Annotated in this window: 294 protein-coding genes, 1 tRNA gene, 14 pseudogenes and 3 riboswitches (1 of these 312 cut by a window edge); of the genes and pseudogenes, 147 read left to right on the top strand and 162 right to left on the bottom strand. The window is 60.5% G+C overall.

What is annotated here, in order from left to right; all coding sequences use genetic code 11:
- From BUS06_RS18530 to BUS06_RS18600, 15 genes are all read right to left on the bottom strand, one after another.
- Positions 1–1,088, bottom strand: partial view of a methyl-accepting chemotaxis protein gene (locus tag BUS06_RS18530; protein ID WP_074265581.1) — the 5' portion only. The gene continues 460 nt to the left of window position 1, outside the view; 1,088 of the gene's 1,548 nt are visible here — the first part of the coding sequence; it begins with the start codon at positions 1,086–1,088; its stop codon lies off the left edge, out of view.
- A gap of 369 nt (positions 1,089–1,457) precedes the next feature.
- Positions 1,458–2,615, bottom strand: a complete 1,158-nt coding sequence (locus BUS06_RS18535; protein ID WP_074265582.1) for a porin — start codon at positions 2,613–2,615, stop codon at positions 1,458–1,460.
- 312 nt (positions 2,616–2,927) lie between these two features.
- Positions 2,928–3,410 (bottom strand): aromatic-ring-hydroxylating dioxygenase subunit beta, encoded by a 483-nt coding sequence (locus BUS06_RS18540; protein ID WP_074265583.1) that lies wholly within the window; start codon positions 3,408–3,410, stop codon positions 2,928–2,930.
- Between the two features lie 115 nt (positions 3,411–3,525).
- Positions 3,526–4,515, bottom strand: a complete 990-nt coding sequence (locus BUS06_RS18545) for a PDR/VanB family oxidoreductase (protein WP_074265584.1) — start codon at positions 4,513–4,515, stop codon at positions 3,526–3,528.
- Between the two features lie 32 nt (positions 4,516–4,547).
- Complete coding sequence (locus tag BUS06_RS18550) at positions 4,548–5,867, bottom strand: aromatic ring-hydroxylating oxygenase subunit alpha (protein ID WP_367946956.1); 1,320 nt, start codon at positions 5,865–5,867, stop codon at positions 4,548–4,550.
- Positions 5,864–6,382 carry a V4R domain-containing protein gene (locus tag BUS06_RS18555; protein ID WP_074265585.1) on the bottom strand — a complete coding sequence of 173 codons (519 nt, stop codon included), beginning with the start codon at positions 6,380–6,382 and terminating at the stop codon, positions 5,864–5,866. Before BUS06_RS18555 ends, BUS06_RS18550 begins: the two co-directional genes overlap by 4 nt.
- Positions 6,379–7,713 carry an MFS transporter gene (locus BUS06_RS18560; RefSeq protein ID WP_074265586.1) on the bottom strand — a complete coding sequence of 445 codons (1,335 nt, stop codon included), beginning with the start codon at positions 7,711–7,713 and terminating at the stop codon, positions 6,379–6,381. Before BUS06_RS18560 ends, BUS06_RS18555 begins: the two co-directional genes overlap by 4 nt.
- An 87-nt stretch (positions 7,714–7,800) precedes the next feature.
- Entirely contained in the window at positions 7,801–8,559 is a 759-nt protein-coding gene (locus BUS06_RS18565) for a maleate cis-trans isomerase family protein (RefSeq protein WP_074266180.1), read from the bottom strand.
- Positions 8,559–9,593 (bottom strand): carbon-nitrogen hydrolase family protein, encoded by a 1,035-nt coding sequence (locus BUS06_RS18570; protein ID WP_074265587.1) that lies wholly within the window; start codon positions 9,591–9,593, stop codon positions 8,559–8,561. The genes BUS06_RS18565 and BUS06_RS18570 overlap by 1 nt, the downstream gene beginning before the upstream one ends.
- An 80-nt stretch (positions 9,594–9,673) precedes the next feature.
- Entirely contained in the window at positions 9,674–10,585 is a 912-nt protein-coding gene (locus BUS06_RS18575; protein WP_074265588.1) for a fumarylacetoacetate hydrolase family protein, read from the bottom strand.
- Between the two features lie 70 nt (positions 10,586–10,655).
- The gene (locus tag BUS06_RS18580; RefSeq protein WP_074265589.1) at positions 10,656–11,783 is read right to left on the bottom strand and encodes a cupin domain-containing protein; all 1,128 of its coding nucleotides are present in this window, start codon (positions 11,781–11,783) and stop codon (positions 10,656–10,658) included.
- 392 nt (positions 11,784–12,175) lie between these two features.
- On the bottom strand, positions 12,176–12,478 hold the full coding sequence (locus tag BUS06_RS18585; protein ID WP_074265590.1) for a Zn-ribbon domain-containing OB-fold protein: 303 nt from the start codon (positions 12,476–12,478) through the stop codon (positions 12,176–12,178).
- Positions 12,475–13,641, bottom strand: coding sequence for a thiolase family protein (locus BUS06_RS18590; RefSeq protein WP_074265591.1), 1,167 nt, complete (start codon positions 13,639–13,641; stop codon positions 12,475–12,477). Before BUS06_RS18590 ends, BUS06_RS18585 begins: the two co-directional genes overlap by 4 nt.
- Before the next feature lie 297 nt (positions 13,642–13,938).
- Positions 13,939–15,561: an ATP-dependent acyl-CoA ligase gene (locus BUS06_RS18595; RefSeq protein ID WP_074266181.1), complete on the bottom strand. Its 1,623-nt coding sequence runs from the start codon at positions 15,559–15,561 to the stop codon at positions 13,939–13,941.
- A 127-nt stretch (positions 15,562–15,688) separates the two neighbouring features.
- Positions 15,689–16,927 (bottom strand): dienelactone hydrolase family protein, encoded by a 1,239-nt coding sequence (locus BUS06_RS18600; RefSeq protein WP_074266182.1) that lies wholly within the window; start codon positions 16,925–16,927, stop codon positions 15,689–15,691.
- Positions 16,928–17,489: 562 nt separating this feature from the next.
- On the opposite strand from BUS06_RS18600, the gene BUS06_RS18605 reads away from it, so the two are divergent.
- The 6 genes and pseudogenes from BUS06_RS18605 to BUS06_RS18630 all read left to right on the top strand — a co-directional run bounded on the left by BUS06_RS18605 (position 17,490) and on the right by BUS06_RS18630 (position 22,414).
- Entirely contained in the window at positions 17,490–18,242 is a 753-nt protein-coding gene (locus BUS06_RS18605) for a GntR family transcriptional regulator (RefSeq protein ID WP_083611462.1), read from the top strand.
- 157 nt (positions 18,243–18,399) lie between these two features.
- Positions 18,400–19,110 (top strand): SDR family NAD(P)-dependent oxidoreductase, encoded by a 711-nt coding sequence (locus tag BUS06_RS18610; RefSeq protein WP_074265592.1) that lies wholly within the window; start codon positions 18,400–18,402, stop codon positions 19,108–19,110.
- A gap of 69 nt (positions 19,111–19,179) precedes the next feature.
- A pseudogene (locus tag BUS06_RS18615) lies at positions 19,180–19,290 on the top strand (transposase domain-containing protein); the annotation flags it as partial.
- Between the two features lie 11 nt (positions 19,291–19,301).
- The gene (locus BUS06_RS18620; protein WP_074265593.1) at positions 19,302–19,898 is read left to right on the top strand and encodes a plasmid pRiA4b ORF-3 family protein; all 597 of its coding nucleotides are present in this window, start codon (positions 19,302–19,304) and stop codon (positions 19,896–19,898) included.
- 299 nt (positions 19,899–20,197) lie between these two features.
- Positions 20,198–20,523 (top strand): annotated as a pseudogene (locus tag BUS06_RS18625) (IS3 family transposase); the annotation flags it as partial.
- Between the two features lie 253 nt (positions 20,524–20,776).
- Positions 20,777–22,414, top strand: a complete 1,638-nt coding sequence (locus BUS06_RS18630) for a tannase/feruloyl esterase family alpha/beta hydrolase (RefSeq protein ID WP_074265594.1) — start codon at positions 20,777–20,779, stop codon at positions 22,412–22,414.
- 41 nt (positions 22,415–22,455) lie between these two features.
- Here the strand turns inward: BUS06_RS18630 and BUS06_RS18635 are convergent, their stop codons facing one another.
- Both BUS06_RS18635 and BUS06_RS18640 read right to left on the bottom strand, forming a co-directional pair.
- On the bottom strand, positions 22,456–23,343 hold the full coding sequence (locus tag BUS06_RS18635) for a LysR substrate-binding domain-containing protein (protein WP_074266185.1): 888 nt from the start codon (positions 23,341–23,343) through the stop codon (positions 22,456–22,458).
- Positions 23,344–23,398: 55 nt separating this feature from the next.
- Positions 23,399–24,163, bottom strand: a complete 765-nt coding sequence (locus BUS06_RS18640) for an IclR family transcriptional regulator domain-containing protein (RefSeq protein WP_074265595.1) — start codon at positions 24,161–24,163, stop codon at positions 23,399–23,401.
- Positions 24,164–24,490: 327 nt separating this feature from the next.
- On the opposite strand from BUS06_RS18640, the gene BUS06_RS18645 reads away from it, so the two are divergent.
- The 5 genes from BUS06_RS18645 to BUS06_RS18665 are packed head-to-tail and all read left to right on the top strand — an operon-like array spanning position 24,491 to position 28,963.
- Positions 24,491–25,033, top strand: a complete 543-nt coding sequence (locus BUS06_RS18645; RefSeq protein WP_074265596.1) for a TRAP transporter small permease — start codon at positions 24,491–24,493, stop codon at positions 25,031–25,033.
- A gap of 2 nt (positions 25,034–25,035) precedes the next feature.
- Positions 25,036–26,325 carry a TRAP transporter large permease gene (locus BUS06_RS18650; RefSeq protein ID WP_167379395.1) on the top strand — a complete coding sequence of 430 codons (1,290 nt, stop codon included), beginning with the start codon at positions 25,036–25,038 and terminating at the stop codon, positions 26,323–26,325.
- A gap of 8 nt (positions 26,326–26,333) precedes the next feature.
- Complete coding sequence (locus BUS06_RS18655) at positions 26,334–26,711, top strand: cupin domain-containing protein (RefSeq protein ID WP_074265597.1); 378 nt, start codon at positions 26,334–26,336, stop codon at positions 26,709–26,711.
- A gap of 25 nt (positions 26,712–26,736) precedes the next feature.
- Complete coding sequence (locus BUS06_RS18660) at positions 26,737–27,762, top strand: TRAP transporter substrate-binding protein (protein WP_074265598.1); 1,026 nt, start codon at positions 26,737–26,739, stop codon at positions 27,760–27,762.
- 49 nt (positions 27,763–27,811) lie between these two features.
- Complete coding sequence (locus BUS06_RS18665) at positions 27,812–28,963, top strand: CaiB/BaiF CoA transferase family protein (protein WP_074265599.1); 1,152 nt, start codon at positions 27,812–27,814, stop codon at positions 28,961–28,963.
- Positions 28,964–30,233: 1,270 nt separating this feature from the next.
- Here BUS06_RS18665 and BUS06_RS18680 read toward each other — a convergent pair.
- A complete protein-coding gene (locus tag BUS06_RS18680; RefSeq protein ID WP_074265601.1) occupies positions 30,234–31,094 on the bottom strand; it encodes a LysR family transcriptional regulator in 861 nt (286 codons plus the stop codon).
- A 114-nt stretch (positions 31,095–31,208) separates the two neighbouring features.
- On the opposite strand from BUS06_RS18680, the gene BUS06_RS18685 reads away from it, so the two are divergent.
- The 7 genes and pseudogenes from BUS06_RS18685 to BUS06_RS18715 all read left to right on the top strand — a co-directional run bounded on the left by BUS06_RS18685 (position 31,209) and on the right by BUS06_RS18715 (position 38,587).
- Entirely contained in the window at positions 31,209–32,180 is a 972-nt protein-coding gene (locus BUS06_RS18685; RefSeq protein ID WP_083611530.1) for a mandelate racemase/muconate lactonizing enzyme family protein, read from the top strand.
- A gap of 28 nt (positions 32,181–32,208) precedes the next feature.
- Positions 32,209–33,210, top strand: a complete 1,002-nt coding sequence (locus tag BUS06_RS18690) for an ADP-ribosylglycohydrolase family protein (protein WP_074265603.1) — start codon at positions 32,209–32,211, stop codon at positions 33,208–33,210.
- On the top strand, positions 33,207–34,046 hold the full coding sequence (locus tag BUS06_RS18695) for an NAD-dependent epimerase/dehydratase family protein (RefSeq protein ID WP_217272812.1): 840 nt from the start codon (positions 33,207–33,209) through the stop codon (positions 34,044–34,046). The genes BUS06_RS18690 and BUS06_RS18695 overlap by 4 nt, the downstream gene beginning before the upstream one ends.
- A complete protein-coding gene (locus tag BUS06_RS18700; protein ID WP_074265604.1) occupies positions 34,043–34,870 on the top strand; it encodes an amidohydrolase family protein in 828 nt (275 codons plus the stop codon). The genes BUS06_RS18695 and BUS06_RS18700 overlap by 4 nt, the downstream gene beginning before the upstream one ends.
- A gap of 243 nt (positions 34,871–35,113) precedes the next feature.
- Entirely contained in the window at positions 35,114–36,499 is a 1,386-nt protein-coding gene (locus tag BUS06_RS18705; RefSeq protein WP_074265605.1) for a spinster family MFS transporter, read from the top strand.
- A 269-nt stretch (positions 36,500–36,768) separates the two neighbouring features.
- A pseudogene (locus BUS06_RS18710) lies at positions 36,769–37,138 on the top strand (transposase); the annotation flags it as partial.
- A gap of 471 nt (positions 37,139–37,609) precedes the next feature.
- Entirely contained in the window at positions 37,610–38,587 is a 978-nt protein-coding gene (locus tag BUS06_RS18715; RefSeq protein WP_167379396.1) for a helix-turn-helix domain-containing protein, read from the top strand.
- A gap of 207 nt (positions 38,588–38,794) precedes the next feature.
- On the opposite strand, the gene BUS06_RS18720 is transcribed toward BUS06_RS18715, so the two are convergent.
- The 4 genes and pseudogenes from BUS06_RS18720 to BUS06_RS37480 all read right to left on the bottom strand — a co-directional run.
- Positions 38,795–40,120, bottom strand: a complete 1,326-nt coding sequence (locus BUS06_RS18720) for an MFS transporter (protein ID WP_074265607.1) — start codon at positions 40,118–40,120, stop codon at positions 38,795–38,797.
- A 395-nt stretch (positions 40,121–40,515) separates the two neighbouring features.
- The gene (locus BUS06_RS18725) at positions 40,516–41,586 is read right to left on the bottom strand and encodes an aromatic ring-hydroxylating oxygenase subunit alpha (protein WP_074265608.1); all 1,071 of its coding nucleotides are present in this window, start codon (positions 41,584–41,586) and stop codon (positions 40,516–40,518) included.
- A gap of 713 nt (positions 41,587–42,299) precedes the next feature.
- A pseudogene (locus tag BUS06_RS38205) lies at positions 42,300–42,443 on the bottom strand (ATP-binding protein); the annotation flags it as partial.
- A gap of 41 nt (positions 42,444–42,484) precedes the next feature.
- Positions 42,485–42,669 (bottom strand): annotated as a pseudogene (locus BUS06_RS37480) (IS3 family transposase); the annotation flags it as partial.
- Positions 42,670–42,842: 173 nt separating this feature from the next.
- Here BUS06_RS37480 and BUS06_RS18735 point away from each other — a divergent pair.
- Positions 42,843–43,778: pseudogene (locus tag BUS06_RS18735) on the top strand (IS110 family transposase); the annotation flags it as partial.
- Between the two features lie 252 nt (positions 43,779–44,030).
- Here the strand turns inward: BUS06_RS18735 and BUS06_RS18740 are convergent.
- Positions 44,031–44,291 (bottom strand): annotated as a pseudogene (locus BUS06_RS18740) (transposase); the annotation flags it as partial.
- A 449-nt stretch (positions 44,292–44,740) separates the two neighbouring features.
- Here BUS06_RS18740 and BUS06_RS37485 point away from each other — a divergent pair.
- The 6 genes from BUS06_RS37485 to BUS06_RS18765 all read left to right on the top strand — a co-directional run bounded on the left by BUS06_RS37485 (position 44,741) and on the right by BUS06_RS18765 (position 53,327).
- Positions 44,741–45,151, top strand: a complete 411-nt coding sequence (locus BUS06_RS37485) for a hypothetical protein (protein WP_143787548.1) — start codon at positions 44,741–44,743, stop codon at positions 45,149–45,151.
- A gap of 4 nt (positions 45,152–45,155) precedes the next feature.
- Positions 45,156–46,166: an Ldh family oxidoreductase gene (locus BUS06_RS18745; RefSeq protein WP_254368873.1), complete on the top strand. Its 1,011-nt coding sequence runs from the start codon at positions 45,156–45,158 to the stop codon at positions 46,164–46,166.
- A 10-nt stretch (positions 46,167–46,176) separates the two neighbouring features.
- Positions 46,177–47,406 (top strand): iron-containing alcohol dehydrogenase, encoded by a 1,230-nt coding sequence (locus BUS06_RS18750; protein WP_074265610.1) that lies wholly within the window; start codon positions 46,177–46,179, stop codon positions 47,404–47,406.
- Positions 47,407–47,408: 2 nt separating this feature from the next.
- Positions 47,409–48,896 carry an NAD-dependent succinate-semialdehyde dehydrogenase gene (locus tag BUS06_RS18755; protein ID WP_074265611.1) on the top strand — a complete coding sequence of 496 codons (1,488 nt, stop codon included), beginning with the start codon at positions 47,409–47,411 and terminating at the stop codon, positions 48,894–48,896.
- Between the two features lie 113 nt (positions 48,897–49,009).
- The gene (locus tag BUS06_RS18760) at positions 49,010–51,136 is read left to right on the top strand and encodes a hydantoinase/oxoprolinase family protein (RefSeq protein WP_074265612.1); all 2,127 of its coding nucleotides are present in this window, start codon (positions 49,010–49,012) and stop codon (positions 51,134–51,136) included.
- Positions 51,123–53,327: a hydantoinase B/oxoprolinase family protein gene (locus tag BUS06_RS18765; protein WP_074265613.1), complete on the top strand. Its 2,205-nt coding sequence runs from the start codon at positions 51,123–51,125 to the stop codon at positions 53,325–53,327. The genes BUS06_RS18760 and BUS06_RS18765 overlap by 14 nt, the downstream gene beginning before the upstream one ends.
- 64 nt (positions 53,328–53,391) lie before the next feature.
- Here BUS06_RS18765 and BUS06_RS18770 read toward each other — a convergent pair whose 3' ends face one another.
- Together BUS06_RS18770 and BUS06_RS18775 are read right to left on the bottom strand one after the other, a co-directional pair.
- Positions 53,392–53,808: a nuclear transport factor 2 family protein gene (locus BUS06_RS18770; RefSeq protein ID WP_074265614.1), complete on the bottom strand. Its 417-nt coding sequence runs from the start codon at positions 53,806–53,808 to the stop codon at positions 53,392–53,394.
- Between the two features lie 6 nt (positions 53,809–53,814).
- Entirely contained in the window at positions 53,815–54,654 is an 840-nt protein-coding gene (locus BUS06_RS18775) for a fumarylacetoacetate hydrolase family protein (protein WP_074265615.1), read from the bottom strand.
- Positions 54,655–54,843: 189 nt separating this feature from the next.
- Between BUS06_RS18775 and BUS06_RS18780 the strand changes: the two genes are divergently transcribed.
- Positions 54,844–55,794, top strand: coding sequence for a LysR family transcriptional regulator (locus tag BUS06_RS18780; protein WP_074265616.1), 951 nt, complete (start codon positions 54,844–54,846; stop codon positions 55,792–55,794).
- A gap of 861 nt (positions 55,795–56,655) precedes the next feature.
- Here BUS06_RS18780 and istB read toward each other — a convergent pair.
- From istB to BUS06_RS18825, 7 genes and pseudogenes are all read right to left on the bottom strand, one after another.
- A pseudogene (gene istB, locus BUS06_RS18790) lies at positions 56,656–57,426 on the bottom strand (IS21-like element helper ATPase IstB).
- A 32-nt stretch (positions 57,427–57,458) separates the two neighbouring features.
- A pseudogene (locus BUS06_RS38210) lies at positions 57,459–57,797 on the bottom strand (IS21 family transposase); the annotation flags it as partial.
- Between the two features lie 597 nt (positions 57,798–58,394).
- Positions 58,395–58,754 (bottom strand): hypothetical protein, encoded by a 360-nt coding sequence (locus tag BUS06_RS18800; protein WP_074265618.1) that lies wholly within the window; start codon positions 58,752–58,754, stop codon positions 58,395–58,397.
- Positions 58,755–58,826: 72 nt separating this feature from the next.
- A complete protein-coding gene (locus BUS06_RS18805; RefSeq protein WP_074265619.1) occupies positions 58,827–59,006 on the bottom strand; it encodes a hypothetical protein in 180 nt (59 codons plus the stop codon).
- 2,019 nt (positions 59,007–61,025) lie between these two features.
- Positions 61,026–62,984, bottom strand: a complete 1,959-nt coding sequence (locus tag BUS06_RS18815) for an AAA family ATPase (protein WP_074265621.1) — start codon at positions 62,982–62,984, stop codon at positions 61,026–61,028.
- Between the two features lie 1,204 nt (positions 62,985–64,188).
- The gene (locus BUS06_RS18820) at positions 64,189–64,554 is read right to left on the bottom strand and encodes an HVO_A0114 family putative DNA-binding protein (protein ID WP_074265622.1); all 366 of its coding nucleotides are present in this window, start codon (positions 64,552–64,554) and stop codon (positions 64,189–64,191) included.
- 201 nt (positions 64,555–64,755) lie between these two features.
- Complete coding sequence (locus BUS06_RS18825; protein ID WP_074265623.1) at positions 64,756–65,115, bottom strand: hypothetical protein; 360 nt, start codon at positions 65,113–65,115, stop codon at positions 64,756–64,758.
- Between the two features lie 921 nt (positions 65,116–66,036).
- Here BUS06_RS18825 and BUS06_RS18830 point away from each other — a divergent pair.
- Positions 66,037–66,396 (top strand): annotated as a pseudogene (locus BUS06_RS18830) (cupin domain-containing protein); the annotation flags it as partial.
- Positions 66,397–66,548: 152 nt separating this feature from the next.
- Here BUS06_RS18830 and BUS06_RS18835 read toward each other — a convergent pair.
- Positions 66,549–67,139 (bottom strand): TMEM165/GDT1 family protein, encoded by a 591-nt coding sequence (locus BUS06_RS18835; protein ID WP_074266189.1) that lies wholly within the window; start codon positions 67,137–67,139, stop codon positions 66,549–66,551.
- Positions 67,140–67,151: 12 nt separating this feature from the next.
- A riboswitch (yybP-ykoY riboswitch) is annotated at positions 67,152–67,335 on the bottom strand.
- Between the two features lie 73 nt (positions 67,336–67,408).
- Entirely contained in the window at positions 67,409–68,404 is a 996-nt protein-coding gene (locus BUS06_RS18840) for a zinc-binding dehydrogenase (RefSeq protein WP_074265624.1), read from the bottom strand.
- Between the two features lie 134 nt (positions 68,405–68,538).
- Between BUS06_RS18840 and BUS06_RS18845 the strand changes: the two genes are divergently transcribed.
- The 4 genes from BUS06_RS18845 to BUS06_RS18860 all read left to right on the top strand — a co-directional run bounded on the left by BUS06_RS18845 (position 68,539) and on the right by BUS06_RS18860 (position 72,630).
- Complete coding sequence (locus tag BUS06_RS18845; RefSeq protein ID WP_074265625.1) at positions 68,539–69,432, top strand: LysR family transcriptional regulator; 894 nt, start codon at positions 68,539–68,541, stop codon at positions 69,430–69,432.
- 154 nt (positions 69,433–69,586) lie between these two features.
- Positions 69,587–70,327 (top strand): ATP-binding cassette domain-containing protein, encoded by a 741-nt coding sequence (locus tag BUS06_RS18850; RefSeq protein ID WP_074265626.1) that lies wholly within the window; start codon positions 69,587–69,589, stop codon positions 70,325–70,327.
- Between the two features lie 26 nt (positions 70,328–70,353).
- Positions 70,354–71,379: an ABC transporter permease gene (locus BUS06_RS18855; RefSeq protein WP_074265627.1), complete on the top strand. Its 1,026-nt coding sequence runs from the start codon at positions 70,354–70,356 to the stop codon at positions 71,377–71,379.
- A gap of 258 nt (positions 71,380–71,637) precedes the next feature.
- Positions 71,638–72,630 (top strand): sugar-binding protein, encoded by a 993-nt coding sequence (locus tag BUS06_RS18860; protein WP_074265628.1) that lies wholly within the window; start codon positions 71,638–71,640, stop codon positions 72,628–72,630.
- A 211-nt stretch (positions 72,631–72,841) separates the two neighbouring features.
- On the opposite strand, the gene BUS06_RS18865 is transcribed toward BUS06_RS18860, so the two are convergent.
- Positions 72,842–73,147 carry a hypothetical protein gene (locus BUS06_RS18865; protein ID WP_074265629.1) on the bottom strand — a complete coding sequence of 102 codons (306 nt, stop codon included), beginning with the start codon at positions 73,145–73,147 and terminating at the stop codon, positions 72,842–72,844.
- 120 nt (positions 73,148–73,267) lie between these two features.
- Here BUS06_RS18865 and BUS06_RS18870 point away from each other — a divergent pair, with 120 nt between their 5' ends.
- From BUS06_RS18870 to BUS06_RS18900, 7 genes are all read left to right on the top strand, one after another.
- Positions 73,268–73,954, top strand: coding sequence for a TetR/AcrR family transcriptional regulator (locus tag BUS06_RS18870; protein WP_254368874.1), 687 nt, complete (start codon positions 73,268–73,270; stop codon positions 73,952–73,954).
- A gap of 146 nt (positions 73,955–74,100) precedes the next feature.
- Positions 74,101–74,388: a GCG_CRPN prefix-to-repeats domain-containing protein gene (locus BUS06_RS18875; protein ID WP_074265631.1), complete on the top strand. Its 288-nt coding sequence runs from the start codon at positions 74,101–74,103 to the stop codon at positions 74,386–74,388.
- Between the two features lie 110 nt (positions 74,389–74,498).
- Complete coding sequence (locus tag BUS06_RS18880) at positions 74,499–75,071, top strand: TetR/AcrR family transcriptional regulator (RefSeq protein ID WP_074265632.1); 573 nt, start codon at positions 74,499–74,501, stop codon at positions 75,069–75,071.
- 82 nt (positions 75,072–75,153) lie between these two features.
- Positions 75,154–76,035: an NmrA family NAD(P)-binding protein gene (locus tag BUS06_RS18885; RefSeq protein WP_074265633.1), complete on the top strand. Its 882-nt coding sequence runs from the start codon at positions 75,154–75,156 to the stop codon at positions 76,033–76,035.
- A gap of 73 nt (positions 76,036–76,108) precedes the next feature.
- Positions 76,109–76,870, top strand: coding sequence for an SDR family oxidoreductase (locus tag BUS06_RS18890; RefSeq protein ID WP_074265634.1), 762 nt, complete (start codon positions 76,109–76,111; stop codon positions 76,868–76,870).
- 22 nt (positions 76,871–76,892) lie between these two features.
- Entirely contained in the window at positions 76,893–77,609 is a 717-nt protein-coding gene (locus BUS06_RS18895) for a GNAT family N-acetyltransferase (RefSeq protein WP_074265635.1), read from the top strand.
- A 52-nt stretch (positions 77,610–77,661) separates the two neighbouring features.
- Positions 77,662–78,063: a hypothetical protein gene (locus BUS06_RS18900; protein WP_074265636.1), complete on the top strand. Its 402-nt coding sequence runs from the start codon at positions 77,662–77,664 to the stop codon at positions 78,061–78,063.
- Positions 78,064–78,069: 6 nt separating this feature from the next.
- On the opposite strand, the gene BUS06_RS18905 is transcribed toward BUS06_RS18900, so the two are convergent.
- Both BUS06_RS18905 and BUS06_RS18910 read right to left on the bottom strand, forming a co-directional pair.
- Complete coding sequence (locus tag BUS06_RS18905; protein ID WP_074265637.1) at positions 78,070–79,326, bottom strand: MFS transporter; 1,257 nt, start codon at positions 79,324–79,326, stop codon at positions 78,070–78,072.
- Positions 79,327–79,516: 190 nt separating this feature from the next.
- Positions 79,517–80,794: a LysR family transcriptional regulator gene (locus tag BUS06_RS18910; RefSeq protein WP_074265638.1), complete on the bottom strand. Its 1,278-nt coding sequence runs from the start codon at positions 80,792–80,794 to the stop codon at positions 79,517–79,519.
- A gap of 536 nt (positions 80,795–81,330) precedes the next feature.
- On the opposite strand from BUS06_RS18910, the gene BUS06_RS18915 reads away from it, so the two are divergent.
- Together BUS06_RS18915 and BUS06_RS18920 are read left to right on the top strand one after the other, a co-directional pair.
- Entirely contained in the window at positions 81,331–81,873 is a 543-nt protein-coding gene (locus BUS06_RS18915; RefSeq protein ID WP_074265639.1) for a hypothetical protein, read from the top strand.
- A 50-nt stretch (positions 81,874–81,923) separates the two neighbouring features.
- Positions 81,924–83,045, top strand: coding sequence for a porin (locus tag BUS06_RS18920; RefSeq protein ID WP_083611469.1), 1,122 nt, complete (start codon positions 81,924–81,926; stop codon positions 83,043–83,045).
- A gap of 153 nt (positions 83,046–83,198) precedes the next feature.
- On the opposite strand, the gene BUS06_RS18925 is transcribed toward BUS06_RS18920, so the two are convergent.
- The 5 genes from BUS06_RS18925 to BUS06_RS18945 form a co-directional block, all read right to left on the bottom strand.
- Positions 83,199–83,906 (bottom strand): substrate-binding domain-containing protein, encoded by a 708-nt coding sequence (locus BUS06_RS18925; protein WP_083611470.1) that lies wholly within the window; start codon positions 83,904–83,906, stop codon positions 83,199–83,201.
- 20 nt (positions 83,907–83,926) lie between these two features.
- Positions 83,927–84,610: a 4-carboxy-4-hydroxy-2-oxoadipate aldolase/oxaloacetate decarboxylase gene (ligK, locus tag BUS06_RS18930; RefSeq protein WP_074265641.1), complete on the bottom strand. Its 684-nt coding sequence runs from the start codon at positions 84,608–84,610 to the stop codon at positions 83,927–83,929.
- Positions 84,611–84,627: 17 nt separating this feature from the next.
- A complete protein-coding gene (locus tag BUS06_RS18935; protein ID WP_074265642.1) occupies positions 84,628–85,653 on the bottom strand; it encodes an amidohydrolase family protein in 1,026 nt (341 codons plus the stop codon).
- Between the two features lie 66 nt (positions 85,654–85,719).
- A complete protein-coding gene (locus BUS06_RS18940) occupies positions 85,720–87,069 on the bottom strand; it encodes an MFS transporter (RefSeq protein ID WP_074265643.1) in 1,350 nt (449 codons plus the stop codon).
- A gap of 123 nt (positions 87,070–87,192) precedes the next feature.
- Positions 87,193–88,497: a gallate dioxygenase gene (locus BUS06_RS18945; RefSeq protein ID WP_074265644.1), complete on the bottom strand. Its 1,305-nt coding sequence runs from the start codon at positions 88,495–88,497 to the stop codon at positions 87,193–87,195.
- A 601-nt stretch (positions 88,498–89,098) separates the two neighbouring features.
- On the opposite strand from BUS06_RS18945, the gene BUS06_RS18950 reads away from it, so the two are divergent.
- Together BUS06_RS18950 and BUS06_RS18955 are read left to right on the top strand one after the other, a co-directional pair.
- The gene (locus tag BUS06_RS18950; protein ID WP_074265645.1) at positions 89,099–90,496 is read left to right on the top strand and encodes an MFS transporter; all 1,398 of its coding nucleotides are present in this window, start codon (positions 89,099–89,101) and stop codon (positions 90,494–90,496) included.
- Positions 90,497–90,554: 58 nt separating this feature from the next.
- A complete protein-coding gene (locus BUS06_RS18955) occupies positions 90,555–91,799 on the top strand; it encodes a metal-dependent hydrolase family protein (protein ID WP_074265646.1) in 1,245 nt (414 codons plus the stop codon).
- Between the two features lie 134 nt (positions 91,800–91,933).
- Here BUS06_RS18955 and BUS06_RS18960 read toward each other — a convergent pair whose 3' ends face one another.
- Positions 91,934–93,055 carry a porin gene (locus tag BUS06_RS18960; RefSeq protein WP_074266191.1) on the bottom strand — a complete coding sequence of 374 codons (1,122 nt, stop codon included), beginning with the start codon at positions 93,053–93,055 and terminating at the stop codon, positions 91,934–91,936.
- A gap of 626 nt (positions 93,056–93,681) precedes the next feature.
- Complete coding sequence (locus BUS06_RS18965; RefSeq protein ID WP_074265647.1) at positions 93,682–94,416, bottom strand: winged helix-turn-helix domain-containing protein; 735 nt, start codon at positions 94,414–94,416, stop codon at positions 93,682–93,684.
- Positions 94,417–94,818: 402 nt separating this feature from the next.
- Here BUS06_RS18965 and BUS06_RS18970 point away from each other — a divergent pair, with 402 nt between their 5' ends.
- Both BUS06_RS18970 and BUS06_RS18975 read left to right on the top strand, forming a co-directional pair.
- Positions 94,819–95,781 carry a LysR family transcriptional regulator gene (locus BUS06_RS18970; protein ID WP_074265648.1) on the top strand — a complete coding sequence of 321 codons (963 nt, stop codon included), beginning with the start codon at positions 94,819–94,821 and terminating at the stop codon, positions 95,779–95,781.
- Positions 95,782–95,857: 76 nt separating this feature from the next.
- Positions 95,858–96,082, top strand: a complete 225-nt coding sequence (locus tag BUS06_RS18975) for a hypothetical protein (RefSeq protein ID WP_143787552.1) — start codon at positions 95,858–95,860, stop codon at positions 96,080–96,082.
- 32 nt (positions 96,083–96,114) lie between these two features.
- On the opposite strand, the gene BUS06_RS18980 is transcribed toward BUS06_RS18975, so the two are convergent.
- Complete coding sequence (locus tag BUS06_RS18980) at positions 96,115–96,297, bottom strand: hypothetical protein (protein WP_074265650.1); 183 nt, start codon at positions 96,295–96,297, stop codon at positions 96,115–96,117.
- A gap of 319 nt (positions 96,298–96,616) precedes the next feature.
- On the opposite strand from BUS06_RS18980, the gene BUS06_RS18985 reads away from it, so the two are divergent.
- Positions 96,617–97,525: a glycosyltransferase family 9 protein gene (locus BUS06_RS18985; RefSeq protein WP_074265651.1), complete on the top strand. Its 909-nt coding sequence runs from the start codon at positions 96,617–96,619 to the stop codon at positions 97,523–97,525.
- Between the two features lie 79 nt (positions 97,526–97,604).
- Here the strand turns inward: BUS06_RS18985 and BUS06_RS18990 are convergent, their stop codons facing one another.
- The 3 genes from BUS06_RS18990 to BUS06_RS19000 all read right to left on the bottom strand — a co-directional run bounded on the left by BUS06_RS18990 (position 97,605) and on the right by BUS06_RS19000 (position 100,532).
- The gene (locus tag BUS06_RS18990; protein ID WP_074265652.1) at positions 97,605–99,248 is read right to left on the bottom strand and encodes a hypothetical protein; all 1,644 of its coding nucleotides are present in this window, start codon (positions 99,246–99,248) and stop codon (positions 97,605–97,607) included.
- Positions 99,238–99,981 carry a polyprenol monophosphomannose synthase gene (locus BUS06_RS18995; protein WP_074265653.1) on the bottom strand — a complete coding sequence of 248 codons (744 nt, stop codon included), beginning with the start codon at positions 99,979–99,981 and terminating at the stop codon, positions 99,238–99,240. Before BUS06_RS18995 ends, BUS06_RS18990 begins: the two co-directional genes overlap by 11 nt.
- 74 nt (positions 99,982–100,055) lie before the next feature.
- On the bottom strand, positions 100,056–100,532 hold the full coding sequence (locus tag BUS06_RS19000) for a GtrA family protein (RefSeq protein ID WP_167379397.1): 477 nt from the start codon (positions 100,530–100,532) through the stop codon (positions 100,056–100,058).
- Here BUS06_RS19000 and BUS06_RS19005 point away from each other — a divergent pair.
- On the top strand, positions 100,531–100,839 hold the full coding sequence (locus tag BUS06_RS19005) for a hypothetical protein (protein WP_143787553.1): 309 nt from the start codon (positions 100,531–100,533) through the stop codon (positions 100,837–100,839). The two genes, BUS06_RS19000 and BUS06_RS19005, sit on opposite strands and share 2 nt — an antisense overlap.
- Before the next feature lie 120 nt (positions 100,840–100,959).
- On the opposite strand, the gene BUS06_RS19010 is transcribed toward BUS06_RS19005, so the two are convergent.
- From BUS06_RS19010 to BUS06_RS19020, 3 genes are all read right to left on the bottom strand, one after another.
- Positions 100,960–101,232, bottom strand: a complete 273-nt coding sequence (locus BUS06_RS19010; protein ID WP_074265656.1) for a hypothetical protein — start codon at positions 101,230–101,232, stop codon at positions 100,960–100,962.
- A gap of 204 nt (positions 101,233–101,436) precedes the next feature.
- Positions 101,437–103,089 (bottom strand): methyl-accepting chemotaxis protein, encoded by a 1,653-nt coding sequence (locus tag BUS06_RS19015; protein WP_074265657.1) that lies wholly within the window; start codon positions 103,087–103,089, stop codon positions 101,437–101,439.
- A 170-nt stretch (positions 103,090–103,259) separates the two neighbouring features.
- Entirely contained in the window at positions 103,260–103,646 is a 387-nt protein-coding gene (locus BUS06_RS19020; RefSeq protein WP_074265658.1) for a hypothetical protein, read from the bottom strand.
- Between the two features lie 212 nt (positions 103,647–103,858).
- Here BUS06_RS19020 and BUS06_RS19025 point away from each other — a divergent pair, with 212 nt between their 5' ends.
- Positions 103,859–104,959 carry an MraY family glycosyltransferase gene (locus BUS06_RS19025; RefSeq protein WP_074265659.1) on the top strand — a complete coding sequence of 367 codons (1,101 nt, stop codon included), beginning with the start codon at positions 103,859–103,861 and terminating at the stop codon, positions 104,957–104,959.
- A 69-nt stretch (positions 104,960–105,028) separates the two neighbouring features.
- Here BUS06_RS19025 and BUS06_RS19030 read toward each other — a convergent pair whose 3' ends face one another.
- From BUS06_RS19030 to BUS06_RS38795, 11 genes and pseudogenes are all read right to left on the bottom strand, one after another.
- Entirely contained in the window at positions 105,029–106,915 is a 1,887-nt protein-coding gene (locus BUS06_RS19030) for a polysaccharide biosynthesis protein (RefSeq protein WP_074265660.1), read from the bottom strand.
- A 5-nt stretch (positions 106,916–106,920) separates the two neighbouring features.
- Positions 106,921–107,955 carry an MraY family glycosyltransferase gene (locus BUS06_RS19035; protein WP_074265661.1) on the bottom strand — a complete coding sequence of 345 codons (1,035 nt, stop codon included), beginning with the start codon at positions 107,953–107,955 and terminating at the stop codon, positions 106,921–106,923.
- A gap of 8 nt (positions 107,956–107,963) precedes the next feature.
- Complete coding sequence (locus BUS06_RS19040) at positions 107,964–108,920, bottom strand: UDP-glucose 4-epimerase family protein (protein WP_074265662.1); 957 nt, start codon at positions 108,918–108,920, stop codon at positions 107,964–107,966.
- Positions 108,917–109,762, bottom strand: coding sequence for a glycosyltransferase family 2 protein (locus BUS06_RS19045; RefSeq protein WP_074265663.1), 846 nt, complete (start codon positions 109,760–109,762; stop codon positions 108,917–108,919). The genes BUS06_RS19040 and BUS06_RS19045 overlap by 4 nt, the downstream gene beginning before the upstream one ends.
- Before the next feature lie 266 nt (positions 109,763–110,028).
- Entirely contained in the window at positions 110,029–111,402 is a 1,374-nt protein-coding gene (locus tag BUS06_RS19050) for a glycosyltransferase (protein WP_143787554.1), read from the bottom strand.
- Between the two features lie 111 nt (positions 111,403–111,513).
- Complete coding sequence (locus BUS06_RS19055) at positions 111,514–115,248, bottom strand: glycosyltransferase (protein ID WP_074265665.1); 3,735 nt, start codon at positions 115,246–115,248, stop codon at positions 111,514–111,516.
- 56 nt (positions 115,249–115,304) lie between these two features.
- Positions 115,305–116,708 carry an FkbM family methyltransferase gene (locus BUS06_RS19060; RefSeq protein WP_074265666.1) on the bottom strand — a complete coding sequence of 468 codons (1,404 nt, stop codon included), beginning with the start codon at positions 116,706–116,708 and terminating at the stop codon, positions 115,305–115,307.
- Between the two features lie 6 nt (positions 116,709–116,714).
- Positions 116,715–117,911: a glycosyltransferase family 9 protein gene (locus BUS06_RS19065; RefSeq protein WP_167379398.1), complete on the bottom strand. Its 1,197-nt coding sequence runs from the start codon at positions 117,909–117,911 to the stop codon at positions 116,715–116,717.
- 483 nt (positions 117,912–118,394) lie between these two features.
- Positions 118,395–119,294: an NAD-dependent epimerase/dehydratase family protein gene (locus BUS06_RS19070; RefSeq protein ID WP_074265668.1), complete on the bottom strand. Its 900-nt coding sequence runs from the start codon at positions 119,292–119,294 to the stop codon at positions 118,395–118,397.
- Positions 119,295–119,297: 3 nt separating this feature from the next.
- Positions 119,298–120,332 carry a GDP-mannose 4,6-dehydratase gene (gmd, locus tag BUS06_RS19075; RefSeq protein ID WP_074265669.1) on the bottom strand — a complete coding sequence of 345 codons (1,035 nt, stop codon included), beginning with the start codon at positions 120,330–120,332 and terminating at the stop codon, positions 119,298–119,300.
- Positions 120,333–121,472: 1,140 nt separating this feature from the next.
- Positions 121,473–122,300, bottom strand: a pseudogene (locus tag BUS06_RS38795) (transposase).
- 148 nt (positions 122,301–122,448) lie between these two features.
- Between BUS06_RS38795 and BUS06_RS19085 the strand changes: the two are divergent.
- Positions 122,449–126,675 (top strand): glycosyltransferase, encoded by a 4,227-nt coding sequence (locus BUS06_RS19085; protein WP_074265670.1) that lies wholly within the window; start codon positions 122,449–122,451, stop codon positions 126,673–126,675.
- A 1,347-nt stretch (positions 126,676–128,022) separates the two neighbouring features.
- Here the strand turns inward: BUS06_RS19085 and BUS06_RS38800 are convergent.
- Positions 128,023–128,204 (bottom strand): annotated as a pseudogene (locus BUS06_RS38800) (transposase); the annotation flags it as partial.
- Positions 128,205–128,571: 367 nt separating this feature from the next.
- Between BUS06_RS38800 and BUS06_RS19100 the strand changes: the two are divergent.
- The 3 genes from BUS06_RS19100 (at position 128,572) to BUS06_RS19110 (ending at position 132,428) form a co-directional block, all read left to right on the top strand.
- A complete protein-coding gene (locus tag BUS06_RS19100; RefSeq protein ID WP_074265671.1) occupies positions 128,572–130,023 on the top strand; it encodes a mannose-1-phosphate guanylyltransferase/mannose-6-phosphate isomerase in 1,452 nt (483 codons plus the stop codon).
- Between the two features lie 157 nt (positions 130,024–130,180).
- A complete protein-coding gene (locus BUS06_RS19105) occupies positions 130,181–130,633 on the top strand; it encodes a hypothetical protein (protein ID WP_143787555.1) in 453 nt (150 codons plus the stop codon).
- A gap of 775 nt (positions 130,634–131,408) precedes the next feature.
- Positions 131,409–132,428 (top strand): hypothetical protein, encoded by a 1,020-nt coding sequence (locus tag BUS06_RS19110; RefSeq protein WP_074265673.1) that lies wholly within the window; start codon positions 131,409–131,411, stop codon positions 132,426–132,428.
- A 268-nt stretch (positions 132,429–132,696) separates the two neighbouring features.
- On the opposite strand, the gene BUS06_RS38805 is transcribed toward BUS06_RS19110, so the two are convergent.
- The 12 genes and pseudogenes from BUS06_RS38805 to BUS06_RS19160 all read right to left on the bottom strand — a co-directional run bounded on the left by BUS06_RS38805 (position 132,697) and on the right by BUS06_RS19160 (position 143,192).
- Complete coding sequence (locus BUS06_RS38805) at positions 132,697–132,843, bottom strand: ATP-binding protein (protein WP_254368921.1); 147 nt, start codon at positions 132,841–132,843, stop codon at positions 132,697–132,699.
- A 19-nt stretch (positions 132,844–132,862) separates the two neighbouring features.
- Positions 132,863–133,054: an ATP-binding protein gene (locus tag BUS06_RS38810; RefSeq protein WP_438803539.1), complete on the bottom strand. Its 192-nt coding sequence runs from the start codon at positions 133,052–133,054 to the stop codon at positions 132,863–132,865.
- A gap of 238 nt (positions 133,055–133,292) precedes the next feature.
- Complete coding sequence (locus BUS06_RS19120; protein ID WP_438803540.1) at positions 133,293–135,191, bottom strand: glycosyltransferase family 2 protein; 1,899 nt, start codon at positions 135,189–135,191, stop codon at positions 133,293–133,295.
- Positions 135,192–135,521: 330 nt separating this feature from the next.
- A pseudogene (locus BUS06_RS38235) lies at positions 135,522–135,929 on the bottom strand (class I SAM-dependent methyltransferase); the annotation flags it as partial.
- A 35-nt stretch (positions 135,930–135,964) separates the two neighbouring features.
- Complete coding sequence (locus BUS06_RS19125; RefSeq protein WP_074265675.1) at positions 135,965–136,711, bottom strand: ABC transporter ATP-binding protein; 747 nt, start codon at positions 136,709–136,711, stop codon at positions 135,965–135,967.
- 11 nt (positions 136,712–136,722) lie between these two features.
- Positions 136,723–137,505: an ABC transporter permease gene (locus BUS06_RS19130; protein WP_074265676.1), complete on the bottom strand. Its 783-nt coding sequence runs from the start codon at positions 137,503–137,505 to the stop codon at positions 136,723–136,725.
- 63 nt (positions 137,506–137,568) lie between these two features.
- A complete protein-coding gene (locus BUS06_RS19135; protein WP_074265677.1) occupies positions 137,569–138,489 on the bottom strand; it encodes a glycosyltransferase family 2 protein in 921 nt (306 codons plus the stop codon).
- On the bottom strand, positions 138,471–139,364 hold the full coding sequence (gene rfbD, locus BUS06_RS19140) for a dTDP-4-dehydrorhamnose reductase (protein WP_074266192.1): 894 nt from the start codon (positions 139,362–139,364) through the stop codon (positions 138,471–138,473). The genes BUS06_RS19135 and rfbD overlap by 19 nt, the downstream gene beginning before the upstream one ends.
- A gap of 8 nt (positions 139,365–139,372) precedes the next feature.
- Positions 139,373–139,924 carry a dTDP-4-dehydrorhamnose 3,5-epimerase gene (gene rfbC, locus BUS06_RS19145; protein ID WP_074265678.1) on the bottom strand — a complete coding sequence of 184 codons (552 nt, stop codon included), beginning with the start codon at positions 139,922–139,924 and terminating at the stop codon, positions 139,373–139,375.
- Positions 139,909–140,802, bottom strand: a complete 894-nt coding sequence (rfbA, locus tag BUS06_RS19150; protein ID WP_074265679.1) for a glucose-1-phosphate thymidylyltransferase RfbA — start codon at positions 140,800–140,802, stop codon at positions 139,909–139,911. The genes rfbC and rfbA overlap by 16 nt, the downstream gene beginning before the upstream one ends.
- 10 nt (positions 140,803–140,812) lie before the next feature.
- The gene (rfbB, locus tag BUS06_RS19155; RefSeq protein ID WP_074265680.1) at positions 140,813–141,874 is read right to left on the bottom strand and encodes a dTDP-glucose 4,6-dehydratase; all 1,062 of its coding nucleotides are present in this window, start codon (positions 141,872–141,874) and stop codon (positions 140,813–140,815) included.
- Positions 141,875–142,262: 388 nt separating this feature from the next.
- Entirely contained in the window at positions 142,263–143,192 is a 930-nt protein-coding gene (locus tag BUS06_RS19160; RefSeq protein ID WP_074265681.1) for a GDP-mannose 4,6-dehydratase, read from the bottom strand.
- 127 nt (positions 143,193–143,319) lie between these two features.
- Here BUS06_RS19160 and BUS06_RS19165 point away from each other — a divergent pair, with 127 nt between their 5' ends.
- Positions 143,320–144,183, top strand: a complete 864-nt coding sequence (locus BUS06_RS19165) for a symmetrical bis(5'-nucleosyl)-tetraphosphatase (RefSeq protein WP_074265682.1) — start codon at positions 143,320–143,322, stop codon at positions 144,181–144,183.
- Positions 144,184–144,202: 19 nt separating this feature from the next.
- On the opposite strand, the gene BUS06_RS19170 is transcribed toward BUS06_RS19165, so the two are convergent.
- From BUS06_RS19170 to ruvX, 5 genes are read right to left on the bottom strand one after another with little or no spacing between them, the layout of a single operon-like run.
- Positions 144,203–145,063, bottom strand: coding sequence for a lysophospholipid acyltransferase family protein (locus BUS06_RS19170; protein ID WP_074265683.1), 861 nt, complete (start codon positions 145,061–145,063; stop codon positions 144,203–144,205).
- Between the two features lie 15 nt (positions 145,064–145,078).
- Positions 145,079–146,356, bottom strand: a complete 1,278-nt coding sequence (locus BUS06_RS19175; protein WP_074265684.1) for a dihydroorotase — start codon at positions 146,354–146,356, stop codon at positions 145,079–145,081.
- A gap of 17 nt (positions 146,357–146,373) precedes the next feature.
- On the bottom strand, positions 146,374–147,414 hold the full coding sequence (locus tag BUS06_RS19180; protein WP_074265685.1) for an aspartate carbamoyltransferase catalytic subunit: 1,041 nt from the start codon (positions 147,412–147,414) through the stop codon (positions 146,374–146,376).
- Between the two features lie 59 nt (positions 147,415–147,473).
- Positions 147,474–148,004 carry a bifunctional pyr operon transcriptional regulator/uracil phosphoribosyltransferase PyrR gene (gene pyrR, locus BUS06_RS19185; protein ID WP_074265686.1) on the bottom strand — a complete coding sequence of 177 codons (531 nt, stop codon included), beginning with the start codon at positions 148,002–148,004 and terminating at the stop codon, positions 147,474–147,476.
- Complete coding sequence (gene ruvX, locus BUS06_RS19190) at positions 147,991–148,431, bottom strand: Holliday junction resolvase RuvX (protein WP_074265687.1); 441 nt, start codon at positions 148,429–148,431, stop codon at positions 147,991–147,993. The genes pyrR and ruvX overlap by 14 nt, the downstream gene beginning before the upstream one ends.
- 107 nt (positions 148,432–148,538) lie before the next feature.
- Here ruvX and BUS06_RS19195 point away from each other — a divergent pair, with 107 nt between their 5' ends.
- On the top strand, positions 148,539–149,672 hold the full coding sequence (locus BUS06_RS19195) for an RNA-guided endonuclease InsQ/TnpB family protein (RefSeq protein WP_074265688.1): 1,134 nt from the start codon (positions 148,539–148,541) through the stop codon (positions 149,670–149,672).
- 55 nt (positions 149,673–149,727) lie between these two features.
- On the opposite strand, the gene BUS06_RS19200 is transcribed toward BUS06_RS19195, so the two are convergent.
- The 3 genes from BUS06_RS19200 to BUS06_RS19210 form a co-directional block, all read right to left on the bottom strand.
- Positions 149,728–150,306: a YqgE/AlgH family protein gene (locus BUS06_RS19200; RefSeq protein ID WP_074266193.1), complete on the bottom strand. Its 579-nt coding sequence runs from the start codon at positions 150,304–150,306 to the stop codon at positions 149,728–149,730.
- A 200-nt stretch (positions 150,307–150,506) separates the two neighbouring features.
- Entirely contained in the window at positions 150,507–151,925 is a 1,419-nt protein-coding gene (locus tag BUS06_RS19205) for a hypothetical protein (protein ID WP_074265689.1), read from the bottom strand.
- 76 nt (positions 151,926–152,001) lie between these two features.
- On the bottom strand, positions 152,002–152,172 hold the full coding sequence (locus BUS06_RS19210) for a rubredoxin (RefSeq protein WP_008342674.1): 171 nt from the start codon (positions 152,170–152,172) through the stop codon (positions 152,002–152,004).
- 271 nt (positions 152,173–152,443) lie between these two features.
- On the opposite strand from BUS06_RS19210, the gene BUS06_RS19215 reads away from it, so the two are divergent.
- Positions 152,444–153,304, top strand: coding sequence for a hydroxymethylpyrimidine/phosphomethylpyrimidine kinase (locus BUS06_RS19215; protein WP_074265690.1), 861 nt, complete (start codon positions 152,444–152,446; stop codon positions 153,302–153,304).
- 630 nt (positions 153,305–153,934) lie between these two features.
- Entirely contained in the window at positions 153,935–154,552 is a 618-nt protein-coding gene (cysC, locus tag BUS06_RS19220) for an adenylyl-sulfate kinase (RefSeq protein WP_074265691.1), read from the top strand.
- A 128-nt stretch (positions 154,553–154,680) separates the two neighbouring features.
- Here the strand turns inward: cysC and groL are convergent, their stop codons facing one another.
- The 5 genes from groL to BUS06_RS19245 form a co-directional block, all read right to left on the bottom strand.
- Positions 154,681–156,324 (bottom strand): chaperonin GroEL, encoded by a 1,644-nt coding sequence (groL, locus tag BUS06_RS19225; protein ID WP_074265692.1) that lies wholly within the window; start codon positions 156,322–156,324, stop codon positions 154,681–154,683.
- Positions 156,325–156,376: 52 nt separating this feature from the next.
- Positions 156,377–156,667 (bottom strand): co-chaperone GroES, encoded by a 291-nt coding sequence (gene groES / locus BUS06_RS19230; RefSeq protein WP_025496518.1) that lies wholly within the window; start codon positions 156,665–156,667, stop codon positions 156,377–156,379.
- Between the two features lie 231 nt (positions 156,668–156,898).
- Positions 156,899–158,485, bottom strand: coding sequence for a hypothetical protein (locus BUS06_RS19235; RefSeq protein WP_254368917.1), 1,587 nt, complete (start codon positions 158,483–158,485; stop codon positions 156,899–156,901).
- A gap of 114 nt (positions 158,486–158,599) precedes the next feature.
- Positions 158,600–158,986 (bottom strand): GtrA family protein, encoded by a 387-nt coding sequence (locus BUS06_RS19240; RefSeq protein ID WP_074265693.1) that lies wholly within the window; start codon positions 158,984–158,986, stop codon positions 158,600–158,602.
- Complete coding sequence (locus BUS06_RS19245; protein ID WP_074265694.1) at positions 158,983–159,921, bottom strand: glycosyltransferase family 2 protein; 939 nt, start codon at positions 159,919–159,921, stop codon at positions 158,983–158,985. Before BUS06_RS19245 ends, BUS06_RS19240 begins: the two co-directional genes overlap by 4 nt.
- 957 nt (positions 159,922–160,878) lie before the next feature.
- Here BUS06_RS19245 and BUS06_RS19250 point away from each other — a divergent pair.
- The 4 genes from BUS06_RS19250 (at position 160,879) to BUS06_RS19265 (ending at position 167,306) form a co-directional block, all read left to right on the top strand.
- Positions 160,879–162,261: an HlyD family secretion protein gene (locus BUS06_RS19250; protein WP_167379399.1), complete on the top strand. Its 1,383-nt coding sequence runs from the start codon at positions 160,879–160,881 to the stop codon at positions 162,259–162,261.
- A gap of 83 nt (positions 162,262–162,344) precedes the next feature.
- Positions 162,345–163,583 (top strand): YyaL domain-containing protein, encoded by a 1,239-nt coding sequence (locus BUS06_RS19255; protein ID WP_074265696.1) that lies wholly within the window; start codon positions 162,345–162,347, stop codon positions 163,581–163,583.
- 14 nt (positions 163,584–163,597) lie between these two features.
- A complete protein-coding gene (locus BUS06_RS19260; protein ID WP_074265697.1) occupies positions 163,598–165,559 on the top strand; it encodes a glycosyltransferase family 2 protein in 1,962 nt (653 codons plus the stop codon).
- A 70-nt stretch (positions 165,560–165,629) separates the two neighbouring features.
- A complete protein-coding gene (locus tag BUS06_RS19265; RefSeq protein WP_074265698.1) occupies positions 165,630–167,306 on the top strand; it encodes an efflux transporter outer membrane subunit in 1,677 nt (558 codons plus the stop codon).
- 56 nt (positions 167,307–167,362) lie between these two features.
- Here the strand turns inward: BUS06_RS19265 and BUS06_RS38670 are convergent, their stop codons facing one another.
- Positions 167,363–167,725, bottom strand: coding sequence for a Rieske 2Fe-2S domain-containing protein (locus BUS06_RS38670; protein ID WP_074265699.1), 363 nt, complete (start codon positions 167,723–167,725; stop codon positions 167,363–167,365).
- 308 nt (positions 167,726–168,033) lie between these two features.
- On the opposite strand from BUS06_RS38670, the gene BUS06_RS19275 reads away from it, so the two are divergent.
- A complete protein-coding gene (locus BUS06_RS19275; RefSeq protein ID WP_074265700.1) occupies positions 168,034–171,087 on the top strand; it encodes a PAS domain-containing sensor histidine kinase in 3,054 nt (1,017 codons plus the stop codon).
- Between the two features lie 55 nt (positions 171,088–171,142).
- On the opposite strand, the gene BUS06_RS19280 is transcribed toward BUS06_RS19275, so the two are convergent.
- The 5 genes from BUS06_RS19280 to gcvA all read right to left on the bottom strand — a co-directional run bounded on the left by BUS06_RS19280 (position 171,143) and on the right by gcvA (position 177,398).
- Positions 171,143–172,441: an L-fuconate dehydratase gene (locus BUS06_RS19280; RefSeq protein ID WP_074265701.1), complete on the bottom strand. Its 1,299-nt coding sequence runs from the start codon at positions 172,439–172,441 to the stop codon at positions 171,143–171,145.
- Between the two features lie 123 nt (positions 172,442–172,564).
- Entirely contained in the window at positions 172,565–173,506 is a 942-nt protein-coding gene (locus tag BUS06_RS19285; protein ID WP_074265702.1) for an ABC transporter substrate-binding protein, read from the bottom strand.
- Positions 173,507–173,621: 115 nt separating this feature from the next.
- Entirely contained in the window at positions 173,622–174,647 is a 1,026-nt protein-coding gene (locus BUS06_RS19290; RefSeq protein ID WP_074265703.1) for an ABC transporter permease, read from the bottom strand.
- Positions 174,648–174,666: 19 nt separating this feature from the next.
- Entirely contained in the window at positions 174,667–176,178 is a 1,512-nt protein-coding gene (locus BUS06_RS19295) for a sugar ABC transporter ATP-binding protein (RefSeq protein ID WP_074265704.1), read from the bottom strand.
- A 272-nt stretch (positions 176,179–176,450) separates the two neighbouring features.
- The gene (gcvA, locus tag BUS06_RS19300; protein ID WP_074265705.1) at positions 176,451–177,398 is read right to left on the bottom strand and encodes a transcriptional regulator GcvA; all 948 of its coding nucleotides are present in this window, start codon (positions 177,396–177,398) and stop codon (positions 176,451–176,453) included.
- 183 nt (positions 177,399–177,581) lie between these two features.
- Between gcvA and BUS06_RS19305 the strand changes: the two genes are divergently transcribed.
- Both BUS06_RS19305 and BUS06_RS19310 read left to right on the top strand, forming a co-directional pair.
- Positions 177,582–178,733: an epoxide hydrolase family protein gene (locus BUS06_RS19305; RefSeq protein ID WP_074265706.1), complete on the top strand. Its 1,152-nt coding sequence runs from the start codon at positions 177,582–177,584 to the stop codon at positions 178,731–178,733.
- A gap of 376 nt (positions 178,734–179,109) precedes the next feature.
- Complete coding sequence (locus tag BUS06_RS19310) at positions 179,110–180,282, top strand: TIGR03118 family protein (RefSeq protein WP_074265707.1); 1,173 nt, start codon at positions 179,110–179,112, stop codon at positions 180,280–180,282.
- 388 nt (positions 180,283–180,670) lie between these two features.
- On the opposite strand, the gene BUS06_RS37150 is transcribed toward BUS06_RS19310, so the two are convergent.
- Entirely contained in the window at positions 180,671–181,468 is a 798-nt protein-coding gene (locus BUS06_RS37150) for a TetR/AcrR family transcriptional regulator (RefSeq protein WP_367946957.1), read from the bottom strand.
- Here BUS06_RS37150 and BUS06_RS19320 point away from each other — a divergent pair.
- Together BUS06_RS19320 and BUS06_RS19325 are read left to right on the top strand one after the other, a co-directional pair.
- Positions 181,407–181,988, top strand: a complete 582-nt coding sequence (locus BUS06_RS19320; RefSeq protein ID WP_074265708.1) for a hydrolase — start codon at positions 181,407–181,409, stop codon at positions 181,986–181,988. The two genes, BUS06_RS37150 and BUS06_RS19320, sit on opposite strands and share 62 nt — an antisense overlap.
- A gap of 189 nt (positions 181,989–182,177) precedes the next feature.
- The gene (locus BUS06_RS19325) at positions 182,178–183,296 is read left to right on the top strand and encodes an FUSC family protein (RefSeq protein WP_083611476.1); all 1,119 of its coding nucleotides are present in this window, start codon (positions 182,178–182,180) and stop codon (positions 183,294–183,296) included.
- 159 nt (positions 183,297–183,455) lie between these two features.
- Here BUS06_RS19325 and BUS06_RS38240 read toward each other — a convergent pair.
- A pseudogene (locus BUS06_RS38240) lies at positions 183,456–183,674 on the bottom strand (alpha/beta fold hydrolase); the annotation flags it as partial.
- Positions 183,675–183,764: 90 nt separating this feature from the next.
- Positions 183,765–185,465, bottom strand: coding sequence for a long-chain-fatty-acid--CoA ligase (locus tag BUS06_RS19335; RefSeq protein WP_074265709.1), 1,701 nt, complete (start codon positions 185,463–185,465; stop codon positions 183,765–183,767).
- A 670-nt stretch (positions 185,466–186,135) separates the two neighbouring features.
- Between BUS06_RS19335 and BUS06_RS19340 the strand changes: the two genes are divergently transcribed.
- A complete protein-coding gene (locus BUS06_RS19340; protein WP_074265710.1) occupies positions 186,136–186,714 on the top strand; it encodes a hypothetical protein in 579 nt (192 codons plus the stop codon).
- Positions 186,715–186,886: 172 nt separating this feature from the next.
- Positions 186,887–189,319, top strand: a complete 2,433-nt coding sequence (locus tag BUS06_RS19345; protein ID WP_438803541.1) for an ATP-binding protein — start codon at positions 186,887–186,889, stop codon at positions 189,317–189,319.
- A gap of 118 nt (positions 189,320–189,437) precedes the next feature.
- Here BUS06_RS19345 and BUS06_RS19350 read toward each other — a convergent pair whose 3' ends face one another.
- Positions 189,438–190,064 (bottom strand): TetR/AcrR family transcriptional regulator, encoded by a 627-nt coding sequence (locus tag BUS06_RS19350; protein ID WP_254368877.1) that lies wholly within the window; start codon positions 190,062–190,064, stop codon positions 189,438–189,440.
- Between the two features lie 106 nt (positions 190,065–190,170).
- Between BUS06_RS19350 and BUS06_RS19355 the strand changes: the two genes are divergently transcribed.
- The 3 genes from BUS06_RS19355 (at position 190,171) to BUS06_RS19365 (ending at position 193,906) form a co-directional block, all read left to right on the top strand.
- Positions 190,171–191,094, top strand: coding sequence for an NAD-dependent epimerase/dehydratase family protein (locus tag BUS06_RS19355; protein WP_074265713.1), 924 nt, complete (start codon positions 190,171–190,173; stop codon positions 191,092–191,094).
- Positions 191,091–191,441 (top strand): DoxX family protein, encoded by a 351-nt coding sequence (locus BUS06_RS19360; RefSeq protein WP_254368878.1) that lies wholly within the window; start codon positions 191,091–191,093, stop codon positions 191,439–191,441. Before BUS06_RS19355 ends, BUS06_RS19360 begins: the two co-directional genes overlap by 4 nt.
- A gap of 269 nt (positions 191,442–191,710) precedes the next feature.
- Positions 191,711–193,906, top strand: coding sequence for a glycoside hydrolase family 28 protein (locus BUS06_RS19365; RefSeq protein WP_074265715.1), 2,196 nt, complete (start codon positions 191,711–191,713; stop codon positions 193,904–193,906).
- A gap of 118 nt (positions 193,907–194,024) precedes the next feature.
- On the opposite strand, the gene BUS06_RS19370 is transcribed toward BUS06_RS19365, so the two are convergent.
- Both BUS06_RS19370 and BUS06_RS19375 read right to left on the bottom strand, forming a co-directional pair.
- Positions 194,025–194,873: a DUF2182 domain-containing protein gene (locus tag BUS06_RS19370; RefSeq protein ID WP_074265716.1), complete on the bottom strand. Its 849-nt coding sequence runs from the start codon at positions 194,871–194,873 to the stop codon at positions 194,025–194,027.
- An 8-nt stretch (positions 194,874–194,881) separates the two neighbouring features.
- On the bottom strand, positions 194,882–195,649 hold the full coding sequence (locus tag BUS06_RS19375) for a DUF899 domain-containing protein (RefSeq protein WP_074265717.1): 768 nt from the start codon (positions 195,647–195,649) through the stop codon (positions 194,882–194,884).
- Between the two features lie 131 nt (positions 195,650–195,780).
- Here BUS06_RS19375 and BUS06_RS19380 point away from each other — a divergent pair, with 131 nt between their 5' ends.
- Both BUS06_RS19380 and BUS06_RS19385 read left to right on the top strand, forming a co-directional pair.
- Positions 195,781–197,019 (top strand): helix-turn-helix domain-containing protein, encoded by a 1,239-nt coding sequence (locus tag BUS06_RS19380; protein WP_074265718.1) that lies wholly within the window; start codon positions 195,781–195,783, stop codon positions 197,017–197,019.
- A 17-nt stretch (positions 197,020–197,036) separates the two neighbouring features.
- Complete coding sequence (locus BUS06_RS19385; RefSeq protein ID WP_074265719.1) at positions 197,037–197,684, top strand: Vgb family protein; 648 nt, start codon at positions 197,037–197,039, stop codon at positions 197,682–197,684.
- A 57-nt stretch (positions 197,685–197,741) separates the two neighbouring features.
- Here the strand turns inward: BUS06_RS19385 and BUS06_RS19390 are convergent, their stop codons facing one another.
- Positions 197,742–199,667: a TonB-dependent receptor domain-containing protein gene (locus BUS06_RS19390; RefSeq protein WP_074265720.1), complete on the bottom strand. Its 1,926-nt coding sequence runs from the start codon at positions 199,665–199,667 to the stop codon at positions 197,742–197,744.
- Between the two features lie 45 nt (positions 199,668–199,712).
- A riboswitch (adenosylcobalamin (AdoCbl) riboswitch) is annotated at positions 199,713–199,802 on the bottom strand.
- Between the two features lie 259 nt (positions 199,803–200,061).
- Between BUS06_RS19390 and atzF the strand changes: the two genes are divergently transcribed.
- The 3 genes from atzF to urtA all read left to right on the top strand — a co-directional run bounded on the left by atzF (position 200,062) and on the right by urtA (position 204,248).
- Positions 200,062–201,891, top strand: a complete 1,830-nt coding sequence (atzF, locus tag BUS06_RS19395; RefSeq protein WP_074265721.1) for an allophanate hydrolase — start codon at positions 200,062–200,064, stop codon at positions 201,889–201,891.
- A 128-nt stretch (positions 201,892–202,019) separates the two neighbouring features.
- Entirely contained in the window at positions 202,020–202,736 is a 717-nt protein-coding gene (locus tag BUS06_RS19400) for a GntR family transcriptional regulator (protein WP_074265722.1), read from the top strand.
- 198 nt (positions 202,737–202,934) lie between these two features.
- The gene (gene urtA / locus BUS06_RS19405) at positions 202,935–204,248 is read left to right on the top strand and encodes an urea ABC transporter substrate-binding protein (RefSeq protein ID WP_074265723.1); all 1,314 of its coding nucleotides are present in this window, start codon (positions 202,935–202,937) and stop codon (positions 204,246–204,248) included.
- Positions 204,249–204,330: 82 nt separating this feature from the next.
- Here the strand turns inward: urtA and metE are convergent, their stop codons facing one another.
- Positions 204,331–206,646 carry a 5-methyltetrahydropteroyltriglutamate--homocysteine S-methyltransferase gene (metE, locus tag BUS06_RS19410; protein ID WP_074265724.1) on the bottom strand — a complete coding sequence of 772 codons (2,316 nt, stop codon included), beginning with the start codon at positions 206,644–206,646 and terminating at the stop codon, positions 204,331–204,333.
- Between the two features lie 131 nt (positions 206,647–206,777).
- Here metE and BUS06_RS19415 point away from each other — a divergent pair, with 131 nt between their 5' ends.
- Together BUS06_RS19415 and BUS06_RS19420 are read left to right on the top strand one after the other, a co-directional pair.
- A complete protein-coding gene (locus BUS06_RS19415) occupies positions 206,778–207,701 on the top strand; it encodes a LysR family transcriptional regulator (protein ID WP_074265725.1) in 924 nt (307 codons plus the stop codon).
- A 108-nt stretch (positions 207,702–207,809) separates the two neighbouring features.
- Positions 207,810–208,730 carry an NHL repeat-containing protein gene (locus BUS06_RS19420; protein ID WP_074265726.1) on the top strand — a complete coding sequence of 307 codons (921 nt, stop codon included), beginning with the start codon at positions 207,810–207,812 and terminating at the stop codon, positions 208,728–208,730.
- 72 nt (positions 208,731–208,802) lie between these two features.
- Here BUS06_RS19420 and BUS06_RS19425 read toward each other — a convergent pair whose 3' ends face one another.
- Positions 208,803–209,231 carry a TOBE domain-containing protein gene (locus BUS06_RS19425; protein WP_074265727.1) on the bottom strand — a complete coding sequence of 143 codons (429 nt, stop codon included), beginning with the start codon at positions 209,229–209,231 and terminating at the stop codon, positions 208,803–208,805.
- Positions 209,232–210,450: 1,219 nt separating this feature from the next.
- Here BUS06_RS19425 and BUS06_RS19430 point away from each other — a divergent pair.
- The 12 genes from BUS06_RS19430 to BUS06_RS19485 all read left to right on the top strand — a co-directional run bounded on the left by BUS06_RS19430 (position 210,451) and on the right by BUS06_RS19485 (position 221,930).
- Positions 210,451–210,648: a Flp family type IVb pilin gene (locus BUS06_RS19430; RefSeq protein ID WP_074265728.1), complete on the top strand. Its 198-nt coding sequence runs from the start codon at positions 210,451–210,453 to the stop codon at positions 210,646–210,648.
- A 161-nt stretch (positions 210,649–210,809) separates the two neighbouring features.
- Complete coding sequence (locus BUS06_RS19435; protein ID WP_074265729.1) at positions 210,810–211,325, top strand: A24 family peptidase; 516 nt, start codon at positions 210,810–210,812, stop codon at positions 211,323–211,325.
- A 61-nt stretch (positions 211,326–211,386) separates the two neighbouring features.
- Positions 211,387–212,223, top strand: coding sequence for a Flp pilus assembly protein CpaB (cpaB, locus tag BUS06_RS19440; RefSeq protein WP_074265730.1), 837 nt, complete (start codon positions 211,387–211,389; stop codon positions 212,221–212,223).
- 147 nt (positions 212,224–212,370) lie between these two features.
- Positions 212,371–214,206, top strand: a complete 1,836-nt coding sequence (locus BUS06_RS19445) for a type II and III secretion system protein family protein (RefSeq protein ID WP_074265731.1) — start codon at positions 212,371–212,373, stop codon at positions 214,204–214,206.
- Between the two features lie 46 nt (positions 214,207–214,252).
- Entirely contained in the window at positions 214,253–214,558 is a 306-nt protein-coding gene (locus BUS06_RS19450) for a hypothetical protein (RefSeq protein WP_074265732.1), read from the top strand.
- Positions 214,559–214,614: 56 nt separating this feature from the next.
- The gene (locus BUS06_RS19455) at positions 214,615–215,808 is read left to right on the top strand and encodes a CpaE/TadZ family protein (RefSeq protein WP_074265733.1); all 1,194 of its coding nucleotides are present in this window, start codon (positions 214,615–214,617) and stop codon (positions 215,806–215,808) included.
- Positions 215,809–215,846: 38 nt separating this feature from the next.
- The gene (locus BUS06_RS19460; RefSeq protein ID WP_083611477.1) at positions 215,847–217,274 is read left to right on the top strand and encodes a TadA family conjugal transfer-associated ATPase; all 1,428 of its coding nucleotides are present in this window, start codon (positions 215,847–215,849) and stop codon (positions 217,272–217,274) included.
- A 30-nt stretch (positions 217,275–217,304) separates the two neighbouring features.
- The gene (locus tag BUS06_RS19465; RefSeq protein WP_074265734.1) at positions 217,305–218,282 is read left to right on the top strand and encodes a type II secretion system F family protein; all 978 of its coding nucleotides are present in this window, start codon (positions 217,305–217,307) and stop codon (positions 218,280–218,282) included.
- 36 nt (positions 218,283–218,318) lie between these two features.
- Entirely contained in the window at positions 218,319–219,302 is a 984-nt protein-coding gene (locus BUS06_RS19470) for a type II secretion system F family protein (RefSeq protein WP_074265735.1), read from the top strand.
- A 109-nt stretch (positions 219,303–219,411) separates the two neighbouring features.
- Positions 219,412–219,876 carry a TadE/TadG family type IV pilus assembly protein gene (locus BUS06_RS19475; protein ID WP_074265736.1) on the top strand — a complete coding sequence of 155 codons (465 nt, stop codon included), beginning with the start codon at positions 219,412–219,414 and terminating at the stop codon, positions 219,874–219,876.
- Positions 219,876–220,532 (top strand): TadE/TadG family type IV pilus assembly protein, encoded by a 657-nt coding sequence (locus BUS06_RS19480; RefSeq protein WP_074265737.1) that lies wholly within the window; start codon positions 219,876–219,878, stop codon positions 220,530–220,532. The genes BUS06_RS19475 and BUS06_RS19480 overlap by 1 nt, the downstream gene beginning before the upstream one ends.
- Positions 220,533–220,547: 15 nt before the next feature.
- Positions 220,548–221,930, top strand: a complete 1,383-nt coding sequence (locus BUS06_RS19485) for a VWA domain-containing protein (protein ID WP_254368879.1) — start codon at positions 220,548–220,550, stop codon at positions 221,928–221,930.
- Positions 221,931–221,971: 41 nt separating this feature from the next.
- Here the strand turns inward: BUS06_RS19485 and BUS06_RS19490 are convergent, their stop codons facing one another.
- The 4 genes from BUS06_RS19490 to BUS06_RS19505 form a co-directional block, all read right to left on the bottom strand.
- Complete coding sequence (locus tag BUS06_RS19490) at positions 221,972–222,307, bottom strand: YbjQ family protein (protein ID WP_074265738.1); 336 nt, start codon at positions 222,305–222,307, stop codon at positions 221,972–221,974.
- Complete coding sequence (locus BUS06_RS19495; protein ID WP_143787558.1) at positions 222,304–223,653, bottom strand: hypothetical protein; 1,350 nt, start codon at positions 223,651–223,653, stop codon at positions 222,304–222,306. Before BUS06_RS19495 ends, BUS06_RS19490 begins: the two co-directional genes overlap by 4 nt.
- 109 nt (positions 223,654–223,762) lie before the next feature.
- Entirely contained in the window at positions 223,763–224,599 is an 837-nt protein-coding gene (locus tag BUS06_RS19500; RefSeq protein ID WP_254368918.1) for a glycosyltransferase family 9 protein, read from the bottom strand.
- A 262-nt stretch (positions 224,600–224,861) separates the two neighbouring features.
- Positions 224,862–225,188: a hypothetical protein gene (locus BUS06_RS19505; RefSeq protein ID WP_083611478.1), complete on the bottom strand. Its 327-nt coding sequence runs from the start codon at positions 225,186–225,188 to the stop codon at positions 224,862–224,864.
- A 529-nt stretch (positions 225,189–225,717) separates the two neighbouring features.
- Between BUS06_RS19505 and BUS06_RS19510 the strand changes: the two genes are divergently transcribed.
- Both BUS06_RS19510 and mctP read left to right on the top strand, forming a co-directional pair.
- Entirely contained in the window at positions 225,718–225,915 is a 198-nt protein-coding gene (locus BUS06_RS19510) for a DUF3311 domain-containing protein (protein ID WP_074265741.1), read from the top strand.
- A complete protein-coding gene (gene mctP, locus BUS06_RS19515; RefSeq protein ID WP_074265742.1) occupies positions 225,912–227,393 on the top strand; it encodes a monocarboxylate uptake permease MctP in 1,482 nt (493 codons plus the stop codon). Before BUS06_RS19510 ends, mctP begins: the two co-directional genes overlap by 4 nt.
- 107 nt (positions 227,394–227,500) lie before the next feature.
- On the opposite strand, the gene BUS06_RS19520 is transcribed toward mctP, so the two are convergent.
- The 4 genes from BUS06_RS19520 to BUS06_RS19535 all read right to left on the bottom strand — a co-directional run bounded on the left by BUS06_RS19520 (position 227,501) and on the right by BUS06_RS19535 (position 233,408).
- Positions 227,501–228,019 carry an SRPBCC domain-containing protein gene (locus BUS06_RS19520; protein WP_167379401.1) on the bottom strand — a complete coding sequence of 173 codons (519 nt, stop codon included), beginning with the start codon at positions 228,017–228,019 and terminating at the stop codon, positions 227,501–227,503.
- A gap of 84 nt (positions 228,020–228,103) precedes the next feature.
- A complete protein-coding gene (locus tag BUS06_RS19525) occupies positions 228,104–230,290 on the bottom strand; it encodes a prolyl oligopeptidase family serine peptidase (protein WP_083611480.1) in 2,187 nt (728 codons plus the stop codon).
- 86 nt (positions 230,291–230,376) lie between these two features.
- Positions 230,377–232,605, bottom strand: a complete 2,229-nt coding sequence (locus BUS06_RS19530) for a prolyl oligopeptidase family serine peptidase (RefSeq protein WP_083611481.1) — start codon at positions 232,603–232,605, stop codon at positions 230,377–230,379.
- 155 nt (positions 232,606–232,760) lie between these two features.
- A complete protein-coding gene (locus tag BUS06_RS19535) occupies positions 232,761–233,408 on the bottom strand; it encodes a glutathione S-transferase family protein (RefSeq protein WP_074265743.1) in 648 nt (215 codons plus the stop codon).
- Positions 233,409–233,679: 271 nt separating this feature from the next.
- On the opposite strand from BUS06_RS19535, the gene BUS06_RS19540 reads away from it, so the two are divergent.
- Positions 233,680–234,903: a lanthionine synthetase C family protein gene (locus BUS06_RS19540; protein WP_074265744.1), complete on the top strand. Its 1,224-nt coding sequence runs from the start codon at positions 233,680–233,682 to the stop codon at positions 234,901–234,903.
- Between the two features lie 90 nt (positions 234,904–234,993).
- Here BUS06_RS19540 and BUS06_RS19545 read toward each other — a convergent pair whose 3' ends face one another.
- Complete coding sequence (locus BUS06_RS19545; RefSeq protein WP_074265745.1) at positions 234,994–235,377, bottom strand: hypothetical protein; 384 nt, start codon at positions 235,375–235,377, stop codon at positions 234,994–234,996.
- 502 nt (positions 235,378–235,879) lie between these two features.
- Between BUS06_RS19545 and BUS06_RS19550 the strand changes: the two genes are divergently transcribed.
- Positions 235,880–236,107 (top strand): hypothetical protein, encoded by a 228-nt coding sequence (locus BUS06_RS19550; protein WP_074265746.1) that lies wholly within the window; start codon positions 235,880–235,882, stop codon positions 236,105–236,107.
- Positions 236,108–236,311: 204 nt separating this feature from the next.
- Here BUS06_RS19550 and BUS06_RS19555 read toward each other — a convergent pair whose 3' ends face one another.
- Together BUS06_RS19555 and BUS06_RS19560 are read right to left on the bottom strand one after the other, a co-directional pair.
- Positions 236,312–238,540, bottom strand: a complete 2,229-nt coding sequence (locus BUS06_RS19555; RefSeq protein WP_074265747.1) for an NADP-dependent isocitrate dehydrogenase — start codon at positions 238,538–238,540, stop codon at positions 236,312–236,314.
- Positions 238,541–239,084: 544 nt separating this feature from the next.
- Complete coding sequence (locus BUS06_RS19560) at positions 239,085–239,753, bottom strand: TetR/AcrR family transcriptional regulator (protein WP_074265748.1); 669 nt, start codon at positions 239,751–239,753, stop codon at positions 239,085–239,087.
- A 74-nt stretch (positions 239,754–239,827) separates the two neighbouring features.
- Here BUS06_RS19560 and BUS06_RS19565 point away from each other — a divergent pair, with 74 nt between their 5' ends.
- Entirely contained in the window at positions 239,828–240,562 is a 735-nt protein-coding gene (locus BUS06_RS19565) for an SDR family oxidoreductase (RefSeq protein ID WP_074265749.1), read from the top strand.
- 58 nt (positions 240,563–240,620) lie between these two features.
- Here the strand turns inward: BUS06_RS19565 and BUS06_RS19570 are convergent, their stop codons facing one another.
- The 3 genes from BUS06_RS19570 to BUS06_RS19580 all read right to left on the bottom strand — a co-directional run bounded on the left by BUS06_RS19570 (position 240,621) and on the right by BUS06_RS19580 (position 243,890).
- Entirely contained in the window at positions 240,621–242,681 is a 2,061-nt protein-coding gene (locus BUS06_RS19570) for a M3 family metallopeptidase (protein WP_074265750.1), read from the bottom strand.
- A 30-nt stretch (positions 242,682–242,711) separates the two neighbouring features.
- A complete protein-coding gene (locus BUS06_RS19575) occupies positions 242,712–243,179 on the bottom strand; it encodes a GNAT family N-acetyltransferase (RefSeq protein ID WP_143787559.1) in 468 nt (155 codons plus the stop codon).
- Between the two features lie 204 nt (positions 243,180–243,383).
- Positions 243,384–243,890 (bottom strand): cupin domain-containing protein, encoded by a 507-nt coding sequence (locus BUS06_RS19580; RefSeq protein ID WP_074265752.1) that lies wholly within the window; start codon positions 243,888–243,890, stop codon positions 243,384–243,386.
- Positions 243,891–244,203: 313 nt separating this feature from the next.
- On the opposite strand from BUS06_RS19580, the gene BUS06_RS19585 reads away from it, so the two are divergent.
- The 4 genes from BUS06_RS19585 to BUS06_RS19600 all read left to right on the top strand — a co-directional run bounded on the left by BUS06_RS19585 (position 244,204) and on the right by BUS06_RS19600 (position 246,001).
- Complete coding sequence (locus tag BUS06_RS19585) at positions 244,204–244,572, top strand: hypothetical protein (protein ID WP_074265753.1); 369 nt, start codon at positions 244,204–244,206, stop codon at positions 244,570–244,572.
- 13 nt (positions 244,573–244,585) lie between these two features.
- The gene (locus tag BUS06_RS19590; protein WP_074265754.1) at positions 244,586–244,933 is read left to right on the top strand and encodes a hypothetical protein; all 348 of its coding nucleotides are present in this window, start codon (positions 244,586–244,588) and stop codon (positions 244,931–244,933) included.
- A 231-nt stretch (positions 244,934–245,164) separates the two neighbouring features.
- Complete coding sequence (locus BUS06_RS19595; RefSeq protein ID WP_174567534.1) at positions 245,165–245,617, top strand: lytic transglycosylase domain-containing protein; 453 nt, start codon at positions 245,165–245,167, stop codon at positions 245,615–245,617.
- A gap of 129 nt (positions 245,618–245,746) precedes the next feature.
- A complete protein-coding gene (locus BUS06_RS19600) occupies positions 245,747–246,001 on the top strand; it encodes a hypothetical protein (RefSeq protein ID WP_074265755.1) in 255 nt (84 codons plus the stop codon).
- A gap of 99 nt (positions 246,002–246,100) precedes the next feature.
- On the opposite strand, the gene BUS06_RS19605 is transcribed toward BUS06_RS19600, so the two are convergent.
- On the bottom strand, positions 246,101–247,585 hold the full coding sequence (locus BUS06_RS19605; RefSeq protein ID WP_074265756.1) for a hypothetical protein: 1,485 nt from the start codon (positions 247,583–247,585) through the stop codon (positions 246,101–246,103).
- Positions 247,586–247,986: 401 nt separating this feature from the next.
- Between BUS06_RS19605 and BUS06_RS37870 the strand changes: the two genes are divergently transcribed.
- The 3 genes from BUS06_RS37870 (at position 247,987) to BUS06_RS19615 (ending at position 249,823) form a co-directional block, all read left to right on the top strand.
- Positions 247,987–248,127, top strand: coding sequence for a hypothetical protein (locus tag BUS06_RS37870; RefSeq protein WP_166660659.1), 141 nt, complete (start codon positions 247,987–247,989; stop codon positions 248,125–248,127).
- Positions 248,128–248,250: 123 nt separating this feature from the next.
- The gene (locus BUS06_RS19610) at positions 248,251–248,883 is read left to right on the top strand and encodes a LysE family translocator (protein WP_074265757.1); all 633 of its coding nucleotides are present in this window, start codon (positions 248,251–248,253) and stop codon (positions 248,881–248,883) included.
- A gap of 151 nt (positions 248,884–249,034) precedes the next feature.
- Complete coding sequence (locus BUS06_RS19615) at positions 249,035–249,823, top strand: sulfite exporter TauE/SafE family protein (RefSeq protein ID WP_074265758.1); 789 nt, start codon at positions 249,035–249,037, stop codon at positions 249,821–249,823.
- A gap of 102 nt (positions 249,824–249,925) precedes the next feature.
- Here the strand turns inward: BUS06_RS19615 and BUS06_RS19620 are convergent, their stop codons facing one another.
- Positions 249,926–250,180 carry a hypothetical protein gene (locus BUS06_RS19620; protein ID WP_074265759.1) on the bottom strand — a complete coding sequence of 85 codons (255 nt, stop codon included), beginning with the start codon at positions 250,178–250,180 and terminating at the stop codon, positions 249,926–249,928.
- 363 nt (positions 250,181–250,543) lie between these two features.
- Positions 250,544–250,897, bottom strand: a complete 354-nt coding sequence (locus BUS06_RS19625; RefSeq protein WP_074265760.1) for a BON domain-containing protein — start codon at positions 250,895–250,897, stop codon at positions 250,544–250,546.
- Between the two features lie 694 nt (positions 250,898–251,591).
- Between BUS06_RS19625 and BUS06_RS19630 the strand changes: the two genes are divergently transcribed.
- The 3 genes from BUS06_RS19630 (at position 251,592) to BUS06_RS19640 (ending at position 254,997) form a co-directional block, all read left to right on the top strand.
- Positions 251,592–253,034, top strand: a complete 1,443-nt coding sequence (locus tag BUS06_RS19630) for a TAXI family TRAP transporter solute-binding subunit (protein WP_074265761.1) — start codon at positions 251,592–251,594, stop codon at positions 253,032–253,034.
- Between the two features lie 158 nt (positions 253,035–253,192).
- Positions 253,193–253,828 carry a 2-hydroxychromene-2-carboxylate isomerase gene (locus BUS06_RS19635; RefSeq protein WP_074265762.1) on the top strand — a complete coding sequence of 212 codons (636 nt, stop codon included), beginning with the start codon at positions 253,193–253,195 and terminating at the stop codon, positions 253,826–253,828.
- A 182-nt stretch (positions 253,829–254,010) separates the two neighbouring features.
- On the top strand, positions 254,011–254,997 hold the full coding sequence (locus tag BUS06_RS19640; protein WP_074265763.1) for a LysR substrate-binding domain-containing protein: 987 nt from the start codon (positions 254,011–254,013) through the stop codon (positions 254,995–254,997).
- A gap of 27 nt (positions 254,998–255,024) precedes the next feature.
- On the opposite strand, the gene xdhC is transcribed toward BUS06_RS19640, so the two are convergent.
- The 3 genes from xdhC to xdhA are packed head-to-tail and all read right to left on the bottom strand — an operon-like array spanning position 255,025 to position 259,534.
- Positions 255,025–255,594, bottom strand: coding sequence for a xanthine dehydrogenase accessory protein XdhC (gene xdhC, locus BUS06_RS19645; protein WP_074265764.1), 570 nt, complete (start codon positions 255,592–255,594; stop codon positions 255,025–255,027).
- A gap of 15 nt (positions 255,595–255,609) precedes the next feature.
- Positions 255,610–257,985 (bottom strand): xanthine dehydrogenase molybdopterin binding subunit, encoded by a 2,376-nt coding sequence (gene xdhB / locus BUS06_RS19650; RefSeq protein ID WP_074265765.1) that lies wholly within the window; start codon positions 257,983–257,985, stop codon positions 255,610–255,612.
- A gap of 31 nt (positions 257,986–258,016) precedes the next feature.
- Positions 258,017–259,534 (bottom strand): xanthine dehydrogenase small subunit, encoded by a 1,518-nt coding sequence (gene xdhA, locus BUS06_RS19655; protein WP_074265766.1) that lies wholly within the window; start codon positions 259,532–259,534, stop codon positions 258,017–258,019.
- A gap of 379 nt (positions 259,535–259,913) precedes the next feature.
- Here xdhA and BUS06_RS19660 point away from each other — a divergent pair, with 379 nt between their 5' ends.
- Positions 259,914–261,125 (top strand): MFS transporter, encoded by a 1,212-nt coding sequence (locus tag BUS06_RS19660; RefSeq protein ID WP_074265767.1) that lies wholly within the window; start codon positions 259,914–259,916, stop codon positions 261,123–261,125.
- A gap of 48 nt (positions 261,126–261,173) precedes the next feature.
- On the opposite strand, the gene BUS06_RS19665 is transcribed toward BUS06_RS19660, so the two are convergent.
- The 5 genes from BUS06_RS19665 to aspT (BUS06_RS19685) all read right to left on the bottom strand — a co-directional run bounded on the left by BUS06_RS19665 (position 261,174) and on the right by aspT (BUS06_RS19685) (position 268,460).
- Positions 261,174–261,413: a DUF6900 domain-containing protein gene (locus tag BUS06_RS19665; RefSeq protein ID WP_074265768.1), complete on the bottom strand. Its 240-nt coding sequence runs from the start codon at positions 261,411–261,413 to the stop codon at positions 261,174–261,176.
- 231 nt (positions 261,414–261,644) lie between these two features.
- Positions 261,645–262,874 (bottom strand): pyridoxal-phosphate-dependent aminotransferase family protein, encoded by a 1,230-nt coding sequence (locus tag BUS06_RS19670; RefSeq protein WP_074265769.1) that lies wholly within the window; start codon positions 262,872–262,874, stop codon positions 261,645–261,647.
- Positions 262,875–263,107: 233 nt separating this feature from the next.
- Positions 263,108–264,757, bottom strand: a complete 1,650-nt coding sequence (locus BUS06_RS19675; RefSeq protein WP_074265770.1) for a bifunctional aspartate transaminase/aspartate 4-decarboxylase — start codon at positions 264,755–264,757, stop codon at positions 263,108–263,110.
- A gap of 121 nt (positions 264,758–264,878) precedes the next feature.
- Positions 264,879–266,564, bottom strand: a complete 1,686-nt coding sequence (gene aspT, locus BUS06_RS19680; RefSeq protein ID WP_074265771.1) for an aspartate-alanine antiporter — start codon at positions 266,562–266,564, stop codon at positions 264,879–264,881.
- Between the two features lie 213 nt (positions 266,565–266,777).
- Positions 266,778–268,460, bottom strand: a complete 1,683-nt coding sequence (gene aspT / locus BUS06_RS19685; protein WP_074265772.1) for an aspartate-alanine antiporter — start codon at positions 268,458–268,460, stop codon at positions 266,778–266,780.
- A 545-nt stretch (positions 268,461–269,005) separates the two neighbouring features.
- Between aspT (BUS06_RS19685) and BUS06_RS19690 the strand changes: the two genes are divergently transcribed.
- Positions 269,006–270,082 (top strand): LysR family transcriptional regulator, encoded by a 1,077-nt coding sequence (locus BUS06_RS19690; protein WP_074265773.1) that lies wholly within the window; start codon positions 269,006–269,008, stop codon positions 270,080–270,082.
- Positions 270,083–270,112: 30 nt separating this feature from the next.
- On the top strand, positions 270,113–271,111 hold the full coding sequence (locus BUS06_RS19695; protein WP_074265774.1) for a 2-hydroxyacid dehydrogenase: 999 nt from the start codon (positions 270,113–270,115) through the stop codon (positions 271,109–271,111).
- On the opposite strand, the gene BUS06_RS19700 is transcribed toward BUS06_RS19695, so the two are convergent.
- Positions 271,108–271,599: a plasmid fertility inhibition factor family protein gene (locus BUS06_RS19700; protein ID WP_367946958.1), complete on the bottom strand. Its 492-nt coding sequence runs from the start codon at positions 271,597–271,599 to the stop codon at positions 271,108–271,110. The genes BUS06_RS19695 and BUS06_RS19700 overlap by 4 nt on opposite strands.
- Positions 271,600–271,804: 205 nt before the next feature.
- On the opposite strand from BUS06_RS19700, the gene BUS06_RS19705 reads away from it, so the two are divergent.
- Positions 271,805–272,614 carry a crotonase/enoyl-CoA hydratase family protein gene (locus tag BUS06_RS19705; RefSeq protein WP_074265776.1) on the top strand — a complete coding sequence of 270 codons (810 nt, stop codon included), beginning with the start codon at positions 271,805–271,807 and terminating at the stop codon, positions 272,612–272,614.
- A gap of 186 nt (positions 272,615–272,800) precedes the next feature.
- Entirely contained in the window at positions 272,801–273,967 is a 1,167-nt protein-coding gene (locus BUS06_RS19710; RefSeq protein ID WP_074266203.1) for an MFS transporter, read from the top strand.
- A gap of 21 nt (positions 273,968–273,988) precedes the next feature.
- Here the strand turns inward: BUS06_RS19710 and fahA are convergent, their stop codons facing one another.
- From fahA to BUS06_RS19725, 3 genes are all read right to left on the bottom strand, one after another.
- Positions 273,989–275,305: a fumarylacetoacetase gene (gene fahA / locus BUS06_RS19715; RefSeq protein ID WP_074265777.1), complete on the bottom strand. Its 1,317-nt coding sequence runs from the start codon at positions 275,303–275,305 to the stop codon at positions 273,989–273,991.
- Entirely contained in the window at positions 275,302–276,696 is a 1,395-nt protein-coding gene (hmgA, locus tag BUS06_RS19720) for a homogentisate 1,2-dioxygenase (protein ID WP_254368880.1), read from the bottom strand. The genes fahA and hmgA overlap by 4 nt, the downstream gene beginning before the upstream one ends.
- Positions 276,697–276,808: 112 nt before the next feature.
- Positions 276,809–278,164, bottom strand: a complete 1,356-nt coding sequence (locus BUS06_RS19725) for an MFS transporter (RefSeq protein ID WP_074265778.1) — start codon at positions 278,162–278,164, stop codon at positions 276,809–276,811.
- 279 nt (positions 278,165–278,443) lie between these two features.
- Here BUS06_RS19725 and BUS06_RS19730 point away from each other — a divergent pair, with 279 nt between their 5' ends.
- Positions 278,444–279,277 carry an EAL domain-containing protein gene (locus tag BUS06_RS19730; RefSeq protein WP_074265779.1) on the top strand — a complete coding sequence of 278 codons (834 nt, stop codon included), beginning with the start codon at positions 278,444–278,446 and terminating at the stop codon, positions 279,275–279,277.
- Between the two features lie 118 nt (positions 279,278–279,395).
- Here the strand turns inward: BUS06_RS19730 and BUS06_RS19735 are convergent, their stop codons facing one another.
- Complete coding sequence (locus tag BUS06_RS19735) at positions 279,396–280,181, bottom strand: IclR family transcriptional regulator (RefSeq protein ID WP_174567536.1); 786 nt, start codon at positions 280,179–280,181, stop codon at positions 279,396–279,398.
- Positions 280,182–280,284: 103 nt separating this feature from the next.
- Between BUS06_RS19735 and BUS06_RS19740 the strand changes: the two genes are divergently transcribed.
- Positions 280,285–281,475, top strand: coding sequence for an acyl-CoA dehydrogenase (locus tag BUS06_RS19740; RefSeq protein ID WP_074265780.1), 1,191 nt, complete (start codon positions 280,285–280,287; stop codon positions 281,473–281,475).
- 102 nt (positions 281,476–281,577) lie between these two features.
- Here the strand turns inward: BUS06_RS19740 and BUS06_RS19745 are convergent, their stop codons facing one another.
- Entirely contained in the window at positions 281,578–282,216 is a 639-nt protein-coding gene (locus BUS06_RS19745; protein ID WP_074265781.1) for a peroxiredoxin, read from the bottom strand.
- A gap of 347 nt (positions 282,217–282,563) precedes the next feature.
- Here BUS06_RS19745 and BUS06_RS19750 point away from each other — a divergent pair, with 347 nt between their 5' ends.
- The 3 genes from BUS06_RS19750 (at position 282,564) to BUS06_RS19760 (ending at position 283,908) form a co-directional block, all read left to right on the top strand.
- The gene (locus tag BUS06_RS19750; protein ID WP_008919742.1) at positions 282,564–282,866 is read left to right on the top strand and encodes an ElaB/YgaM/YqjD family protein; all 303 of its coding nucleotides are present in this window, start codon (positions 282,564–282,566) and stop codon (positions 282,864–282,866) included.
- 121 nt (positions 282,867–282,987) lie between these two features.
- Complete coding sequence (locus BUS06_RS19755) at positions 282,988–283,374, top strand: phage holin family protein (protein ID WP_074266206.1); 387 nt, start codon at positions 282,988–282,990, stop codon at positions 283,372–283,374.
- A gap of 72 nt (positions 283,375–283,446) precedes the next feature.
- Positions 283,447–283,908 carry a DUF3318 domain-containing protein gene (locus BUS06_RS19760; protein ID WP_074265782.1) on the top strand — a complete coding sequence of 154 codons (462 nt, stop codon included), beginning with the start codon at positions 283,447–283,449 and terminating at the stop codon, positions 283,906–283,908.
- Positions 283,909–283,980: 72 nt separating this feature from the next.
- Here BUS06_RS19760 and BUS06_RS19765 read toward each other — a convergent pair whose 3' ends face one another.
- From BUS06_RS19765 to glyA, 7 genes are all read right to left on the bottom strand, one after another.
- The gene (locus BUS06_RS19765; RefSeq protein WP_083611482.1) at positions 283,981–284,463 is read right to left on the bottom strand and encodes a type IV pilin protein; all 483 of its coding nucleotides are present in this window, start codon (positions 284,461–284,463) and stop codon (positions 283,981–283,983) included.
- A gap of 12 nt (positions 284,464–284,475) precedes the next feature.
- Positions 284,476–285,081: a pilus assembly PilX family protein gene (locus BUS06_RS19770; protein WP_429440186.1), complete on the bottom strand. Its 606-nt coding sequence runs from the start codon at positions 285,079–285,081 to the stop codon at positions 284,476–284,478.
- The gene (locus tag BUS06_RS19775; protein WP_074265783.1) at positions 285,078–285,887 is read right to left on the bottom strand and encodes a type IV pilus assembly protein; all 810 of its coding nucleotides are present in this window, start codon (positions 285,885–285,887) and stop codon (positions 285,078–285,080) included. Before BUS06_RS19775 ends, BUS06_RS19770 begins: the two co-directional genes overlap by 4 nt.
- On the bottom strand, positions 285,884–286,309 hold the full coding sequence (locus BUS06_RS19780) for a type IV pilus modification PilV family protein (protein ID WP_254368881.1): 426 nt from the start codon (positions 286,307–286,309) through the stop codon (positions 285,884–285,886). The genes BUS06_RS19775 and BUS06_RS19780 overlap by 4 nt, the downstream gene beginning before the upstream one ends.
- Positions 286,306–286,872 (bottom strand): GspH/FimT family pseudopilin, encoded by a 567-nt coding sequence (locus BUS06_RS19785; protein ID WP_074265785.1) that lies wholly within the window; start codon positions 286,870–286,872, stop codon positions 286,306–286,308. Before BUS06_RS19785 ends, BUS06_RS19780 begins: the two co-directional genes overlap by 4 nt.
- Before the next feature lie 148 nt (positions 286,873–287,020).
- Positions 287,021–287,503 carry a transcriptional regulator NrdR gene (gene nrdR / locus BUS06_RS19790; RefSeq protein WP_074265786.1) on the bottom strand — a complete coding sequence of 161 codons (483 nt, stop codon included), beginning with the start codon at positions 287,501–287,503 and terminating at the stop codon, positions 287,021–287,023.
- Positions 287,504–287,506: 3 nt separating this feature from the next.
- The gene (glyA, locus tag BUS06_RS19795) at positions 287,507–288,754 is read right to left on the bottom strand and encodes a serine hydroxymethyltransferase (RefSeq protein WP_074265787.1); all 1,248 of its coding nucleotides are present in this window, start codon (positions 288,752–288,754) and stop codon (positions 287,507–287,509) included.
- 175 nt (positions 288,755–288,929) lie between these two features.
- Positions 288,930–289,029: riboswitch (ZMP/ZTP riboswitch) on the bottom strand.
- A 286-nt stretch (positions 289,030–289,315) separates the two neighbouring features.
- On the opposite strand from glyA, the gene ydfG reads away from it, so the two are divergent.
- The 10 genes from ydfG (at position 289,316) to BUS06_RS19850 (ending at position 296,710) form a co-directional block, all read left to right on the top strand.
- Positions 289,316–290,062 carry a bifunctional NADP-dependent 3-hydroxy acid dehydrogenase/3-hydroxypropionate dehydrogenase YdfG gene (ydfG, locus tag BUS06_RS19805; RefSeq protein WP_074265788.1) on the top strand — a complete coding sequence of 249 codons (747 nt, stop codon included), beginning with the start codon at positions 289,316–289,318 and terminating at the stop codon, positions 290,060–290,062.
- A 57-nt stretch (positions 290,063–290,119) separates the two neighbouring features.
- Entirely contained in the window at positions 290,120–290,599 is a 480-nt protein-coding gene (ybgC, locus tag BUS06_RS19810; RefSeq protein WP_074265789.1) for a tol-pal system-associated acyl-CoA thioesterase, read from the top strand.
- A 154-nt stretch (positions 290,600–290,753) separates the two neighbouring features.
- A complete protein-coding gene (tolQ, locus tag BUS06_RS19815; protein ID WP_074265790.1) occupies positions 290,754–291,431 on the top strand; it encodes a protein TolQ in 678 nt (225 codons plus the stop codon).
- A gap of 10 nt (positions 291,432–291,441) precedes the next feature.
- Positions 291,442–291,894, top strand: coding sequence for a protein TolR (tolR, locus tag BUS06_RS19820; protein ID WP_074265791.1), 453 nt, complete (start codon positions 291,442–291,444; stop codon positions 291,892–291,894).
- Positions 291,891–292,901, top strand: a complete 1,011-nt coding sequence (tolA, locus tag BUS06_RS19825; protein ID WP_074265792.1) for a cell envelope integrity protein TolA — start codon at positions 291,891–291,893, stop codon at positions 292,899–292,901. The genes tolR and tolA overlap by 4 nt, the downstream gene beginning before the upstream one ends.
- A 114-nt stretch (positions 292,902–293,015) precedes the next feature.
- Positions 293,016–294,308: a Tol-Pal system beta propeller repeat protein TolB gene (gene tolB / locus BUS06_RS19830; RefSeq protein ID WP_074265793.1), complete on the top strand. Its 1,293-nt coding sequence runs from the start codon at positions 293,016–293,018 to the stop codon at positions 294,306–294,308.
- Between the two features lie 18 nt (positions 294,309–294,326).
- On the top strand, positions 294,327–294,836 hold the full coding sequence (gene pal / locus BUS06_RS19835; RefSeq protein WP_074265794.1) for a peptidoglycan-associated lipoprotein Pal: 510 nt from the start codon (positions 294,327–294,329) through the stop codon (positions 294,834–294,836).
- Positions 294,837–294,851: 15 nt separating this feature from the next.
- Positions 294,852–295,601 carry a tol-pal system protein YbgF gene (gene ybgF / locus BUS06_RS19840; protein ID WP_074265795.1) on the top strand — a complete coding sequence of 250 codons (750 nt, stop codon included), beginning with the start codon at positions 294,852–294,854 and terminating at the stop codon, positions 295,599–295,601.
- A 161-nt stretch (positions 295,602–295,762) separates the two neighbouring features.
- A tRNA-Lys gene (locus BUS06_RS19845) sits at positions 295,763–295,838 on the top strand.
- 500 nt (positions 295,839–296,338) lie between these two features.
- Complete coding sequence (locus BUS06_RS19850; RefSeq protein WP_074265796.1) at positions 296,339–296,710, top strand: hypothetical protein; 372 nt, start codon at positions 296,339–296,341, stop codon at positions 296,708–296,710.
- A 40-nt stretch (positions 296,711–296,750) separates the two neighbouring features.
- Here the strand turns inward: BUS06_RS19850 and BUS06_RS19855 are convergent, their stop codons facing one another.
- A complete protein-coding gene (locus BUS06_RS19855) occupies positions 296,751–297,371 on the bottom strand; it encodes a ParB-like protein (RefSeq protein WP_074265797.1) in 621 nt (206 codons plus the stop codon).
- Between the two features lie 272 nt (positions 297,372–297,643).
- Between BUS06_RS19855 and BUS06_RS19860 the strand changes: the two genes are divergently transcribed.
- Positions 297,644–298,456: a mechanosensitive ion channel family protein gene (locus tag BUS06_RS19860; protein WP_074265798.1), complete on the top strand. Its 813-nt coding sequence runs from the start codon at positions 297,644–297,646 to the stop codon at positions 298,454–298,456.
- 57 nt (positions 298,457–298,513) lie between these two features.
- On the opposite strand, the gene BUS06_RS19865 is transcribed toward BUS06_RS19860, so the two are convergent.
- Positions 298,514–299,185 carry a VTT domain-containing protein gene (locus tag BUS06_RS19865; RefSeq protein ID WP_074265799.1) on the bottom strand — a complete coding sequence of 224 codons (672 nt, stop codon included), beginning with the start codon at positions 299,183–299,185 and terminating at the stop codon, positions 298,514–298,516.
- Between the two features lie 257 nt (positions 299,186–299,442).
- Here BUS06_RS19865 and mutL point away from each other — a divergent pair, with 257 nt between their 5' ends.
- Positions 299,443–301,518 (top strand): DNA mismatch repair endonuclease MutL, encoded by a 2,076-nt coding sequence (mutL, locus tag BUS06_RS19870; protein ID WP_074265800.1) that lies wholly within the window; start codon positions 299,443–299,445, stop codon positions 301,516–301,518.
- A gap of 55 nt (positions 301,519–301,573) precedes the next feature.
- Positions 301,574–302,527 (top strand): tRNA (adenosine(37)-N6)-dimethylallyltransferase MiaA, encoded by a 954-nt coding sequence (miaA, locus tag BUS06_RS19875; RefSeq protein ID WP_074265801.1) that lies wholly within the window; start codon positions 301,574–301,576, stop codon positions 302,525–302,527.
- 193 nt (positions 302,528–302,720) lie between these two features.
- Here the strand turns inward: miaA and purM are convergent, their stop codons facing one another.
- Entirely contained in the window at positions 302,721–303,776 is a 1,056-nt protein-coding gene (purM, locus tag BUS06_RS19880; RefSeq protein ID WP_074265802.1) for a phosphoribosylformylglycinamidine cyclo-ligase, read from the bottom strand.
- 145 nt (positions 303,777–303,921) lie between these two features.
- Here purM and BUS06_RS19885 point away from each other — a divergent pair, with 145 nt between their 5' ends.
- The 7 genes from BUS06_RS19885 to panB all read left to right on the top strand — a co-directional run bounded on the left by BUS06_RS19885 (position 303,922) and on the right by panB (position 310,283).
- The gene (locus BUS06_RS19885) at positions 303,922–304,998 is read left to right on the top strand and encodes an AI-2E family transporter (RefSeq protein WP_074265803.1); all 1,077 of its coding nucleotides are present in this window, start codon (positions 303,922–303,924) and stop codon (positions 304,996–304,998) included.
- 68 nt (positions 304,999–305,066) lie between these two features.
- Positions 305,067–305,819, top strand: coding sequence for a DnaA regulatory inactivator Hda (hda, locus tag BUS06_RS19890; RefSeq protein WP_074265804.1), 753 nt, complete (start codon positions 305,067–305,069; stop codon positions 305,817–305,819).
- Positions 305,812–306,498 carry a histidinol-phosphatase gene (locus BUS06_RS19895; protein WP_074265805.1) on the top strand — a complete coding sequence of 229 codons (687 nt, stop codon included), beginning with the start codon at positions 305,812–305,814 and terminating at the stop codon, positions 306,496–306,498. Before hda ends, BUS06_RS19895 begins: the two co-directional genes overlap by 8 nt.
- Positions 306,495–308,099 carry a polynucleotide adenylyltransferase PcnB gene (gene pcnB / locus BUS06_RS19900; RefSeq protein WP_074265806.1) on the top strand — a complete coding sequence of 535 codons (1,605 nt, stop codon included), beginning with the start codon at positions 306,495–306,497 and terminating at the stop codon, positions 308,097–308,099. Before BUS06_RS19895 ends, pcnB begins: the two co-directional genes overlap by 4 nt.
- Positions 308,100–308,147: 48 nt before the next feature.
- Positions 308,148–308,717 (top strand): 2-amino-4-hydroxy-6-hydroxymethyldihydropteridine diphosphokinase, encoded by a 570-nt coding sequence (folK, locus tag BUS06_RS19905; protein WP_074265807.1) that lies wholly within the window; start codon positions 308,148–308,150, stop codon positions 308,715–308,717.
- Positions 308,714–309,430, top strand: coding sequence for a deoxynucleoside kinase (locus BUS06_RS19910; protein ID WP_074265808.1), 717 nt, complete (start codon positions 308,714–308,716; stop codon positions 309,428–309,430). Before folK ends, BUS06_RS19910 begins: the two co-directional genes overlap by 4 nt.
- A gap of 37 nt (positions 309,431–309,467) precedes the next feature.
- Complete coding sequence (gene panB, locus BUS06_RS19915; RefSeq protein WP_074265809.1) at positions 309,468–310,283, top strand: 3-methyl-2-oxobutanoate hydroxymethyltransferase; 816 nt, start codon at positions 309,468–309,470, stop codon at positions 310,281–310,283.
- Positions 310,284–310,653: 370 nt separating this feature from the next.
- Here the strand turns inward: panB and BUS06_RS19920 are convergent, their stop codons facing one another.
- The 8 genes from BUS06_RS19920 to hrcA all read right to left on the bottom strand — a co-directional run bounded on the left by BUS06_RS19920 (position 310,654) and on the right by hrcA (position 320,598).
- Positions 310,654–312,660 carry a chorismate-binding protein gene (locus BUS06_RS19920; RefSeq protein WP_074266209.1) on the bottom strand — a complete coding sequence of 669 codons (2,007 nt, stop codon included), beginning with the start codon at positions 312,658–312,660 and terminating at the stop codon, positions 310,654–310,656.
- 28 nt (positions 312,661–312,688) lie between these two features.
- Positions 312,689–313,828, bottom strand: coding sequence for a molecular chaperone DnaJ (gene dnaJ / locus BUS06_RS19925; RefSeq protein ID WP_074265810.1), 1,140 nt, complete (start codon positions 313,826–313,828; stop codon positions 312,689–312,691).
- A 268-nt stretch (positions 313,829–314,096) separates the two neighbouring features.
- Positions 314,097–316,058, bottom strand: a complete 1,962-nt coding sequence (dnaK, locus tag BUS06_RS19930) for a molecular chaperone DnaK (protein WP_074265811.1) — start codon at positions 316,056–316,058, stop codon at positions 314,097–314,099.
- A gap of 215 nt (positions 316,059–316,273) precedes the next feature.
- Positions 316,274–316,699, bottom strand: coding sequence for a thioredoxin family protein (locus BUS06_RS19935; protein ID WP_074265812.1), 426 nt, complete (start codon positions 316,697–316,699; stop codon positions 316,274–316,276).
- Positions 316,700–316,755: 56 nt separating this feature from the next.
- Entirely contained in the window at positions 316,756–317,334 is a 579-nt protein-coding gene (gene grpE / locus BUS06_RS19940; protein WP_074266210.1) for a nucleotide exchange factor GrpE, read from the bottom strand.
- Positions 317,335–317,806: 472 nt separating this feature from the next.
- On the bottom strand, positions 317,807–318,214 hold the full coding sequence (locus tag BUS06_RS19945; protein WP_074265813.1) for an RNA-binding S4 domain-containing protein: 408 nt from the start codon (positions 318,212–318,214) through the stop codon (positions 317,807–317,809).
- An 81-nt stretch (positions 318,215–318,295) separates the two neighbouring features.
- The gene (hemH, locus tag BUS06_RS19950) at positions 318,296–319,366 is read right to left on the bottom strand and encodes a ferrochelatase (protein ID WP_074265814.1); all 1,071 of its coding nucleotides are present in this window, start codon (positions 319,364–319,366) and stop codon (positions 318,296–318,298) included.
- 212 nt (positions 319,367–319,578) lie between these two features.
- A complete protein-coding gene (gene hrcA, locus BUS06_RS19955; protein WP_074265815.1) occupies positions 319,579–320,598 on the bottom strand; it encodes a heat-inducible transcriptional repressor HrcA in 1,020 nt (339 codons plus the stop codon).
- A 308-nt stretch (positions 320,599–320,906) separates the two neighbouring features.
- On the opposite strand from hrcA, the gene BUS06_RS19960 reads away from it, so the two are divergent.
- Together BUS06_RS19960 and recN are read left to right on the top strand one after the other, a co-directional pair.
- On the top strand, positions 320,907–321,809 hold the full coding sequence (locus BUS06_RS19960) for an NAD kinase (RefSeq protein WP_074265816.1): 903 nt from the start codon (positions 320,907–320,909) through the stop codon (positions 321,807–321,809).
- A gap of 101 nt (positions 321,810–321,910) precedes the next feature.
- Positions 321,911–323,608 carry a DNA repair protein RecN gene (gene recN, locus BUS06_RS19965; protein WP_074265817.1) on the top strand — a complete coding sequence of 566 codons (1,698 nt, stop codon included), beginning with the start codon at positions 321,911–321,913 and terminating at the stop codon, positions 323,606–323,608.
- Positions 323,609–323,641: 33 nt separating this feature from the next.
- On the opposite strand, the gene glnE is transcribed toward recN, so the two are convergent.
- Positions 323,642–326,434: a bifunctional [glutamate--ammonia ligase]-adenylyl-L-tyrosine phosphorylase/[glutamate--ammonia-ligase] adenylyltransferase gene (glnE, locus tag BUS06_RS19970; protein WP_074265818.1), complete on the bottom strand. Its 2,793-nt coding sequence runs from the start codon at positions 326,432–326,434 to the stop codon at positions 323,642–323,644.
- A gap of 175 nt (positions 326,435–326,609) precedes the next feature.
- On the opposite strand from glnE, the gene BUS06_RS19975 reads away from it, so the two are divergent.
- From BUS06_RS19975 to BUS06_RS20005, 6 genes are all read left to right on the top strand, one after another.
- Positions 326,610–330,803 (top strand): YhdP family protein, encoded by a 4,194-nt coding sequence (locus BUS06_RS19975; RefSeq protein WP_074265819.1) that lies wholly within the window; start codon positions 326,610–326,612, stop codon positions 330,801–330,803.
- 128 nt (positions 330,804–330,931) lie between these two features.
- Complete coding sequence (locus BUS06_RS19980) at positions 330,932–331,774, top strand: carbon-nitrogen hydrolase family protein (protein ID WP_074265820.1); 843 nt, start codon at positions 330,932–330,934, stop codon at positions 331,772–331,774.
- 97 nt (positions 331,775–331,871) lie between these two features.
- Positions 331,872–333,338, top strand: a complete 1,467-nt coding sequence (gene tldD, locus BUS06_RS19985; RefSeq protein WP_074265821.1) for a metalloprotease TldD — start codon at positions 331,872–331,874, stop codon at positions 333,336–333,338.
- Positions 333,339–333,657: 319 nt separating this feature from the next.
- Complete coding sequence (aroG, locus tag BUS06_RS19995; protein ID WP_074265822.1) at positions 333,658–334,731, top strand: 3-deoxy-7-phosphoheptulonate synthase AroG; 1,074 nt, start codon at positions 333,658–333,660, stop codon at positions 334,729–334,731.
- A 233-nt stretch (positions 334,732–334,964) separates the two neighbouring features.
- Positions 334,965–335,309 carry a type II toxin-antitoxin system RelE/ParE family toxin gene (locus BUS06_RS20000; protein ID WP_074265823.1) on the top strand — a complete coding sequence of 115 codons (345 nt, stop codon included), beginning with the start codon at positions 334,965–334,967 and terminating at the stop codon, positions 335,307–335,309.
- Positions 335,306–335,638 carry a helix-turn-helix domain-containing protein gene (locus BUS06_RS20005; RefSeq protein ID WP_074265824.1) on the top strand — a complete coding sequence of 111 codons (333 nt, stop codon included), beginning with the start codon at positions 335,306–335,308 and terminating at the stop codon, positions 335,636–335,638. Before BUS06_RS20000 ends, BUS06_RS20005 begins: the two co-directional genes overlap by 4 nt.
- Positions 335,639–335,697: 59 nt before the next feature.
- Here the strand turns inward: BUS06_RS20005 and BUS06_RS20010 are convergent, their stop codons facing one another.
- Positions 335,698–336,252, bottom strand: a complete 555-nt coding sequence (locus tag BUS06_RS20010; RefSeq protein ID WP_074265825.1) for a cob(I)yrinic acid a,c-diamide adenosyltransferase — start codon at positions 336,250–336,252, stop codon at positions 335,698–335,700.
- A 184-nt stretch (positions 336,253–336,436) separates the two neighbouring features.
- On the opposite strand from BUS06_RS20010, the gene BUS06_RS20015 reads away from it, so the two are divergent.
- The 6 genes from BUS06_RS20015 to proC all read left to right on the top strand — a co-directional run bounded on the left by BUS06_RS20015 (position 336,437) and on the right by proC (position 343,569).
- Positions 336,437–337,852 carry an FAD-binding oxidoreductase gene (locus BUS06_RS20015; RefSeq protein WP_074265826.1) on the top strand — a complete coding sequence of 472 codons (1,416 nt, stop codon included), beginning with the start codon at positions 336,437–336,439 and terminating at the stop codon, positions 337,850–337,852.
- Positions 337,853–337,953: 101 nt separating this feature from the next.
- Positions 337,954–339,447, top strand: a complete 1,494-nt coding sequence (locus BUS06_RS20020) for an FAD-linked oxidase C-terminal domain-containing protein (RefSeq protein WP_074265827.1) — start codon at positions 337,954–337,956, stop codon at positions 339,445–339,447.
- 194 nt (positions 339,448–339,641) lie between these two features.
- Entirely contained in the window at positions 339,642–340,730 is a 1,089-nt protein-coding gene (gene glcE / locus BUS06_RS20025) for a glycolate oxidase subunit GlcE (RefSeq protein ID WP_074265828.1), read from the top strand.
- Positions 340,731–340,737: 7 nt separating this feature from the next.
- Positions 340,738–341,964 (top strand): glycolate oxidase subunit GlcF, encoded by a 1,227-nt coding sequence (gene glcF / locus BUS06_RS20030; RefSeq protein WP_074265829.1) that lies wholly within the window; start codon positions 340,738–340,740, stop codon positions 341,962–341,964.
- 74 nt (positions 341,965–342,038) lie between these two features.
- A complete protein-coding gene (locus BUS06_RS20035) occupies positions 342,039–342,737 on the top strand; it encodes a YggS family pyridoxal phosphate-dependent enzyme (RefSeq protein ID WP_074265830.1) in 699 nt (232 codons plus the stop codon).
- Between the two features lie 16 nt (positions 342,738–342,753).
- Entirely contained in the window at positions 342,754–343,569 is an 816-nt protein-coding gene (proC, locus tag BUS06_RS20040; RefSeq protein WP_074265831.1) for a pyrroline-5-carboxylate reductase, read from the top strand.
- Positions 343,570–343,701: 132 nt separating this feature from the next.
- On the opposite strand, the gene ubiA is transcribed toward proC, so the two are convergent.
- The 8 genes from ubiA to BUS06_RS20070 form a co-directional block, all read right to left on the bottom strand.
- On the bottom strand, positions 343,702–344,565 hold the full coding sequence (gene ubiA, locus BUS06_RS20045) for a 4-hydroxybenzoate octaprenyltransferase (protein WP_074265832.1): 864 nt from the start codon (positions 344,563–344,565) through the stop codon (positions 343,702–343,704).
- 181 nt (positions 344,566–344,746) lie between these two features.
- A complete protein-coding gene (locus BUS06_RS20050) occupies positions 344,747–345,235 on the bottom strand; it encodes a Dps family protein (RefSeq protein ID WP_074265833.1) in 489 nt (162 codons plus the stop codon).
- A gap of 127 nt (positions 345,236–345,362) precedes the next feature.
- On the bottom strand, positions 345,363–345,848 hold the full coding sequence (gene dps, locus BUS06_RS20055; protein ID WP_074265834.1) for a DNA starvation/stationary phase protection protein Dps: 486 nt from the start codon (positions 345,846–345,848) through the stop codon (positions 345,363–345,365).
- A gap of 67 nt (positions 345,849–345,915) precedes the next feature.
- On the bottom strand, positions 345,916–346,074 hold the full coding sequence (locus BUS06_RS37875; RefSeq protein ID WP_167379402.1) for a hypothetical protein: 159 nt from the start codon (positions 346,072–346,074) through the stop codon (positions 345,916–345,918).
- A gap of 147 nt (positions 346,075–346,221) precedes the next feature.
- The gene (locus BUS06_RS20060; RefSeq protein ID WP_074265835.1) at positions 346,222–347,673 is read right to left on the bottom strand and encodes a catalase; all 1,452 of its coding nucleotides are present in this window, start codon (positions 347,671–347,673) and stop codon (positions 346,222–346,224) included.
- Positions 347,674–347,773: 100 nt separating this feature from the next.
- Entirely contained in the window at positions 347,774–347,911 is a 138-nt protein-coding gene (locus BUS06_RS37880; protein WP_167379403.1) for a hypothetical protein, read from the bottom strand.
- Positions 347,912–348,092: 181 nt separating this feature from the next.
- Complete coding sequence (locus tag BUS06_RS20065) at positions 348,093–349,052, bottom strand: LysR substrate-binding domain-containing protein (protein WP_074265836.1); 960 nt, start codon at positions 349,050–349,052, stop codon at positions 348,093–348,095.
- Positions 349,053–349,198: 146 nt separating this feature from the next.
- The coding region (locus tag BUS06_RS20070) for an ATP-dependent DNA helicase RecG (protein WP_143787561.1) at positions 349,199–350,154 on the bottom strand (956 nt) is incomplete at its 5' end.

Here is a 350,154-nt window from a genome sequence, read left to right on the forward strand (position 1 = left end):
AGGTCGACAATATTGGCAATCTTGTCTGAGCTGGCGTTGATGCCCTCCATGGTTTCCACCACCCGTGACACCGCGGTGCCTCCCTGTTCCGCCACCTGAGCAGCCTGTGCAGCGAGCTGGTTGGCCTGACCGGCATTGTCAGCATTCTGGGTGACGGTCGAGGTCAGTTGCTCCATGCTCGACGCGGTTTCCTCGAGCGAGGCGGCCTGCTCCTCGGTGCGCTGCGACAGATCCTGATTGCCCGTCGCGATCTGGTGCGTGGCGGTGGCAATCGAGTCGGCCGAGATCTTGATCGTGCCGATCGTCTGCGTGAGCTGCTCCTGCATGCGCTTCATCGAAAACAGCAGGCTCGAGCGATCATCCGGTGCCGTCTTCACCATGCCAGTGAGATCGTTACCGGCAATCTGGTTGGCAATTTCGGCGGCGTACGACGGGTCGCCTCCCAGTGAGCGGAGAATGCCGCGGTTGAGCAGCACCACCACAGCCGACAGGGCGCCAGCCAGTACCACTAGGACCCCGAGGTTCTGGTACAGCGCCGAGCGGAACGCCGCATCAATGTCGTCGACGTAGAGCCCCGTGTTGAGAATCCAGTCCCACGGCTGATACGCTACGACGTAAGCAATTTTCGACGAGGCTTCGGTGCCCCCCGGCCTCGGAATGCTATAAAGGGTAAAGGCCTGACCGTCACGCCTGAGAACAGCGAGCATATCTCTGAAGAGAAAAGCACCGTTCGGACCCTTGAAGTCGCCGATGTTCTTGCCGTTCAACTGCGGTTGCGCCGGGTTCATCAGAATGGTCAACTGTGAATCCAAGATCGCGAAATAACCGTCTCGACCGAACCGCATGTTGCGAATGGCGGCCATTGCAGTCCTTTGAGCCTCCGCTAAAGGAATTGAGCCGGCAGCCGCCTGGTCGCCAAAATTCTTGACGACACTCAGCGCAACCTCCGACGCGTGTTGCAGGTCCGCCTTACGCTCGTCCAGACGCATTTCCCGAGTCTGGTAGGCGTTGTAAATCGAAATTTCAGCGAGAAACAACAGGCTCAGGATCAGTGGCAGCCAGAGCTTTTGAGCAAACGAAAGTTTCATATCTATCGAGTCCCTTTATTACACAAACATCGTATCCTGCGGCGTCCACGGCTAACTTTAGCCTCATGACCTCCCCTTCGTGTTGAAAGGGGTAATGCTCTGGGTTGGGCGCAGGGCCCCCCCTATGCGCCCAGAACGAAGCATCATGCAAACGGTCTCCCGATCGTCCTCAGATACCGCGACAAAAAAAGTCAGAAGCTGTGTCTAATGGACGCCGGGACGATGATCTGTTTGCCCGTCGTGGACGGCGACGCAGCGTCGACGTTTTTTGCGTAATCGACTTCGCAAAAAGAAACTTCTTGGCCAGGAGAAAAATCTCAACGAAGGGCGCCGAAGCGCCGTTCGAACACTGGATACCTTTACTGCCAGCTAGAACTTGTGTCGAATTCCAACAACCGCTGCCACTTGATTCGACGTCGACGACGGCGAGAGTCCGTTGATGTCTGCAACAGCCGTATGGCCGGTCGAATCCGTACCCGACGCGTGTTGATAAACCGCGTCGACGTAGAAGTCCGTACGCGTCGAGACGAAGTAGTCCGCGCCAAGGATTCCTTGGTGGTACTTCGCGTCGTTCACGCCGTAACCCTTCGTATAGTCGTATGCAGCGCCCAACAACAGAGCCGGCGTCACCTGATACCTGAAGTTCAGTTCGGCGTTGTGGAACTTGGCGCTGCCGGAGGTGGTCTGGTCAGGTGCACCAGTAATACCGGTTTGTCCGAGATCCTTGAACTGCGTGTTGCTGTACGTTGCACCGACCGTTGCCGCACCGAACGTGTAAGCACCTCCGGCGGCGATCACTTGCTGCGTCTTAGCCGATGCATAGCCCGAGTACACCGTCGAACCGGTCATGTTCGAACCAGTCGCGCTCGAGGTCGAGTTGTTGCCGAAGAAGGAGTAATTCGGGTTCCTGACGTTCAAGTAAGCTGCGTCCAACCGCAACGGGCCTTGCACATAGCCAATACCGCCCGAGAATATCTGGTTGCGGTTGAACTGACCTGCAACGCCGCCCAGGCTATACAAGCCGCCGAACTTGATACCGCTATAGTTGCTGCTCGTGAACTTGATCGAGTTATTCGCCCGAAGCGTGTTGTTCATGTTATCCAGGTCACCCGGGTGCGCGCCGAGGTACGTCGCCCACTGGGCCCCCACTTCGAGCGTACCGGTATAGTCCACCACGGAGTCGTATTGACGACCGACGGTGACTGTACCGAAATGGTTCGACAGGCCAACGTAGGCTTGACGGCCGAATTCGTCACCGCCTTGACTCAGTTTGCCGGTGAATACGCTGAAACCGTTCTCCAACACGAACACTGCCTTCAGGCCACCCCCCAGGTCCTCCGTGCCTCGCAGGCCCCAACGATCGGCTTGGAGGGCACCCCCGGTAGCTTCATAAAGCTTACTACCGCCGATATTGTTCGCGTAGACGTAACCTGCGTCGACAATACCGTACAGCGTCACGCTGCTTTGTGCCTGGGCTGCACCAGTGAATGTTCCCAATGCTGCAAAAGCGAGAAGTAATTTTTTCATTTGTTCTCCAAAATTTTAGTTAGCAGACGACGTGGGGAAATTCTTTGCTTCATCAATTTTCGATGAGATGACTAGCACTACATAAGACACTTTGATATAAATTAATTATGCAATCCGAAATAAATACACTAAATCAAAATTCTCTGCCTGAGACTCTACGCCGCCACCGCTTCGAGAAACCAATGATCGTCAGACTCCTTTCACCCTCACCCAAAAGTGCGAGTGACACTGCGCGCAACAATACGGAGCTCGGACGCCCTCAATCTCAGCTGACGGGGACATAAACATGCTTCATGTACCAAGAACCACAATTCAAATGAAGAGTTGAATCGCAGGTAACGCGGCGTCGCAGTTGAGCAAGTTGACTCGCTTGACCTTGATCTTGAGAACATCGTCGAAGACCATGAGATCGTGGAACACCGTAGCGGCAAATATCTGCTGCTCGTCTCCTCGTGTCTCGGTATAAATCATTGGGGTACGCATTCGGTAGATACCATTTTCCACGGCATATAACGCTGGACGATGCAGTACATGAAGACAGCGGCTTTCCGGTTGTTGTGAAAATGCCCGCGGCTGCTTCAGCCTGTCGATGCGCAGCTTAAGCAGCAAGCGATCCTCATACATGAGCGAAGCCTGATTGAGACCATCACTTTGATTTAGCGTAAGGGGCATCCAGTACGTGCCGTCTTCAGTAAAAAGCTCGTACCATTCCTCGAAGCGCTTCTCATCAAGCAGAAGCGTTTCGTCATACACGAATTCGATCAGCGCATCGCGCAAAGAGCCAGCGATTTCCATATGTTGTTTCCTTATATTTCGTCGACTGTCGGCGGTCGTCCGACAGAACACGCTAGAAAGAAGACATGGCAGCGGACCAAAACGAGGCCCGTTGGCCTGGACGCTCCCCCCACAGTCAAGCGTCAAGCACGAGCTTCGGGCCACGCGCTCGCGACACGCAGATTTGCATGACGCGACCCGCCCGCTTTTCCGCGTCAGTCAGGCAATAGTCGCGATGCTCGATATCGCCCTCGAATACCGAAGTCCGGCAAATGCCGCACTCTCCACGTTGGCAGTCGAAGATCGGATCTAGACCTGCTTCGATCATAGCGTCCAGTATTGTCTGGTCCGATCGGACCGACAGCACCATCCCGGCCTGGCGTAACTCCACTTCGAACTCACGGTCGCCTGCCTGAGGCGCCGCCTCAGCGAACAGCTCGACGTGAATATTCTCTCGTGGCCAGCCTCGCGCAGTCGCCAGCGCGATAGCGGCATCGATCATCCCTTTAGGTCCGCATATGTAGAGAGGCTGCGTCAACTGAAGGGTCTCAAAAAGTCCCTCCAGATTCAGGCTCTTCGATGGATGGTCATCGGTATAGATATGGAGCCGTTCGCCGGCCAGTCCGCGCAGTTTGTCGACAAATGCCATATCCGGGAGGTTGCGACCACTGTAGTGCAATGTGAAGCCATGCCCCGCACTGACCAGTGCGGTCGCCATCGACGCAATTGGGGTAATGCCAATACCACCGGCAATCAGAACTGCGCGATCGCAAGCGTCCAGCGCGAATGCGTTCTCCGGTTCAGACACCTGCAACGTATCGCCAAGGCGTACGTTGTCGTGCATCCAGCGTGAACCACCCTGTCCGCCCTCCTCTCGTCGCACCGCGATCAGGTACGCGCCGGGATTCAGTGTTGCGTGGGCGCCCAGTTCAAAGTTGACAAGCGAATAGTGTCGCCATTGACGACCATCCTGCGGCGAAACGCACACACGGATGTGCGCTCCGGCAGCAAAGGCTGGCAATGGCGTGCGGTCGGGCGCATGCATGCGGAACGTCTTGATTTCGGCAGTCACATCGCGGACCTCGTCGACAATCACATCCAGTATCTTTCCAGCGTGAGCATTCATCGCATACTCCTGCACTCAGTCCTCATATTGAATCAATCGTGGGTAGCCATCAGGTCAACCCAGGCGCGAAACTGATTGCGCATCAGAATTTCATTGTTGCCGCTAACATCCACGGGCAATTGACTACCTTCATCGACCTGGCATTCGCGGTGTAAGCTTATCCATGGATTGCCGCTGGAAGCCAACGCTTGCTGCATGGTCGTGAAGACGTGAATGTCGTCATGCGCAACGATGGACATCGGGGAGAATACGAGCCGGTTGTAAGTCAAGGTTCGCTGCAGCAGTTCGTCAGGCGCATCCACGGGCGCCAAGGCGAAAATCTCGACAAGTGTTCGGTTGGCAGCGAGTGGGCGGATTGCGCGCAAGGTCTGCGGCGAACTCTTCAGCGCCAAAGTTGGAAACAACACTGAGTTCTGGGGGGCAAACGCTAGGATTTCCTTCGCACGTTTCTCCCCGTGCGCTGCGCGCATCGCGTCTTCGTATCCCGGCGGCGCGCCGTAGCCGGAATGAATGCTAGCGCGAGTACCAAGGATGCAATGTCCGTTCGCATAAACGCGCGCCCCCGCTTGCTGATAGAACTCGTAGCCTGAGCCGAATGGCAGTAATTGCTCCAACTCCATCGGGCGCGGGGTATCCTCGGGCCACGTTTTCACCGCGTCTCGAGCAGTTTGCCAGGCCGATTCGTGGGTGGAGATCGGGTGCACCGCGTCGACAATATTCTCGAGATACATCTTCCAGTTACACGGGATCACACTGCGCAAAATGCCACCGGCCACGCGCACTTCACCAGCGGGCGATCGATCGGCTAGATTGTCAAGCACGCCCAACATATCTCCGAAGTAATCACGAAAGGAAATGCCTTCGGGTGACATACGCGCAAACACAAAACCGCGGTAATTTTCGCAAGCCAGGCTGTCAAGCCCGGCAGACGCTTCGCACTCGTGTAGCCGTGTGCCTTCGTAGCCAATGCGCAGCGGCACGCCAAGTGGTTTGCCATCCGTGCGATAGGTCCAAGCGTGATAGGGGCAGCGCAGGAACTTGCCGGCGTTGCCTGAGGGCAAAGAGATCACCATTGTCCCTTTGTGGGCACAACGATTAAGCAGAGTGCGGATCGAGCCATCGGGTTGCCGGATCATGATGACCGGCTGACGGGCGATCTGAGTCGTGATGAAGTCGCCCGTATTGGGTACCTGGCTGGCGTGACCGACAAAGACCCAGCTCCGAATAAACAGTCGTTCACATTCGAGATCGAAGAGCTCCTCGTTCAGGTAGACATCCCGATGCACCCGATCTTTATCGAACAACGCTCGGATGGCGTCGGGGTCGCTGCGGTATTGAGACAGGTGGTTCATTGCGGATTACCGGGTAAAGTGCCACCTTTCCGACTAGCGACAAAGTGACAAGCCAGCTGAGATGTCATCGCCGCGCACTCCAACTCCTCAACCACGACGGGGGTCCCGAAGAACTGGGTGGCGACGGCTCGAAATATGCCGACTATCGGCGCACAGACTGTATGGGTGCAAGCGCCGTAGCCCCATGCAAACGGACTGTTGTGCACAGTCAGCTTGAGTTCTTCGGCACTCTCTTCGATGTACCATCGTCCCCAGCCGAGACCAGCCGATGCATCACACATAGTTTCTAGCAACGCGCGGCCGACAGCTGTTTTGCCGTACGCTTGCACGCTGCGTCCTCCATGGAGCGCCGCGGAATTGGCTAGAGAACTCAGCACGCGCTCGCGCGTCGTGTCGTCCAGGCTTTTCAACGTCCCCATGAGTACATCAGGTCGCATGATCAGGTAGCGGCGGTCGCCATCGCAGATCTCTCCCGCCTCAAGATCGTGCACCAGCCGTGAAACGATAGCGTTCATACCGATCGCTCCTTAGCGCGCTCTTCGGGCGGCAAAGTCTCGGGGGTGAATCTCAGCGCGACAACGATAGATAGACCCAGCAGTGCTAAATAGATGGCGACCGGCCACGGGCTTCGGTATTTCGCCAGCAAGGCAGTCGCCAGCATCGGAGATAAGCCCGCTCCGAGGACCGAGGCCACTTCGCGCCCGAGTCCCAAGCCCGAGTAGCGCACATCGGCGTTGAAAAGCTCCGACATGTAGGCTGGCTGCACACCCTCAAGGGCACCAAGAGCCACGCTGGTAGACAGAACGTAGGCCAGCACGATCACCCATGCCTGCCCGGACTGAAGCATCAGGAAAAAAGGAAACGCGACCGCTATGACGCCTAGTGCGCCCCACCTGTATACCGCGCGACGACCGATGCGATCCGACATATGACCGAACCATAGCGAGAAAGGGATCATCAGCACCATGGAAACCGTCAGGGCGCCCAACAGCAGGTTGCTGGACAGGCCAATGAACCTGCCGTACGCCAGCGAAAATGCGAAGAAAATATACGACGCGCCACCTTCACCAAAACGCAATCCCATTACCATCAAGAGCTCTTTGGGGTGGCGCCGGAGCACTTCGACGATGGGCGTGCGAACGCGCACTGTGGCTCGCTTAACCTTCACAAACTCAGCACTTTCCGGGATCTGTTTGCGAACGTAAAAACCCAGGGCGATAATGACAATGCTAGCGAGGAACGGCAAACGCCAACCCCAGCGAATGAACGCGTCATGCGGCAGCATTTGAGCAAGAAGAAATACCGCAGATGACATCACGAAGCCAGTTGTTGCCCCGGCAGGACTCCATGCGGACAGAAAGCCGCGCCGCGAGGCCGGCACATTCTCGCTAATGATAAGAATGCTTCCACTCCACTCACCGCCGGCTGCAAGGCCTTGGACGACACGCAATGCCAGCAGCAACACAGGCGCCCAGATACCAATGCTGTGATAGGTAGGCAGCAATCCCATCAGAAAGGTGGCACTGCCCATCATGAGCAGGGTCAGGATAAGCACATTCTTACGTCCAACACGATCGCCCAAGTGTCCACATACGATCCCGCCGATCGGCCGTACCATGAAGCCAATGAGGAATCCACCGAAGGACAGAATGGTTCCAACGAGCGGATCCGTGCCAGCGGGGAAAAAGAGATCGCCAAACACCAAGGCGGCCGCGGTGCCGTACAGAAAAAAATCGTACCATTCCAGCGCCTGCCCTATCATCGAAGTGAGCACTGTGCGCCGCAACGTTGCTTCGGGTACCCGCGTCGCCGCAGGACCGCTCACAATCGATATATCAGAGTTCATACCGGTCTTCCCACAAGTTCAAGGTATGGCGAACGCACGCTATGTTCGGGTGATCTCACAGCCTGTTCGCCGGTATCGGTCTCACGTTCAATATCTGCCGGACAAAAGTTCGCCGCAGTCCGAGACCTCCGTATGCATTTCCAGACGTCGCAGCATTTGCCACGTAGTCGCGACCGCCGCCGACATGGTCGGGACACCCGACTCGTCCTGGACCTTCTGGATCGACGACAACGACTGCATCTGGACACAGGCTGACAGCACGAGGGCGTCGATGTTGCCGCGATCGAGACGTTTATAGATGGCGAGCAGTTTCTCCGGGTCCTGCGCGGCAACCTGCAGGTTGTCCGGAATTTCGAGCGCAATATAGTCTTTCACTTCAATACCTTCACTTTCAACGTATTCAACAACCAACTTCGTCAGCGGCTTCATGTAAGGGCAGACTATCGAAACGCGTTTTGCGCCCATCGCGTGCAGGCCGTCAACCAGCGCGCCTGCGCTCGTCACCACGGGGGCAGGCGCCCCGTTCTCCATCGTTCGCTGGAACAGACGCTTCTCCGACACCCGGTGGTAGCCAGCGCCCATGCTCATGATGGCCACCAGGCACGCATAGCCGAGCACGTCGACGTGAGCATCTGAAAGCTCGATCGCACAGCGGTCGCTATCGCGATCCATTGCTTCGAGCTCTTCCTTCACGACCCTCTTCATTCGCATGCGACTAGAGTGGAATGTGAAGCGCTCGTCAGAGTCTCGCTCGCGCCTACGGAACATCGCAGGGATTTCGGTTTCCATCGTCGTATTGGAAGATGGGACAATCTGCCCGATACGCAGAACGCGCTGCTGAGCCATCATTTGCTCTCCACGGTTTCGAAAGCATTGAGTTGCACTGTTTCGGCGTCGACATCCGATGCCCCGCTGCCTTCATCGTTGAATTGCACGGGCGCGAGTGGCTTGCGGTTCACGCGTAGATCGAACACATCGAAGCGGTTGTAGTGACCGGTAATATCGTGCATCTGGCGCGGCTGGATACAGCGCGACAGGTCGATATCAGCGTAGACGATGCCCTCGTCATCGATTAGCGGCTCACCAATCACTCGACCGTCAGGCCCGAGAATCCCCGAGAACGCGCTGTTTCGACGCGCCAACAAATCGCGAGCCTGGGGGTGCGATGCGCCAATCGTCTGAATGATTTCCGGTGAAATGGTCGAGCATGAGACCACCGTAAATACCTTGCCTTCGAAGCAGTGCGCAGCCGCTCGCAGGCGGATTGCTTCGACCATGTCGTAATCAGGCGGTGCGACGGGGAGCGAGATATAGCTCGCTACGTGCACAAGCTCGCCCTGTGCGAGCAGGCTGAAACGGGCAAGCGTATTCGTGTTCTCGCCGCACGCTAGCGAGCCGAGCGGCCCTATGCTCGTATCGTGTACCCGCAACGCGGACGCGTCGCCGTTGGCCCACGTCAGCTTTTCGGCCCACGTCGGCACGAGCTTTCGATGTCTCCCGAGAATTCGGCCCTCGTCGTTGATTGTGACGAGCGTGTTGTAGAGCGTGCCAATGCCCATGCGGCTGCGTTCGTTCACGCCGATCACGACGTTGATATGGTTCGCCTTAGCTGCCCCTGCGATGCGTCGGATTTCCGGCCCAGGTATTTCGATGGCGGATCTGCACAACTTCTCGAACCAAGGGCTGCCTTCGACTGGGCTCATCACCCAGTTCCAGTACGGATAGCCGGCGACGAACACCTCGGGGAACGCGACAAGGCGCGCACCGTTGTCTGCGGCTTCGCGAATCAGCCCGCAGACCTTGTCGACGGTGGCGTCGGTGTCAAGGAACACGGGAGCGGCCTGCACGGCCGCTGCTTTGAATTGCGTGAGATTCAGCATGGAAGACGTCTCGCACTTTGTTGGGAAAATTTGACGCCGGCCAGTTGCCGACCGGATAGCGTCATACGAATGGCACAGGCTCAGACCCCCACGACCGGATGGCGGAGTTCTCCGATGCTTTCAACCTGAGCGCAAACCACATCGCCCGGCCACAACCATTCCTGCGGATTTCGACCTGCGCCGACGCCTTCGGGCGTACCAGTTGCGATGATGTCGCCCGGCTCCAGCGTAATGGCCTTGCTGATGTCCGCAATCAAAGCGGGCACATTGAACAGCATGTGGCGCGTGTTCGAGCTTTGTTTCATCACGCCGTTGACCGTCAGGCTCAGGTTCAGCGTCTGTGGATCGGGGATTTCATCAACGGTGACGATGCACGGACCGAACGGCGCGAAGGTGTCCTGCCCCTTCGAGTAAATCCACTGGCCCGCACGCCGACAGTCGCGTGCGCTTATGTCGATCATGACGCTGTAGCCGAACACGTACTGCAATGCATCCGTTTCGCTTACGCCCTTCGCGCGTGTGCCCATGATCACGGCAAGTTCGACTTCCCAGTCGAGTTGTTGCGTGATCGCCCTGTTGTGTTCGATCGCATCGCCCGGGCCGATCACCGCCGTCGGGGGCTTCGAGAAGATTACTGGCTCCTTCGGCAGATCTTTCGACGTATCGAGCGTCCGGCTCGATTCGGAAACGTGCTCGACGTAGTTCAAGCCGATACCGAAAATATTCTTTCGCGGGCGCGGGATCGGAGCGAGCAGATTGATGTTTTGCACGGGCACGGCAACACCGACCGGCCACTTGCCGCGATGCTCATCGAGCAGCGAACTCGTGGAGAGCACGGCCTGCGGACCGAGGTCAATGAATTCGAGCATGCTCGCCGGCAGCGGATGTCCAGTGGTTGCACCGAAGCGCGCCAGATCGATGACGGTTCCATCGACGATCGATCCTAGACGGGCAGCAGCGCAAACTTCCGGACGGTAGGTAACGAGACGCATGAAATGACTCCATCAGTGCCGCCCTCTCCGGGCAGCAAATAGAAACTGGTTAGAAAGAAGCCGATTGCAGTCAGTCCGACGCGACCTGATGGCCGCCGTTTTCCGCAAGGGCGTCTTCACGGTACAGCCCGAGCGAGTGCATGACAGGCAGATCGCTGAAACAGAACAGGCACGCGTCGTCCGACAATGAAGCGTTTGAGTGCTCGTGGAACGCCCACGAAGGCACGCAGAAGATATCGCGCTCCGTCCAGTCGAAGCGTTGGCCGTTGATGATCGAACAACCGCTGCCTTTCGCGACCTGATAGATGAAACTGCCGGTATGACGGTGCGCGCGGGTCTTTTCGCCTGGACGCAGCAATTGCATGCTTGCACCGATCGTCGGCATCACCGGGCCGCCGTTCACTGGATTTACGTAGTTCATTAGCACGCCGTCGAACGGCGAGCCGTCCGATACGCGCGCGTATTGCGTGAGCGCCTCATAGGTGGGTTCCCATTCGTATTTGAATAGCGGTGAATAGTGCTTGTCCCAGTCCCCTTTCTGCGCATGCAGGCCCTTTGCGCCCCAGATCGCGGTCAAATCGTCGACCGGGTGAGTGATCGCCTGCTGCAAGTCCGGATGCACCGCGTAAAAGCCTGCTTCCATCGCGTTCACCAGCGGGATGTCGAGGCCGTCCTGCCAGATGCAGGGCGTGCCGTAAGCCGCAACGCCATGCTCGTGCCAGGTGCCATTCGGCGTCAGCACGAAATCGTTTTTCCCGAGCATCACTTTGTGACCATCGACGATCGTGTATGCGCCGGTGCCTTCCATGATGAATCGCAACGCCGACGCCGAATGAGAGTGTGCCGAGGCCGCCTCCCCCGGGTTCATCACCTGCAAACCGGAATACAGCCAGCCCACCGCGGCCGATACTTCGCGTCGGCCTGGGTTGTTCAGATACACGACGCGGCGCCCTGCCTGCTCCGGGGTTACAAGTTCAACCGCGCGCAGCACGTGCTCGCGCAGATCGCGATAGCGCCACAGCACCGGAACCGATTCGGACTTCGGCTGCCACGGCTCGATCTTGTTGGCAACGGTCCATAGCGCGCCTGCGTCGAGTTGTTCGAGTTGCTGATAGTAGGCAGCGAGTGCCGGCGTATCTGCGACGTTCGCACGGCCCGCCACGCTCTCCCGATAGCTATCGTAAGTGTTCCCTGCCATGTTCATGCTCCTGTCTATCACAGCGACGAGGGTCCGTACGGTCCGGGATGCTGTCATCGTCGGGCGCCCGGAGTTGTGTTCAAGGCAATCGTTCGCGAGTTGGTGGCTGAAGCCATCGACTGATTGCCCTGCGAAAATGCTGCCTTGCGTCTGCCTTGCGCGATCTCCATTCTGAGTGCTGGACCGCGTGAGGCTGCGCCCAATGATTCCGTCAAGCGATGTGCTTCTTTCTACATCATCGAATCAACTTATAAATAGGATACCGAAAGAAATATCAGGTATCTTTTACAGAAATTCCTTTTCCTCTTACTGCTGCCGAATTGATAAGTCACAGTTCAAACCCACCTGCCGCTCGAGCACAGCGCATTTAGCGCCAACGCAACACGACTGCATCAACTGCGGCTGGCCACGATTCGATGTTGCTCATCCAGTGCAAGGCATACCGTATCGCCCTTCTCCGCGACCGACTTAAGGCATGCGATTACGGTTGGGCCCGCCTGCATCGCAACGCTTGCCAGATGAACGTCACCGCTGTTGTGTGCTCCGACCCGGTGCCGGACCACCGTCAGCGCGGTCACTGTGCCGCGTGCTGCTTCGATCTCCGACCATTCGGCACCCCCGCACACGGGACACAGGTAGCGCGCCGGGAACACAGTCGTGCCGCAGCGGATGCAACTGGAGACCGTCAGACTCATTGGCTACCTCCGCCGACAGCTTCAAGCACCACTGCGTTCGCACACATGCCGTACCGGTACTCGACCATCCCGTAACCGCTGACCAGTGCACGCGTTGCATCCCGCACCTGTCGTTCGCCCGCTTCGCCGCGCAGTTGAGTGACCGCCTCTACCAGTCCATGCATGCCGCCTGCCGCGCCGGCCTGCCCCGCGGAAAGTTGTCCACCTGACGTGTTGACCGGCAATTCGTGGGACGATATCCGCGAGATCAGCGCGCGCAGGTCCGCGTCAGGCGCGAAACCCAGGTCAGCGAGCTGCACGAGCGCCATCACCGGATAGTCGTCGTATACAGACACGAGATCCATTTGGTCCGGCGTCATGTCTGCGTCGCGCCATAACGCCGGCGCGAGCGTGACTAGCGACGTCTGCAGGCCATCGCCCATCTGGTGGTCGACGTTATAAGCGCATCGCAGTGCGCGCACCGCAACGCGAGTACCATGCTTTGCGAGGTCCGTACGCGCAACGACGATCGCATTCGCGCCGCTCACCACCGGTACGCAATCGAAACGGCCCAGTGGGTCAGCGACGAGCGGTGCGTCCAGATAAGCATCGATTGACAGTGGCGTACGATAAACCGCCTGAGGATTGCGTGATGCCCATCCACGTTGCGCCACACACAGCGCGCCGTAATCGGTACGCGACAGGCCATAACGTTGCGCATGCTGCTGGGTCAACATGGCGAACAGCGCGTTCGGGCCGCCGCTCTCGAGCGGACGCAGCCACACACGCGTTGTCAGATTGTAGTGATCAACGAGCTGCTTGAAGTCCGAGGGCTGGAAGCGGTCGCCCGATACGAGCGCAATCACATTCGCGTCACCGCACTGGATAGCACGCACCGCGTGTTGGAGCAGATTGATTCCGCTGGCACCGCCGTGGCAGTCGTCCATGCACCACCGAGGCGAAAGGCCAAGGCGCCACGCGAGGTCAATCGCGTGATCGGGAGAAAGGGTAAAGGACGCCACGCCGAGTCCGTCGATTTCCTTTGCAGCGAAACCCGATTGGGCGAGCGCCATACGAAACGCTTGCGCAAGTAGATCACCCGTCGTACCTTCGGGAGCCTGCCGCCGATATGGAACTTCCACTCCAGCGCATACCATCACACCCGAGAATTCGCGTGAGTGCATGTTCAATCTCCTCGCCAGCATGTCATGCATTGCAATGCTGCGTGCAGCATGAGCAGGGCCTCGCACCGATCGCCGGCACCCCTGTAGCTCAATAAGGTGCCGCTTGGCCGCGCTCCAGAGCCGACGGCAACGTGCTCGAATGCGACCGGCGTCGCGACAAACGTTGGAGAACCTTGCGCCGTTGCCATACAGCTTCCTCTGTGCCGCCTTGCGGCAAGATAAAAATAGTCCGTCACTGCTTCGTTGCGCACTTTGCGGGTCTCAGACTATGGCTGGAGCACCCGGCGGGCATAGCTGCTACGAGCGTCTGAGCCGGTATCCCGACGTTTCGAGATCCCAGGTTCTTTCGGTCACGCCTTTCTCGCGCAACCTGTACTTCTGGATCTTGCCGTTTTCGGTTTTGGGTAGCTCGCGCAGAACGTCGATAAAGCGTGGCACTGCGAAATACGGTAGACGCGGCTCGCAATAGCGGATTAGCTCAAGCGGCTCAAGGATCTCGCCGTCGCGCAACACGAGTGCAGCCATTACTTCGTCTTCGGCAAGTTCGGACCTCACCGCAAAAACCGCGGCGGTTTCGACCGCGGGATGACTTAGCAGGACGTGCTCGACTTCAAATGACGAGATGTTCTCGCCACGGCGACGGATTGCGTCTTTAAGCCGATCGAGAAATTTGTAATAGCCATCAGCATCACGAATAACCCGATCTCCGGTGTGGAACCATAGATTGCGCCACGCATCGACTGTCGCTTCAGGCATCGAGAAATAGCCTCTCGAGAACGCAAAAGGCTCCGAGGCACGCAGGGTCAGCTCGCCAGGATGTCCGTCCGGCACCGGCTCGTCGTTCTCGTCAACGACGCGTGCTTCAAAACCTGGCGCCACACGTCCCATCCATCCGGCACGCTGGTCGGCAACACCGCACCCGATGACACAATTGCTCTCTGTTGTTCCAAATCCGTCAAGCAGGTGAATCCCGCAACGTTCGGTGAAACTGGCGTGAAATTGCTCCGGCACACCCGGAGCCAGGGCGATCCTGACCTTGTGGCGGAGCTCCATGTCTGTTGGCGCTTTCGACAACAGGATGGGAACCATCGCCCCTAGCAGGTACGTTACCGTGGCCTCGGTCTCAGCCAACGCCGCAAAGAATCGACTTGCAGAGAATTTCTTGTCGACGATTAGCCTTGCTCCCGTCACCAGGGCCTGGAAAAAACTGTTCAGGGCATTGGTATGGAACAGCGGCAGGACGGTATAGAGCGTATCTCCTGCCGTGATCCCGATATGTCTTGATGAGTAGATGCCCCACCAATAAAACTGTCCATGCGGGCAGACGACGCCTTTCGATAAACCGGATGTCCCCGATGTATAAAGGATGGCGAGCGTATCACCGGGCCTGACATCGGCGGCTTCATGTGCCTCGCCTCTCGGAGGAAGCTGTTCACAGGACACTGGCAGGGACTTAGCCGGCGCGCCGTCATTAATGAGCCATACAACCTTCAGGGCAACCCTCGAGAAATCGAGCGCACCAATCGCGTCGGTCAATGAGGCTTCTATTACCATCAGTTGCGCTTTGCAATTTTCGAGAATGTGTTGCAGTTGCGGGCCCCGTGACGCGGTGTTGACTGGTACCACGATTGCGCCGAGCCAACCACATCCAAGCACGATCTCCATGAATTCCACACGGTTCGAGCACATCAGTGCTACCCGATCGCCACGCTTCACCCCTGCGGCCGCCAAAGCGCCGGCCCGTCGCGCAGCCGCATCTAGCGCATCAGAAGTTGTCCATACCGTTGTACGATCGGAAAAGAGAATGGCATTGCCACGGGCTGTGGCACGGGCCTTCAGCAGTGCAGGGAGCGTGCGTTGCGACGGAGCGACGTTCCACTCGCTCACGTCCTTTGGATAATCAATGTGTTTCGGTTCCATAAGTTCCTGCACGGTGATGTAGTACACGATCGAGCGTTGAGGGTGAACTCGCGAACCCTTCCGTCCGGCAAATGGACGTCATGTGCGGAGTATGGTCACCCGGAAATGATGAGCAGCGCTCTTTACGTCACGGGGCGTCGGGAGCACTCTTTGCCCAGCGTTTCATCAAGGTATTACTCGGCAGTGTTTCATCCATGACTTTCCTGGCAGTTTCGATGCCGGCTACCGGAAAGTGCTCGGTATCGAGCAAACCAATCTGAGCCAGAACACTCCCTTGATCCCAATAAATGTGCTCATGACACAACTTGTCGCCACGAAATTTCACGATGCCCACCAGAGGAACTTCAACATAGCGCCCCGTCGGTGACACCCCCGGTAATAGCCAGTCAATCTCGCAGGTATGCGTAAAGCAGAACAGGACCTCATCGACGATTTGCGTGGCACCGACCGTGCGTGAGATTGGAATCTGTCGCGTGTCGGGAGGATTGGCATGGATGAAGTGATGCTGATAGAAACGCCTGAGCGACGTATGACCAACTCCGCCAGTCATCGTCGGGATATGATTGACGTAGGGTTCAGAGACCATTGTCGCCATCGTTGCATCGGCATCGCGAACCTCGAACTCCAACTGAAGGTGCCTTTCCCACAGCGCCTCAAGATCGAAATCCGGTCCAAGGATGTGACGCAACGCAGCAATCGAACGATCATGGGCTAGCGCGCTCGCCCGCTTGTCGAAATGCGGGCTCGCGAATCGGGCGAATGCGTGATCGACGCCGGGATAAACATATAGGCTTGCATTCTTCTGCTGCTGTAAGGCCGCGAATATCTTTGCGCGCGCCGACTCATCGCAGAAGGCATCGTTGCCGGCGAAATGAAGCACCAACTTGCTCTTCAAGTGATCCGCACGATCCAATAGATCCTCGATTCCTACTCCGTAATAGCCAATGGAAATGGCGGCATCGGTATGCGTCGCAGCCAGATAGGCAAACTTTCCACCGAGGCAAAACCCCACGACACCACACTGGCCATCCAGCTCCGGACGCTGGCGCAAGACAGTCAATGCGGCGTTGAGATCGGACACAGCATCCTCATCGCGGACCCCCGTGAGCAGACGCATCGCATGCTTGACGCCCGACTCATCCGGCTCTAACTCGATTCCCTCCTCCTGGCGCCAGAAAAAATCCGGAGCAAGAACTACGTAACCTTCTTCGGCATACAGGTCCGCCATTTTGCGGACGAACGCGTTCACGCCAAATATTTCCTGGCACAAGACCAGGCCCGGGCCGCGTCCAGCGGGTGGCAGCGCCAGATATCCCGTGAATTTCCTGGCACTGTCCCCTGATATTTTTATCGTTATTCCGGCCATCGTCTTCTCCAAAGTGGCCCTCGCCCGAACCTTCAGGCGGGTCATACGGCAACTGTGCCGACATTGCGCGACGGCTGGCAGCCGCCTGGATCAAATAACTTCACCACGGAACAAACAGTATATTGTTTACGATATTTATTCAAGAAAATTGTTATTTATTTTAATTATCGTTATAAATCAATATGTTAAGCTAAAAACAATAGTATACTGTAAGTTGTGCGACATGCTACAATACGCCGAAAGTGCCTGTCCCTCTTTTGTACGGGGAAGCGAGCCATTGTGCGTGGGGTCAGCGTCGTTTTCGGAAGGGTCTACGCAGATTCGAGGTAGAGACCAAATTAAATCGGCCGCTTTGGTGGCCGCTTCCGCACGTAGGGCAGGATGACGTGCCGATCGCCCGCCATACAATCAGGAGCACGACATCTTGCGAATCAAAGGCGAAGCGCTCTTCAAAGCTACAGTGATTCCACGTGACGTAGACACGGCAACGGCTAGAATCGCTGTAAGCTCATGGATTGTTTGCCCACCTCAACCGGTACCTAGAAGAGATGGAAGTACAGTCATGCCGACATCGTTAACCGTGGCAGCGAAAGCGACGCCAAACACCGCGATGCAGGAACCCAAACAGAGCATCCGGGAACAGGTGTACCGTCACTTGCGCGACAAAATGCGAAGTGGCGAGATTACATACGAAGACAAATTGGTTGACCATGAGATCGCCAGTCAATTGGGCGTTTCACGTATGCCCGTGCGGGAAGCATTGCTGCAACTGAAGAGCGAGGGCTTTCTTGAAGGAACCTCGCGCGGGTTCGTTCTGCGCCGCTTTACTCCGACTGACATCGCCAATATTTTCGAAACTCGGCTCCTGCTTGAGCCCGCTGCGGCTGGCGATGCTTGCAAGAACGCTTCGATCAAGGGGCTTTCCGAGATGCGTTCGATGGTCGCCGCGGCCGAGCGTGCCTACGCTAATGACGATATCCCAGGCTTCATGGATTCGTCCGACGCTTTCCGCTTGACCTGGGTTGGAATGGTGCCCAATCCTCATCTCGTACAGACAATTGACCGCTTACGCGATCATGTCGAAGCCGTCCGACTCGCGACGCTTCGTGACAAGGCCATTCGCGAGTTGGCGTTAAAGCATATGAAACACATATTAGACGCATTCCTTGAGGCGGATGCCGAGGCAGTCAAGGAGCGGGTTGCCCATAACATGCGTGTTTCTGCGACGTGCTATTACTCTACGCAAGAGACGATCTTGAGCTCATCCGCTGAACGCGGGACCGAACCTTTGACAGCAAAGTCGGCGGATTTATAGAGAAAAAGCTGACCGAATTTAGATTAAACGGCTCGGTGAAATTCCACTACACCGCAGCTGATGGAGAAATGTCTCGTTCAGGCATTTTCTTCTGACGGTCAGACGCCAGACGATTTCATCAAGAGCATTCTTATCGCTCATTCAACGTGGATCGCAAATGAACTCAAAAAGCAAATCTTTTTTTGAAGGCCGCACAGCGCTCGTCACCGGCGCAAACGGTGGGCTCGGCCTGGTGTTAGCACGTGCGTTAGCAGGCCGAGGTTGTAAAGTGTATGCCGCAGTACGCAATCCAGACAAATTCGCCGATGCCTCTAATTACCGCCTAATTATCCCGGTGCGGCTTGATCTCACCGATCCAGACAGCATCGATGCTCTGATCCCGCTCGTAGCTGATGTGAGTTTGGTATTCAATAACGCTGGTAGCAATCGGCAAGATAGCGCTTTATTTTGCCGTAGCGAAGGTGCGGCGCGGGAAGAAATGGAAGTCAACTTTTTCGGGCCCTTACGTTTGGCTCGCGCACTCGCCCCATTGATGAAAGATCGTGGAGAAGGGACTTTTGTCAATCTCCTTTCCATACTGGCGTTTGAGCACCTGGTGGAGTGCGGCTCGTATTCCGCATCGAAGGCGGCGGCACACTCGCTTACACAAGGGATGCGAGCTCAGTTGCAGCCGTGGGGCGTGCGAGTGATCGGTGTTTATCCCGGGCCTATGGATACCGCAATGAGTGCGAGCCTGCCCCTACCTAAGGTATCCCCTGAAGTCGTTGCAACTGCAATCATGAGTGCGCTCGTGTCCCGCGATGATGAAATTTATCCTGGGGACATAGCTCAGAAATTCCATACGAAATGGCGACCATATCGCGGATAGCATCATTCTTTGCCGTTGTTGCATGTAGGCAGTTGCAAGGATGATCTGAGGAACAACGAACACATCGGTTACCTGCGCACGGTGTTTGAGCGCATTGCCGATCATCCCATCAACCGCATCGACGAGTTGCTGCCGTGGCGCCTGATGCCGGCTGCACACATCGAGCAGCAAGCTGCCTGACAATCAATCCGATGGCCCAGCCCCGCAAACCTGCCGTGCGCCTGGTCAAGGCGCCAGTGCCCGATTACGTACTGCGCGTTGAGCTGAAGTACATCAAGCCGGCGATCTGGCGACGAATCATCGTTCCCGGCTCGATCCGGCTGGGCAAGCTGCATGTCGTGCTGCAACTGGCCATGGGATGGGAAGGCGGGCACCTGCACGAGTTCGTCTTCGGCGAAACCAACTATGGCGAACCTGATGACCTCGGATTCCAGAGCGATCCACCAATGCTCAATGAAGCACGGGTCACGCTGGCGAAGGCGCTGGGCGGGCTGAAGTCATTCACCTACATCTACGACTACGGCGACAACTGGCAGCATCGGATCAAAGTCGAGAAGGCGCTGGTGCCTGATCCAGACATGCGCCGGTCGCTGTGCCTGGACGGGCAGAATGCGTGTCCACCAGAAGACGTTGGTGGAGTGCCAGGATATGCCGACTTCCTCGAAGCGATCACCAATCCGACGCACGAGGAGCACGACCACTTCCTCGAGTGGTGTGGCGGCAGCTTCGATCCCGCCGCCTTCGATCTCGTGCTCGCGAATCAGCTGCTCTCAGAGGTCAAATTCTGATCGTCAAGACGGCCTCAGATTGACGCTTACTTTCGAGTCGCCTGGAGAGAATAGTTGTGCGGCAATGAGTGCGGCCGGCAGCCACGCTGCGGTCGGATCGAGTACAAAAGGGGGCCTTGCTGCTTCCGCGACTCCCTGTCACTCAAATTGCGTCACGAATGGCCTTCCTGATCCAAGTTGTGAAAACGTCCATCGTGGCCTCCGTTCGTGCCGGCAGATGACGTTTTTTCGGATAGAGAATCGATACTTCGGGAGCGGGTGTCTCCCATGACGTGAAGATCCGCTCGAGCTTGCCTTCGGCTGATAGTGATGAGCGACCAGTGCTCCACTCCGATCGCGGTGCACACTATCGTTGGCCGGGACGGCTATCGCGGATGCGCGATGCCACGCTCGTTCGCTCGATATCACGCAAAGGATGCTCGCCCGATAACGCAGCCTGTGAGGGCTTCTTCGGTTGGCTCAAGACCGAACTGTCTTATCCTCGTGACTGGCGGGCTACGACTGTCGATCAATCCATCGAAACCCTCGACGCTTATATCCGCGTATATAACATAGCGCGAATCAAGGTCTCGCTTGGCTCTCTGATCCTCTGGAATACCGGAAAAGTCTCGGGATCGCGGCATAAACCAGTCCAAGATTTTAGCCGCCCCTCCTTCCATTCGGCGCAACTCAATCAGTCTCGGTTGTGCTGCTTACCTGAAACTGACTACGCATTGATCCGGTCTCGCACAGATGACCTGTGACTCGCATGCTGTCATATGGTCTGTGATATGGATCACGTCTAAAAATAATATTGTTATCCGAATCATCCTCGCTCTACCATCAGTTCGATAAAGCAAGCGCAAACCAAAAAAAACTAGACGAGACAGGAGATGACAATGTGCAAGACAATGCAGGCTGCTAGCGCACTTACACTTGCCGCTTGTGCGGTGCTTTCCGCATGCGGTGAAGGCATCAGTAGCACTTCCGTAATGCCGTCATCAGCGACAATCGCTGGGAACTGCGCGAGTCTGATGAACTATTCGGGTGCAATACCCACAACGATTACAAGTGCCGTTCAAGTCACACCGGGTGCTGGCACACCGTTCCAGACGCCGACCAACTTCCTGACGCCCGTGAGTCTTAGCGTGACTACGCCGTTTTGTCGTGTGACAGGTGTGATCAAACCAGTAGCAAATTCCACTATCGCCTTTGAGGTGTGGTTGCCGCTAGACCGCGAGAAATGGAATTCGAAGTTTGTGGGAAGCGCTGATGGTGGCTCCACGGGCGTTATCAACTACACCTCGATGGTAGATCCTCTCGCTCGGGGATATGCGGTCATGGGGCACGACAACGGGCACACCAGCACGGATGTTTTTGAACAATCGTGGGCCTTCGATTTTTCAACAAACACCGTCAAAACCGATCAGATAATCGACTTCGGATACCGCGCCGAGCACGTGGTGACGGTGGTAAGTAAGGACATTACCAACACTTATTTTTCCTCGCGGCCTGTGCACTCCTACTACGTGGGTTGTTCACAGGGCGGTCATCACGGGATGATGGAAGCTCAACGATACCCCGATGACTATGATGGCATTGTTGCTGGCTCACACGGGGGCGACTGGCTCGGCATGATGTCTTCGGAGGCCTGGGCCGGCGTATCAGTTCTAAAGAATAACCGTGCGGGGGGAATGAACGCCGCGCAGCTAGCTGCGTTAAACACCGCCGTCATCTCGGCTTGCGATGCGAAGGACGGGTTGGTTGACGGTCAGATCGACGATCCGAGGCAATGTAGCTTCGACCCCGCGACTTTGCAGTGCGGTGCGCCTGGCGCGAATCCGGCTACTTGTCTCACGCCGGCACAGGTTCAATCTGCGAAGGATATCTATGCGGGTCCGAAGCGTCAGGACACAGGCGCGTCGGTGTCGCCTGGGTACGCGATTGGGAGCGAAGGAGGCTGGGTAACAACTTGGAATTCGACAACGAGTTTGCAGAGCGGGAGCTACTACGATTTCTTCCGGCTGATTCTTAAGGGAAATCCCAATTTCGACATCCTCACTTTGAATTGGGACACCGATATTGACAGGGGCAGATCGCAGTACGGCTCAATCTATGATGCGATCAATCCTGACCTCTCGGCATTCCAGACAAACAAAGGCAAACTCATTATGTACCACGGTTGGGCCGATCCCCTGATCTCTCCCTATCTTTCCGTCGCTTCCTGGGGACGAATCCAGGACGCTATGGGGCCCGATATGGTCAATCAGTTTGCCCGCCTGTATATGGTTCCTGGTATGGGGCACTGCACTGGTGGCCCGATTGGTACGGTGGACTGGCTCACTCCGCTTGAAAACTGGGTTGAGAAAGGGATTGCGCCTGACGCGACGAGTGCGACGTCGACGATCGTTGGGTCGGGTACGGTAAACGGCGTTACCAGAAGTCGTCCGCTCTGCCCTTATCCAATGGTCGAAAAGTACAAAGGGACTGGCGACATTAACAGCGCAGGCAATTTCACTTGTGTAACCCCGTCCTGAATTGACACGACATCCGATCTCGAAGTCCGTGTCAAGACACTTCATGCGGCAGGAATCGCGTCGATCACCTGCTGGCAGATTCTCGACCGGTTTTGGAGACGCCAAGCTAACGCGATTTCGAGGTTCAGGTGGCCCTGGTCTCCAGTTACATCGCGGTACACAACGCCCGGGTGAGGTATGTGCTTGACCTGTTCCGGTAGAAGAGCGATCCCCATTTGCGCAGCTATCAAGCTAACCATCGTGGGCATTTGCCATGCTTCAAGTCCTGTTCGTGGACTAAAGCCGGCGGCGTGGCACGCCATCATCGTTTTTGCATGCAGGCTTAGCACTAGATGAGAGGGGAACATCATGAAGGTTTCGTCGGCAAGCAATTTCAATTCGACGATTTGCCGCTTTGCGAGCGGGTGGCCGATGGGCAAAACGGCAATCATGCGCTCGCGTTCAATCACCTTCATTTCGAGGTCGCTGGCGTTGCTCAATGGCAGCCTCACGATTCCTAGTTCGATCTGTTCTGTGCGAAATGCGGAGAGTTGCCCAGACGAAGGAAGTTCACGCAGATCAAACACGATGTCGGGATACGTGCGCCTGAACTTCGACAGCAGTTCTGGGAGCAGTCCGTAGCTGACGGAGCCGACAAAACCCAGAGAGATTCTCCCAGTCATTCCAATGCACGCTTCGCGTGTATGTGCAATGGCCAGTTCCTGCTGTTCCAGCAGTCTTCGCGCCTCTACGAGAAACACACTCCCAGCGTCGGTCAGAGATACGGACCGGCTCTTTCGAAGGAACAACTGAACCCCGATGGTTTGCTCGAGCCGCATGATGGCCTGGCTCAACGGTGGTTGCGATATATGCAACCGGTTTGCCGCCCTACCGAAGTGCAACTCTTCCGCCAGAACAATGAACTGCTCCAGGGCGCGGGAGGATAGCATCGATGAAAATCGGCCAGTCATCGTGGACAGAAGCAGGCACGACTTCGTTGCAACATCATGAGTTCCTGAGCGCATCTTCGATACGCTTGCCTAGCGAGATAATTTTTGGTCCCCACGTATCTTCGAGCTCATCCATCGACATCGCGGACGCGTGCGCGACAAGATTGACGCTAGCGACCGGCCTGTCATTCGCCACGATGGCAACAGCTATCGCACGTCCATTAGTTAGTGTCTCGCGGTCTGCCGTCGAATACCCCTGTTCCCGGATGACTTCGAGCAAGCGACGGAAATTGCGCGGGCTGCGCGCGGCCTCGAACTCGTCCTCGGGTCGCACAGCCAGCTTCGCCATCAACGCATCGCTTTCCTGTTCAGGCAAAGCCCCCAGGTAAGCGCGTCCCAAAGCGGTTTTAAACAGGGGCACGCGCGAGCCGGGCTTCCGGTTAACGGAAAGATAGCCGGGCTGCCGGCTCGTATTCAGAATGACCATCGCATCGGTGTCAAATACACCGAGTTCGACCGGCCACCCGGCAAGGCTGCGCAACTCGTCCAGTAGCGGGCCAGTCACTTCCAGCAACCAGCGCTGTTCCTCATACCCGTTGGCGAGACTCAATACTCGCGGCGTCACGGCATACCGCCTGTCGGCATTTCCGGCATTCACGTAACCGGCGTGCTGCAAGGTTTCCACGATACGCACCAAGGTCGGCTTTGCGATACCCGTGACCCGATACAGGTCTCCGATCGCTTGCGGCCCCCCTTCATTGAGCACTTTCAGCACCTCGAGACCGCGTAGCAACGCTGCAATAGGTTCGTAAGAAGACATTTCAATAGATGAATTATCGTTTCAATATGAGAGTCCTTAGTACCTCTGGATTGCGTGAAAACTCCCGACAGTCACAGCATGCTACCCAACTCCAGCATAGCAGGCGTGAGGGGTAAACCCGTCTTATCACGTCGGTCACCTCGATTATAATTATCGAAATGATGTTTCACTAGGTGAAACATCAACCTGCAACGTTTTTTGTCCGAAGTCCTGTGCAAATGGATACGTCTCTCCAACGCTGCTGATACCGGTCGTTGGAGTGTGCGCAGAAAATCCTGGCTCGCATTTGGGCCGGCACATCACTTACATGCAGTCGGAGACAAGTAAATGAAACGATTCGAGAAGTTGCTTCTCGCGGTCGAACAACTATGTCAGGTGGTCACGGTCGTACTGATGCTTGCGATCATGCTGATTGTGTTCTGCGACGTAGCGTCGCGCCACCTGTTCAACCATCCGCTGGGCTGGGCCTACGATCTCATTGGCCTGTATCTGATCGCTGGCGTTTACTTTCTGAGCCTGTCCGATTCGTATGCGGCGCATGCGCATGTCGGCGTCGACATCCTCGTGCGCAACTGGCCGGAGCCCTGTCGACGAATCTCCGAGATGCTGACCAACGTGGTCGGCATTGCACTGTTCGGTCTGATCTGTTGTGCCGCCTCCATGCGAGGCTGGCAAAGCTACCTGGGTCAGGATGTCGTGTCGGGATTGATCGCGTGGCCCACCTGGATCTCTTCGGCACTGGTCGCTCTAGGCTGCGGACTTCTTGTCCTGCGACTTGTATTCAGGTTGACCGGAAACGCGCTCAGCCTGATGCGGGGACATAGCGTCGTCGATGCCCTGCCACTCGCTGGCGCGCACTTCGGGGAATAGGCATGGCGATGTCTGTAGCAATGATGGGGCTGTTGTTCGCGCTGCTCGCCCTCGGTGTGCCGGTTGGCTTCTCGATGGGTACCGCAGGTGCCGTCGGGCTGTTTGTCACCGGCAACTGGGATGTTCTGCTGGGTGTGCTGCGCACATCCCCGCTAAGCACTGTGGGCTCTTATGAGCTGATCACTATCCCCATGTTCCTGCTGATGGCCGAGTTCGTGCTACTCAGCGGTATCGCAGATGAGCTGTTTGTTGCAGCCGCCGCCTGGGTCGGCCGCTATCGCGGCGGACTGGGCATGGCGACCGCGGTCACCGGCGCCGCATTTGGTGCGCTGTGCGGCACCAGCACCGCTTCGGCTGCAACCCTGTCATCGACCAGCCTGCCGGCGATGATCCGGCAAGGTTACAAGCCAGACCTTGCAGCCGGCGTGGTCGCAATCTCTGGCACTCTGGCGATGCTGGTGCCGCCCAGCGTGACGCTGATTATCTTCGGCCTGCTTGCGCAGGCCAATATCGGTCAGTTGCTGGTAGGAGGCATCATCCCGTGCGCGCTGATCACGCTGACGATCATGCTAACGGTTGCCTTCCTCGCCTGGCGCGACCCGAAGGCGGCGCCAGCCAGCCCTAAGGTCGGTCTGCGAGAGCGGATCCGGCTGCTGCGTGTGGTGGGACCGATGCTGCTGCTAATGGGCGCGGTAACGGGTGCCATCTATAGCGGCGTGGCAACGCCGACTGAGGCGTCGGCGATGGGCGCAACCGGCGCATTTCTGCTCACGATCTGGAAACGCAAGGCTAGCCCGGCCTTGATCAGACAAGCGACCGTACGCGCAGCGCGTGGCTCCTGCATGATCATCACGATCCTGCTCGGCGCCCAGTTATTCGGTTATTTCTTCACGCTGACCCATGTCACGCAGGACCTGATCGAGTGGGTGGGGCACCTTGCGCTGAACCGCTGGGTCATCGTGGTGGCGATCCTCTGCGTGTACATCGTGTTGGGTGCTTTTATGGATCAGATCGCGATCCTCGTTCTGACTGTGCCCGTCGTAATTCCAATCATCGTCGCACTCGGTTTCAGCCCGATCTGGTTTGGTGTCATCAAGATTGTTACCGCTGAAGTCGGCATGATCACGCCGCCGATCGGACTCAATTGCTTCATCGTATCGCGCTACGCCAATCGTCCTGTAGCCGAGGTATTCAAAGGCACCTGGCCACACTTCATTGCACACCTGTTCGCGATCGCCGTACTGCTGTGCTTCCCCAGTCTCATTCTTTGGCTCCCTGGCCATATGCAATAAAGGCGCAGATGAAATCCAGATACTTTGTCCGGTTGTCGGAGATGCCGGGCTATCACCCGGCCAACCACGAAGGCACCACCAATCGCCGTCTCATTTCGCCAGACACGACGGGTGCGAAACACTTCGAAGTGGTACACGGCACGATCGAAAAATGCCAGGGCGCGTTGCCGCATGCTCACCCGGGCTTGGAGCAGGCGTGCTACATGCTGGCTGGGCGTGCGATCGCCGAGGTGGGCGGTGAGAGGCAGGAAATGATCGCGGGCGATGCCGTGTTCTTTCCAGCCGATGTACCCCATGTTTTTACTGCGGTCAGCGATGAGCCCGTCCAATTGCTTGTGATCTATTCGCCGCCGTATGGGGAGGATCCAGCCAAGGTTGTTCGTTAAGCCTGCCGTACAACAGGAGACATCGATGAAGAAAATAGTCCGGGCGGCTTCCCGGTTTGCTGCGCTGACACTCGCCTGCTGCAACGTACATGCTGAAACGACGCTACGTCTCGCCGACAGTTTGCCCAACGGTCACTTCATTGCTAGCGAACTGACCCGACCGTTTATTGACCAGGTGCAAAGGGACTCGAAAGGTCAACTCAAGCTCCAGTACTTTCCCGGCGAGCAACTTGGCAAAGCCAAAGACATGCTGATGCTGACACAGTCAGGTGTCGTGGACATCGGCTACGTCGGGCCCTCCTATGTATCGGACAAAATGCCGTTGTCTGCCGCATTCGAGTTGCCCGGCGCGTTCAAAGACGACTGCCAGGGCACACGAGCGTTGTGGGCCATGACGCATGACGGTGGCTTCCTGCAGAAAAGCGAGTTCGAACCCAATCATGTGATCCCGCTGCTGATACTGATGCTACCCAGATACCAGATCCTGCTGTCGTCGAAAAAGCCGGCAAGCGGCGTGCAGGGGCTGGCTGGCTTCAAGGTCCGCTCAGCGGGTGGTGCGATGGATTTCATGCTGCACAATCTGTCCATGGTGCCAGTCCGGATGACGCCACCCGAGGTGTATGAAAGCCTGTCGCGCGGCACGATCGACGGGGCGGTATTTCCCTATTCGAGCGCTCTCGCGTATGGCCTGAGCAATCTGGTCAGGCAGGGCACTGTCGGCGGCAGCTTCGGTACCGTGGTGTTGACCTACTCGATTAGCGAGAATCGCTGGAAACAGCTATCCGTTAATGAGCGGACCGTGCTGATGACAGCAGGCAAAGAGAATTCTCTCAATGCGTGCAAGCGCTTCGAGACGACCGAAAATCAGTCGATTGACAAGTTCAAGGCGCAAGGCATGAGGGTCATTTCCTTCACGGCCGCGGATCAAACGTTGATGGACAGCGCATTCTCCAAAGTCGGTCGCGAGTGGGCCAGTGGCCTGGACAGTCGCGGCAGACCGGGCACCCGGATGCTTGGTGAAATGGAAAAGGCGCTTGCCGCGGCCAAATAAATGGAAGACAGGCAATGCGCCTGTCCGTCGAGCTTTGGAGTATGCAATCATGGCAGGACCGCTGGACGGTATTCGCGTCTTAGACTTGACGAGTGTTGCAATGGGACCCTATGCCACGCAGATTCTTGGCGACATGGGAGCGGACGTCATCAAGGTCGAGACCCACCTCGGCGATGTCTTTCGACATGTGTCGTCGAATCGCAACCCGGCGATGGGAGCGGCGTTTCTCAATCTGAACCGCAACAAGCGCAGTGTCGTACTTGAACTCAAAAGTAGCGAAGGTCGCGATGCATTTCTCGAACTGACAAAGACCGCAGATGTGCTGATCTTCAATGTTCGACCACAATCGATGCGCAAGCTCGGCTTCGACTTCGAAACGCTGAGTGCACTCAATCCGCGCCTGATCTATTGCGGTGCGTATGGCTTTTCGGAAACCGGCCCGTATGCAGGCCGACCAGCCTTTGATGACATCGTCCAGGCAATGAGTGGTACTGCGTCATTGCAAGGCCGCAATAGTGATGACGGACCAGCCTACGTCAACACCATACTGGCGGACAAGACTGCGGGCCTGACCGCCGCTTATTCGATTGCAATGGCATTGTATGAGCGAGAGCGCTCTGGGCTAGGCCAGGCGATCGAAGTACCGATGTTCGAGACCATGGTGTCGTTCACGCTCACCGAGCATCTTGCTGGCGAGACATTTCGACCCGCTGAAGGATCGATGGGCTATGACCGTGTCTTGTCCGCACACCGCAAGCCATATCGGACCCGCGATGGCTTTATCGGCCTGCTGCCCTATACAGATGCACAATGGCAGCGCTTCTTCGCAGTAGCAGGATATCCACACTACGCAAGTGACGTTCGCTTTGAAAAACTGAACGAACGTAGCAAGAATATCGATGCGCTCTACGATATTCTCGCCGATATCATTTCACAGCGCAGTACTGGGGATTGGATGACCTTGCTGCGCGATGCCGATATACCCTCTACGCCAGTTTTGACACCCGAAGAGGTTCTCGAAAATGAGCACCTTGCAGCGACCGGCTTTTTCCGCGACGACATACACCCGACGGAAGGCCCTCTGCGGACGATCTCGATACCGGTGAAATTTTCCAGAACGCCTGGAGACATTCGCCGGCTAGCGCCTAATCTCGGCGAACACACTCATGAGATTCTGGCTGAGATACAGCATTCACGATAACAGCATGCCGGCAGGACAGGCGCTTTGTAGCAATCGCCAAGCGATTCTGGCGTCCCACATAGTCGATCTTACTCAGCCATGCCGGCAATCTGCTGCGGCCGATTATTCTCCAAAGGAAACTCAAATTCCTGTTGTTGCTCAATCGTGAGCTTGCACCCTGCACGAGCCTTGAGTATCCGTTGGGCGTTTTCGACCAGAGCATGCCCTGCCTTCTCGGGATTCCCAACGTTGAATGGTGGCGGGATCATATTCCATCAAAAGCTGCACCGTCCTGGCGGCCTCCTCGCCGCCCAAAATCGCAAGTAACTTAAGTCCGAAGTCCAGTCCCGCAGTCACTCCCCCACCCGACAGTCGATTTCGATCACGCACAACGCGCTTCTGCACGGGCTTCACTCCGAGAGATGACAATATCTCGTGCCAACCCCAATGTGTCGTTGCTTCATAGCCCTTTAGAAGCCCGCAGCGCCTTGCATGAGAGATCCAGTGCAAACGGAGGTCGCGCACCCTGCTTGCTCTCCTCTGTCACGCACAAAGTGAAGTAGCTCTAAGTCTATATGGCTTCTTTCAGGAGATCGGGATCGAAAGCTTTCCGGACCGAATACGCAATCTGATTGAATGTCGGAAACGGCTCACCATTACGCGAAACGATTCGAAAGTCTTCTCTGCTTCGTCTTGTCGTACACCCAAACTGCGATCCGATAATACGCGAATAAATATCTTTCTGGGACCGGCCAACATCCTCATGTTTGACGTACCCCTCTTCGATCTTTTTCCCAATCTCCAAAGTCACGTGGCGATAGGTACCTCGTCGTTCATGCGGCTCAACTTGATTAGCCCTATGCCTCGACTTCCCTCTCAAATAATCTGCGCGTCTTCGAAGTTTGATCTGATGCGCTGGTAGTGCGCGTCATCGTCGACGGGCATAGCGACTCGTTCCAGATGCTCCGTTATCGTTAGCTTGCGGAGTTGCAGGAGAAATGGCTCGTCACCCTGAGATGCAGCGCGCAAATTGATTGTTGATTCATCGTCCGTGTTATCCACCCGTGGCGAGATGAACGGTCAAGGGAAGCTCGACTGCAGCTTCCATGGTAATAGCGCGCCGTCTGTTCATGCATTGTGGGGTTCGATTGTCGGTAATCTTCGGAAAGAGGTAGCCGCAAATCCCCCACACTGCACGCTCTCCGATCGTAGTTTTCCGGAGGCTCGCACGACTGCGCACCTGCGTTGAGCAAGTGCGGCTCTTCAAGCGATCGGCTGGCTCTTCCATCTGCTAATTGGCAAGCCGCACGAACTCCCTTACCAATGCGGCACGCACCTGCGCCTTGAGCCACAGCACGCCGACAGTACGGCTCAGCCGCGGCTGTGGCAGTTCCCACTTGCGCAATGACCGGGCCGAAATGTCCGTCATCGGCCAGTCGGGCAGAACGGATACCCCCAAGCATTCCGCCACGAGTCGCGCGATATTCTCGATGCCGTCGAGTTCAAAGCGCACTTGAGGCTGGATGTTCTTGCGGCGCAGGTAGTCGTCGGCCATCCTACCCCCGATCACGTTCCGGTCATAGCGAATGTAGGGTTCGCTCTCCAGTGTGCGCAATGGATCCCGCACATGCATGCAGGCGGGCGTGACCAGCACGAGGTGTTCCTGCCTGAGCGTATGCCAAGCCGCCGACTTCGGAAGCTCGAAAGGGGGCTGGACGAGCACCGCGGCGTCCAGTTCGCCCTCCATCACCCGCGCGTGCAGTATCGTGGTTGGACCCGGCTCGATGTAAATCGCAATGCCAGGATGCTCCGCCACCCATTTTTTGAGCACCGCCGGCAGCATGCCAGTCATCGCGGTCGGCGTGGCGCCCAGCCGCAAGGGGCCGGCGGGCAGGCTCGTGTTCGACGCGGCCGAACGCAGGTCGCGGACCTCGCGAATCACAGATTGAGCGCGCTCGAGCACGCGCAGACCCGCCTCGGTCGGACACACAGTTCGGCCTGAACGCGTCACCAGCTTGCCACCGATGTCGGCCTCGAGAACCGCCAGCCGCTGAGCAACCGACGCAGAGGTGAGCCCCAGATGGCGTGCCGCCTCCGCGATCGAACCGAGCTGGGCCACCAGCATGAAGGTTTGCAGGAAACGCACATCCATCGGTCAAGCTCCATGAAAAAGATGATTTTGCCATCTTCTTAAGCAGTTAAACATCGATTGCTCCTATGCCTCACGCATTGTAGATTTGCACACATTAATCAGGGGATCCTTTTCGTGGCCAAGATCCAGCGCATCCAATTCTGTCATGTCGCCGTCCCTCTCGACGCCTTGACATCCTTCTCCAACCGCACAGTCCACACCCGTCACTACGGCCTAGTGCGCGTGCGCTCCACCGATGGCGCCCAGGGCCTCAGTTTCTTGTACGTCGGCAGCGCTGCGGGCCGGCTGTTCGAGGGGCTGTGGCAGGCCATGTACCAGGAAGCGCTGCTGCAGGGACGCATGGGCACCGTAATGCGTGCCCTCAGCGCGCTCGACACGGCCCTGTGGGACCTGAACGCGCGCACGGCTGGCCTGCCGCTGCACAAGTTTCTCGGAGGCATGCACGCAGAGGCCGTTCCGGCCTACGCCAGTGGCGGTTACTACATGGAAGGCAAGACGACACAAGGCGTGGCCGACGAGATGGCCAGCTACGTTGACATGGGCTTTCAGGCCGTGAAGATGAAGACGGGCCGCTGGTCGCCCCGAGGCGAGGGGCAACGCGTGCAGGCTGCCCGCGAGGCCATCGGCCCTGATGTGCAGCTCATGCTCGACTGCAACAACGGTAAGGTGGACACGGTGCAAGCTACGGAGTACATGCGTCGCATTGAGCCCTTTAACCCCTACTTCATTGAAGAGCCCTTTGAACCCGACGACATCGAGAGCCACGCGAGGCTCACCCAGCTGACTCGCGGTCCCGTCGCCACGGCCGACCGCCATCCTGCGGCTGTATCAGGACCGGCGCGCCGACGACGCCGACGCGCAGCAAGCGGCGCTCGACCACACACGCGCAATCTTCCAGGCCTATCGTCTGATTGCAGCGATGAAGACCGCGATCGCATGGAAGTCAGGCGACGAGCACTGGCAGCATGTCCGCCCGCCGCTCAGTCCGTTAGCCGCGCAGCTCGCCGGGAACTGGAGTGCTCGCTCGCCCGCGCGGGCCTCGACATCCCGGCCGCGCAACGGCTATCGATGGCAGCGGCTCTATGACTAACTCTCCTGAATGGAACAACATGTTATGAACCGCAACTCCCCTCTCTTCGACAAAGTCCTCGGATGCCTGCTCGGCGGCTTCATTGGCGACGCCATGGGTACCCCCACGGAAAACCTCTCCCACGACGACATCCAGCAACGCTTCGGCTGGGTGCAGACCTTCTCCGGAGATGGAACAGACGACTCCCTGCTAAAGCACATCCTCTGCGAGACACTGGAGCGCACCGGCGGCCATGCCACGGCCGATGCCTGGGCCGCTGACTGGATTCGACACAGCCAAACCTTCGTGAACAGCAAGCTGTTCTTCGCCCCCGTGGTGGCGACGTTCTGGAAGCTCAGCGGGGAACAGGTGTTGCCCCGCGACGCAGGCGCGGGCAACATGGCCAGCAGCAGCTCGGCCATGTGCATCTCGCCGATGGGAATTGTGAATGCGGGCAATCCGCGCCAGGCCGTGCTAGAGACCTTCGAAGTCGCAGGTCTGATCCATCACAACTTCTGCCGCGACGGCGCCTGCGCCATGGCCGCGGCCGTCGCGCAGGCGTTCGTGCCGGGCACCAACGTCGAGTCGGTCCTGCGGGCCGCGTCCGAGTTTCTCCCCGAGCGCAGCGCGGAGGCCATGCGGGTGGCACTGCAATCGACGCTGGCCATGGCGCGCGAGAGCGCAGGGTATAAGGATTTCCGGGCCCGCTACTATAGTGCCGCCATCGACGTTCGGCGGCACTTCACCGATTCACGCGAGACCGTTCCCCTGGCGCTGGCCCTCGTGTGGCTGGCCGACGGGGACGCGCAAAAGGCGGTGGAATACGGCGCGAACTTCGGTCGCGATGCTGACACGATCGCCTCCATGGCGGGTGCCGTGGCAGGCGCCATGAGGGGCGCGAGCGCGCTGCCACAGGCGTGGCTCGACACATTGGGCTCACAGGCTGACAAGCAGCGCGCGCTGGCCGACCGGATGACGCGACTCGTGCATGCGCGGGCCGAGGCGGCACGCGCGGCTGCGCTGATCGTGCTGGAGACCTCGGCGTGACGCGCAAAACGTTGTTCATCACGGGCGCTGCAGGCGGCATCGCTACACACCTGCGCCGGGAACTGGCAGGCCGCTACCAACTGCGCCTATGCGATCTGCGGCCGATCTCCGACCTGAAGCCGCATGAGGAATTCGTCGCGGCGGCGTTGGAGGACCTGCCGGCGCTCGAAGATGCGATGCGCGGCGCGGACGCGGTGCTTCATCTGGGCGGCCTGTCCATGGAGGGGCCCTGGGACGAGGTGCTGCCCTCCAACATTGAAGGCGGCTATAACACTTTCGAGGCGGCGCATCGCGCGGGAGTTCGGCGCTTTCTGTTCGCCTCCAGCAATCATGCGGTTGGCTTCTACAAACGCACGCACACCATCAATCACGAGGTCGCGCTGCGGCCGGACAGCCGCTATGGCGTATCCAAGGCCTTCGGCGAACTGCTGGGCCGCCTGTACGCTGACAAATACGGCATGGATGTTTTGTGTCTGCGCATCGGCAACGTCAACGTACGCCCTCTGGACGAACGCCGGCTGGCCCTCTGGCTCAGTCCTCGCGACATGGCGCAACTGGTCACGATCGGCGTGGAACATCCCGACATCCGCTTTGAGGTCGTGTATGGCGTCTCTGGCAATCGTCGCAGTTGGTACGACAACCGCAATGCCCACCGCTTGGGTTACCGACCGCTGGACGACAGCGAGACCTTCGCGCTGGAAGTCATCGCTGGCGCGCCCGAGGAAGATCCATGCGGCGCGTCCTACCAGGGCGGCGCCTTCGTGCACGAGGAGGCCTTTGCCAACCCCGCGCCCCTGCCCGGGCGGAGACCGGCACGCAAGGGTTCGGGCGCATGAGCTGGACATTCCCTGCGGGCGCATGCGACACCCATATGCACTTTTACGACCTACGCGTTCCGTCCGCGATCGGCGGACCGCCCCTGCCGGGCTGCTACACGGTGGCGGACTACCGCGCCTTGCAGAGTCGCCTCGGATTGCAGCGCGTCGTCGTCGTTCAGCCCAACGCCTACCAGTTCGATAACAGCGTCATGCTGGAGGCCCTGACGGAACTCGGCACGAACGCGCGCGGCGTGGCCGTGACATCAGCGAACACGAGCGATGCGCAAATCGACGCAATGACCCAGGCCGGCGTGCGCGGCCAGCGCTTCTACGCGCTTCGCTGGGGTGCATTGGGCCTAGACGCACTGGCCCCCTTGATGCCGCGGCTGCATGCGCACGGCTGGCACGCGAACGTCCAGTTGGATGGGCATGCCCTGGCCCAATGCGCCGGGTTGCTCACAACGTTGCCCTCCGATTGCGTGATAGACCATGTGGGCAAGTTCCTGCCGCCACCACGGGTGGATGATCCGGCCTTTACAGCGCTACTGCGGTTGCTCGACACCGGCCGATGCTGGGTCAAGCTCTCGGCTCCGTACGAATCATCAACTCGGCTGACTGGAACTCGCGCCTTCGATGATGTCGCCGCGCTAATCGGCGCGCTAGTGGCCCACGCGCCACAGCAGCTGCTTTGGGCCACCAACTGGCCGCATCCTTTCCCGCCAGCCGACTTCATTCCCGATGACAGTGCACTGCTGCGCTTCTTTCTGGACTGCGTGCCACGCGAGCAGGACCGTCGCCGCATCCTGGTCGACAATCCAGCGCGGCTCTATGGCTTCAGTTGAACGCCGGTTCGATCAGAACTGATAACACAAGTACTCAACGCATGTCTGCTGTCGATCACGCTGCAATGAGGTCCACGCAATGCAGATCTCTCCACCTTGCCCTCGGCTTTGCAACGACAGCAACACCAGTCGTCCAAGTCTTGGACTGCAGAAACCTGACGAAGCCGATGCAGTAGATGCCGCAGCGAAGAGCAACCAATGCTTTGTCGACCACAACAAATACAGCCAGATGGAGGAGTCCTTATGATAAACCCCAATGCTTACCCCACGCCCCGGCGCGCCTGGCTGACAGTATTCATTCTCTTGCTAGCTTACGTGCTGTCCTTCATGGATCGGCAGATAGTGTACCTACTGGTGGCCCCGATTCGGCGCGACATGGTACTGACCGACACGAAGATCAGCCTGCTGATGGGCCTGTCCTTTGCCATCTTCTACGCGATTGCAGGCATTCCACTGGGGCGAGTTGTCGACACCAAGAGCCGACGCGGCCTGATTTTCTGTGGGGTGCTCTTCTGGAGTCTAATGACTGCCAGCTGCGGCCTAGCGAAGGTTTACTGGCAGCTCCTGCTTATGCGTGTCGGCACTGGCGCTGGTGAGGCGACACTGTCGCCCGCTGCCTACTCCATCCTGGCAGACAGTTTCCCGCCCCAGAAGCGAGCAACGGCCATCAGCGTCTATGGAATTGGCGTGTACATCGGAATAGGCATGGCCTACTTGCTGGGGGGAGCGATCATCACGTGGGCGAATGCGCGAGGCGACGTAATCCTGCCGCTGCTCGGCCATATCAAACCGTGGCAAGTGATTTTCCTTGTACTAGGCGCCTTGGGCATCTTGTTCGCCCTGCCTCTTCTCGCCATCAAGGAACCCACGCGCAAGGGCGCTGGCGCTGGCGTGGTGGTGCCACTCAAAGACGTTGGTCGCTATATCGTCGGCATTCGCAAGGCCGTGCTCTCGCACAACCTTGGTTTTGGTTGTCTCGTCTTCGCGGCTTCTGGCGTCGGCGCCTGGACTCCGACGTTCTTGCTCAGGGATCATGGCATGACGCTGGGCAAAGTCGGGCTGTACGTAGGAAGCATTTCAATAGTCGCAGGCTCTCTTGGCGTTATGTCCGGTGGCCGCCTTGCTGACTATCTGGCGCGGCGCGGATTCCGGGATTCGAATATGCGCGTCGGCCTCCTCGGAGGCGTACTGACGGCGCTTGGCGGTGTTGGCTACTTGATCGACAACCTGACCTTGCTGTGGATCTTCATGTTCGTCTACACCTTTGCCGCAGCCATGCCAAACGGCGTCGCGGCCGCAGCGATTCAGGAAATCATGCCGAACTCCATGCGTGGACAGACTTCCGCCATCTATCTGCTCGCCGTGACGCTGATCGGACTGGGTCTTGGCCCCACCGCTGTGGCACTGGTCACAGATTATGTGTTCCGCGATGACATGGCCGTTCGCAACTCCATCGTTTGGGTTGGAAGCATTGCAAGCGGCTTGGGCGCGCTGCTGATCTGGTCTGGACTCAAGCCATATGCGCAAGCGCGCCAGACGCTTGAAGACTGGGGGGCCCAACACGGAAATTCAGACGGCCTGATACCTGCACCCCACGAGGGTACAACCTTGCAAAGAGCATCTCTGTGAGAAAACAAGAGTGGATAACTGAATAGATTCAAGCAGATCCGCTCCTGCCACGTCCGCACGTGGAATCCGCTTACATCGACGTAGATCTATTATGAGCAGCATATTGAAGCACAAAGCTATTTTGGCGATGTTGCGGGCCACCGTGGCTGGTGTTGTCAACTTTCAAAGCAGCGTTACGATGTATGGATGCGAAGTGCTGGAAGTCGGTCCCGGCGGATATCATCAGCGCCGACAACGAACCGCACAGGCCAAGCCGCGCCGAGATGTGAGTGACGACGCACTGCTTGCGCATGGCGTGGTTCCGGTACCGCCCTGGAGCCGGTGTAATTGTGTATAGCGACCGCGGCAGCCAATATTGCAGCGGCCTGTTTCAGGGCACGTTGAAGGCCTATGGCATGCGTTCGTCGATGAGCCGGCGCGGCGATTGTTGGGAATGCGCCGACTGAAAGTCTGTGGGGTTCGCTCAAGGTCGCACGTATGCACGGGCGGCACTTCGCCACGCGGCGTACCGCAATGGACGAGGTAATTGACTGGCTGGGCTTTTACAATGCACGCCGGTTACACTCGACGCTCAACTCAGTTAGCCCGATGACATTCGAGCAGAACTGGTTCGCAGCACAGCAAGGCAAGGCCGCATAACATCCTCGGTTACGGGATTCGCCAAACGGGGGCAAGGTCAATTCGATTGTGCCGGATGTATCCGAGTACAGCTGTCCGGTTGATGTTCAACTAATCAGTTACCCAGATCTGTCCAGCACCTATGAAGTCGAATTCCTATGGAGCGCGGACGCTAGAAACCCCGCACTCGATCAGTTCATCCAATATTTTAGGCCTTGATATCGCGTCCAGCGTCGGCGTGATCGGTTTCCCTCGTTGGGCGACCAGTCGAATCTCCGGGAGTCTGGCTTCGTGACTGGGCCTTTCCCGGAGGCGTTGTACATGACCTCGCAAGCCTGCCCTCCCTTGTATCAGCGCCTCACCCTGTCAGAGCGCGAGCGAGGACGCCAGGTACATGACGACTACCCAGCTCTTCCTGAGCGTGCTAGCCTTAAAGAAAAAGGTCTTCCAGCGTCTACTGCTGGACAGCCACTTTTGGGCGGAGACGGGAACATGAAACAGCAACTTTCTACCGATATTAAGTTTTCGGACTGCAGGGCTGCGCCATCGTCTATTGGCGAAGCGCGTGTCGAAGGCGATCTCAGCAGCACCGCGCCCAGAGTCGTCTCCGCGCACCCATGTTCAACGCGAGTGTCGGCAGCTTCAGGGGCACAGGGAGCGTTGCTCGCAACGGGTCATTTTGGACGGGTGATGGGCTGTTGGACGCAGCGCAACATTGGATTGCATGCCCATGACGAGATCCAGATTACGTTCAATCTCGGTGCCGGTCCGCTGAATTACAGGATCGATGACACACTTGTAGTGGTGAAGCCCGGTCAAGGTGCAATCATTCCCTCTTGGGTGAAGCATTCGCGTGACGTCGACCCCACCCTACCAACATATCTGATTGTGATAGCGATTTCGCCTGCATGGCTTCGTACACATGATAAAGCCGGCTATAACCTCAGCGGAGGCGTGGAAGTCTTTGCTGTGCCTCGCTCCCTCGCAGAGATCCTGGCGCATTTGCGATTGTCGTTGACAAATCCAGGGTTGGACGCGCCAGAGCAGGTGACGGCGCTCGTCGACGCGCTTATCGATGGCGTGGGCTCAATGGGCACATCCGCCCCGGTTCTCAATTCAGGGCGTCTGAAAGGCTATTGGGACAAGCGGATTCTGGACGCGGCCCACAGTATTCAGCGGTGTAACGGGCGAACAGATGTCGATCATCTGGCGAAAGAATACGGACTTTCAAGAAGCCACTTTTCCAGCCGGTTCTGTGCTCACTTTGGCTTTTCGCCACAGTTGCTGATTAACGCCGTCCGGATGAAAGCTGCGCTCCATCTTTTACTGGAGAGCGACGATTCGATTGCGACGATCAGCGATATTTTGGACTTTAGTATGCCCGGCCATTTCACCCGATTCTTTACCCGGCACACCGGTGAAACACCGATGTCCTACCGGACGAGAAACCTCACCCTCGAGTCACTGTGAGATTTGAATTCAGGAAGCCCGTGCAGTCTTGGTTCACTATGCCCACGTCCGATGAAACGCACAGTGTGTTGCCGAAATAGGCGGCGCATTCTTCATGCGCAGAAGCTCCATGGGGTACAGAGTACAAGAACGGCACAACCTCAACTTATCTTTCGCTAGGCTGCGCGCGAATTGCCAGGGCGACGCGGCGGGTATTGGAACTCGCTCCTAGGTTTGAGCGGGGTGCGTGGGTGGAGTGGGTGTTGCCGGTTGGAGGACAGGCAAGCGGTTCGCTACTAACAGAATAGCTCCGAGTACCAGCAGCCCGACCATCACATACAGACCGCCTTGTATGCTGCCGGTTGCGGTCTTGGTCCAACCGATGATCGTCGGACTCAGAAAGCCGCCTAGCAAACCGATCGTATTGATCAACGCAATTCCTCCTGCAGCTGCGTCGCCTTTCAGATAATCGGAGGGTATCGCCCAGAAGACCGTATAGGAGATCGACATCATGGCGGTGGCGCCGGTCATGAAAATCAGGGAGATCGCGAGTTGTCCGCTCGCCCACGTCGCGGCGGCTAGGGCAAGCGCACCAATCAGCGCCGACACCGCGCTATGCCAGCGCCGCTCGCGCTGGCGATCTGAACTGCGGCTACCAAGGTACATAGCGATTACCGCGGCGATGTAAGGGATCGACGAGTAAAACCCGATCTGCAGCGTGTCTTTCACGCCATTGGCCTTAAGGATCGTCGGTAGCCAGAAATTGACGGTGTAAATGCCGCAGATCACGCAGAAATAGGCCATCGCCATCAGATACACCCGGGAATCGCGCGCCACCTGCCTAAACGAGTGATGAACGACGGCGGGAGCAGCGAGGCCGCTTTCGAGCGTTCGCTTTTCTTGCGCCGACAACCACGTCGCTGAAGCCGGGCGGTCGGCGAGGAAAAACCACGCGACGACACCCAACATGATGCAGGGCAAGCCTTCCACTAGAAACATCCATTGCCAGCCAGCAAGACCGAAGGCCCCCGCAAAGTAAGTCATAGTCCAGGCTGACAGCGGCCCGCCTACCACGCCCGCTAGCGGCTGACCTATCATGACGATGGCAATGGCGCGTGCCATGCGTGCCTCGCCATACCAATAGGTGAGGTAAAAGAGCATCCCAGGTGCGAAGCCAGCCTCGAACACGCCAAGTAGAAAACGCAGCCCGTAGAACATCGTCACGTTGTGCACAAACAGCATCGATGCAGATGTTAGCCCCCAAAGCACCAGGATACGGCTAATTGTTTTGCGAGCGCCTAATGCGGGCAGTAAGAGATTACTGGGGACTTCGAACAACATGTAGCCCAAGAAAAAAATTCCCGCACCTACTCCGTAAACGGCGTCAGAGAAGCCGAGGTCGCTTTGCATCTGCAATTTCGCGAAGCCGATGTTGAGGCGGTCGAGGCAAGCGAACAGATAGCAGGTGACCAGAAATGGCAAGAGACGCCAGTTCAATCTGTTGTAGAGCACCGTGGTCTGATCAGCGCTCGAATTCGAAGAGATAGCAGACATGCACGTTCTCCAGAAGAGGCTCTGCAGGCGGGCAGTGAATGACAGTACGGGATTCAGCCACCCATATCAACGTTGCCCCAAGCACCGCCTGCTCGGGCGGCGTTGGGGCTCAGGCAAACACCGGACTACTGTTTCATAAATTCTTCTACATGAAAGCAAGGTGACCGTTCGCCGCAATCGGTATAAGGCGAAGGGTCGCCACGCGGTGGCTCAGGGCGGTATGGCCGTGGTCCAGCACGTGGATCTTCCGACCGCGCGGGTTCGCCTCATAAGCACACCGGTTAGTTACACTGTGTGCAAGTTCTAAGCCACGGACGTGACCGAGCGCGATTGTGCGAGCGCGACGTGCGTCGCTTTTCACGGAGAGCGGAATCGAACTTTATTATCCAAATAGATTATTTACTAAGCCCTGAACGGATATTCATCTCCAGTTCAATCTGCTGCTCGATCAGTCGCCGTCCGCGCAAGCCAGGCGCATCGGACCGGGCATGGATTTCTGGGCCAATCCCACCAAGACTAACCATGGCCTCGCAGTACTTCACTCCCACCACGTCCTCATCCAACGCAGCGGCGATATCTGCTTTCAGTGATTCGGTAAGCTGTTGATCGCCGAGCCCGAAATTTCGACTAAACGCCCAGAAGTAGTGGGTCGTATTCTCTGTCTCGGGCGTAATCGCATGATTTACCCTAAGCGCGCCGTATGGTTTTCCAGGCTCCGCGCCACCATTTGCCGCACTATGGAAACTCGAGCCCGTGGAGTGCAACCCCGGAGGGAAGAAGTACTGGATCATAGTACGGTCGACCAGTCCAGTCATATTCAGTGTCTTTGCTAGCGGAAGGTGTTCGACCTTATCGCTCTTGATAAAGCGGGAGACGATAAACTGACGCTCATCCTGCTTCATCTCCGCTTCGGTTTGGGCGATTCCGGGACCACCAATTGTGCTGCCGTGCAGGTAGCTCAGATGCGACAGGTCGAGCAAATTGTCATGCAGAAAGATGTATCGCGATTCGACCCGTTCATGGCCGCCGATCGTTGGTTGCCAACCTTCATCCGACACACGAAGGGGCCGGTGATCGGGAATCAGACTCTCGTCCGCAACCGATGGATCACCCATCCATATCCATAGCCACTCCCAGCGCTGCACCAGAGGATATTGGGCGACGCGATAGCTCGCTGGAATGTCCGATTGAGAAGGAATGCGAACGCACTTTCCACTGCAATCGAACGTGAATCCGTGGTATCCGCATTCAATCTGATCGTCGATGAGCTTTCCCTTGGAGAGGGGAAACCTTCTGTGTGGGCACCGATCGGCCAGTGCTACGGGATTTCCCTCTTGGGTACGGTAGAGAACCACCGGGACGCCCAATATCGTGCGGGCCAGCAACTCCGGGCCAACCTGATCAGACCAGGCCGCAACGTACCATTGATTCCTCGGGAAATTCACGTCTTTCTTGAGGGGATACATTTGCTCATCTCCGATATATGTAGTTGTACGTCCGCTTGCACCTTCGGCGCCCTATCGATGATCTCGCGATCGGCTACGCAGAACACCTGTGCACATAGAGACCGGTTTCCGCCGCCGCTATGCCCGACCGCTACAACACGGTTGAAGGTCCACCGGCATTCAGGTTCACCTTCGATCTGCTTTCATTAAGCGTAGTTATAGACGAAGGTTCGTGGATGCCGGTAACCGGAATGTTTGCAGAGTTACCCTTTTGTTTGCTCGAACAGCCCCCAGACGACAGCTTGCCGTGAGGGGAAGACTGGATCTCATGCGGTCCCGCGCGGAATGCCCGGCTTGATGCCGCGAATGTTGTCGTAGGGGCGCTCGCGTGGACTGCGGCAGAGCGAATATTGTCCTGCCAGTACGACTTCAACATCGATGTGTGCGCCAGCCGTAAACCAGGGCAGCCCCCTTCTCGTCCGGCATCTCAAGACGCACAACCATCCGCCGCATGTATCTTGACCGCAACTTCTAACTCAATCCACGACTCATTCCTTCACGACGCTCAGTTAGCACCCACCATTCGCCTCGAGATCCAGAAGGCCTCTCGCGCGCCCTGCGGACCCGCATAGCACCTGCGTCACACGTCAGCGCCACCGGTTGGATAGCGTCAAGCAGCACGGCCGGTTTACCGACAACCATCTTGGCCGGTCGACCGGGTTGATTGTCGGTGGTTATTCGGCCATGTTTGTCGCTCCTTCACTGTGGTTGTCGGTGGATGAATGTCGGCGCCGGCTGTTCTGTTTGTCGCTGGCGGTGCGACGGCGGTAGCTTTCGACATTCATCTCGAAAATCGTCGAATGATGGACGAGCCGGTCACACAATTACACCGGCTCCAGGGCGGCGCCGGAACCACGCCATGCGCAAGCAGTGCGTCGTCACTCACATCTCGGCGCGGCTTGGCCTGTGCGGTTCGTTGTCGGCGCTGATGATATCCGCCGGGACCGACTTCCAGCACTTCGCATAGCACCGAGACCGCCAGTGGCGTCGATTGCGCTCGATGAATGCGTACTTCTCATCGACTCCTTGGTGAAGTACGCGGCTGCCTAATGGAATGGTCTGCCCCACCTCCTGCGCGATACTAGGCGTGTCCACTCTGGGAGAGCGACCCTGAACGATCACCGCGTCTATGTCATTGGCATTGATCTCGGCAAGAATTGGTTCCACCTCGTAGCGAACGATGAGCGAGGTACGAACTATTCCGCAAGAAGTTCAACCGAGGCCAACTGGCAGAATTTCCGGTCACGGCACCCCGATGCTTGATCGCCATGGAGGCGTGTCCTGGATCCCAATTCTGGGGGCGACGGTTCCAGCAGGCGGGCCACGAGTTGCGCATTATCCCGGCCCAGTTTGTGAAGCCGTACCTCAAATCGAACAAGAACGATTTCAACGATGCTCAGGCGATTGCGGAAGCTGCAAGTCGCGGAAGCATGCGCTGTGTTCCGCTAAAGACAACTGATCAAATCGAGCTACAAGCATTGCATCGAGTTCGCCAACGATTCATTGTCGAGCGAACCGCCGTCGTCAACCAGATGAGAGCGCTGCTTCTCGAGCACGGCATTGTCATACCGGTTGGGCGTGCTCTCTTCGCTCGACGCCTGCCAGCAGTATTAGCCGATCCCCAGAGCGGCTTATCGCCACGACTGAGTCAGCTCATTGCGCGGTTGCGTCAGCGATGGCTGGCCTTGGACGAAGAGATCGACACGGCGTCGGCTGAAATTACCCGGATCGCTCGTGAATCGGACCTCAGCCGACGTGTCTGCACGGTACCCGGCGTCGGGCCGGTTGTGTCAACGGCTCTTATTGCTGCAGTCGGCAATGGTGCTGCGTTCAAGCGGGCTCGCGATATGTCAGCCTGGCTCGGCCTTGTACCGAAGCAATACTCAACGGGAGGCAAATCGAATCTTGGTGGCATCAGCAAGCGCGGTAACACCTATTTACGGATGATGGTGATCCAAGGCGCACGTGCTTTGATGATTCACATGAAGCGCGAACAGTCCCGAATGGGCTTATGGCTTCGCGAGGTCGAGCAACGTAGTCATCCGCACGTCGCCCTAATCGCACTGGCCAACAAGATCGTCCGTATCTGCTGGAAGGTGTTGACCAGCCAGCAGTCCTATCGACCGTTTGCGGAAGCACCCGCAGCTGCCTGAGCAAGTCCGAGCACTACCGTCCTGTTTTGCGAGCCCTGCATAGCTGATGACACAGAACCGTTGACCGGCATGCCGAAAGCCCGGCTAAAAAAGCAGTCTTTAATGACGGAACGCTTTATTGGGTTAGGTGTGCGCGGATTCCATCACGGCCAGCAGTCTCGAACTGCGCGAACAGGCCGGATACATTCACGCAAACGATGTTCTGTCGAGACGGCTAGACAGTCCTTGCAAACCTGGGGCAGACCATACATTTTTTAAAATATCCCGCTCCATCTTCAGGCGAGCCACTTCGGCACGCAGCCGCGCCAGCTCCATCTGTTCCGGGCTCACGGGCTTCGTGCCCGCTCCCGTCAGTTTGCCTTCCCGGTCAGCCTTTACCCAGTTGTACAGCGTCTGTTCGACCACACCCAGTGTCGCTGCCACCGCTGCCATGCTTTGCCCGTCCTTGACCAGCCGCACCGCTTCCAGCTTGAACTCGAGCGTGTACTGCGCTCGCTTTGCCTTGCTCGTCATCGTTCCTCTCCTTGCTTGAGTTTACCTGCTCAGCAAGGGATTCGTTTTTCGGGGGCAAGCTCAGCTACGATTCTTTCTCTGCGGCTGCTCCTGCCCTCACGCATGGATTTCGTTCCGGTCACATGGGATGCGATGGGACGAGGACGCGAGCCGTCGCATTCGACCACGGCGAAGTAGAGCAGGAACTAAGTGGTGTCCCGATATTGCGGCACTCGAAGGCACACGCAAGGGCATTGGCAGCACGTACACGGTACGACATCATCTGGATGAATATCGCTTATACGATCATTCGATTTCCCGACAACGCCTCTCTTTGCCACACTGTTTCCAGATAAATCAAAGCGTTTTCTGTACTGATACACCTAGAGCAGAAAGGAACAAACAGAGAGGCAACATGAATCCTCGAAAGATCGTTGATTCACATTACATGCGGCTGCAAACGATGTGTCGTGGTGAGCTACCACGCACCCTTCTCTAAAGTGATGCCCTTCAGTCTTTCGGGCTCGGTTGCTGGTATCGGCGAGGTTCCAGTTGCTTGGTTCAACCGGCGAATCAGTCCCGGCAATCTCAAGTCAATGCGAACGATTCAATCCCATGATCTGATTGACCTTCCTGGTGCCCTTCACTTCTCCCCCAACGGCCTTCTCGGATTCACGCCACGGTTCGGAAAAAGCACGAAAGAGACAAACATGAGAAACATTGCTTATAGGCGCTTTCGTTCGCGTCCTTTCATCACAATTTCGTCATCGAAAATGCCGGCGCTCGCCCGCAAGGCAAATCGTGCGCCGAAGCACGTAAAGATCGACCCGATTACCCCGTTCGAGGGCTTACTCGGACGACTCGAAAACCCGGTGCTCTGATCACATGATGATGGTCGACTTTCAGGAGGCGAGGCGGGTTGCGTTGGCGGTGCTTGACTCGGCCGGTGTCCCACTGGCCCACGCGACGTTGCAGGTGGATCTGTTGCTGGAGGCGGAGCTGCGCGGCCGCTCCTCTCATGGGCTGCTGCGACTCAAGCGCATCGTCGAGCGAATTCACAATCGCGTTGTGGACCCACTCACCAACGGCTCACACCACTGGCGCGGCAACGTGCTCGAGGTGGATGGGTACATGGGCTTAGGACCGGTGGTTGCGGTTGCCGCATTAGAACGAATTTCTGAGCGAGCTGTTGCAGCCGGCATAACAATGGCCGCCATAAAAAACAACAACCACCTTGGAATGCTGGCTTGGTACGCAGACCGCATTGCTCGACAGGGGCAGATCCTCATTGCGCTGTGCAACAGCGAGGCGCTAGTGCACCCTTGGAACGGACGACGTGCCATGCAGGGCACCAACCCGTTTGCTATAGGTATTCCGCTCGTCGGGGAGCCTTTCGTGCTCGACATGGCGACCAGCCTGGTTTCGATGGGCGAGATACACCACCATGCCAACCTGAACCGCCCGATTCCGTCCGGCTGGGCATTGGACGTGTCTGGAGAGCCAACCACCGACGCTCACGCTGCCAAACGGGGCGCTATCGCGCCGTTTGGAGGCGCCAAGGGTTACAGCCTCGGTCTCGGCTTCGAGGTGCTGATCGGCGCCCTAAGCGCTTGCGCGCTGGGGCCGGGAGTGCATGGCACGCTTGACTCGGACCAAGTTTGCAACAAGGGTGACATCTTCATCGTAATAGACCCAGGTGCCGACCAAGGTCGCTATGCGGCCATTGAGACTTATCTTGACGCAGTGCGCGCGTCTGGTTCCCCCGACGCTGCCGTGCAGGTGCCAGGCGATCGCGCGCTCGCATCTCGTCGCGAGCGTTTGTCCAATGGCCTACCGCTCGATGATCAGGTATGGCATGACCTCCAACTGCTCGCGGCTTCGCGCAAGCGTGATTGAGAAAACGACCATGAATAATTTCGGCATTGCCCGGACCGGCCAGACCGTACTTTTCGGCTGGGGTCAGCGCCACGCGCTGCCTCGCCTAGTCAAGCCGCTCGGGAATCGGGCTTTCATCTGCACAGACGATCGCTTCCCCCAAGACCCGTTGCTTTCCGCATTGGCGACCGACATGCGCAGCGAAGGCATTGCTGTCGAGGTGTATGACGCAACCGTTGCAGAGTTGCCGCTCGACTGCATCCTGGATGCCACTTCGCAGGCCAGAGCTTTCGGTCCGGCTGTCGTCGTCGGAATCGGAGGTGGAAGTTGTATGGATTTGGCCAAGCTGGTCGCCTTGGCGTTGAGTCATTCGGGCGAAATGTCGGCGTTCTACGGCGAATTTAAAGTGCCTGCCCCGGTCCTCCCGGTCATCGCGATACCGACCACCGCTGGCACCGGCTCCGAAGTAACCCCGGTTGCTGTACTCGCAGATCCAGCACGTGACATGAAGGTCGGGATATCCAGCCCTTACCTGATTCCACAAGTAGCGGTTTGCGACCCCGAGCTCACGATGAGTTGCCCCCCACGGCTCACCGCCATCGCGGGCGCAGACGCAATGACACACGCCATCGAGTCCTTTACCGCGATTCGACGCGAGCCGACTGCCGAACTGGGTTTGAATCAGGTGTTTGTCGGAAAAAACGTCTTTGCGGACGCGCACGCACGCCTTGCAATCAATGCTTTGGCCAGCAATCTCGCGACGGCCGTGAAATCTCCAAACGACCGATCGGCGCGCGAGCGGGTAATGCTCGGCGCGCTCGCCGCCGGAATGGCCTTCGGAACCGCAGGGACTGCAGCCGCCCACGCCATTCAATACCCTGTCGGCGCCGTCACGCATACAGCGCACGGACTCGGAGTCGCGACCCTAATGCCTTATGTAATGGAATTCAATCTGCCGACTTGTCTACCCGAGTACGCAGAGATCGCACACATTTTTGGTGTTGCCGAAACAGATCACTCGGACGAACAACAGGCCAAGCGCGGCATTGACGCTGTTCAAGCGCTGTTCGCTCAAATTGGTGTGCCCGAGTCGCTCGCAGACCTTGGTCTCGCGGGAGACAAACTCGATTGGGTCAGCAAGCAGTCAATGTCAGCTGCCAGACTCGTCAACAACAATCCGCGGCAGCTCAGTCGCGAAAGTATCAACAGAATTGTGCGGGCCTGTTTCGAAGGAAAGCGCGATCAACTCAGAGGTATCTAGCAATGAATGATAGATCTATCGACTCGTCTCCAGCCCACTGGTCAACACATGACTTCGACTCGCTTCCGTCCGACCTTTTTATCGGCGGCGCATGGATGCCGTCGACTTCCGGTAAACGGATTGACGTCATTAATCCTTCCACGGAGAAGACGATCGCGTCCGTTGCCGACGCAACGGTCGAAGAAGGTATTGCCGCCGTTACGGCGGCTGCCAATGCTGCTCGTGCGTGGGCGGCGACGTCGCCTCGTCATCGCTCCGAGATCTTACGCAAGGCGTTCGAGCTGATGACGGCGAGACTCGACTGGTTCGCGAAGTTGATCTCCATGGAGAATGGCAAAGCGCTGTCGGACGCGCGCGGCGAAGCGGCCTATGCGGCAGAGTTCTTCCAGTGGTACGCCGAAGAAGCCGTGCGAATTGTCGGTGACATCCGGCTCGCACCGAGCGGCGCCAATCGCATGTTGGTCCAATACCAACCTATCGGCATTTCTGTGCTGGTCACGCCCTGGAATTTTCCGGCCGCGATGGCGACTCGCAAAATCGGTCCAGCACTGGCAGCCGGATGTACTTGCGTGCTAAAGCCGGCGACGGAAACACCCCTCACCGCCTATGCGATGGCAGCGCTTCTTCAGGAAGCTGGCGTTCCACCTGGCGTAGTCAATGTAGTGACAACGTCAACGGCCGGGAAGGTGGTCGGCGCGATGTTGCATGATCCGCGTGTTCGAAAGCTGTCCTTCACGGGATCGACTGAGGTCGGTCGAATTTTGCTGCGGCAGGCCGCTGATCAGGTCATCAATTGCTCGATGGAACTTGGTGGCAATGCACCGTTTATCGTCTTCGATGACGCGGATATCGACGCCGCAGTTGGAGGCGCAATGGTTGCGAAAATGCGCAATGGCGGAGAAGCATGCACAGCGGCAAACCGTTTCTACGTGCAGCGTGGCGCCGCTGAGCATTTCTCCGCGGCGCTGACCGCGAAGATGAGCGCACTGAAAATCGGTGACGGCTGCGCGGCCGAGACTCAACTGGGTCCCTTGATCAACAGTGAATCACGCGACAAGGTTGCGCAATTGGTCGCCGACGCTGTCGCCAAGGGCGGGCGCGTACTGACAGGTGGCAAAGCGCCCGCACGTGACGGATATTTTTATCCGCCCACGGTCATCGTAAACGTTGCCGACGATTCCAGGTTGCTGGATGAAGAGATCTTCGGGCCGCTCGCGGCAATCGTTATCTTCGATTCTGAACAAGAGGTAATCGACAAGGCCAATCGAACGGAGTATGGCCTCGTGGCCTACGTGTATACGAAAGATCTCGCGCGTGGGTTGAGAGTTTCGGAGGCCCTCGAAAGCGGAATGATCGGCCTCAATCGTGGATTGGTTTCCGATCCAGCTGCACCTTTTGGAGGCGTCAAGCAAAGCGGGCTCGGTCGCGAAGGTGGGCACCATGGCCTTCTCGAATTCATGGAAGCGCAATACATCGCCACAAGCTGGTAGCCAACACCCAGTCTCATTTCATCTCCGAATTGTTTTCATATCAACATTCGATTTCAAATCAATCGATTGTCTTGAGAACATTGGCTAATAGCGACCACTCGAGTACGAATCAAATGAATATTAAAGACGGTTTGCGCATTGCGGTGGACATTGGTGGGACCTTCACCGATTGTGTGATGCTGAGCGAGTCGGGTTCACGGTTGACGGCCAAATCGCTGACGACATACGACGATCCATCTAGGGGCGTCATCGACTGCCTCGATATGGCGGCAAAGCGGCTAGAAATTACCACGCCGGAACTTGTCAGCCGCGCCACGGAATTCGTTCACGGAACGACTGTCGGCACCAATGCACTGACTGAGCGGCGTGGCGCACGAACTGGAATGTTGATGACCGCCGGTCACGAGCAGACGATCACAATTGGCCGGGCCAGGCAAAAGGTGATCGGCCTTTCGGAACGAGAAAAGACCCATGTCACGCATTTGGAGAAGGCGACACCTCCGATAGTTTTGCCGGAGGACATCCGTGGAGTGATCGAGCGCGTGGACCGTGATGGGAGAGTTCTGGTCGAACTCAATCTTGATAGAGCAAGTCGTGACGTCGATCACCTCGTTGAAACAGGTATCGAGGCATTGGCCGTGTGCCTGCTGTGGTCATTCAAGAACCCGTCACACGAGCTTCAGCTGCGCGATCTGGTGAAGAAGCGACATCCAAAACTGTTCACGTCAATTTCATCTGAAGTGGTTCCCCGCACCGGCGAGTACGAGCGCAGCGTCTCAACCGCGTTCAATTCCTATATTGGACCGGTTGTCGGCGAATATCTTGTGCGTCTGGAACGTAGGCTCAAACAGCTCGGCATGGGATGTTCGTTGCTCGTCGTGCAGTCGAGCGGCGGCCTGTGCACCGTCGACTCGGTCCTCGGGCGGCCAATTCTCACTGTCGACTCGGGGCCTGCCGGAGGTGTGCTCGGAGCCCGGTTTTGTGCCGGTCTCATCGGCGAACAGAGCGTTATCTGTGCCGATGTTGGCGGTACGACTTTCGACGTTGGCCTGGTATTCGAAGACAAGGTGCAGATGGACCCGGCACCGGTGATCGGCAAGTATGCGTATCTTGTTCCCAAGGTGTTCGTCAAATCGGTTGGTGCTGGCGGTGGCAGCATTGGCTGGCGCGATGACGGCGGTAGTCTGCGAGTCGGGCCTCGAAGCGCCGGATCAACGCCCGGGCCGGCCGCCTATGGTGGTGGAGGTCTTGAGCCCACTATCACCGATGCACACGTCGCGCTTGGCTACCTCGATCCAGACTTCTTGCTTGGGGGCAAAGTCCGGCTCAACAAGACTGCGGCCGAGACCGCACTTGGAGCGTTGGCGAGAAGCGTCGGGCTTTCGATTACTGACGTTGCTGCCGGCATGATTGAGATTTCGAACGCTCAGATGGCGGACTTGGTTCGCAAGGTGACAGTCGAACGCGGGCTCGATCCACGTAATTTCGCGCTGTTCGTTTATGGAGGTGCGGGGCCGGTATTTGCATCGTTCTTGGCCGCGCAGGTCGGTGTCAAGCTGGCTTACATACCCGCGGACTCCGGCGTCTTTTCCGCACTTGGCATGTTGACGACCGACATTGCCCTGCAGGAGGAGCAGTCTGTAGCGCTGGAGCTCCCGATCGACGCTAACGCGCTGGCCGGGCTGAATGAGTCTTTCGCAAGCCTCGAGCGCCGCGTGTTGCAGCGCGTTTCCGAAGCCGGACTGAACGACCAACCTATAACGTTGCGGCGCGCGGTCGAGATGCGATTCGGGATGCAAGTCCATGAGCTTGAAGTCGATATCAGGCCTGACGAACTGACTGCCAGCGATATGGAGAAGCTAAAGCAAGACTTCATTCGCACCTACGAGATGACTTACGGGAAAGGTAGCGCGTATGTCGAAGCCGGAATTGAACTGGCCACCGTCCGTTTGACGGGGACGATAGACATCGTGAAGCCATCGCTCGAAGTCGCAAATGGAAAATCGGCGGGCGACTCCCTAGTTGGGCGACGGTCTGCATATTTCAGGTCGAGCGGTGGGTTCATATCAACAGCCGTCCACTCCGGTGATCGGCTAAGGCCTGGGCAGCATCTAGATGGTCCCGCCATTATCCAGCGCTTCGCTGACACCGTGGTGCTGCCGCCCAATTCACACGCTGAGGTTGATCGCAATGGCGGTATTACATTAACGTTCGGGAGAGTCGCGCATGCAGACGTCTAAGACCATCGACATGGTCACCTTCGAGGTGCTTCGGCACCGGCTCTGGGAAATCAATGATGAAATGGGGCTGATTGCAGGCCGCATCTCCGGCTCACCTGCCGTCTACGAGTCGGGCGACTTCAACACGGCGATTCTGACAGCCGAGGGAAAGGGACTTTTCACCGGCGTATATGTCATTCGGCAAGCTGCCGCACTGGACATCGTCGTGCAGTCTGTGCTTCACGACTTCGAGGGGAATATCAACGAGGGCGATGTATTTATGACCAACGACCCTTGGTCCGGCGCACTGCACGCCATGGACTACGCGGTCGTGTGTCCTGTCTTCTGGCGCGAAACCCTCGTTGCCTGGACGGGTATCGTCATGCACGAGATGGATGTTGGCGGCCCACGTCCCGGAAGCTGGAGTGTGGGAGCCACAACGGCATACGAGGAGTGTCCCTTAATGCCTCCCGTGAAAATCATTGAGGCTGGTGTCTTCAGGAAGGACATCGAGTCCATCTTCTTGAGAAACACACGGACTCCGGAGGTGAATGCTCTAAACCTTCGCGCAAAGATTTCAGCGCAGACGACTACTCGCGACCGCCTGCGTGAGATCATTCGCGAATATGGGCTGGATGTGTTTCTCGGCGTTCAGGACCAAATCCTGGGCTATGTTCGCCAGAGGATACGCAAGCGGCTGGCCAATATGCCCGACGGTGAGTGGTTCGCCACAGCCCTGCTGGATCACGATGGCGTCCAGAATTGCCTCTACAAGATGAAGCTGACGATGACAAAGCTTGGGGATCGTCTCACCTTCGACTTCACCGGGACCGCAAAACAGGCACCGGGTTCCATTAACTGCGCGTATAGCGGCCTGGTAGGCGGCGTAACACAAGTGCTACTGCCCCTTCTTTGTTTCGATTTGCCATGGGCGCATGGCGCCCTCGTGGAATGCATCGAAATCATTTCGGAAGAAGGCACCCTCAATAACTGTCTATTTCCGGCCGCAACCAGCATGGCAACACTCAATGCTTCCCAATCGACAGGGAATCTCGTCTGGGAGACCATGGCCCGCATGTACGGGTGCTCGGAAGACCTGCGCGACGAAGTCATCGGCTTGGGCTATGGCGGAGCCAATATGGCGGTACTGGCAGGAACCAAGCTAAACGGTCGCCCGTTTGTCAACATGTTTACCGACTCGGTTGGCGGGGGCGGAGCACGTCCGTTCGGAGACGGCGTCAATAGCTGCGGCAATCTAATAGCGCCATCGTATGGAATTCCCAATGTCGAACGGATCGAAGGACTCTTGCCCGTGTTGTATGTATATCGCAAGGAGCGAAAGGATACCGCTGGAGCCGGCATACATCGTGGCGGTGTGAGCCTTGAATACATGATTGCGCCGCACGGCGTAGGTTCCGATATCAATGCTGTCTTCTTTGCAACGGGTTACAGCCATTCAGAAACGAAAGGCGTAGCGGGGGGCCTACCCGGATCAATCCAGCGGAATTTCGTTCTTCGCAACACGGACTTAGCCGAGAAATTCAAAGCAGGTCGATTGCCAGGGGGCCTCGATGAACTCGCAAGCGAGAAGATAGAAGTCCCCGAAGCCAAGGACGTTGCCGATCTTGGTGTGTCTGACGCGTGGATCAACTTCTGCTCTGGCGGCGGCGGATATGGTGACCCATTGATGCGACAACCGGATCAAGTTTTGCGCGATGTCCGTCTGGGCTTCTGCTCCGCTGGTGAAGCCGAGGTCCTATATGGTGTCTCAGTGGTGGAAGGTTTAGGTGCGCGAATTGACGAAACTGCCACCACCCTGCTTCGTCGCAAGACGCGTGAGGATCGCATGACATCGGGCGTTCGCCTGGGCAACGATTGGGATGGCGATGAACCATTCAGCGGAGCGCAAATGTTTCGCGTTGGCGAAACTCTCGCCGTTAGAGCCTCGAGGTTCGGCCCACTACTGGGTTGCACCAATTGCGACCGCGCATTCGGCCCTGCCAATGAGGATCCGCGACAACGAGCCTTGATGTTGGAGTCTCCACTGTCGAGTTTGAGCGAGTCCAACCGATACCTCAAAGATTCAGAAATTGTCCTCCGGCGATATTGCTGTCCAGGTTGTGGCACGATCTTTTCAACCGATGTGCAACAGAGTGACGACGATCCGCGAGCACCCGAAATGCGATTGCGTCTCGACGCACTGATCGTCTGACGCGAGGAATATCGGCGAGCGGTTCTTTGGCTCGCCGGTGATGCACAGGAGAATTGCGGACCACTCAGCGTGAGAACGTGAACTCTGGATGAAGTTCAAGACGTGCGAATCTGTATTTCTCGCCGTCTTGAATGAAATCGCATTTCACGACAAAGATTCCCAGCGGGGTGCGAATTTCCACTGGCTTTATCGGCAGTTGCCCGGAGTCATTGCCGTATGCTGTCATGTACGCCACAGCTGACGGTTGTTCGCCTCGGCTCGACGTGAACAGAAAGTTGCTGACTACGTGACGAATGATGTAGGTCGGGGATCTCATACATAGGGCCGCCATGATTTCTTCCCGGCCTTTCAATTCCTTTCCCTGGCGAAGCCAGACCCCGTTCTCTTCGAAGAGATTGACGAGCCCGTCGTAGTTTCGCTCGTCTAGATCGTGAAATAACCGTGCGACGATTTGCTGGCATTGCCATTCAACTTGGTACATGGGAGCTTACCTCTCGGATGCGACGGGATTGACGAGCGTGCCGATTGATGAGATCTCGACTTCGACGGTATCTCCGACCTTCAGCCACAGCGGTGGCTTACGCACAAAGCCGACGCCTTCTGGCGTGCCAGTGGCGATCACATCCCCGGGTTCCAGACGAGTCCACCCGGAGATATAGGAGATTATTTGAGCAACGTTGAAGATCATGTCGTCGACGCCTTTGTGCTGGACTTTTCTCCCGTTGATGCGCGTCGCCAGGATCAAGCGCGACGGATCGGGAATTTCGTTCGCTGTCACGATCCAGGGCCCCAACGCTCCCGTCTTCGGGAAATTCTTGCCGGCAATCAGCGACTGCTTTAGCTGAACATCCCGGATCGAGCCGTCATTGAAGCAGGTGTATCCGAAGACATGCTCCAAAGCATTCTCCTCGGTGATGTGGCGACCAGCCTTTCCAATGACTATGGCGAGTTCTCCCTCGTAGTCGAAATCGTCTGAAATCAACGGCTTTTGCAAGGGTTCATGGTGGGCAACAAGCGTGTCGCTCGCTCGCATGAAAACCGAAGGGAAAGCTGGGAGTTCAAACCCGCCTTCCAAAGCATGTGCCCGATAATTTAGCCCCACGCAAATGATCTTGTGCGGATCTGGAATAGGCGGTCGCAGGATGACGTCCTTCAACGCAAATGTCTGCCCGCGAGCACCCAAACTATCTGCACTCAAACCGGCGGCAATGGCAACGCGCAGGCTAGGTTGTGGAGGGTTCTGGCACGCACCGAGGTCGACGATCGTTTCGCCTTCGACGATGCCGTACGATTCGGTGGATCCGTTCGAGTAACTGGTGATTTTCATGCGGTCTTGTATCTCATTGATCTGGTAGAAAAACGCGGGCTTGTATGCGCTGTTGCCGTAAGGGAGATCGCTGATCTATCCCGCGCAAACTTCCGGGAAAATGGTACGGCGGCTTGCATTCCTACTCAAATCGATTGAACATATGAACGTCATAATCGGCATGAATTTCGCTACCAGTGGAGCTGCAACGTGAACCTCGCCGGCGTGGATCTAAATTTACTGCTTGTATTCGATGCGCTGATGATCGAGCGCAGCGTGACTCGGGCAGCGAGTCGTGTTTGTCTGAGTCAACCAGCTGCAAGTGCCGCGCTTGGCCGCCTTAGGCATCTGATGAACGATGAGCTCTTCGTCCGGCACGCCGATGGCATGCATCCAACACAACGCGCCCTTGAACTCGAAGGGCCGTTGCGTCGTGCACTGCTTCAAATCAACGAGGCGCTCGAACCACAGACATTCACGCCAAGCAAGTCTTCGCATAGCTATCGAATTGCCTTCAACGATCTCGGCGCTGCTATGATGATGCCATTGCTTACGTCTCGCCTCGCTCATCTCGCCCCAAACATCGGTGTCGTTGTGGAGCATGCTGACGGCAACCACGCAATAAGTCGTGTTGAGGGCGGCAAGGTCGACATGGCCATGGGGCTATTTGATGCGAGCGGTGTCGCTTATGACTTCGAGAAGCTCTACGACATCCCATTCTCCTGCGCCATGCGCTTCAATCACCCTCTGATTGGAAAATCCATCAGCGTGGATGACTTTTGCGCCACACCGCAACTCGCGATCGCCCACGACGGTGGCGCTAGCACGATGCTGGACAGACAACTCATAGCGCTCGGCAAGCGTAGGCGCCTCGCCTTTACCGTCCCGCACTTTTTGTCCGGACTCTTTGCATTGAGCAACTCCGACCTCATCGCAGTGCTTCCGAGCAAGCTCATCAGACGTTTTGGTGCCGCCGCGGGTATTCGGGCTGTGGACATGCCCTTCACGCGGATTCACACGACGTGCGGCCTGATTTGGAACACCCAAAACGCCCCGAGCCCACCAAACAAGTGGATGCGATCGGTGTTGCGCGACATCTGCAGCGAATATCATCTTGACCGGTGGGAGGTAGTCGTTGCCGGCACAGCCACCACAAACTGACCATCACGAGGGAAGCATCCACTGGCTTCTTCGCATAGGCCTCGCTGTCTCAAACGATTGCGCCTCCGCAAACTTAGAAGAATGGCACTAGCCCACTCCGCCGGGGGGCGTTTTGTATATTTGCGTTTAGAAGCACGGTTTTAACTCTCTCATTGCTCATCGGGAGATGGCGCAATCGTTGTCCAGTCAATGTGCGGAAGGCGTTCGATATCGCGGGTGCAACTGGTGGAACCCCCGCTTCGCCGATCCCACCCGGCGGATTGTCCATTTGAAGTATCGTGACAGAAACGTGAGGGATGTCACGCATTCGAGTTACAAGATAGTCGTTAAAGTTCGACTGCTCCCGAACGCCAGCAGATATCGATGAACGCTCGAACGGTGCACCCGAGATTCCCCAGATCACCCCCCTCCACCTGCCGTGTTAGGTTTTGGGGCATTACAGCCACTCCTGTGTCCACAGCAACCCATACGTTGTGCACGTGGATCTTGCCGGACTGTTCGTGCACGGAGATTTCAATCGCTTGCGCAGTGTGGGTTTCGAACATGTCGGAGTATGCAATACCCAATGCGTACCCGGGAGGACGTTTTCGCTCCCATTCTGACATCGAGCGTACCTATCGCAGAACGGCTTGTGCTCGGGGCTTGTCAGAAAGCGGTTCTAGTCGAAACTCAACCGTGTCAAACGCAATCTCAAATTGATACAGCTTCAGACGCAAACGCAATTTGAATTTGATACACCTGCTCATGCGATTATTAGCTGAGCGGTGTCTCCTTCGAATTGCGTTTGACGTCGTGCGCGTCGTTTAGGTGTGGCGGTGGGATGCGGTTGATCATGCCGGCCTGACGTTTTTCCTTCACCCTTTACGAGTCGCCAGAGATCGGCACGACGTGTGCGTGATGAAGCAGCCGGTCGAGGAGCGCTGCCGTGAGCGTTGCATCGTCAGCGAAGGTCTGGTCCTTGGGCGGCGACAATTATCTCGGCCGGCGCATTGACTCCGTCTAGGTCCCACTGCCCCAACGGAAGATTGCTGGTCAGGATGAGACTGCCGGTTTCGTACCGTTTGGCGACCACCTGGAAGAGCAGGTTCGCCTGCTCCCGATCAATGGGCAGATACCCCGTCTCGTCAATGATCAGTAGCCCGAGGGCTTCGTGATCCGCTTGATGGTTTCCTCCAGCTGGTTACGTCGCAACGCTGTCGTCAATTGCATCAGCAGATCGGCGGCAGTAATGAAGCGGGTGCGAAACCCGGCTTGTGTTGCGCGGTATCCAAGCGCGACAGCAAGATGGGTTTTACGAACGCCACTGGGTCCAGGGAGCACGACATTCTCTGCACGCTCCACAAAGGCGGGACTACCGAGTTCGAGGACCAGTGCTTTCGGCACGCCGAGCGCGAATTCGAAGTCGAATTCATCAAGCGTCTTGATTGCCGGTAAGCCAGCCAGACGCGTCAGCATCCGGCGCATGCGTTCCGCGCGTGCCATTGCTTCATCCTTCAGGGCCTGTTCGAGGAAGTCCAGATAGCCGAGCTCGCGCTTCGCGGCCATCTGGCCGAGGTGTGCAATCTATGTCGGCAAGTGCAGAAGGTTGAGCTGCTTGCACAACACAGTCAGTCGTTCGAGCTGTGGCGTCATGCGCTTACCTCCTGCGCGCGGCTAAACGCGTCTTAGACCGACAACGGGTGCTGCAACGATTTGTTCCACTCCGAGGTCGCGTACCATGATGCTGGTTTCGGCTGCTGATGTGGCGTCGCGCCCGTTCTAACCGATTGTCCCACGTAGGGTGCCGGCAGTGGCAGAAGATGCGCCCGCTCCTCGGGCAACACCGCGCCAGGAACCCGTTTGTTAGTGCCGTGCACACGGACGTTGGCGACGTCGCGCAACCGCAGCCTGACGCGCTCGTTGCACATGCCGCAGTCGGCGATGAGCTCTGCCCGGTTAAGCATTGAAACCAACGGGACCCAGAAGCTGTAGCGCAGATATCCATTCATACGCTCGAATTTGCCGCCGTCTTCGAGCGCCTGACGATGCTCACCGGAGGTCAGTCCTCAAAAAAGCTTTCCACCGGAACAAACTGCGGCCAAAGAAGCCCACCATCATGCCGTCGCCACCGGCACGGCAAAGACCAGAAAAATCGGCGCGGCTTAATCCGGGGCGCAGGAAACCGAGCGATCCCAATTCGCTCTGTGTGGGTCGTTAGCATTGTCCCACGCAGCGATAGTTGAGCTGCCTGCGGGCACGTATCATGTGTAATTGACGACTGGTACCTGCTACGCACTTCTTGCGAATTGAATGCCGTTTTTCACTACTGTATTGGGCTGAATGTATGTTCTCTATAAGGCGATCCATTCCAGCGACTTTCGCGGCGGCCAGCTTCCTCAGATCGTGCCTCGAGGCTTGACTGCGGGAACTGCCCCGCGGCTAAGGAAGAGCGGGAAAAAAGCTGTTCATCCCGCTCTTGGCGCCACAAAAACAATGCTTCAGACCATGCCGGATGGTCCTCCAGTGGATGTCTCACGATGCAATAGCGGAAATAGCAACAAGCGGGGTCGTGGCCGAAGGCGCGACCTCCAGGTGGACCCCCAGCTGTGCCTGGACATCCGTTACCCGACGAGCCGCACGCGCCTTATTGCGCTATCGATCATTGAACAGTATGCGGGCTCAATTGATTTGTCGTTCAGAACTGTCTGAAGCACATCTGCTATGTCTTCAATCTCAGCCTCCGCCGATTCCGGCCAAACAATCCATAGCGACAGCGGGTTTGCCGCGCTCGGAACGGGAATCGTGTGAATCTCGAAAGGCGCTTTTTCGTGCATGGCGAGTTGCTCATTCAATGCGTCGCGCAGGAGCTCGCCGAGAGAATTTCCTTCATCGTCACGCAGCAGCGTCAGCAGTGGCGTCGCCACAAGTGAATGCGGACTTGTGGCGAGCGCGATCCCATTCAGCTCTCCCTTATCGTCCACTTCACTGTGGAACAGGACGACCCGCGTCCCCCAACCGGTATCCTGATTAAAGCAGGGTGCCCGCCAGTCATTCTAAGCTTCGGCGTACTGCGACGTGGAGCGGATATGCGCCGCTTCCTTCTCGACCCGCCTGATGCGCTCGGCAAACTCAGTTTGCGGATAGAGAGTCGTGGCCGCATCATCGCGTGCGCACAACTCGGCGAGCGCAAGCGGCAATGGCCGCCTGACGATTGGACGGTCCAGCTTCCGCATGTGGATCAGGCATCTTCAAGAAGCGAACATAATTGTCGATTTTCCTGCTCTTTTCATTTCGTATTCCTAAGTAACTGGCAAGAGATCCAGATCTCGGTGACCGGGCAGAGTGGCGCCCGACGAATTCATTGCGCAATAAACCTTGACAAAAATTCGCTCGAATGCACCACGACTTTTGGGGTGCTTTTCGGCTTTCTACGGTCCCGAACATGTGCTAACGCCACCGGATATCCGCGGCATGCCCGAAGCCACTGCGCCGCTGGCTCTCCTTCCGGCACCTTAATATTTGGGGTCTTATCTTTCGCAATCGACGTCTCATGGGGTCGGCGAATTGCGCGATGCCGCATGTTCGCCCGGGCTAACTTCGATTGCGTGAAGCGTCGGTGCGCGTGCCCAGTCGCACAGTGAGACAAACGGCCCTTGCCCGGTAAGGAAATTAAACTGCCTTGCTATACAGATTCAGTCTGGCCGCGTACGGCACCGTAGTAGGTCCATCCCCTGTTTTATCGTTTCCATATCGACCGTCGCGTGCCCCGAAGCTAGCTTTGACCGCCGTGCAGACGTGCCGCGTACGGCGACTTGGCTGGGACCCACAAGCCCGCGGGCGGTTTCGGCAAGCGAGAAATGACGAGGCGCTGGAGGCACGTCGAGTCGGACTGGCCCACGGCGTAGCCTCGCTTCGGGCCAGGTTGCCTATCGCACCCTGCGGCCACCTGCCCGGAGCCGCGGGGTAAACTTTTTCGAAGTCTGCGCGCGAGCAGCGCGCACCGGACGCACCGGCAAACACGGGTCGGCAGGTTTGGAGAGGCAGGGATCAGGTCTGGCGCGGGCCAAGCGAGCACTATCGCAAAGCCGCCACCTTCTCTTCAGGGGGAAGACCCACGGCAAGCGCACCCTGCGCGCCTGTCTTGCTATAACTGCAGCCGTGAAATCGCGCGGGTGCGGAAGCCAAAGCTGGAATTCTGCAACAGCGTGTGTGTCCGCGTAGTCCCGGACCGCAAACGGCCGGTGCATGGCGGTACGTTTTCGCTTGCGAGGTGCCAATAGACCGTGTGTCGTCCACACCGTATCCGGTGCGGACGACACATGGGTGAACTACACGCTATCCCTTGCCACGGAGCCAGCGCGCAAGGTCAATCAAGGGCCGGGCGCAGTCAAGAAACAAGGCGCGGCACTCTGTCCAAAAGAGGTACCAGTATTTACGAACATCTTTCATGATTCATCCTCGACGGATTGGAAATTTTCATATGACGCGGCTATTAGCGAATGTATTCGTCACATACTTTCGGGCAGCTTTTGAGACAGGTCTGGTACGCGGCGTTCGCCTTCGGCAGTGCCGGCGGAGCATGCGAAATCCATAATGCTGCAGCAACGATGCCGCTACCAGACGTTGCGGCCGCAACCGCAAGCATCAGCAATGACAGATGGTGATCGTCGTAGTGAAAAAAATACCTCCACACCTTGCGAAACAATTTCATAAGGACTCCGATTTATATTTCACATGAAATGCGATCATCAGATAGTGGACACCCCACTGCCCGTCGCAATTCCAGTGTCTGTCACCGATTGCCAGACGCAAATACGCGCGTCGCCCCGGCTCAGGATCGTGGCCCGATACTTCCGATCTCAAAGGAAAGCGTTATCAGCAGTTTGGCTGCAGCCGTGCCCCGCCGGCGACGACCCACACGTGGCATTGCCTGGGGGGATGACAGTCGATACCGTAAGGACGGCCCCATGAGACCACGGCTCGGCACAACGTGGATATCGACCCAACGCCTGATTGCCGGGCGTACGGCCAAGGAGGACTCCCCCGACCCAAAGGCAGCGCGCCATTTTCTTGCCCTGACCAGCATGCCTGCGTGAGGGCGGATCAGATGAAACACGGATCGGTGGTCTGTGCTGGAAGGAACCCTCCCCGCTTCCGTAATTACGATAAGGCGCGCGGCTCATACTGTGGTGCGTTCCGGCACTGAAGGTCAAACGGTTTTAATGGCATGCACGGAAGCTTGGCCTTGCATGTCAACTCGTCGCTGATATGTCGACGTTCTCGACAAACACCGCGCGCGCCGCGAATGACACGTCGCTGACCCGCAACTGTGCGACGCTTCCTCGCATGGCGCGGACGGCGGCAATATTGACTGCATTTGTGATAACCGCGTCCGCATCTCCAATCGACCTGCCGTCAAGCACCATAACGCAGCGATCAAGCACCCCAGAAGCGACGGTATATCTGTTGCGTGTCATGTCCGCCAGCTTCCGGCTCGCATACGCACGCATGTCTTCGCGCGCCGGCACGTCGAAGCGGATTTTCTCCTCAAAGCGTCCACCACGTAGCGCCGCCTTGTCCAGGCGGTCGTAGTGATTGGTCGCCGCGATATACATTACGTCACGAACCTTTCCTTGAGCGCCACTCAAGGACGTGAGGATCTCGTTCGTCAAGACCTCGACGTTCGAGTAACGACGCTCCAGCAGCACGGGGTCCGCCTCGTCAATGAATACAATCGCCGGACGGATATCACTGGCTTCCCGTACCAGGTCGCCCCACGCACCCGGCTTGCCGATGAGCCTGGCACCCGTAGTCGACAGGAACCCCCACCCGCTCGCCTGGGCAATCGCCATCGCTGCTTCCGTCTTCCCGGTACCCGGAGGGCCGAAGAAGATCACGCCAGGGGGAAGGCTCCCCCCCATCTTCTCCAGGTTATGGACCTGCTGCATCTGGTAAGCCATATCGCGTAAAACGTCGCGTGACTCAGCCGGCATGATGATTTCTTCGATCGACTTCACGCCCACCGGCAGCCTGCCCTTGCGACCCTGCAGCAATCGCATCGCCTGCATCCCCAGATCAAACGTCACCGTGCCCGTCCCAAACCTGCCGTCCCTGCGCATTTCCGCCAGCTGGCCACCCACGCTCGCAAGGCGGCTCGCGCTAAAGCCGTCCCAGCGCTCTGCCAGACTCTCGACCACGACGGGATCAACCGCCGAGAAACCTAGGCTTTCGCCGATCGACCTGCGCAGGATTGCCACCCGTGCTTCCATGTCAGGTACCGGCACTTCAATCTTGAAATCGAAGCGACCTTCGCGGATCGCAGCACGGTCGAGCCGGTCGATGAAGTTTGAGGCTGCCACCAGCACCACACGCGTACCGTGCAGGCTGGTGATGTTCGTTAACATGACGTTGACCATATGGATATCCATCGAGTGCGAGCTGCCTTCGTCACGGACAGGCAGGATGGAGTCAACTTCATCGAGGAAGAGGACGCATACTCCGATGCGACGCGCCACCCTGAACATCGCGTCAATCTTCTGCGGAGTCTCGTTGATCCACTTCGACGCAAGGTCACCATAGGTGATTGCCATGAACGGCACCCTCAGTTCGCCAGCGAGCGCCTCCGCGAAAAGGGTCTTTCCGTTGCCAGGTTTTCCAAAGAGAAGGATCCCGTTTCGTTTGTCGCGACCGCCATGAATAATGCTCTCAGCGGCCGCCAGCAAACGCATCTTCGTTTCAGCCATGCCGATCAGGTCGCCAAACCGGTAGCGAGGCTGTCGCACGCTGTCATCGAACGAATAGGCCGGGTGCCGCTCCTGCACCGGATCACGTAGCGTCTGCGGCGCAGCCCCGGTGTTCGCAGCGATCCGGTCCGAGCCTGGCCGCCCGTAGCGCCAGTGGCGACGAATCATCATGGCGACGGCCGCTATCGTCCAGATAGCCGCCCCGGTTCGATTGAACCCACCTGAAGCGATCTCCAGACACGTCATGCCCGCGCTCAGTATAAGGAACGCAGCTAGCGTCCAGCGCGAGCTGTGCCGGTCCTGTACCCACACCGATGCGGCCGCGATTAAGGTAAGTCCGAGCAACTCGCGGCACGAATCAGCGCTCATCTGGTGCCCCGCCGTAAATGAATGCATGGTGGTAACCATAAAAAGTCCCACGAAAACCCACCGCAGTACAAAGCAGGCGGGATGATTGAACCCGTTCATTGATTTACCTCAATTTGTATGTCGGAGACCAACAGCAGCACTCACCATGCAAGCGCTGCTGTTGCCGTCAATTGCTCCCGGAGCCAGGGCACGTCGTGCAGCGCCGGGCAGGTTTTTAGCGGCGCGGGACCGGATCCCACTGTCGCAGTGGCTTTCTGATCCGCTTTTTGACCGGGCGCATGCGTGCTGTGAGACGTACCCGCTTAGTTCTGCGCCGCTTCCAGCGTCTTTCCGCGCGTCGCAGCCGACCAATTCGACGTCTGAGATGGCTCGCGAGTCGCTGGCGCCAGAGTTCGATGACTTCAAGGGGGACCGAAGCCGGGACAAAGGCAGTAAGGCTTCCGCCGCTCATCCTGATAACTCCCTCACCGTGTTCCACAAAAATTGATGCTTTCATTTTCATCAATACTCCTATTTATATAAATTACGTTTGCCGTCTGATCTGACATGCCGGCTGGGCATCGTTCAAACGACGGGGTCACTTGCAGCGCCTCTGTTCGCGCACCCGGCGCGCAGCCCATATCGAGGCCACCACACAATCCCTGACACCCCCCCGGACCTAGGCGAACAACAGATCCCGTTGCATCCGGCAAGGTACAGCCGTGAACCGCTCGCAGAATCGGCCTGCGGAAGCAGCCCGTTTGCACAACGTCATCAGCTGGAGCGGCCGGCCCAGGCCCTCCACCATGATGCGACCCAGGTCTGATACGAACCTTCCGCCTGCGGTACGGTCACGGCTTCATTCTTGACAACATGGTCAGGATGGCGTGCGGCCGGGTCGGTGCAAGCCACGCGGATCGGAACAACAGGAGCGAACGCTGCCCGCAAGACATCATGCAAGGCACATCGCTGCAAGGGCCCCCCTCTAGCCTCAATGTAGCCCCGGTGGTCCGGCCATGTTAGTTCCGGGCAACGCGTCAGGAAGTGCCTTCACATCGTTCGCAAGCATCAGCCATCCGACGACATTGCCACGTGCGTCACGCGGGAACAGAACGAGCGCCCAATGTTCAGTGACGGATCCACATCCATCCGCACCATGAATTTCCGGTACGGTGCCAACGCGATACGCGCCTTCCACCTCGATACACGCTCCGCAAGGCAGAGTCCCGTCTTCCTGCACCTGCTCATATTCCAGTCGCACGATCACCAATTCACCTGGATTTTTCGCAGTGTCGGTTGCTCGGCGTTCAGCGTTCAGCGTTCATCACGACTCCCTTTCCATATGTCCACGGTGTGGATAGTGCAATATGACGCGTATGCCGTTGAAACCGAACAGGTAGCGCGCATCACGGTCCAGGTCGAGAATTTCCAGGTCGAGGAGCGCTTCCAGATCGCGCATGACTAACGTCTTCTCGCGAGCCTGGAGCGAAGCAATCGATTCCGCCGTCATTGGGCCTTCTTCCCGAAGCATTGTGACAATCTCCATCCTCTGGACGGTCAATGCTTCTAGCAGCCGGGTCGGGTCGTCAAACAGCAGGAACCTCGAACCGTGAGACCACACGCTACTGCCGCAGGCAGTCCTTTCTTGTGCACGATCGAACTTAAAGTTCGCCAGGATAAGAAAATTCATGGTCACTCCTTTTGCATGAGCGGAATGCACGCGATCGTCTGCGCACGTTGTGCCGTGTCATGCGAACCTCAGGGATCAAAGGGTTGCAAACAGAACGGCCGTCGCACCCGGTAATCGCGAAAGCGTCAGGCACCGCCGTCACTGATCGCGAATGCAGCATTGCGCGGCCACAGGGACCGGGGCGACGACCGGTGGCCGGGTCTATCGACAAAACAGGGTGGAAAATTCCTCGCAACTGTCGTCGAGAATCTGGTAAACCTCTTCGGCCCACTCTGCCCTGCTCGACCAGAGCTCGAGGCCAAACGCCAGCGTGAACATCGACGTAGCGAATTTCAGCATGTCGAACAGCGCGAACACGGTACCTCTTCCATCCTTTCCAAGGACCGACTGCAGTACATCGATACCCCAGGTGAGCAGAAACCACGACAGCACCGAGAAGACGTGAGGAGCGGCCAGAAAGAGCACGCCGATGCCGTTGATAATCCAATGGACCGGGCGTGGCAGTTCGGCGTAAGCCGCATTGACGACGGAAAAGCGTGAACAGCGTTGACGGTTCTGCATGTGAATTCTCCTGTCTGTTGTTGGGACACAATCGTGTGTTCGTCGATCGAACCCACGAACACAGTCTCAGGTGCACTGCCGCAAATGCAAGTCACCAACAGCGTTTGGGAAAATCCAGCAGTCCGCACAGCAGCGGGATGGTTGGCAGCGTCGTCAAAACGATGAAGCGAGAACAAGTCTCACGGGTGGCCAGAAAAGAATGCAGTCTTGAAAGACCTGACTGTTGCCTTTAAGCAGGACAACCGGTCGAATTCGCAGCGCGCCATTAAGCACCGCTCGCCACACGGATTCTGGCAGCAAGCAGATTTATCAACTTGAGGTGATCACATGTCCGGTCACGCAGAACAAGTCCAGATCATGCAGCCCGAAAGCGGTTCGCTTGGGGAGATTGGCGTGCAGCGATGGAAGCCGCGTCAGGCAATTCTTCGGTGCGGGTTCGGTAGGCACCATCGACGCAGGTCGCTGGTTTGAGCCGTCCGATTCTCCTGTGCCAGCACAACCCCGGCGCGACAGAACAGCGGTAGCTCGCAATCATCGCAGTCGTTGAGGTGGTCTGGCTGGAGTGAAAGCAATCTGACAGCACATCGGACAAAAGACGTTTTGCATTCATCAACTGACGTGCCTTCGTCTAACGGCGCTTTGACTAAGGCGTAGACGGGATTCCCGCGGTGACCATAACGTCATTTTGTTGCACGGGGTCCATTTGCTGATCCCGCGCAGGTAGAGAGGCGCCCCTTCATCGGCCGTCACGCAGATCACTACCATCTGCGTCCGCCTACGAAAAGCCACCCTGTTCAACCCACACGGCGTGAGCTTTACGCGTGCATATCACACGGTCCAGCATATGCCACCACGCAATCTGGATGGCCGCACCGTCCCTCGCGTGAGCGGTCGCATACTCGCCATCCGGAACCTTCAATCTCCGTCACACATCGGCGCGTTGTGCGCCCTTGGGGTTCCTATGAAGGCACCGACCATGGTGTGCGCTTCCAGGTGAAGCGAATTGTCGTCAACCCGGCGGCCAAGATTAGTCTGCAGATGCATCACCATCGCGCAGAACACTGGATCGTGGTGAAAGGCACCGCGCTCGTCACCAACGGCGATCAGGAAATCATGCTGACAGAAAACCAGTCGACCTACATTCCAGTCGGGGTAACGCACCGGCTGATGAACACGGGCAAGATTCCCCTTGAACTGATCGAGGTTCAATCTGGAGCGTATCTGGGGGAAGACGACATCGTGCGCTTCGAGGACACTTACGGACGCGTAACACAAGCGTAGGCGAGCGCCTTGCGTCAAAGCGGTGCGCAAGTCAGCCGTTTCCCCTAGGTGCGGATGGGGATTGAACCCGTGAGACTCGCGCCGCGCATCCGGTTCTGAGCGACCGCCCGCCAGGATTAGACTGCCTAATAATAAACAGAACCTGCGTCACGCTAAAACATTGGATGCGCATCCGGATACAGCGCCGTCCTCAGCGCAAGTCCACCCAGCACCACAAAGATGATGGCCGCGAGAACGTGCACGGCTTTCGTCGGCAAGCGGTCGGCGAACTTGTGTCCCAGATAGATCACCGGCACGTTCGCCAGCATCATGCCCAGGGTCGTGCCGGCGACGACCCCGAAAAACTCGTGAAAGCGCGCAGCCAGCGCGATGGTCACGATCTGGGTCTTGTCGCCCATCTCCGCGAGAAAGAAGGTCACGGCCGTTGTGCCGAAGACACCCATCGTATTTTTCGAAACCGCGGAATCGGCGTCGTCCAGTTTGTCCGGGATGAGAATCCACACGGCCATCACCGCGAACGATGCGACCACCGCCCAGTTGAGGATGCCGGGTCGCAACACACTCGCAAGCCACGCTCCCAACGCGCCGGACGCCGCATGGTTGATGAGCGTCGCGGCCAGCACGCCAAGAACGATGGGGATGGGCTTGCGATAGCGGGCCGCGAGCACGAGGGAGAGCAGCTGCGTTTTATCGCCGATTTCGGCCAGGCCAACAACGCTGGTTGAGACGAGAAAGGATTGCATGGGATGTTGTACCCGGGCCGCGCCGAAAAAACGCGATGACGCGCATTCCGGCGACCCGGTTAGGTCGGAATGCGTGTCATCGGTCTTGCCAGGCATTTCGCTGCGTACGCCATGGCAGATCTTGCGATTTGCCAAGTATGTTGACGTGCGCCCCTGAACGTCGCGTTCAGGGCGGCTACTCCCCAATGAGCAGGCGCGATTCTATCGCGCCGTGCATTACAGATGCAACCTTCCTGTCGGGATGGTTACAAATGCAATCGCCCGGTTACCTAGGCTACGAGGACCGCCTTGGTCCCACCGGACGGCTGGTAAGCCATGGCCTCTTCGATCTGCTCGAAACTGAACTCCTTGCCGGTTCTGGTCCTGAACATCGGATCGTCGATCACCTCCCCGAGTGCTTTCAGCGCAGACACGAGCTTCGTTGGCTCCTTCGCTGTCCTGCTCTCGAAGTTGCTGAATCGCCTTATGGTCAGGTTCTTCATCATGAACAGCACGGACTGGATCGTGAGCGGCGCGCTCGCGCCGAGAAAGCCGTAGATGTAGATGGTGGAATTCATCGGCAGGCTGGGAACCATCTTCCCGAGCAGGTCGCCACCGACGCCGTCGAATACCGCTGTCGTCCCTAGCTCAGCGGACAACGCGGAAAGCGTGTCGGTAAAGCCGTCGCTTGTCGCGATCACATGTTCCACGCCCAGTCCACGGAGCGCTTGCCGCGCTGCTTCGGTGCGCACGAGGAAAATCGCCGGCAGGTTTCTGCGGCGCGCGAGTGAAGCGAGAGCATGCCCCGTAGCCGAATTTCCGGCCGTGACAATGACGCCCTTATGCCCCGCCTCGGCAATCTCTTCCAGAAACGCGAAGGCCGTCATGACATTGACCAGCGAACCGGAATAATCCCTCGCACGCACATGCTCGGGCAGAATCACGCAACTCGTGTAAGGCACCTGCGCTCTCTCGCACCACAGCCCGATACTCTCCGGCGTTCTGCCGAGCGACCGGTAGATCGCCACCTGCTTGCCGGCATATTCGGCCGGCACGCCTGCCCCCACTGCGACCACCCTCCCCGCTCCCGACGCACCCCATACGCCGTGCTGGCCGCCTCCCAGAGGGTTGCCCGCCGCGCCCGGCATTTTGAGGAACGTCTTGTCGCCATGGTTGATGGCCGACGCGTCCATGTCGACAAGGATATGGCCCGGCGCAGGCTCGGTCGGGGTCGGGATGTCGCGCACTTCCAGCTCGCGGCTGGGTGTCACACAAATCGCTTTCATGGGTCAGCTCCTGATGTTCCGGTTTAGGTGTCGATGACTGCACAGCCCGTAACATAAGCAACTTCATCCATTGCCGAAACGTAGCTTCAGGACATACTATCAATTCCACTTTGGAATGGATGGTGGGGAAGCACATGGACCGACTGGATGCGATCCGGCTGTTTGTACGTCTCGTCGAATGCGGGAGTTTTTCGGCCGTAGGGCGCGAAGAGGGAATCGGACAACCTGCAGTCAGCAAGCAGATCGTTGCGCTGGAACGGTACCTCGGCGCACAACTCGTTTTGCGTACCTCGCGCCAGGTCGCGATCACGGATGCCGGACAGGCCTTCTATGATTCGGCGAGGCAACTGGTAGACGAGTTCGACGCGCTCGAGTCTTCAGTGGGCGCGCGCCAGCAGTCGCCACGAGGTCTGGTCAGGCTCAGTACCGCGCCAGCGCATGGCCGGCTTTGCATTACGCCGCTACTCCCCGAATTCTTTCGACGCTACCCGGACGTCGCGATCGAATTGTCCACGTCGGAGCGGCCCGTCGACCCGGTTGGAGAAGGTGTCGATCTGGCCATCCGTCATGGAAGACTGGTCGACTCTTCGCTCACCGCGAGGAAATTGTCCGAGACCGATTTCGTGCTGGTGGCAAGCCCTGGCTATCTTGCCGCGAAGGGCGCGCCGACCCGGCTTTCGGAGCTGGACGCGCACACCTGTATCGCGTTTGCAAAAGGGCGTGAGCGTAGCCCGTGGTCACTCAAGGTCGGTCGGGAAACCGTCTCTTACATTCCGCATGGTTCGGTGATCACCGGCGATGCCGAGCATATTCGTGCGGCCGTGCTGTGCGGTCTCGGCATCGCACAGGCACCGTTCTGGTTGCTGGCCGAAGAGATCCGCTCCGGTGAGGTCAAGGTATTGCTGCCCGGCCTGCAACCGGAGAAGGTGCCGAGCCACGTTGTTTATCCGGCCGGCCGCCGGGTACCGATGCGAGTACGCGTATTCATCGAATACCTTGTTTCGGCCTTTGAGCGTCCCGAAGTTTGATACGCCGCGCCGCCCGTTCTATCGAAGGTAAACCCCGGTAGCCACATGTCTTGCGAAAAGGCACTGTTGTGCTATAAAAAAATGCTAGTCAGCGTATCTTCCGGTCGCCCTGCCGAAGAAACGGGCGGCTCCACTGGAGCGAGCACGATAATTTATGAGTCTGTTGGAGCTCAGAGACGTATCCAAACATTTCGGCGCCATTCACGCACTGAACGAAGTGACGTTCAGTCTGGAGGCCGGCGAGGTAGTCGGGCTCATGGGGGACAACGGTGCCGGCAAATCGACCCTGGTGAAGGTCATTGCCGGTAACTTTCCGCCATCGCACGGCGAGATTCTCATCGACGGCAAGGCGGTGCATTTCAACCGTCCGGTTGACGCCCGCGCCCAGGGAATCGAAGTCGTCTATCAGGACCTCGCGCTTTGCAACAACCTGACGGCGGCTGCCAATGTCTTCCTTGGACGTGAGCCGAGGATCGGCTTCGGACCCATCCGCATTCTCGATCACGCGGCCATGTACCGGCGCGCCGGCGAACTCTTCAAAGAACTGAAATCGGAGACACGTCCCCTCGATCTGGTCCGGCAGATGTCGGGCGGCCAGCGGCAGGCCGTAGCAATCGCCCGCACGCGTCTGTCCGAAGCACGGCTCGTCATCATGGACGAACCGACCGCAGCCATCAGCGTGCGCCAGGTGGCGGAGGTGCTCGATCTCATCAAGCGTCTCTCCGAACATGGCATTGCTGTCATTCTGATCAGCCACCGCATGCCTGACGTTTTCACGGTCGCCCATCGCGTGGTCGTCATGCGGCGCGGACACAAGGTTGCGGACAAAAAGATCGAAGCATCGTCTCCGGAAGAAGTCACCGGCCTCATCACCGGAGCGATTGCCACCGCCTGAATCTGACTCGCACGGGAGTCCCGAAATTGAACGATCCGCAGGAACAGCCCACACCCCTCTCGGCACTGCTCGATAATCCGCAGGCCGCGCGGACACATACCCGCTGGTCGGGGCTGCTCGCAAGCCAGGTGTTCTGGGTGGTCGCGGCCACGATCGTCGCCTGCGTCGTGCTCTCGTTCGTCACCTCCACGTTTGCGACGCAGCAGAATCTGTTCAACGTCACGCGCAACTTCGCTTTCGTTGCCATCGTCGCGCTCGGCATGATGGCCGTGATCGTCACGGGCGGCATCGACATTTCAGTCGGCTCGACGATCGGCCTCTCCGGCATCGTGCTCTCGGTGGTCATGAATGCCGGCTATCCGATCTGGGCCGGCATCGGCATGGGTCTTCTGACCGGCGGAGTCGTCGGCCTCGTGAACGGTTTCCTGATCGCCTATCTCGACATGCAGCCGTTTGTCGTGACGCTCGGCATGTTGAGCGTCGGCCGCAGCCTCGCGCTGGTGTTCTCCGGCAGCCGGACCATTTTCGATTTCGGTCCCGACGGCGCCAAGCTGCTCGCACTCGGCGGCGGCAAGACGCTCGGTCTCGCCAATCCTGTGTGGTTCCTGCTGGTCCTCGCCGTGCTGTTCTGGTTCGCCTTTGCGTTTACGCGCTGGGGCCGCTACGTGTTCGCGGTCGGCGGCAACCGCCACGCGGCCAATCTCACGGGCGTGCCGGTGCGTCGCATCATCTGCTCCGTCTATCTGCTCGCCGGGCTCATGGCGGGCGTCGCGGCCATTCTCGAAGTCGGCTGGCTCGGCGCGGTGACGACGGGCCTCGGCACCGGCGACGAATTGCGCGTGATCGCCGCGACCGTGATCGGCGGCACCAATCTGATGGGCGGGATCGGCAGCGCGTTTGGGACCGTGGTCGGCGCCGCACTCATCGAAGTGATCCGCAACAGCCTGATCCTGCTGGGCGTGGACTCGTTCTGGCAGGGGACGGTCGTGGGTGCGTTCATCATCGTCGCCGTACTGTTCAACCGGCTGGGTGGCGAGCGGCAGGGAGATTGACATGTCTTCGGACGCACTGGCCGCGATTGCGACCGGTGCCTGGGGTGCGACCGGGCGAGATGCGGAACTGCCGGACGCAGGGGCTCACAAGAAACGCCATGTTCCGCAAGAAGGTTAAGGTCCGGAGACGGACTTGCCTTGCGATTATTACGACAATCGTGCGAGCAGACATAGGCACCGCAGAGCCGGCGCCTATTACTTTGTATGGGACTGGACGAGGCGCCAAAGCGCTCACTCCGGCCGACACAGGAGGCGACAATGAAGAAAATGTTGATGTGTCTTGCTGCGATCGGAGGGCTCGCTGTACTCGGCACCTCCGCGTCCGCAGCCGATAAAACCCTAGCGCTGGTCGTGAAGGGGCTCGACAACCCCTACTTCGACCTGATGCATCAGGGATGCGACCGGGCGAACAAGGAGCTCGGCAAACAGGGCTACACCTGCTACTACACCGGTCCCGCGACCGCCGCCGACGAAAGCGCTGAAGTGCAGATCATCGACGACCTGTTGACCAAGGGCGTATCGGCCATCGCGATTTCGCCTGCGAACGCTCCGGCCGTGGCGGAAGAATTGCGCCGCCGCAATGTGACGATCCCGGTCATTACTGCGGATGCCGATCTGTTGCCGAAGGATGCGTCGCTGCGCAAGACTTATGTCGGCACCGACAACTACGAACTGGGCGTCAAGCTCGGCGAGCAGTTGAAGCTGCTGATGCCCAAGGGCGGCAATATCTGCCTCGTCATGGGGAACCCCGCAGCCGAGAACATCAACCAGCGCGCAGCAGGTACGCGTGACACACTCGCCGGCAAGAAGGGCGTCCAGAAGCTGGCGGGAGAAAACGGCTGGAAGGAGATCAGCGCCTGTCCGCTTTACGTGAATGACGATGCCGCCAAGGCGAACCAGATGATGCAGGACACGCTCACGGCCAACGCGACCGGTCTCGATGCCTTCGTGCTCGAGGGCGGTTGGCCGCTGTTTGCACCGCAGGCCTATTCGCAGGTCGTTCAGCCGATCATGGACAAGATCAATAGCGGCAAGTTCGTGATCGTCTCGGCGGATACGCTCGGACCGGAGATCCAGGCGCTCAAGGATCACAAGGTCAACGTGCTCGTCGGCCAGCGGCCGGAGGAAATGGGCTACCGGTCAGCCATGGTCATGCGTGATCTCGCGGAAGGCAAGACGGTGCCGCCCGTCATCCATACGGGTCTCGATACGTGCACCTGGAAGAACGCCGACACCTGTCTCAAGCATTGAGGATGGGTAGCGTCCATTAGTTGCAGGGATGGATGGGGAGCCGAGGCAGTGATGCCTCGGCTTTTTTTAATCGGTGCTTTGTAGAACAGGCCATGCCCCCGAGGAAGGCTTCGACGCGGGCATTCGCTTTGGCGAGCGTCCGAGGGCCTCGCGTGTCGATCGCAGCGCCTCGGCTCGCGGAGAGCGTGCGCGTCGGCTTCATGCCGAATGCCTACTCCCATGTCTTGCGGGCTTTGCCGAAGTGGATCGCCGAAAAAACGCCCATCACGACGAAACCAAGACATCCTGCGACGAGCGCGGGGTCAGTCGCGGCCGGAATTCCATGGCGCGCAAGAAGAAAGCCTCCAACCAGAAGGTTGGCACAACCCCAGAGGACATTAACAAGCGGTGACGAACGCCCTATCCCTCTGGGCGTTGCGAAAGGAGTGGGAAATGCCTCTCCCCTCAAGCCGCTCGCGAGATGCGGCAAGGAATTGCAGATGAATAGCCCGGAAAAGAACATTGCGATGTAGTACATGGCGGTAACCTGAGAGTTGTCTGGATATGCGAGGGTATCCTCTCATAATCGAGATACTAGAGGCAAGCCTCGCATAAGTAATTTGAGGTCCTGGGAAGAGAAGCCGTCTTTCTTACGCTATTGTTTCGTTACAACGGCCGGGGAAATATGAGAGGATTCGCTCTCAAAACCTCAACTATCTTCAGCGAGAACCTCGTTCCCATGCCATCCGCCCGTCCTACCGTCGCGCAAGAACCAAAGAGACAGCGAGGCCGCGATCGCGTCGCGGCCATCATCGAGGCGGGCGTCAAGCTGTTTAAAGAAAAGGGCTTTGACGCGGCGACGATGACCGAGATCGCAGCGCAGTCGGGGACGGCGATTGGCTCGCTTTACCGGTTCTTTCCATCCAAAGAGGCGCTAGCAGACGCACTGCTCCTGCAGTACGCCCAACTTGTCGCGACGGAGTTGACGGCACTCGAAACGAAAGTGTCGGGCATGTCGCCTGACGAAGTGGCCGATGCACTGGTGGATTTCTCGCTATCAGTGCGCCCACAGCACAGCTTCGCGATTTCACTGCTGGAGGAGCGCGGCGGCCGCGACGAGAAACGCGTCGAGTTCAGGGATGCCATGCGTAGCCACGTTGCAAAGATACTTCGCAGAGCGATTCCCGACCTGGGAACCGCCCGGTCGAGAAACATGGCTATTGTCGTCTTGCATACGCTCAAAGCCGTGACACGAGCCGAAACAGAAGCGCCCGCCACACGGACGCAAATCCTCTCGGAAATTCGCAAGCTGCTGCGCGTGTACATCGCCTCGGCTCATGACTGAGCGCCACTGGATGCGCGATCCAGAAATCACGCAAAAACGATAAGAAGCAGCCACGGCGAAGGCGCTCATTTTTGGCTAATTCTCGCCACGCAGAATGGCTCCTGTCAGCAATAGCGTCTCACCCACACATGCGACAGGAGCCAGTCATGAACATGAAACTTACCGCGTCACTCGTTATCGCTACGACAGCGTTGGCGTTTTCCATCGGCAACGCACAAGCGGCACAAGGCTGCGGACCGGGAGGATGGAGGAATGCCTGGGGTCAATGCCGTTATGCGGCTCCGGTTATCGTCCAGACCGCCCCGGTCGTGTATGCCGCGCCAGCGGCCCCCGTTTCGAACTACGCCTGCCCGCCGGGATACTGGCTCGGTCCGTGGGGACATTGCCGCAACACGCCCTACCATGGCCGTTTGCCGAACGGGATGTACCAGTGAGGCCGCCTGATGCATCGATCATGCGTCGCAATCGCACTGCGTGGACGGGTTGACTTTCTTTTAGATGATAACTATCATCTAAATAATGATGTCACCGGGAGCCACGAATCATGAGGAAATCCAAGGCAGAAACCGCCGAGACTCGTCAGCGAATCGTCGAGGTGGCCGCACGGGAATTCAGGGCCAACGGCATCCAGGCAACTGGCGTCGCCGACCTGATGTCCGAGGCGGGACTGTCTCATGGCGGCTTCTACCGGCACTTCGACTCGAAAGATCAACTGGTCGCTGAAGCATGCGAAGCGGGACTGACCACCATGATCGGAGAGCTCGAGGAAGCAGCCAAGGGCAGCGAAGGCAAGGACGGTTTCAGGGCTATCGTTGAAGCTTATGTTTCGTCGACGCATCGCGACGAGCCGGAACATGGTTGCCCACTTGCCGGTCTGGGGAGTGAACTGGCACGCGCCGACGAACAGGCACGCGCCGCGGCCTCACACGGGTTTGATGAGCTCGTCGAAGTATTGGCGAAACGCATCGGGCGCCGGCAGCGGGAAGCGGCAAGGTCCGAGGCTGTCTTCGCGCTCTCGGCCATGATCGGCGCCATCACGATGTCGCGAATCATTGCAGACCCCGACGCTTCACTGTCGGTATTGCAGGACGTCAGGCGACACCTCGAAGCGATCTAGGTATTCCCGGAGATTTGCATCCGTCACTTTCTTTGACTTTTTGTGTGCATATACACCCACAGTGCGCATTGGAGAATCCACCATGAAGCAACATCAATACCTTATCACGGGCGCCACTGGAAAAACGGGCGCCCATACGGTTCGAAATCTTCTCAAAGGTGGACATGCCGTTCGCGCGTTCGTCCACAAGGAGGACGCGCGGAGTGCAGCGCTGCGCGAGGAAGGTGCCGAAGTCGTGGTTGGCGATCTTCTCGAGCATGACGATGTCATTCGTGCAATGACCGGTGTGACGGGCGCGTATCTTTGTTATCCCGTGCTTCCCGGCTATATCCAGGCCACCGCGTACTTCGCAGATGCTGCAAGACGCGCAGGCGTTGATGTTGTCGTGGAGATGTCGCAGATCTCCGCGCGGGAAGACTCAAAAAGTCATGCCGCACGCGATCACTGGATTGCAGAACGTGTGCTCGACTGGTCCGGTGTGCCGAGTGTCCACATTCGCCCGACCTTCTTCTCCGAATGGCTGACCTTTCCGTGGGTGCTCGATTCGATCGTGCAGGAAGGCAAGATCACGCTGCCATACGGCGCAGGACGCCATGCGCCAATCGCAGCGGAAGATCAGGCTCGCCTGATCGCCGCTGTGCTTACACAACCGGCTAGCCATATCGGCAAGACTTATCCGTTGCTTGGCCCCGTCGAACTGAACCAGCAAGAGATTGCCGATGAGATCGGCAAGGTCCTGGGCCGCAAGATCACCTATAGCCCGTCGACCATCGAACAATACCGCGAGCATCTGGAGAAATACGGTCTGCCGGAATTCCTGATCCAGCATTTTCTCGCGATCGCTGTTGACTACCAGAACGGAATTTTCTCCGGAGCGGACGGCGTCATCAGTGAGATCACCGGGCGAGTCCCGCAAACCGTTGGTGAATTCGTGCAAGCCAATCGCCACGCGTTCGAGCAGTAATTTTTCCGGGTATGCGGCCGTTTGGTCTGTCAAAACATACTTCTCATGCAGTTATCTTAAAGGAGTACGAATCATGAAGCTCAGCGGGAATACCATTTTCATTACCGGCGCAACCTCAGGCATCGGCCGCGGCCTCGCCGAAGCATTTCATAGCAGGGGCAACAAGGTCATTATCGGCGGCCGTCGAAAAGCCTTGCTCGATGAAGTGACGCGGGCCAACCCCGGCATGGATGCAGTCGAGATCGACGTGAGCAGTCCGGCGCAAATCGCCAGCGTGACCGAGAGCCTGAAGCAAAAGTACCCGGCGCTCAATGTCCTCATCAACAATGCGGGCATCATGCCGTTCGACGATGTGACCGGTCCACTGGATGACGCGCAGGCAGTCCATCTGGTGAACACCAATCTGCTGGGCCCCGTCCGGATCAGCGGTGCATTGATCGAACATCTGAAGAAGCAGCCGGAAGCATTTATCATTAACAACAGTTCGGTTGTAGCGTACATTCCGATGTCGATGGCCGCACTGTATTCGGCAACCAAGGCTGCAATCCATTCATACTCGCTGTCCCAACGTTTTGCGTTGCGTGAGACAAGCGTGCGGGTGCTGGAAATCGCACCGCCCTGGGTCGACACCGATCTGATATACAAGAGCGGCGACGCGCGCGCGATGCAACTGGAACCCTTCATTGCGGAAACCATGGCGTTGCTCGAGACCGCCAGCACGGAGGTCGTCGTCGAAGCGGGCCAGCAGTTGCGCGACAGCGCCGGGCCGAATGAGCATGAGGTCGTGAACTACCTCAACCAGATGATCATCGACAACCCTTTGCCGATGCCTTAACAGACTTAACGCAGGAGAAGCGATGTCTGAAGCAAAACCCCGAAGCGACGCGAACGGCGCTCATCCTCTCGACGCGGTGATATGGAACGCGCTCGCTGGCAAGCAGAATCACCTGGCAATCGGGGATGCTCGCGCACGGCGGTATCCGACGGATATCGGGCGTTTTGCTGCAGTGGCCGATCACAGCCCGGAGTCCTTTGAAGCATTGCGTTCGCTGATCGACGCACAGGACTCGGTTGCCCTGGTTACCGCAAATGAGGTTGCATTGCCTTCCGGGTTCTCTGTCATCAGGCGCGCGGCATTGCTTCAGATGATCTGGCAAGGCAAGCTCGGTCAACGGAGCGAACTGCAGCATGTCAGCCTCGCCGGGGCCGATGTTCCAGACATGCTCGCTCTGACCGCGGCTACAGAGCCGGGTCCATTTGGCCCACGCACGATAGAACTCGGTCAATACATTGGCGTTCGTAGTGAGGGCAAGCTGGCCGCGATGGCCGGCGAACGCATGAGGCTTGACGGCTTCACCGAGATTAGCGCCGTTTGCGTGGATCCGGCGTTTCGGGGCCGCGGTTATGCCGGCGATCTGATGAAGCTGCTGATTGCGGCGATCAGCGCACGCGGCGAGACACCGTTTCTGCACGTTTTCACATCGAACCAGTCTGCAATAGCGCTGTATCGCAAGCTGGGGTTTGTTGACCGGCATGAGATGCATCTGGCGGTGGTTAGCGACGCGCGGGGTTAGACGGTTAGCCGTTACAATCCCTCACTTCGATCCGACAATCGTGATTCGCGCCATGAAACATCTCTTTGCATCGACACTCGCGCTGGTCATCGCGACCGCAAGCACCGTTGCGATAGCCCAAACATCCGGGGGCGGCGATACGCCCAAACAACATTGCGATTCAGGGTATGTCACCGGTGTGGGCGGCGCGGCACAGAGCTTCCGCGAATACCTCGCGCTACCGGACAGAGACAGATATCGCTACTTCGCGGACCACCAGATCCAATGCAAGATCTCCGACGAGGGCCGTGCATTTGACTGCACCGGCGTCACCAACCTTAAGCATGAACAGATGAGCGTGTACGACGACAGCGACGGCGCGACGATCACTGTGACCGCGCGCGTGGAACTCGATCAGGGCACCTATCCGGCGATTATCGTGGTGCAAAGAAAAGACGTTCAGTGCGCGCAGTAAATGCCCTCACTGAACCGGGACCGTCTTGCGGCTCGGCGCGGTCCTGTTGATATGGTTGTAGATCGCGCCGATGGCCATCAGCACCGAAGTTCCGAGAAACACCGCGCGCATTCCGAAGTGTCCTCCAACGAACCCGCCTAACAAAGGTCCAAGCACCTGCCCGGTGTACTGGGCGGACGTCGAATAGCCCAGCATTCTTCCTGCAACCGTCTGTGGCACGTTGTGTCTGATGACACTGGCCACGCATGGCAAGAGACCGCCGAGCGCCGCTCCCATCAGAAATCTCAGCACCACGAGCTGCCACCCCGCAGTAACGAAGGCTTGGGGAATCAGAAGCACTGCTGCGACCGCCAGACAGCCGACGATCACATTCCAGTGTCCGATCCGATCGGCCAACCGTCCCAGGCGAGACGCGGAAAGTATGCTTCCCAGGGCCGCGGCGGACATCACCAGTCCCGCGACGAAGGTCACCTGACGCACCTCGACGATCTGTGCGACGAACACCGTGATAATGGGCTCGATGGACATGTTCGCCACCATCAGCAACGCACCGGTGACGAGCATCGCGACGACGGGGCGCCGGTCCGGGATGGCCTGCCAGTCGACCTGCTGCTTCTCTGTTTTCTTCGGCGCAAGTCGCGGGTCTTCCTTGAGAAGAAACGCCGTAGCGAGAAACGCGACAAAAATGAGTGTCCCGGCGGCAAAAAAGGTTGCGCGCACACCGATCAGCGGAGGTAACGAACCGCCAATCAAAGGACCCGCAAGATTGCCGGCCATGATCCCCGACGACAAGACACCAAGCGCCCAGCCGCAGCGACTTTTCGGCGTCTGGGTGGCGACCAGAACGGTGGACCCCGACGCGTAGCCGCCAAGAAGTCCTGCCAGCAGTCGCAACGCCACCAGTTGCCAGACGTTGTGCGCCATACCGATCAGCGACATGGCAACCGCCATACCCAGGCTGGCGCGAATCAGCATCAGCTTGCGGCCGTAACGATCGCCGAGCCGCCCCCACAAAGGAGCGGTTAACGCAGCGGACAGGAAGGTAGCGCCATACGCGACACCGGACCATTGCACAATCGCCGCATGGCTCTTGACGCCCAGTTCTTCGACATAAAGCGGCAGGAACGGCAGCAGCAGGGTCATCGCCACAATGGTGGTGAACGAGCCGAAGACACAGACGATGAGGTTACGGCGCCAATGAACGGCGCCATCCTGGGCGGGCGGCATTGGAGGCTGCGAGACGCTAGCGGGCGGGTTCGCCATGATTCGATCCGGGGAAGACGTGGCCGTCATTCAACGGACCCTATTGGCGGTCCGTTGAGTATTGCCGCTGCTTTACCCCACGAAACGGTTTCAGGGGCGACAGTTTGCGATCCTACGGCGTCTCCGGGTAGACATCCAGTCCATTACTCATACTAGTACCGGGAATACCGGTGTTGGCGTTGCCGCCGGCTCACGTCAAGGATGTGGCGCCCTCGTTTGATGCCACTGGCGCTCGAAACCCCGGCCGCCTGAGGGCGCCTACAGACAGGCGGATCGCATCGATCAAGGCGCGCGCCGCGGGCGACGGCGTCCCTTCTGCCCGCACGGTCAAGCCGATATCGCGCTGCGTGTTATGCAACGGTACGTCCAGCACGACGAGTTGGCCCGACTCGCACTCGTAATGCAACTGCTGCGCCGAGAGCGCCGTCACCATGTCGGTGTGCAGCAGCAGTCCGCGAATCACAGCCAGGTCGGCCGTTTCGACCGTGGGCATGGGCGGCTTCAGCTTCAAGCGGCGAAACTGCGATTCAAACAGCCCGCGGGCCGGAGCATGGATGCGCGGCACAATCCACTGGACCTGGCGCAAGTCCGCCATGGTCAGACCGCGCACATTTGCGAGGGGATGATCCCGGCGGGCCAGCACAACCATGTCTTCGGTCACCAGCCTCTCATTCTGCAGGCCGCTGGTTGGCTCATTGTCCCGCAGCGCACCAAGAATGAAATCGATGTCGCCCGCCCGCAGGCCGGCCACCAGCGTTTCATAGGCACTCTCGTCCGTTATGACCCGCACCCCCGGATGTTGCGCACTCAGACGGGCAATCGCATTGGGAAGAATCAGCGTGCGGCCAAGCGGCAACGCGCCGACCGTCACGGCACCCTGAATGTTGCCGTGCAGCGCAGCAATGTCATCTGGTATGTGGCGCAGTTCGTTCAACGCGCGTCCCACGTACAACAGGAAGGTCTCGCCCTCGGTGGTCAGCAGGATGCCTCGCGGGCCGCGATGGAACAACCGCAAACCCGAGCCGCTTTCGAGAACCCGGATAGCACTACTGACGGCCGGCTGGCTGATGCCGAACGCGCTCGCGGCGGTGGGCATGTGACGATGACGCGCCAGTGCCCGGAAAATCTGCAGGCGCCGCGTGTTGAGCAGGTAGGCCGGCAGTGTGCCTTCGGCAGGCACTCGCCGGCGAGCCTGTCTAAGCGCGCACCACAGTGCCAGCTCGCCGATTTCGGCAAAGATCCGCTCACACCGTTTTAGCACGGCGCGCCCCGTCGGCGTGGGCAGCATGCCGGACGGCTTGCGCTCGAAGAGCGGTTCCTCGAGCGCCGATTCGAGTTCCTGCACCGACCGGGTCACGGCCGACTGCGCGCGAAAGAGCTCGGCGGCAGCGCGTGTCGCGCTGCCTGTGTCGGCAACAAGTTTGAACGCTCGCAGATGGGCCAGATTGAGAAGTTCGTTGTTGCTCACGGTGATCGTCGGTTATCGGTCAAAGATTGAAGCGGGATGTTTCGAAAGCCCCCGCGACGAGAGCGAGTCCCAGGCGGACGCAGAAAGGATTTCCCTCCGTTGATTCAGGCATTCCTTACACCCCTGCCACTGTTGTATTGCGTGCACAGACGAGATTGCGACTTCATTCTTTTCCCATCTGATTTCTTTATGACCCTGCGGATATCACCGTTGCCTGCAAGCGTATCCGCCAAAGCTTCGGGATACCAACAGTTCCTTACACAGTACGGATTTCAGAAGCTTACGCCGCCTCACCGCAAACGCAAAATGGTGCTGGATCCGCACTTTATACGGATCGCGAATGGTTAACCCCAACTTTCAGCACGATCCCTACTTTCTATATCTTCGTGTCCCAACGGATCACGTTGTTATGGCCGCCCGGCCACCGCAGCGTATTCGATTTTGCATGAGCCGGGTACACGTAGCTCAGCACGCGAAGTGGCGCGGATCATTCGCACCATGACGTTTTATACGGGGCTTTCTCGAGGAGAGTAGACATGAGCGGTAACTTCAGCATGAGCGGTAACGACGTCAACAAGGGTTCGGCTTTGAACTCGGACAAGCAGGATCTGAAAACCCTATTTCGTGCCGGCGCGATTGGCGGCCTGACCGGTGCGGTATGCATCTGGATTTACGAAGCGCTGATCTGGGTTGGGGTGCAACACCTGATGCCGCTGGCGGGCATTCCGCGCAACGCGACGGGTCTCGTGTTCGGCAAAGCTGTGCAGGAAGCGCTTGGCATCTGGGCGTATCTTCTGGGCACCTTGATTCACTTCTCCTTCGCAATCGGCTGGGGTGTCCTGTTTGCTCTCATCTGGCCGTATTTCCGTCGCCGCGGGTACGAAGCGACTTTCATCGCGCTGTTCTACGCCATCATCGCGTGGATCGCGATGCACGTGGCCATCTCGATCGCTTCGGACAATCACCCGAATTACTACGACCCCGCCGTCATCATTGGCGGCTTCATGTCGCACTTCTGCTTCACGGTGCCGCTCGCACTGACCGTGAAGAGACTGCTGGCATCGCATCCGGGTGCGTAGTTCGACGAATCCAGTCTAGAGCGATAAAGGCAAGAGGAGCAACGCAAAAAATGAATCCACGTAAAATAGCAGTACTTATTATATCGGTGCTGGGGATCATCTCTGCGGAACACGCGCAGGCACAATCATCGGTCACTTTGTACGGGGTACTCGACGAGTTTGTGGGATACCAGTCCAGCAAAACCGGCGGGAAGAGCCAGTCTCTGGTTGCGCTCGGCAACAACGGAGAACTCACCAGCCGTTGGGGCCTACGCGGAAGCGAGGATCTTGGCGGCGGCTACCGCGCGATATTCGACCTCGAGAACGGCTTCGATCCAGGCACGGGCTCCATGCAGAACGCCTATCGGTTCTTCGACCGGCAGGCATGGGTGGGTATCGCGTCGCCTTACGGTGACGTGAGACTCGGCCGTCAAAACACGCCGATGTTCGCCTGGAGCGGCAATCTGGACGCGTTTAGCGCGGCGACCTACGGATCTGGCTTCAACAACTTTGCCAACTGGCAGGCTCGCGTCGATAACGATATTGCGTATATCTCGCCGAAGTTCTACGGCACCCAGGTCGAGCTTCACTATTCGGTGGGCGGGGAAGCGGGTGACACGGCAGGTAATGCCGTCTATCAGGCCGCCGTCCAGTCGAACGTTGGTCCGGTCTACCTTGCGTTGGCTTACCTGAATGCAGCCAACCCAACGAACAGTGTGCGTGTTCAGGAAGCCATGGCGGGCGCCAACTACGACTACGGTTGGGGAAAGATCTATTTCGGCTTCTTCAGAGCCAATGACATCATCTCCTCAACGACCGGAAATGCGCTGGCCAATCCCGCCGGGAAATACAATCCGGCGACAGGCGTGGTCGGCAACGTGGCAGGCAATTACCACAATACCTATTCGTTCTCTGCCGATTACCACATCAATCCGTTCTTTAGCATAGGGGCTGGATACGCGTTCATCACGGATAGTTCGTCGCTCGACAACACGGCGCGCGAGTTCAGCGCCATCGTCAACTACGACCTCTCCAAGGCGACCCGACTGTACGCAGTGGTATCGAGGTTGAACAACTCCAACACGGCCGCGTACAAGATGACTGGCGCCAGCATCACAACGGGATCGTTCCTGACGCCAGGCGCAGGTCAGAGCGAAACCGGCGCACAGATCGGCATTCGCCACATGTTCTGACGATGCATCGCAGCCCGGTTATCCGCGAGGATGATCCGGGCTGCGTACCGATGACTCAGTAGAAATGGAAACGTTTGAAGCAGGCCAGCGTGAACCGCTGGCCTGTTGACTTACATGGGCCCGCTTGACGGGCTCGCGCATTAGGCCGGCTTATCAGGCTGGCTCCATCCCATGAGCCAGCTTGGCCGAAGCAGCCTCGGGCGACGCCAGAAACGACAGCAGCGCCTGAGCTGCTTCGCGCTGCTCGGACACCGCGCAGATAGCGGCCGAGAATACCGTGATGATCTGGATTTCAGCCGGCAGCGCGCCAATGACATCGATGCCTGGCACATGCATCATCTCGCTCCATTGCTGAAACCCCAGCTCGACCTGGCCTCGTGCGACAAGCGTGCCGACTGGTACGCCAGTCGGCGCCTGCACCATACGCGGCGCGATGGTCTCAACAATGCCCCAGCGCTCGAACAGACGAACCAGTTTCTTGCCGCTGGGTCCTGTCGAATAGCCGATGCTGCGCGCGGCGAGAATGGCTTCGCGAGTCGCAGTTTCAGTGCTGATATCGGGTCGCGGCGCGCCTGCGGCCACCGCTACCGCGACGCCCGAACGCGCAAGGTCGACCCGGCTGCCCGGCACAACGCGGCCCGCCTCTGCCAGCCGCTCGATCACATCAGCCGCCAGCACTACAATGTCAAACGGTTCGGCATCCTGAACGAGACGGGCCGCAACAACGCCGCCCTTCGATTCAATCAGCACCCTCCGTCCGGAACGCCGCTCATAGGCGGCGCTCAATTCGGCCAGCACATCACGGGTGGCCATTGAAGAGACACCCGTGATCGCCTGATTCATGGTTTCGATTTCGTGCATGGCCTCGATTGCCGTCCTGTTCAATCGATATATCGCAAACCTGCCTTCTGCAGCGGTTCGCGCATGTTATACATGTCCAGACCCAACACGCCGGAGGCAAGCTTGGCTCGTTTCTCGCCTTCGAAAGCTTCACGCGCAGCCGCTTTTTCCAGGACCTTGGCCGCTGAGGCAGCAGGCACCACGACGATGCCGTCCTCGTCCGCCACTACGGCATCGCCGGGATTCACCAGTGCGCCTGCGCATACCACCGGCACGTTCACGGAGCCCAGCGTCGCCTTGACTGTACCCTTGGCAGAGATCGCTTTGCTCCACACTGGAAACTTCATCTCGGTGAGCACGCTCACGTCGCGCACACCTGCATCGATAATCAGTCCAACGGCGCCGCGAGCTTTAAAGCTGGTCGCCAGCAGATCGCCGAAATAGCCGTCGGTGCAATCCGCCGTGACACCCGCAACGACGATGTCGCCCGGCTGGATCTGCTCCGCCGCCACATGGAGCATCCAGTTGTCGCCCGGCTGCAGCAGCACCGTCACGGCCGCGCCGCCTACGCTTGCGCCGCTATAGATCGGCCGCATGTACGGTTTCATCAGGCCGGTGCGGCCCATCGCCTCGTGCACGGTTGCAGAGCCGAGCGCGCCCAGCCTGGCCGCCACGTCACGATCTGCGCGTTGAATGTTGCGATATACGACTCCCAGTTCATACATGACCGATCTTCCTTCCTTTAACGTTCTCGGGATTTCAATGCTGCATCGAGGCGCGGATAGACACGGCGCGCGTTACCCTCGTAGATCTTGTAGCGGTCGTCCGCATTCATGTGCGCGGCTTCGACATAACGCTTCGTATCATCGAAATAGTGGCCTGTTTCCGGGTCGATTCCGCGCACAGCGCCGATCATCTCGCTCGCAAACAGAATGTTCTCCACCGGGATCACGCGCGTCAGCAGGTCGATGCCAGGCTGGTGATAGACGCAGGTATCGAAGAACACGTTGTTGAGCAGATGATCCTTGAGCAATGGCTTCTTCAGTTCCTGCGCCAGTCCGCGAAAACGGCCCCAGTGGTAAGGCACAGCACCGCCGCCGTGCGGAATCACAAAGCGCAGCGTGGGGAAATCGCGGAACAGATCCGATGTGAGGCACTGCATGAAGGCAGTGGTGTCCGCGTTCAGGTAGTGCGCGCCGGTGGTGTGAAAACACGCGTTGCAGCTCGTGCTCACGTGGATCATCGCGGGGATGTCGTACTCCACCATCTTCTCGTAAATCGGATACCACGAGCGGTCAGACAGCGGCGGACTGGTCCAGTGACCACCGGACGGATCCGGATTCAGATTGATCGCAACGTTGCCGTATTGCTCCACGCACTTGACGAGTTCGGGGACGCAGGTGGCGATGTCGACACCCGGGCTTTGCGGCAACATGGCCGCGGGAATGAAATGATCGGGAAATAGCTGGCTCACGCGATAGCACAGCTCATTGCAGATCGCCGCCCAGGTGCTGGAAACTTCAAAGTCGCCGATGTGATGCGCCATGAAGCTTGCACGAGGACTGAAGATCGTCAGATCGAGACCGCGCTCGCGCATCAGCCGCAACTGGTTGCTCTCGATCGATTCGCGCAGTTCGTCATCGCTGATCTGCAACTCGGCGACCTTCGGCCGCTCTGCGGGATTGTTGATGCCCGCAATCTGACGGTTGCGCCATGCCTCCAGCGCCTTCGGAGCGGTGGTGTAATGGCCGTGAATATCAATGATCATCGTTGTTTCCAGATAACTGAAGCAGGTTTCAGCGCGCGACGCTGGCTGGCGAGCGCGCCGAATTGTTTAATGCGCCGCGGTCGGCTGCGGCACCGCCTCGCTGGCGTTGGTACGCTGGGCCAGCAAGATGGCGATAGCGGCCAATGCGGCGGGCACAGCCAGCATCGCGAGAATGGCGCCGAACTGCCAGCCGAGCCCGAGCAATGCACCGCCGATCGCAGAGCCGAATATGCTGCCGAAGCGGCCCACGCCAAGCATCCAGCTCACACCGGTTGCACGCGCAACCGTCGGATACCGGCTCGGCGCAAAGGCATTCAAGCCCGTCTGCGCACCGCTCATGCAGAAGCCAGCGAGGAACACCAGCAACGTGAGCGACGAGGACATGGCGCCGATCCAGCCCAACGCGAGCACGCACAGACCGCCGCCCACGTAGGCCGCACTGATCACAGGCGCAGGCCGGACCTTGTCCATCACCCAACCGACCAGAATCGCGCCAATGGTGCCGCCGATCTGGAACATGGCCGTCACGTTGGCAGCCGTGCTGACCGTCAATCCAGCGTCCTTCATCAACGTAGGCAGCCAGCCGGTCAACAGGTAGATGACGAGCAGGCCCATGAAGTATGTGACCCATAGCGCCACGGTCGTGACGCCGTAGCCATGCGCGAACAGCACGCCGATCGGCTTGCGCGTGGGCAACGGCGGTTCGTTCGAGACGAAGACCTCGTCACCGGAAAAGCGTGCGCCGGTTACTCGGCCCAGGATAGCGCCAATCCGCGCGGATGCGACGCCGCGCACTGCCAGCAGACGAGCCGACTCAGGCAGCAACCAGACCTGCAACGGAATCAGCGCCAACGGCAGCACGCCACCGAAGATCAACACGGCGCGCCAACCATGAGCGGGGATCAGCCAGCCGGCAGCAAAGCCGATCAGCGCTGAGCCCAGGTTGAAGCCGGTAAACATGATCGTGATCAGCAGCGCACGTTTGCGCTGCGGTGCGTACTCCGACAGCAAGGTCGTCGTGTTCGGCATCGCGGCGCCAAGGCCAATGCCCGTCAGCAATCGCAGCAATGCCATGGTCGCGGGCGACTGGGTAAAAGCCGTCGCGATCGTGAAAATGCCAAACAGGAAAATCGACGTAATCAACACCCACTTGCGGCCAATGCGGTCCGAAGCGGGGCCGGCTGTCAGCGCACCGATCACGAGACCAATCGGCGCCGCGCTCATCACCAGACCGAATGCGGGTCGTGAAATGCCCCAGTCGTGAATGATCGAAGGTGCGATAAATCCCATGATGGCGACATCCATGCCGTCTGCCGTGACCACGAGAAAACACAGCACCACCAGTAGCCACTGATACGCCGAGATCGCCCGGTCATCAATAAAGGCCTTGATATCAATCGTTTTACCGCTTGCCATCTGCTTTCTCCTGTCTCCTTGCCTGCGCTTCGGGCGTGACCGCCATGGTCCGCCTGCCCCATGCAGTGGTTATTTAGAGTCGCGTGGGGTCATCATGCGAAAGACGCCCCACGAACGGTCCGCTTACTCGCCCTTCTTTTTCCCCGTACTATCCCAATCCAGTTTTCCTGCAGTTTTTCCTGCTACCGAATACAAAGCGCCCGGCGCGTTGCGGGTGCGCTGAAACTCTTCCAGCGTTTCGCCGCGCATGGCGGCATAGATGTGAAGGTTCGACACTCCCGTGACAGCGCCGAGTTTTTCGAGCATGAAAAAGATGACGCCGTAGTGCAGCAGACCGCGCCAGTCACGGCGACGGATCAGGTCCCGTTCTTCCTCGCTCAGGCTGGCCGCCTCGAAGCTCGCTTCGGGATCGCGCAGGAACGCTTCGCGCTGGGCAGGCTCCACCATGCGATGCAGGTATTCGTTGATGCGGTAAGCGCGCACCGCGGTTTCGATACTGAACGGGTACGTGCCCTCGAGTTTCTCGATGCCGGCGAGTTGAACCGACATGCGCTGACGATGACGTTCCACCACCGCAGGATTCGTTTCGCCATCCTCACCTTCGTAGATTGCCGTGGCGATGCCTGCCATCGAGGGCAGATAGTAGCTACGGTGCTTGCAGGTGACATTGGCCGGCAGCGCGCCGCGCATGGTGAGCCACATGACTACTTCCGCGCCCTCGAAGCCACCCAGTTCGGCGTATTCGGCCAGCGTCATGTCGGCCAGTTGCTCCGGATCGTGCTCGAATAGGTCGAGGAAACGCTGGTCCCATTCCGTGTTGTTGAATCCGGCGCGCTCGCCGTGCACCTGGTGCGACAGGCCGCCGGTGGCGAGGATCGCGACCTTGATATCCTCAGGATAACTTTCGATGGCGCGCCTCAGCGCTTGCCCGAGCTTGTAGAAGCGCCGCGCACTGGGCACCGGCAATTGCAGCACGCCCATCTGCAGCGGCACCAGTTTCACCGGCCATTCAGGCTTGTGCGGGCACAACATGGACAAAGGCGAGAAGCAACCGTGATCGAGCGCCCTGTTCTGGAAGAACGACATGTCGAACTCATCGGTCACCAGAGAATTGCCGATGTGCGCGGCCAACCCGGGGTGCCCTTTTATCGACGGCAGATCGCGTGCGCCGCCCCCTTCGTCCGCCACCTGCCATTCCGAACCGACGCCTAGCGTGAAGGCCGAATAGTGATCGAAGAAAAACGAGGTGACGTGATCGTTGTAAATGGTCAGGATCACGTCGGGTTTCTTTTCCGCCAGCCAGGCGGCCAGCGGCGCGAAGTTTTCGAAGATCGGCGCCCAGACGGGGTCGTCACGCTTGTTCTTGTCGAACGCAAAGCCGATCGTAGGTGTGTGCGAGGCGGCGATGCCGCCAATAATCCGTGCCATGCCAGTACTTCTCCAGAGAGTCGCGTCCGTCCGCTCGTTTCTGCGTAATGGCTGTGTAATCCCTGCACATTGCGGACGCATAGGACGGCCGCCGGAACGGCGCCGCCTGTCAGGACGAAAGGTAGCCCTGGGAGGGGAACATCAAAAGGGGGGGTTAACCGCATACATTGACGAAAACGTGCGGAGATTCGGTGTTGCGAAGCGTGTCTTACAGCAAAGAGTGTCTCTCCAGAGGCCCGTCCAACAAGGGATTGGCGGGACCGGTCAAATATCGAAGGAAATGTCAGCGGCGATTCACGGCAAAACAGGCCGATAAACAGATTAGATGCGGTGAGAATGAAGTCGCAACAGGTCCCGGCAAGGAAGACCCGCTTCCGCCAACAAGGTGCGCGATCGCGGGCCCCTGTGCCGAAATGCGCATCTTAAGCGCCCGTTGTATTCAAGACGCGACAATTTCGTCTGCCTAAACTCAAACCACCCATCGTGGTCAATTTGAGGAGTGGTACTCGCGCGTCACCCGCTGTCGCGACCATTTTTCACGCCCGGAACATCAGGCTGGCCGAACCATCGCCCATCTGCGATCTTCTTCTGGAGGCAAGCTATGTCGACGATTCCCGCCCGTATCGAGCGGATGCCGTATTCGAGCTTCCACCGCCGGTTGCTGTTCATGGGCGGCCTAGGGTATGTCTTCGATGCCATGGACGCCGCCGTACTGGCCTTCCTGCTGCCCGTGCTGCGAGTCCAGTGGCACCTGACGAGCGTGCAGACCGGCGTACTTGGCAGTGGCACGTTTATCGGCTATTTCGTGGGCGCGTCGGTGGCGGGCATCCTCGGCGACCTGATCGGCCGCCGCAAGGTCATGATGTGGTCGCTCGCCATCTATTGCGCGGCCTCCGTGGCAAGTGCCGTCGCCAACGACTGGCCCTTTTTCATCGTGACACGAATTATCGCGGGAATCGGCACCGGCGCGGAGAGTGCCATCGTGGCACCGTTCCTGTCAGAGTTCGTGGCCCGGAAATATCGGGGCAGTTTCACCGGGAGTCTCGCCTCGTTCTTTTCGTTCGGCTTCGTTGCGGCCGCCCTGCTCGGCTATTTCGTGATCCCGCTCGGTCCGGACGCGTGGCGTGCGGTGATGATTCTCACCGCGTTGCCCATCGTGATGCTGCTGTGGTGGCGCAAGGCGTTGCCCGAATCGCCTCGCTGGCTCGACAGCCGGGGCCGCACCGCGGAGGCGGAGGTGATCGTCGCCGGGATCGAGGCGGAATTGCGGGCGGCAGGGGTCGAGCTCGCGCCGCTGGAATCGGTGGACGTGCCCGCCGCGCTGGTCACAGCAAACGGCAAGACCGTACTCGGGAATCTGAAGACGTTGTGGTCCGCCAGGCTCGCACGCACCACCGCAATGGCCTGGCTGATGTGGCTTTCCATCACGTTCAGCTATTACGCATTCTTCACGTGGATTCCCGGGCTGCTGGTGCAAAGCGGCATGACCATTACGCGCAGCTTCTCCTATTCGCTCGCCATGTATCTCGCGCAGATCCCAGGCTACTTTTCCGGCGCGTGGCTCAACGAGAAAATCGGCCGGCAAGCGACGATCGCCTCGTACATGGTGCTTGGCGGTATGGCCGCACTCGGCATGGCGCTGACCCACACCAACAGCGGCATCATGGTCTCTGGCATCTTCCTGTCGTTCTTCATGAACGGCACGTACGCCGGCGTCTACGCCTACACGCCTGAAGTCTTCCCCACCGACGTTCGCACAACCGGCATGGGCGTGTCTTCCGCTATCGGTCGGCTGGGCGCGATCGCGGCGCCAATCCTGGTCGGATATCTCTACCCCGTGTTCGGGTTCGCCGGCGTGTTCGGTACAACCACACTGGTGCTGCTGATCGGCGCCGTGGCCGTTGTGTTGATGGGTGTGCCCACGCGGGGCAGGTCGCTGGAAGACATTGCCGCGAGCACCGGCAACGATCGTCTCGAACTGGTTGAGTCGAGGCAATGACGCACACGATGACCCATCGCTGACGCGAACCCGATGACATCCTGGAGGAGGACCCTGCATGACTAGCATCCTGTTTAAAAACGGCGCTTTGCTCGATCCGCTGGAGGCAGAATTGCGGCCCGGCTACGAAGTGCTCGTCGAAGGCGATACCGTCCGCGAAGTGTCTGACCGGCCGATATCGTCGGCGGGCGCCCACGTCGTCGATCTCAACGGCAAGACCATCATGCCGGGGCTGATCGATTTGCATGCTCACATGATCGCGACGCAATTCGACCTGCCGGGTCAGGTGCGAATGCCCAACGTGTTCGTCACTCTCAAGGCTTTGCCGATCATGCAAGGCATCTTGCGGCGCGGCTTCACGACCGTGCGCGACGCTGGCGGCTCCGGCCTCGCGCTCAAGCAATCAGTCGAGATGGGACTCGCCCAAGGGCCGCGCCTGTTCATCGCCGGCCGGGCGCTGAGCCAGACGGGCGGTCACGGCGACACGCGCGGGCGCGCCGACTTCATCGTCCCGGACGCTCCGTGCAATTGTTGCGTCCGGGTCGGCGCTTTGAGCCGGGTGGTCGACGGCGTGGACGAGCTTCGCAAGGCGGTACGCGAAGAACTACAGATGGGCGCAGACCAGATCAAGATCATGGCATCGGGAGGCGTTGCATCGCCGACCGATCCAATCGGGGCGTTCGGCTACTCAGAGGACGAAATCCGCGCGGTCGTCGCGGAGGCGCAGGGTCGCGGCACCTACGTGATGGCGCACGCCTATACCGCCGCGTCGATGCAGCGCGCGGTGCGCTGCGGCGTACGCACGATCGAGCATGGCAATCTGATCGATGAGCCGACCGCCAGACTGATGGCCGAGCACGGCGCTTTCGTAGTGCCCACCCTCGTCGCTTATGAAGCGCTACACAGCGAGGGCGTGAAATACGGTTTGCCTGCCGAGAGCGCAGCCAAGATCGAAACCGTGCGCGTGGCGGGTCTGCAGTCGCTGGAGATCTTTAAACGCGCCGGGATGAAGATGGGCTTTGGATCCGACCTGCTCGGTCCGTCACACCGCCTCCAAAGCGACGAATTCACGATTCGCGCGCAAGTCCTGACGCCGGCCGAAATCATCAGCAGCGCAACGACGATAGGCGCCGAAGTGCTCGGCATGACGGGCAAACTCGGACGCCTGGCGGCGGGAGCGTTTGCCGATCTGCTCATCGTCGACGGGAATCCGCTCAAAGACCTGAACTGCCTGACTGGGCAAGGCGAGCACATTCATGTGGTCATGAAAGGCGGCAAAGTGGAGTTTGGCACCCTGCACTGACTGGCGCGCCGGAGGCACAAATAAAAAATGGCGCCATGCTCAAAAGCATCGCGCCGAGACGCGCCTCTCGTGGCAGCGTGAAAAAACCCGGCAGTCCGGCGCCAGTGCCAGCGCCGCTGCCAGTTTCCGTTACGTTAGAACGAGTGTTGAATGCCTGCGTACGCGCCGGTCTGGGTACGACCTTGCGTCGGGTTCTCGTTGAACGAGCCGTTGGTCAGGCCACCAGGACCTTCGCTGTTGGCATCGAGACCGAAGTTGGCGGTACTGCTGTTACGCACTTGCGCAACCTGGAAATCGAGCAAGGTACGCTTCGACAGGTTGTACGTGCCGCCCACCGTGTAGATGGTTGCGTTGCCGCCGCCGTTGTTCGTGTTCACGTGGTAGACCGCAGCAATCAGCGCCGCGGCCGCCGTGGCCTGCCACGTCACACCGCCCCATTCCATGTCGGCCGTGCTCGGCGACGTTGGCGAACCGACTGGCGTGACCACGCCACCCGAGGTGCGCTCAGCCGTATAGCTGGCCTGGACCTTGAATTGACCGAGGAACAGGTTTGCACCGACGAAGTATTCACGCGATGCCGTGAACGGATTGTCGAGCTGGCCGTTGAGCGGGTCGCGAATTTCGTCGTAGATACCGCGCACCTGGAACAACGGATTGGTATACGTAACCTGCAGGCCGTCGCTACGGCCGGTTGCCGCACCGGCTACGCCTTCATTCCAGTTGGTGGAGTTGCCGAGGCCATACTGGCCATACGCGTCAAAGCCAGCGATCTTCGGCGACTGGTACGACAGGTTGTTGCTGGTGTGTTCCCAGTTGCGGCCGCGAACCAGCGAGGCCGACGACCAGTTCGACTGGCCGAACGGATCGAAGTCCCAGTCGCCGTTAGCGATCTGCAACTGACGTCCCATCAGGAACGTACCGAACTGGTCGTTCGAAAGTCCGACGTTAGCAATCCGGTCAAACAGAGAGCCCGACAAACCCAGCGAGCCTGTAGCAGTACTAAACGCACCTTCCAACTGAAACACGGCCTTGGTACCGCCACCCAGATCCTCGGAGCCTTTGAGGCCCCACAGACTCGTACCCCAGTCGCCACTCTCCTGCCGCCAACGCGAGGTAGACCCGGTACCGTTGTTGCCCGGCAAGCCGTTTATATACTCGATGCCGGCATCCAGCCGGCCATACAGCGTGACGCTCGTTTGAGCTTGCGCGACCACACCGACCGACATCAACGCGGCGGCAACCAAACTCTTCTTCACCTTCATCCTCTCCTCCATACCGTTTTAAAAGGAATGACCGACTACATGCGGTATTGCCTCGCCGGCAATACCCGAATGGGCATCAACTTATTAGGAGCTTCACGTGGAGGACGGGCACAGAAATTCGTCTCGGCAATTGCGGGCGTGGCGCCTCGCAGCCGGTCTCTTGTCTGCAATCCGCCCAATGGGTGGAGCAAAACTACTTTTAATTGTGTCTCTTTTACTACTTTGGTTACCAGTCTACCAAAACACCTTTCAGGAGGCACAACAATCCAGTCCGGTTTAATCGCATGTCCCCAAACCGCAACACAACCTGATTGAAAGAAACTCGGCACTCCATTTGTCAATCGGATGCCATCGAATTTCACATAACAGGATGCCTCAGCGCTAAAGCGGCAAAATTTTTCACATCGTGGCGATTAGAAATAAAACCGGAAACAGCTGATTATCGAATTCGCTAACAATCGCCGCACGTGCAATATCAATGCGAATTTAATTGCTAATTTAGCAATAGTTATTTTCCTGATCTGATGACATTGAAAACGGGCGCAACGACGCCCGCCTCGCTGCGCCAGCGGGCGCGCGAGGTTCGGGAACTACAGGGACGGGGACGGTGATGCGGACGGTCAGAATGCTTCGGCGGGCATCCGCGGCGAAGTGTGCGGTTGGCTGAGCGACTGGTATCCAGATACCGGGTCGAGCCGGTAACCGTAGTTGTAGATGGGTGTGAGGACGAAGTCGCCGTCGTCGCGCAACTGCAGTTTCGAGCGGATCGCGGAGATGTGAGCCGTCATCGTGCGGGCATTGATGCGCTCGTTGTGCCGCCACACGGCCCCGGCGAGGTAGACGCGTGACACGGGCCTCGCGAGGTTCCTGAAGAGGATCAGGGCCAGCTGGTACTCCTTCTGCGTCAGGGGAACCCGTGTCTCACCCACCAGCACGCCTCGCCCGCGCGTCTCGAAGGCGTAGCGGCCAAACTGGGTGGCAGTGGTGGTGGCGTAGCCATCCCACGTTCCGCTGAGAGTGCTTTTCACTGACGCGACCAACGCTCGCGCGGAGACGGGTTTGACAAGCAGCCCATCCTTTTCGCGGATCATCTGGCTCAGCCGGCGCTCGTCGCTTCCGACCAGCAGCATTCTCCGGTCGGGCCAGAAAATCTCCGCCAGATACAAAACGAGCCGCTTGTCGAGCTTCATTGCGTCGCTATCGACAATTGCCAGATCGGCTTCGAGTACCCATGGACTATCGATCAGCGCATGAGGACTGCCATAGCCGCGACAGTGATAACCGGCATGCCGAAGCATAGTGGTCATCGACCATGGATTATCCGGATCATTCTCGAGTGTGACCAGCTTCATCATTCTTCCCGCTCAATAACTCGCGTAAACAATACTCGCAACTCGCAAACAGCGTGCGCGACGTGGCAGCGTCCTATCTGATTTAGGCACATTCAGCGTGCATGTCAAGGCACCATGATTACCGACAATCCTTTAAAACCGGAATCATTTCGAGTGTTGCAATACTGTTTTGATCGATATCACAGCAATATTGGAAATACCCATCAAGATACAATCGGGTAAGTTTTCGAAAGGGCCTATTCCCGAAACGCCAGCGCGTCACGGTTCAATCCGTCCATCAAGCTCAATGCAGGAACGTACGTGCGCGCAGACCGGAGGCCACCGGTCCCGGAAGCGACGTCAGGGCCCCACCCCACTGCCTGGCGTGTATCTGCGTCACCCCCTATTTCTGTAGTCAGGATTCCGATGGATACGTTGGAAAGCATGCGGATGTTCGTTCGAGTCGTCGAGGCGGGCAGCTTCACCAAAGCGGCGTCGCTCTCCTCTGTGAGCACGCCTCAGATGTCGCGTGCGATCACCGACCTCGAGTCTCGGCTGCACACGCGTCTGCTTCATAGAACAACACGGCATATGTCGCTGACCGAAGCCGGCGAACGCTATCTGCAACACTGCGAGCAGATTCTGGCGCAGGTCGATCTGGCGGAAGCGGAAGCGGCAGGCGCGGGTGGCCAGCCGTCAGGGAAGCTGCGGGTTCACGCAACAACCACATTTGGACAGCACCATCTGGCGCCGCTGATTGCGCGGTATAACCGGCGTTTCCCTGACGTTCTGATCGAACTGGTACTCGCGCAACGTGTGCCCGATATGGTCGACGAAGGTTTCGACGTTTCGGTGGTGGTGGCGCGCAGCTTGGCAGATTCGGCACTGGTGTCGCAACGCATCGGCAGTCTTTATACGATCCTCTGCGCTTCGCCGCGATACCTGGCCAGGCATGGCACTCCCCTGCGCCTCGCGGACCTCAACAAGCACACGTGCCTGCAACTGGTGCTGCCCGATGTTCCGCTCGGACAATGGCATTTCGAAGATGTGGACGATCCTGTGTTTCGTCTCGCGCGGCCGGTGCCGTTCACGGTCAATGTTTCCGAAGCGCTGGCAGAGGCGATTCGCGAGGGGATGGGTATCGGGCCGTTGCCCATCTCGGTCGCGCTTCCCGCGCTACGCGACGGCAGCCTCGTGCGCGTGCTGCCTGAGCATCGTCTGCGCGCCAACAACGTCTACGCGTTGTACGCGTCACGACGCTACCTCGACGCCAAGATCAAAACCCTTGTGGAGTTTTTTCGGGAACAGGTACCGCTCTCGCTGGCTGCGCAGGAAAGCGAGCTGGATGCGTTCGGGCATGGTTTGATTCGCGAACCGCATTCCATCTGAGGCTGTGGTCGGACGAATGCGCTGCGGCGATCGCCACGCTATAGTTTCGTCTGATCAATATTGACGTACATGTCGAATGGATCGCTTCTTTATGCAGCGTGCAAGCGCCGTCGCATATTTAATGGATCGGCGTCGGCGCTGGTTGCAGAAGATTGAGACCACGCCGGGCGGCGATGTTGAATTTGAACGGCAGGAAGTTGAGTTGCTAGCGCAGCTCATTCTCGACGTGCGCGCTGCGCGGGTGAACACTTTTCAGTTCACCCGTCCGCAGGCTGTCGAGATCTACGTTTCGGACAACTAGCGCGAGGGGCGGGCGTTTCGCCTGAAAGGGTCTTAGTTCGCGACCCTGAGGATGCTAGCCGTTTTGTCGCTGTCGACGGTCACCGCCTTCACTTCTGCATGCGCATGCAGCTCATACTCCTCGATCGCCTCTGTCGGTGCAGAGGGAAACCATGAGATTCGTCCCGCGCATTCGATTCCGACCTGGCGATCATGCCAATAGATTGTGTTTTCCATGATCTCACCTCGCTTTCCTTGAAGAGGAGATCGTATTGTGCGCGCGGCCCGGATTAAGTACGTTGTCCGGCGCACATGTGCAAGCGGAATGTGCGGCCAGAACCTCGAATTTGTCCGAAACGAGATGGGGCACTTTATTCGGCTTGGTGGTGCATCGAACAGTCGACACGACATATGAGTAAGATGTCGCCTACAACGTGCGCCGCCGCACTCCATGCATGGGCGGTAAATCCGTTCGGAGCAGAGCGTGTGAAAGAACCGGCGCACGACCTGTGGAAGTATTTAACTAAACGCCCTAGAGCTCAAATACCGCGCATTCATGACAAATCGTATCGAAATGGGTCAGAGCGTAGCCTTCCAGATGTCTCAGTCCCTGGGCGACTCTCTGTTGGCAATGATCGTTGTCAATAACCTGGCGCGAAACGGTCATCGCGTCGTCGTTTTCGGCGACTACATGTACTCCTTGCGCGACTGGTTCCCGGACTTCGAGATTCATCGCACTCCGAAGGATGATGAGGCGTATGCCGCCTACAGTGACTTCGACGTGGTGCTGCACACCTACCCGCGTAACGTGGTTGGGAATACACGTGACTGGCACCGTCGAGTGCTGGTGATGGACGAGTGGCCCATCTTCCGTCAGGTGAAGAGCATGGTCGACATTCACGTTGAGATTTGCGAGAACGAGCTTGGCCTGAAAGACGTCATTCGTGGCAATGGATGTCAGGCACCCCGCCACTTGCGGATGAGGGCTAATCCCGGGCGCGTGGCGATTCACCCAAGCGCAACCTTGAAGGGGAAGATGTGGGTGCCGCGCCGCTTCGTTGCGTTAGCCAGCCAGTTGCGCAGTAGAGGGTTCCAGCCAGAGTTCATCCTGGCCCCGAATGAGCGGGAGGCGTGGCGTCATGTGGAAGCTCGTGGCTTCGGGATGCCGGATTTCCAGTCGTTGAGCGATGTTGCCGCGTACATCTATGAGTCGGGTCGATTTGTGGGCAACGACTCCGGTCTCGCGCACCTGGCATCCAATATAGGGACGCCGGCGGTTTCGCTGATGGTTCGAAACAAGATTGCCAAGCGCTGGCGACCCGATTGGACTGAGAGCAGAGCTGTGCTGCCGTTCCCGATTTTGCCTGGGAAAATCGCGAAGGATAAACTCTGGAAATATTTTTTGCCGGTGTCTCGCGTCGTGAAGGCGTTTTCGGAATTGCAGGAGGCGGCGGAGCGGGGTTGAGGGCGTTGTTATGCGTGATGGGGGGCGACCCTGCATGGCTGGATCGCCCCCGTACAAGGAAGTTAATATATTGCCGCGGTTATTTCTTCAGCGCGGAATTCAGCAGACGGAATCCCGGTGAATTTTCAGCGTAGTAATAGATATCGAACTGCTGGCAGCTTAGTTTCTTTGTGTACGCCCCAAGCGGCGCCACATCTTCGGCGTAGATGAAGTTCGGCGCCCGTTGACCGTTCGATTTATCTACTATCACTCCGTTGAAAAATAAATTGAAATATGGGGAGCTATTGTTCATCCATCTCATACGGCCAAGGCCTGCGAGCTGCAACACTCGACTACCAGAAGTGGAATATAAATCAAGTGCCCTGACAGTCCAGAATCCACCGACGGCGTTGAACGGCTGCTGACTCATATAATGATTATAGCAATCAACAGACTCTGAATCTGAATAGCTAGCTGCCTCGGCACTAGACAGTCGCGAAGGCACATACGAGACAAACGCAATCAAGACAAAAACGAAAAAGAACGCGAGCGTCTTTTCGCGGGAAAAACCTTTCCATACATAAAACAAGGGGATTAAGCCCAATGCTGGGATAAACACCAACGGAACAAAATAACGCGTGTACGAATTCCCACTAGCGATTGTTCCAAATATCGTAGATAGCGGGCAAATCACAGCAAAAAACGCCACGATAAGAGCAATTGTGCTCAAAGTGTTGTCGTCATGAAAAAAAGTCCGCCGTCCCTTCGCACACAGGACTATCACCACCCCTACGGAAATCAAGAACACTCCGGCCATGACGCTATATTCGAGCAGGCTCAGGCCATTCCTTGCGATTTCCACTACGACACTCCAGCAATCCATGATGCTGGCGGTAATTTTCCCAAAATCGATATAGCCCGCGACGGCGTTTCCTACCAGATCGCGGCATAGGTGACGAAATATCTGACCAGCAATCAGGCCAAACAATTGAAGCACAATGGCCACCACCAGCTGACGAAATGGGAGTCGCCGGATAGCCCACACCAGGAAAACCGTTGCAAGGAAAGGCAGAGAAAACTGAAGTAACAGCAACGGGTCCGAAAAATAAGTCAGCCCGGTGACCACCACGATGGAGCCTCCGAGCAGTCCATTCACCCGGCCGCTGGCATTGGCGTTGCTCCGCTTTATAAGTTCAATATGCAAGTAAAGTAAAAGCAACGACGCAAGAATCACACCGTAGTAGTAGGTTGTGATCAGAAAAACCGAGGCAATGGTTCGTCGATTTACCTCAGGCTGTACCTCGCAGAGCATATAAAAAACCGCGAGACACAATCCGGATATGGCGAAAGCCTCGCTTCTACCTGTGTCTTTTAGAATCGACTTCGCTATAAGAAAATATAGCGCAAACAAGGTAACCAGATTAAGAAAAGCATTGAACAAAAACGTATACTTGGTAACAGGCACCAGAATACTGCTCACTGCGTAGAACAACCCTTCCGGAAACAAGAACAACTGGGAGGATAAGATCCAATGAAAACTTTCCCCAGCGCGGACAGATTTTGCAATGAGAGCCAGCGTTAGCGAATCGCCATTATAAAGAAGCAAACTTGCCCATGGTGTCAAATACAGATGTGCCAGAGCAATGCTAGCAATCAGCAATACGATTACAAATAATCCGAGAATACGAGCGTATCGCACAGCAGAAGATGAAGTCCTGCTGCTTTCGCGTATATCAACGGCCATTTTTTCCGAGCCTTATTTTCACAACCAGAAACAGACTGTCAATGATCGTTCTAGCCGGCATCTTTGAATTACCATGTTGCCGGTCATGAAACACGATTGGTACTTGAGCAATTTTCCGGCTTTTCACTGCAGCCCGATGCTTCAGGTCAATCAGAAAGCCATACCCGGCGCTGTAGAGCGAATCGAAATCAATCTGTGTCAGCAGCTTTGTGCTGTACATATTGAACCCACCGGTATAGTCGGTGAGTTCCCGACCCAGGATGGTTTTCGCATAAAAATTACCGCCCCGGCTCAATACTTTTCTGTACCAGCTCCAGTCCGGTGTCGCGCCACCGTCAATATAACGGGTAGCGGTCACAAAATCAGCGCCATCCCTTGCCGCAAGTATAAATTGATCTATATATTCGGGATTGTGGGAAAGATCAGCATCCATCTGCAAAACATAGTCTGGCGCATCTTCTAGATTCATCATTGCCTTGAATCCATAAATATATGCCTTGCCCAAACCTTCTTTTTTCTCCCGAACCATGACGGTCACGGAATAATTGTCCGATTTCAGTCGCTGACCGACCTCCCTTCCGAGCACTGCCGTGCCGTCGGGCGAAGAATCATCGAGCACGACAACGTTAAAGCTTACGTCGCGGAATCTGTCGCTTACTTTTCTAAGTGCTTCGAGCAATATTCCGATGTTCCCCGATTCATTGTACGTGGGGACCAAGACGGTAATTTTCATAGAGATTTTCCATATTTCATCTCCCGATTCCCTCTCACCATCGAAAAAACAACCCAGTTCGCCGGCACTCGCAATCAATTTCTGACTCTTTTATGAAAAATCCATTTATCGTTCAAGATAAAATTGAAGCCACTTGCGACAAATATTGCGCACAGATTTGCGATCAGATAATGAGCGCCAATTTCGATCAGGAAATTTGTCAGGAAAAACTGTACGCCAATGCCGAGCCATGAAGCCATGGCATATCGGAGAAACTCAGTGAAAATGTTTGCCTCGACAGTTTCATGCTTCCGGTCACGCCATGTCCAGTGACGGTTCCAGATGAAATTGTTCAGTATGGAAACCAGAATCGCGACTGTCAAAGCCAGATTCAATCGCAGGTCCACGCCATGGAAATTGCTGGTTACTTCCCTGAACAACCATTCTTTCCCAACGAACAGCATGCAAATATTGACGGGAATACCCGAAACACCTACCAGGCCAAATTTGACAAACCTATGATTAATTACTTTCTTTGGTAAATGTAAATAGCCGCTCATCTCGATTTCCATGTCTAACCGCATGTTCGCCGCCCACGCGGCTTATCGCAATGGCGACAATCCTACGCTGACATTGGAATCTCCAACCTCATTTCCCGCGCCAGCTCAGTATGAGGCCGGACGGCATCACGGCAACTTCAAAGCAATTTTCGGTAATGCTGACGATGCGACGACAGGCGGAAGCACGGGGAATAAAGCGGAGGGCACTCAAGTGTTCGAACTGCTTAACACCTGGAGCGCTGTGGCCGGAACCTATGCTGCCTTTCGGATCTGCGCGAACCGCAGCCGCCGATTCGCATGTTTTACCGATTTGCCGTAGAACAGCCCGGCAAAGCAGCGGCCATTGTACTCAATTCTCCCACCCGCGACGACCTTGGCAGGTAGCGGCGCTTGCGAGCAAATGGAATCTGCGGCTTTATAGCAGCTAAGGTTTTGACGCTCAGAAACAGTCGAACACGACTTCGACCATCTCATCCGTCACACCCCATACGCTATCGGTATGGACAGTGACTACGTGAAGCTGGGCGTTTCGCGCATTGCAGTAGGCTGCCGCATGCTTCAATCCAGCGCTTTTGACATGGGACCACGAGGTGAAAGAGTTGCGCGCGCGACTCGTCAGGCTCAGGTGGCCGTCCTGCCGTGAGCCCACGGTCGAAACGGTCGTGCATGCTGCAAGCAGGGTGATCCCCGCAGCCGCTGCGCCTTGCTTCACGGTTCCCCGCCAGATAGCGGCGGAGGGGACCGTGAATTGCAAACGGAAGAAGGAATTGGACATAAGTGCTGAAGAGAGGACCAAGGCAGCGTGATTCTATCCGCACAGACGGTCGGACATGTGTCAATTCAAAATACCATGAGTTCGGTCCTCAGTCGAAACATCGATTGCGAAACGTCGATGCAAAGCGTGACAAATTTGCACTTAGGCAGTCTGGAGAGCAGCACTGCCGTGCAGTTGTCCCGAATAACTCTCGCTCACGCCAGACGGCATCGCAGCAAAGCCCGCGCTTGGCGCTGCCGACGTGTCATCTTCAAGCCTGAACACCGCCACCGCCTCTCTCAACACAGCCGCCTGTTCTTCCAGCGACTTCGCTGCAGCAGCGGCCTCTTCGACCAGTGCCGCGTTGTGTTGCGTGACCTCGTCGATCTGGGTAATCGCCTTGTTAACCTGCGCGATACCCTCGCTCTGTTCGAGCGCTGCCGCTTCGATCTCACCCATGATGCCGGTCACGCGCTCCACCGACTGCATCGCTTCACGCATCGTCTTGCCCGCTTCGGCTACCAGTGAAGCGCCCTGTTCGACCTTCGCGGCCGACTCGCCGATCAGCTCCTTGATCTCCTTCGCTGCCGTGCCTGAGCGCTGAGCGAGGCTGCGCACCTCGGACGCCACTACGGCAAACCCCCGCCCCTGTTCGCCCGCTCGCGCGGCCTCGACCGCCGCGTTCAGCGCGAGAATGTTGGTCTGGAAAGCGATACCTTCGATCATGCCGATAATCTCAGCCACCTTGCGCGATGAGGTGGTGATGCCGTCCATCGTCTCCGTCACGCGGCCCACTACGGTGCCGCCGCGCGTCACTGTCTCCAGAGCGCCATGAGCAAGCCGATTAGCCTGCTGCGCGTTGTCGGCGTTTTGCTTCACCGTCGCCGACAGCTCCTCCATGCTGGCCGCCGTCTCCTCAAGCGCGGCCGCCTGCTGCTCGGTCCGGCTCGACAGATCAGCGTTACCTGAAGCGATTTCCTTGGCTCCCTGAGTAATCGCGCCCGTGCTGCCGCGCACCTTCGATACGGTGTCGACCAGGCCATCGCGCATCTGCGTCAGGGCAGCGAGCAACTGGCCCATCTCATTGCGCGACTTCACCTTCACTGCAATCGTCAGATCGCCGGCGGCAATGCGCTGGAAATGCCGAATGGTCTGATTAACGGGCTTGATCACGGCGGCCGAAAGACCGACGCGCGCCATCACGCCAATCACGATCGAAACCACACCGATCGCTGCGAACAACAGCGTCGAGATGCGAAAACGCGAAGCAGCCGTTTCGGCCTGAAGTCGCTGGTTATCGGCTTCCAGCTGTTCGAGCGAATCAATCGCTTTCGAATAGGTGGCGTAGAAACCGTTGGCCGTTTCGCCCTGGATGTTGCGGAAGGTATTGAAGTCGTTGTCCGCGAGCGCCTTGAATTCCGGTTCGATTGCCTGATCGACCAGGGCGGCGCGTGCCGTCGCCACGGTGTGCGCGAGCCGCTCCTCGTCTGCGCTGCCGAAGGGACCGTCCGCATAGGCATGGAAGTCGTTATTCGATTCGACCAGCACCTTGTGCGCAGCCGGCAACAGATCGTCCGTGCTCTTGCCGACACTAAACAAGGTCTCGTAAGTGCCCAGCGCGAGGCGTGCCTGGAGCAGTTTCGCAGAGCTCTCGTTCAGATGCGTCAGCGCTGCCGAATTGCGCTGCACATCCTGCAGGCCATTGCTCGCGAGCTTGAGCGCGCCGTAACCGACTCCAATCACAGTCAGCAAGAACGCGACAAACACGCCGATGACCAGCGTCAATCCGCCCCGAATGGTGATGTTATTTAGCATTGTTTCTCCGTATCGTCCTGGTCCTGCGGCGCATGACCTGGGCTCCCTCACACTTCGCCGCCTCTGGGTTAACGGACGAGCGGACCCCGTGCTAGATAGGGGGAATCCATGACAGGCGGGGGTTTGCCGGGAGCGACGGAGTCAGTATGTGGGACTGACGGAGGCTGTCGTTACCGCTGGGTGACTTTCCACAGAATGGAGAACGTCGTCTCCCCCATGGTCAGATAGCCGGTCGCCATGCAGTTATCAGAGCGTGGATCACACAAGAGGGTCAGTTTTTGCTTATTGGTGAAATCGAGGTTGACCGGCGGATCAACCTCTGTGTGTTGCGGTGCCGGTACGTTGTAGACAAAGGGATAGCTCTGTCGCGGTGTTTTCGAGTGATCACCAAGAACGACCAGCGTGCCGCTATGCGCAGGGGCGGGGTCGAAATGCAACTCGGCCGTATCGGCCATTTGGGTGACACCGGTCATTACCACGGGATGCGAATAACCATCGGCCATGGCAACGCAAGCTACAAAAAGCAGAATGAAAGCAACGTGAAACTTCCCAAACATAGGGCGCACTCTGTCAGACGAACAAGCCGAAAGTATGACTGAACGGCCAATTCTTTTCAGTGGCGATGCGGTAGTCCTACGGCCGCCGTCGACTGGACCTGATGAGACCACTGGCCGTGGCCGCTGATTGAACTGTAGTCCGTCCCGGCGCGCTTTTCGAGGCCCGCACATTTCGTTTGTATAATTCGGCGTCTTCGCTCAGGCTCACTTTCATGCTTAGTTTCGCGCTCGGGTTTCTCGTCTCACTGCTGGTCACCCTGTTGATCGTGCGCTACGCGCATTTGCATGAAAAATTCTCCACCGATACCGACCTCTCCGGCGTGCAGAAATTTCACGCCAGCCCAGTGCCGCGGATCGGCGGAACGGGCATTCTGATCGGACTGGTGGTGTCGGCCTTGCAGTTGCACTACTCCTACCCCGCCGTCTCCGGAGGCATTCTGGGTCTCGTGGCGTGCGGTCTGCCGGCATTCGGGTCGGGGCTCGTCGAAGACCTGACCAAGAAGGTTTCGCCGCTCGTGCGGCTCATTTGCACGATGGCCGCAGCGGCCCTCGCCTACTTCCTGCTGAATATTGCCGTTACGCGAATCAGCGTGCCGCCGCTCGATTTTCTGCTCTCCTACGCAGTCATTTCGTGTGGGGTGACGGTGCTCGCGGTAGCGGCACTTGCGAACGCGGTGAATATCATCGACGGCTTCAACGGACTGGCGTCGATGGTCGCGTTCATGATGTTCGCATCGCTCGCGTATGTGGCGTTCGAGGTATCGGACCCGGTCGTGCTGTCCGCGTCGCTCATCATGATGGGCGCGGTGATGGGCTTTTTCATCTGGAATTTCCCGGCCGGTCTGATCTTTCTCGGGGACGGGGGGGCGTATTTCATCGGCTTCATGCTCGCCGAACTCTCGATCATGCTGGTGATGCGCAACCGCGACGTCTCGGCGTGGTACCCGGTTCTGCTGTTCATGTACCCGATCTTCGAGACGTGCTTTTCGATCTACCGGAAGAAGTTTATTCGCGGCATGTCACCGGGAATTCCCGACGGCGTGCATCTCCACATGCTGGTGTACAAGCGGTTGATGCGCTGGGCCGTTGGGGTACGGACTGCACGCGAATTGACGCGGCGCAATTCGCTGACCTCGCCCTACCTCTGGCTGCTATGTCTGGTGGCTGTGGTTCCGGCCACGTTGTTCTGGCGGCACACACTGCACCTGTTCTGCTTTGTGATGGTCTTCGCAGCAACTTACGTGTGGTTGTACGTGAGCATCGTGCGGTTCAAGTCGCCGCGGTGGCTGGTGGTCCGGAGAGGCCGCAAATAACAAAAAGGAGCACTGGGCGCCTTTTTTGCCTCTCGCGCAGTACCTGCGGGCCCGCGTAATTCCAATCCTTCACAGCGCGGCGCGAACATCCGTCACCGCCGGAACACTTTGCAGCGGCGGCGCGAGGTTCGGCTGATACTCAGGCACCCAGCGCCGCAGATCGCGGCGCACTTCGTCGTCTGCCGGCACGCGGTGCTGCATCAGCCACGGCAGCAGTTCGTCCAGCAGGTTGTCGGGCACGCCGCGCGCCTGCGCGATCCGCAACTTGGTATGCGGGGTACGCGTGGTCGTTTCGTCGTCCGCCAGCAATTCTTCGTACAGCTTCTCGCCCGGCCGCAGACCCGTAAAGACGATGCGGATGTGCTCCTCACTGAAGCCGTATAACCGAATAAGGTCGCGGGCAAGATCCACGATCTTCACTGGCTCGCCCATGTCGAGAATAAAAATCTCGCCGCCGCGTCCCATGCTCGACGCCTGCAACACAAGTTGCGAAGCCTCGGGAATAGTCATGAAGAAACGCGTGATCTCAGGGTGAGTCACGGTGACCGGACCACCCTTCGCGATCTGCTGCTGGAACTTCGGAATCACGCTGCCGGCGCTGCCGAGCACATTGCCAAAACGCACCGTCTCGAACTGCGTCCGCGAACTTGTTTGCTGCAAGGCCTGACACGCCATCTCCGCCAGCCGTTTGCTCGCACCCATGACGTTGGTCGGGTTGACCGCCTTATCGGTCGAGATCAACACGAAGTGCCTGACGTCATGACGGATCGCCGCGCGCGCCACACGGTAGGTACCGAGGACGTTGTTGCGCACTGCCTGCCATGCGTTCTGCTCTTCCATCAGCGGCACATGCTTGTAGGCCGCGGCGTGAAAGACGATATGCGGCGTATACCGCGACAGCACGTGATCGAGCAGCAGCGAATCTTTCGCATCGCCGATCACCGGCACCACGGACAAGCCAGGGAAGCGGTCGTGCAACTCTTCGGTGAGCTTGTACATCGCGAACTCGGACAAATCGTAGGCGATGAGTTGAGCCGGCTCGAAGCGCAGAATCTGACGGCACAGTTCCGAGCCGATCGAACCGCCCGCTCCGGTCACCATCACCACGCGATTGCGGAGCAGTGCCTCCACGTGCGGCGTATCGATCTTCACCGGATCGCGACCCAGCAAGTCTTCAAGGTCGATCTGGCGCACGCGCGACAGGAACGCCTGCCCCTGCGTCAGCGTGGTCAACGCCGGCAACACCATTGCGCGCACGCCCGCACGCACGCAGAGCGTTGCGACGCGACGCTGCGCTTCGACTGAAGCCGAAGGGATGGCGATGATCGCGTATTCGGTCTTGAGCGATTCGGCGAGCTGCGGCAATTCGCTAATCGGGCCTAAGACCTTGTAGCCATAAATTTCGCGGCCATGCTTAGACACATCGTCGTCGAGCAGCCCAACGAGCCGCCACTCGCTCGAGCGTGAGAGTTCACGAGCGAGGCTCGCGCCTGCGGAACCTGCGCCCAGAACCACGACCGGCTTACCCTGCGCAACCAGGCCACCGTAAAGATAAAACTCTTTGGTCGCCCGATAGAGCGCGCGCGAGCCGCCCATGGCAAGGAAAAGAAACAGCGGCGAAACCACCAGCACGGAGCGCGGAACGATTGGAATGGGCTGAACCATCACCGACACGACCATCGCGACTACTGCGCCGGTTGCGACCGACTTCGCAATCCGGATGAGGTCCGGCAGGCTAGCGAACACCCACATGCCCCGGTATAGGCCAAAAATCCGGAACATCACGCCGTAGACCGGTAGCACCCAGACCAGTGAATGCAATGCGCCCGCCCGGAAATCCACCGGGACGGAACCGTTGAAACGGATGACGTACGCGACGAGCCACGCCGCGCAGACCGCACACAGGTCGAATAGAAATGCGCTGAGAGATAGCAGCGAGGCCTTGTTTCTTAGCATCAGCGTTATACCTCAGTTGATTGTTCAGACAGTGTTGATTGAAAACGACGCCAGCGCAAATCGACCGCCGCGCCCATCAGGCTCAGAACGACGATCCATGCCGCGACCACGCACCATTGAACAGCCGCAGAACGGCCAAGTATGCTTAAAGCAATCATTATGCCTGTGGCCATCACCGCATACCATAAGCTGGCGGTTCCAGCGTGACCCACGCCCGAGCGCACCATGCGTTGATAGTAGTGCTCCCGGTGCGCTTGCCAAAACTTTTCGCCACGCAAAAGGCGGCGGGCGAGCGTGATCGAGGCGTCGGTGATGAACGGCGCAAACACCATGAAAGGGAGCCAGATAGGCCAGGCACCGCCCAGCCAGCCCCAATACCCTAACGCGCCGGCCAGAAAGCCCAGCGAGATCGAGCCTGCATCGCCGAGAAAAATTCGCGCCGGGTGGAAATTGAACAACAGAAAGCCCAGCGCCGCGCCAGCGACCGCGGCGCACGCCATTGCCAGTTCGGGCATCGAATGGCCGCCGATGAGCGCGGCCACGGCGTAACCGCCGAAGCCGAATAGCGCCATGCCACCGGCCAAACCGTCCGCGCCATCCATAAAATTGTAAAGATTGACCAGCCAGAGCATCAAAAACGACAGGACGGCGAGCACCCACCATGGCACCGGCGCAGGATTGAGCACGACGAACCCCACCACCGCGATCACATGCGCGGCAAATCTAACCCGGGCGGGTAGTCCACGGCGGTCGTCGATCTGCGAAACCGCCGCCAAGAAAGCCGCCGCCACGGCTGCGCTCCACAGGCTCGGCGCCATGAGCAACGTTGCTATCACCGATACCGGCACCATCCCCCAGCCACCCACTCGCGGCGTGGGGCGAACGTGCAGCGAACGGTCGTTCGGGATGTCAGTGGCGAGACGCCATGCCAGACCGGTCTTCAACAACGCGAGGAGAATCGCCGCACAAACGACCGCGGCTGCCGCTGCGACCACGCCGACACCTGTCCAAAGTGAATTTCCAAAAACTTGCATGAGCATGGACGACCTCAACGCGTCGATCGATACCAACGGGCCGTCGCAGCCAGACCGTCTTCGGTGGAATACGGAGGTTGCCAACCCAGAACGGAGCGGATCCGGCCTGAATCGACCTGCAGACTGCCAACGAGGCGCTCGACCTGCGGCAAGCGGTGCGTCAGCCGTCCTGCCAATCGCAGCCAACTCGTCGGCACCGGCACGAGCCGCGCAGGCCTCTCCAAATGCCTGCCCAACGAGCGCGCCAGTCCAGCGACCGTCGGGTCGTCACCATCCGCGACGTGGAAGCATTGACGCGCAGCACGCGGATCGGTCGCACAACGCGCCAGCGCGTCCGCGAGGTTGTCGACATACACCAGGCTGCGCCTTGCGCGAACTGAGCCAAGGGGCAGCGGCATACGCTTCCAGACGGCATCCATCAGGCGCAGGAAGTTGGCACGCACGTCCGGGCCATAGACCAGCGGCGGCCGCACAATCACGATGTCGAGCCCGGTTTCCTCGCCGAAGCGCAGCAGAGCCTGTTCGGCGGCGTACTTCGAACGGCCATAGGCGTCTTGCGGAGCGGGCAGATCGTCTTCGCGCAGCGGTCGCCCCAAATCGCCCTCGGCTAAGGCCTTGATGCTGCTAACGAAAACAAAGCGCCGGACACCGTTGTGCAAGGCCGCCTCGGCGATCCGCAACGTACCGTCGACGTTGGTAGCGTGGAAGGCCGCATCGGGGTCCACGGCATCGTCATTGAGGACGTGCACGCGCGCTGCCAGATGCACTACGCTCTCGGGTCGCAGGCCTCGCGGCCAATCGGTCTTCACGTCCTCGAAATCCTTCCCGGCGCTCACCCACTCGTGCACGCCATCAGGACAACCGCCTGCCTGCCGCACAAGGCCTGTGACTGCGTGTCCGCCGTCAACGAGCGCACGGCACAGCGCCCGCCCGACAAAACCATTTGCGCCGGTTACGAGGATCTGGCTCATAGCCACTTCCAGCCGAAGCGGCTAAAGAACTTGTACGCCGACGCCATAAACATCTTGATATGGGCCGAACCTTTGCGCGCGGCGCCGCCGCCATGGTGCAGTACGCGCACAGCCGGTGCGTAGACGACGCGAGCTACGTCATGCGCCCGCAGGCTCAGGTCGTAGTCCTCGAAGTACAGGAAATAGCGCGCGTCGAAACCCGCCAGTTGCTTGAGCACGCCAGTGCGGAACAACATGAAACAGCCACTCACGATTGGCGGGTCCCAGACAATGTCGCGTTCGTTGATCACATCGCGCATTTCGTAACGGGCAAGACGGCGCGTGAACAGACGGCGCACGCTGCCCGGCAGAAAGCCCCGTACGAAGAGGTCGAGCAAGGTCGGGTAGCGGCGACACAAAAACTGCTGATGGCCCTGTTCGTCGCCGATCCATGGCGTCAAAAGGCCGACCTCGGGGTTGGCTTCGAAAAAGTCGACTGCGCGCAGCAGTGCGTCGCGGTCCAGATCGATGTCCGGGTTGAGCACGAGGTGATAACGGCTAGCCGTACGCTCGATAGCCAGATTGTGGCCGCGACCGTAGCCGACATTGCCATGACCGCTGAGAATGGACGTCTCGATGCGATGTGTTTTCAGTGCGTCGAGCTCGCGTTGGACGTCCGGCAAGCCACCGTTATCGACGATATACAGCGTAACCGGCAGACCGGGACGTACGGCCCGCAGTGCTTCACAGGCGGCGCCAAGGCTCGCGAGCGTACTCGTTAATTGGGCCAGCTCCGGCCGATAGACGACAACGGAGACGGACAGCCCTTCAGTTTCTGGACGCGGCGCGCTTGTAGCATTCATGTAAGTGAGAACTGCGTGTCTTATGGACGACACTTCGTTGTGTGGCCGCAACAACCCCGGAGTGTGCGCAATGTTGTGCAGTTCGGCAACCCGATTTTCCTTTTGTTACTGCGCACGAAGCCACCATCAAGCCCCAGTTATTTTGCCTCAATTCAGGCTGCAGACTGCAAAATAAATGGACTTACACGTGTAAGGTCGTGAAGGATTTCTTGCCGCCCCAAGGCCGGATGTGGCCCACCCTGCGGCTTGGTCTTCCTGGCTGCGACTCAACGGGTACCGTGCTCTCCAGGCATCTCACCGGCCTCACCTGTTGCAAACAGGACATCAAGCCGCTTACGCATCGCCTCCCCCACGGCAGCGGGGTTGTACCTGTGCAACACATACTCGCGGGCTCTCTCTCCGCGTTGTTTGCCTTCCACCGGATTTGCTACTGCTTGTCGCATGATTTCTACAGCGGCATCCTGATCGGGTTCAGCCCAGTACTGGCCACGAGACCAGGGATATTCGTGCGCCTCCAGCGGACGCAGGTTGAATGGAACCGGATAGCCCGTTTCATCTGTCAGGAAGTCGGCGCTGCCTGAGTAACCGGTTCCGATAACAATGCGCCCAAAGGTCATCGCCTCGGCCATTCCAAGGCCAAAACCTTCGGCACGGTGTAACGATACGTAGGAGTCTGAAGCGCGTATCAAGCCGAGCACTTCCTCGCGGGGCATGTTTCGATCGAAGCTCACAATGCGGGGATCACGGGCCATCGCCTCTGCGATCACGGCCTTCATGTCGGGATAGTGATCGGGCGCCCCGGTCGACTTGATCACCAGGCCAACGTTTTCGTCGCCGCGCGGAAACGCTCGCTGGAAGGCCTCAAGCACACCGAGCGGGTTTTTCCGAAAAGGCGAGGAGTAGTAATCGAAGCTGAACATGAAGTAAAAGCGTCCCTCCTCCAGTCCGAAGTACGCTCGCCCTGGATGCTCTCCGCCCGTATCCTCCATGGCCGGAGGCATGATGACGATCGGGCCGGCGAAAATATGTGCGAATGCATCGGCGATGAACTGGTTGGGCGCCCAGATCTCGTCGATGTTGGCCAGGTGTTCCCGCCATTCCTTCGGCGCCTTGGCGAGTTCCCAATACGTGCAGAGGATGTTGTATGACTGTGCCGTCAATTCCCGGCGGAGCGTCTTGAACACCTCGGGCACGAAGTCCGGAGCCACCTGAATTACGTTGACCTTGTAGGGATGGTCCTTGTCATAGCGATGCTGCATGTACGGCGCGATCAACCGCGTCTCGATGCCTTTCTGAAACGGATAGACAGCAAACGGGAAGCCAGCCACCTCGGCCCCGTCCAGGTTTGCCCTGAATGCCTGGCCCAGGCCTAGTGCGCCTTCAGCGTAGCCGATGAACAGCGCCCCCGGGCGTAGCCCCTGCGCTGCTAGCGCGGTGGCAAGGCGCGACTTGCTCGGACGCAGTTTTCTCAATGGCGCGATGCGTATTATCTTGCGCTTGAGCCACTGCATTCGCGACTGAACATAGGGGCCGACGAACTGGCTCCAGGAGGCGCTGATCGCATGCCTCAATCCTTGACGCTTTCGCTGCTCGGCGAAAAAACGGCGCAACGTATCGAGCCGTCGGACAACGCGTGCCAAGGTACCCTCCTGGCTGATTGAGCCAACCGTACTCGCGGCGCGATGAACGGTTAGCAGAGGAGATGAAATTGAGGCGCCGCCTCTCTCAAGTGCGGCGCGTCGTGGGGAGAGTTACGTATGAGCCAATGCTGCAGGCTGCTGCCCTTCTGGGAGCCACGTCTTGTACCATCGATTGCCGAAGATCACATCGCACAACTGGCGGTAACTGCTGTCCCACGTAAGCGATGCCGGAAAGTCGGCGCGCGGGACAAAACCGTCTGTCACCCAGTTGCGAATCGCGACCGCGAGATCCTGTGGATCGTCGCCCGAGAAATAACGTATCCGGTCGCCAACCATTTCCCGAAACACGGGTAGATCGCGGGCAAGCACCGGAACACCTGCATGTAGGGCCTCGGCGATCGGCAGGCCAAACCCCTCGTGCCGGGACGCCATCACGAGACCCGAGCTTGCACCATAAAGCGCTCGCAACCCGGCGTCGCCGCACCCGCGCAGCCAATGCAGACGTTTGCCCAATTCGGGCGAGCGCTGAAGCTGGCGGGCAAACGCCTCCATATTCCAACCCTGATTGCCGACAATGATCAGGCCGATATCCTCGCCATCTGCCCACAGGCGCTCGAACGCCTCAAGGGCCTGCAGATGACCCTTACGCGGCTCGACAGTGCCGACCATGATGACGGTAGGCCGCTTTCGCGCACTCTCGATAGCCGCGAGCGTCTCCGGCGAAATGCTGTCGTCCAGACTTCGACCTGGGAAATCCGCGCCAAGGTGAACGGCGCCGATTGGCAGAGGACGGTCCCGCCGCTTCGGTTCCTCGCCAAGCCACGCGCTCACGTCATCGGCTACCGCCTGCGAAATGCACACGGCGGCGTCGGCGATGCCGAGCATCCGGCCATACCATTCGGCGACCAGTTTGGCGACATGGGCTGGAAACAGTTCGGGGTAACGCAACGGCAACAGGTCATAGACAAGCACCACGACTTGCAGGCCATCCAGTCGCAGCCGACGCAGTTCTTCGAACTCCCCGGGCGTTATGTTGAGATTGACGTCCGCACATAGCAGGACATCTCCCGGGCGGACGTCGAGCGGCCGCTCCGGAAGGTTGACCGGCTCATGCCCGAGGATGGCGAGCGGCGCAGCATAGGTGTGCCGGAACCGTCCGCCCAGTGCGCGCACGGCCCCCCCTTGCCGGCCCTGCGGCGGTGTTTCGAGCGTTCGACGGACGATCTCGCGCACCACCCGCTGGATACCCGTACCGAGGTCGACACGCGCCAGATCCGATACGTCGACAAGCAGACGTGGGTGTCCGCCACCCCGCCACGGCGACGGGAAGCTTCGCGCGATGGCGCGTGCCGTCAAACCCAGGCCATCCGGCAAACTCGCTGCGGCCTCCATTTCGGATTGCATGTCTCTTGCGATGACAGCCGCCTGGGGTGCCGCATACGCTCTTTCGATCGCATCGAAGTAAGCTTGAGCGATGACCGGTGGCGCAAGCTCGCGCTTGGCATAGGCACGTCCGGCCGCGCCGAGTGCCGTCCGCCGGGCGGGATCGCGCATCAATGCGGCCAGCGCCTCCGCGAGGTCGGACGAATCGGCATCTTCCGGCAGACCCACAATAACTTCCGCAGGCAACTCCGCTGCCGAACCATGACGATTGACGATCAGTGGAAGGCCCGCAATCAGCGCGTCGGCAACCGCTCCCGAGCTTTCCCCGCGCGAACCGATCCGCCACTGCACCGCCACGTCAGCCGCTGCGAGCCACGCATCGTAAAGACTCGCAGACAATCGGCCCGTGCAGACGATCCCGGCTTGTTCGTCAGTCACCACCTTGCTCTGAACATCGCCTACCGCCTCGCCAGCAAAAACCAGCTGGCCGGCGAGTCCCGCCTGTCGCCAGGCATCGGCAAGCAGTTCCGGACACTTGAGTTGCGTAACATACCCAAAACTGCACACCACGAACTCGTCGTCGCTCAAGCCGAGGGTCGATCTCGCAGTCTTCCTGTCAGGTCGCGAGCGATCGGCCCGCAAATGCGGAATCACAGAGATGTCGCTCGTAGCCTCAGTGCCGAAATGTTCCGACAGCACCGCAACGCCATGACGCGAATGCTGAATCACCCCCACGGCACTTTCGAGCACCGATAACGAGCAAGGGTAACGTTGCAGCGTCGCGTCCCTCCCACGCTCGGCGTCGAAACGCAACGCGGGGTAGCCGTGCGATTGCAACAGCGCGGCCCGGAAGCCGTCGCGTTGATCGTGCGTACGCGGCAACCAGTTCAGATAGTCCGACAAAAAAGCATCGTGCAGCACCACCATTCCAGGAACCCGAGGCAGCAGGTCTTCCATCTGGAAACGGTGAAAGCTCGAATTGCCGATCTGGTACAAGACGCGGTCAAACTGGCCCGCCTCAAGTAGAAATTCCTTTGGGCTCAATCGTTCGAATGCCCACAGGCGCACATCGGTAGTCTCACTTTCGCCGACGAGCGTAATGTCGTAATGGCGCGCGAGCGAGGTCAGCAAATCGGCGCTGTAGTCGGCGATGCCACTGGTCTGCGGCGGCATAGGCGAGACATAGGCGAGGCGTGGCCGCTTCGACAGCAAACCGTGAACGCGGGTTTTACCCTGCTCGGTCCGCTGCCGGTGAATGGATTCAAGCGCGTCCCACGCACGAGATGCAGAGGCTTGCCATGTGAAACGACTCGCCTGCACCGGACCGTATGCCGCCAGCTCGTCGCGAAACGCCGGGTTCTCGAGGACTTTGCGCATGCACGACGCAATGGCATCCGGATCTTCCGGATCGAATGTCGCGTCTTCGCGCCCGATCACTTCCGGCAAGCTCGTGACGTTGCTGGCAATGGCCGGCGCGCCACAAGCCATTGCCTCAGCGAGCGGCAAGCCGAATCCTTCATGGCGCGACGGACACACGAACAGGCCGCAAATCGAATACAGCGCACGCAGATCGTCTTCCGCCACGAAAGGCACATAGACCAGCCGGTCAGCCGGTACGCCTACGTCACGGGCTGCCTGGTAGAGTTTTTCCCGATCCCGTCTGCCGGCGACGAGCAATTGATGACGGGCCTGCAGTTCGGCAGGCAAGCGCGCATAGGCGGCGAGAAGTCCCGCCTCGTTTTTGTTGGGACTATCCGCGGAGAGAAACATGACGAATCCGTCCTGCAGACCGTATTGCTCCAGCAATGCGGCCCGCTCCCCGGTCGACAATGTTGCAGGGTGGAACTCGGGTCCAATGCCCGCGCGGATATTGAAGATCCGCTCCGGTGGGAATGCCAGGTGATCCAACGCCTCGCCGCGGCTGGATTCGGAAATGGCGAGCAGCCCTTCGCAGAGAGACATCTCCTGAAGAGCCCGGTAATACCAGCGCGCATAGGGCGGTGCCGAAGTCGACTCACCGAATACGTCCGTGTGATGCAATACCGGAATGAGGTCGTAGCAGGTCGCGACGACCGGTAGAGCGTGTAAATGCCGAGGCTGAACATTGATCACATCGTCGGCCCAGCCATCAAAGAGACTGGACACATGAACGAGATCGGGCTGCAGCGAGGCGAGAAATTGGGCGCGCAGCGTTTCGGCAAAAGGGCGGCGCGCGGAATCGTGAAATATCGGCGCTGTGTCGCGTGGCGGATGCCAGACGCGAATATGGCTACGCGGAAGAATCCTCGAAAACTTCTCGGCGAGATCTTCCGCCGTATCGATGAACGTACCTGTGAGCGCGATGATGACCTCATGCCCACGGGCCTCGCGGGCCATCGCCAGAGCAAGCTCACGCGAATAACGACCAATACCGCGTACGCTACTGTCCCCTTGGGCAGCCTGTAAATCGATGACAAGACGCATGCTGTCAACCTGGAAAATTCGATGAGCTGTGTTCGGATGGCATTGCCATTGTCAAATCAATCCTTCGTACCGTGCGCCGAGCGCCCTGCGATGAATTGACGGCATAAGCGAAGTTCCTCTTCGCTCAAGACGATAGCGAATTGCGAAAGCGCGTCGTCAAGGCGCGGTTGAGACAAATCGAGTGGCTTTTCGACTGGCGCCGCGCCACCGCGACGGCCGGCTGATCCCGTCCGTCGCTCAGCCGCCCCTTGCTCGTATGCGTGATAGCGACGTGCCAGCCATTGTGCCGGCCGGGGGGCAACAGAATTGACCAGACGCATACCGCGTCCAGCACCCGGCAGCCGCAAAAAAAACCGTGCACCCATGAGAAAGACGCGGCGCGCGAGTTCTTTGGCATTGAGCCGACGAAGCACCGCCCGAGGACCGCGCGACGCTAGCCGACGCAACACCGCCCATGGACCCAGCGACACTAGCCGATGTGAAGCGCGCAACGGAGCCGTCACTCGCCAGGACGCACTATTGAGCATTTGCGCCACCCTTTCTTCAGCTTGTGCCGCGACGCGACGCGCTTCGTCAGTGCGTCGCCCCTGCTCGGCCAGCGCGGTATCGGTCCGCCGAACTGTTTGGGTCAAAGTGCGGGACAGCTGTTGCATTTCCTGCTGTATGGCGACTGTCCGCTGGGCCGCCGCGTCGGCCTGCCGAACCGTCTCGGCGGCCTGTTCCTGCGCCTGATGCAGAGCGTGTTCCGCATGCTCCGCGCGCCGCAACAGGTTAGCGGCGAGTTCGAATCCATCAAAGGTGTTGGGCGGAGTCAGAAAATATTTCCCCAATTCCTCTTTCATTTCGTTCGCCAGATAGAACCGGTTGAGTCCGTCGAACCAGACGAAGCTATAACCCTGACTGGTCAGGATCGGCTCCCAACCTGCCCAGGACTCTTCCTGAGACAACGGCAGCGTCGCCTCCACCAATACGATCCAAGGCCGGAACTGGCTGAAATCCGCGCCGGCCAATACGTCGCCCTCACCGCCCTCCACGTCGACCTTCAGAAAATGTATCGGGCCATCCGCGCGATAACGCCGACAAATTTCGGCCAGTGGCAATAGGTCAATAGGCTCCTCCACGACAGCCCATCCATCGGCTCGATGTTTGGCGGCAGTCGCGGCGTCAAAAGTGGACAGTCCGGAGCCGTCGATACGATGGAAAGTCAGCGACGCCGCTTCGCGACCTGCAGCGATACGTAGATTGATGTCGTGAGGCCGTGCCTCACATAGCGACGCGAAATACGCTCCCTGTGGCTCCAGATTGATTCCATGCCACCCGTGTTCGTAGAAGAGCCGCGTGATCGACAGGTCGCTCGGATCGGCAGCGCCGACATCGATATAGAAACCATTACTCACATGCTGGAGCGCGCGCCATAGCAAGATGTCTTCCTGGTTCTGTGCGAAGGAAACAAGCGTCATGAAAGATCAGGCCAGAATATTGGTTGGGTCATTGGATACACCTCCCGGTGCGGTCATTGGAGCAGCGCGGTTGCGCACGCGGCTCAGCAAGCGCTCGCTCGCCTCCAGCACGTGAGCGGGCGTGACGGCATGCAGGCATGGCACGCCCCACCGGCATTCACCAGGCTCCTTCAGCCCGCACGGCTGGCACGGTGTCCAACCGCCAATCGCCACGGCATTGATGCCAGCGGGACGCCAGACCTCCATGCGATCCTGGCCCGACAAGACAACCACCGTCGGTACGTCGAGCGCGGCGCAGAGGTGAGACATCCCGGTATCGTTGCTGACGCAGAGCGACGCGCCCACGACGAGTTGCGGGAGTTCCGCGAGCGAGCGGCCCATCATCAACTGCACTCGCCCCTCGGGCAGCAATGTCGAGAGACGCTCGGCATTCTGTTGCTCAGCCTTCCCCCCGAGGATGACAATGTCGAAATCATGGCGCTCGATGAGCGCGTGACCGACTTCCGCGTAATGCTCAACCGGCCAGTTGCGGATCGCCGTGCCGGCACCAATGGAAAGCAATGCGAACTGTCTTGTCGATGCCGGCCGCGGCGAAGAATCCGCGAGGCAAGCCCGGATGGGATGTGGTTGCGGCGTGCCGAAGGCCGCGACGACCGTTGCCGCCAGCATTTGTAGACGCAATTCGGCCTGAAGCGAGCGGGCCCTAAGTTCACCGGTCCCGATTGCCTGGGAGTACGGGACAATCAGGTCCAAGTGCGGAAGACCAGGCTCGATCGGAGCGGGAAATCCGGCTCGATATCTTGTCCGCATCCGATAGAGAACCGGCGTCGTGTCGTCGCCGTATCGCAGATCGACGGCCAGGTCGTAGCTATCCGGCAAAGACGCGGCCACCGCATCTTGCAGTTGCCGGATGCGCTCTGGCGAACGATCCCACTCACGCATGAGTGCAGGAAAGAAATCGAACGGAACTATGCTGTCGACCAGTCCCGATTGCCGCGCCCAGTCTGCAGCCCACCCGGCGCAGACGAGAGTAATGTGTGCATCGGGAAAACCCTCGCGCAACAGACGCATTGCTCGCATGCCGAGAATGAAGTCGCCGATATGGTCAAGCTTAAGAACGGCAAGACGGCGGATCGGTGCGGGACGCGTGTCCGCACCGGGTACGTCCATCACGGTGCCGCCGAGCCAAACGAGCTCAGGCACTGGCGCCGGCATCTCGACTGCCGACTGCGCCCTGCCTCGCACGAACTGTACAAGTGGTAGATAAAGCTTTCGCGCCCAGCGTTCACGACGTGAGGCCGGGGGCGCCAGCTTTCGCCGCAGCCCTCCCAATCGGGTGATAAATCGAGCCATATTTAGATCTGTTCCGACACAAGCCTATGCTTTTATCTTACGGGCAAAGAAATATACCTGTCAGATTTTCGTGAGGCATCGCGCTCGACGCATCCATTGAAGTTCAGCAAGGCACATGCCATGGAATTTCGAGCATAGCATGCCTCGCAAATCCATAAAGGACTTGGCCACGGGCATCAAACGATTCTCCACCGCCTGCCTCGACAATGGTCGACGATGCACAACAGCTTCGCTGCATAACGGGAGAATCGAATTAACATTTTTCTCACATTCCCAAAACAGCGGGAATGTCGAGCATGAACGATTCGCAGATTACGTAGGAAGATTCATAAATTACGTTTCCGTCGGATGCTCGAGCATCCAACGCAGCGTTTCGCGAAGGGGAATGGGCTGAAGCGCCCCGATTGCAGTGCGAAGCTCGTTGTTGCTACCAATGAGCTTATGGACCTCGTTCGCTCGAACATAATCGAAGTTCACGCGTATTTCTGGATGGTGCACGGTAAGACCGCGCATGATCGCGATGATATCGAGCAGGGAATAGCCAACCCCAGAACAGACGTTGAATGTGCGCCCTGCGAATTTTCCCGTCAACAGTCGACTATAGGCGGATACGACTGTACGCACATCGGAGAAGTCGCGAATAACGTGAAGATTGCCTAGCTCAAGAACTGGCGCTTTATCACGGAAATGGGAGACTATTTTCGGCAACAGAAAATGACTGCTTTGACCCACGCCTGTGTAATTAAACGGCCGCGCAATGGTAATGGGAAGCTTGCCTTCCCACAAACGGGCAACAAACTCCATAGCGAGTTTGCTGATTGCGTAGTCGTTTGCAGGCTCGGGTTTGACCGACTCGTCAATCACTTCACGATCGGTGTTCCCGTACACATTGGCGCTGCTCGCGAGCAACACCGACTGCGGCTTGCAGCCGGACTTCGTCAAAGCTTCGAGCAGGTTTCGAGTACCGACGACGTTGGTCTGATAAACCTCGCCAACATCGCCGTGCCCGACGAACGCGATTGCAGCCAGGTGCACGACCGCATCTGGCTTCTCGATGGCCAGGGTTTGCGTCAGCGCCTCACGATCGAGCAGGTCACAGACGCGCATGCGCCACGCAGCGCTCGGATCTTCCTTGCGAGCCAATCCACATACTTCGTGACCATCGCGCATCAGTTCTTTCGCGAGATAGCGGCCCGTGAAGCCGTCAGCGCCGGTGATAAAAACCTTGGCCATATATCAGAACGAGGTGCCGGCCTCGTTTCGGCGAATGTCCGCCTCGACCATCATCTGGCACAACTGTTCGAGAGTGGTCTTCGGTTCCCAGCCGAGTTCATTACGCGCCTTGGCCGGATCGCCAATCAGCAGATCGACTTCGGCAGGCCGGTGGAACCTGGGATTGATCCGGACGATGGCTTTACCGGACTTGGAGTCGACACCGACTTCCTTGTCGTCTTGTCCCTGCCACGCGATATCGAAGCCTGCAGCACGACCGGCCATCGTGACAAAGTCGCGGACGGTTTCGGTACGGTTGGTGGCAAGCACATAGGTATCGGGCTTGTCGGCCTGAAGCATGCGCCACATGCCTTCGACATATTCTTTTGCGAAGCCCCAATCTCTCTTCGCATCGAGGTTGCCCAGTTCGAGCACGTCGAGCTTGCCAAGACGAACTTTCGCGAGACTGTCGGTAATCTTGCGCGTGACGAATTCCCGGCCGCGCAATGGCGACTCGTGATTGAACAGAATGCCGCTGCAGCCAAAAATGTTATAGCTCTCGCGATAGTTAACCGTCATCCAGTGTGCGTAGAGTTTCGCGACACCGTACGGACTACGCGGGTAGAAAGGCGTGCTTTCAATTTGAGGCACTGCCTGCACCTTGCCGAACATTTCGGAGGTGCTTGCCTGGTAGAAGCGAATCTCCGGATTGACGATGCGAATTGCTTCAAGAAGATTCAAGGCTCCGACGCCGGTAATTGCAGCGGTCGTAGCAGGCTGATCGAACGACACACCCACAAAACTCTGGGCCGCCAAATTGTAAATTTCTGTTGCTTTGGTTGTCTGAAGTAAACGGATGCTCGAGCCGAGATCAGTCAGATCGTGTTCGACGAGATGCAGGTTCGGATGGTCCGATGCCCCGACTTCCTCGATCCGCCAGAAATTCACGGAGCTGGTACGGCGATAGGTGCCATAAACTTCGTAGCCCTTTTCGAGGAGGAGTTGCGCCAAATAAGCGCCGTCTTGGCCAGTGATGCCAGTGATGATCGCAACGGTCATTTGCTATCCGGTTGAGTGATGTATCAATACTTTGCCGCTAACTTCCGATACCCATCGACTCAAGCTGTCATGAACGAAATCGGAAACGGCCGCTTCAGAATGATCGTGGCTGCGTACGAAACCGGGTTGAGACGTTTGCTTGCAGTCCCAAATCAGTTCGGCCACCCCGTCGTATGAGAACCGATGCAGCTTCAACCGCCGGTACGCACGCCCGCGAATTCTCCGAACTCAGCGATGAAGGCTTTGCAAGCGGGAAACGCCTCGGACGCAATACACCTTCTCCGCCGTCGTCAACAAACTTGCGACTACCGAGCATTAGGGCGAGCAGCGTCCATTTTTCAGTCTATGGCATGACACTATACCATCATCCTCCCCCACCACCGAAGCGCGGCGGGGGGGCTTAGAGGTAAGGCCCATGCGGCTCCGCAGGTCAGGAAGTTCTGACCCGCTTCGCTCGCCGCGAGTTCAGTCAAAACTCCTCGCATCACGCCCGGATTCGCATCATGCACTGTTACCGCGAACCAAAGGAGTCCTGCGCAGTCATGAATTCGCGCAGGATTCCTTTGCCCTACGCCACAGGTGTCCATGTGTTTATACGCGCAACCTACGCCCAGCTCATGTACTTTGGTGCCCGCCCTCGACCAGCCGCACAGGCTGTCTTATGTCATTCGGCATCGGCCTTATTGTTAGACCGAGGGCTATGGCGTGGCGCTTCCCTTAAGCTGAATATATGAAGATGGCCGCTCGACTGGGAGCGTTGAGGGACTGTCCCAATGGTGAGTCTGAACGATCATCCAATGATTCGGTAGTTGTGTCAAAGTTTCCAAGTTGCGTCCGTCGACATCAAAAGTAGTGTGGGCCTGCGGCTGTCGGGCGTTGTCGAGAAAGGACCCCATTCCTTTTTGGTTGGAACGAGGCGATCGAACCAGTTGGCTTCTTCCAGAGTCGCCCCTCGATGGCGTTGCTTAGGCGGCTATACGTATTCGGACATTCGCTTGATAGAATAACCGGTACAACAAACTTCCGGTCGTGCCGTGACATGCATCCGGGCTCACGGAGCCTACCTGACATCTTTGCCCCGGGAACACCGTGCGTGATACGATCATCCTAATGTAGAAAAGGCGCCCGCATGGATAACGGCTATCCGCTGCTTCCGGGACTAAGAAGCAGCAGCAGCACTAATACAACAAGGGTTGAAGTTGCCGCGAACAGACGATGCACGACGTCGTGGATAGATGCGCGGCATTCGAATCGAGCGTACAGCCGCAGGCGCCTGCAGTTTCGCAGCCGAGCGCCAGTGACTTCGGCTACCCATCGGGCTTGTCAATGCCACTGCCGTGCGGGCCGCCGCTACGGACGATCTGAGCGCAATACCAGCAGCGTTTAACGGTCGGCAGCATTTGGCATGATGGTAGCCGCGGTCACCCCGCACAACTGCTGGTTTCGATAATGATTGACCACGCCTGCCACGAGTTATCAGGGTGGCGTCGATCGCGGGCAGCAGTTTGCGTAACCTGATCCTGGTTTACGTCTGTAGGAATCAACGCGAGTAAGATGGCTTGCGCCTTGGTGGTGGGATGATGTTTTGAACCGAGTCGAGCGCGATCGTTGGGATTGGATCCTGTTTTTTGACCGATCCCATAGCACAAATGGAGGAGGAATCGACGAATGACACGGGACCAGTCGATGCGATCGGCACCTCGCCGTCTGGCCGGTGACACTTTGCGCAACCGGTCCCAGATGCCGCCTTCCTGCCGGTCGCTCAGGGGGAATCGGCAACTCATGTCCGTGCCGCAGCCTATTTCCTGCGCAAACATCTACCACGGATACCCTACCGCAGCACGAACCGGATGCCGGCTACGAACGGCGGCGGTTTGCGCTCACGGTAGGGGGCCGCCGAGGTCTGGGCTGCGGCATTAACGGCTCGGTCAAGGCCCACAGTTCGTCTTCGAGTATTGATTTATCCATGTCCTCTTCGCCAACGAAACAACGAAGAGGTTAAGAGAGTTCCACGCGGGTTAACAACCCCTAGGCTCATTTTGAAGCGTTTCTAATTCGCCGGCGGTTGAGCTTTCTTTTCGTTGGCCGTATTAACAGTAATTGGTGTCTTCCTCCAATGGATAATTCTACCCAAACTGGCTCGCCGAATCAGGCCACTCTTGACCGGCAAAAGGTCAGCGCGGTTGTCATCTCATTCAACCGCGTCAACCTGATCGATACGTGCCTCCGCGCGTTGGCCTTTGCCGACGAATTGATCGTGGTCGACAAGTCGTCCACTGATGGGACAGCGGAAGTGGCTGCATCGCTCGCGGATCGCGTAATTTCCGTGCCGTGGTCGCCGACCGTCGAGGATTCCCGAGCCTTCGCAGTCGAGGCTTGCACTTACGACTGGATCGTCTGTGTGGACGACGATGAGTGTCTGAGTGTGGAAGCAGCCAGGTTTATCGAGAGCGAACTCAGGCAGCCAAGAGCGGACGTCTATGCGCTTCCGCAACGGCACTACATCCTAGGCGTTCATGACGAGCGAGCCTATTATTGGCCTGAGTATCAACCGCGCTTCTTCCGGCGCGACGCAGTTGAATTTCGTCTGACAGTCCATGGCGGTACCCGGACGAAGACCGAATCCGTCTATAGGGTTCCGCCGGATGGCGGGGTCTGCATTCATCACCTGTCACACGAAAACGTCGCGCAATGGATCGAGAAGGCCAATCGCTATACGTCGAGGATGGACCGTCTACGCGATGACGACGGCGGGTATGACCTTGCCGCATATGCGCACGCGCGGATAGACGGTTGGCTGGGACAAACACAATCGGACGATCTCGGTGATTATCCTGCTGCAGTGGCCATGCTGCGCGCGGTGTATGACATCATTGATCGGCTAAAAGAGTGGGAACTTGAAGCTGGGCTAGATGGCGCGGCTCAGTTCCAGTCGATATGCCGCACTCTGCAGGAGCGCTACGCAGCTGAGTTGCCAAACCGCCGCCTAGGCAGGGGAGCTGCGTTGCTAAACCCAACCGGGATCAGCGCGCCCGCGCAAGTGGATCCACAAGGTTGTGACTCGTCCGCGGATCGGCGGGATCTTGCGTTGACCGTGTCGGCCCTTCGGGACGCTTTGCGGCATGTACGCGCCATGTCGGACGCGGCCAAACGCCAAGCTCGCGAATCGAACGCACTGGAACGTGCAAAGCTCCAGGCCGAAGCTGATCGAGCCGCTCTTGAGGCGGCTGCGAGGCAAAACCATCTCGAGGAGGCGCTTAATACTGCCCAAGCGGCCCTTGAGCAGATGCGGGAATTGATGTCACGTGCGCTTGCCGACCGCACACGGCGTACGAACGAACAGACCGGGGAAATCCAGGCGCTCAAGCTGCGGGTCGATAGGACCGAGGCGCAACGCGCCTCGGAAGCCGCCGCGAGACACGAAGCCGAAAGCCGCTTGGCTGCAGTACTAGCATCCAACGCGTGGAAAGTCACCGCTCCATTGAGGTCGGGGATTGAGGCGATGCGCCGGTCGGCCCATCTGCAGAAGGCCCGCGTCAATCTGTTGCGGCGAGCCGTCCGAGGTCGAGATCAGGAAGCGCGGCGAGTTCTCGTGGCCTCCCTGCGTCGCCGCATGGGTATGTATGCAGCCGCCGATGGATTTTCTGCGTTGAGGTCTACGCCACTGTCGAATAGCGCGCCTTCGGCACTGCTTCCGCATGAGTCCGTCGTCGCCTCCTACCCATCATGGTTGCATCGCCTCGATACCCCCGACATCGAGACACTTGAGATGATGAACGCTACCACAAACGCCCTGCCGATGCTCCATGTCCTGGTCAGATTCGCGCCTTCGTCGATTGCGTTCGCGGCCGATACCGTGGCTGCACTACAGCGTATGGTGGGGCTCCGTTGGAACGCTTTCTTCATCATTGACCCGCGTTGCAGCGAAAGCGCCGTTGCGGGCCTTCGGCTGACGATAGCCGGAGAGAGTCGGATTTCCGTCCAAACACCGACGCTCGAAAACGGAAGCTTCGTACTGCTGATCGAAGCTGGCGCGATGCCCCGTGCGCATGGGCCGAGGGTACTGGTTGATGCATTGATACGCGTCGAAGCGGGCGTGCTCGCTTATGCGGATGAGGACCAGTTACCGACGGAAGGGTCGCCCGAAAACCCATGGTTCAAGCCGGCGTTTTCCCGACTGCTGGCAAGGCAAGGCGTGCTGTTGGGACGAATGGTTGCTGTTAGGCTCGGGCCGGATCTCGCTGCCGATCTTCAGAGCCAGTTGTCAGACACCGGTCTTGCTTTTGACCAGATCGCTCGCGACCTCGCGTTGTCATTGGAAGATCGCCATATCGTACATGTGCCGCACGTCCTTTTCCATGATGTAATGCCCCCGGCTAGCCCGATCGATCTGCCACTCCCATCATTGCCTGATCCGCTTCCGGTCGCAAGTATCCTCATTCCGACACGGGACGGTTGGCATCTGCTCGGCCCATGCCTCGAGAGTCTGCGGACTACGGACTGGCCCGCGGAGCGGCTGGAGGTGATCGTCGTCGACAATGGTTCGACCGAAAGAGAAACGCTGGATGGTATGAGCCGCGCGGAGCGTGAAGGCCGAATTAGGGTGCTCCGTGATCCGCGTCCGTTTAACTATGCCCGCCTTAATAACGATGCCGCTCGTGCTTCGCGCGGCGACGTACTGGTCCTGCTCAACAACGATACAGAAATCATCGATCCGGCATGGCTGCGGAAACTAGTGGCCCATGCGATGCAACCGGGTATTGGCGCGGTAGGGCCAAAACTGCTTTACGGCGACAGGACGGTCCAGCATGCAGGCGTTATTCTTGGTATTCAGGGAGTCGCCGCGCACGCTCACCTGTCCCTTAGTGCGAACGCTGGAGGATACCAAGGACTGGCCAATCTCACCCACGAGGTTTCCGCAGTAACGGGGGCTTGTCTTGCTGTCTCGCGCGCGGCATTCGAAGAGGTGGGCGGACTGAGGGAAGAACTGCGAGTCGCGTTTAACGATGTCGTCTTCTGTCTGGATTTGCTCGCACGTGGAAGGAAGAACATCTATTTTGCTGAGCCGCTCGTCATGCATTACGAAAGCAAAACACGAGGCTACGACGACAAACCCGAGAAAGTTCAGCTTCTTCGCATGGAGGCACGGCTCGCCTGGGCCCGACATGCGGATCTGTTGCGCAACGATCCTTACTACTCGCCGAATTTGTCGATGGAGGTACCTTACGGGCTCTCGTTTGCTGCGCGCCGCCGCCCCGCATGGTCAGGGCTGGTGTCACGCCCGCTACGCGTCATGATGCTTTCGTCGACGCATGCGCGTGGCCACGGCGTCGCAGTCGTGATCAACCTGCAGGTTCGCGCGTTGCGCGCTCGTGGCCATGAGGTCATCATCGCTGGCGGCCTAGGCGAAAAAGACTTCGACTACGGCGATTGCCAGAAGGTCGCCGTGTACGATCCACGCTCTGCTGCGACGATTGCATCGGAACTTGGTGTCGACCTCATTGTTGCTCACACGCCTCCGTTCTTTGATGTTGCGCGCTGGACCGGCGCCTTTCCCCCGGTCCTCGCGTACGATTACGGCGAGCCGCCGCCGGAGTTTTTCCCAGACGCCGTCGCCCGCCAAGAAGTTCTCGACCACAAGGCGTTGAGCCTGAGTATCTGCGCCAAGGTGCTTGCAATTTCCGACGCCGTGGCGAAAGAGTCCATAACCCCGCCGGATGGCATCATTCCGCTCGGCAACGGTCACCTCGGGAGGTGGGGGCAGACCGGCGTTGACCGCCGACGCCGGACTCGCAAAGCGCGCGCCTGGGACGATCGTTTCGTAATTCTTAACGTTTGCCGGTTTCATAGCGGCGAGCGGTTCTATAAGGGCGTTGATCACTATGCGGAGGTCCGCGACATACTGCTGGCAATCGATCCGATACTCGCGGCTCGTACGCTCTTCGTGCTATGCGGTAAGGGCACTCCCGAAGACGTTGCTGAAATGACTGCACGTGGGTTGCACGTGATCGCGAACGTCAGCGACGAGGAAATGACAGACCTTTACGCTGCCGCAGACGTGTATGCGAACTTTTCTCGCTGGGAAGGATACAACCTGGGTATTGGCCAAGCTCTTGCGATGGGGTTGTCCGTCATAGCATCCGACATACCGGCGCACCGGGCCTTTGGTGTCAGCGTGACAAACGACCCGGTCGAAGCGGCGCTGCTATTGCGTGACCGGGCGAACGATCCCGTCGAACGTGTGCCGAAGGTGTGGGAGTGGGATAGACCGCTTGCCACATTCACTGATGAAGTGGAGGCGGCCTGCGTTGCTCGTGACGTCAGCGCTGCGCACGAGGCATAAGGGGCGGCATTGGGACAGGGGGGGGATGCTGTACGGAATGCGCCCGCTGCCGCGCGGACTATGCTGCGCGAACGTCACAGCGGACGGACTTCGGATCGGCGGCGGACGGCATGCGATTGAGCACCAGCACGCCGATAACTGCTTCGGTCTGTTGAGCGCTGGGGCCAAGCTCGTAGACACGGTCCGTTTACCGCCTTGTAGCAACTCGTCCTCGTTATGACCAGCATCCGCCGGCCATAACCGGTAGCGTTCTGCCTGTCCCGCAGCCCTTCGCCCGATCGCCTCGAGATGCTGATCGCCGTTGCGCTGGCGGGGCATTCTCGCGACCGCCCACGGCGGTTTGCGCAGCCGCGCGGTGTTGCGCGGCCGCCTGGTATGTCGGCACGCCTTTGTAGACACCGTCCGCGATGAATTGCCCGCCCTCACCTGGGATCTGATACAGGAGGGGCGCGACTTGAGAAACATCGCCCCTTCTTGATCGATGAGCGTGTACGCCACAATCTGCCCCATGCTTGCATCGACAGCCACTTGGAGCTTCCACTAGATGCGGCTCGACCGCATGCAGTGTTTCTAATGTAGCCACTGACTCGCCCCGTTAACCTGCAGCCCAAAGCTGTCGACGAGCACGTCCGGCGAACCGTCGGGCACGACGCGACTCTGACCCCATGCGCTGCTTCGTGCCCCGGACGAGAATCTGCTGATCGGGGATCGGCAACGTCAACCCCGTCGGTTGGGCACCGAGCCCAGATGACCAATGGCTTGCTGTAAAGGCACCCGCAGCACACTGGCCAACATCAAGATGGCCTCGATCGTCAGATCTGTATATCGAAGTTGGTCGCCTGGCGTGGTGCCGAGAGGCCGGCCACAGTACGCCAGTCCCTCAGGCGTGGCCCACAACATCAGCCCCCCGCAGAGCAGGCGCGCTTCGTACTCGGGCGGGCTTGTCATACGATGAGCCAACGTCGGAACGCGATGCTAGTGATCGGCGTTGTGCTCGCCCAGCGTGCGCCAGTTGCAGACAGGCCAGCCCGTCACCTTATTCTCTAGGTCTTTCATCAATTGATCCATGCACTAACGCTGCCATATGCCAATTTCAACACGTTTAGCCGCTGTACACTTTGGACCACGAAGTGAGACGGAGCAAAATGCGACGGTTCAAGCGTCGAACGGCCGAATCGCGGTGCTACTACTGGAGGCCATATAGGGCCTAGGTCGTGTAAAAATCCGATGTGGTAGCGTTGATGACTTTACTCGATCGACGACATACGTCGACGGTCCCATTTACCCCGTCTAACGGCTATTAGCTTGTTCGATCTCTTTGTGAGAGGACGAGGTGTTCGGGGCGCGTTAGGCACTTTGCACAATCTGTCCAGCATGAATGAGGGTGGCGAAGACGACGAAGTACAGGGTGCCGGGGTTTCATGCAATCGCTCGCAGTCGCGTGATAACCGCCCGAAGGGGGCGAGCCGGCCAAATCTGTGCTCGACCACCCAGCGGCAAGACAGCAGCACGAATCCCTTCTTCGCCTCGATGCAACCCGCGCCCAGCCAAGGTTGTGTTCGCTGCCAGACCGGTTCGCACGGGGAAAGTTAGCCGAAAACACGCGCCAGATGCATCGGCTCGCCGTTTAGCGCGGCGCGCTGAACACTTCGCGCAGTTCGCGTCACCGCTGCGGTGCCCGTTCGCTCATCAAGGTCACGTGCGGAGCGGCCAAGCTCTATTCCTTCGACGGAAACATACGTCAGGTATGGCTTGCGTTCTGTCATCCCGCCAAATTATCAGGTCTGAACGGAAGCATCTACACGCCCTAAGCCGATACCTAGCGACCGAGGTTAAAAAACTCCGTTAAAATCTACCGGTGTATGCAACCCTAGTACAACTTTTTTGGGCAATTCCATGAAGATCATTCCCGTCATCATTTGTGGAGGTGCGGGGACACGACTGTGGCCCGTGTCCCGCGAAGCCTTTCCGAAGCCATTGCTGAAGCTGGCGGACGGTCAAAGCTTGCTGCAGAAAACATTTCTGCGAGCGTCGCGGGTAGCGAACTCGGATGAAGTCGTGTTTGTCACAAACCGCGAGACCTATTTCCTCACAAAGGACGAATGCGTCGAAGTAGAATCCGGTATCTCACAACTAGGGTTCATTCTGGAGCCCACGGCTCGTAATACCGCTGGGGCGATTGCTGTGGCTGCGGAGGTCGTGCGTCAGCGGCACGGCCCCGATGCCATCATGCTGGTGATGCCGGCCGATCAATTGATCGAAGATCAGGCTGCCTTTGGGAGAGCCGTGAAGGACGCCGTAGGATCCGCACAGGAAGGTCGGCTAGTTACGTTCGGGATTCGCCCAACTGGACCGGAAACCGGCTACGGCTACATTGAATTCGAAACGCAGCCGCTGCCCGGCGCGCAAGGGGTGCACAAGGTCGTGCGTTTCGTCGAAAAGCCTGCATTGGATGTCGCCAAGGAACTAATAGCGGACGGCCACCACCTTTGGAACGCCGGCATGTTCTGCTTCACCGCCGAAACGATGCTCGCGGAACTGGCACGTCATGTACCAAGCGTGGCAGAACCGTCACTCAATGCGGTGAACGAAGCCAAACGAAGCACGTCCCAAGACGGCTACGCCATTGAGCTCGACAACGCGCAATTCAGCAAGTCCGAGAACATCTCCATCGACTACGCAGTCATGGAACGATCAAATAACGTGAACGTTGTGCCGTGCGAAATGGGCTGGAGCGACATCGGCTCGTGGCAATCGATCAGTGAGCTCACGCGCCCCGATGAACGCGGCAACAGGATTCATGGTGAGGCCGAGTTGCACGACGTTGATAACTGCTTCGTCCGCAGTGACGGCCGGCTGATCGGCATGGTCGGGGTCCACGACGTGATCGTGGTGGATACGGCTGACGCATTGCTGATCGCTGCTCGCGACCGCGCACAAGATGTGAAGCAGATCGTCGCGAAGCTCAAGGGAGCGAATCATGACGCGTACCGCCTGCACCGTACCGTGCATCGCCCATGGGGCACATACACCGTGCTCGAGGAAGGTGACCGGTTCAAGATGAAGCGCATCGTCGTAAAGCCAGGAGCGTCGTTGTCACTGCAGATGCACCATCACCGTAGCGAGCACTGGATAGTGGTAAGTGGCTGCGCGGACATCGTCAACGGAGAGCAGGTCATTTCACTGCAACCCAACGAGTCGACCTATATTCCCGCTGGCCACAAGCACCGTCTGATCAATCCAGGAGTGATGAATCTTGTCTTGATCGAGGTCCAGTGCGGTGAGTATCTGGGCGAAGACGATATCGTCCGGTTCGAAGATATCTACGGACGCGCGCCGACAACCTGAGTCGCGAGAAAGCACTCGTGATGCGTTCTCCGCAGTTTATGACGTCCTACCGCTACAGATCGAATGGCCGGTTCACCGACGTACCAGCTATCGTGAGATTGATCAGGCTAACGAATAGGCTGTTTCGTCATTAGTGAATGGTTTCGACGATCTCGATATGGTCACCGAGGACGCATCTCACGTTCCGAGTCATCAATCGATCTGCCTAAAGCACGGACGTAATGCTTTGCGTTCTGGCGGGACCTACGTTCTGGAGGATGTCCACACGAGCCACCCGTCGCACGATCAGTATCGGCAGGAATTCGGCGAGCGGCGCGGCCAAACAGCTTTATCGGTGCTGCTTGGCATAGACCACATGAGGCGCATTGGCGTCGGCGTCGACGACGACCGGCTTCTAGCTCTAGCCCGAGGCTCGCATTTCAATCTTAAAGGGCTTCGCAGCCTCTTTGCGCAGATTGATGTGATCTCGCTTTATCGTCGCGCTACGGTCCCAACTTCCTGTTGGAACTGCGGTTCCACGCGGTTCGACTATCACGAGATGAAGTGCGTGTGCGGAATTGATCTATTTGCCGAAGCTGACAGCATAACGATCGTGATCAAGAAGCGCTAGATCGATACCTCACCTCTTCACCAGCCCGTCAGTGCCAGTGCCTGTCTAGGTGGCGACCGAGTGCTTCGCGTCGAAAGCCTGCGATCATGTGAACGCCTCATTACCTATACTTCGGTGGCATATCCGCAGCGTTCCAGATCGCTGGCGAGTGCATACTATCGAGGCGAGTAGGCAGGAAGTAATGCTGGTACATTCGCAATAAAACAGACGCACTGCAGGCCCGCTGCTCGAATACCTCGTTTCGCTCGACAGACCGATTTATGCAAAACGATCGTCGCGAGCTTCGGTTGAAAGCCGAATGCTACGGCGAGATCGCTTCTGGCAGATGTTCGCAATTTATTTCATTGAGAAAATATCTCGCCGCTCAACCACCGACGCTTCAAGTGAATTCCGGTCCTCGCCAGCGTGACACAGTGCCGTCCCATGTTTATAAGTTCGTGTCAGTGACACTGATACGCTATCCAGCAGCCGTTGCCCGAGCCAGATAGAAATTGTTAAATTTTCTTATGCATCAAAATCGACCGTAGCGCTGGCGTTTGGATTAGCATGATGAGTTGGCACCGTCAACTTGCAGGTCTAAACAGCCAAAACACTTTTCCAGTCTTTCCCGGTACAGTTGCGTTCGTCCTCAGACGACAGCCAGAAAGATCAACATTTCGCACTCTTTATCGCAATGCAATTCGTACCTGACGCATCATCATCGCATGGCACCCTCATTGTCGTACTTGGCATGCATCGGAGTGGTACAAGCGTGACAACCCGAGCTCTGGAGACAATGGGCGCCGAATTCGGCGAACGATTGCTACCGCCGATAGCAGGAATCAATGATAAGGGATTCTTTGAGGACGTCGACATTAATCGGATAAACATCGAACTTATGACCGCGGCGGGCACGAGTTGGCACACTGCTGGTCCGATAGATCTCGGCACGATCGATAGGAAAATCATTGAACACCAACAGAAAGCTGCGCTTGAGCTTCTAATGAGTAAGACAAAGGGAAGAACTTTTGCCCTGAAAGATCCACGCATGGCGCGACTGCTGCCATTCTGGCAAACAGTCTTCGACCTCTTGAGCATTCGGGTTGCCTATGTGGTCGCGGTAAGAAATCCAATGAGTGTATGTCGCTCGCTGCAAACCTGGAATAAGTTTTCCGATGAGAAATGCTATCTACTTTGGCTTGCGCATACCGTCCCCGCACTTCGCGCAACAGAGGGGCGACATCGAACGCTGGTGGACTACGACCAACTCCTCGACCACCCACGAGCGCACCTATTGAGAATGGCGAATGATTTGAATTTGCAGCTCGACCATGAGCGGGTAGTTAACTTCGCGGAAGAGTTTCTCGATGCACCGCTTAGACATTCACGCTTTTCAATGGGAGATCTGGACACTCTCGGATCAGCGGCCAGACAAGTTAGAGACTTGTTTTACGCGGTGCAAACCTACATTGCAAATCCTAACAATGACACCTCGTCAGATTATTTGAGCGCGCTTTCTGCCGCAGAGTCTTATCTCAACGATATCGCTCCAGCTCTAAGATATCAGTGGCGACTCGAGCAAGAAATTGAGCAGTTGGATGCTAGTCTTAGGAATGCCTTAGAGCAGGGCGATAGTCTTAATAAGACACTCCGTGACCAGCGTGAATCTATTAGCTCGCTGGAAGGAAACATAGCCGAGGCCCGCACGGCCTTGAAAAGTGCGCATCGCTTGCTGGCCACGATGGAGCAGTCAATGTCGTGGCGGATAACAGCACCACTAAGACGTATTCGTCGGCAGCTTTTCCGAACCCACTGAGCAAACCGCGGCTCTCATTGGCTCCAGCGGTGTGCGACCTGACCAAACGTTGCCGGACACGATGCAGTGGCACCAACGATTGCTGCTCCACGCCCTTGATCGCTTGATCGGCAAAAGCGCATGTTTGACAGAGCGACGGCCTCCGAAGAGCGCTTCCGCGTCAGTCGCGTCGTTTTTTGCATATTTCGGCGAACGTGACCGCCGATTTCGGGGACGTGACCGGTTTGGCCGGATGGGCGTTGCGCGGTATCGATTGTAGGGTTTCGTGTCAGTTCTGGTCGAGTTCGGGATCCAAGTTTTTGGGGTTGAGAGATGCCTTTCGAAGCGAGCCGCCGGCAAGCGTGATCCGGTGATGATGCTGCAAGAGACGGTCGAACATTGCATCGGCGACGGTTTCGTCGCCGAATCTATCCATGCCAGTGTTCAATCGGTAGCTAGCTGGTGACGATAGTGGCTTTGCCCGCCGAACGGTCATCGATCATCTCGAGCAGATCATTTCGAACCATCTCATCAAGGGGAGCCATTACCCAGTCGTCCAGTAGGAGGACGTCAACGCGCGCGATCTGCAGCAGCCATTTCCTGAAACCGCCGTTGCCGCTCGCCTCTGCAGATCGCCCATGATCAATCTATTGCACAAAAGCTCTTGATCCATACTCGGTCAGATGCGCCAGTCTCCGATGGTCATGGTATTGAAAAGAAAATATCTTCAAACCCGAACGGGCGCCCCCGTAATCGGTAACAGCTCTGCGGCGAATGCGATGCGCCTTTCGTCCGGCTCCCCACGTGGTGTTGAAGTCAAGCTCTCATAGCGGAATTCCGCACCCCATCATCGCCATCGCACCAGAACCCGCGCATCGACCGCAGCTAACTCGAAGCTACGTCGCGCCCCAACGCCTCAACCCGAGGCGGCCACGCAAGACTAAAGTCTTCATAATCCAACGTCAGGTTCGGACTATAAGCGGGATCCCTCGACAGCACCTCGCCCCAACGCTGCTGCATGTAGGCAATTTCCGTCAAAAACTGCACCCGCCTTTGAGGATTGATCTCATCGCCACGCGTCGCCGACTCATGATGATAAAGCTCAGCATAGGGTGTCCAGACGTTGCGATAGCCTGCTTCCCGAATGCGCAAGCAAAAGTCGATATCGTTGAATGCGATCGTCAGGTCTTTTTCGTTTAGTCCACCGACTTCCTGATAGATTGATTTGCGTATGACGAGGCATGCAGCTGTTACCGCGGAATATGAACCGATCAGACAGGTTCTTCCGAAGTAACCATAAGCCGGCCGTTGAGCATGTTTGTTTGCGTGTCCCGCTACGCCTGCAATGCCGAGCACAACCCCACCGTGCTGCAATGTATCGTTGGGGTAATACAGTTTTGCCCCGACGGCCCCTACCCCCGGTTGCAGCGCGAGGCTCACCATTTCGGAAAGCCAGTCCGGTGAAATAACCTCGATATCGTTGTTGATCAGGGCGACCAGTTCCCCTCTCGCCTGCGCAACAGCTGAATTATTCAATGCTGAATAGTTGAATGGACTGTCGTCGCGTAGCACGCGGATCCGTGCATCCTCACCTAGCGACTCGAAGTAGCGCAGCGCTTCAGGATCGTCCGAACCGTTATCGACAACAATAATTTCGTAGTTCGAGTAAGTGGTCTTGCCGACAATGCTATCAATGCACTGCCGCATCAGCTTCAATGCGTTCCGTGTCGGGATGATGAGACTAACCAGCGGCAACGTTGCCGGTAATGAGTAATGCGCGTGGTAGCCTCGTGTAATCCATTCGACGCTGGCCGCCACCCCTCGCCTTGCAAAGTGCTCGTTGAGCGCACGCTCGCCAGCCAGTGCCGCGTATGGCTTAGCATCAGCCCCGCCAGCTGTGCTTTCGGCATGAACGCGCCAGTGGTAAAGCACACGTGGAATGTGATGGATCGCATCGTCGTCAATATGCTCGATACACCGCAGAACCAGGTCGTAGTCCTGCGAACCCTCAATGCCAATGCGGAAACCTCCGACGGTATCCAGCAGTGCCTTATGGTAGACGCCGAGATGACTGAAGAAATTCTGCGAGTAAAACAAGTCCCGATTCCAATCGCACTTAAAGTACGGATCGTGACGACGACCCGCAGCATCCATTTTGTCTTCGTCTGAATAAATCAGCCGCGCCGAAGGATTCGCAACGATCGCATTGGCCACGCAATACAACGCGTGCTCCGGCAACAGGTCATCGTGATCCAGCAGAGCAACCCAGTCCCCGGTAGCAAGCTGCAATGCGCTATTCGACGCTGCGGAGATATGTCCGTTCTGCTCCCGAAATATCACCTTGATCCGTGAATCTTCGCTAGACATCTGCTCCAGCAGTGGACGAATCGCCGGATCGGTTGATAAATCGTCGGCAATGCAAAGCTCCCAGTTGGGATACAACTGATTGCGTATCGATTCGATCGCCTCTTTCAACCATTCCGGTTTTGGGTTGTACGTCGGCATCACCACCGAGATAAGCGGCCTGTCAGGCATTACCGCAATCCGCTTTTGAATCGCCGCGCGCTGTTCGTCGTCTATGCAGTCGTAGCGCTCAATCCACTCGTCGTAGTCATTTCGCTTGGCGCTCTCTTGCGATAAGTCTCTACGCTGGCGAAATCCATTCCGCAAACCCGAAAAGCCCTCTCTGCGATACAGGCTGACCACCTTGCGGATCATGGGCTTGAATCCACCGCTTGCGCGTACGGCGCGCCCCACCACTCCCGTCAGATGCCTTATCCGCAACAGGCTGGCTCCGGGCCAGCGCAACGGTGCCGTCACACGCCAGCTAACCGAATGAAGCAAAACGTCCATTTTCTGCTGGAGGCTGGCGAGGCCTGCGTCGCGTCGGGCAACGTCGTCCTGCAAGAAGAGAATCTGCCGCTCAAGTCTCTTGACGTTTTGCTGCAAGTCAGAGTTTTGGGCAGCAGGTAACTTACGGATGACGCACGCCGAGTTAACAAACTCGACCGAATGAATCGACTCCAGCAACTTGAAAAACGCGATCGGGGAGTCAGCATGATGTCGGCCACCATCAAGATCTTGCTCGTCAGCACGATGGAGATCTTCGACAAGAAAGATCCCCCCGTCTTCGAGTTTCGGGAAGTAACGCAGGAACGATTTGACGATATCGCCCGACGCATGTGAAGCATCGGCAATGACAATATCGAAACGCTCCGCGTGATTGGCGATGGCCAGCACGGTCTCGTCCAGATTCGCATCACCGACGACCATCGCGATTCGCGGATCGGAACCAAGGCCAGCGCTCTCCGGATTAATATCGCAGCCAACTAGCTTGTTCGCATTTCTAAAGAATTCCGACCATATTTCAAGCGACCCACCGTTCCGGACGCCTATCTCGAGAAGGTTGATCGGCCGGTCGCGATACGCAGCAAGAATTCGATCGTACTCTGCAAGGTCACGTGATTCTGTGTCCGACACCTTTCCACGGCGCTGCAGATATAGTTGTTCTAATGTTTTCATCGTGGGAGGGGCCACAGATAACGTCGCTTGCTCACTCAGTCCTGCGCCTCGTACTGGGACACCACTTCTTCGACCGGACCAAATGCGCGCACGTGGCCCCGCTCCATCCACAAGGCCTTGTTGCACACTTTGCGGATCTCCTTGTTCGAATGCATCGCCAGTACGACGATTTCGGCACGGCTATGCAGGTCCGCGAGTCGCTCTTCGGCCTTGTGCATGAACGATGCGTCACCCACGCCCATCACTTCGTCAAGGAGAAGGATCTCCGCATCGACTGCGGTCGATACCGCAAAAGCCAGTCGCACGCGCATACCGCTCGAATAGGTACGCAGCGGCAGATCAAGATAATCACCCAGCTCAGAAAACTCCGCGATCGATTGCTGCTTTGCGCGGATCTCCGCATCCGACATGCCAAGAAGCAGGCCACGCAGGCGAATGTTTTGCATCCCCGTAGAGTTCTCGTCCATCCCGAGACTGATGTCGAGCAACGGCACGATCTTGCCTGTGCTGACGACCGACCCGACCGTCGGAGAATAGATCCCCGCCATCATGCGAAGTAAGGTAGACTTTCCGGCACCGTTGCGGCCGATCAGGCCGATCCGATCGCCCTTCTCGAGACGAAGATCGACGTTGTTGATTGCGCGGACGACCACAACACCGTCAGTGCCCTCTGCGATAGTGTTCCGACGGCCCATGCGCAGCACTGTCTTCTTCAGCGAACGGCCCTGCACGTCGTAAATGGGCAAGTCGAGCGTCGCGCCCTTGAGTTCGATATACGCCATGATTTGCCTTCTTAGACCCAGTACGGAATGCGTTTCAAGTAACGGCCAGTCAGTGCGAGCGCAAAGATCCAGCCAAAGACGGCCATACCAATTGCCACCCCCCACGTTATGGGAGTCGGCCATTCGCCAATCAGCGGCGCACGCACCAGCTCGATCAGATGCGCGAGTGGATTCAGCCTGACGATGAGAGAAAAGCGAGTCAACGCAACCGGGCGAAAGATGATCGGTGTCACGTAAAACGCGATCTGCATGACCGCCGCGATGATTTGCGGCAAATCGCGGAAACGCGCAGACAGCAAACCCGCTACCATCGCGATCCAGAGTGCATTGATCATGTAGAGAATCAACGCCGGAATGAAGACAGGCAACGTCACCCAACTCTTCACGCCGAAAATGCACAACAGCAGCAGGACGATCAGAAAATTGTGCGCAAGAATCACGAGGTTGCGCCAGACCACCTGCAACATAAAGATCAGTTTCGGCGTCGCCGCTTGTCGGATGTAGGCGGTACTGTTGATATACGCCGTACTGCCTTCGGTAATGGTCTGCGAGAAGGTACCCCACATCACAAGACTGATAGCCAGATACGGAAGATAGTCGCTCATCTTCTGGCCGAACAGCGTGCCATAGATGATACCGATCGAACCGATCAGCACACCCGTGCTGATCGTCAACCAGAACGGCCCGACCCGCGAGCGTGCATAGCGCTGCCGCACTTCCAACCAGCCCAGCAGCGTCCATAGCCGCCATGACGCGATGCTTTCTTTGAGATCAACAAATCCGAGACTAAACATTGTGGACTTTTAAGTATTTTCGATTAAGGGGTACAACGCCATAGCGTGTGACGCTCACTAATTTCAATGTTGCTCCAGAGCACCCATGCGACCGATCAATCCATGCCAGATACCAGTCAGAGCCATCCGCAGATGACCCAGACGCGGCTGCAGGAATAACCCATAGATCGCAAGGCGAAACGGAAACTTGATGAGCTCCGTGGACTTCCACGTGCACGGAACATAGCTACGCTTGATCAACGCAACCGCGTTCCGAAACAGATAATAATGACGCAGCGGACTATGGCTCGGATACAGCCGTCCGAGAACGCGCACCGGCTCGCCACCCAGTTCGTGAGCGAGCCGCAACTCGGGTGCGCCGAGCACCGCGAAACCCTTCGCGCGCGCCCTGATGCACCACTCCAGATCGACGAAATCGATGAACAACGCGTCGTCCATAGGGCCAACTTCCTGCCACGCGGCCAGATTGATGCACGAACCCGAGCTGATCAAAAAATCAACATCGATAGGCGTGACACCAACCGGTGGTATCCGGCGCAGCTTCAGATACCCAAAGCGTACGAACGGCGCCACGTCGCCAAGACGCAGGTCCTCGTACGCCGGACCAATTAACGCCACACGCTCGTGGCGACGCAACGCCTCTTCAAGCAGGCGCGGCAATCCGTCAAGCAACTGCCTTGACGGCTCACTGTCCTGGTCAAAAAGAATCGCGGCATCGAAGCCAGCATCAATCAGCGATGCCACGCCCTGATTGATGGCCGTAGCAATGCCAAGATTTGCGCCGTTAGGTAAATAACTGACGGCAGCAGATAGGCCCACCTCGCTCGACGTCCGCACTGAAGGACTGTTGTCGACAACCACGCAATGCATCACCTCGGCGAGCCGGTTGGCCCGCGCGATGCACGCGGAATCCGGGTTGTAGAAAACCACAACCGCGCCAGTGCGTAACGTGTAAAGATCGCCGCTCAACGCGCCGCCATGCATAGACGCAACGCTTCGCGCCAGTCCGGGGCACGGACGCCGAACGCGTTGGCGAGCTTGTCGTTCGAAATGCGCGAGTTAGCGGGTCGCGCCGCCGGCGTCGGATACGAAGCGGCCGGAATCGGCTTCACGGTCGGCTTTTTCGATAAATCCGAAAATTCGAAAATCGCCTCGGCAAAACCATGCCACGAAGTGGCGCCGGAAGCCGTGAGGTGATAGATGCCGGAGTGTTCTTGCCACCAGTCGCCCTCACCGACTGCCGCGGCTTGTGCCAGCACATTCGCGCTCAACGCCGCAATCGTATTCGACCAGGTGGGCGCGCCGATCTGATCGGCCACCACGCTCAGTTCTTCGCGCTCCGCGCCGAGGCGCAGCATCGTCAGCAGAAAATTCTTGCCGCGCGTGCTGTACACCCAACTCGTGCGGAATATCAGATGCGCGCACCCCGACGCCGCAATCGCCTGCTCACCGGCCAGCTTGCTTTTGCCATAAACGTTCTGAGGATTGACCGCATCGCTCTCGACGTATGCGCCGTTCTTGGTGCCGTCGAACACATAGTCCGTGGAGTAGTGAACGAGCGCCGCGCCAAGCCGCTTTGCCTCTTCGGCCAGCACGCCTGGCGCTTCGGCGTTCAGACGCATCGCAGCTTCGACATCGGTTTCCGCTTTATCGACTGCCGTATGCGCAGCAGGATTCACGATCAGATCAGGTTTCACCTCGCGCACGACGCGCCGCACCTGATCCAGATCGCCAAGGTCCAGCTCCCTGCGATCCAGCGCGACGACTTTACCCAGACCTTGCAGGCTGCGCGCCAGTTCGAAGCCGACTTGCCCATTCACACCGGTTAGCAGGATGGTTTGCTCTTCACGCTTTGTCACCACAGACCTCACGCGAAATGCTCGGCTTCCGCCAACCGTTTGCCCGCCGCGTCCTTCGCAGCCAGCAACGGTTCGCTGTTGATCGGCCATTCGATGCCAACCTCCGGATCGTTCCAGACGATGCTGCGCTCGTGTTCGGGGTACCAGTAATCCGTCGTCTTATACAAGAACTGCGCGGATTCAGAGAGCACAACGAAACCATGAGCAAAACCCGGCGGAACCCACAGTTGCCGATGATTCTCCTCCGACAGCGTCACGCCCACCCACTTGCCGAAGTTCGGCGAGCTCTTGCGGATGTCCACCGCAACATCGAACACCTCGCCTTCCACGACGCGCACCAACTTTCCCTGCGCATGCACGATCTGATAATGCAAGCCACGCAGCACACCTTTTGCGGAACGCGAATGATTGTCCTGAACGAACTCGACACCCGGCGCAACGTGCTCGGAGAACTCCCGACCGTTGAAGCTCTCGTAGAAGAAGCCACGCGCATCGCCGAACACCTTCGGCTCGACAATCTTGACTTCCGGCAGCGCTGTAGCAGTTACTTGGATGGCCATGCGACTTGGTCCGTAAGAATGGTTTGCAGATACTTTCCGTAGGCGTTCTTCGCGAGCGGTTTGGCAAGCGCTGACAACTGCTCCCCATCAATCCACTGCTGCCGGTAAGCAATCTCTTCCGGGCACGCCACGACCAGGCCCTGGCGCTTTTGCAACGTGGCAATAAACGTCGCGGCTTCGATGAGCGAATCATGCGTGCCGGTGTCGAGCCACGCAAAACCGCGTCCCATGATCTCGACGTTGAGTTCGCCCTTTGACAGATAGCGAGAATTGACATCCGTAATTTCAAGCTCGCCACGCGGCGAAGGCTTGATATCGGCCGCAACATCGCACACCTGCTTGTCGTAGAAGTACAACCCCGTCACTGCGTAGTTGGAGCGCGGATTGGCCGGCTTTTCCTCGATCGACAGCGCGCGAAACTGTTTGTCGAATTCCACCACGCCATAGCGCTCGGGGTCGTGCACGTGATACGCGAACACAGTCGCACCTTGCTCCTGCGCGTTGGCGCGCTCGAGCTGCTTGGCGAGATCGTGGCCGTAGAAAATGTTGTCGCCAAGGATCAGCGCCGAAGGATCATTGCCCACGAAGTCCCGGCCAATGATGAACGCCTGAGCCAGACCGTCAGGCGTCGGCTGAACCGCATACTGGATATTCATGCCCCACTGGCTGCCGTCGCCCAGCATGGCTTCGAAGCGCGGCGTGTCCTGCGGCGTGGAGATGATCAGCACGTCGCGGATGCCCGCTACCATCAGCGTCGACAGCGGGTAGTAAATCATCGGCTTGTCGTACACCGGAAGCAGTTGCTTCGAAACGACGTGGGTGATCGGATACAGGCGCGTACCCGATCCTCCCGCGAGAATAATGCCTTTGCGCGCCATGACGTTGCCTTTACGCGCGCTGCGCGTAGTTGGTTTCAACCCACTTGCGGTATTCGCCCGAAGCGACTTCGTCGACCCATTCCTGGTTGTCGAGATACCACCGCACCGTCTTTGCCAAACCCGTCTCGAACGTCTCGGCCGGCTTCCAGCCCAGCTCGCGCTCGAGCTTACGCGCGTCGATCGCATAGCGGCGGTCGTGGCCGGGGCGGTCCGTCACATACGTGATCTGATCGCGGTACGAGCCGGCCGCCTTCGGACGCTGCTCGTCGAGCAGGTCGCACAGCGTATGCACGACGTCGAGGTTCTTCTTCTCGTTCCAGCCGCCGACGTTGTACGTCTCGCCCGGCACGCCACGCTCAAGCACTTCCCGGATTGCGCTGCAGTGGTCGCCCACGTACAGCCAGTCACGCACGTTCTGACCGTCGCCGTACACCGGCAGCGGCTTGCCAGCCAGCGCGTTGGCGATCATCAGCGGGATCAGCTTCTCGGGGAACTGGTACGGGCCGTAGTTGTTCGAGCAGTTCGTCGTCAGTACGGGCAGGCCGTACGTATGGTGGTAGGCGCGAACCAGATGGTCGGAGCCGGCCTTGGTGGCCGAGTAAGGGCTGTTCGGCGCGTAAGGCGTGGTTTCCGAGAATTGCGGATCCGTAGCCGACAGCGAGCCGAACACCTCGTCAGTCGAAACGTGCAGGAAACGGAAAGCGGCCTTGTCTGCGTCGCTCAACGCGCTCCAGTACGAGCGGGTCGCTTCCAGCAGCGTGAATGTGCCCACCACGTTGGTCTGAACGAAATCAGCGGGACCGTGGATCGAACGGTCGACGTGGCTCTCGGCCGCGAAGTGCAGCACCGCACGCGGCTTGTGCTCGGCGAACAGCGCGTCCAGCGCTGCCCGATCGCAGATGTCGGCACGCACAAAAACATGCTTCGGATTGTCCTGCTGCGACTTGAGCGTACGCAGATTGCCTGCGTAGGTCAGCTTGTCGAGGTTGAGGACCGGTTCGTCCGAGGCGTTCAGCCAGTCAAGCACGAAGTTAGCGCCGATAAAACCGGCACCGCCCGTTACCAGGATCATAGAATTCCTTGCTAGATGTTCGTAGTCGATGCGACCCGACGCGTCGATCCGGTCACCCGTATGGTTGGTGTGCGACGCCTTGTGATTGCCTTACGGCTGCGTCCCATGCAAAAAAACAGGCGCCAGAATGCCCAAATTTTATGATGCCCCGATTATAAAGCGGCAGCAGCTAAAAACTAGAGCCCTAACAACTTGAAACAGCTTGACAACGACCGTATGCAGATATGATGGAATAAGGGGAAATTACCCGAAGTTGCTGACAATTCCCGGGAATCGATTCCGATCTGAATACTCGGGGAAAAGCCCGCGTTGCAAATGGACATACAAAATGGCGCCGTGTAAGGCGCCGTCATCGCATCAAGAGCTGCTGCGCCATTTCCGGCCGCTTTCAGGCCGCCAACATCCATTGCAGCGTGTCCCGGAATCCAATCGCCTCGACCTCCGGCACCAGCTTGCGTAGCTTGGCCGGCGATCCAGCCAGCATCTTCACATCGGTCTGGCGCACAAACGCCGGATTGACCCGGATCTCCAGTTCATGGCCTGTGATCTCACTGGCTATCGCCAGAATCTCCCGGAGGGTATAGGGCTGTCCGGTACACACATTCACCGTCTCACCCACGGCACCGGAGTCCAGCAGCGCCTCGTATGCCCGTACCACGTAGCGGACATCCGAAAAGTCACGCGCCACGTCGATATTCCCCAGCGAAATTTCAGGCTCGCGGCGGGCAAAATGTTCCACGATCTTGGGCACGAGGAAATTCGCAGTCTGCCCGCGTCCTGTGTAGTTGAACGGCCGGACAATCAGCAGCGGCAGCCGGTCGAACCACGTGCGCACGAGCGACTCCATCGACGCCTTGCTGGCCGCATAGTGATTGACGGGCGCAACCGGAAAGCTCTCGTCGATCGCCTCGCTGGTCACGTTGCCATAGACGTTCGCACTGCTTGCCACCAGCACCTTGCGCGGCGTATGACCGACATCCGCGCATGCCTGCAGCAGGTTCAATGTGCCCAGCACGTTGACGCGATAAAAATCGAGCGGATCGTTATGGGCGACAAAACTGATGGCCGCAAGGTGCACGATGTAATCGGGCCGCACCTCGTCGATCACGCGCCGGCACTCCTCCGGCGAAGTGATATCGAGCCACCGCCGCGACGGCGTTTCCGGCGTGCCCTGCCCCGCCACTGTCTCAGTCACGGCATGGCCGCTCGCCAGCAGATTGCCGGTCAGCCAGTTTCCCGTGAAGCCGTTCGCACCCGTAACGAGAGTCCGTGTCAGGCGTTCAGCGTGCGTCGCTGGTTTCGTCGTTTCTCCGTTCACCCTCTTTCTCCGTTCACCCTCTTTCTCCTGGTCCTTAAAGCGTCGCAATACCGTCGCATCAAACGGGCTATTATGTCAGGCTACCATGTTGCATCCACCGTCAGCGTGTACCTGATTCCGTCCCCAGATGACCGTTCCCAGCCTTCCGCATTCCGTACCCCTTGCCTTCGGTGACCTGCAGGGTTGCCGCACCCCGTTCCAGCAACTGCTTGCGAAGGTTGCGCCGTCGCCCGAAACGCCGCTGTGGTTCGCCGGCGACCTGATCAATCGCGGCAGCGAGTCGCTCGCCACGCTGCATGACATCATCGCACTTGGCGAACGTGCCAAGCCGGTGCTCGGCAATCATGACCTGCATCTGCTGTCGGTGTCGGCCGGCATTCGCAAATCAAAAAAGGGCGACACGATCGACGAGATTCTCGCCGCGCCCGATGCCGAAGATCTGCTACACTGGGTCCGCCATCTGCCGGTAGCGCACTTCGAGAACAACATGCTGCTGGTTCACGCAGGCGTGTTGCCGCAATGGGATCTGACGCTCACGCTCGAACTCGCCGATGAGCTGCAGCGGGCGCTGCGCGCGCCGAACTGGAAGGAGACGCTGGCGGGTCTATACGGCAACGAGCCGAACCGCTGGAAGCCGGGCCTGAAGGGCATCGACCGTCTGCGTTTGACCTGCACCGCCCTCACGCGTCTGCGCTTTTGCAATCTGGATGGCGAGATGGACTTCAGTACGAGCGGCGGTCTCAATTCCGCGCCGCCGGGCTTTATGCCGTGGTTTGACGTACCTTCACGCAAAACATCCGACATCACCGTGGTGTTCGGTCACTGGGCCGCGCTGGGTCTGGTGATGCGCGACAACCTGATCGGGCTCGATTCGGGTTGCGTGTGGGGCGAGGAATTGTCCGCGGTGCGACTCGCGGCAAATCCGGCCGAACGCACGCTGACCCAGGTCGAGTGCACGGACTGCCGGTCGTCAGCCAACTCGGGCAATTAGGCCCGGCCCGCTGCCCCAACTAAGCTGAACGCCCGTGCTGATCGACGTTGTCGATCAGCGTCCCTTCGTGCGACGCGGCTGCATCGGTGGCATTCGGAATGGCCGATGCTTCGCTTTCCAGAACGGCCGCGGCACGAGCAGGCGCGCCCGCTCCTTGCAAGCTGCGTAGCGCCGTTCCTACCGCCCGTTCCGCCTGCGCTGCCAGCGTGCGCCGGTCGGCGCCCGGCGCCAATGTCTCGCCCACATAGACATGCGCCGTCAGCGGACCGCCGCGCAGCAGCGCGTCGAGCGACTGGCCGAGCGACATGTCGCCGATATACGCTGGCGCGGTCGATTGCCGGCCCTGCGCATCTTCGTACATCAGACAGACCGGCTGCACCGGGCTCGCCGCCGACACTGCCGCCTGAAACATATTGGCGTGGAACGGCAGCAGCGTGAGGCCATCGGAGGTGGTGCCTTCGGGGAAGACGCACATCAGTTCGCCTGCGCTCAAACGGTCGGACAGTTCGTGCATGATCCGTTTGGCATCGCTGCGCTTTTCGCGCTGGATGAACACGGTCCCCAGTTGCTGCGCGAGCCAGCCCACCACCGGCCATTGACGGATCTCGGCCTTCGAGACGAACGGCGTCGGCCGCCATGCATTGATCACGTAGATATCGATCCACGAGATGTGATTGGCCACCACTAGCGCGCCGGCGTCGAGCCGCGCCCTGTCGTTATGGACGACGAGACGCATGCCGCACAGCCGCAGCATCTTCAGCGACCATGCGCGATTGAGCGCTTCCCGCTCGGCAGCGCTTGCGCGCGGAAACCGCGTTGCTACCGTGAACATGCCGTGCAGCAGATGTGCGATCAGCCGGGCCTTGCGAAATGCGAGCATGGATGCAGTCCTAAGTTAGCGCTGTTCGAATGCAACGTGTCCGGAGACGATCGTCGCTCGCACACGCGCCGGCAGTTCGTAGCCGAGGAACGGCGTGTTGTGCCCCTGGCTTTTCAGTACGCGCGGCTCGACGCGCCAGTGCGCGTTGCGATCGAAGATGCACAGATCGGCGCAGGCGCCCACTGCAATTCGGCCGGCTTCCAGCTTCAGCACGGCGGCCGGGGCTGCGGTGATACGGTTGAGCGCTTTAGCCAACGGTACGCCGGCCTCATCCGCCCACTTCACTGTCAGCGAGAGGAACAGCTCCAGACCCGTCGCGCCCGGCGTCGCTTCGGCGAAGGGCAACAGCTTTTCATCATCGTCGACGGGGGTGTGATCGGAGCAGATTGCATCGATTGTGCCGTCGGCCAGGCCCGAGCGAATCGCTTCGCGATCGCGCTGCGAGCGCAGCGGCGGATCAAGGCGGAACTGCGCGTCGAAGTAGCCGATGTCGAGGTCGATCAGGTGGATATGGTTCACCGTTACATCGCACGTGACCGGCAGGCCTTCTGCCTTGGCCGCGCGCATCAGTTCGATGCCGGCCGCCGAGGACAGGTGCGAGAGGTGCACACGTGCCCCGGTCACGCGGACCAGTTCGAAGATCGTATGGAGCGCGATGGTCTCGGCCGACACCGGCACGCCCGACAGCCCCAGCCGCGACGCCAGCGCCCCGCTCGCAGCGACGCCGCCTTTGCCCAGATATGCATCCACGGGACGCAGCCACACCGTGTAGCCATAGGTGTTCGCGTACTGCAGCGCGCGCAGCAGCACCTGCGTGTCCACCACGGGAACGTCCGCCTGCGAGAAACCGATGCAGCCCGCTTCGGTCAGCTCGACCATCTCGGTGATCACCTGGCCTTTGAGGCCCACCGTCAGCGCACCAAGCGGATACACGTACGCCTGGTTCAGATTGCGCGCGCGAAACTTGAGCATTTCAACAAGGCCCGGTTCGTCTAGCACCGGATCGGTGTCGGGCAGACAGACGAGGCTCGTCACGCCGCCCGCGAGCGCCGCGGCCATTTCCGATTCGAGCGTGGCCTTATGTTCGTAACCCGGTTCGCGCAGACGCGCGGCGAGATCGACGAGTCCCGGCGCGATCGACAGGCCCTTGGCGTCGATCGTCTTCGCCGCGTGGAAATCCGCGGGTGCTGCGCCGAGTGCGACGATCTTGCCTGCCGCAATAAAAATGTCCTGCTGCTGTTCAGTGCCGGCCGCCGGGTCGATCAGCGTGCCGCCTTGAATATGAATCTTCATCGCTGCCTTTGTTTTGCTCAGTCGTTGTTGCCAGCCACGATGCCCATCACGGCCATCCGCACCGCGATGCCGAACGTCACCTGATTCAGGATCACCGATTGCGGACCGTCCGCCACCTGCGAGTCGATCTCCACTCCACGGTTCATCGGACCCGGATGCATGACAATCGCGTCGGGTTTCGCCAGCGCGAGACGCTCGGGCGTCAGTCCCCAGCTCTTGAAGTATTCTTGCGCAGACGGCAGCAGCGCACCGCTCATCCGCTCGTTCTGCAGACGCAGCATGATGATGACGTCAACGTCCTTCAGGCCTTCGTCAAGGTTGTGGAACACCCGCACGCCCATCTGTTCCAGACCGCCCGGCAGCAACGTGCGTGGACCGATCGCACGCACTTCCGGCACACCGAGCGTGGTCAGCGCATGGATGTCCGAGCGCGCCACCCGCGAATGCAGGATGTCGCCAACAATCGCCACCCGCAGATTCGTGAAATCCTTCTTGTAGTGGCGAATCGTGTACATGTCGAGCAGACCCTGAGTCGGGTGCGCGTGACGGCCATCGCCGGCGTTGATCACGTGCACGTGCGGCGCGCAATGCTCCGCGATCAGGTACGGCGCGCCGCTCGAAGCATGGCGCACCACGAACATGTCCGCATGCATCGCCGACAGGTTGTTGATGGTGTCCAGCAGCGACTCGCCCTTGCTCGTCGACGACGCGTTGATGTTCAGGTTGATCACATCAGCCGACAAGCGTTTCGCGGCAATCTCGAAGGTGGTACGGGTGCGTGTCGAGTTCTCGAAGAACAGATTGAACACCGATTTGCCGCGTAACAGCGGCACCTTCTTGACCTCGCGGTCCGTCACGCTGACGAACTGCTCGGCGGTGTCGAGAATGTGCGTGACGATCTTGCGCGGCAGGCCTTCGATGGTCAGCAGATGCTTGAGCTCACCGTTTTTGGTGAGCTGCGGGTTGCCCTTCAGGAAGCCGTAGCGAAAGCGATCCGGCGACGGCGTAGCGCCGGTGGTGTCCTGAGGATCCTTGGGAACCTGAGTAGCGGTATTCATGGGGTACCTGAGTTGTTTTGAGTGCGTGCGCCGCGGCGGGCACGGCTCGCACCTCACGCTCAATCGACGCGTGCTTCGGTGTGAAATGTGAAACGCTGATCCGCGGTGTCATCGCGCGCCAGCACGAGGGTCGCCTCGGCCGGCACATCCACCACCCCGCCGACAAAACGCGCCGCCACCGGCAATTCGCGTCCGCCCCGATCGGCGAGCACGGCGAGTTCGACCGAAGCAGGGCGCCCATAGTCGTAAAGCTCGTTTAGCGCTGCGCGCACGGTCCGGCCGGTGTACAGCACGTCGTCTACCAGCACGATGCGGCGACTGTCCACTTCGAACGGCAGCGAGGTCGGACTTGCCTGCGCGTGCAGCCCTTTCTTCGCGTAGTCGTCGCGATGCAAAGCGACATTGACGACGCCGAAACTGCCGACGTTCAGATCTCGCGCGAGACGTTCCACGAGCCACGCGCCGCCGCTGTAGATGCCGGCGAGCACGACGCCGCTGGCGCCGCTGCGGTCACCGAGTTGTTCACCATAAGCGGCACGGATCTGTTCGAGCAAAGCGCGATACAGCGCCTCGGCGTCAATGGAACTCATGATCGTCGGAAAGTCCGTCTAGATATTGCTGGAGGATGATGCAGGCTGCTTCGGCGTCGAGCATGTCCGCGCGGCCATTGCCGGCTCGAATCCCGGCCTTCGCTTCGACCGACGAGTAGCGTTCGTCGATCCATGTCACCGGCAGGTTGAAGCGGCCGTTGAGCTGGTTGCCGAAGCGTTTTGCGAGTTGGGTCATTTCATGCGGTGCGCCGTCGGGATGCATGGGCAACCCGACCACCAGCGCATCCGGCTTCCACTCGGCGATCAGCTTGCCGAGTTCTTCGAAGCGATACTCGCGGTTACGGTTTTGCACCACTACCAGCGGCCGTGCGCTTCGGGTCAGCGAGTTGCCGACCGCCACGCCGATGCGTTTTTCACCATAGTCGAACGCCATCAGCGTTGCCGCCCATCCGGCCGGGCTACTCATCGCACATTGCCCCGCGAAATTCTATCCATCATGGCGACCGAAAAGGGCATATTCCTCAAGCTGTGGCTTTGTTGCCTCTCACACAAATATTGCGTACTGTATGAGATATGAACGTTAAGCGCGCATACCGATTCCGGTTCTACCCCACGCCCGAGCAGGAAATGATTCTTGCCCGGACGTTCGGGTGCGCGCGATTTGCCTATAATTATATGCTGCGACAGCGCACCGACGCGTGGTATGGACGTCAGGAACGCATGGGTTATCACGAAACCTCCGCGGCGCTTACCGAACTCAAAAAGAGCGAAGAGCACGCGTGGCTCAATGAGGTCAGCTCGGTCCCAGTGCAGCAGGCGTTAAGGCACCTGCAAACGGCCTTCGCCAATTTTTTCGCAGGGCGCGCAAAGTACCCGACCTTCCGACGGAGGGACGGCACGCAGTCGGCCGAATACACCACCAGTGCCTTCAAGTGGAACGGGAGCGTTCTCAGACTGGCGAAGATGAATGCGGCACTTGCAATTCGCTGGTCACGCACAATTCCCAAGGGCGCAAAGGTAACGACCGTCACTGTGTCGAAAGACGTGGCAGGTCGATACCACGTTTCAATGCTTTGCGACGACGTCGTGACCGCACGACCGGATACCGCTGGGAAGATCGGTATCGATCTCGGGCTTACGCATTTTGCCATTCTGTCTACGGGAGAAAAAATTGCCGCGCCGAACACGTTTCGAAAAAACGAGGCCCGGCTGGCAAAGCTGCAAAGGCGCCTCGCGAAAAAACAAAAGGGCTCGGCGAATCGCAGGAAAGCCAAGCTGAAAGTCGCGCGCATGTGTGCCAAGACAGCAGATTCCCGCAGGGACTTCCTGCACAAACTTTCGACTCGGTTGATAAACGAAAACCAAGTGATCGCCGTCGAAAGCCTGTCAGTCCGCAACATGCAAAGCAATCGTTGTATCGCGAAATCGATCGCGGACGCATCTTGGTCGGAGTTCGTGAGGCAACTTGAGTACAAGGCGCAGTGGTACGGACGATCGCTGATCGGTGTCGACCGCTGGTATCCCAGCTCGAAGCGCTGTTCCAGCTGCGGCCATACGGTCGCGAAAATGCCGTTAGATGTTCGCGCATGGACGTGCCTTGAATGCGGAGCAACGCATGACCGCGATATCAACGCCGCTCGCAATGTTTTGGCCGCCGGACTGGCGGTTTCAGCCCATGGAGAGGTTGTAAGTCCCATGTCTCTTTGAGGCATTGGCTAAGCTCTACGAAGTGGGAATCTTCTCCTTTCACGGAGAGGAGCAGTCAAGCGTGACCTGCTTCGCCCGAGAGCATCGAAAGGGAAATACCGAGCAGCGCGAGCGCGGCTTCGAGGCGTTCTTCGGCCGGCACGTCGAACACGATTTTCGGATCGGATTCGACGGTGAGCCAGCCATTCTTTGAGATCTCTTCCTCGAGCTGGCCCGCGGCCCAACCTGCGTGGCCGAGCGTGAGCAGAAAACGTTCCGGACCCGTCCCGCTCGCGACGGCCTCGAGCACGTCTTTGGAGGTGGTCATTTCCAGACCGCCGGGCACCGACATCGACGACGTATAAGGGCTGCCGTCTTTCGGATAATGCAGCACGAAGCCGCGCTCCGTTTGCACCGGGCCGCCGAAATAAACTGGGACATGCAGCAGGGGTTCGATCTCGAGCTTCAGATCGATGCGACTGAACAGCGCTTCCAGATCGATATCGGTCGGCCGGTTGATCACCAGGCCGAGCGCACCGCGCTCGCTGTGATCGCAAAGGTAGACCACCGTTCCTGAAAACGTAGGATCCGCCATGCTCGGCATGGCGATCAGGAACTGGTTAGTCAGATTGATGCGATCGGTACTCTTGGACATAGTTCGGATTTTAGCAAAGACGATGCGGAATGGCGGGCTTTGAGCGTAGGGCAGATCAGCTGCCGCGATCCATGAACTGCGGATCATGTTGCCACTCTATCACGCGCTTACACCTCGCCAACGGTGCGTATTCGGGTGCGCATCCGAGGGGTGCCGGTTCCTGCGTCCGCGCATGCAATCTGCAAGGCGGCTCAAGGGCGTCAGCCTTGCTCGATAGCCCGCGTCAGCGCGGCCAACGCAGGACCGGCGGCGGGCGGAGCAACGCCCGCGGCAATCTTGTGCAGCATGGCCCGCAACGCTTCAGCACCTTGCTCGAGCGCCTGTGCATCGGGCGCGCTCACGATCACGTGCGCACGCACCGCAGGTGTCGAGACACCGGCATGCGCGCGGCGGCGCCACGCGAGGCCGAGTGCGTCTGCGAGCAGCGCAACATGACCGAGGCCGAGCGCGCACGCAGCGGCGCCGAGACGATACGCGGCGTCGCCGGCCTGCAGCGCTTCGCTCGGATCGGCTTTTTCCAGTTGACCGGCGCCCCGCGCATGTTCAGCGAGCGCGGCGATGGCCGCGTCAGCCGTCTGCAGGAAATCTTCATACGCGTGCGCGTTGACAGTCAGCAGGCCCAACTCGCGGGTACGAGTCACGCCCAGGCCACCCGCGCCAAGGCCTTGCACCTCCGTCGCGCCCGCTTCCCACAACGCCTCCGACTCCTGGGTGGCGGCCACGTGCCAGTCCACGGTCAAGCCGTAATCGTGCAGCAGTTCGACGTGTTCGGCATCCTCCGCTGCAGCACCGAAGAGCGCGTAATCGCGCCAGAGCAGCGCCAGCGTCGCACGTACCAGCGAGCGCGAAGCGAGCGTCGAGCCGCGAGCGTGATCCGCCAGGGCGAGATTGCAGCGTGCGTGGAAGCGCCGCGCGTCTGCGTCCCCGACTAAGTGACCGCTCACGCGCAGCGAGCGGGCACATACCGAAGCGAGACGCCAGAAGTCGTAGGGATCGGGGCCCGCGAGTTCGGCGAGGCACGCGTCGAGTTCATCGAGCGCGGCGCGCGTCAGCGCAGCTACCGCGGCGCTGGCTGCTCCGTCACTCGAATGCGCCCGCAACACCGGCAACAAGGCCCGCTCGTAGCGAACCCGCAAGTGAGCGAGACGCTCCGCCGGCTGCGCGCTGAAGGACACGGGCGGCAACGGCCGCGCGGCCAGCGCAAAATCTTCGTAGGTGACCGTGAAGCCCGGCGTGCGCTGCGAAATCAGTGCACTGAGCGCCTGATAGTGGCCGTACAGAATCGGCGAGCAGGACAGCTCGCGCAGGTTGTGCCGCGTAGTTGCTGCACGGAAATCGTGCAAGGCCTCAGTGAACACCTGACGCGCGTCAGGTTCTTCGGGGGGGTCCGCAGCCGTTAATGGCGAGACCAGCACCAAGGCATCTGCCAGCTTCTGCGCCCCGAGCCAGCCCGCCTCGCGGAAAGCCTGCGCCGCGCGCAACAGCGCAGCCGCCGTGTCGCCGCGCTGCTCGAGCGCAAGCTGCGCCTCAGCGAGCGCGAGTTCCGCGGAACGGACCGATCCGCCACGCGGGTTGGGCAGTGCGTCGAAAGAGGCAGGTGATGCGGATCGAGGGATCATGGGCAGGCGACATGAACACGGACAAGCCGACGAACGCGATCACGCCGCCCGTCGGGACGCGCGACGCTTGCGACGGTCAGATCTGGACCATCTCGAAGTCTTCCTTGCGGGCTCCGCATTCGGGGCAGGTCCAGTTAATGGGAACATCTTCCCAACGCGTGCCCGGCGCGATTCCTTCATCTGGCAATCCAGCTTCTTCGTCGTAGATCCAGCCGCAGATCAGGCACATCCAGCTTCTATATTCCATTCTTGTGTCGCGTCAAAAAGAGCGTTGAAACGAGAGCCATGATGGTACCGTGTTGCCGCCCCAATGCCTAGCAATCGAAAGTCGCCACGTTGACGTGCCGCAGGCGCTCGGCAGACGAAGCTGGACAAGGCGCGGCGCGATGCCCCGATTCAGTGCGCAAAGTCCTCTGCGGATGCGAAAAAACGCCCCGTTAGCGCTTTAGGCCGCATAATTGAGGCGACTGCGCCCACGCTGCGCGCTTACATACGCCTACTTCCTGCCAACCATTTTCATGCCCAGCGACACGCCTCCGATCGTTCTCACCTTCGGCCTCTCCGATCCGACGGGTGCCTCCGGCCTGCAAGCCGACCTGATGACGCTAGCCAGCATGGGCTGCCACGGCGTCAGCGTGCTGACGGGTTTCACCGTGCGCGACTCGGCAAACTGTGACGAAGTCACCGGGCTGGATCCGGAAGTCGTTGCAACCCAGGCGCGCATGCTGCTCGAAGACATGCCCATCGCCGCCTTCAAGGTAGGAGCCGCCACGCGAGCGGAAGTGGTGAGCGCAATCGCCGAAGTCGTGGCCGACTACGACGATATTCCGCTGATCCTCGCTCCCGATTTCACGCTGGACGACGAGCACGTGCTCGCCGCCGACGAACTGCGCGAGGCGATTGCCGACCTGCTCGCACCGCAAACCACGTTGCTTGTGGCCGATCACGCCACCCTGCTCGCGCTCGCGCAGCCGGACGGCGACGCCGAGGCGCCGAGTCTCGACGCGGCAATCTCGCACCTACTATCGCAAGGCTGCGAATACATCCTGTCCACGGAAACCGGCACTCACCGGCTCGTCAATACGCTTTTCAGCGACGACGGCCAGTTGCGTCAGGATATGTGGGACCGTGGCCCGCACCGCATCATGGGTTTGACCGACACGCTGGGCGCTGCTATTGCCGCATTGCTGGCCAACGGTCAGGACCCGGCCGAAGCTGTGCGCGAAGCTCAGGAGTATCTGTATCAGGCCATGCGCAACGCGTTTCGTCCCGGGATGGGGGCCTATCTGCCGGACCGGTTTTTCTGGGCCCGCAGTAGCGATGAAGAAACGCCGCTGGGTAGCGCGAAGGATGCGCCGCCGGGAGAAGCGCGGCACTAGGCGATGCGGGGCGGGGCCGGTCGCGGGCGGCCGGTACGCCCTGGATTATTTCCTGCGCTTACCTCTCAAGCTTACGCAGCACCGACTCCAGCCTTTCATGGGTTTCTGCGCGCCGCTCAAGACAGCGCCGCCGACAGCATTGGCCGATGCCTTCTCCCCTGACGGACATCCTCAAACTTAGCTGTTTCAGGCCCTCGCCGGGCTAGCCTCCTTTGGCACCGCTTCGCTCCCACCACATCCGGCCAGTCGCGTTACGAATCATCACGTACTCACGTTGGCACGCGGTGTTCAAGCAGAAAATTCGCACACCCTGATTACAAACGTAATCAAACGTTACAACTGGATTGCTTATCAGCCAGTAGAATTTACGAACTGTAATGTCGCCGGCGCCCCTTATGCCACCTCGGACCCCGTCTTTTCACACGCCTCAGGGCGATCACGCGTGCGCGATCGGTTCCCGCCGCAACGAACATTCGAATAGGCGCCCCGGTCAGTTGACCGGCATCGCCCTCCGCGGGAATCTTTAAAGTGGACAATTCACACGCCTACGTCCACTCCCCTTCTGACGCCAGCCCTGACCTCCCGGACACCGGACATGGCGCTCGAACCACCCCCGAAGCAAGCAAATCCGTGGCGTCCGCCAAGCCTGCACAAGCGTTCCTGCAACGCGTCAGCGGTTCGGTAGACGTCCAGGACCGCGCGCGGATGTTCCAGCAGAAGGCCGTCACGGTCTGGCTCACCGGTTTGTCCGGGGCCGGAAAATCGACGATTGCGTATGAACTGGAACGAGAGCTCATCGCCTTGGGTCACCCGTGCTATGTGTTAGACGGCGACAACGTCCGGCACGGCCTGGCCAGCGATCTTGGTTTCAGCAAAGAAGACCGGCGCGAGAATATCCGCCGCGTGGCGCATGTTGCCCAGTTGATGAACGATGCAGGTCTGATTGTGATTACCGCGTTGATTTCGCCGATGGGCGAAGATCGAGCCATGGCGCGCGAGATCATTGGGTCTGACCGGTTTGTCGAGACCTACCTCTCCGCTTCCGTGGATGACTGCGCGCGGCGCGATCCCAAGGGTCTGTATGCCAAAGCCCGGGCTGGCGCGATCACGGCGTTTACCGGTGTATCCGCGCCCTACGAGGCTCCGGCCAACCCGGAGTTACGCGTGGATACCGCGACGCAGAGCAAAGACGCGAGCGTGGCGGGGATCTTCGACTACCTGCATGAGACGTATCTCCTGAAGCCCTAAAGATCGATCTGGCTTCGGAAACGAAAAAACCCGCATCGCTGCGGGTTTTCTCTTTTGGGGAGCACGCCTTGCAGCGCACCTCCCCCATGTGTTTCGATACGAGGCTCCCGAAGGAGCCCCATCCGAAATTACATGTCCATGCCCATGCCGCCCATGCCGCCCGGCATTCCGCCGCCGCCCATCGGAGCATCTTCCTTCGGCAGTTCGCAAACAGCTGCGTCAGTCGTCAGCAGGAGACCTGCCACCGATGCTGCGTTTTGCAGTGCCGTGCGCGTGACCTTCGTCGGGTCCACAACACCAGCGTCGACCAGGTCGACGTACTCGCCGGTTGCTGCGTTGTAGCCGTAGTTGCCCGTGCCTGCTGCAACTGCTGCCACCACGACGCTGGCTTCTTCGCCGCCGTTCGTGACGATCTGGCGCAGCGGTTCTTCCATTGCGCGCAGAACAATCTTGATGCCTGCGTCTTGATCGGCGTTAGCGCCCTTCAGACCGGCGATTGCCGTACGAGCGCGGATCAGTGCAACACCGCCGCCGGCCACAATGCCTTCTTCCACAGCTGCGCGCGTTGCGTGCAGTGCGTCTTCGACACGTGCCTTCTTTTCCTTCATTTCGACTTCGGTCGCAGCGCCGACCTTGATCACTGCAACACCGCCGGCCAGCTTGGCCACGCGCTCTTGCAGCTTTTCACGGTCGTAGTCCGACGTTGCTTCTTCGATTTGCGTGCGAACTTGCTTCACGCGCGCTTCGATGTTGGCACCTTCGCCAGCGCCGTCGATGATCGTGGTGTTTTCCTTGCCCACTTCGATACGCTTCGCTTGACCCAGTTCAGCCAGCGTTGCCTTTTCGAGCGTCAGGCCGGTTTCTTCAGCGATAACTTGACCGCCGGTCAGGATCGCGATGTCTTCCAGCATGGCCTTACGACGATCGCCGAAGCCCGGAGCCTTGACAGCAACAGTCTTCAGAATGCCGCGGATGTTGTTCACAACCAGCGTTGCCAGTGCTTCGCCTTCGACGTCTTCTGCGATGATCAGCAGCGGACGGCCAGCCTTGGCGACTTGTTCCAGAACCGGGAGGAGGTCACGAATGTTCGACACCTTCTTGTCGTGCAGCAGCACGAACGGGTTGTCGAGCACAGCAACTTGCTTGTCCGGATTGTTGATGAAGTACGGCGACAGGTAGCCGCGGTCGAACTGCATGCCTTCAACCACGTCCAGCTCGTCTTGAAGCGACTTGCCGTCTTCAACCGTGATGACGCCTTCCTTGCCGACCTTGTCCATTGCTTCAGCGATACGGTCGCCGATCGACGAGTCGCTGTTTGCCGAAATCGCGCCAACCTGAGCGATTTCCTTGTTGGTCGTGCACGGCTTGCTGATCTTGCGCAGTTCTTCGATAGCTGCAGTCACAGCCTTGTCGATACCGCGCTTCAGGTCCATCGGGTTCATGCCCGATGCGACGTACTTCATGCCTTCGCGAACGATGGACTGGGCCAGGACCGTTGCGGTCGTGGTGCCATCACCTGCGTTGTCGCTGGTCTTGGAAGCCACTTCCTTGACCATTTGCGCGCCCATGTTCTGGAGCTTGTCTTTCAGTTCGATCTCTTTCGCGACCGACACACCGTCCTTGGTGACCGTCGGGCCGCCGAAGCTGCGTTCCAGGACAACGTTGCGGCCCTTCGGACCCAGCGTGACCTTCACAGCGTTCGCGAGGATGTTCACGCCTTCAACCATCTTGGCACGGGCGGAATCACCGAATACGACGTCTTTAGCTGCCATCTTCTAACTCCTTGAATTCTTGAGATATAACCGGGTAAGTAGCGCTTTGCGCTTACTTCTGCACCACGGCCATGATGTCTTCTTCGCGCATCACGAGCAGTTCGCTGCCGTCGACCTTAACGGTCTGGCCTGCGTACTTGCCGAACAGGACGCGGTCACCAACCTTCACGTCGAGCGCGATTTGTGCGCCCTTGTCGTCACGCTTGCCCGGGCCGACTGCCAGAATTTCGCCTTGATCCGGCTTTTCTGCTGCGGCTTCGGGGATCACGATGCCCGACGCGGTCTTGGTTTCTTGATCCAGACGTTTGACGATCACGCGATCATGCAAAGGACGAAGGTTCATACATACTCCTCTCTTGATTGAGACTGAAGAACGCTGAGAAAACCCGGCTGGCTGGGCCAGCCGGCGATGTTGTTAGCACTCTCGTGCAGCGAGTGCTAATTATATGGACGGGTGGTGACAAATTCAAGAAGGATGGGGGTGGGAATTTTTTGCGGGGGTGGGATCCGCTCGGCCCCTCGCATAATTAGCGGGTAAACCCTATGCAACATGAGCGAAGCACCGCCAACCTCGTCATCGCGTGCTGGCGACGCTGCACCACTGATACGGATACGTACCTTGTCCGATATGCCCGTGAAAAATCCTGCATGATCCGGCGTCAAGCAAGAATCCGTAGTCGGCTAACGCTCTACCCGAGTCAGTGAGTTCCGCTGAGTTCTTCGCTGTGTCCTCGCGACCATCAGTCCAGTAACCAGGTATTAGCGCGTACACAGGACCACCTCGCGTCCTGGCGATATCGTGAACCTTGTTGTCATACGCCGGCCGCGTCTGCGGGAACGCCGACCTGATCGAAGCGAATGCAACCGTATTGGGGAACATCGGCACCAGCCAGGCGAGCGGCGGATCGCCGGCAGTAAGCAGCACGGTCGTTTTCTCCGGGTCGGGCAGTGGCGGCACGTCCACATCGAACATTTTCTTGGCCCACAGATCATGTCCCCACGAATGCGCGCCTCCGACGAGCACGACGATGGAGCAGACCACCAACAATACCGTCGCCAGGTTCCGCGCAACCCGATACGCAAGCAACTGTGTGAGCAGCAAATAAATAAAGAGAGGAAGGCAGAGCTCGATGGGCACCAGATATCGCTGGATACTGAACACCTTCAGCCATACGAGATACCCGATTACGACATAGGCGACCACCGGGCGGGCGGTAGACGGCAGCCTCGTCATCGAAACGCCTTTGCGAGCTCGCACAAAAGCCGCGATCATCCACCACCAGAAAATGACGTACGCAACGGCCCAGATTCCTTGATGCAGTCTCGCCTGTCCAACCCGGTAGGGATTAATTGAGAAGACGAACGGAAAAGCCACTGCTTCCCAGATGCTGCTTGGGAACCATCTGGTGTCGACGGCCCCTACCTTCGCCGTCAATGCGCTCGGGAAGACGGAACTGAACTGCGGATAAAGAGGGTTGCCATACAGGTGCCATAGATTTGCAAACCAGTAGCCGCCCGTCGCAGCCAAACCCAGAAGTACGCCAACCCCGAAGACGAACGAAAGTCGCAGCCGTGCAATCGCAGTTGTCGGGACACACAGCAGTCCTGCACATACCGCGACCGAATACACGACGTTTGTGAGCTTCAGCCCCGCCCCCATACCGGAAATCACGCCCGCGACTGCAATGATTAAAACGACACGCGCACTCGCCCCGGTAAGGCGGGACCAGACTGTCATCACGATCAGCAGTGCGCCCAAGCTAAAGAGCGATGTCGTGTTGTCGCCCATCGAATTGCCTATGGCCGACATGAAGTTTGCGGTAAGGCAGCCCGCGAGCGCCAGCCAGAACGACGTCCTGTTCCGCTCCTGCTCCGGCAGATTGGCAAGCGCCTGGTGACATATTCCAAGCAGCAGCACAAAGTTGAGGCCGTGCACAACACCCATAATGAATCCCACCACCATCGCGGGGAGGTGCATCGCCATCAGGTAGTACGGGACATCCAATAACGGGTTGAAATAACTCTGCATTCCGGCTGGCGCCAGATCGATGGACATCTTTCCATGCAGTAATGCGAACGCGTTATACAGGTGATAATTGCGGATGTCCCAGTTCGAATCCGCACCCTGTGTCAGCGAATAGATGCCGAATATCAACGGCACAATCCAGCATGCGATCAATAGGGATCGAGCGCTGTTCATACGCGGCAGAAAAGGCCAGCTCTGGCGCGCGGTGACATTTGTATTCATCTCGTTTTATGCCAATGAGGTATCAGATTACCTTTTGAAGGCCCACAGCTTCGCGGCAAAGAAGTTAACAAATAACCCCGCGACCGAACCGCAAGCCACGGCAATCAGAGGGATCAGTCGTCCACCGTGGATGGTAAGCACAACGGTCGAGTAGGCTGCATAGTTCACGCTGGCGCCGCCGAGCATGGACAAAAGATAGCGCCACCATTCGACCCACGCCGATCTTTGCGCACGCTCGCGGAAGGCATGCCGCCTGTTGATGCGCCACGTCACCCAGACCGCCGCCATGAACGAAACGCCCCGTCCTGCGAACAGGCCCAGGCCGCAGGCAAGCGCGAGGTACAGAACTCCGGCATCGACAACGAAACCGATCACGCCCGCGATGGCGAACCGGATGAATTGACTGCCGATCACGAGTGTTTTGGTCCTGGAGTGGCCAGATAAGCCAGGCGCTTGGTTTCAGCCCGTCCGTGAGTAACGGTGTCGAGTACGATGCCACAAACCAGCAGGATGCCGCCGAACAGCATGAGCGCCACACACAGCAAGGCAGTCGGAAGGCGCGGTACGAGTCCCGTCTGCAGGAATGTCTGCAGGAGCGGTATCGCCAGCAAGACTGAAGCGATCGCGCACAATAGAGAACCCGAGGAAAAAAACGCGAAAGGTTTTTCGGACTTCAGAAGCTTGACGATGGTGACCAGGATACGGAAGCCGTCGCGGTAAGTATTCAGCTTGCTGGCCGAACCTTCCGGGCGCGACCTGTAGACGGTAGCGACTTCCGACACGGGCATCCTGAGTTCCAATGCATGCACGGTAAGTTCGGTTTCCGTTTCAAATCCAGACGCATGAGCCGGGAAAGACTTGACATAGCGCCGCGAGAAAACGCGAAAACCCGAAAGCATGTCCGTAAACGTACTCCCGAAGACCGAAGAGACGCATCGGGTCAGCGCAACATTGCCGAACCGATGACCGAACCGGTACGCAGACTGTTCTTCACTGATACGCGTTCCCACAACCATGTCCAGGCCTTCATCGAGAAGCGCTGCGACCATCCCTGGCGCCGCATTGGCATCGTACGTATCGTCACCGTCGACCAGCACATAAACGTCCGCCTCTACATCCGCAAACATGCGCCGGATAACGTTGCCCTTGCCTCGCAGCGTGACCTTTCGAACGGTTGCGCCCGCCGCTTGCGCGGCTTCAATGGTTCCATCCGTGGAGTTGTTGTCGAAGACGAACACCTGAGCGCCCGGCAACGCTTCCCTGAAGTCGCGTATCACGTTCGGAACCGTCAAGGCTTCGTTAAGGCAGGGGATCAAAACTGCGATTCGACAGGTGGACGATGCGGTCATTCGATTTGGGCTGAGATAAAGGGTCGATCAGGCGACGGAATGATCCGCCGGGTCGCGTTGCGGTCGACAGGCGGTCTGGCATTCCTGCCACTACCCCCCGTCAGCCTGATTCTTACGAGAACCGTGGGAGTATAGGGACCACTTTCATTGCGTGCAATGAGACCAAAACGACAATTCGTGTGACACGGAAGGCGCGGTCGCGTTGAAATCGTCGGATTTGTGGCAACTAGCGTAGGACGCGGGCCAGCGAGCGGCTCACTTCTCTGCTATTTCGGGTGGCCTATCGAAAGCAACCGCTTGATTGGAGATTCTATTTTGCAAAAATAGAATTCTGCCTTTTGCATCGTTTTCAATCGGCGGCAATTTCATCGTTCATATTTTCCGATTCGCCGGCGTGCCCTCCAAACTTGCAGTTCCAAAAGTGGCGCGCGCGCAACACGAACCGCCAAGTGTAAGAGGACGTTACCCCTGGATTTCAAGCTCATTTTTTGTTCCTGCCCTGCCGCTTCGCCATCTTCATACGCAAGCTCGCCATTCGCCGCGCGACGCTACACGGCTGCGCGACATCCAGCCAGTTTTTCCGCCCCCGTTTAACCTCCCCGCAGTCCATTTTCATTTCGTAACAAACCGCGCGCGTTCGTAACCGGGACTTGCTCTAGATTTTGGGTACCGGGATTCACTCCCATGTTTGATTCACGTTCTTCAATCTGCGAAGTCATCGCACATTCCAACGTGCCGGCTACCTCTGCAACTCTGCCACGGCTGTGACCCGGTCAGACGCGCAGATTGCAATGGCTATCGTTTCAATCACAAACAGGCCTAGGGGACGCGATGAGCTGCAAAGCTCGCCTGCCCACTGGCATCAAGCCAACGGGTGGAACCGCGCGCGTTCCCGTGCATCGTTGCTTGTCAGGTCGCACTCCTAATTGTCAAAGAGGTGAGGTTATGGTGAACAAGGTGCAAACATCCGCGTCCGATCTAGGCGCTCCCCGCGGAGGCACGTCCTCGGGGCTGTCGCGCTGGTTCAGCGGACAGTCGATCGCACGGCTCGCCGGCTTCGGCGTGGTGATCTTCATCGCGTGGACGCTGCTTTCGATGGTGATGCCGCCTATGTTCTTCCGCTCCTCGCAACGGGCCGTGGTCGATGTACCCACCACTCTCGTCACCACACCGATTGAAGGCACGGTCGCATCGCAGCGGCTGCACATCGGAGACCGGTTTCATGCCGGCGATGCACTGGTGGATATCCAGAACCAGAACGTCGACCGCTCGACGCTCGTCGAACTGACCAGCAAAAGGATGGAACTCGCCCAGCAATACGATGCAGTCAGCACGCAACTCGATGCATCGCGTATCCGCCTTGCCACCGCCGATCAGCAAATGACCAAGTATCAGGCGGCCACGCAGAAGATGAACGACGCCACCCTTTCCGGCATCCGCTCGAAACTGGCCATCGCCAACACACAGATCGACGCACAGCAGGACATCGTCAACCGCGACTCGACGCTGGCCGCGGCCGGCGCAATCAGCGGGTCGGTCAGCGACACCTCGAAATACCAGCTATCCGAGTTACAGAATGCGAAAGCCGCGATACAGGCGGAACTGCAGGCAGCCGAGACGGATAGCCAGGCGTCGAAGAACAAGGTCTTCTTCGACGACAAGGACAACGGCGTATCCACGCTCGCCCACGAGCGCGAAGATCTGCACAACACGGTGGACCAGTTGACCGCGCAGGCAAGCGCACTCCAGCAATCGCAGAGCACCATCGATCAGTTGATCGCCAAGGAACGCGACCGGGTCGACCGCATGTCCAATTTTGAAATCAAGGCTTATGGCGACGGTGTCGTCAAGGACGTGCTGGCTCCTCCGGGCACGCAGGTAAGCGCCGGCGCAACGTTGATTCGCGCTGTCGATTGCTCGCGCGCCCAGGTCGTCGCCGTCTTTCCGCGCAGCCTCAGCGACAGCCTGCTGCCAGGCACGCGTCTGAAGGTACGTGTCGATGGCGTCGACCATCCGGTTGGCGCTTCCGTCACCGGGCTCTTGCCGCGTGCGTCCGATGGTGACCAGGCCCGCTACTTCGTGCCGTTCCCATCAATCGAATCCAACGAGATCTACGCACTCGCCACTTTCGACAAGCCACTCGATGCGAATGCACAAGGTGATGCGGTGCAAAGCGGCAGCGTTCAGGGCAACAACGCGCCGGGTGACGGCACGCAAAGCGGCTCGTGCAAGCTGGGCCAATGGGTGCATGTAAGCATCGACCGGCCTTGGACGAACCGGCTGCAGGCCTTCCTTGGCGGCCACATGCCGGGACTGTCGTCCGGCGGCAGCCAGTCGTGATTCGTGTGTCTCGGCGCGGCCCGGAGGTCGTCATGCGAAGTTTTTCGACACGGTTGCGGATACAGGCGTTAGAGGCGCTCGCTATGCTGATCTCCCTGGTAATTTTCCTGTCGCCCGCCCCTGCCAGGGCTGCGGATTCCCCCGCGCAGCAACAGAAAATGCTGGAGACGGGCTGCGACGCACTCGTCCATCAGGTCGCTGCGATACCCGGCAACGGACCGGCGTTTGTGCAGAGCTATGAAGCCGCAGATGGCCAACCGCTCGCTCCCGCCTTGCAAAACGCCGCCTTCGTCTACGACAACGCGCTCGCCAGTATTGCGCTCGTCGCTTGCGGCAAGACCGCAGAAGCGCGACGGATTGCCGATGCATTGGTCCTCGCGACCTCACATGACCGCCACTACCACGACGGACGTTTGCGCAACGCGTATCGTGCCGGAGCCGCCAGTCACGACCCGCTCGAGTTGCCGGGATGGTGGGACGCGCCCGCGAATCGGTGGGATGAAGATGCGTATCAGGTCGGCTCGGCCACCGGTAATGTCGCGTGGGCCGCGTTAGCTCTCATGACGCTGTACGACACCACGCACGACCGGCGCTATCTCGATGCCGCGGCTTCGCTGATGAACTGGGTCGCCACCAACACCTTCGATGCTGGACCGCCCGATGGTTTTATCGGTGGCTATTTCGGCGAGGAGCCGCAGCCGCTGCGGCAGTCGTGGAAGTCGACAGAACAGAACGTCGATACGTACGCCGCTTTCAGTTGGCTCGCGCGCGCAACCGGCGACTCGCATTGGACAGCGCAAGCCCAACACGCGCGAGATTTCGTCGCGGCCATGTGGAACGCGCAGGAAGGACGCTTCAACATCGGCACACAGAATGATGGCCGCACGCTCAATGCGGGTCCATCGGCCATCGACGCCGAGCTATGGCCATTGATCGCACTGCCAGGCAACGCCACCAGCGGCTGGGACCACTCAATCGACTGGACCCTGCAGCATCACCGCACCGGCGCCGGCTTTGGCTTCAACGCCGCACCCGATGGCATATGGACTGAAGGCACCGGGCAAGCGGCTTTGGTGCTGCAAGCCCGAGGACACGGTCAGGATGCGGTGCCGCTGTGGGACGTATTGCTCAGTCAACGCGCCCCGTCCGGACTGCTGTATGCCACACCGAACGAGCGCATCCGTACGGGCCTCGCGATCGGGCCCACCTCGAAGAACGCGGATTTCGACTACTTCCACCTGCCTCACCTGGGCGCTACCGCCTGGGCTGTGCTGGCGGCAGCAGGATGGAATCCTTTTACGGGCCGCAGGCTCGGCGCCTGACTGGATACGCTGCCATGTACGAACAATTCTTCGATACCAGCACGCTGTTCAATATCAATCTGGGTACGCTCGCGATCGTGACGGTGCTCTGCCTCGTGTCGGATCGGCGTCGCACTTTCGACCGGATCGTCGTCGGCAGCGTGACGGCCTTTCTGCTCGTCAACTACCTGCTATGGCGCAGCACCTCGACGTTGCCCGAATTCAAACCGGAACTCGCGAGCGTCTGGCCATATTGCTTCTTCGCGTTCGAACTGCTGACCGTGACGTACACGCTGTTCTCGATCGTCGTGCTGACGCGCAGTTCCGACCATAGCGAGCGGGCCAACCGTGGCGAAGCGAAGCTCAGGCGTAGCCCAGCCGTGCCGGCCGTCGACATCTTCATTGCCACGTATAACGAAGGCCTCGACGTGCTCGAGAAAACCATCGTTGCCGCTTTGGCTGTCGACTATCCGAACTTTAAGGTGTGGGTGCTCGACGACACACGTCGCGACTGGTTGCGCTCGTTTTGCGAGGAAGTCGGCGCGCACTATCTGACGCGTCCCGACAATACGCACGCAAAAGCCGGCAATCTCAACAACGGCCTGCAGGCAACCGCAGCGCTCACCAACGCGCCCTACATCCTCGTGCTCGATGCGGATTTCGCGCCGCAGCGAAACATCCTCATGCGGACCATCGGCCTCTTTGACTCGCCTGATATCGGTGTCGTACAGACTCCGCAGTTCTATTACAACGCCGATCCGATCCAGTACAACCTGCGTTCGACCGAGTGCTGGGTCGACGAACAACGCGTCTTCTTCGACGTGTTTCAACCCGCGAAGGATGCCTGGGGCGCGGCCTTTTGCGTCGGCACCTCGTTCGTCGTGCGGCGCGATCTGCTGAATCTGATCGGCGGATTTCCCACTGGCACAGTGACGGAAGACATCCACCTGACGTACCGGCTATTGCCGCGCGGCTACAAAACACGCTGGCTCAACGAGCGGCTAAGCGTCGGACTGTCTGCCGAAGGACTGCCTGAATACATCACGCAGCGAAGCCGCTGGTGTCTGGGCACGATACAGGTAGCACTCCTGCCGGACGGACCGTTTCGTGGCAAAGGCTTTGCGTTCATGCACCGGTTGCACTATCTGCACGGCATGCTGCACTGGTTCAGCCGTCCGTTCATTCTGATGATGCTGGTGGCGCCGCTCCTTTACTGGTACCTCGGGATTCCCTCGATCTACACGAACCCGGCGGAATTCCTCGCTTACGGCACACCCGCGCTGCTCGCATTCTGGTTTTACAGCAGCTGGATTTCCGGCTCGCGCACGCTGCCGGTGTTTACCGAAGTCACGCAGATCGTCGCGGCGTTGACCGTCAGCGCCACGCTGGCGAGTGCGCTCCTCAGACCGTTCGGACGTCCCTTCAAGGTCACCAACAAGGGCCTTGATCGTTCACGCGTCGTCGTGCACGCCAAGCTGGCTGGTTTTTTCGGCAGCCTGATTGTGCTGTCGTCGCTGGGCCTCGTGCGCTCGCTGCTCGACAATCCCGGCGCTCCTGGCTTCGCCTTCAATGTCGTGTGGACCGCCATCGCACTCGCGCTGTATCTGGTGTCGTTGCTCGTCTGCATCGAGTTGCCGCGTCCACGAAAGGAAGAGCGCTTTCCGTTCGATGCCACCGCGCGGCTGAATGTGAACGGCATCGAATTTCCCGGCAACACGCGCGACCTTTCGTGCAGCGGTGTCGGCATGATCTGCGGGCGCGCACGTGACATCCCCGACGGCGCCGAAGGCTGGGTGAAGATCGAGCCAGCTGGCTGGGTCGCGTGCCGGGTCGTGCGTCATCAGGGCGATTTCATCGGGCTCGAATTCAATCACATCAAGGCGACGCGTCACGCGTTGATCCGGCTGCTATTCAGCGAGACGCCGGTCAACCTGGCGAGCAAGGCGAAGCGCCGCATGGCGCTGGCGAGATTGCTACAACGAGCGTTCCTCGGCTGAGGACGCAACAGCATTCTCCACCGCACTTCTCAGCTTTTGCGAATCGGAAATCAGAAGAATGAGGATCAGCATGCATAAGTCCTGTCTCTCGATGATCTGCCTGAGCCTGCTCACTGCATGCTCGTTCGAACCGACCTATGAAAGGCCGGCTGCCCCAGTCGCCGGTACCTACCCGAACGGCCCCGAATACCAGTCGGGATCCTCCGGGCAAAATGGCGGTAACGGCGCCGGGCCGGCCGCGGATATCGGCTGGCGCGACTTCTTTGCCGATCCGCGCCTGCAACGCCTGATTTCGATTGCATTGCAAAACAACCGCGACTTGCGTATCGCGACGCTAAACGTCGAGGATTTGCGCGCAAAGTATCAGATTCAACGTTCGACCCTGTTTCCGACCGTCGATGCGCTGGCCAACTCGACCACGCTGCATCAACCGGGCGCGCTGCAGTATGCGGGCGAGCCATCGACCATCTATAGCGTAGGCGTCGGTGTGACCTCCTATGAACTGGACTTCTTCGGGCGCGTGCGCAGCCTTAAGGATCAGGCGTTACAGCAGTACTTCTCGACTGAACAGGCGCGTACCAGTGCGCAGATCACGCTGGTTGCCGAAGTCGCAAACGCGTATCTGACGTGGGAAGCGAATCAGGAACTGGTGGCGCTGGCGCAGGCAACCTTGAAGTCGCAGAAGGAAGGCTATGACATGATGACGCGCCGGGTCGAGGGCCGCGCGGCCTCGCAACTCGATCTGGAGCGCGCGCAAACCCAGGTGGAGACGGCCGATACGGCACTCGATGAATACCGTCGCCAGGCGGCGAAAAGCGAAAACGAGCTGACGCTGCTCATCGGCAGGCCGATTCCGAACGATCTTCCGCCTGCGCGTCCGCTCGAAGCACAAGGCATTCTGGCGGACCTGCCGGCAGGCCTGCCGTCCGATCTGCTCGAGCGCCGGCCTGACATCATCGCAGCGGAAGACCAGCTCAAGGGCGCGAACGCAAATATCGGCGCGGCGCGCGCGGCATTCTTTCCGCGCATTACCTTGACTGGTACGTTTGGTGTCCAAAGTACTTCGCTCGCGGGGCTCTTTTCCAGTGGTCTTGCGTGGAGCTTTGCGCCCCAGGTCACCTTACCGATCTTCGACGCCGGCTCGAACAAGGCGAACCTGGCCTCCGCAAATGTCGAGAAAAACATCTACGTGGCGCAGTACGAAAAGACCATTCAGACGGCCTTTCGCGAGGTATCGGATGGGCTGGTGGGACGCACCACCCTGGATAGCGAGGCACGCAAGGAGCAGACGCTCGTCGACACCACGTCGAAGAGCTATGATCTTTCGATGATGCGTTACCGCGCAGGCGTAGGGGATTACTTCGATGCGCTCGATACTCAGCGTTCGTTGTTTGCCGCGCAGCAGACGCTGGTTGAAGTGCGTCTGGCGCGTCTGACCAACCTCGTCACGCTCTACAAGGCACTCGGCGGCGGATGGACTGAAACGACTGCGCAGGCCGCGCAGCCGGCGCCGGTGGCGGCTGTCGCGCCGGCTGTCGCGCCTCGGGCTGCGCCGGCTGCGGCGCCCAGGGTTGCGGCTGCGGCGGCCGCTGCGCCGACGGTTGTTACTACACCATCGGCTGCGCCTGCCACTGCGTCGACCGCCGCACCTGCACCTCCAGTTGTCGTTGCCTCGCCCGCTCCGCAGCCCGCGCCATCCGAAACACAGCATCGAATGTTCGCCCCGATCCAGTCCAGCAGCAACTGACACGGCAGCGCATTGCCAAACTGGCGGTAGCGGCCGCGACAGACACAGGGCCGCAGCTACACCATCCTGTCCAGACATGCCCATACGGCGCCGTCGATCTCTTCGGCGTCGTATGTCATCGCGCGGGCACCCTCGAGGCACGCGTTAGAGGTAGTCAGGCGCCGCACCACCTGCCCGTTGACGTCGAATCGCCACCCGTGTTCAGGACATGCGATCAACCCACCCGTCACCCGCCCACGCGACAGCTCCGCCCCCCGGTGCGGGCAATGGTCACGCCACACATGCACGTCCCCTTCCGCGTCTCGCCACACCACAAGCTGCCTGTCCTGGACCACGCACCCTAGCGCAGTCTCCTTGCCGACCTCCGCAGACTGGCAGACAAGCTCCCAGCCCTTCCGCTGATGTGATATGTGGGTCATCGTTTACATGATTATCGTATGACTGTCCGGCGCAACCCGGTCTGGACAGGTGGCCCGAACGGTACAACAATGGGCGTGCGCATCCGGACGGCCGCACCAGGACGAAACGCCTTGCCGCAGCCTCTGCGATGCACTGGATTTACTGGGAAAAGAACGATCCGCCCACTGAATCGTATTACTAACTTCGCATCGATAGACTATCTGTCGGCGTCGAGACATCCGCGAAACGGCCGTCTCGACGCGCTCGCATTATAAATTCCGGCTTAAGACGCGATTTCGCGGCATGTAGAAATATTTGTGGGCAACGTATGAACGAATCCGCACGCGACGCTGAGACCGATGCGCTTCTCGCGAAACTTAAACGGGAAAATGCGGAGCTTCGCGAGGAGCGCGAAAACCTGCAACGCCTCGTGACCGAACACAACGAACTGCTGCATCTGACCAGCTTCGTGCTCAACAGGGTGCACGAGGCCGCCTATCTGCTCGACGAAGCCGGCCGGCTCGTCTACGTCAACGAAGAGGCCTGCCGCACGCTCGGGTACAGCAATGCCGAATTGTTGCAGATGAGCGTGGCAGACATCGATCCGGAATGGACCATCCCCCTGTGGAAACAGGAATGGTCGGTGCTGCGCGAGCGAGGCTCACGCATCATCGAGACCACGCACCGCCGCAGGGACGGCAGCTCGTTTCCGGTCCAGGTCAACGCCAACCACTTCGAATACGGCGGGAAAGAATACAACCTGGCGCTCGCACGCGATGTCACGGAGCGCGAGCACGCAAAGCACGCACTGCGGGAAAGCGAACAGCGTTACCGGCAAGTCTTCGATAATGTCTCGGACGTGCTTTATCTGCTCGAGGTCACGCCGGAAGGACGCTTTCGCATACTCGAAATGAACCCGAGCGGCGTGCAGTCGCTCGGCATTCCAAGGGCGGAGTTGATCGGCAAGCTCTTCGACGATGTGGTGCCCAACGAAGTATCCAGCGTCCTGATCGAAAAATTCAGGCGATGCGCCCAGTCCGGCGAGGCGTTCGACGATCAAAGGACGCTCCAGCTACCGACTGGGCCGCACCACTACCACTCCACCCTGATCCCCGTGCACGACGAGTCAGGACGGGTGCACAGAATTGTTGGTATCGCGCGCGACATGACGGCTCATCACCGGACGGAATCGCTGCTGACCACCCAGCTGGAACTCGAAGCGCAGTTTCGCAGGCTGGCAGAAAGCACGCTCGACGTGATCTGCCGTTATGACCGCCAATGCCGTCTGGTCTACGCAAATTCAGGGCTTTCCACGACATTGCGCAAGCCCTTGCGGGAGATGCTGGGTAGGACTCCGACCGAACACGAGCCCGATGGCCGCTACGCGCAGTACCAGGCGCTGCTCGCGGACGTCATCGCAACCGGCACCGAGCACCAGATTGAAGTCGTGATACAGGATAGCGGCAATGGCACGCGCCATCATCATGTTCGCCTCCTCCCCGAGCGCGGCCTGCAGGACGAGATTGTGGGCGCGCTTGCTCTTGGGCTCGACATTACCGCGCGCAAGGAGGCCGAGTTGCGCCTCTATGCGAGCGAACAGGCCTTCCGTGCCGTTGTCGAACATTCGCCCGATTACATCGCCCGCTACGATCTGAGCTACCGCCGCATCTACGCCAACCCGGCGCTTCTCAAGCTGATGCGTCTGCCTGCCAGCGACGTGCTCGGCACGACGCCGGCCGAGCGAGGGTCGTTCGTCGATGCCGCCCGCTACATGCAGCAGTTGCAACACGTGGTCGAAACAGGCATGGAAGTGACCGAAGAGTTAGCGCTGCGGGATGCCGGAGGCCGGATCCGCTGGGGGCATATGCGTATCGTTCCCGAGTTTGCACCCGACGGTACGGTGGCCAGCGTGCTCGCCATCAGCCGCGACATCGACGAACTGAAGCGTAGCGAGCAGCTCTTTCGTACGCTCACCGAGAATTTCCCGGACTTCATTGCCCGCTTCGACTGCGAGAGCCGTCATCTGTACGCCAATCCGGCCATCGCCCGAGCCTTTGGCGCGCCGCAGGAAGCCTTTATCGGCAAGACGCCCCGGGAGTTGGCGCCAACCTCCGACGCAGAACAGAACCTACGCCTCGAGGAGGCCGTCCGGCGTGCGTTCGTGGAGGGGCAACCGAACACGCATGAAGCACGTTGGCTAACTGCCAATGGCCCCCGTATCTTCGAGGTGCGGCACGTTCCGGAGAAGGACGACGAAGGCCGCGTCGTCAGCGTGCTGGGCATTGCTCACGACGTCACGCGTCTGAGAGATATTGAACTGGCATTGCGCGATAGCGAACGGGCCTTTCGCACGCTGGCGGAAAACGCGCCGGATCCCATCATTCGCTACGACCGTGACTGCCTGCGCACGTATGTGAACCCAGAGTTCGAACGCATCAGCGGTGTCGGGGCGCCGAAGCTGCTTCGCAAGCAGGCCGGTCAGGTACCGGCTGCGACGGCCGAAGTCGCGCGGCGCACCCGCGCGAAACTGAAGGAGATCATGGAAAGTGGCGTGGCGGCCAAATTCGAGCTGGCCTGGACCAAACACGGAAAATCGCAATGCTGGTACGTGCATGCGGTGCCCGAGTACAACGCGGATGGGGTCGTGCAGAGTGTACTGACTATCTGGCGCGATATCTCCGAACGCAAGGAAGCCGAACAACGCCTGTACGAGTCCTACGACTTGCTGCGCGAACTCACCTCGCGCCGCGAAACAGCACGTGAGGAAGAGCGCAAACGTATCGCCCGCGAGATGCACGACGAACTCGGCCAGCACCTGACCGCACTGCGCATGGGTGCCTCGACGCTGCGTCTGCGCTTCGGCCACGACAACCCGGCTCTCGGCGAGCACGTTCAGAAGATATTGCTGCTGGCGGACAAGACGATCCAGGTGGTACGCGACGTGGTTGCCTCGTTGCGCCCCGCGGTGCTCGACGCGGGTATCGCAGCAGCGCTCGAATGGCTCGCCGACGAATATTCGCAGAATGGCGAGACGGCCTGCCGCCTGCGCGTGCCGCAGGAAAGTCCGGAGCTTGCCGAGGACCGGGCCATTGCGTTGTTCCGGATCGTGCAGGAGGCGCTCACCAATGTCACGCGGCATGCCAACGCGAAAGAAGTGTTCATCACGCTCGAACAGAAGGGCAACGACTGCCTGCTGGAAGTGCGCGACGATGGCCGCGGATTCGATCCCGTAGCAATCCGCAATAAATCCTTTGGCCTCGCGGGAATGAAGGAGCGTGTGCTGATGCTCGGTGGTGCGCTCGACGTGGTCAGTTCGCCGGGCAACGGCACCCTCATCAAGGTGCGCGTGCCCGTTTCGGTCAGGGCGGTGGACTTCTCCTGAGCGGCGTCTGCTTCAGCGCCGCGTCATAAGCGTAGCGCTCCTAACGTAACGTAGGTTACGTCCGCCACACCGGCCCCGCCGGAAAATCATGCTGATCGAGCGACGCCGCATGCATCTCGATGCTGTAGCCGGGGCGTTGCGGTGGCATGTAACGGCCCTGGCGGATCACCACCGGATCGACGAAGTGCTCATGCAGATGATCCACGTATTCGAGCACGCGGTTCTCTAGCGACCCCGACACGCAGATATAGTCGAACAGCGAAATGTGCTGCACGTATTCGCACAAGCCGACGCCGCCCGCATGCGGGCACACGGGCACGCCGGATTTCGCCGCCATCAGCAACACGACGATCACCTCGTTCAGGCCGCCCAGACGGCAGCTATCGACCTGACAGAAATCGATGGCCTGCGCCTGCAGCAACTGCTTGAACATCACGCGGTTATGGCAATGTTCGCCGGTCGCGACGCCAATGGGCCGCAGGCGCTCGCGGATGGTCGCATGACCGAGAACGTCGTCGGGACTCGTGGGCTCCTCGATCCACCACGGATCGAATTGCGCGAGACGCCGCATGTTCGCAACGGCCTCATCGACATCCCACACCTGGTTCGCATCCATCATCAGCTTGCGGTCCTGGCCGATTTCTTCGCGCAGGATGCGGGCCCGGCGCATGTCTTCCTCGAGGTTGCCACCCACCTTCTGCTTGAAATGCGTCCAGCCCTGCGCCACGCCTTCGCGGGCAAGGCGGCGAATCTTCTCGTCGTCGTAGCCGAGCCAGCCGGCCGAGGTCGTGTAGGCCGGATAACCGTGCGCCAGCATTTCCTTTTCGCGCTCGCCTTTCGTTCTTGCATGACGGTGCAGCATGGCGATCGCTTCATTGGGCGTGATCGCATCGGTCACGTAGCGGAAGTCGAGGCAACGCACGAGTTCCTCGGGGCTCATGTCGACGAGCAGCTTCCACACCGGCTTGCCTTCCGCCTTCGCCCACAGATCCCAGGCCGCATTCACGACCGCCGCGGTCGCCAGATGAATCGCGCCCTTGTCCGGACCGATCCAGCGCAACTGGCTATCCGAGGTCAACGCGCGCCAGAACGCGCCCATGTTGGCGGCGATGTCCTCGAGTGTCTTGCCGACGACGAGCGGCGCCAGCGCCTGCGCCGCGCTCACGCAGATCTCGTTGCCACGCCCGATGGTGAACGTGAGGCCATGTCCCGTCAGCCCATGTGGCGAGTCGGTTTCGAGCGTCACATAGGTGGCGGAGTAATCCGGTGCGGCGTTCATCGCGTCGGAGCCGTCGAGCGAACGCGACGTCGGAAACCGGATGTCCCGGACAGTTAGCCTGGTGATCGTAGTCATCTAAAGCACCTTCCTCTGCGAGAGCTTTCAGCTTGCATCCATGAACAAAGAGGGGCGTGGCGTCATGCAACGCCGCCGCCCCTCTTCTCTTTTGTCGCGCGCTACAGCAACGTCTGGCGACGCTCAGTCGTACAGCACGGCGGCGATCTTCGGATCGGTGATATTGCTCTTGTCGTACCAGTAGAAGCCCGTGTCGACCTTCTTGGGCAGCGTTTCACCCTTCAGCGCCTTCACCGCGGAGTCGACCACGCACTTGCCGATACCAATCGGATTCTGCGTGATGGCGCCGTACATCAGGCCCGACGTGATGTCGTCCTTTTGCTCCTTGCCCGAATCGTAGCCAATCAGAATCAGCTTCTTGCCCGATTCCTTGACGCCGATTGCAGCACCTTCGGCCGACCCTTCATTCGAGCCGAAAATGCCCTTCAGGTTCGGATTGGCCTGGATCATGGTCTTGGCAATTTCCGCCGATTTCAGATGGTCACCGCCACCGTACTGCACCGAGACGATCTTGATGTTCGGGTACTTCGCCTTGATCTCGTTCAGGAAGCCATCGCGGCGATCCACGCCGGTGCGGCTCGTCTGGTCGTGCACGATCAGGCCGACTTCACCCGAACCGCCAATCGCTTCGGCCATCTTGTCGGCGGCGAGCGCGGCCGCGGCGATGTTATCGGTCGCGCACGTCGTCAACGGAATGGTGCTGTCGACGCCCGAGTCGAAGGCGATGATCGGGATCTTCTGGTTCTGCGCGCGCTTCAGCAGCGGAATGGCTGCCTTGCTGTCGAGCGCGGCGATACCGAGTGCCTGCGGCTTCTTGGCGAGCGCCGCCGAGAGCATGTCGATCTGCTTGTCGACCATTGCCTCGGTTTCCGGACCTTCAAACGAGATCCTGACGTTCTGCTCCTTCGCGGACTGCTCCGCACCGGCTTTGACGGCCTGCCAGAACTGGTGCTGGAAGCCCTTCGAGATGAGCGGGATGTACGGCTGATCCGCGAGCGCGATGCTCGTGCCGCCAACCAGTGTGCCGACGCCGATTGCGACGCTGATAAGCTTTCTTTTCAACATAAGGTATCTCCTCCTGATGTGTGGGCCATCTATCTTCAGCCATTGAGGGAGCCAACCGCACTCCCGTTTCTTGATGTTTGCTTCTGCTCCTGCCTGTCACCTTTGCCGCGCCATCTCAGCCTTTCCTGCGCCGCAAAATATCGGCGTAGACCGCGAGAATGATGATGAGACCGGTCACGACGATCTGCCACTCCTGAGCCACCGACATAATGCGCAGGCCATTGGTCAGCACGCTCATGATGAACGCGCCGATGATGGTGCCCAGAATCGTGCCCGAACCGCCGCTCAGCGAAGTCCCGCCAATCACCACCGCAGCGATCGCTTCGAGCTCATAACCCTGGCCTAGCGCCGGCTGGGCCGAATTCAGGCGCGAGGCAATCAGCAGTCCGGCAATGCCGCAAATGGCCCCGCCCAGGCTGTAAATAGCGATCTTCCAGCGGTCGACATTCACGCCGGAAAGACGCACCGCTTCCTCGTTGCTGCCAAGCGCAAAGGTGTAGCGGCCGAGTGCCGTGCGATTGAGCGTGATCGAACTCGCGACAGCAAGGAAAAACAGGATCAGCACGGCGTTCGGAATCGGCACGCTCGGCAGAAAATACGCGATCAGCGAATCCTGCGAGATCATGTAGAAGTTGTCGGTGTCCGTGAAGTAGATCGGCTTATCTGCCGAGACGACTAGCGACAGTCCCTTCAGCAACATCATCATGCCCAGCGTGGCGATGAACGGCGGTATTTTCATTTTCGCCGTGAGCGTGCCCGAAATGCTTCCGCACAACGCGCCGGTGCCGATCGCGGCCAGCACGCCGATCCACATCGGAAAGTGCCAGTTGGTGAGAAACACACCGCAAATCACGGCCGTAAACGTCATCAAGGTGCCGACAGACAGGTCGATGCCCCCGGTGATGATGACGAATGTACAGGCAATCGCCAGCACACCGTTGACCGCCGTCGCCTGCAGAATCCCGAGCATGTTGTCCATCTGCATGAACGAGGGCGACGCGAAGCTGAAGAAGATCAGCAGCAGAATCAGGCTGCCGAAGGCCAGCAGTTTTTGCAGGGCGGTCGGCGAGAAGAAGCGGGCCCTCAGGCCGGACGATCGTCCCTGGCTACCCAGCGCCGAACTATCCGATGGCTGTGTCATAAATTGGACCTCTTGAGATTCACGCTGCTTTTAAGGTTTCGCGCCGCGTCGCCAGTTGCATGATGCGCTCCTGCGTCGCCTCCGCGGCTGAAAGTTCGCCAGTAATGCGGCCCTCGCACATCACGACGATGCGGTCGCTCATGCGCAGGACTTCCGGCAGCTCGGAGGAGATCATCACAATCGCCTTGCCCTGCCCGGCCAGTTCGCGCAGCAGCTTGTAGATTTCGCTCTTCGCGCCCACGTCGATGCCACGCGTCGGCTCGTCGAAGAACAGCACGTCGCAGTCGCGCTCGAGCCATTTCGCAATCACGATTTTCTGCTGGTTGCCGCCCGACAGAAGCCGCACCGTTTGCGTCGCCGAGGGCGTGCGGATGCCGAGCAGCTTGATGAAATGCGAAGCGGTCTTGCGCATCTGATTGCGGCGCAGGAAAAAATTGAACGACAGGAATTTGCGCAGGTTGGACATGACGATGTTCGATTCGACATCCATGCCGGTTGCAAGACCGAAGCGCTTGCGATCTTCCGAGAGATAGCCGATACCGCGCTTTACCGCGTCGCTCGGCGTCCTGATCGTCGCCTTCACACCGTTGACGATGATTTCGCCGGATTCAACCGGATCAGCGCCGAACACGGCGCGCGCAACTTCGGTGCGGCCCGCGCCCATCAGGCCGGCAAAGCCCAGGATCTCACCTTTGTGCAGCGCAAAACTCACGTCTCGCACGAGTGGCCCAGCGTTCAGATGATTGACTTCGAGCGCGACCTCGCCTTTGTCTGTTCCGCGCTGGGAAGGCTCGGCGTCGGTCAAGGTTCGGCCCACCATCATGCCGATGATCGTTTCCACGCCGGTATCTTGCGCATTGACCGTTGCCACATATTCCCCGTCGCGCAGCACGGTGACGCGGTCGGAAATCTGCTTGAGCTCATCCATCTTGTGGGAGATATAGATGATTCCCACGCCCCCGCTCTTCAGTTCCCGAATGATGCGGAATAGCTCAGCGATCTCGGCGTCGTTGAGTGCCGAGGTCGGTTCATCCATGATCAGCACGCGCGAATCGAAGGACAAGGCCTTGGCGATCTCGACCATCTGCTGCTTCGCGACCGTCAGCGTGCTGACGATGGCGCGCGGATCGAGCTTCATATGCATTCGCGCAAGGATCTCACTCGCCTGCTTATTGAGCTTGTCTTCATCGAGGAACACGCCGAGCCGTCCACGCGGCTCGCGGCCGATGAACATGTTCTGGGCGACGCTCAGATGATTCATCAACTGCAGTTCCTGATGGATGATGCATACGCCCACAGCCTGCGCCTCGCGCGGGCTCTGGAAGTCCACGGGCTGGCCGTCGTAGACAATCTCGCCGGAATCGCGGGTATACACGCCCGCGAGGATTTTCATCAGCGTCGATTTGCCTGCACCGTTCTCGCCCATTAGCGTGTGGACTTCGCCCGCTACGAGATCGAACTGGATGTCGTGAAGCGCTCGCACGCCGGGAAAGCTCTTGCTGAGCTTCTTGACGGAAATGAGCGGGGTCATGAGGCGGACACAGCAAGAATGCCGCGGCTGCCGCTGGCCTTCCCGGAAGAAGCGGATCGAACAGGCACCGCAGACGCCACGTGGCGCCGGATATCGCGGTCAAATTCGCAACGAGAAGCCAGACACATTGCTGGACCCCCAATCAGATGTAAGACGATTTTACGATGCTGGGTGGCAGCCGCTCAAGCGTAGGCATTCCCTAATGTCTGAGCAAATTCGAGCTGCGCCGATTGTGTCGGCTTAGCGTCTGCTTGCAACTCCTTGTGCCTGCTCTATTGCGATCGCGACGGGCGACGGGAGCGCCGTGTACGCGGAGAAGGCGAGGAACGCGGCAAATCCGCGCCTTCGCGTTCGAGCCACGCGCGGAACAGCGCGACCAGGTCGTTGTCGCATTTCCCATCCGGAACATACGTGCAATAGCTTCGAGACGGCAGGCGCGGACCAGCAAACGGCGCGACCAGCCGGCCAGCGGCGAGATCGTCGGAGACCAGCGCAGTCGGGCCCATCGCGATGCCGATTCCATCAATGGCGGCCTGCAAGGTCAGGTAGAAGTGGTCGAACGTCAGGGTGGCAGCCGGCCGCAGCGAGGGAATCTCTGCCCTTGCCAGCCAGTCCGGCCAGAGCCGCGGCAAACTCGACGTATGCAGCAACGTATGCTGCCGCAGGTCGTCAGGCATCCGCAGCGGCAGTCGCTGAAGGAGTGCCGGGCTACAGACCGGGAGCCGCTCCTCGGCGAGAAAAGGCTGCATCGCGTAGCCATAGAACGTATCCGGACCGCCCCGGATGATGATGTCGTAAGGCTCCTTCAGACTCTCCACCGGCTCGTTCGACGTCTCCACTGTCACATCCACGTCGACATGCTCAGCGCGGAATTTTGCCAGCCTCGGCACCAGCCAGCGCAAGGTGAAGGTCGCGGGAGCGTTCACGGCCAGGGTGCGCGAAGCCGTTCCGGAGACACCATATCTGGCGGTTGCCTGCGAGAGTTGCTCGAAGAGCGGGCCGACTTCCTCCAGATAGGCCTTTGCCGCCGGAGTGAGCGCCACGCGCCGGTTATGCCGTTCGAACAACGGCGCACCAAGCCAATCCTCGAGCAGACGCACGTGCTGGCTCACCGCACCGTGAGTCACGTGCAATTCGGTGGCGGCATCCTTGAAGCTGCCGAGCCGGCCGGCAGCCTCGAAGGCACGCAGTGCATTAAGTGGAGGCAATACCCGTTTCATTCACGAGAGTTTCTCTAACACGAAGGGTCAATCTAACGGGTTTGTGGTCGAACCACAAGATAGATATCTTGCCTGGTGCCCTCGGGCTGCTCGCTCACCTGCGGGAAAACCGAATTTCGTTAGACTGCGTATTGCTGGCAATCAGTGGTTGCCAATCGACTGCCCCCTTCCAGAGGACGTGCCATGCATATCGAGCCATTTCAAATTTGCGTGTCCGATGTTGAGATCGACGACTTGCGCCGGCGTTTGCGCGACAGCCGGTGGGCGCCCGCGACACCGTCCGATCCATGGCAACAAGGCGCAGACGCCACATGGCTGCGCGAACTGGTGAAATACTGGGCCGACAGTTTTGATTGGAGGGCTGCGGAACGCGGTCTGAACCAGCAGCCTCAATTCATGGCCGACGTGAACGGTCAGCGTGTGCACTTCGTTCATCAGCGTGGTGTTGGACCCCGGCCTTATCCGCTGGTTATCACGCACGGGTGGCCCGGATCGTTCTTCGAATTTCATGAGCTGGCGGAGCGTTTGCGTGACCCGGCTGCATTCGGCGCGGATCCGAACGATGCCTTCGACGTCGTTATTCCTTCACTGCCGGGCTTTGCGTTTTCGACGGCGCCTGCCGCCGCGGGCACTTCGGCGTTTCAGGTGGCCGATCTGTGGGCTTCGCTGATGCGAGGTCTTGGGTACCAGCGTTTTGGTGCTCAGGGTGGCGACCTGGGCGCGGGGGTGTCGATCGCGCTTGCCTTGCGGCACGCCCAGGTAGTCGATGGAATTCATCTAAACTTTCTGCCGAGCTCGTACGAACCGGCAATTGACGCCACTGATCCGCCACTTACCACCGCAGAGCAAAACTATCTTCGGGAGAAAGCTGAGTGGGCTGCACTCGAGGGGGGTTATGCGCATATGCATGGCACGAGGCCGCAAACATTGGCCGCATCGCTTAACGACTCGCCGGCCGGATTGGCCGCGTGGATCGGCGAGAAGTTTCGCGCGTGGAGCGATTGCGACGGGGTTATCGAGCGGCGATTTTCGAAAGATGAATTGCTTACCAACCTGTCGCTCTACTGGTTCACCCAGAGCATTGGTACCGCCATTCAGATGTACTGGGAAAACCGGCTGCAACCCATGCGTTTCACCGCCGGACAACGGGTATTGCCGCCGGTGAGCTTTGCACACTTTCCGAAAGAGATTAACCACCCGCCACGCGGATGGCTGGAGCGAGTGTTCAATGTCGCGCAATGGACCGACATGCCGCGCGGCGGCCATTTTGCGGCCATGGAAGAACCTGAACTTCTTGCGGCCGACATTCGGAGTTTTTTCAGGCGCTTCCGCTAGTGCGGTTGTTGAACACAATCGCGACATCAACAATGCCCCCGACGATCGATAGTTCTCCTCTGTCATGCAGAGACTTTTCCGTCCGCATGCATCGCGGGCGGTATTGCGGGTCCCCTCGGCAAGGCGATCCATGTAAGGTCCTTGCGGCTATTCGCTGATGGCCTGAAGCACGTCACGCGCGTTCACAACTTTTTGGCTGGACGGATGGAATAGTCACGCGTGTTATTCGTTGCACAGCATCTGCTTTTATCTAGCCAGTTCAACCATTGTAGTCACACGAAATCGCACACGAAATAAGCCCTGTCGCGGGAATAAACCCCGTGTCTACTTCGTTCAATGACTGTCACGGCTTTTGGACAGAACAGGGGGTGCGGTCATGAAATCTCTACTCGACGTGTTCGGCGTCGTAGCATGCGGCGCGGCTATCGCGACTCTCGTGTCATGCGGGGGCAGCTCCGGTTCGAATAATTCAAACCCACCCATCCAGTCGTCGTTCAGTGTGACGGCCCTCGTGTCGGATGGCGCGGTGCCCGCTGCGCACACGGACGCGAATCTGAAAAACCCATGGGGCGTCGCCTTCAATCCGAAAGGCTTCGTTTGGGTCGCGGACAACGGTACCAATGTCGCGACGCTCTATGACGGCAACGGCGTGCCGCAATCGCTGGTCGTCACGATACCCGACGGCAAGAATGGTCCAGCATCGCCCACGGGCATCGTCTTCAACGGCACACAAAGCTTCACCGTCCTGGAAAGCGGCAAGTCCGGCGCCGCTGCATTCATCTTCGCTGGGGAAGGCGGAACCATCACCGCCTGGGCGCCCTCCGTCGGGCCGACCAACGCGTTCGTGATGTACGACGACGGCACGGGCGGCGCCGTGTACAAGGGTCTCGCGCTCGCGGCAATGAACGGAAACAACTTTCTTTACGCGACGGACTTCCATAACAACAAGATCGACGTCTTCAATACCAACTTCACCAAGGTCGCGATGCCAGGCAACTTCACGGACCCGGCGATTCCGGCCGGCTTCGCGCCGTTCGGCATTCAGGCGATAGGCTCGAATCTGTTCGTCACCTATGCGATGCAGGATGCGGCCAAGCACGACGATGTCGCGGGCGCGGGTCTCGGCATGATCGATGTGTACGACACGGCGGGCAACCTGAAGCAGCGCTTCGCGACGGGCGGCTCGTTAAACGCGCCCTGGGGCATTGCGCAGGCGCCCGGCAACTTCGGCTCGATGAGCGGTGCGATACTGATCGGCAATTTCGGCGACGGCACGATCAACGCGTTCAATGCATCAAGCGGCCAGTCGATCGGGCCGCTCAATGGACCGAACGGCGGTCCGGTCGCTGAGCACGGCATGTGGGGCATTGCGTTCGGCAACGATCTCAGCAATCAGCCGTCCAACACACTGTTCTTCGCCGCGGGGCCGAATGACGAAGCCGATGGCGTCTATGGAAGAATCGATCTGAATACAACGTCGAGTTCAGGCGTGGGCACGGGTTCGGGCACGGGCACAAACGCGGGCGTTGGGACGAGCATGGGCATGTAGTGCTGATCGCGCAATAGACAACGGTCGTTCTCTATGCGAGCGCGGCCGCATTTTTTTGCAACTCGACGCGCGCCGCAGACCTGGCGACGCAATTTGGCGGGCGCCGCGCGAGTGGCCGTTAGATCGCTAACGTCTTCCTCTTACGTCGAGAATTGGGCTGCTGCTCCCGGCCATAAAAAGCCCTTCGAACTGCGTTCACGAACGTCCGGATGTGAGGGGCAGATCTGCCGTTGGAGCCGGGTATTGCCAACCGGCTAATGCCAGAGCGGCGCTCTGGTCCGCGAAAAACATCAATGGTATGGCTCATGGTGCGGAGCCTGAAAATTGACTACATGGCACACAAGGGCAAACCGTGCGCCTGGGATTGGACGTACCACGCTGTGGCGACTTATGAAGACGTGAGGGTATCCAGGTTCGCACGTTGGATCGCGTCCTGCAGGTAATGACGCATAAGGCCCTCCAGTTCGTCCATGACAGCTTTACGACTGGCTATGGAGGTATCGCCATTAACCGCGACGGCCGCCTTCATGATCTGCTGGATCACGGCGGCACGGACGGCGATCTCTGCCGGTGCCAGATGCGGCGCCACTTCAGCCAGCACGGATTCGATCTGTCTACGCAGACTTTCGCGGATGCTCATGGTGCCCGGCAGAGCGTAACTGTAGGTCTCGACCAGGACCGCAAATGCCGGATGGGTCGCGCGGAACTTCACGAACGTTCTCGTCAACCGGCTCGCAAGCAGCGATACGTCCAGAGACGGCGCAGCCTCGCGCAGCTTGTGGAACGTCTCTGCCAGTATGTCCAGATAGCTTTCGAGCAACGCACCCGCGATCCGGTCCTTGGTGGGAAAAAATTGATACAGCGAGCCAATTGATGCGCCCGCGCGGGAGGCAATCGCCGTCATGGTTGCTGCATCGTATCCCTTGTCTGCGAATTCGGTACCCGCTGCCTCCAGCAGCGCTGCGACCCGTGCGTGACCGCGTGCACGCTGTGGGGCTTTCGCTCGCCCGCTTTCGGCACGCAATGTTGCGGTTGACTTTTGTGAGGGCATGCTCATAAAATAGAAATGTGAGACGAGCCTCACAATACACCTTTGGCTCACTAACTTCAACGGAAGGCAAAAGATGCTGCAGAAACTTGACTCCAAAACTACGGCGCTCGTTCTGATCGACCTCCAACAGGGCATCCTTGGTTTTGGAAAGGCCCCTCGCAGCGCCGAATCCGTGCTGACGGCCTCAGCGAAGCTCGCGAAGCGCTTTCGAGAACTCAGTGCGCCGGTCGTGCTGGTCCGCGTAGGCTGGAGCGACGATTTCGGCGACGCGCTGAAGCAACCCGTCGACCAGCCCGCGGCGCTTCCTGCCGGAGGACTTCCGTCGACGTGGTGGGACTTCCCCGAAGCGCTCGAAGCCGCCGAGCACGATCTCAAGATCACGAAGCGGCAATGGAACGCATTTCACGGCACGGAACTCGATCTGCAATTGCGCCGCCGTGGCATCAAGACCATTGTGCTCGGCGGAATTTCGACGAATATCGGTGTGGAGTCGACGGCACGAGCTGCCTATGAACTCGGTTACACACTCGTGCTCGCCGAGGATGCGATGAGTTGCGCCACGGCTGAGCATCATCACGCGTCGGTTAATTACATTTTTCCGAGGCTCGGCCTGGTGCGTCAGTCCGCGGACGTGATCCAGGCACTCGCAGACTGACGCTGGTCCACGAAGGCGCATGAGGGCCCGAATGCGCAGCCGCTGACAGGCCGGAAAGTGCGCCGGTCGGTACGCCTTCATCTGGAACAACCGATCGGATCGGGTCAACTCGCGGATTTGTACATCGACCTGTCTGCGCACGCGAGAGGGCAGCAGCAGAGCACGAAGATTCGGTGCAGGAGTTCCGGGATGTCCAAATCAAGGTCCGACGATCAATCAATTAACCGTATAACCGACGCTTCGCCGACGCAAAAAAGTCGTTACGAGGCTGTCGGATCGGCCGTGTCGCGCATCGGGGCTGCTATCGATAGCAAGGCGCTTGTTCGCACGTTGACGGCCCTTTCCCCATTAGTCGTCCTCGCGCTGGTTTCCGGTCAGACAAAGTGGTTGCTCGTTTCGCTGGTGACGGTGTCGACCGCTATCGCAGTGGATCGCTCGCATCTCGCTCCGCTCGGGGTTATTTCCCACGGGATAACCATCGGAGCGGGCTTCCTGGTATTGATGGCCTCGCTTGCGTATCCACCACTGTTTGTCGTAGCCACTGCCCTAATGGCAATGGGGTCGATTTTGGTGACCGCACGGGGAAGCGAATTGCGCTCACTCGGTAGCTATACGTTCATTCCGGTACTTTACCTCGCCTGCGAGAGCGCCGAGGGAGTGAGGCAATCTTCACTCATTCATCGCGGGTTCGAACTTCTTCCCTTCGTATTGGCTGCTTTCTTGCCGGTTCTGCTGATTTCCTCGATCAATCATTACCGCGAACGCCGTCCAGAGATTTCATATCTAGCGCACTATGCGAAATGGTCGAAGCGTTCTGAGCGTGGCGACCGTGTTCCGTACGTCGAAGCGATGATCGCAATAGCACTCGCCGTAGGCCTCGCCGCAGCGCTCGTGGAGTGGAGGCATATCGAGCGCGGACAATGGATGATCTGGTCTGCGGCGAGCGTGGTGACGGGCAGTGCGGCGAGCGCCCGAGTCAAGTTCCGGAATCGTATCGCGGGGGCCATCTTAGGCGTGCCGGCCGGTATCTTCGTCGGGTTGTTGGTCCCCCACGACTATTTCGTGCGAGACCTGGTTATCCTCGCTGCGTTGCTGACACTCGTCTGCATTCGGCCCTACGTTATGGCATTCGGCACGCGTTGCGCCTGCGCCGCGATGGCATTCGTGGTTGCCGGGCAGTCGTGGACTTTCGCTAGCGAGCGTCTGATCAACGTAGCGGCCGGCAGTGCAATCGGTCTCTTGATTACGCTGGCTGTGCACGTTATCGCGAGGCGCATCGAACGCTCGCGCAAACCGGTCTCATTTTGATGATCGGCAAGATTCCGGTCGCCCCTGTCGACGGGTCCGATGTTGCGTCGCGCGCGCAAGCGAATGGCCGCTCGGAGCCGCTCATCGGCCGTTTAGCGATCCGCGCGACCATACCGACAATTGCACGATAGCTACTCTCGCAACGATTGGAATCGCGATTTCCGGCGCGAGCAGCGGAATGAGACTATCAAACATCCGCGACGACGACGGAAAGCCGTGAAGAAGCACGATGGTTGGCGCGTCTTTCGGCCCCGCCTCTCGATAGAAAACGCCAACACCTTTCACTTCTGCCCGGTGATAAGTAAGGGTCGATGAGGACGATCCGCTCGGATCAGTTCTGCGTGGGCGGGAATCGGTAGACGAACTCTTTGTATTCATGGTGACTCCGTTATGAGGCAACGTTGGAGCGGCAAGTTAAGTCTGCGCCCTTCGGTCCCTCGAAGCAGACGACATTGCTCGTCAGTCACCTTAGCTGGCGACCGAGGCGGACGCATTTTCCCGCTCCTGCAGCAGTCGCCACTGAACCTTTCCGCTGCCCGTTCGGGGTAGCCCAGCGACGAATTCAACGATCTGGGGTACCTTATACGCAGCCATATGCTCATGTGCCCATTCAGTGATCTGCTTTGCTGATACATCAGCGCCGGCCCGCACGACCACGAATGCCTTCACCGCCTCACCCTTGCGCGCGTCTGTTGTTGCTACGACACATGCTTCCTGAACCGCAGGGTGCGCAAACAACAAAGTCTCGACTTCCGCGGGCCATACCTTATAGCCAGACACATTTATCATTCGCTTCAACCGGTCGACGAAGAAGAAATATCCGTCCTCGTCGATATAGCCGAGATCGCCAGTGCGCAGATAACGTATGCCTGAAACCTCGACGAAGGCGTCGCGCGTGGCATCGGGGCGTCCCCAGTAACCCGTGAACACCTGCGGACCGCTGATCAGAATCTCGCCCGTTTCCCGCGGACCGAGCACTTCGAGCGTGATGGGATCAACCACAATTGATTCGGTATCCTGTATCGGTATGCCCAGACACTGCAGCTTGCATCGCTGCGGTGGATTGATGTGAGTCGCTGAGATGGTCTCGGACAACCCGTAGCCCTCCATGTAGGGGACACCCAAGCGAGCTTCGATGCGCTGTGCCAGTGCGTTCGGCATGGCGGCGCCACCGCCCGCCAGACGCTCGATGGAACTCAAGTCGAAACGCTCAAGATCGGGCAGGCTCATAAAGTCAACCATCATCGTCGATATCGCAATCCAGAGCCCTACGCGATAGCGCTCGATCAGGAGAGCGGCACATCGACTGTCCCATCGGGTCATCACAACCATGGTCGAACCGAGAGAGATCGCCACGTTCATGCATTGCTGCATGCCGGTAACATGAAACATCGGCATCGCGCACAAGATCGCCGAGTCAGGAGACACATGACACCATTGCGCAGAGGCCGCGACGACATGCGTTGCGCTACGATTGGTGTGCATGCATCCTTTCGGCGCGCCCGTGGTGCCCGACGTGTAGGGGATCACCGCAAGGTCCTCGGGCGATGCCACGTACGGCGACGGCTGCTGAGCGGCCGCAAGCGCGGCACGCCAACGCACCACGTTCGGCGCAATAGCTACAGAGTGCTCGGAGTAGATATCGAGTTCGGGGACGGTTTCAGTCAGCACGACTGGCAGCGGCAGGTCGGTGTTGTCAGCAAGATAGTCGGAATAGCGCGCCACAATCGCGTGGCTGATCGCGCCGCCAAGAAGAGGCTGGGCATTCTCGTAGAGTTCTTCACCCAGCAGAACGACCTTGGCGCCGCAGTCCTCAATAATCTGCCGAAGTTCGGCGGTCGTGTTCATCGGATTCACCGGCACAACCACTGCATTGGCTCGCAAGATTGCATAGTAGCCGATCACGTATTGCGGGCTGTTCTGCATATACAGTGCGACGCGATCGCCACGCGCGACGGCGCACTGACACTGCAGAAAGCCGGCCAGCGCCTCTACTTCTTGCCGCAATTGCGCATAACTCAACGTCCCGCCGTAGTAGTGAAGCGCCGTCTTCCCGGGATATCGGCTGGCAGAGGTTTCGAGGTTTCCGTACAGCGAAGGCTGCGGCGATGACAGGTGATGCGCAAGGCCCTCGGGCCAGTATGGCGAATCTTTCACGTTTCCCTCCATCAGGTGGCGCTCCGGATGCCTTCAACGATTGATGCCGTTGAGTCGGCGCCGTTGCCGTGGCATCCGTTATGTACGACTGGAAAAGCCGACGGCGTTATCGAGCTTTGTTTGTGCGTTCGATCCCGTCTTAAGCTTAGTACGCCAGTGACGCTGCGACACAGTATCGACGGCTCTACTTGCTGGCCGACCTACGAGGCCTTCGCAGTCATTTGCTCCCAGCGATAGCGCGTTATTCGCGCCGCGCGATTCTGAATATGCCTGCCTTTTGTCCGATGTTCATCTGGCATCTGTGAATATTGTGGATTACGCTACCTTTTGCTATGCGACTTTAAAACGTAGCTGACTCACGAAGTCACAATTGCGCGGACTTTCGTGCACCCCTTCTGCACGTGCCTGCCGACACCGAGCGAAAAACGACCGCCTGGTGGGGCATTTCGCCATTTAATTACTTTGACCAACGCCGCGGCTTTCTCGCATCCCCAGCGGGAACAGCCGACCGCATCGACAGCCCCTCGTTGTCTTATCGCGCGTTTCCGCAAACGGCAGCAGCCAGGTATTACTCCAGCAATCTTTAATTTCATTGGTTTGAATTGGACGCCGCATCCGGCCGGCAAACAGGCTCCTGCCCGCCGCGACGTTACGCGCCTGATTTGGCGACAAGGAGATGGCCATGAAGATCAAGCATTTAAGCATTTTGTCGGCAACCGCCGTTGCACTTCTCTCGCTCAGCGGTGCCGCGCAGGCCGGCGGCCCCGGCGGCGTTTGCTCGAACGCAACGCTAAAGGGAGCGTTCGGGTTTATCGGTCACGGAGAGATTCTTGGACTGATAGGCGCCGATGGTACGGTGCACCCTTACGCTGCCCCATCGATCCTTGATGACGTCGCGCTGGTGACGTTCGACGGCGCGGGCAATTTTTCGCGCACCGACTTCGGGGTTATTGGCGGGCTGCCGAAAGGGGGTGAGACCACATTCAATCCGAACCAGACCGGCACCTACACGGTGAACTCCGATTGCACCGGCACCATGAAAATCGTCTATACCCCCGGCGGAGGCGTTCCGGCCGGCGTCGAGACTGATCTGAACATCGTCGTGGCTGCTGACGGCACGCTCATCGAATCGGTTGTCTACAGGGCGATCACTGTCTCAGGTGCGAGCGCGGACGGCGTAGTAACGTGTCCGTCATATTGCCAGCAAGGTGTGCAGGAAAGTTTTGAGGGGAAAAAAGTCCTGGTCTACGGTTTTCGTTAGTCAGGTCCGGATGGGCTCACAACGGTCGGACGGGCTTTCAATCTGGAGTCCATATTCGCGCCACACGCGAGATTGATCCATCGTCGTTTGAGCATACCCAGGGGTTTTCCCGCCTGTGGAAGCAGGTGGGCGCGCCGTTACTACAGGTCATCGGTAAGGACTGGTAATGATCATGAGGCGCGAATTCAACCGGCTGGATGTATTGACGCAACTGCTCGCGGGATCAGCGGCCATGGTCGTGCTGATCGTCTTGCTGGGCGTGGTGGCCATTATCGAGATGCACGCAGGTAACAGCCGGGTATCAGCGCTGCAGGGAATCCAGCTACCCGCGGTGCGCAGCAGCCTGCAGATGGCCGCGAGCACGCGCGAGATCGCGCTGGGCGAATTTCTCGCCGTCGGGGCGAACACGCCGCTAGACATAAAGCACGGCACAGACATGACCGACGCCGGCATCGGCATGTTCCGTAACGCGCTCGCCGGCTATCGCGCGCTCGCTTCGGGCGATGACGTGGCGCGCGTCCGACGCGTGGCCGATTTCTTCGAACACTACATTGCTATCGACGCGAAGATCCGTGCCGCGCTGGCCGACGGCAATCAGGCGGATGCCTCGCAGCAGATCATGGGGGCGGCTGCACAAACCCGTGCCGCGCTTGATCGCGAACTGGAGGCCATTGTGGCGGGCAACGATGCCGCGGCCGCGAGAGAGGGCGCCGCCGCGCAGGCCGCGTATCACCACACGATCCTCACGGTCGCGGGTTTCATCCTGTTCGCGTCGCTCATCGCGCTCATCGTCTCGCTCGTGATCGCCAGAGGCATCCTGCGCCAGCTCGGCGGAGAGCCGCGGGTTGCCGCTGCCCTCACTGCCCGCATTGCCGCTGGTGACCTCTCGACGGCCATCCGCACGCGCCCTGGCGATGGCACGAGCCTGATGGTCGGGCTTGAGTTCATGCGTGAGCGTCTGGCCGCCATGGTCGAGGAGATCCAGCAGAGCTCGCTCCAGCTGAAACAGAAAACCGCCGACATCCAGGCGATGCTGCAGAACATGCAACAAGGCATTCTGACCGTCGTCGACGGCGGCATCGTGCATCCGGAATACTCGGCGTACCTCGAAGCAATTCTCGAGACGACCGACATTGCGGGGCAGCCGCTGCTCGATCTCGTGTTCGACAACACCGACGTGGGCAGCGATGCGCGTGCGCAGATCGAGGCCGCGCTCGACGCGTGCCTCGGCGAAGACAGCATGAACTTCGCGTTCAACGAGCATCTGCTTGTCAACGAAATCTCGAAGACGATGGCCGATGGCCGCGTGAAAATTCTCGACCTGAGCTGGTCGGCGATCATCGGCGAAAACGACATCGTCGTGCGCCTGATGCTGTGCGTGCGCGACGTAACCGAGCTGCGTGCGCTTGCCGCCGAAGCGGGCGAGCAGCGCCGCCGCCTCGAAATGATCGGCGAGATCCTTGCGGTGAGCGAAGAGAAGTTCCACCAGTTCGTGGAAAGCTCGATCGGCTTTATCCACGAAAACGAACGCATCATCCGCGAGCATGACAGGCCCGATCTGGACGCGGTCGCGAAGCTGTTCCGCAACATGCATACGGTGAAGGGCAATGCACGCACCTACAGCTTCCAGCACCTCACGAGCATCGTGCACGACGCCGAGCAGCGCTATGACGCGCTGCGCACGGCGCAAGGCGATCACATTTGGGACCAGCAGGCGCTGATCGCCGACCTCGGGCGCGTGAAGGCCGCGCTCGAAGCGTACGCGACGATCAACGAAGTGAGCCTCGGCCGCAAGGGAGGCAAGGCCGCGAGCAGCGCCGAGCGCTACCTGATGGTCGACATCGCGCTGATCCAGCAACACCTCGAAATGCTCGAGGGGGCAGATGCATCGGATCCGCAGGCGCTGCTGGAGATGCGTGAGTCGATGCACCGCACGCTTCGGCTGCTCGGTACTGAGACGCTCGGCGAAGCGCTCGGCGGCGTACTCGGCTCGCTGCCGTCGCTCGCGAAGGAGCTCGGCAAGGAAGTGCCGCACGTGCGGATTGACGACAACGGCTACCGGGTCCGCAGCCAGGCGTGCGGTGTGCTGTGCGATGTCTTCACGCATTTGCTGCGCAACTGCGTCGACCACGGCATTGAGCCGGCGGACGAGCGCATCGCCGCAGGCAAACCGGCGCCGGGCACGATCGCACTGGAGATGGGCGTTGACGACCACGCGCTGCAGATCACGGTCAGCGACGACGGACGCGGCCTCGCGCTGGCGAAGATCCGCCGCGCGGCAATTGAACGCGGATGGCTCAGCATTGACGAAGCGGCGAGCGACGAGACCATCGCCGCCTTCATCTTCCGTCCGGGCTTCTCCACCGCGCAGACGGTGAGCGAAGTGTCGGGACGCGGCGTCGGCATGGACGCGGTGCGCGATTTCATCCGCCGTGAGCATGGCCGCATTGAGCTGCGCTTCACCGATGACCGTCAGGGCGCCGACTTCCGCAGCTTCCAGACGGTCGCCTGGCTGCCCGAAACGTGGACGGTAGACAGTCTCGGGGAGCCGGACCGCGCGCAACGCAGGCGCGGTGACGAAGTAAGCACAGCGATCGCAGGATAGAGTGCCACGCCAGTGGCGTGATGAATTGATTCAGTAAATCAACAGGCACCGTCCTGCTTCCCACGCTACACGCTGTTGCGTTCCGCATGCAGCGACTCGACATCTTATGCGGTACTCCTTAGCGAAGTGCAGCCGCTACCGCCTCGTCGATCTGCAGCGCAAAGCGTGCTTCAACATCGGGCACCGTGTAGCCAATTGACAGTTCCAGATACGCGTCGCCAAGCACCAACTGAACGAATGTCGCTGACCGCAAGGCAGCAGTCGACTCGTCAAACCGCTTGCGCAGAATCTTTGCGGCGAAGGCACGCACGACCTTTGCACCATTTTCGTAAAACACCTGGCCAAGTTCCGGAAGACGCTCGGCCTCAGCAACGATGGCCCGGTAAAGCCGCAAATTATCCGGCGTAATAAGACCTCGTGCCAGCAACCATCCCAACTCGCGCAACTCAACTTCGGGTGCGCCATCGGTTTGCTCGCCCTGAGCGCTGGCAAGCAACGCGCCCACCTGAGCGCACATCTCGCCGACCAGACCAACGAAGAGCGCCTCCTTCGACTTGAAGTGGCGGTAGACCGTCTGTTTGCCGACGCCGGCGGCCGAGGCGACATCGTCCATCGTTGCCAGGCCGAAACCTTGGCTTAAAAAAACGGTTTTTGCACCGTCGAGGATGGCGAATCGCTTACGGCGTTGCAGCGGGCTCAGGTCGGGGAGAGAAGAAGTGTCCATGCGAGATAAATAGCAGATCATCGAGTAGTTGACAAGACTGGTCAGTCTCGTTTAGATTTGCGGAAACGAGACTGATTAGTCTCGTTTGTACGACTATTCAACTCGCAGCCAAACATTGGAGAACGCTTTGAAACTGTTCATCACAGGTGGTACTGGCTTTATCGGGCAAGCGGTCGCGCGCAAGGCTATCAACCTCGGCCATCAGGTGACGGCGTTGGTTCGCAAGGACAGTTCGGCGGCCGCCAGCGCACTGGCACGCCTCGGTGTGACACTGCATTCCGGCGACCTGCGCGAGCCACAGTCTTTCGCCGCGATTGCAGGCGCCGCTGATGGGGTGGTGCACACCGCGTCGACCAACGATGCTTCCGCCGGCGCTGCTGATGAGGCCGCGGCTGTCGCGATGCTTTCGCATCTGCATCCGGGCGCGGCATTTGTTTATACGTCGGGCACCTGGGTCTACGGCAATACGGAGGGGGAAGCCGCGACTGAAGCATCGGCGCTGAATCCGACGCCACTCATCGCCTGGCGCCCCGCAGTGGAGCAACAGGTGCAGGCGCTAGCAGCAAGCCGCTCGATTGCTGCAGTGATCCTCAGGCCGGCGATGGTGCATGGCGACGGTGGCGGCGTTTTTGGCATGCTTGCCGGCATGGCCCGTCAAACTGGCAGTGTGAGGATCGTAGGCGATGGTCGCAACCACTGGCCTGCCGTTCACGTCGATGATCTCGCCACGGCCTATCTGAGCGCGATGGAGCGGGCGGCACGCGGGGACGCACAAGTCACGGGACAGATCTTCAACGTGGTCTCGGAAGAGGCCGTTGCCCTTGCCGAAATAGGTGAAGCAATTCGGGCCTCGGTCGGCGCCGATCGCGTCGAACCCTGGCCGCTCGACGATGCTCGCCAATCGCTGGGACCGTTCGCTGACGCACTGGCACTCGATCAGACAGTAAGCGGCCAGCATGCCCGGCGAGTTCTTGCGTGGACGCCCCGCGGCCCCGGCCTGATTGCGGATCTCTCTGCGCAAAAGCACTTCCAGCAAGTCAACGGAGCATGACCATGGCGTGGAACAGTGCATCTTTCGAGTCGATTCTCGCGATGATCGTAGCGGTTCTGTTCGCGGTTGCCGGGGTGGTCAATCTCGCGGGACGCGGCGCGGTGAAGCGCGACTTCGCGCGCTGGGGTTACCCGGCATGGTTTCATTTGCTCTGTGGCGCACTTGAGCTGTTGTGCGCGGCACTTCTTTTTGGACAACAAACCAGAGTTCTGGGCCTGATGCTGGCCGGTGCGATTTTGATCGCCGTGCTCTTCACGTTGGTGCGAAACCGCGAGTCGTTCGGGCATCTCGCCCCGGCGCTGGTCTTCTCGGCTCTCGTTGTGGTTACTGTGGCGCTCCGCGGTTGAGGCTTGCCGCCACGGTGCGTCCCTCGCCGCGTTGTAAGGCATCTTTCAGGCATGCCCGCCAACTTGCGCTATCAGTACCACTACCAGGTCACATTTGATTGACAATTCTCACATCGTCTTACAACAATAGCAGTAAGGATCCCATCAGAAGGTCCTGCCCGATCTCGTCACTGCGTCTATGCATTCCGCCGCGCACGAGCGTCGCCACGTCGCTCCCTGGAAGACGAATGGATGACCACTTATCGGTAAGACAAAAGGAGATGAATCAAATGGCAGCGCATGACAAAGACGATACTCCGCTCCCCGCACCCCACAACAACGCGCCCGCCTCGCCTGGCCGGCGCGCGTTTATGGCCTTTGCCGGAGTATCCGCAGGTGCAACCCTTCTCGCGACCGGCCGCGCAGCGGTAGCGGCAGACCCCATGTTTCCGTTTCCTTCAGGTCCCGGAGACCAGCTTCCGCCACAACCCGGCCACCCGTTCGCGTCCGACCCAATCTGGGGCCCAGCCGGCGAGGCCACGGCCGTCATCAGGAGGCTCGCCTACATCAGGCCCGAGATGTTCTCCCGCGCAGACTTTCACGTGATGAGCTACGGTGCGCGCACGCTGCCCGCCTCCGCGCTGATTTCGTCGACCGCGTGGCCGGGCGGCAAGATTCCCTGGGTGACCGGCGGCACGGAGCAGACGGCGCATCCGACCAGCGACCTGCAAAGCCCCGGCTCGGACGTGATGGTGCCGTGCGACTACACGGGCACGCAGCACGACTCGTGCGCCGCGTTCAATGCCGCGATCATGGACGCGAATCGTGCCGGCGGCGGCCGCGTGGTGGTGCCGGCCGGCAACTGGTATTGCGGCGGTCCGATCGTGCTCCTGAGCCACGTGAACTTCCATCTGGAGTCGGGCTGCACGATCTATTTCAGCCCTAACCCGGCGGATTACGCGAAGAGCGGTCCGTACAGGACGGCGAACGGCAATCTGTACCACACGCGCTGGCAGGCGAACGACTGTCTGAATTTCGGCTCGCCGATCTATGCGTTCCGCCAGACCAACATTGCACTGACCGCCGACGACAACACCTGCGTGCTGAACGGTCAGGCGATGACGCCGATACAACTGAGCAATCAGCCGCCGACCTCGTGCTGGTGGACCTACAAGGGCAGCAGCAACACGTATGGCTGTGCGGGTTCGTCGACGCCATCGCAGGCTTATGCGAATCCGAACAACGTCCCACTGACGAGCCTCCCCGCTTCCCAGATCAAGAACCCGCAGGCAAACGTCTCCTTTACCAATCAGTACGGTGTGACGGGTTCGCTGATGGACCTGCTCACAGGCACGGGCTGGAACCAGGACCAGAACTATCTGCCCGCGCTGTCCGAGCTGCGCGTGCCGTTCGAGGACCGCATCTTCGGCAACGGACACTTTCTGCGTCCATGCATGATCGAGTTCATCGGGTGCACGAACGTGCTCCTGCAGAACTACCACACGCAGAACACGCCGTTCTGGCAGCACCATCCAACCGATTGCATGAACGTCGTGATCGACGGCGTGTTTGCCGACAGCGTTGGCCCGAACAACGACGGCTTCGATCCGGACGCGTGCAACTACGTGCTCGTACAGAACGTTCAGTTCAACACCGGCGACGACTGCATTGCAATGAAGTCCGGCAAGTACCTCGACACCGAGTACGGTCCGATGCAGAACATCGTCGTGCAGAATTGTACGATGCAGAGTGGCCACGGCGGCCTGACGATCGGCAGCGAATTGAGCGCGGGCGTGCAGAACGTCTACGCTCGCAATCTGACGATGCAAAACGAGAACTGGGCGAGCAATCCGCTAAATATCGCACTGCGGTTCAAGACCAACATGAACCGCGGCGGGTACATCAAAAACGTGTGGATCAATGGCGTGACGCTGCCCAACGGTGTGAACCTCGCCGGCAAATATGGCGGCGGCGCGCTCGGCGCCGCCATCAGCAAGATCACCGGTACCGGAACGACCGGTCTTGCGACGAACCCGTCCACGGGTCAAGGCGGCCTGATTACGTTCGACTGCGATTACAGCCCGTCCGGCGATGCGGTACGCTGGACTCCGTCGGTGATCAGCAACATCAACATCTCGAACGTGAACGCGAGCGATGTGTCGGGGGCGGTATCGTACTCAATGCCTTCGGGCTTCGTCGCCGGGTCGAACTCGTGCTTCCAGGCGATCGTCATGCAGGGCCCCGAGGCGGTCGACTACAACGGTCCGCTGCCGGTGCCGACCGTAAGTCCGATCAGCGGCGTCACGATCTCGAACTGCAACCTCGGCTCGCCGGTGTGCACCGGCGCAGCCCCGACGACGCCTTCGACGTCTGCGTCGGCGGCACCGGGTCCGATCTTCGTGAGCAATGTCAGCGGTATTACGCTGAATAATGTGGTGATCACGGGCACCACGTACAACACGACGCTGAGCGCGTCGGCGACTTGATATTGACGCACACGGCCACGGGCAATCGTGGCCGTGTGCGCGGAGATATCAAGTGACGAGCCGGTTCAAACCCCGGCCTTTCCGATTTGCCATCAGCAGAAACGGACGGCTGGTCCGATCATCCCAACCCTACGGCTCGCCCGACCAGAGCCAGGCCCACGCTGACAATCACAACGCCGATCACGCGCGCGACATCTTCGCTGAATGGCGCGAGACGCTCTATGGTGATAGCCGCTGTTACTCCAGCCATCACCCAAACATTCATGACCCCGGCAACGAGCAGGATCGACGTCAGGCCAGCGCAGCAGTAGCTGCAATGAAGCCCAAGGCGCAGGCCGTATCGCCACGCTGCGCCGGCATCCGTTGGCAGTTCGCAGTCACCGTACCCCGGAGCTTCCCGGCAGCAGTCAAGGTGGCGGACCTTCCAGCTAGTGAACTGAAGCGCCCCCGCTCCGAGCACGACCATACCGGCCACGACCGGAACGGCGCGCGCCAACACCGATAGCCGCATCTCCAGCGCCGACAGCGCGGCGCCCACCGCAAAAGCAGCCAGCCCCAACAAGGCCCAGACAAAGAAATACCCCACGCCCGCCAGTAGGGTGAGCCGGTCAGGCTGCATCTGACCTGCCCCGGCCAACGCCTCACGATAGCGCCACAACGCGGGCGCGAGCGATGGCAGCATCATCGCGACCATCATCACGAGCCACATGCCGAGGAACGATGCCGCGACACCGGACCATGTCTGTCCGCACATCGGCAGCCACGCCATCGACATCGTCCAGCCGCCTGGCATCGGCATCCCGCCCATCGCCGACATCGACGCGCACCACATGAGCGTCACCGTCGCGCTTGCTGCAAACAGCAGCGCGCAGATGCCGTAAAAAGTGAAGCCGGCGCGTTGGAAAACCGCGTGGCGCAAGAACGCCCCACGCGGTGTCCGCTGACCGGTTGCGCGAACGTCGCTCATCACCGCGCTCAACCCCTGGCGTACTCATCGTGGCGCTTCCACCAGACGCCCGTCTCGTTGCGTCCCTTCGGCGCACGGTCGAGCCACTGGTACATGCCCCAGATGCCGTCCACGCCGCGCGCATAGGTGGAATACGTGTGATACACGACGCCATCCTCGAGTATGAAAGCGCTCATTCCAGGCCGGTCGCGCGCGTACGTTTGCGCGTCGGTTCCGCAGTTAGCTGCAAACTGGACAACGGGCTCGGGTGCCGGTGTCGCATCCATCGCATGCCGGCCACGCAGGTAGTTGTATTCGACTTCGCCATCACGCTGTTGCGCCTCGGTGAACGAAATATTGAAGTCGAAGTTGAAATCGCTCCCGGCCGAGGACGCCCACGGAAACGTCCATCCCATGCGCCGCCGGTAGGCCAGCAGCTTCTCCAGCGGCGCCCGCGACACAGCGGTGAGCGTGACGTCATGGTTCGCGAGGTGAACGGCGATGCCGTCGAACCCATCCGCAATCGATGAACACGACGGGCACCCGGCCTTATAGTCCGGCCCGAACATGAAGTGATAAACGAGAAGCTGCGAGCGTCCACTGAAAAGCTCCGCCAGCGATACGCTGCCTTGCTCGGTATCGAACCGGTACGCCTTGTCGATCCGCACCCACGGCAGGGCCTGGCGTTGCTGCACCAGTTCGTCGCCGCGGCGCGTGAACTCCTTCTCCGCTGCGAGCAATTTGAGCCGCGCCGCCAGCCATTCTTCGCGTGTCCCGGTTGCATGTGTCGTCGTCATGATTCGCTCCTTAGGTGTCCTGTGTCGTTTGTTCCGTTCCCAAATCCGCTGAGAGGCTTGGGTGTCGTGCTAGATTAATCCCGGGCACCGCAGGAGGGGGAGTGACAAGTGTGACGCGATTAGAGCAGCCGATGGACTCGCCAGTCTCAGCCGCGGCGCATGCGCTCGCGGCCGGCGACCCGCTCGGCGCGCTGAAGCGGATCGCATTGCGCGACGACGCGCCCGCACTTGCGCTACGCGGCATCGCGATGGCGCAACTCGGCGATTTCGTGCGAGCCAGGGCGCTGGTGCGCAGTGCAGCACGCGCCTTCGGTGCAGGAGAGGCCGTATCCCGGGCTCGATGTGTGGTCGCCGAAGCCGAGATCGCGCTCGCCTCGCGCGACCTCGCCTGGCCCACCAAGGCGCTCGACGCCGCACGGGCGACGCTCGAAGCGAGCGGCGACCGGGCTAATGCGGCGTATGCGCGGTATCTCGAGATGCGGCGTCTGCTACTGATCGGGCGCCTTGACGAGGCTGAGCACGCACTCACCGAACTTGACCCCACGCCCTTTCCGCCCGGACTCAGGGCCGCTCACGAACTGGTCGTCGCAGGTATAGCAATGCGCCGCCTGCACACGCAAACGGCCCTTGCCGCGCTCAAACAGGCCGAATACGCCGCGCACCGCGCGGGCATCCCTGCGTTGAAGGCCGAGGTCGAAAACGCATTCTTCGTATTGAACGCGCCCGCCGCAAGGTTAATTGCGTGTGGCGAGGAACGCCCTCTTCTGCTTGCCGAAGTCGAAGCCTTGCTGGCATCCGACACGCTCATCGTCGATGCATGCCACTATGCCGTGCGCGAAGCGGACACCGTCGTTTCGCTCGCAAGGCGTCCTGTGTTGTTCGCGCTTGCACGCGCGCTCGCCGAAGCGTGGCCGTCCGACGTGCCACGGGACAGGCTGATCTCGCAGGCATTCCGCACCCGGCATCCCGACGAATCGCATCGCGTACGCCTGCGCGTCGAAATCGGACGGCTTCGCACATTGCTCGGGACGCTGGCGAGCGTGAATGCAACGAGAGCCGGTTTTGCCCTGGCGCCGCAGCGGGCACGAGAAATCGTGGTGCTGGCGCGACCCGTCGAAGAAGGACATGCGGTGGTACTCGCCTTGCTCGCCGACGGTGAGTCGTGGTCGAGCTCGGCGCTCGCGCTTGTGCTTGGCGCCAGCCAGCGCACCGTACAGCGGACGCTCGACTCGCTGGCGGCGGCCGGCAAGGTGCAGTCGTTTGGACGTGGACGGGCGCGTCGCTGGATGACCCCGGCCCTGCCGGGATTCACGACGACATTGTTACTCCCCGCGCCGCTACCGGTTGATTATGATGGAATCGACAGGTGACCAGCCAGGGAGACGCCATGAAGCGTGCAACAGCAGAAATCGTCAATGAATACGGCCCATTTCCGGGTATCGATGGCGTGCATGGCGTCACCTATGATGGTGCGCACGTCTGGTTTGCGAGCGGAGACAGGCTGAACGTGCTCGATCCGCAGAGCGGCAAGACGCTGCGCTCGCTCGATGTCGCCGCGCACGCAGGCACGGCCTTCGACGGTCAGCACCTGTACCAGATCGCCGATCATCACATCCAGAAGATCGATCCGCAGACCGGCCGTGTGCTCGCCTCGATCCCGGCCCCTGGCGGCGACGATGCCGCAGGACTCACGTGGGCCGAAGGGTCGCTGTGGGTGGGGCAGTATCGGGATCGGAAGATTCTTCAGATCGACCCCGAAACCGGGAAGGTTCTTCGCAGCATCGAATCGAACCGCTTCGTCACCGGTGTGACGTGGGTTGACGGAGAGCTTTGGCACGCCACATGGGACGATAACGAAAGCGAGCTACGACACGTCGATCCACGCAGTGGCGAAGTCGTGGAGAGTCTCGAAATGCCGCCCGGCACCCACGTGTCCGGGCTGGAGTCCGACGGAGCCGAGCAGTTCTTCTGCGGCGGCGGACGCAGCGGCAAGCTGCGAGCCGTCCGCCGGCCGAAGCGCGGCTCCCCCGCCTAAAACGCCGCCTGGAACGCTGCCTAAAACGCCGTCTGGAACGCCGCCTGGAACGCTGCCTTAGAACGTGTAAGCCAGCTTGCCGAACGCCGTCCGGCCCAACGTGTTGTAGCCGTACGCGGTTACGTACTGCCGGTTGAACAGATTCGACAGATTGGCGGACACGGTGAGATGCGAGTTGACCTTGTACGCAGCGCGCAGGCCCACCGTTGTATAGGATGGCAGATAGATCGAGTTGGCCTGATCGTCGAAGGTCGATCCACCGTACAGCACGGAGATGCCCGTGCTCAGTGCGTGCAGGTGGAACTCGTCCCACATGTGATCGATGTTCAGGCTGAACGTCTGACGCGGGCGGCGGTTAAGCCAGGTCTGATCCGTGACGTCCTGCGGATTCAGGAAACCGACCGAGAGGCTCACCGGCGTCGATTTGCCGATGGTGCCCTTGTACGACAGGTCGATGCCCTGAATATGCGCGCGTCCGACGTTCACCGGCAGGAAGGTCACCGAGTCGTATTCGATCAGGTTGTGAACGCGCGTGTCGTACACCGCCGCCGTGAAGGTCCCGAACGACGTGGCGGCATCCAGCGCCGCCTCAACCGTATCGCTGCGCTCCGGCAGAAGGTTTGGGTTCCCGTAGCCCGGATAGTACAGGTCGTCGAAGGTCGGCAGACGGAACGCATTGCCATACGAAACGCGCGCCGTATAAACCGGCGTGATCGCATAAGACAAGGCAACGTTGCCGGTATTGACCGACTGCCCCTCGATGATCTCGTGACGGCCTGCCAGGAACACGGTCAACGGGCCGAGCGTCGCCGACTGATGCAGCGAAACCGCTGAATCGTCGCGCGTCGGCACACCCGACGGAATGTCGTATGGCAGGAAGGCCTGCTCGCGCGAGAAGTCGTAGGCAAGCTTGGTCTCGCCGGACAGCGGCAGGTTGAACAGCGCGGGCCCACGCTCCTGATGCGTCAGCGAGGTCGACGTGCTCAGGCGCGTCGAGTCGATCTCATCGGATGGGATGCCCGGCGTATTCGTATACAGGAACTCGCGGTCCGTGGCGTAGCCGACCGACTGATCGAGCTGCGTGAACGGCGTGATATCCAGATGGAACGCGGCGCCCGTCGTCAGCTGATAATCGGCCTGCCGGTCGTCGCCGCCCGCGTCATCGTAGGAGAGATCCGAGCGGTGATACAGGAAGAACGTGGAGAGCGACCAGTTGTTGTGCGCGTAACCCAGGCGTCCATCCACGTCCTGTGCATGGTACGGGTTACGGCCGTCTTCGTGACCGAAGACAACCGGCTGCGTCGCATCGATCCCCGCCGTGTTGTAGTCATGCAAGCCGAGCGAGTAGGTCAGCCCGCTCAACGCCGAGAGCGCGCCGGTGGACGGGACCGAGCCCGATGTGCGGACCTGCGTATCGAAGGTCTTGTTCGACCCGCCGCCCACCGACACCGTGGTCTGATTGGGCTGATTGGAAGCGTGGTTCGTGAAGAGCTGGATCACGCCACCCATCGCATCGGCGCCGAACGAAGCGGCTGCCGGACCGGAGATCACCTCCACGCGGTCGAATGCGGAGGTCGGCAGATCAGCCCACTCGGCCTGACCGCTGGTCGCGGAACCGACCCGGATGCCGTCGATAAACACGGCCACCTGATTTCCCGCCGAGCCACGGATGCTGACGGACGCAAGCGAACCTGGGCCGCCGTTCTGCGCAACGGTCACACCGGGCAGTGTAGCGAGCGCCTGCGTGATGCTTGGGTCAATGGGCGAAAGACGGTCGAGATCTGCGCGAGTCAGAACCTGGGTCGTGGCGTATCGCTGATCGAACGATTGCGGCAGATGCTGCGTGTCGCCAGTGACGAGGATATTCGGTAGCGTGGTTTGCGCGACGGCCTGATCCTGGGTTGACGACGAGTCGTCGGCGTGGGCGATCTGGCAAGCGATAGCCGTCAGCGCGGAGCTGATGATGAGATGACGAAGCTTCATTATTGGAATCCTGGGGATAGCGCGCCCCACAGTTGAATAGTAGACAACGACGCCGAGGTCTGACTTCCGGTTCGGACTGAAACCGGTCACAGTGGCGCGACCGCGCTGGATTTGCACCAGCTTCCACGAGTCGTTTGCGCGCATTCTACTTGCGAATCTAACGGGGACCGGAATAATTCCCGCCAATCGACGCGTCATTGCAACATCGCACCAGCGCGGTTCTGACGCCCAACGATCGGGCGTTTCGCGCCAGACGGGTGCATCCGAGAACGGCTCGGGCATGGCGTCCATGCCTGTATCGCCCTGCCCTGAAAAGGCGTGACAGCCTCCCCGCGCGGTTGGCATGAGTCTTGAGTACAATTCCCCTGAACTTGTACACAAGAGGGAATACGAGATGCGCGGATGGACAATTTCGGATTGGCAGGAAGCGTATCGGGACGGTGCGACGCCCGCCCAGTTGCTTGGCGAACTGGTCCACGGACTGACGCCCGAAGATGACCCCGCATGGATATCGACCGTGACGCAAGCAGTGCTTGAAGCGCAGCTCGCGGGCCTCGAGGGCAGGCTGGCCGCGGTGGGTGGCGATCTGACGAAGCTGCCGCTCTATGGCGTGCCATTCGCCGCGAAAGACAATATCGACGCCGCCGGCTTCGAGACCACAGCCGCCTGCCCTGCCTTCGCCTATACGCCAGGGCGCAGCGCGACGGTCGTGCAGCGGCTGACCGATGCCGGCGCAATCGTCATTGGTAAAACCAATCTCGATCAGTTCGCGACCGGCCTCGTGGGCGTGCGCTCCCCTTACGGCATCCCGGCCAACAGCTTCGACGCCGAGTACATCTCGGGCGGCTCGAGTTCGGGGTCGGCCTCGGTAGTTGCGCGCGGCATCGTCCCTTTCTCGCTGGGCACGGATACGGCCGGCTCGGGACGCGTCCCTGCGGGCCTCAACAATATCGTCGGAATCAAACCTACTCGTGGCGCGTTTAGCAATGCAGGCGTGGTGCCGGCATGCCGCACGCTCGACTGCGTGTCGGTCTTCGCGACCACTTTCGACGACGCCGCGCTCGTGTACGACCTGGCCGCCTCGCTCGATCTGGCCGACGGTCTGTCCCGCGAAACGCCCGCCTCCGCGCTTCAGTGGCGCGTTCCCGCCGCGCCGCGTTTTGCGGTCCCGTCACAGCCGGAATTCTTCGGCGATGAACTGTCCGCGCAAGCCTTCAAGGCCGCCGTGGCACACCTTGAAGCGCGCGGCGCGATCTGCGTGCCGCTCGATTTTTCGCTCTTCGACGACGTCACTGCGCTGCTGTATGACGGCGCATGGGTAGCGGAACGCTATGCGGCGATTCGCGACTTTGCTGGCTCGAACGAAGCCGACATTCACCCGGTTGTGCGCGACATCATCTTCAAGGCCAAGGAATTCTCCGCCACCGACACCTTCGAATCGATCTACCGTCTCGCCGATCTCAAACGCCGCGCCGATTCGATGCTGGCGCAGTTCGACGCCCTCGTCGTGCCGACAGCCCCAGCCCACTACAGGATCGCCGAACTGCTGGCGGATCCGGTACGTCTGAACAGCAATCTCGGCAAGTACACCAACTTTGTCAATCTGCTCGACTGGAGCGCAGTGGCCGCGCCGGCAAACTTCCGCGAAGACGGACTGCCGTTTGGGATTACCTTCATTGGCGAGGCGTGGCGGGAACGCGCGCTGGCTGACTTTGCGGCGCAATGGCATCGGGCCACCGGGCTGCCGCGTGGAGCGACTGGAATGCCGCAGGCTGCGCAGTCGGGTGCCGCGCAGTCCGGTGCCGCGCAACCAGCGCCTGAGGCAAAACGCAGCGCGGCGAGCGACACCATTCGCGTCGCCGTCGTCGGTGCCCATTTGCGCGGCATGCCGCTCAACCATGAACTGACGAGTCGTGGCGCAAGCTTCGCGGAGAGCACGACGACCGCGAGCAACTATCGTCTCTTCTCGCTCGCAAACACGACTCCGCCGAAACCAGGGCTGCTGCGTTCCGAAAGCGGCGCACCGATTCAGCTGGAACTCTGGGACGTGCCGGCGACTGCATTTGGTTCTTTCGTCGCTGGCGTCCCTGCACCACTTGGCATCGGCACTGTAACGCTCGCGGACGGCAGACAGGTGAAGGGTTTCATCTGCGAGCCTTACGCCCTGCAGGATGCGCAGGACATCACGGCATTCGGCGGCTGGGCTGCCTGGCTCGCGCGTTAGCTTCTCTCATTGCGCGCCGGAATCGTCCAAACATTCCATCGCAAGCCGCGTATCATGATCCAAGCTCGCGATCTTCCGTTGCCGTTGGAACAAGCTAGCCGCATCCCCTCACGCACCTGGAAATACTGATGGTGGACAACAGCGCGCCGACTGCGTCGGCGAAAAGCGCCAGCAACCTTGCTGCGCAAATCTATACGCAACTGAAGGCCGATATCTTCGACTTCCGCCTGCTGCCAGGCGACAAGTTCAGCGAAGGCGATATCGCAACACGTATGCAGGTCAGCCGCACACCGGTCCGGCAGGCGCTGTTCTGGCTGCAGCGCGAAGGCTACGTGGATGTCAACTTCAAGAGCGGCTGGCAGGTCCGCGCGTTCGACTTCAAGTATTTCGAAGACCTCTACGAAGTGCGCGTCATGATGGAAACTTCCGCAATCGCGAAGCTCGTGGAGCTGGACGCCACCTCACGGCTCGACGCCCTGCGCGAGATCTGGTGCGTGCCCGTGAAGAAGCAGCTTGACGATCCCGCCACCGTCGCCGCGCTGGACGAAGCCTTCCATGGACGTCTCGTCGCCGCCGTGGGCAACAACGAAATGGCGCGGATGCATGAGGACATCACTGAACGCATCCGCATCATCCGCCGGCTGGACTTCACCAAGAAACCGCGCGTGGCGGCAACCTATAAGGAACACGCGGCGATTCTCAAGGCGATCTTTGCTGGCGAAGCGTCGGACGCCCAGCAGATGATCCGTGCTCATATCGCGGAGAGTCAGGCCGAGGTCAAACGCATCACGCTCTATATGATGCAGACCGCGCGCGAACGTTACGGTGCGCGCGAAACGATCTAGCGCCTTCGCCATCCCTGGATACGTGCACGACGCACCAGCGTGGCGCGTCGTGCGCACCGCTGTCACACAGCGTCTCTCGACCTCGCAAGCGTGGCAAAGCCTCCCGTTCCTCATCTCCCGCCTGGCTTGGAAGTTGCTCAAGCACTGCGCCTTGTATTCAAGGCGATATCCAACTTTCAAAATGGCAGAGGACGATCAATGAACAAGCGTGAGTTTCTGAAGGTCGCATCGGCAGCAGGGGTTGCGGGTGTGACAGGGGTCGCAGGCGGGATTCCTTCCGCGTTCGCACAAGGCGACACCGGTCCGATCAAGGTAGGCATTCTGCATTCACTGTCGGGCACGATGGCGATCTCCGAAACGTCGCTGAAAGATACCGCGTTGATGACGATCGCACAGATCAACGCAAGCGGTGGTGTCAATGGCCGCCAGCTCGAGCCGGTAGTCGTGGACCCGGCTTCGAACTGGCCGCTGTTCGCCGAGAAGGCACGCCAGTTGATCACGCAGGACAAGTGTGCTGTGGTGTTCGGCTGCTGGACTTCGGTGTCGCGCAAGTCGGTGCTGCCGGTGTTCGAGGAACTCAACGGCCTGCTGTTCTACCCCGTGCAGTACGAAGGCGAAGAAATGTCACGCAACGTGTTCTACACGGGTGCCGCACCGAACCAGCAGGCGATTCCTGCTACCGAATATCTGATGAGTGCAGAAGGCGGCGGGGCCAAACGTTTCTTCCTGCTCGGCACGGACTATGTGTACCCGCGTACGACCAACAAGATCCTGCGCGCGTTCCTGAAATCGAAGGGCGTTCAGGAAGCGGATATTCAGGAGGTCTACACGCCGTTCGGTCACAGCGACTATCAGACCATCGTCGCCAACATCAAGACCTTCTCGCAGGGCGGCAAGACCGCGGTGATCTCGACCGTCAACGGTGACTCGAATGTGCCGTTCTACAAGGAACTGGGCAACCAGGGCCTGAAAGCGACGGACGTGCCGGTGGTGGCGTTCTCGGTGGGCGAAGAAGAACTGCGCGGGATCGATACGAAGCCGCTGGTGGGCAACCTCGCTGCGTGGAACTACTTCATGTCGCTGCGTAATCCGGAGAACACCAAGTTCAAGGCGATGTTCGCCAAATGGGTCAAGGACAACAACCTGCCGGGCGGCGACAAGCGCGTCACGAACGACCCGATGGAAGCGACCTTCGTCGGTATCCATATGTGGAAGCAGGCGGCCGAAAAGGCCAAGAGCACCGATGTCGACAAGGTGCGCGTGGCGATGATCGGCCAGAAGTTTGCAGCGCCGTCGGGCTTCACGCTCGAGATGGACGGCAACCACCACCTGCACAAGCCGGTGATGATTGGCGAAGTGCGCGCCGATGGTCAGTTCAACGTCGTGTGGCGCACCAAGACGACTGTGCGCGCGCAGCCGTGGAGCCCGTATATCGACGGTAACAAGGGTAAGCCGGACGTGGTCAGCTCGATCTCCGACTTCCTGCGCCGTCGCCGCGTCGCTGAGGTCTGAGCTGGGTGATGTGGGTTTGACGTGAGTATCGCGTGATGGCGGCAACGCCATCACGCGTGCAGCAAGCCTGCAGCCAGCGCCGTCAGGCTGCTGCTTCGCTCGCGCTTTCCCGCTTCTCCCCCTTCGCCGTTTCTTCGAGCTTCTTCCGCATGGATCGCGCTGCCGCGATCATGTTTCTAAGGGCCGCCTCCGTTTCCGGCCAGCCACGCGTCTTCAGGCCGCAGTCCGGATTCACCCACAAACGCCCGGCAGGAATCACCTCGCAGGCGCGCTCGAGCAAGCGCTCCATCGTGTCCACGTTCGGCACACGCGGCGAATGCGTGTCATAGACTCCGGGCCCAATTCCATTCGGATAGGCAAATTCGCCGAAGCCGTCGAGCAGTTCCATCGAGGAACGCGAGGTTTCAATCGTGATGACGTCCGCGTCCAGCGCCGCAATCGATGGCAGGATGTCGTTGAATTCCGAATAGCACATATGCGTGTGAATCTGCGTGGCATCCGAGACCCCGCTCGACGCGATCCTGAACGCCTGCGTCGCCCATTCCAGATAGGCGGTCCAATCCGCCTTGCGTAGCGGCAGGCCTTCGCGGAACGCCGGCTCGTCGATCTGAATGATGCGGATGCCAGCCTGTTCCAGGTCGTTCACTTCGTCGCGAATCACCAGTGCCAGTTGCAAGGCAGTTGTCGAGCGCGGCTGGTCGTCGCGCACGAAAGACCATTCGAGCATTGTCACCGGTCCTGTGAGCACGCCCTTCACCAGACGGTCCGTCAGGGACTGTGCGTGACAGGCGGTATCCACCATCATCGGTTCGGGACGAAATACGTCGCCAAAGATGATGGGCGGTTTCACGCACTGCGAACCATAGTTCTGCACCCAGCCGTTTTCGGTGATCGCATAGCCCCACAGTTTCTCAGCGAAGAACTCGACCAGGTCGTTGCGCTCTACCTCGCCGTGCACCAGCACATCGAGTCCGAGTTCCTCCTGCTTGCGCATCACCGTGGCCGTTTCGGCGCGCATGCGTTCGAGGTAGTCGAGCGCGCGCAATTCGCCGCGCTTATAAGCCGCGCGGGCCTGGCGGATCGCGGGCGTCTGCGGGAACGAACCAATCGTTGTGGTGGGCAGGAGCGGCAGTTTCAGGGCGTGCCGCTGCACGCGGCTGCGGGCTTCGAACGGGCTCTTGCGGCTCGCCATCGCCTCCGTCACAGCCGCAATCTTTCTTTGCACCAGCACGTTCGTGACCGCCTTCGACGCGCGCCGCGCAGCGAGAGCCTTGTCCGCGGCGGCAAGCGAAGGCTCGGCCGCGGCCTGATCGTGCAGCGCCAGCGCAAGCGTACCGATTTCCGCGAGCTTTTCCGTCGCAAAGGCTAACCACGTCTTCACCTCGGGATCGAGCCGCTTCTCCACTGTGAGCGAAACGGGGACGTGCTGCAGCGAACACGACGGCGCAATCCAGAGCGTGTCGCCGCGTTCGTCATGCAACTGCTGCAACGATCCGACGATTTCGCGCAAAGCAGCGCGCCAGACATTGCGTCCGTCGATCACACCGACCGACAGCGCCTTGTCCTTCGGCAGCACCGTGCGCCACGTGTCGAGTTGCTGCGGAGCCCTGACCAGATCGATATGCACGCCGTGGACCGGCAGCTTCGCGACGAGCGCGGCGTGATCGGCGGCGGTGTCGAAATAGGTGGCGAGCAATACCTTCACGCCTGCGGCGCCCAGCACGTCATACACGGCTGAAAACGCTTCGAGCCACTCGGCGTCGAGGTCGAGACACAGCGCGGGTTCGTCGATCTGTACCCACTCGACACCACGCCGCTTCAACTCATCAAGAATGCGTAAGTAGCGGATCACGAGCTTCGGCAGCAGCGACAAGCGGTCGAATCCCGGCGTCTGGCTCTTGGACAGCCACAGATACGTGATCGGCCCAATCAACACCGGTTTGACCGGCAGATCGAGCGCAAGCGCTTCATCGATCTCTTCGAAGAACCAGTTCACGCCACCGTTAAAGGTCGTCTGTGGTCCCAGTTCCGGCACGAGGTAGTGGTAGTTGGTGTCGAACCACTTGGTCATTTCCATGGCCGGCTGCGCCTTGTTACCGCGCGCCAGTTCGTAGTACTGAGCCAACGACAACGCTGCCGGTTCGAATTCGAAGCGCTCGGGCAGCGCGCCCAACAATGCGGTCAGGTTCAGCATGGGGTCGTAGTACGCGAAATCGCCGACCGTCACGAAGTCCAGCTTTGCCGCGCGTTGCTGCTCCCAGTGACGCGCGCGTAATTCCCGCGCGACGCCGCGCAGGTACGCGTCGTCAGACTCCCCGCGCCAGAACGACTCCTGGGCGAACTTGAGTTCGCGATGCGCGCCGATGCGCGGAAAGCCATGTATGTGGGTGCGAGCCATTGCCGATCCTTGACTGAATGGCGCACAGTTTGAGAGGCACGCTATGATTCATCAAGCGACATCTTTTCATTATCGTATGAGCCACATTCATATCAAAGACACCTCGGCTTACGGCCACCGCGGGCGGCAGCATGCTTGAACTGCGCCATCTTCGCTCCCTGATCGCGATCGCCGATTCGGGCAAGCTCGTCACGGCCGCCGAGCGCGTCAATCTCAGTCAGTCCGCGCTATCCCACCAGATCCGCGACATGGAAGCCCACTACGAGGTATCGCTATTCGAGCGGACCCGGCAAGGTCTGCGCTTTACGGTGGCAGGCGAACGGCTGCTGGCTCTCGCTCGCGAAACGGTGGCGGGAGTAGCGGCCGCTGAACGGGATCTGGTTCGCCTGAAGGAAGAAGTGCGCGGCGAGCTTCGCATCGTGCTGAAATGCCACACGTGCTTCGACTGGCTGATGCCGGTGATGGATGAGTTCCGGCGCCGCTGGCCGGAGGTCGAGGTTGACCTTGTGGCGGGATTTCACGCAGATCCGATGCGGCTCCTGAGTGAGGGAAAAGCCGATGTGGTGATCGGATCAAAACCGGCCACCCGGCGCAATCTGGACATCGCACCGCTGTTCAGGTTTGAAATCCAGGTAGTGCTTGCCAATGAACACCGTCTGCGCAGCAAGCGGCGTCTGACCGCTGAAGATCTGCGCGGCGAAACCCTCATCACTTACCCGGTTCCCGAAGCGCGCATCGACCTGATCCGCGAGGTGCTGGAGCCGGCCGGCATCCGGCTCGAGCGCCGCACCGCCGAGTTGACCATTGCGATCATGCAACTGGTGGCGAGCCGCCGGGGTATCGCAGCGTTGCCGAACTGGGGCTTGAAGAATTACGTCGACCACGACTATGTGCTGGCGAAACGCGTCGGCACGAGCGGACTATGGAGCGAGCTTTACGCCATCGCGCCGAAGGGGACAGCGGGCCGTCCTTACTTCGAGGATTTCGTGTCGATAGTGCGCGACACCTGCGCGGCGCAGCTCGACAGCATCGAACTGCTGACGAGTGTCGAGTGATCGTGCGCCAGTCGGCGGTCGCTGGTACCTTAGCTTGAACCCGACGCCCTTGTGTAACGCGAGTTGTGCGTCTCCCGTCTAATCAGGCTGAAGCCCTCTGGAGAAAACATGCTTGCATCGCCTGTCAGGCTGCGCAAAACCGCAGCGGTCATCGCAACGTTTAGCTTTGTCGCAGCGCTGGCCGGTTGCAGTACCCCTCAAACCGTTGTCCAGGCGCAGAAAACCGCCGTCGATGCGTTGCCGAACGGGATTGCCGTGCGGCCAGCCGATGGCGCGCTCTTCATCACCGATGACCGCACCAGCAGCGTGTTGTCCTCGCACGGAGGGGCATTCTCGCCATATGCAGCGATTCCGGTTGGAGTGGCCCAAGGTAAAAGCCTCAGCCAGATCACCTTCGCGCAGTCAGGCGCCTTGCTCGCCGAACGGTTCGGGTTTGGCACCGCGAGCGCGATATTCGAAGTCAGCGGCAATGGCACAGCCGTGGCGCTAAGCGGACCCAACCCGGCCCGGCGCAGGTTGGGACTGGTTGAACTTGCGCCTGGCCAGCTCCTGTCTACCTGGTTCATCAAGACCGGCAGCAACCCGCCGCAAGGTGCCCTGAGTCTGGTGACCTATGACGGGGCGACCCACGCCGCAACCGAACGCGATCTGCTCACAGGGCTCGGCAAACCAGTTGGGATTGCCGTATCAGGGGGGAACGTGTTTGTCTCCGATCAGGCCAACGGCAATATCTTGAAGGCGAATCTGGGTGCGCTTCTGAGCTCTCCGGCGCCGGTGACGCCTACCGTGTTTGCACGCGTAGATAGCCCCGATCTGATGACCGTGGATAGCGAGGGTCGGCTCTATACGAAATGCAACAAGAACGGCCTCTGCGCGATCGCCCCGGACGGCACGGTCAGCGTGATGGCCAACGACTTCCAGGATGCCCGAGGCGTCGCGATCGATGCCGCGCATCATGTCCTGTATGCGGTCGATCGCGGGCCGTCATCCGGCGGGACCAGTTATGTGCGCAGCTTTCCTATCAAGTGACGACGATGGGATGAAGCAAGCGGGCGAAGGGTATGCGACTGCAGGCAAACCCTCGCCTCACGCAACACCTCGTTATTGATCGACACCCACGATCACACTCGACGCCTTGAAAATGGCGGTCGCGGATTTGCCGGTTGCGAGACCCAGGCGGTCGACGCTTTCATTGGTGATGATGGCCGCGATCTGCGCGCCATTGGGCGCCGCAATTTCGATTTCGGCATTGACCGCGCCCTTGGTCACGGCGGACACCGTCCCCGAGATGCAATTGCGCGCCGACACCTGGCTACTCTTCACGTCCACCATTACGATGATCGACGAAGCCTTCACTAGCGCGAACGCCGGTTTGCCTTCGGCAAGGCCGAGCGATGTCGCACTGCCATGCGTGATGACCGCGACGATTTCGAGGCCGTCCTTCGTGCGCAGCGTGACCTCATCGTTCACGGCGCCGTGCTTGAGCTCCACCACCTCGCCTTCAAACTGATTCCGGGCACTGGTTCGCATTGTCGATCTCCTGATGTTGCGTGTTCGTGCAGCGATATGAACACGCGTTGCTTTGTATAAGGTCAGAGAACGAGTGTAGCGAGAAGTTTCGCCGCGTGCGAGCGTTAACCTCGTCGCGGCGGAGTGGAGTGCAAAACGATTTTTTTGCGTCGTTATGTAGGCGAGTTTATAGCGTTGGGGATGACGGGATAATTGCCAGCTGCGACGACATTCGCAATGCGCCTCGAAGGAGGCTTCAAATTACCCCTTGATGGCCTGGTTGCGGCCGCAACAGTACGTACTGCGCGATGAATCAAACGTCGATTCTTGAGACACTCAAACCTCGCTTCGTTGCAACTTTGAGAAGACAGACGATCGACGCTTTTCACTTTGCGTCAGATACAGCAATTTTGACCTCGACCCAATATCCACGGGCACTTCTGACCGATTCCCCTGGAAATTAATTGTCTTGCCTACCCAAGGCAAACCTTTGCGCGACCGGCGATTTCCGCCACCGGTCTGTTACACAACCCGTTGCCCGTCTCGCGATTGAGACATTTCCGTCTCTGTGGGCTAGCGCACCTTTTCCCGGAACGGCGGCCTGTACCACGTCTTGCGAACTGGCCGCAGAGCCAGTCGGCATGCCGTTCTTAGCCATTTTGCACGGCTCGCACCCTGCTCGAAACCCTATGTGCGCCTGCGCACAGAACTCACCGCATCCCGCGAACTTCGCGTTTTGATCGCAGAAACATTCTGAAACAACTTTTACTAACGTCGTTTTAAACATTCTGGCCGTTTTTGGCTAACCGGCGCCTGGCCCAATAGCGACAAGGCTTTGGCACTCCCTGGCACGATCGTCGCTATATGTCCTGCACCAAGCAGCAATGCAGCAACGCAGTAGATTCAGGTGTCGCTTGACTGCTGTCGGGGGAAACAGTCAAGCGGCAACAACGGACTTCAGGACGCGGTATGCCGATAGATGGCGAGGCGAAACCTGGAGTCCACGCTGGGGACCAGTTCATGGGCCCACCAGCACCTGGAACGAGGCAGGGACGGTCTGGATGGTTCAGCCGGCGGTATCTGCTAAGCACTCCTCAATAATGCTTCGCAGGCGCTACCAGCAGATACCAGCCTCATCCGCACTTTGCCCGCGCCGCGTAAGCGGCAAATGTTTGTGTGCCCGGCCCGCAGCGGGTGCTTTCTTCTCTTAGAAATTTTTTAAACACAACGAGGACTGACCATGAACACGATCATCAACGCAGTGAAGAACTTTGTCCGTGAAGAAGAAGGTGTTGCTGCAATCGAATACGGCCTGCTGGCTGGCCTGATCGCAGTGATGATCATCGCTGGCGCAACGACCGCTGGTAAACAGCTCAACACGCTGTTCACCAACATCGGCGCGCAGCTGACGACCGCCGCGAAGAACGTGAACGGCTGAGCGCGTAGATTCTCCGGGCGGTCCAGTCGACGCAACGGCACGCGTTGCCGGCGTCGACGACCACCCACCCGGAGCATCGCATGTGGCGTAGCCAGCCGCCCAACCGGGCGCTGGCCACGCGGACCGCAAGAATCTGAAATATAAATAAAACAGGTTTCGTCATGGACACTTTCGCGTTTCCAACCGGGCTGTGTGTCTTCGCTCTGGTGATCGCAGCCGCCGGTTTCGACCTGCATTCGCGGCGCATCCCCAACAAGCTGGTCCTGCTCGGGTTGATCGTGGCGGTGCCGGTGCAGTGGATCGCACATGGCGGGACAGCGGGACTCTGGCTTGGGCTGCAAGGACTCGCCGCTGGTATCGCGGTAATGCTGCCGTTCTACATGCTGCGCGCCTTTGGCGCGGGCGACGCGAAGCTGATGGGCGCAATCGGCGCCTTCGTCGGACCTTCGAACGTGTTGCTGGTTGCGCTGGCGACCTTCCTGGTGGGTGGCGTCTGGGCACTCCTCCTGGTCGTGCAACGGCGACAGTTGAGCCAGGCGGGCAACAGCCTGTTCCTGATGTGTACCAATTTCGCGCACCACAAGACACAAGCCGCGCAGGAAACCTCGCTCGGACGACTGCCCTACGGCGTCGCGATTGCGCTGGGCACGACGGCAACAATGTTACTGCTGCACTAACTCACCGGATTTCGGGGGAGCAGGCGCGAGCCTGTCGAGTCAATCCGCAAAGGAGTACGACATGAAAAATATGAGAGCACTGGCGATGCTGACCGTCGCGACCGTCGCCGCACTGGCGGCCGTGCTGTTCGCGTCGCGCTGGATGCAAACCCAGACGGCCCCGTCGACCAAGGTGGTCGTCGCCCTCAACGACATCAGCCTCGGACAACGTCTGACGCCCGAATATCTCAAACTGGTCGACTGGCCCGCCGACAGCATTCCGGCAGGCGCCTTCACCGACCCGCAGAAGCTCGATGGCCGCGTACTGAAAGCCAGCGCGCAACGCGGCGAACCGCTGCTCGATTCCAAGCTCGCGCCGGTCGGCACGCTGGGCGGACTCTCGGCGGTGATCGGCGAAGGCAAACGGGCAATTACCGTTCGCGTGAACGACGTGATCGGCGTGGCCGGTTTCGCGCTGCCTGGCAACTACGTGGACATCATCGTCAATACGCAGAAGGACAGCACGGCCGCAGCGAACGATACGCAGGACCGCAACATCTCGAAGATCGTTCTGGAAAAGATTCTCGTGCTGGCCGTCGCGCAGGAAGTCGGACGCGACGACACCAAGCCGCGCGTCGTCAACGCCGTGACGCTCGAAGTCTCACCGGACCAGGCGGAGAAGATCGACCTGGCACGCAGCGTCGGCACCCTTTCGCTGGTGCTGCGCAATCAGGTAGACACCGCTGAGGACACGACCGGTGGAGCCACCAAGGTTTCGCTGCTGAAGGAACCCATCGCGGTGGCTGCACCGAAGTCCGAAGTGAAGACCGTGCGCATCGTCCAGCGAGTGGCAGCGCATGTGTCCGGCAACTGTATCCGGGTGATCACGGGCACGCAGAACGGCCAGGAATGCTTTTGATTGAACCGAGCAGCCGGACCGGGCAGCGCGAGCAGAACGCACTAAACGCAGCACAAAAAAGAAATCAGCATAGCTGACCAATCGGGCTGACCAATCAAGCTAAAGACTGGCTGATGGGCGCTCACGGCTTCATTCGGGGGAATGCAAATGAACCACCATCACGACGGCGCAAAGCGCTGCAGCAAGCAGGACCAGCGGCACCGCGCGACCACGCGCCACCTTGGACGGATCACGCTGGTCGCACTGGCCTGCCTGACCCTGTGCAGCGCGCAGGTCGAGGCGCAATCGGCAGGCTCGGATACCGCCAGGCCGCTCACGCTCGCCGCGAACGGCGTCAACGTGACGATCGGCGTGAGCCACCCCGCCCCAGCCGCAGAAGCCGGTCAACCCAAAGGCCTGAACTGCACGGGCGAAGTGCGCGACCACAGCACCGTCAACGTGCCCGTCGGCAAGTCGACGATGGTCAACCTGCCCGAATCCGTCCGTACCCGTACCGTCGGCAATCCGAACATCGTCCAGGCCATGCTGGTCTCGCCGCAGACGCTGTACGTGCTCGGCACGGACATCGGTGCGACCAACATGATCGTGCAGGGCCGCAGCGGCTCCTGCAGCGTGATCGACGTGGTGGTCGGCGTCGACCCGAGTGGTTTGCAAGCCACCCTCGCCTCCCTGATGCCGGAAGAGCACGACGTGCGCGTCAGCGCCGCGGCCGACAGCCTCGTACTGAGCGGCACCGTATCCGACGGCATGAAGGCGCAGCGCGTCGTCGAAATTGCTAACGCCTTCCTGCAGCGCGAGACCCAGGCGGTCGTGCAGGCCGCGCCGGCGAACGGCGCATCCGGTGCCGCCGCTCCGGCCGGCAGTGGCTCGAGCGCGGGCGGTCAGCGCGATCTGGCATACAAGAACCTGCGCATCATCAATATGTTGTCGGTGGCTGCACCGCAGCAGGTGATGCTGGAGGTGAAGGTCGCGGAAGTGTCGAAGACGCTGATAGATGAATTCGGTGCGCAAGCCAACCTCAACGGCAGCATCGGCAGCTGGTCGTTCGGTCTCCTTGCCAACTTCCTGAGCGGCGGCGCGGGCCAGGCTGCAGCGATCAAGTCCAACAAGCTGCCATTCGGCCTCGCGCTCGACGCACAAAAGAGCGACCAGCTCGTCAAGATCCTCGCCGAACCGAACCTGATGGCGATCAGCGGTCAGCAGGCCAGCTTCCTCGCCGGCGGCAAGATCTTCATCCCCGTCGCCCAGACCGCCAACGGTACGACGACGATCACGCTCCAGGAAGAAGACTACGGCGTGGGCCTGACCTTCATGCCCACCGTACTCGACGGCGGCCGCATCAACCTGATGGTGGCGCCTGAAGTGTCCGAACTGTCGCCGACCGGTGCCACGGTTACCTCGTCGAGCGGCAACACGACCTCCGTGCTGCCCCTCATCACGACGCGCCGCGCCTCCACTACCCTGCAGGTGATGGACGGCCAGAGCTTCGCGATTGGCGGGCTGATCAAGAACAACGTCACGGGCACCATCAACGCACTGCCGGGCGCCGGTGAAGTCCCAGTGCTGGGTGCACTGTTCCGTAGCACGAACTTCCAGCAGGACCGCACGGAGCTGGTGTTCGTCGTGACGCCACACCTTGTCAAGCCGCTGCCGGCCAACTACACACTGCCTACCGACCGCTTCGGCGACGTCAGCGAAGCTGGTGTGATCCTGACCGGCAACATGGAAGGCAAGGTGCACGCAGCGGCACCGGCTGCGGGCGCACCGCAAGCCGCGCTGCCGGCGGCAGGAACGGGCACAGGCACGGCAGCGGGCTCGAACGCAACGGCAATCGCTCCGGCACCCTCCGGCGCTCCGGCCACCCCCGCTGCGCCGGCGGTCACGACCCCGATTGCGGTCACGGCTCCCGTCGCCTCGGCACTGCCCGAACCCGTACCCGATCACGGCGTGACGATGCCGGTCGCCAGCGCGAAAGCGCCCTGAGTCTTCCAACAGCGCTCACGAACTTCACCTTGAACTGGGGCCCAACATGAACAAGCTCAAAGAATTGATCCGCACCGCGTTCTGTGCAGGTATCACCCTGACTCTGGCCGGCTGCCTGACGTCGACGCCGCAGTGGGACGCGCACTTCGGTGAGACCGTCCAGCAGATTACGACCGCGCAAGTGCTCAACCCGAACGCCGCCAACAACACCGATCCGGTCAGCGGCATCGACGGCAACGCGGCCACGTTGAACATGTTCCGCTACGACAAGTCGTTCACGCAGCCGTTAGGTATCACCTCGCCTTATGGCGTCGGACTCGGCTCGACCAGCCTTACCCCCAGCCAGCCGTAATCACCCCCGCGGGAGCAGCACCTCGGGCCGCGAACCCCGTGAAGTGGAGCAAAGAAATGATCAACATCCTGTTAGTTTCATCGGACCCTGGGCGTACCCAGCAGATCGCCGCAGTGATCGCCGCGAGCGGTATCGGACATCAGCTCAAGACGGTGGCGACCGGCCTGCAGCAGATCTGCGCCGACAAGGACACCCTGCACGCCACCGCTCTGTTGATCTTCGACGGCTATCACCTCACGCAGGACGATCTGTCCGCGTTCGAAAAGCTTTCGAGCCGTCATCGCGAACTGGCCTGCACGCTGGTCACGCCGTCGCCTTCGCACGATGTGCTGATCCAGGCGATGCACGCCGGCGTGCGTAACGTTGCGCCGTGGCCGATCGATCAGGACAGCTTCGTGGCCGACCTCCAGCGCGTGGCGGCACGCCGCGCCGAGACCGATCATCGCCAGGGTCAGGTGCTTTCGTTCGTGTCATGCAAGGGTGGCAGCGGCACCACGTTTCTCGCCGTCAACCTCGGCTATGCCCTCGCGACGCTGCGCGACAAGCGTGTGCTGTTCGTGGATCTGAATCAGCAGTTCGCCGATGCCGCGCATCTGGTCTGCGACAAGAATCCGCCCGCCACCATCGCCGATGTCTGCGCGCAGATCGATCGTCTGGATGCCTCGTTCTTCGATGCCTGCCTGACGCATGCGTATCCGAACTTCGATGTGCTGGCCGGCGCGGGCGATCCCGTCAAGGCTGGCGACGTCAAGCTCCCGCACCTCGAACGGATCGTCGCGCTGATTCGCCATCAGTACGACTTCGTGATCTTCGACGTGGGTCAGAGCGTCAACCCGGTCTCGATCTTCGCACTCGATCACAGCGACCTGATTTTTCCAGTGGTGCAGTCGAGCGTGCCGCATCTGCGCGCCGGACAACGCCTCCTGCATCTGTTCCAGTCGCTAGGTTATCCGGCCGATCGCGTACGCGTGCTCATCAACCGGCACGACAAGCGCGGCCATATCGCCCTCAAAGCCGTCGAAGACGTACTGGGCGTGAAGGCGTCGAAGCTGCTGCCGAACGATTCGAGCGCGGTGATCGATTCCGTCAATCAGGGCATGCCGGTGCTCAAGCAGCACAAGAACAGCGCGATCTCGAAAAGCCTTGCCGAACTGGCCGACAGCCTCGCACCGGCACCCAAGGCAGCGAGCGGTGCCGTACTGACGCGGCTGTTCCGCTCGAAGGCGCGCATCCAGCACAGCCCGGCCTGACGCCGGGACTATCCAGAAACAAGAACCGGAGCATCGCCATGTCATTACGCGAACACCTCTTCAGACAAGCTGCCGAAGCGCAGATCGAGCCGACGTTGGCTCTCGTGGACGTGAACGCGCTCGCGGAGCCGCCTGTGGTGCGCAGCGCACCGTCCGCCGCTGAAACGGCTCCGACCGGCGGCATGGCACGCCGTGCGTATCAGCAGCTCAAGATGGAGATCCACGAGGCGATCATTGAGCGCGTGGAACTCGAGAAGCTGCAGCATCTTTCGCCGGAACAGGTAGGACGCGAGCTGGCGCAACTGGTGGGCAAGCTGATCGAAGAAGGCAACATCCTGATGAACGACGTCGAACGGCGTGCGCTCGTGCAGGACGTGAAGGACGAGATGCTCGGACTCGGGCCGCTCGAACCGTTGCTGAAAGACCCCACCATCTCGGACATTCTCGTCAACACTGCACATCACGTGTACGTGGAGCGGCGCGGCAAGCTCGAGGTCACCGACGTCCAGTTCTACGACAACGCGCACCTGATGAAAGTGATCGAAAAGATCGTCTCGCGGGTGGGCCGGCGTATCGACGAATCGACGCCGATGGTCGATGCCCGTCTCGCCGACGGCTCGCGCATCAACGCCATCATCCCGCCTTCGGCGATCGACGGGCCGCTGCTCTCCATCCGCCGTTTCGCGGCCAATCCGCTGAAGGTGCAGGACCTGATCAATTATCAGAGCTTCACCACGCCGATGGTGCAGCTGCTCGAAGCGCTCATCAAGGCGAAGATCAACGTACTGATTTCGGGCGGCACCGGCAGCGGCAAGACGACGATGCTGAACCTGCTGTCAGGTTTCATTCCGACCGACGAGCGGATCGTCACCATCGAAGACGCCGCCGAATTGCAGTTGCGCCAAGATCACGTGCTGCGCCTCGAAACGCGCCCGCCGAACATCGAAGGCAAGGGTGAAATCAGCCAGCGCTCGCTGGTGAAGAACGCCCTGCGGATGCGCCCGGACCGCATTATCCTCGGCGAAGTGCGCGGCGCCGAAGCGCTCGACATGCTGCATGCTATGAACACCGGCCACGAAGGCTCGATGGCGACCATCCACGCCAACACACCGCGCGACGCTGTCACCCGCCTCGAAAACATGGTCAGCATGGCGGGCCTCGCGCTGCCGCCGAAGGCCATGCGTCAGCAGATCGCTTCGGCGATCACGGTGATCGTGCAGGCTTCGCGCCTGACCGACGGCCGCCGCAAGCTGATGAGCATTCAGGAGATCACCGGCATGGAAGGCGACACGATCAACATGCAGGAGATCTTCACCTTCAAGCGCACCGGACTCGACAGCGAAGGCCGCATCAAGGGCTACTTTTGCGCGACCGGTGTACGACCACAGTTCAGCGAGCGCCTGCAGGCGTTCGGCGTGAACGTGCCCGACCATATCTACGATCCGCAAAAGCGCTATGAAGTCTGAGCCGCATATCAGGACATCCGGGAGCGCATCATGAACAGGTTATTTCTGGGCTTTGCAGTGTTGCTGTTTATCGCCGTAGTGCTGCTGATCGAAGCGGGCTATCTCTGGTGGAACAGCAACCACGGCCCGGTCGTCAAGCGGCTGGACCAGCGCATTCGCGCGATGTCGGCAGGCGGCCAGATCAGTTCAGGTTCGATGTCGATCCTGAAGGCGCGCATGCTGAGCGATTCGCCAGCCTTGACGCAACTGCTCCTGAAACTTCCGCGCGTCCATTCGATCGACCGTCTGCTGATGCAGTCGGGCCGCGACTGGTCGGTGGCACGGTTTCTCGCCTACACCCTCGCGCTGCCGGTGGTGGCGCTGCTCGCTGCGGCCCTCTTCGGCCTGCCAGCCATGATCACGTTGCCCCTGGTGGCCGTGTTCGCGCTGCTGCCGCTCGGCCTTGTTTCCCGCAGCCGCAGCAAGCGCATCGCCCAGCTCGAAACGCAACTGCCCGAAGCAGCGGATCTGATCAGCCGCTCGCTGCGCGCCGGTCACTCGTTTCCGAGTTCGCTCGGCATGGTGGCCGAGGAGTTGCCCAATCCGCTCGGCGGCGAATTTCGCATCACCTTCGACGAAATCAGCTACGGGGTCGCCATGAACGATGCCCTGAAGAACATGGTGACGCGCGTGCCGGTGATGGACCTGCGCTACTTCGTGATCGCGGTGCTGATCCAGCGCGAGGCAGGCGGCAATCTCTCGGAGATTCTCGACAACATCAGCCAGATCATCCGCGAGCGCATGAAGCTGCTCAGCAAGGTGAAGGTGTTGTCGGCCGAAGGGCGCCTGTCGGCATGGATTCTCGGTGTGCTGCCGTTTGCGCTCGCCGGCGTGATCATGCTGATCAACCCGGAGTTTTTCATGGGACTGATCCAGGATTCGATCGGCGTGAAGATGATCTGTACGTCGCTCGTCAGCATGCTGCTGGGCATTGTCTGGATGCGCAAGATCGTCCGGATTCACGTCTAGCCACGCGGCAATGAACCGCACGTTTGCGAGGAAATCATGAACACAATGCAGCTCATGTTGTTGGGCGCGACCTTCGTCATCGTCTTCGGCGCAGCGCTGGGCGCGATGATTATCACGCGTCCCAATGTCCTGCAGCGGCGTCTGGACGCGATCGGCGCCGGGGCCGCCGGACTCGGCGAACGGTCCACAGTCGCTGCCGGCGCGTCAGGCGATGAGCGCCCGCAATGGAAGGAGACGATTGCCAAGGCCTCGGCGCACGTGGCGAAGCTCTCTCTGCCGACCGAAGGCTGGGACAAGTCGGTGCTGCGCACGCGCTTCATGAACGCCGGCTGGCGCAGCGCCTCGGCGCCGGCTGTCTATTTCGCCGCCAAGACGGTTCTGGCGCTCAGCCTGCCGCTGATCGCCCTGCTGATGCTGAGCAGCCTGCCCGGCGGCATCTCGAACAGCCTGCTCATGGTCGCCGCCCTGCTGATGCTGCTGGCGACACTCGGCTACTACCTGCCAAACGTCGTGCTGAGCCGGCAGATCGACCGGCGTCAGCAGGACATCTTCGAGAACCTGCCCGATGCGCTCGACCTGATGACGGTCTGCGTCGAAGCTGGTCTTGGCGTCGACGCGGCCATGCTGCGCGTTGCCGATGAGATCCACGTCAAGAGCCAGGTGATGAGTGACGAATTCTCGCTCGTGCTGCTGGAACTGCGCGCCGGTTCGAGCCGCGAGAAGGCGCTGCGCAATCTCGCCATGCGCACCGGCGTAGCCGATGTGGAAACACTGGTGGGAATGCTGGTGCAGGCCGAGCGATTCGGCACCAGCGTCGGCGCTGCGCTGCGCGTGCACACCGACATGCTGCGCACCAAGCGCCGCCACCTTGCTGAAGAGCGCGCCGCGAAAGTCGCGCTAAAGCTGCTGTTTCCGCTGATGTTCTTCATCTTCCCGGCGCTCCTGATCGTGCTGCTCGGACCGGCCGTGATCCAGATCTACCGCGTGATGTTGCCGACTGTAAGCGGAATCGGCGGATGACACAAAGCCGAAACGCAGTCAGCGCCAAGAAAATCAGCACCATAAAAAAGCCGGACCAAAACTGGATGTTGCAGCGGGGGAATACAAGATGGGACCGACAAGAAGACGAATGACCCGACGCTCCCGCAAGGGACAGGCCGGCTCGACCGTGGTGGAATTCGCAATCATCGCGCCTTTACTACTGTTCGTGATCTGCATGATCATCGACCTAGGTCTGATGTTCTGGGTCAACCTGACCATGCAATACGCCGTGCACGAAGGCGCGCGCTATGCCGTCACTGGTCAGGACAATCTCGATCCCAACACCGCCAACCAGCAACGCTATCTGGCTGTGATTCAGGACATCGAAAGTTCGTCGATGGGGCTGTACTCGCTGGTCAATCCGACCATCTCGGTCACCGTCAACGGCACGCCTGCCACCTACGGCGCGAACATGTTCGGTGGTCCGGGCGATCTCGTCGTGCTGCAACTGAACTGCAACTGGTCGCTGCTGACGCCGCTGATTGCGCCGTTTTTCAGCAAGGGCGTGTACTCGTTCAGCGTCGCGGCCACCATGCGCAACGAGGGGTTCTGATGAAACCGAGCCGCCCAATCCGTCGCTTCAAACGCCTGACCAGCCGGCGCGCGATGTCCGGCATTGCGTCCGTCGAATTTGCCGTCCTGTTGCCGATGCTTCTGCTGCTGGCGGTGCCTACGTACGATCTGGCGCGCAACATTCAGGCAAACATGATCCTCGTGAATCTCAGCCGCGAAGGCGCCAACCTGGCCTTGCGGGCCTCGCTGACGTTTCCGATGGAAACCATCATGAACGATCTGGCTGCCACCACGCCGCCGCTGGACATGGTCGATCATGGCATGATCTACATTACCGAGGTGATGGGCGACAACGAGAACTGCAACGCGCAGGGCACCAACTGCACGGTCCGCAACATCGTGCTGGCGCAGTACGAATGGCAACCCAATGGCCAGCAGAGCACCTACGCGCCGACCAGCGCCGTGTGGAACTGCAGTTCGGGTAACTGGGGCAGCGACGGCAGTTGCAGCGGGATCGGCACGGGGCTCGCCGCGCCCACTGCGAACGCGCTGACGGGCCAGTTGATGGCCGGCCAGATCGTCTATGTGGTGGAGAGTTTTTACCAGATGCAATACGTGTTCGGCTCGGCCAACTTTGGCTTCGGGGTGTCGACCTCGGTACTCAATCCCAATCTGTACTCGATGAATGTGTTTTGACCGGCCTGCGGGGGCATGATGAAAACAACCGGCTACTCTGGACGCAGATCCAGCAGTCGTAACAGCAAATATAGACAGCGCGGTGCGGTCAGCATCATCGTCGCCGCTTCCATCGTTCTGCTGATCGGCATCCTGGGCCTCGCCGTGGATGCAGGCATGGGCTACATGGTCAAGGCCAAGCTCGACGCCGCCACCGATGCCGCCGCCATTGCCGCCGGCGAGGCCGTCACCACCGGCAGCAATCAGGCGACCCAATCGGCCAATGCCGTCACGGCAGCGCAGACGTTTTTTGCCGCCAACTACCCGAAGGGTTATCTCGGCACGACCGTCACCATGAATACGCCCTCAGTGGCCTTCAACCAGGGCACGATTACGATCGACACGGCCGCGCAAGCCACCTTGCCGGTCAGCTTCATGCACCTGTTCGGCTTCAATCTGCTGAATGTTGCGAGCTCATCCCAGACCGTGAGAAAGGATCTGGACCTCGTGCTGATCATCGACACCACGGGCTCGATGGCGACCGACTCGGCCGTGCCGCCCGCAGTCCGTTCCGCGGCGATCACCTTCCTGCAGCAGTTCGATCCGCTCACCGACCGTGTTTCGCTGATTCACTTCGCCTATGGCACGGTGGTCGACCAGCCGTTCAACGGTAATGCCCGCGGCTTCGATATGGCGGCGATGACCAAGAGCATCAATGCACTCAACTTCGCCGGCAGCACCAATTCGGAAGAGGCCTACTGGAATGCGCTCAATCAGTTGAACACTGTGATCACGCAACCATCGAGTCTGCGCGTTATCGTGTTCTTCTCGGACGGCGCACCGAATAGCTTTGCCTCGATTTTCCCGACCATTAACAAGACTTGCGGTCTGACCGCGGGCACTGTCATCACCCCCGATAAGAAGACGCCGCTACCTCCATCTGGGCTGTACGCAGACAATATCGAAAGCCAGGCTTTGCCGTCCCCCTGCTACAGCAGCAATGCGTCAAATGTGATTACGGCGCTGCCCACCTGGTACAACGCACACAACACGTCATGGTTAAACAACCAGACCATTCCGGTGATCACCAATACGCCGCGCGTCGTGACCAGTACGGTGAACTACGCGAACGTGAACAATGCAGCACGCAATATTGCCGAAGGAATGGCCAATGTCGCCCGCAACGAAGGTACCTATGTCTACGCGATTGGCCGCGGCTCGGAGCTTCTGCAACCCGAAGGTGCGAATAACGAAATCGGCCAGAATGTGTTGAAGTGCATGGCCAACACGACCGACTCTCTGTCGCGTTGTTACAACCCGAAGCAGCCGGTAGGCGTGTACTGCAGCGCGCTGACGCCATCGGATATGACGCCGTGCTTCTCCAAGCTCGCTTCGGAGATACTACGGATTGCGAAATAGGTGAAAGCCGTGCAACCGCAGGCAAGGCCCGCTGCGCCTGACTAGCCGGCCGGCCTTGCGTACACGGCGGTTCCGTAGCAGAGAACTTCCGTCACACCGGAGGCGATCTCGGTCGCGTCGTAGCGCATCCCGATGATGCCGTTGCCACCGAGTTCCGTTGCCTGCGCGACCATGCGCTCATAGGCGTCCTGCCGTGCGCGTTCGCACAGAGCGGTATAGAGCGAGATATTGCCGCCGAAGATTGTCTGCAGCGAGGCGCCGATCGAACCCACCACGGAACGCGAACGGACAATGATGCCGCGCGCGATACCCAGTGACTGTTCAACCCGGTAACCGGGAATCTCGAATGCGGTCGACACCATGTGACGTTCTATCATTGCGCTCTTTTTGACGAGTGACGGGCGGATGTGGGCGGCGAGGCGCCCACATGACGCCTCGCACCACGGCGAGCGCGGCGAAACATTTTCGGCGCCCGCAGCTTTCGCACATATCTTATCAGCCGCCACAACGGGGCATTCTGCACGCGCGTGAGCTCGCTTTTAACTTCCGCCAACGCGGCCCGGGTCGAGGCCAGTTCGCCCAGCAGCACGTCGTCGATGCCCGCACCGTCGATCAGCGCCACATCTACCACGCGGGTCGCGTGACCTGCCCCCACCTGCGGCTGCGGCCAGTTCGCGGCCGCACCGAATGCCATCGTCTGGGTGGCCTGCGCCAGCTTGCTGGTCCAGAACGTCAGCGTATCTGCCTCGGTGCCGCCGCTGGCGGCGAGCGCTCTCGCGACCTGTAGCGCTTCGAGGTGAACCTGCAAACCTTCGACCGCATCGAAGCCGTTGCCGCGTTCGCTTGCCTCCTCCCTGCGCGCGCTTCGCAGCGATGGATGAATGCCCGTGAGCTCGCCGATCCAACGCTCCGCTCCCTCCAGATACGCGGGGGAATGTGCCGCCAGATCGCAATCGAAAATCGCATTGGCGTACTTCGCCGTGTCTCTTAGCGTCAGCAGCCAGTGCGCGAGAAAGGCGCGGTAAGCCTGCAGCGGCGTAATCGCCGCCACATGCTCCTTAAAAAGCGTGAGGTACGACTCCATCGTCTGCGCAACCGCACCATCTGGCTGCGGAGGCAAGTCGACACCCAGCGCGCTCATGGTCTGCTGGACAACCGGCACATCCCGGTTCAACGCCAGCACGGCAAACGGCACGGCCACAAAGTGCGGATTGCGGTACGCGGCAAACAGGTGCCAGCAGGACTGCCATTGCGAAATCGGATTCTTCTCGACCACGATGTGCACGGCGTCCGGAAACGTGGTGCGGAACCATTCCAGCCGGCCGAGCGAGCGGCAGAACTTCAGCACCGGCACGCGGCCCTGCTCGTGCGCTGCGCGCATCAATCCGCGCACGTAAGCTTCGATGCGCCCGGCGCCCTCCGGGACCTGGCGGTCGAATCGATCGACCGAAAAAGCCGCTTCGTAACCGGGGATACCCTTCACGCCCGGTTCCAGCAGGTGCGCATACTCCGCGAAATAAGGGGCTTCAAGTGCGGGGTGTCCGGAACGCCAGCTATCTGCGGTACTGGTCGCCAGTTTCTCCTGATCGATGCTCGCCAGCATCTCATGCAGCGGTTCGTAGTAGGCCGTGACGGTGTCGAGCTTACGAAAACACGACCACAGCCACGTTCCGGCCGTTCGATAACCGGTGTGGAGAAAGACAGCCTGGCATTTTGAAGTCATTAAATCGGAGAGATGCAGATCGGGAGAGGTGTGCCGCGCGGCACGTCGAGCGCCGCCAATGGGGCGCATCCAGACGCGGTTCCGGGCAAATTGAAAAACGTGGGGGGCTTCATGCGAAGCTTAAGCTGGCGCGCAGTTGCTCGAATGCGCGGGAGACCTGCCTGACCGACAACATGTATTTCCAGTACCGCTCTTTCAGGAATCCGGTTGGCAGGTAGGTGCTGCCTATCAGTACCTGCCCTGTCCCCCAGTCCGGCCGCCAGGTCCGCGCAATGCCGCGGCGCATGAACAGCGACAAGGTGGGAATGTGCAGGCTGGAGGCCAAATGGCCGATGCCCGAGTCGTTGCCGATGAACCAGCCGGACTCGTAGACCCAGGTGGCGACGTTATCGAGCGAACCGAGATCGGGCAGCTTGAGGCCGAGGCGTTCGATATGGAGCCAGTCCGCGCGCTCCTGGGGCGCTACGACGAATTCAGGGCTAAAGCCCAGTTCGCGCAGCCGGATCGCGAGTCTGATAAAGCGCGACGGTAGCCAGCATTTGTCGGCGGTGCTGGCGGTGGGATGAATCGCCACGCGCAGCGGGTATTTCCGGTGTTGCAGTCCTGGCGGCGGCGTCATGCCGTTGCTCTTGTCGGCGCCCGCAAGGCCAAACTCGTCGACGCAAAACTTCGCCAGCCGGTCGGCCATGGATTCGGAGGACCGCACCCGGCAGATGTGATCGAGGAAACTAACCCGCGGGTGATATTGCTCGAGGCCCACGAACGGCTTGTTCCTGTGCATCTGGATCACCCGGTCGAACCCGGAAAGCTTTGCTGTCAGGTCCGCGACCGAGAGGTCATCGAGAGTTTCGACTTCGGGAAACCACGCGCCCAGCGACTGGATCTGCCGGCCGAAAATGGTCACGGCGATGCCGTTTTGCTGAAGATTTCGCGCGATCGTCATCATCAGCAAGGAGTCGCCGATTGCTGGCGAAAGAACCAACGCTACGCGAGAGATTGGCTGAACGGTAGGCCACATAGCTCAATCCGGATGACGCGCCCACTGATGGGGAGAACGCTTGCCAGTCCAGAACAGCAGTAATTTCCGCTTTCCGAACCAGCAGGAGTCTAGAACCGGAGCATATTATTCGCGTTACAGGTTTCATTACGGACGTTTACGGAAAGCTTGACGGAAGCCTACGCCGGCGGCGAGTCACTTGTACCGGTAGTCAGCCCTCGCCGGCTCCGAGCAGATCGCCATGGGTCACGACTGCGGCGATCCAGCTGTGCAGTTCGTGCCGTTCCATCCCGAGGAGTTGTTCGGGCAAGCCGGGTGCATCGGCGACGGCCAGCACGTTGTGCAGCGCAAGAAACGCCTTTGTTTGCGAATACATGACGTGGGCCAGACGCTTGCGGGCCTCAGGATGCGCCACGCCGGCCGCATGCGTATCGATGATCGCGTGCGCCAGCTTTTCACTGACATATCCAAGCGGCACGCCTTGCCGGGTTTCGCAAGCCGTGAACGCCGGGCCATTGGACGACAGGTTCAAACTCACATCCAATCCTTGAATGATTTCAAGCACGTCGAATTCGCTTTATATGTATGCCTAATTACATGCGCCGTCGATCCAGGCCGCAGTACGAGGACTGTTTGGCGCAGCACCCTACGCATTGCTAACAGGACTGCGCGATAGCGCGATATGCAGTGCCGGTAAGCACGGATCGTAAACGGAATGGCCCGCGCGATCTGTGGATCGTTCGTCTATATTTGTGTCGTTTTGTCATAGGCGCTTCATGTTCGCCTGGACCGGTTTGGCGCCGGATTGCCCGGTGTCGGATGTCCTTTTACGTGCCGGCCTGCATCGCTTTCGATGCGGGTCGCATCGCCGGCTATTTTGCCTGTAGAGGCGCGGCGCGGATACACTCCGGCACCCTTAGGCACGGCGTAGCGGTCCTGCCCAGAGCATCCCGCCACATTTTCTAAGATAATGCGCGCTACCGTCACCGACACGGATGCCGTACAAGTCCTGCGCTGACGCGAAACCACCGATACCCGTTTCCACTACATACAATCTTGGGGATCTCTTGAAAACTACTGCTCCGGCCGGCCGCTCCTGGCTATGGCTCATCCTGCTGATACCGTATATCGCGCTTCTCTGGCTGCCGTTCTATAACGACACGCATCCGTCGTTCGCCGGCTTCCCGTTCTTCTACTGGTATCAGTTCCTGTGGGTGCCGCTCACCTCCCTGCTGATCTACGTTGTCTACAGGGGGCTCAAATGAGCGATGCGATTCCAGTCAATCCGGTCGCCATGGCCGTTTTCATTTTCTTCTTCCTGCTGGTCACCGTCGTGGGCTTTTTCGCGGCGCGCTGGAAGCGCGGCGACCTCACGCAGTTGCATGAGTGGGGGCTTGGAGGACGGCAGTTCGGCGTGATCATTTCGTGGTTCCTGGTGGGTGGCGATTTCTACACCGCCTACACGGTGATCGCCGTGCCGGCACTCGTGTATTCGGTCGGTGCGTATGGCTTCTTTGCATTGCCCTATACCATCATCGTCTATCCGTTCGTGTTTGCCGTGATGCCGAAGCTCTGGCAGATCGCCCATACGAAGAATCACATCACCGCGGCCGATTACGTGCAGGGCGAGTACGGTGGCAAGTGGTTCCCGGGTGCGGTGGCGCTGACGGGCATTGTTGCGACCATGCCGTATATCGCACTGCAGCTGGTGGGCATGCAGGTGGTGATCAAGGGTCTGGGCGTCACCGGCGAAATGCCGCTGATCGTCGCCTTCGTGATCCTTGCGCTCTACACCTACACCAGCGGCCTGAGGGCGCCGGCGATGATCGCGTTCGTCAAGGACATCATGATCTATATCGTCGTGATCGCGGCCGTGTGGCTGATTCCGGCGAAACTCGGCGGCTACGCGCACGTGTTCGATGCGGCGGATACGTATTTCAAGGCCAAGGGCGGTGCGACCGGCATCATCCTCAAGCCGACGCAGTTCACCGCGTATGCCTCGCTCGCGCTGGGCTCGGCACTGGCGGCGTTCATGTATCCGCATACGATGACGGCGGTGTTGTCGTCGTCTTCCGCCGCGACGGTGCGCAAGAATGCGATTTTCCTGCCGGCCTATACGCTGCTGCTTGGCCTGATCGCGCTGCTCGGCTATATGGCGATCGCGGCCGGCGTGCATGTGAAGTCGGCTTCAGACGTTGTGCCGACATTGTTCGGCACGCTGTTCCCGTCGTGGTTCGTCGGCTTCGCGGCCGCGGCGATTGCGATCAGCGCGCTGGTGCCAGCGGCGATCATGTCGATTGGTGCGGCGAACCTGTTCACGCGCAACCTGTGGCGTCCGATCGTGTCGCCGGACATGTCGTCCAGCGCGGAAGCCTCAACTGCGAAGATCGTCTCGTTAGCGGTGAAGTTCGGTGCGCTGCTGTTTATCGTGTTCCTGCCCACGCAGTACGCGATCGATCTGCAGCTGCTCGGCGGCGTATGGATCCTGCAGATTTTCCCGGCCATCGTGTTTTCGCTGTACACGCGCCGCCTGAATACGCCCGGTCTGTTCCTCGGCTGGCTGGTGGGAATCGTGCTGGGTAGCGGGATGGCGATTTCGCAGGGGTTGAAGCCGGTATTTGCGCTGCATCTCGGTGATGCAACCTATCCGCTGTATATCGGCCTGATCGCGCTGGCAGCGAATATTGTCGTGACGTTTGTGGTGTCGTTGGTGACGCCCAAGCGGGCGAGCGTCAGCGCTTAACGACCTTGTTTGACTGGATCAGCCCGGATGTTCGAGGCTGGTCCGGTTTTCGAGCGGTCGACTTCTTCGAGTTGCCGACTTTTTTGGGCGGCCCACTTTCGCGTGGCCTACTTCGCATTCAACGCTTCCACACGCGTTTTCAAGGCGGCATTCATCGCCTTCATACTCTCAGCCGTATCCTTCAAGGCATCGTCACTCAGCTTTCCTACGAGAATCCCCGTGAACTGTTCGCTCTGAATAAAGTGCGTACGGTTGCCCGACGCTTCGAGTTGAAACCGGTGCTCCCCATCGAAGAGCCCCGGAACCCACAGCGCCCCTTTCCAGCGCAATTCCTGCCCGGGACGAACCGTCAGCACGGTCGGGCGGAACACCATCGCATCCTGACCCGATCCTTCGGCAAACTCGATCACCTTGCCTTCAACCAGCTCACCGTCGAGCCGCGAGATCTCCGGATTCCAGCGCGGATAATCGGCCGTCGCGGCAAGCACCTTCCAGACCGTCTGCGGCGGACTGTCGATCCAGATGTCGGTCTCTATCGAGCCGTCGTGATGCAGGAAGAGAAGCGCAAGCACGCCCGCACAGACGATGCCGAGTACAGCGAGCGCAAAACGCCTGGCTAGTCTCAAGATCGATTCCTCAACGAGACGCGAGCCGCCACAACGCAAACGGGGACCAGACGCCGAACCGCCGACGCCCAGTCCCCCACCGGCTTAGTGCTTCGGCTGGAAGCCCGGCTCACCCATCTGCCACAGCGCGAACGCCCACTCATCGGCCAGCAGGTTGGCACGCTGCGACATGCTCGAGCCCATTCCGTGGCCCGCGTCGAAGTCGATGCGCAACAACACCGGCCGGCCACTGCTCGTCGCTGCCTGCATGCGCGCCGCCATCTTCAGCATGTGCCATGAGGACACACGCGGATCGTTGGCGCCCGTCGTGAAGATGACAGCGGGGTACGGCGTGCCGTCATGGATATGCGCATAAGCACTCATCGCATAGAGACCATGGAAGCCCGTCTCATCCGACGACGAACCCATTTCAGGCACGTTCGGCGGCCCGTTGGGCTCGGTTTCGAAGCGCAACGCGTCGGACAGCCCCACGTCGTCCATCACCACACGGAACAGCGCCGGGTTGATCTCCATCGCGCCGCCCATCACGATACCGCCGGCGCTCGCACTGTTCGCACCCAGGTATTTCGACTGCGTGTAATGCTGGTCGATCATGTATTGCGCGCTCGCGTTGAAATCGAGCATGGTGTTGATCTTCCAGAGCTTCTGACCCGCACGGTGCCACGTGTCGCCGTACTCGCCACCGCCGCGCATATGCGACACCGCGACGATGCCGCCGTGGTCGACCCACGCCTTCCATTGCGGACGGTACACCGGATCCATCGACAACCCATAGCTGCCGTAGCCGAACACGATGGTCGGATGCGAGCCGTCGCGTTTCACGCCCTTCTGAGCGATGATCGACACCGGAATGCGCGTACCGTCGTAGCTGGTGGCGAATTCATCGTGCGCTTCGATATCGTCCGATTCCGTCTTCGAAGGCGGAATCAGGCCAGTGTCGGTGGCCGCGTTGGTCTTCGGATCGTAGGCGTACTCACGCGGCGCCTTGACCCAGCCCTGCAGGTTGAACAGCGCACCCGGCTGACGTGGATCGGCCGTCAGGCCCGCTACCCTGCCCGCGAAAGGCAGATCGATCGACTGCGTGTCCTTGCCGTCGAACGACACGCGCTTCAACTCGAAGCTGCCGCCCGCCCGCTCGCCGATATACATCGCGTCGCTACCCAGCGTGAACGCGTCGATCACGTTCGTGCCTTGCGGCACGACTACATCGGCCGTTGCGAGATCCGGATGCGCCGCCGGCAGCGACAGAATCTGGAAGCGCGAAGCGCCCTTCTCGCTCAGCAGATACAGGCGATCGCCGCGCAGCTGCACATCCGTTACGCCGTCATCCGTGTCCGCAATCTTTTTCCAGGGCGTATCCGCGCCATGGATCTGATCGAGCCGCGCAACGTAGAAGATGTTCGGGTTGTTGTCCATGTTGTGATTCACCACCGCGACCGCGTACGGCGAATCCGGCGCCAGCAACACATAGGTCCCCTGGCCTTCGGCAACATCGAGCTTCGGCGAGACGCCGCGGCCGAACACGGCCTCGTCGCCATCGCCGTTGGTGTTCTGGCCGAGCACGTGGATGTACGTCACCGCGTTGTACTCGGTCTTCGAGAGCGGCGTGTCCGGGCCGGGTTTCGGATAGCGCAGATAGAAGAACGACTGGTTGTCCTTGCGCCAGGAAACGACGCAATCGCTCGTGCGGTCGATCACTTCGGCGAGGTCGTTGCCGGTCTGCAGATCGATCACGTGCAGTACGCTCTTTTCCGAGCCGCCGGCGGAGATGCCGTAAGCGACATAGCGACCGTCCCACGATGGCGAATACCAGTCGAGCGCGAAGTGATGCGCGCTGTCCGTGGCGAGCTTCGCCGGATCGACGAGGACGTGTTCCTCGCCGTTCACGCCGTCGCGATACGCGAGCTTGGGCAGATTGGCGCCCGGCTCCAGCACCTCATAAAAGATCCGGTCACCGCGACGCATGAATTCGCCGCGATGCAGATCGTTGCCCATCAGCGATTCGATGCTATGTGCAAGCGATGCGCGACCGGGGATCGCGTCCAGCACCTTACGGGTGTAAGCTGCCTGCCCTTTCATCCAGCTTTGGACTTCCGGGTCCTTCAGGTTTTCCATGTAGCGGTAATTGTCCACCACCGGCGTACCGAAGTAGGTATCGGTGACCGGGCGCACGGGCGCCACCGGCGGGCCATCGGCAGCCTGCGCCGCACCGTTGGCGGCGAGCAGGGTAGCAGCAAGCGTTACAGCCAGAAAAGACTTGTTCTGTTTCATTCGAGCTTCCAAAAGAATGAGGCGCCGCAAGATTACCCCGACTTGCGGCTGGACGACTAGAGGGTCAATAAAGCGCCATCATCGTGCTAATGCTTCGGCTGAAAGCCAGGCTCGCCCATCTGCCAGAGTGCGAACGACCACTCGTCGGCGAGTTGATCGGCCTCTTGCGACAGGCTGGAGCCGATGCCATGGCCTGCGTCATAGTCGACCCGCAACAGCACCGGGCGCCCGCTGCTGGTCGCTGCCTGCACGCGCGCCGTCATCTTCAGCATGTGCCAGGACGCCACCCGCGGATCGTTGGCGCCAGTGGTGAACAACACCGCCGGATAGGGTGTGCCGTCATGCACGTGAGCATAGGAGCTCATCGAATAGAGGCCGTGAAAACCGCTTTCTGTCGAGGTCGATCCGAACTCTGGCACGTTCGGCGGTCCGTTGGGCTCGGTTTCGGAGCGCAGCGTGTCGGAGTCGCCGACGTCATCGAGAATCACGCGGAACAGGCCCGGGTCGATCTCGAGCGCACCGCCCATCACGATGCCACCTGCGCTTGCGCTGTTCGCTGCAAGCAACTTCGGTTGCGTGTAGTGCTGGTCGGCCATGTATTGCGCCGAGGCGACGAAATCGAGCAGCGTGTTGATCTTCGTGAGCTTCTGCCCGGCACGATGCCACGCATCGCCGTACTCGCCGCCGCCGCGCATATGGGAAACCGCGACGATGCCGCCGCGCTCGATCCACGCCTGCAAGGTTGGGTCATAGTACGGATCCGACGAGGTGCCATAGCTGGCGTAGCCCGTCACGATGGTTGGATGCGAGCCGTCCCGCACCGTGCCCTTCTTCGCGATGATCGACACCGGAATGCGCGTGCCGTCGTAACTGGTAGCGAACTCGTCGTGTGCCTCGATGTCGTCCGACTCGGTCTTCGCTGGCGGAATCAGGCCGGTGTCGGTAGCCGCATGGGTAGCTGGATCGTAGGCCAGTTCGCGCGGCGCCTTGACCCAGCCCTGCAGGTCGAACAGGACGCCCGGCTGACGCGGATCAGTGGTCAGGCTCGAGATGCTGCCCTCGAACGGTAAGCCGATCGTCTGCGTGTCCTTGCCGTCGAACGATACGCGCTTGAGCTGAAAGCTCGGGCCCGCACGTTCGCTGATATACATCGCGTCGCTGGCGAGATAGAACGAGTCGATCACGTTCGGGCCTTCGGGCACCACCACGTCTGCATGCGCGATGTCCGGATGCGCGAGCGGCGTCGACAGGATCTGATAGCGGGAAGCACCCTTGTTCGACAGGAAGTAGAGTTTGTCGCCATGCAGCCGCACAGCGGTCACGCCATCCCTGGGCGCGGCGATCTGTTGCCACGGGGTCTGCGAGCCATTGATCTGCGCGAGCGGTGCGACGTAAAACGAGTTCGGCGCGTCGTCCATGTTGTGATTGGCAACCGCCACCGCGTACGGCGAATCAGGCGTCAGCAACACGTAGGTCGCCTGGCCTTCCGGCACATCGAGACTCGCGGATACGCCCTTGCCGAACACCGCCACGTCGCCCTCGCCATCGGTATTCTGGCCAAGTACGTGAAGGCGCGTCACCGCGTTATATTCGGATTGCGATGGCGGCGTGTCGGGGCCGATCTTCGGATAGCGCAGATAGAAGAACGAGCGGTTGTCGTCGCGCCAGGAAACCACGCAATCGGAAGTACGGTCGATGCTCTCGGCGAGCTGCGTCCCGGTGCTCAGATCAACGATGTGCAGCACGCTCTCTTCCGAGCCACCTTCGGAAACGCCATAGGCCACGTAACGCCCATCCCACGACGGCGAGAACCAGTCGAGCGCGTAGTGATGCGCGCGATCTTTCGCGAGCTTCGCCGGGTCGACCAGAACGTGTTCCTCGCCGTTGATGCCATCGCGATACGCGAGTTTGGGGAGGTTGGCGCCTGGGTCCATCACTTCGTAAAAGAGCCGCTCGCCACGGCGTGTAAATGCATCGCGGCGCAGATCCTTTCCACCGAGTGCAAGGATGCGCTTCGCCAGCGCAGCACGGCCGGGAATCGCATCGAGGACCTTGCGCGTGTAGGTGGCCTGCGCTTTCATCCAGTGCTGGACCTGAGGGTCTTTCAGGTTTTCCATGTAGCGGTAGTTGTCCACTACTGGTGTGCCGAAGTAGGTATCGGTGACGGGACGTACCGGGGCGACAGGCGGGCCGTCGGCCGCCCATGCAGGCGAACAGGCGGCGGAGGAGACAAACGCGACTGCGAGCGTTAAGGCAAGAACAGACTTTGTTGGTATCAAATTCTTTGTCAGTGTCAAACTCTTCGTTGCTGTCATTTACGCTTCCAAAGGAACGAGGCGCGGCAAGATTACCGCGACTCGTAACCCTTCGACTAGTGGAATCATAAAGGCGGGGTTCTAACCTCGGCGCTGCTGCTGTCTCTCGTGGTTCTGGAATCCGCGTCGACTGATAGACGCGTCCCTGGTTCGCGCTAGCTCGCCGGATTGCTCCAGTTGCTCAAGCCCTCTCTCGTGTTCAGCTCGATAAACGACGGCAGCGCGCGCAAGCGCTGGATATAGGGCACCAGGTACGGCCAGTTCGTAGCCTTGCACGGCAGATTGCGCGACCAGCGCATCAGCATCACCGCAAGAAAATCTGCTGTACTGAGCTTTCCACCCACCAGCCAGTTGCGACCGTCGGCGACCAGCGCGTCGAGCCGCTCCCAGGACTGTTCGATACGGCGCTGCGCGAGCGCCTGCACTGCTTCGGCACCAGCGGGGTCGCCGTCCTCGTCGGCGTAAAACCAGTCACGCATGGCGGGGAGCACGGTATTGGCCATGAATACCATCAGCTCGAACCACTCGGCGCGATCAGGTGAGCCGGGCGCCGGCGCAAGACCGGCATCCGGATGACGCTCGGCGAGCAACATCAGCAAGGCGGCGGATTCGTGGCGCGGCACACCGTCGACGATGAGCGTCGGCACGCGGCCTGCTGGATTGAGACGCCGATACTCGGGGTCGTGTTGCGCGCCCTCGTCGATATTGATCAGCCGGGCCTCGAAGGGAATGCCCGCCTCGAGCAGCATCCAGTGAACCGCCATGCTCGCCGCGCCGGGCGAATAATAAAGCGCGTAGGTCATGCCTTCCCTCCTCCGAGTTAATTCATGTTGAACGCATCGATGCACACCGCGTAAATGATGCGGAATCTGGCGCCTTTCGACAACGTGCGCGTCCTGAGGCATCATCGGCATCGGTCAGGGCGGCGAGGGCTAAATGATCGGACAGCGTCAGTCGTTGCGCAAGCGGATTCGACGTTCAACACACGTTCGACGCGCCCATCGATTCGCCGCGCATGACATCCGCTGATGCCCGCGCGACGCCACCCTCTTTTCTATTTCTAGCGAGGTATGCATGCTTTTCGATCCGAGCCGTCACGAGCCTCTGCAAGCAATCGAATGGGATGAAACACGGGTGAGAGATTGCATCGCCCGGATCGTCAGCCAAACGGAAACTCAGATTAACGAGGACGGACTGTGGCCAGCCCACCCTCGCGACGGCAGCGATGAAGATAATCCACGCGCGCCGCTAACGCCGCTTTATCACGGCGCGTGTGGAGTCGTTTGGGCACTTGGCTATCTTGAAGCGGTTGGCGCGGTCAAGCTTCAGCGCGATCCGTTGGCGCATACGGCAACGCTGCGCACGTTGAATCGGCGGTGGCTCGAAAAGGAAGAGTGCACATTCTTCGCTTCGTGGATGATGGGCGAAACGCCGTGGCTGATGCTCGAATACGGACGCACGCCGAGCGAAGCGCTGGCCGGGCAGCTTGCCGATCTGATCAATGGCAATCTCGACAATCCCACCCGCGAACTCATGTGGGGTTCGCCGGGCACGCTGCTCGCCGCGTCGTTCCTTCATGAGCACACTCAGGACGAACGCTGGGCCGAGCTGTTTCGCAAGACCGCTGCGCAACTTGCGAGCGAACTGAAGTGGTCGGAGGAACATGGCTGCCACTACTGGACGCAGGACATGTATGGCTCGCAGACGACTTATCTCGACGGCGTGCATGGTTTCGTGGGAACTGCGTTGCCGCTGATTCGCGGTCGCCATCTGCTCGACGCTGCCAGCTGGAGCGAATGGGAACAACGCATCGTCAATACCGTGCAACGCACCGCGACACTCGAGGACAACCACGCAAACTGGCGCGCGTTTCTCACGCTACCGGAAGGCCGCACGCCGCGCTGGCTCATGCAGCTGTGCCATGGCGCACCTGGTTTCATTGTCTGCCTCGCGCAGTTGCCGAGCCGTGAACTGGATTCGATGCTGCTTGCGGGTGGGGAGGCGACATGGGCTGCGGGGCCGCTAGCGAAGGGCTCTAACCTGTGTCACGGGACGGGCGGCAATGGTTATGCGTTTCTGGTGCTCTACCAGCGTACCGGCGACGTCAAATGGCTCCAGCGCGCGAGGGCATTTGCGATGCATGGCATTGCGCAGACTGAGGCTGATGAAGCGGCTTACGGACAATTGCGCTATTCGCTTTGGACCGGAGACCCGGGATTCGCGATCTACCTGTGGGACTGCCTGCGCGGGCAGGCCGCGTTTCCGACGCTGGACGTTTTCTACAGCAGCGCCACGTAAAGCCCTCGCTCAGGCAGATGCCCGTGCGTCAGGCGGCATACGGGTTTTCCGCTGAACGACCGGGTTATCTACCTATCGCATGAAGCGATGTCATGCGCTGCCGGCGCGCGCACGATCACGCCAAAACATCAAAGCCCAAGCCAACGATACTCCCACCGCCACACCCAGGAACTCGCATAGCACGCGTGTGCCGATGCCGTCCGGATCGTGAATCCCGGCAAGGGACGCGCGCATCAGAGCCGGCGACTGGAGGTCAGCGTAGTTGAAATAGAACATGTTCCACAAATCGCCGCTGGAACTGGGCAGCACGGACAGCAGATAAGCCACGGCGAGCACGCGGCCATGGCTCCACGGTTGCTTGCGCGTCAGCCAGTGCAGCAGCAGCAGCACAAAGAATCCGATCACCGCCGCAATCGCTCCCGCTTCCATACCGCCGACGATGCCGTAACCCATCCACGATTGGTCATAAAGCATGTCAGCTTCACCAGGTCATCAACATCGGCGCATTATGCCCGAACGGGTATTCCCAACGCATTTGCCGGGGCGTTGTTGCTTCCTCCGCCGGTCAGGACGGGACGAAGGAGGAAGCGCTCCCTTAACGGTCCATCCCGAAGCGCCGCACCGAACGACCAAATATCGGGAAATTTCACGATGTGGAACGATCCATTGCACTACAAAAAATCGTGGTGCATGGCACAAACCAGCCGTTTCGCAATGCCGTCCCACATTCCACAATCCGGAACAAATACAATAAGTTATTGTTTTTTATAGATAATTTTTTATATGCCGATCTCACTATCCGTGCTGTCCTGGCGACTCGCTCACGTAGACTCTTTTACATGAGCCGGCGTTCTGGACGACTGGTTTTAGCGGGCCACGGTAGCCGACCCGCGAAGACCATCCCAGGATCGGCCCGCGTCCCGCACGCAGGTCAGCCAGGCAAATGCATTTTTTTACGATGATCGGGAGACGAAAAATGAAAGGCTTTCGCTTTGGTTCGACGGAAGGATCGTTCTACATTTTGCCCGGCAAGGACGGCTGGGAAGCTTCGTTCGGCAACGAGACGCTTGGCGCATTTGCCAGCCCTCAGCAGGCCGCCGACGACCTCGCCAATGGTGTGTGCTGTCCGCATCTCTCCGAGGCTGATACTTCGATGCTCGAGATACCGGAGAAGATCGGCGACTGGGAAATCGTTCACGTTTGATGGGGCCGCCTAGATAGGGCCGCCTAGATAGGGCCGCCTAGGTAGGGCCGCCTAGGTGGGACCGCTTAGGTGGGGCCGCCTACGACAGTTGAACAGATCACGGCGAGGCACGCCCCGCCACAACGAAAATGGCGCCCGAGGGCGCCATTTCCTTTCTACTGCCTCCAGCTCTAACGTCCAGCCAGCTTCAACCGAAGCCGAACCTTACGCAACCGCATCCACGATCGCGTTGAGCGTCGCGCTCGGACGCATGGCCTTGCTCGTCAGGTCGGTATTCGGACGATAGTAACCGCCGATGTCTGCCGGCTTGCCTTGCACTGCAGCCAGTTCCTCAACGATCTTCGCTTCGTTCGCAGCCAGTTCTTTCGCCACACCAGCGAACTGAGCCTGCAACTGAGCGTCTTCCGTTTGCGCAGCCAGCGCCTCGGCCCAATACAAGGCCAGGTAGAAGTGGCTGCCGCGGTTGTCGATACCGCCAACCTTGCGCGCCGGCGACTTGTCGTTGTCGAGGAACTTGCCGGTAGCCTGGTCGAGCGTCTTCGCCAGAACCTGCGCCTTCGGGTTGTGATACGCGTTGCTCAGATGTTCGAGCGAAGCGGCGAGCGCCAGGAATTCGCCGAGCGAGTCCCAACGCAGGAAGCCTTCTTCGACGAGCTGCTGCACGTGCTTCGGCGCCGAACCGCCAGCGCCCGTTTCGAACAGGCCGCCACCTTCCATCAGCGGCACGATCGACAGCATCTTCGCGCTCGTGCCCAGCTCCATGATCGGGAACAGGTCGGTCAGGTAGTCACGCAGCACGTTGCCGGTGACCGAGATCGTGTCCTTGCCGGCACGAATGCGGTCGATCGAGAACTTCGTGGCTTCGACCGGCGTCAGGATACGGATATCCAGACCGCTCGTGTCGTGGTCCTTCAGGTACGTTTCGACCTTCTTGATGATCTGCGCATCGTGCGCGCGGGCTGCGTCCAGCCAGAACACGGCTGGCGTGTTGCTCGCGCGGGCGCGGTTCACCGCCAGCTTGACCCAATCCTGGATCGGCGCGTCCTTGGTCTGACACATGCGGAAGATGTCGCCTTCCTCAACCTTCTGCTCGAGCAGGACAGTGCCGGCTTCGTCGGTCACGCGGACCACACCGTTCGCCTTGATCTGGAATGTCTTGTCGTGTGAGCCGTATTCTTCCGCCGCTTGCGCCATCAGGCCGACGTTGGGCACGCTGCCCATCGTGACCGGATCGAACGCGCCATGCTTCTTGCAGTCTTCGATCACAGCCTGATACACGTCGGCATAGCAACGGTCCGGAATCACTGCCTTGGCGTCGTGCAGCGCGCCATCGGCCCCCCACATCTTGCCCGACTCGCGGATCATGGCAGGCATCGACGCGTCGACGATCACGTCGCTCGGTACATGCAGGCTCGTGATGCCCTTGTCCGAGTTAACCATCGCCAGATGCGGACGTTGTTCGTATTGCGCCTTGATGTCGGCTTCGATCGCGTCCCGCGTTTGCTCCGGCAGATCCTTCAGGCGCGCGTACAGGTCGCCGATACCGTTGTTCGGATTGAAGCCGACCTTCGCCAGCGCATCCGCGTGTTTGGCCAGCACGTCCTTGTAGAACACCGAGACCACGATGCCGAAGATGATCGGGTCCGAGACCTTCATCATGGTGGCCTTCAGGTGCACCGAGAACAGCACGTTGTTGGCCTTCGCGTCGGCGATCTGCGCTTCGATGAAGCTGCTCAGCGCTTTCTTGCTCAGTACCGAAGCATCGATGATTTCGCCAGCCTTCACCGCGGTCTTTTCTTTCAGAACCGTCTTGCTGCCATCAGCGGCAGTCAGTTCGATCTTCACGTTGCCGGCTGCGCCGATCAACGCGGATTTTTCGCTGCCGTAGAAATCGCCGTTGTTCATGTGCGCGACGTGCGACTTCGAGTCCGCGCTCCATGCACCCATCTTGTGCGGATGCTTGCGGGCGTAGTTCTTGACCGACAACGGCGCCCGGCGATCCGAATTGCCTTCGCGCAGCACCGGGTTCACGGCCGAGCCCTTGATCTTGTCGTAGCGGGCCTTGACGTCTTTCTCTTCGTCGGTCGTCGCGACATCCGGATAGGACGGCAGCTTGTAGCCCTGATCGCGCAGTTCGGCGATCGCGGCCTTCAGTTGCGGCACCGAAGCGCTGATGTTCGGCAGCTTGATGATGTTCGCTTCGGGACGGGTGGTCAGCGCGCCGAGTTCGGCGAGATCGTCGGACCCTTTCTGTTCCGCAGTCAGATAGTCCGGGAACACGGCGATGATGCGGCCGGCCAGCGAGATGTCGCGTGTTTCCACAGCGACGTTCGATGAGCGCGTGAAAGCCTTCACAATCGGCAGCAGCGAGTAGGTCGCCAGAGCCGGCGCTTCGTCGGTAAGGGTGTAGATGATCTTCGGCGATGTAGACATATCTGAGGTGGTGCTTGGTGAATTGATAAACAGAGCGTCGGTCGCGCTGAGCCAGCTGGATTACACCGTCGGGAACTGCAGACGAATGCGCACCGGACTCCGACGCGGCCCACGGACTACTTTTAGGGCGCGCCCGTGAGTATAGGCGTGTTTACCAGAATACGCTTCCAGACCTTGACATAATGGTCGGCTTTCGGGCTGCCTCGGCCGTGCTGATCCGGTGGATTCGGGAGTCACTCGCTGCGCCTGCGATCTGCCTTGTCAGGCGGGCGAAAGCACCGTGTGGCAACGCTTTCCGCGCTGCCGGCCTTGCTTTCGCTACCCGCAAGGCGCGGGCGCTTCGCGGGGCCAGCGGGCCCGAAATGGCAACGCTTCGTCAAAGCGGGGAAACACATCCTTGCTCGTCACGCCAACAATCAGGCGCACGCCGTACAACAAAAAGTACAAACAGCCAATGGGGACGCAATTTGACCACGCCAAATTTCGGCAGGCGAGGCTGACGACGCGCTCTTTTCATCGGAAACGAGCTGTTCACCCTGTCCTTTCACGCAGTCTTGCGCGCTTTCTCGCCTCGCGCCGTCACGGGCAGCGCCACGCGCTTCAGATAAGCCTCGCATAGCGTGATCAGCTGTTCGCGCAGCACCCGAAGCATTTTCGGCGGCGCGCGGCCCTCGAGCACCGCACGGGTCGACCCGACCATGGCGCTGTTGACCATAAAGGTCACGGTCGGCAGATCCTCGAACGAGGCGTCGGTCGCCGTTGCCAGCATCGCCGAGGTCGCGCGCCGCGTCCGTCCGGAGATCTCTAGCACCAGTTCGGCGGCGTTCAGCTCGGCGGCCACGAGGTACAGCGCCCGGGCTTCGTCCACGCGAGCCGTCTTGGCCGCGACGAATGCATGCACGAGCCCCTGCACCATCGTACCGAGCGGTACGTGATGATGCCGCTCGCAGGCCTGCTCGACGGCTGCGGCGACGTGTTCAAGGTGACGCTGCATCACCGCATAGAGAAGCGCCTGCTTGTTCGGGTAGTACTGGTACAGCGTGCCCACCGAGACGCCGGCCCGCTCCGCCACGCGGGTGGTGGTCAGACGCTGCGCGCCCTCGCTCAGCAAAACCTGAATGGTGGCTTCGAATACCGCGTCGACGGTGACCGTTGAACGGGCCTGACGTGGCGTCTTTCTTGGCGTGAGCGCCCGGGCGTGCTTGCTATCCATATGCGAATGGTAAAGCTGAAGAATCCTTCATAAACTGGAATCCTAAACCATTCTTCAAGTACGGACGGATTGCAATGCAAAGTTCATCGTCACAAATCGCGCTGGTCACAGGCGCCAACAAGGGAATCGGACTGGAAATCGTGGGGACGCTGGCGCGCAAAGGCATTCGCGTGCTGCTCGGCGCACGCAACGCCAAACTCGGCGGCGCAGCCGCTGCGCAGTTGAAGGAAGAGGGTTTGGATGTGCAATTCATCGAACTCGATCTCGGCCGTCCCGAGACTCTGCGGGACGCGGCCGCGTGGATCGAAAAGCATGCCGGCAAGCTCGACGTGCTTGTGAACAATGCGGGCATCGCCGTTGCAGGCGACGGTCCGCCGACCAAAGCGGATATCGATACCGTACGGCGCGTCTTCGAGACCAACTTCTTCGGCACGCTTGCGGTTACGCAGGCCATGCTACCGCTTGTGCGAAAGTCGGAAGCCGGGCGCATCGTCAACGTGTCCAGCGGGCTGGGTTCGATCACGTTGAATGGCGATCCCGCCTGGGAGTTTGCGAGCGTCAAGTTTCTGGGCTACAACGCCTCCAAGGCCGCGCTGAACATGCTCACAGTGCAACTCGCCGCCGAACTGCGCGACACGCCGATCAAGGTAAATTCAGCGGATCCTGGCTTTACCGCGACCGATCTCAATCAGCATCGCGGCTATCAAACCATCGAACAGGGAGCGGCCGAAGCGATTCGTCTTGCCTTGCTGGCGGAAGACGGACCCACCGGCGGGTTCTTCAATTCGAGCGGGGCGAACCCGTGGTGAGTCGTGAGTGGTGAGTTGAGTAAACGAGTGAGTGGCGAAGGGCTCGCCACTCGACAGATCAACCCGGCACAGCCGCGTCGAGCAGACCACGCTTTTGCAGCATCGGCTCGACCGCTGGCTCGCGCCCACGGAACGTCCTGAACGCTGTACCCGGATCGATCGAATTGCCCACGCTGTAGATCCACTTCAGCAAACGCTCCGCAGTCGCGCGATCGAACGGATCGCCCGTCTCTTCGAACGCCGCGTAGCCGTCGGCCTCGAGCACCTCGGCCCACATATAGACGTAGTAGCCCGCCGCGTACTGGTCCCCGGAAAACAGGTGCTTGAAATGCGGCAGATAGTGACGCATGCCGATATCTTCAGGAATGCCGATCTTTTCAGCCTGCTCCGCTTCGAACTGCGTGATATCCACCGGCGTGGTATCGGTTCGCGCATGCAAGGCCATGTCCATCAACGCCGGGCCAACATACTGCACGGTCGTGAAGGCCTGGTTGAAGCGGCTTGCGGCCTGCAGGCGCTCAAGCAGTTCCGCCGGAATTGGTTCACCGGTTTCAACGTGCCGGGCGTGACGCAATAGCACCTCGCGCTCCTGGGCCCAGTTCTCGAACAGTTGCGACGGCAGTTCCACGAAGTCCGCGAGTACTCGCGTGCCCGCGAGCCGCTCATACTGCACGTTCGACAGCAGCCCATGCAGGCCGTGTCCGAACTCGTGGAACAGCGTGCGGATGTCGTCGAAGCCGAGCAGCGTCGGCGAGCCCTTCGCGAAGTTGTTGTTGTTCAGCACGATCGGCAGCGTACCGCCGTTGCGGCCCGACTGGGAGCGCAGGATGCTCATCCACGCGCCGCTTCGCCTGGTCTGCCGCGCGAAGTTGTCGCCGATGAACACGCCGATCATCTTTCCTTCGGAGTCCGTCACTTCCCACAGGCGGACATCGGGATGATAGAGCGGGATGCCGTGGCGTTCCTGGAAGCGCACGCCAAAGAGCCGCGACGCGCAATCGAACATCGCAGCCTGCATTGCATCGAGCGAGAAATACGGCTTGACCTGGGCATCGTCGATGGCAAAGCTTTTCTGCCGCACCTTCTCGGACAGATAACGCCAGTCCCACGCGGCAATCGGCGTCGGCTGCCCCAGTTCAGTAGCCAGCGCCGTCAGTTGTTCGCGATCATGCTGCGCCTTGGCGATAGCAGGCTTCCACGCACGCTGCAGCAGTTCATCGACAGCCGCCACCGAAGGCGCCATGCGATCGGCCAGCTTGTAGTCGGCAAACGTCGCGTAACCGAGCAGCGCGGCCTGCTCCTGCCGCAGCGCAACGATCTTCGCGGTCAACGGGCGGTTATCGTGATCGCCCGCATAGGCACCGCGTTGGCGACGTGCATGCCAGACCTGTTCGCGCAGATCACGGCGCTCGGAAAACGTCAGGAACGGCTCGGCAAGCGAAGGCGACAGCGTGATGACGTGAGCGCCCTCGGGCAACCCGCGCTCACGCGCCGCCTGCGATGCGGCGGCAAGCACGAACGATGGCAAGCCAGCGAGGTCGTCGCCTGCGACTGTCAAGGCGAACGACGACTCATCGGCGAGCACGTTCTGGGAAAATTGCGTGGTGAGCGTCGCCAGTTCTTCGGCAATCGCAGCGAAGCGGGCCTTGTCGTCTTTGCCGAGCGTGGCGCCTGCGCGCTCGAAGTCCAGATGAAAGCGTTCGAGCAAGCGCTGCTGCTCGGTCGACAAGCCGAGACTGCTGCGCCGCTCGTAAAGAGCGTGCAGTCGCGTGAACAAACCTTCGTTCTGGTAAATCGCGCTTGCATGCACCGCCAGACGCGGCGAATACTCAAGCTCGATGGCCTGCAACGCGGGCGAGGTTTCGCTCGACGAGAGATTGTCGAACACCAGTTCGACGCGGAGTAGCAATTGGCCGCACGCGTCGAGCGCGGCTACGGTGTTCTCAAAGGTGGGGGCCTGCGCGGCCGTGGCAATGGCTTCGATTTCGCGCTTGTGCTGAAGCATCGCGGCGTCGAAGGCGGCGGGAAAATGCTCAGGGAGAATGCGATCGAACGGAGGTAAGCCGTACGGTGTTTGCCATTCTTCGAGTAGAGGATTGGCTTCTTGCGAGAGGGACATGGATGGTTTCCTTAACGCGGGGTCCCTATTCTAGTCCTCGGTTGACGCCGTGACATCCGGATAGACGTAGTCCACGTACTCCTCGCCTTTCCTTACGCATTGAAATCCGGCCGACTCGTACAGAAACTGGGCCGGATTACCGCGGAACACGCTCAACGTCAGTTTCGCAAAGCCCTGCGTGCGCGCGTCGTTCATGTAGTGATCGAGGAGCAGCCGGCCCAGTCCGCGTTGCCGCAATTCGGGCACCACGTGGATCGATGCGAGACACGCCGCATCGTCGATGATCTCCCAGAAGCAGTATCCAACCGGCACGCCATCCTGCTCGACGACGGACATGCGCTCGAGCGCACCGGTCCACTGCCGCAGATGCGAATGCATCGCATCTTTCCAACGCTGCTCGTGCTCGGGTTCGATCGTCTGGATGTAGTTCAGCTCACCCTTGTAGACCATCGGGAGATCGGTAGGCCGTGCTTTTCTGACGGTATGGCTGGGATTCACAACCGCACTCCTTCGCGCAAGATCGAGATCAACCGCCTGGATCGCGCGGAGGCCGCATTCTATCTGCAATCTTCGGGGCGCGTCGCTGCCTCCAAAATACCGCGGTGCGCTCGCATAATCCTGCTTGCGCTCTAACTGCTCCAACTCGCTCGCTGCGCGTTCAGTTCGCTCCACGCTCCACGCTCAGGGCTCAGGGCTCAGGGCTCAGGGCTCGGAGTCCCAGTAATCGAGCGAATTTTCCTTGCGTTGAATGCCGACGAACGCGCGGCTCGCTCCCGCGCCGCGCACTATTGCCTGGTACTTGCCGGAGTCGGGATACTCGACTACTTCCGGATCGTCGCGCGTGCTGATCGAAAGGTATTTCAAAGGTGCAGCAGACGAGTTGATGATCTGATGCGGGTACTGAGGACCCGGCGGAATGAAAATGACATCGCCACCGCGGATCGGCAACATTTCTCCTGCCACCCGTAGCGTGCCCTCGCCCTCGAGAATCACAAACATCTCCTCCTGCGCGTAATGAAAATGATAGGGACACGAGCGTTTGCCCGGCGCCACGATATCGATCGACGCACCGAGTTTCTGCGCCGCCGTACCCATTGCGAGACGCGTACACAGCGTTTCATACAGTGGCGGCCGAACCTCCGCACCCAGTTCGGCATCGTTGAAGTTTCTGATGAGCTGTGCTGCAAGCTCCTTGACCTTACCGCTCATATCTTTTTCGCTCCAAGGATGGATCGGACCGTTACGCTCCGTCGTCATGACGTCCGGAGCGACGGGTCTTGTCTGATTTTATTATTCCGCGCCCATCGCCTTTCATCCGACAAAAAGCAGCTTTCCTGCCTGTTTAACAGGCAGGGCAACTTCACTTCCGGACGCGCACTGCGAAGCCGTAGACGCACGCCTGGCCCTCATTATTGAGTCACGTTTTCTTTTTTGCCAAACGTTTGCGAATTGCATATCAAGTTCACCGCCCAGGCTGCCGAAAACGCGTTTATAGCGTCAATGCCACTTGAGGGAGCATCTTGTGAAGCCGCTACTGATTTTCGTGGCCCTTCTCGCTTTGGCCGGATGCGCGCAAGTGCCCCCGGTTACCGCTACGCAGCCAGAGAAGGCGCCTGTCTCGACCGATATCATGAGTTTCACGATCCCGCCGGATGCGCTCGGCGCTCGCGATCCGCAACTGACCGCCGTGCTCGCCAAAGTGGGCACGCTGGCGGCGGCACAGAAACAGCCGACGACGATTCTCGTGACCGCGCTCGGGCAGGACCTGCCGTACCTCAACCAGGCCATCTGGCGAGGCGTGCCCGCGCAACATGCGGTGAAACTGAATCTCGACAACCTGACGGCAGGCGCGAACCAGCCGTACAGCGTGTCGATCAAGCCAACGCCATAAGGAAGCTGGGTTTATGTATCGCCTATCCGTAATGGCAACGAGTCTGCTGCTGGCGACATCCGCGTTTGCGGGCCAGCCCGCCAGCGCAGCGCCACCCGCCGCTGCAAGCGCGCTCGTCATGCCAGGCGCACCCGCCGCATCAGACAAGGTCTATCCGCCGTTGCCGACCCTGGCGATGCTGCCGCCGAACAGCGACGACGAAGACGATCCGCAGCCCAAACTCTCGCAGCAGCGGAAAAAGAAAATCCGCATACCGGACCGCAAGAGCATCGCGCCGGTCCCGCACATGGTTGTGTCGGATGCATCGCACGCGTACCTCGGCAACATCGAAAAGCAACTCGATCTCGCCCTGGCCAAATAACGCCCTACTACCCACAGTCGTAGCAACCCACGTAATTCCCGTCGTTCGTGCAGTTCCCGCAATTTCGCTAAGTCTCGCAAGTCCCGTAAGTCGCGCAATTCCTGTTCAACCGCGAACGCCCACTTAACACCGGGCTTCATTACGTATCGCAAGCACGCGGAGGCATGACCCGTGTTGTCCAACCATTTACCTATCGCCGCGGCGCTACTGCGCCGCCGCTCCCGCCACAACCTGCTGCGGCATGCGTACGCAGCACTCGCCGTTTCGCTGTTGTGCGGCGCAGTGCACGCGCAGGAAGACTGCTTCAATCAGGCCGCCGCGTATCATGGCGTCAACCCGTCCGTGCTGCGAGCGGTCGCGTGGTTCGAATCGAAAGGCGACGCGAGCGCGATCAACCGCAACGCGAACGGCTCGATCGACGTCGGCCAGTTGCAGATCAATTCCATCCACTTCGGCGACCTGGCCCGCGAGGGGGTGCCCCACCGCGCGCTCACCGACCCTTGCGTGAACGTCTACGTGGCCGCGTGGCTGCTGAAGCAGAAGATGGTCAAGTACGGCAACACGTGGCGCGCGATCGGCGCGTACCACTCGGAATCACCGAAGCTGCGCGACGCTTACGCGCGCAGCATTCAGAAAATCCTCGTGATGTGGGGTGAATTGCAGGTTGCTTCGAATTCCCAATAAGCGGGTCTGCGTGGGTGTTTGCGCGTGCCTAGGCAGGTCGATGTCAGTCTGGGCTGGCAGGTTTAGGAGGGGAAGTGGTACGGGGATTGCTGGCTTGTAAACTATCCCCATTCCTGCCCGGAGATCCACGTGACGAGCCATTCTCCCGATGTAGAGAAGGACACGAAGCAGCCCGCTGATGGCCCTCCGATTGACGTTTCGAGACCCATTGGCGACGCCCTCCCAACGCCCGTCGAACCTGGCCTCGATCAACCGCTGCCCGAAAAGCCGGCGGATGAGCCCGAGGAGAAAGAGAAGAATAAAGGCAATGCGAGCGCCGGCTCGCTTGGCGATACCGACACGCCGCCGGGTGTGCCAGAACCTGGTCCGTCGGACTTCGCTTAGCTGCTGCGATGGAAATCGCCTTTCGTCGTTGTCGGGCGCGGGGTTTCGCTTACGTCCGCATCCGCCCGGCTCGAACCATCGCGCGTCAGCAACCCGCGCTCAATGGTGGTCGGGCGGCTCATGCGACTGGATAGGCTGCGCCGGAGTTGCCGCTGATTTCGCGGGCGGCTGCGCCTCATTCATGGCCTGCGCGATGATGCTCTTCGCCTCCGCGCTACCCGAATCGACGACCAGAGCGTTGCCGGCGTTGTGCCAGGCGCAGTTCCAGCGCTCCATATACATACAGCCCCGCGCGACATCGAGCGCGGCGTCGCGCTGCTGTTCGCGGCCGGTCAGATCCGTGCGCATATCGAGCGCCTCCTGATTCTTCGGTTGCGTAGCGAGGGCGGCTGAGAGATGCGACTCGGCTGCGGTCAGGTTGTCCTTTTGCAGCATCGCCCGAGCGATCTGAAGATTCCTCGTTACCTCTGGACGCACCTGATCTGGCTTGCCATTGACGTTGGCCTTCGTGATGGCATCGCGCTTGACGTCAGGCGTTGACGACGTCGAGGGATGCGGCGCAGCGGCCAGAGTCTTTGGCGCCGGCTTGGGCACGACGGTCGATGGCCTGGAGGCGGTTGCAATGGCAGGTGTGGACGAGGCAGGCTTCGACACGGGAGGCGTTTGCGCAATCGGGCGCGGTGCCGTTGAACTCTGCACGGCTGCGCTTCGGGCGGCCGAACTCTGTGCAGTTGCGACGTGCGCAGCCGGATTCTGAGCGGCCGGATTCTGCGCAACCGGAGCCGGTGAGACCGCAGCCTGAGTGATGGTCCGACTCGGCGCTACCGCAGGCGGTAAGTTCGCGAGCTGAGACGCCGGCTTCGGAGCCACTGCTTTAGGTGCGGCGGTCTCGGCTTCAGGCAGTTTCGACGCAAGCGACGCGGGCGCGGCGGGTTTGGCTGCGAGCGTTGCGGACGCAGCGGGTTTCGTCGCGAGTGACGCAGGAGGATTCGATTTAGCTGCAAGCGGCACGGAGGCAGAGGGATTAGCCGCAAGCGAAGGATTTGCTACGAGCGGCGCAGGCGTTGCCGGCCTCGCTGCGAGCGGCACAGACGCAGAGGGCTTCGCTAGCGTCGCGGGCGAAGCGGGCTTCGCCGCAAGGGACGCAGGCGCAGACGGCGCCGTCGTCACCACAGAACTCGCCGCGGCTGGCGCAGGAACCGCAGCGCGCGGCACGGCCTCCTGCGTCAACACCGTGCCGGACACCGCCTTTGGCACCACGGCAATCACCGGGCTACTGGGCCGCAAGGCAATATACCCGGCCACCGCCGCCACGAGGAACAACACCACAAGTCCCGCAATGACCCAGACAAACGGAGATCGCCTGGGCGCACGCCAGGGATCATATTTGGCGTGAAACCGGTCGTCCTCCACACCCGCCGGCGTGTTCCACGCCGCAGGCGCCGCCAGTTGCGGCGCGATCGAGGAAGCGGGAGGAGGAAGACGGACGCTGGCAGATGCGGCAGACGGCGAATACCAGCCGAGCGGATCGAGCTGATTGGCCCCGCAAGACGGACAGGACAGCAGATTGGTGGCTAGTGTCACACCACAGTGCCGGCACTGTGTCGAATCGCGCTGATCGGAGGTTATATCACTAAGCATTGTCCGAACCGCTACCTACGTTGCGAGAACAGGCAGATCCTGCTTACAGGTCAGCAGGTTTAGCGCAATATGATCTGCTGGTGCACAAAGATCAATCGGCGATTTCAGACATTTGGCGGATGGATGATATTCACACGCGTTAGAGGCGAAATAACGCTAAATAAAGTGCGTTGTCTCACCTGTTTTGCGTCGCCTGAGCGCAACAGCCAGCGCGGGTGGCTTCCTGTCTGAAACGACGGCACCCAGCTGGCGCAAATGTTGCGCGACAGCGCGCGCAATTCAGCGCACACTGAGTGGAGGCTCGAACAATTTCGACGAGCACACACGCAAAAGGGAGTCCTGTCATGGCAAAAGGTCAGATGCGCAGTAATCGCGAAGTCAAGAAACCGAAGCAGGCCAAAAAGCCGACGCCCACCACCCTGCCGTCAGGCTCGCCGCCCATTCGGGTAGCGCCCGCTTCGTCGTCGACAACGAAGAAGCATTAAGCTTGAGCTAATCAACGCCGGCATGCGCCGCACCTAACGGTGCAGCGCTGCTTACGGCGAGCCGGGGACGAAAGTCCCCGCGGCTCGCCGTTTTAGTTTCTGGTCAACCAGCAAGGAACTCATATGTCGAGTACCGCTCTGTTCTTCACCGCTGCGGGCGTCGGATTGGCGGTTGCGGCACCTGTCGGACCGATGGGCATGCTGTGCATCCGTCGCACGCTCACCGAAGGCCCGCAAGCGGGACTCGCCATCGGCATTGGAATCGCCAGCGGCGATGCCGTCTATGGTCTCGTCGCGGCACTCGGACTGGTCGGGTTATCGCACTTCATGCTCGCCTACGACCGGCCACTGCATTTCGCCGCCGGCCTGTTCCTGCTTTACCTCGGAATGCGCGCGCTGCTGCAGAAAACGCCCGCTAACGCCGCAAACGACGGCAGCTCCGCCCGCAACAGCTACGCCGGCACGGCGCGAGCCTATGCGAGCGCACTGCTTCTCACGCTGACAAACCCACAGACCGTCATCATGTTCGCCGCGCTATTCACGACGCTTGCGCCACGCGGCCCGTTCTCGACGACCGTTGCGCTGACAACAGTATCCGGTGTGTTCTGCGGTTCGATTGCATGGTGGTGTTGCCTCGTCACGGCCGTTACGCTGGCCCGTCATGCCCTCGGCAGCAAACTGCGCAGGTGGATCGATCGCGGCGTGGGGATGGCGCTGGCGGTATTCGGCGTGGTCGAGATTCGCCGCGCGCTCTGAGGGTTCACGCACCCGGCACGCTCACGTTCCAGTTTTGCGACAATAGCGCCTTTGCCGCGCCAGTTCGCGCCGCCGCGTCCACGTTTGCCGTGGGGCGCGCCGGCGTTCGGATGCGGTTCGCAACCCCACACGGCCGCCAGCGGTCCGCTCCATGTCACTCCCGCATATCGAACTGCTGTATTCCTTTTCCGGCCTGTTTGTCGGCTTTCTCGTCGGGCTGACCGGCGTCGGAGGCGGCTCGCTGATGACGCCGATCCTGGTCCTGCTGTTCAAGGTCCATCCCGCTACCGCGGTGGGCACCGATCTGCTCTACGCGGCCGCCACCAAGGCAACCGGCACACTCGTGCACGGCCTGAAGGGTTCGGTGGACTGGCAGGTGACAACCCGGCTCGCCGCCGGCAGCGTCCCCGCCGCAACCGTCACCTTGATCCTCCTGCACCGCTACGGCATGGACACGCCGGGCGCGAGCCGGCTGATCCAGATCGTGCTCGGTGCGGCGTTGCTGATTACCTCGGTGGCGCTGGTGTTCAGGCCGCAACTGGCGAAACTCGGCGCAGGCCGCCAGAGCTCACTCACGCAAGGCCGCACGCTCGGTTTGACCGTGCTGACCGGGGCGGTACTGGGGGTTCTGGTGTCATTGACCTCGGTGGGCGCCGGGGCGATCGGTGTCACGGTGCTGTTGCTGCTGTATCCGCGCCTGCCCACCACGCGGATCGTCGGCTCGGACATCGCGCATGCCGTGCCGCTCACGCTGCTCGCCGGTGCCGGGCATTGGCTGCTCGGCTCGATCGACTGGTCGATGCTGCTGTCGCTACTCGTGGGTTCGCTGCCTGGTATCGCGATCGGCAGCTATCTGTCTGCTCGAGCGCCGGATGCGCTGCTGCGTAATGTCCTCGCCGCCACGCTGACGCTGGTGGGCGTAAGGCTGGTGCTTTCCTGACGCACGCCGCCAGCAGAGGGCGCTGCGAAGACCCTCGCCTTACCTCGCCGTATATGCCCGGTACGCCCGGGCAAACGCCGGTTCACCGCTGCCGCTCGACTTCTACTTGAAGAACCGGCAGGTCAGATCGGTTTCGAACTGGCGCACCCAATGGCCGGCGTCATCGACGCGATACGACTGCGCCCAGCCGCCGCGCCGCACGGTCACGAGACGCCGGTGATGGGCGACGTCGTCCGGATCGGCTGACCCGGTGATTTCAAAATGCGCCGGCGCGAAGCCGTGCCGTGCGCACACCAGTTCAAAGGCTGCCCGTTCGCCGATTGGCAGGTCCGTGTAGCGCTGAAGCATAGCGTCCATTTTGGTTCGCTCCGGGTGTGTTCCGGGTGCAGGCCGGCTCCCAACCTCAACAGTACGCTTCAACCAGCGAAATTTGTGTGTCACAGCGCACGACGGATATAGCTCGCGTCGGCCAGCACCGGAACGCCATGCCGCGCTACCCACGGCGCATCGCCTCGCCAAAAGCAGAACGGGCCCCGGCGATTCATCGGGGCCCGTTCTGGGTATAGCCGAGCGCGACGCGCTCAGGCGCTGGTCATCATCAGGAAACCTGTGCAGGCCGAACCTGCAGGAGCCTCACGGGCCTGCAGGCCGGCGCCGCTTGCAACGGCGCGCGAGCCACGGCCGATCATCCGGCCGCGGCGATCACGCCCACGGCCTCCATCAGTTCGGCAGCACCACCGTCAGCTTGTTCGACACCGAGGTCACGCCGTCGACACCCTTGGCGACGTCACCGGCCTTGTCGATCTGGCCTTGGTCAGGCACCGAACCCGTCAGCGTCACTGCGCCGCCACGAGCGCGCACAGAGATGCTCGACACGTCGATACCCTGAGCCTTGGCGAGCGCGCTGCGCACTTTGCGGCCCAGTGTGCGGTTTTCTTTTTTGACGGCCTTGGCACTCGGGGCAGCCATCGCGCCCGACGCAGCCATTGCATCGCTTGATTGCGCATACGTGTTGCACGCTATCACCACCGCCACCACACCACCCAGCGCCTTCAGAAAATCGACCGATTTCATGATTTCTCCTTTTACTTCGGTTATGACCGCATCTACCAAGCGGCTTCGTTACGACTTCGGACTGCCATGACAGCGCGCGACAAGGCACGGCTGGGCCACGGCCGATTGGGCTTCGACACGGAGTTGCGAGAGGCGAGAGTGGCCGGCCCGGCGATCGCATTGCGATGCACGAGCCAGCATGCCGTGAGGTCCGCCAACGCGCCCGGTTCTACTTTGTCGCGCCGGGTCGCGCTGCGCAAACGTTGAAACGCGGCAGCGATGCACAATTTAATCTACGCGCGCGAGAAGCGCAAAGGGTTTAGCGAGGGTCCGCGGCCCGGCGCGTAAGGTTCGGAGGCATTGTGGACCCCATTTCAGGTGGGTTTCTCCTGGGTTTTACGTCAATTGCGTGCCGGTTGCAGGCCGGTGTTATGCGGTTTTGCCGCTATCTCGAGCGCGATTCAAGGGCAGTTAACGCAAGTTTCGCTCGCATCACACGCGCATCACACGCGCATCTCACGCGCATCTCACGTTTTGTTACGGGTTTGTCAGCCCATCCCCACCGCTCATGCGCCGAAGCCGCGACAATCTCATGTACCATCGGCGCGAACATGCCGCTGCGGGCTTTGCCGCGAGCCGCCACGTGCCCTGCGTGCCCCCCGCGTGCCTATAGCCACCGCATTCATCGAACGATCCGTAGCCCTCACGTCAGCCCATGAAGTCTTCCTCCGGCCGCAAACCGCCCCGCCTGGTCGCCCGTTTCGTGGCCATCTCCTGGCGCGATCTCGCGGTGTCGTTCGGTCCGATTGTGTTGATCGCCGCCGTCGCCATCTGGGTAGCCGTGCGCCTGATCCAGCCCGCGCCGCCCCACACGCTGACCATCACCGCCGGTCCCGAGGGCAGTTCGTTCTGGAATGCCGCGCAAAAGTACAAGACCATCCTCGCGCGCAACGGCATCACCCTCAACGTCCTGACCTCCGAGGGTTCGGCCCAGAACCTCATGCGCCTCGCCAATCCGGACAGCAAGGTCGACGTGGGTTTCGTGCAGGACGGTGTCGCCCCCGGACCGGTGCCTGACGGGCTGATGTCGCTCGGCAGCGTGGCCTACGTGCCGCTCGCGATCTTCTATCACGGCCGCACCGCCACGCGGCTGTCGGAATTCAAGGGCTTGCGGCTCGCGATCGGCGCCGAGGGCAGCGGTACGCGCGAACTGGCGCTGGCCCTGCTGAAGGCGAACGGCATCGAGCCGGGCGGCCCCACCACCCTGCTGCCGCTGTCTGGCGACGACGCCGCCCAGGCGCTGGTCTCCGGTCAGATCGACGCGGCCTTCCTGACGGGCGATTCCGCGCAACCGCCGGTGATGGGCAAGCTCTACCGCACACCCAACGTGCAGTTCTACAATTTCACGCAGGCTGAAGCCTATGCGCGGCGCTTTCCTTACCTGACTGAGATCCATCTGCCGATGGGCGCCTTCGACCTCGGCAAGAACCTGCCGCCGGCGCCGATCCAGATGGTCGCGCCGACCGAGGAACTGGTGGCGCGCGACTCGTTGCACCCGGCGCTTTCCGATCTGCTGATCGAAGCGGCCCGCGAAGTGCACGGCCGCGCTAACGTCATGCAGCGTGCGGGGGAATTCCCGGCACCGCTCGCGCACGACTTCCCGATCAGCGACGACGCCGCGCGCTACTACAAGTCAGGCAAAAGCTTCCTGTACCGGATACTGCCGTTCTGGATCGCGAGCCTCGCCGACCGCCTGCTGGTCGTCGTGGTGCCGCTGATCGTGTTGCTGGTGCCGGCGCTGCGGCTGGTGCCGGCGCTGTACGCGTGGCGGGTCAAGTCGCGAATCTACCGCTGGTATGGCGCACTGATCGCCCTCGAACGCGGCGCGCTCAACGACACTTCGCCCGAAGAGCGTCAACAGTTGATCGAAAAGCTCGACGAGATCGAGGGATCGGTCAACGGACTGAAGATGCCGCTCGCCTATGCGGACCAGTTCTACGTGCTGCGCGAGCATATTGGCTTCGTACGCCAACGGCTGACGCTGCAGCAGGAACACGAGGCTGCGCAGGAAGCGGCGCGTGCCTCGGGCGGCGAGGACGATTCCGACGCGCCGGGCGCCTCGGGTGGGCCGTCCGCTGCGCCGCCTCAGACCGCGTGAGATGTCTGGCCGGTGCAACGAGCGCTGCACTCGGCCCCGGCTCCGCGTAAGATCACAGCAGACTGGATGGTTTAGCAGACGCGCGTAGCAGACACGCGTAGCGGACGCTTATAAAACCTGCACGTTCCGTCCAGATCCGAGCAATCCGGGAGACACCTATGACCAATGGCATCGACGCCAGGCAACCGTTGTGGTTTTACGACTTCGTCTCGCCGTTTACGTATCTGTTGCTCGAGCAACATGACAAGTGGCCGGGATTTCCGTTCGTCTTCACGCCGGTTGTACTGAACGATTTGTACCAGCACTGGGGCCAGCGTCCCGCCTACGGCGTGCCCACCAAGCGCGTGTACATGTATCGTCACGCGCTGTTTCGCGCGGATCAGCTAGGCATCCCGTTCAAGATGCCGCCGGCCCATCCGTTCGATTCGACCAAACCGCTGCTGCTCGCCGTCGCCGCCAAGGCCGACATCCATTGCGCACGCGAGATCTTTCGCTTTATCTGGCGCGAAGGGCGCGATCCGTCAAGCGAGGAAGGTTTTGCCGCGCTGTGCGAACGGGTTGGCCTGCCTGACGGTCCCCAGTTGATCCAGGACGAAGAGATCAAGGCGCAACTGCGCCGCAACACGGCGGATGCGATCCAGCTCGGTGTCTTCGGAGTGCCGACCTTCTGGCTTAACGACCAGTTGTTCTGGGGAGAAGATGCCCTGCCGATGGTGCTGTACAGCGCGCGCACGCCGAACTGGCTTGAATCGAAGGAAGTGAAGCGCATCAGTTCGCTGCCCTCCGGGATGTAGGCTTGCGAGCTCGCCGCAGGTACTGCCGGGCTCGCGGTGTGTGATCCCGGCCATACCGCGCCCGCTATGGCGGGCGCACGGCAAACAGGCCTAAGGTTATAGACTTCGCGCCCCGCTTCGCGAGCTCTTCGGCTGGGGCTCCAAACGGCGCACTCACAGAGTCTGATCCGCCCACCTGATCCATGGACGACACCGCTGCCTCCCTCGATATCTGGCTCGTACGCGTGCTGCGTACGCTGCTCGTCGAGCGAAGCGTCACGCTGACGGCGCAGCGCCTGAACCAGACCCAGCCTGCCATCAGCACCGCGCTGCGCAGGCTGCGCGAAACGCTGAACGACCCGATCCTCGTACGCGGTAAATCCGGCATGGTGCCGACGGAATACGGCGCGTCGCTGCTGCCGTCCGCGCAACGAGTGCTGCGTGAAGTGGATTTTGTCGCGACCCCGCATGGCGACTTCGATCCGGGCCGCTCGCGACGCACCTTCCGGGTCGCGGCCCCGGACTATCTGAACGACTTTTTCATGCCGACCGTCATCGCACAGTTTCGCGAGGCGGCACCGCACGCGCGTCTGGAAATCGATTCGCTGAACCCCACGCTCGACCACGCTACCGCGCTAGAGGCCGGCGAACTGGATCTGGTGATCGGCAACTGGCCAAAGCCCGATCCTCGCTTCGAGAAAAGCGATCTGTTCTCGGATACGGTGGTGTGCCTGATGCGCGCTGATCATCCGCTGGCGCAGCGGCCGATGACGCGCGAAACCTATCTCGCCGCTCCGCATCTCGCACCCACGCCGTATAGCGGCGCGCGGGGCGGCGCCGTCGATACCGGCTTTGCGCGGGCACGTGCCGAGCGCCGCATCGTCACGACACTGCCCTACTTCGGCCTCGTGCCACAGGTGCTGCTGCAGTCCGACCTGATCTTCACCACGACGCGCCGCTTTGCGATGCACTACGCAAACATGCTGCCGCTCGCGGTCGTGGACGTGCCGATTCCGTTTCCACGCATCAAGTGCTATCAGTTGTGGCATCCGCAGCCGGACAGGCCAAGCGATATCGGCTGGCTGCGGACGTTGATGTCGGACGTGTCGGAGCGACTGGTGTCGCAGAAGGCGCGGCGCGTGAAGCGCGCGCCTGCGGTGCAGCGGGAAGTTTCGGAAGCGGAGCGGTAGAAAGTTCCGGGCGTTGGGGACGAGGGTTCAAACGCTGACGCAGAGTTCGCGTGGCACGCGCGCTGTTTCACTTGAACGCACCTGCAACAGCTCCGCGCATACTGCAATCGCGATCGAGGTCGGCGCCTTGTCGACAATTCCAGCCACGCCGATCGGGCAGGTCATCTCCACCATCCGTTCCGGATCGACGCCACGCTCGATCAAACGCCGCTCGAATTTCACCCGTTTGGTCTTCGAGCCAATCATCCCGAAGTAGGTGAAATCGCGCCGCCGCATGATGCGTGCAGCGAGCGAGAAATCGAGCGCGTGATTGTGTGTCATCACGAGGAAGTAGGCGCCGGCGGGCGCGCTGTCGACGATCGCATCAGGCGAGTCGGTCGCCTCCACCTGCACATTGGCGGGCACTTCATCGGGAAACAGCTCGTCGCGCTCGTCCACCCACTGCACGACGCACGGCAGACTTCCCAGCAGCGTGATCAGCGCATGCCCAACATGGCCGGCGCCGAACAGCACGATATGCATCGGCGCCGGGCGCGTCGCAGCATGGCTGCTGCGACGGCCGATCTGAATGAGAGAAGGTGCGTTGATCGCAAGCATTCCCGTTAGCTCCGATTATTGTCGGATCGCGGGCGCGGCAGCTGTTGCTGCGCGCACGGCGACGACTGCCTTGAGGATCTCTTCGCTCGTCGCAGGCGCGTTGAGCGGCGGATTGACCTTGTAGTCACCCACAGCCGCCACGGCGTCACGGACTGCGAAGAACACGGAGAACGGCAGCAACAACGGCGGCTCGCCGGTTGCCTTCGAACGGTGAATGCTGTCCTCCACATTCCGGTTCTTGAAGAGCCTCACGTCAAAGATGGGCGGCGTGTCGTTCACCGTGGGAATCTTGTACGTGGACGGTGCGTGCGTCATCAGCTTGCCACCTGGGTTCCACCAGAGCTCTTCCGTCGTCAGCCAGCCCATGCCCTGGATGAAGGCGCCTTCCACCTGACCGACGTCGAGCGCCGGATTCAGCGAAGCCCCCACGTCATGCAGCGCGTCGGCGCGCAGCACACGCATTTCGCCAGTGAGCGTGTCGATCACGACTTCCGAAACCGCGGCGCCGTACGAGTAGTAGTAGAACGGGCGGCCCTGCAGCTTCGACTGATCCCAGTACAGCTTCGGCGTCGCGTAGAAGCCGTCCGACCAGAGCTGCACCCGGGCCAGGTAGGCCTTCGCGATGATCTCTTCGAACGGCAGCACGGCGTCGCCGACCTTCACGCGGTCATGGCCGAAGCGCACGCTCGCCGCGCTCACCTCGCCGGCGCCGAAACGCTCGGCGGCAAACGCAGCCAGGCGCTCGCGCAACTGGCGAGCGGCGTCCTGAGCCGCCTTGCCGTTCAGATCGGAGCCGGTCGAAGCGGCCGTAGCCGACGTGTTCGCCACCTTGCTGGTGTCGGTCGCCGTGACGCGCACGCGGTTGAAGCTGATGCCGAGCTCATGCGCGACCACCTGCGCGACCTTCGTGTTGAGGCCCTGCCCCATCTCCGTGCCGCCGTGATTCACCAGCACCGAGCCGTCCGTGTAGATATGCACCAGCGCGCCGGCCTGGTTGAAGTGCGTCACGTTGAACGCGATGCCGAACTTCACCGGCGTGAGCGCCAGGCCCTTCTTCAGCACTTCGTTGCTGGCATTGAACTCGCGGATCTCGGCGCGGCGCGCACGGTAGTCGCTGGTGGCTTCGAGTTCGTCGATCAGTTCGTGAATGACGTTGTCTTCGACCACCTGGCCATACGGCGTCTGGTTACGCTCAGTCTTGCCGTACAGATTGCGGCGCCGCACGTCGAGCGAATCCTCGCCCAGCGAGCGCGCGACGTTGTCCATGATGTATTCGATCGCGAACGCGCCTTGCGGACCGCCAAAGCCACGGAACGCGGTATTCGACTGCGTGTTGGTCTTGCCGCAGAAACCGTCGATCGTCACATCGGACAGCCAGTAGGCGTTGTCGAAGTGGCACAGCGCGCGCGTCATCACCGGGCCGGACAGGTCAGCGGAGAAACCGCAGCGTGAGGTCATGTCGACCGTCACGCCTTCGATTACACCCTTGTCGTCGTAACCGACTTCGTAGGTGTAGTGGAAGTCGTGGCGCTTGCCGGTGACCATCATGTCGTCGTCGCGGTCCGGACGCAGCTTGACCGGACACAGCAGCTTCCACGCGGCAATCGCCGCGCAGCAGGCGAACAGGCCGGATTGCGATTCCTTGCCGCCGAAACCGCCGCCCATCCGGCGGCATTCGATCAGCACGTTGTGCGACGGCACGTGCAGCGCGTGCGCCACCAGGTGCTGCATTTCGGTGGGGTGCTGCGTCGAACAATAGACGTGCATGCCGTCGTCGTCCTTCGGCACTGCGTACGAAATCTGGCCTTCCAGATAGAACTGTTCCTGACCGCCTAGCAGCATTTCGCCCGCGTCATGGTGCGCAGCACGTGCGATCTTCGCACCGGCTTCGCCGCGCGCGAGCTTCATCGGCGGCAGCACATATTGATTGGCGGCGCGCGCCTGCTGCGCGGTGAGAACCGCCGGCAACTCTTCGTAGACAACCTCGGCGCGGCGTGCGGCGAGGCGGGCCACATCGTGCGAAACCGCAACCACGATAAACATCGGCTGGCCGACATACTGCACCACGCCATCAGCGAGAATCGGATCGTCGCCGTGGATGATCGGGCCCACGTCGTTGACGCCGGGGATATCTTCCGCCGTGAAGACGGCGACCACGCCCGGCGTGGCGCGAACCTTGTCGAGCGACATCGAGACGATCTTCGCATGCGCTTTCGGCGACAGGCCGAGCGCGGCATGCAGCGTGCCGGCCAGCACAGGGATGTCGTCGGTATAGGTGGCGCGGCCACTCACGTGCAGATGCGCGGATTCATGCGGGCGCGAGACATGCACCTGGGCGAAATTGTCGAGGTCCTGAATGTCTTTCAGGAACGGTTCTGCTTGCTGATTCATTCGAGTCGTTCTCCGTATCCGTAGGACGGGTTCAGGCGTTCGCGCCGGCTGCAAGGACCGCGCGCACGTCGAGCGCGGACTTGGGCAGCGGGTTATGCGGACGGGTTTCGAGCCAGAAGCGGTAAAGCGTGTTTTTCGCCGCGTCGAGGCGGTAGTTGCTGGTGGCGCGCATGTCGGAGAGCGGCGCGTAGTCGTTGCCGAGCGCGATCATCGCTGCCTGCGCGGTGGCCTCGTGCCATTCGGCGTCGCGCAGCACTGCTTCGGCGTGGGTCGCACGCTTCGAGGTCGCGGCCATGCCGCCGAACGCAATGCGTGGCTCGCGGATCGTATCGCCGTCCGCGATAAACGAGAACGCGGCGCACACCGCCGAGATGTCGGAGTCGAAACGCTTGGAGAGCTTATAGGTACGGAACTGCAGGTTCTGGCGCACGCCGGTGCGGGTCGGCACCTTCAGGCCGACCACGAACTCATGCTCGGCCATGTCCTTCTTCTGATACGCGAGGTACAGATCTTCGAGCGGCATCTCGCGCTCAATCTCGCCGCCGCGCACCACCACGTGGGCACCCAGCGCGATCAGACCGGGCATCGAATCGCCGATCGGCGAGCCGTTTGCAATGTTGCCGCCGAGCGTGCCCGCGTTGCGGATCGGCAGCGAGGCGAAGCGCTTCCACATTTCCGTGAGCTCTGGATAGTGCTTCGCGAGTTCGGCGTACGCGGTCTCGACGCTCACGCCCGAGCCGATCTCGATCCAGTCGTTCGACACTTCGATGCGGCGCAGCGCTTCGATCTGGCCGACGTAGACGATATTGCCCAGTTCGCGCATCAGCTTGGTGACCCAAAGACCGATGTCGGTGCTGCCGGCAAGGATGCGCGTCGCCGGTTGCGCGGCCTTGATCTGCGCGAGCGCTTCGACGGTGCGTGGCGCGTCGAACTGCTGACCGGCGAATTCGTAATGGAACGTCTCACCGCGCTTGAGCGTGGCGAGTTTGTCCGACAGCGCGGCGACGTCGACCGGTGCCTTCGGCGCGGGAGCTTCGAACATGCGCACGGCTGCGTCGACGATCGGCCGGTAGCCGGTGCAGCGGCACAGGTTGCCGGTCAGCGCGTTGCTGATGTCATCGCGCGAGGGCACCGTCTTGTTGGCGCAGCTGTGTTCGTGGCCGTGCTTTTCGTACAGCGACCACATCGACATCACGAAACCCGGCGTGCAGAAGCCGCACTGCGAGCCGTGGCATTCGACCATCGCTTCCTGTACCGGATGGAGCGACCCGTCCGGCTGGCGCAGGTCTTCGACCGTGAAGAGCGCCTTGCCGTCGAGCGTGGGCAGGAACTGGATACAGGCGTTGACTGCCTTGAAGTTGACACCGCCGGCTTCGTCGCGCTCGCCTACCACGACCGTGCACGCGCCGCAGTCGCCTTCGGCGCACCCTTCCTTGGTGCCGGTGCAGTGCGCATCTTCGCGCAGGTACTGAAGCACAGTGCGGGTGACGGGAGCGTTCGTGATCTCACGGATCGCGTTGCGGTGGTAGAAGCGGATCGGCTGGGTCATGTCTCTTACTCGGGGATTGTTCTATGTCCGCGGGGACAGTGCTGCATTGATGATTCGAACGCTATCACCGTCAATATCTGCAACCCATAGCGAGGAGCACATGCGGGACATATCGTTTGGACGATAAGGAGATAGGTTTTGAGCGAATCGGACTTATATCTAGCATGGTTTATTGCCGTATTTTCATGCTCAATACGTTATTTCAGCCATATCGCCAGTTCTCAGATCGGGCCTGACCGCCCGCCAGTCGCCAAAATCGCACCTCTATATCGATCCGCCGCCGTATTTTTGACGCGAAAAATATTAAGCAAATCCTGCAAGGGAATCGGTTCCATGGGAAAATCACGGCTTTCCGCCGTTTTCAAGTCTCGTTTTCCCCATGTCCGCCGACACAGCCACATCGCGCAGCGAATTTGCGACCACTCTGCAGATCATTCCGGTCGTCTTTTTCACGTTTATTTGCTACCTGACCATCGGGATTCCGCTGGCGGTGCTACCTGGCTACGTCCACGACGACCTCGGTTTTAGCGCGATCATCGCCGGGGCGGCGATCAGCGTGCAGTATCTGGCCACGCTGGCCTCGCGTGCACTCGCTGGCCGCTCTGCGGACACGCTCGGCCCGAAGCGGACCGTGGCAATCGGACTGATCGGCTGCGGCACGAGCGGCATCATGCTGCTGCTCGCCGTGCTGTGCGGCCACTGGCCAGGCGTGAGCCTCGCGCTGCTGGTGCTGAGCCGATTGGTACTCGGCTTCGGCGAAAGCCTGTGTGGGACGGGGGCGATTCTGTGGGGGATCGGGCGAGTCGGCGTGTCGCACAACGCCCGCGTGATCTCGTGGAACGGCATCGCTACCTACGGAGCGCTGGCCATCGGCGCGCCGCTCGGCGTGGCGATTGCGCATACGGTCGGCTATACGGCGCTCGGTATCGTGGTCATCGCGCTGGCTGCGCTTGGCTACTATCTGGCGCGGCTGATCGCGCCCGTACCGGTCGTGCACGGCGAACGGATGTCGTACCGAAGCGTGTTCATGCGCGTGCTGCCGCATGGGATCGGACTCGCGCTCGGCTCGGCCGGCTTCGGTTCGATCGCGACCTTCATCACACTGTTCTATGCGGCGCGGCATTGGCCGAATGCGGCGTTGTCACTAACCGTGTTCGGCACGCTTTTCATCGGCGCACGCCTGTTGTTCGCCAATACCATCAAGACGTATGGCGGCTTTCGGGTGGCGATTGCGTCGTTCTCGTTCGAATGCGTTGGCCTGCTGATGCTGTGGCTCGCGCCCGAGCCCCATTTCGCGCTGGCTGGGGCCGCTTTGACCGGGTTTGGTTTTGCGCTCGTGTTTCCAGCGCTGGGCGTCGAAGCCGTGGGCCTCGTGCCGCCGGCTAGCCGCGGCGCGGCGTTGTCCGCTTACTCGGTGTTCCTCGACCTGTCGCTGGGGATCACCGGACCGCTCGCCGGGTACATTGCGGGTGAATTTGGCTACGGCTCGGTGTTCCTGTTTGCCGCGGTGGCCGCGGCTGCAGCCGTGGCGCTGTCGACCATGCTGTATCTGCGGAACGCCCGCGTACCAAACGCGCCCGCTGCGACCTGACTGACAGGCTTAGCCCCGTTTGGGGCGAGCCTGCTGCCGTTCAGGCGTTCAAGGAAAGAAAACTTCTTGCGATGTTTGCGGATCGGCGTCGCCGCCGCGGGCTACGCGATGCCCGACCACTAGTCCTGCATCGTAGGCAGCCTCGAGCACATGGGCGAGGTCCTCGATATGGATGACATGCAGATCCTTCGTCAACTTTCCGGTCTGCTCAAGCGTGTCGATGCCGAGTACTTCGGTGGCGATAGTCTCCAGTAACGCGAGACGTTCGTGATGGATGGTCTTGCTCATTTGGTACCCCCTTTACAGGCGGGGCGTGACACCTCACATGAGAAATCACTGTTGCCCTGTTAGCCTTGATTTGCGTCATCGTTCAGTTGTAATAATAGTAAGGAAACGCAAACCTGGCACGTGACCTGCAGTCGCAGTTTGAGGCTCTATTCCAAAAAAGCTGACGCCATCTGCGGCGATCTGACGCGCAAAAGCGGGCAACTCGCCAGCCCGCCCGCACATTGAGGTGATCTAACGCGCCGCCGCGCCGCGTGCGCCGCCGGACAGCGACTTCTCCAACGCCGCTACGCCCGCCGGCAAATCGACCGCGACGCCCAGATCCAGCACCGTGCGGCCGAGCGCATGCAACGTGCGGAAGAGATTGTGCTCGCGGCATTGCTCGCCCATCTGCCCGATCCGCACAATCGGTAAGCCGAATGAGCCGGAGATTTCCACCTGATGCTGACGCGAGATGTGGCCGCAGATATCCGCCGGACTCAAGGTACCGGGCACCTCGATGCCGACCACGGAATTCAGACGGCATTCCTGCGGCGCATAGAGTTGCAAACCGAGCGCCGTAATGCCTTCCTGCAGCGCCACCGAACACTTCAGATGTCGCGCAAACCGCTTCTCAAGCGTCTCTGCGCACACCAGACGCAGCGCCTCATGCAAGGCCAGCACGCCCGAGACCGGCGCGGTGTAGTGATAGCCAGCGTTGTGCCAGAAGTTTTCCGCGAGCGAGGCATCGAGGCACCAGTGGGCGTTCGGCGCCTTGCGACCCTTCACGCGCGCCCACGCCGCGTCCGAGAAAGCAATCAGCGAGACGCCCGGAATCGACGAAAGCCCTTTTTGCCCACCGGTAATCACCGCGTCAATGCCCCACGCGTCCATCTCGAGCGGCATGGTGCTGAGCGTGCAGACGGCGTCGACGATCACCAGCGCACCGGCCGCCTTCGCCAGCGCGGCGATGTCCTTAAGATGGTGATTCACGACCGTGTTGGAGGTCTCGCCCTGCACGATCGTGACGATCTCGGGCCGCTCGCGGCGGATCGCTTCGGCAACCTGATCGAGACTCGCGACCGTGCGGTCCGCTACGTCGAGCATCGATACCTCGGCGCCGACGCGCCGGCCCATCTCCGCCATCCGTTCGCTGAAAAAGCCATTCTTGATACTGAGCACGCGCGTGCCAGTCCAGGCCAGGTTCGAGATAGCCATTTCCATTGCGGCCGAGCCCGGACCCGCCACACCCAGCACCCACTTCGAATGCGTCTGGAACACGTAGCGCGCCATGGTCTTCACCTGCCCGATCACCTTCACCATCGTGCTGCCGAGGTGATTGATCACCACCGTATTGGCCTTGGCGACGGCGGCGGGAATCGGCACAGGGCCGGCGCCCATCATCAGCAACGGTTCTTCGGGGAGGATGGCGTCGAGCGATTCGACGTCGGGACAGGGGACGGGCGTGGAAGATGTGGTCGGCATGATCTGATCGGTACGGAGGATTTCAAAGTGCGGCAGAGGCTGAACGCGCTCATGATCGTGAAGCGACGCATGAACACGTCAGGCTGCCCAGATGCAAACGGCCTCGCCAATCTTGACGCTGGCGAGGCCGCTCACATCCTGAACGACGATCATTAACCGATCCGGGCGATTGTGCAAGTTTTTTGACAGTGCTAGTCGCCCGCCAGCACGGGACAGATTGCCCGCGCTTGTGCTTATTTCACCGCATGCTTGTCGAGCTTGCCGCCCGTGTCCTTGTTGTACCGTTCGACATACTCCTCGATCAGCCTGCGCATCGCCCGGCCGATCTGGCGATAGTCCGACTCGTTGAGGTTCGCGAGCGACACCCGCCCCGACGGATGCTGCGTGCCGAAGCCCTTGCCCGGCAATAGCACCACCCGCGCCTCGCGCGCGAGCCGGAACAGCAATTCGCTCGGCTCGGTATTCTTGAGCAGCCACTCAACGAATTTGCGCCCGAACATCCGTTCCCCGAGGAACTCGATATCGAGAATCGTGTAGTAGTCGACCTGGTTCGGATCGTCGTCCTTGAACGAGATGCCGACCTCTTCGTACAGCGCCTCCTTGCGGCTGCGGATCAGGCGCTTCAGCGCGTTCTTGTACGCGTCCGGCGTATCCATCAACGAGAACAGCGAGAACAGCACCATCTGCACCTGCTGCGGCGTCGACAGACCGGCCGTGTGATTCAGCGCGACGGTGCGGCTGTCGGCCACCAGCCGGTCGATGAACTTGAGCTTGTCCGGCTCGGTCGTGATCGATTCGTAGCGCGTATGCAGTTCCTTCTTCACGTCCTTCGGCAATTCTGCGAGCAGTCTGTCGAGCACATTGTCGCGATGCGTCGCGATCGTGCCGAGACGCCAGCCGGTCGCCCCAAAGTATTTCGAGTACGAGTACACGAGGATCGTGTTTTTCGGCGCCAGCGCAAACAGCGACACGAAGTCGTCGGCGAAGGTGCCGTAGACATCGTCGGTGAGCAGGATCAGGTCCGGGCGTTCCTTGACGATCTCGGCGATGTATTGAAGGCTCTCGTCACTGATCTTAACCGAAGGCGGATTGCTCGGATTGACGAGGAAGAACGCCTTCACCTTCGGATCGCGCAGCTTGTCGAGCTCCTTGTTCGAATATTGCCAGCCGCTTTCCACCGTAGCCTCGAGATTCACGACATTGAGCTGGTAGTCGTTCAGACGCGGAATCTCGATGTACGGCGTGAAGATCGGCATGCCGAGCGCGATCGTATCGCCAGCCTTGATCAGATGGTTTTCGCGCATCGTGTTGAAGATGTACGTCATCGCCGCGGTGCCGCCCTCCACCGCGAAAATGTCGAACTCGCCGACAAACGGATGCTTGCCGATCATCTCGCGCCGCAGGTACTGGCCGACAATCACCTCGGAGAGCTTCAGCATGCGGTCCGGCACCGGATAGTTCGAGGCAAGGATGCCTTCGCACATTTCGTACAGGAAATCCCCGGCGGAAAGACCGAGTTGATCGCGCACATACGAAACCGCGCCTCTCAGAAAATCAATACCTGGCACACCTTTGTTTTCGCGCAGGAACAGATCGAAACGTTCGGTCAGTCCTTCGCGGCGCGGAAAGCCGCCCACACCCTCGGGCATATACGCGAACGAGCGCTCCGATTCGCGCATCGCAAAGAGACCGAGTTGCCAGAAGCCGTGGCGCGGAATGGTTGCCAGAAAGTTCGGGTTGCCGCGGCCGGCGTTGAGCATCGAGACGTTTGCGGGACGCTCTACCGCGCCGCCGCCGGCGGCCTTGATCAGTTCATCCTTCAGTTCGAACGGGCTGAGTGCTGCCAGCTTGTCCTGTTCGGTTTCGCCTTTGCCTTTTGCCATGATGCATTCTCCATTCAAGGGTGGGATGCGCCGGCGGGCGCGCTCCTGCGGCAGCGCCGGCGTGAAGGAATTAAGGGTTGCGAATCAAGCCTTGATCGAACCTTGTGAGAGTGAGCCGGCGTCAGACGAGACCCACGACAAGCGGCCCAAGCAGGGTCAGCGCCACATTGGCGATCGCATAAGTGATGGCGAACGGCACGGTGGGCACGGCGCTCTCCGCCTTGTCGAGCACACCGCCGAACGCGGGGTTCGCACTGCGCGAGCCGGACAGTGCACCGGCCAGAATCGCGGCGTTCCGGTAACCGAGCACGTAGCGGCCGAACAGCATCGTCAGCAGCAGCGGGAATAGCGTGACGAACACGCCGAGCAGGAAGATCGTCATGCCGCTCTGCTTGACCGTGACCACTGCCTGCAAACCGGAGTTCAGGCCCACGACCGCGACGAACGCGGCGAGGCCGAAGTCCTTCAGCAATTGCGAGGCAGCCGAGGGCAGCACGCCGTACATCGGATGCTTGCCGCGCATCCAGCCGAACAGCAGGCCGGCCAGCAGGCAACCGCCGCCCGAGCCAAGCGTCAGCGGAATGCCGCCCACATCGAGCACAACCAGACCGATCAGCAAACCGAGTACGAGGCCCACGCCCATGTAGATAAAGTCAGTCTTGTTGCTGTACGGCAGTTCGTAGCCGGCAGCATCGACCGCACGTTTGGTGTCTTTCGGCGAGCCGTAAAACGTGATCACGTCGCCGTGTTCAAGCCGGGTTTCCGGCAGGATGGGCAGCGGCTGGCCGGCACGCGTCGCGCCCTCGATATACACGCCGTGACGCAGATCGCGATCCACGTTCTGGCGCACTTCCGCGATCGTGGTGTGATTCATGCCCTTGCGTGTGAACACGCCCTGACGGGTCTGCATCACGATGCTGACGCCCTCGGTTTCCGCGAGTTCGTCGCCGATCAGATTCCACAGGCCGACCACGCCTTCGCGGCGCCCTACTACCAGCACCACGTCATCCGCTTCGAGCACGAGATCCGGAGCCGGCTCGAGCGCCTTGCCGCCACGCCGGACGCGCTCGATCGTGATCATGTCTTTCTGCGCCAGTTCGATCTCGGAGACTTTGCGACCCGCGCCCGTCCCCACCCGGTACGCGCGCCCTACGACCTCCGGCAACGCTGACAGTTGCCCCGCTGCCTGTGCCGGCGCATTGCCGGCCAACTCCTTTTCGGCCTCGATCGACGCCTCGCGCAAGCCCTGCCCCATGAACTTCGGCAAGATATTCACGCAGACGATGATCGCCCCCAAGGAGCCGAACACATAGGTAACGGCATAGGCAATTGCCACGTCGGATTGCAGCGACTTGATCTGATCGAGCGGTAAATCAAGCCGCGCGATCGCGTCACCCGCTGTGCCGATGATGGCCGACTGGGTCAACGCACCGCCCGCGAGCCCTGCCGCGAGCCCCTTGTTGAGGTGAAAAAGCTTCGCACACACAATGACCGTGATCAGCGCCGATACGGCCAGGAAAATCGCCATCGCGATCTCGCGCAGCGTCTTGCGATTGAGCGAGTTGAAGAAGCCCGGTCCGGAGTCGTAGCCGACCGCATAAATGAACACGGCGAACATCACGGACTTCACCCCATTGTCGATCGTGACCCCGGCCTGACTGATCACCACCGCGGCAAGCAGCGAACCGCCCACACCGCCCAACTGGAACTTGCCGAAATTGATCTGGCCGACGTAGTAGCCCACTGCCAGGGAAAGAAACAACGCGATCTCAGGTGACTTATGAAAGATGTTGTGTAGCCAGTCCATCTTGCCCTCGCAATAAATATTGACCGGACTGCCCGGTGTGATGGCCGATGGAAGTCAACGTTGCTGCACTCCCATCTGCGCCCTTGATTGCGCTAGCCATGCGCCAAACCTGCCCCGCGCGTCATACACCGCGCATTCGTGCGATGCGCTTTCGTGCACCGCGCGGCATCCGTTCCATGCGCGGCGTCTGTGCTGCTATTGCTGTCACTGTGCTTATCCGAACTTGCCCGCAAGGCCGACGACCACCGGCCCCATCAACGGCAGCAGAATGTTGGAAAGTGCGTAGGTGATCGTGTAGCCGATCACCGGCGTCGAATTACCGGTGACGCCGACCAGCGCGCTGATGGCCGGCGTGCTGCACTGCTGCCCGGCGATCGCACCGAGCAACATGGGGGCATCCAGTTTGAGAAACATGCGACCGATCCACAGCGACAGCAGCCCAGGAATCAGCACCATCAGGATCCCTACGAACGGCAACGCGACGCCGTATTCGCGAACCAGCTTGATCGCATCCGGCCCAGCTGAAAGACCGACCGCAGCAATAAAGGTGGCAAGACCGAAGTCCTTCAGGATCTGCGCGGCGGCGGACGGCAACGAGCCTATCAGCGGATAGCGCGAGCGGATCCAGCCGAACAGCAAACCGGACAGCAGGCAGCCGCCTCCTGTACCCAATGCAACCGAAACACCGCCGATCCGGCCGCCCAGATGTCCGATCGCCATGCCGGCCAACACGCCCAGTCCGAGATAGACGAAATCCGTTTTCTGGGTAGGCGGCAGCACATAGCCGAGCTGACGCGCACCGCGCGCCACATCCGCCTTCGCGCCAACCAGGGTCAGCACGTCACCGCGGTTCAGTTCGGTACCGGGTAGGGCAGGAATCCGCGTTTCGAGACGTGTTACCGCGGCGATGTAGACACCTCGCCCTTGCTCCGGTCCCGCCTGTTCGCGCAGTTGGGCAACGCTTTGCCCGTGCACCTCGCGCCGCGTCAACACCACGTCCACGCGCTCGACCGGCAGCGCGCCAAAGCGCGCATCAGCGACCTCCGTGCCGATTGCCGCAGCCGCCGCGACTAGCGCCTCGCGGCGGCCGGCCACCAGCACGAGATCGTCGGCTGCCAGCAGCACACCAGGGGCGATGGCCACACTCGCGCCGTTCCGGTCGACCTGTTCGACTGTCAGATTGGAACCGTAACGCTGTTCGAGCACCCCGATCGACAATCCCGCTGCGGGACCGACGCGAAACGCCCGCCCCACCAAAGCAGGCGCACCCATCCGTTGTCCTTCGTCTAGCGCACCGTCACCGCCGAGCTTGTGCCACACGCGTTCCGCTTCTTCGCGCAAATTGACGCGCAGCAGCAGCGGCGCAAACTGGCTCGTAAACAGCACGATTGTGATCAGGCCAAACAGGTAGCTGACGCTATAGGCGGTCACGATGTTGGCTTGCAGACGCGCCGTTTCGGCGTCGGCAAGACCAAGTTTGGAGATCGCCTCGGAAGCCGTGCCGATCACTGCCGACTCCGTGGCAGCGCCCGCCAGTAACCCGGCGGCGGTACCCGCATCGAGACGCAGCGCGAACACCGCGACCATGATGAGGATCAGCACGGAAACGATTTCGACTATCGACAGCAGTCCATAGCGCCAGCCACGTCCGATGTTGGCGAAAAACTGCGGACCGCCGGTGAAGCCCAGCGCGAAGATGAACAATGCAAAAGCGATATTTTTCAGATCGGGCGCGAGGCGGGCGCCGGTTTGACCCAACAGTAGCGCCACGATCAACGTACCGCAGACACCGCCAAGCTGAATGGGTCCGATCTTGAATGAGCCAATGAAATATCCGAGCGCAAGGCTCGCGAACAACGCGATTTCCGGTTGCGACCTGAGCAATTCGCCGATCATGTTCCGGTTCGTCTCTTTACGGTGAATTCAGAATATTTATGAGAAAAAATAGCCTTGAAATTCTCAAAAGCCCATTTCGGGATATTTTTGAGCCAGGACGAGCTACTACATCAAAGGGGCGCAACATCCACCATTCGATTCAGGTTTTATTGCACCTTCGTGACGGGCCATGAAGACGTTTAACGCCGTCATGCGGCAGCGCGGTGAAGACGTGCAGTAAAGCTCATATTGACGACACGCATCGATTGCCTCGTGAAGTGGCCCAACACCTTATGCAAAGGTTATGGGCATGATTGCACCGTCGAATTGTTTGACTAATTCAGAATAATTCCGCCAATCCCTAATTCATTACAGACAGGTGGCGGAATGTACACACTTCCAAATTCAGCATGCCTTATCAATAAATATTGTAATTTTTTGAAATAGTCAATATTATTTTCAACAGAAGACGCAAGACCAGGATCCCGGGCGATTCCGAGTTGGCCCGCATGCCGCTACGTGGCTCATAACGTGGCCTTCCAACAAATACACGAGGGCGGTTTTCAATGAACCAGATTCATGCAATGCGCGTTTTCGTCAGGGTGGCCGAGACTGAGAGCTTTCGCCGCGCCGCCCAGCAACTCGAGGTGTCGAACGCGCTGGTCACGCGCGCCATCGCCACGCTCGAAGCTCATCTGAAAACCCGGCTCATCAATCGGACCACCCGCAATGTCGCCCTGACCGAGGCCGGCACGCGATACCTCGAAGGATGCCGTGGGCTGCTGGAAGAACTGGACCGTCTGGAAACCGCATTGGGCGATACCCAGGCCGAGCCTGGCGGTACGTTGCGCCTCGTCGCTTCCGGTGCGCTCTCGCTGCTTTCGCTGACACCCTTGCTCGACAGCTTTCGCAGGCTGTATCCGAAGATCAAGGTGCGGCTCACGCTGACCGACCGGCGCGTCGACCTGATTGAAGATGGGTACGACGTCGGTATCGTCACCGGCTTCACGGCACCAAGCCACGATCTGGTCGAACGGCCAATCGGCACGCATTCGCTGGTGGTCTGCGCGGCGCCTGCGTATCTCGCCGAGCACGGCGAGCCGCAACTGCCCGAACAACTGGCATTGCAAGCGTTTGTCGCGCTGCCATCGGAGCAAGGCAGCATCACCTGGCATTTCAGTGGGCCTTCGCATCGCACCGAAGAGATCACACTTCAACCGGTGTATTCCGTCAACAACGCGCAGATGGTGCGGCTTGGGGTGCTGGCCGGTATGGGCATTGCGATCCTGCCATGGCAGATGGTGGCCGACGATCTCGCCGCCGGTACCTTGAAGCGAATCATGGCGGATCATCGCGTGGACGATCCCGACCTCAAGGTGTCGATCGTGTATCCGAACCGGCAGTTCCTGCCGGCGAGGACACGCTCGTTCGTGGAGCATACGCTCCAACATTTCAGCCGTGTGGCGGCAGGCCCGTGGGACCCATCCGACGCCGCAGACGTCGCAGGTATTGCGGACGCCGCCGTCGACGCCTCACGCATGCCGGACACGAATGGCGTATCCATGCCGGAACCGCCAGCACAGACGCCACCACCCATGGCGAAAGAAATGCGCACCGGTCTGCATGCGCCGCGGGGGGCTTAAACTATCGGCATCCCGTCGGTGGAGGCTCCCATGCGCATGATCCTGTTTAGTAGCCGTCAGTACGACAGCGAGACATTTCGCGAAGCGAACACCGCGCATGGGTACGATCTGCACTTTCAGGAGTCGCATCTCGACGCGGAAACCGCCGTGCTGGCAGACGGCTTCGAGGTGGTCTGCCCGTTCGTCAACGACTGTGCCGACGCAGCGGTTCTGGAGCGGCTGCATGCCGGCGGCACGCGCCTGATCGCACTGCGTTCGGCAGGCTTCAATCACGTCGACCTGGCTGCGGCTGAACGCCTGGGCATCACCGTGGTGCGCGTACCGGCCTATTCGCCGTATGCCGTCGCCGAACATGCGGTGGGGCTGATTCTCGCCCTCAACAGGCGCCTGCCGCGCGCCGCAGCGCGAACCCGCGAAGGCGACTTTTCGCTGCATGGGTTGCTCGGTTTCGACCTGCATGGCAAGACGGTCGGCGTGGTCGGCACCGGCATGATCGGCCGGGTGTTCGGGCGCATCATGGCCGGCTTCGGCATGCAGATCCTCGCATACGACCCCGGCACACCCGCAGAGGATCTGCTGGCGCTTGGCGCGCGCTACGTGCCGCTCGACACGCTGCTTGCCGAAAGCGATGTCGTCAGTCTGCACTGTCCGCTGGTGCCAGACACTTACCATCTGATCGACGATAGCGCGCTGGCCAAAATGAAGTGCGGCTCGATGCTGATCAACACGGGCCGGGGCGGCCTCGTTGAAAGCAATGCGCTGGTCGGCGCGCTCAAGAGCGGCCAGCTCGGCAACCTGGGGCTCGACGTCTACGAGGAAGAAGGCGGCCTGTTCTTCGAGGACCATTCCAACCGGCCACTGCAGGACGACGTGCTGGCGCGCCTCCTGATGTTCCCGAACGTGATCGTCACGGCTCATCAGGCGTTCTTCACCCGCGAGGCGATGAACGAGATCGCGCAGACGACACTCGGCAACGTGGCCGCATGGCTCGCCGGTACGCCGCGCAACATGGTGCAGGCGCGCGGCTAGCGCCCTCGCCCATCCATCGCAGTGCGAACCGCCGTGCGCGCGTCGTCCGCGGCGCCGCATACTTCACGCAGCAACGCGACTTCGCGCTCGTGGACTTCTACCGGAAACCAGCGTGCGCCCGCTTCGGCCAGATAGCGCGCGCGATGCTGGCCATTGCGGAACGCCACCACCCCCTCGTGCTCGAGTCCGAGCCAACCCATCAGGCCCGGCGCGCGGCGCTTCGAGATGGTCACATATGGCATCTGCGGGATGCGCGGATTGGCGGGATCGAGAAACTCGCGAATGCCACGCACCTTACCGGTGTGCCATTCGTTGACGGGTTTCAGCACGTAGTCGGTATTGTCGCGATCGGCGCATTCGAGCAGCTTGCGCGCATCGACGAGCACCACCTGGTGACGGGTGCCGTCGGCGACGAACACACGCTTGAGACGGACGTGGTCGTACCACGCATGTTCAGACAGCGGAACGATCCAGATAGGTTCCGCCATGGAGGATTCGAGAGTCGGCGTGGGTGATGACATGGACAATAACAGGTGCAGACTCAATGGGCCGGTGCACCAGCACGCGGCACGCTAAAAAAGCGCTTACGCTACGGGTGCCCTGTGAAGTATATGTGACAACGCCCTGCATTAATCAGTCAGCATGTGGCGTATATGGCGTATGTGGCGAAGACGAATAACAGTGGAGACGGCGATGACTTCAGAACACTTCGGCGACCACGTGCGGATCGAAGCAAACGATGCGGTTGCCACGATCGTGCTCGAGCGGCCCGCGCGCCGCAACGCGGTGGACCGTCCGACTGCGGACGCGTTGCGAGCGGCGTTCGAGCGTTTCGAAGCCGAGTCGGCGTGGCGGGCGGCGGTCCTGTTCGGCGCGGGCGGCACCTTCTGCGCAGGCGCCGACCTCACCGCGCTCGGCGACGAGACCCGTCGCAACGAACTGCACGCCAACGGCAGCGGTCCCGGGCCGATGGGTCCGACCCGCATGGTATTCACCAAGCCCGTGATCGCTGCGATTGCCGGGTACGCCGTCGCGGGCGGCCTCGAACTCGCGGCCATGTGCGACCTGCGGGTGGTCGAAGAGGATGCGGTGCTAGGCGTCTTCTGCAGACGGGTTGGCATTCCGCTGATCGACGGTGGCACGATCCGGCTGCCGCGGCTGATTGGCTTGTCGCGCGCGCTGGATCTGATCCTGACGGGGCGCGCAGTCGGGTCGCAGGAAGCGCTGGCGTTCGGGCTCGCGAATCGGGTAGTGGCAACCGGCACCGCGCGCACCGCTGCCGAAAAGCTTGCCGCGGAACTGGCGACACTTCCCCAGGCCGCATTGTTGGCGGACCGTTGCTCGGCCCTCGAAAACAGCACCCTCACCGATCTGTCCGAGGCCTTCCGCCGCGAGGGCGAGGGAGGATATCAAGCGGTATTCGCAGAGGGAGTAGCGGGCGCGCTGCGCTTTGCCGAGGGCGCCGGACGACATGGCGACGCACTTGAACCCGGCGGCGGCTAACCTCGCCGGCAGCCCTGCGGGGCAACGCCTTCAACGAAAAACAACAACTTGATCGCGCCCCACCTACGCCGTTTTGGCTTAGGTACAATCCCTTACTTGTTTGCCCTGCCTGCGCTCGCGCTCTCACTTCGAAAACGCGCGCCGGCAATGCGTGGAATGCGCAGCCTTCGTACCGATCTCCACATCATGCCTTTGCCTCTGCTCGCCCTTGCTGTTGCCGCGTTTGGAATCGGTACCACGGAATTCGTCATCATGGGCTTGCTGCCCGACGTGGCACGCGACCTCGCCGTCTCGATCCCCGCAGCCGGCATGCTGGTGTCGGCCTATGCGCTCGGCGTGACGATCGGCGCCCCGATCGTCGCCATCGCGGTCGCCAATATGCCGCGCAAAAAAGCCCTGATGAGCCTGATCGGCGTGTTCATCGTCGGCAACCTGCTATGTGCCATGGCGCCCAACTACGGTGTCCTGATGGTCGCGCGCATCGTGACGGCGTTTTGCCATGGCGCCTTCTTCGGGATCGGCTCGGTGGTCGCAGCCGGCCTGGTGGCGCCGAACCGGCGGGCCCAGGCGATTGCCCTGATGTTCACCGGTCTTACGCTCGCCAACGTGCTCGGCGTGCCGCTTGGCACCGCGCTAGGTCAGGCCGTCGGCTGGCGGGCCACGTTCTGGGCTGTAACCGTCATCGGCATGCTGGCCGCCGCAGCGTTGGCCGTGTGCCTGCCCGCAAAGATCGAGATGCAGAAGGCGAGCCTTCTGCGCGAGTTCAGCGTGTTGAAAAACCCTCAAGTGGTGATGGTGCTTGGCATCAGCGTGCTGGCCTCGACAAGCCTCTTTTCCACCTTCACCTACATCACGCCGATCCTCGAAGACGTCACCGGTTTGACGCCGCATGCCGTCACGCTGGTGCTGCTGTTGTTTGGCCTCGGGCTGACGGTGGGCAGCACGCTCGGCGGCAAGCTCGCCGACTGGCGCCTGATGCCTTCGCTGGTGGCGTTCCTGCTCGCCATCGTAGTGATCCTGACGATCTTCGCCGGCACGATGCACTCGGCCGTGCCCGCGATGGCCACGATCTTCATGTGGGGTGTGCTCGCCTTTGCAATCGTGCCGCCGCTGCAGATGCTGATTGTCGATCGTGCGAGTCATGCGCCAAACCTCGCTTCCACGCTGAATCAGGGTGCCTTCAATCTGGGCAATGCCACCGGCGCATGGCTCGGCGGCATGGCGATTGGCGCGGGCGCGCCATTGACCACGCTGCCGTGGGTCGGCGTCGCCGCTGCGCTCGGCGCGCTTGGGTTGACGCTGTGGTCGGCTTCGCTGGAGCGGCGTACTCCGCCTGCTGCGGTGGCCGGATAACCCGCAGCGCGTTTCCTGCTTCTACTGGTGCGTGTGCGCCGGCAGAATTTCCCCGACGCACTTGCCGAAACCCACCCGGTAACCATCGCCCTGGCACCATCCTGCGAGCGTCAGTTCGTCGCCGTCCTCGATGAACGCACGTCTGCCGCCTTCCTTCAGCTCTAGTGGATTCTTGCCGTTCCACGTCAGCTCCAGCAGGCTGCCATACGCGTCTTCGGCTGGTCCGCTGATCGTACCCGAGCCCATCAGGTCGCCCACCCGCGCGTTGCAGCCTGATACAGTGTGGTGCGCCAGCTGCTGCGCCATCGTCCAGTACATGTGACGGAAATTGGTACGGGAGATGGTGGTCGCCTGTTGCGCCTGCTGAGGACGTAGCGTGACCTCGAGCGCAATATCGAACGCGTGCGCACCGTCATGCCGCAGATACTCCAGCGGTTGAGGTTCCTGCATCGGTTGTGAAACGCGGAACGGCTCGAGCGCGTCGAGCGTGACGATCCATGGCGAAATGGTCGTGGCGAAAGTCTTGGCGTTGAACGGTCCGAGGGGCACGTATTCCCATTGCTGGATGTCGCGTGCGCTCCAGTCGTTGAGCAGCACCATGCCGAAGATGTGGTCCTCCGCGTCGGCACACGCAATCGGCTCGCCAAGCGCATTGCCGCGACCGACGATAAAGCCGGTTTCCAGTTCGATATCCAGCTTGCGGCACGCACCAAATACCGGGCGCTCCTGGTCGGGCAGTTTGAGCTGACCGTTCGGACGCCGTACCGGCGTGCCGCTCACCACCACCGATGAAGCGCGCCCGTTGTAGCCGATCGGCATTTCCGACCAGTTCGGCAGCAACGCATTCTTAGAATCACGGAACATCGAACCGACGTTGGTCGCGTGCTCCTTCGACGAGTAGAAATCGGTGTAGCCAGGAATCTGTACCGGCAGATGCAGCGTGGCGTCGGCCTGCGGCACCAGCGCTCGTTCGCGCAAGCCAGCGTCGTCGCGCAGCGTAGCGGTCTCGCGGGCGAGCAGGCTGCTCAACTGGATCCGCACGCTGCGCCACGCGTCGCGGCCGAGGGCAATGAAATCGTTGAGCGTGTCGCGAGAGAAAACGTCCTGACTTGCTGCCGCACCCGGCAGACGCAGCAAACCGGCCGCTTGCAGCACCGCCAGGTCGACAATCGTGTCGCCAATCGCCACACCCGCGCGCGGCGCGCCCTCGTGCGCGTCGCTGAAAATCCCAAACGGCAGATTCTGGATCGGGAAGTCGCACGCGGGCTCGTTCGCCGCTTCGATCCAGCTTTTGCGCGACGCATCGAGCGTCGCCTGAAGATCGCTCGATACCTTCATCGCTGCTCCGGGTTGAAGTGTTTCTTGAGACCTTGCCAGCACTCGTAGTAATGCGCCTGCAGTTGCGCCGTTTCCAGCGCGAAACGAGTCGGCTTGATCAGCGTGCGGGCTTCGAACATGAAAGCCATCGTGTCGCCAACCCTATGCGGCTTCGAGGTGTCGCTATGCGAAGCTTTCTCGAAGGTATCCGCATCCGGACCATGACCCGACATGCAGTTGTGCAGACTCGCGCCGCCCGGCACAAAGCCCTCGGCCTTTGCGTCATAGACGCCGTGCACCAGCCCCATGAATTCGCTCGCCACATTGCGATGGAACCAGGGTGGGCGGAAGGTATCTTCCGCAGCGAGCCAGCGGGGCGGGAAAATCACGAAGTCGATCGTGTCGACGCCGGGCGTATCGCTCGGTGAATGCAGCACGAGGAAGATCGACGGATCGGGATGATCGAAGCTGATCGAGCCGATCGTGTTGAAGCGGCGCAGATCGTATTTGTACGGCGCGTAGTTGCCGTGCCACGCGACCACGTCGAGCGGCGAGTGGCCGATGTCCGCACGCCACAGGTTGCCGTTGAGCTTCGCCACGAGTTCGAAGGCGCCTTCGCGATCTTCATATGCCGCTTGCGGTGTGAGAAAGTCGCGCGGGTTGGCGAGACCGTTCGAACCGATCGGCCCCAGATCCGGCAGACGCAACAAGGAGCCGAAGTTCTCGCAGATATAGCCGCGCGCTGTGCCGTCCGGCAGCGAAACAGCAAAGCGCACACCACGCGGGATTACAGCGATCTCGAATGGTTCGACGTCGATCAGCCCCAGCTCCGTTGCGATGTGCAGACGCCCTTCCTGCGGCACGATCAGCAGCTCGCCGTCGGCGCTATAGAAGAAGCGGTCCTGCATCGAACGGTTGGCCGCATACAGATGAATCGCGCAGCCGCTCATCGCTTCGGCCGAGCCGTTGCCGGCCATCGTCACCCAGCCGTCGGTGAAATCGGTCGGCTCGGCAGGCATTGGCAGCGGATCCCAGCGCAACTGGTTGGGCGGGGTCGGCGGCACGTCGTGGAAGTTCGCGACCAGACGGTGCGAAGGCAGCGCGGTAAAGGGCTGATGCACCGCCGCCGGACGGATCCGGTACAGCCACGAGCGACGGTTGTGGCTACGAGGCGCGGTAAAGGCCGTGCCCGACAGTTGCTCGGCGTACAAACCGTAGGGCGCCCGCTGCGGCGAATTGCGGCCTTGCGGTAACGCTCCCGGCAGCGCTTCGGTGGCGAACTCGTTGGCAAAGCCCGATTGATAGCCCGGCACGATGTCAGGGCGCGCGCTGTGGTCGACCCGCTGGCCGGCGTGCCCGCTCGCGTGACCGCCGAGAGTCACGTTCGAAGGCTTGTATGTGGGGTTGTTCATGCAGGTTCTCCGTTAAAACTCCGGCCTGTGGCAAGCCGCAAGCCGCTTTTAGACCGCTTCCAGATCGCACTTGCCTTTATCAGGCCACGTTGATGCCCTCTTCGGCTTGTCTTTAGAACGCTTGCGCCGCTGCGCCATCGCGTTGCCGCGTCGCACCGGCCAAGGCAATTACCAGTAACGCCGAGCACAGCACCGGCACGGCGGCCGCATGAAACAGCGCAGCGTTGGACCAGTTAAGCGCAATCAGTTGACCGCCGACGAGCGGCCCGATCACCGAGCCGATTCGTCCGATGCCCAGACTCCAGCCGATGCCCGTCGAGCGTAACGAGGTCGGGTAGAAATGCCCGGCGAGCGCATTGACGGCAGGCTGGCCGCCGACCACGCAGAAGCCGCCGGCGAACACCACGACCAGCAGCCACGGCAGCGCATGAGCGACCATGCCGATCATGCCGACCGTCAAAGTGGCAGCGACAAAACAGACGAACAGCACGCGTACAAAGCCAAAGCGTTCGATAAACCAGCCGAGCAGTAGCGTCCCCACCACGCCCCCGGTCTGCAGCACGGTCCCGACGATCACCGCTGTGGCAGGCGTATAGCCGGCCTCGTGCATGACGGTAGGCAACCAGTTCGACAGGAAGTACAGATCGATCAGGTTCATGAAGCTGATGGCCCACAGGATCAGCGTCACCGGCGTGCGGCCGGCGCGAAACAGTTCCGCAACGGGCGCGCCGCTCGCGGCCTTTTCGCGCACGACGAGGCGCGTGTCAGCGCCGATGGGCAGACTCGGATCGAACCGGCTGAGCCAGCGCAGGGCGCGTTCGTGACGGCCCTTGAGCACCAGAAATTGCAGCGATTCCGGCAACGCCGCCAGCATCGCGAAGGCAAGCAGCAACGGCACCGTGCCGCCTACCCAGAACACCGCACGCCAGCCGTACGTCGGGATCAACGCCGCGCTGATGAAGCCGCCCAGCGCCGCGCCAAGCGTGAAGCCACACGACACCAGCATCATCCGTTTGACGCGGTGCGCGGTGCTCGAGAATTCGCCGACCAGCGCCATCGCGTTCGGCATGATGCAGCCGAGCCCGAGGCCCGTGACGAAGCGCAGCGCAAGCAAGGCGGGGATCGTCGTCACGAGTGGTGTCGCCAGCATCGCCAATGCGAAGAACAGCGTCGCGCCAATCAGCACTGGCCGCCTTCCAATGCGGTCAGCCAGCACCGACAGCGCTAGCGCCCCTAGCAGCATCCCGAACAGGCTCGCACTGAACACCGGGCCGAGCGCCGCCTTCGACACGTGCCATTCGCCAATCACGCTCGGCGCCACATAGCCCATCGCCTGCGCGTCAAAACCGTCGATCACGAGACACAAGCCGCACAACACGAGCAACATCAACTGAAATGCCGGGTGATGCGTTTCGCCGAGCACGCGCTCCACTTCGATTACGTTGGCAGACCCTGGTTGGGCGTTCATCGAGTCGTCTCCTCGTCCTGACTGCATCGGACTGTTTAGTGGCGCGTACGGCTCCGCAATCTCGGGCGCACATGGCTTCACCATCGCGGCTATCCCGCAATTTACGAATGGTAAAACGAATTACGAATAGTGAAATTAACGTTAACCCTGAATTTCCATACGAACCCCATATGGTTATCAGCAATTAGTTCATGACGCCGTTGTGCGGACTGCTACCATCAATAGATGCGGCCCAGGGCCGCGCTTCGACGCGCCAACGATGCGCCACCACAACCACTCATGATTCCGCAGACTGTCCCCCAACTCGTCGCACGTGCCGCCGAACATCCGTTTCTCGGCGAGTATCTGACGCTGGGCGAGGGCATCCATCACGACACCGCGGTCGCTCATTTCGACGGGCTCGAACTCGCAAGCGCCTATGAGCCGATCTTCGATATCAGCGTGCACGCGCTGGCCCAGTCGCTATCTTCCGCGCCGGAGAGCGTGGACCGGTTCGGCGACGAACTCGGATTCCAGGCCGTCACGCGGAGGCTCGACGGCGAGCCCTTCGACCCGCTCGCCCCTTTCGACCGGATCGAAGATGACCCGCAACTGGTCACACTGGATCGCATGTCGCGCGCGCTGCACGCGATCAATTTCTTCGGCGCGCAACGCCACGGGCTGCTGTTTCTGCGCGTCCACGAACGTCTGCTGAAGAGCGTGAAGTACGACCACGGCCGGCACTTCTCGACGGTGCTGGTTTCGTTTGGGCTCAATCCATCGCGGATTGTCATTGAGTTGCCGGCGGCAGCGGTCGCGCACCGCACCTTCCTCGGCTATCTGACGAAGAGTTATCAGCGGTATGGGTTCAAGGTGGCGGGCAATCTGCCGAATGCCGGTCAGATTCTCTCTGTGTCCGACATGGCGCGGCTCGACTTCATCAAGATGGATGCGGGCCTCGCGTTGCGCGATGCGATGGTGAAGCCGCTAGTGGGTTATGCGAACCGGCTGCGGATACCGTTGATCTTCAACCGGGTGGCAACCGAAGCACAGTTCGATCTGCTGCAGCAGTATGACGTGCGCTTCGTGCAGGGGCCGCTGTTTGCGGTGCACAGTCATGATGGGGCGGTTTGAGGTTCGGCGGAACGTGTCCTCCTGCTGCGAGGCCTTGGCACGAGGCGAAGGAAGCGCCTTTCGCGATGCCATGACATGCATGACATGACACTTCATGCGGCGATGCCACGATGCCTCATCAGCCCGTATCTCCCAGCCGGCGCGCCAGCGCCTTCAGACGCGGCCCGACCGTCTCGCGAAACACCTCTTCCCCCATCGACGAAGCCGGCCCGCTGCAACTCAGCACCATCCAGCGACCCTCGCGCGGCTCGCGAAACGGCACCGCAACCGCATTGACATCGTCGTGCCAGTCGCGAAACGAGTAGCAGCAGCGTTCACGGGAGAACGCTTCAATCTCCTTCTCCGCATCCGCCACCAGCGCGGCGCCCTCCTCGCCGGCCGCATTCTTCAACTCCGCCAGCAAAGCCGTGCGCATATCGAGCGGTTGGACCGCGAGATACGCGCGCCCCATCGAACTGGTCAGCATTGACAGCTTCGACCCGGACGCGAGGCCAAGCGTGAGCGCTGTCTCGCTGCGGATCGTTTCCAGATAGATCATGTCGAGGCCGTCGCGACATCCCAGCGACACCGCCGCCCCCACCTCGCGAGCGAATGTGCGCATGTGCGGCCGGGCAAGTTCGAGCGTGTCGGTACCCGAAAGCAGCGCGAAGCCAAGTGACAGCACCCCGGCGTCGAGCGCATATTTGCCTAACGTCTCGTCGAGACGCAGATAGCCCAGCACCGTCAGCGTGTAAGCCAGACGATTGACGGTGGCCTTCGGCAAGCCCGTGCGTTCGACGAAATCTCGGTTGCCGAGCATGGTCTCGCCGGGCCGGAACGCGCGCAGGAGGTCAAGGCCGCGAGCGAGTGCGACGACAAATTTGCGCTCGTCCAGGGGATCGAGGGGAGTAGATGCAGGCATCAGCGGATGATACACTCAAGGCTCATTTGCAAAACATTGTTTCGCATAGCGGAACTCAAGTCAAGCGTTTCAAGTCACTCAAGATTCGATTCAGGAGATACGCATCATGGCCGACGCCGCGCAGTTTCACTGGGAAGACCCGCTGTTGCTCGATCAGCAGCTCACCGAAGAAGAACGCATGGTGCGCGAAGCCGCCGCAGCCTATGCGCAAGACCGGCTGCAGCCGCGCGTGCTGGAAGCGTTCCGGCATGAGAAGACCGACATCGAAATCTTCCGTGAAATGGGCGAACTCGGGCTGCTCGGACCGACCATTCCCGAGGAATACGGTGGCCCGGGCCTCAACTACGTCAGCTACGGGCTGATCGCGCGTGAAGTGGAGCGCGTCGATTCCGGCTACCGCTCGATGATGTCGGTGCAGTCGTCGCTGGTGATGGTGCCCATCTACGAATTCGGCTCGGATGCGCAGAAGGCCAAATACCTGCCGAAGCTCGCCACCGGCGAGTGGATCGGCTGTTTTGGCTTGACCGAACCGAATCACGGCTCCGATCCGGGCAGCATGGTCACGCGGGCGAAGAAGGTCGACGGCGGCTTCTCACTCTCTGGCGCAAAGATGTGGATCACCAACTCGCCGATCGCGGACGTGTTCGTCGTGTGGGCCAAACTCGAAGAGAACGGCAAGGACGCGATTCGCGGCTTCATTCTGGAGAAAGGTTGGAAAGGCCTGTCCGCGCCGACGATTCACAGCAAGGTGGGCTTGCGCGCCTCGATCACCGGCGAGATCGTCATGGACGAAGTGTTTGTGCCGGAAGAAAACATGCTGCCGAAGGTGAGCGGCCTCAAGGGTCCGTTTACTTGCCTGAACTCGGCGCGCTACGGCATTGCCTGGGGTGCGCTCGGTGCTGCCGAAGCCTGCTGGCATACCGCGCGCCAATATGTGCTGGACCGCAAGCAGTTCGGCCGGCCGCTCGCCGCTAACCAGTTGATCCAGAAGAAGCTCGCCGACATGCAGACCGAAATTACACTCGGGCTGCAAGGCGTGCTGCGCCTCGGTCGTATGAAGGACGAAGGGACCGCGGCGGTCGAAATCACCTCCATCATGAAGCGCAACTCATGCGGCAAATCGCTTGAGATCGCGCGGCTCGCCCGCGACATGCTGGGCGGCAACGGTATCTCCGATGAATTCGGTATCGCACGGCATCTGGTGAACCTCGAAGTTGTAAATACCTACGAAGGTACGCATGACATCCATGCGTTGATTCTCGGTCGCGCGCAGACGGGGATACAGGCGTTCTTCTGACCGTCTTGCGGCGGAGAGGCGAGTTCAGCCCAGTTGATCTCCAAACGTAAAAGGCCAACCGCAAGCGGTTGGCCTTTTACATTGCCGTAGAACTTACGCGACTTACTTGTTCGGCTGCGGCGTCAAACGCAGATACGGACGTAGTGCCTTGTAGCCCTTCGGGAATTTCTGTTTAATCACTTCCTCGTCCTTCAGCGACGGCACGATCACGACGTCATCGCCCTGCTTCCAGTTACCCGGCGTCGCCACCTGATGGCTGTCGGTAAGCTGCAACGAGTCGATCACGCGCAGCACTTCGTCAAAGTTACGGCCGGTGCTGGCCGGGTACGTAATGATCAGACGCACCTTCTTCTTCGGATCGATCACGAAAAGCGAACGGACCGTGAGCGTCTCGTTTGCGTTCGGATGGATCATGTCGTACAGCTCGGAGACCTTGCGGTCGCCATCGGCAAGAATCGGAAAGCCGACGCTTGCGGCCTGCGTCTCGTTAATGTCCTTGATCCATTCCTTGTGCGATTCCGCGTTGTCGACGGAGAGCGCGATGGTCTTTACATTGCGTTTTTCAAATTCGCTGGCAAGCTTTGCCGTCAACCCAAGCTCGGTGGTGCAAACAGGCGTGAAGTCTGCCGGGTGGGAAAACAGCACGCCCCAGCTATCGCCCAGCCATTCGTGGAACTTGATACGGCCCAGGCTCGATTCCTGTTCGAAGTCCGGTGCGATGTCGCCAAGACGTAGACTCATGATGCATGCTCCTTAGTTTGTTTGGACGGTCCGTTCAGGCTTACGCCTGCGGTACTCCGCAAATTTAGAGCATACGGGAGCGCGCGTACACCACGAACGAACATCGCGTCACAACTTTATGAGTTTTTGTAATTTCCGCTGGAATAGAGGAAACTTTGCGGGACAGATCAACTCCATCATGATCTGAGGCCAGCCACGCGCGCGCACGAAGCAAAAAAATCGTGCTCGGCGGCCCGCGGATCAACCGGGAATGGTTCGTGCGTTAGTCGGCATATGCCTGCTGCGCTCGCCACCTGACGTTTCTTTGGTTACGATTCACGCATGACATACCAAGATGGGAGCTGTAAATGTCGGAAGTCAACAAGGAGAGATTGATGTCGGATATCAAAACCGTCCTCGCGGACGCTGAAGACCTGCTGAAACAGGCCGCGAGCGCCACCGGCGAACGCGCTTCCGAACTGCGTGAAACGGCGCTGACGCGCCTGAAACAGGCCAAGGAAAAGGCCGCTGACGTGCAGGTCGTGGTGGTCGAAAAAGGCAAGAAGGCTGCCCGTGCAACGGATGACTACGTGCATGAGCATCCTTGGGCTTCGATCGGCATCGCCGCGGGCGTTGGTGTTCTGGTCGGCCTGCTGATCAACCGCAAGTAAAAACAGTCGGTATTGCCGGGCGATTTTGCCGGCATGCCGCTGACTCAGGTTGACCGGCGCAGCCATGGCCGGTCCGCTTCTTCTGGCGCATCTCACGCATCTCAGGCAACGCGCTCAAGCCATGACGATCGACAATCAATCGCAGCGCGTGGAGCACAGTCCATTGCGCCGCATCCTCAGTTCCGTGTTTGCGATTTTGCAGACGCGGCTCGAACTGATCGGCATCGAACTCGCCGAGGAAAAAGACCGCCTTCTGGGCGTGCTGTTTCTCGGACTCGCTGCCATGATGCTCGCCACCATGGCATTGATCGCGCTCACGGCGCTGATTGCGATCGCCTTTTGGGACACTTACCGGTGGCAGGCGCTGGCCGGCATTACCGCCGTCTATGCAATCGCGGCGGTCGCCTGTGCACTAAAGGCGCGCAGCGGTTTGCACAATGCACCGTTGGTGTTCGAAGCCACGCTCGCCGAGTTCGAAAAGGACCGCGAGATATTTCGCAAACCGTGACATCCTGATCCAGGCCCGGCGACGGCGCGCCAGCGCCGTTGGCCCTCCCGACTACCCCTGCTGCCAGACATCATGAGCCCCAGCCACCCCGATACCGCCTTTCGCAGCAAACGCCCGGCCGCCCGCGATCTGAGCGCGCCGCATCTGCGCGCGTTGCGCAAGGAACTGCTGCTGGTACGCGCGGACGTCGAGCGCATGGAGCTCGCGCAGGCCACGGTCGACTTGCGTCAGGCGGTGACGCACTTCAGTTGGCTCAAGTTCATCGTGCCGGGCTTTGCCGGCATGCGCTGGGGTAAAGCCCGGAGCGCCAGCGCGGGGATTGGCTCGCTGCTGAAGGAATATCCGCTGATCAGCTCGATTGCTTCGATGCTGCTTGCCAAGCCGTTGCGGGCAACGGTCGTGGCGAGCGCGAAGCCGGTGCTCAAGTGGGGCAGCCTTGGGCTGGCGGCATGGGAAGCGTATCGCATCTGGCAACAGATGAAGAACGAGTCGCGCCGGACGACGGGCGATGTCGTGGGCGAGCGTGTGGATTGAGTCTGGCGTCTGGCGGGCGCGGGCGGCTCGTGACTGGCTGGATCCGGATGGCGGCCCTTCAGGACGATGGACTTATCTCGTATTCCAGCAGACGTCTGAGTCTGCCGTTGCCACCCCCTCTGCGGTGCGATTGGCCCGTGAGCCGGTTGCATCGAGTATGAAACTCCCGCACGGGTCGTCGCTCATCGGCCCTGTCTCTGTGGGGTTAGCCTCCACCGCGTAGCCACCGTTTGTTTCGTCTGCTGGAAGCGTGCGCAAGCGGTAGACCGCTGTCCCGAAAGGCGGCGCCTGATCCAGACCGACCGGCAGCGGACTCACCTCGCCGGGGGCGCCGGCTTCGATAAACTGCGCGGCCCGATAAAGCGCCGATGCTGCGTCGACCCGATGCGAACGGGCGACATGTCCGCGATACGACGGCACAGCGTAGACCACCAGTATTGCGGCGATTGCGAGCGCAATGATCAGTTCGAGCAGCGTGAAAGCCTTGGCGGCATCGAAGGCCCTGAAGGCCGAACGATGCGCTTTCGAGTTCGCATGTGAATAGTGCTCATTCATACCGTTACTTCTCTAAAACGGGCGTGCAGCGACCCGCCGCCAGTGCCGCTCGATCTTCTCGCCGTCCACGACCAGTTCCAGTTGCAGCCACGTCTGCGTCTCCTGGGTGCGGCCGAATCCCCGTGCGGTTAGCAGATACGCCTTTGCCTCGGGACGCGTTGTCAGTTGCCAGGCTTCCACCAGGCATTGCGGGGGAGAGACTGAGCCGGGCCACTGTGCAATTGGTGTAAAAGCTCCGGCGGAGAAGGTCGGCTCGAGCTTCCATCCGGCTGGCTCGGCGGCGATTGCGATTCCACCGACGACGGGTGCCGTGCCCGACAGAACCGCCCGGGCGCATAAGGTAAGCGCCGAATCGGCGGCGTGGAAGGCTTGCAAGGTCTCCCGAAGGTTGTTCGTGGAGCGCGACGCCGCCAATGAGGCTTCGAACGAGGCGGCCGACGTCACCAGCATCATCGATGAGATCAACAGGACGATTGGCAAGGCTGCGCCGCGCACGCGTTGGGTGGACGCGCCGTGATCGGGCATATGCGAGGCACGGCGTAGGCCGGGAAAGCGCAGCGACGCTTGCGCCAGCGGCCGCTCCACCGACGCCGGGTCGTTTGACTGGCAGGTCGTCATAACGCGTCGCCTTCGTTGTTCCGAAGCGCCACACGCCGCCAGAAGGCCTGCCGCGCGCGCATGTCCGTTCCGATGACGCTCGCACCGTCGCAATCGACGTAACGCACGCGCCGGCCCTGCGGTGCACCGCGCACCAGCACGCAGAGGTCTACGGCAACGACGTTCGCCCATTGGGCTGTTGCGACTGCGGACGCATCCAGCGCGCTTTGTGCGCCCGCGAGCCAATACCGGATCCGTAGACGCTCGACGCCCTCCACCAGCGGCTGCGCCGAACCGGATTTGCCGTTGCCGTCGCAATACAGCTCAAATTCGCTCGTCGAGCCGCTTTGCTTCGCATAGAACCGATTGACGATCAACATGCGGCCCGCACCGAATGCTGCGTCGCCGATGCTCACCGCCTGGCCGAGACAATCGGTCGACTGCCCGGTCGACGACGGCCACGTCGAAACGTTATCGCCGACATACCGAATCGCAATGCCGTCCGACCGACTGGCCAGCGCTTCGCACGTGGGGTTGTCGTCGGCGCCCGTGGGCCTCGCAGACGAACATCCGAACAGAGTCGGTCGGAGTTGCGGCAAAGGTGCGTCAACGGGAATGAACCCGGTCATCTGGAGCTGCTGACCGATCACCGTAAGCGCTGCCAGACCCGCTTCGCGCATCTGTAGCGCGTCGCCGGCTTCGCCAAACGCTGCCCGTTGCGAGCGATACAGCGAAACGGCGCCAGCGGTCACGACGAGCCCCAGCGCCAGGGCAATCGTCACTTCGACGAGCGTATGGCCGCGCGGAAAAATGGCACGTAGTTTCATTTGACAAACGCCACGACAGAACACGACAGTCCAGCGGCAACCGGCAGATCGCCGCACGAATCGGGCTTGTCTATCACCTGCACCGATGCGGGCGTCTTGGCCACAGCCGACCATATGACGCGCGCGAACGAGACTCCCCCGCCGTGCTCGCTGATCGACGCGTCGCCCTTCGGCAGCAGACTCGCGGTGCGATCGCTCCACTGTCGCAAGGCGGTGTCGCCATCTGCCGGTGCGCGTGCCGCTTCCGCCAAGGCGTCCGACAGAAGTGCGGCGTGTTCCCGCAGTGCTGCAGCACGTGTGTCTCGCGCAATCCATAACTGCGTCGCAATCAGGCCGAGGGCCGTGACTGCTGTCAGCGCAACCGCAAGCATGACCTCGATCAGCGATGCGCCGCGCGACCATCTGGCTTGTGCAGCGTTCATGACGTTGCTCCGCATGCGCCGTCGACGATGCGCGGCCGTCCACCCGCCGCGATACGGATGCAGCGCCGCCACGACTGCCCTTGTGTCGCCCGCGAAGCGGCGTGCGGTGCGATGTCGAAGTTACGGAAGCTGCCGATCAACTGACCGGAGGGCGGCGTGAACGTGAGATTCGTCTCGATCCCGGCAATACTCACCGCAGCCAGTTCGGCCTGCGCACGTAACACCGATGGCGTTCCAGCGCGCTCGACCATCACTGCCCATCCGCATGACCAGTCCGCCAATCCGGTGCGGCAAGCTTGCCCGGAGGCAAGACAGTGCCGCGCCGCGTCGACCCGGCACACAGTCACACGCACACCGCGCCTGACGGCTTCGCTGCGCGCGTATGACAACGTCGAAAGGAGGGCTCGCGCACGCGCATCGACCTGGTCGCGCGTATGCCACGCGACGAACGATGGTGTCGTCATAACCGCAATGACCGCCAGCACGGCAACCACGACCAATGTTTCGATCAACGTAAAACCGCGGGCCACGCGCGGTAAATCTGCATCCTGCTTCATCTGCATTCCTCAACTTCAAAAGAATGCGATCAATTTACGCAAGCAGGAGTGCGTCGACAATCTGCCGAACGGCCAGGTAGCGGACGAGCGGCGTCACCCGCAACAATGTCGGTGACGACTACAGGGAGAATAAAAGATGCTATTGCGCGAACAATCAGCGCTTGCGGGTAGGCTTGGGCGGCGTCGCCGCGCGGCGAAACTCTTCGATGACGTCTTCGAATTCAGACACGTCCTCGAAACGCCGGTAGACAGAAGCAAAGCGCACGTAGGCAATCGTGTCGAGCGCACGCAACTCGTTCATCACGAGTTCGCCAAGACGCTCGCTGCGCACTTCGCGCTCGCCACTACCCAGCAGTTGGTATTCAATACGGGCGACAGCCGCGTCGACCGCGTCCGCCGCAACCGGGCGCTTGCGCAGCGCCAGTTGCATGCTCGCGACGATCTTGCGGCGATCGAATTCGGTGCGGCTGCCATCCTTCTTGACGACCGACGGCAACGCCAGCTCGACCCGCTCATACGTCGTAAAACGTTTGTCGCAGGCCGGGCAGCGGCGGCGCCGGCGAATCGCGGCGCCGTCCTCGGATACGCGCGAGTCCACGACCTGCGTATCGTCATGCCGGCAGAAGGGGCAGCGCATCGCTTACTTGTAGACCGGGAAGCGCTTGGTCAACTCGGCGACCTGCGTGCGAACGCGTTCGATCGTCGCCGCGTCTTCCGGGTTGTCCAGCAGATCGGCGATCAGGTTACCCACCTGCTCCGCTTCCTTCACGCCAAAACCGCGCGTGGTCATGGCAGGCGAACCGAGGCGAATACCGCTCGTCACGAACGGCTTTTCCGGATCGTTCGGAATTGCGTTCTTGTTGACGGTGATATGCGCCGCGCCGAGCGCCGCTTCCGCTGCCTTGCCCGTGATGTGCTTCGCACGCAGGTCGACCAGCATGACGTGGCTTTCCGTACGGCCCGAGACGATGCGCAGACCGCGCTTCACGAGCGTTTCGGCCAGCACGCGGGCGTTGTCCACAACCTTCTGCTGGTATTCCTTGAATTCCGGCGACAGCGCTTCCTTGAACGCAACGGCCTTGCCGGCAATCACGTGCATCAGCGGACCACCCTGGATGCCCGGGAAGATTGCCGAGTTGATCGCCTTTTCAAACTCGGCCTTCATCAGGATCACGCCGCCGCGCGGGCCGCGCAGGCTCTTGTGAGTCGTGGTGGTGACGAAGTCCGAATGCGGCACCGGGTTCGGGTAGACACCCGCGGCGATCAGACCGGCGTAGTGCGCCATGTCGACCATCAGGTACGCACCAACCGATTTGGCGATCTTCGACAGACGCTCGAAGTCGATGCGCAGCGCGAAGGCCGAGGCGCCGGCCACGATCAGCTTCGGCTTGTGTTCCTGAGCGAGCTTCTCAGCCGCGTCGTAGTCGATGTCTTCCGCTTCGTTCAAACCGTAGCTGACGACGTTGAACCACTTGCCCGACATGTTGACCGGCGAGCCGTGCGTGAGGTGGCCACCGTGCGCGAGGCTCATGCCCATGATCGTGTCGCCCGGCTTGAGCATGGCGAAGAACACGCCCTGGTTCGCCTGCGATCCGGAATTCGGCTGCACGTTCGCAGCTTCAGCGCCGAACAGTTCCTTGACGCGGTCGATAGCGAGCTGCTCGACGATGTCCACGTATTCGCAGCCGCCGTAGTAGCGCTTACCCGGATAACCTTCCGCGTACTTGTTGGTGAGCTGCGAGCCTTGCGCAGCCATGACAGCCGGGCTCGTGTAGTTTTCCGACGCGATCAGTTCGATGTGGTCTTCCTGACGGCGGTTTTCCTGCTCGATCGCTTTCCAGAGTTCAGGATCGACGTTGGCGATGGTGCTTTGGGCTCTGTCAAACATACGGATTCCGTTGAGTGTTTTCAGGTTGACCGGATCGTGCGCCGAATTTCGTGCAGAAAGCGTAGTGGGTACGCGGCGCTGCTGGCGGCTGTGCCAGCCCTGACGTGGCGGATGAAGATAAGCCGCACACGCGAGGCAGGACAGCCACCGGCGGCGCAATTGACTGCGCGCGGATCACGGCTGCCCAGGCGAACGGCAAAACGGCACCCTGCGCTTCACGGTGGGACGCTCCACCTTGAACCTGTTTGGTTCTATCGCCAGTCACGCAGGGATGAGCGCGTTAGTTTATTGGAACCGCCTGGAATAGGCAACCGGCCCGCCGCGTGGCCCGCAGGGGCAAGCGCCCTGCAAACATCAGACGAAATCCCGCAACGAGCAGGAGCCGTCCCGGCACCCGTAACGCCCGCCGAGGCGGACGGCCCGGCCGCGAATGACCCACCGGTCTCTCATGCCGCCTCCGCGCGCCCGGAGACGCTCCACTGGCGGCAAGGGCGTTCTTGCCGCAGCGCCGCATTGCAAGTAGGCTTGGCGACTTTCCCCTCTCCCCATCAGGAAAACGCAATGATCGTCTTCGTCACCGGGGCGTCCGCAGGATTCGGCGCTGCCATCGCCCGTACTTTCGTCAAGGGCGGCCATCGCGTCGTCGCCACCGCGCGCCGTAAAGACCGTCTGCAGGCGCTTGCCGACGAACTGGGCGACGCGCTTTTGCCGCTCGAACTCGACGTGCGCGACCGTGCCGCCGTCGCCGCCGTGCCCGCCGCGCTACCGGAGAGCTTTGCGGCGATCGACGTGCTGGTGAACAACGCGGGCCTCGCGCTTGGCCTTGAACCTGCGCAACGCGCGAACCTCGACGACTGGCAAACCATGATCGACACGAACTGCTCCGGGCTCGTGCACGTCACGCATGCATTGCTACCCGGGATGGTCGAGCGCAAATGCGGCCATGTGTTTAACCTAGGTTCGGCGGCGGCAAACTGGCCGTATGCGGGTGGTAACGTCTACGGCGCCACCAAGGCTTTCGTGCGCCAGTTCAGCCTGAACCTGCGCGCCGATCTGGCCGGCACGCCGTTGCGCGTAACCGATGTCGAGCCTGGCTTGTGCGGGGGTACCGAGTTTTCCAACGTGCGCTTTCGCGGCGACGACGAGAAGGCGGCCAACGTCTACCAGAACGTGCAGCCGCTGACCGCCGAGGACATCGCCGATGCGATCTACTGGACCGCGACGCGCCCGGCACACGTCAACGTCAACACGATCGAACTGATGCCCGTCGCGCAGTCGTTTGCGGGGTTATCGGTGCATCGCGGCTAAGGCCGCCTTATCCGGACTGACCCACGAAATAACGTGGGGTTTTGCGTTCCGGGTAAAATGCGCCGCATGAATATGTCCCCCAGCGAGCCCGATGCGGGAATCGGCTTCATCTGGCCGATTCGCGTGTACTACGAAGATACCGATGCTGGCGGCATCGTGTTCTACGCGAATTATTTGAAGTTTTTCGAGCGGGCACGTACCGAATGGCTACGAGCATGCGGCGTCGAGCAGGACCGCCTGGTGCAGGAAACGGGCGCCCTGTTCATCGTACGCAGCACCGCGCTCGACTATCTCGCGCCCGCCCGGCTTGACGATCTCGTCAAAATTGTTAGCCGCCCCGAACGAATTGGCCGCGCGTCGGTCGATTTCTTCCAGGAGGCCTGGCGCGAGGGCACGCTGCTTGCTACGGGGACCATTCGGGTCGGCTGCGTCGACCGGGTAACGCTGCGCCCTGCCGCGATTCCTGCATCTGTCCTCGCCGCATTGCGTCGAGGGGCCGATGTAAGTATGTGCAACGTGTCAACGGACAACGGTTGAACATCGTTGTTACGGGGCCAGTGAACTCGTATCGATCAAGCAACACAAAGCATGGTTCGGCCCGCGGTCTGCCGAAGCTTCCGGTTTCCTCACGGCAAGCTTCGACTGACCTTGCAGCCGGACGCCCCCTTCCGGGACGTTACAGCGAACCTATATGAACACTACACAAGATCTATCGATCATTTCTCTCGTTCTTAATGCGAGTCTGCTGGCCCAGGCAGTGATGGCACTGTTGCTGCTGCTGTCGCTGCTGTCGTGGACTTTCATCTTCCGCAAGTGGTTTGCGATCCGCCGCGCACGCGCGCAGACTGAGCGTTTCGAACGCGATTTCTGGTCCGGCGGCGACCTGCAGGCGCTCTATCAAAGCGCTGCGAACAACCGCCATACGATCGGTGCGCTCGAACGCATCTTCGAGTCCGGCATGCGCGAATTCCTGAAGGGCAAGGAAAAGCGACTTAACGACCCGGGCCTGATCCTCGACGGCGCCCGCCGCGCGATGCGCGCCGCGTTCCAGCGCGAGATGGATGTGCTCGAAGCCAATCTGGCGTTCCTCGCCTCGGTGGGTTCGGTCAGTCCGTACATCGGTCTCTTCGGCACGGTTTGGGGGATCATGAATGCGTTCCGCGGCCTCGCCAACGTCCAGCAGGCCACGCTCGCCAACGTCGCGCCAGGTATCGCCGAGGCGCTGACCGCAACGGCAATCGGCCTGTTCGCAGCCATTCCGGCGGTGGTGGCCTACAACCGTTACGCGCACGACATCGACCGTCTGGCGATCCGCTTCGAGACCTTCATCGAAGAATTCTCGAACATCCTGCAACGTCAGGCGCACTAAGGAGTCCACGATGGCCGGTTCCTCCAGTCGCTCCTCCAGTATGCGCGGCAGCCGTTCGCGCCGCGCGATGGCCGATATCAACGTCGTACCGTATATCGACGTGATGCTCGTGCTGCTCGTGATCTTCATGGTGACCGCGCCGCTCGTCGCACCGTCGATCGTCAATCTGCCTACCGTCGGCGGGGCCGCTCCGCAACAGCAGACACCGCCGGTTGTCGTGAATATCCGCGCAGATGGCAACATGAACGTCAAATATAAAGACGACAATGGCGCCATGCAGCAGGAAAGCATGACGCGGGCGGATCTCGATAGCTTCGTCACCGACCGCGAGCAGTCGCACCCGGACCAGCCGGTTGTGATCGCCGCTGACAAGACGGTGAAGTACGAAGCGGTGATGAACGTGATGTCCGACCTGAAGGCTCGCGGCGTCAAGCGCGTTGGCCTGCTCGTCAAATCGCAATGATCCGCAAGAATTCCACTTACCCGCTCCAGCCGCCGCGTGAACGCGGTACCTGGCGAGCGTTCGCGCTCGCGCTGGTGATGCATGCGCTGCTTGCGTTCTTTCTGTACCACGGCATTCAATGGCAGAACAGCACGCCCGCGGGCGCCGAAGCCGAACTGTGGACGGAGGTGCCCGACGTCACGACGCCGCGGCCGCCACCGCCGCCTCCGGTGCCGGTAGCCCCTGCTCCGCCGCTGCCTGATGAACAGGCGGATATTGCGTTGCAGGAAAAGAAACGTCAGCAGCAGGAAGCCGCACGCCAGGCCCAGCTTGCCGAACAGCAGCGACAGCAGCAGCTGCAAGCCCAGCAGGAGGCCGATGCGAAGCGCCAGCAACAACTCGCCGACCAGGCTGCGCAGCTGGCCGCCCAGAAAGCTCAGGCCGCCAAGCTGAAGCAGCAACAGCAGCAGGCTGACAAGCTCAAGCAGCAGCAATTAGCTGATCAGCAAAAGCAGGATCAGTTGAAGCAGCAGCAACTGCAGGAGCAGCAACAACAGGCCCAGGCCGACGCGCAAAAGAAGGCTGATGAGCAGAAGGCGGCGAAGGCGGCTAAAGCGGCGGCCGACGCAGCGCAAGCGAAGAAGCTCGATCAGGAGCGTCGTGCGCGGCTTGCACAGATGCAAGGTATGGCCGGGGGCGAAGGCTCGACGGGCAACGGTCTTGCGAAGAGCGGCACCGGTAGTGGCTCTGGCGGCACGTCGACTTCGCCGGGGTATGCGGACAAGGTCAGACGGCGCGTGCGGCCCAACATCGTTTGGTCGGGTGATACGCAAGGTCTGGAAACCGAAATTTCCGTACGTTGCTCGCCTACGGGCACGCTACTGGACGTGACGGTCACCCGTCCCAGCAGCAATCCCCAGTGGGATGCAGCCGCTGAGCGAGCCGTCAGGGCGTCCGATCCGATGCCGGTCGATGTTGATGGTAAAACGCCGTCGAGCTTCAAGATTACCTTACGCCCGGCTGGTTGATAGCAGGCCCAACGCCCCGTCCAGCGGGGCGTCTCCGGGAACGAATTGAGAGTTTCCCGGTCTGTCTGCTGTCATACCGTGATAGAAATCGTATTTTTTGGGAATCCATACAGCATGACTTTGATGACCAAGCTAGGCCTGCGGACATTGGTGGCGTCGTGCCTGATTGCAGCGGGCGGCGCCGCACACGCCCAACTTAACGTCCTCGTTACGGGCGTCGGAGCTACCCAGTTCCCCATCGCGACGGCGAATTTCGCCAATGAAGCGAACTCGCCGCAACAGGTCAGCACGATCGTGCGCCAGGATCTGCAACGCAGCGGCAAATTCACCAACGTCGACGCCGGCAGCGCGCCCGTTTCGGAAACCGATTCGGTCGATCTGGGTAGCTGGAAGGCCAAGGGCGCCAACGCGTTCGTGGCTGGCAGCGTGAACCACCTGCCGAACGGCCAGTACGAAGTGCGCTTCAAACTGTACGACACGGTCAAGGGCGAAAGCCTTGGCGGCCTCGTGCTGGTGAGCCCTGAAAGCGGCCTGCGGATGAGCGCGCACAAGGTCGCGGACTACATCTATGCGAAGCTGCTGGGTGATCGCGGCGTGTTCGCCACCCGTCTGTCATACGTCATCAAGACCGGCAACCGCTACCAGTTGCAGATTTCCGATTCGGATGGCCAGGATGCGCACATCGCGCTGTCGAGCCCCGAGCCGATCATCTCGCCCGCCTGGTCGCCTGACGGCACGAAGGTCGCCTACGTGTCCTTCGAAAAGAAAAAGCCGATCGTCTACATCCACGATCTGCCCACGGGCCGTCGTGTGATCGTTTCGGACCAGAAGGGAAATAACAGTGCGCCGGCCTGGTCGCCGGATGGACGCACGTTGGCTGTGGCGCTTTCGCGCACCGGCAACACGCAGATTTTCGCCGTCAATGCGGACGGCAGCGGTCTGCGCCGGCTGACTCAAGGCAGCTCGATCGACACCGAACCGAACTACTCTCCTGACGGACAGTGGATTTATTTCACCAGCGACCGTGGTGGTCAACCGCAGATCTACAAGATGCCGGCCCAGGGCGAAAGCGCCGGAGCGGCCCAGCGGGTCACGTTCACGGGCAGCTACAATACGAGCCCGCGCGTGAGCCCGGACGGCAAGCAGCTCGCCTATATCTCGCGTGTGGGCGGCGCTTTCAAGCTGTATGTTCAGGACTTGCAGTCCGGTTCCGCAACCGGCCTGACCGACACAACACATGACGAATCGCCGAGCTTCGCGGCGAATGGTCAGTACATTCTTTACGCCACACAGGTGAACGGCCGTGGCGTGTTGGCCGCAGTATCGACCGACGGTCGCACTCGGCAGGTCCTGTCCGTTCAGGGCGGCGTCGTTCGCGAGCCGTCCTGGGGCCCGTTTATGCAATAACACACAAGGAGAGTAACAATGATGTCTAAACTTCGTATCGTATTTGCCGCATTGCTGGTCGGTGCACTCGCTGCATGTCATTCGGGCGTCAAGCTCGACGAGAACGCCAATAAGGGCGGCGCTGTATCAACTCAACCGAACCCGAATGCAGTCGCACAGGTGAACGTCGACGAGCTGAACGATCCGAACAGCCCGCTCGCCAAGCGCAGCATCTACTTCGACTTCGACAGCTACTCGGTCAAGGACGAATACCAGTCGCTGCTGGCACAACACGCGCGTTATCTGAAGGCACATCCGGAACGTCACGTGCTGATCCAGGGCAACACCGACGAACGCGGCACGAGCGAGTACAACCTGGCACTCGGCCAGAAGCGTGCTGAAGCTGTCCGTCGCGCGCTGTCGCTGCTTGGCGTGCCGGATTCGCAAATGGAAGCCGTGAGTCTGGGCAAGGAAAAGCCGCAGGCAACCGGTCATGACGAAGAATCGTGGGCACAAAACCGCCGCGCTGATCTCGTCTACCAACAGTAATAGGTGATGAGCCGTATGACGCAACGTTTCTCCTGGCTGCGCTTTGCTGCAGCCGCCTGCGTGGCGGGCTCGGCCCTGACGGCCGTGCCGGCTCACGCCGGCATGTTCGACGACGACCAGGCCCGTCAGGCGATTCTCGATCTGCGTACCAAGACCGATAGCCTGTCGAGTCAGTTGTCGGCCGCGCAGCGGACCATCCTCGATCAGTCCAACCGCCTCGATCAGCTCAACCAGCAGGTCGCGACGCTTCGCGGACAGAACGAGGACATGGCAAACCAGCTCGCCACAGTGCAAAAGCAGCAGAAGGACTACTACACCGATCTCGACACGCGGCTCAAGAAATTCGAGCCGCAGCAGCAGACCGTGGATGGTGTAGAAGGCACGGTACAGCCTGGCGAGACGGATGCGTTCAATGCGGCCTCAACGCAGTTCCGCAACGGCGACTTCAAGAGTGCGGCGGCCTCCTTCCGCAGCTTCATCGCCAAGTATCCGCAGAGCCCCTATCAGCCGACCGCGCAGTACTGGCTCGGCAACGCACTGTATGCACTGCGTGACTACAAGGGCTCGACGGCTACGTGGGAAGGCGTCGTGAAGAATTACCCGCAGCATCCGCGTGCGCCGGAAGCGCTGCTCGCGATTGCCAACAATCAGCTCGAACAAGGTCAGAAAGCAGCAGCAAAGAAGACCCTCGAGCAGATCGTGGCGCAATACGGCAGCTCGGACGTCGCGCAGTCGGCGCAAGGCAAGTTGTCGCAAATCAAGTAATTTGCAGCTCGCAGCAAACGCGTAGTGTCGAATTAAACGTCACGCGCGCCTCTCGCCGGAAAGCCCGGGGCAGTCGTTGCTCTGGGCTTTCCGGCGAGAGGCGCGACAGCTGCCGGGTTGACAGGCGGCACGCCGTATCGCTATAATTCCGCTTCTCTTTTGGGTCGTTAGCTCAGCTGGTAGAGCAGCGGACTTTTAATCCGTTGGTCACAGGTTCGAATCCCGTACGGCCTACCAAGAAAAATCAAAGGGTTACAGGCCTTGGGCCTGTAACCCTTTGTCCGTTTACGGGTTCGTCTAACCCAGTGGCTGCGCGCAATGCGCAGATCGCCAAAACTCGCTTGGGCTGTCGAAGCCGCTTCTCTCTGCAAATCGAAAGGGAGAGTCCGGAGAATCGTTCGACCGGTCCCGGCAAGCCGGCGTAAATCGTCGTCGGGTACCGCTTCGAGATATCCAATCAAACTAGTGCCGCCGCACTATCTCGCACCCACAGCGCTCGTCACCTCACTCTGACAGAAAGCCGGATCCCTTCCGCAGGAGCGCCCCACTCCAGCGCAGCATATACCTACGCCACCCCGAAAAACCAACTCAATTGGACTCCGAAGTTTCTCGTTTATCGAGACACCAAGACATGTAATGATCGCGCCCGGTGAGTCAACAACGTGTTGCGCAGTGCCCCAGTCAGCATGACACACACAACGGCACAGCCGAAAAACCCGCGCTTTCATTCCGATACCATGAGCAACTTTCTGTTCGATCTGACCGCGAACCTCGTGATCCTCGCAACGCTGCTGGTCGCGTGTCACCTATGCAATCTCGCCCGGCCGGATCTCGCCTTGAACGGCGGCTATGTTTACCTCGTGCTGGCGTCGACCGCCCTGGTGTTCGATGCGGCTTTGACCTTTCTGGTATTCGCAGACGCACGGAGTCGTTACGGCCAATTCAGCACGCCCAGCGCATTCGTCGAGCGTGCGAGCGCTTATGCACTTGCCTGTGCGCTAGCGCTTTACTGCGCCAGCCGCACGCGAGTCCGCAGGGCGAAGGCCAAGACCGACGACGTACTGGTCATCCGGACTTCGGCCTACACCGAGTCCCACCTGCCGATGTAGTAACGCATCGGTCGCACCGGCATCGGACCACCCGCGTTCCTCAGGCCTTGATCACACCGGACCAGCCCGGCAGATAACGCGCCTCAGGCTTATGGGCTAGCGCCTTCGCAAGATCGAGCGCCTTCGCGAAGTTCTTCGCGATCTTGCTCGCCGGGACCCGCGGCCGCAGAAAGTCGGCCCACAGGAATTCGCTGAACGGCGTCGCATCTTTCGCATAGCCGCCGGCATTACGTAGCTCGCCAGCGAGGCTGCGATAGGGGTCGTCCGTCATTTCGGTGATCTCCTTCGGCAGGTGTTCGTATTCGTAACGCGAGCCGTCGGCGCCGAACGGATGGACCCACTGGTTGTGTTCCATCATGCGCCAGAAGATCTCAAAGTCGAGCCAGGAAAGATCTTTCAGCACCATCACCTTCACTTGCTTGACACCCTCTTCGAGCAGCGCCCGTCCGAGGTGATGATGGTCGACGATGTAGTAAAGCTTCTCCGGCCCCAGCACAGCAGGAAACGAGTGCGAGTCGATTGCTGCGCTGCGCTCCTTCTTGTTCAACGTCTTCCAGTGATCGCGCTTCAAGGTGACCTCGCGATAGCCCACCGTCATCTGGGTAGGCCGCAGCGCCGCGAGGTTTGCCGGGATCAAATGAACGTCTCTGTTTGGAACCATGGTCTACCTCATCAAATCGTTAAATCAATTTCAAGGGAAACTTTCGCGGGAAACTCGCGGGAAACAATAGCGCGGATCACGCGCGCCGTTAATACCCGCGAACCATTTCGCATACGGGCAGGAATGGTCCTTGCGCACGCGCGAGCCGTCGGCTATAACTTGCGAAGACCGAGAGTGAAAGGATCTCGCTCCTCATCTGGCATTGCATCTACTGTGTTGAATCGAAGTATTTTCGTCATCAGTCACGCGCAACCGACCCGAGCGAGGCCATCTTGAATCTCGACACCGTACGCATCTTCCTCATGACCCGAGGCATCGACCTCGGCACCAAGGTCCTCGGCGCGATTGTGCTGTGGATTATTGGCCGCTGGGTGATCGGCGTGATCACCGGCCTGCTACGCAAGCTGCTGTCGCGCAATGGACGCGTCGACCCCACCCTCGCGCACTATCTCGGTTCGATCCTCGGCGCCTTGCTGAACCTGCTGCTGATCCTCGCGATCCTGCAGGTGTTCGGAGTCCAGACCACCTCGTTCGCAGCGCTGCTCGCCGGCCTCGGTCTCGCCATCGGCACGGCGTGGGGCGGCCTGCTCGCCCATTTCGCGGCCGGCATCTTCATGCAGGTGCTGCGCCCCTTCAAGGTCGGCGATTTCGTCATGGCCGGCGGCGTTACGGGCACTGTTCAGGAGCTAGGCCTCTTCGGCACCACCATCATCACGCCGGACAACGTCACCACGATCGTCGGCAACAACAAGATCTTCTCCGACACGATCTCTAATTACAGCGTCTTGCCGGTGCGTCGGGTCGAGCTGACGGCGAAGATCGCTAACGGCGTCGATCCGATCGACGCGGCTAATCGACTGCGGGCGGCGATCGTCAAGATTCCTAACGTCGCGGACAGTCCGGCGCCGGATATCGAAGTGCTCTCCTTCACACCGGAAGGTCCGCTGCTATGCGTGCGTCCGTACACGCATACCGACCACTACTGGCAGGTCTACTTCGACACTAACCGGGCCATCATCGAGACCTTCCGCGAAGCGGGCTTCCCGACGCCGGAAACGCCACTCGTGCGTCGCGCCGCGAACTAAGTCCGACGCGAGCGCTACTCCGGAGCGGGCGCTACTTCTGCTGTCGCGAGCTGGAACCTAGCGGCCACCCGCTTTGGGCGCGGGCTTGCGCAGCATCTTCCACAGTGCACCGAGCAGCACGGGCACAACCGCCGCGCCAATACCGACCAGCACGATCACGTTCAGGTACTGGCGAATGAACGGGATGTTGCCGAAGAAGTACCCAAGCAGCACCAGCAGCAGCACCCAGAACAACGCACCCACGAAGTTGAACAACTGGAAGCGGCTCACGGTCATCTGCGATGCGCCCGCGACGAACGGTGCAAACGTGCGCACCACCGGGATAAAACGTGCAAGCACGATGGTCTTGCCGCCATGCTTTTCGTAGAAGTTGTGGGTCTTTTGCAGCGCTGCCCGATCGAGGAAGCGCTCGAGCAGCGGAATATGCGAGTCGAACACTTTGGGTCCGATCGCCCTGCCGATAAGATAGTTAAGCGTATTGCCCCCGACCGCCGCCACCAGCAGCAGCAGAATCAGCAGGCCGAGGTTCATTTCGCCGCTCGCGCAGAACGCGCCGCCGATGAACAGCAGCGAGTCGCCCGGCAGAAACGGCAGCACCACGAGCCCGGTTTCGCAGAACACGATCAGAAACAGCACCGCATACACCCAGGCACCGTACTGTTGAATGAAAACCCCCAGAAACTTGTCGATATGCAAGACAAGATTCACGAACTGCAGCAGCGTGTCCAAAAGCGTCCCTTATTGAGCGAGTGGTGCGAGCGGCCGAATGGGCAGGCCGTCGTGCCATGAGATGAAATGGGCAACGATCCGAGGCCCGAAGGCGCCGAAAATTGACCGCGCCATGATACCGAAAGTGCCCGGCTACGATAAAAAAACTGCGGACGGAGACGCACACCGGACGCCGGCAAGCAGGCGGGAGATGAGTCCGCGCTCAGCGGACGTAGCGGGTTACCTGCCGCTTCCCGGCAAGTCGCTATAATTTCGCCATGTCCGAATTCTCCGAAACGCCTGTCGATCCCGCCGCCCAGGCTGTGGCGCCCGTCCTACGTCCGTTGCGGGCCATCCAACCTCTGCCGGACCTGCTGATCAGCCAGATCGCCGCCGGCGAGGTGGTCGAACGGCCGGCGTCGGTCGTTAAGGAGTTGCTGGAGAACGCCGTCGACGCTGGTGCACAGACGCTGCGCATCCTGCTCGACGAAGGCGGCGTCAAGCGCATCTCGATCACCGACGACGGCTGCGGCATCCCGGAAGGCGAACTCACGCTCGCCCTGATGCGCCACGCCACCAGCAAGATCCGCACGCTCGCCGAACTCGAAGCCGTCGGTACGCTCGGGTTTCGTGGCGAAGCGCTGGCGTCGATTGCGTCGGTGTCGGAGCTGTTCATCACCAGCCGCACGGCCGAAGCGCGGCACGCGATGCGCATCGAAGCGCAAACCGGCGTGCTGAGCCCAGCGGCCGGTACGCAGGGTACGACGATCGAAGTACGCGAGCTGTACTTCAATACGCCCGCGCGCCGAAAATTCCTGAAGAGCGAGCAGACCGAACTCGGCCACTGCCTCGAAATGATCCGCCGCACCGCACTGGCGCGGCCAGACGTAGCGATTTCGGTGCTGCACAACGGCCGCGCGGTCGAACACTGGAACGCCAGCGATCCGGCCACTCGCGTCAGCAAGATCATGGGCGAGACCTTCGCCACGGCTCATCTGCCGCTCGACGAATCGGCCGGACCGCTGGCGGTCTATGGCTGCGCCGGCCTGCCCACCGCCAGCCGCGGCCGGGCCGATCAGCAATACTTCTTCGTCAACGGTCGCTTCGTACGCGACAAGCTGCTGACGCACGCCGTACGCGCCGCTTACGAAGACGTGCTGCACGGCGATCGCTACCCGTCGTATGTGCTGTTTCTCGACCTGCCCCCTGAGGGCGTCGATGTGAACGTGCACCCGTCGAAAATCGAAGTTCGTTTCCGCGATTCGCGCTCGATCCACCAGTTCGTCTTCCACGCCGTGCAGCGGGCGCTGGCACGGCATGCAGGAGCGTCGCCGGAGACCACCGCGGGTGGTCATGCTGCGCATCTTGAGCCGGTGTTGGGTGGTTCGGGGCCGTTTGGAGCCGCAGCAGGCGGTGGTGGCTTAGGTGCGGGCGCCGGCGGGAGCGCCGGTGGCGGCCTTGGCGCTAGCAGCGCAGGGTACGGAGCGAATGGCTTGGGCGGTAGCGCCGGCGGGAGCAGCAACATCGGCGGTAATGGTTTTGGAGCCCAGGCGGGCAACACGTGGCTGCGTCAGGCACGCATGACTCAAGGCACGCTGCCGGTCGCTCAACCGCTTGCGCTCTACGACGCATTATTCGGCGGCCGCAAGGACAACGGCGTCGGGACAGCGCAGGGCACGACCACGCTGGAAGCACGCGATTCCGGTGCGGATACGCCATCGTTCTTCGCCCCGCCGTCAGCCGGCAACGCGGCATTTCACAGCGCGGATGAACAACCACTTGGTTTCGCTCTTGGCCAGATCCATGGCATCTATGTGCTGGCGCAGAACGCCCAGGGGCTGGTGATCGTCGACATGCACGCGGCGCACGAACGGATCCTGTACGAGCAGTTCAAGAATGCGCTGGCCGACCGGGCGATTGCGGTGCAGCCGTTGCTGATTCCGTTGTCGATGCAGGCCGACCCGGTCGAAATCGGCACGGTGGAGGAAGAGCGCGAGACGCTCGATGCACTCGGCTTCGATCTGGCGGTGCTGTCGCCGACGACACTCGCGATCCGCGCGGTCCCGGCGCTGCTCAAGGACGCCGACCTCCAGGCGCTGGCCCGGGCGGTGCTGACCGATCTGCACGCATACGGCGGCTCGCGGGTCCTGACCGAGCGTCAGCACGAACTGCTTGGTACCTTGGCCTGCCACCACGCGGTGCGCGCGAACCGGCGTCTGACGCTGGATGAAATGAACGCGCTGCTGCGCCAGATGGAAGCAACCGAGCGCGCGGACCAGTGCAACCACGGGCGCCCGACGTGGTATCAGCTGACGCTATCGGACCTCGATCGACTGTTCATGCGCGGGCAATGACTCTGCGCGCCGCCACGTTATTACCGCAGCCGCAGGCGCTGCGGGTCCGCCATTCATGACGCAACGCCCTGTCACTCCGATTGTCTGCCTGCTGGGCCCGACGGCCTCCGGCAAGACCGCCGCTGCGCTGGCACTGGCCGCGCGACATCCGGTGGAAATCATCAGCGTGGATTCAGCGCTGGTGTACCGCGAGATGGACATCGGCACGGCGAAGCCAACGGCGGAAGAACGCGAGCGCGTACCGCACCATCTGATTGACATCGTCGATCCCGCCGATGCCTACTCCGCCGCCCAATTCCGCACGGATACGTTGCGACTGGTGGGTGAGATTACGACGCGTGGGCGGGTACCGTTGCTGGTGGGCGGCACGATGCTGTACTACAAGGCGTTGACACAGGGTTTGAACGACCTGCCGGGGGCTGATGCCGAAGTGCGGGCCGCGCTCGATGCGCAGGCGTTGCGTGATGGCTGGCCGGCTTTGCATGCGCGGCTGGCGGAGGTCGATCCGGTCACAGCTGCTCGGCTAGCACCGAATGATTCGCAGCGGATCCAGCGGGCGCTGGAGGTGTTCACGTTGACGGGGCGGCCGATGTCCGAGTTGTTGGCTGCGCCTTCTCAGGTTGACGATTTGGCGTTGCCGTGGCGTTTTGTACCGGTGGCGCTGGAGCCTTCAGATCGCAGTGTTTTACATGCACGCATTGCTGAGCGGTTTGATGCCATGCTGGCTGCCGGGTTTATTGATGAAGTGGAGCGGCTGCGGGCGCGGGGGGATTTGCATCCGGGGTTGGCGTCGATGCGGTGTGTGGGGTATCGGCAGGCGTGGGAGTATCTCGATGGTGTTGGGGATTTTGCTTCCATGCGGGATAAGGGGGTTTTTGCTACCCGGCAGTTGTGTAAGCGGCAGCTTACCTGGCTGCGGGGGATGAGCGAACGGGTCGTTGTGGATTGCTGTGCGGGGGATTCGGTTGAGCAGGTTTTGGGGGTTGTTGAGGGGGTGATTGGGCGGTGATTTTTTTGCCCCTAAGGCGGAGGGTTTGCCTGCGGCGCCTTGGTTTTTTTCTTTTGGGGCTGGCCTCTCCTTGCATTCTTATCGGTTTGCTTGTGTTGCCCCTGTGCGGGGCGACGCTAATAGACCATCAGGAATGCAAGGAAAAGCCCAAGCAGCGAGAGCAACCACCAAAGCGCCGCGCAGGCCAAAAAAATCAAACAACCACAGTCTGCGCCTCACCCTCGGCACTATTACGCACAGAGCCAATCTTCCAAACCTGCTCACCGGCGGCAGCCAAAAGACCAATAGCCTTATCTGCATCCTGAGCAGCAACCACAACAACCATCCCGATCCCGCAGTTGAACACGCGGTGCATTTCCGCGTCAGCCACACCACCATGCTTCTGCAACCACGAGAACAGCGGCGGCAACGGCCAGGCCCGATGATCGAGCTCAGCAGTCAACCCATCCCGCAAAACTCGCGGAATATTTTCGACGAGCCCACCGCCGGTGATATGCGCCATTCCCTTCACGGCAACCTGCTCCATCAGCGAAAGCAGCGGCTTCACATAGATATGCGTAGGCGCCATCAACGCATCGGCCAGGGAACGGCCGTCAAAGTCCGCCGACAGATCCGGCTGCGCCCGCTCAATGATCTTGCGCACCAGCGAGAATCCATTCGAATGAATTCCGCTCGAAGCCAGACCCAGCACCACGTCGCCCGGGGTAATCGTGCTGCCGTCGATAATCTTGCTTTTCTCGACCGCGCCAACCGCAAACCCGGCCAGATCGTATTCGCCATCCGGATACATGCCCGGCATTTCCGCGGTTTCACCGCCGATCAACGCGCAGCCAGCCAGTTCGCAACCTTGTGCGATGCCCTTCACGACCGTCGATGCCGTGCCGACGTCCAGCTTGCCGCAGGCGAAGTAGTCGAGGAAGAACAGCGGCTCGGCGCCCTGCACCAGAATATCGTTGACGCTCATCGCCACCAGATCCTGGCCAACCGTGTCATGCTTGTTCAGGTGAAACGCCAGCTTCAGCTTCGTGCCGACGCCGTCCGTGCCCGAGACGAGTACCGGTTCGCGGTATTTTTTCGGCACCTCGAAGAGCGCGCCAAACCCGCCGATGCCGCCCAGCACACCGTCACGCAACGTCTTTTTGGCAAAGGGCTTGATCGCGTCGACAAGGGCGTCGCCCGCGTCAATGTCCACGCCGGCGTCGCGATACGACAGACCTTGAGCGTCAGGGGCGGATTTCGGTTGATTCATGGGGAGGAGCAAGAAGGTCGGTAAAATGCGATTTTACCCGATGCCGATCCAGAGTTGGCGCTTCAGCGCCTACTCTGGTCCCATGCAGAGCTGTCAGCCACCTGGTCGGACATATTCACCCCCGTCGTACCTCAGGAAATCCATTTTGCAGCAGAACTCCTCGATTCTGACACCGTATCAGCGCCGCGCCTTCATCTGGGTCGCTATCGCGCTCGGCCTCGGCATCCTGCTCTGGCTGCTCAGCCCGGTGCTCACGCCGTTCCTGCTCGGCGCCATCCTCGCCTACATCCTCCAGCCAGGCGTCGCGTGGCTGGTGCGCCGGCGCGTGCCGCGCGCCCTCGCCGCCCTGCTGATGATGCTGGTCTTCACCGTGCTCCTCACCATCATGATCCTGCTGGTGCTGGTCGTGATCCAGAAGGAAGGTCCGCAACTCAAACTGCAGGTACCCGTGCTGTTCACGCACGTTAGCGCCTGGCTGCAACCCAAACTGGCCCTGCTCGGCCTCGCCGATTCGCTCGACTTCGCCAGCATCCGCGATCTCGTGATGAATCAGCTCGAAGGCAGCGCGCAAACCGTCGCCCTCTACGCATGGACCTCGATCCGCACCAGCGGTAACGTCATGATGACCGTGATCGGCAACGTCGTGATGGTGCCGTTGGTCCTGTTCTACCTGTTGTACGACTGGAACCGCATGCTCGAGCGCGCCGAGGGCTTCGTGCCGCGCCGCTGGCTCGAAAAGACCGTGCAGCTTGCCCGCGACATGGATCGGATGCTCTCCCAGTACCTGCGCGGCCAGCTGCTCGTGATGGCCGTGCTGGCCGTCTTCTACGCGATCGCACTAACCATCGCCGGCTTCGAGATCGCGCTGCCGATCGGCATTTTCACCGGCGTCGCGGTCTTTATTCCGTATATCGGCTATGCCACCGGCCTCGCTCTGGCGCTTGTCGCCGCGCTGCTGCAGTTCGGCGACTGGTATGGCTTCGGCGCGGTTGCGGTGATTTACGGCGTCGGGCAGATTCTCGAGAGCTTCTTCCTGACGCCACGCCTCGTCGGCGAACGCATCGGCATGCATCCGCTCGCCGTGATCTTCGCCTTGCTCGCGTTCGGCCAGCTATTCGGCTTCTTCGGTGTGTTGCTGGCGTTGCCCGTTAGCGCGATCCTGTCGGTGGCCCTGCGCGAATTGCGGCAAGGCTATCTGTCGAGCACGCTTTACAAGAACTGACGATCCCTGGCTAACTGACCCAAGCGCTCAACGGCTACCCGCGGTTCTCATTACCGGTTTCTACTACTGTGCTTCGTCAACTGACGCTCGATCTCGGCACCCCGCCGCCCTCGACATTCGACAACTTCTTCGCCGGCTCCAACGCAGAGCTGGTCACGCGGCTGCGCGGGCTGGAAAGTGCGCTCGCAGCCGGACCCGTGGCTGATCGCTCGTTCTACATCTGGGGCGAGGCGGGCAGCGGCCGCACCCATCTGCTGCAGGCGCTGGTCCACGAGGCACAGCCCGGGCACGCGTGCTTTGCAAGCCCCCAGAGCAGTCTCGCTGCGTTTGCCTTCGACCCGCGAGTGGCGCTCTACGCCATCGACGATTGCGACGGCCTGTCCGGCGCCCAGCAGATCGCCGCGTTCAACCTCTTCAACGAAGTGCGTGCGCATCCCACCAGCGCTTTGGTGGCGGCCGGCAACGCGGCGCCGATCGGCCTCGCGGTACGTGAAGACCTGCGCACGCGCCTCGGCTGGGGTCTGGTGTTTCACCTCGCGCCGCTGCCCGACGACGTCAAGGCTGCCGTGCTCAAGCACGCCGCCCGTGAACGCGGCATCGCGCTCGCCGACGACGTGCCGGCCTACCTGCTCACTCACTTCCGGCGCGATATGCCCAGCCTGATGGCCTTGCTGGACGCGCTCGATCGCTTCTCGCTCGAACAGAAACGGGCGGTCACCTTGCCGCTGCTGCGCGCCATGCTGGCATCCCCGGCGGACACTGAAGAGTCGAGAACGGCAACCGTTGCAGCCGCTTCAAGTAAAATAGGCCCCCATGGCTAATCTCGCACTCTTCGATCTCGACCACACGCTCATCCCCACCGACAGCGACCACGAATGGGGCCGCTTCATGGTGAAGCACGGCATGGTCGACGCCGAAAACTTCGCACGTGAAAACGACCGTTTCTATGCCGACTACAAGGCCGGCAAGCTCGACATTCACGCCTATCTCGTCGCCATGCTGACGCCGCTCGCGAAGTACTCGCGCGCGCAGCTCGCCGAGTATCACCAGATGTACATGCACGAAGTGATCAAGCCCACCATCGTGCCGGTCGCGCTCGAACTGGTGCGCCAGCATCGCGACGCGGGCGACCTGTGCTGTATGGTCACTGCCACCAACGAATTCATCACCGGCCCGATTGCCGCCGTGTTCGGTGTCGACAAACTGATCGCCTGCGAAGCGGAAACCGTGGACGGCCAGCCGCACTCGGACTACACCGGCCGTCCCACCGGCACACCCAGCTACAAGGAAGGCAAGATCGTCCGTACCGAGGCGTGGCTCGCTTCGCTCGGCAAGACATGGTCGGACTTCGAGCGCAGCTATTTCTATAGCGATTCGCATAACGACATCCCGCTGCTCCAAAAGGTCACTGACCCGATTGCGACCAATCCGGACGACACGCTGCGCGCTCATGCGCAAGCGCACGGCTGGCGCATCCTCGAACTCTTTCAACCCACGTGATCAAAAAATTTATCCGTAAGCTGTTCGGACAGGATCCGGCACCCGCTGACAACACCGCCCCCTCCGAAGCAGACGAAGCGTCCCGCGCCCCGGCAAAAACCGGCCATAGCGACGCCAGCAGCACTACCTCTGCGGCCAGACCGCGCCGCAAACCGGCGGCGTCACGCGACACCACCAAGGCCGCACCCGAGCCCGACGTGCCAGTGATCATTCCCGCTGACGTGCACGGCATCAACCCGGCGCTGATCTCGAGGAACGCCATTCGCGTCACCGAGGGGCTGCAGCAGGCCGGCCACCGGGCATTTATCGTCGGCGGCGCCGTACGCGACCTGCTGCTCGGCATCGCGCCGAAAGACTTCGACGTCGCTACCGACGCCACGCCCGAGCAGGTGCAGAAGCTGTTCCGCCGCGCGCGCATCATCGGCCGGCGTTTTCAGATCGTGCACGTGCAGTTCGGTCAGGAAATCATCGAAACCTCCACGTTCCGTGCCCTGGTCGATCCACCCGCCGCCGACGCCGCGCCGCCGCGGCGCCTGAAGCGCGACGAACTCGACCGCCGCACCCACGCGGTCGACGCCAGCGGCCGCGTGCTGCGCGACAACGTCTGGGGTGAGCAGCACGAAGACGCCACCCGCCGCGACTTTACGATCAACGCGATGTACTACGATCCGGCCACGCAAACCGTGCTGGACTATCACAACGGCATGGCCGATATGCGTGCCCGTCTGCTGCGCATGATCGGCGATCCGGCCACCCGTTACCGCGAAGATCCGGTACGCATGCTGCGCGTGGTGCGTTTTGCCGCCAAGCTCGGCTTCGAGATCGAAGACACGACTCGCGCGCCGATCAAGGAAATGGCGGATCTGATCAACAACGTGCCGGCTGCGCGTCTGTTCGACGAAATGCTCAAGCTGATGCTGTCGGGCTACGCACTTGCCTGTCTGCAGCGCCTGCGCCAGGAAGGCCTGCATCATGGCCTGCTGCCGCTGCTCGACGTAGTGCTCGAGCAGCCGCACGGCGAGAAATTCATCACGCTCGCGCTCACCAACACGGATAACCGTGTGCGCGCCGGCAAGCCGGTTTCGCCCGGCTTCCTGTTCGCTACCCTGCTGTGGCACGACGTGCAGCAGCGCTGGCAGGCGTTCGAGGCAAACGGCGAATATCCGGTGCCTGCGCTGCACCGGGCGATGGACGAAGTGCTCGACATGCAAACCGAGAAACTCGCCATCCACAAACGTTTCTCATCGGATATGCGCGAGATCTGGGGCCTGCAGTTGCGCCTCGAAAAGCGCTCGGGCCGCAGCGCGCTGAAGCTGATGGAACACCAAAGATTTAGAGCGGGGTATGATTTCCTCCTGTTGCGCTGCGAATCGGGCGAACTCGAAGAGTCGGTCGGTGCGTGGTGGACGGAGTTCATCGAAGGAGACGCCGTCGCGCGCGAGACATTGCTCACGCAAGGCGGGAAGGACCGGAGCCCCAAAAAACGCCGGAGGCGCAGCAGTGGCGCCAGAAACCGCAAACCGGGCGACGGAATGGAGGGCGGTGCGACCGTGGAGCGCGCAGCAGACGACGTGAGTCACGAAGGCTCACACGAAGACTGACGCGGCCATGTTGCTCGCCGTCGAACGATAGTCGCAGGAAGTTATGCCATGACGGTTGCTTATCTCGGCCTCGGCGCGAATCTCGGGGATGCGCGCCAGACCCTGAAAGACGCGGTAGTGTGTCTCGCCCAACAGCACACCATCACCGTGCTCGCCAAGTCGAGCCTGTATCGCACTGCGCCCATCGACGCGGGCGGTGACGACTACTACAACTGCGTCGTGAAGCTCGATACCACCCTGCCGGTCCGGCATCTTCTGGCGCTGTGCCACAAGATCGAACTGCACTTCGGCCGCGAACGGCCGTTTCGGAACGCCCCCCGCACGCTCGATCTCGACATTCTGCTGTTCGGCGACTACTCGATCGAGGAACCGGATCTGATCGTGCCGCATCCGCGTCTGATCGAGCGCGCGTTCGCACTGGTGCCGCTCGTCGAAGTCGACCCTGACTTGACGATTCCACAACACGGTCGCGCCGACGCGTTTCTCGCGGCCGTTGCCGATCAGCGTATCGAAAAGATGAAGTCGCCGTGTCAGTGTCCGGTGCTCAATGCGTTGAGCGGCGGCAGTGATAGCGAAGCCGGCACTAGCGGCAAATCCACCAAAGGCGGCTGCTCATGAGCACGTCTCCGCTGACGGTCACCGCCCCCCAGCTACGCCCGCCGTTTCGCTATATCGCGATTGAAGGGCCGATCGGGGTTGGCAAGACCTCGCTGGCACGACGCCTCGCGGAACGATGGTCAATGCAACCAGTGTTCGAGCGGCCACAGGACAATCCGTTTCTCGAACGCTTCTATCGCGACACCGGGCGTTACGCGCTGGCCGCGCAACTGCACTTTGCCCTTCAGCGTGCCCAACAGGCGCAGGAGGTTGCGGCAGCGTACGCGGCGGGCACAGCGCTGATCGCCGATTTCATGACGGAGAAAAACGAGATCTTCGCCCGGTTGACACTGCCTGAAGACGAATGGCAGTTGTATCGCGCACTCGCAAAGCAGATCGATGCACAGACTCCGCGCGGAACCACCGCGGGAAGTCCGGGCACTGCCCCAGCGCCGGATTTTGTGGTGTACCTGCAGGCCAGCCCGGAAGTGCTGTTTGCGCGGATCCAGAAACGCGCGATCCCAATGGAACTACAGATCTCGAACGCGTACCTGCACTCCCTATGCGACGCGTATAACGACTTCTTCTATCACTACGACCGCACGCCGGTGCTGACGGTCAACGCCGAACACCTGAATCCGCTCGACTCGGACGCGGACCTTGCGCTGCTCGTCGAACGCATCGAGACGATGCGCGGGCGCAAGGAATTCTTTGTCAAAGGCACGTCGCTCTGAGCGACGGTGCCCTCCTCCTTTTCCAACGGAACACCCCATGAGCTATTTGCAGGAAACGAGTAGGAACGCCATTACCGTTCCGAAACTGCAGGCAATGCGCGACGCGGGCGAAAAGATCGCCATGCTCACCTGTTACGACGCGAGCTTTGCGGCACTGCTGGACCGCGCGGGCGTCGACGTGCTGCTGATCGGCGATTCGTTAGGGAATGTGCTGCAAGGCCAGACGACGACGCTGCCGGTCACGCTCGGAGAAATCGCGTATCACACGGCCTGCGTTGCGCGGGCACGCCCGTCAGCGCTGGTCGTCGCCGATCTGCCGTTCGGCACCTACGGCACACCGGAGACGGCCTTCGCCAGCTCCGTGGAGTTGATGCGCGCGGGCGCCCAGATGGTCAAGCTGGAAGGTGGCGAATGGCTCGCCGATACGGTGCGCTTCCTGGTGGAGCGAGCCATTCCGGTATGTGCGCATATTGGCCTCACGCCACAGTCGGTGCACGCATTCGGCGGCTTCAAGGTGCAGGGCAAGACGGAAGCCGGCGCAAGCCAGTTGCTACGCGACGCGCTCGCTATTCAGGACGCGGGTGCTCAACTGGTCGTGATCGAGGCGGTCCCGACTCAGCTCGGCACCGAAGCCACCAGGCAGTTGCGGATTCCGACCATCGGCATTGGTGCGGGGGTGGAATGCTCGGGGCAGGTGCTCGTGCTACACGACATGCTCGGGATTTTCCCCGGCAAGCGTCCGCGATTCGTCAAAGATTTCATGCAGGGACAGCCGAGCATTTTCGCGGCCGTCGAAGCGTATGTGCGCGCGGTGAAGGACAGCTCGTTCCCCGGCCCGGAACATACGTTTTGAGATTGGTGTGCCGGACGGTTTGGGACCCGTCCGATTTTTGTTGAATGCCTGGACGTCTATCTTCTTCGGTTCATTTACGCGGCTCCGCCGCAAACCGAAGAGAAACGTCCATGAGCCCCATTTGCCTGATCAACGTCGCGGGAATCCGCGATCACGCTTTGCACCTCACTGACATGCCGCGATCCACGTGGCATGTACGCCTGGTCGACTGGGTGGCGCGCCTGTTGCTCATCTACTGCGCTTGAATGACGCTTGTCTCAGCGCCGCGCTACTTCCCTTACACGCAGCGCGACCTGCTTTGGCGGAGCGGCCGCCTAACCGACCTGCTGCCGTACACCAACCTCGCGAGCCTGTCGTCGTGGCCGGAATCCTACCCTGCGACACGCGCCGGTAAGGCACCCCGCAACGCGTTGCATATAAGAAGCGCGTCGGCATTCAATACGTCAGCGCGCCTCAGGACACGCTCCTGCGCATCCAACTCCGCATCTTCAAGCAGCACTCCTCGCATCACCCCAGGCAACACGCCTGACGATAACGGCGGCGTCCACCAGCGCCCATCCAGCTTCACGAATACATTCGAACGGCCGCCTTCAGTCAACTCGCCGCGCTCGTTAAAAAACAGCGTGTCGAACGCACCCAGGGCCTCGGCGTTGCGCCAGCCGCGGTCGTATTCCGCCCGGCGCGTGGTTTTGTGATGCAACAGCATGTCGCTCGCCTGGGTGGCCGTGAAACCGTGATCGGGGGCGAGCAGTACGCCGACGACATTGTCGGACAGTGGCGTCAGCGCTGCTGCGCTAATCTGCACCGCACCACCTTTGGCGAGAGCAAGTCGTACGCGATGCGGTACTCCGGCTGACAGCGCAGCGCACTGCGCTTCGATTCGCTCGCGCAAATCCGCTTCGTCGAACCTGAAACCGAGCCACGCCGCACTCGCCGCAAGCCGTGCGAGATGGCGCGCCACGTGGCGGACACCGTCCTCACGCGTCGCGTACATCGTTTCGAATAGCTCGAAGCCTGGATCGGCGTTAGTGAGGAATCTCGCTTTCCACTGGCACTCCGCGTATTCGTCAGCGGCAACGCTGTCGAGCACGATGCCCGCCCCAACGCCCATGCTGCCGCTACGGGTGCCGGTTCTGCCGTCCGGCGCATCGAGCGTCAAGGTGCGAATCGCGACGGACAGACAAAAGTCGCCGCAGACGCTGTGGGTGTGGTTTGAGGCGCTCGCCACTTCTGGAGCGTGCGAGTCGTTTGTCACGTCCGAGGCATCTGAGACATCCGACGCGTTTGCCGAATCTGAAGAAGCGTTTGTGGTGTGGCTGGCGGCATCGAGCCAGCCGATCGCGCCGGTGTACAAACCGCGTGGCGAGGTTTCAAGCCTGTCGATCAACTGCATCGTCCGATGCTTCGGTGCACCGGTAATCGATCCGCACGGAAACAAAGCGCGCAGCACGTCCGCAAACGAAGTCTGGGCACGTAACCTCGCCTCTACAGTCGACGTCATCTGCCACACCGACGCATACGGTTCGACCGAGAACAGCGCTGGCACCTTGACCGAGCCCGTCTCGGCGACTCGCGACAGATCGTTGCGCAAGAGGTCGACGATCATCACGTTTTCCGCGCGATTTTTCGGATCGTTGGCGAGAAACTCGGCGGCGTGCCGGTCGGCGACGGGATCGTCCGGGGTACGTGGCGCGGTGCCCTTCATCGGACGCGCGCGTAACGTGACACCCGCTTTCTCGACAAACAGCTCCGGCGAGCACGACAACACCCAACGGTCGCCGGGCAAGGCGACCAACGCGCCATACGACACCGGCTGCCGCGCCCGCAGCCGGCGATACAGCGCAGCGGGCGTGCCAAAGACGTCGAACCTGAGCCGGTACGTGTAGTTGACCTGATAGGAATCGCCGATACTAAGCGCGTGATGAATCGCCGCGATGGCTGCTTCGAATTGCGCCGGATCGACGCTGGGGCGCGCGGCGGTGGTACCCGCTACCGACGGTTGCTCCGCGCCGCCGTCGCGTTGCACCAGCCACGCGTCGGCTTCGTCACGCGAGAGCTTCGCGCATTGCTCGAACAATAAAAAACGCAGCGTGGCATCGTCACGCTGCGTTTTATTCTCTGACTGGCGGGACTGGCCGCCGGAGGACCGCGCACCGTGCAGCACAAGCTGACGGCCGAACTCATAATCGCCGAGCATCACGGCATGCAGACCACGCCGCAAATCAGCGGCCACCGCATCGCATACTGCATCGAGCTGCTCCGCATCCACGCAGACACGCTCATGCAGAAACCGCGTGTACAGGCGGCTCGAGCGCCGCGCCGCCGTCGCGTGGCAATCGTCGAGCAATGCAAACACGGCGTCGCGATCATCCACCATCTTGCCCGCCACCAACTTCAAACTTCCATTAATCGAAGAAGCTCTTCACACGATCGAACCAGCTCTTGCTTTGCGGGCTGTGACGCGCACCGCCCTCGACCAGCGACTTCTCGAACTGCTGGAGCAGCTCGCGCTGCGGCTCGGTGAGCTTGACCGGCGTCTCGACCTGCACGTGCACATACAGATCGCCTGCAATGCTCGAACGCAACCCCTTGATGCCCTTGCCGCGCAGACGGAAGGTCTTGCCCGACTGGGTGCCTTCGGGCACCGTAAAGCTCGCGCGGCCCGCCAGCGTCGGCACTTCGATTTCACCGCCAAGTGCCGCCGTTGTGAACGGAATCGGCATCTGGCAATGCAGATCGTCGCCGTCGCGCTCGAACACCGAGTGCTGCTTGATATGGATTTCGACGTACAGATCGCCCGACGGACCGCCATTGATACCCGGCTCGCCGTTACCGGCCGAGCGGATCCGCATGCCGTCGTCGATACCCGCCGGAATCTTCACTTCCAGCGTCTTGGTTTCCTTGACCTTGCCAGCGCCGTGGCAATTCACACACGGATCGGGAATGTGGCTACCCGTGCCGTGGCACTTCGGGCAAGTCTGCTGAATGCTGAAAAAGCCCTGCGACATCCGGACCGAACCCGCGCCGTTACAGGTGGGGCAGGTTTCCGGCTTGGTACCGGGCTTCGCGCCCGAACCGTGACAGACTTCACACGACACCCAGCTCGGCACCCGGATCTGCGTGTCGTAGCCGTGCGCGGCCTGTTCCAGCGTGATTTCCATGCTGTAACGCAGATCGGCACCGCGGTACACCTGCGGACCGCCACGGCCGCCGCCGCGCGCAGCGCCACCGGCCGCCTGGCCGAAGATGTCGCCGAAAATATCGCCGAATGCATCGGCAAATCCGCCGAAGCCCTGCGCGCCGGCGCCGCCCATATTCGGGTCGACGCCTGCATGGCCATACTGGTCGTACGCCCCACGCTTCTGCGAGTCCGACAGCATTTCATAGGCTTCCTTCACCTCTTTGAAATGCTCTTCCGCATCCTTGTTGCCCGGATTGCGGTCGGGGTGATGCTTCATCGCCAGCTTGCGATAAGCCTTCTTGATTTCGTCGTCGCTCGCGTTCTTTGCGACGCCCAGAACCTCGTAGTAATCCCGTTTCGCCATATCGGTTCAACGCCCGCCGCGCAGCAAGGCACGGCGGCTCCTCTTGAATGCTGGAGTCTTACGACTCGTCCGGCCGTTGCTCGCCCCTCGTTTGCACGAATTGAGCAACGCCCTCCATAAAACAAATGTGCCCGGAGAGCCCAAAAAGGCTCACCAGGCGCGATAACCGCTTTGCAGGTTTATGCCCCCACAGACGGACACAAACCGTTTTGCAGCCGACCCGCACACATTGCTGTGTGCGGCTTTACGGTCAGACGGCGACCTGGCTTTAGTCCTTCTTGACTTCCTTGAACTCGGCGTCGACCACGTCGTCTTCCGGCTGGCTTGCACCACCGGCCGAGGCACCACCCGGCGCTGCGCCCGCGGCACCGGCCGCTGCGCTTGCTGCACCTTGCTCGGCCTGCATGTCGGCGTACATCTTCTCACCGAGCTTTTGCGAGGCCGTTGCCACGACTTCGATCTTGGCTTCGATCGCCGCCTTGTCGCTCGAGCCGCTCTTCAGCGTGTCTTCGAGGTCCTTCAGCGCTGCTTCGATCTTTTCCTTCTCAGCCGCTTCCAGCTTGTCGCCGTATTCGGTGAGCGCCTTCTTCGTGCTGTGGACCAGTGCGTCGCCCTGGTTGCGGGCATCGGCCAGTTCGCGCAGCTTGTGATCTTCTTCCGCGTTTGCTTCGGCGTCCTTCACCATCTTTTCGATCTCGGCTTCAGATAGACCCGAGTTCGCCTTGATGACGATGCGGTTTTCCTTGCCGGTCGCCTTGTCTTTCGCGCCGACGTGCAGAATACCGTTCGCGTCGATGTCGAAGCTCACTTCGATCTGCGGCACGCCGCGCGGTGCAGGCGGAATACCTTCGAGGTTGAACTCGCCCAGCAGCTTGTTGCCGGCTGCCATTTCGCGTTCGCCCTGGAACACCTTGATCGTGACGGCACCCTGGTTGTCGTCGGCCGTCGAATACACCTGTGCGTGCTTCGTCGGGATCGTGGTGTTCTTGTTGATCATCTTCGTCATCACGCCGCCGAGCGTTTCGATGCCGAGCGACAGCGGGGTCACGTCGAGCAGCAGAACGTCCTTACGGTCACCCGACAGAACCTGACCTTGAATCGCGGCGCCCACGGCCACGGCTTCGTCCGGGTTCACGTCACGGCGCGGTTCCTTGCCGAAGAACTCCTTAACCTTGTCCTGCACCTTCGGCATACGCGTCATACCGCCGACCAGAATCACGTCGTCGATTTCGCCAACCTTCACGCCAGCGTCCTTGATAGCCAGACGGCACGGCTCGATGGTGCGTTCGATCAGTTCTTCCACCAGCGCTTCGAGCTTCGCACGCGTAATTTTCAGGTTCAAGTGCTTCGGACCCGACGCGTCTGCCGTGATGTACGGCAGGTTGATTTCGGTCTGCTGGCTCGACGACAGTTCGATCTTGGCCTTTTCAGCTGATTCCTTCAGGCGTTGCAGCGCGAGCACGTCCTTCGACAGGTCGACGCCTTGTTCCTTCTTGAACTCGCCAATGATGTAATCGATGATGCGCTGGTCGAAGTCTTCACCGCCGAGGAACGTATCGCCGTTCGTCGAGAGCACTTCGAACTGCTTCTCGCCGTCAACGTCGGCGATTTCGATGATCGAGACGTCGAACGTGCCGCCGCCCAGGTCATACACGGCGATCTTGCGGTCGCCCTTTTCGTTCTTGTCGAGGCCGAACGCGAGCGCAGCTGCGGTCGGTTCGTTGATGATGCGCTTGACTTCCAGACCGGCGATGCGGCCCGCATCTTTGGTGGCCTGACGCTGGCTGTCGTTGAAGTACGCGGGAACCGTGATCACCGCTTCGGTGACCGGCTCGCCGAGGTAGTCTTCAGCGGTCTTCTTCATCTTGCGCAGGACTTCAGCCGAGATTTGCGGCGGAGCCAGTTTCTGATCGCGCACTTCGACCCAGGCGTCACCGTTGTCGGCCTTGACGATCTTGTACGGCATCAGCGCGATGTCTTTCTGCACTTCTTTTTCTTCGAAGCGGCGGCCGATCAGGCGCTTGACCGCGTACAGCGTGTTCCTCGGGTTCGTGACCGACTGACGCTTCGCAGGCGCGCCGACGAGAATCTCGCCGTCTTCCATGTAAGCGATGATCGACGGCGTGGTGCGCGCGCCTTCCGAGTTTTCGATCACCTTGACCGAATTGCCTTCCATGATCGCCACGCACGAGTTGGTCGTGCCGAGGTCGATGCCGATGATTTTGCCCATTTTTACTAATCTCCTGACTTTGATCGCTGCGGTAGGTTGCCTTGTGCCCATCTGGCGGCAAGGCAACCCGCCTTCAATTCAAACCTGCACTCAACATAAGTGCGTCTGCATCGTTTTCAAGACCTTGAATGCAATGCGGTCTTTAATTTTTTTCAATCGCCTGCGGCTTCGGGATTGGCGTTGCCGGGGATTTGCCCGACTTGTTGCCACCCCGGCTAACCGCCAGTACCGGCCACGCCATCCATCGCCTTTGAAACGGCCTTTGCGGCAGCCTTCCCCCGGGCGGCTGCCACCGCCGCCTCGAACTGCCCGAGGCCGTGCCAGCCAGTCGCCCGGCCAAGCCGCTTGCCACGATGAAAGAAGAACCACGTCGGCACGCCATGCAGCATGAAACGGCGGCCCAGCTCACGGTGCTCGTAGACGTTGCTGTGAAACCATCTAAGCCCGAGCGCGCGAATCGCGTCGGGCTGCGCCAGCATCGCCTTCTTCGCTATTTCGCAGTTGAAGCAGTCGAGTCCCCAGAAGAACACCACCGCCACCTCATCGCGAACCGCTTCGAGCGCGGCGTCGAACGACTCTGCGCTCAATTCCTGCATCTCGAACACGGCAAAAGCCGTGGAATCGACGGGAAGGTTGGCCATGATAGCGGGGATGCCTGCCCGGGAGCGCCTGAGCGATGCCTGAGGTCTACTTCGGCTTACTTCGGCTGGGCGACGGTAACGAGCGCCGGGCGCAGCACGCGGTCGGCGATCACGTAACCCTTTTGCAGCACGGAGACGATGGTGTTGGGCTCCTGCTCGGCCGGCACCATCGAAATAGCCTGGTGACGATGCGGGTCGAACTTCTCGCCTGCCGGAGGATTGATCGCCACGACGCGGCCTTTCTCAAGCGCACCGCTCAACTGGCGCAGCGTCAGCTCGACACCCTCACGAACCTTCTGCAGGTCGTCGGACGAGTGGGCGACGGCGGCCTCGAGGCTGTCGACTACAGGCAGCAGATGCTCGGCAAAGCTCTCGATCGCGAACTTGTGAGCCTTGGTGACATCTTCCTGCGCACGCCGGCGCACATTTTCGGTCTCGGCCTTGGCACGCAGAAAGCTCTCCTGCAACTCGGCGATTTTGGTCTGCGCTTCGGCCAACGCGGCTTCGGCGCCGGCCGGCGCAGCTTCAGCCGGGTTGACTTCCGGCTGAGCTGCGTTGGCCTCGGCAGCCTGGCGCGCGGCTTCTTCGGCGGGCGTGGGATTCTGGCTCGTCGGATTCTCTTGCGTGTTTTCCATGTCGCTGAAAGTCGTAAAAAAGTTAAAGCCAAGGGCGGCCGCGTGGTGCTCTGAAAGGCCCGCTTGAGCGTTGCAGAAACGCCACACAAACCACCGCTCATCGCCTACTGAGTTTGGGTCTCAAAGCACGATTTCAAGCGGTCAAAAGGAACTTTTCGCACCGCAACAGTGCGGCAGAAATGCCTCGTTACAACCATTAATCAGATAGAGATTGAGCGGCCTCGTGGACTGACCTAAACTTCAGCTGTCCACCCGGGAAGGCACGTTTACCCTAACCTGGTATATACCACTTCACTTAACTCATCGCGCGTTCGTCCAGCATCATTTCGGGGGAGTACCGTGAAACTGACCTTCGCAATATCCGTGGTCGCCTTGGTGCTCGTAGCGGGAACCACGACCATCTGCATGTCCGGGGCCGTCAACGACAGCACGACCGAATATGGCGGCGTGCACGCGACGATGGAACAACTGTTCAATCCCCACCTGAAAGTTTGTCGATAGTGCGCCGGTCGCGCTTGGTCGGACGCCCGTGCAAAGCGGCGGCCGGCTCGCGATACGTTTTACGCCGCTCCTGCTCCACCTGCCGCTTCACCTTGCTTTCCTCGGTTTCCGCATAAAGCGTCTGCGCCACACTCGCCGGGCCGCGCACGTCGCACACACCCAGTACTTCCACCTGCCATACGATGCGTTCGATCTCGATTTCGACGAGATCGCCGACCCGCACCTCCTTGGCCGGCTTGACTGCAGCACCGCCAATCCTTACGTGAGCTTTGTCAACGGCATCCGCTGCCAGCGAGCGTGTCTTGAAGAAACGCGCTGCCCATAACCACTTGTCGATGCGCAGGCGCGCGCCGGGTTCGGTCGAAATCCTGTAGTTCATCAGCTAGTCTGGCGCCCTATGTACGAAGCGGCGTCGCAAGTTGCGCATCAAGCGCGTTGAAAACGATTCCGTCAACCAGTCTCACGCCGGCACCGTACCTTGCGCGGAGGCCACCTGCACCGGCCAGCCCTGCAGGTTCTGGGCGACGATCTCCCCCAGCGCCGCAATCCACGCCTGCGAGGCGTTCAGGCAAGGAATGCGGTAAAACTCCTTGCCGCCCGCATGGACGAACTCGTCGCGGACTTCCATGCCGATTTCCTCAATAGTTTCCAGGCAATCGGCAGTAAAGCCCGGACAAAACACATCCGCGCGGCGCACCCCCGCCGCGCCCAGCTCCTTGAGCGTCGGCGCGGTATAGGGCTGCAACCACTCAGCCTTGCCGAAACGCGACTGGAACGTGACGCGGCACTCCACCGTTGTCAGCCCGAGCGCCTGCATCAACAGTGCCCCCGTTTGCTGGCACTGGTCGTGATACGGGTCACCGAGATCGAGCGTACGTTTGGGAACGCCATGGAAGCTCAGCACCAGCTTGTCGCCGGCCGCGAAATCCGGGCGTCCATGGGCATGCCAGTACTGGTGTACCTGCGCCGCCAGCGCCGCGATATACGCCGGATGATCGGCATATTGGCGGATGGTGCGGATTTCCAGCTGGTTGCGCATGCGTTTGAGCGCCGAGAATGCAGCGTCGAATGCCGTAGCCGTAGTCGACGACGAGTATTGCGGATACATCGGCACCAGCAGGACGCGCTCGGCACCCGCCAGCTTGAGCTGATTCAGCATGTCCGGGATGCCTGGCATGCCGTAGCGCATGGCGTAGTCGACGATCGCCGTGTAGCCGTTCAACTGCAGCAGATGCCGCAGACCTTCCACCTGCTTCTCCGTGAACACGCGTAACGGCGAGCCTTCCGGTGTCCATACCGCAGCATATTTCTTGGCCGACGAGCGCCCGCGAACCGGCAGGATCAGGAGCCGCAAGATCACCTGCCAGAGGACCGCGGGAATCTCCACGACACGTGGGTCGGACAGAAACTGCGCGAGGTAGCGCCGCACGGCCCGTGGCGTCGGTGCGTCGGGCGTGCCCAGATTGATCAGCAAAACCGCAACACGATGAGATGTGGCGGGTTGCGATGGCCGCTCGAGATCGAAACGCATAGGCAACAGGGCTAGCCGCGTACAGCGGGAAATCGGTTCAGGTGAGAGTCATTATAGCGGGGCGGTCCGCAGCCGATACCTGGCCATTCGGCCGATTGGCAAGCCGCGCGCCGCATCGCATCATTTGCAGCATGCAATTCGGGCTCCTGCCCGACGGAGATGCGGGCAATGGCAAGGCAATGAAACGTGCCGCGGTACCGGGGCGCAGACGCTTATTGTTGGCTGAGCGTCAGCGAGAGCAGGCGCGCGGTGATGTCGACAATCGGAATCACACGGTTGTAGGCCATGCGCGTCGGCCCGATCACGCCGAGCGTACCGACGATCTTGCCGTTCACTTCATACGGCGCGGTCACGACGCTCATTTCCTCGATCGGCACGAGATTCGACTCGCCGCCAATGAAGATTTGCACGCCCTGGGCGTGACTCGATACGTCGAGCAACTGAAGGAGGCTGGTCTTTTGGTCGAATACATCAAACAGCTTGCGCAGCCGCGCCATGTCCGAAGACAGGTCGGCCACTTCGAGCAGATTGCGCTCGCCGGAGATCAGCACGGTCTCGCCGGCGTCAGCTTCATCTGTGCTGGCCTTGACGGCGGCGTGCATCAGCGTGGTCATGTCGCCGCGCAGCTCGTCGATCTCTTCGCGCAGGCGCCGGCGCACTTCGTCGAAGGAAAGGCCGGCAAAGTGCGCATTGATGTAATTGGACGCTTCCACCAGTTGCGACGGCGAAAAATCGCGTTGCGTCGCCATGATGCGGTTCTGTACGTCGCCTTCGGGCGTGACGATGATGAGCAGGATGCGCTTGTCGGACAGGCGCATGAACTCGATCTGCTTGAAGACGTGACTGCGCCTCGGGGTCAGCACCACGCCGGCAAACTGCGACAGGCTGGACAGCACGCTCGCCGCCGCTGCAACGATCTTCTGCGGCTCGCCCGCCTGCAGCGTGGTCTTGACGGTACGGGTGACCGCTTCCTCGTCCGCCGCGGACTCGACTGTGAGCATCGTGTCGACAAACAGACGATAGCCGCGCGGCGTTGGAATGCGGCCCGCCGAGGTGTGCGGGCTGATGACAAGCCCCGCCTCTTCCAGATCGGACATCACGTTGCGGATCGTCGCCGGGCTCAGCTCCAGACCGGAGTAGCGGGACAACGTGCGCGAGCCGACCGGTTGACCTTCAGCGATATATCGCTCGATCAACGTTTTGAGGAGGGTTTGTGCGCGGGGATCTAGCATGACGGAAAAGTTTAGCTTAATGACGCGACGACCGCGAGCGCTAACAATAACAGCGTTCACGCCTTCGTTGGCGAGGCATGGGCTGCATGTGCCGGTTTGCCCGCACAACCCCTGGCGCGAACCCGCACCTGCGGGTTCGACGCAACGCATACCATCCCGCTGTCACGAGGAGTTCATCATTCTGCCGATAATCCTGCGCAGGCCGGCCGGCACGGGCCTGCAGCCCGACAGGCGCGCCCGCGTGGCGCCGGCCACCCATGTGGCCGCGGACGGTTCTTTTCAGCCCTCACCTATGGTGTAATGCCGGCATGCAAGTTACCAGTCAGTTCAAGACCGTCGCGCTCGTCGGGCGCAACAACACGCCAGGCATTGGCGAGCCGCTGACCGCGCTCGCCGCGTGCATCGCCAGGCGCGGCTTCGACGTGGTGTTCGAAGCGGACACCGCTGCGGAGATCGGCATTACCGACTACCCCGCCCTGCGCCCCGCGGAAATCGGCGCCCGCGCCGACGTGGCCGTGGTGCTGGGCGGCGACGGCACGATGCTCGGCATCGGCCGCCAGCTTGCGCCGTACCGCACGCCGCTGATCGGCATCAACCATGGGCGGGTCGGCTTCATCACCGACATCCCGATTTCAGCCATGCAGGAACTCGTGCCGCAGATGCTGAGCGGCAATTTCGAGCGCGAGGAACGCATGTTGCTGGAAGCGCGCATCATGCGCGGCGGCAGCCCCATCTACCACGCGCTGGCCTTCAACGACGTGGTGGTCAACCGCAGCGGTTTCTCGGGAATGGCGGAGCTGCACGTGGCCGTGGATGGCCGCTTCATGTACAACCAGCGCTCGGACGGACTGATCGTCGCCACGCCGACTGGATCGACCGCCTACGCGTTGTCGTCAGCCGGGCCAATCCTGCATCCACAGTTGCAAGGCATCGTGCTGGTGCCGATTGCGCCGCACGCATTGTCGAATCGCCCCATCGTGCTGCCGGACGACTCAAAGGTCAGCATCCAGATCGTCTCCGGCCGCGACGTCAACGTCAACTTCGACATGCAGTCGTTTACCGCGCTCGAACACAACGACAAGATCGAAGTGCGCCGCTCACGCCATACCGTGCCGCTCCTGCACCCGGTCGGCTACAGCCATTACGCGACGTTGCGCAAGAAGCTGCACTGGAATGAATACCCGTCGCACGAAGACGACATCAAGCCCTGAACCGATCCCGAATCCTGAATCCTGAACGAACACTGCGCCGATCCTGAGCTAACCCTGAGCACCTGGCCGCAGCCGGTAACCCAAGCTACCAGACGACCTCCATGCTTCGCCACCTCTCGATACGCGACTTCGTCATCGTCGCCGCGCTCGACCTTGAATTCGACAGCGGCTTCACGGTTTTCTCGGGCGAAACAGGCGCCGGCAAATCGATCCTGATCGACGCCCTGGCACTCGCGCTTGGCGCCCGCGCCGATGCAAGCGTCGTGCGCACCGGCGAGGCCCGCGCGGATATCACCGCGGAATTCGAAACGCACGCTCAGGTGGATCAGTGGCTCGACGAGCAGGCGTTAGGCTCGGCGAGCGGCACGAATAGTACGCACGGTGCAAACGGCGCCGGTTCGCACGACGAGACCGTCATGCTGCGGCGTGTGGTGGATGCGAACGGCCGCTCGCGTGCCTTCATCAACGGCACTGCGGCGACGCTCGCGCAACTGCGCGAGGTCGGCGAAATGCTGGTCGACATTCACGGACAGCACGCCCACCAGTTACTGATGCGCCCGGATGCGCAGCGTGAGCTATTCGATACGCACGCAGGATTGGTCGACAAGGCTGCCGCGGTGAGCCGCGCCTGGCGCGCCTGGCGCGACCGGGCGCAAGCGGTCGAAACAGCCAAAACGCGCGATCGCGAACTGCAACTCGAACGAGAGCGGCTCGCGTGGCAACTGGCCGAACTCGACAAGCTCGCCCCGCAGCCGGGTGAATGGGAAGAGGTCAACGCAGAACACAACCGTCTGTCGCATTCGGCCAACCTGATCGAAGGCGTGCAGGGAGCGCTCAACGCCCTCTCCGAGTCGGACGAGGCGATGATCACGCATCTGGCATCGATCGTCTCGAAGCTGCGCGACCTGGCGGAAATCGATCCAGCGTTAAACGATGCGCTCGCTGCGCTCGAGCCTGCTGAAATCCAGTTGCAGGAAGCTGCCTATTCGCTGAGCCACTACGCGCAAAGGCTCGAACTGGACCCCGACCGGCTCGCCCAGATCGAAAGACGTGTCGACGCCTTGCATTCGGCCGCGCGCAAATTCCGTCTGCAGCCGCAGACGCTGCCGGAGGAACACGCCGCGCGTCGCGCGCAACTGGCCGCACTGGACGCCGCCGCGGATCTGGACAGCCTGCACGCTGCCGAGGCCAAAGCAAAGGAAGCCTATCTGGCCGATGCCAAACAGCTGTCCAAAGCACGTGCCAAGGCCGCCAAGGCGCTCGGCTCGGCGGTCACCACGGGCATGCAGGAACTGTCGATGAAAGGCGGCAGTTTCGAGGTCGCACTCGTCGCGCTGCCGGAAGGCGGAGCGCATGGCCTCGAACAGGTGGAATTCCGCGTTGCCGGGCACGCCGGCGTGCCGCTCCGGCCGCTCGCCAAGGTCGCTTCAGGCGGCGAGCTGGCGCGGATCAGCCTCGCGCTCGCTGTGATCGCGAGCGCCGCCAGCCCGACCCCCACCCTGATCTTCGACGAAGTGGATACCGGTATTGGCGGTGGCGTCGCCGAAGTAGTCGGGCGTCTGCTGCATCAACTCGGTCGCGCTCGCCAGGTGCTGTGCGTCACGCACTTGCCGCAAGTGGCAGCGCGCGGCGACCATCATTTCCAGGTGGCCAAGGCATCGGACAAGAAAGGCGGTACGGTCAGCAGCGTCACGTCGCTGGACAAGGCCAGCCGGATCGAGGAAGTGGCACGCATGCTCGGCGGCCTGGAGATCACCGCCACCACCCGCAAGCACGCGAAGGAAATGCTCGCGGCGTAGACGGCAGTTACGACAGCGCCCCCCGCCCTCGCCTCACCCAAACACCCGCTTCCACAACGCCAGCACAGCCGCGCGCTCCGCCTCGACGGTCTCCGGCTCGACGCGCGCCTTCTCCATCCCGTCGAGCCTCAACCTGTGCTGCAGCTTGCGATACGTGCGATAAGCCGCGCCAACCGTCTCGGCCTCTTCCTCGCTCATCATCCCAAAGCGCGACACCTCACGCAGCAACGCGATATTGCCCGTATTGCGGATCAGCTCGGGGTCACGCGCGGCGTGCAGCAGCACCCAATACTGAACGGTGAATTCGATATCCACCATCCCGCCGCGATCGTGCTTCAGATCGAACAGCTCGGTACGGTTTGGATGGCCGGCTTCGACGCGTTCGCGCATCTCGACAATCTCTTTGGCGAGCGGCCCGGCCTCACGCGGCGTGGTCAGTACCTGCTCGCGGATCGCTTCGAACCTCGCGCCAATCTCGGCATCGCCCGCGCAGTAGCGTGCCCGCGACAACGCCTGGTGTTCCCACACCCACGCCGTATTGGCCGCATCGCCCTCGCGTAACTGGTAGCGCCTGAACGCATCCAGATCGGTGACGAGCAGTCCCGATTCGCCGTTCGGCCGCAGCCGCAGGTCCACGTCGAACAGCGTGCCCGCACCGGTCGCCATGGTCAGCCACGTGATCAGACGCCGCGTATAGGTGGAATAGACGTCGGCGGCCGCATCGTCGGGGTCGTCGTAGAGAAAGATCAGGTCGAGGTCCGACGCGTAGCCCAGTTCCTTACCGCCCAGTTTCCCGTACGCGATGATGGCAAAACGCGGCACCTCGCGATGACGTTTGGCCAGTTGCTTCCAGACTGCCTCGAGCGTCACGTCGAGCACGGCATCGGCCAGTTCGGAGAGCCGGTCGCTCACGTGTTCCACGCTCAGCTTGCCGGCCAGATCGATCAGCAGGATGCGGAACACTTCAGCCTGGTGCGCATGGCGCAGCAAATCCATCTGTTGTTCGACGCCGTCCGCCGCGGCAAGGCGCAAGCGCAGCGTGCGCTTGAACTCGGCCCAGTCGAACGGGCTCGCAATCGCTTCGTCATCGAGCAGTTCGTCGAGCAGTTGCGGATGGCGGATCAGATAACCGGCCGCCCAATGCGAGGCGCCCAGCACCGACAGTACGCGGTGCAACGCCTGCGGATATTCGGTCAACAGCGCCAGATACGCGCCGCGCCGGCTAACGGCCTCGAGCAGGTCGAAGAAGCGCGCCACCGTGTCGCCACGCCGCGCGGGCGGCTCCAGCGTGCGCGCGGCTTCAAGCGCTCGCTGCGCGACAATATCGAAGCGCTGCCGGCTACGCTCCGCAAGCCCCGCGTAGCGCGACGAATTCCACACGGCGCGCAGGCGCGCGAGCAGCTCGGCGGGCTCGGGAATTCCCAGTTCGGCGATGCGCGCCTGCAACGCAGCTTCCGCACTATCGTCGGCCAGCGCGCTACTCCAGACCCACACCGCGGCACCGTCTTCCGGCGCACCGCAACCGTCGCGGCCGTTCACCTTGTCGGCGAAAATCTGGTCGAACTGCTGCTCGACCATCTCGCGATGCGCGTCGAGCTTCGCCATCAGCGCCGCGTAATCGTCGAAACCCATCGCACGGGCCAGCGCCGCGCGCTCTTCCGGATCCACCGGCATCGCATGCGTTTGCGCGTCATTGCGATACTGCAGCCGGTGCTCGAGTTCGCGCAGGAACCGATATGCCTGCGAGAGCCCCACACACACGACCGGCGCGATCAGACCATGCGTTGCGGCGTGGCGCAGCACGGCGAGCGTCGGCCGCACGCGCAGGCCCGCGTCCTGGCCGCCGCGAATCAACTGGAACACCTGGGCGCTAAATTCAATCTCGCGGATGCCGCCACGGCCAAGCTTGATGTCGTCGGCCTTGTCCGGCCGCATCGAGGCACGGCGCTGCGCCTCCTGGCGAATCTGCAGATGCAGCGCGCGAATCGCGCTGATCACGCCGAAGTCCAGATAGCGGCGATAGATAAACGGTGTGCAGATCGCATCGAGCTGCTTCTGCATGCGGCGTGCAGCGTCACTGCTGCCTTCGGACACAAGCCGCCCCTTGATCCAGGCGTAGCGCTCCCACTCGCGGCCCTGCACGTAAAAATACTCTTCGAGCATGCCAAGACTACACACCAGCGGTCCCGAATCGCCGTTCGGCCGCAGCCGCATATCGACGCGAAATACATAACCGTCGGCGGTCACTTCGGCTAGCGCGGCGATCAGGCGTTTGCCGAGACGCGTGAAAAAGTCCTGTGTGGCAATCGGCGGACGCTGACCGCCGGCGGTCTCGCCGTCTTCTTCGTAAATGAAGATCAGGTCGATGTCAGACGATACGTTCAGCTCGCGTCCACCCAGCTTGCCCATGCCGACCACGCCGAGCGCAAGACGCTCGCCCTCGGGGCCGCGCGGCTCGCCGTAGAGCATTTCGAGATCGGCGGAGAGCACCGCCATCGCCCGCTGGATGGTCGTTTCGGCCAGATCGGTCATGGCTCCGGTGACTTCCGCAACATCGGCGCGCCCAGCCAGATCTCGCTCCATCACCGCGCAAAACACCTCGGTGCGTAACTGACGAAGCGCGCATTTGAGACCCTCTTCGGTCAACGAACCATCGGCGGAACTCGCCAACGCCGCGCACAGATCGTCGAAGCGGGCTTCGATCCGTTCGCGCGTGACGGGTTCTGCAGCCAAGGTCGCAATGCGTTCGGCCAGTTCGGGACGAGCCGCCAGCGCGCGCGCTGCGTAATGTGAATAGCTGGAACTCAGGAGTGTGGCTTGGGTCATCAAGGGTGTGGATCGTTCGTTGCTGTATCCATCTCATCACGGAGCCAGGCGCCGCGTCGCACAGGTCGCGAGACGGCATGGGCACAGGCTTTGAAGGATATTCGTCGCGACTGGCCCGTGTGTTACATTTCGTCGTCAGATCGCAAAACTACCATACGCCCATCCCCGCCGCAGCATGTCCGAGCGAAACGAATCCGCCGCGCAACAGGAAGCCGGACAAGTCAGGTCAGTGAGCGGCGACCACCACGTGGTGCTGCGCCACACCCTGAGAGTGCTGCTGGGGATCGCGCTCGTCGTTTATTTCATTGCAGCGGCTCTGTTCATGGGTCTGCGTTACGGCTTGCTGCCGTACGTCGATTCTTTCCGGCCGCGCATCGAAACCCTCGTCTCCGAGAAGATCCACGCGCAACTCACTATCGGCAAACTGGCGCCGCACTGGACCGGTTTCCAGCCCGGCATCGACGTCACCAACCTGATGATCCGGGACCGCGAAGGCAAGGTCGGGCTAAACATCCCGCATGCCACCGCCACGGTCTCGTGGAGTTCGCTGTGGCAATTCAAGCCGATCCTCTCGAGCCTGATCGTCAATCAGCCTGACGTGCTGATCGAGCGCGGCAGCGACGGCTCGCTCTCGGTCGCCGGCGTCGTGGCGCCGAGCACCCATACCGGCAATGACACCTTCAGCTCGTGGCTACTGCGCCAGCAGGCCATTGTGCTGCGCGGCGGCACGCTAAGGTGGCACGACGCGCGCCACGATGCACCTGAACTTGCGCTGCAGAACATTCGTCTGGCCATTCTCAACGACGGCTATAACCACCACCTCGCGCTGCAGGCGCCGCCGGACGGCCGGGTCCTGCATGGCCCGCTCGATTTCCGCGTGTACTTCAAACATGCGCCTTTGTCGGCTATCGGCAAGCCGATCAACTGGACCGGCCAGGCTTACGTGTCGACCGGCCCGGTCGATCTGCCCGCGCTAGCCCACTACATGGATTTCCCAATCGAGACGTTCGCGGGCCGGATCGACAACGCTATCTGGATCGACTTCGCCCAAGGCCGGACGACCTCGGCGAGCGGCGAGCTGAGCGGCTCCGATATCTCGTTGCGCGTGCGGCCGACCCAGCCGCGCCTGGACGTGCCGGTCGCGAGCTTTTCCTGGAAAGTCGAGACGGGACCGGACGACTACACGCTGCAACTGAACCACCTGCACGCGGAACTCGGCCAGCCGCCGCTCGAGGACGGCACGCCGCTCACCCGCACGCTGGCCCTCACCACTTTAAGCGGCCACTACCGCCGCGCATCGGTACAGCACGGCCAGTTGTTTAGCGTGACCGGCGACCGTGTCGATCTCGGCATACTCGCCGAATTCAGTCGCGCGCTCCCGCTCTCGGGACATCTGTTGAATGAACTGGTGCGCTTCGACCCTCGCGGCCTGGTGGCGAACTACCTGATCGAGGTCGAACGGGCCAGGCCCGAATCCGGCGAGGCGGCCAGCGAACGTAATGCAGGGGGCGCCGAACCGATCGTGCGCTACCGCTTCAAGGCGGACCTGCAGGGCATCAGCGTCGCGGCCCAGGAGCCGCCGCCAGGGCTCACCCCGTTGGGTCACCCGCGGGCCGGCTTGCCTGGCGTGGAAAATCTGTGGGGTAGCGTCGACGCCGACGAAAATCATGGCGCCATGAGCATCGACACCAACAACGTGGCCCTTACGCTGCCTGGTGTTTTCGATAACCCGCGCCTCAGATTCGACCGCCTGAAGGGTCGCGGCAGCTGGACGGTCAAGCCGGCGGCGCCAGGTGAAGCCCACAAGGCGTTTGCCATTACCGTCCCGGAACTGAGCGTCGCCAATGCGGATGCGGTCGCTTCGGCGACCGCGAACTACAGCAATCCCGGCCACGGTCGCGGCTCACTCGACCTGACGGCGAAGTTCGAGCACGCCCAGGTCACGCGGATCGTCCGCTACCTCCCCACCAGCATCCCCGAGAAGCTGCGCACCTACCTGGGTCACGGGCTGCAAGCCGGCATCTCGCGCGGCGGGGTGATCGAGATACACGGCGATCTCACCAAATTCCCCTACTCGCGCGACCCAACTGCCGGCGTGTTCCAGATCGTGGCGCCGTTCAAGGGCGGCAAGTTCGACCCGTCACCTTTCCCGCCGCGCATGATGAAAGACGGCGTGACGCCGAATGTGTGGCCGCCGCTGGATGGTATCGACGGCACGTTCTCGCTGAAAGAGAACGTGCTGCGCTTCGACGTCGATCGCGCGCACTACAAGCGCGTCGCGCTCGGCAAGGTCAGCGGCAAGATCGACGATCTGGGCACCAAGGCATCGAGCCTGGTCATCAACGGCGATGGACACGGGCCGCTCGCCGACATGCTCGACTACGTCAACGCGAGTTCGCTCGGCAGTCTCTCGAAGCATGTCGGCGAAAAGGTGCAGGCCGAAGGGCCCGCATCGCTGGCACTGAAGCTGACAGTGCCGCGTACGCCGAAACCGCACATCGCCGTCGAGGGTGCGATCGGCTTCCAGAACAACCGTCTCAGCACCGACAACGTGCCGCCGCTGTCGCAACTGACCGGCAAGGTTCATTTCACCGAACACACCGCCCAGCTCGATCACTTGAGCGGCCAGTTCATGGGCGGTGACGTGCACGCCAACGGCGGTGTGCAGAACAACGGCACTTACGCGCTTGATCTGAACGGCCACATTGCCGTCGACGCAGCACGCGGTCTGAATCTGCACGGACCAGCCGCCCAGGTGCTCACGCGCATGAACGGCAGCGCGCCCTACGAGGTAAACGTAACGGGAGCCAAAGGGCATCTGCCTAATGTCACGGCCAACTCCGACCTGACCAGCCTCGCGCTCGACTTCCCCGCGCCGTTCAACAAGCCGCTCGGCCAACCGATGCCGCTGCATTTCACCTTCAAGCCCGCCGCCTCGGAAAGCGACGCCGGCCTGCAACGCGCCGACCTCAAGTTCGGCCCGATAGCCGCCACCTACCTGCTGCGCCACACGCCGGGCAAGCCGCCGGAGGTGGTGGTCGGCGCAGTCGGTGTCAACAAGCCGGCTGAACTGCCGAGCGAAGGCGTGATCGCCGCGGTCGACATCGACGCGTTTGACGCGGATCAATGGCGCGCCCTGGTGACCCAGATGCGCAGCAAGGAAACGCCCCCGCCGCCCGGCACCCCGGCGAGCGCCCCCAACCCGACGCTTACGCAGTTCCTGCCCAACCGCTTTGCCGTGCATATCGGCACGTTGACGCTGCTCAAGCGCCACTGGGAAAGCGTGATCGTCGGCGCATCGCGGGACAACGGCAACTGGCAGGCCAACATCGCCTCGAATCAGGTTTCCGGCCACGTGGCCTGGCTGCCCGGCCCCGTCAAAGGTTCGCCGGGGACGCTGCAGGCCCGTCTCGCCCGCCTGGTGATTCCGTCTGCCACCGAAAACGATCTGCTCGGCCAGGCGATCTCGGCCCCGGCGCAGAACATGCCGACGATCGATCTGGTGGTGAACGAACTGATCGTGCGCGACCACAACATCGGCAGTCTCGAAGTCGACGCGCATAACTTCCAGGAAGACGGCGTGCCGGTCTGGCAGCTGGACAAGCTCGACATCACCAACCCGGCTGCCACGCTGACCGCCACCGCCAACTGGCGCACCTCGACGCAGCTCGGCGCCAATGCCGACGAAGACACGCCAAAGCGCACCGTGTTCGACTTCAAGCTCGATATCAAGGATGCCGGCGCGTTGCTCCAGCAGTTCGGCCAACCGCGCACGCTCAAGGGCGGCAGCGGCACGCTGTCGGGCAAGGTCGTCTGGCGTGGCGGCCCGACCCGCATCGACTATCCGACGCTGAACGGCAACCTGGCCGTCGACATGCGCCATGGCCAGATTCTCAAGGTCGATCCGGGCGTCGCCAAGCTGCTGGGCGTGCTGAGCCTGCAAAGCCTTGCGCGCTTTGCGACGCTCAATTTCAAGGACGTGATCGGCGAAGGTCTGCCGTTTGAAAGCGTGACCGGAACCGGACAGATCAGCGACGGCATCGGCCGCACCGACAACTTCAGGATGGTGACCGCGCCGGCCCGCGCCGAGATGGCGGGCTCGGTGGATCTCGCGCAGGAGACCCAGGACCTGCACGTGCACATTGTGCCGACCGTCAGCGCGGGCGCTGGCGTGGTGGCGGCCACGGTGATCAATCCGCTGTTCGGCCTCGCTGCGCTGGTGGCGGACCTCGCGCTGTCGAAGTCGATTTCGAAGGCGTTCGCAATGGACTACGCCATCACCGGTTCGTGGTCAAAACCCCACGTCGAGCGGGTGCGCGGCGATCGCGGTAAGATGGACCTGCCGGCTTCGACCGTGGAAGCGCAGTGAGTCCCGCAGCGAGCCCGTATCGCCGGGTTCAGCGGTCCCGCGGTGGCGAAGCGGCGGCGGTACAGCCTTGATCGACGTATGCAGCGCCTGCGGTCGGCGTTGCCCAGCCGGGAGTCTTCGAAACGCTCATGAGCGAACAACACGCCAATCCCCCCTCCCTTAGCCCGTCCTTCCGCGTCGCCGCATTGCAGATGGTGAGCACGCCGGATCGCGACCGCAATCTCGCCGAAGCCGAACGCCTCATTGCCGAGGCCGCTGCCGACGGCGCGCAACTGGTCCTGCTGCCCGAATACTTCTGTTTCATGGGTTTTAAGGATACCGACAAGCTCAGCGTACGCGAACCCTACGGCGACGGCCCGATCCAGCGCTTTCTTTCCGACGCGGCGCGCCGCCACGGCGTCTGGGTAATAGGCGGCACATTGCCGATCACGGCGCCCGAAGCGAACCGCGTCCTGAACACCACGCTGGTGTTCAACCCAAAGGGCGAGGAAGTCACCCGCTACGACAAGATTCACCTGTTCAACTTCGAAAAAGGTGAAGAATCGTTCGACGAAGCGCGCACCATCCGCCCGGGCTCCGAGGTCCGCACCTTCGAGGCGCCGTTCGGAAGAGTCGGCCTGTCGGTCTGCTACGATTTGCGTTTCCCGGAGTTGTACCGCCGGCTGGGCGATTGCGCGCTGATCGTGGTGCCGTCCGCTTTCACCTACACGACCGGCCGTGCGCACTGGGAAATGCTGCTGCGCGCCCGCGCCGTCGAGAACCAGTGTTACGTGCTCGCCGCGGCGCAAGGCGGCAAGCACGAGAACGGCCGCCGCACATGGGGACACAGCATGCTGATCGACCCGTGGGGCGAGATCGTCGCGGTACGCGAGGAAGGTGCCGGCGTGGTGGCCGGCAATCTCGAACGGGCACGCATCGACGAAGTCCGGCAGAGCCTGCCGGCCTGGCGTCACCGCGTACTGACGAGTTAAAGCTGCACCAGACATTGAAAGTCCGACGCCGCCCACCCATGTATGTGATGCGCGTGCGCCAACCGAACCCCTTTGTATCGAGCAGAAGACACTTCGCATGAACATCATCGAACCCGGTATCCGTAATCTCGCCACTGCCAAGGACGTGCTCCTCACGCCCTACGGCCTCGACGAAGCTCTGCTGTCACGCACGCTCGCCGAAATCTTCACGCACCGCATCGACTACGCGGACCTGTATTTCCAGGCCACCCGTAGCGAAGCCTGGAGCCTTGAAGAAGGTATCGTGAAATCTGGCAGCTTCAGCATCGATCAAGGGGTGGGCGTACGCGCCGTCTCGGGCGACCGGACCGCGTTTGCCTACTCGGACGATCTGTCGCCCGAGGCCATTCGCCAGGCTGCGCTCGCCACCCGCTCGATCGCCAAGGCCGGCGGCGGCAAGCAGAAGATCAAGGTTGCCCCTTCGCTGACCGGCATTGCCGGACGCGACCTGTATCTGCCGTCCGATCCGCTGCATTCGCTCGACGCGACCGCCAAGGTCAAGCTGCTCGAACGCGTCGAACAGATGGCGCGCAGCCGCGATCCGCGTATCACCCAGGTGATGGCGGGTCTGGCCGGCGAATACGACGTGGTGCTGGTGGCGCGCAGCGACGGCGCGCTCGCCGCGGACATCCGGCCGCTGGTGCGTGTCTCCGTCACGGTGATCGCTGAGCAGAACGGCCGCCGCGAGATCGGCAGCGGCGGCGGCGGTGGCCGCTTCGATTACGGCTATTTCACGGACGCGGTGTTGTCAAAGTACGTCGATGACGCGGTGCACGCTGCGCTGGTCAACCTCGACGCCCGCCCGGCCCCGGCCGGCGCGATGACCGTCGTGCTAGGCCCGGGCTGGCCCGGCGTGCTGCTGCACGAAGCAATCGGCCACGGTCTCGAAGGCGACTTCAACCGCAAGGGATCGTCGGCGTTTGCTGGACGCATCGGCGAGCGCGTCGCGGCCAAGGGCGTCACGGTGGTCGACGACGGCACGCTGCCGAATCGCCGCGGCTCGCTCAATATCGACGATGAAGGCAATCCGACCCAGTGCACCACGCTGATCGAGGACGGCATCCTGAAGGGCTATATCCAGGACACGCTGAACGCCCGCCTCATGAAGATGCCGGTAACGGGCAACGCGCGCCGCGAGTCGTACGCAGCCCTGCCGATGCCGCGCATGACGAACACCTACATGCTGAACGGCGACAAGGATCCGCAGGAAATCATTGCCTCGGTGAAAAACGGCCTGTACGCGGTGAATTTCGGCGGCGGTCAGGTCGACATCACCAACGGCAAGTTCGTATTCTCGGCGTCCGAGGCCTACATGATCGAAGACGGCAAGGTGACGTATCCAGTGAAGGGCGCGACGCTGATCGGCAGCGGCCCGGAATCGCTCAAGTTCGTCAGCATGATCGGCAACGATATGGCGCTGGATTCCGGTGTCGGCGTATGTGGCAAGGAAGGTCAAAGCGTGCCGGTGGGCGTTGGCCAACCGACCCTGCGCATCGAGAAGATGACGGTGGGCGGCACGGCCTGATCGTCAAAAACGCATACTTCGTGCAAATTTTTCACGAAGTATGCGGATAATCCGCATTTTTGGCGCCCACCGGTTGTCAATCGAGACTACCCGGGTTATAAAGTCATCCACCCTTTTTGACGCACGACCTTACTTCGCCATGTCCGCCAAGTTTTATTTTTACTTTTTCTGGCATCTCAGACCGCTGGCGGATCGAGAGGGGTGTTAGTGCACGTAAGGCACCCGAAATTCCCGAAAAACCGCCAGCGAGTCTGGCGGTTTTTTTTCGCCCCAAGCGAACACAACACGCACGCTACGAATTGAATCCTGGAGAACCACCATGCCCCCGCACAACACTGACGATGTCCGAATTCGAGAATTGAAAGAACTCACACCGCCCGCCCATCTGATCCGCGAATTCGCCTGCGAAGAGTCGGTGTCCGAGCTGATCTACCATTCGCGCCAGTCGATGCACCGCATCCTGCACGGCATGGAAGACCGCCTGATCGTCATCATCGGACCGTGCTCGATCCACGACACCAAGGCCGCGCTCGAATACGCGGGACGTCTGGTCGAACAGCGCAAGCGCTTCGCGGGCGAGCTCGAGATCGTGATGCGCGTGTACTTCGAAAAGCCGCGCACAACGGTGGGCTGGAAGGGTCTCATCAACGACCCGCATATGGACAACAGCTTCAAGATCAACGACGGCCTGCGCACCGCGCGCGAACTGCTGCTGCGCATCAACGAACTCGGCCTGCCGGCCGGCACCGAATACCTCGACATGATCAGCCCGCAATACATCGCCGATCTGATCTCGTGGGGTGCAATCGGCGCGCGCACGACCGAGTCGCAGGTGCATCGCGAACTGGCCTCCGGCCTGTCGTGCCCGGTGGGCTTCAAGAACGGCACCGACGGCAACGTGAAGATCGCCGTCGACGCCATCAAGGCCGCGTCGCAGCCGCATCATTTCCTGTCGGTGACGAAGGGCGGTCACTCCGCGATCGTCTCGACGGCCGGCAATGAGGACTGCCACATCATTCTGCGTGGCGGCAAGACGCCGAATTACGATGCCGACAGCGTGAACGGCGCCTGCGCCGATATCGGCAAGGCTGGCCTCGCGGCGCGTCTGATGATCGACGCAAGCCACGCCAATAGCTCGAAGAAGCACGAGAACCAGATTCCGGTGTGTGCGGACATTGGCCGCCAGATCGCCGGCGGCGACGAGCGCATCATCGGCGTGATGGTGGAATCGCATCTGGTGGCTGGCCGCCAGGACCTGAAAGAAGGCTGCGAACTAACCTACGGCCAGAGCGTGACCGACGCCTGCATCGGTTGGGACGAAAGTCTCGGCGTGCTGGAAGGCCTGGCCGAAGCGGTCAAGCAGCGCCGCGTCGCTCGCGGCAGCGGGAATTAAGGGGAGATCGACCGCATGCTCGCCTGCGCGCATTAGCACGGTCGCAAGCGCGATCGTCCACCTGCCAAAACGGCCCACCGGCGTACGTCGGTGGGCCGTTTGCCTTTGCACTGGCCATCCGGCTGAATGTTCGTTTATGTCACGTCCTTGTACTGTCACTACCCATGGTGGAAGCAGATGCATCTTGCTGCTTCTGGGGGATTGGTATACAATTTTATACATTAAGGACGTGCATGCAGTGGGACAAAGAAATTTCCTGGATGGGTTCCAGCTTTGACGATTTATTGGCCTTTCCGGACGAGGCACGCCGGAAGGCCGGTTTCCAACTCAGTAAAGTTCAGGCCGGCCTCGACCCTGACGACTGGAAACCGTTTGCTATCGTCGGCTCCGGTACGCGTGAAATCCGTATCAGTGAAGCGAACGGTATTTACCGTGTGATGTACGTGACGAAGTTCGTGGAAGCCATTTATGTGCTGCACTGCTTCCAGAAACAGAGCGAGGTCACGAGCCGGCACGACCGGGGTATTGCTGAGGCGCGCTATCGCGCAGTGATCAACGAGACAAGGACATATCAATGACCATCGACACCAAAATCCGTCATGTGACGAAACCGGGTGCGAACCTGTTCCTCGAGCTGGGTTTCCCCGCTGAGGAAGCCGCACAGCTGCACGCCGTATCGCAAAAGGAAATCAACGACACGCGGCTCCTCAAGGAACAGTTGATGACCGAACTGTCTACATGGATCGACGAACACCATCTGAAGCAGGCCGATGCCGCCGAGATCCTGAAGGTATCGCGCCCGCGCGTGTCGGACGTGGTCAACAAGAAGACCACCAAATTCACCATCGATACGCTGGTCGAAATGATGAGCCGGATCGGCAAGCCGGTCACGCTGGAGATCGGCTAAGGCGCTTCGCACCTGCCGTCGTCGCGCACCTCGAGTCTTTATCGCTGCACCCGGGCGGCTTACTTCGCGCCGCGCTGGTGCTGCCAGAGGACGTCGCTGCCGCCATCCACGCGATTCAACACGCGCGCCAGCACAAACAGCAGATCGGACAGGCGGTTCACGTATTGACGAGGCGCGGCATTAATTGCCTCGCTCTGGCCAAGCGCCACGATGGCGCGTTCGGCCCGGCGGCACACCGTCCGGCACACATGCGCAAGCGCCGCTGAACGCGAGCCGCCAGGCAAGATGAATTCCTTCAGCGGCGGTAACGTCGCGTTGTAGTCATCAAGCCAGCCGTCGAGCTGGGCAAGATGCTTGTCCGTGATTATCGTGTGGCCCGGAATGCAAAGTTCGCCGCCCAGATCGAACAGGTCGTGCTGGATGGCGGTCAGCGCCAGGCGCACGTTCTCAGGCAGGTTTTCGCACAGCAACACGCCGAGATTCGAGTTCAGTTCATCCACTTCGCCAATGGCTGTGATCCGCGCCTCGTCCTTGCGGACACGGCGGCCGTCGCCGAGACCCGTGGTGCCGTCGTCGCCCGTCCGGGTGGCAATCTTGCTCAAACGGTGACCCATGATATGTGCCGTCCTTTCAGTGTGGGATGCATCCGCGTGGCTGCCTGCCCGATGCCGATCCCGATATCGCGGCCATTATAGGTTCGGCCAGCCGGCGAGGTGCCGCGGTTCGGCGTAAAGCCCGGTGTTCGGCGTAAAATGAATCAGAAGCTACAGACGCCAAGCCCGTCTTCAGGAGACCCTTGTGAATCATCCCGCGCCGCCGGCACCCTTGCGCCGCCCCTTCCCCGCCGAACTCCTCACTTCGCTCAAATCCGCCTTTGGCGAGCGCGTTTCGATCGCCGAAGCCGTGCGCGCCCATCACGGCCGCGACGAATCGCCGTTCGATCCGCAATTGCCTGACGCCGTGGTTTTCGCGCGCAATACGGAAGAGGTGCAGGCCATTGTCAGATTATGCGGGCAGCACGACGTGCCGATCATTCCTTACGGCAACGGTTCGTCGCTGGAAGGGCATCTGCTGGCGGTACAGGGCGGCGTGTCGATCGATCTGTCGGAGATGAACCAGGTCCTGTCGATCAACGCGGAAGACCTTACCGTCACCGTCGAACCGGGCATCTCACGCAAGCAGCTCAACGAAGCGCTTCGCGACACGGGCCTGTTTTTCCCGATCGATCCCGGCGCGGATGCCAGTATCGGCGGTATGTCGGCAACGCGCGCCTCGGGTACGAACGCCGTGCGCTACGGCACGATGCGCGAGAACGTGCTCGGCCTCACCGTGGTGCTGGCTGACGGCCGCGTCATCAAGACCGGTACACGGGCACGGAAGTCGTCGGCGGGGTATGACCTGACGCGCCTTTTTGTGGGCTCGGAGGGCACGCTCGGCGTCATTACCGAAATCACCTTGCGGCTTTATCCGCAACCGGAAGCCGTCTCGGCGGCGGTGTGCACGTTTCCTTCGATGGGCGACGCCGTGCGTGCCGTCATCGAGACCATCCAGATGGGTGTGCCGATTGCACGCGTGGAATTCGTGGATTCGCTCGCCATCCGTTCGATCAACCGCCATTCGAATCTCACGCTGCGCGAGGCGCCCACGCTCTTCTTCGAATTCCACGGCACCGAATCCGGCGTGAAGGAACAGGCGGAAACGGTGCAGGAAATCACCGCGCAAAACGCCGGTGAAGGCTTCGAATGGGCCACCCGGCCGGAAGACCGCAGCCGTCTCTGGAACGCCCGGCACAACGCCTACTTCGCAATGTTGCAACTGAAGCCCGGCTGCCGCGCGGTCACCACTGACGTTTGCGTGCCAATCTCGCGGCTCGCGGAATGCGTGGTCGAAACGGAGCAGGACCTGTTGGCCTCGCCGCTACCCTGCCCGATCGTCGGCCATGTGGGCGACGGCAATTTCCACGTCGCGATCCTGATCGATCCGAACAAGCCCGAAGAACTCGCGGAAGCCGAGCGGCTCAACCAGCGCATCGTGCAGCGCGCATTGCGCATGGACGGCACCTGCACGGGCGAACACGGGGTCGGTTTGCACAAGATGGGCTTCCTGCTGGAAGAACACGGTGAGGTCGCCGTCGATACCATGCGTTCGATCAAGCATGCGCTCGACCCGCGTAACCTCATGAATCCCGGCAAGATTTTCGCGTGGGCCGCTTAGGGCATCGATAGATCACCCTATAGGCCGCCCCTGCTGGCACCTGTAATACCTCGCGCGGCAAAGCCGCGCGCCCGGCGCACCGGAGTACGAGGAGAGGAACCATGAATGCACCCGCCGAGCTGTCGGCCGAAGTGCTCGCGCAGCGCCAACGTGAGGTTGTGCAGGCACTGATGGCCGTGCTGCCGACCCATTGTCTGCTGTACCGCGAGGAAGACACCGTCGCCTACGAGTGCGACGGCCTGGCGGCATACCGCCGGCTGCCACTAGCAGTGGCGTTGCCGGAAACCGAATCGCAAGTGCAGCGAATCGTGCAGATCTGCCACCGGCTCGACGTGCCCATCGTCCCGCGCGGCGCGGGCACGGGGCTGTCGGGCGGCGCGATGCCGATCCGTCACGGTGTGGTGGTATCGCTGGCGCGCTTCCGCAAGATCGTGGAAGTAGACTCGTACGCGCGCACCGCGACCGCCCAGCCGGGCGTGCGCAATCTTGCAATCTCCGAGGCAGCCGCGCCCTACGGCCTTTACTACGCACCCGATCCGTCCTCGCAGATCGCCTGCACGATCGGCGGCAACGTCTCGGAAAATTCCGGCGGGGTGCATTGCCTCAAGTACGGCCTCACCGTGCACAACGTGCTGCGCGTGCGGGCCGTTACGATGGAAGGCGAAGTGGTCGAGTTCGGCTCGCTCGCCCCCGATGCGCCGGGGCTCGACCTGCTGGCCGTGATGATCGGCAGCGAAGGCATGTTCGCCATCGTCACCGAAATCACCGTCAAGCTGATCCCCAAGCCGCAGACCGCACAGGTCATCATGGCGAGTTTCGACGACGTGGTGAAAGGCGGAGATGCAGTCGCCGGCATCATTGCAGCGGGCATCATTCCGGCCGGACTGGAAATGATGGACAAACCCGCGACGCGCGCCGTCGAGGAGTTCGTCAAGGCCGGATACGATCTGGACGCTGCGGCGATTCTCCTATGCGAATCGGACGGCACGCCTGAAGAAGTGGCCGACGAAATCGTCCGCATGACGGCGGTGTTGCGCGAACAGGGCGCGACGCGCATCCAGATCTCCCGCTCCGAGCAGGAACGGCTACGCTTCTGGTCCGGACGCAAGAATGCGTTCCCGGCCGCGGGCCGCATCTCGCCCGATTACTACTGCATGGACGGCACCGTGCCGCGCCGCAGTATCGGACCGCTGCTCGCACGCATCGAAGCAATGGAAAAGAAGTATCAGTTGCGTTGCATGAACGTATTCCATGCCGGCGACGGCAACATGCACCCGCTGATCCTGTTCAACGGCAACGATATGGACGAGTGGCACCGGGCCGAAGCGTTCGGCAGCGACATCCTCGAAACCTGCGTCGAACTGGGCGGGACCGTGACGGGTGAGCATGGCGTGGGCATCGAAAAGATCAATTCGATGTGCGTGCAGTTCTCGCCCGAAGAGCGCGATGCGTTCCATGCGGTCAAGCGGGCTTTCGATCCGCCCGGCTTGCTGAACCCTGACAAAGGTATCCCGACGCGGGCACGCTGCGCCGAATACGGCAAGATGCACGTTCGCGGCGGGTTACTGCCGCACCCGGACCTGCCGCGGTTCTAAGGCTTCCGACAGACGGCGGGTGGCATCGGCAAGCGTGGAAGGCGCGGCGAGCGGACACGGAAACGCGTTCCCCGCAGGCCGCCTCGTTCGCCATTCCGGCCCCCGCCTCCGGACAACCCGCTAGGGGTCCGCTCCGGGTTGTCAGTCAGTCCCCGACCGGTACAATCGAGCAAAACACAACGACGCAGGACAACATGGAAGAGGACGACACCGTCGCCGCATGGTCCGAACGTATCCGTTCGGCCACCGCCGAAGGCCGACCGCTACGCATTCGCGGCGGTGGCACCAAGGACTGGTACGGGCAGACGCTGGAGGGAGACATCCTCGACACGCGCGCGCATCGCGGCATCATTTCCTATGATCCGGCCGAACTGGTCATCACGGCGCGTGCCGGCACGCCGTTGCTGGAGATCGAGGCCGCGCTGGCCGACCACGCCCAGATGCTTCCCTTCGAGCCACCCCATTTTGGCCCCAGCGCCACCCTCGGCGGCTGCATTGCGGCCGGAATCGCCGGGCCGCGCCGTCCATCGACAGGCGCGCCGCGCGACTTCGTGCTCGGCGCGGTCATCATGAACGGTCAGGGCCAGGTGCTGCACTTTGGCGGCCAGGTGGTGAAGAACGTGGCCGGCTACGATGTGTCGCGGCTGCTGGCCGGCTCACTCGGCACGCTTGGACTGATCCTCGAGCTGTCGATCAAGGTGCTGCCGCTGCAGCAGGCCGAAGCCACCCTCAAGTTCGACATGAACGGCACCGACGCGGTCCGCAAGCTCAACGAGTGGGGTGGCCGCCCGCTGCCGATCACGGCCAGCGCCTGGCGCCACGGCACGCTCGCCGTGCGCCTCGGCGGCGCCGAAGCGGCGGTCAAATCGGCGCGCTCGGCGCTCGGCGGCGAAGTCGTCGACGCGGTCGAGGCCGAACGTTTCTGGGCTGGTCTGCGTGAGCAAACGGATCCCTTCTTCGCGGCCATCGCGCCGAAGGCAGCGCTCTGGCGCCTCGCGCTGCCATCCATTACAGAGCCGCTGCAACTACCCGGCGCCCAGCTGATGGAATGGGGCGGCGGCCAGCGCTGGTGGATTACCGACACCGACGCGCAAACCGTACGCATCAGCGCCAAACAGGCCGGTGGCCACGCAACGATTTTCCGCACCGGGCAAAACTATGACCGCAGCGCCGGAGTGTTCACACCGCTGCCCGCACCGTTAATGAAAATCCACCGTGGCCTGAAGGCCGCTTTCGACCCAGCCCGCATTTTCAATCGCGGCCGGCTGTACCCCGACTTCTGAGCGCGCGATGCAAACCAACCTCGCCGACTTCATTCGCGACACCGCTGACGGCATCGAAGCAGAATCGATCCTGCGCAAGTGTGTGCATTGCGGTTTCTGCACGGCCACCTGCCCCACCTACCAGTTGCTCGGCGACGAGCTCGACGGCCCACGCGGACGCATCTATCTGATCAAGCAGATGGTCGAAGGCGCGGAGGTGACCCGTAGTACGCAAACGCATCTGGACCGCTGTCTGACCTGCCGCAACTGCGAGACCACTTGTCCGTCGGGCGTGCAGTACGGACGGCTGGTGGAAATCGGCCGCAAGATCACGGAAGAAAAGGTGACGAGGCCCTTCGGTCAACGGATGTTGCGGCGCGTGCTGGCGAGCGTCGTGCCGAATAGCGCACTGTTCACGCCGGCCATGCGGCTCGGCCAGCACGTGCGCGCGTTCCTGCCCAAGAAGCTGCGCGACAAGGTGCCGGCGCGCCAGCGGCCGCTCGAATGGCCGGCGAGGAAGCACGCGCGCAAGATGCTGATGCTCGCAGGATGTGTGCAGCCATCGATGATGCCGAACGTCAACATTGCCACGGCACGCGTGCTGGATGCGCTCGGTGTAGAGACGATCGTGGCCCCGGAAGCCGGCTGCTGTGGCGCGATCCGTCTGCATCTCGGCTACAACGACGAAGCACTCGACGATATCCGCGCCAATATCGACGCCTGGTGGCCGCATGTCGAAGAAGGCGCGGAGGCCATCGTGATGAACGCCTCCGGCTGCGGCGCGACCGTCAAGGAATACGGACATCTGCTGCGCGACGATCCGGCGTATGCCGGGAAAGCACAGCGCATCACGGAAATGACGCGTGATATCTCCGAAGTTCTGCCTGAGTTCGAGGAAGCGCTGGTCGCGGTGACGCGCCGCCGCTCCGTGCATACCGTAGCGTTCCACCCGCCCTGCACACTGCAGCACGGTCAGCAGTTGCGCGGCAAGGTCGAACACCTCCTTACTGCGCTCGGCATCGAAGTGCGCCTGCCGGCCGACAGCCATCTATGCTGCGGCTCGGCCGGCACGTATTCGTTGACGCAGCCTGCGCTGTCGTACGCGCTGCGCGACCAGAAACTGGAAAAGCTGCAGGCTCAGGAGCCACAGGTGATCGTATCGGCCAACGTCGGCTGTATCGCCCATCTGCAAAGCGGCACATCGACGCCGGTGGCGCACTGGATCGAACTGGTCGAGCATATGCTGTACGCGTGACGGGCAAAGTGGGGAGCGCGGGTCCGTATAATCGGGTATATCGTCTCTGCGCAGATTTCTTCTGACGTCTTCTCATGCCCGATCTCGATCACAACCTCGCCGCGGTTCAGCAGCGCATTGCTCTCGCCGCGCAACTCGCCTCACGCGACCCGCGCTCGGTCACCCTGCTCGCGGTTTCGAAAACGTTTCCCGCCGAAGATGTCCGCGCCGCACGTGCGGCCGGACAGCATGCGTTTGGCGAGAACTATGTGCAGGAAGCGTTGACGAAAATCGAAACGCTGGCCGATCTGCGCGCTTCGCTCGAATGGCATTTCATCGGGCCGCTGCAATCGAACAAGACGCGCCCGGTCGCGGAAAATTTCGATTGGGTGCATTCGGTCGATCGCCTGAAAATTGCGCAACGGCTCGCCGAACAACGCCCTGCCCATTTGCCGCCGCTGAACGTATGTCTGCAGGTGAACGTGAGCGGCGAAGCGTCGAAGGCCGGCGTGACACCGGCGGAAGCTGCAGCAACCGCACACGCTATCGCCGCGCTGCCGCAACTGCGCCTGCGCGGTCTGATGTCGATTCCCGAGCCCGCCGAAACCATCGACGCTCAACGGGTACCGCATCGGCAGTTGCGTGAACTCTTCGAGCAGCTACGCGCCGATGGGCTCGAACTGGACACGCTGTCGATGGGCATGTCGAGCGATCTCGAAGCCGCAGTGCTCGAAGGTGCAACGATCGTGCGCGTCGGTACCGCAATTTTCGGCGCGCGCGACTACTCTCACTGAACCATCCCGGAACATCATGAAAATTGCCTTCATCGGCGGCGGCAATATGGCCGCTGCAATCATCGGCGGTCTGATCAGGCACGGCGTCGCGCCGACCGACCTTTACGCGATCGACCCCAACGAAGAAGCGCGCAAGCGCAACGAGCAGCAATTCGGTATTCGCACGGGCGCAGCCGCGGATGCCGCGCTCGCGCCGTTCGACGCGATCGTGCTGGCCGTGAAGCCGCAGGTTCTCAAGGTCGTAGCGGAAGGACTGGCGCCGCATCTGGGCGCGACGCAGGTGGTCATCAGCATCGCTGCCGGGATTCGCACCGCCGATATGTCGAGCTGGCTCAACGGCCATCAACGCATTGTGCGTGTGATGCCCAATACGCCGGCGCTGATCGGCATGGGTGTGGCGGGTCTTTCGGCGACTGGCAGCGTCGACGCTGCGGATCGTGCACTGGCGACTCAAGTGTTAGGCGCCGTGGGCCAGACCGTCTGGTTCGACGATGAAGCGAAGATCGACGCCGTAACCGCCATCTCGGGCAGCGGCCCGGCCTACGTGTTCTACTTCATCGAAGCGCTGCAGGAAGCCGCGCGCCAGCTCGGCATGGACGAAGCGCAAGGCCGCGCGCTGGCTGTTGCGACGTTCACAGGTGCGGCGCAACTGGCGGCTCAGTCAGACGAGCCACCCAGCGTGTTGCGCGAACGGGTGACGTCAAAAGGCGGCACCACTGCAGCGGCGCTCGTTTCGTTTGAGGCAAGTGGGATCAAGGATGCGATTGTGCGCGGCGTGCTGGCGGCCGATGCACGCGCCAAGGAAATGGGCGACGAGTTCGGCAAGCAATAAAGCGGCGTTGCTGCTGGCCGCGCCGACCCGCGCCGGGTTCTTACGAAAACACTGCGGCGCCGCAGGTCCTTCGCGCCGCAGGAAGTCCCCTTCGGCGTGCGTTGGCGCGGCGAAGCGCCAGGTTAAGAGCGCTCAGAACGAGGCCGCGGCGTAGTGCGCGGCAATCCCCGCGAACAGCGCCCCGCCCAGCCAGTTGTTATGGCGGAAGGCGGCAAAGCACGCCATGCGGTCACGGTTGCGAATCAGCGTGTAGTGGTAGACAGCGCAGCCCGCGGCAGCCACCCAGCCGAGCCAGTACAACCAGCCAAAACCGAGCGTGAGACCAATCCGGATATAAATCCCGAGTGTCAGCGCATAGCACAGCATGATCGCGAAAACGTCGTAGCGGCCGAAGGTCAGCGCCGAAGTGCGGATGCCGATCTTGATGTCGTCGTCGCGGTCGACCATCGCGTATTCGGTGTCATACGCCACCGACCAGAACACATTGGCCAGCAGCATCAGCCAGGCAAGCATCGGTACGTGATCCTGCACGGCGGCAAACGCCATCGGAATGCCGAAGCCGAACGCAATGCCCAGATACGCCTGCGGGATCGCGAAGAAACGCTTGGTGAACGGATACGAACCCGCGACGAACAGCGCCGCCACCGACAGTTCCTTGGTCAGCGTATTGAGCGGCAAGATCAGAAGAAACGACAGAAGCGCGAGCACAACCGCGAGCACGATGGCCTCCCACGCCTTGATCTTGCCCGAGGTGATGGGACGGTTCTCGGTACGCTTCACATAGCGGTCGAAATCGCGGTCCGCGTAGTCATTGATAGCGCAGCCAGCCGAGCGCATCAACACCGTGCCGAGCGCGAAAATCACCAGCAGCGACAGCGGCGGGTGCCCGTCCGACGCGATCCACAGCGCGTTGAGCGTCGGCCACAGCAGCAGCAGGCTGCCGATTGGCTTGTCCATGCGGACGAGGCGCAGATACAAAGGGAGTCGGGCGAACATGGGCGGGCGTCGTCAAGTGCGGGCAGTGACGACATTTTAAGGTATGTGCGCGAGGGAAGCCGCAGAACGCCGCCGCCGTGCGCCAGCGCGTCCCAATGCCCTTGTATATCCGGGCCACAAAAAATAAAGCCTCCCACGAATGCGATTCGGGGAGGCCCGGTACTTCAGATACGCTGACCGCTTACGCCAGCATCGCGCGCAGCATCCACGCGGTCTTTTCGTGCGTCTGCATGCGCTGCGTCAACAGGTCGGCGGTCGGTTCGTCGTTGGCCGCTTCGGTTGCCGGGAAAATCCCGCGCGCGGTACGCACCACGGCTTCCTGGCCTTCCACCAGCTGACGGATCATCTCTTCCGCTGCCGGCACGCCATCCGCCTCCGGAATCGACGACAGCTTCGCGAATTCCTTGTAGCTGCCCGGCGCATGCACGCCCAGCGCACGGATCCGCTCAGCGATCAGATCGACAGCCAGCGCCAGTTCGGTGTATTGCGTCTCGAACATGAGGTGCAGCGTGTTGAACATCGGACCCGTGACGTTCCAGTGAAAATTGTGGGTCTTCAGGTACAGCGTGTACGTGTCCGCCAGCAGATGCGACAGGCCGTCCGCGATCTTCTTGCGATCCTTGTCGCTAATGCCGATATTGATGTGTTGTACGGTTTCTTTTTTGGCCATGACGACTCCTGTAAAGAGTGATACGAAACAGCAGGCAGCGCATGGCGCGCTCACGCGCTAACCATGTATCTGCGAACGTCCGCCAGTTTATCGTACAAATGTGCAGACCCTATGCACCTCGCTCACGCTACTTTGCGTAGTTGTGGGCTTCGACCTTCCACAGATAATCATCGACTGCGCGCGAAATTTCCGTGAACAGATCGGAGGTCGACGGGTCTCCAGCATCACCTGACTCGTTGATCGCTGCTACGGTTTGCTGCCCGTATTTCGCAAGCGCCGCCGAGATTTGGCGAACGTGGTCGGTGCCATCCGTCAACTCCAGCGGATACGACTCGAGCTGCGTTTTATCGGCCACGTGTTGGACCCGGCCATCGGCCGTACCACCAAGTGCAACCAGGCGCTCGGCGCTCAGATCGGCCCACTCGATAGCGGCCGTGTGAACCTCGTCGAACAGCAGATGCAGCGCGATGAAATTCGGACCCTTCACGTTCCAGTGTGCCTGCTTAGCCTGCCGTTGCACGTCAATCGCGGTGACGAGCGACTGACCGAGCAGATCGACAGACTTGCGCCGAATCGCTTCGGCCAACGTATTGCGGGTGGAATGAAGTGACATGACAACCTCCATATAAAAAGTTCAGGAGTAAAGCTGCGTGCGCGCAACAGCGCTCCGCCAGTCAGTCCTAGTGACCCGACAGGTGTTGCAGCGCGTGCGATGCAATCAGCGCGTAACCGCTCGTCAGGATGGCAAGACCAATCAGCTTGCGCGAGAAGTTGCCGCCAAAGACAATCCGTGCGTCACGTGCGAGCCGTGCGCTGCCGATGCTTAACATATGAACCATGTCCGTTCCCCTTCGACTTCGAACTGGCAAGACGCCCATGCGCCCACCGTGACTATCGGATAAGGCCCAGGCGGTATTGACTTGACCGCCCGAGCCCGCTGCACCCACCGGCCTCATTCGCCGGCGCAGTGATACTTCGTTCGATGCTTACTTCGCTTTCTCATTGAGCGTCGCCAACCCGGCGATCACCCCTTCTGCGTACGCCGGATCGATCCGGCGGAAATGCTCAAGCTGCCGCGCAAGGATCTCCTGCGGCACGCCATTGATATGGCGCGCGATGTTGCCGAAGAAGCGTTCGCGTTGCGCCGCATCGAACAGGCGGAACAGTGCAGCCGGCTGGCTGTAGTAGTCCTCGTCCTCACGATGGTCGTAACGGTCCACGGCACCCGCAGCAAGCGGCGGTTCGGACGCGTTGCGGTCCTGCGCGAAATCGCCGAAGCGATTCGGCTCGTAGTTCGCTGTGCTACCGAGGTTCCCGTCAGTACGCATCGCGCCGTCACGATGGAACGAATGCTGACGCTGCACGCGCGACGCGTTCACCGGGATCTGGTGGTGATTGATCCCGAGCCGGTAACGCTGGGTATCGCCGTACGAAAACAGACGCCCCTGCAGCAAACGGTCCGGAGAGAAGCCGATGCCCGGCACCACGTTGGCCGGCGTGAAGGCGGCCTGCTCCACATCGGCAAAGTAGTTCTGCGCGTTGCGGTTCAGCTCGATCGTGCCGACATCGATCAGCGGATAGTCCTTGTACGGCCACACCTTGGTGATATCGAACGGGTTGTAGCGATACGTGAGCGCATCGGCTTCCGGCATCACCTGAATGCAGAAACGCCATTTCGGAAAGTTGCCGTTATCGATGTTGTCGATCAGATCGCGCTGTGCGCTTTCACGGTCTTGCGCAACGACTTGCGCCGCTTCGGCGTCGGTGTAGTTTTCGATACCCTGCATCGACTTGAAGTGGAACTTCACCCAGAAGCGCTCATCGTTCGCGTTGATGAACGAGAACGTGTGCGAACCGAAGCCGTGCATCTGACGGTAGTTCTGCGGAATACCGCGATCGCTCATCAGGATCGTCACCTGATGCAACGATTCCGGATGACGCGACCAGAAGTCCCACGCCGCCACGTTGCTGCGCATGTTTGTGTACGGATCGCGCTTTTGCGTGTGAATGAAGTCCGGAAACTTGAGCGGATCGCGGATGAAGAACACGGGCGTGTTGTTGCCAACAATGTCCCAGTTGCCCTCTTCCGTGTAGAACTTGATCGAGAAGCCGCGCACATCGCGTTCGGCGTCGGCGGCGCCGCGCTCGCCAGCTACCGTCGAAAAGCGCATGAAGAGCGGGGTTTCCTTGCCGACCTGCGCGAACACGTTCGCCTTCGTGAAGCGCGAAATGTCGTGCGTAACCTTCAGCGTGCCGAACGCGCCCGAGCCTTTCGCGTGCACACGGCGCTCAGGGATCACTTCGCGGTCGAAGTGCGCCAGCTTTTCGAGCAGCCAAACGTCTTGCAACACCACGGGGCCGCGGGCGCCGGCCGTCATCGAATTCTGGTTGTCGGCGACAGATGCGCCGGCTGCCGAGGTAAGTTTGCTTTCGGACATCGTGTATTCCTGATGAGAGTTTTTTTGTACGGCTGGAAACAGGGCTGTGGGCCGTGCGCCGTTTTTTTGCGCAGCACAGCTCGCCCGACCGGACGACGTCTTACGCACTCAGCGCGCGGTCGACCAGCAACGAGACTGCGACGGTGCGCACGCTATTCGCTGACATGGCGAAGCGGCTCGCCGGTGTGGCGCTTTGGGTGGAAACTTGCTGGGGCTGCTGCGCTTGGGGCTGCGTCATGATTTCCTCCATATCGTGTTGGTCGCGATCGGAATCGGGCGACCCATGGAGGAAACTATACCTATGCTATCGAAAAGTAATATTTGATTAATTTTATCTATTCGATAGGGGCCGACGCTATCGGCCTTTGATACGGGCAGGCCCCGGGGCACCTGATCGCGCTGGGCCTGCCTTGAAACGCTCAATTCACCGCGACGGGAAGTTCGAGTTTGCTCACACCGGCCAGATCGCAGGCGTTGATAGCGTCGCAGATTGCATCGATGGCGGGCATGCGGGTAAAGCTTTTCCGCCAGGCCAGCACCACGCGGCGATCCGGCACGGGTTCGTCAAAAGCCACGTAGCTGAGCAGGCCGGAATCGATGCCGCCTGCGTGCGGCTTCACTTCCTGCACCGACATGCGCGGCAAAACCGTAATGCCGACGCCGCTCGCCACCATATGACGGATCGTCTCGAGCGACGAGCCTTCGAAAGTCTTCTGGATGCCGTCCGCGTTCTGTGAGAAGCGCATCAGCTCGGGGCACACGCCCAGCACGTGATCGCGGAAACAATGGCCGCTGCCGAGCAGCAGCATGGTTTCCTGCTTGAGATCGTCCGGATCGATTTTCTTGCGATGCTCCCACGCATGGCCGGACGGCAGCGCGACGACGAACGGCTCGTCGTAAAGCGGGCGCAGCATCAAGCCGGTTTCGGGGAACGGCAGCGCCATGATCGCGACGTCGATCTCTCCCTGCTTGAGCAGTTCGATCAACTTGAGCGTGTAGTTCTCCTGCAGCATCAACGGCATCTGCGGAACGCGCTTGATCATCTGCTTGACGAGTGTGGGCAACAGGTACGGCCCGATCGTGTAGATAACGCCGAGGCGCAGCGGTCCGACCAGCGGATCTTTGCCCTGCTTGGCGATTTCCTTGATAGCGAGCGTCTGTTCGAGGACGCGCTGCGCCTGGGTGACGATCTGCTCGCCGATCGGCGTCACGCTCACTTCACTCGTGCCACGCTCGAAAATCTGCACATTCAGTTCGTCTTCGAGCTTCTTGATCGCTACCGACAGCGTCGGCTGGCTGACGAAACACGCCTCTGCCGCGCGGCCGAAGTGCCGCTCGCGGGCAACCGCGACGATGTATTTCAATTCAGTGAGCGTCATTGGGGACCAATCAGTGCGATGAATTCGATAGGTTTCAGTTATACACCTATGGGGCCAATTCGCCAACCTCCCCCAGCACAGGGAATGCCCGGAAACGTTACCGACCGTAACGCCGCGCTGTTCAAAACCCGCAAACGGACGCCGGCTCAGGCTTTGAGGTATTGCTCACGCGCCCCGAGCCAGCGCGCCAGGTGCTGGGTGACCACGTCCGGATACTTTTCCAGCAGATGGGCCGCCGCCTCGCGAGCGGGTTCGATCAGCCAGCCGTCCTGCTCCAGATCGGCAAAGCGCAGCATCGCCGCGCCTGACTGGCGCGCGCCGAGAAATTCACCTGGGCCACGGATTTCCAGGTCGCGGCGGGCGATCTCGAAGCCATCGGTCGTCTCGCGCATGGTCTGCAAACGGGCGCGTGCGGTGATCGACAGCGGTCCGGTGTAAAGCAGCACGCAGACGGAAGCCGCACTGCCGCGCCCAACGCGGCCGCGCAACTGGTGCAATTGCGCGAGGCCGAAGCGCTCGGCATGCTCGATCACCATCAGCGACGCATTTGGCACATCTACGCCCACTTCGATCACGGTTGTCGCGACCAGCAATTGCACTTCGTTGCGAGTGAAAGCGTCCATCACCTCGGCTTTCTCCGCCGGGGCAAGCCGGCCATGCACGAGGCCGACGTTCAGTTCCGGCAGCGCGGCGACCAGCGTTTCGTAGGTTTCGACGGCCGTCTGCAATTGCAGCGTCTCGCTTTCCTCGATCAGCGGACAGACCCAGTAGACCTGGCGTCCGGTCAGCGCCGCCTCGCGCACGCGGCCAATCACTTCTTCGCGACGCGCGTCGGAAATGAGCTTCGTCAGAATCGGGGTTCGGCCGGGCGGGAGTTCGTCGATGGTCGAGACGTCGAGGTCCGCGTAATAGGTCATGGCCAGCGTGCGCGGAATCGGCGTGGCGGACATCATCAACTGATGCGGCTGAAAATCGCGGGCGCCTTCCGCTGCGTTGCGCGCCTTGGCGCGTAACGCGAGGCGCTGCGCCACACCGAAACGGTGCTGTTCGTCGACGATCACGAGTCCAAGTCGCGCGAACTCCACCGCATCCTGAATAATCG

This window comes from Paraburkholderia phenazinium, assembly GCF_900141745.1.
In the GTDB taxonomy this organism is placed as follows: Bacteria; Pseudomonadota; Gammaproteobacteria; order Burkholderiales; family Burkholderiaceae; genus Paraburkholderia; species Paraburkholderia phenazinium_B.

Bases quoted from the DNA above. Each gene is read 5' to 3' on its own strand.
- BUS06_RS37150 (WP_367946957.1), bottom strand. From the start codon at position 181,468: ATGCCCTGTTGGAGGTCGATCAGAACGAGCGCCGTAGTTTTGGAGTCA.
- BUS06_RS19175 (WP_074265684.1), bottom strand. From the start codon at position 146,356: ATGAAGATTCATATTCAAGGCGGCACGCTGATCGACCCGGCGGCCGGC.
- BUS06_RS18700 (WP_074265604.1), top strand. From the start codon at position 34,043: ATGAGCTGGACATTCCCTGCGGGCGCATGCGACACCCATATGCACTTT.
- BUS06_RS18705 (WP_074265605.1), top strand. From the start codon at position 35,114: ATGATAAACCCCAATGCTTACCCCACGCCCCGGCGCGCCTGGCTGACA.
- BUS06_RS19320 (WP_074265708.1), top strand. From the start codon at position 181,407: ATGCTGCAGAAACTTGACTCCAAAACTACGGCGCTCGTTCTGATCGAC.
- BUS06_RS19770 (WP_429440186.1), bottom strand. From the start codon at position 285,081: ATGACGACCTGCCAGTCAAACGACCCGGCGTCGGTGGAGCGGCCGCTG.
- BUS06_RS18650 (WP_167379395.1), top strand. From the start codon at position 25,036: ATGGCGATGTCTGTAGCAATGATGGGGCTGTTGTTCGCGCTGCTCGCC.
- BUS06_RS19005 (WP_143787553.1), top strand. From the start codon at position 100,531: ATGTCTAACCGCATGTTCGCCGCCCACGCGGCTTATCGCAATGGCGAC.
- BUS06_RS19045 (WP_074265663.1), bottom strand. From the start codon at position 109,762: ATGAATGCTACAAGCGCGCCGCGTCCAGAAACTGAAGGGCTGTCCGTC.
- BUS06_RS18865 (WP_074265629.1), bottom strand. From the start codon at position 73,147: ATGTACTACATCGCAATGTTCTTTTCCGGGCTATTCATCTGCAATTCC.
- aspT (WP_074265772.1), bottom strand. From the start codon at position 268,460: ATGATCGGCGAATTGCTCAGGTCGCAACCGGAAATCGCGTTGTTCGCG.
- mutL (WP_074265800.1), top strand. From the start codon at position 299,443: ATGTCCGAATTCTCCGAAACGCCTGTCGATCCCGCCGCCCAGGCTGTG.
- BUS06_RS19260 (WP_074265697.1), top strand. From the start codon at position 163,598: ATGTACGAACAATTCTTCGATACCAGCACGCTGTTCAATATCAATCTG.
- BUS06_RS19070 (WP_074265668.1), bottom strand. From the start codon at position 119,294: ATGGCCAAGGTTTTTATCACCGGCGCTGACGGCTTCACGGGCCGCTAT.
- BUS06_RS18950 (WP_074265645.1), top strand. From the start codon at position 89,099: ATGTCGACGATTCCCGCCCGTATCGAGCGGATGCCGTATTCGAGCTTC.
- BUS06_RS18905 (WP_074265637.1), bottom strand. From the start codon at position 79,326: ATGGCGAACCCGCCCGCTAGCGTCTCGCAGCCTCCAATGCCGCCCGCC.
- BUS06_RS19365 (WP_074265715.1), top strand. From the start codon at position 191,711: ATGGCAGCGCATGACAAAGACGATACTCCGCTCCCCGCACCCCACAAC.
- groES (WP_025496518.1), bottom strand. From the start codon at position 156,667: ATGAACCTTCGTCCTTTGCATGATCGCGTGATCGTCAAACGTCTGGAT.
- BUS06_RS19385 (WP_074265719.1), top strand. From the start codon at position 197,037: ATGAAGCGTGCAACAGCAGAAATCGTCAATGAATACGGCCCATTTCCG.
- BUS06_RS19690 (WP_074265773.1), top strand. From the start codon at position 269,006: ATGAACCAGATTCATGCAATGCGCGTTTTCGTCAGGGTGGCCGAGACT.
- BUS06_RS18750 (WP_074265610.1), top strand. From the start codon at position 46,177: ATGAATAATTTCGGCATTGCCCGGACCGGCCAGACCGTACTTTTCGGC.
- BUS06_RS18770 (WP_074265614.1), bottom strand. From the start codon at position 53,808: ATGTACCAAGTTGAATGGCAATGCCAGCAAATCGTCGCACGGTTATTT.
- BUS06_RS19780 (WP_254368881.1), bottom strand. From the start codon at position 286,309: ATGAACGCTGCACAAGCCAGATGGTCGCGCGGCGCATCGCTGATCGAG.
- BUS06_RS19610 (WP_074265757.1), top strand. From the start codon at position 248,251: ATGTCGAGTACCGCTCTGTTCTTCACCGCTGCGGGCGTCGGATTGGCG.
- BUS06_RS18640 (WP_074265595.1), bottom strand. From the start codon at position 24,163: ATGTCTTCTTACGAACCTATTGCAGCGTTGCTACGCGGTCTCGAGGTG.
- aroG (WP_074265822.1), top strand. From the start codon at position 333,658: ATGCCCCCGCACAACACTGACGATGTCCGAATTCGAGAATTGAAAGAA.
- BUS06_RS19245 (WP_074265694.1), bottom strand. From the start codon at position 159,921: ATGACCGCATCGTCCACCTGTCGAATCGCAGTTTTGATCCCCTGCCTT.
- pal (WP_074265794.1), top strand. From the start codon at position 294,327: ATGATGTCTAAACTTCGTATCGTATTTGCCGCATTGCTGGTCGGTGCA.
- ruvX (WP_074265687.1), bottom strand. From the start codon at position 148,431: ATGAGTAGCCCGGCCGGATGGGCGGCAACGCTGATGGCGTTCGACTAT.
- BUS06_RS18560 (WP_074265586.1), bottom strand. From the start codon at position 7,713: ATGAACTCTGATATATCGATTGTGAGCGGTCCTGCGGCGACGCGGGTA.
- rfbC (WP_074265678.1), bottom strand. From the start codon at position 139,924: ATGGCCATCCAAGTAACTGCTACAGCGCTGCCGGAAGTCAAGATTGTC.
- BUS06_RS19290 (WP_074265703.1), bottom strand. From the start codon at position 174,647: ATGACACAGCCATCGGATAGTTCGGCGCTGGGTAGCCAGGGACGATCG.
- BUS06_RS37880 (WP_167379403.1), bottom strand. From the start codon at position 347,911: ATGACGCAGCCCCAAGCGCAGCAGCCCCAGCAAGTTTCCACCCAAAGC.
- BUS06_RS19590 (WP_074265754.1), top strand. From the start codon at position 244,586: ATGTATCGCCTATCCGTAATGGCAACGAGTCTGCTGCTGGCGACATCC.
- xdhA (WP_074265766.1), bottom strand. From the start codon at position 259,534: ATGACCCAGCCGATCCGCTTCTACCACCGCAACGCGATCCGTGAGATC.
- hmgA (WP_254368880.1), bottom strand. From the start codon at position 276,696: ATGAACAACCCCACATACAAGCCTTCGAACGTGACTCTCGGCGGTCAC.
- BUS06_RS19945 (WP_074265813.1), bottom strand. From the start codon at position 318,214: ATGAACTACAGGATTTCGACCGAACCCGGCGCGCGCCTGCGCATCGAC.
- folK (WP_074265807.1), top strand. From the start codon at position 308,148: ATGACGGTTGCTTATCTCGGCCTCGGCGCGAATCTCGGGGATGCGCGC.
- BUS06_RS18745 (WP_254368873.1), top strand. From the start codon at position 45,156: ATGATGATGGTCGACTTTCAGGAGGCGAGGCGGGTTGCGTTGGCGGTG.
- BUS06_RS19555 (WP_074265747.1), bottom strand. From the start codon at position 238,540: ATGTCTACATCGCCGAAGATCATCTACACCCTTACCGACGAAGCGCCG.
- BUS06_RS19060 (WP_074265666.1), bottom strand. From the start codon at position 116,708: ATGACGCTTGTTTCCTTCGCACAGAACCAGGAAGACATCTTGCTATGG.
- BUS06_RS19020 (WP_074265658.1), bottom strand. From the start codon at position 103,646: ATGTTTGGGAAGTTTCACGTTGCTTTCATTCTGCTTTTTGTAGCTTGC.
- BUS06_RS19025 (WP_074265659.1), top strand. From the start codon at position 103,859: ATGCTTAGTTTCGCGCTCGGGTTTCTCGTCTCACTGCTGGTCACCCTG.
- BUS06_RS37875 (WP_167379402.1), bottom strand. From the start codon at position 346,074: ATGGTTCATATGTTAAGCATCGGCAGCGCACGGCTCGCACGTGACGCA.
- BUS06_RS18970 (WP_074265648.1), top strand. From the start codon at position 94,819: ATGGATACGTTGGAAAGCATGCGGATGTTCGTTCGAGTCGTCGAGGCG.
- BUS06_RS19580 (WP_074265752.1), bottom strand. From the start codon at position 243,890: ATGAGCGGTAAGGTCAAGGAGCTTGCAGCACAGCTCATCAGAAACTTC.
- ybgF (WP_074265795.1), top strand. From the start codon at position 294,852: ATGACGCAACGTTTCTCCTGGCTGCGCTTTGCTGCAGCCGCCTGCGTG.
- BUS06_RS19695 (WP_074265774.1), top strand. From the start codon at position 270,113: ATGCGCATGATCCTGTTTAGTAGCCGTCAGTACGACAGCGAGACATTT.
- BUS06_RS18545 (WP_074265584.1), bottom strand. From the start codon at position 4,515: ATGAATGCTCACGCTGGAAAGATACTGGATGTGATTGTCGACGAGGTC.
- BUS06_RS18775 (WP_074265615.1), bottom strand. From the start codon at position 54,654: ATGAAAATCACCAGTTACTCGAACGGATCCACCGAATCGTACGGCATC.
- BUS06_RS19275 (WP_074265700.1), top strand. From the start codon at position 168,034: ATGAACGAATCCGCACGCGACGCTGAGACCGATGCGCTTCTCGCGAAA.
- BUS06_RS18645 (WP_074265596.1), top strand. From the start codon at position 24,491: ATGAAACGATTCGAGAAGTTGCTTCTCGCGGTCGAACAACTATGTCAG.
- BUS06_RS18765 (WP_074265613.1), top strand. From the start codon at position 51,123: ATGCAGACGTCTAAGACCATCGACATGGTCACCTTCGAGGTGCTTCGG.
- BUS06_RS19785 (WP_074265785.1), bottom strand. From the start codon at position 286,872: ATGCAGATGAAGCAGGATGCAGATTTACCGCGCGTGGCCCGCGGTTTT.
- BUS06_RS18565 (WP_074266180.1), bottom strand. From the start codon at position 8,559: ATGGCTCAGCAGCGCGTTCTGCGTATCGGGCAGATTGTCCCATCTTCC.
- hemH (WP_074265814.1), bottom strand. From the start codon at position 319,366: ATGCGTTTCGATCTCGAGCGGCCATCGCAACCCGCCACATCTCATCGT.
- BUS06_RS19640 (WP_074265763.1), top strand. From the start codon at position 254,011: ATGGACGACACCGCTGCCTCCCTCGATATCTGGCTCGTACGCGTGCTG.
- BUS06_RS18835 (WP_074266189.1), bottom strand. From the start codon at position 67,139: ATGCAATCCTTTCTCGTCTCAACCAGCGTTGTTGGCCTGGCCGAAATC.
- BUS06_RS19740 (WP_074265780.1), top strand. From the start codon at position 280,285: ATGGCCGACGCCGCGCAGTTTCACTGGGAAGACCCGCTGTTGCTCGAT.
- BUS06_RS18550 (WP_367946956.1), bottom strand. From the start codon at position 5,867: ATGAACCACCTGTCTCAATACCGCAGCGACCCCGACGCCATCCGAGCG.
- BUS06_RS18860 (WP_074265628.1), top strand. From the start codon at position 71,638: ATGAAGAAAATGTTGATGTGTCTTGCTGCGATCGGAGGGCTCGCTGTA.
- BUS06_RS19480 (WP_074265737.1), top strand. From the start codon at position 219,876: ATGAAACCGAGCCGCCCAATCCGTCGCTTCAAACGCCTGACCAGCCGG.
- BUS06_RS18955 (WP_074265646.1), top strand. From the start codon at position 90,555: ATGACTAGCATCCTGTTTAAAAACGGCGCTTTGCTCGATCCGCTGGAG.
- BUS06_RS18725 (WP_074265608.1), bottom strand. From the start codon at position 41,586: ATGTATCCCCTCAAGAAAGACGTGAATTTCCCGAGGAATCAATGGTAC.
- BUS06_RS18875 (WP_074265631.1), top strand. From the start codon at position 74,101: ATGAACATGAAACTTACCGCGTCACTCGTTATCGCTACGACAGCGTTG.
- BUS06_RS19030 (WP_074265660.1), bottom strand. From the start codon at position 106,915: ATGCTAAGAAACAAGGCCTCGCTGCTATCTCTCAGCGCATTTCTATTC.
- BUS06_RS19625 (WP_074265760.1), bottom strand. From the start codon at position 250,897: ATGAAATCGGTCGATTTTCTGAAGGCGCTGGGTGGTGTGGTGGCGGTG.
- gmd (WP_074265669.1), bottom strand. From the start codon at position 120,332: ATGACCGTTGCGATCATCACTGGCATCACTGGCCAAGACGGCGCTTAT.
- proC (WP_074265831.1), top strand. From the start codon at position 342,754: ATGAAAATTGCCTTCATCGGCGGCGGCAATATGGCCGCTGCAATCATC.
- BUS06_RS20060 (WP_074265835.1), bottom strand. From the start codon at position 347,673: ATGTCCGAAAGCAAACTTACCTCGGCAGCCGGCGCATCTGTCGCCGAC.
- BUS06_RS19540 (WP_074265744.1), top strand. From the start codon at position 233,680: ATGCTTTTCGATCCGAGCCGTCACGAGCCTCTGCAAGCAATCGAATGG.
- BUS06_RS19345 (WP_438803541.1), top strand. From the start codon at position 186,887: ATGAGGCGCGAATTCAACCGGCTGGATGTATTGACGCAACTGCTCGCG.
- BUS06_RS19745 (WP_074265781.1), bottom strand. From the start codon at position 282,216: ATGAGTCTACGTCTTGGCGACATCGCACCGGACTTCGAACAGGAATCG.
- tolQ (WP_074265790.1), top strand. From the start codon at position 290,754: ATGAACACTACACAAGATCTATCGATCATTTCTCTCGTTCTTAATGCG.
- BUS06_RS18845 (WP_074265625.1), top strand. From the start codon at position 68,539: ATGGACCGACTGGATGCGATCCGGCTGTTTGTACGTCTCGTCGAATGC.
- tolR (WP_074265791.1), top strand. From the start codon at position 291,442: ATGGCCGGTTCCTCCAGTCGCTCCTCCAGTATGCGCGGCAGCCGTTCG.
- BUS06_RS19750 (WP_008919742.1), top strand. From the start codon at position 282,564: ATGTCGGAAGTCAACAAGGAGAGATTGATGTCGGATATCAAAACCGTC.
- BUS06_RS19400 (WP_074265722.1), top strand. From the start codon at position 202,020: ATGGTGGACAACAGCGCGCCGACTGCGTCGGCGAAAAGCGCCAGCAAC.
- BUS06_RS18760 (WP_074265612.1), top strand. From the start codon at position 49,010: ATGAATATTAAAGACGGTTTGCGCATTGCGGTGGACATTGGTGGGACC.
- dps (WP_074265834.1), bottom strand. From the start codon at position 345,848: ATGTCACTTCATTCCACCCGCAATACGTTGGCCGAAGCGATTCGGCGC.
- glcF (WP_074265829.1), top strand. From the start codon at position 340,738: ATGCAAACCAACCTCGCCGACTTCATTCGCGACACCGCTGACGGCATC.
- BUS06_RS19535 (WP_074265743.1), bottom strand. From the start codon at position 233,408: ATGACCTACGCGCTTTATTATTCGCCCGGCGCGGCGAGCATGGCGGTT.
- BUS06_RS19210 (WP_008342674.1), bottom strand. From the start codon at position 152,172: ATGGAATATAGAAGCTGGATGTGCCTGATCTGCGGCTGGATCTACGAC.
- BUS06_RS18580 (WP_074265589.1), bottom strand. From the start codon at position 11,783: ATGGCAGGGAACACTTACGATAGCTATCGGGAGAGCGTGGCGGGCCGT.
- groL (WP_074265692.1), bottom strand. From the start codon at position 156,324: ATGGCAGCTAAAGACGTCGTATTCGGTGATTCCGCCCGTGCCAAGATG.
- BUS06_RS19100 (WP_074265671.1), top strand. From the start codon at position 128,572: ATGAAGATCATTCCCGTCATCATTTGTGGAGGTGCGGGGACACGACTG.
- BUS06_RS18605 (WP_083611462.1), top strand. From the start codon at position 17,490: ATGCCGACATCGTTAACCGTGGCAGCGAAAGCGACGCCAAACACCGCG.
- pyrR (WP_074265686.1), bottom strand. From the start codon at position 148,004: ATGAGTTCCATTGACGCCGAGGCGCTGTATCGCGCTTTGCTCGAACAG.
- BUS06_RS19305 (WP_074265706.1), top strand. From the start codon at position 177,582: ATGCATATCGAGCCATTTCAAATTTGCGTGTCCGATGTTGAGATCGAC.
- BUS06_RS18925 (WP_083611470.1), bottom strand. From the start codon at position 83,906: ATGCACGAAATCGAAACCATGAATCAGGCGATCACGGGTGTCTCTTCA.
- recN (WP_074265817.1), top strand. From the start codon at position 321,911: ATGCTTCGCCACCTCTCGATACGCGACTTCGTCATCGTCGCCGCGCTC.
- BUS06_RS19465 (WP_074265734.1), top strand. From the start codon at position 217,305: ATGAACAGGTTATTTCTGGGCTTTGCAGTGTTGCTGTTTATCGCCGTA.
- BUS06_RS18985 (WP_074265651.1), top strand. From the start codon at position 96,617: ATGACAAATCGTATCGAAATGGGTCAGAGCGTAGCCTTCCAGATGTCT.
- BUS06_RS19495 (WP_143787558.1), bottom strand. From the start codon at position 223,653: ATGACTTCAAAATGCCAGGCTGTCTTTCTCCACACCGGTTATCGAACG.
- BUS06_RS19475 (WP_074265736.1), top strand. From the start codon at position 219,412: ATGACCCGACGCTCCCGCAAGGGACAGGCCGGCTCGACCGTGGTGGAA.
- BUS06_RS19920 (WP_074266209.1), bottom strand. From the start codon at position 312,660: ATGGTGGATGATCGCGACGCCGTGTTTGCATTGCTCGACGATTGCCAC.
- BUS06_RS19425 (WP_074265727.1), bottom strand. From the start codon at position 209,231: ATGCGAACCAGTGCCCGGAATCAGTTTGAAGGCGAGGTGGTGGAGCTC.
- BUS06_RS19895 (WP_074265805.1), top strand. From the start codon at position 305,812: ATGGCTAATCTCGCACTCTTCGATCTCGACCACACGCTCATCCCCACC.
- ydfG (WP_074265788.1), top strand. From the start codon at position 289,316: ATGATCGTCTTCGTCACCGGGGCGTCCGCAGGATTCGGCGCTGCCATC.
- BUS06_RS18655 (WP_074265597.1), top strand. From the start codon at position 26,334: ATGAAATCCAGATACTTTGTCCGGTTGTCGGAGATGCCGGGCTATCAC.
- BUS06_RS18995 (WP_074265653.1), bottom strand. From the start codon at position 99,981: ATGAAAATTACCGTCTTGGTCCCCACGTACAATGAATCGGGGAACATC.
- rfbB (WP_074265680.1), bottom strand. From the start codon at position 141,874: ATGATCCTGGTAACGGGCGGTGCCGGTTTTATCGGCGCTAACTTCGTG.
- BUS06_RS19725 (WP_074265778.1), bottom strand. From the start codon at position 278,164: ATGAACGCCCAACCAGGGTCTGCCAACGTAATCGAAGTGGAGCGCGTG.
- BUS06_RS18575 (WP_074265588.1), bottom strand. From the start codon at position 10,585: ATGCGTCTCGTTACCTACCGTCCGGAAGTTTGCGCTGCTGCCCGTCTA.
- aspT (WP_074265771.1), bottom strand. From the start codon at position 266,564: ATGGACTGGCTACACAACATCTTTCATAAGTCACCTGAGATCGCGTTG.
- ligK (WP_074265641.1), bottom strand. From the start codon at position 84,610: ATGTATGAACTGGGAGTCGTATATCGCAACATTCAACGCGCAGATCGT.
- BUS06_RS19935 (WP_074265812.1), bottom strand. From the start codon at position 316,699: ATGGCCAACCTTCCCGTCGATTCCACGGCTTTTGCCGTGTTCGAGATG.
- rfbA (WP_074265679.1), bottom strand. From the start codon at position 140,802: ATGGCGCGCAAAGGCATTATTCTCGCGGGAGGATCGGGTACGCGCCTG.
- BUS06_RS20035 (WP_074265830.1), top strand. From the start codon at position 342,039: ATGCCCGATCTCGATCACAACCTCGCCGCGGTTCAGCAGCGCATTGCT.
- BUS06_RS18660 (WP_074265598.1), top strand. From the start codon at position 26,737: ATGAAGAAAATAGTCCGGGCGGCTTCCCGGTTTGCTGCGCTGACACTC.
- BUS06_RS19015 (WP_074265657.1), bottom strand. From the start codon at position 103,089: ATGCTAAATAACATCACCATTCGGGGCGGATTGACGCTGGTCATCGGC.
- BUS06_RS19615 (WP_074265758.1), top strand. From the start codon at position 249,035: ATGTCACTCCCGCATATCGAACTGCTGTATTCCTTTTCCGGCCTGTTT.
- BUS06_RS18815 (WP_074265621.1), bottom strand. From the start codon at position 62,984: ATGAACGGGTTCAATCATCCCGCCTGCTTTGTACTGCGGTGGGTTTTC.
- BUS06_RS20010 (WP_074265825.1), bottom strand. From the start codon at position 336,252: ATGGGTCACCGTTTGAGCAAGATTGCCACCCGGACGGGCGACGACGGC.
- BUS06_RS19550 (WP_074265746.1), top strand. From the start codon at position 235,880: ATGAAAGGCTTTCGCTTTGGTTCGACGGAAGGATCGTTCTACATTTTG.
- gcvA (WP_074265705.1), bottom strand. From the start codon at position 177,398: ATGAAACGGGTATTGCCTCCACTTAATGCACTGCGTGCCTTCGAGGCT.
- hrcA (WP_074265815.1), bottom strand. From the start codon at position 320,598: ATGCTAGATCCCCGCGCACAAACCCTCCTCAAAACGTTGATCGAGCGA.
- BUS06_RS19445 (WP_074265731.1), top strand. From the start codon at position 212,371: ATGAACCACCATCACGACGGCGCAAAGCGCTGCAGCAAGCAGGACCAG.
- BUS06_RS18755 (WP_074265611.1), top strand. From the start codon at position 47,409: ATGAATGATAGATCTATCGACTCGTCTCCAGCCCACTGGTCAACACAT.
- BUS06_RS19420 (WP_074265726.1), top strand. From the start codon at position 207,810: ATGCTTGCATCGCCTGTCAGGCTGCGCAAAACCGCAGCGGTCATCGCA.
- dnaK (WP_074265811.1), bottom strand. From the start codon at position 316,058: ATGGGCAAAATCATCGGCATCGACCTCGGCACGACCAACTCGTGCGTG.
- BUS06_RS19430 (WP_074265728.1), top strand. From the start codon at position 210,451: ATGAACACGATCATCAACGCAGTGAAGAACTTTGTCCGTGAAGAAGAA.
- BUS06_RS19910 (WP_074265808.1), top strand. From the start codon at position 308,714: ATGAGCACGTCTCCGCTGACGGTCACCGCCCCCCAGCTACGCCCGCCG.
- purM (WP_074265802.1), bottom strand. From the start codon at position 303,776: ATGAATCAACCGAAATCCGCCCCTGACGCTCAAGGTCTGTCGTATCGC.
- BUS06_RS18885 (WP_074265633.1), top strand. From the start codon at position 75,154: ATGAAGCAACATCAATACCTTATCACGGGCGCCACTGGAAAAACGGGC.
- BUS06_RS18540 (WP_074265583.1), bottom strand. From the start codon at position 3,410: ATGGAAATCGCTGGCTCTTTGCGCGATGCGCTGATCGAATTCGTGTAT.
- BUS06_RS19530 (WP_083611481.1), bottom strand. From the start codon at position 232,605: ATGACAGCAACGAAGAGTTTGACACTGACAAAGAATTTGATACCAACA.
- BUS06_RS18585 (WP_074265590.1), bottom strand. From the start codon at position 12,478: ATGAGTCTGACGGTCTCCAGTTGCATCCGCTGCGGCACGACTGTGTTC.
- BUS06_RS19000 (WP_167379397.1), bottom strand. From the start codon at position 100,532: ATGGAAATCGAGATGAGCGGCTATTTACATTTACCAAAGAAAGTAATT.
- BUS06_RS19635 (WP_074265762.1), top strand. From the start codon at position 253,193: ATGACCAATGGCATCGACGCCAGGCAACCGTTGTGGTTTTACGACTTC.
- BUS06_RS19350 (WP_254368877.1), bottom strand. From the start codon at position 190,064: ATGATCTGCTATTTATCTCGCATGGACACTTCTTCTCTCCCCGACCTG.
- glcE (WP_074265828.1), top strand. From the start codon at position 339,642: ATGGAAGAGGACGACACCGTCGCCGCATGGTCCGAACGTATCCGTTCG.
- BUS06_RS19110 (WP_074265673.1), top strand. From the start codon at position 131,409: ATGGGCGCCGAATTCGGCGAACGATTGCTACCGCCGATAGCAGGAATC.
- BUS06_RS19545 (WP_074265745.1), bottom strand. From the start codon at position 235,377: ATGCTTTATGACCAATCGTGGATGGGTTACGGCATCGTCGGCGGTATG.
- BUS06_RS19130 (WP_074265676.1), bottom strand. From the start codon at position 137,505: ATGTTTAGTCTCGGATTTGTTGATCTCAAAGAAAGCATCGCGTCATGG.
- BUS06_RS19310 (WP_074265707.1), top strand. From the start codon at position 179,110: ATGAAATCTCTACTCGACGTGTTCGGCGTCGTAGCATGCGGCGCGGCT.
- ybgC (WP_074265789.1), top strand. From the start codon at position 290,120: ATGCGCCGCATGAATATGTCCCCCAGCGAGCCCGATGCGGGAATCGGC.
- urtA (WP_074265723.1), top strand. From the start codon at position 202,935: ATGAACAAGCGTGAGTTTCTGAAGGTCGCATCGGCAGCAGGGGTTGCG.
- BUS06_RS18595 (WP_074266181.1), bottom strand. From the start codon at position 15,561: ATGGAACCGAAACACATTGATTATCCAAAGGACGTGAGCGAGTGGAAC.
- metE (WP_074265724.1), bottom strand. From the start codon at position 206,646: ATGGCTCGCACCCACATACATGGCTTTCCGCGCATCGGCGCGCATCGC.
- BUS06_RS19855 (WP_074265797.1), bottom strand. From the start codon at position 297,371: ATGGTTCCAAACAGAGACGTTCATTTGATCCCGGCAAACCTCGCGGCG.
- BUS06_RS18980 (WP_074265650.1), bottom strand. From the start codon at position 96,297: ATGGAAAACACAATCTATTGGCATGATCGCCAGGTCGGAATCGAATGC.
- BUS06_RS18690 (WP_074265603.1), top strand. From the start codon at position 32,209: ATGAACCGCAACTCCCCTCTCTTCGACAAAGTCCTCGGATGCCTGCTC.
- BUS06_RS20020 (WP_074265827.1), top strand. From the start codon at position 337,954: ATGAATGCACCCGCCGAGCTGTCGGCCGAAGTGCTCGCGCAGCGCCAA.
- BUS06_RS19435 (WP_074265729.1), top strand. From the start codon at position 210,810: ATGGACACTTTCGCGTTTCCAACCGGGCTGTGTGTCTTCGCTCTGGTG.
- BUS06_RS20050 (WP_074265833.1), bottom strand. From the start codon at position 345,235: ATGGCCAAAAAAGAAACCGTACAACACATCAATATCGGCATTAGCGAC.
- BUS06_RS19705 (WP_074265776.1), top strand. From the start codon at position 271,805: ATGACTTCAGAACACTTCGGCGACCACGTGCGGATCGAAGCAAACGAT.
- BUS06_RS19340 (WP_074265710.1), top strand. From the start codon at position 186,136: ATGAAGATCAAGCATTTAAGCATTTTGTCGGCAACCGCCGTTGCACTT.
- BUS06_RS18880 (WP_074265632.1), top strand. From the start codon at position 74,499: ATGAGGAAATCCAAGGCAGAAACCGCCGAGACTCGTCAGCGAATCGTC.
- BUS06_RS18635 (WP_074266185.1), bottom strand. From the start codon at position 23,343: ATGCTATCCTCCCGCGCCCTGGAGCAGTTCATTGTTCTGGCGGAAGAG.
- BUS06_RS18820 (WP_074265622.1), bottom strand. From the start codon at position 64,554: ATGAATTTTCTTATCCTGGCGAACTTTAAGTTCGATCGTGCACAAGAA.
- BUS06_RS18630 (WP_074265594.1), top strand. From the start codon at position 20,777: ATGTGCAAGACAATGCAGGCTGCTAGCGCACTTACACTTGCCGCTTGT.
- BUS06_RS19980 (WP_074265820.1), top strand. From the start codon at position 330,932: ATGAGCGAACAACACGCCAATCCCCCCTCCCTTAGCCCGTCCTTCCGC.
- BUS06_RS19765 (WP_083611482.1), bottom strand. From the start codon at position 284,463: ATGAATGAGCACTATTCACATGCGAACTCGAAAGCGCATCGTTCGGCC.
- glyA (WP_074265787.1), bottom strand. From the start codon at position 288,754: ATGTTTGACAGAGCCCAAAGCACCATCGCCAACGTCGATCCTGAACTC.
- BUS06_RS19670 (WP_074265769.1), bottom strand. From the start codon at position 262,874: ATGCCGACCACATCTTCCACGCCCGTCCCCTGTCCCGACGTCGAATCG.
- nrdR (WP_074265786.1), bottom strand. From the start codon at position 287,503: ATGCGCTGCCCCTTCTGCCGGCATGACGATACGCAGGTCGTGGACTCG.
- dnaJ (WP_074265810.1), bottom strand. From the start codon at position 313,828: ATGGCGAAACGGGATTACTACGAGGTTCTGGGCGTCGCAAAGAACGCG.
- BUS06_RS19755 (WP_074266206.1), top strand. From the start codon at position 282,988: ATGACGATCGACAATCAATCGCAGCGCGTGGAGCACAGTCCATTGCGC.
- BUS06_RS19960 (WP_074265816.1), top strand. From the start codon at position 320,907: ATGCAAGTTACCAGTCAGTTCAAGACCGTCGCGCTCGTCGGGCGCAAC.
- BUS06_RS19490 (WP_074265738.1), bottom strand. From the start codon at position 222,307: ATGATAGAACGTCACATGGTGTCGACCGCATTCGAGATTCCCGGTTAC.
- BUS06_RS38805 (WP_254368921.1), bottom strand. From the start codon at position 132,843: ATGGATAGATTCGGCGACGAAACCGTCGCCGATGCAATGTTCGACCGT.
- BUS06_RS18620 (WP_074265593.1), top strand. From the start codon at position 19,302: ATGGCCCAGCCCCGCAAACCTGCCGTGCGCCTGGTCAAGGCGCCAGTG.
- BUS06_RS19700 (WP_367946958.1), bottom strand. From the start codon at position 271,599: ATGGCGGAACCTATCTGGATCGTTCCGCTGTCTGAACATGCGTGGTAC.
- BUS06_RS18915 (WP_074265639.1), top strand. From the start codon at position 81,331: ATGAGCGGTAACTTCAGCATGAGCGGTAACGACGTCAACAAGGGTTCG.
- BUS06_RS18900 (WP_074265636.1), top strand. From the start codon at position 77,662: ATGAAACATCTCTTTGCATCGACACTCGCGCTGGTCATCGCGACCGCA.
- xdhC (WP_074265764.1), bottom strand. From the start codon at position 255,594: ATGCTTGCGATCAACGCACCTTCTCTCATTCAGATCGGCCGTCGCAGC.
- BUS06_RS19370 (WP_074265716.1), bottom strand. From the start codon at position 194,873: ATGAGCGACGTTCGCGCAACCGGTCAGCGGACACCGCGTGGGGCGTTC.
- BUS06_RS19380 (WP_074265718.1), top strand. From the start codon at position 195,781: ATGGACTCGCCAGTCTCAGCCGCGGCGCATGCGCTCGCGGCCGGCGAC.
- BUS06_RS19105 (WP_143787555.1), top strand. From the start codon at position 130,181: ATGGTCACCGAGGACGCATCTCACGTTCCGAGTCATCAATCGATCTGC.
- BUS06_RS19565 (WP_074265749.1), top strand. From the start codon at position 239,828: ATGCAAAGTTCATCGTCACAAATCGCGCTGGTCACAGGCGCCAACAAG.
- BUS06_RS19205 (WP_074265689.1), bottom strand. From the start codon at position 151,925: ATGATCCCTCGATCCGCATCACCTGCCTCTTTCGACGCACTGCCCAAC.
- BUS06_RS19085 (WP_074265670.1), top strand. From the start codon at position 122,449: ATGGATAATTCTACCCAAACTGGCTCGCCGAATCAGGCCACTCTTGAC.
- BUS06_RS19285 (WP_074265702.1), bottom strand. From the start codon at position 173,506: ATGTTGAAAAGAAAGCTTATCAGCGTCGCAATCGGCGTCGGCACACTG.
- BUS06_RS19055 (WP_074265665.1), bottom strand. From the start codon at position 115,248: ATGCGTCTTGTCATCGATTTACAGGCTGCCCAAGGGGACAGTAGCGTA.
- mctP (WP_074265742.1), top strand. From the start codon at position 225,912: ATGAGCGATGCGATTCCAGTCAATCCGGTCGCCATGGCCGTTTTCATT.
- BUS06_RS19665 (WP_074265768.1), bottom strand. From the start codon at position 261,413: ATGAGCAAGACCATCCATCACGAACGTCTCGCGTTACTGGAGACTATC.
- BUS06_RS19375 (WP_074265717.1), bottom strand. From the start codon at position 195,649: ATGACGACGACACATGCAACCGGGACACGCGAAGAATGGCTGGCGGCG.
- BUS06_RS19630 (WP_074265761.1), top strand. From the start codon at position 251,592: ATGAAGTCTTCCTCCGGCCGCAAACCGCCCCGCCTGGTCGCCCGTTTC.
- BUS06_RS19390 (WP_074265720.1), bottom strand. From the start codon at position 199,667: ATGAAGCTTCGTCATCTCATCATCAGCTCCGCGCTGACGGCTATCGCT.
- BUS06_RS19165 (WP_074265682.1), top strand. From the start codon at position 143,320: ATGACCGTTCCCAGCCTTCCGCATTCCGTACCCCTTGCCTTCGGTGAC.
- BUS06_RS19460 (WP_083611477.1), top strand. From the start codon at position 215,847: ATGTCATTACGCGAACACCTCTTCAGACAAGCTGCCGAAGCGCAGATC.
- BUS06_RS20005 (WP_074265824.1), top strand. From the start codon at position 335,306: ATGACCATCGACACCAAAATCCGTCATGTGACGAAACCGGGTGCGAAC.
- BUS06_RS18990 (WP_074265652.1), bottom strand. From the start codon at position 99,248: ATGGCCGTTGATATACGCGAAAGCAGCAGGACTTCATCTTCTGCTGTG.
- BUS06_RS19850 (WP_074265796.1), top strand. From the start codon at position 296,339: ATGAGCAACTTTCTGTTCGATCTGACCGCGAACCTCGTGATCCTCGCA.
- BUS06_RS18945 (WP_074265644.1), bottom strand. From the start codon at position 88,497: ATGGCACGGATTATTGGCGGCATCGCCGCCTCGCACACACCTACGATC.
- BUS06_RS37870 (WP_166660659.1), top strand. From the start codon at position 247,987: ATGGCAAAAGGTCAGATGCGCAGTAATCGCGAAGTCAAGAAACCGAAG.
- BUS06_RS18600 (WP_074266182.1), bottom strand. From the start codon at position 16,927: ATGGCCGGAATAACGATAAAAATATCAGGGGACAGTGCCAGGAAATTC.
- BUS06_RS19295 (WP_074265704.1), bottom strand. From the start codon at position 176,178: ATGACCCCGCTCATTTCCGTCAAGAAGCTCAGCAAGAGCTTTCCCGGC.
- BUS06_RS19335 (WP_074265709.1), bottom strand. From the start codon at position 185,465: ATGGAGGGAAACGTGAAAGATTCGCCATACTGGCCCGAGGGCCTTGCG.
- BUS06_RS18720 (WP_074265607.1), bottom strand. From the start codon at position 40,120: ATGTCTGCTATCTCTTCGAATTCGAGCGCTGATCAGACCACGGTGCTC.
- ubiA (WP_074265832.1), bottom strand. From the start codon at position 344,565: ATGTTCGCCCGACTCCCTTTGTATCTGCGCCTCGTCCGCATGGACAAG.
- BUS06_RS18680 (WP_074265601.1), bottom strand. From the start codon at position 31,094: ATGGATGTGCGTTTCCTGCAAACCTTCATGCTGGTGGCCCAGCTCGGT.
- BUS06_RS19035 (WP_074265661.1), bottom strand. From the start codon at position 107,955: ATGCTCATGCAAGTTTTTGGAAATTCACTTTGGACAGGTGTCGGCGTG.
- BUS06_RS19975 (WP_074265819.1), top strand. From the start codon at position 326,610: ATGTCCGAGCGAAACGAATCCGCCGCGCAACAGGAAGCCGGACAAGTC.
- panB (WP_074265809.1), top strand. From the start codon at position 309,468: ATGAGCTATTTGCAGGAAACGAGTAGGAACGCCATTACCGTTCCGAAA.
- BUS06_RS18825 (WP_074265623.1), bottom strand. From the start codon at position 65,115: ATGCAGAACCGTCAACGCTGTTCACGCTTTTCCGTCGTCAATGCGGCT.
- BUS06_RS18975 (WP_143787552.1), top strand. From the start codon at position 95,858: ATGGATCGCTTCTTTATGCAGCGTGCAAGCGCCGTCGCATATTTAATG.
- BUS06_RS18935 (WP_074265642.1), bottom strand. From the start codon at position 85,653: ATGATCATTGATATTCACGGCCATTACACCACCGCTCCGAAGGCGCTG.
- miaA (WP_074265801.1), top strand. From the start codon at position 301,574: ATGACGCAACGCCCTGTCACTCCGATTGTCTGCCTGCTGGGCCCGACG.
- tldD (WP_074265821.1), top strand. From the start codon at position 331,872: ATGAACATCATCGAACCCGGTATCCGTAATCTCGCCACTGCCAAGGAC.
- BUS06_RS19660 (WP_074265767.1), top strand. From the start codon at position 259,914: ATGTCCGCCGACACAGCCACATCGCGCAGCGAATTTGCGACCACTCTG.
- BUS06_RS19415 (WP_074265725.1), top strand. From the start codon at position 206,778: ATGCTTGAACTGCGCCATCTTCGCTCCCTGATCGCGATCGCCGATTCG.
- BUS06_RS18610 (WP_074265592.1), top strand. From the start codon at position 18,400: ATGAACTCAAAAAGCAAATCTTTTTTTGAAGGCCGCACAGCGCTCGTC.
- glnE (WP_074265818.1), bottom strand. From the start codon at position 326,434: ATGACCCAAGCCACACTCCTGAGTTCCAGCTATTCACATTACGCAGCG.
- BUS06_RS19360 (WP_254368878.1), top strand. From the start codon at position 191,091: ATGACCATGGCGTGGAACAGTGCATCTTTCGAGTCGATTCTCGCGATG.
- BUS06_RS19620 (WP_074265759.1), bottom strand. From the start codon at position 250,180: ATGGACGCTATGCTTCAGCGCTACACGGACCTGCCAATCGGCGAACGG.
- BUS06_RS19265 (WP_074265698.1), top strand. From the start codon at position 165,630: ATGCATAAGTCCTGTCTCTCGATGATCTGCCTGAGCCTGCTCACTGCA.
- BUS06_RS19280 (WP_074265701.1), bottom strand. From the start codon at position 172,441: ATGACTACGATCACCAGGCTAACTGTCCGGGACATCCGGTTTCCGACG.
- BUS06_RS18850 (WP_074265626.1), top strand. From the start codon at position 69,587: ATGAGTCTGTTGGAGCTCAGAGACGTATCCAAACATTTCGGCGCCATT.
- BUS06_RS18965 (WP_074265647.1), bottom strand. From the start codon at position 94,416: ATGATGAAGCTGGTCACACTCGAGAATGATCCGGATAATCCATGGTCG.
- BUS06_RS19125 (WP_074265675.1), bottom strand. From the start codon at position 136,711: ATGGCGTATATCGAACTCAAGGGCGCGACGCTCGACTTGCCCATTTAC.
- BUS06_RS18590 (WP_074265591.1), bottom strand. From the start codon at position 13,641: ATGCACTCACGCGAATTCTCGGGTGTGATGGTATGCGCTGGAGTGGAA.
- BUS06_RS19485 (WP_254368879.1), top strand. From the start codon at position 220,548: ATGATGAAAACAACCGGCTACTCTGGACGCAGATCCAGCAGTCGTAAC.
- BUS06_RS19040 (WP_074265662.1), bottom strand. From the start codon at position 108,920: ATGAGCCAGATCCTCGTAACCGGCGCAAATGGTTTTGTCGGGCGGGCG.
- BUS06_RS18895 (WP_074265635.1), top strand. From the start codon at position 76,893: ATGTCTGAAGCAAAACCCCGAAGCGACGCGAACGGCGCTCATCCTCTC.
- BUS06_RS18840 (WP_074265624.1), bottom strand. From the start codon at position 68,404: ATGAAAGCGATTTGTGTGACACCCAGCCGCGAGCTGGAAGTGCGCGAC.
- BUS06_RS18805 (WP_074265619.1), bottom strand. From the start codon at position 59,006: ATGCGGAAGCTGGACCGTCCAATCGTCAGGCGGCCATTGCCGCTTGCG.
- BUS06_RS20065 (WP_074265836.1), bottom strand. From the start codon at position 349,052: ATGACGCTCACTGAATTGAAATACATCGTCGCGGTTGCCCGCGAGCGG.
- xdhB (WP_074265765.1), bottom strand. From the start codon at position 257,985: ATGAATCAGCAAGCAGAACCGTTCCTGAAAGACATTCAGGACCTCGAC.
- BUS06_RS20000 (WP_074265823.1), top strand. From the start codon at position 334,965: ATGCAGTGGGACAAAGAAATTTCCTGGATGGGTTCCAGCTTTGACGAT.
- BUS06_RS19500 (WP_254368918.1), bottom strand. From the start codon at position 224,599: ATGATGACGATCGCGCGAAATCTTCAGCAAAACGGCATCGCCGTGACC.
- BUS06_RS19180 (WP_074265685.1), bottom strand. From the start codon at position 147,414: ATGAATACCGCTACTCAGGTTCCCAAGGATCCTCAGGACACCACCGGC.
- BUS06_RS18570 (WP_074265587.1), bottom strand. From the start codon at position 9,593: ATGCTGAATCTCACGCAATTCAAAGCAGCGGCCGTGCAGGCCGCTCCC.
- BUS06_RS18555 (WP_074265585.1), bottom strand. From the start codon at position 6,382: ATGAACGCTATCGTTTCACGGCTGGTGCACGATCTTGAGGCGGGAGAG.
- BUS06_RS19255 (WP_074265696.1), top strand. From the start codon at position 162,345: ATGCTGATCTCCCTGGTAATTTTCCTGTCGCCCGCCCCTGCCAGGGCT.
- cpaB (WP_074265730.1), top strand. From the start codon at position 211,387: ATGAAAAATATGAGAGCACTGGCGATGCTGACCGTCGCGACCGTCGCC.
- BUS06_RS19730 (WP_074265779.1), top strand. From the start codon at position 278,444: ATGATTCCGCAGACTGTCCCCCAACTCGTCGCACGTGCCGCCGAACAT.
- BUS06_RS19710 (WP_074266203.1), top strand. From the start codon at position 272,801: ATGCCTTTGCCTCTGCTCGCCCTTGCTGTTGCCGCGTTTGGAATCGGT.
- BUS06_RS19570 (WP_074265750.1), bottom strand. From the start codon at position 242,681: ATGTCCCTCTCGCAAGAAGCCAATCCTCTACTCGAAGAATGGCAAACA.
- BUS06_RS19775 (WP_074265783.1), bottom strand. From the start codon at position 285,887: ATGAAACTACGTGCCATTTTTCCGCGCGGCCATACGCTCGTCGAAGTG.
- BUS06_RS18890 (WP_074265634.1), top strand. From the start codon at position 76,109: ATGAAGCTCAGCGGGAATACCATTTTCATTACCGGCGCAACCTCAGGC.
- atzF (WP_074265721.1), top strand. From the start codon at position 200,062: ATGCGCGGATGGACAATTTCGGATTGGCAGGAAGCGTATCGGGACGGT.
- BUS06_RS19560 (WP_074265748.1), bottom strand. From the start codon at position 239,753: ATGGATAGCAAGCACGCCCGGGCGCTCACGCCAAGAAAGACGCCACGT.
- BUS06_RS18535 (WP_074265582.1), bottom strand. From the start codon at position 2,615: ATGAAAAAATTACTTCTCGCTTTTGCAGCATTGGGAACATTCACTGGT.
- BUS06_RS19760 (WP_074265782.1), top strand. From the start codon at position 283,447: ATGAGCCCCAGCCACCCCGATACCGCCTTTCGCAGCAAACGCCCGGCC.
- BUS06_RS19195 (WP_074265688.1), top strand. From the start codon at position 148,539: ATGAACGTTAAGCGCGCATACCGATTCCGGTTCTACCCCACGCCCGAG.
- BUS06_RS19675 (WP_074265770.1), bottom strand. From the start codon at position 264,757: ATGGCAAAAGGCAAAGGCGAAACCGAACAGGACAAGCTGGCAGCACTC.
- BUS06_RS18940 (WP_074265643.1), bottom strand. From the start codon at position 87,069: ATGGCAAGCGGTAAAACGATTGATATCAAGGCCTTTATTGATGACCGG.
- BUS06_RS38670 (WP_074265699.1), bottom strand. From the start codon at position 167,725: ATGACCCACATATCACATCAGCGGAAGGGCTGGGAGCTTGTCTGCCAG.
- fahA (WP_074265777.1), bottom strand. From the start codon at position 275,305: ATGAAGGTATCGAGCGATCTTCAGGCGACGCTCGATGCGTCGCGCAAA.
- BUS06_RS19200 (WP_074266193.1), bottom strand. From the start codon at position 150,306: ATGTCCAAGAGTACCGATCGCATCAATCTGACTAACCAGTTCCTGATC.
- BUS06_RS19455 (WP_074265733.1), top strand. From the start codon at position 214,615: ATGATCAACATCCTGTTAGTTTCATCGGACCCTGGGCGTACCCAGCAG.
- BUS06_RS19450 (WP_074265732.1), top strand. From the start codon at position 214,253: ATGAACAAGCTCAAAGAATTGATCCGCACCGCGTTCTGTGCAGGTATC.
- tolB (WP_074265793.1), top strand. From the start codon at position 293,016: ATGACTTTGATGACCAAGCTAGGCCTGCGGACATTGGTGGCGTCGTGC.
- BUS06_RS19170 (WP_074265683.1), bottom strand. From the start codon at position 145,063: ATGCTCGCATTTCGCAAGGCCCGGCTGATCGCACATCTGCTGCACGGC.
- BUS06_RS19215 (WP_074265690.1), top strand. From the start codon at position 152,444: ATGCCCAGCGACACGCCTCCGATCGTTCTCACCTTCGGCCTCTCCGAT.
- BUS06_RS19525 (WP_083611480.1), bottom strand. From the start codon at position 230,290: ATGAAACAGAACAAGTCTTTTCTGGCTGTAACGCTTGCTGCTACCCTG.
- tolA (WP_074265792.1), top strand. From the start codon at position 291,891: ATGATCCGCAAGAATTCCACTTACCCGCTCCAGCCGCCGCGTGAACGC.
- BUS06_RS19325 (WP_083611476.1), top strand. From the start codon at position 182,178: ATGTCCAAATCAAGGTCCGACGATCAATCAATTAACCGTATAACCGAC.
- BUS06_RS19135 (WP_074265677.1), bottom strand. From the start codon at position 138,489: ATGCATGGCGGCGCGTTGAGCGGCGATCTTTACACGTTACGCACTGGC.
- BUS06_RS18715 (WP_167379396.1), top strand. From the start codon at position 37,610: ATGAAACAGCAACTTTCTACCGATATTAAGTTTTCGGACTGCAGGGCT.
- BUS06_RS18665 (WP_074265599.1), top strand. From the start codon at position 27,812: ATGGCAGGACCGCTGGACGGTATTCGCGTCTTAGACTTGACGAGTGTT.
- grpE (WP_074266210.1), bottom strand. From the start codon at position 317,334: ATGGAAAACACGCAAGAGAATCCGACGAGCCAGAATCCCACGCCCGCC.
- BUS06_RS19470 (WP_074265735.1), top strand. From the start codon at position 218,319: ATGAACACAATGCAGCTCATGTTGTTGGGCGCGACCTTCGTCATCGTC.
- BUS06_RS18920 (WP_083611469.1), top strand. From the start codon at position 81,924: ATGAATCCACGTAAAATAGCAGTACTTATTATATCGGTGCTGGGGATC.